Here is a 461373-nt window from a genome sequence, read left to right on the forward strand (position 1 = left end):
GCCGCTGATGCCGGGATGGAGATTGTTGATCTCACGGCCGGCGAGATCTGGAGCGATCTGGCACCGACGATCCGGGACGGAGCGATCGAGGCGATTCGACAAGGCGTGAACCGCTACACTGACACAATCGGCTCGATGGAGTTGCGCGAGGCGCTGGCACGGAAGGTATCAGTCGAGACGGGGCAGCTTTGGCGGGCCGACGAGCTCGCCGTGACGAACGGCGCCAAGCAGGCTCTTTTCAACGTGGCGATGACGCTGATCAATCCCGGCGACCAGGTCATCATTCCCGCGCCCTACTGGACAACATTCCCAGCGCAGGTCCAGATCGCCGGCGGCACCCCAGTCCATATCGACACGCGAGGAAACGGCTACGTTCCACAGATCGACGACATCCAACGCGTCATCACGCCGCTTACCCGGGCCATCGTCGTCAACACGCCCGCCAACCCCAGCGGCGCCGTCTACGACGCGGAGACTCTTTCGGGCATCGCCCAACTGGCGATGGATCGGGACCTCTGGATCATCTTCGACGAATGTTACGGCCCCTTCACCCATGATGGCCATCGGCATCATCCGGTCGTCTCACTGACCCCCGAAGTCCGGGCCCGGACGGTGATCGTCAATGGCTTCTCCAAAAGCCTGGCCCTCACCGGCTGGCGCGTTGGCTATCTCGCTGCGCCGAAAGAACTGATCTCGGCTGTCAAGGCGCTTCAGTCGCACACGACATCGAACCCGAATGTCGTTGCCCAGCATGCCGTGCTGCACCACCTCCGTGAGGGAGATGGCGCCTTTGAAGCCCGGCTCAAGTGTCGATTGACGGCGGCGCGGCAGGCTGGGCTTACTGCCTTCTCCGAGCTGCAGCGCGTGCCGATACCTGAAGCACAGGGCGGGTTCTATTTCTATCTCGATCTGTCCGGCCTGTTGCGGCCGACGCTCGCCAATGATGACGCCAGGACAGCCGACGACATCGTGGCCGCGTTGCTCGCCCAGGCCGGCGTGGCCGGCGTGTCAGGCACTGCCTTCGGTGATCCCATGGGGCTCAGGCTCTCCTATGGCGTTCCGCCGGAGCAACTCGAGGTGAGCCTCGAGCGTGTGGTCGGCGTCCTTAACGGCTGGAACCGAAAGAATCGTCGCAGCAAGCAAAATAGAAGGGCTTAGACCCATGACTGCAATTGCTCCGAGAGAGGCGGTGATTCTTGCCGCCGGGTTTGGCTCGCGCCTGCGTCCGCTCACCGATCTGCGGCCGAAGCCGCTGGTCGAAGTCAACGGCACGCCGATTCTTCACAACGCCTTGCAGAACCTCGAGGCGGTCGGCGTAAGGGAGGTGACGATCGTTGTCGGCTATCGCAAAGACGCGATCCAATATTCCTGCGGCCGACGCTTCGGTGGGCTCGATATCAATTATGTCGAGTCAACGGTCTTCGACCGCACGGGCAGCGCCTATTCACTCTGGCTGGCACGCGACGCGTTACTCTCGGGAGACTGCTATCTTCTCGAGGGCGACGTCTTCTTTGAGGAAGACGCGCTTCGGCGCTTGACGATAGATGACGCGGCGAACTCAGCCGCAGTAGCGCCTTTCCATCCGTCGATGGAGGGCTCTGCAGTAATCTTGTCCGAAGGCGGATTTATTTCCGAGGTTCGGCTTAAACAAACAGCTGCGGACCTAGTTTCCGGCGGTCCGGCGCTCTTCAAGACATTGAATCTCATTCGCTTCTCCGACGCGACACTGCGCACGATAATCGTGCCTGCCCTTGATGATCTCATCGGTTCCGGTGCGATCAAGGCTTACATGGAGGAGTTTCTTGCTCATCTCATCGAAAGCCGCGGCCTCCGGCTCGCGGCTGCCCGCTGCGATGAGCTGCGATGGTACGAGATAGACAGCGAGGCCGATCTAAGGACTGCGGAGAAGATATTCTCACCCTTATGCGGATCGCCTTCTCCGGCATCAAATCGCGCCGAGATAGGATCGGACGGCTTGCAATGATCATCTATCTTGCAGACCGCGCAAACCAGATCACGATGCTTGGCCTCCTGGCGTCAGGAACCGCGCTCTATTTTGCCCAATCGGGCAAGCCGGAGCTTGCAATCGCAGCAGCGCTCTGGGCGGTCTTAGCAGACCATTTCGACGGAGTGGTCGCGAAGCGAACGAAAAACCGGTCGGCAGAGACAGCCAGTATGGGGAAGAGTCTGGATGGATTTGCTGATCTCCTGTACGGCGCCGTCATTCCGGCTGCGGTACTCATGCAAATCGGAACAGGCGGTGTCTTACCGTTTGTAACGGGGCTCGCTCTAATACTCGCTGGTGCTTTGCGATTAAGTTATTTCAGCAATTTCGGGAAGTCCACAAAAGGGTATTTCACCGGCGTTCCGCTTTCCTACGACGTTCCGCTCATGGCAGTTCTTCTACTTATCGCAGCGTGGATTCCTGTCCCACTGTGGAACACTGCTACATGCGGACTCTTCTTGTTGCTCGCGGTTCTGCACGTGCTGCCCATCGCCGTGCCAAGTATGAATCGCACAATGTATGCAGCTGTCACGGTCTTCGCGGTCGTGGCGTCAATATTCCTAGCTTATCGCGGCTTTTCGGCGGGGTAGCCAGCCGAAGTCAGTCCGTCTCTCATCTTCGGAAAAGGAACCCGCAAATGAATGGTCCGATCAAATGGGCGATCTAGGCGCTGTCGCCGAACACCATGTTAACCGCCCTCTTTATGCAGCGGTAGCGCTCGATGCTCTCCTCTTTCATCCTGGCAAGACGACCGGGCGCAGGCGCAGTAATCGCAGATGTCGGGCCGGAAACCGGCGAGCTCACTGGCATGTTGGCCAACGGCATAGCTACGCAATCGAACCGAGCGAGGGAAAGTCGGATCAGCGACCCGCGTTCGGACCGCCCGTCGAACGGTTCGAATGGACGGTCGGGTTCAGCGGAGGAAACCCGGACTCCCGGACGCATCTGTGGATCTGCATGGAACCGCATTCCATTGGACAGACCACCATCGCGCCCTCAAGGAGTTCAAGCCTATCATGGCGATCTGGAATCTCGACGACCCCAATGATGACTTCTTTATGAAAGAAATCGAAGCGGAGATTGAGAGGCGCGACCCGGGTCTCCAACGGGTTCAAAACAACATCTACAAATTGTTTGGCCAGGCAGCCACCTACTCGGGACATCTGGAGATCCTACCACGATGTCCCGAGCCAAATCGGCTCCGAACGCTGGGCGAGACCTTAAACCTGATTGCCAATCGCGTAGCTGGGAAAACCGAGGGCATCACACTCATCACACTCTTGCATGGACGGTTCGGTCAATCTGAACCGAACCAAAAGTGGATTGGAGGCCTAGATCATGCAACCTAAACCGTTGCCTAGCGAGCCGCTTAGTCATTCACTCGTTCATGATTTTCCCGGCGGATATTGGCGTTATGGTGTCACCGATCATGTTCTGCTGGTAAATCTATACTTTCCGCCCCCCGGTTTCTATACCGCGCTTGGCGAGCGGCTTCCCGAGCTCATCAGTTGCTATCCGTCACCGCAGCCACATCTTGCTGAGCAGTTGGGCAGCTTGATTTCCCAAAATCCGCAGAACCTCGCTGTCGGCAATGGCGTTGCGGAACTGATTCATGCGAGCATCCAAGCGCTAAACTGGCGCTTAGCCGTTCCGACACCGTCCTTCAATCCATACGAGCAGGTAGTGTCGCCCGAACGGCTGGCGCGGTTTCCTTTACCTGCTCCAGACTTCGAGCTCGATGTCGAGAAGTTCGCTTGGCATGCGATAGCGCATAACGCCGACGCGGTCGTTGTCATTTCGCCGAACAATCCAACCTCTAGGGGAGTGTCACGGCAAGAGCTTCTCCACCTCACAAAAATACTTTTAGACCGAAATATTCGACTAATCGTCGATGAATCGTTCGTCGAATTCACCTCAGAGGGTGCCGCCGGAAGTTTCGAGGGCAGAATACAAGAATATCCAAACCTAGTGATATTCAAAAGTCTCGGGAAGATATTCGGCGTTTGCGGGCTACGTCTCGGCTACATGCTCGCAAGCGATCACAAGCTGATATCGTCCGTGCGAAGAAATTTGCCGGCTTGGAATGTAAATACTTTAGGAGAGTTTTTCCTCCACGCTCTGCCGAGCTACCAGCGCGAAGCAGAGGAAAGCTGGACTCAGGTGCGCCGGGATCGCGACCAGCTCTATTCAGAACTCGCGAAGATCCCTGATATGCATGTACTTCGGCCCGATGCAAACTTCGTCTTCTGCCGCCTTCCAGATGATTGGCCAGATGGAGCCACGCTCGCGGAAAAACTCCTAGCGCACCATCGGGTCCTGATTCGCCACAGTGGGGCTAAAACGCTCAGCAAGGGAACTCGGTACCTGCGTATTGCTGCGCGGACATTCGACGAAAACAGGCTTCTTGTAGAGCGCCTTCAGGAGGTCGCCGAAAGATAGTGTCGGTACGGAACGGAGAAGATGGCAAACCAACGGGACCAGCGGTCGGGTTATGCGGCCGTTACGCATTGCTCCAGTCGTTCCGGTGTTAGCGGAACGAACATTTGGGCCGCGATCGTCATGCGCCTATCCAGTTTCTGCCGGCGGCGGAATTAATGCGGGCCGCAGGCCCCACATCTTTTCCCCCGGGCAAGGCAGTGGAAATGCTTTCATGGGCAATCCTGTCGGTGGAGCCGCTGCTCGAGTTTTTAATGCTCGCTCAGCCTTCCGCCGTGCCGCTTTCGATATGGATCGCCTCTCCAACGTAAATGCGCCGCAGAGCCTGCCGGAAGCCGCCGAGCCTTGCTTCGAAGGCCTCGGTCCGAATGTCCGGGATCGCCTGCCATGCATGTCCAAAAACCTCATGCAGGACGCGGCCTGTAACCGTGTTCGACACGGCGATCCCGAGAAGGTGCAGAATGGTCGGAGCAAAATCGCAGATGCCGGAGGGGACCTTGGAGACTGAACCTTGCGCGGGGAATGCCGAGCCAGCGACAATGCCGAGGGCAGCGAGTTCTTTCGGATGCAATCCTCCATGGACGCCAAGCCCCGTGCGGCGGTCATTGTCATAGGACGTCCCCCCGATGAGGCCAAATGAATCGACGCCATCATCTGCTCGGAAGGAAAAGGACACGTCTGGTGCACGAGGATGATCAGCAAAGACCAGGTGACTGCCAAGGCTTCCGGGGGCAATGCCCTCAGTTTCATTTTTTGCGCGTGTGAACACCGGACCACACCACGGCTGGCCGGTAATCGTCGCCACCAGCCGGGCGATCTTCTGGTCACTTGGGTCGGCGAGATAGAGAGCTCCGACCTGCCCAGGCACGACAACGACATCGACATCCGACGCGGGTGCCGTACCGGCACGAAAACCGGCTTCGCGCAGATTGTCAATCACCGAGACCCGCGTATGACCCGAGATATGTCCGTGATCCGACATCGCGATAATCTGCACGCCTTCGGCGCGCCCTTCCGCCTCCCACCAGTCGAGCACACGTCCAAACTGGCGGTCGCAATGAGTGATGATGGCGCGCGTCGCCTCGGCGCCGGTGCCATAGAAATGCGAGGTGATGTCGGGCTCGCCATAGGAAAGGATCGTGACGTCCGGCCGGTATTTCGGCCAGACAACATCGAGAAACGCTGAGGTTATCCATTCCTGCCCGGCCGTGTCGGGCTCGACTTCTGGCGGTGCCTGCTCCAGCGGGCCAATCCGAAGTTGGGCCTCTGCTAGCACATCATCGGGAGTGCAGGCCTCCCGGAAATGGCCCGAGAGGCGAATGTGGCCGAAGTCCTCGGCTTTGTGATGGAAGAAACGTGTCGTGCCGGGTGTATTCGTGGCCAACACGGCCATGCTGCGCCCAGCCCCAGCGAGGATTTCGCCAAGCGTTGGCACCGACATCAGTCCTCCACCGCTTTTGAGGTCGAGCTTGCGCAGGAGCACGGCGTCTGACGTGTCGATATAGCTCGGCGGCGTAACGGAGCGGTCGACATATCGGTTTCCCACCATACCGTGTCGACCAGGAGTGGCGCCTGTCACGAGGCTCGGGAAGGCCGCACGGGTTTCGCTGGGATAGATCGTCCGATGCTCCGCCAGCGTGACACCCAGGTACTGCAAGCGGCAGAGGTTCGGCGTCAGATCTGGCAAGACGAGGTCGGGACGAAGGCCGTCAAAGCTGATGATGAGAAATCGCATGATATCTTAATTCTAGTTGCCCGACATGGGTGAACGTCGCAGTTCGTCAGTCGCAAATCGTCAGTTCACGTGACCACGTCCAACAAGCGTCCACGAGACCGCGGATGCATCAGGACAACGCATGGACCTCTCGCAAAGGCGCGGGGCGGAGACGTGCCAAAACCGGACTCGAAGGCGCAGAGCGCCATAGATTGCTTGCACGGCCGACCGACGACAGCCGTGCGCGCGCAATCGGAAGTGTAGCCATCAACAACGCAGCAAGGATCAAGACGGATGACGTCCCCTTGTTGTGCCGGTCGACCTTGCCGGTCGCGCCGGGCCCACCGTAATGCGCCGTTCGCCAGAACCGGCCCGTTGGATCCGAGTTCGGCTGCGTGTTGCGCCGAGCCCGTTCGGGAAATTGAGAACGGTTCATCGGCGGTACAGTCTGGCCGGATGTGGGCGATGGCGGCCATCGTGCCAGCCTCGGCAGATTCGCCAGCTAGGCTCAGACGTTCGATTTCTTTCGCGGTCTTGATCATCCGCAAGCGACTGACGAGTCTCGAGGCACCGACCAGCGGACGTCCGGGCAGGCGTCATGGAAGCAGGCCTGGTCTGCCACCGGCAGGAAGGCGTGTTCGTTCCGAGCCGCGCCTTTCGGTCCGCGAGCCAAGGCCTCGGCAAGCAGCGCAAATGCTGTCTGCGGTCAAAGTTTGCTGGCCTGGGATGTACCTGCTCTACCGGACGAGCGGCTGAGAGACGCTCCGTGAGCCGCCCCTGTGGGACCTTACGAATGTCGGTCAGATCGACCCAGACAGGAAAGGTGACCATGTCATCGATTCCCGAAGCGGTTCGGAATTCTTCAACGTAGAAATCGCGGATAATGGCTGTGAGGGGCTCTCTCGAATCCGCGGGCACGATCACGAAGACAGCGCCTGCCCATCGCCAGCCGGCGGCGCTGCCTGGACGTTCTCCCGTGCCGTAGATAATCGACTCCGGTTGGACCAGCATCATTCCGTGCAGCCCTGCCTTTTCCAGGACGGTTAAGTAGGCGGAAAAAAGCAATGAGATGATCCTGTCAGGGAGATGATTTACTGGCGACGCCAAGCTGCACCACTCGGTCCAACATGGCGGTATTGAAAACGTCCGACCATCGGCGCTCCGATTTGAAGCGGCTGAAGGGCGGAACGAGTCAGGCTGCTTGGGCGTCAACGCGGGCCTTTATCCAACCGGTCGCGCAGCCAGTCGCCCAACAAGCTTATGGAGAGCGTCGTCGCGACGATCAGCACAGCAGGTGCAAACATGATCCAGGGCGCGCGTGTCATATACTCCCGGCCATAGCCGAGCATGTTTCCGAGGCTCGTCATCGGGGGCTGAACGCCAAGGCCAAGAAAGGACAGGCTGCTTTCCATGAGGATGATCTCCGGGAAGGTCAGCGTCATGGAAACAATGAGCGTCGATGAGATATTCGGAAGAATGTGCCGTAGATATACCTGCATTGGGCTGGCACCCAACTGACGAACAGCTCCGGCGTAGCCTTGCGCGCTCGCGGCGACCGCAAGCCCGCGTGCGATACGCGCGTAGCGTTCCCAGCCATAAAGTCCCATCAGTCCAATGAACAGCGGCAAAGCGTTTCCGAAAAACGCAAGCACCGACAGGGAAAGGATGAGGAAAGGCATGGCTGCCTGAAAATCAGCGAGCATCAGGATGAACTGCTCGACGCGCCCACCAAAGTGGGCCGCAGCAAAGCCCATGGTCGTGCCAAAGCACGCCGAAATCAGCGTTGCCCCAAGGGCGACCAGAATTGAGATACGAACAGATACGATCAGTCGCGATAGAATATCGCGTCCGAGTTCGTCTGTTCCAAGCACATGGTGCGGGTGGAACGGCGAGGCCAGCCGGTTAGGCAGATCAAGCGCGGTGTATTGGTACGGGGCGATTCCATCAGCGAGCAGCGCCACTATGACGATAAAAACGATCCAGAACACGCTGGCGATGACGGAGAAAGGAATTCGGCTGTGTTTCGTGGTCTCTCGCGTGCCAGTCGCCGTTTCGGTTACTTTTCCCATCATGTTCATTGCTCAGCGCCCCCGGTCGAGTTTGCGTTGGCCAAACGAGGATCGAGGATGCCGTAGAGGAAGTCCACGATGAGGTTGGAGACCACCATTGTGGCCGCCACGAGCAGGAGAATACACTGCACAACCGCCAGATCGCGGGCTGTCACCGACACCACCAGCAAATTGCCGACACCCGGCCAGGAGAACACGCTCTCGACCACAACCGAACCAGCGATCAGATTGCCGACCATGAAGCCGACAATGGTCACGGCAGGAATTGCGGCGTTCGGCAGGGCGTGACCGCGCACAACCGCGGCCCAGGGGATACCCTTGGCACTGGCAGTGCGAATGTACGGCTGCCCCAGTACCTCCAGCATTGCGCTTCGAATGAACCGTGCGAGCACGGCAGCGCCACCAACGCCGAGAGTGATGATCGGCAGGATTAGATGCTGCAGACCGCCCGTGCCGCCGGTCGGCAGCCACGCAAACCAGATTGCAAGGACTTGAACCAATACGAGACCGAGGACAAAGCTCGGCACCGTATATCCTGCGACCGCCGTGACCATGACGGCACGGTCAATGGCGCTGTCCCGATGCAAAGCGGCATAGATACCGGCTGGAATACCGATGGCCAGTTTCTTCAGAAGCGCAGGAAGGGTCAGCATAAGCGTTGCCGGGATACGTCCCAGAACAAGGTCAAGCGCAGGCCCGCCTCCACGCATCGACCGGCCGAGCTCGCCCTGAAAGATCGCTGCGAAGTAATGGAGATATTGCATCCAGAGTGGCTGATCCAGACCCCACTCCCGGCGAAAGGCGGCCATGGCCTCGGGCGAGGCGTCGTCCCCCATTATGCTGCGGGCCGGATCTCCCGAGAGCCTCAGGACGATGAAGGCGAACGTGACCACCAGCGCGATTGTCAGAACGGCACGCATGACACGGATAGCAAAAAACCGAAACATCAGGTTCCAACCTTCTTGCTCGGCGGGTTGGTAGGGACGGCATGACAAGCAACGGATCGTCCGTCCGGCAGAGTCGAGAGTGTGGGGGAGACGCTCACGCATTGCGGCCGCGAGATGGAACAGCGAGGGTGGAACGCGCAGCCGGTCGGACGCGCTGCAGGGTTGGGTGGTTCGCCTTTGAGTAAGATGCGCTCGCGCGTGCGCCGGCCTACAACAGGTACCGCTGAGACAAGCGCCTTGGTATAGGGGTGCGTGGGGCTCGAGAGCAAAAGATTTGTCTCGCCATATTCAACGATACGACCGAGATACATCACAGCCGTATGCTGACTGACCTGGCGAACCACTTTCAAATCGTGACTGATGAAGAGGAGAGTAAGACGTAGTTCCTTTTGAAGGTCCATGAGTAGGTTCACGACCTGGGCCTGGATCGATACGTCGAGAGCCGAGACCGGCTCATCGCAGACCAACAACGCCGGTTGCATGATAAGCGCCCGGGCAAGAACAGCACGCTGACGCTGCCCACCCGACAGTTGATAAGGCAGGCTCGAGGCATGACTCGCATTCAGGCCAACCGCATCGAGCATAGCCCGCGCTTCGTTGTTCCGCTTCGATGCAGACCCGATGTCATGGATGTCCAGTGGTTCCCGGACCTGATCAAGGATCGACAGTCGGCGGTCCAGCGCGGCGAGTGGATCCTGGTAGATCATTTGCATATGCGTGCGCATGCGGCGCCACTCTGGTGTATCGGCGGGCGGCAGTTCAGCACCTCGGAAGAGCACATATCCGCTGTTGGGCCGTTCAAGGCCGAGCGCGATCCGTCCTGTGGTTGATTTTCCCGATCCGGATTCGCCGACGAGAGCCAGCGTCTGCCCCTCTTTCAGAGACAGTGAGACTTCATCAACAGCGTGGACAGGCACCTTTGTTCCGAAGAGCCCCTGCCGCGTCGAATAGCTGCGCGAAATGCCGTGCAGGTCAAGAATGCTTGCAGTCATGCCAGCACGCTTGCCTTTAGTTTTAAGGGCTGCTGGGCCTGCGTAGGGGGCCCTGCTATGCAGGCGGAGAAGCGGCCGACTTCGGTTTGCTTGAGTGGCGGAATGGTTGCTTCACAAACCGGCATGCGTTGCGGACAGCGGGGCGCAAACGGGCACCCTGGTGGCATGTTTGCCGGCTCCGGCACCTGCCCCTCGATTGGAATGAGCCGTTTCAACGCGCCTCCGAAAGGCGGCAAGGCCGCAAGGAGCCCCTGCGTATAGGGGTGCCGCGGACTGGCAAAAATCGAGTCTGACGGCGCTGTCTCGACGACGCGGCCGCCATACATCACTATGATGCGCTCGCAGGTTTCGGAAACGACGCCGAGATCGTGGCTGATGAGAACAAGAGCCATGCCCGTCTCGCGCCGAATGGTGGTCAAGAGGTCCAGTATCTGGGCCTGGATTGTCGCGTCGAGCGCGGTGGTCGGCTCGTCGGCAACCAGGACGTCCGGCTTTCCCGCGAGCGCCGTCGCGATCATGACCCGCTGGTTCTGACCGCCGGACAGTTCATGGGGATAAGCGTCGAAGCGACGTCCCGCGTCCGGCAGGCCAACGAGCTCAAAAAGACGTTTTGTCTCGCCCCGAATGTTCGAGCCCGACACCCCCTGATGTCGCGCGAGAACTTCGCCAATCTGCCGACCAATTCGGATGACAGGATTGAGCGCGCTGGACGGATCCTGGAAGATCATCGCCACGCGTCCGCCCCTGATCCGGTCGAGCCGCATCGCTGATGCGCCACGCAGTTCTTCGCCTTCCAGCCGAATGCTTCCCGACACGGTGGCCGTGCGAGGCAGCAACCCGAGCGCAGCAAGCCAGGTAACGGACTTGCCGCTACCTGACTCGCCTACAATACCGATTGACTCGCCCCGTGCGACCGTGAGGTCGACCCCCCTAATTACCTGGACGCCGCTGAAGTCGACGGAGAGGCCTTCGATCGTGAGCAACGGTTGCGACGACGAAGCCGCCGGCAATGCGCATGCTGGTGCAGTGCCGGCGAGATTTGCCATCGCCGTCCCTCCTCGCGTGGTCATCAGTTTTGCGTATAGGCGGCGTTGAACGGACCGAAGTTCAGGTCAAGTGTCTGCCCCGGCACCCAGACGATATCCTTGCGCTTGCCATAGAACTGACCGGAAGCGTGGAGGATCACGCAAGGAGGATCTTCCCGGTCGACGATCTCGAGCATACGGCGGATGACCGACCGGCGTGCCTGCGGATCGGCGGTTTCCTTCAGCTTTTCGCCAAGTCCGAAATATTCTTCGTTGCTCCAGATACCCTCTTTGACGTTCGCTCCAGATGGCCCGAAGACGCGCCAAGCGTGGCCGAGCGGGTCGGGGAAGGTGGCGGTGTTCGAACTGTCGTAGATTGCGTTGATCGGCTCGCTTTCGATCTGGGCGAAGTTCTCCATCATCTGAATCTCGACATTGATGCCGACCGCTCGCCACATTTCGACCATTACCTGCGCGCCGGCGACCTGGTTGGTATAATAGTTGTTGAGCAATCGGTAGGTGATTGTTTCACCATTGTAGGCGCTCTCGCGTAGGAGTTGACGCGCCAAATCAGGGTCGTATGCGAGACCGGGGAAGTCTTCGATATACGCATCTCCGAAGCTAGGGAGTTGGTAGCCGTTGGGAATGAGCAGCCTATCCTGCCAGAGCGCCCGGACGATAGCCTCTCGGTCGATCGCGAGGCTGAGGGCGCGGCGCACGCCTTCCTTGCCGAGGATCGGACCGTTCGTATCGATATTCAGTGCACGGATATTCTGAACGGGGCCGCCGGAAACTTCGAGCTCGGGGTGCTTCTCGATTTCCGAGAACATGTCGGGAGAGAGATCCGTGATTAAGTCCACTTCGCCAGCCATGAGCGCGTTCGCCCGTGAAGCCAGTTCCGGGATGATCCTGAAATGAATCCCTTCTAAGGGCGGCAGCCCACCCCAGTAGGCATCGTGCGCGGCCAGAACGACTTCGACATCCAGAGATTGGCTGACGATCCGATACGGTCCTGTTCCGACCGGCGCCGCCGTCCAGGCATCCCACGAACCCGCCGCTCCGAAGGCACGTTTGCTGACGATTTCCGAGCCCCACGAGGCCAGCCGTTTCTCGAGCAATGCATCATCGCCTTTGGCATGAACGATGACGGTGTGGCTGTCGACGATTTCGACCTTGTCGATGGTGTCCAGAGTCTCCATGGCAGTGACCTTTCCTGCCATGTCTGGGCCAAGCAGGTGCTCAGGACTCAAAGTGAAGGCGACATCCTCGGCGGTGAACTCACCGTCATCATGGAACTTCACACCCTTGCGCAGGAAAAGACGAACTGACTTGGCGTTCACACGTTCCCAACGCTCCGCAAGGGCCGGACGTAACCTCATAGCGGACGTCTGGTCGAAGGCGAGCAGGGTGTCGAACATCTGCGGCGCTATGCGCCGTGTCGCGGTGTGAGCATACAAAACGGGCTCGACGGCGGGCGGGAAGCCGGACATACCGATTCTAAGGGTGCGGCGAGCCGCGCCCTGGGCCTTCGCCGAAGGTACTCCACTCATTGCCAGAAGACTGCTGGCCGCCCCGGCTACCAATAGATTACGTCGGGTTATCGAAAACATGTGCGTACTTGGCTCCTGTGTAGCTTCGCGAAGCAACGCGCTTCGGGCTGTGGGATCTCTTTTCTACGTCCATGAGCACTTCTCGGTGCCAGGCGAGAACAAGCGGGATTACTCATCTCATGTGCTACAACAGCATGACAATCATCGAATAATGCGATAACAAACCCGCGCTTTTGGATGAATTCAGGGGGCGGCTACAATCGGCCATGGCAGACGACAAAGATCTTTCGCTCAACGCCGTTCGGGCTTTCGTGCAGGTCGCACGCGACAAGACCGTCACCCGGGCCTCGAAGACGCTTGGCATCACCCAGAGCTCCGTGAGCCGCCACATCGCGGTGCTGGAGAAATATTTCGGAGCCAAGCTGCTCGAACGGCGCGGCCGTCAGAGCCAGCTGACGGATTTCGGGCGGCTTTTTGCCGATGCTGTGGCCGAACCGCTCGAAACGATCCTCTTCACGGCAAGGCGGATGCGCCGCCGCGGTGACAGGAAGGATGCCAACCGGCTCGTCGTCAGAACCTCGCTCTCGACCTTCGCCTATACGCTGCTCATTCCCAACTTGAGCGACTTCTCGAAGGAAATGGGCGGCGTCACGGTCGACGTCATCAGCACCCTGTCGGCCCCTGCTTCGGACGACAGTTTCGACGTGCTCCTGACCCGGGACCTAACAGTGAGCGAACCGGTGGATCGCTGGGATTTCTATGACGAGCACCTCGTCTGCGTCGGATCGCCAAACTGTGTCGCCGGCCGCGGGCTCGAAGCGCTGCGCACCACCCCGATGATTGCCGTCACCTCGCGGCCGGACATCCTTCCGATCTGGCTTCGCGGCATGGACCTGAAGACGTCGGATATTCTTTCGGGGGCGCGCTACGACCACCACTATCTGGCCCTCCCGGCGGTAACGACCGGCCAGACCTTGCTGGTGACACCCTATATCATCGTAGCGGACCTGATCAGGCAGTGCCTTCTGGACGTGCTTCCCGGCTCGCGGGCACCGAGCGGCATGCAATATCGGGCCTATGCGGTCGATCGCAGCGGCAATCCCGATCTCGCCCGAGCCTTCTGCCGCTGGCTCACTAGGCTCTGCCGGAAAAAGACCGAAGAGGAGAGCACCGGGAAATAAATGCGGCCGCAATGATGCATCGCAGAACGCGATCCTTTTGGTCGCTTTTCGCGATGCCAAAACTAGCGAGTTAAGGGCGCCCCATCTAGCTCTGGGCATAACTCCCTGCTTTGAGGAAAGTCCATTGCCCTTACTCGCCAACAGACTGCAGGCCGTCCGCCCCTCCCAGACAAAGGCCATGACTGCCAAGGCGAGTGCCTTGCGCGAACAAGGTGTCGATATCGTCACGCTGAGCCAGGGCGAACCGGACTTCGACACGCCAGAGGCCGTCCAGCAAGCCGGCATTGCCGCCATTCTCAATGGCAAGACGCGATATACCCCGGTTGCCGGCGTCAAGCCGCTGCGCGAGGCGATCCGGCAGAAGCTTCTCCGCGATAACGGGCTCGATTACGACATCGATCAGATCACCGTCGGCTGCGGCGCAAAGCAGGTGGTCTTCAATGCGCTTTTCGCTTGCCTCGACACCGGGGACGAGGTCATCATCCCCACGCCCTGCTGGGTTTCCTATCCCGACATGGTGCGGCTTGCCGGCGGCGAACCGGTGCTCGTTCCCTGCCCTGACCGGCTGGGTTTCAAGCTGAAGCCACAAGATCTCGCGGCAGCTATCACGCCGCGCACCAAATGGTTGATGCTGAACTCGCCGAACAATCCGACCGGCGCGGTCTACTCCAGGGCCGATCTGGCCGCCCTGGCCGAGGTCCTACGCCGACACAGCCATGTCCACGTCCTTTCGGACGATATCTATGAAAAGCTCGTCTATGACGTGCCCTTCGCGACGATGGCCGAGGCCGCGCCGGACCTCATTGAAAGGGTGCTGACGGTAAACGGCGTATCGAAGTCCAGCGCCATGACCGGCTGGCGCCTTGGTTACGGGGCTGGTCCGAAAGAGCTCATCAAGGCGATGAACACGATCGAGGGCCAGACCTCGTCGCATACAAGTTCCATCTCGCAATATGCCGCGATCGAGGCCATTGCCGGCAACCAGGATCACATCGCCGAGTTCGTGTCCGCCTTCCGAAAGCGTCGCGATCTCGTCGTGGAGCAAATCAATGAGGCCGAGGGCATGAGCTGCCGCGTGCCGGACGGCGCGTTCTATCTTTTCGTCTCCTGCGCCGGCGTCATTGGCAAGGTGACCGCCACGGGCAAGGTGATCGAGAGCGACATGGATTTCGCGATGTATCTGCTGGAGCAGTTCGGTGTCGCCGTGGTGCCCGGCAGCGGCTTCATGGCCTCACCCTATATTCGCGTTTCCTATGCCGCATCAGAAGACGAGTTGAAGCGCGCCTGCGGCCGCATTCTCGCCGCCTGCGCCGCCCTGTCCACAAGCGAGAAGACGTATGAGCAAAGCGAAGCAACTGCGTGACCGCATGGCCGAACGCGGCCTCGTCCGGATCATGGCCGCCCATAGCCCGCTTTCGGCCGTCCTGGCCGAGGAAGCCGGTTTCGACGGGATCTGGGCCTCAGGCTTCGAGCTCTCCGCCCTTTACGGTCTGCCGGACATGAGCCTCATCTCGATGACGCAGCACCTTGACATGCTGCGGGCGATCGCTGGCCGGTCGTCGCTGCCGATCGTCGCCGATATCGACACCGGCTACGGCAATGCGAACAATGTCATCCATGCCATCTCCGAATATGAACGCGCCGGCGCCTCGGCGGTTGTCATCGAGGACAAGACCTTCCCGAAGGTCACCAGCCTCGCCGCCGGCGGCCGCCAGGAACTACTTCGGGTCGAGGAGTTTCAGGGCAAGATCAAGGCGGCCATCAGCACCCGCACCGACCCTAACTTCCTCGTCATCGCCCGGACAGAAGCGCTGATCGCCGGTCTCGGCGAAGAGGAGGCCCTGAAGCGCGCAGCAGCATATGAAGCGGCCGGCGCCGACATGATCCTCATCCACTCGAAACAGAAGGCGCCTGACGAAGTTGAAAGCTTCGTGCGTGCCTGGAGCGGCAAGGCGCCAATCGTGATCGTGCCGACGGCGTATCCGGAGATGAACGAGGAACGTATCAAGGCGCTCGGCAGGATCGCGATCGTGATCTATGGCAACCACGCGATCCGCGCTTCGGTCACGGCGATGAAGGATGTCTTCGCGCGCATCCTCAAGGATCGCGGCATCCACAACGTCAACCTAGACATCGTTTCCGTCGAGGAGGTGTTCCGTCTGCAAAGGATGGATCAGGTCAAAGTCGACGAGGACCGCTTTCTGGAGTAACGGCCGACCGAACATTGTGTCTGACTCTGACCAGTGGATGAGCTGTCGCCATGACGAAGCGAGAAATTTGCCGGCTGCGGGAAGTCGTCCAAGTCGACATTGGCGCGACGAGGCCGCATGCCTCCCTTTCGCAACGTTCAGGTTGGTCCCTCAGACTGACAGCTCAACGCCGGATTGGGCAGTAGGGCGCCCCTTGTTCCACTGATGAGCACTTTGCACAATTGCTCTGTTAACTAAATCTTTTAACCCGCCAATGCTTATTTGCGAGGCTGAAGGCGTGAGGTGATCGATGGGTGAATCAAATATAATCGCGTTTCCGCTGCATCGTCGGCGGAAATTGGTCGAAGGTATCGCGCGGGTCCTGGAATCCAAGGACGGGGAGGACGCGAACGCGTTCTGGCGCAGCACCGTCAAGACAATTCTCGTCCAACTGTCCGAATCAGGAATTGGACCGGGGCTCGCCGAACAGGAAATTGGAATGCTTCTCCGTTCTGTCTTACGCGACATAGCCACCCGGTCTGCGAAACTGGCACGATAGCATCGGCTCGCGAGGAAGGCTTGCCGTGTGAGAACCCCGGGGCCAGGAAAGACCCTCGACCTAATCCTGTTGCCTGGCACGGCGGCCGCGAGCGCAGCAAGCCCACGAGTAACTTCGAACATTCGTGGCGATCGGCTCAACACGACGAGTCCGTGCTGTTCGGGCAACCTGCCTGCGACCAAGAGCGAAACGGAGGGAAAACGGCCATAATCGCCAGCATCGGGTCGATGCCGCTGAAAAAGTCGATTCTGTTTTCTTGATGTTTGCCAGGAGAACGGACGATCATGGCTGGTCGCTAATGCCCAATCGGCGAGCTCGGTTTCGTTTTCTGCTGCTCGGCAACAGGAACTCTTGAATCCAATCCAGCTTTCACCAACTCCATTTTTACGCGTCGCCCGCGCTATAGCCGCCGCGACGTATACAGCGCCCCTCTCAGAGTGGGTGTGAGCGCGGGATTCCGTACGAGATCCGATGTGTTGGCAGGGAGGCCTGAAATGCGCCGGGATTATCGGAACTGGGATGCTGTGATGCTTTGGTCGGGCATCGGATTCATTCTGATCCTATGGTCCACGCCGATCCTCAAGGCCCTAAGCGAGTGATTCAGAAAGACAGGGCGGCGCTTAGCACGCCCTCCGGTATCGAATGTGAATTGTCAGAAGCAGCCGAACTGCAAATCCGCATCCCGCCCTCGACACTGGTGACAACCAAAGTGCGAGAGCTTCCGCGAGTGACTTCGAGAGCCCAGTCGATGTCCCGAAAAGCGTGAAGAGGCTCCTAGTCGCCTCTGATCTTGACCCCAGTTTCTATCCCTTTGAGTTCGTTTCCGGCATTGGTGTGCCCTGCTGGGCGGGTGAAGCGACGGGCGCTGGCGCGGAGCCTTTCGCATAGCGCAGCGCGAGCGACCGTCGCGGACTGAAGGTGGTGGCGAACTCGGCCGGTGTCTGCCAGGCTCTATGGCAGGAAGGCCTCGCGGTCGGTTCGAGGCGCATCGTATCCTCCTCGAAGCAGCACGCGAAATTATCGTCACAAGCCTTAAGCGCTTCGCGTTCGACGCTGTCCAATTTCCGACAATGTCGGATACGGAGTCAGGTCCACCGGATTGCGATTAAATGGTTTTCGCATCTGGCACAGTACATGCACGTTGTCGGCGAACACGTGATCGACCAAGAAGATGTCACATGATCAGCTCATCATAAACGCCGCCACGGAAAAAATCACTTCGCCCCGAACTTTCTTATCGCCCATCTCGTCACCACAACCGGAGCCATCAATGTCTGAAGGGCTGCCCAGGATACCTGCTGCGACCGCGCTTGCCCTGGTGACGACTACTCCGGCTCCGCCCGTTACCGACGAGGGCAAATTGACGGATTTCCTGCTTGATGACGGCATAGAGGTGGTCGTCATCCCCGATCACCTTCGCCGATCGTCGCCCATATCGTGTGGTGGAAAGTCGGCAACATCGCGCCCACAAGGAGATTTCAATGTCTGAAGCGAGTCAGGAAAAGTTGGAGACATTCTTGGGGAAAATCATCGGCGATCTTGGTGCGATCGCTACGGGCGCCGGAGTCTTGCTGGGAGACAGACTCGGCCTGTTCAAGGCATTGCGCGAAGGCGGCAAGATGACGGCCGCCGAACTTTCGACACGCACCGGCACCCAGGAACGCCTTGTAAGGGAATGGCTTTCCGGGCAGGCGGCTGCGGGCTACGTCGACTACGATGAAGTCAGTGACGAGTTCTATCTCAACGCCGAGCAGGAACTGGTGTTCGCCGACGAAGACAGCCCGGCCTTCATGGCTGGCGCATTCGAGTTCCTATCCGCGCTGTGGCTCGATGAAGAAAAGGTCAGGCAGGCATTTCGGTCCGGTAAGGGCGTTGCATGGCACGATCATAGCGCGTGTCTGTTTCGCGGCACGGAACGGTTCTTCCGGCCAGGCTACAATGCCAATCTGATCGACTCCTGGCTGCCCGCTCTGGAGGGCGTGGTCGAGAAGCTCGAACGCGGCGCGGCGGTCGCGGATGTCGGATGCGGTCATGGCGCATCGACGGTGCTCATGGCACGTGCTTTCCCCAATTCGCGCTTCGTCGGCTTCGATTATCACGCCCCCTCGATCGAGCGCGCCCGCAAGGCCGCCGAGGAAGCCGGTGTCGGCGCCAACACGCGCTTCGAGGTCGCGGCCGCCAAGACCTATCCCGGCACCTATGACCTCGTCGCTTTTTTCGATTGCCTTCACGACATGGGCGACCCGGCGGGCGCCGCCACCCATGTCCACGGGTCGCTCAAGCCGGATGGCACGTGGATGATCGTCGAGCCGTTCGCGCATGATCATCTGGCGGCGAATCTCAATCCCGTCGGACGCGTCTACTATGCCGCGTCCACGTTCCTGTGCACACCTGCGTCCGTGTCACAGGAAGTCGGGCTCGGGCTTGGCGCCCAGGCCGGCGAGGCGAGGCTGCGCAAGGTTGTGACCGGCGGCGGCTTCAAGCGATTCCGCCGCGCCGCGGAGACGCCGTTCAACTTGGTGCTGGAGGCCCGCCCCTAGCGCGGGCGTCGCTAGAATGGAAATTGCAGCTCATCGCATTTGGTTAAGATCGCCGCCAAAATTCGGACGCACGCTTATCGGGTAAATTTTCAAGGCGTCACTCACCCCTGATATCAGATCGGGAGTTGGTAGACGTCGACAGCAGTGAAGGCACACGCAGCCAAGCTCGCCGCCTAAGGTACTCTCAAAGAATCCGATAACCGACGACACGCACCGGGCTTCCGGGGTTTACGCAGAGATCTCTGCCGAGCCGCCTTCTCTAAACCACTGACGTCGATGTCCGGCGGCAGATTCTTTCCCTCGCTGCGGCCACAAGGCGAGCAGCCTCGCTGTAGGCGTCTTCCCGCCCGTGCTTTTTCGACCCACTTACCTGAAGGTAGCCCTGCGGTGGGCTGATCGTCTCGGGTCGCCGTCATCATGGCGGCTGGCGTCAAAGCGGACGGCGGTGGGAAGTCTGGGCATGGAGATCGGCACGTCGGAGGTCGAGCGGATCTGGACGGAGTTCAGCTGACTCGACGCAGCCTTCAAACGTCCAGCTCGTCCTCTCCGGCGACAAACGCGAAAGCGCCAGGGGCGGCACGCGACCAGTGGCCCATCGGATGCGCTTCCACCTTCGTAATGCGTTCCATCAGTACCATCTGGATAGCCTCTCGTTCTTGCAGCTTCACGACGCCTTGCGGCGCAAAGCTGTTCGGTATCCCAACCATTGATGAATTTCGGCGGCGATGCGCTCGGCATGCGCGGTGACTTCGGGAATTCCCATCAGTTCGCCAACGCTGCCGCGCGCCAGCGGCCCGCTGACGAAGATGCTGCCAATCGGCCGCCCGGATGTGCCGACCGCACGGCCTTGCGGATCAGTCTCCAAGCCAAGTCCAATCGGGTCGAGCCGGGCCAATCCCATCCGCGCGAGCGCCGCAATCGCCGTGTTGGTCCGCAAGATATCGGCATGCGCCGGCCCGGTTGTCACGATCACACTGTCAAAAGCCTCGGCAATGAGACGCCGTTGGCCACGCAGTCGCTGCCTGACGCGAATGCGTCCGTCGATCTGATCGGCGCCGACTATCGATGCGGCGCGATAGGCAAGCCTGCCCCCGGCAACTTGGCGATCGAGCACGTCCATGATCTGTGGCGCAACACGGAAGCGATGCACATCCCACAGCGCGCGAAGATGGCGCACCACACGGCGCTGCTCAGCGAGCGGCAAAGCCTGCCAGATGACCTGTCCCTGCCGCCGGACGGCGTCGAGGACGGGATGCCAGTCTTCGCCCGCCCGAGCGGCTGTAGCAATCGCGGTGCGGATGCGCCTGAGCAGCACTGTGGCGCTGCGTGAAGGTAGGCTGGTAAAGTCGCCGGCCGGACCGACTGCTTTCAAAGCATGTCCACGCGATCTGTAACCATGGCGCGAAAGTGCCGTGATGCGGCCGCGATGGCCCTTGCGGTGAAGCGTCGCGATCACGTCCGCCGATGTCAGTCCGGTGCCGACGATGAGAACATTGTCATTGCGGCCGACCGCTTCCAGCCTCTCCAGATCATAGGGATTGGCCACCAGCCCGGCCTTGCCAGCCACGGACTGCAGGGCCAACGGCAAGGCCGGGGGCGGATGCGTCGTCGCAATGACCAGAGCGTCCGCCACAAGCGCTGCGCCGTCAGCAAGGATCAGCCGGTAGCGCTCACCACTGCGTTCGACCGAAGCAACGGCCGATCTGACATGCCGGATCGTTTTGCTTTGGAGAAAGCGCTGGAGGTGGTCTTCCACGTAACGGCCGAAAACGCGACGCTGCGGGTAGATCGCGCCGTTGGCGGCAACAGCCTCGGCATCGTCCGCGATGGCGCTGGTTTGCTGCAACCAGTCGGCGAAGTGGCAGTCCTGGCCAGAGATCAGCGTCATCCGCGATGCCGGCACATTGGTGCGGTGTGAAGGATCACCGGTCGAATAGGCCAGACCATAGCCGAGCCCTTCGCGCGGTTCGATGACCACGATCTCGGATGCGCCCGCCGGCAGCAGCCGCGCCAGGTGAAACGCAGTCGCCGCGCCGGAGAATCCGCCGCCGACAATCGCTACGATCGGTTCGCCGGCGCTCAAGACTGGCTCGCGCGCAGCGCCGAGGGCCGATGATCGCCGGCCACTGTTTCACCGAAGGGCCCCATATTGACAGCCGTGGGGCGCGTCGAGATTTCGTGATCAAGTGGCAACAGCGGCAACACCAGTTCGCCGAAGCGATAAGCCTCCTCCAGATGCGGATAACCGGAGAGGATGAAGGTATCGATTCCGATACGCCGGTATTCGTCGATCCGCTCCGCAACAGTCGCCGCCTCACCGACCAATGCTGTGCCGGCGCCGCCGCGAACCAGGCCGACGCCGGCCCACAGGTTCGGACTGATTTCCAGCTTGTCGCGACGACCGCCATGCAGGCGACTCATTCGCGACTGGCCGACGGAATCCATACGCGCGAAAACCTTCTGCGCCTCGGCGATCGTCCTATCGTCGAGGCGGCTGATCAGCCGGTCGGCATCGGCCCAGGCCTCGTCATTGGTTTCGCGGACGATGACATGCAGCCGGATGCCGAAGCTCACCTGTCGCCCGGCTTTCTCGGCAAGGCCGCTCACATGGTCAACCTTGGCGGCGACGTCGGCCGGCGGTTCGCCCCAGGTCAAGTATTTGTCGATCTGCTCGGCGGCGACCGCGTTGGCCGCCTCTGACGAGCCGCCGAAATAGAGCGGCGGATGTGGCGTCTGCACGGGCGGAAACAGCAGCCGGCCGTCCTCGATGCGGAAATGCTTACCTTCGAAAGCGACGGTTTCGCCGCGCAGCACGGCCTTGTAGATGTCCAGGAATTCCCGCGTCACCTCATAGCGCTCGTCATGGCTGAGAAAGATGCCGTCGCCCTTGTTCTCGACCGGATCGCCGCCAGTGACCACATTGATCAGCAGTCGTCCGCCGGAAATGCGGTCGAGCGTCGAGGTCATGCGGGCGGCGAGCGTCGGCGATTGCAGGCCTGGCCGGACGGCGACAAGAAAGCGAAGCCGCTGGGTCAGCGGCGCCAGAGCCGACGCCACGACCCAGCTGTCCTCGCAACTGCGTCCGGTCGGCAGCAGCGCGCCATAGTAGCCGATGGCATCGGCAGCTTTGGCGACCTGGGCGAGGTAGGGCAAGTCGACCGGCCTGCCCCCCTCGGAGGTGCCGAGATAGCGACTGTCGCCATGGGTCGGAAGAAACCACAGGACCTTGATCCTGTCGGGAGTGGCAATGCTCATGAACAGTCCTCTTTGACCTGGCGCGCCTTGCTCAGCTCCAGGCATGGAACGGCGGGTTGACGTCGTTCAGGTAGTAATTGCCGAGGATCGCGTATTTCCAGCGCACCGGATCGTGCAGCGTGTGGGTGCGGGCGTTGCGCCAGTGCCGGTCGAGATTGTGCTCGGCCAGCGTCGAGCGTGTGCCGGCGAGCTCGAACAGCTTGTTCGTGGCATTGATGGCGATCTCGGTGGTGAGGATCTTGGATTCCGCCACAGCGATCTGCGCTTCAGCGACGGTCTTCTCGTCCGGGTCGGCGACGGCGCGATCGACCGCAAGCCCGGCCTTTCCCAGAACCGCCTCTGCCGCATTGGCGCGCAGACGAAGGTCGCCGATCGCCTGGATCGTATAAGGATCCTGCCAGGCATGATCGACGCCGCTGTCTATCCAGGCGCGCGACTTGGTGCGCACGAAATCGACCGTTTCGTCGATCGCCGCCTTGGCGATGCCGAGATCGACCGCGGCCTGGATGATCTGGAAGATGGCTCCGTCGGCCGTCGGCCGGTCGTAGCCCTTATAGCCGGGAACCAGATGCGTCTTCGGCACCTTCACATTGTCGAGCAAGACCGTGCCGGACAACGTCGTCTTCTGGCCGAAGCTCGACCAGTCGTCGATGACCGTCAGTCCGGGCGCGCCGCGATCGGCGATGGCATACCAGGCGCGGCCCTCGTCATCGAGCGCCACGATCGGGACGAGATGCGCGAGTAGCGCGCCGCTCGAATAGAATTTCTGGCCGTTGACGACGACATGGTCACCGGCGTGGACGAACTTGGTTTCGAAGTCGGCCGCCCGCTTGGAGCCGAATTCGGAGAACGCGTTGCCGAAGCGCGTGCCGGACAACACCTCGGCGAAAAGCAGCTTCTTCTGGGCCTCGTCAGAGACGGTGCGGATGGCGGCGACAACGCCGAGATGGTTCTGCGGAATCTGGCCCAGCGACGGATCGGCCGCCGAGATGATGGTGATCACTTTCGACAGCGTCACATAGGAGAGCTCCGGCCCGCCATAGGCTTTCGGCACGTTGATCGACCACAGGCCGCTCTGCGAAAACGCATCGAGCTCTTCCGTCGGCCAGATGCGTTCACGGTCCCGCTTGGAGGCATCCTTGGCGAATTCCGCGGCCAGTTTTTCGGCGACAGCGATCGCCTCGGCGTCGGTCCTGATAACATGCGCCTTGGCTGACGGACGCTCGACCGGTGGCACGGCGCTGCGGATATCGGACGGCTGCTTTGATTGGATGGTCATGCTGCGGTCTCCTTGGGGAAATGGTCGGATGGAAGCGGCGAGCCGCCGAGATAGTAGGTCTTGATATCGGCGCGCTGGCGCAGGTCGGCAGCCGATCCTTCGAGGACGCTGACGCCGTTCTCGAGCACGGTGGCGCGGTCGGCGTATTTCAGCGCAACCGCCGAATTCTGTTCGGCAACCAGGATCGAAAGGCCTTCGTCGCGGTTTAGCCGTTTCAGGGCGCTGAAGATCTCGTCGACGATCAGCGGCGCGAGCCCCATCGACGGCTCGTCCAGAACAAAGAGCTTCGGCCGCGACATCAGGCCCCGGCCGATTGCCGTCATCTGCTGCTCGCCCCCGGAAGTGAGGCCGGACCGGGTTCGCCGCTTTTCGGCGAGCCTTGGGAAAAGTGAATAGACACGATCGAGGTCGGCCTTGACGCCGGTGCGAGAGGACGAGCGTCCGAGCGCGCCGGTGTAGAGGTTCTCTTCGACCGTCAGCGAACGGAAGCAATGCCGGCCCTCGAGGACCTGGACGAGGCCGCTGCGGACGAGCTGTGAGGGGCTTGCCCTTGAAACATCCTCGCCATCGAAGGTGATCCGACCGGCGGTAACGGCGCCGCGCTCGGCCGGGAGGAGATTGGATACGGCGCGCAACAGCGTGGTCTTGCCGGCGCCGTTGGAGCCGAGCAAGGCGATGATCTCGCCTTTGCCGACCGACAGGTCGACGCCGTGCAGGGCCGCGATGGCGCCGTTGTAGACGGCTTCCACGCTGCTAACTGACAGGATCGGGTTTTCCGGGCTGGACATCGATGACTCCGCTGGGAGGCTGGATGGCGCGGCCGGCCAGTTTGTCGGCCGCGCCATGCAAACTCAAACTCAGTTGCTGACCACCGCTTCGGCGTCTTCGGCCGTGCGGATCTTGATGCCCTTTTCCTTGGCGTAGGCCTCGGACGACTTCTCGATGATCGGGCGCAGCAGCTTCCAGTCGGGCGCGATCCAGTCGGACACGACGTTCCACTTCTTGCCGTCCCACTGCTGGAAGGTCACGTAGCCGTCACCCTCGTGATTGTCCCAGGAGACATTGATCGAGTGGAACAGATCCTTGGCGCCGAGCGTCTCGACGCGCGCCGGATCGAGCTTGAGATGCTCGAAGCCCCAGCGCACTTCGTCGCCGGTCAACGTGCGGTTGCCGAACTTGGCCTGTGCGATGCGGACCGCCTCGACATTGAGGATGCCATTGACGATGCCGAGATTGTGGTAGACCGAGCCGATGCGGCTCTTGTCCTCGAGATTGCCTTTGCCGTCGCCGTAGACCGTTTTCACGATCTCCTGGACCACCGGATACTGCTCACCCGAGGCCTGGGTGGTGATGGCCGTATAGCCCTTGGCGGCATCGCCCGCAGGGATGACGTCCTCTTCCGAATTCGACCAGACATTGCCGACAATGTGATCGGCCGGGAAACCGGTCTTCTGCGCGGTCTTAAGCGCAACCGGATTCATCACGCCCCAACCGCGCAGCACGACATAGTCGGGACGCTCGCGACGGATCGTCAGCCATTGTGCCTGCTGCTCGTTGCCCGGATGCGGAACCTCGATCTGCGACAGTTCGAAGCCGTATTTCTGTGCCAAAAGCTCGTAGATCGGGATCGTCTCCTTGCCGTAGGGCGAGCCGTGATAGAGCACCACGATCTTCTTGCCCTTGAGCTTGTCCAGGCTGCCTTCCTTGGAGGCGATGTAGTTCACGATTCCGGAAGTCTCGCTGTAGGGATTGAGCAGCAGCGGGAAGACGTAAGGGAATACGCGCCCGTCCGTGGTGTCGGTGCGGCCGTGGTTGATGGTGATCAGCGGCACCTTGTCGTCAGTGATGCGGTCGATCATGGCGTAGGCGATGCCGACCGAAAGCGGGTTCCAGGCGGCAATATCCGGATTGCTCTTCAGCCGTTCGTAGACCTCGACGCCCTTCTCGACCTCATACTGGGTCTCGCCTTCGCTCCAGGTCAGCTTGACGCCGTTGACGCCACCGTCGCGGATGTTGATCAGGTTGAGGTAGTCGATGAAGCCGCCGAAGAAGCCGGTGCCGCCGGCGGCATAGGGGCCGACGCGATAGCTCTGCAGGGGGAAATACTGTTCGTCGGCGTGGACAGCCGTCGCGCCGAGCACGAAGGCCGTGGCGATCGCCGCTTTCTTGAGATGACTGAAGAAGGTCATGAGTTGCGACTCCTGAGGTGTGGGTCCGTGAGAGGATGTCGAGCGGCGCTCAGCTGGACCTTGAGCCGATCCGTCGTTTCAGGCGGTCGAAGAGGGCCGACAGCCCGCTCGGTTCCGCGATGAGGAAGATGATGATGAGGGCGCCGAGCACGATGCGCTGGCTCATGTCGAGCACGCCCGAATCGAACAGGCCGCCAAACGCGAAGGCGCCGATGCGGGACAGAAGAAGCGGGAAGACGACGATGAAGGCCGCGCCCAGAAACGCACCGCGCATCGAAGCCAGCCCGCCGATGATGATGATGAACAGTATCTGGAAGGAGCGGTCGAGGTTGAAGCCGGCCGGCTCTACGGTGCGGAGATAGGTGAAGGCCCACAGCACACCGGCGACGCCGATAATGAAGGACGAGATGGCGAAGGCCAGCAGCTTGGTTCGCAGCACCGGCACGCCGATGACGCGCGCCGCCGTTTCATTATCGCGCACGGCAATGAAGTTGCGGCCGGTGGCGCTGTTGACCAGCCGCCAGACGAGAGCGGTGAGCACGATGACCGTGGTGACCGAAAGCAGGTAGCGGCCGGTCGCGCCATCGAGCGAAAATCCCGCGATGGTAAGGCGCGGCGCGGAAATAACCCCGGACGGATTGTAGTTGGAGAACCAGCCGAACTTGGTCAACGCCCATTGCACGAAGAACTGGGCGGCGAGCGTCGACACGGCGAGATAGAAGCCGCGCAGCCTGAGACTGGGCAGGCCGAACACGACGCCGATGCCGGCGGCCGAAATCCCGGCCAGGATCATGGTCGCCGCTAGCGGCAGCCCGTCGACCCGCAGGTTGAAATTGTAGGCGGCAAAAGCACCGACCGCCATGAAGGCGGAAGAGCCGAGCGAAAGCTGGCCGCAATAGCCGGTCAGCAGGTTAAGGCCGACCGCCGCCAGGCTGAGCGCCAGAAACGGCAGCAGGATTGCCTCGACGAGATAGCTCGACGCGTAGGCGGGGATCAGGCCATAGGCGACGACGACCAGCACGGCCGGCAGAGCTAATCTCTGCCAGTCGATTGGAACCCTTGCGGCATCGAGCGCTTGCACGGCCATCGGTCAGACCCTTTCGACGGTTTTCTGGCCAAACAGGCCGGATGGGCGCACCAGCAGGACCACCAACGCCAGCGCATAGGCGAACCAGCCTTCGATGCCGCCGCCAACGAAGGGGCCGAGATAGACCTCAGCGAGCTTTTCGCTGGCGCCGATGATGAGGCCGCCGACGATGGCGCCGAGGATGGAATCGAAGCCGCCAAGCACCAGCACCGGCAGCGCCTTCAAAACGATCAGCGACAAAGAGAACTGGACACCGAGACGCGCGCCCCACAGCAGTCCCGCGACCAGCGCCACGAACCCCGCGGCCGTCCACACCGTTCCCCATATCCGGGGCAGCCGCAGCCCGACGGCGAGCGCCGCGAACTGGTCGTCGGCGACGGCGCGAAACGCCAGCCCGATCCGGGTCCAATAGAAAAATGCGCTCAAGCCCGCCACCATCGCCGCGGCAATGCCTGCGGCGAGAAGGTCAAACGACGAGATCAGGATGCCGCCAACCTCAAAGGGCGTGTCGTCTATGCCGAGATCGAGCCCGTGCACCTGGGTGCCCCACATCAGTTGGGCAGCGCCCTCGATGATGTAGGACAGGCCGAGTGTGGCCATGAACAGGGTCATCGGCGAGCGATTGACCAGCGGCCTGAGCACAGTCCGCTCGATGGTGAAGCCCAGCGCGACCATGACCCCGAAGGTGATGAGCAGCGAAAGCGCGAAGGGGATGCCGCGTTCGATGAGGCTGGCAAAGGTGAGCGCTGCGAACAGTACCATCGACCCCTGCGCGAAGTTCAGCACGCTCGACGTCTTGTAGATCAGCACGAAACCTATGGCGACAAGCGAATACATGACGCCAGAGAGCAGGCCGCCGACCAGCACTTCGATGACGAAGAGGAAATCATAGTAGCTCATCAGATGTCCTCGCCATTCCCGCCCTCGGCGGTGCCGATATAGGCCCGGATCACTGCCGGATCGGCCCTGACCTCGGCTGGCGTCCCGTCTGCGATCTTGCGGCCGTAGTCGATCACGGCGACCCGGTCGGAGAGCCCCATGACCACCCCGATATCGTGCTCGATCAGGATGATGGTGACGCCGTGACGGTCGCGCGCGGCGCGCACAAACCCGGCCATCTCGGCTTTCTCGGTCGCCGTCATGCCGGCCATCGGCTCGTCGAGCAGCAGGATCTTCGGCTCGGCGACCAGCGCGCGGGCCAGTTCGACCCGCTTCTGCAGGCCGTAGGGCAAGGTGGCGACCAAGCGGTCAGCGACGGCCTCGAGGTGCAGGAAGGCAATTGTCTGGTCGACCTTTTCGGCGATTCCCGCGTCTTCACGCCGGGCGCGTGGCAGACTGGCAATATGTTCGACAAAACTGGCGCGCCTGGTGTAGACGCGGCCGGACGCGATGTTGTCGCGCACGGAGAGACCGCCGAACAGCGCCAGGTTCTGGAAGGTTCGCGCAACGCCCAGTCGTGCCAGACGACTCGCCGGCACCTGGGAGAAGGACTGTCCGTTGATCGCGATCGTGCCGTGGTCGGCGTGATAGAGGCCGCTGATGATGTTGATCAGCGAGGACTTGCCGGCGCCGTTGGGGCCGATCACGGCACGGATTTCGCCACTCTTAACCTCGAGGTCGACATCACTCAGCGCCGTGTGGCCGCCGAACGCAATGCCGATTCCACTCAACGCGAGAACCGCATCCGGCCGTAACGAGAGGCATGCTGGACGACTGTCGCCGACGGGGTTAGTCACCGCGAGGATGGCGGAAATTTCGGGCGCGCGCTCGTATGCGGCGGCTCCCAGCGAAGCACCAATCATGAAACGTCCCTGATTTGAAGGAGAGCTGGCAGCGGCCCGAGGGGCCGCGCCTGACCTATTCCGCGGCGACAAGTTCCCTGTCGCGAGCCTCTTCCAGTTCGCGCACCAGTGGAATGACGCGCTTGCCGAAGAACTCGACCTCTTCCTGGAAATGCAGGAAGCCGAGCAGGATCAGGTCGGCGCCGGCGTCCTTGAGCTTGAGGATGCGTTCAGCGATCTGTTCCGGCGTGCCGATGAGGTTGCTGCGGAAGCCGTCATTGTATTGCACGAGATCCTCGAAGGAGGATTTCGCCCAATTGCCTTCGCCTTCCGGCGAGGCCTTGCCGGCATTCTTGACCTGATCGGCAAAACCCTGGACTGCCTCGGGATTGGCCTTGGCGATGATCTCGTCGAGCACTGCGCGCGCCTCTGCCTCGGTCTCGCGAGCGATGGCGAAGGCATTGACGCCGATCTTGACGTTGTGGCCATTGGCTTTCGCTTTGGCGCGGATGTCGTCGACCTGCTTCCGGATCTCCTCCGGCGTGTTGCCGTTGGTGAAATACCAATCGGAGACACGAGATGCCATGTCGCGCGCGGCGCGCGACGAGCCGCCCTGGAATATCTCGGGCAAGGGCTCGATCGGCTTGGGCTTCATCGAATAGTTAGTGAAGCGGTAGAAATCGCCCTTCAGCGTGAAACTGTCCTCGGTCCAGATGCCACGCAGCGCTCGGATAAATTCCTCCGACCGGCGATAGCGCTCGTCATGGTCGAGCCAGAGTTCGCCAATGGCGGCGAACTCGCCACGGAACCAGCCGCTGACGACATTGACGGCGACGCGGCCATTGGTCAGGTGGTTGATGGTAGCGATCTGCTTGGCCGCCAGCGCAGGATTCCACGGGCCGGGCAGGATCGCCGCGATGACCTTCAGCGTTGTGGTGGCGGCAAGCAAGGCATGGCTGAACGACACCGATTCGTGCTGGTTGTCGGCGCCGTAGCCGGCGGTGAAGCGTATCTGGCTCAGCGCGTAGTCGAAGCCATTGGCCTCGGCTATCTGGGCGAGCTGGCGGTTGTAATCGATATCCCAGCCGGTCCGCTGCTCGATGTTGGAGATGACCAGTCCGCCCGAGACATTCGGAACCCAGTAGGCGAATTTGAGGCTGTCGGAATGCGAGGCCATGTCGTCGTTCCCTTTTTGATTGATTCAGCCGACGCGCGTGGCGACGGCATCGTTTGCATGACTGGAGTTAAGCAAAGAGACCGCTTCGGTAGCGGCCCTTGAAATGCGCTCGATGATGGCTGCACCGGCGATCTCGCCGTTGATGAAATCGTCGGGGGCGCCGTAGACGCCGGTCGGGACGGTGACGGCACCGAAAAAGCCGAACAATGGCCGGAGCTGATGTTCGAGCACCAGGCCATGGTATGGGCTGCCACCGGTCGCCGCGAGCAGCACGGTCTTGCCGGTCAGCGCACGATAATCAACGAGATCGAACAGGTGTTTGAGGGCGCCGGTGTAGGAAGCCCGATAGACAGGCGTTCCGACCACGAGCAGGTCGGCCTCCTCGACACGCTGGATGATCGCTTCTCCGGATGCACCGAGTGCGTCGCGGGATAGCCCGGCGAAAAGCGGGGGTGCTGCCTCCGTGATTTCAATCAGACCGGTGTCTGCAGGCACGCGCAACGCGACCGCCTTGACCAGCGCATTGACCATCGCCGTGGTGCGGGACGGCGTGCCTACACCGCCCGATATTCCGAGAACCGATAATCGTGCCAAGTCATCTATCTCCCACACTTTGCATGCGCCTTAGGCCAGCACCAAACCGAGTCAAACGATATTTTATGAATTCTATAGACATAAGGTACTTTGTTCTGATGTTCTCACGTCAATGGGAAAAACGGCCTGCTAGAAGCGGAACACTCACCGCGTTTGATCTAAAACGGGATTTACTTGGCAGGTGTCGTAGGCATCACTCGCAAATTCGATTTTGGCGAAAACAGCTCCGCCGATCTGTTGGCGAGCGACTTCATCCAGGGCCGGAAGAGGTCACCGCCCGCTGATCCGCCACACGGCTTTGAACGTAATGGCGATCCCCTGCCCGCCCCGATGCAAATGGTGGAAGCGACTTCTCGGCCGGCTTCAGCTAGAGCATCGCCGTGCCGCTGATCCGTGCACCGGCATGCCGAGCGGGTCGCCAAGTGCGATCGCCGCCGTTCGGACTCACGCGGGGATCGTCGTCGGCGATAGCCAAATCGCGAAGCGTCGCAAGATCCGGGAAGCCGGGCTTCCCCGAGCTCAATCACGGCGAAGTCCCTGGCCGGACAAGTTTATTCGAGCCGGGTATAAAACGCGAAAAGGCTTTTATAGGCAATCTCTTGGTGGGACAGCCAGAGCATCTACCGCTGGTGTATGTCAGGGGGTAGCAGCGGTGTATCTCTCAGTCAAACGTCATGAGTCGTTGCGACGATGGTGTGCCGTCTAGGGGTCCGCCGCGTCGAACTCAACGGCAAATCCCGCGTCGATGGCGCTTCTCGCAATGAGATCGCCAATTTGCCAATCCGTGAGTTCGCAAAGTGGAAACATCTTCCTCACGGCGCTGATCACTTCGACTATCGAGACGCTCGGATTGTCGACATGATCGATCAGGTAGCGGACAATCGCCTGCCGAACATCCAATGAATTCGGCTTCTGCAGCGGCGCGGACATTTCCGGCCTACGAATGGAGCCGTGGTTCTGGGCCATCGGCTGTTTTGGCGTCGAAAGCGACGGGCACGCCGTGCACCACGCATGCTGCCGCCAGCATCTCCTCCAACTCGTGGTTTGTGGACTTGCAAGCCGGCATGAGTGTTCGAATGGCGCGGATCGCCTGCGCGATCGAGAGATACCGAGCCTTGCCTCTGGAAAGGACATAGGCCTCCGCCGCCCCTTCAACCGTGACTGTGTGAAAAGTATTGCTCATCAACAGTTCCTCCCTGCCAACCAATACGACTTTCGGCCAACATGCGGCGGCCATCAAGCTTATGTCTGATATCGGACAATGGCGGCGGCTGGGCCGAAGTGACGTTGCTCCTCGTCGCCATAGGCGCCATGTGTGAGCTTTATCATTCCGGGACGGTCGACGATTGTGATCTCGCCGCGCCTGGCGTGAACCAGCCCGCGATATTCAAGCATTTGCAGGGCGGTGGTAACCCCGGGGCGCCGAGAGCCGAGCATGGTCGCCAGAAATTCATGCGTCAGGTGGATCTTGTTTCCCTCGGTTCGGTCGTGGACCATCAGCAACCAGCGGGCCAGCCGTTCCTCGATCTTGGAATGGCCATTGACCAGTGCCGTCCGCGACGACTGGACAAGGAAGGCGTGGGCATAGCGAAGCAGCGATGCGCGAAGCGACTGGCTCTTTGCCACCTCAGACCGAAGATTCTCAACCGGCAGACACCAGCCATTGCCTGCGACCTGGATGTAGGTCTCATTGGGAGAGCTGTCTTGGCCGAGAATGACGGCAACGCCTGTCATGCCATCACAGCCAATGATCCCGACCTCACTCTGCCGCCCTCCAGTCATGGTGGCGACCACCGAAGCGATACCCGCCTCTGGAAAATACACATGCTCGACCGGCTGATACGGCACCTCCAGCTGGGCTTTGAGGTCCAGTTGGACATGATACATCGACCTCCAGCTGGGCTTTGAGGTCCAGTTGGACATGATACATCGACGGCAGCAGCAGCGCGAAATCCTCTGGGGAGAGGGTTTTCAATACATGATTGCGAGGAAGGGACACGGCTCTCTCCCGGATGGGCAAGAGCACGTACCCTCTTACTGTCGGCTGCATCCGCAGCACTGGCGGCCGATATCGAAGCATAGGCTGCAAAGGCGAGATTGGCAAAACCTTCGCTGGCAGCGACGACGGCGTACGGACATGGCCACCATCGCCACGCTGCTGACCACCGCTATGACGGATCAGGTCGTTCGCATGCCTGGCTCACCCAGACCCTCGAGCGCATCGCCAATGGCTGGCCAAACAGAGATATCCAGGCCCTCATGCCTTGGGACTACCCGCGCTAAACGGCATCAGCTACCGGTATAGGAGGACATGCCGCTCCTCCGCATGCCAGCAACGAAGTGTTGATCGCCGCTTGCGCACTTGTGATGAACCTGCAGACGATCGTGAGCCGCCGCCTGAGCCCCGCGGATACGTCAGTGGTGTCAGTAACGGAACTCATCACCGATGGCATCCGCAACGCGCTCCCCGGCAGCCCGTATACTGGGGGATGCCCGTAGCTTCCGTCCTGAGGTCAGCGCGGAGATCGAAAAACAGATGCATGTCGTCGCAGAGGGCAGCGCCCTCGCCTCAGTCGACCTAAAGTACACACGAGAGTTCGTCCCGCTTCTAAATGATCCCGAGCTTGTCGATGAGGCATTCGCCGCAGCTCGCAGCTTCCTTCCGCGAGGGAATATCAGGGTTTGCGCAGGAGCCGATGACCGCAAGCGAGGACTTGGCGCATTTCCTCACCCATGCACCCGGGGTTTTCGTATTCTTCGGAAACGGCGGTTCCGCGCCCTTGCACAATCCACGCTATGATTTCCGCGACGATGGCCTCATTCACGGCGTGAACTTCCACACGGCAATAGCGCGCCGCCGGCTGCCTGCCGTTTGACCGCCCTCTCGGGAGCGGAAACCGTCAATGATACCTACGTAGCAAAAGAACTCGCGGCCAGATCGATCTAGAAGCGAGTGTTCGACCGGCACATTCTTTGGAGACGCCTTCAACCCGGATCCGTTCCCTGGGCGAGCAGTTCGAAATCCTCGCGCCGATCGACCTCGCATCAGCGCCTCTCTGTGCCCTCTTCGGCCGTTTCAACAAAACCGGCGTGGGCGCAACCTCGTCTCACTGTTTCAGGCAAGCCTTGAAGGTGAAGCATATCGGCGGACTCTGGATATCCGGTCACGATCCCAAGCAGGCCTTAGCGGAGGCCGTACTGCGGGCGCTGGAGAGTGAGACTGAAGTCGTACAGGCGACCTCTATGCGCTCGCCGCGCAGATTGACGTAGGGTGGACGGCGCGAGTGCCGCCCATCCTAAGCTTGTCAGTTTCTCGAAAGATGCCCGACTAATAGTAACGCTCGGGGATATGATGTCCCTGAAGCAAGGAGACCGAAATGCATATAGGCAGGCTAGTTTCAAACGGGCATGCGAACGAGGCTTCAACGCTCCTGAAGCTGGACGGGGCGAGGACGGGGCAGCCTCGCCGCGAGTTTGAACAATTTTTAAATGCGGCATCCGCCAACCAGGGGGCCCACGCGACTCATAACCCTGCTAACGTCCCCATGCGAGGACCGGGCGATGCCTCCATCGCGAGTGCGCGGCCACAACCGCCTCAGCGATTTGCCACCATCCCCCTGCCAGGAACGGGCGATGCCTCCATCGCGAGTGCGCTGCCACACTCGCCTCAGCGGCTTGCCACCGTCCCCAGGCGAGAACCGGGCGATGCCGCCATCGCGCTGCCACGACCGCCTCAGCAGCCTGCCGACGCGCCCATGCCTGGACCCGGCGATGCCGATATCGAGAATGCCTGCCCGCTGCCACCGCGCCCGTAACGGGCGCGGTCGGGCATGGCCTTCCGCTGCCATACCCGCCTGGACCAGACGGCAGCGTCAAGGAGCCCGCCGTTGCGCGTGATCTACCACAGACTCCAAGACCGCATATTTAGCAGTTAGTCCAATAGAAGGGGCCGCATCTCGGCGGCCCCTTGCTGCTGACCTTGACCCCAGTTCCTATCCCTTTGAGTTCGTTTCCGGCATGGGTTGTGCCCTGCTGGGCGGGTGAAGCGACGGGCGCTGGCGCGGAGCCTTTCGCATAGCGCAGCGCGAGCGACCGTCGCGGACTGAAGGTGGTGGCGGTCGGCCGGTTTCTGCCAGGCGATTTGGGAGTGCGGACGCGCGGTGTTGTAGTCGGAGCGCGATAGGGCGATGGCTACGCGCTCCTGATCCCGCCAAGTAAACAGCGTCTCGTTGAGCAGTTCATCGCAGGTCAGCCGTTGACGCTTTTGATGAAGCCAGTGTCCGGCATCGTTGTTCTCGGTGCTCGTTTGTTCGGTCGTCAGGTTTCGTTAAGCTTGGTCCATCTTCCACTTCCCGCGAGTCTGGAATTATCGAAGCTGACTCACCCAGCGACCGACAGTAGTTGACAGACGAGCGTGCCTGGCGTTTTCGCGGTGGGCGACGATGCGGGCATGATGAGAGCAAAGGCAGCGGAGTATTCCGCGCGTTTGGCGGCACTTCACATCGCAGAGAACAAGAAGCGGATTATCGATCGGAAGACCAAGAATTTCATCCAGAGAAAATTCCGCCAACTTACTGGAATACGCAAATTTCTGGATACGCTGTGTCAACCGCCGGTACAGTTCCCATTCGCTGGCTGTGTAGGGCCGAACCAGGCGAAATTTTTCACTCGATAGGGTATGCGTCCCTGTCAGGGACGCAATTGCGGGCTCACTGTCACCGAATTGTTCGCGCACGCTACAGGAAAGTCGCCGAACGAGGTGGGATACTACACTATCCGTTCTCCGATACGGCCTTGCCATTGGCAGCCCTCGCCCGGGTCGAAACGGATCCCCTCGCAGCGAACATCGAGTTTTCCTGAGGAGCATTTTAAATTGGAAGCTCTTCCAAGCTGTGATCGATCGCCGGAAGAAGGGCTCCATGATGAAGTCGAGGCTTTCGGGGGCGCTGCCTGCCCTTCATCCTGCGCCAATCGTGTGGTATTAGACCAGAATTGGTCGGCATTCTCTCGACGGCGGTCGGCATTCTCTCGGCGGCGGTTGATGAAACTCAACTAAATTGAGGCATATCGCGCTGTGATGCTTGCTGGGAGCGTGAGCGACGCAGCAAATTTCCTGAACGTTTCCCAGCCCGGCATAAGCCGTCTGACTAAGGATCTCGAACGTTCGATTAATTTGATCTGTTCGACCGAATTCCGGGAAGAAGAGTGCCTCCTCCCGAGGTTGAGGCATTTTTCAATTATATGTGCAGCGGACTTATTCGGGCCTTCAATATCTTGAGGGCGTGGTAAAGGGGATTGCCAACCTTAAGCATGACCGGCGGCGGGTCCTCTCGGGACACGCGGTTCGATCACGTGCCGTTGATAAATTCATCAAGATCCTGCATGAGACTGTAAAGCAGTCTATAGTTTGAGCCTCATCAGAGACCTGAAAGCTAAGTTCGCCATCAACCCACCTTGCGCTTGACCTGCGGGGGCAGGTTTAGTGTTTTGAGATGTTCATCAGGTCCGGCTATCGGCGGCGAAGAGAGTGGACGACAAAACAAGGATCCTCTCGGAGACGCTCGCAAAGGCAGGGCACGCGCCCTGCCTGCACCAGATCTCGCTGGAAGAATGCTCCAAGGTCGAAACTCTCGGAGCTTGGCGGTAAGCCTGATCATGGGGCTGGCGTCGATCAGACGAAGGTGCTTGCTGCATTTGTCCGGCATGCCTCCAAGGACAAATCCAATGCCTACATGTTCGAAGGATCGGAGGCCGAGAAAGGCGCCAAGCAGCGCGGTGATCTACAAGGCACCACACGTTGTCGTCGTCAGGTTCTCGACAGCTTCCTGGTGTCAAATCCGGCCCAGCTTCAAACGGGCTTATACTGCTGAAAGTGACGACGGATGGATTTCACCTCAACCATGCGGGTGCACGGACAATCGAACAGGGCCGGCCTGCAAGATAGCTCACGTGCGGCTCCGTCCGCAGGTGCGGCGGCGTTTGAGCGGCAACTGAGCGAGATCGCCAATTCAGGTGGAGGTGGTGGAGCAATGCCGGCCGGCTCGGCGCCGCAGCCGGCTCGGGCAAAATTTTTGAGAAGGCTCAGCAAGCTCCCTGTTCATTTCAAGGATGAAGACTTTATCCTCAGCCTTGAGGAGGCCCTCATCAAGGGCAATGCCTCGGAGTCCACCGCCGAGAACAATGTAAGTACTCTTCTCCGCTTTGGCCATTGGCTCTTCGCAAACAACAAAGATCCCATTAAGGATCGGCTTGACCAGGAGTCACTGACCGAGGATGCGCGTACGTTCATCGGAGAGCGCGACCCCGCGAGACTCTTTACGGCAATAGAGCATCTCCGGACTTCGCAGTCGACGGGGGGCGTCGTGCCGATCCCAGGCCGCGCTGAGTTGTTTCCTCACCCCGAGGATGTGGCCCTCATCGATGAGTACAAAAACGAAGCAGCGACAAATACCGGCGATACGAATGCAACTGCCCTTAGGAGCTTCAGTGACTACCTACGTCAAAACAACAAGAAGGGCATTGCTGGTCGGCTTTCCGACGGGGCGTTGGATGGAGATGCCAAGGGCTATAAGGAGGACGCCGGTGGTCATCGGAACATCGGTGCCGCACTAGCTCATCTCCGAAGATTGCACGCCGGCGCTAAAGATTGGCCAAAGGAGCGTGCTGCGGCAGCCCACGATCAGGATGTGCTTTTGGGGCTGATGGACGAACAGGGCCTGTCGTCTTCGGCGCCGCAGCCGAGTCAGTCAAGTCGACTTTTGAGAAGGCTCAGCAAGCTCCCTCTCTATCCCGAGGATACTTCACTTATTTTGGGGCTTGAGGAGGCCCTCATCAAGGGCAATGCCTCGGAGTCCACCGCCGAGAACAATGTAAGTACTCTTCTCCGCTTTGGCCATTGGCTCTTCGCAAACAACAAAGATCCCATTAAGGATCGGCTTGACCAGGAGTCACTGACCGAGGATGCGCGTACGTTCATCGGAGAGCGCGATCCCGCGAGACTCCTTACGGCAATAAAGCATCTCCGGACCTCGCAGTCGACGGGGGGGGTCATGCTGATCCCAGGTCGCGTTGAGTTGACTCCGTATCCGGAGGACGCGGCTCTCATCAAAGAATACAGAGATAAAATAAATGAGAACGGACACAAAGCAGCGATACAGACCGGAAAAAGGAATGCAAATGCTCTTAGGAGCTTCAGTGACTACCTGCGTCAACACAACAAGAAGGGCATTGTTGGTCGGCTTTCCGGCGAGGCGTTGGATGGAGATGTCAAGGTGTATAAGGAGGACGCCTATGGTAATCAGAGCATCGGTTCCGCACTGACTCATCTGCGAAAATCGGACGCCGGCGCTAAAGCGATGGAGCTCGAGCGCCATACCCCCGCTCCTGATCCCGAAGGCGCGGCACTGATGGAGCCGAGGCGGGGCGGCGAGGCGATTGCGCAGCATAGCGCGTCGCAGGAAGGCGGCAGTTGGCCAAAGGAGCTTCCTGCGGCAGCCCACGATCAGGATGCGCTTTTGGGGCTGATGGACGAACAGGGCCTGTCGTCTTCGGCGCCGCAGCCGGCTAAGTCAGCTCGGCTTGGCAGGAACCAGCCTCTTTATCCCGAGGATACTTCACTTATTTTGGGGCTTGAGAAGGCCCTCATCAAGGGCAAAGCGTCCGAGCACACTGTTAACGACTATGTACGTTCTGTTCGCAGCTTTGGCCGGTGGCTCTTCGCAAACAACAAGGATCCCATTAAGGATCGGCTCGACCACGGGTCCCTGACCGAGGATGCGCGCGAGTTCCTCGGAAAGCGTAATCCCAAGACACTCCTTCCGGCAATAGCTCATCTCCGAACCTCGCAGTCGACGGAGGGCGTCGTGCTGATCGCAGGCCGCGCTGAGTTAACTCCGCATCCGGAAGACGCGGCTCTCATCGCTGCTCTCATCAAAGAGTACAGAGACAAAGCAGCGATACAGACCGGCAAAAGGAATGCAACTGCTCTCAGGAGCTTCAGTGACTACCTGCGTCAAAACAACAAGAAGGGCATTGCTGGTCGGCTTTCCGGGAAGGCGTTGGCTGAAGATGTCAAGGCCTATAAGAAGGACGCCGGTGGTGATTCAAAGATCGGTTCCGCACTGATTTTTCTCCGAAACTCGGACGCCGGCACTAAAGCAATGGAGCTCGAGCGCCATATTCCCCCGGTTCCTGATCCCGAAGACGCGGCACTGATGGAGCCAAGGCGGGTCGGCGAGGCGATTGCGCAGCACAGCGCGTGGCAGGAAGCTGGCGGTTGGCCAAAGGAGCCTCCTGCGGCAGACCACGATCAGCATGTGCCTTTGGAGCTGATCGACCAACCCGGCCTGTCATCTTCGGCGCCGCAGCCGGCTCAGTCAACTCGGCTTGGCAGAAAGCAGCAGCGTCTCTATCCCCAGGATGCTTCCCTCATTTTGGGCCTTGAGGAGGCTCTCATCAAGAATAATGCCGCCGAATTCACCGTCAAGAATAATGTACGTATTCTTCGCAACTTTGGCAGCTGGCTTTTCGAAAATAAAAAAACGAGCATTGTTGCTCGGCTCAACCGCAAGTCCCTGAGCGATGACGGTGTGGTGTTCGAGTTCATCGGAGAGGGTGATCCCAGAAAACTCGTTACGGCAATCGGTCATCTCCGGACCTTGCGGTCGACGGGCGTCGCAGGCCGCGCTAAGCTGAATCGTCCCACCCAGAACGTGACGCTCATCAATTCCGAAGGCGCGGCGCCGATGGAGTCGAGGCGGGTCGGCGACGCCGCTGCGCAGCACGGCGCGTCGCACCAAGCTGGCAGCTGGACACAGGAGCTTCCTGCGAAAGTGCACGATCAGCAAGTGCATTTGGGGCTGATGGACGCAGCCGGCCTGCCGTCATCTCTCGAGCCCGCAGCGCGCCATGACCGGGCACCAGATCCCGGAGTGTCCAATCACCAGCGGTCCCCGGACGAGCTGATGGGTGCACCTGCCTGGAGCAACCTCCTGCCAAGCGAGGAGGTCCTCATCGAAGATGAGCTTGACACAGCTGAGTTGAGGTCATCGAAGAGGCGGCGGACCCTGGACGATCTGCAAGGCCTTGCCGCCGAGCGGCAGCTGAGCGAGATTGCTAATTCAGGCGGTCGCCTGCTGTCGCCGGCCGCCACCCATCAACTGGGTGCATCGCCATGGGAGGCGCGGCCGATGATGCAGGGGAGCGGGTACGAAGACGCCGCGGCGCCGCATGCGATCGCGACGTCCGTCGGGGACGCCGCTGCGCAGCAGGGACCTGTCAGTTGGCCATCGGTCGGCGCGGAAGGTTACGGTCAGGATCTGATGGTTGAAGACGGCCCACCCTGGTCCGGAGTTCCCCCTGAGCAGGCGCAGGACATAGTCCAAGCTGGATGGCAGGAAGCTGCCAGGTCCACGTCAACCTGGTCGCTGCAGATGCCGCTCAACTTTGATTGGAGTATGTGGCCAACCTCGGAACCAGCGCCAGTGCACTATGTCAGGGCTCGCTCAGAGACCTACGGCGATTTTGAGGCAGCGGTTGATCCCAATCCGCCCGGGCCAGTACCGGGTCATCACCAGGACGCTCGACAGCCCGGCTCGCCGCTGGCGCTTTCTCTCCACTGCCAGACTCCTCGGACGAGGAAGCTATGGCATGGTTGAGCGAGGAATTGGAACGGCGGCAGATGCTCCGCGATACGGAGTGGCAGTCCATGATGCAAGGGACAGGGTCCGCCGCCGTTCCGGGGGCGGGAGAACCCAATGAGGTTCAGCTCATCCATCACCCTCGACCTCGGCCCATGAGTGAAGCTGCGCCAGCGGCACCGGCAAGAGCTCCCCAACCCGGCTCGCCAGTCACCGCCAGGCTGCCAGACACCTACCGCGGTCTTCCACTGGTTGATGTGACGACGCTAACGACCAGTTCCTCCGATGCTCAGATCGGGGCGTTCGGTCCGACAGCCTCGTCCAAGGTCGCCAACGGGTCGGTGCTCGGCGCCACCGAGTGGCTGAGCGACGCCCATATCCAGAGGGATTACCATTTGCTGGAGGGGCAACTGCAGGGGATCAATCCGAGGCTCGCCGCCCGGACACGGCTGGTGGATCCGTCGGTATCCCATCTCCTGCGTCATGTGGGGTCGAACACCGCGCAACACACATTGCAGTCCATCTATAATCAAAACACCGCCCCGGCCGACTTCCTGTTCCTGCCCGTGAACAATGGCACTCTTGATAGGCCCGGCACCCATTGGTCGCTGCTGCTCGTTGATCGCCGCAACCGGGAAAGATCGGTCGCCTATCACTACGACTCCCGCCAGCGAGAGGGATACAACGACGTGCCTGCAACACAGCTCGCAGGACTGCTGAACGCCACCTTGGCGCCAGCCCCCATGGCCCGACAGCCGAACGATTATGATTGCGGCGTCTTTGTGCTGGACGGCACGTGGGCGCTGGTTGGACGATTGGTGGAAGGGCAGCGGCCAGACCGCGAGCCGCTGCCCCTCGACAACCTCGTCGCCGATCGGCAGGCGCTGCAAGACCGGCTGAGGAGGCGCTTGCCGCACGAGGAAGAGCCCCGGCAGCTCTTGGATGATGAACCCGCCTCCCCACCAATGATGGCATTCGAGCCAGGGGAACTGTGGCGACTGTTGGAGGACGAGCCCGCCTCCCCACCAATGATGGCATTCGACCCAGCGGAACTCCGGCAGCTGTTGGATGATGAACCCGCCTCCTCCTCGCCACGAATTAATTCAACCCGACATGCGCGAACGGACGGTGTTCATCAGCCAACCCAGGCGCCGTGGCCCCCTCAACGCAAAACGTAACTTTGCGGTAGAGGCGCGGTCATTATTGGTGGCGCAGGGCGCCTTTCCACCCGGACGGGCGGGTGGGAGGGGGATGGAGTGGCTGATGACGATCCTGTCATCGCCGGCGAGGACTTCCCTCGCTAGACGAACGAGCCGGTTGCCGCGGTCTAGATTCCCTTGAGCACTCTCGCTGACGTTCACCCGACTCGTTGTCACAGAACGCCCCAACCGCGATAGCGCCCTCTCTCCGTCATTGTCATCTCGCGCACTCCCAGATCCGCGACAAGGTTGAGGTCTCCGCGTCGGGTCCCTGTCAGCAGCGGCGGCAAGGTCGAGGCTGCGCTCGAAACACTGCATCGATCCGGTAAGGCGTCCGGCTCGCCCGGCGCGATGCTCAGTCAGGTAATCTCAACACCGCTGCGCCCATCCTTTTCCTCGGGCTTCACTTGTCCGTTCCGGTTCGCATGCCCTGACTGTCGACGATCCGTCCGGCCGATGGACGATGCCCACATCGCGCAGTTCGCCGCGCTGCTCCGCTCGCTTTCCAACGGCATGGATCGCCAGGTGGTGATCGCCGTGCACGAGCGCGCACTATTTGGGGTCGGAACAAGAGCAGTGCGAAATCGTACGCTAACGAAGCAGGAACGTTATGCGGCACGCCGTAGGCCAGCCGGGGGCGAAGCGACCTGAAGCCTTCCGGGAGATGTTGCTCGCTGTCCCAGGTGTAAATGCCCGTCCGGTTGATGTGCTCCCAACTCAGCGGCGAGATATGCTTCAACAGCGGATCTGGGACGTTCCTTCACGCTCGTTGAGCTCTGTGACCGCGCGGTCGAGATAGACGGTGTTCCAGTGGACGATCGCGCTGACGACAAGATTGCGGCCCGATGCGCGGAATGCCTGACGTTCGAACGACCGGCGCGGAGTTGGCCACGCTCACGAAAGAAGACAGCGCGTTTGAGTTTGTGCGCTGCCTCGCCCTTGTTGAGGCCGGCTTGGCAGCGCCGGCGGAAGTCGAGCTCGACTACCATTCTATCATGAAAAGCGATCGCTCGATGCGGCCTAGTTCCCGAAGAGCCTTGGCCAGTTGGCTTTCCTTTGGTGATGCCGAGAGCTTCTTCAAGATCGTCGAGGGCACAACGGCACGGGTGGTAATCGATGCCACCAGATGAAGCAGATCATCCCAGTGATCGAGGATCAGGGTGGTGTTAATTGGCGCTCCGATTGGTTCGACAGCGCCGGGTATGCATCGCCTTTCTCGAACGTGTGGAACTTCCGATGTTTGAGATTGCGCAGTCGCGGTGCGAACCGCTTGCCGATCAGAGCGAATAGCGCAAAGACGTGATCGCTCGCGCCGCCGGTGTCAGTGAAGTGCTCCTGTATTTCGAGGATTGTGTCCTGATCGAATAGTCCGTCGAGCACAAAGGCAGCCTCGCTTTCGGTCGGGCTATGGGCAAGATGCTGAAGTAGCCGTACTGAGTTGATAGAAGGCTGTAGAACTTCGACCCGGGCTCACTGCCGTAATGTAGATTGATATCTCCGCGCTTTGCGGCTCGGTCGCTTGCTCGGAAGAATTGGCCGTCAGATGATGACGTCGTGCCATTCCGCCAAAGACGAGAATGCGGATGGCGGGTGTGTGCGTCCGTCACGCAGGCCTGGGCTGCGCGGTAGGTCTCTGACCGGGCGTGGAACGTGCGCATCCAACTGATCTGGTGAGCACTGATGCCTTTGGACGCGCTGGCCATCCGTTTCGGACCAAGGTTGGTCGCATCGGCCAGTACGCCAGCCAGCATGGCCGAGACATTCCTCGGAGTGTCACCCATGCGAACATGGGTGAAGCAATCCGCAAAGCCGGTCCATTCATGCACCTCCCTCAAGATATCTGGCACCTCGATTAACGGATACAGCTCGCTGATCTCGGCATTCAGGTCCTCGGCTGCTGCGGGAACTTCGCCAGCTGCTGACGTGACGATAAGCGTTCCACCTTCGAGACGAACACCGTCGAGCTTTCCGGATCGTGCCCTATGCGCCCAGGCGCTTCAGGTTGAAGTCGAGCATCTGTCGCGCTTCGGTAAACCACGCGCGCCGTCTTCTTGGACGCCAAAGCCCGAGGCGATCTTCATCTTTCAGGATGGTGAACGCTGACCGCGGCATCAGGTGCTCGTCGATCGGTCGGAAGGATCGGCTGCCATCGACCCAAATGTCCGCAGATCTAAGCCGGTCTCGCAAAGCCGCGAGCGTTGCAATCTCATAGAGACGGCGATCGGGCTTCTCCTGCCCGAGAATTAGCCGTCGATCAGCTTGGCTGAGGTGGGTGACCGAGACGCGATCCTGAAGGGTGCGCCGCTTCTCGGCATAGAGCCGTTTCAGCCGCGAAATCGCCGCAGGAAGGGGATCGTGGCGGCGCGCTGAGCGGAATGTGAACGCCTCCAGGAACGCACCGGCGTACTTGTTGACGTTCGCATATTGCTCAGCCGCTAAGGTCAAAGACGACGCCTCGTTGTCCTCGACCATCGATTCAAGTTCAGGCTTCATCCGAAGCAACCGGTGCCATCCAACTTCCTGATCGAGAACTTCCAATGCGTTCCGGCCATAATCGTTCGCGGACTGCAGGGCTGTGATCGTGTCCAGGAACATGCGTAGCGCTTTGGCGGTATCCGGCCTGCAGTGCATGTGCCGCTGCTTCTTGCGGTTATTGGCTTGCGAGAACAACCGGCCTATCAGCTTGATGAACATCGACACTGCATCGTCCGTGAGCTTCTGGCCAAGCTTGATAATCTGCGCCACAATCAGCGCGTGTCGACGGCTGGCATTGAAGTCGTTGGCCAGCCATGCCGGTGTGGCATTGCCCTCACGGATCATCTGATCCCACCGTCCAGACGATATGCGCATCTGCAATTTCGGATCGATTTCTAGCTTGCGCAGGAAGGCGATCCGTTCGGTCAGCCCGACCAGGTTTGACGCACCTGGCGCATCCGGCGCTGATCGCACCAACGAAAGCGCGTTTGGCCAATGGCCGGGTCAACCTCCAACAGCTTATCCAATGATTGAAGCGTATCGACCGAAATTTCTTCGATCAGCGCTCTCTCCGCCCGCCGACGGGCAATGGCGCGGGCGGCAAGACCGATCCGTTCGATCGTGTCAATTGACGGCAGTAGAGATCCGCATTCACGAAACATGGCGACAGTAGCACTCGCTATCGCGCCACCGTCGTCGGAGATCGCGGCCGCCTGAATTGCAGCCAACAGCAGCTCTACGGCTTGCCCCGTCGCGCTCCGCGCGGCCAAATAAACCATCAAGCGAGCAATGTGATCGCGACGCGCTTCTTCACGGCGTGCTTAGAGCGCAAATTTTCCAGCGTCGGCGCCAATCTGCTCGGCAACGTACCTTAGCATTGCGCGAGGCGGAGTTTCATCGGTCGCCAACACCCTGCCTGGATATCGCATCAGGCAGAGCTGAACGGCAAATCCGAGCTGATTGTGTTCTCGTCTGCGAAGTCCAATCTCAAGCCTGTCAGCCGACGACAACGAATAGTGTCGGATGAGGCCGTCCTCATCGGTTGGTACATCGAAAGCCTCTGTCGATCCTGAACCCTTGAGAAGCCACCGTTTACCCATCGCCCAACTCTTTCCACGACTAATCTGCCGGGAGCGTTGTCGAGTCGGACCGGCGAAGAAATCAAACCTGGATGCCCCTGCGATGGCATCCACAGGGATCGGATGCTGCACAGCCGCACTACAGTAGAGTTCATGATCCGTTCGCCCTTAGCGTACGATTTCGCACTGCTATCGCGGTAGGGATGCCCATTGCTGGGCACCCCCCGCACAGATCCGGACGAGCGGAATTCCCGCATCCGGCTCCTACCTCGGGTGTTTGACGGCAAAGCGTACACGCGGCCAAGGGTGAAGGATACGCGGTCGCGGGAGCCAATCATTGGCTAGCCGTATCATTCGCTCCCAGATCAAGCGATGTCTCTGGCTCCTCCGCCGAAGCGTCTGGGCCCAGAGCCGGATGGTGTGGTCGCGAAAGGCACCGAGCGACCGGAAGTTGGTCGGTACGGCGTGATACGCATAATAGCCGGTAAGCACCTGCTTTAGCCATCGTCCCTGCTCGGGAATGGGCCAATGCATGCGCCGTCGCAACTCGTTCTTGATTTCCTTCAGTTTCGCCACCCTGCGGTCCCTCCGGCTTTTCCGAAGAATCTGGAACCGGCCCTGCCGGGTCCTCCCGCAAATGTGGGTGAAACCAAGGAAGTTGAACGTTTCCGGTTTGCCAAGTCCCCTCCTGCGGCGGGCTTGGGCCGCATAGCGGCCAAACTCGATCAGTCGGGTCTTGTCCGGATGGAGTTGCAACGCAAACTCCTGCAACCGTTCCCGCATCATGTCCCAGAAGCGCCGGGCATCGGCTTCGTATTGGAAGCCAACCACGATATCGTCCGCGTAACGCACGATGATCATGTCGCCGGTGGCCTCACGTCGTCGCCAGCGATCGGCCCAAAGATCGAAGACGTAGTGCAGGTAGATATTGGCAAGCAGCGGCGAAATCACCGAACCCTGCCCGGTTCCCCTTTCACTAACCGTGACGATCCCCTCTTCCAGGACACCCGCCCTGAGCCATTTGCGGATCAGGCGGATGATGCGCTTGTCGCCGATGCGATGCTCCACGAAACGGATAAGCCAATCCTGACTAACCCCGTCGAAAAAGCTCGCAATGTCGGCGTCTAGAATGTAGCTCACCTTCCGCGTTTCGATCCCGACAAACAGTGCGTCCAGCGCATCATGCTGGCCGCGCTCCGGTCGGAACCCATAGCTGAACCCGAGGAAGTCCTCCTCGTAGATTTGGTTCAGCACCGCCGCCGTCGCCCTCTGGACGATCTTGTCTTCAAGGGCGGCAATCGCGAGCGGCCGCTGCCGTCCGTCTGGCTTCGGTATATACGTCCGCCGTGACGGTAGGGCACGATACGCTCCCCGTTGAACCCGACCGTGCAGGTCCGCGATCCTTTGATCGAGGTCTACCTCGTAGGTTCGCCACGTTTGTCCGTCCACGCCGGGGGCCGCGTTACGCTTGAGTGCGTAGAACGCTGTCCTCAGCATCTCTGGATTGACGTGGTGGAAGAGCGCGGTGAACTTCTCCTTCTTCCTTTGCCTCGCGGCTTGCCGTATGCGGTCCAGCGCATGGGACACACTTTCCCGGTCCTGTGTCCGGCGCGTGCTTTGCTGATCCGCATTCCCCTTGGTTCCTGCCCTTGGCTCCCCTCGCTCCGCCATCGGTACTCCGACTTTGTTCGCAAGGTTCGTAGCTACTATGGCAAGATCTGACTCCTCGAGATCGTTCATCATCGGCTTCGGCTCCTCGCCTTCCCGATGCGGACCAGGCATGGTATCCCACTCTGGCCAATCCCGAGGCCTCCCGGTTCCCGCGCAAGGAGCGTCCGTGCATGCCAGGGTCTCAGACCACGTCGGGTTGAGCCGGCACTCGCGCTGTCGCGCCGACTCATATTGCCTTCCGCACACAAGACGAACGTCGGCACCCGAGAAGCGTCAATTTCGTGGTTCAATGGCTGGCCTACACGCTCCCCTGTCAACGCTTCACGGGCGGCCTCACGACCGACCGCGCATGACTCGGGGTCAATGTGGATCGCTACTCCTTCATTGCAATGGACTTGCACCATCTACTCCTTGCCGGTCTCCCGGCGCACCTTGTTCCGACCCCATGACGGCGTGAAGCGGCTGATGACCATTTCTGGTGTCGACAAGACCGTCGCGTTGGCGACGAAGGGGGTGATCGGCAGCGCGTCCCGCTTCGACGAGCCACAGAAGCTTGTAAGCTAGCTCGGGCTGAATCCCAGCGTCAGGCAGTGCGTGCCAGGGCTCGCCTGCCAGGGGCGGATCAGGAAATAGGGCCGTGGACATGCCGCGGCATGCTCGTCGAAGCGGCTCGGGCGGCAGCACGCGCGCCGGCGCCACTCCGTGATTTCGCTTTACATACTGAAGGCGACCGACCGGTGCCGACCACATGGTGTTTCAATCCTACAAACAATACTGTCGCTATTGACCCAAACTGTCGACTATCGAACAGACGCACCATAGCGAAACGCGTTGCATTTCGTGCGCTGCCCTCAACGCGAAAAGAAGGAAGAGCGCGACGCGAAGGTGCGCCGGCCCAACTTGAGTATCAGCGCGCGCAGCTACGTCCTCAGGATGGCACCTCACTTGCACATCAACTTTGGGAAGCCGTTGTAACGGCTATGCCCCCAACCAACGGAGATGACATGGCAATTGGCGCAGAAGTACTGAATTGCCCTTTCGCAGCGCCTGGTGGGGATTCTCGGCACTGTTGTTGATGCCCTAGCGCGCGGTGCTCGCCATTCGGCATGACCTGCCGTTTCTCCGCTCCACGGGAACGCAGCTTGGCAGTGATGATGCTTTGCTGCCAGGCAGTCCTGATCGACAGCCCGCCACAACCAAATTTTCTTCCCGGGGATGGTGATTAGGACTTCGTCCAGGTGCCAAACCTCATTGGGGCTGGGGCGCTTTGCGCGTAGTCGTCGAACGCACTCGGGGCCGAACTTCTTCCTCCAGCGGCGGATCGTTTCACAGGAGACGACGATCCCTCGCTCCAGAATTTCCTCGACCAGGCGCAGGCCCAAAGGGACCGCTAATAAAGCCACACCGCATGGGGGATAACCTCGGCGGTAGAGCGCTGGCGTTTGTAGCTGGTGTACATGAACCTGCGTCTACTCAGCGCCTCCCCACGAGAAGTTACCGCGACAACGCCCCAAATAATAAAGACCCGGGTGGGACATTTTGGACAATGCACTCAAAAAATATCTTTCTGCCGAACTCGCCCGCGGAACCATATCGGTTGAAATCGATCGCAGCCTAATGCCCCCCGATGCAATGTTCGGGTTCGCGGAGCGCATCAATCCCAAACGGTCTTTCCTGTTCGCTTCCAAGCTGCTTGGACGTCACAGTCCCGTTCGGCCTTCGCTGATGCGAAAGACGTACAAACTTCTGGCCGACCAAATTTCACCCGATCTCGAAGGGCCAATCCTGTTCATAGGCATGGCCGAAACTGCTGTCGGGCTGGGAGCGGGCGTGCACCAGCAATATTCAGAACAATATGACCGGGACGACACCGTTTACATTTGCACTACCAGACACGCACTAGGTTTGCCCCTAATCTGCGAGTTCCAGGAGGAGCACAGTCACGCCACAGGACATCTCGTACACTGGCCGCTCGTGCCAGGCCTGGTCTCGATGGTCAAGAACGCCCGGACGCTTGTATTAATTGACGATGAAGCGTCGACCGGAAAAACATTCGGTAATCTGTTCGCAGCTCTGCCTGCCAGCATCAGGTCGAATCTTCGAAATACGGTGCTCGTCACCCTTACGGATTGGTCAGATGGTGCTGCCGAACAGATGATCGCAGCCAACGTGAATCGCGCGTCAATCCTTTCCGGGCGGTATCGCTGGGATGCAAACGGTTTGAACATCGACGCGCCGGAAGTGCCGTCTGTTGAGACAAAAAGGGGTAAAGTCATTTCGCCCGACAAGGATATCGACTGGGCTCGGCTGGGTGTCTCCCGGCACCGTCTTCAACTGGATGGTGAGGCGGCATCGTCGGGCGCTACGCTGGTACTTGGTACAGGAGAAAACGTTTGGCAGCCGTTCCTGCTTGCGGAAAAATTGGAGACGGAAGGAGCTGACGTCCATTACTCATCGGTTACCCGATCACCGATTTCAGTGGGTCACGCAATTGTAAAGAAAATCGCATTTGAGGACAATTATGGCGGGCATGTGTTCAATTATCTGTACAATGTCGCCCCGTCAGAATACGTGAAAATTCTCCTGTGCTCTGAGACGAATGAAGCGGAGATAAGTCCTATACTTATGCACTTCTTGGAACGGGCGACCGTAGTAATTTCCCAGTAAGTGGTTTCTCATTGAGACTCCTTATCATACTAACATGCCAGTGGTGCTGCAGTCGTACGCCTGAAGTTCCGGTAAGTGGCGGAGAAGGGAAGACTTTGTTGAAGACGCAAAGTAAATTCATTTCTGGCACGTATCGCAGTACGGACGTCACATTTCTTTTGAAGCTCGTTACTTTGGAGGCAATCGACGACGCTTCGAAGGAAGCGGCGATACAGTCCGGCCTACGCCATTATTCGGAAATGATTTCTTTCGAAAGCGTGCCCGAAGCCGGCTACATGGCGATATTCTATGAAGCGATGTCAGTTGGCGCTGCGAGAATGGGACGCGAGGTAGCAGCTCTCGCGCGGTCTATCTCAAATCAAATTAAAGGCCCGATCACGTTGGCGAGCCTCGTTCGGGCGGGGGTGCCTTTGGGTGTTCTCCTCAAGCGTGCGTTGTCGCGCATGGGAAAGGACGTCCAACACTATGGCATTTCGGTCATCCGGGACCGCGGAATTGACAGCAATGCAATGCGCCACATCATTGAGCGACGGCCCATTGAAGGCCTGCTGTTTGTTGATGGCTGGACCGGCAAAGGCGCTATCGCCACCGAGCTGGAACGGAGCTTCCCTTCATTTTCTGCACAACCGCCAAGGCTGGTGGTTCTGTCTGACCCGTGTGGCCGGGCGTGGCTTGCGGCGTCGGGTGAAGACTGGCTCATTCCATCGGGAATACTCGGAAGCACCGTGTCCGGGCTGATCAGCCGTTCGATACTGAACGAGGAGGTCACAGGTCCGGAAGATTTTCACGGTACAGTCAGATGGGATCACTTGATGTCCCACGACATCTCAGCTGCTTTCGTGGACAGTGTATGGACACATTCCGTCACCGCATTGGACCAAAATATTGATCTCGCGCAGTGGACCGTCAACGACCGCTCAAGCCATCAGAGACGATCGCGCCAGGCAATCAATCGAATTGCTGCAGAGTTTGACGTTGAGAATACCAATCAGATCAAGCCAGGAATTGCGGAAGCCACGAGGGCGATTCTGCGCCGCATGCCTCAAATTGTCCTCCTGTCTTCCGGTGAAGACGCTGAGCTGGCAGCGCTGCGGCATTTGATTCGGGAGAAAAATGTCCACTTCCAAGTCGTTCCTAAAAAAATCCAGCCATATCGCGCCATTACCTTGATCCGAAAGGTTTGAAAAAGATTACAAATACATCGCCGTTTGAGCCAAATTTCCGCACCGATTCGACCAAGATCGAGCGCGGGGCCGGCGCTTTGAGGGAAGCGGTTGGTATAGATGTGAACGCAAAACCAAAGCATCTGCCCGGGATCTTTCCGAGTTGACGAAAACGGATTCCAAACATGTATGACGGATCGAGTGCAGTGCCTGATCACCCCGTCAAATTCGCAGATCACGCCATGCAGCCAATCGTCTTTGCCGATCTGGATGACACATTGTTCCAAACGCGCGCAAAGTGTCCGAAAGGCAGCCAGCATAAACTGGCGCTAGCTGCGATCTCGTCGAACGGACATCATTCCATGATGACCCCGCGGCAGGTTGCGATGATCGATTGGCTGCTGAGTACGTCACAAGTCATTCCCGTCACGGCACGTGGCACGACGGCCTACGGGAACGTCAAGATCGCGTTCAACAGCTATGCAATTGTTGCCAACGGCGCTGTCATACTTAAACCGGACGGTGCGCATCTGAAGGAATGGCACGATGTCATTTCTAAGGAACTGATCCCTCACAGGGAGGCACTGAACAAGGTACTTGAAATAGGTCGGCAAGGAGCCGCAGCTGGCAAAATGTCTGTTCGTTCGTGGATCGTTGAAGAAATGGAGATGGCCACATACGCAGTCTTCAAAGAAAACAACGGTGATGGCAAGAGGCTGGCGGAACTGAAATTTGAGTTCGACGATGCGGGTTGGATACGGCATCACAACGGAAACAACTTCGCGCTTATTCCCCCACCGGTTTCAAAGCGCCGGGCAGTAGAGTTCCTCTTGAAGAAAATCCGCTCGGAGTCCGGAGATAGGCCAGCGATCGGATTTGGTGACAGCGCAAGCGATCTCGGCTATCTCAATTTGTGCGACTGGTGGGGTGCGCCATCGCGCTCCCAGATTTCGGCGATGCTGAACGTGCCAACGAAGACTTTTTTTGCGGGCCTTGCTTGAACGACGGGAAAACCATGTGCACCGCGTGGCCCCGCGCCGCGCGATTCGCCTTGACGCAACTCGCCGACCAGATCGAGGTGACCGGCCAATTGTTACCGCGGTGGTTTTGCTCTAATGCCGAGGCCGCCTGATGGCTATGGCCTGCTCGATGCGGGGGCTCCGCTGATCTAGCCGGACGACAGCAAGCCGCCGATTGCAACGCTTGAGCGAACAGATTTTGGCGCATGCGGGCGGTTTGCCCGAGGGTACGCCCGTGTCCGCGAAGAGCTTGCTTCACCTCGGCAATCGGGCTGCGGTGGATCAGGCGTTGTCGCGCCTGGCGGAGCGTGGCCAACTGATCCGCGCTGACCGCGGCGTCTATCTGCGTCCCGTGACGAGCCGGTTTGGCACGCGGTCGCCTTCGGTGGAGCAGGCGGTCGAGGCGCTCGCCAACCAGCGCGGCGAAGTCATCGTGTCCAGCGGTGCGGCGGCCGCCAACACCCTTGGCCTCACGACACAGGTTCCGGTCCGCTCGGTCTATTTGACCTCGGGTCGCACCCGGAAAATGAACCTCGGCAAGCAGGTGGTCGAACTGCGGCACGCACCGCGCTGGCAGCTCCCATTGGCCAATCGGCCAGCCGGTGAGGCAGTCCGGGCGCTGGCTTGGCTTGGTCCCGAGAAGCCGAGGCGGCGCTGTTGGCTTTGAAGCGCAAACTTCCGCAGACCACCTTCAACGAGCTGGTGGCGGCGGCGCCGCAGCTTCCGACCTGGCTCGCGCGCAGCGTGGGAAAGGCGGCACATGGCTGATGCATTCCTGAGCCTTTCGGCCGCGGATCGCCGCGAAGTCTTGGGCGTCGCGGCGGACAGGACGGCCACGAAGCCGGGTTTGACTGGGGAGAGGCTGCCGCTGGCGAGCAGGCCTGCTTAAAACGTTGTCGTAGCCGGTGAATGTTGTCGCAGCCGGTCAATTGAGTAGTTGCACGCCAAGCACACTTGCAGCCGAACATCATCTCTCCGCTGCTTTGGCCCGCAAGTAGACGGCGCTCAGCGGGCTAGAAACAGGCCTGCGGTTTCTCCGCGGCGTCAGCCACACGATCACAGAACCGTCGATGCAGGCCCTCGCCTTTGCCGAGCGACTGCTCAGACAACCCCAATTCGACGTGCCGCGGCACCATGGCTGCGAAAGTGCGCGCCACTGAGCCAATCAGTGCGATAGGCCAGGGCTGACTATCCACACACCAACCGCCTCTCAATGCCTCGATCGCAACTGCGCTCTTGGCCGGCGTCTCGCTTGTCCGCGGCCCAAACCGTTGCAGATTCAGCGCTCCTCAAACAGATAAACAGGTTGCGCATGACATCAGGCCCGAAGATGGCCGATAGGACGGACGGCCTTCTATCGCTTCATTCGTCCTTCCAAGCGCCGCCTTTTTTCCAATGAGCCCTCTTTGTCTTCGCTAAAATAACCGAAGTTAAATCTCGAGCGTTTCGGGTGCGTCCGCGCATTGCGGAACTGGAGCGCGACCTCATCGCGCCCACACCTCAAGTACGCCATCGACGTTTCGAAGCCGGACATGAACTTCGCAAGGCGAAGTTGCCTAGAGCGTCTTGAGGAATGCTCTCCGAAATACCGGAGAAACACAGGCGTTAGCGGAAGCTTCGTCGCTCTCAATGCTTGTAGCCGAACATCATCTCTCCGCTGCGATCAAATCGAGCCTCAGAAAATGCGGAATGGAAGGCGGTCCCGCCAGGGCGCGAATGGCTGGCCCCATCACCAAGTTCAGCCGGCTTTGCAGTCCTGTACCAGGATTCCGAAAGCCACCTGTCGCTCGCGTCCCCTGGGGTTTCACACTGCTCGTCGATAGGTCCAGAGTTGTGCGGGGGGAACATTGCGAAGGACGAAATCATAGTGAGAAACGATGTAACGGTCGGGCATTTTGAGCACCGGTGACAGAAGACCGTAGGTGATTTGGATCACAGGTCGCCCGGCGGGGATTCGTGCAAGCAAATCCTCGAGCAGTGTGAGGCGCTGTTGCATCGGAAAGCTCAACATCGGCACTGCGCTTATGACACAATCGAACTTTTCCCGGCGCTCCCCAAGAATTTCTCCCAGGGCAAACGCATCGCCCAAGCGGAAATCCACTCCCGGAAAGCGTCGCACCAGGCCATCATAGAAATCCTTGGAATATTCGACCGAAGTCAACCGATGCGGTTTGATGCCTCTTTCCAGGATGGCCCTGGTGATGACACCAGTCCCGGCACCAAGCTCCAAAACCGGCAATCCAGAATGCGGGTTGACCACACTAGCCATGCGGCGCGCCGCATGGATCGACGTGGGCATGAGCGCGCCCACACCTTTCTTATCCTTCTGCCAACATTTGAAGAATTGCACTTCTTCCTCAAGTTTCTTGCCAAGTCGCTCTTTCAATCGAAAGACCATATCCGCTCCCTTCTCCCGATCCGAGTCGGAGCGACTTTTTGTCGAAATCTCGCTATATAAACAAGCCTGATTCACGGGGATGATTGCCGCGCTGGAGGCGCGAAACGCCCGCGCCGGCTGGCACGCCCTTGTCCACCAGGATGAGTTTTTCTCGCTCAGATGCGCGCCAGTTCTTCCTGTAATGAAATCTCGGTCATGGCTCCTCGAGCAGCCGTATCTCCGGCTGCACCATCAGCGCCAGCGCGACGCACGCAGGGTTTCTCATCTGCTGCGCGACTCGTCAGGCGCACAGCAGACAGCGAGGCGGCCACGGCCGCGAAAAACCCGCGACGGCGATTCCGGGGGAGAGGACAAACAGTGTCCGCAGTCAGAGATGATCTGCCGGAACTTAGTGGACCCAAGCGGGGTAGTGGGTGACGTCAGCAGATCGCAGATCAAATTCCACATCAGTTCGGCCATCTCCCCAGCTTTTTCCCGGGTCCTCTGATCGAGCGTGGCATGCAGATGACCCTGCTGCGGATTGCTCGCCTTCACGGCGGTAAGCCGCGACATGATCTCTTGTACCGCGCTGCCATTTCATGACTGTTAAGTGCTTGCTCGGACAGGGCGGAATGACATGTACGCGCCTTCCAGCCGTTTGCGGATGTCGCCGGGCGACACCAGGCTGGACATGGCGATCACGAATTTCTCACGGGCATACTCTTGTCCCATCTTCTTTCCTTTCGACCTGGAGCGTCGCCGTAGCACGGCAACCATCTCTTGCAAATCCGGCGCTCGGCGTCACGCGATCGATGGGTGATCGCTAACAGCGACGCCCGGCGGTCGGCAAGCCGGTAGACAATCGTCTGAGGCCGGTCTACCCCTGACCCGCTGGTCGGCTACAAGGTGCAGGTTCTGGAGTACAGGGAAAAAGCCGGCGGTCGCTGCTGGCGCTGCGTGGCGGCGACAATTACACCGAACTCGGCGGCTTCGAGCAGGAATGCAAGTTCGACGAGGGTCTTATATCAATCCCGGCCCGTGGCGTATCCCTTACCATCACCATGCCGTGCTGGATTACTGCAAGCGGCTCGGCGTCAAACTCCAGGCGTTCGTGCAGGTGAACCACAACGCCTACTTGCATTCGGTCAAGGCGTTCGAAGGCAAGCCGCAGCGCTACCGCCATGTCAGCGCGGATTTCAACGGCCATGTCGCCGAGCTGCTTTCCAAGGTGACGAAGCAGGGTGGACTCGACCAGGCGGTCTCGACGGAGGACCGGGAGAAGCTGCTGGAAGCGTTGCAGAGCTGGGGCGCGCTTGACGAAAACTACGCTTATGTCGCTGGCATTCACAGCAGCGAGCGGCGAGGCTTTGATATTGAACTGGGCGGCGGCCAGATGCCGCTGGCCAAGCCATCGCAGCCGATAGGGCTCTCCGACATCGTGCAATCCGGCCTGTGGAGCAGCCTTAGCACTGGCAGTCTCTATGACTACCAGACCACGATGCTGCAGCCGGTCGGCGGCATGGACATGATAGCCATGGCGTTCGAGAGGGAAGTCGGCAGCCTTACCAAATACAACGTGAAGGTCACGGAGATCGACCAGGACGACGAAAGCGTCACCATCGCTACGAGGATGCGCGAAAGGGCGGCGAGGCGCAGACCGCCACCGCTGACTGGTGTATGAGCGGCAAATCGCGGTCGAGGACGATGACAGGACGGTCCGCCATCTGCATCCCGATTTCTACTATCCGCAGACCGACACGGTGCATGAGCATTTCGCGCCCAACGCCGACGGAACCTCCCCATTTGCGGATTATGTTCAGCACGCTGAGAGCAAACGGGAGGCCTATCGGCGGAAGGAGATCGAATTTTTCGAGACCACTTTGGCGCAGGCGAGCAGCGAGACGCTGCTCAGCACACTCGAATTGGAGTTGGCGCGGCGCGCGGTTCACTTCCAGCGCAAGAGCTATGCCGAGATCACGAAGGCGGGCCACGCTTTTCTGGCGGCCCTAAGCACGTGCAATGCGTGTCCAAAGCCTGACAGCGGCGGACAAAATGTCAGGTTCAGAACAAACATTGGCAAAAATGTCAGGTTCATTACAACCGGCCATGTTGGGCACTGCAGAGGTTTTTCAAAGCATATTCATGCACTTACCGCGCGATGAGCCCGCTGGCATCGCCCTTGCAACCCTTGAGCAGGACGGCACGCAATGGAGCAAGACGAGGATGTTCTCTCCCCTGAACCGGGTGCCGTCTCTGAGAGGGAAATAAGCTCGTGCAGAAAATCTCACAACCTTTGACAACAGCTTTGGAGAGCCACGTGGTGTTGCAGATCGAGTCTCCGGCTCCGTCGATTCAAGTGGAAAACTGGCTGCGTGGCAAGCCGCTCACCAGCTTCGAGCCCGGAAAAGTGTACATCGTCGAATTTTGGGCAACTTGGTGCGCCCCTTGTGTGGACGCGATGCCCCATCTGATCCAGCTGCAGGAGAAATACAAGGACAGCGGCGTTGAGATCGTTGGAGTCGCGGCTTCTGAACGCGCTCCAACGGCCGATGAGGCCCGAAGCAAGTTGGACGCTTGGTTGACCGAAAAGTTCACGGATCTGAACTTTCCGATGGCGTTCGACTCCACAGGCGAAATGAAAAAGCTTTGGATGGAGCCCAGCTTTTCTTTCGGGATTCCGACCTCGTTCGTGGTCGACCGAGATGGTCACATCGCCTTTATCGGTGGTCCGACGGAACTCGATGAGGTCTTGCCGAAGGTGCTTAACGGCAGTTGGCGCAGCAGCGATCAGGCAAAATCCGCCGATGCGGAGCGGATCGCGGAAGGCGAAACCATGGCGCGCGAACAAGCGCTGACCAAGCCCATATACGACAAATTTCGGCCGGCAATGGAGGCCGAGGATTGGAAGACGGCGCTCTCGGTAATCGAAGAGGGCATCACCTTGATGCCGGACAACCTCAATTTCCGCCTCCGTCATGCGCAACTGTTGCTTCACAATATGCGCGACATGCAGGCCGGCTTGCCCGTAATGCGCCAATTCGTTCGCGACGCGATCGACAGAAAGTCCTGGGGATGGATGTATTGGGCGCTATTCCAACTCTTCACGCCGGGCTTTGATTATTCCGGCTTTCCGTCTGCTGAGCGCTTCGCGATGGGTGAAGAGCTGTCCAAACACATCGTGGCACTGCCGCAAGGCGACGGCTATAAGTTCCTGTCTTATCCGGTGGTCGCTCAGTACTATCATGAGAGCGGCAAAGATCGCGCCATCGAGTTGGTCGAGCAGGCACTGAAAGCGCTGGAGGGTCCGGAGCCTATCTCGGACGACCTGAAACAGTCCCTTCTACCGGAGTTGCTGCAGGCTCTGGCCAACTACAAGGGTGAGAAGGTTTGTCACGGCGCTCTCTGTGTGGCTCCGCAAAAGGATTCTCCCAAAAGGTGAAAGGGGCGGCCAAGGAGGAAACCAAAGAAGGGGCGATAGTCGGAATGGCTTACTGGCCAATTCGTCCATTTCCCTGACGTGGTTGTGCAAATAGGCCGGCCCAGGCGTCCAGCCCAGCCTCGCTGTTATCCGCAAACACGTGACCGACAAGGAGAAGACGTGCCTGATCACCTCACCAAAACATACTGCCGCCGCGGGCCTCCCGGACCCATCAAAGATGGCACTGGAGTAAGACTTGGAACATGAAGAAGGTTACTAGCCAGCTCGACGCTGCCCACCGACCCACCTGCTCCCACAGGGAAGACGGGGAGGCAGCCGACCGCCTATCTCAGCGCCACGATAGCACTCGCACGCTCCGGCAACGGAGAACCGTTCAACATCCGCACCAGGACATCCAAAATGGCAAAATCCAATTTCCGGCCGCTTCATGACCGCGTGGTCGTTCGTCGGGTCGAATCCGAATCCAAGACCGCAGGCGGGATCATCATCCCCGATACGGCTAAGGAGAAGCCGCAGGAAGGCGAGATCATCGCCATCGGTTCCGGCGCCCGCGACGAAGCCGGCAAGCTCGTCCCGCTGGACGTCAAGGCCGGCGATCGCATCCTGTTCGGCAAGTGGTCGGGCACCGAAGTCAAGCTCAATGGCGAAGACCTTCTGATCATGAAGGAATCCGACGTGATGGGCATCATCGGCTGACACGCCGCCACCTTTCATCACCATCCAATCTGGATTTAGGGCGAAATGCCCAGGAGTAGAAAATGACTGCGAAAGACGTAAAATTCTCCCGCGATGCCCGTGAGCGCATGCTGCGCGGCGTCAACATCCTCGCCGACGCCGTGAAGGTCACGCTCGGCCCCAAGGGCCGCAACGTCGTCATCGACAAGTCGTTCGGCGCACCGCGCATCACCAAGGACGGCGTCACCGTCGCCAAGGAAATCGAGCTTGAGGACAAGTTCGAGAACATGGGCGCGCAGATGGTCCGCGAAGTTGCTTCGAAGACCAACGACATCGCCGGCGACGGCACCACGACCGCGACCGTTCTGGCGCAGTCGATCGTCCAGGAAGGCCACAAGGCGGTTGCCGCCGGCATGAACCCGATGGACCTGAAGCGCGGCATCGACCTCGCGGTTAGCGACGTCGTCGCGACGCTGATCAAGAACGCCAAGAAGATCAAGACCTCGGAAGAGGTTGCCCAGGTCGGCACCATCGCCGGCAATGGCGATGCTTCGGTCGGCTCGATGATCGCCGAAGCGATGCAGAAGGTCGGCAACGAGGGCGTCATCACGGTCGAGGAAGCCAAGACCGCCGAGACCGAACTCGAAGTCGTCGAAGGCATGCAGTTCGACCGCGGCTATCTCTCGCCCTACTTCGTCACCAACGCCGACAAGATGGTTGCGGATCTGGAAGACGCCTACATCCTTCTCCACGAGAAGAAGCTCTCCAATCTGCAGGCCATGCTGCCGATCCTCGAGGCTGTCGTGCAGACCTCGAAGCCGCTGGTCATCATCTCGGAAGACGTCGAAGGCGAGGCCCTGGCCACGCTGGTCGTCAACAAGCTGCGTGGCGGCCTGAAGATCGCCGCCGTCAAGGCGCCGGGCTTCGGTGATCGCCGCAAGGCCATGCTGGAAGACATCGCCATCCTCACCGGTGGCCAGGTCATTTCCGAAGACCTCGGCATCAAGCTCGAGAATGTTGGCCTCAACATGCTCGGCCGCGCCAAGAAGGTGTCGATCTCCAAGGAGAACACCACCATCGTCGACGGCGCCGGCAAGAAGGCCGAGATCCAGGGCCGCGTCGCCCAGATCAAGCAGCAGATCGAGGAGACCACCTCGGACTACGACAAGGAGAAGCTGCAGGAACGTCTCGCCAAGCTGGCGGGCGGCGTCGCCGTCATCCGCGTCGGCGGTGCGACCGAGATCGAAGTCAAGGAAAAGAAGGACCGCGTCGATGACGCCCTCAACGCGACCCGTGCGGCCGTCGAAGAAGGCATCGTTCCCGGCGGCGGCGTTGCACTGCTGCGCGCTTCGCTGAGCATCGAGGCTGTCGGCGCCAACTCCGACCAGACCGCTGGCATCGCCATCGTGCGTCGCGCGCTGCAGGCTCCGGCTCGCCAGATCGCGGCCAACGCCGGTGCGGAAGCATCGATCGTTGCCGGCAAGATCCTCGAGAACAAGGGCGCGACCTTCGGCTACAACGCCCAGACCGGCGAATATGGCGACATGATCGCCATGGGTATCGTCGATCCGGTCAAGGTTGTGCGCACGGCTCTCCAGGACGCGGCCTCGGTCGCCGGCCTGCTGGTCACCACCGAAGCCATGATCGCGGATGCTCCGAAGAAGGAGTCGGCTGGCGGCGGCATGCCAGGCGGCATGGGCGGCGGCGGTATGGGCGGAATGGGCGGCATGGGTGGTATGGATTTCTAAGATCCACGCAGCTCAACAAGCTCGGAAGGGCGGCAGTGATGCCGCCCTTTTCTCTGGCGCGGAGCCAAGCCGGATGCAAGAACGGAGGAAGGACGATGATGCACGTTTCACCTGTGACAACGGAGCAGACCGCCCCCGCGCAGATGAAAGCCGTCGCCGTCAAACGCGCTGCTGAGCACGGCCTCTACAATCCGCGTAACGAACATGATGCCTGCGGCGTCGGCTTCATTGCGCAGATGAAAGGCGTGAAGTCGCACCAGATCGTCGAGGACGGCTTGGCTATGCTGCAGAACCTGACGCATCGCGGGGCCGTCGGCTCGGACCCGCTGATGGGCGACGGGGCTGGCGTGCTTGTGCAGATTCCCGACCGTTTCTTTCGCGAGGAAATGGCCAGGCAGGGTATCGAACTGCCGCCAGCCGGACAGTATGGCATCGGCCACTGGTTCATGCCGCAGGACGCCGCGTTGCGCGCGCATGTCGACGAGATCATCACTGAGTCGGCGCAATCGGAAGGCCTGCCGCTTATCGGCTTTCGCGATGTGCCGGTCGACAATTCGTCGCTGTCCAAGGCGCCCGACATTGCGGCCGCCGAGCCGTACCACCGCCAGGTCTTTATCGGGCGCACACCCGACATCGATGACGACGAAGATTATGAGGCGCGGCTTTATCTCCTGCGCAAGGTGATCTCCGGCCGCATCTACGCGGAGAACGACAATCGCGGCATCGGTTCCTACTGCGTCTCGCTGTCCGCGCGCACGATCGTCTACAAGGGCATGTTCCTGGCTTATCAGGTCGGCGCCTATTACAAGGATCTGAGCGATCCGCGTTTCGAAACGGCGCTGATCCTCGTCCACCAGCGTTTTTCGACCAACACCTTCCCGTCATGGAAGCTGGCGCACCCTTACCGCATGGTTGCGCATAATGGCGAAATCAATACGGTGCGCGGCAACAACAACTGGATGGCGGCGCGCCAGGCGTCGGTCGATTCGGAGTTGTTCGGCAACGACATCTCCAAGCTGTGGCCGATCTCCTATGAGGGGCAGTCGGACACCGCCTGTTTCGACAATGCGCTCGAATTCCTGACGCAGGGCGGCTACTCGCTCGCTCACGCAATGATGATGCTGATCCCCGAGGCCTGGGCCGGCAACAAGCTGATGGATCAAGATCGCAAGGCCTTTTATGAATACCACGCCGCCCTGATGGAGCCGTGGGACGGGCCGGCGGCGGTGGCCTTCACCGACGGCCGCCAGATCGGCGCCACGCTCGACCGCAACGGGCTGCGCCCGGCGCGCTACATCGTCACCGACGACGATCGCGTCATCATGGCCTCGGAAGCCGGCGCGTTCACCGTGCCGGAGGAAAGGATCGTCAAGAAGTGGCGGCTGCAGCCCGGCCGCATGCTTTTGATCGACCTGGAGAAGGGCCGCATCGTTTCCGACGAGGAGATCAAGTCGGAGATCGCGACCAGGCATCCCTACAAGAGCTGGCTCGCCAACACCCAGCTTATCCTCGAAGACCTGAAGCCGGTCGAGCCGCGGGCGCTGGGCAGGGACGTCAGCCTGCTCGATCGCCAGCAGGCGTTCGGCTTTACCCAGGAAGACACCAAGCTGTTGATGTCGCCGATGGCGACCACCGGCCAGGAAGCGGTCGGCTCGATGGGCACCGACACGCCGATTTCGGCGATGTCGGACAGATCGAAGCTGCTCTACACCTATTTCAAGCAGAACTTCGCCCAGGTCACCAACCCGCCGATCGACCCAATTCGCGAGGAACTGGTGATGAGTCTGGTGTCGTTCATCGGGCCGAGGCCGAACATCTTCGACCTCGTCGGCAATTCGCGTCGCAAGCGGCTCGAAGTGCGCCAGCCGATCCTGACCAATGGCGATCATGAGAAGATCCGCTCCATCGGTCATACCGAGGATCGTTTCGACACCAAGACGATCGACATCACCTATGCTTCGAACGAAGGCGCGGCCGGCATGCAGGGCGCCATCGACCGGCTGTGCGAGCGCGCCGAGGCGGCGGTCGCCGGCGGCTACAACATCATCATCCTGTCCGACCGTCAGCTCGGGCCGGATCGCATCGCCATCCCGGCATTGCTGGCGACGGCGGCAGTCCACCATCATTTGATCCGCAAGGGATTGCGCACATCGGTGGGGCTGGTGGTCGAGTCCGGCGAACCGCGCGAGGTGCATCATTTCTGCTGCCTTGCGGGCTATGGCGCCGAGGCGATCAATCCCTATCTCGCCTTCGACACGCTGCTCGACATGCACAAGCGCGGCGAGCTGCCGGCCGAAGTCGACGCCAATGAGGTCGTCTCCCGCTACATCAAGTCGATCGGCAAGGGCATTCTCAAGGTGATGTCGAAGATGGGCATCTCGACCTACCAGTCCTATTGCGGCGCGCAGATCTTCGACGCCATCGGGCTGAAGACCGACTTCGTGCAAAAATATTTCACCGGCACCGCGACGCTGATCGAAGGCGTCGGGCTGGAAGAGATCGCGGCCGAGACGGTCAGCCGCCACGCCGACGGCTTCGGCAACGACCCGGTGCTGCGCAACAGCCTCGAGGTCGGCGGCGAATACATGTTCCGCATGCGCGGCGAAGCGCATATCTGGTCGCCCGATGCGGTGGCCACCCTGCAGCACGCCGTGCGCCAGGGATCGTGGCAGACGTTCAAGGACTATTCCGCTCAGATCGACAGCGAGACGGCGCGGGCGCAGAGCATTCGCGGCCTGTTCAAGATCAGGCTGGCCGAAGAAACCGGGCGCAAGAAGGTCGCGCTCGACGAGGTCATGTCGGCGGCCGATATCGTCAAGCGGTTCTCGACCGGAGCGATGTCCTTCGGCTCGATCTCCAGGGAAGCGCACACCACGCTGGCCCGCGCCATGAACGCCATCGGCGGCAAGTCTAACACCGGCGAGGGCGGAGAAGAGGCCGACCGTTACCTGCCGCTGCCGGACGGCGGCAAGAACCCCGAGCGTTCGGCGATCAAGCAGGTCGCTTCCGGGCGTTTCGGCGTGACGGCGGAATATCTGGTGAACTCCGATGTGATGCAGATCAAGGTCGCGCAAGGCGCGAAGCCCGGCGAGGGCGGTCAGCTGCCCGGTCACAAGGTCGATGCCACCATTGCCAAGGTCAGGCATTCGACGCCCGGCGTCGGCCTGATCTCTCCTCCGCCGCATCATGACATCTACTCGATCGAGGATCTGGCGCAGCTCATCTACGACCTCAAGAACGTCAACCCGGCGGCCGATGTCTCGGTCAAGCTGGTCTCCGAAGTCGGTGTCGGCACGGTTGCGGCCGGCGTCGCCAAGGCGCGCGCCGATCACATCACCATTTCCGGCTATGACGGCGGCACCGGCGCATCGCCGCTGACCTCGCTCAAGCACGCCGGCAGCCCGTGGGAAATGGGCCTTGCCGAGACGCACCAGACGCTGGTGCTCAACGGCCTCAGGTCGCGCGTCGCGCTGCAGGTCGATGGCGGCCTGCGCACCGGCCGCGACGTCGTCATCGGCGCGCTGCTTGGCGCCGACGAATTCGGCTTCTCGACCGCGCCGCTGATCGCGGCCGGCTGCATCATGATGCGCAAGTGCCATCTCAACACCTGCCCGGTCGGCGTCGCGACGCAGGATCCGGTGTTGCGCAAGCGCTTCAAGGGCACGCCGGAACACGTCATCAACTTCTTCTTCTATGTGGCGGAAGAGGTGCGGGCGCTGCTCGCCGAGATGGGCTACACCCATCTCGACCAGATCATCGGCGACACCGAACTCCTGGAGAAGCGGGCGCTGATCCAGCACTGGAAGGCGCGCGGGCTCGATTTCAGCAAGATGTTCTTCAAGCCGGATGCGCCGCATGAGGCGGTGCACTGGACCGAGCGGCAGAAGCATCCGATCGACGACGTGCTCGACCGCAAGCTGATCGAGTTGGCCAAGCCGGCGCTCGAAGCCAGGCAGCGCGGTCAGCATCGAGCTGCCGATCCGCAATGTCGACCGTTCGACCGGCGCCATGCTGTCGGGCGAAGTGGCAAAGCGCTTCAGGCACAAGGGCCTGCGCGAGGACACGATCTCGGTGAAGCTCACCGGCACCGCCGGCCAGTCCTTCGGCGCCTTCCTGGCGCGTGGGGTTTCGTTCGAGCTGGTCGGTGCCGCCAACGACTACGTCGGCAAGGGCCTGTCGGGCGGACGCATCGTCATCCGCCCGCCTGAGAACACGAAGATCGTCGCAGCCGAGTCGATCATCGTCGGCAACACGGTGCTCTACGGCGCGACCGAGGGCGAGGCCTATTTCTGCGGCGTCGCCGGCGAGCGTTTTGCGGTTCGCAATTCGGGCGTCGCTGCCGTCGTCGAAGGCGTTGGCGACCATGGCTGCGAGTACATGACCGGCGGCATTGTTGTCGTCATCGGGCAGACCGGCCGCAACTTCGCCGCCGGCATGTCGGGCGGCGTCGCCTATGTGCTCGACGAGGTGGGTGATTTCGCCGAGCGCTGCAACATGGCGATGGTCGAACTGGAACCCGTTCCCGAAGAAGACGACCTGATGGAGAAACTGCTGCATCATGGCGGCGACCTCGACCACAAAGGCCGCGTCGACGTGTCCGGCGACATGACCAGCCATGACGAGGAGCGGCTCTATCAGCTGATCTCGAACCACGTCCATTACACGGGTTCGGTGCGCGGCCGCGAGATCCTCGACAACTGGGCGGCTTTCCGGCCGAAATTCCGCAAAGTGATGCCGGTCGAGTATCGCCGCGCGCTCCAGGAGATGGAGCGCCTGAGGATGAGCGTCGCGGTAGAGTGATGCGCTGGCTGCCCGGGGGCCAGCTCCCGGCGCCCTCAAAAGTGGGCACCTGAAGATACGTTTGCGCCTTAACAAGCGTAACGCTTTGCGATCTGCATAGCAGCGCGAACGAAAGGTCGGAAGCACCACGCGGCAACAGCGGTCGCCTGATTCGAGCCTGCCCGGCTACCCTGTGGACAAGCGCCACCCGAGGGCCACCGCCATATCTGTTCGCCCGCTGGCGATGTATAAATACAAATACTAACGCGGGTGCAACATGGCGTTCAAAGACCAGCGGCCTCGATAAATTGTAGAAGCAACTCAAGGACGCTCAGCGAGCGTTGCGCGCGCTCGACGGTGGTCTCGTCACATTTGCGGTTTGACTCCAACGAGCCCGGCAGTGTCCTCGCGGCGGTCAGCCAGATGGAGAACTCGGTCGACCGCATCTTGATCCCTTATCGAGGCAACGAGATCATCGAGAATCTCGCCGATCAGATGAAAGAAAGCTACCGGGAGCAGATCCCTGAACGTGCGTCTCAGGCGCGAGCCGATCAGAAAGACGAGGACAAACCAATGCAGACTGAGAAGTTGCCGTTACTCCTCAGGCAGATCGAGAACACGATCAATGACCTCCGTTGGGCCGAGTCGAATTCCTTCGACCGGCACATAAAGAAACTGTCGCGCCAACTGCATGACGCCGAGGTTGAAAGCGTCACGCAGCAACTTACCGAAGGCGTCGATTTGGCCGCGTGGTTGAAAGCCGGCGAAGAGACTCAGGGCGGGATGGTCGGTTCAGCAACGCTGGAATAGCCCGCGGATCATGAAGCCGAGCTCGGGACCGTCATCAGCTTGGTCGACAAGTTCGCGACTGAGGAAGATGCCGCGCTCGATTTCGCGCATACGTTTTATTACAATGGAAACAAATACACGGCAACCTGCAGAATATGACAGCGCAGGTGCTGGGTGCCATTCGCGCGGGAGTATATCGATCACGTCATGCGGACCCTCCACACCGAGGAGGCCGTCAGCCGCCCGCAAAGTCTTTGTCGTTCATGGGCATCAGGACGGCGCCCGCAAGGCAGTAGCCCAATTATTGGAGAAGCTGTGTTCGAGGCAATCATCCTCATGGAACAAGCCAACCAAGGTCGCACAATCATCGAGAAGTTCGAAGCTCATGGAGACGTTGGCTACGCTGTCGTGGTGCTGACCCCTGACGACGAGGGTAACACCAAGGCGAAACCGTCCCAGCCGCGTGCACGCCAGAACGTTATTTTTGAACTGGGTTATTTCGTTTGCAGATTGGGCCGAAGCCGAATCTTGGCCCTTGTGGAGGGTCAGACCGAGATACCATCAGATCTTCAAGGCGTGGTGCACGAACCCTACACGACAGGGGGCGCGTGGAAACAGGCGTTGAGTCGTGAACTCGCGGCAGCAGGTTTCAAGTCGACTGGAACGTCATCATGAAATCGTAGCGAAACTATCATCACGGCGGACAGAGGCGCGTTGCCGACCGGCTACTTTTGGGCCGGAAGCGGACGATCCGGTTCTGGGACGAACTAGCCAGAAAGGCCATTCCGCTGGCACCCCATCTTGGCCGCAACGACGTTGCTTGCGATGCCGCAGTGTTGCAGTCCATTTGAATCCGGCCGGCGTGGTAATGCCCATATCGGTCTCCTAGCCTTCGGGGCCGGCAGAGGCGCCATCGGAGACGGCCGCCGAGTAGGGTTACGAATTCGCCGCGTCGGGCGCGGCTTATCACTCCAGAAAATCGGCGCGGGGCGCTGCACACGACTCCAACAAACGATCAGATTGGGGTCAGTTGTCTGTCTCAACATCTTCGTTACTGGCGGGCGTGAAACCAATAAGTGCTTGGTCAGAAATAGGGGGTTCGAGTCCACGTCGTGGTCCCCTTCAGAAAATGGTATAAAAATCAGCCACTTACGCGGTCGTTTGGTGAGCACGGAGGGACTTTGCGAGTAACTCGCCCTTAAGTAATTGACTCTAAAGCGCAAATAGCGCTGACAAAAATCGCCAGAAGCAAGAAACGTACACCTGGTTGGTGTATGCGGAGGTGTACGGCCTCAAGGATTCCCTTGTCAACAATTGAGAAGCGAAGGGGAATCGGTCAGAGATCGCGCAGGCGGAGGAAGCGAACAATGAGCGCCAATTGGGTGAGGACGACTTGGCAAGGCTGCTGGCTCTTGAACACGCCTTTCACGCGTTGGCCCTGCTCTCGGCCAGCAACTATGCCCATCTGGCTGGAACCACCCCAAGCGCGGCCGTGAAACAGTTTCGGGAAGCTGTCGAAGGCTCCGTCTACGATTCAGGGCAAGCTCCGAAGGCCACACTGGCGCTCGTGAGCAAGCATCTAAAGAAGATATTCGATCACGTGGCCGCTATGGCTGTCCACGCCGACCAAGGATTCAGAGGCGATGAGTGACATCTACGAGAACGCCATCGCCTCGATCAGGCTTGGTATCCAGGATTTTCAATCCAACGACGAACTCCGGCCGATAAGCGCGCTCCGGAATTTCTATGCCGGGGTGCTGCTTCTCGGAAAACAATGTCTTTTGAATGCTGCGCCAGACGATGCCGAACCCATGGAAATCCTTGCATCAAAATTCGCCCCCATTTTGGACGACGACGGCGAGGTAGCATATGCAGCCAAAGGCCAGCAGACCATTGACTTGGCTGAACTCCGTGACCGTTTCAAGGGCTTCAAGCTCACATGGCCCGCTGGCGACATCAAAGGCCTCCAGAAGCTCCGGAATGACTTCGAGCACTACCACTCTGCAACGCCGAAACCAGCAATACGGCAAGTGATAGCCGACTGCTTTCCTTTGGTGGAAGGATTCTTCGCAATACTGGAGAAATCGCCCAAGGTTGAGCTTGGCGACACGTGGGATCTGATGCTTGCAGAACGCGCGTTCTTCAGAAAGCTGAAAGACACGTGCAACGCGACATTTCAGGAAATTCCCTGGTGGCCAGAGATCGCCGAGCGCGATGATATCTCGTGCCCGAACTGTAGATCGTCGCTCGTTTACCAGAAAGACGACACCAACGACGAGCCGGGTGACATAGAGGGGTGCTGCAAGGCATGCGGCGATACATTCTCAGCCGAGAAGACCGTCGAGATAATTGTACAGGCAGGCTACGGCATTGATGACTACATGGCTGCCAAAGAGGGGCTGGAGCCGACGATTCACGACTGTCCTGAGTGTTACAACGCCACATATGTGGAAACAGGCATCACCGTAAAATGCTTCTTTTGCGGCTACGCTGTGGGCGGCGACTGCGCGAGGTGTGGTGAGTCACTTAGTATAAGCAACAAGTCTATCAACAATCCTCGACTCTGCGACTACTGCGATCACATGTTGTCGAAGGACGATTAGGTCTTGAGACCCAGACCGAGCGAGCCGGATGGCACGATATCCGAGCTCGCGACCCTCTAACGGGAAACAGATTCGTGGCCAAAGAAGAGGCAGATACCTGGGAACTCGACGAACCAGCGGCGCGCACCCACACCCCTCCAGGTTGGCCGATCGAAGTGATCGAGTTCAGTGCAAGTGGGAAGGCACCAAAGAAGTATGGACCGAACACCTATCGATTCGGAGCTTCCCTCACGCTGAGCGTGATTCTTCCAAGGCGGGGATGGTCGCTTGTCAAGCAGACGAAGAACTACGCCTATTTAACACCACCCGCAGATCAGCCAGGCCCCAACTTCCGGATCTCAATAGCAGTTCCACCCGCTTCGGAATGCTTGGCCATCGCGCGGAGGTGTCACGCTCGTGCCGAATCCTGGGCATACCAACTTGGCGAGTGGCCGGCATGGTATCTCCATGAACGAAATCGCGACATGCGCCGCTTATGGCGCGACCCGGTGACAGGAGAGATGGCATCGGAGTTGCATCCCGCCCCGCCGGAATCCAGCCTTTCCATTGGTCAGTGGGGTATCTGGGAGATGCACGTCACCGGGGTCGCGGGGGACTTCGTGATCGGACGGGCCCCTCCCACTACGGCGACGGACGGGGGTTTGGGGGTCCCCGCCGGCGTCCTAACCGAAGGCGAGCTAAAAACGGTTGAACTCACGAAATACGAACGCAACGCTGAAGCTCGACGTGAGTGTATCAAGCACTTCGGCTACCGATGCCAGGCATGCGATCTCAGCTATGAAGATAGGTATGGTCCGATTGGCGCCAATCTCATCCACGTTCACCATCTAACGCCTTTCTCGAAGATCGGCGAAGCCTATCAGGTCGACCCGATCCGCGATCTCATGCCACTCTGCGCAAATTGTCATCACGTCGTGCATCGCCGAAATCCGCCGTATTCAATAGCCGAGCTGAGAAGTGTAATCACCGAGCAGGCAAAACGCACCTTGGCGTAGCCCGGACCCTGCAGCGACCAACGAATATTCTTGAACAGAAGCAATACGATACCGATCTTACGGCCACACTGGAGTTACCCTGCATGGCTGATGATAGCGAACCCATCGCCGTCGATGGTTCTGAGGAGCCTACAACGCTGCCAACTAACGTTGGTATTGGCCTCAGCGGTCCTTTTGAGAGCGAGGACAAAGCCCGCGAGTTTGCCTATCGAGTATTAGGGGCGATGAAGGTTCTCGGCAGATCAATGGACCTCAGCGGGGTCGATGACGTTACCATTTCTGGGGACTACCATGAAGCTTTAGCGGCTCTCGATCGCGGCATAGACGACCTCCGACCTTTGTCGGCCTCCACCGACGAAGACGGTGTAATCGGCATAGCAATGGCACCAGCGGTTCTAAGAGATGGAAAACTCAAAACCCACTTGGTCTTTCACGTCCATGCGATCCTGGGCTTGGCAGAACCTGAGTCTGAATTATTCCCGCTGGCTATCCATACCCTCGCACACGAATGCGCTCATGCGATGCTGCATACAGCATTCGACAACCGATTTCCGAATGTGCTTCTACGTGAGGGTGCATCGAACTACTTCGACCGTTTCCGGCTAGAGGTCACCGATGCATGCTGGGAAGAGTACGGTGCTACGCGGGCGAGTGCATGCTGGGGTACAGACCCGACGGACGGTTATGTCAGCACGTTCGTCAAGGCACTTTCGGAAACAGACCAATCGGCGAATGAATTCATTCTATCCTATCGGACGCATGGCGACATCGACCAAATTCTTACAGAAGTCCCCGCCACTATACGGCAACCTCATAAAATGGGCATCTTATCTGATTGGCACGATGCACGGCCTTGATAAGAAGATCGGCGATCTCCCCGAATTGGCTGAAGCACTCAACGATCACTGGTTCGCCGAGTATTTCGAAAAACTCGAAACCGCTTATAAAAGACTATGGGAGCGGTTCGGCGAATGGGATGATAGAGCCGAGTTCGATCCAATCGGAGACATAGCGGTCGACGTTCTCGAAAGGGGTGGAATGAAGCTGATCAAGACCTCCCCTGACAACACCAAGATTGAGATTCCTTTTCGAGCATGGAACACCCCCATGGGCGGACTGCTCAATCTAATGGGGCAGCTCTAGTTGGCTAGCGTCAAAACCTTTTTCAGACTTCGCATGCCCCTGCCTGGAAGCCGAACTCCTCGGCACGGGCCAACCACCCCGCAGGGCACGAAGGGGTCCTGAAAACGGCCTGCCGACCCCAGACGAGCGCGGTTGGAAACATACGAAAGAACCGCTTTTCCACGCTTGATAATTGCGCACGGCTTGCGCAACCGGTCTGCAGGATGGCATCTTCGCTCGGGACTATAGCCCAGCACTTCAAAATCTTGCTCGTGAAAACTGAGGACTATTTCTGACCGCGAATAACTCTTCATCCAAGCTGCTGAGCAATCACTTAGTATGGAAGGTGTTGCGAGATCGTCGCAGTTTCGTCGTTCGAGTCGTCGAGCCCAGTGTTTATGCACCTGCCGTTCATGGCGACATCTTCGAGCAAGTAATAACCGAACTTATAAATCCCACGCCACGTGCGATGGACGGCTATACCAAGACCAGCTTCCAAGCGGGTACGCCCTTCGACCTGGTTACTTTCCCCGAAGCGTTCGCCCCGGCGAAGGCCTGCTATCGGTACTGCGGTCGATCAGCCAGGTTAGCACGTTGGGCTGTATTCATGTTGGACTTCGACCAGACGGCGACGATAAGCCTCACCTCTTCTCGAACGCAGAGATCACGTCACTCCTCAAGGCGCTGCTCTCCATCCCGGCCATTGTGCCGCAGGATCTCGCGCCGTTTATTTCGTGGTTCGAGAACCAGCCGGTAAATCTCAATTTCAATCTGGGCTGCCTGTTCACGCTAGACGTGGATGAGCACCTACGTATCTGTATCCACCCGAAACTGGTGCGTTCACAGTACGAGTTTAGTCCGCTTCCCGAGAGGATGATGGAGGAGGCTAACCTACTTTCGCTAGTGACGCTGTTGCCCGTCGACAAGCGTTACCTGTCCGTTACTATCCAACCATTGATCTGCTCGGATGCCCTTAACCTTCCGACTGACCGCGCCACACCCACGCCACTTGTTGCAGTAAACGCCGCTGAGTCACCATTCGCCAACCCACCTGATCATATCGACGTGGTGTCAGTCCCGACTCACACGCCCCAAGTCGAATATGGGCCGCCGACGACTCAGCCGCGTCCGCGGGAATGGCACCTAGAATTTCGCGACGCCTTCTGCCGCGCGGCACAAGGCGGCGAGTTGCCTCGCCATCATTTCGCGACCTTTATACTTTCTAACTTCGAGACCCTAAAAGGTGGATCAAAAGGCGGGCTCTCGGGCATCTTCCAGCCGATAGATCCGCGTGAGCAGCAATTGCACCCTGCCGTCGGATTGAATCGTTACGGGCGCAACAAAACTAATGGTGGGAACAATGACTGGCATCAGTCCGCGCCAGGCGAACCTAAAGACTGGCAATGGCGGGGCTATATCGCCGCGCTGACGCAGCCCACCAATGACGAGGCGGTGCGCGTTCTCGGGTTCAATCTGTCGAGCATGCTACGCGATTCCTCAATGTGGCGGCCGATTGGCGCGCCAAACAGCTGCGAGGTATTGCTTGGCCGCTGGCAGTCGCCGAACCACCTCGCATTCGCCGATTGGGAAGCAGGCCAAACACTATGAGTCCGAACACGCTACGGATTATGAGCTTCGGCAACAATGCTCCAGCATGGATTGCGCTAAGTCATTTCCTCTCCGCTGATCTGGTTCGCGAGCTCTGCGCCGCCACCATAGGCGCGACAAGTGACGGCACGATAAAACTCGGCGACTTGTGCATCGAGGAGATGTCGGGCGCCCCTCCGCACCTGGCGACCTGGACGATCCGCCTTAAGCCCGACCAGCAAGGCTTGGCAAGCTATTTACAGGATGTGCTGCGTGTCTTGACCTGGCAATCCGATGCGCGCGTCCACTATGATGATAGCCGCATCCCGGAAGCCTTTCGCGAACGGTGCCGGTCGATCGCATCTGCCTTTGAACTGGCCACCGTCGACTTCACGTCGATCAGCTATTGGCTTGCAAATGCCGAGGGTGGATCCGCATCCCTAACCGTGATTGCGAAGGCAATCAGCCTTGTTTCCGCCATTGGCGACCGAGTGGACCCGGCGACCATTCGAACGGCCGAAGAAGCCCTCGGGCCGCTCGACCCTGCACTACGGATCGTCGCCACAAAGCATCTGGGTGACCTCGCGCTGGACGCAGACCAACCGAGTCTGGCCGGGGCGCTCTACGGGGCTACGCAGCGCTTGTGCGAAGGTTTTTCCGACGGTACCTGGTCCCAGCTCATGGAGGCGGTTGCGGACATGACGCTCCAATCGCTTGCTACCGTCTCCGGAATGACGGGATCGCCCAAAACCACCTACGCCATGCTCGATGCGATCCAAGCGCCGGAAACCCTTCTGACTAGGCCGTTGCTCGCGCTGAATGCAGCGCTGGCGGCAATGCATGCTGCTAGTCAAAGCGAACACAGGATATTTCCTCCGGATGTGCGCGCCTGCGTACTCCGCGCTCCCCTGCTCCAGCACTCGCATGATCTCGGCGTACCCCTCGATCAGTGGGCGAACAAGAAGTTCACCGACGCTCATCGACGCTTCTGGGCTGCGCTTCGCCGTCTGAACGCGCTGGGCGGCGCCACGCTTTCGACCGAGGCCATGGCATTCTATGGGCGGTCGCTTTTCGACGAACTGTACGAGCAGATCGGGCGACACCGTACGCCGGAGAGCTTCGATCTCGCGGTGCGGCTGGTGATCAGCAGCGGGCGGCAGGATGCCGTGGGCCCCGAAGCCAGCCGCGAGGACCTTGTCGATGCTTATGTGACACAAGAGGTGATCGGCTTGGCGACGGAAGTCGCCCAGAGGCATACCGGCGTTCGGCGCGAGCGTCTGAATGTGCTCGTGAAGCTCTTCATCGCCTGGCTGGGCAAGTTAAGCGCCGAAAAGGAGCATATCGCGCGTCTGTTAATTGATGCCATCGCAAAACTTGCTGAGGAACCGCCAGGAGACTCATTTATCCAAGGGCATAGCCTGCCGAAGACAAGCCTAGTCGCAATCAAGGAAATTGCACGGACACGCCCTGAATTTGTGCTGTCCAATTCGCGGATCGTTGCCGATGCGATCCTTGCCGGCTTTTCTACCAAGCGATTTGACCTGATGGTAGCTGGTCTGGAAGCGGCGGTCGGCTGTGCGGTAGCAGTTGCCCCCGATGACCTGACCCGTCTGGCAGATGTCACCCTCACCATTCTCGAAGACAGGCCGCCATCAGAGAGCGGCTGGCCGATCATCTCACCCGCCATTACCTTCATTGCATGCGATGAGGTGCGGGCGCTTTGGGTGGAAAACTCAGAATTCGGATCCCGGTGCGCACAAACGATCTTGCGACACGGTCTCGGCGACGCGACGGAAAGCACCCGTCTCCTCGCGCTGCTCGACGAGATTCTTCCTTATCTCGATGCTCCGGCTGCGCAGGACGAGCGCATTCAGGAGGTCGTGCGGGCGGTGCGAGACGGCGCCCTGAAGTCGAACCACTCGAGCGTCACGGGAAATATCTCGGTGCTGTTCGCCACGCCTGCACTGGTCGGCCGAGACGGTATAGACGATGCCGTGCGCGGCCTAATTGTCCTGCTAGGCACGGCAACGACGCAGCGGCACAACATTGCCATCGCGACTGCCTACCAGCCTCTAAGCACCCTGACCCACCGACTGGACACGATCGCCGAGGCCCTGTCCCTCTCTCCAAACGACTTGGATGCGCTTCTTGATCCTATCGTGAGCGCACTTGAACAGTTCTGGCGAGCGGCTCGGCACAATGCGTTACTCTTTGCACCCTTCGCAATCCCATTGCCAACGGCGCCGAACCTCATCACGGTACAGAATTGGGCTTTTGTGACCCTCGGCTTCGCGCGGCGGGCAGGTGTGTTCGACCGTCTAAGTAAGGTCATCGAAAAGGCTGCGGATAATGATCAGCTCGCCAGGCCGATCGCGCTGGCACAGGCTGTCCGCCTGACCGCGGGCGATCCGATTGCGCTCGATCCAGACGCCATCCGTTTGGAGCGTCGCGAGCCCTTCTATGCAGCCTTGGGCGAGCGCCTGACCTACATCGCGGCGCTGCCGACGAGCGAGGATACGACAATGGTGGTCGCGGCTCTGGTCGAACGGTGTCTGGTCCTTGGCCCCGACGGCCTTGATGCGGGGCGTGTTCGTCATTGCATTGCGCCAAGAGGCGATCGATCTTCCGGCTGCCGCCGTCAAGGGTTATCGGCAACGTCTCGAACGCAATCGCGCATTGATACAGGGCCTGTTCCCGCTGTTTCGATCGCTGACAACGCAAACTCAGTAAACGACCCCATTTGGGATCGGCGACGCAGACAGCGAACGACCATAGTGCAGCGCGAAGCGGACCGGTAGGGTAGGGCCCGAGAGCTGGTGCAAACAGGGCTGCAACGCGTGATGCTCTTTAGTGGATGTTGCGCCGTCGCACCTCGACAGGGTTGTCGGAGGATAAGTATGTTTGTCGAATGATCGGACAGAATGAAATAAAGGCCAAGGCCATTGAGTTTGACATCCTTCATCCGAATGTCGAACGCGATTACGTTTTTGGCTGGCTGCTAAAATCAATCTACGAAAATGACTATCTGCGTGGCCGACTTGTGTTCAAGGGCGGCAACTGCCTGCGCAAAGCGTTCTATGCCGATACGCGATTTTCGGCCGATCTGGACTTCTCCGTTAATGACGCTGTCGATGCCGAACTCACAGCAATGGAAATCAACAACGTTTGTCTCAGCGCACAGGCCGCATGCGGCGTGGAGTTTCTGATTGATCGGAACACTTTTGAGCTCGGTCCGATGGTGGACAGCACGCGCCACTCTTACAAAGGACGGGTGTACTTCACCGACTTCTTCGGCGTTCAAGACGACCTGACCATCAGTGTCAAAGTCGATGTGACCGACTTCGATCGACTTCACCTGCCTTCCACTACCCGCAGGCTTATCCATCCGTACTCGGACGCAGACGTTTGTTCGGCCGAGATTACCTGTATGGTAAGCGCCCAGCCGTGGCCGTTCAGTTTGCGTGATGATGCCAGGGCAGGAGTTGGTCGAGATCGCGGTTCGGCCAGCCGTTGGCGATGCGCTCAAGCGTTTTCGTGAGCCAAGCGAAGGGGTCGACGCCGTTCATTTTGGCGGTCTGCAGGAGTGTGTGGCGATCGTGGCCCATGTCTTCCCGCCACCGTCGCTGCCCGCGAACAATGCATTCTTTCTTGTAATTGTCTGGGGCCGGATTGCCCGCTCGACAGCGTTGGAGTCGATGTCGAGACGGCCGTCGTGCAGGAAGCGTTCGAGCGCCTCACGGCGGCTCCTGGTGTAGCGGATTGCCTCGGCGAGTTTCGATTTGCCGGAGATGCGGCCCAGTTCCTTTTCCCAGAACGGCCAGAGCTTGGCGACGATGGAGGCCGACTGCTCCTGGCGTGCGGAACGGCGGACGTCGGGGTCCTGGCCGCGGATTTCTTCCTCGACCGCCCACAGCTCGGCCATCCGCTCGACGGTTTCGCTCGCCACATGCGAGACGCCGGACACGTGCAATTCATAGAACTTGCGCCTCAGATGCGCCCAACACGCCGCCAGCGTCAGCGGACCCCCGGCGCGCTTCGCTTCCGCGAGCCGGTTATAGGCACCCCATCCGTCGACCTGAAGCAGTCCTGTGTAGCCGGAGAGATGGCGCTCCACGCAGTCGCCGCTGCGGCTGTCCTCGAAGAGGTAGGCGACCATGGGCGGCGCCGTGCCGCCAAAGGTTCGATCGTCCCGTGCGTAGGTCCATAGCCAGGCCGTCTTCGTCTTGCCGGAACCTGGCGACAAGGTCGGCAGCGTCGTCTCGTCGGCATAGACCCGCGCGCCCTCCTTGATCAGCGCCAGGATACGGTCGGCGAGCGGGGCGAGATGGAAGCCGACATGACCCATCCAGTTGGCCATGGAGTTGCGGCTGATCTCGACGCCGTCGCGGGCATAGATGCCCTCCTGGCGATAGAGCGGCAGGCCATCGGCATATTTGGAGACGGCGACATGGGCGAGCAGCGCTTCGCTCGGCACACCGGCTTCGACGAGGTGACCCGGCGCCGGCGCCTGGCTGACGCCCTCCTTGCACTGCGCACAGCCATATTTGGGGCGACGGGTGACGATGACGCGGAACTTCGCCGGCGTCACGTCGAGCCGCTCGGAGACGTCTTCGCCGATCCTGACCGGCTGGCAAGCGCCGCAGGCGCAGGCGACAGTCTCCGGCTCGACGATGATCTCGACGCGCTCCAGATGCGCCGGGAACGCCTTGCGCGGGCGGCTCGCACGTCGCCGCTCGCCTGTCGACCTTGCCGCCTCGAGTTCGGCCTCGATCGCGCCAAGCCCGGTCTGGACCTCGTCGAAGGCGAAGGCCTGCTGGTCGGCATCGAGCTTCTCGGAACTACGGCCGAAGCGGGCGCGCTCCAACTGCTTGATGATCACATGAAGATTGGCGATCCGCTCTTCGGCGCGCTCGTTGAGCGTCGCCATCCGGACGATCTCGGCCTTGAGTTCCGCCGTTTCGCCCCGGAGTTGTCCCGCCTCGGTCTGCAGTTCGGCCTTTTCCGACGCCATGGCGACGAGCATCGCCTTGAGCGTGTCGACGTCGTCGGGAAGGGCCGAAGCGCTATTCGTCATAGGCCAACAGAAGCATATTCGACCCGCTTCCGGGACTGCTTTTGTGCCGCCTGAGTCACTTCGCCACGGTCTATCCGGCAGATGTCGGGCGTCGCCTCCGCTCGGCCCGAACACGCGTCCAATCCATGCCTTCAACGAGCGCCATCAATTGCGGCGCGGCAAGCCGGATCACCCCATTCTCCACCCTTGGCCAGCGGAACTTATCCTCGTCCAGCCGCTTGGCGAACAGGCATAGACCCGACCCATCCCACCATACGATCTTCACGCGGTCCGCACGCTTGGCTCGGAACACGTAAAGCGCGCCGGAGAACGGATCAGCGCCTGTGTCGCGCACCAGCGCTGCCAGACCGTCCGGACCTTTTCTGAAGTCGACCGGCCGCGTCGCCACATAGACCTTGGCTCCGGAAGGGATCATGCCGATCGCAACGCCCGGATCGCCTCGACCAGAAGGGTCGCTGCTATACCGCTGCCCACGCGGATCGTCGCATCGCCGATGACGATCTCCAGACCGCCCGCACGATCGCCCTCCCCAGGCGCCACTTCCACTGGCGCGAAGCTCTGCGTCTGGATCTCCGGCTTTGCCGACAGGATCGCGAGGGCGCCGGAGCGGATCGCCTTCCGCCGCCAGGCAAACACCTGCTGCGGGCTTACTTGGTGCGATCGCGCTACCGCCGAGACATTCGCGCCCGGCGTCATCGCCTCTTCCAGAATCCGCGCCTTTGCTTCATCCGACCAGCGACGGCGCGGCACCGCCGGGCTCGCCTCGAGACGATCGGGAACCGCCTCGATGACTGTAAAAGTTCCAGGTCTGGACTTGGGTGCAGACTGCAAACAAACCTCCCGTGAGAATCATCACGAGAGTGTCGCGTCCTTCATCGGTCCGCGAAACACGGGGCCTGCTTGGCGCTTACCCTGTATGGCCCTGGAAGAGGTGATTGCCACCAAACTGAAGTGCCTCATCCAGCGCCGCCATTCCCATAACCTATTTGATTTGGTCTACTCGACGTTTATCGACCGCTCGATCGACTTAGACCGCGGATTGGTCCTTCGCACGTTCTTGGACAAGACCATTTTCAGTGCCAGCCCGGCCGCGGCCAAAAGCATATTGCTTGGCATTCCCTTGACGTTTTTCGGCGGCGTTTGGGACAAGTACATCAAATGTCCGAAAGCGACGCGCTTCGATTTTAGTCGCGCGACGGAAGGGTTCAGGGATGCCATCGAGCAGCTGTTCGGTGGGATCGGCAGTGGAGGTTGGGGAGAACAACTTTACTATGGACCGGAACATCGCAACCTCATCATGGAGGCCGGCGCTGCCAGGAAACTTATGAAAATCCGCTACCATGGTGTTGAGCGGGTGATCGAGCCGTATTCCCGCTCCTACAAGAAGGCGCAAGGCAAGCCCGCGCGCGAATACTTTTATGCTTGGGACAGAGACGAGACCTTTGAGCCCCAATTTGAAATTGAGCTCTCGAAGGCCGGGGAGGAGGCACGCAAGGCCTACTTCGGCAAGCCTTTCAGTGAGGGTGCTCGCCGCGTGACAACGTCGGCGCGCACCTCAACTCAAAGAGGGAAGGCGTTTCGCGGCTTCGGCGGTTTTGAATCAAACTACAAAGTGCAATGCCCCTACTGTCAGAAGGTTTTTACGCGAAAGACCCAGACTCTCACCCTAAATGAACACAAGTCCCCGGACGGCTACCGCTGCGGTGGCCGCACCGGCTACCGCGTATTTTGAGCCCGGCACGCAAAATCCCTTCCGGCTTAAGTGTCTTCGTGGATGAAAGCATCCATGATCGTGGAGACTTCATAGTTGTGGCTGCCGTGTGCTGTGAAGCCGACGTTCAGGAACAAGTCGTTGAAGGCCTGTTGGATTGCGGTTTCGATCCCGCTCGTGACGAGTTCAAGAGCAGCATGGCGATGCGTGGTAACCCGGCGGCACAGGAATTGCGACACCGCCTCCAGTCCATCCTACGCGACTGCAAGATAGGATTGGCCGTTTGCCCCATCTCGGAGCGAGCGATACTCGCTACGCATATTGCCACGCTGCTATCCAGCGTCGAAGTTACCCCCGAAACTCCTATCGCGGCGATCTATCTGGACGAGGGAATGAAGCGAACAACCGCCAAGATGCCTCGTAGCGCTACAGTTACCTATGGCTGCGATTCAAGATTGGTCGCAGGAATCCAGCTAGCGGATTGTGCCGCGCATTTAGTTTCGACGATGCTTCTTGATGAGCTGGGCATCGTTTCAAAGACAGTGCCCGCGAGCAGCGTTTACGACGGCCAGGAGGGCGAGATTGAACTGGCATGGACACTTTGGGCGAGCATCCGCTCCGCGCTCTCGGGCAGAAAGCCTGTCGGAGAAGTCGACGAGTATGGATTGCCGGAATCGCTGATGAATCCGTTCGGCCTAGTCGTGTCTGACCGCTGCTCCGACGCCGTAAAAGCGGCAGCTGAAAAGCGACTCGGAACGGTTTGGATCGGTTGCATTCACTAGGTGCCGAGGGTCAACTAGACCAGATCAGGTATTAGTGCGACCCGCCACTGCATGGTGTCCGCATTATCATCTTCCTTAAGCCGTGCGCGACGGCTCTGAGGGCACCATCTCTCCGGGGGCGCTGCAACCTCTTCGTTTCTTCCCACGACGCGGTATTCTGACGTCATTGCGAACTGTAGGTGACCTGCCATGGGTAATTTCCTCCATCTGAGATTAGAGTCCGGCCTCGATTGAAGGACGGGCTGATGAAGAGAAAGCGGTTTACGGAAGAGCAGATCATCGCGGTTCTGCGTGAGCATGAGGCGGGAGCAAAGGCGGGCGACCTGGCGCGCAAGCATGGGATCTCCGAGGCGACGCTGTATAACTGGAAGGCGAAGTATGGCGGGATGGACGTCTCCGATGCCAAACGGCTGAAAGCCCTGGAAGACGAGAACGCGAAGCTGAAGAAGCTGCTCGCCGACCAGATGCTCGAAGCGTCGGCACTGCGCGAGCTTCTTTCAAAAAAATGGTAGGGCCCGCCGCCAAGCGCGAAGCCGTCGCGCATCTGCAGGCCGTCATGGGCGTGTCGGAGCGTCGGGCCTGTTCCTTCGTCGGTGCCGATCGCCGGAGACGGAGCTGCGCACAAGGTTACGCGACCTCGCCAACGAGCGCCGCCGCTTCGGCTATCGACGCCTGTTCATTCTGCTCCAGCGAGAGGGCGAGCCATCAGGGGTCAATCGCATCTACCGGCTCTACCGCGAGGAGGGCCTGACGGTGCGCAAGCGCCGGGCACGGCGACGCGCGGTCGGCACGCGGGCGCCGATTCTGGTTGAGGCGAAGCCGAACGCGCGCTGGTCGCTGGACTTCGTCCATGACCAGTTCGCCTGCGGGCGGCGGTGCCGGGTGCTGGAACATCGTCGACGACGTGACGCGCGAATGCCTTGCCGCGATCCCGGACACGTCGATCTCCGGACGGCGCGTTGCTCGGGAAACTGACTGACCTGATCGCCCGGCGCGGCAAGCCGGACATGATCGTTTCCGACCACGGCACAGAGTTCACCTCGAACGCCATCCTCGCCTGGTCGAAGGACAATCGCGTCGAATGGCACTACATCGCGCCGGGCAAGCCGATGCAAAATGGCTACGTCGAATCCTTCAACGGCCGAATGCGCGACGAGCTGTTGAACGAGAGCCTGTTCTTCGGCCTCGACCACGCCCGCAGTGCCATTGCCGAATGGAGGCAGGACTTCAACACCGCGAGGCCGCATTCCTCGCTCGGTTACCAGACCCCGGCGGCCTTCGCCGGAACCCTCGCCGCAACCGGCTCCGACGCTGCGCTCAATGAAGGCTTCGCGTCTCCGCCGGTTGCTCAAACCGCGCCATACGGCGTAACAGAAATGGCCGAGGCTCTAATCGCCACTGGATGAAAGTTCAGTGGCGATTATGGACGGCCTCCGCGTGGCAAGGGCTTTCTCGGCGCTTCTGGCAGTTGGTCGGGTGCAGGCATGTATTCGGCCTTTGAGTGCGGCTCGTTCATGCCGCTGGCCCTGATGTAGTCCGCTGATCGGATCCCAGACAGGTCAACGCGCTTTCAAGCGGCACCCACTGAGCGGGTTAGTCCGACCCCGGCTCGACCGTTCGCCATCACACCATCAGCACCTCACCAATCTCTGAATCCTTCACGACCGCCATCATGCAATGCCGGGAGCCTCAAAGCGTCGGCCGGTCGCCATCAACGCCCAGACGGTCCTCGCCATCTTGTTCGCTAAGGCGACGGCGACGACGTTATATGGTTTCTTCGCCAGCAGTTCGGTAGCCCAGCGGGTAGACGCCACTTTGCTTTTTGCGCTGAATCGGAGCACGGCGTGGGCACCGACCACGAGTAGACGACGGAGATATGGATCGCCCTGCTTGCTGATCCTGCCGAGGCGGTCTTTACCACCCGATGAGTTTTGCCGCGGCACCAAGCCTATCCAGGCCGCCAACTGCCGGCCGGATTTGAAGAGCGTCGCGTCCGCTACGGTCGCAGCGATCGCGCTTGCAGTGATTGGACCGATTCCAGGAATTGTCTCGAGCCGACGGCTCAGTTCATTCGAGCGATGCCATGTATGAATCTGGCGGTCCATCTCGCTGACCTTCTCGTGCACCTCCCGCAACTGGCCGACTATGGGACGCGGCCTGCGCAAGCGGTGGAAGCAGATCAGAATCTTCACTCTCGACGAGTGCGATCAGCGTGCCGACACCGGCAATGCCTTGGCGCGTTACGATTCCGAACTCCGCCAGGTGGCCACGGAGGGCATTCACCAGCATGCTCCGCTGACGGATCAGAAGCTCACGGACCCGATGCAGCATCAGCACACTCTGCTGCTCCTGGCTCTTCACCGGAACGAAGCGCATCGTCGGTCGCGTAACCGCTTCGCAGATCGCCTCGGCATCCGTCGCGTCATTCTTCTGCCTCTTCACATAGGGCTTGACGTACGACGCCGGCATGAGCCGAACCTCGTGACCCAGCGCCATAAGGACCCGAGCCCAGTGGTGTGCGGTCGCGCACGCCTCGATTCCGATCAGGCACGGCGGCAACGCCTTGAAGAAACCAGCGACATCGTCACGACGCAGCTTTCGGCGGAGGACTGCCACGCCCAACGCGCCTACACCGTGGATCTGAAAGACGTGCTTGGCGATATCCAAACCGACTGTGCTAACCTTCTCCATGGACGGCTCTCCCTTATGTGAACTTTCGACAGCCACACTTTGGCACATTGCGATGCCGGGAGCGGAGGCCGTCCACCGCATCAGGTCAGCACGCCGGGCTTGGCCCAATCGAGCTATTGGGAAGCACTTTATCGGGGTCGTGTTGGCTGCGTTTGATCAATCCGCGGCTGGAGCGCGTGCTAGCGAAGGACAAAGTGCGCCGGCTCCTCCAGAGGCGGAGAGCAATGAGTTCGAAAAGACGCGGCAACGCTGCCGCTATATCGATACAGAGAATTGCCGCGCCGTAACGCCCGGTGAGCGCTTCGACGAGAGCGCGCATGCGACCTGACGATCCTCGCAGGGGAGCTTATGGCGGAGGTCCTGGGCCACGTTTCCTTGGGAGTTCGAGCGCATGAAGGAGAATGTCGTTGCCTTTGCGCCGGACGGTCTGTCCGAAGCAAAGGTCGGGCGGCGTTAAGCCGAGCAACCTTTTGGGGTAAGGTTGGGACGCGATGGCATTGAGCGAATAGAGCGATATCCGGGAACCGAACCAATCCACAGAAATATTTTGTTGGTATTTTTGTTGGCTAGTCCTGCTATAGCTCGAGTCCTAACCCTTTGGAAACAGAGCGAGTTTTCCATCGCTTGGATTCCGCCTCTGGGCACCATCACCTTCCTAAGGTGTTGATGCAGCTGAAAAACCAGCAAAATTATATGCTTAGGGCTACCGAGTGCTACACACAGGTGTTGCACATGGTCCTTGCGGAGTTTGAACGCGAGTGGGCGCGGCTTCGGCTCGGAAATCATTCGGCCAATGGAACCAGCTTGGGTCGCCCTGCCGCTGGTGGTGTAGATGCGCTCACACTGCGCCTCATTACCAACCGTGAGGCGCATCTTCTTGCCACGGCAGTACACGATGAGTGGCTTGCGAAATTCTACGACAATCCGAGTGAACAGCTGAACTGGCACACCGAACTGTACGAGGGCATGTGGAAGAAGTACCCGTTAGGGCCAATTGTTGGGTGACGACGCCTCCACAGGCGATTGTCTCGCATGACGCTGCCTCAACTGTTCTACTCTGTAGCGCCTCACGGCTCGCTGATTATGCGCCGCATCCCGCCATGTTTGACACCGTCGTGACCTTTGAGGAGATTGGCAGCGCCCTCCCTCGAAATCGCATCCTCTGACCGAGGCGAATGACTCCAATGCTGTTCCTACTCAAGTCGGGCAGTCGAGCGCCGCGTAACGAGCGTGGCTTCAAACACAATAGACCGAAGGGCCTCTCCCCGTTCAAGAAAGTCGGCCATCACCTGGCCGGCGCGATCACCCATCTCGCGCGCTGGGGGGCGCACAGTTGTCAACGGTGGTGTTGCAAATGCAGCTATCTCCCGATCGTTCGGTCTCGAGCGGGGGCGATCCCGCTTTGTTCAGATCGTGCATGGCGTCGCGCAGGGTCTGATTGGTGCTGAGCTCCCGGTAGTTCTTGTAGAGAGACTGATAGGCGCCCGTGCTTTCGCGCCGCGGGTGGTAGGGTGTGAAGGCACGCGCACCGAACCGGGCCGTACCTTCGACGAAGCCGCTGACCAGTTCCGCCGCGACCGCGCCATGAATAGCCGCGCCGACGGCCGTCGCATGGGCAATGCTTGGAACCTCCACGACACGCCCCAGCACGTCGGCCATGATCTGCACCAGGAATGGATTGTTCTGGGCCAGCCCGCTCGTCAGAATGACGCGGTTGATCGCAAAGTCTTCTGCCTCGAAGAGGTCGACCACCGTGCGGGCGCCAAAGCAGAGCGACTCGATCAGCGCACGATAAATGCCGACGCCCGTGGTTTCGGTCGTGAGGCCGAGGAGCAGGCCGCTGAGGCCTGAATCGGCGAGCGGCACGCGGTTGCCGTTCCACCAGTCGAGCGCCACGAGATGATTGGCGCCGGGTTCGAGCCGGGCTGCCTCGCGGTTGTAGACTTGGAAGCTTTCCGCAGCGTCGTGACCACGCGGGAAAGTTTTGACGAACCAGGCGAGCATGTCGCCGAAGCCGGCCTGACCGGCCTCGTAGCACCAGAGATCGCGGACCGATCCGTCCTTGGCCACGCCTTCGATGCCGGGCGGCAGGGGACGGAACTGTTCGTTCAAAAAGAGATAGACCGCCGATGTTCCGAGGGCGCCGACGAGACAGCCTGACGACACGGCCCCTACCGCCGGCAGCACCACGTGTGAATCAATGACCGCCACCGCCACAACCGCGCGACCGCTGATCCCGGTGCGTATCCGCCACGCCTCAGACAGACTTCCAGCCGCCGTGCCGATACGGTGCGGCACCGACAGCCTTTCGGAAAGACCGGGCACGATCCCCTCGGGATAGCCTTCCGTTTCAGAATACTGGGCCTTGTAGGCCGCGAAGCCCAGGCTTCGCACTTCGTGGCCGGTCAACTGCCAAACAAGCCAATCGCCGGACTCGATGAATCGGCCCGCCGCGCCCCAAATGTGCGGTGCCTCGTCCGCGATCTGGGCGGCCTTTGGAAGCAACCACTCCCCGGAAAGCTTGCCACCGAAATTGCGCAGGAAATTTCCGCCCTTACGGTTGATCGCGTTCGCATAGGGCTGCGCGGCCCCATGTTTCCACAGCTTGACATAGGCATGGGGCTCGCCGGGATGAAGTTCGGAAAGGGCTGTACCGTCGGCAGTGGTCGGCATCGGGGAACTTGCCGAGAAGCCCAGTCCGATCGACTCGATAACCCGTCCACGCCCCAGCGCGCCCAGGATTTCCTCAGCCGCGTCGAGATAGTCGGCGGCGTTCTGCAACGCCCATGACCGCGGCAAGGGCGTGCCGTCGGGAAGACTCAGTGTCATGACGCCATGGCGATAGGCATGGGTGTGGCTGCCGATCAGCTCTCCGGTCGCAGCGTCAAGCAGAACGCCACGGGCTGACCCGGTACCGTAGTCCAGTCCGATGACATAGGATGCGGTCATCTCGCCTGCTGCCCTTCCAGGTCCGACGACGCAGCGCGGCGGCGTTTCTCGAGCGCCCTGCAAACCGCCTTCTCGACGGCCTCGACGGTCAGATGGAAATGCTCGTAGAGGATCTCGGCCGGGGCCGATTCACCAAACGAGTCGATGCCGACGCATTCGCCTTCGAGACCCACATATTTGCGCCAATAGTCGGTGACGCCGGCTTCGACGGAGACACGGGGAACGCCTTGCGGCAGCACCTTGGACTTGTAGGCGGCATCCTGCCGGTCGAAAGCCCTGGTCGACGGCATGGACACCACGCGAACCTGAACCCCTTGCCTCGCAAGTCGCTCGTGGGCGCTGACGGCGAGCTGCACTTCGGACCCGGTGGCGATGATGACGGCGTCCAGCCGGCCGTCTTCCCGACGCAGCACGTAGCCGCCCATGCGCACCGCTTGAACCTGGTCTTTTTCACGCGGTTGAAACGGAAGGGCCTGGCGGCTGAGCGCAAGACTTGTCGGTGTCTCCCCCTGCTCCAGCGCAACCTGCCAGGCAACCGCCGTTTCAACGGTATCGCATGGTCGCCATACGTCCATGTTGGGCATCAGCCGGAGCGTCGCCAACTGCTCGATGGGCTGATGCGTCGGACCATCCTGACCGAGCGCGATGGAATCGTGGGTGAAGACATAGATGGCGCCGAGCTTCATCAGCGCCGCCATGCGCAGCGCGTTGCGCGCATACTCCGAGAACATCAGAAACGTGCCGCCGAACGGACGAAACCCGCCATGGGCCATCAGGCCGTTCATGATCGCGGCCATTCCGAACTCGCGCACGCCGTAATAGATGTAGTTGCCGCCCGAGACGGAGGTGATCGGTTCGGCTCCCTTCCAAAGGGTGAGGTTCGAACTGGCGAGATCTGCTGAACCGCCGATCAGTTCGGGAAGCAAATTGGAAAAGGCCTGAATGGCGTTCTGACTGGCCTTGCGTGTCGCCAGCGTTTCGGCCTTCTCGACGGTTTGTGCAACGAACGCATCCGCCTTGGCGGCGAAGGCCGCGGGAAGGTCGCGTGAGGATCGCCGCTCGAACTCCGCCGCTTCATTGGGATAGGCCTCACGGTACGTCTCGAAGCGGCGGTGCCAGTCGGCCTCCGACTCAGCCCCCTTGACTGAGGCGTTCCACGCGTTGCCAATCTCTCTTGGAACCTCAAACGGCGCATGCGGCCAATCGAGCGCCAGCCGAGCCCCACCGACCTCGTCGGCGCCCAGCGGAGATCCATGGCAGTCATGACTGCCCGCCTTCGTCGGCGCTCCCTTGCCGATCGTGGTCTTGCAGCAGATCAGCGTCGGGTGGGTTGCATGCGCCTTTGCCGCTGAAATCGCCTGGTCGACTGCCTCGATATCGTGCCCGTCCACATCGGCAATGACCTGCCAGCCATAGGCCTCGAACCGCTTCGGCGTATCGTCCGAAAACCAGCCGCCGACATCGCCGTCGATGGAAATGCCATTGTCGTCGTAAAGCACGATCAGCTTGCCCAGACCGAACGTTCCGGCAAGCGAGCACGCCTCATGCGATATGCCTTCCATTAGGCAGCCGTCACCTGCCAGCACAAAGGTATGGTGGTCGACGATGTCGTGTCCGGGTCGGTTGAATGTGGCGGCCAGGGTCTTTTCGGCGATCGCCATGCCGACGGCATTCGCCAGGCCTTGCCCGAGCGGCCCGGTCGTTATTTCAACGCCCGGCGTATAGCGATATTCCGGATGGCCTGGCGTCTTGCTGCCAAGTTGCCGAAACTGCCGCAAATCCTCGATCGAGACGTCGTAGCCCAAGAGATACAGCACGCTGTAAAGCAGCATCGAGCCATGGCCATTGCTCAGCACAACGCGGTCGCGATTAACCCAGTCGGGATTGGATGGGCTATGGCGAAGGTGCCGGTGCCAGAGCGCGACGGCGATCTCGGCCATTCCCATCGGCATGCCAGGGTGCCCGGACTTGGCCCGCTCGACAGCATCCATTGACAGCGCGCGAATGGCATTTGCCAAGAGATCCGGGCGGACCAGGTCATTTTGCGCTGCCAACATGTGAGATTCCGTCGATCGAGTGACGGAGAAAACATTCGAACAGCCGCAGGCTGGCCCACGCCAAAGGTCGCTGCTTCCTCCCAACCTTTGCCAGATTAGTCGCGTAAATATCTATAAGTCAACGCATTATTGCATAATTTTTGACAAAAGATGTGCGACTTTATAGCTGGACATGCCTTTATCTTCCGATGGTTTGTGGCTAAATCTCGGGACAAACAGGGAAGCGCGTAATGGCCAGGACAAATGGTACGACGGAGCATCCGGCCCTTGCCAACAGCGGCGAAATTCTCTCGCTGATTGCCACGGGCGCCGCGACGTCCCGGTCGGCCTTGCTTGACGCGTCGGGACTATCGCGCGTGACTGTCACCCAGCGGCTGAATGCACTCATCGACTCGGGCTTGATACGCGAAACGGCGCGGACGATGCCGAGCGGCGGACGACCGACGCGCGTGCTCGGCGTCAATGAACGGGCGGGCTTCCTGCTCGTCGCCAACATTGGCGAAACCTATATCCATCTTGCCGCCATGGATCTCGAACCCGCGATTGTCTCGCAGAGCACGATACCATTCAACGCGCCGGACGGACCGGCCGCCACTCTCGAGCGGATTGCGGATGGGTTCGATATCCTTGCGGCGAAGGCCCGAGCCAGCCATGGCTCCCTTTTCAGTGTCAGCCTCAGCATGCCCACGCCGGTCGATTTCAAACGCGGCCGCGTGGTGGGTCCTTCGGTCCTTCACGGATGGGACGAGTTCGACATCATCGGCTGGCTGCGTCGTCGCTTCGATGCGCCCATCTATGTCGAAAATGACGTGAACCTGATGACGATCCACGAACATCGTCAGAACTTCCCGCATGTCGACGACATGTTCTTCATCAAGGCGGGGACGGGTATCGGCAGCGGCATTGTCGCCGGCGGCAAGATCTTTCGTGGCGCCCAAGGCGCCGCGGGCGACATCGGCCATATCCAGTTCAACTCCGAGAACGCGCCATTGTGCCGTTGTGGCAAGCTCGGTTGTGTCGAAGCCCGGGCCGGTGGATGGGCGATTGCCCGGGATCTGTCAAGCAAGGGCTTCAAGGCCGAGAACGCCCGTGACGTCATATCGCTCGTCGAAATGCAGAAGCCGGAAGCGCTGATGATGCTGCGCAGCGCTGGGCGGGTGATCGGCGAAGTCGCTTCCGATGTGGTCAGCATACTCAACCCGAACTTGATCGTTGTGGGCGGTACACTCGCCAAGGGTGGAGAGTTTCTGTTGTCGGGTATCCGGGAACTTGTCTACCAGCGGTGTCTCCCACTTGCCACGCGCGAATTGCAGATCGTGCTTGCCAACCCGCAGAAGGACAGTGCGCTTTTTGGCGCTGCTCATTTGGCGCTTGAGAATATATTCAGCCTTGGGAGGGTGGAGGAACTGATCGATCGGCTGACCATCGATCGAGCCAATCCACTTTCACAAAGCAGCACGATTTCCGGATGAGGCTGGTCGGCGGTCTTGGTCACCGGGATGTTGGAAATACCTCTCGGGGTGCCTATGCCCTCGCCTTCCCGTTCGACAGGACAGAAGCCGGCTAACTGACCTCGCCATCATAGATGTCCGAGATGATCTGCGCCACGCGAAGAGCACCATCGCCATCGGGCTTGGGACCAGCCGCCAGAATTCTGTCAATGAACTCCGACATACAGGATCGCCAGGCCGGCGTCAGATCCGCATGATCGGATTTGAGCGAAACGGGGTTCGAAGACAGATCCGGGCCGATGGCATGCATTGGTGAGGCCTCGCCATAGTGTTCGGGCCAGTAGTCCATTCCGCCAGCATCGCCGACCACGCGCACCCTGTTCTCGTCAGGGCCGGCATAGGCCCACGCCAGCTCGCAACCAACATGGATACCGGTTTCCGTTTCGAACGAGAACGCCGCCCTGTCCTCGACATCGAACTGCAGGGCCGGCTCGGTGACAGGCTGAGGAGGGCTCCAATCGCCAAGCCCGGCGCCTCGCCCCCCTTGGCTGCTCCAGAGCGTCGCGCGGATGTTTCTACCCTCGCCACAACCGGTAAACCAAAGAGCCAGATCGATCACGTGGGGTCCGAGATCGGCAAGCACGCCGCCACCCGACAGCGCCTTTTGCGTGAACCAGGTGCCGAAGCCGGGAATACCCGAGCGGCGCAGCATCCGGATGTCGATCGAGCGGACAGCGCCGAGCGAACCATTGTCGAGAGCACGCTTGATCTCGATCATCGATGGACGGTGGCGTTGTGGAAGATTGACCGCGAATGCGACATTGGCGGCCGCTGCGCCCGCAACCATCCGGCGCGCGTCGCCGATGGTGGTTGCCAGCGGCTTTTCCATCAAAAGGTGGAGGCCGGCGCGGGTCGCGGATGCTGCCGCGCTGGCGTGCAAGAAGTTCGGCAGAGCGACAATTACCGCATCCAGTCCAGGAATCCGCAACGCCGCATCCATGCTTGTGGCGACATGGGCGACACCGAACTCTCGCGCCAGTCCCTGCGTGCGTGCGGGATCGCGGCCGTAGAGCACGCAAACCTCCGCGCGATCGTCGCCCAGCAGGGACGGCAGATGAGCACGGCTGACGATCGTGCCGGTGCCTAGAACAGCAAACTTCAGTCTGGCCATCTTAGGTCCCTACAAGGCGTCGGCGGGAAGCGAGCACTTCCCGCCGACCGGCGTTTTCAGTTCTTCCCGCAGGTATCGGCCATATCGGGCGTGCACAGCACGAAGCCGGTGTCGATATAGGGCGGAACGGTCTTGCCCTGCTTCAGGTCATGCAACGCCACGATCGACTTGTATCCCATCTGATACGGGCTCTGTCCGACCTGATAGTGGCTCAGTCCATCCTTGAGCAGCGGCAGTTGCGGCGCGAAGGCATCGCCGAAGGAAATCACCAGCTCCTTGGAATCGACGCGCGCCTTGACCCGTTCGACCGCCTTGCGATAGGCAGCCGGTGCATACTGCGCCCATCCGCCAACGGCAATGAAAGCATCGAGTTTTGGGTTGGCAACGAGGACATCGTTGAGCTGCTGTGCAGAGAGCGCGATGTTGTCATTGTTGTAGATCGGACAACCGGCAACCTCAGTCCAGCCGTTCTGGCCGTCGAGATGCGTTACCGGCTTGTCTTTCGTTACTTTGGCCAGCGTGTCGCGCACGCCCTGCACGCGCAGATCGAGATTCAAGGAGCCCGCCGTTCCAGTCTGGATGCAGACGGTTCCGCCTTTTGTCTTGTACTCAAGAACTTTCTTGGCCAGTTCGACACCGAAATTGTAGTTGTCGGTGCCGATGAAGGTCGAACGAAGCCCGGCATCCTCGGGAAGCAGATCCCCGTCGAAGGTAACGACGGGAATGCCGGCCGCCTTGGCCTTCTCCAGCAGGCGCGCAGTCGACTTCGGATTGGTGGCCGAGACCGCGATGCCGTCGACGCCACGGGTCAGCACATCGTTGATCACCTGGATCTGCTTGGCCTCGTCGACTTCGGATGGGCCGATGTAGTAGCATTCGACCCCAAGGTCCTTAGCAGCTTTCTCGCAGCCCTCCTTGATCGGCGCGCTGAACACGTCGTTGACGGTCTTGACGATCACGGCATAGGTTTCGGCAGAGGCCGGCGCGACGATGGCGCCGCAGGCCACGGCAGCCGCAAATGCGGTGCCAGCTATGCGTGACGCCGATGCTCCAAAATTCCATGTCATTGCTTTCTCCTCTCTAGATAGATGTGACTTCTCGATTCTTCAGTCCTCCTCGCATTTGGTCCGGTGTCTGGGGTGGTCACCTCCTCGGGTTGATGATTTCGCTGGGTTTTGGCTCAGCCGTGCGCCGAGCGGAAACGCTCGAGCAACACCGCAAAGAGGATGAACAGGCCAACGAAGGTGCCCTGCCAGAACGGATTGACGCCGACGAGCAGCAGCGCATTGCGGATGACCTCGATCAGCACCGAGCCGATCACCGCCCCGAAAGCCGAGCCGAAGCCGCCGAGCAGGTTGGCGCCGCCAATCACCGTTGCGGCGATGACTTGAAGTTCCTGGCCCTGGCCGAGTGCATTGGTGGCCGCGCCGAGCCAACCCACCAGGAAGATCGCCGTTACTCCGGTCATGGCACCGAGCAGGACGTAGACCGAGACCTTGATGAGATCGACCGGGATGCCGCTCAGTCGCGCGGCATTCTGGTTGCCGCCGATGGCGCGCACGTAGCGGCCCCAGCGGGTCATCGAGAGCAGGAACTGCATCGCCACGGCGGAAACGATCACCGCCCACAGCACGTTCGGCATGCCTAGCGTCGAGCCGCTACCCACGGCAAGCAGCGTGTCCTGCGCCGCGCCGAAATCGTAGACGACCTGATTGTTGGTCACGACAAGGGTCTGCGACCGCACCAGGCTCATCATGCCGAGGGTGACGATGAAGGGAGGCAGCTTCAGGTAGGCTACGAACAGGCCGTTCACCAAACCGACGCCGGCACCGACGAGGATGACCAGCACCGCCACCACCGGAAAGGGCAGACCAGCACTGCACAGGAGACCGAGCACCACTCCCGTCAGCCCCAGCGTCGATCCCACCGAGATGTCTATGCCACCGGTCATGATGACGGGGGTCATGCCGATCGCCATCAGGGCGGTGAAGCAGAAATTCTGCAGGATGTTCGCCATGTTCGTGGAAGACAGGAAACGCGGCGCGATCAGGCCCGCCGCTGTTCCGATGACCAGAACAGCGATCACGATCCAGAACTCCTGGCTGCGCAGGACGTCCGAAAGCCAGGTCCGCTCACTCAACCGGAAAACGCTGTCGAGGTCGGCGGCATTGCCGTTTGTTTCGCTTTGATTGCTCATTTGAGTGTCCTCCGCGCCCTCAGGCGTTGGCCTTGGCGCCCACGATCAATGCGGTAATTTCCTCGGGTGACGTGTTGCCGACGGGTTTGTCGGCGACGATCCGGCCGCGGCGCAGCACGGCGATCCTGTCGCAGACGGCAAAGACGTCCGGCATGCGGTGCGAAATCAGGATGACGGCGACGCCGCTCTCCTTCAGACGTTTCACCAGTGCCAGAACCTCCGCCACCTGCCGAACCGAGATGGCTGCCGTCGGCTCGTCCATCAGCACGATCTTGGCCTGCGCGAGGCGGGTGCGGGCGATGGCGACCGCCTGGCGCTGGCCTCCCGACATCCGCAGCACGAGATCGCGCGGCCGCGTCTCGGATTTCAGGTCCCGGAACAGTTCGGCCGAGCGTTGCCGCATGGCGACGTGATCGAGGACCTTGAACGGACCGAGCGGGCGCATGATCTCACGGCCCAGGAAAACGTTGGCCGCAGCGGTCAGGTTGTCGCAAAGGGCAAGGTCCTGATAGACGACCTCGATGCCGGCGCGGCGCGCCTCGATCGGCTTTGAGAAGCTGATGCGCGCGCCGTTGAGCAACATCTCGCCCGAGGACGGAGCGAAATTGCCGGCGATCATTTTCACGACTGTGGACTTACCGGCGCCGTTGTCGCCCATCAGCCCGACGATCTCGCCCGGCGCTATCGTCAACGACACGTCGTCCACTGCCTGGATCGCGCCGAAGTGACGCGAGACGTTCTTCAATTCCAAAAGGCTCATGGCTTCCTCCCTTGCGCGCCAGCGACCGCATCCTGACGCTGGCCGGCGATAAGACGATCCGGCTGCGCGCCATCCGCGACGGCCTCGCGATTGCTGTCCCGCAGATGTTCGCGGGCGACCTGCAATGCTCCATGCAGGACGGCCCGCCAGCCGAGTTCGGCCCAGCGCAGGTCCATGGGCCGGCCCGTTTCGGCGAATGGAGCGTTGGCGGCGACCAATGCCGCCAGGCGCTGCCGAGGAAAGGCCTTGATCGCACAGACGCCACCGCCAAGAATGATCGTGCCCGGCGAGAACAGGGCGACCGCCGTGCCGATTGCGAGGGCCTGATCCTTGATGAACTGGTCGATGTCCCGCTCGAGGTCAGGGACCCGTGGCGCGATGGAGAATATCTCCGCGATCGGCACGCGATGACGATCGGCAATCAGTTGCAGGGCGCGACCCGACACGTAGGTTTCGAGGCAATCCGTGCGCAACCCTTCCAGTTTGCGCCCCTCGCCCTTGAACGGCATATGACCGATCTCGAGAGCCCAGCCGGAACCGCGGAACGGATGCCTATCCTGGAGAAAGGCGGCGCCCACGCCGGTGCCGAAATATATGCCCAGCACGCTTTCAGCACCCTGCCCCGCGCCGGCAAGTGTTTCTCCACTCAGCGCGAGAACGGAGTCGCGCTCCAGCACCACCGGAATGCCGATCCGCGCGCCCAGTTCGCTTGCAAGATAATGCCCGTTGAGCTGAAGGACATTGCCAGCGAAGAGCACCCGGTCGCTGTCCGTATCGATAAATCCCGGGACGGTCGAAACCAGCAGGTCGGGCTTCACCCCAGAGTCGGCAAGAACGTTTTCCACGATCCTTGCAAAACTGCCGACCGGGTCGGGATTGCGAAGCAGGGAGGTCGGGAAAAGCCGCTCGTATTCCAGGGGAACGCCATCGATGACGAAGCCGCATTTCAGGCTCGTTCCCCCGACATCGATCACCAGAACCGATTGGTAGGAAAACTCGGCTGCAGCGTTCATTCCGCGTCCTCCGCGACCAGGAGGAACACCGACAGAGCAGCCCGGAACTCGGCGACATAGGCGTCCCGGTCGACGCTCTTGGAGGTGATTTGCTGCAACCGAGCACCCGGTATCAGCCGGCTGAGTTGTTCCGCATAGGCCATGGGGTGCACGTAGTCCTCGCCGTTGCCGACGATCAGCGTGGGGATCTCGAGCCTTTCCAGCATTGCCCGCGTAACGCCGGGACCGTCATTGGGAATCCTGGAAAGCAGGGCGACCGTGGTTTCCGGGCGAGGCCGCGAGAAGAAGCCGACGAGCGAGTTGGCATTGTCAGGCGAAGCAGCCAGAAGCGTCTGGAACGCGGGCGTTTCAAGGAAACGACGAAGGCCCTCATCCGGACCAAACCGGCCCAGAAAAAGCGCGGCTGCCGGATAGGACATCTGGGTTTCCGGTGCGGGTTGGTCGACCCATGCCGGCCGTGCCAGCACCAGACGCGAGATCCGCTCCGGGTGAAACGCGGCGAGACGAAGGGTGATTGCAGCCCCCAGGGATATTCCGCCGACGGCGGCCCGTGGAAGCTCCAGATGATCGAGCAACGCCAGGGCGTCGTCGGCGAACTGCGCGATCGACAGCTTGTCCGCGTCACCGAGTTCGGACGCGCCATGGCCGCGGCACTCCAGGGTAATTCTGCGAAGACCGGCCTCGTGCGGAAACACTTCCGCCGGCTGTGCGAGCGTTGCGCCGAGCCCATGCTGCCAGAGCACGGGTTCGCCCTCGCCAACGATCTCGTAGGAGAGACGGCAACCATCGGCGGTCAGGATTGTGCCGACACTCACGACACACCTCCAACGAGCGCGTTGAGTGCCTTAGCTGACCGCGCGGTGTCCTCGTGGTTGAAACCATGTCCGATCAATGCGCCGTCATAGCCGGCGGCGTGCAACAACCGCACGAACTCCGGCAGGTCGACGGCGCCGGCGCCGGTCGCCACCACGGTTCCTTCCGTATCCATGTCCTTCGCATGCGCCAGAAGGATATCGGCACCCAGCAGATCGATTGCCTCGACCATGACGGCGCGCTGGTGCGGCAGTGTTTCCGGTGAGAGCAGATTGGCCGCATCGAGAATGATGCCGAGGCGGCCGCTTCCGACCTGGTCGAGAAGCTTGCGCGCGGCCCTGGCGTCGGCGACGACGTTTCCGGGCTCGGGCTCGATTGCGAGAGCCAGTCCCGCATCGTCCGCGAGCTGCAGGGCGAAATCGAGCTCCCGCCGGAAATCCGACCACGCGACCGGCGAGCGATTGTCCGGGTGGGGCGCCCACATGTCGTCGCGATTGCGCGACCCTGTGCATAGCGAGACGATCGGAGCGCCCATGCGGGCGGCGGCAATGAGAACATTGGCGAAGCGCGGACGCGCCACCAGCCGGACGGCCTCGTCGGGATGCGCCATGTTGTAGGTGCCCGACAGTGCTGCGACGGCAAGATGCCGTTCGGCGGCAAGCTCGCCGACGGCTTCGGCGGCGCCGTCTGGCAGCGCATCCGGCAGACTGGCAAGCCCGATGCTGGAGAGGTTGAACTGGATACCCTCATAGCCATCGGCTCGGACCGCATCGAGCACTTCAACGGTCGTCCTGAATGGATAGGTGCGCGTAAAGATCGCGGGGTACATCAGACCGCCCCGTCGACATCCGAAAGCGCAACCGGCTTGCTTGTGCTTGCCGATTGCGCGATCGCCGCCATGGCGCGGACCGAGGCGACGCCGTCGTCGATCGAAGCGCCGTTCATGGCAATGCCTTTCAGCACGACATCGGCAAAGCCCTCGATCTGGCGGCGATAGAAATGGCCGTCGGCGCCAAGCACCCGGCGATAGGCGCCCTCGCTCTCGCGGAAGATGTCGACCTCGCTCGAGCGGTAGTACCAGGGATTGAAAATCTTGCCGATCGCGCTGCCGTTCTGGCCGTAGAGTTGAAAACCCTCATGCCAGTCCATCCGTACCGCGATGGTCAGGTCCAGATGTCCGAGCGTGCCGTTTTCGAATTCGGTATCGACGAACCAGCAATAGGCCCCGAAGCGCTCCGACAGCCTTGTCTGCACGGCCTTTATCGGACCAGCTAGATAGCGGGCGAGGTCGACCAGGTGGCTGCCATGCGCGAGCATGTAGTAGCGTCGCCTGTCGGCCTTCTGGTCGCCAGTGGGCTTTATCGCCCTGGATCCGGTTCGCGCCACTGGCTGAAGTGCGTCCGTAACGGTGTAGCGGTGTGGGTGGAGTCGCAATACCAGGCCTTCAGGGCCAGCAGTTCACCGATCCCATCGTCGACAAATTCGCGCGTCGCCTGGATACCCGGGTCGAAACGCAACATGTGCCCGATCTGCAGCACCAGTCCGCTCCGCTCGACATGGCCTTTCAGTTCCTCCACCTCTTCGACAGAAAGGCCGATCGGCTTTTCGCAGAACACATGCTTGCCAGCCGACAAAGCCCTGATCGCCGCGGGAACATGGAAGGCATCGGATGTCGCGATGATGACCGCGTCAACTTGCGGGTCGGAGAGCATCTCGTCGTAGTCGCGGTAAATGCACTGCGCGTCGTAGAAGTTGCCGAACCGCTGGGCCAATTCGCCATCCGCGTCGCAAACCGCCCTGAGCGTGACATTGCGCCCCTTCTGGACCGATTCCAGATGCGCGAATTGCGAGATGGGACCACATCCCAAAATGCCCATGCGCAGGCACGTGGCTTCCTTGGCTATCGGCACGCTCTTCCTCCCAGATATGCTTTTGTATTTGTTTATGACAAAAACATATTACTCGTCAAGCAGGATTTGTCGGCACTTCCTGTCAAGGGCGAAACCCACCCGCTGATCCCGATGAGATTGCCGTCATCGCTTTGGCGGGGCTTCGCGCCCGTCTGCGGAAGATGGCTGGAGCCTGGCTGGTTGACCCGAACCGTTTCGGTTCGCCGGGAAAGCCGCGTCAGGTCAGGCGTCTGAACCTTCGAGGTCCGGCATGGCAAACATCGTTTCCCGAATGGTTGCAGCCGCACCGATCGCTGCCCCGTCGGCCCCAAAGCGCGTGACAAGCACCTGGGGCAGCACGAAGCCGGGCAACAGGCTTGCTTGCAGCCTGTCCCTCACCTGCTCGGCAACGTGGGGGTAGAGCGCTGACAAGGGGCCGCCGAGCACGATGCGTCCCGGGTCGAGCAGATGGATCGCATTCGCCAGCCCGGCCGACAGCGCTTCCGCCCAGAAGTCGAGCGCATCGGCGACTTCGGGCCTGGCTGCTTCGGCGAGCAACATCGCGACACCATCGGTTATGGCCTGATCGGATTTGAAGAAACCGGAGAAGGATTTCGACCCGGCAAGCACTTCGAACGTATCCGTACGCCCTCGCGCCGTTACAATCGTATGTCCAATTTCGCCGGAATAGCCATGCGCTCCCGCGATCACGCGGCCATCATCGACGATCGCTCCGCCGATGCCCTCCGCCATCAGCACCAACAGAAGGTTTTCGGTTTTGTTGCTTTCGGAGACGACACGCTCGGCGTTGGCAAAGGCGAAGGCATCGTTGCAGACCATGACCGTCCAGTCGGGCGGATAGCTGGCAACCAGCCTTTCCCGAAAAGGATGGTTGCGCCATTCGAGAAAGGGTGCGTTGACGACACTGCCGTCCCGCGCCACCAAACCGGGAATTGAAACGCAAATCCCTTCAATCTTCTCGCGATCGATCGAGGCGTCCTTCACCAGTCGCTGCGTTGTCGCCAACAGTCGTTCGAACACATATCCGGGATCGCGAAAGTTTGGGCCGGTCGGCTCCACGAGACGGATCACGACATTCATTTGAAGATCGAGTACGACACCCGTCAGTGACCTTGTGCCAATATCAACGCCGATGAAGCAGGCGCCGGAGGGATTGAGCGCGACCGCTACGCCAGGACGCCCCTTGCGCGCCTCGACCACGGCCTCAGACCTTTCAACCACCAGACCCGCGTCCAGCAGCACGAGTATGGCGTTGCCGATGGTCGCACGGGTCAGGCCCAGTTCCCGGGCGATGTCGGCACGAGAAAGCCCACGCCCGCTGTCGAGCAGACGCAGACAGCGTCGCGCATTGATGTGGCGCAATAATCTGGTGGTGCTCAAAGTTGACTTGCCTGTTGCGAAGCTGCCGTTCGGCGGCTCAGCCCAGACCTACAACCGGAAATCGCGCTTTGACAAGGGACGTGGTCCCATTGGCCCCACCGAGAGTGGAGTAGGCCGCAACGGCTTTTGCGTCGTCTAGTTGAAAAGGCGCCGACCCGACACCGCGTCAAAGAGGTGCGAGTATTTTAGCGTGGGGCTCAGCCTGATCTGATCTCCGGGGCGCAGCGTGACGCGGTCGCGGAAAGCCGCCACCAAATCGATGGTACCCACTTTGGCAAAGACCTGCGTCTCGGAGCCGGTTGGCTCGACAACCACCACCTCGCCGACGATACCGCCTTCGGCAACGATCTCGAAATGCTCCGGACGCACTCCGTAGATGATGCGCCGCGGCTCATTCGCGGCATCGATCTTGCCGACCGGCAACTCCATTCCTTCATCGTTGCGAAAGCAGGGATGCTCGCCGGCGGTGAGGATTCCGTCAAAGAAGTTCATGGCCGGCGATCCAATAAACCCTGCGACAAACAAATTGCTCGGTCGATCGTAGAGCTCCAGCGGAGCTCCGCACTGCTCGATATGGCCAGCATTCATAACCACGATCTTGTCGGCCATGGTCATGGCTTCGACCTGGTCATGGGTGACATAGACGGTGGTCGTGCGCAGACGCTGATGCAGTGCGCGAATTTCAGTCCGCATCTGCACGCGCAACTTTGCATCGAGATTGGAAAGCGGTTCGTCGAAGAGAAACACCTTCGGATCGCGAACGATCGCACGGCCCATCGCCACCCGCTGCCGCTGCCCGCCAGAGAGTTCGCGTGGAAAGCGTGTCAGCAGGCCCTGCAACCCCAGGATTTCGGATGCCCGGCCGACCCTTTGTTCGATTTCGACAACCGGCCGGCGCATCAGCTTCAAGGCAAAACTCATGTTCTGGGCAACCGTCATATGCGGATAGAGCGCGTAGTTCTGGAAAACCATCGCGATATCCCGCTGCTTGGCGGGCACGTCGTTGATCACTTCGTCATCGATGGAGATCTCACCGTCGGAAATCTGCTCCAGGCCGGCGATCATCCGCAACAAAGTCGACTTGCCGCAACCGGACGGCCCGACAAGGACGACGAATTCCCCGTCATCGATCTCTACCGACAAATTCGGAATGATCTCGACGCTGCCATAGGCCTTGTGCACATTCCTGATCGATACGTTCGCCACTCTAACCTCTTTTCTGATGGAGCCGAACCGGCAACCCTGACCTGATCACGCAGCGATGAAGCCTAGTCGGCATACCGGGTGAACAGGCCGTCGGCCGCGAGCCGCCATAGCGTGACATTTGCCCGGGCGAGGTTTCCTTTCGACGAAACCACCTCGACGTCGACGGGGCCACCAATCAGAGGAATTACCCTCGTCGCGCAGATTGTGTTGTCGATGAACAATTCGAGCACGGTGCGGTCGATAAGGACGTGCAGATCGGTTGTCCCTGTCACTCGATCCGCAAGAAACGAGAATTCGCCAATGCGGATGGACTGGCCGTCGAGCCCTATCTCGAAATCGCCGCCGGCATGGCGAATGCGAATTCCGAAAATGGCGCCGGGATCATGCTCGAGGCGTGCGCGGATTTCCATCGCCTGGCCATCGTGGAGGTGGCCGACCGCAGCGATCCCGGCCTGCGCGAGCGGTCCGTCAAAAACAACGTGTTCAGCTCTGAGATTTTCGAGTTCCCGGACAGGCTTCTGAAGCAGTTTGCCGTCGGCCGTTACGCTGAGCTGTCGCGGCAACGAAACACAGCCGTTCCAACCCGAAGTGCCGCTGAATCCTTCGACGGCGCCCCACATCACGGCGCGTCCCGCTCCGTCGAACAGCACGTTGGTGGCATAGAAATTCCGGCTCTGGTCCACGATGCCGGAGGTTTCGACGGTGAAGGTGTAGTTGGTCAGATCAAGTTCGCCCACATAGTATTCGACCTCGACATGCGGGGAGACGAGCAACACCCACTTTCCGTCGATCTTGACGAGGTTCGGGCACTCGGCGCTCGGCACGTTCTTGCGTGGATGGCGGAAAATGATGCCCCGATAGACCCAGGACGTATAGGCTGGATCTGTTGCCTCATAGAGCGTGACGACCGGCGTCCCGCCTTCCGCATCCACGGTACGCCCACCAAGGATCATGAAGGTCCGTTCGCCCTCCTTGAACAGGAATGGGTCTCGCCACTCGCGCACCACCTCTTCGCCATGTGCTGCGTCGGTCAGCAGTGGATTGCTGGGAAGAGCCCTCCATGTCATCAGATCGGCATCGCCGATCGCCGCCCACTGCTGAGCAGTGTCTTCGGGACGCATGTCCGGACCGATCGCGGTGTAGATTGCCATCGGCACGCCTTCTCCATTGATCACGGTGCAGCCGAACCAGATGAAATGCTCGCCCTTGCCGATCGCCGGATAGATGGCGATCGGCAGATGTTCCCAATGCACCAGGTCCCGGCTGCGCGCGTGGCCCCAGACCGTGATGCCGCCTGTCCAATCCTCACTGTTGGGATCCCAGACCCGCACCGCGGTCTTGTAGACCATGCCCGCCCGATGCTTGGCGCTGTGGGGATTGAGGCTGTACATCATGTGGTACATGCCCTGATGGAAGATGATGCCGTTGGGGTCGTCCATCCACTGCGCCGGTGCCCGGAAGTGATATTGGGGACGGCTTGGGTCGGCTTCTGCCACCTGCGCCGCAGCGCGTATCGACGCTTCGGCGGTATCGACGAGACGTTGGAGATCTTCGGACAAAAACGATCCTTTCAACTACTTGAGGCCGGTGAGTGCGACGCCCTTGACGAAGAGGTCCTGCACCGCGAGGAACATAACGACGACCGGCAGCAGACTGAGCGCGACGGTCGCCATCAGCATAGGCCAGTCGGTGGAGAACAGCCCCTGTGCCGCGTAGATGCCCAGGGTGAGTGTCTGGTTCTCATTGCTGCTCAGGAAGATCAGCGGGCGAAGGAAATCATTCCAGGTGCCGACGAAAGTGAAAATGGCCAATGTGGTCAGCGCCGGCTTGGAGAGCGGCAGGAAAATCCGCCAGAAGATGCCCCATGGGCTGCAGCCATCGAGCGTCGCCGCCTCGGCAAGTTCCTTGGGGACGCCGATGAAGAACTGGCGCATCAGGAAGATGCCGAAGGGCGACACGATGGTCGGCAAGATGATCGCCCAGACCGAGTCCAGCAGGTTCATCGTCCGCAGCAGGGCGAAGGTCGGCACAAGCAGCACGTGATAGGGAATCATGATCGAAATCAGGACGATGACGAACAGCGTATCTTTCCCGGGGAACCTGAATATCCATGAGAAGGCGAAACCCGCCATCGCGCTCGTGATCAGTGTGCCGATCAGCGTGAAGACAGCGATGAAAGCGGTGTTCCAGAGCTGCTTGGCGAAGGGCGAGGCCTCGAGCACTTTCAGATAGTTGCCCCACTCGATCGAACTGCCGACAAGCGTCGGCGGATACTGGAACACCTCGCCGGCTGGCTTCAGCGAGGTTGCGATCATCCACACGAAAGGCAGCAGCATCACGAAGGCGCCGATGCTCAGCACAATGTAGGAGAGGATGTTTCCAATCCGCACGTTGCGACTCTTGCTGGAATAGCGGCGCCGCCGGAGCTGTGCGCTGTGCAACGTCATTGCGAGCCCTCATTGGTTTGATTGGCACGAAACTGGATGAGCGTCAGGGCGAGCACGAAAATCGTCAGCGCCCAGCCGAGCGCGCTGGCGTAACCCATTTTGTAGAACTGGAAACCGTTCTGATAGATGTAGTGCACGAGAACGGATGAGCTTCTGTTGGGTCCGCCGCCGGTCATGACGATAACCTGGTCGAAGACCTGGAAGGAATTGATGATGGTGATCACCGCCACGAACAGTGTGGTTGGGCGCAGCGAGGGGATGGTGATGTACCAGAGCTTTTGGAACCAGTTGGCGCCGTCGATTTCCGCCGCCTCGTAGTAGGAGGTGGAAATACCCTGGAGACCGGCCAGGAACAGCATCATGTTGAAACCGATGTTCTTCCAGATGCTGGCGATCATGACCGCGGGAAGCGCCCAGGTCTCACTGGTGATCCACTTTGGACCGGCGACGCCGACAAGGCTGAGGGCCCAGTTGATGAGGCCGAAATCGGCGTTGTACATCCATTGCCAGACCATCGACATGGCCACCATCGAAGAGATCACCGGTAGAAAGAAGGCCGCGCGAAAGAAGCGAATGCCGTGGATCTTCTGGTTCAGGGCGATGGCAAGCAGCAAGGGGAGCACCAGCAGCACGGGAACGGTGACAATGGTGAAGTAGACCGTGTTCCAGAACACCTTGACCGCGGTCGGGTCACGAAACATCCGGACATAGTTGTCGACACCCACCCATCTTGGCGGCCCGTTGAGATCCCAGTCCGTGAAGCTTATGACGAGCGAGGCGATTGCCGGGTAGACGGTGAAGGCGCAAAACCCCAACAAGGCGGGCGAAAGAAAGACGAGCGGCCAAAACCACTTGGTGTGGGTTATGTTGCGGCGGCTACGGGGACGACCTCCGCCGGGCGGCGATGGGGCACGATCCTGCGGGACTGTGGCTTCCACTTGCATCCTTCTCTTCCGGTTCTGCTCGTGCTGCCCCGGATGCCGGATATGCGGCACCCGGGGCCTGGGTCGTCGGGAGGTTATTGTTGCATCGCGTCGTTCACGCGCTGCTGCATCTCCGGCAGCACTTCGTCGAGCGGTCGGCCTGAGTAGAAGTAGGATTGCAGCGCATCCGACGTGATGCTGTAGACTTCGTCGGTATGCTTGATCCGGTCGAACCAACGCAGTTGGCCCTCGGTCCATAATGACTTCATGTCGATCCAGCCTTCGGGATAGACCGACTTGTCATACCAGGTTGGAAGTTTCTCCGGCGTGTACATGGAGAGCCGGTTCGGCATCCACAATCCGCTCTTGTAGATCGGCGTGGCGAAGTCCATCGAGGTCAGATAGGTCACGAGTTCCACGGCCTCCTCGGGGTGCTTCGTGCCCGACCAGACCGCATCGATATTGCACGATTCCATCGGGACGAAACCCTTGGCCATTTTCGGCGGCAGGCCGGCGCCCAGGTGGATCTTCGAGGCCGCCAATTCCTGAAGTCCCCACGAACCCATGAACAGGGTGGCGACCCGACCGGTCAAGAGCAACTGGGTGGGGGAATTGGTAGTCTCCAGGCCGATCGTTGCCGGATCGGGCGCGATGCCGGACGTGCGCAGGGCCTTGATCTTCTGCAGGGCATCCTTGGTGGCATCGGAATCCATGCCGACGGCTTTGCTGAAGTCGTCGTTGAACCAGGTCGCGCCATTCGAAGCCAGCATTTCCTGTGTCGTATACAGGTTCATGCCTTCCTCGAAATTCGCGGTGCCGTATTGCGTGGTCTTCCCGTCCGTGACCTTGGTAAGCTTCTGCATGTAGCCGACGAACTCGTCCCAGCTCCACTGATCCTCCATTTTGGTCGGCGGATAGGGTACCTTCGCGTCATCGAACAGATCCTTGTTGTAATACAGGACCGGGCCAACCGTGCAGACATCGACGCCAAAGATGTGTTTCTTGCCGTCGATCTCGACCTGGATCTTGTCGCGGGAGCTTGGGATGAAGTCATTGATGTCCCAGTATTTCGGGAACATCTCCGTCAGGTCCAGAATCTGTTTGTTGTCGATGAAGTCGCGCTGGTAGTCAGGATTGAGATAAAATACGTCGGGCGCCGTGCCGGCGGCCATCATCGTCCTGAGCTTCGCATGGTGCTGCGCGAACGGTGCGGTAACGTACTTCACGGTGACATTGGGATGGGTTTTCCTGAAGCCGTCGAGCCCGGCCTGAATGCTGGCAGATTCGAGCGGACTCGCCTCCCAGCTCATGAACGTGAGTTCGATCTGCTCCTGGCAAAGCGCCATTTGCGACCCGAACATTAGAGGCAGTGCAAGCGCTACTGACACGGCAGTGTTCGTTTTGAAATTACGCACGTTTCTCTCTCCCTGGTTGACGTACGACTGTGCAGGCAACTCGGCGAACCCGAAGGCCTTGGCCCGAGGTGCTGATTGGCGCGGAACCGATTTGGTTAGCGAAGGCTACAGAGCATCGTGCTTGGCTTTTTTGGTTGCTCGGCGCGATGCCGTTTTATGAACAGCTTCTGCGCATGCCCTTTGGCCCCTGGCTGCCCTGAGCGTCGACTCCTCCCAAGCCACTCTCCTCCATGACAATCATTCCTGCATAAGAGCTATTTTTTCGCAAAGTGTCAACTGTTATGTATAAATCTTTGCATAATAAGCGACATGACTGATAGCGACCCGTTGATCTGGTGCAAGCCGCGTCTCGGGTGATGAATCGCTGAACGGCCAGCGAAACATCCGAATCAGGAGGACACGTATTCAAGGATGACAACGACGAACCCGGATGTGAGCCCTTTGCTTTGCGGCTTCGAGAATGGTGCGATGGGTATCGTCGATTTCAGCGGAATGGCAACGGATCAGAAATTCCGACATAGGCAGAAGATGAAGAAGGTGGTTCCTACGCGAATCCTAACTTAGCGGGCTGCGATTGGAACCTCGCGACCGCCGCGCCGCTCGTGCTGCCCCCATGTCCTATTGCTGTTCCCACCCAAGTCGGGCGGTCGAGCGCCGCGTAACGAGCGTGGCTTCAAACTCAAAGGAGCGAAGGGCCGCTCCCCGCTCAAGAAAGTCGGCAATCACCTGGCCGGCGCGATCACCCATCTCGCGCGCTGGGACGCGCACGGTTGTCAGCGGCGGCGTCGCGAATGCAGCTATCTCCAGGTCGTCGAAGCCGACTACCGAGAGATCGGACGGGACCTCGACGCCATGTTCCCGACATGCACTCAGGACACCGATGGCATGGTAGTCATTCGTGCAGAGCACCGCAGTCGGCATGTTGCCGGATTGGACCATTCCGGAGACGAAGTCGAAGCCGGCCTGGATGCTCCAGGGTCGATAAACGATCCGGTTTTCGGGAAGGACAATGCCCCGATCCCTCAAAGCCTCCGTGAAGCCGTAAAAGCGTGCGGCAACACGGTCGTTGGCGGAAGCTTCCTGCGAGAGGATGAGAATATCGCGATGTCCCAAGTCGAGAATGTAATCCGCTGCTTTTCGCGCAGCTCGCATGTTATCGACTCCGACATAGGAACGACCGGTGCCCTGTCGATAAGAATAGATGATCAGATAGGGTACCTTTTGGACGTCAAGCAAATGCCAAAGCGCGTCCGGAAAATTCTCGCCAAGGAGGATAAGACCGTCGACCCCACGCTCAAGCATTGAGCGTATGCCGATAAGCGCCTTTTCAGGGTCATAGTCCGAACAGTTTAGCACCAGAGTGTAACGTTCGCTGAGCAGCCGGTCCTGCAATGCATGCATCATCTGGGCGAATACTGGATTTGATAGATTTGGAATAACGGCGCCGATCGTCCCTGATTTGTGGCTTGCCAGTGCGCGGGCGCCTGCGTTCGAAATCCAACCAAGCTTTTCGACAGCGGCCCGTACAGCTCGCGCGGTCTCTGGCGCCACCAGGTGCGGAGCACTGAAGACTCGGGAAACGGTTCCTGCTGAAACGCCTGCCAAGGCCGCCACGTCACTCATTCGCACCGGAGCTTTGCTTGGCGAACGGGAACGCCTTCTCTTCACGCCGTCATTCGACTTCATGACATCTCCTGAACGACCCAACCGATGAGTCTGCCAATTCACGACCTATTAAAGCGCTTTCACATAAAAACCACCACGTCCCGTGTCTCTGGTAACAGCAAACGAAGGCCTATTTCAAATGATTAGCAGGGTCCGGGTCCCGGTCGTCGAACTGGAATAGCCAAGCGGCAAAGCGGCCAACTGTCGAGCGGGCATTGTTCTGGATTCAACGCCTGGCCAAGGAGAATGGTGTGCAACTGACTGATCCACCTCGACATTGCAAGTTCCCATCGACTCAAACCGATGAAGTTGATACATGAAAGCGCTTTCATTAGAGACGAGTAAATGGCGCTGGCACGCATCGGAATTATCGGCTTGGGAACGATGGGACGCGCTCATCTTGGCGCATTGCTAAGAACCCCGAACGCCGTTGCCGCAGCCGTATCTGATCCAGTCAATGAGGCGCGGGATCACGCCAAAGGCCTGGGCGTCCGACACTACAATCACTACGCCGAAATGCTCGAAAAAGAGCCTCTCGATGGCGTACTCATCGCGGTACCCAACGCGAAACACCACATCGTCGGTCTGGCCTGCATAGAGCGGGATATCGCGGTCCTCATCGAGAAGCCGATCGCCGAATCCAACGAAGCGGCCCGGATGCTGTGTGATGCAGCTGCGCGTCGCAACCTGCCAATTCTGGTCGGCCATCACAGGCGTCACAATCCAGCGGTGCAGTTGGTCCGCAAAGCTGTCGAGGACGGCCTGATCGGCACGCCAACAATTGCCAACATTCTCGACGTAAAGCTGAAGCCCGACAGCTATTTCAGCATCGGATGGCGCACGGAGCCGCCGGCCGGCGGGCCGATACTCCTCAACATGATCCACGAGATCGATATCTTGCGCTACGTTTTTGGAGAGATCGCCTCGCTGCAGGCCTTCAGTTCCGCAAAGGCGCGAGGGCTCGAAGTCGAAGATACGGCCGCGGTCATGCTGCGCTTCAAAAACGGCGCCTTGGGGACAATGCTCGTTTCAGACACCGCTGCAACTCCCTTCAGCTGGGACCTGGCATCAGGAGAATTCGACCTCATTACCGGTATGACGGGAAGGATGAGCCGGCAGGATGTCCCGAGCCACATATTCGGAGGCACGCATGGCGCAGTTACCTTGCCATCGGTCCAATTTTACAATTATCGGGGCGCTGGCGAGCCGGGATGGCGCACCGATCTCACCGAGCAGTCCTTGGGCGCCGAACGCATCGACACCTACCTGGCGCAGATGATCCATTTCGCCAAGGTCGCCTTGCGACAGGAAGCGCCGATTTCGTCCGGAAGAGACGCTGCCGAAACCTTGCGTGCGACCCTTGCGGTCAAAGAATCGGCCTCTACAGGCAAGCCCGTCTTCCTGTGAGCTAGTTGCTCGTGAACCCTGATCCGCCCGCTCCCGCAGGCGGGCCCACGACCTTCGTCAATAGAAAGTTTGGCCACCGTCGACGCACAGTGATTGCCCGGTGATATGGCGGGCGGCGTCACTGAGGAGGAAGACCGCCGCACGCGCCTGATCCTCCGGGTCGGCCAGTCGGCCGAGAGGTATGCCTGTGCGCCATTGCTCAAGGCTGCCCTTTACGATGCCTTCCAACCTCGTTCGATCGCCTTGTGCCTGGTTGTCGACCATCATGGACGTCGCCGTTGAACCTGGGCACAGCGAATTGACTGTGATGCCAAAGCGGGCGAGTTCAAGGGCCATGCAGCGAGCCAGATGGATCACAGCCGCCTTCGAGGCACCGTAACTTGCGGTTTCGAGCCGAGGAATGCGGCCCGAATTGGAGGCAACCAGGACGATCCTACCGTGACCCCGCTTGGCCATGAGGCGTGCAACCGCCTGGCCTACGAGGAAAACGCTCCGCGTGTTGACGGCAAAGGTCGCGTCCCACGCGTCGAGGCTGATATCCAGAAACGGCTGATTGCGAAGGATCCCCTGCGCCAAAATGGCTGCGTCTATATGGCCATGGCGCTTCTGTACGTCCGCGACCATGGCCAGAACGGCATCTGGGTCGGTCGCATCCAGCATATGATGGGAGTGCGGGCCTCCCGTGAGTGCGTCGGACAGGCTTGCAACGGCCGAGCTTTCCAGATCGGCCAGAGCAATATTGGCACCAGCCGCGGCCGCGGCCTTGGCGCAGGCAAAGCCGATTCCTCCGCGGGAGCCTGCGCCAACCACCAGTACCGTTTGTCCCTGCAGGACTGGGCCTGCATCGTTCGCGGCAGCCACGACTGTTCTCCGGACCTAAGCGGCCGCCTTCATGCGTTGGGCATCGAGCGCACGTATCCATTGACCAATGTAGGAGCCATGATCGTGCCACGTACGGCCACTGAAGAGGTTACCGTCGATGGCAAAGCTCTCTTCAGAGTAGATGCCACCGCACACTTCCAGGTCGAACCGGCATTTCGGGACGCAGGCCATACGACGACCGCGCACGCGATCGGCACGGGCGGGGATTTCCACACCGTGGCAAACGCTCGCGATCGGTTTGTCGATATCGAAAAAGTACTGGGTCATGTCGATGAGATCCTTGTCTTCCCGAATGTACTCGGGAGCGCGGCCGCCGCTGAAGAAAATGCCCAGATATTCTTCAGGCTTGACGTCACGAAACGCGATATCGGCCTGTATGGTATACCCCTCGAACTCCCGCGTGATATCCCAACCGCGTTCGGGAATCTCGTGGAGAACCATGTTGTAACGGCGCTTCTCAGGACCGGCCACCACCGGGACCATTCCTTCCTCCTTGAGGCGGAGAATGGGATAGAGGGTATCCACGGTTTCGGTCGCGTCGCCGATGATCACGAGAACCTTGTTCATCTTGCCAGGCCTGGTCACAACGTGTCCTCCAATTTGCGGATGTAGGAAATCGCCTTGACGTTCTCCGCATCGCAAAGCTCGTAGGTCGGCAGGTAGGCGATATCCGGCGCGATCCAGAACATCTCAAAGGAGATGAACCCTGAGTAGCCGATCTTCTTCAGCGCGCGCAGGATCGGCGGGAAGTCGATATGCCCGTCGCCCGGCGCCAAGCGATGGCTGTCCGGAAGATGCAGGTGGGCAAGCCGGTCGCCGACGGCTTTGATAGAGGCGGGCATCGAGGGTTCCTCGATATTCATATGGAACGTGTCGCCGCCCAGCTTCACGGCAGGCGATCCGATGCGGTCGAGATAACCACAGGTCTCGCTGAAGCTGCGACCGATCTGGGTCTCAAACCGGTTGAGCGCCTCAAAGCATGCGACAACGCCCTGCTTCTCCGCCCGCTGGCCGATGCCGCGGAACGAGTCGCATATGTTCTCGATGGCGGCCTCCTTCTCCACACCGTTCGAAGCAGCGCGCATGCCGCCACCGCCAATCATGACGATAGGCGCTTCCAGATCGTGTGCCAGGTCGATCACCGAACCCACATAGTCAACCACCTTCTGACGCTCGGAGCGATCGCTGGAGGCCATCTTCAAGCCCGACGGGAAGATGAAGTGCAGGCCGCTCACGGACATGCCCGCGTCGCTTGCACGCTTCAGGATTGCCTTCCGGCGTTCCTGAGACGTCTCAGCCGGGGGAGCGTGGTACATGACGGTGATTTCGACACCATCATACTGAAGCTCCGCAAGACGATCGATCACACCGAACAGGTCGGCATGTCCGTAATTGGCGCTGCAGGCGCTGATCTTGAATTTGCTCATGATGCGAGCCTCGCTTCGGTCTGGATCCACTCCTCACGTGATACGTAGCGCCGCTCTCGAATCGACCGATGGATCATGTCGGCGATGATGAGCACCGCCAGGCCGTCATCACCGGTAACCGCCAGCGCTTCCTCACCACGGATGGCGCGGACGAAGTTTCGAAGCTCGCCGACGAAACCGCCAAACTCCTCGTCAAACATCAGCGTGTGTGGAAACACCGGGGACCAGACCTGCGAAGGGCCTTCCTCGCTGCCATGGAGAGTTGTTGCCATCGCGTCTTCGATGCCAAGCCAACGCCGCTCTCCGAACACCTCGACCCGCTCCCACGGCTTGAGCGACGGCGACGACGAGTTGAAGCAGAAGGCGCCAATGGCACCCGATTCGAACTCGGCGTTGACGGTGATGTTGTCGTATGGGTAGTTCGGCTCACCGTACCGGTTGGACCCGAAAGCATTCAGGCCCTTCAGATCGCCGCCAAACCGGCGAACGACGTGCAGCACATGACAGGCCTGGCCTTCCAGCAGGATGTGGCGCGACCAGCCCTGACACATTTTCACGGCCAACATTGAAATCTGGCCAATGGCGCCCTGGTCGATCAGTTGTTGTGCCACTTGGTAGGGAGGCGAGAATTGCTTCACCAGCCCCGTCATCATCACGAGTTTTTTCTGCTGGGCCCGGCCAATCAGTTCACGCGCAAGCCGAATGCTCCGGTCCATGTCGTTGGTGCCGAACCAAAGCAGCGGCTTTTCCGCAAACAGGTTGATACCCCTCTCGATTGTCTCCTGCATGACCGAGTAGCGGCTCTCGCCGGGATCGGTCAAAGCCAGTACGCCGTCGATCTCGGTCGATGCAAACATCTCCTTCGCGCTGCTGAAGCAACGAAAGCCATGAACGTGCTCAACCTTCGCCCGGACGTTTTCATCTGGATCGGCGCCGGCGACCACCTTGACGTTGACCCCGGTGTCGCGGAGGCGACGTATCGCGGGGAGGTGTTTCGCGACGGCGATGCCGCCCAATCCGGCTAGTGCGAGGCGAACTTCACGTCCCTCCTCTATCGGCCGTTTGACATCATATTTATCCCGCTCGGCCCAGGTGGGCTGAAACCCGTAGGGAACCTTCAGGTCCCACAGTTTGTCAGACATTTGAGTGATCCACGTTTAGCTAGAGGTCGCCAATGAAAGCGCTTTAATAGCAGTCATCGAATGAACGGGCATTGTCAAGGTCTTCCGCCATTTTTAGGAACGGGTGCTCGCCTGGTGACATCAAGCCAGGCGTTGAAGGGTCTCGGAATCGAAGAGATGCTCCCGCCCCTCGACGGGACGAAGGCGCATCTGGTCACCGGATTTGACGTCGACGATGTCGGGGACTGACGCGACGATCCGATCGTTCCCAAGCCGGGCAAAGATCTCCGTCTGGGAACCGGTTGGCTCGACGACTTCCACAACGACCGGCGCTCCACCGCTTTCCTGCAGAAGATGCTCTGGACGAATCCCGTAAATCACACGTCTCCCGGACCAATCCCTGAGTTTAGCGTCGTCAACGCTTTTCAAGGGGAGAACAATCGCATCACTCGTGCGAAACCCGTCGGTGGTTATTGTCCCCTCTATGAAGTTCATCGCGGGCGAGCCGATGAAACCCGCCACAAATTGGTTTACGGGCTTCGTGTAAAGCTCAAGTGGACGCCCAATCTGCTCGACGATTCCGTCGCGCATGACCACAATTTTGTCGGCCATCGTCATCGCCTCGACTTGATCATGGGTAACGTAGATCGTGGTCACCTTCAGACGCTGATGCAAGCTCTTGATTTCTGTACGCATCTGAACGCGCAACTTGGCGTCGAGATTCGACAGGGGTTCGTCAAAGAGAAAGACCTGAGGGTCCCGCACGATTGCCCTTCCCATGGCGACGCGTTGACGCTGACCTCCGGAGAGTTGCCGCGGATACCGCTGCAGCAATTGCCCCAAACCAAGGATCTCGGAGGCTTTTTCGACCTTCTCGTCGATCTCCGAGCGCCTGGATCCCTTGAGTTTAAGCGAAAAGCCCATATTTTCGGCGACGGTCAGGTGGGGATAGAGCGCATAGTTCTGGAACACCATAGCGATATCCCGCTCCTTGGGCGGCAGGTTGTTGACGACCTTGTTGGAGATCGCGATCGCGCCGGAACTGATGCTTTCCAGGCCCGCAACCATGCGGAGCAAGGTTGACTTCCCGCATCCGGATGGCCCGACCAGGACTACGAATTCGCCATCCTCGATATCGATTGATACGCCCTTGATAATGGGCAAGGCCCCGAATGATTTCCTGACATTGCGGATTTGAACCGTAGCCATCTCGCACCTCCTCCAGCGCCCGAGACACTGATTTTGTGCTCGTTGGCAGCTCTTATTGACAAGTGCCGGGTCGCATGCAAGTGATTTATTAAAGCGCTTTCATTTTAAGGCAAGCCGGTTCTCTTGGAGCCGAGCCATTCCATAGCCAACCAGGGAGGAAAGCATGAAGCCGTTCCAATTCCATCGTCGGCTGCTTTTGGCAGCGATATGCGTGGGGTCCGTCGCGGGATACGCCCCCGCTGCATTTACTCAGGCGCAAACGGAAGTCGTTTACGCAAGCAACCTGGATCCGGCGAACACGAAAGATCCCCGCGCCGCCGCCCAGACCAAGATCATATCGGCATTCGAGGCCGCCAATCCCGACATCAAGGTCAAAGTGCTCGTGGATCCGACACAGGCGACCTATTTGCGGGCCCTGAAAAGCAAATCGGCCTCGCCAGACGTCATCAAAGTGATCGGCTTTGGGATGCCCGAATATGCGGCAACCGGCTCGTTGCAGTCGCTCGATGACATGGTGAAGCAAGACAAGATCGACCAATCGGACTGGCTGCTGCCGCTCCAGGATACGAAGTTCAACGGTCATCTCTACGGTCTGCCCCTGGACTACCGCATCCCCCTTTTCCTGTACCGGAAAAGCGCCCTGGCCGCCGCCGGGGTGCAGCCGCCAAAGACCTGGGACGAGGTGTGCGCGTTGAGCAAGAAGCTCGCCGCGCAAGGCAAGATCGGGTACGCCGTCGGAATCGGCGCGAGCGGCGGTCTCGGTGGAGCCCAGGCGTTCAGCGAGACAATGTTCAGCTCGATGTCCACCGAGGGCAGCGGCACCTACTTCAACGAGACGGGCGACAAGTATCTGGTGTCCGAAGACAGCTTCGTACGCGCGGCCCAAACCATCAAGGACATGTACGCCAAATGCCAGGTGCCGACCCTGGCCCTGCAGTTCGGCTACAGCGAAGTCCATGACGGACTTCGTGCAGGGACAATCGACTCCGCAACGTTCGGCCTCTACCGCTTCGCCGCGATCGCCAATGGCGGTGCGGGCGATGACTTGGCCTGGGCACCGCCGCCTGCTTACGAGCCGAATGGGAAGCAGGTGGTCTATGGCTACTATGTTTCGCTGAATGAAAACTCAGCCAACAAGGAGGCGGCCTGGAAGTTGCTGAAGTTCTTCGGCAGCCCGGACGCCCAGAAAATCGCTCTTGAAGGTGGCGAAGTCGTCGCCCGGGCTTCGGCCTACAAGGCCGGCGGCTACATCGATACCCCTGCCGGCCAGCGTCAATCCGAATGGGCAAAGCTGGTTTCCGAGCGCGGTTTCCTGCCCTCATACCCCCTCAGCCTCACGGCCTATAACCAAGCCCTCGGCGAGGCCCTGCAGCGCATGGTGCTCAGGGACACGAGCCCGAAGGATGCCTACGAAGAGGTGAAGTCCCGCTACGAGAAGGCTATGACTCAAGCGCGTTGAAGAATGCTCACGGGCGTCTAGACGATCAGCATCATGACGTTCAAAGGATTTGCTTGCGTGGACGTAGCCCAAAAGACGCAATTGGCCTTCGAAGATCCAACGGTCGGCGCCGGCGGGCCTCGCCCGTTCCAGGACCATCCCTTGACCTGGTTCCTGCCGGCGCTGATCGTGCTGCTCGTGGTGACGCTCTATCCGCTCGTCTACGTCATCTGGATGAGCTTCCAGGAAACCCACTATTATGAGCTCGTGGGTTTCGTTGGTTTCCAAAACTACATCGACGTGTTCACCTCGCGGGAATTCGTCGACAGCTTGGTTGCGTCACTGATCTATGTGTTTGGTTCGCTGGCGCTGGCCGTCCCCTTTGGCATGTATGCAGCGGTGACTTTCAACGCGCTTGGCGCCTATGCGTCACTATTCCGCGTAGTCACGCTGCTCCCATGGACCTTGTCGATGGGCGTCGTCGCCAGCCTTTGGCTCTGGATGCTCAACCCCTCCTACGGGCCGATCAACTACGCGGTCGCGCGCCTCGGTTTCACGCCTGGCCTCCTGCTCGGCGATCCGGACCTGGCCATATGGATCTTGGTCATCGTCACGGCGTGGTGGTCGTTCCCGTACGTCATGGTGATGGCAACCGCCGCTTTGCAATCGGTTCCGAGAGAACTTTATGAGGCCGTCGACATGGACGGTGGCGGAAGCTTGGCCAAGTTTCGATATGTCACGTTTCCGCATCTCCTCCCGACACTCGGCAGCACCGCGCTCAACCTGGCGATCCTGTACCTCACGGTCGTGACGCTGATCCTGGTGCTCACCGGCGGCGGCCCGCTCGGCTTCACGACGACCTGGAGCTATCAGGTTTTCAGGGGCACCGTCCAAAACGTCAATATCGCTCCGGCCGCGGTCTATTCGATCATCGTTCTGGCCGCCAATCTGCTCCTCGGCTTCATTTACGTGCGATCGACCGGACGGACGACAGGCTGAGCCATGCAAACCAGTAGAACTCAGAAGGCGCTGTCATGGATGAGCGCCATCATCCTTCTCCTGATCATCTCCGCGCCATTTCTTTGGGCCTTGATTACGTCATTGAAGCCTGAAGCCCTTGCGGTCTCCTACCCGCCTGTTTTCTGGCCCGCTTCGGTTACCCTCGAGGCATACCGGGGTGTCTTCACCACGGAGACGTTTCTGAACGACCTGATGAACTCCATCATCTATTCGGTGGGAGCGGTCGTTGTTTCGCTCGCTGTAGGCGTTCCGGCCGGCTATGCGGCGGCCCGTCTTCACTTTCGCGGCAAACAGGCCCTGATGCTGACGATCCTCGCCACGTCGATGATCCCGGGCGTGGCCCTCCTGGTGCCAACCTATATCCTGCTGGACCGCATGGGGCTGCTGAACAATCATGCGGCCCTGATCTTCATCTTGTCAGCTCGCCTGGTCCCGCAGACGGTCTGGTTCATCCAGAACTTTGTCACCGCCCTGCCCTTGGAGATCGAGGAGGCCGGCTTCATCGACGGCGCCACGCGATGGCAAGTGGTCCGCCGCCTTGTCTTGCCATTGATCAAGCCCGGAATCGCCGCCGTCGCCGTGATGGGCATCATCACCACCTGGAATGACTACGTGACCGTGGCGGTTTTCGCCCCAGACGTGGCGGCTCGGACACTCCAGGTCGCACTGGTCAACCAGGTCTTCGACTCCATCGGTATATCCTGGTCCTACTTCATGGCTTTCGCCATTGTCGCCTCGATGCCGGTCATTCTCATCTTCATGCTGGCGCAGCGTTGGTTTGTAGCGGGGCTAACTGCGGGCACCGTCAAGGGCTAACGTGCCCGGTGAGAAGGCGCCGTGGGAGGTAGATTGCTTGCCCAAGAAGGAACGTGCGTTGCCGCTCCAGCCTCTTTCCATAAATCTGGCGACGTTGAACCCAAGCGTCCCGTTTCGGGAAGCGATCGAAGCCTGCTCGCGCTGTGGAATCCAGGCAGTCGGCGCTTTGCGGCACCAAATCGCTAGCGTCGGCCTTACCCAGGCCGCGGCAATGCTTAGAGACCGTGGGATCAAGGTGACCAGTCTCGTTCGCACGGGTCCGCTCACCACGACCGACCCGGTCGCCAGACAGGCGTCCATTGACGACGCCAAGCGCGCAATTGCCGAAGCCGCCGAACTCGGTGCGGCATGCCTCGTCGTCTTGGCCGGTGGCTTGCCTTCTCGAACCAAGGACATTTCGAAGGCGCGAGACACGGTTCTTGAAGCTATAGCGGCGATCCTACCTGACGCCCGTGCTTCGGGTATCCCACTGGCAATCGAACCTCTGCATCCTATGTTCGCCGCCGATCGTGCATGCGTAAACACGATCGAGCAGACGCTGGACATTTGCGATGAGCTTGGAACGGGTGTCGGAGTCGTCATCGATGCCTACCACACATGGTGGGATCCCAAGCTCAGCGCTCAGATTTCAAGAGCTGGATCTGATGGCCGGATCTTGGGGTACCACATCGCTGACTGGCTGGTGCCGACCCGCGACATGCTTCTCGATAGAGGCATGATGGGGGATGGTGTGATCGACCTCGAGGCATTTGGGGCAATGATCTCCGCTGCCGGATATACGGGGTATGCAGAGGTCGAGATTTTCTCGGCTTCGAATTGGTGGACAAGGCCAGCCGATGATGTGTTGAGGATTTGCATTGAGCGCTTTCGGTTGTGCTGCTGAAAGCAATCGATGAGTTTAAGTCCGCTCGGCGTTGAAACGGAGCGACCGTGTCGACGTGACCGTTGATGAATATCGAACGGCCGCCACCGGCGCCATCCTTTCGAATGATTGTGTTGTGACGCCCGGCATCCGGAGCAACGGTCTCCGATACGAAGCCGTGATTCGAAAGAGACTCGGCGATCATCGCGCCACAAGCGCTCTCCCCGCCGAGTAGGTCTGCGCGTCGAATACCGGGAAACGCCGGGTTGATGCTGTTCGTACCAACAAGCCTGCGCAGGAGCGTAACCGCTTCCGGCAGAAGCGCCTGGATCTTCTCGTCCACGACGCTCGACTGCGACACGCCCAATTTGTCTTCCATCAACCGGCTCCGCAACAGCGCCCTTCCCGTAGAGAGAGGATAATTTTGAGAACGCAACATGAGATCGATCTCATATCGAATTAGGCGCACATATCGGCAAGAGGATCAAGCCCTTTTTCATAGCCCGGAAAGAAAACTGGCCGCTCTTAATTTATCTGCACCATCCGCCGACAATCGTCGGCTGCAGCGACGCCCGAAGGGCCAACGAAGACGATGAACCCGCGCGACTTAATGTCGAAATCGATGCCGTCGAGAATGTCGACACTGCCGCAGGACTTCCTGACCCGCCTCAGGGCCAGATCGGCCGTTGTGATCTCCTCGATTGCGTAAAGTGAGGTGCTCGGCACATTGCTATTTCTTGCGATGGCCTGGCTTCAGCCCAGCCAGCAGATTGGTTATCATGTCCGCCTTCCGGTTACGGATCTCGGCCTCGTTCTTGCGGCGCACCGCGCTGCGGACGAGCTTGGCGCCGAGGTAACGGAACGGCTCGGGTGGTAGCGACATCCGACGCTCGATACCGACCAGGCCGCTGGCGCTCCAGCGATCCTTGCGCTCCAGCACCAGGCTGGCCAGTATCCGCCCGCCAATCGGCGTCTGCGCGATGCCGGTTCCGTTGAAGCCCATGCCGTAGAAGATGTTGGGATTGCCGCGCAGGTGATCGAAGACGGGAACGTGTTCGGGAACGCAATCGATGGGGCCGGCCCAGTCATACTCGACCGGCACGCCGCGCAACGCCGGATAAACCCGGTGCAGCTCGCGCAGATTGTCGCGGCCATGCTCCGGGCTGCGGTTGAAGCTGGCACCGAAGTTGCCGTTGAAAGCCACGTTGCCACTTCCCCGCCCGAAGACGACGCGTCCCTTCGTGGTGCGCTGGTAGTACAGAACCTGGCTCTGCGAGTCGCAGATCGATGCCCCGTCGCGCCAGCCGATGCTGTCAAGCAGTTCGGGCACGGTCGCGGTGGCGATGATCTGGCTGCCAACGACGTAAAGATGACGGCGCAATTCCGGCAGGGCAGAAAGCCAGGCATTTGCCGCGAGCACGACCTTCTCGGCCTGCACCGCACCTTGCGCCGTGCGCACAGTGCATGTCCTGCCGGGGTCGATGTCGAGGACGGGGCTGCGCTCATGGATGATTACGCCTCGCGCCATTGCCAAGTTGCGCAGTCCAACGGCCAGTTTGGCTGGGTGAACCGTGCCGGCGTTGGCCTCGACGACGCCGGCATAGGAGGCAGATGAACCTGTGCGGCGTTCGATGTCCTCGGCCGTGAGCGGCTTGAAACGGTCCTCGCCCACTGCCGCCGTCATGGCGACCGCGCGTTCCCAGGCGCCTTCCTGGGCAATCGAGCTCGCCGTCCACAGCCATCCGTCCAGCCGCAGGTCCATGTCGATCGCGCCGTCCTGCTGCAGCGCCTTCAGTTCGGCGATCGACGTCACCGTGTCGGCGCATAGCTGCCGTGCCTCTTCAACGCCGACGACAGCGCTGATCTGGTCGAGTTCGGCGAACCACGAGTGGACCTGACCTCCATTGCGCCCAGAGGCTCCCGAGCCGCAGAGATCGGCTTCGAGCACCATCACACGCGTCTCCTGTGCGAGCTCGCGGATGCGCAGCGCCGTCCATAAGCCTGTGTAGCCGCCGCCAACGATCACGACGTCGGCGCGCTCAGTGCCCCGCAGCGGCTCCGTTGCGATATCGGCGCCGATGTCCTGCAGCCAGAACGACCGGTCGGACGGTATGGCCACTGCCGGCTGTCGTAGATGAAGTGTTGTCACGGTCGGGCTTCCTGGACGTCGGTGATGAAGCTGGCGTATTTGGCCGGCAGCCAGTCCGGGATGGGACGCGGCTTCTGGGGAAACCCGCCGAGATGGGTACAGGTCTGCGCCGCCGCCACTGAAGCCCTGTGCAGTGCTTCTCCAGCGAGAAGGCCTTCGAAGCGGAACGCGGTCAGGAACGTCGCGATAAAACTGTCGCCGGCACCGCATGTGTCGACCACGTCGACCATCGTGGCTGGCACATGTACAACGCCCTTGCCGTCATCGAAGTAGGAGCCGCGTCGGCCGCAGGTCAGGACCACGTGCCGCGCGCCGGCTACCCTGAGCGCTGCCAACGGCGGCTCGACCGGCACATCGACAGCGTCGGGCCCGGAGGCGAACAGCAGGGGCACGCCGTCCAGCGGCAGGACCAGATGCGCCGTCGAAACGTCGATGCTGAATGGCACGCGGTCGGCCACCAGGCGGCGGACGAGGTCCTTGTTGGCGTTGGTGCCGAGATGCACCCAGTCGGCCGCGGCGATGACCGCGTAGTGCTCCGGCGCCGGCATGTAGTTCTCGCCGACTCCGAAAGATTCATGCAGGAATTTCCGGTCCCCGGCCTCATCGCGAAGCAAGGTGACGGCGGTGTCGCCCGGGCGATGTTCGACATCTTCGGGCGACAGGCCGACGCCGGCCAGTTCGGCAAGCACCACATCGCCCTCGGGGTCCTCGCCAACGGCGCCGAAATACCTTGCTGGCCAGCCGTTGCGTCGCCACTGCGCCGCTACGTTCAAGGCGTTGCCACCCACGGTAAGCAGGCCGCTGGTGAGATAGGCGTCGAGGCAATTGTCACCGACGGCTACCAGGTTCGGCGCCCGGGTCATGCCGGCACCGCGGCGCGGTTTAGATAGGGCTCGATCGCGTTGAGGCAGCGCGTCCAGGCCTTTACCGGATCCAATGCATAGGACCCGTTGCCGAACGGCTCGAACGTGATCTTGCCGGCATATCCGGCGCTTGCCAGTTCGCTGACATAGCGACCAAGAGGCAGCGTCCCGTCTCCCCATACCAGATGTCCGCCCGGCGTGCCGTCAACGAGCTGAACATGCGCCAGCCGGGAGCCGAACAGGTCGATATAGCCGGCCACCGTGTCGCCTGCCGTGGCCATGGCGACCGAGTCCAGGACGACGTCCATGTTCTCCGCATCCAACTGGTCGAGCATCCGGCGCAGGCCGGCCGCATCGTTGACAATATTGGTCTCGAAACGTTGCAGCGGCTCGAGCAGGCACCGGACACCGTTGTGGCCGGCATGTTCGGCGATCTTGCCCAGCGCCTCGACCGAGCGATCCCAGGCCGCTTGCGGCGCTTCGCTCTCGTAGCCTCGTCCCGGCGTCAGGAACAGGTAGCGCGCGCCCAGCGCCGCGGAGATGTCGGAGGCACGGCAGAACCGCTCGATGCTGGCGCGGCGCAGATCCGCATCGCCGGAGGCGATATTGATCGGATAGAGCACCTGCTCGGGCGTGAAGCACCAGGTGGACAGGCCGTTGTCGGCAAGCATCCGGCGAACGGAATCGACACGCGCGTCAGTGGCATGGAAGAGGTCGAGGTGCTGGGCTATCCCCCACAATTCGACCTCTTTCATTCCGAAGTCGCGGATCGCCTTGGCGACCCGTTCCAGCGGAAAGTGCTGAAAGCTGAAGTTGGCTCCGATCAGCTGATGGAAAGCGAGCTGCGGCATGAAGGGTCCTTTCAGGGAATTGCTACTTGCCAATGCCTTCGGACAGGCCACGAATGAAGTAGCGCTGCGCGGCAAAGAACACGATCACGATCGGCAGGGCCGAGATCGTCATCGCGGCGAACACCACGGCATAGTTGGTTCCGTGCGTCGCCATGATTGACGTCAGGCCGACCGGGAGCGTCTGCATATCGCTGCCGCTCGTGAAGATCATGGCGAACAGATATTCGTTCCAAGCGAACAGAACGTGCAGGATGACGCACGAGATGATGATCGGCCGGCATAGCGGCAGCGTGATGCGCCAGAAGATCTGGCCTTCGCTGGCGCCGTCCATGGTGGCCGCCTCGTCAAGGTCGCTCGGCAAATCGAGCATGTAGGCGCGAATGAGAAAGGTGGTGAACGGCACCCGGAACGCCGTGTAGAGAATGATCAGCGCCCAGTAGGTGTTGTAGAGGCCGAGCGCCTGCAGCATCTTCACCAGCGGGATGATCGCGACGGTCGGGCTCAGCATCAATCCGCCCAGCACGATGGCGACGACCAATGGCTTTGCCGGCATCTTGGTCCGTGTCAGGCCAAAGGCCGTCCAGGCGCTGATCAGCACCGTGCATATGGCGGAAGCGACGGTCACCAGGACGGAGATGGTGACATAGCCACGCACGCCCTGGTTCCAGGCCTGCACATAATTGTTCCACGACCAATGGACAGGCAGGGCGAAGGGATCGCCGAAGATCTGCGCATTGTCCTTGAAGCCGCTGAGCGCCATCCAGATCAGCGGGTAGATGACCACGACGCCGAGGCAGACAAGGAACGAATAGAGGAGCGTCCTGGCGATGACGGACCACATATTGACGTGCCGGCTCCGCCCGGCTGCAACTGTCGCACTCATAGCCGCACCCGGCGACGCTTCGTGTACCAGAGCTGAGCCGCGCCGGTGAGCATGGTCACGACAAAGATGACGGCGGCAATCGCGGCGCCATAGCCGAAATTGTCCTCGATGAAGGCCTTCTGGTAGAGCCATGTGCCCAGAACCTGGCTGCTGTTGTTAGGCCCGCCGGCGGTCATGACCATGACTTCGTTGAACACCTGGAACGCGCCGGTGATGGTGACGATGATCATCAGCCCGGTCATTTCCCGGGTCAGCGGAAAGGTGATGCTCCAGAGGCGGCGTAGGGCGCCGGCGCCGTCGATGGTGGCGGCGTCGTAGAGGTCGCGCGGTATTTTCTGGATGGCGATCGCGAACAGCAGGGTCGAGTAGCCGAAGCCCTGCCATTGGCTCATGGCAATGATCGCGTAGATCGCCGTGTGTTCGTTGCCAAGCCAGGGCTGCACGAGCTGGCCGAGACCAAGGCGGGTCAGCACGGCGTCCAGCAAGCCGATCTGCGGCTGGTAGATGAAGTAGAATAGCAGGCCGGTCACGGTGATCGAGATGGCCGAGGGCACGAAGTATATGGCTCGCCACATGCGGCGCCAGCGTTCGCTCTTCAGGTCCTCGATGATTGCCGCCAGCACAAAGGCGCCAAAGACCTGGAAAATGACGGAAATCACGGCGTAGAGGCAATTGTTCAGGAGCGCGACCAGCACGATCGGGTCGTGCAGAAGCCGATCGTAATTGGCAAGGCCGATATTGGTAACCTCGCCGGTATAGATGTCCTGGTCGGTGGTGCTGACGATGAAGTTGTCAACGATCGGATAGTAGACGAACCAGCCGATGAGGATCAGCGCCATCGCAGCCCATCGGAACGACAACAGATTTCCGAAGCGGGCCCGCAAGCTTTTTGGCCTTTGCGGCTTGGCGGCGCCATGAACCACGGCACCGCTTCTGATTGTGTCCAATGCCCTTGCCATTGTCCGCTTTACTTGGCTGCAGAGGCGGCCTTGCGCACCTCGTCCATCACTTGCTCAGGTGTCATCGAGCCACCCGCCAGCGCCTGCAGGCTGGACAACCAGACGGCGGCGACGCGCGGCGGATTGGCCGTGTCGAGCCAGGGCATGAGGAACGAGGCCGCGTTGATCTCCTTGAGGCCGTCGACCACAGCCACGCTCATGTTCGATTCCGAGGCGCCGCCGATGGTGGCGCTCGGCTGGCCATAAGGCGGCGCGGACAAGATCTGCGCGTTTTGCTTCGAGGTCACGAACTTCATGAAGTCGATCGCCAGCGGGATATTTTTCGACGCCGCGCTGATCATGTAGCCCTCGGGGGCGCCCTCGATCGACTTGAGGTCACCCTTGGCGCCATCAGGCACGGGCAGTTTGAAAAAGCCGAAATCGGCAGGCTTCAGCGCCGAGTCCGGCGTGGCGGCCTGATCGAACTCGATGATCTCCTGATAGTACATGGCCGACTGCGCGTTAGTGAAGGCCTGGAGAGCCGAGGCATAGGAGGTGCCGTTGACGCCGGCGCCATCGGTGCAGCGCCCGACAAGCTGGCTGAACTGCTTGAGCGCCGCGACATAGCCCGGATCGGTGTATTCAGCCGTGGCGGGATCGAAGTCGCGTTCGAGCGTGGCTTGCGGGACATTGTAGGCGAGCAACTGGCCCGCATAGTGGATAGCCGGCCAGGCTTCCTTGTTGCCCAGCGAGATCGGCGTCGCGCCGGATTTGCGAATGGCATCGCAGCTCGTCAGCAGCTCCTCGAAATTGGCCGGCGTCTTTAGGCCGAGCTTGGCGAAGACCTGCTTGTTGTAGCCCATGAACTTGGCATCCTGATAGAGTGGTATGCCGTAGAGCTTGCCGTTGTACTCGAACGCCTTGACGGCCGCCGGAGAGAGCGTCTTGCCCCAGTCGGTATCGGGACCGATGACCGCGCTCAGGTCGACGGCACGATTTCCGCGCACGAAGTTCGCGCCCCAGCTGCCCGTCCAGGAGAAGTAGACGTCGGGAAGCGAATTCGAAGCGACCAGCGTCTTCGTCTTGCCCTTCACGCTGTCGTCGCTCTCCTGGATGAGTTCGACCTTCACGCCCGGATGGAGCTTCTCATATTCCTGCGCCAGATTGACAAAATAGGGCGACAGCTGCTGCAGCCCGAACTTGGTCAGGATCGACAGCGTGCCGCTGTAGTCGACCGTGGCGCTGGGGTCCGCGGCAACGGCCGGCGAGGCAGCGGAACTGCCGCCGATGGACAGCCCCAATGATGATACCGCGGCCACTGTGACCGCCACGACTTGCAGTGAACGTTTCATAAGCAGCTCCTTCAGAGGTGAGAGTGGATCAGTATTCAACGCGTTTGTAGTAGCGACGTGTCGTCAGCGGATGGTTGCGCAGCACCTCCAGATGTGCGCTCAGCCGCTCAAGCAAGGTGGCGAGCAGGACCGGTGAGATCATGCTGCGAACCTGAGCCGAGATGCCTGGTAACTTGACCGAAGCGGCGTCCAGTGTTCGCACGCGGTCCGTGTAGCGCCTGGCGAAGTTCTCGACCCGCTCAGCCAGTGGGCGAAGGGCATCCTCGCCCTTGAACACGAAGACGCTGACGCCCGGCTCGACCAGTTCAAGCGTGCCGTGGAAGAAGTCCGCGGCATGGACCGGCCGGGTGCGGATCCACTGCATCTCTTCGAGGATGCACATGCCGTAGTAGTTGGCCTCGGGCCATACCGATCCGGCGCCGGTGAAGATGTGATAGGTGTCGTCCTTGATTGTCCTCGCCAACTCGGCGGCCTTGTCCTCGAAGGATGCCTTGGCATCGGCGAGCAAGCCGGGAAGGCGCTGGAGTTCCGCGACAGCCGCGTCGAAGCCGTCATACTCGCCGCGCTCGGCCAGCAGTGCCAGAACGATCAACAGCGTTTGCAGATAGAACGATTCCGACGAGGTGTCGTCCTCAGCGAAATTGGTGAAGTTGTGGTCTGCTTCCTGCGCGATCGGCGTGTCCGAATGGCCGGTCAGCGAGATCGTGCGCACGCCGCGCTTCTTGAGGAAAGCCATGAGCTCGACGCCTTCCTTCGTCGTGCCCGACAGCGAGGGAATGACGACCACGGCCTTGTCGTCGAGACCGGCCGGCGGATCGAGAACGACCTGTGCCGGATATGCGGCACTCACCGGGAAGGTGGAGTAACGCTGTGCCAGCTCGATGGCGGGAAGCGTGAGAAGCTGAACGCCGCCGGTACCCATGAAAAACAGCCGCTCTACGCCTTCCGAAAGCAGCGTGCGCATGAGCGAGCGCGCCTCGCCGGCGATGGAAACCGCACCGCTTTGAATCCTTATGAAGCGGTCTTTGTCAAAGTTCAGCATGTAGTTCTTCCTTGTACTCAATGCGGCGGAGCGTCCGCCTTGGCGCGAGCGTCGATGCGCCGGCTAATCAGCCTTTAATCAATCCTGACCAATGTGAGATCGATCTCACATGGTGATAATGGGCACGCATTCCCGCGATTGGCAAGTCCCCTTCGCGATGAAATTTGTCGAAACAGGTAAATTGTGACGCCGGTCAGCGCCTGTGCAGTTGTGATACCGAGCCGCGGACAATGAGGCGCGTCGGGAAGCGGATATGGCGCGGCGCGACCTTTTTACCGGCGAGCCGTTCGAGCAGAAGCTCTGCAGCGAGCGGTCCGATATCGGAGATTGGCTGGGCAACGACGGTGATCTGCGGGTCGGTGAAGGTGGCGAGATTGAAGTCGTCGAAGCCGACCAGCGACACATCATGCGGGATCGACAGTCCCATCGAGCGCAGGCCGAGCAATGCGCCCTGGGTCATCAGACTGTCGACGGTGAACAAGGCTGTCGGACGATTGCGTCGGCTGAACAAGCGGATGGTGGCTTCGATCGCATGTTCGACAGTCGAACGCGACACGCTGACAAGCGATTCATCCAGCGCGATACCATGCGATTGCAGTGAGTTCTGATATCCCGCGAGGCGTTCCTGCGCTGTGAAGATACGCGACTCGTCGCGCAACAGTCCGATCCGTTCGTGACCGTTGGCGACGAGGTAGTCGACCGCTTCGCGCGCGCCGCCTTCATTGTCGACGATGACACTGTCGCAGTGCACCTCCCTGGCGACGCGGTCGATCAGCACGACCGGGGTGCCCTCGCTGACGAGTTGCACGATGTGCTGGCTGTCGGTTGCCGAAGTGGGCGCCAGGATGAAGCCGCGAATGCTGAGCGAGCGAAGACTCTCCAGCAATTCCTTTTCCTGCTCGACGTCCTCCTCGCTGCTGGCAATCAGAAGATTGTGGCGGTGCTTGCGCAGCTCCGCCTCGATGTCGTGCGCGATGCGCGCGAAGAAAGGATTCTGGATATCGCCAGGAACGAAACCAACGATCGGCAATTGTCCGCTGCGAAGCGCTTGCGCAACAAGATTTCCCCGATAGCCCAGCCGCTCGGCGGCTTCCATTACGCGGAGCGCCGTCTCATCGCCGACGTAACCGTAACTGTTGAGCGCCCGCGCGGCCGTGGCGCGGGACACGTTAGCCGCAGCAGCAACGTCTTTCAGTGTGATTCCCTTCTGCGTCACGGTTCACTTTCCTCCTGCGACCTAGACATCGCGTCAGATCGTCCTTTCGGCTCGGCGTTGCATTTACCGTTGTGCGGCATATCGACGAATTCTCAAACTGCCAACGCTGCTTGTGCACGTTCTTTCCTTAAGCGTCTTACCACCGATTTGGACGAAGCGCCGGATTTGCGTAGTCCGTCCTTCCTGCTGGTCTAATTCCATGGGACCTGGTCTTAACGACCGAAGCGATGCTGGCCGAGGAGGGCTTCGCGCTGGTCCCAGGTGCCGGGCCTTGCTGTCAACCGGGCGTATCCCGAGGTGACCCAAATCACGGGGAAAAACTGGTCATGCGCGAGGGCAGGATCGTGTCCGAACTGGTTTCGGAGAAAACCTCGGAAGAGGAGGTGATGCTTCATGCGACGGGTACCGCGACCCGTGGCGGAACCACAGGAGTGCAATCGTGAATACTGCTCGAGACGAGACCACTCAGCCAACACCGACCACGCGGGATCGCGCCCCCTTCGATTTCGCCAAATGGTGGGACCGCGTGGGCATTCTCATGGTGCTGGTCGCGCTGGTGATCCTGATGTCGGCCATCGCGCCGAACTTCAACCGTATCGACAACCTGCTCAACATTGCGCGCGCCATCTCGGTGAACGCTATCCTGGCGGCAGGCATGACACTCGTCATCCTGACCGGCGGCATCGACCTTTCCGTCGGATCGATCATTGCCGTTTCTGGCGTGGTCTCTGTCATCGCCGCCATAGCGGGTGTGCCCGCCCCCGCCGCCATCCTTGTCGGCATTGCCGTCGGCGCAGCCTGTGGCCTGGTCAACGGAGCGCTGACCGCCTACCTCTCGCTCGCGCCATTCATCGTCACCCTGGGGACGATGACCTTCCTGCGCGGCCTTGCCTATACCATCACCAAAGGCCAGCCGATCGTTTCGAGTTCCCTGAATTTCAAAGACATCGGCAATGGATACCTGTGGGGCATCCCTGTGCCGGTCATTGTGATGGCAATCGTCTACCTGATCATCTGGTTCATCCTGGAGCGGACGCGCTATGGCCGCCATGTCTATGCCGTGGGCGGCAATGCCGAGGCAGCCAAGCTCGCCGGCGTGCGCGTCAAGCGGGTCATCACATCCGTCTATGTCCTGGCCGGCGCTTGTGCTGGTCTGGCAGGCGTCATCTTCTCCGCTCGCGTCATCTCGGCCCAGCCCACCGCCGGGACCGGCTATGAACTCGACGCGATCGCAGCGGTCGTGCTCGGCGGTACCAGCCTTGCCGGAGGCCGCGCTGTACGCCAAGGATCGGTCTAGCCGGCTTCCGTGGCAGATGCGCTATTCCGACTACTTGATTGCTGATCCGTCATGGGATCAAGAACTGAACGCACGAACCAGCGCACGGCTTGCTAAACGCTAAACCTCCTTCATCAGGAGATGGTCTGAAGGCCTCGTTTGCGGCGGCACAGAAGGTGTTGAGCGCTCCACTCACCAAGACCGCATGAGGATCCGTGGAAGGGTTTCCGGAATCATCGACGCGTGGTGAGAAGGGCCGTCTGAGAAATTCTAAATTTCATGGCTCTTGGCCCAAAAGTCGGGAAAACGCAGACGCCTGCTCTGAAATAGCAATTTCCCTCTCCCTTCCTTCCTTCAAAAACAAAAGAAGAACCTGCGGCCAAAATGCTAGAATGAACGCGCCAACTAGAGCCATCAAGATAACTTTCAAGCTCATTCTATCGCTTCGAGGTTCTCCTTTTTCCGGGCGCACCATCATTTCTACCTATCGTCATCGTGGGGCTAGGGCGGCGAATGAGATCACCAATGCGGCCCGATCCGAGGGAAAATCCGAAAGTCGGTCGGATACGTGCTGGCGACTAACAGCACGCGGCAATCATCGTACCGACTCACCAAGAGCTTACGCCATGGCAATAGCGCCTGAGCTAAACCTTTGACGAGTTCTGATTGGCAAAGATTTTAGCCAGGTTGCGAAAAAGAAACAATCGCGGCGGATGAGTTGCCGGCGATCCTTTCCAACAATGAAAGACACCAGGCTGCGATTTCCGCTCGACCGACCGGCAATATTGATCAGGTTCGGCACAGCGACGCCAGCCCGCAAGCAGGCTGTTCCAGCCAACTCAGCCACTGCACCAACGCAAAAAACTCTCTATCGGGCGGATGCCCACAAGATGATTTTTCTAGCTCATGAAAATACAAATGATCATTTTTTTTTGGTTCTATTCCATGACTAATATTGACCTGCGGTCCGATGGCTTTGACGCCATAAATTCCTGCCCTTCCGATGAGCTAAGATGTCAATCAGTCAGATTCCACTATCGGGCCTGGACTATCCCCCAGGCAGCGCTGCAGAGGGTTCCCCCCTGTCAGGAATTCTCGGTGTCGCCTTCCCGGTCGCCGGTCAGCAGGGCGCGACCGATGGAGCCACAGGACATAGCGCCGTGTTTTGCGTGCCATACCTCGCCCCCTGTTCGCGCGGCTTGAACTGCGAGCCAAGCCACGCCTCTGGCATAGGTGACTACCGCAACGCTTTGAACTTGGTCGAACGTTCGAGGCCATCAAGTTCTTCGGTTGTAGAAAAATCTGCCTGACCTCAACGTTTGCCCGGGCCGAATTACGCATTAGCAGGAGAAAAGCATGAGGATATGTTGGATCAACACGACAGCGCAGAATGACAGCTTTGCGCCGCTTTATACCAAGCTGAACAAGATGGTGCTGCCCGTTCTGCACCCCGAAACAGAACTGGAATTCCGGTTTCTGTCTCAGGGTGGTGACTTCCTGCGTTCGCTTTATGCAGAGCACTTAAATTCGGTTCTCGTGGTCGAAGCTGCCTTGCAGGCCGAGGCGGAGGGCTTCGATGCGGTGTTCATCGGCTGTTGGAACGATCCGCTGTGGGAAGCACGCGAAGTTCTGAGCATCCCTGTCGGATCGGTCAGTGAACAATCGATGCTGGCGGCGCTGACCATGGGGCGGCGCTTCGCCGTCGTTACGGTTTCCGAGAAGACTACCGTCGCGATCGAGCGCGATCTTCGGGCCTATGGCCTGGCGGATCGAGCGATCGTTCGGCCCGTGCGCGCGATCACCCCGGAATCGGACGCGGCGATGCTGCTCAGCACGGTGGACGAGGACAGGGCTCGGGCCGAGGTTATTCCGCGCTTCGACGCGGTGGCGCGTGAATGCGTCCGCGACGGCGCCGAGGTGATACTGATTGGCTGCACCTTCTACGGCCCGCTGCTGCGGGCTGCCGGCTACACCGAGGTGTCCGGCACCGGCGTTCCTGTGGTCGATTCCGCGACGGTCGCTCTAAAATACACCGAAACAATGGGGCAGATCGCGAAAAGTCTAGGCCTTGTCAAAAGCACTCGCCTGGCATTGCGGCCACCAGCAGCTGCAAATCTGGCGCGAGCGCGCCGCAGCCTCGGGCTTGTACAGGCCTGACTCTACAGATCCGGCTCAGAAGGCTGCTTCGGGATGAGTCAGATTGAAAGAACAACTAAAAACAACTCCAGAGGGTAACCATGTCTAGATTTGCAAAGTACCTTATCTGCGCCCTGATTGGCGGCGCTTTTGGCATCGCCATCAGTTCGCCATCACTCGCAGCTGAGAGCGCTACACTCGCCGCGGTCAAAGCGCGCGGCGCACTGAACTGCACAGGCCACAACGGCTCGTACCTCGGCTTGGCTGAGGTGGATGACAAGGGCAACTGGAAGGGGCTTGACATCGACCTGTGCCGTGCCGTCGCCACCGCTATCTTCGGTAACTACGAAGGGCATCTGAACATCATCCCGATCAGTTGGGCCCAACGCTGGCCGATGTTGCAATCGGGCGAGCTTGACGTGGTCATCAAGTCTTCGGACTGGACTGCCAGTCGGGATGCCGAACTAGGCGTCCAATTCAGCAATATCTATGTCTTCTCGTCACAGAAGATCATGGTCCGCAAGGAACTGAAAGCAACTTCGGTCAAGGATCTGAACGGAGGTTCGATCTGCGTGCCGTCCGGGACTTCGACCGAGAAACTCCTTGCCGACTATCTGAAACGCATGGGTGTGAAGATGGAAATCATCGCCTCCGAAAAAACCGAGGAAACCCAGGCCGCCTATTTATCAGGGCGCTGTGACGCTTACGCGGAATGGGACGTGCAACTGGCGGTGACCCGGCTTAAGGCCAACAACCCCGATGACCATGTGATCCTACCGGATACTTTTGCCGCCGGCCCGACCGCGATGGTCGTGCGCGAGGGGGACGACCGCTGGCTCAAAGTAATCAACTTCACGCTTTCCACGATGCTCTTCGCCGAGGAATCGGGCGTGACCCAGGCCAATGTCGACGAAATGAAAGCCAATCCGCCCTCACCGGGCATTGCCAAGATGCTGGGCGTCACCCCCGGCTATGGCTCGCGGATCGGTCTGAGTGACGATTTCGGCTATAACGTCATCAAGAATGTCGGGAACTATTCCGATGTCTGGGAGCGGGATCTCGGCCAGAAATCGCCCTACAAGCTGGAGCGGGGCAAGAGCGCGCTGTGGAAGGATGGCGGGGTACTCTGGCCGATCCTGATGGACTGAGCACCCACGAGTAGTTCTCTTGGAAAGTCATGGCCCGTTTCGGCGGGCCGTGACGATTGTATCGCTCGAGCAAGGTATCATGGATGTTGTCAATCCATCGTCAGAGAGCCTTCTGGCTTCAGGTCGCAATCGGCATTGGCATCATGGTCGTATGCGTTCTGTTGGTGCATGGCGTTCATCATTCTCTGGAAGAGCGAGGCCTCACCTCCGGTTTCGGATTTCTGGAACGGTCGACCGGATGGGATATTGGATTCAGCCTGATCTCCTACACGATCAACGATCCTTATTGGCGGGTGATCCTGGTCGGTCTGCTGAACACCATGTTCCTGGGACTGATCGGTCTTGTGCTGGCCACGCTCATTGGCGTCATTCTGGCGACCGTGCGCATTTCGAACAATCCGGTGATGTCTTTTCTGGGCACTTGCTATGTCGAGCTCGTACGCAACGTCCCTCTGATATTGCAGGTTTTTTTCTGGTATGCGGTCTTTATCCATCTGCCGCAGCCGAAGCAGGCAATCACTGCCCTGGGCGTAGTGGTCCTGTCGGCGCGCGGGATATTCATTCCGAGCCTCAATCTGGAGCCCGGGGTGGCTGCGGCGGCCGGGCTGATCCTGTTGGCCGGTCTGATGCTCGCCCTCATCTTCGCGCTCTTCCCGCGCCGCAGTCTGGCGGCCCGACTGGCGCTGCCTAAACTTGTGCGCGGCAGCCTTGTTTGTGGCTCCGTACTGATGCTGGTGGTTCTGTGGTTGGGCCGGGTGCCGGGAGAACCTTTGGTACAGCTCGCCGAACTAAAGGGACTGAACTTTCAGGGCGGCATCCAGGTATCGCCGGAATTCGCCGCATTGCTGACCGGTATGTCCCTTTACGGCGGTGCCTTCATGGGCGAGATCATCCGGGCGGGATTTCTCTCTGTCAGCAAGGGGCAGGTCGAGGCGGCCCAGGCGCTCGGCCTAAGTCCTTGGCAGGTCCTGACGCGCATACGCCTGCCGCTGGCGTTGCGCATGGCGCTGCCAACGTTGACCAACCAGTATGTCTGGCTCCTGAAAGCCACCACTCTGGGCATCGCGGTAGGTTTTGCCGATCTGTTCATGGTCATCTCGACGGCGATCAACCAGAGCGGCCAGACGCTGGAACTGATCGGGATTCTGATGGCCAGCTTCCTGATCATGAACAACGTGCTGGCTGCGATGATGAATTTCATCAACCGGCGTATCGCCCTGCGCGGCAGCCAGCTTCGCCAGTGAAGGGATGATCATGAGCGATATTTCCCTGACGGCCCCGGTGAACGGCAACCTGGTCGTCGGTTATCTCAAGCGCCGGATGTTCCCCACACCGTTGACCGGACTTGTCAGCCTGGTAGGCATCGCCCTGACGGTCTGGATCTTCTCATCCATACTGCGGTGGGCAGTGATCGACGCGGTCTTCTCCGGCACGCCGGAAGAATGCCGCGTGGCCTCCGGCGCCTGCTGGGCCGTGATCACAGCGCGCTGGCGCCTCATGTTCTTTGGCCTTTACCCGCATGAGGAACATTGGCGTTCGGCGTTGGCCTGCGGAGGCTTCCTTGTCGTCATCGTGCTGTCCTGCTTGCCGCAGTTCTGGACCGCGCTACGCCTGACGGTGTTGTGGGTTTTGGGTTTTGCGATCTTCGTGTTGCTCATGCGCGGTGGCATTCTTGGGCTCAACTATGTCGGCGAAGAAAAATGGGGCGGACTGACGCTTTCCATCTTCATCTACGTGGCGACGGTGCTCATCGGCATGCCACTTGCAGTTATGCTGGCGCTGATGCGCCGCTCTTCCCTGCCTCTGGTGTCCAAACTGGCAGCACTGTTGATTGATACTGTGCGTTCCCTGCCATTGGTGACGATCCTGTACACGATGGCCGTCGTGCTGCCCATCATAGCTCCGGGTGCGCTGGGGACCAAGCTGATCCGCGTGATCGTCGGTATGTCGATCTTCTTCGCCGCCTACCAGGCCGAGATCATCCGCTCGGGCATCCAGTCGCTGCCGGTGGGGCAGGACGAGGCCGCCAAGGCGCTCGGCCTGCACTATTGGCAGCGCATGCGCATGATTGTCTTGCCCCAAGCCTTCCGCCGGGCCCTACCGCCGACCATAAGCCAGCTTGCGATTAGCTTCATGGAAGTGGCGCTGGTCATCATCGTTGGCATCTTCGACTTCCTGGCTTCGGGCAATGCCGCCTATGGATCGGGGGAATGGTCTTTCGCCAATGTCGAGGTCTATGCCTTCATAGCCTTGGTCTACTTCGTCTTCGTCTTCAGCCTCTCGCGATACGGTGCCTACCTGGAACGCCGGATGCGAGTCGAACCTTGAGCAGAATCCGCAGATGACCACCAACATAACTCCTGCCATCACCGTCGACCGGTTGAACAAGTATTACGGCACCTATCACGCGCTGCGCGATATATCGCTGCAAGTTGCCGCAGGAGAGAAAGTGGTGATCTGCGGTCCGTCGGGTTCAGGCAAATCCACGCTGATCCGCTGCATCAACCGCCTTGAGGAACACGAGTCGGGCACGATCAAGGTTCTGGGCATCGTGGTCGACAACAAGACATCCCACATTGACGACATCCGCCGCGAAGTGGGCATGGTCTTTCAGAGTTTCAACCTGTTCGCGCATATGACCATTCTGGAAAACTGCGTTCTGGCGCCGATGCTGGTGCGCGGTATCGCGCGCGGCGAGGCCGAGGAACAGGCCATGCATTTCCTGCGCAAGGTGCGGATACCCGAGCAGGCAATGAAGTACCCCGGGGAGCTTTCCGGCGGCCAGCAGCAGCGCGTCGCCATCGCTCGCGCGCTCTGCATGCGGCCGAGCATTATGCTGTTTGACGAACCGACCTCGTCGCTCGATCCGGAAATGGTCTCGGAAGTGCTCGACGTGATGGTGTCTCTGGCGCTGGAGGGCATGACCATGATCTGCGCCACCCATGAGATGGGTTTCGCGCGTCAGGTTGCGGACCGCGTGATGTTCATGGATCGAGGCATGATCGTGGAAACCGGCACGCCTGCGATGTTCTTCGACAATCCGCAGCAGGAACGCACGCGCGACTTCCTGTCCCAGGTTCTTACGCATTGTTGAGTGCATGAGGAGACGGGCATGGCCGCAATGGTGCGTATTCCATTATGGCGCCGCGAGGGGTCATATCAATCAACCCGACGGCTCCTGATCGCACTGGGGCCGTTTCTCCGGACTTTGGAGGCTTAAGAATGTCCACTGCCGATTGGATCGACACCAGTATGAAGGGCGTTGCCTGGACGCGAACCTGCAAGGAGAAGCGGGTGCAGCGTGGTCCCCTCGTTCAGGATGAAACAGCGGATCTGGTGGTGGTCGGCGGCGGTTTTTGCGGCCTGACGACCGCGATAAGCGCCGCCAAGGCCGGGTTACGGGTCGTAGTGCTGGAGGGCGGGATCGTTGGCGTCGGCGCATCGGGGCGCACCGGCGGTTATACCGTGCCAAATCACCCTCACGGTTTGACGCCCAAGCAGGTGGAGAAGCATCTGGGACCACGCAAGGGACAGGCGTTGAATTCACTAGTCGCGGATGGGCCGAACCGTGTGGCCGAGCTTGTGCGCGAATATGGGATCCAAAGCGACTATCTGCAGAATGGCTGGACTCTGCCCGCGCATTCCAAAACCTCGCTGGCCAAGGTGCGTACGGCCTATGACCAATGGAAAGCCTTTGGCGCACCTGTCGAATGGCTTGATGAAGAGCAGGTTACGGCCGAAACCGGGGCGGCGGGCTATGTCGCGGGCTGGAAGAACCCGGTCGGCGCAGTGGTCAATCCTTTCGCTCATTCCCAGGGCCTTGCCCGCGCCGCCGAACAAGAGGGCGCACGGATCTATGAGGGCACGCGCGTGATCGCGATCGATCAGGAAGCGCCGGGCAAGGTCGTGGTAACCGCAAGCGTGGAGGGTACGACCCGCCATGTGCAGGCCGGCAATGTGATGATTGCCACCAACGCCTATACCGACAACCTGGTCCCGAAACTGTCGAAAAGCATCATCACACTGTACCTCTATACTTGTGCAACGCACCCGCTCTCGCCCGATCTTTTGAAGATTGTCGTCCCCAACAAGAATTGCTTCACCGATCTGCGCGATGCCACTGGCTTCGCGCGGCTCGATATTGAGGGGCGGTTGGTCGCGGGCGGGGCAGTGTTCGTCTCAGCGATCAATCCTCGCAACTATGGGCTCAAATATTCGCACGGGAAAATGCTGTCGCTGTTTCCGCAACTCAAGGGACGGAACATCGAATTCCAGGACTATTGGGAAGGTTACAACTGCATCACGGAAGCCTATATACCGCATATCCAACGGTTGAAGCCGAATGTCTTTTCGCTCCTTGGCTGTTCAACGCGCGGCGTGTCGCTGATGCAAAACCTCGGCCTGCTCATGGGCGAATTCTTCGGCGGACGGTGTAGCCTTGACGATGTGCCTGTCGAGGTGGTCGAGGGGGTGCGCACCATCTGGATGCACGGGACCAAGACTGCGGTTGGGCGCAATATCTTCCCGCTCTTCCGGCTGAAGGATCGCCTGAATCTGACCTGAGACAGGAGAGCACGTCGGGCTGATCCGAGTATATCCTGCCTTGAAGCAGATTTCGCATTCGGGTGCAAACAGGTCGGTAGTGGGGCCGACGGCATCCTGTGAGGCAGCGATCGCCCACCAGTTCGGCGAGCTCGTTTTCGAGATTGGGACGGTGAAGTCCTGTCGCGACGAGCACAGTGATGCCTGAGAGCGCAATGCCCCCTACAGCATGGTCTCCATCATCGGCCATTGACCAGTTGCTCGTCTGGTCAGGCAATGCTTTCCACGCTTCGGAGGCGGAATTTCCGGTGATCCAGACCTACCGACGCGAAGTTGATGGATTATTGCCCTTGCAGATAGACGACATGCGTCTCGGTAAATTCATACAAACCATGCTTTCCGTCCGCACCGCCTATACCGGACTTGCGGCGTCCAGCGTGAAACGCCTGAATGGCTTCGAAATTCTCTCGATTGATGTAGGTTTCTCCAAACCTAAGCTCTCGGCAAGCCTGCAAGGCAGAATTCAAGTTGGAAGTGTAGATTGATGACGTCAGACCGTAGTCGGAGTCGTTTGCGAGGGTGATCGCCTCGTCGACTGAATCGACGACCTGGATCGGCAAGACCGGCCCGAACGTCTCAGTCCTCATGATGGCCATGTCGTGGCGGGCGCCGGTCAACAATGTCGGTTCGTAGTGGTAGCCACTCTGCCGGTCAGCGACCTTGCCGCCGGTAACGACCGTGGCACCCTCCGACACCGCACGTTCAACGGCGGTTCTCACCTTGTCCAGCCCGTTCTGGTTGATCAGAGGGCCCATGTGGAGATCGTCTTCGACCGACGGATCTCCGTACCGGGTTTGCTCAAACAGGCACTTCAGTTTCGCAACCAACGCGTCGTGGACACCGCGCTCGACGTAGACACGTTCGGCGCAGTTGCAGACCTGCCCGGTATTGATGACTCGAGAATCGTAGATGGCTTTCGCGGCCAAATCGAGGTCGGCATCCGCAAGCACGATCGCTGGCGCCTTGCCGCCCAGTTCCAGATTGACCCGGGTCAGATTGCGGCTTGCTGCTTCCATGATCTTGATCCCTGTGGCGACGCTGCCGGTGAACGTCACCATGTCCACACCCGGATGTGAGGCGAGAGCTGCGCCAGCCGAGGCGCCTGTGCCACCGAGGATGTTGACGACCCCGGGCGGAATGTCGATCTCGGTCAGGAGCTCAGCGAACATGAAGGCATTGAGCGGCGTCTCCTCGCTCGGCTTGATGATGATTGTGTTGCCTGTGATGAGCGCGGGACCAACCTTTCTCGCGATCAGGAAAAAAGGAAAGTTCCAAGGCAGAATGCCGGCTACGACGCCGAGCGGTTTGCGAAACAGCAGAATCGTCTCTCGGGGTCGATCAGAACTGATTACCTCACCCTCAATCCGACGCGCCCACTCCGCCATGTATTCGAAATAGTCGGCTGTCGCGTCGACCTCAGTCTGCGCGAGGGCCAGCACCTTGCCCTGCTCACGCATGACTATGTCTGCGAAGCTGGAACGCTTCTCACGAATCTTGGCGGCCATTGCTCGCAGATATTTCGCCCTCTCGACTGCCGGCAACCGTTCCCAGCCGGGCTGCGCACGACGAGCGGCAGCGACGGCCGCGTCTACCTGTCCCGTGGAACTGTTCGGGGCGTGACCCAGCAACATCCCGGTTGCGGGATTCATAACGTCGATCGGCGGAGCCTCGGCTTCGACGAACCGGCCGTCAATGTAGTTGAGTTTCGGCACGATGGCGCTGCCACTCTGAAACACAGTTGACCTCCCGTTACGCTATTGGTTGATTAAACAAACTTCCGAAGAGACCGCGGCCTCACAACGTTGCACGGCTGTCATGTCTTGCTGCTCTTGCAAGCAGGTATTCAACTTCATCCACAGCGGCCAAAGACATCTTCGTGGCGGGAGATCGCATGGAGTCATTGCGAATGACTCCCCTGCGCTTCAACAGATATTTGCGCACGGCCAACCCGACGCCTTGTTGATGTTCGTATCGTATCAGCGGCAGGTGCGCGTCGAAGAGATCGTGCGCTGCTTCTCTTTGTCCTTGCGTCGCCAGGCGCACAAAGTCGACCAGCATGTCGGGAAAGGCATAGCCGGTCATGGCGCCATTCGCACCCCGTTCCATTTCGAAATCGAGGAACATGCCGCCATTGCCGCAAAGGATTGAAAGCGGCCTCAACGCGCCTTCCCGCTGCAACGTGCGCAGCGCCGAAATTTTCTCGAGGCCCGGCCAATCCTCATGCTTCAGCATGACGCAAGACGGATTGGCCGCAACGATCCGCGCGATCACCCCGACGGTCATGACAACGGTCAGTGTCAGCGGATAGTCCTGGAGGACCCACGGCACGTCACCGCCGATCGCCTCGGTGGTTGCCGCAAAATACGAAACGATCTGGTCGTCTGTGCGAAGCGCGGGAGGGGGTGCGATCATCACCCCCGCGGCCCCGTCATCCATTACGCGTCGGGTCAATGTCCGAATGGAAGCCAGCCCCGGCGACGATACACCGATCACGACCGGAATGGGCGAGCGCTGGATGAACCGACGTGCGACTGTGGCCGTTTCGGAAGCATCCAGTTTCGGAGCTTCCCCCAGGATTCCCAATGCGGTTATGCCCGTACACCCGCCCTCAACATAGAAATCGACCAATCGATCGATCGAGTCGAAATCGATGTCGCCATTCGGCTCGAACGGGGTGGGCGCGATGGCAAACACGCCAGATGTGTCATGATCGATCTGCACGCCAAGCCTCTTCCAATACCACTTACTGCCGGGAGCCTCAGGTACGCTTCCACAAATGGACGATGTTGCCATCGGGATCGGACACTATCAGCGTCACCCCGTGATCACCCATGTCGCGCTCTCCGAGGATCGCGCCGCCAGCCTGGGCGACGATTTGGCGGCTGGTTTCGAGTTCCTGCACCTCGAAAACGATGGCGGCACCCGCCATCGATGGATGAGCTTCGGACGGAGCTGCAAGCGCAAATCCGGCAGTGCCGGATTTGTACTGCACCCATTTCTCACCATCAGCGAATTTCAGCTCGGGCTCCAGGAGGCCTTCATAGAAGCTGCGCGCCCGCCCCATATCCGCCACGCGATAGAACACATTCTGAAGCCGCGCTCCCTGTGTCATCTCATTCTCCGCGTTGGAAGGAACATACGTTTCTCGCGACCGCACGGCACTACGCCGCTAGTCTACGGCCGCGAAGCGGCCGCCTCGATAGACCAGGGCGGCCTGCCCAGGCTGAGCGGCAACTGAAGCGACATCGCCGATGAATACAGAGTGCGATCCACCGTCAAACGACTGCCGCAGAGTGCAGTCGAAAACCGAAACCGCATCCTCCAACACGGGCGCACCAGTAGACAGGACGCCCCAGCGACCAGCGGTGAAGCGATCCAGCCCGCGGCTGCCGTCTCGTCCTGCAAAGCGGTTTGCCAGATCTTCGGCATCGGCTCCGAGCACGTTCACGCTGAAGGCGCCATGTTCGAGTATCGCTTTGTGACACTCGGTATCCTTGTTGATGCAGACGAGCAGCGCCGGCGGCTGCGCGGAGAGGGAGCAGACCGCAGTGGCAGTCATGCCGCGACGACGACCGCCGCAGCCTGCTGCGACAATCGAAACCGCCCCCGCCATTTCACGCATCGCGGCGCGAAAATCGATCGGATCGATCATCATAGTTTCAGCCCTGAGTTTCGTGGCGTACATAGCGACCTGACATCCTCTTCCATCGAGCCTCTGCCAATGGGCTGAATAACCCCGTGTCGAATACTTGTTTCGGAGTGGCGATTGATGCAAACGGGCAATTCTAACGAGGAGCTGAATTGGCGTTATGCGTATCCGAGTGATTAGTTATACTAATGTAAGACAGTCGGACTTACGTCCATACCCGTGGAACGACGACAGCGCCGCTACCCGGCATGCCACAAGTTTCATGTGTCGTAGCCGGGCGCCGGCTCGACCAGATCGCCAAGCTGGGGAATCACGTCGCATCCAAACCGCTCCATGGACGCAAGCGTCTCGGAGCGGCCGACCCCCGCGAATCCCATGAAGCATGAAAGATGCGTTGGTCGTAACGCATCGATTTCCCGGTGAAGTTTTTCGGCACACAAGCCTGCTGGGCCAATGATGGCGTTGTCCATGAAGTCGTCCAGAGGCGGCTCGTCATTGAGAGGCATCAGATGCAGAAACACACCATCCTTGGTCGGCTGCGCCGTATTCAAGTTGATCGAGGCGCGCGCGAGATTGCGCACGCAACGTGCCGCGTGCTGCGCTTCCTCGGGATCATCGGTTACGTAGATGTATCTTTGAACGCCGAGAGGCATGGTCGCGACATCACCGCCTCCTACTTCCCAGAGCTCCGTCAGCCTTTCGCGAAACGCGACCGCCGGAGCCAGACCGCGATGTCCAAAGCTCATGAATGGCGTGTATTTCCGCTGCGCTGCACGCGCCACGACACGTGGATCGCTCCCCGCAATGAACATTTCCGGCAGCGTAAGCCCGAAGGGCGTCATCGGTAACTCGGTGTGCCGGATATGGTGAAATTGTCCTTCGAACTCGACGAATCCGTTGGCCAGTCCCTGCTCGATGATGTCCCAGGCTTCGAGCATCAACTCCGTCTTGTTGGCGATATCGGTACCAAAGCGGTCGAACTCGTAGGGTTGGTAGCCAGATCCCAGGCCGAGCACCAGGCGGCCGCCGGCGAGCAGCGCTGCAAACGCCACCTCCTGGACGATCCGCAAGGGGTTGTAGAATGGAAGAGCGAGAACCGCCGGCCCGAGCCTTATCCGTTTGGTTTCCGAGATGCATCTGGAAACCATCAGGAGCGAGGACGGGCAGATCGAATGATTGGTGAAGTGATGTTCCGCGAACCAGGCGATGTCGAAACCGAAGTCTTCAGCCATTTTGACGGATTCGATCGTGGTTTCGACTACCGCTGTCGGCGACGTATTATGGTCATACAGTCCCATAAGATTGAACAGGCCGAGCTTCATGTCAGACCTAGCTCTTGGTAAGGCGCACGCCTTGCGACATCGCACTCAATGTTAGCTTCGGTACCATGTGTTCTTGTCCTCCCAACGGTATACCTGGCCTTAGTAGGTTAAGCTTTTCCCGCCATCGACAACGATATTCTCGCCTGTCACGGCTTTGCTGCGCACCAGCCCCATGATGACCTCCGCGACGTCGCTCGCCTCCGCGACTTTATTGAGAGGCGTCGCCCCGGAAACCTCGACTGCCTCATCATCGGTGCTGACGCGACCGCCGCCGCGTTCAATCCAATTTGTACGCACCATGCCCGGCGACACGCTGTTCACCCTGATCTCCGGCGCGAGCGCGACCGCCAGCACGCGGGTGAGCTGTATGACGCCCGCCTTCGACACTGAGTACGCAATGGAGGAGCCCGCGCCGCGCATACCGGCGATGGAAGCCACGTTGACGATTGTGCCCGCCGTTTTCCTCAACAGTGGCGCTGCGGCGCGACAGCACTTGAACGCCCCGCGCAGATTGGTGTCGAGCACGACATCCCAAATCTCGTCGGTCATGCCATCGAGATCCTTCAAGTCTACGTAGCGCGTCATGCCGGCATTGTTCACGAGAATGTCGAGACGCCCGAAGGCCTCCTCGCCTGCCGCGATCATGCCTGCGATGTCTTCAGCCGACCGGACGTCAGCACGCACGACGACGACCTGTGCACCGCGTCGCTCCAACTCATCAGCCGTGGCGCGGGCATCACTATCTGAACTGGCGAAGCTGATGGTCATGGCGCGAACGCCGGCGTCAACCAGAGCCAGCGCGGTAGCGCGTCCGATGCCGGTGCCGCCCCCTGTCACCAGCGCCGCCGCTTCCTTCATGTCAGTCATCTGTAAAATGCTCTCCCTTTTTTGGATGTCTCAGTAGGTCGAACGGCCACCTGAAGCGTCGAAGACGGCGCCAGTCGAAAACGAACAATCCTCGGTGCAGAGCCACATGATCAGCGCGGCGATCTCGTCGACACGCCCTAAGCGGCCCATTGGTATCTTGCCGATTGAAAACTGTTGCTGCTCCGGAGGAAGGCGGCTGAAGAGCGGGCTTTCGAGCGCTGCGGGGCACACGCAATTGACCCGGATACCTGTAGCGGCCAGTTCCTTGCCAAGGCTTTTGGTGAAGCCCATCACTCCGGCCTTCGCGGCGGAGTACGGCGAATCAAGCGGGTTGCCATCCTTTCCAGCAGTCGACGAAATGGTGACGACGCGCCCATAGTCGCGCGACTGCATCTTGGGAATGACGAACTTGCAGGCCATGAAGGTGCCTACGAGATTGATCTCGATGGCCCGCCGCCATTGTGAGACTGGGTAATCCATGACGGTGGCGCGCGGCGCTTCAGCACCGACGCTGTTAACCAGAATGTCGACGCGTCCGAATTTCTCTGCTGCCGCATCTGCTGCCGCCGCGACCGAGTGTTCATCCAGGATGTCGACCGTCTCGATGATGGCGCCTGGCACCTCCTTGGCGGCAGCCGCGAGAGCCTCCTTGTCAATGTCCCACAATATGACATGAGCCCCCGCAGCCGAGAGCCGCTTCGCAGTGGCTTTGCCTATTCCACCGCTGCCGCCGGTCACGATCGCGACCTGCCCGGAAAGCTGATATTGGTTCATAGTTCAAGGATCCTTGTCTGTCGGTTTCCACGCTCAGCTAGCCATCTTGTCCGGCGGCGAAAACTGTTTGCCGATCGTGTCGCCGAATGAATTCTTGCCTTCGGCAGCCGCTGCATCCTGCGTCGGCTGCGCCTCCGAAGGTTGGTCGTCTGGCCGCAGCACAGCGCCCAGAAAGGCGAACGTGCGAGGATGGTTGGGACGCACAAGGAGCTCCGAAGGCGGCCCCTGCTCCACAATCCTGCCGCGATCGAACATGCACACACGATCGGATATCTCGCGTGCGAAGCGCATCTCATGCGTGACCATAAGCATTGTGAGATCATGCTCGGCAGCAAGTTTGCGTATGACGTTCAGCACTTCGCCCACCAACTCCGGGTCGAGAGCACTGGTCGGCTCATCGAACAGGAGGACGCTGGGTCGCATCGCGAGGGCGCGCGCAATGGCAACACGCTGCTGCTGCCCCCCGGAAAGCTGCGCCGGGAACTGCGAGGCCTTATCCTCCAGACCGACCATGCGCAGCAATTCCATTGCTCGCTCTTCGGCATCCTGGCGTGACAATTTCAGGACACTGACGGGCGCCTCCGTGACGTTTCGCAATACCGTCATATGAGGGAATAGATTGAACTGCTGAAAGAGCATGCCCACCCGTTTCCGAACGCCAAAGAGGTGCTTTGCACTCGCCTTGAAAGGCCCCTTCCCACCTGGTTGATGATAGGAAACGCCATCGATTGTGATCGAGCCGTCCTGAAAGGGTTCTAGCGTCATGAGAATCCTCAGGACCGTCGACTTACCTGAGCCGCTCGGCCCAATAAGGGTCACTTTCTCACCCTTGCGGACCTTGAAGTTGAAGTCTTCGAGGACCTTCAGGGCCCCGAAAGATTTTGAAACGTTCTTGAATTCGATGATGTCGTTCAACGGAGCCTAACTCCTGTCTTGGGAATAGAGGATTCTACGAAGCGTATCAGATAGGAAAAGACACTCGTTACGATAAGCATCAGCATGCCGGCCAAGCTAAGTGGGATCGTATATTGGTAAGTCCGATCGCCCACGATGACAGCGTAATTTAGCATCTCTAGAACCGAGATAGTCGAAAGTATGGGTGTTTCCTTCAGGATACTGACAAGATAATTTCCCGTCGCGGGAACGATCCTCGGTATCACCTGAGGAATGATAACTCTGAGGTAGGTGCGGCTCCGGCTAAAGTTGAGCGCCGTTGCCGCCTCCCATTGTCCGCGCTCTACAGCTTCGATTCCGGCCCGGTACACCTCGGCCATATAGGCGCTGTACTGAATACCGATAGCAATCGCACCGGTCAGAAAAGCAGGCGCCATGATCCCGTAGCTCGGAAGGATATAATATATGAAAAACAACTGTATAAGGAGGGGAGTATCCCGGACGAACTCCAAAAAGAAGCCGATCGGCCATGTAATGAGCCGCGATCTCGATCGCATCAAAATGGAAAACATCAGCCCGAGGACAACAGCAATGACGAAGCCCAACAGCGCGGCAGCGATGGTAACCCGCAATCCCCGAAGCAGCAAAGGCAACGTCGAGAGGATAAAAGATTGAGTCGAACTGGTGTCTATTTTGAGAATTTCATCCATGGCTCACCCCAAGACCCAGAAATCTTGCCCTGCGGAACTTCGGCTTCGAATAATGCTCGATAAGCTTGGTCACGAAGAGGATGCAAAGCGAAAACGCGAAATACATCACCAGACTGACCAGATAGATTCGGGCGCTGTCATATGTGATTGTCCTGAGTTGCTGGGCGCGGAACGCAATATCGATGATCGAAATCATCGATATGAGCGAGGTGTCCTTGAGAACCATGACCGCGAGGTTGCCGAATGGCGGCACCATCTCCGGCAGCGCTTGAGGCAAGATGATCTTGCGCATCGTATGGATCCGGCCAAAATTGAGGGCCGTTGCAGCTTCAAGTTGCGATGCAGACACAGATCGAATGGCACCGCGAACGATCTCGCTGCCATAAGCGCCGGAGTTGAGACCGATCGCGAGGCAGCCCGCAACCATTGGTGAAATCGTTATCCCGATTGTCGGCAACGAGTAGTAAATCCAGAACAGTTGGACCAGCAGAGACGTACCGCGGAATATCTCCACGTAGATCCGGGCAATGGCGTCCAGAACAGGAACCTTCATTGACCGGCATATTCCGGCGGCGAAGGCGAAAATCAGTGTCAGGCCGAATGAAATAACCGCCACGGTTACCGTGGCTTTCGCGCCAACGGCCAAAAACTCGAAGTTGCTCAGTACTGCTTCCATGCAGCCGCTCCTCGTCTTGCGATCGAAAGCCCCCGCAGGAATTCCCGCGGGGGCGGTGGTGCGGCCTTATTTCGCGTTGCAGCGGCTCTCCGCCGTCGTCGCGAGGGCTTTTTTTACACCCTCTTCACTGAAGCCGTGGCTGGTCTGGATAGCCATGAATTCCGGCGTCGCCACGAAAGCCTTCAGCTCCTTGTTGTAAGCGTCAAGGAATTCCTTGTCCTGCTTGCGGAAAGTCGTGGCGCCGAAGCTGATGACTTCCTTGCCGTCAACGACGGGCAGCCTAAACGGCTTGGCCATTTCGAGATCGTGGACATTGCCGCTCGACAGCAGCAGTGCCGCAGACGGCTCTTCCATCGTATATGCGTCCGCGCGACCAGACATGACCAACTCGGCTCCGTCCGCATGATTTGCAATGATCGTAATGCGGTCCTCGGGCACTTTGTAGGCGTGAAGATAATTCAGTTCAGTCGTACCGCTGACGGTGGCGATCTTCACGTCATTGTTCGAGGCGACATCATCGTAGCCATGGATGTTCTTTGGATTTCCCTTCTTGACGAGCAAGGTCTCGAGGGCTGCATTCGTTGGTTCCGCGAAAGATACTTGCTGGCATCTTGCCGGGAAAATTGTCTGCTGCGCGGCCACGATATCCCACCGGCCGGCATTCATGCCAGGGATAAGCGTGCTGAAGGGTGTAACGACCCAGACGACGTCCGGAATGCCCATGCGCTTGAGCACGGCGGACACAGTTTCCGGACCGATGCCAACCGCTTTGCCTTCCATGTTCATGTATGCGTAAGGCGGTTCGTTGTGGATCGCGGCGCGAACATACCCTTGCGACTTTGCTTCTTCCACCGTGATTGCCGACGCGGCTTGGCCGAAAAGGCTTGCTGCCAGAGCTGCGATCGTTGCGGTAGCGATATTGCGGCATGAGAAGATGGTCATTTTTGTTCCCCTTTTACTTATTTGGTTAGTTTCTGCTCATTTCCGTACTTTTGGTGTGCTTCCTCCTGATTGAAATTAAATTGATTGGGCAGCTACCAGGCTGTCCAACCGGCATCGGCGACGAGGTTGGTGCCATTGATGTAGTGGCCGTCATCGGAGGCAAGAAAGAGCACTGCCGGCGCGATATCGGCGGGCACAGCGCGAGGCGGACGCGTTACGATCCCCTTCTCGCGGATCTTCAAGCCCTCTTCCGACATGCCGTCCATGCTCGAAAGACTGGTGATGACCGACCCCGGTGAAATGCAGTTACAACGGATACCCTTATCGCCGTACTCGACGGCAACGGCCTTGGTCAGTCCGATGATGCCGTGTTTCGCCACCGTGTAGGCCAAGCCTGAACGGCCGCCGCGCAAGGCGGAGATGGACGCGATGTTCACGATGATCCCGCCGCCCTGTTCGATCATGATGGGCACGACAGCCCGGCAGGCGCGAAACGGCCCGGTCATGTTGATGCCGATATTTCTCTGCCAATCCTCATCGCTGAGTTCGACGAGGGTCTTCCAGTAATCCGGCACTCCGGCATTGTTGACGAGAATGTCGATCCGGCCAAAGGTTTCCCGTGCCTTGTCGAACGTGGCGGAAATGCCTTCGTTCGAGCTTGCGTCCGCGATCAGTCCGACGGCATCCGCTCCAATAGCCTTCATCTCGGCGACTGCCGCGTCGAGAGATCCTTGCTTCAAATCGGTCAGGACAAGTTTTGCGCCCTGCTGCGCGAAACAGGTCGCAATTCCCTTTCCTATGCCCGCGCCAGCGCCGGAGATGACGGCAATCTTGTCTTGAAGTCGTTTGGTCATTGTCGATGCTCTTCCTGCTCGCGAATTATTCGGCAGCCTTGGCGGTGGATGGATACATGCCGATCTTGTCGAGCGGACCAACTTCCTTCTCCAGCAAGGGGAGAACTTCCGAGCCGAAGCGCTCCAGCGACTTCAATGCCCGGGCAATCGGCATGTCGCCGAACTGGAAGAAGCAGTTGTAGTGAACGGGATTGAGGCGCCGGATTTCTTCGGCCATGCGCATTGCAACGTGATGCGGATCACCGATAATCAGGTTGTCGCGGAAAGTCTCCAACGGAGGCTCGTCGGGCAGCGGGCCGACCTTCAGGAAGGTGCCGCTGGTCTGCACGTTGGGCTGGCGGAGAGCCGCCACCATCCGGCCAACAAAGCGGGCGCGCTCCGCTGCCTCCAAGGCTTCCTGAGCGCTGTCGGTGACGTGAATGTACTGCTGCAAGGCGACCGGCATTGGCTCGCCGGATAGTCCGACGGAATCCCAGACCTTGCGGCCATTGTCGACCATTTCGAAAAGTGCGTTGCTGCCTCTCCATCCTGCCGTGAAAAATGGCGTGGCACCGAGTTTGCACAGCGGCTCCATGATGCGCGGGGCTACGGTCGTGATGAAGAGCTCGGGCAACTGCTTCCTGACAGGCCGTACTGTGAAGACCGTTTTGTCAGACTTGATGTATTTGCCATTTAGAGTGGCTTCGCCGTGTTCGGCCGCCTGCTGAAGAATCGACCAGTACTCGAGGAATACATCGGTCTTTTCATCAATCGGCGCATTGAAATGATCAAACTCGTAATGCTGATAGCCGGTACCCACGCCCAGAACCAGCCGTCCGTCGCTCAGTTGATCGACCAGGCCAATCTCCTGTGCAACGCGCATTGGGTGGTAAAGCGGAAGCACCACGACGCCGGCGCCCAGCCTGATCTTCTTGGTCAGGCCTGCAAAATGCGCGCACATCATGAGAGGCGAGACGCTGATCGAGTAGTTCGTGAAATGATGCTCGGCAAACCAAGCAATATCGAAGCCGATCTGCTCTGCCGTTGCGACCATGTCGCGGGTATTCGATATGATTCCGCCCACGCCACCAGGATTATCCTGGTACGACATTAGGTTGAAAAGACCAAATTTCATTTTCGAGATTCCAATCTTCTTGGGGTAACTGCTAGGGAATGTAGTAGCCGCCTGAAATCACGACTGTTTCGCCCACCATGAAGCGGTTAGCTTGCGAAGCGACGAAACAGATCACTTCCGAGATATCTTCAGGGGCTGCCGTGAAGCCGATCGGCGTATCCTCAACGATCGAAGGTAGCCAGCCGGCGTTGAGCGCTGTGTCCGTGGAGATCGGACCGCCCGGCGCAACGCCGTTGACGAGAATCCCCAACGGCGCGACCTCGAGCCCGAACGACTTGGTCAAGCTGACCACCGCGGCCTTCATCGCGGCGTAGTGACAATTCTTCGGGTGAGGCTTGAAAGCGTCGATGGACGCGATGTTGACGATCCGGCCGCTCTTGCGCTCCGTCATGTGCTCGACGGCCGCAACCATCATGTTGTAGAGGCCACGTACGTTGACGGCGAAGCTTGCGTTCCAATCGGCGTCGGTAATTTTCAGGATCGGCAGGCGTGGGTAAATGCCTGCATTGTTGACCAGCACGTCCATCTTTCCGAGGCGGGCGACGGCGCGATCAAAGATGGCTTGTGCGGAATCGCGCGTCGTTATGTCACCGAAGATGGCAACGGCGTTCCCGCCCGCGTCGCGTATCTCCTTTGCCGTAATTTCCGCGGCCTCGCCGTTGATATCGGCGATAGCGACACCTGCGCCCCTGCTTGCCATCATCTTGGCGGTGGCTTTACCAATTCCTTTGGCAGCGCCCGTAATGATAACATTCGATCCGTTCATCGGAGATGAGCCTTTCAATCCTCGGATTTCATCGAGCCCTGCAATGCTCACGCGGAAGCACCGCCGGGCGTGGCTGCATCAGGGGATGTAGTAGCCGCCAGCCGCGACCACTGTTTCGCCCACCATGTAGCGATTGCGGTTCGAGACGAGGAAAAGGATCAGCTCCGCGATATCTTCTGGCTCCGCCGCGCGGCCAAGTGGGGTTTCGGCCTCGATCGACGGAAGGAAGCCCATCTTCTTCGCCGTTTCCGTGGCGATCGGTCCCGGCGCTACCGCATTGACCAGAATGTTGAGCGGCGCAGCCTCCAGGCCGAAGGTCTTCGTCAGGCTCACCACGGCCGCTTTCGTCGCGGCGTAGTGGCTGTTCTTGGGGTGCGCCTTGAAGGCATCGATCGAAGCTATGTTGACGATGCGTCCGTCACGACGGGGCCGCATGTGTTCGATCGCGGCGACCGTCATATGATAGAGGCCACGGACGTTGACCGACAGGCTGGCGTTCCATTCGTCGTCAGTGATCTCGAAGATCGGCCGCCGCGGATAGATGCCGGCGTTGTTCACCAAGCCGTGGATTTCGCCGAATGCTTCCACTGCCTTGCCAAAGAGACCATGTGCTCCTTCACGCGTGGTTAGATCGCCAACGATCGGAACCGCTTTGCCGCCGGCAGCAACGATCTTGTCGACGATGGCCTGCGCGCCATCCTTGTTGACATCCAACACCGCAACGCCGGCGCCCTGCTTGCTCAGGGTCAGAGAGATGGCACTCCCAAGCCCCCCGGCAGCACCGGTCACGACCACGTTCTTACCATTCATTTCCATGTCAGTTCCTCATTCGGCTATGATCGACAGCAGACTGAAACCCTCCGAAACAAGCAAACGATGAGTTCTAATTTGCCGACAGGAGGGACTAAGCGCAGCGCCGATGCATTAGCCACGCTAATCTCAACCCCATCCTTGCCTTCGTGCGCAGGCCGCCGCCCAGCAAAGCGGCCCGGAAGGATGATCCTTCCGGGCCGCCTGATAGTTGCGTTGGAGGCGCGAAAGGCGCGACCTGTCAGATTGTGATCCGTATCACCTCGTCCTCAACCGATCGGTCTCGAACCTTCGCTACAATGGAAAGCTCGACCTTCATCTCCGGTTGCGGCAGCGGCCCGATATGGATTGTGTGGGTGGGATCGTTGCCGGCGACGTGCCCGGCTATCGTCTTCATGACATCGTCGAGATGGTCTCTCTCGGAGATGCAGATGCCGAACTGGACCACGTCGCCAAGGTCGGCGCCAACCGCGGCCAATGCCGCGTTCAATGTTTTCAGGGACTGCTCAGTCTGTGCCACTGCGTCTTCAGCCATCTCGCGCGTCGCAAAATTCCTGCCAGACGTGTTCGATGAGTATATCCACCCATCAACGCTCAGTATCCTCGAGTACTTGTAGAGATCCTCAAACTTGCTGCCGCTCTTCACGCGACTTCTTTGGGCTGTCATGGCAAAAATCCTCAATGATGACAATCGACTCATTTCAAGCTGACGCAGGCCGCGCCAATTCGTTCACAGGCCGTGCGCAAGCGTTCCGTCGCCGTCGCAAAGGAAATCCTGAAGTAGCCTTCGAGCCCAAAGGCAGAACCCGGAACGACCGCGACGTTGGCCTGCTCCAGGAGATAAGCAGCCAGATCTCCGGAGGTGTTTATCTCCTTGCCGTCCGGCGCTCGCCTGCCAAACAGCTCCTTGCAGGAGGGGAAGAGATAGAAGGCACCTTCCGGAGTGATGCAGTTCAACCCATCGGTACGATCAAAGAAGTCAAGGCACATGTCTCGGCGCCCCGAGAAGACCGCGTTGCGCTCATCGAGGAAATCAAGCGGCCCGTTTAGCCCCGCGACCGCGGCCGCCTGGGAAATCGAGCTCGGATTTGTCGTGCTTTGTGATTGGATTGTAGCCATCGCCTTGATCAGCGGTTCCGGCCCGCCGGCATAACCAATACGCCAACCGGTCATCGCGAAGGCCTTCGAAACTCCATTGCAGGTCAGCGTGCGTTCGGCGAGTTCCGGAACCACCGAGGCAATGGTGGAGAAGCGCCAACCATCGTAGCGTATGTGCTCATACATATCGTCCGTCAGCACATGGACACCGGGGTGCTCGAGAAGGACCTCGCCAAGCTGACGAAGATCCGACGCGCTGTAGCCGACGCCAGTCGGGTTGCTCGGAGAGTTCAGCACAAGCCATTTCGTGCGCGATGTGATCGCGTTCCGCAGTTGCGACGCCATCAGCTTGAAGCCAGTTTCCTCGCCACAACTCACAACTACGGGTTTTCCACCCGCCAGCCGCACCATGTCTGGATATGATACCCAGAAGGGCGCCGAAATGATCACTTCGTCGCCAGGATCGAGCGATGCGACGAGTGCATTGAAAATGACCTGCTTGCCACCAGTCCCGACACTGATTTGGGATGGCCGGTAGTTCAGGCCATTCTCTCTGGCAAACTTTGCCACGATTGCCGATTTCAGCTCATCCGTGCCGTCAACGGTTGTGTACTTCGTTTCCCCACGGTCGATGGCTGCCTTGGCTGCAGCCTTGATATGCGCCGGAGTGTCAAAATCGGGTTCGCCCTGCGACAGGCTGATCACATCCCTCCCCGCTTGCCTGAGTTCCATCGCTCTGCGCGTGATAACTATGGTTGACGAAGCTTGCACCGCATCGAGCTTGTTCGATAGTATGTTCACGGTCGTTGCTCCGATCAGGATGACGGCGCGCAGCCGCGTTCGATCTACCGTGTCCGAGAACAAGAAAATAGAAAACCTCAGTGCATGTTGCTTCGGATTTCATATTTTGTATATTCTGACGGGAGTGAATTTCATGCTCTCCGGTGAATCGCCAGGCGACCGATCGGACCCGAGCTTCATTCCCGTTATTGCCCAAGAGACTTGACATCGACACCGTACGCCATCCATTTCGAAAAGCGGCGGCGACGTAGGAACGTATATTTCGCCCGCCATCAATTGGGGCTCACGAACGTTTCGTAGCAAACCGCCTTGGCGATACGGGTAACAACACTGATGGCTGTCTACACAAATATCTCTGATAAGGAGTTGCGTTCCCTAATATCTGAGTATGATGTCGGAGAATTGGTTTCCTATGACGGAATTGCGGAAGGGTCCGAAAATTCGAACTTCTTTATTTATACGAGCAACGCCAAGATCATATTGACAATTTACGAGAAAAGAACAGACGAAAGAGACTTGCCATTTTTTCTGGGGCTGATGCAGCATCTTTGGCAGAAGGGCATTCCTTGTCCATTGCCGGTGCCACGCCACGATGGCGCGCTAATTAGTCGGCTCGCCGGCCGCCCGGCCGCACTCACGACTTTTGTCGCGGGTCGGTCCCTCCGTCGTCCAGTCGCTGCCCACTGCTACCAGGCAGGAAGAGCGTTGGCGACAATTCACGTGGCTGCGGCCGACTGCACCTTGAGTCGCGAGAACGACCTGTCGATATCGGGATGGGAAGCGCTTTGGGACAAGTCGCGCGAACGAGCGGACGAACTGCAAGCCGGGATCGCCGCCGAGGTCGAAGACGAGTTCAGGATATTACGATGCGCGTGGCCACGCGACTTACCCCGTGGCATCATCCATGGCGACTTCTTCCCGGACAACGTCTTTTTCCATGACCAAACCCTGGTGGGCGTGATCGACTTCTATTTCTCATGCCGAGAAATGTACGCCTATGATGTCGCAACCTGCATCAACGCTTGGTGCTTCGACGAGAACTCGTCTTTTGTTTTGTCGAACTGCAGGTCGTTTCTCGATGGATACCAGGCTGTGCGGCCGCTGGCCGAAAGCGAGCGCGCGGCGTTGCCATTTTTGGCCCGGGGATCAGCACTTCGCTTTCTCCTGACCCGCCTTCATGACTGGCTGTTCATTCCAGACGGCCCATTGGTTCAAAAGCGCGATCCCCGCGAATTCCTTCACCGCCTCCGCTTTCATCGGCAGGTTCGGTCCCCGGAGAACTACGGCCTATCGCTGGAAGATGCCTGAAAGCGCTATCGACAATCATGCCGTCGCTATTGCGCGGAAGGCGTCGACAACAGATATGCGCGGTGAGCTCCGGAGCCAAAGCAGTCCTATCTGTCGAACCGGTGCGGGTTTGGGCAACGGTATCTTCTTGATGCACAGCCCGGATGGCCACGGTTCCGCCCAATCGGGAACTATTGCTACGCCAAGCTCGCTATCCACCATGACTGCGATCGCCTCAATGGAGTCGAGTTCGAAGCGGTCGCGCGTGGCTATCCGCTGGGAACGCAGGTATCTATCCACCAGGCGACCACCCCAATATCGCCGGTCATAGCGTATGAAGGGGTGACTGCGGATGATGTCAAACGCATTTCCCTCAACCGTTTCTGGAACCAGCAGAACGAACGGCTCGCTTCGCACGGTCGTCCAACTGAACGATTTGGAATATCGGAAGGGCGGCTGCACGATCACCGCGACGTCGAGCTCTCCCCCTAGAACCTGATCATAGAGTTCGGGAGACGTTCCCGGCACCAGATATACATCAATGGCAGGATACGTCTTGACCAACTTCTTGAGGATCGATGGCATCATACCGGTGATTGCGCTCGATATGGCGCCAATACGCATTTCGCCCCGCGGCTGCCCATCCCCGGCCACTACGCTCAAGGCTCCCAATTCCGCGAGCAACTGCGGCGCGCGCGCTGCAACAACTGCGCCAGCGGCCGTTGCGACAACCCGGCGCCCCGCTCGCGTGACCAGCGAAGCGCCTATTTCCTGCTCGAGCGCATGAATACGCTGCGCCACTGCGGCAGGAGTGAGATCAAGCCTGCGAGCGGCTTCTGCGAACGATCCTTCGCGCACAACGTTTACCAACGTTTCAAGGAACTTTGTATCCATTGGTTTTCCTATCGATTGAAACCACAATATCCCACATTTTCTTTTGACACGCACGGTGCGATATTGCCAACGTGCAGCCAAGGGAGAACGGTCTTGGATTTGGGATTGACAGGCAAGGCCGCGCTGGTGCTCGGCGGTGGCGGCGGACTGGGCAGCGCTATTGCGCGATGTCTTTCGCTGGAAGGTGCAAAGGTTGCCGTGGGCGATATCTCGAAGGAGGCCGCGGACCAGACCGTTGCCTCGATCCGCGAGGCCGGAGGCCATTCACTCGCGCTCGCATGGGATTTGGCGGACCTTACTGCAATTGCGCCGAACATTTCGCTGGTGGAACAACATTTGGGAGGCGTCGATGTGCTGGTGAACATCACCGGCGGCCCCCCTCCCACGCCCGTTTCCGGTCAGGAACCGGCGGTGTGGCGCAAACATTTCGATTCCATGGTTCTGTCCGTCGTGGCGATCACCGACGCGGTGCTGCCCGGCATGCGATCGCGGCGATGGGGCCGCATTATCACCTCGACCTCATCCGGTATCGTTGCGCCAATTCCCAATCTCGGTCTCTCGAATGCGCTTCGATTGTCACTGGTCGGTTGGTCGAAGACGCTGGCTGGTGAAGTTGGTCGGGATGGGATCACATCCAACATCGTGTTGCCGGGCCGAATTGCCACCTCCCGAATCGCTTTCCTCGACGAGCAAAGGGCAAAGCGCGAGGGACGGAGTGTCGGTGAGATTTCCGCGCAAAGCGAGGCCTCGATCCCACTGGAACGATACGGCAACCCGCAAGAGTATGCGGATGTCGTCACGTTCCTTGCTTCTGAACGCGCATCTTACGTTACCGGCTCCGTCATTCGCATCGATGGCGGCCTCATTCCAAGTATTTGACCATAGCAGGAGCAGTCATGACGACCGACAGCGAAGCCTTCAAAATCTTGCGGGGCGTGTCTACGGCGACCATCACCACCATCCTACTGAAGAAAGGGCTTCGCTCGATCTGGATGCGAGGGGCCAGGCCATTGCAGCCATGCGACGAACGCATTGTGGGCCGCGCTTTCACGCTGCGGTTTGTTCCAGCCCGCGAAGATCTGGCCACGCCCGCCTCGTGGGCATCCCCCATTTCGACTCGTGCAGCCATAGAGCAGATGGGCGAGGGCTGCATAGCGGTGGTGGATGCGATGGGAATCACGGATGCCGGCATCTTCGGCGACATCCTTTGCGCGCGCATGAAGCAGCGAAACGTCGCGGCACTGGTGACCGACGGAGTGGTTAGGGATCTTCCGGGCGTGCTCGGTACCGGTCTCCCGGTCTGGGCCGACGGGTGCGCCGCACCGCCTTCGGTGGCCAGCCTGACCTTCGTCGCCTGGCAAGAACCCATCGGATGTGGAGGTGTCGCAGTTTTGCCGAATGATATAATCGTTCTGGATCAGGATGGAGCCGTGCTCATTCCGCAAGGTCTGCTCGAGGAGGTGCTCTCGGAAGCGCCGGAGCAGGAGCGAATGGAAGAATGGATCATGCAGGAAGTCGAACGCGGCGCGGCACTACCCGGGCTCTATCCCATGAATGAGGCAACGAAGGTCCGCTACGCGGCCTGGAGGAAAGATGCCGCGGTTTGATCTGCAAACATACTGATGCCATGACGCCATCCTTGAATCATCGCAATTCACTATCCGGCCGGCGGGACGATCGGCTATGCGCTGCGGTCGAAGGAAGGAGAGGCACGATAGAAATATGAGGGAACTCAGTAAGATAACTGGGTTGAAGGATCCAGCGTTGGAGCAGGTTGACAACCTGCGTCATGGGCCTGCGGCGTCCCGGAAAGCCGAGCGGCAAGCTCCCAAACTGCCACCTCTGAATTTGTTTCGCGTTTTCGACGCGGCAGCGCGCCATCATAGCTTTCGCCTTGCGGCGGACGAATTGTGTGTCACGCCGTCGGCTGTCAGCCAGCAGATAAGGCAGTTGGAGGACTATTTCGGAGTTCGCCTGTTTCGCCGTATGCCCCGGACCGTCGAGTTGACGAGAGACGGGACCATATTGGCTGACGTTGTCCAGGAAGCTCTCACGATGCTGGTTCGCGGATGCGGTCGCCTGTTCGACCCCGACGCTTCCGTCATTTTGTGCATCAGCACCAGCACATCGCTCGCGAATCGATGGCTCGTTAGTCACTTGAAGGGCTTTATGCAGGAGCATCCGCAAATCAAGATTACGCTCCTCGCGTCCAACGATCCTGTCGATTTCAAGAGACAGGACATCGACGTCGCGATCCGGTGGGGCAAGAATGAATGGAAATCGGATGTCTTCGCCGAGCGCCTGACAAGTGACTATCACTTTCCTGTATGCAGCCCGGCCTACCGGGACGAGATTAATCTGCGGACGCCTAGCTGCCTCTCCCGCGCGACAGTTCTGCACGAAGTCCATGGCAGTGCCTGGATTTCGTGGTTCAACACAGCGGATAGCCAGTCGGTGCACTTCCGCGACGTCCTGTATTTTGGAGATGCAGCGCTGATGCTCGAAGCTGCTGCTGCAAGCCAGGGGGTCTGTCTCACGAACTACCTTCTGGCCGAGAAGGATCTGAGGGCTGGACGCCTGATTGCCCCGTTTGAGACCGTCTTTGATCTCGAAGACGAAGGGTATTATATCCTGACAAGCGTGGACTTCGCGAACAAGCCGGCCATCGAGACCCTCCGAAACTGGCTCAGGCGAGAGGCGACCGCAACAGTGACGGCTGCGATGACCGCCGGAAATGGTGTGCCAACACACATATCCGCTGGCGTCTAGCTCATTAACTTTCATGGCGCCTGAGGGCCGGAACCGACCCGTTCGCCAATCCGATCCGACACCATTGACCCCAGGAGCCTCGTATAGTTCCAACATCGTGCCCATCAGGATCAAATGGTCGAAGGCATTTGCAAGGACGCTCAATCTCGTGATGCTTTCAGCGGATGCGTTCGAGACCATCGCCTCGGCGACCCCGTCTCCAGGATGATGCGAGTTTCGCTGACTTCCTTGGCGCGGCGGCCGTCGGGTTCATAGACATGATAGCCCCCGTTCGGCACGTGCTCGACCAACCGCTTTTTGCGCCAGCCTGTCGAGTGCGCGGCAATACAGAAAAAACGGCATATGTCGACCGAAATCCAATCTCACACCACGTGAATGGCAAGGGACGGGTCAGCGAGAAGACGCGCCAGCGTGTCGAGAAGGCGGCGCGCGACCTCGGGTACCACGCTAACGCAAGTGCGGCTGGCTTGCGTACCGGATCGTCGCGTCTGATCGCATTACAGATCGCCTCGGATATGATCGAGGTTACGCTGCCAAATTCTGCTTATTTCACTGAACTGCTTAACGGAGCGGCGCAAGCTGCGATGGAGCTGGGATGGCTTGTCACTGTAATTCCTACAATGATCGACGTAGGGATTATGGATGCATTGGGCATCGACTGCGGTATCGCGGTGGATCCGACGGGATCGGAGTCGTTGCTCAGATTCCTCAATGATCGACGTGGCGTCGTTGTCACGACCGGTCGCCCTCCAGACGACGTCGTCAAAAGTCTTCCTAATCTGTCGTTGTCATATGTCGACAATGACATCAAGAATTTGACCTTCTGTGGTTTGGACCATCTGTTAGCTGCAGGATACACCCGCCCTGCGCTGCTGACACTCAGCAGCCGCAAGTCCTATATCAACGACATCATCGCCGCTTACGAAAGCTGGTGCGTGGCTGTCGGATGCGAGGCGATCGTCGCCCGCGCCTCAAATCTTAACGAGCCACATGCGACCCGGACCGCGGAACGCCTACTCAGCCAGATTCCTCGACCAGACGCGATCTTTACGACGAATGAGGGGGCGGCCCATGGGGTGATCAAGGCTGCGCAGAAGATGGGAATAGGTATTCCCGATGATATTGGTTTGATTGCGACAATGCCGACGTCGAGAATTATTCATTCCACGCCTTCAATGACCGCTATAGATCCCAACGCATACGAAATTGGCCGTACAGCTGTTCGGACCTTGATGCAGAAAATAGGCAATTCCCCATCCGAGGAGGCTACCAGGCCGGTTCCTTTTTCGCTTCGCCCGGGCACATCGACGTCGCGCTTCCTCATCAAGCGTTCGCATCGAACTTGAAGACGGGTGCTGAACGGCGCGCTAAATCGATGGTCAACAGCCGTTGGAGATACCAGATCCTGCTCCTTCCGATCCCACCGATATCGACTAAGACCTCTACCGCCCCCGCCCAATCGCCACAGCCGGCGTGCGAACGGTTGTGATGGCCGGTCGGAAATAGGACGAGATATCGAAGTCATTGAAAGATCGCTGGGATTCACAGGCAGACCTCCATAGCCTGCTGCGTCACTGAAATACGTCAGGAATCAGTTGTGGTATCGGCGCCTTGGAAGTGCCGAGCTTTGCGCTAACTCCCCCGGCAAGAATTACTATTGCGGGCAAAGGCATCACTCACCCTGGCGGGTTTCCTTGATGCGCACCGACCAACACATCACGCATTGACCAATCGTAAGCAAGGTGGCGCTGCATCCGCCAGGGAATCGGCGAGACCAACGTCAAGTCTCGGCGCAGGATTTCAGATATCGAGCACGAGACGCCCGTCTTGCGCGCGCGATACGCAGGCCACGATGGCCTTGCCATCCTGCTTCTGCGATGCGCTGAGGAACTCATCGCGGTGATCGATCTTGCCAGAAAGCACGCGCGTGACGCATGTGCCGCAAATACCCATTTCGCACGAGGTGGTGACGCGTACCCCATTTCTCCTCAGCGCTTGCACGATGGTCTCGCCCTGCCCGACCTTGATGACACGCCCGCTTTTCGCCAGTTCGACCAGGAAACCAGGTCGGTCAGATTCTTCGGCAACTGTCGCGGCAAAGGCCTCGAAATATACGTTTGCCGTTCCGACCTTGGAGGCGAAACGTTCCACAGAGAATTTCAGGAAGGTTTCTGGACCGCAAAGGTAGATCTTTTCCTGTCCGCTAAGCTCCTGCGCGATCATCGATATTCGGGCCTGCGACCGAATACCTGACTCTTCTGACGAATATTTGTGCAGCAAGCTGGACCACTCCTCGCAGATCAACTTGTCAAAGGTGTCGATATGGTGCTGGTGCCGGCAGAGATAGTAAAAAACGAACTCTCGACCCTGTTTCGACAGCTCGTGGGCCATCGACAGGAGCGGCGTGATCCCGATGCCGCCTGCGACCAATATCGACTTGTGATCGCCTGAGGCCAGCCTGAAGGTGCTGACCGGCGTAGAGATTGAGATTTCTTCGCCTTGTTCAAGCCGATGGACTGCGGCCGAGCCGCCGTAAGATGGCGCGCCAAGGCGCACGGCAATGGTGTATTTTTCGAGATTTGCGCTATCACTTACAATGGAATATTGACGCGCAATGTGATCTGAGAGGAAGAGGCTCACATGGGCGCCAGCGTTAAATGCTGGTAGGAGTTTCCCATCGGTTGAGACAAGCTCGAGAATCCTTACATCTTCGGCCGGCTGCCAAACGCTGCCTATCCGGACGCTCAATCTGACCGCAGCGGAACTACACATGGCGAATCATGCCAGCTTCAGCAATATGGTTGACAACGAAGCGAGCCCGCTTCGTGAAAGCGCGGATATAAGTCGAAGGGAGCGCACCAAGGGCGAACGAAAACTTCGTATCCTGCAGGCCGCTTCGGACGAGTTCATACTTCACGGCTTCGAGAAAAGTAAAATTGAAGAAATCGCCAGGAAGGCGGATGTGGCTGCGGGAACCGTCTACAATTACTTTCCGACGAAGGATCTTCTTTTGATGGAACTTGTATCCTTCCATCGTGAACATTCGCCGAAGGCGCTCGCCAATCTCCTGGCAGATCCGCCTCGCGATCCCGTGAAAGCCTTCGTCGATTTCTACCGGATCATGGTTAGCGAAAGTATGCGCTATCTGGACAAGCCTCTGTGGCGCCACGCCATAGCCGCTTTCACTATCGCCGGATGGAGCGAAGCGTTCGAAAAGCGGCTGAGCCATGAGAAGGACCTGATCATCTACCAGACGTCGATTATGAACAAACTGCAGCATGTGGGCTTGCTTTCCCCAGCCCTGAATGCCGCCGATGTGGTAGAGCTTATACATTCGTGCGGCTATTTCTGGTTTCAGCAATTCCTGGCTGACGACGAGTTCACCTTCGAGGACCTGATCGAGCGCCTGCGCCAGAACATCGAGACCGCCTTAAGGCCTTATGTCGTGACGACCTCGGGCACATCGCGCCGGTAGAATGCTCGCCTAGGTGAAATCCGCAGCGATACTTCGTCACGTCCACGCCATGGATGAAAATCCGGCCCTGATCGGGCGTCACGAACCCGGCTATGGACCGCAGAGTCGTCGTCTTCCCGCAACCGCTCGGAGCAAGCAAGGCACCAATTTCGCCCTGCTTTAAGTGTGCTGGATGCGGCTCGTTCTTGCTTCACGCGTCGGCATTCAGTCAACCCGTTCCTCGTGCGACTTACCAGCTGTTCTCAGGTTTCCACCAAATCGCCTACCCGCTCGAGGTAGTAGCGCGCGAATGCGTGCACCAAGACCTCCTGCTCCTGGTACAGTCCGGGAATGCGCCGGCCATACGTGATGCCGCGCTGCTGGATCTCGGTGATCTCGATGTCCTCCTGGCTGACGACGTCGAAGCGCCTGAAATATCTTTCGGCGATTTCGTCGAAGTCGGGACGCGATGCATACCCGTCCGGGAAAGCATGGTTGACGACCAGCGTGCTGGTATTGACATCCAAGGGATAGAGGGTGATCCACCAGCACGCATCGATCGACATGGTCAGCACAGTGTTCGGCAACAGAGTGATCAGCGTGTGCTTGGACGGCGTGTCGAGGCTGAAGCCGTCCATGGGGGGAAAACCGTCCTCGCCTTGTAGCACTCCGAGCCGACCGGCGAATTCCGCCCATTGAAGCAGGTAATTCTCGTGGGGCTCGTTAATCCACGTCGAACCCGGAGCAACCGGCTGCAGGCTCTGCGCGTGGACGCTCGCAACGTGATAGGCCTCTATGGAGTTGTCGATGTAGGACTTCCAGTTGGCTTTGATGGTGTACTGCTTCTGCCGCGCCAACCGCATGTTTTCCAGCTTGTATGGCTTGAGCAGATCCGCGGCGCCGCCAAGGACACCCGCCACCGGCGGCGCGCTTGCGTCGAGATTGACGAAGATGAATCCGTTCCACACCTCACAACCCATGCTGACGAGCGGGAAATCCTGCTTGCGAAAGTTAGGGTTTAGGTCCATTTCCGGCGCCCCGATGAGCCGACCGTCAAGCCCGTAGGTCCAGCGGTGATAGGGGCAGACGAAAGCCGCCTTGTTTCCTTCGCCTTCGGCGATTAGCGCCCCGCGATGACGACAACTGGGCGAGAACGCCCTGATGACTTGGTCACCACCCATCGCGACCAGGACGCATTGCCCGACGATATGCACGGTGAAGAAGTCGCCCCTATTGGGAATTTGCTCGGCACGTCCGACAACGATCCAGGACTGCTCAAATATCTGCTTCTTTTCGACAGCAAACCATGCCGGATCGATGTAGGCCTCGCTGGGAAGCATTGTTGCTTTGCGAAAATCGGTCAAGACCGATGAAAACCGGTCCGCGCGCTTCATCTCGACAATCATAGCGAATTTCCTTTTGCGATAGATGCTACAGAAGAGGAGCTACCTCTGTTTCCCAGCGCTGGGTCCACTCGCTGACTTTGGTCGCGAGATAAGCCCAATCCGGCCGGTACGTGAATTTCTTGGCTTCCTCTTCGGAGACCTTCAGCAGGTCCATGCCCGCCGGCGTCGCGACCCGGGTGCTGGCGCGAACCTCGCCGACGGTTTCGCAGTAGGTGGTCAAGGTCTGCAGCTCGAGGTAGACGTTGAGAAATTTCGACACCTTTTCCTTGTTCTTGCTCGATGACAGCACCGCCTATCTGGTGGTGACCAGGTAGGCGGTGGGAGCGCGTTAGCGCGTGCACCGGCTCACCGGACTTCGCGGCAAGGTTCAAGGGCAGAGACTTAAGGTTTGGGATTGAGGCCGGATCGATTTCGCGGCCCCATCCCTGCTTCGCTATCGACGACAGCTTGGGATCGTCCGCCGCGATGAAATCATAGGGCGAGTTCGGCCCTGATGCCTTCAACTTGCCCAGAATTGCCGCCGCTCCCGACGCGTGAAGCTCCCATGAAACGTCTGCCTGGGTCTGCCTGGCGGGGATCTGCTTTAGCGCGTCGATATATGGACCACCCCACTCAATGCCGGTGATAACCTCGGCCGCCCTTGCCGCGCTCGATATCTCACGCATTCCCGGCAGCCCGACGGCGGCCATCGTCGAAGACGCAAGCATTGATCGTCTGGTGATCGAAATCATGGCTCGCTCCCCTTTTTTGTTGGCTCATGAGTAGCCCACGAGCGGCCGGCAATCAATGCTTTCTATATTCAACTCCAATTTTTTTGTTTTTACGTTGACGAATCCCATAAAAACATGGCCATAATATTGAAGTCGCCTCTAAATTAGGTAGGAAAATGCAATGGCCGAATTTGCCTCAAGGGGTGTCTTGGAACGGCTACGGTCATATCGAACCCCCATCATCTATGATGCCATAGAGCGGTTCGGCGTGCGCCCAAAGGCGGAAGGATATACGGATCAGTCCATCCGCAGCATCCTCCCCGAGGTCGGTAGTGTCGCCGGGTACGCGGTCACTGCTAAGCTCATCGGGGAATTTCCCCTCGCCGAGCAGGAAAGCCATCTGACCTTTAAACAGGTTTGGGAGCACTTCTCCAACGTTGGCACAACCAGCATAGCGGTGGTCCAGGATCTCGACACGCAGCCTGGACGCGCAGCCGCCTGGGGTGATGTCGCCGCCGCCATATTCAAGCGGTTGGGAATGCGTCGCCGTGCTGACAAATGGAGCCGTGAGGGATATCCACGATATAGCGGGCATGGATTTCGGCCTCTTTGCGGCAAGCGTCAGCGTTGGCCATGCCAACGTCCGCTACATTGCTCTGGACACGCCAGTGCGCGTCGCCGGATTGGAAATCAACCCACGCGACTTGCTTCACATGGACGATCACGGTGCGACAATCGTCCCAAAAGGCATCGATCCGGTGGAACTCATGCGGGTCGCGGACGAAATCATCGCCGAGGAAAACGGCGTCAAGCTCTACTGTCAGTCAGGCAAGTTCGACTTCACCCAACTCGATGCGATGCATGCGGCTTCCATGGGTGAGACGACAGCCAAGGAATAGAACTGGTCCACCCGGGAGATTTCAAATGCGATCAATCGAACATCGTGATTGGTACGAGACGATCCGTATGGGGGACGGGATCACGCTCATACACGAGCCGTGGATCAAGCCCTTCTTCCGCTGCAACATCTGGCATGTGCGGGGTCGCGATCGCGACTTGCTGTTCGACAGCGGTCTCGGTCACGTCGGCTTGAAAGCCAATGTCGCGCTGACCTGCGAGCGCAAACTCGTCTGCGTGGCCAGCCATACCCATTTCGATCACATAGGCTGTCACCACGAGTTTCCAGACCGCTGCGTGCACCGTGCCGAGGCTGCAACCCTGGCCAACCCGCGCAATGACCGCACGCTCGCCGATCGCTACGCCACGGACGACATGTTCGATGCGAAACCTCGCGGCTGGAGCACGGCGCACTACCGCGTCCAGCCCGCGCCGGCCAATCGCGTGCTGGAAGACAGGGACGTTATCGACCTCGGCGACCGCGCGTTCGAAGTGGTCCACACGCCGGGCCATTCGCCTGGTGGTATCGCGCTGTTTGAGCAAGGAACGGGCATTCTTCTCTCGGGTGACATCATTTATGATGGCCCCCTGATCGATAACGCCTATCACAGTAGCGTGGCCGCCTACGTTGCCACGCTGGAGCGGTTGCGTGACTTGGCGGTCACGGTGGTGCACGGCGGACACTTCCCCAGCTTCGGCAGAACTCGCTACCGCCAGTTGATCGATGAATACGTTGCCGGAAAGCGCAGGACAGGATGTCACATGCGATTCTAGTCGCGGCCGCAAAGGCTGCATCTGCATGTGGTCCCAACACGGACTATAGCGCGCCGACAGCCTAGTGATCAAACCCGACCCCGTCTTCGCAGGGAGAGCCAGGTTTCTCCTACACCACGCAGGAATCCGCGCTAAGAAACGCAGCAGCCGCGCGGGCGACCCGACGTTCACCGCCTTGTTGTATCAACACGCGAAAGCCCCGCGTTCATCCGGGTCAGCTACAGGGGGGATGGTCAACTTCCCGGTCCTTCGGCTCCACTACCCGTGCAGTTCGGCGACCGTAGCGCCTCTAACTTTGGAGACAGAATGGGGCCCGGCACGATCGGATTCTTCATGCAGACCAAGACCGCTCACTTCGCCGGCTGAAGCAATTGTGGCGATGTTCGACCTATCCCCGCGCCGGTTTGCCTATGGTCTCTAGCGGATGCTCGGACGACGCCAGTCCAAAGTCACCATCAAGGGCGAAACGGTCGCCCGGATGAGTGAGATACGCCATGGCAACCGCCAGCTCGCGCTTGTAAACGCGCCTCTCCAGAACAATGCACGCCGCTCCAGGCTGAACCTGCAGCAATTTTGCCAGCGTGTCAGGGGCGTTTACGGCGGTCAGTCGGTGGCGCACCCAAGACCAGATAGCATTTCGAACGAGCCATCGGCTGGGCGGCTCAGCAGAAAAGTCGGCATCGGCGGCATCCGGCAATGCTTCGAGATTGATGAAGCGCCGCTCGTGCTGCGCGACCGTGTTGTCGGCATAGTGGATCACTTCCAGGTACAGGAAGCGAGATGTCGATCCTAGATCTGCCCACTGCAACGGTCCATGTCCGTTCTGGATGACCCTCCGTTCGAGGATAGCGTACTCATAGAGCCCTCCGCGATCGATGATCTCGGTAGAGACATCACGGACAGGCATCGCGAAGCGCTCTCGAAAGCTCTTCGAAACGATTGTACCGGCGCGCTTGTTGCGCTCCAGAAGTCCCTGGTTGGCGAGCTCAGAAAGCGCCTTGCTGATGGTCTGGCGTGAGACACCATACTGCTCCATCAGTTCCGCTTCAGGCGGGATTCGGTCTCCAGGACCATAATCGCCGGCGACGATCCGCTGCATGATCTGCCGTTGAAATTGCTTGAAAAGCGGCCCGATGCCGTCGAGGTCGCCGTTGTTTGCCAAAGATCCGCTCCGTCCGTCCTCAAAGCCGTACCATAGCTGCCATTCGATGGCACTACCAACGTCGTCGACCGCGGCGTACCGACTGCCGAAAATTTCAGCACTTATGTATCAAAATTTCCTCATAATGACCAATCAATAATGCATTTTGTATTTGCATTCTTTTTTGAAATATGGTCTTTTTTAGCCGAACCAACGACAAGAAGGGCCTCGTCGCGTACTCGATGCGGAGCAATAACGTATAATGTCTTTATCTTTTAATCTCATGAAGGTTCCAGCCTCCCGGGCTCGCCTTGGAATAGGGCTCCGGGCGTTCGCCAATCCGGCAGTGGCAGGCTTGTTGAAGGCGGAAGCTGCGGATTTAGTCGAGATCGATGCCAGAGGGGACTGCACGACTGAAGCCATAGCCTCGTGCGCGATGCTGGCCAGAGCGCTGGGACTGCCCGCAGTTGTTGCCATGCCTTCCCACGACCGGACTCTTTTTGGTCCGGTGCTTGAAGGCGGCGCACAGGGGTTGCATTTGCCTGCTATCAGAGATGCATCGCAGGCTCAGAGACTCGTTCAGGCGACGAGGTACGCTCCTCTAGGCAGTCGAGGAACATTCGAGCCAGGGCCCCAGAATGACTATGCGGACGATCCTCAGGACCTGCTCGCGATAAACGACATGCTGCATGTGGGGGTGGAAGTGGAATTCGGCCTTGATCGCGCCGAAACGGCGATGATCATGAAGGTCGATGGCATCGACGCGTATGCGCTGGCGGAGCCCGGAACGGGTCGTTCCGAGGCTTGGTGGGCAAGCCTAACCGAGCTTAGTGCCCTTGCGGTGTCGCATGGGAGGTCGACCTATGCGCGCACTGACTCGACGGATGACTTTGGTCGCATGCTTCAGTCAGGAGTGGCGACCATCGTGTTCTCGACCGAGGTTGCCGAACTCGCGATGGGCTTGGCTGAAATGTGTGCGACGCCATCTCCCAGGGCGTTGTCGTCGCAGGTGATCACGTGAGCAAGAGTGCTTCAACCTCCCTGCTTTCACGGCCAAAGGCTCAGCTGGGCACCTGGATCATGATGTTCCGCGAGCGTGCGGCCTTGGCGGCGGCAGCGGATGCAGGATTGGACTTCGTCCGCTTCGACATGGAGCACACGCCGATCACGTGGGACACCGCCGGAGACCTGGCGGACATAACGGAGGAAATCGGCCTCGCCTTTTGGCTTCGACTCCCCGGTTGGAGGCCGCACTACATCGAAAAGGCGGTGAAACTCGGCATTCACAACCTCTATATCCCGCGCATCGATGCCGCGTCACAGGCATTGGAGGCGGCAGCGGTCGCCCGAGCTTCCTCTTCGCAGCCTGAAAAAGTCCATCTCACTGTAATGCTTGAGTCTCGACGAGCATTCGAATGCATCGACGAGATAGCGGCAGTCGATGGCGTCGACTGCCTTGCGATCGGACCAGCCGACCTTGCTCAGGATCTTGGTCTTTACGGGAACGGGTATGCCGACATATCGACGCTGAACTACAAGCTTCGCCTTCGCGACGCGGCGCTGCGGTTCGGCAAACAGTGGGAAATGGGCGCCTGGACGCTTGAGGATGTTGCCTTCTGGCAGCGCCAGAACTGCCCACTCCTGACCTTTCAGACAGACACGATGGTCGTGCGACAGCGCTTCCGGCGCGCAAAGCGGGCCCTTGAAAGAGCCGCGCTGCGAGGAGCGGACGAACCAATTCAACTACTGTGATCTCGTTCACGTGAACGCTCAATCCCACGGAGGAGTACCCATGAGTGAAGCAATTGAAGTGATGCCCAGCGGAGCAGCGCTCGGCGCGGAAATTCGCGGGATCGACCTGTCGCGTGGCCTTGATGAGCCTACTTGTGCTGCTATCAGAGAAGCCTTTCTTCGCCACAAGGTCATCTATTTCCGCGGGCAGTCGCTGGACGACCCACAGCTAATCGAGTTCAGCTCGATCTTCGGGGAAGTGCTGCGAGACGATCGTCCGGTCGACTACCATCGGGAACTGGATACCGACTTTCCAGGCATCGTGGATGTTGTCTCGAACGTCGAGATCGACGGAAAGCCAATTGGTGCCTTGGGTAATGGCGAGGCGATTTGGCACACGGATACGATGCCCATGCCAAATTCGGCACTGATCCTGCATGGCCTTGAAGTTCCCGAGACAGGATCGAACACCCGCTTTGCGAATACCGCCGCAGCCTATGACACGCTGCCTGACATAATGAAGCAGAAGGTCGACCGCGCGATCCTGATCCATGGTCGTAAGAACTACAACCTCGTCAAGTCGGATCACGTCGAAAACAACGACCCGTCGCAGTCTCCGGGACCCTGGTTTCCGTTGGTCCGGAAACACGGACAAACCAGTGAGAAAGCCTTGTTTCTTGGGCGAGAGGGCGACGGCTATATCGTCGGGCTCCCGGTCGACGAGAGCAACGAGATTCTCCAGCAGATCTGGGAACATGTGCTCTGCCCAGAGTTCCGATGGGAGCACAGCTGGAAGAAAGGCGATGTGCTTGTCTGGGACAATCGTTGTACCGTCCACAGCCGTGGTGCGGTTACAGCCGGACGACGTCGGATGCACCGAACGACCGTGTCGGGTGAATGGCCATCCTGGTAAACAGCGCATGCGACCGACAGGAGGCTGTCTGCCGTTTCCCTTAAACCCACCCGAATGAGAAGCTATGTCCAGCCCGATCATAGAGTTCTCCAATGTCTCCAAGTCGTTTGGCGACTTCAAGGTGTTGGACAATCTTTCTCTGAGCGTTCAGCCCAGCGAGAAAGTGGCGTTGATCGGGCCTAGTGGCTCCGGCAAGACCACGATCCTGCGTATCCTGATGACTTTGGAATCCATCGATTCCGGAAGCATCATGGTGGATGGCGAATCCCTCCTGCAGGAGCGCTCGGCGAATGGCTCGTTGTTCCCTGCTGGGAACAAACATCTGGCCCGTATGCGTCGCCAGATCGGAATGGTGTTCCAGCAGTTCAATCTGTTTCCGCATCTATCGGTGCTGGAGAATGTCACACTGCCCCAGCGCCTGACACAGAAGGCATCCCGCGAGGCCGCCGAGGAACGTGCCATAGAACTTCTCAATCTGGTCGGTCTGCGTGAGAAGGCAGATGCAAAACCAGCTCAACTCTCAGGCGGGCAGAAGCAACGAGTGGCGATCGCCCGGGCCCTGGCCCTGCGACCTCGGATAATGCTTTTCGATGAGGTCACTTCGGCGCTTGATCCGGAATTGGTCGAGGAAGTGCTGAGCGTCATGCACAAGCTCGCCGCCGAGACGGACATGACCATGCTGCTGGTCACTCACGAAATGAGCTTCGCTCACTCCTTTGCCGATAGGGTCTTGTTCTTCGAGAAGGGAAGAATCGTAGAGCAAGGCGATCCGGATCAAATATTTCAGAATCCAAAAGAAGAACGGACGCGCGCATTCCTGCGCAAAATCATAGCGGCCGGTCACGCGCTTTAGGGGAGCGTTGCCGACTTTGGACCAATAACAATCTCAATGGAAGGACAAACGAAATGCGCATTTCTCACGTTTTACTTGCACTCGCCATCGCCCTTGGATCGGTCGCGGCTGTGCCTTTTGCAGCATTTTCACAAGACACGCTCGATAATGCCCGAAAATCGGGTGAAATCAGTATCGCCATTGGGAACGCGCCGCCTTGGGCAGAACTCTCTGCAGATGGCAAGCCTCAGGGGGCGGCGCCTGAAGTGGCAGTCGAAGCGCTCAAGCGGCTCGGCATTGCGAACGTGAAAGCGACGATTGTCGATTACGGTGCAATGATACCAGCCCTGAACGCTGGTCAGTTCGACGTGGTCGCGGCTGGCCTTTACCTGAATCCGCAACGCTGCGCCGCAGTTGTCTTCTCTCAGCCCGATCTATGCGACGCTGCTGCCTTCGTCGTGAAGAAGGGCAATCCGCTCAACCTTCAAACCTACCAAGATGTAGCAGCCAATCCCAAGGCACGCCTTGCGACCTGTGGCGGCTGCGTCGAGGAAACCTATGCTCGCGATGCAGGCATTCCTGACGATCGTTTGGTTCTGATCGGCGACGAGCAAAGTGCAATTCAGCTCTTGCGCACGGGGCGCGTCGATGCCTACGGCTACCCCGCCGTTTCATCCGTTACACTGGTGCGCAAAAACAAGCTTGAAAGCGAGCTCGACATCGTATCGCCGATTAAAGACAAGGCGGTTGGTTGTGGCGGGGCGGTCTTCCGCAAGGCGGACCAGAGCTTCCGCGATGCTTACGACAAAGAGCTTGCCGCCATGAAGACCGATGGGACCTTCGACCGCATTCTCAACAAGTACGGGTTTCCTACCGACGAACCGAAGAAAATCACCCGGGTCCAGCTCTGTGGTAGTGAAAACTGATAGCCTTCGACGCTGCCGATCGTGACGGTCGGCAGCGTCGGCGAGCTATCTGAAAGGGGATGCCGATGGATTTGCAAAGCCAAATGCGGCTGCTTGCTGAAGGTGCCAAGGTTACGGTTCTCCTGACCTTCGGTGGTATGGTAATCGCGCTAGTCTTTGCGTTCGCGGCAGGTCTCGCCCGATTGAGTGCCTGGCGTTCGGTTCGATGGCCGGCAGTCGCTTTGGTAGAGTTCCTTCGGGGCACCTCGGTTTATGTCCAGCTTTTTTGGGTATTCTACGTAATGCCCTTTCTCGGCATGCGATTGCCTGCCATCGTCGCTGGAATCGTTGTGCTGGGCTTCAACGTCGGTGCGTTCGCTTCCGAGGTTGTACGCGGCGGCATGCGCTCGGTGCCTGCAAGCCAACGAGAAGCGTGCGTCGCTCTCAACTTCACGACTTGGCAGAGTTTTCGCCACATCATCTTGCCCCAGGCCCTGAGGATCATGTTGCCGCCGTTCGGCAATCAGGTTGTCGAGTTGACCAAGATCAGCGCCGTCGTGTCTCTCATCACTGTCGCCGACATCACCTTCCAGGCTCAGTTGATCCGATCCGCAACCGGCGACACGGTCATGCCCTATCTGAGCATCCTCGCCTTCTACTTCGCGTTCGCGATGAGTCTGGTCATCATGATGCGCACGCTGGAACGACGGATGGTACGTCGACTGGGAGAAGCAGCGTGAACTGGGACTGGAATTTCGTCGCGAACTTCATGCCAAGACTGCTCGAAGGCATGGTCGTGACCCTGCAGGCCACACTCGTGGGAAGCTTAATTGCGCTTCTATTGGGCATCTTGTTCGCAGTGGGGCGTGGGATGCCAAGCCGTTGGGTTCGGTGGCCGATTGTGGCTTTTACGGACTTTATTCGCTCGACGCCGCTTCTGGTTCAGCTTTTTGTGTTGTTTTACATGGCCCCACAGTTCGGCCTGACGCTGTCGCCGTTTCAAGCTGGTGTGATCGGAATCGGCCTTCACTACGCATGTTACATGGCGGAGGTTTATCGAGCCGGCATCGCCACAGTGCCCCGGGGGCAATGGGACGCAGCGCACGCATGCGGCTTTTCGACTTGGCATACCTGGACCCGCATCGTCATGCCACAGGCTGTTCCACCAATCGTCCCGGCGCTTGCGAACTATGTCAACGGGATGTTTAAGGAAACACCCCTGCTTTCCGCCATCACGGTGGTCGAACTCATGACGCAGGCCCGTAACGTGGCCAACTTCAGTTATCGTTACATCGAACCCATAACCATGGCCGGAGTACTGTTTCTCGCATTGAGCATTCCCACGACGATCATCGTACACCTGTTGGACAGGCGTTTCGGTCGGATTGAACATTAGCGAACGCGCAAACTAACCCTGGGAACGCGACCGACGGCTCATGGCAATCTGCCCGATCCCTGATCCGCAACGGAGCGCGCGGTCGCTTCTTCAATGTCGTCGATTTCGTCAACCAACTTGAGACCTGACTACCTGACGAGGCTGGACTTCGTCGTGCTCGATAAACTCGGCTATCTGCCATTCGCACAAGCCGGTGGGCAATTGCTCTTCCACCTGATCAGCAGGCTTTACGAACGGACCTCGATCATCGTCACCACCAATCTGGCGTTCGGCGAATGGCCGGTGTCTTCGGCGACGCCAAGATGACGACGGCGCTGCTCGACCGTCTCACCCACCACTGCGAGATCATCGAGGCCGGAAACGAATCCTGGCGATTCAAGAACCGCTCCTGATCACCCCATAACGCCGACCCGCACGCTGCTCGCATTCCGGCGCCGCGTCGAAGAATGGCTTGCGCGAGAGCGGTTCTCGGGAGCGATCGCAAGGGCCGGGCTTCCCAAGACCTACGGGGAGCGCTTCCGGCTTCACCGAGCGTGAAGTGAACGCGAAGCCGGGCCATTGCGCTAGGCGAGACCTTTCCCACCCCCTACTACCAGAGCGCCTATTGGCGCGCGGTGGCGCCGCCGTCCACCACCAGAACCGAGCCCTGACAGCAGGTCGACGCCTCGCTCGAAGCCGTCATCGCAACCGGTGGCGCTTCAGTTAACTAATGTCATTGACAAATTTTATGCTGAAAATCTTTGTTAGCCGCCAACAGATCGGTAATGAAATAGTCCGAAGCTTTCGTCAAAGCTGTTCCTTTAGGGCGAATCAGGTGAAGAGAAACCGAATGATTGAACCTTTCCTCCAATATAACGTATAATTTACCTGAACTTACATAATTTTCCGCCGTATGCCTTGGCAAATATCCGATATAAGACCCCGACAATATCAATATAAGCTCAGACTCAACATCGTTTACAGTAGCGTCAGCACGATCGAATCCTATATTCGTTACATCTCGCAGGTTCCAATATCTTTTTGATATTATTCGATAATTGTGAATCGTCCCCATTACTGTCTCGACATCGGTAACCCCAAAAAGTGGATGGCCAGAGCCACAATACATAAAATGCTCTTCATCGTATAAACGATCGTAAATCAGCCCCGTTGTCAGCTTCGGGCTAAAACCGATTCCAATATCAAGAGATCCATCCAGCACAGAAATCTCTAGTTGCTGCGGACTCATCATTCTTATATTGAAGATGACGTTATGATCTCGCCGGCTGAAGCGGCGCAGGGCCTCGGATATTGGACAATTTGGATCATCCGCAATGCTGTCGATGATCCCGATGTTCAATTCTCCGGAGAGCTCACTCTTTAGATTTCGAACATCTGACCGGTAGGCGTCTATCGCACCGAACAGCTTCTCTGCGGCGTGAAGCACCCGGGTCCCTCGATCCGTCAGGCTAAAGCCGGCCCTTCCGCGACGGCATAATTTATATCCCAACCTCTGCTCAAGGGCAGCCATGTGATTGGAAATGGTGCTCTGGCTAACATTCAGGGTGGCTTCGGCCGCGGTGAATCCCCCAGACTTAGCGACGACCCAGAAAATTCGCAGCAGTCGCAGGTCTAGGTCGTTGAAGCCATTCACGATTTGCACTCCAGGATGAGAGCCGGTTTCCCATTGTGCAAATGCCGGTCTTCCTGTCTACGATTAAAAGAGTCCCTGTCTCGCAGCTCCATCAGCAAAAAATACCTCGCCGCCACGGCGCGAGAGATTCAAAAACTATGACAATGCAAGGGGAACAACGGCTACACTAAAGCCGGCCAGTTTCATCGGCATGAGCCAGTTTTATCGGCATGAGAAAGCGTGCAGCGACTCGGCTGCCGTGGCGACGCCCTATTACCAGGCACCGGCACCAAGAATCACCCACAGACGTGGCCTGGGCTCTAACGTACCCATCGAACGCGCGGCCGCCAGCCAAGAGCCTCCTTTGCTCGCCGATTGTCGATCAGGGAAGCAAAACTGTCGTCCTCAAACCGCTGGATGTCCCAAAGACGGGGAAGTCGGCCGTATACGCGACGCACATATTCAAGCGAAGGTACCGATCCGTAAATATCATCAGCACAGATATTGAATATCGAGAACAGTGGCCCCTCGTAGTCGAGTGCGCGGCAGAAAGCGTCAGCTGCGTCATCGGGGTCGATATGAGCCCGACTGACTGGTAGCCCCTCCCGGTAAATGCCGGAGCCAGCGCTGCCCGTCCCATTCTCTTCGGGTGTTTCGATGACCTCGCCAACATACTTGATGATCTCGGGGAACATCACATAGCACGGCCGGATACAGACGATACGCATCGCGTTGTCCAAGGCGATGGTCCGAGCCATCTGCTCGCCCAATTGCTTCGAAAGGCCATATGTGCCAGTCACCATCGGCGGGTGTGCTTCGTTGATGGGAAGGTGCATCGGGAAATTGGTTGCATTGATGCCAATCGCCGAGCTGCTGGAACAGACAATCACCTGCCTGACCTTCGCGATCCGCGCCGCTTCCAGCACTTTCCACGTACCCTCAACATTCAATTGAAAGGTCGTCGTGGGGGTACAATTCCAGGATGCGTCGGCGCCGGCAAGATGAACAACGGCGTCCTGTCCGCGAAACGCCAAGACCATCGTGTCAAGATCGAGGATATCTCCAGCAGCTATCGAGCCCTTGAAGCCTCGCGGGGCAGCGGCTGGATCGATGACCGAAATCTCCGCCTGGCCCTCAAGCCTTTGAAGCAGATGCCTGCCAAGCCGCCCGAACCCTCCAGTAATGACCACTTTGCGCACGGCGTCTCCTTTGATTGTGTGAGCGAAGAATCTTAGCAACATTGCGCCGGGCGTCACATGGGTAACTGCCAATAGTTCCATTCACACTCGGCCATCGGTCGGGTCCACCGAAGAAGCTAGTGTCAGCTTTGAGCGGTAAGAGCGGATGAGTCAGTCGCCCGTCGGATGCCACGCCAGCGTCGCAGGGGGTCTCTGCTTCCATGGATACGCCAACAAGTAAGAATTCGCATCTGCTGATTTACAAGCCGGCAAAGGCCGATAATCTCCCGCTTAACGCTTTTTGAAAATCAGCAATGGGCCGGGTCTGCAACTAGGAAATTGCGTATGCAGCATCAGCGACTAGGGGGCGCGAGCGCGATCTCTAACTCAGGCGGTGTGACGATCTCAATCGATGCAGTTGAAGTTCGCTATGGTGCAGTTAGCGTTCTGAAAAGCGTGTCGTTGACCATTCCCAAAGGTGAGATGGTCGTCCTTCTCGGACCTTCGGGCTCCGGAAAAACGACGCTCCTGAACGCCATCGCCGGTTTTGCCCGGGTGAGCAGCGGAAGAATCCTTTTTGGGGATCGGGAGGTCACGCACGCGCCACCCGACCGGCGCGATATCGGCATGATTTTCCAGAACTATGCCTTGTTCCCGCATCTAGATGTCGCGGCCAACATCGCCTTCCCTCTCAAACTGCGAAAGCTCCCCCGCGCCGTTATAGATGAAAAGGTCCGAGCTGCGCTCGACACGGTCCGGCTGGGGGGATTTGAGAACAGACGGATCAATCAATTGTCCGGCGGACAAAAACAGCGCGTCGCTGTGGCGCGCGCGATCGTTTTCTCCCCCCCGGTCCTACTCTTGGATGAGCCCCTCTCCGCTCTCGACAAGAACCTTAAGGAGGAAATGCAGTTTGAATTGCGTCGGATTCACGAGGAGACCGGCGCCACGACCGTTTCCGTGACCCATGACCAGAGAGAAGCACTGACCATGGGTGATCGGGTTGCGGTGATGGAGGGCGGTGTGATCGCTCAGATCGACACGCCCCGAGTGATATACGAGCGGCCCGGCACACGCTTCGTGGCTGAGTTTCTGGGCGACTCCAACATCATTCCGGTTACTGCAGACTCCGGAATCCTAACCAGCAGCTTGGGGATGTTTCACGCGCGTAACGGCGCGGCGATGCAGGGGGCCTGTTTTGTCGTGATCCGCCCTGAAAAGTTTCAGGTGGTGCCGCCAGGAACCGACGGGCCCAATATACTCACCGGCCGGATTACGGAACACGTTTACCAGGGCGACAGCACCATGGTGAAACTTCGTTGCGGCGACACTGACATCAAGGTCCGGATCCAGGCCGGGGTTACGCCATTCGATCAACTCGTTTCATCTGGCCACAGCCTGTCTGTCCAGACGCGCGAGGATGACGTTGTCGCCATCCCGAGATAATTGACAATGGTGGGTAGGTAGCAATGGTCAAGCAACGCCTGTTTCTGATACTGCCGGCCATGCTGCTTGTCGGGGCGATCGCGATCCTCCCGCTCTGCTCGATCTTCGCGATTTCGTTCCTGGATCAGGGCCACCTGACGGTTGCGCACTACGTCAAATCGCTATCCTCTGCGTCGAACATCCGGATTATTACCAACACTTTTGTGATAAGCGGACTGGTTACAATTCTTGCTTCCGTCTTCGGTTATATTGTCGCATATTTCATTTACAAGCAGCAGCCACGTATACAACTAGCGCTCTTTTCTTTGGTTATGCTGCCATTTTGGACTTCAGCGCTCGTGCGGACCTACTCCTGGGTGGTCCTGCTGCAGAGGAATGGCCTCGTCAATGACGCGCTGGTCTCGCTGGGAATTGTCTCGGAACCGTTGGATCTCGTATTCAATTTCACCGGCGCCATTATCGGCATGACGCACGTCACCCTGCCCCTTTTCGTCCTGCCGCTCTACAGCTCGATGCATTCGGTTGACACAAATTGCCTGAAGGCCGCGCGGAGCCTCGGGGCCAGTGAGGCCAGAACGTTCTGGAGCGTATTCGTGCCCCTTACAATGCCCGCGATTGCTGCTGGCGCCTTGATGGTGTTCGTATTTTCGCTCGGCTTCTTCGTCACCCCGCAAATACTCGGCGGGGGTCGGGTCATCATGATCTCGATGAAGATCCAGCAAAGTGTCACCACCTACCCCAACTGGGAAACAGCATCCTCCCTGGGGGTGATCCTGTTGTTTCTGACCTTGCTGTTGCTCCTTGCCGCGGCGCGAGTCAGCAAGAAATCGGGTGCCCAGTTTTCGGAGTTGCGTCAATGAGCCGGATGCTTTCGGTCATTCCTGCGGTCTTGGCCGTTCTCACCCTGCTTTTTCTGGTTGGGCCGATCGTCTTGATCATGGCGATGTCTTTCTCCAACGGAGATTTTCTGCAACTGCCCACGGACGGCCTTTCCCTTCGCTGGTACGCGAATTTCTTCCAATCCCCTGAGTGGATGGATGCGGCTTGGATATCAATCCGAGCCGGTTTCCTCACGATTGTTATATCGGTGCCGCTGGGCTTTCTGGCAGCGCACGGCCTGACCGGACTCAACACGCGCTGGCGCGGCCCTTTGATGGGCTGGTTGTTGGTGCCGTTGATTGTGCCGACGATCCTGATTTCGATAGGTGTTTACGCGGTATTTGCCCGTATCGGCCTCGTCAACACACTCATCGGCCTGGCCTTTGCCCATTCGGCCTTGGCGATTCCGTTCGTCGTGGTGACCATGCTTGCCAGCCTGGCGCAGGTGGATCTGCAACTGGAGAAAGCGGCGCGCAGCTTAGGCGCCCCGGCGTGGTATGCCATGTTGTGGGTGACGGTGCCGATGGTCAAAGGAGGGCTTCTCGCCTCCTCTTTGATCGCCTTTCTGACCTCACTCGATGACGTGGTGATATCCCTCCTTATCAGCCTGGGTGAAAAGTCGACCCTGGCGCGGCGTATGTTCATCAACATGCGCGACCAGTACGATCCGACCATTGCGGCGATCTCGACCATGTTGATTGGGCTATCGCTGGCGGCCGCGTTGGTGAGCATTCGAAACAACGGGGCCAAGCGCTCTCCGTAGCCCATGCTGCGAACATAAGGCCGGGTCAATATAAGCTTTCAACGTCCGTTATTGAAACGGGCCATGCCGGCTGCATTGTTGAGGAGCCTAAACCTATAAAGAACCAGAGGGAAATTGGTATGAAACAGTTCTTGGCTAGCGCGCTCATCGCGAGCGCAATGGCGGTGACTGCGAACAGTTCTGTGCTCGCGGCCGGCACTGCAACCATCGCGAATTACGGGGGAGCATCGGGGGAAACCTTCTCAAAGGTCATCTGGCAACCAACCGCAAAGGAGCTTGGCATCACCATCAAGGAGGACAGCCTTTCCGGTGTCTCGGACGTTCGTAACCAGGTGAACGCGAATGCGGTGGAGTGGGACGTCATCGAGTTTGGCGTCGACGAATGCGCGGTTGGCGAAAAGGAAGGTCTATTTGAAAAGATCGATCGCGATGCGGTCATCAAGATGGGCTACGATCCCAAATTCGTCACCGACCACTATGTCGAAGTGAATACGGCGTCCTACATGATCGCCTACAACACCAAGAAGTACGGTGACAACGGCCCGAAAACCTGGGCTGACTTTTGGGACGTCAAGAAATTCCCAGGAACGCGCGCACTGCGCGACGGTGCGTCGGGCAATCTGGAAGCCGCCCTTTTCGCCGACGGCGTCAGCCTGGATAAAATCTATCCACTCGATCTGGACCGGGCATTCACCAAGATGAAGGAATTGAAGCCGTCGATCCGGGTGTGGTGGAGCTCCGGAGCACAGTCTGCCCAACTGCTGCGGGACGGCGAGGTTGACATGATCGGGATCTGGAATTCACGCTTCGAGCCGGTGATCAAATCGGGCGCGCCCTATGCGTCGACCTTCAACCAGGGCGTCCTGATCGCTGACTGCATGGCCATTCCGCGCGGCGTGAAAGATCTGGCACTGGCAACTAAAATGCTGATGAGCGGAGCAAGCCCGGACAAGCAGGCTCGCGCCACAGAACTGACACCAAACTCGCCCGTTGCGAAGGCGTCGTTCGATCTCGGCATAATCTCGCCAAAGCGTGCGGAAGAACTTCCTGGCTCTCCGACAAATGCGAAGAAGCAGGTCTGGATGGATGGACCGTGGTGGGCCGAGCATGGCGAAGAAGCCCAGAGCCGCTGGACTGATTTTATGCAGGAGTAAGCTGCTGGAAATCCGTTGAAAGTGAACCGCCGGCCGTATAGCCGGCGGTTTGTATTTATGGCTTGCTTACGAAATGGTTGCACCTTTCGAAATATTTACGGCCGTGAATTTATTGATTTCAACAATGAAATAGAAAACCGCGACTGACACCTTAAAGATGATCTGAACGCCGCTGGGAGGCAGGGAGAGGTAATTTAATGGGGGCACATCTCCAAGTTGTAACGGAAGGCGTCGTTGGCATCATTCGCTTTGTCAATCCGTCGAAGCTCAACGCGCTGTCCCATGACATGTGGCAAGAGCTTGGTGATTCACTGGACAGGTTTGCGCAGTCGGAGGACGTCCGCGTTGCCGTCCTTTGCGGCGATGGCAGGCGGGCCTTCACCACGGGCGCCGACATTGCCAATTTTGCCGATTACGATCAGGATGAATTCGACCGCGTCGTACTGCATGCGCAAAATGCGCTGGACCGGTTTCCGAAGCCGGTCCTTGCGCTCATCCACGGTTATTGCGTGGGCGGCGGTTTCGACATCGGCCTTCGTTGCGACATCCGTTACGGAGACGAGAATTCGGTCTTCGGCGCTCCGGATCCCAAGCTCGGCACGGCCTGGGGAACGGGCACAAAGACACTGATCGACGCTGTCGGTGCGGCCCGCGCGAGAGAAATTATTCTATCCTGCCGTTTGGTGCAGGCAGAAGAGGCGCTTCGCATCGGACTCGTCTCGAAGATCGTACCCGCGGACGAACTTGACGCGTTCGTATTTCAGGAAGCGCAACGCATCGCCTCTTATGCCCCGCTTTCGCTCAAAGCTGCGAAATACACGATTCGTGAGCTGCTTCGCTCCCCTGTCGATCGCGATGTTCAGGGCATCGTTGCGGCTGTTCACGAGTGTACACAAAGCGCCGATTTCGCCGAAGGCCAAAGAGCGTTTCTCGAGCATCGAAAACCCGACTTCAAAGGACGGTGACAGAATCTTACCCCATTAAGAACAGTGCACAATGAATTCCTTTTCACGAGCCATAATCGCCGGGGTATTCGAATCGCCCCGCCGCAAAGCACCGGGCATGCACCCATTTTCCATCCATCACGAGGTCATCAGTGGAGCCCTGGCGGATGCTGGTTTGTCGCTAAATGACGTGGATGGGTTTTGCGCCGCTTGCGGTGACTGGAGCGAGGGCGGCGGCGTTCAAGATATCGTTGATCTCGTGGATTATCTTGGTATCCGCCCCACGTATTTTGACAGCACCGAGGTGGGAGGCTGCAGTTACCTCGTCCATTTGGGAAAAGCTGTAGCAGCAATAGAAGCCGGTTTGGCGAAGGTCGTGGTCATTTCCTATGCGGCAACGCCTCGACACTGGACGCTGACCACCCCTCCCCTGGAGCCAATGTATCTTCCTGCGGGGCCTGGTGTGTATGAGACACCACTCGAGACGTCGATCATTGCAAGCTACGCCCTGTTCGCGCGCCGCCACATGGCCGTTTTTGGCACGACCGAAGAGCAAATGGCCTCGGTGGCGGTGACGTTTCGCGCGCATGCCAGTCTCAATCCGGATGCCGCCAAACGAGATCCGATAACAATCGAAAGCGTAATGACCTCGGCTCCGATAGCCGAGCCGCTGAAGTTGTTGGACTGCTGCCTGGTGACCGACGGAGGCGGCGCCATTGTTGTCGCAAGGGCAGATATTGCGCGCTCTTCGAGAGCGGCGCCCATACGGGTGGCGGGATTCGGTGCACAGATTCACCGAATGCAACTCAGTCAGATGAATAAAGACCTTGTGACGCCGGGCAAGGTGTCAGGTCAACGTGCTTTCTCGATGGCGGGGATTACGCCCTCCCAAGTAGACGTCGCCCAGCTCTACGACGCATTTACGATTGTGCCTCTTCTGGCTCTCGAAGACCTTGGATTTTGTAAGCCTGGCGAAAGCGGGCCTATGGCAGCCGATGGCCAGCTGACGCTTGGCGGGAGACTTCCCTGCAATACGGACGGCGGCGGGCTCTCCTCCAACCATCCCGGCAAACGCGGGATTTTCACCATTATCGAGAGCGTTCGCCAACTGCGCGGTGTAAGCCCCGGTCTGCAGATCCCTGATCCGAATGTCGCTCTGGCGCATGCGGTCGGAGGGACCCTGTGTTCCGCAGCGACCGCCATCTTCATGCGGATTTGAGAATGGTCGTCCACGACGCGCTGAGCACATTCTTCTTTGAAAAGCTTCAGAAGAACGAGCTCTACATACAGAGATGCAAAGGCACCGGTCTGTTCCAATGGTACCCCCGAAACCACTCGCTCCACTCGGACGCAGGTGTGGACTGGGTGAAAGCGTCTGGAATGGGAACGGTGTTTTCTTTTTGCAGGATGCATCGCGGACTGGCCCCCGCGTCGACGCGGTACGACAGGCCTGTGCTTCTTGGCCTCGTGGAGCTAGCCGAGGGTCCCTTGATTTTGGCCCGCCTTGAGGGGCCCGATGATGCGACCCCTGCCGTCGGTGACCGAGTCAGCATGTCCACGCAAAGCCCGTCTACTGAAAGCAATTATCCAGTATTTAGATTTGCAGAGAGGCAAAATGTCTAGCATATATTTGCAAAACCTTAGAATAGGCGACCAAGCCAAATCGTCACGTATTACGATTACCGAAACCCACATTGTGCTGTTCGCAGGGTTAACTGGTGATTTCAATCCGATGCACACGGACGCTGTCGCCGTGAAGGAAATGAAGTTCGGCCGCATAATAGCGCACGGCATGCTTTGTGCTTCAATCAGCGCCGGCCTCCGTTCACCCATAGACGACTGGGCAATCATTGCCATGGCCGAAACGCGCCGTCGCTTTGTAAAGCCAGTTTTCGCCGGTGACACCGTCAGTTTCGCGGCGGAAATCAAGGATATCAAGGACAAAGGCTTGGATCGAGGCTTCGGCCTGGTCACCCTCCAGGTTCGATTGCACAATCAGGATGGAGATGTGGTGTTGGACGGGGAAGATACCTTGCTCGTCGAGCGGCACAAGGAGGCGGTGGCGTGAGCTCCAGGCTGGAAGGCCATACGGCGCTTGTGACCGGCGCTGGAGGCGGCATCGGCAGGCAGGTATCTGCGCGGTTGGCCGCTGAAGGCGCCAGGGTCATCGTCACGGACTATGATCTTGACAAGGCTCGGTCGGCGGCAGCAGCGCTCACGTCCGATGGGTGCGAGGCAATTGTCGCGAAGTTGGATGTGACCGTTCGCGAGAACTGGGACGGATTGTTGTCCCAGGTGCCCGAGTCGTTCCGCGACGTCGATATCCTGGTCAATGTGGCTGGAATCACGCGCGACCGCAGTTTGCGAAAGATGAGCGATAGCGATTTTCGCTCGGTGATCGACACCAATCTCTATGGCAGTTGGCTGGGTTGTCAGTTTGCCCTCCATGTCATGCCGACCCGGGGTTGGGGGCGCATCATCAACTTCGCCTCCACCGCGATGTTCGGGGCCTTTGGCCAATCGAATTATTCCGCGGCAAAAGCTGGCCTTGTTGGCCTGACACGGACAGTCTCCATGGAGGCAGGCCGCTACGGCATCCTGGTCAATGCGGTCGCACCTGGTTTCGTCGAGACCGAAATGACGGCGGCCGTGCCAAATGACGTCAAGGAAGATTGGCTTCGGCGTATCGCCCTGGGCAGAGCCGCGCAGCCAGCCGAAATCGCCTCGGTGGTGGCTTTTCTTGCGTCGAACGACGCCAGCTACATTACTGGCCAAGCCCTTATTGTGGATGGCGGGTCGTCGGGCGCCTAGGCTGAGAGGAACAAACGATGCAAGACACATCCCACATCATCAGAAAACGCGAGGGTGGCGTTGAATGGTTCATTTTCAACCGCCCGGAGACCCGCAATGCCGAAACCGCCTGGATGGACAACGAATTGGTGCGCACCTGCGAGCAAGTCAACGCCGATCCGTCCGTCAAGGCGCTCGTCTTTACCGGCGTAAAGGCGGAAAAACCCTGCTTCACCTCGGGCGCTGACTTTAATCGATTGGGCGAAATCAACGACTACACGGATATCTTGAAGCTTGAGGCAAGCGGCGAGCGCCTGACCACCGCGATCGAGTCGGTTCGGGTGCCGACAATCGCGGCAATGGCGGGCGCCGCCATCGGCGGAGGCGTTTTGATCGCGGCGGCCTGCGATATCCGAATAGCCTCGCCGTCGCTCCGTTTCGGCTTTCCACTCGCCCGCACATCGGGATCGTGCGTCAGCATGCGGAACATCGCCCGGCTCATGAGCCTCATAGGCTATCAGCGCGCCAAGCAAATGATAATGTCCGCACGCCTCTACAGCGCGGACGAACTTTATCACGCCGGCGGCCTGGATGAGGTCGTCGCCGACGAAGACGAGCTGTTTCGTCGGGCGCAGGAGATCGGCGACGACTACGCCGACCTCGCACCTCTGACAATCTGGGCCGCGAAAGAAACCGCCAGGCGCATCCGCGATTTCAACATCCCGCCAAATGCCGACGCAGACATCTTGTCCGCCTGCTATCTCTCCGAAGACTTCAAGCAGGGAGTGGCGGCTTTCAAGACGAAGCAGAAGCCTGTCTGGCAGGGCAAATGACAAGCTGCGGGAACAACTTTCGCCATGGAGACAACGAAAATGCCACCCATTGACGGCCCTCTTTCGAGATTTCGTGTTCTCGACCTTACTCGAGCCTTGGCGGGACCGGCTGCAGCCCGGCAACTGGCAGACTGGGGGGCGGATACTATCAAGATCGAGGTCCCGACCGACGATCCGAACCCGCCAGACGAAATGAGCCCTCGTCTCGGGTCCTATTTCCAGAATGCGCACCGCAACAAACGTTCGATTGCGCTGAACCTTCGCAGCGATGAAGGTCGCGAGATTTTTTATGAACTCGTCAAGGGCGCCGACGTCGTCCTGGAGAATTACCGGCCGGGTGTGAAACACCGCCTCGGCATCGATTATGAGAAGCTGAGCGGGATAAACCCGCGGCTCGTTTACGGATCGATCTCAGCCTTCGGCCAGGACGGTCCCTATAGCGATCGGCCAGGATTCGATCAGATTATTCAGGGAATGGGCGGCCTGATGGCGGTCACCGGCTTTCCGGAAAACGGACCTACGCGAGCGGGAACCGCAGTTTCCGACCTGTCCGCCGGACTGTTTTGTGCCTACGGCGTGGTCGTCGCGCTATTGGATCGCGAGGTGACCGGTAAGGGCCGTTGGGTGCGCACGTCTCTGTTGGAAGCCATGATTGCCATGATGGATTTTCAAGCAGCGCGCTGGCTTTGTGAGGGTGAAATTCCTGGTCAGGTCGGCAACGACCATCCGACAAATTTCCCAATGAGCGCTTACAGGACCGCGGATTCCTCCATTAATGTCGCCCCGATGGAAGACCCGATGTGGAAGAAATTCTGTTCGGTCATCGGTCGCCCGGACTTTGTACACAACCCCGACTACAAAACCGAACAGAGCCGGGTGATCAACAAGGAGTCATTGCGCAAGGAGATCAACGCGGTGATTTCGACCAAGCCCACCGGACACTGGATCCGTGAAATGAATGCGGCGGGCGTCCCGTGCGGACCGATCTACACGATGGATCAGGTATTCGCCGATGAGCAGGTGCGCCACCTCGGTCTCGTCGAGGAGCTCGCCCACCCAGAAATCGCCAGGCTTCGGCTGGTTCGCCAACCCGTGAGGATGGAAGACCAAGCGCAGCCTATCGCCTCCGCCATTCCGAAACGCGGACAGCACACAGCCGAGGTTTTGACGTCGCTGGGCTTCAGCGAGAACAAGATTCAGAGTTTGAAGCAGGCCGGCGTGATTTGAGGATCGCGCACCGCTTCCAATAGCCAGAGAGCCGGACATGAAGTCAAATCCACGTATTCCCTTTGTCCTCTCCTCAGAGGCGCCGAAACTCCAGGCGCCCGAGGGTAAGCCGTTGATAATCCATGTTATCGTGAACGTGGAATATTGGCCGTTCGAGAAAAAGATGCCGAGAGGCATCGGCACCTCCCCGCACGGCATCCAGCCGAGCCCGGACGTTTTGAATTTCAGTTGGTACGAGTACGGCATGAGGTGCGGTCTCCCGCGCTTCATGCGTGGGCTTGGGGAAAGGAACCTGCCAGCCACCTGCGCGATCAATGCTGGCGTCATCGACGTCTATCCTTCCTGTGCGAACGCTATGGCAGAGGCCGGATGGGAGTTTATCGGGCATGCCTATGAGCAACGCGCCCTGACGCTGGAGACCGAAGAAGAGGTTATCCAGCGCACGGTCGAGCGGATAAGCGATTACACCGGCAAGAGGGTCAAAGGCTGGCTTGGCCCGGGCCTGGTGGAGACAACCAATACGCCGGAACTACTTAAGAAGGCAGGAATCTCTTACGTCTGCGATTGGGGATTGGACGATCTCCCCACGATCATGGAAACGCGTGAGGGGCCCTTGATCGCCATGCCGAGCAGCTGCGCCATAGACGACGGGCTTGTTTTTGGCATCGAAACAAGACCGTCGGACGAGATGTACACACGTTTGGTTTCCACAGTAAAAACATTCGAGCAGGAAACGAGACTCAACCCCCGAATAATTACAATAGGCCTGCACCCGCATTTGATGGGAGAGCCGCATCGTTACAATTACCTTGAGAAGATGCTTGATTTCTTGACGGAGAGAGATGACGTGATTTTCCTCAACGGCACCGCGATTGCCCAGTGGTTTGACAGCCAGGATTTGACAGGATCACTGAGGTGAACAATTATTTTTTCCATGCGTTGGGTCTCCGGTTGCCATCGGCAGACCGTGTATTTGCTCGTTTTCCGAACGGTACTGAGTTCAAATACGGTGAACTGCTTGGATGGTCTGCGCGATATGCCAATGCGCTCAGAGCGCTTGGTGTAAAACCCGGGGACCGCGTGGCAGTAAAACTGGAGAAGAACATCCACTATTTATCGCTTTATCTCGGAACGCTCCGGGCCGGTGGCGTTTTTCTCCCGCTCAACACGGCTTACACTCCCGCCGAGGTTGATTACTTTCTAGCGGATTCGGAGCCGGCAGCTTTTATATGCAGCCGCGACGAACGGGAGAAGCGGCCTTTCGAGTTCGTCCATTCCCTTGAGTTCACCGAAGCGACGAACGAATTCTCCGGAAGCCTCTACGAGACCGCAGCCGGCAGCCCACCATCGTTCGAGGATACCGGTCGCGATGAACATGACCTTGCGGCGATTTTATACACTTCCGGGACAACCGGACGCTCCAAAGGAGCGATGATCACTCACGGAAACCTGGTTTCGAATGCTCTGACGCTGGTCGACTTCTGGCGCTTTACGGATGATGACGTCTTAATCCACGCCCTGCCCATTTACCACACGCACGGTCTTTTCGTGGCCACCAATGTGACACTCTTTGCGGGGAGTTCGATGATCTTCCTGCACCGTTTCGACGCCAAATCAGTTCTTGACTGCATGGAAACCGCCACCTGCCTGATGGGTGTGCCGACGTTCTATGTTCGTTTGCTTGGGAACGGCGACCTCAACCCACAGACAACCAAGAAGATGCGGTTGTTCATTTCCGGATCCGCACCATTGCTCGCCGAAACCCACCGCGCCTTCAAGGAGCGCACCGGGCATACAATCCTGGAGCGTTACGGAATGACGGAGACAAACATGAATACGTCCAATCCTTATGACGGAGACCGAATCCCTGGCACGGTTGGGTTCCCGTTGCCCGGTGTGGCATTGCGCATCGTTGACCAGGAGACCGGAGTCGAACTGCCCCAAGGGGAAGCGGGAATGATCCAAGTGAAAGGCCCCAATGTTTTCCGGGGTTACTGGCGCAACCCGGAGAAAACCGCAGCGGAGCTGCTGCAGGACGGATTCTTTGTAACAGGAGATATCGGCAGGATAGACCAGCGTGGCTACGTTACGATTGTCGGACGTGGCAAGGATCTAATCATAACTGGCGGGTTCAACGTCTATCCAAAGGAAATCGAGGAGCAAATCGACCGGGTTGAAGGCGTGGTCGAGAGCGCGGTAATCGGCTGTCCTCACCCTGATTTCGGTGAGGCCGTGACCGCGATCGTCGTCGAGAGAGGTTCGAATAAGCTCTCGTCCTCAGAAATCATAGAAGATTTGAAGGGTTACCTGGCCGCTTACAAATTGCCGAAGGCGGTGATTTTCGTGGACGAACTGCCACGCAACGCCATGGGCAAGATACAGAAAAACCTACTACGCGAAACTTATCGCAATCTGTACACCAAGTAAGAAAAGCACGTTGCGAATACCCCTCCGCCTCCTGATCGGCTCAACTGGAGAATGCCAATGACCTCCCCTTTCAATCAGCCTCTCGGTGGAAACGAGATGGCGCGTTTCTCGGGGCCGGCAACCATGATGCGACTGCCATCGAGGCCAACCGCGGAGGGCCTTGACGCCTGTTTCGTAGGTGTCCCCATTGACATAGGCACTTCGAACCGACCGGGGACAAGGTTCGGACCCCGTCAGGTCCGTACTGAGTCCTCCATGCTGAGGCCCTACAATATGGCCACCGGAGCGGCTCCCTTCGAGTGCCTCCAGGTCGCCGACATTGGCGATGTCGCCATAAATACCTTCGATCTCAAGAAGACAATCGACATCATCACTGAAGCGTATGTCGATATACTGTCGTTTGGCTGCATACCCCTGACGATCGGCGGCGATCACACGCTGACCTACGGGATTTTAAGGGCAATCGCACGAAAGCACGGTCCTATTGCTCTGATTCACATCGATGCCCATGCAGATATCAACGACGAGATGTTCGGCGAGAAAATCGCGCATGGCACGCCGTTTCGTCGAGCTTTTGACGATAAGCTCCTTCAGAACGACAAGGTGTTCCAGATCGGTCTGCGGGGCACGGGGTATTCCCCGGACGACTTCAACTGGGCGCGCAATCAGGGTTGGACCGTGGTGCCGGCCGAAGAATGTTGGGGCAAGTCGCTCGTACCCCTGATCTCCGGCATTCGTGCCAAGATCGGTGATGCTCCCACCTACATCACCTACGATATCGACAGCTTGGATCCCGCATTCGCGCCAGGGACAGGTACGGTCGAGATTGGCGGCCTCACGACATGGCAGGCACTTGAGCTGATCCGCGGTTGCAAAGGCATCAATATTGTTGGTGGGGACCTCGTAGAGGTGTCGCCACCTTTCGACCTCTCCGGCAATACAGCCCTTATTGGCGCAAACTTGCTCTACGAAATGCTTTGTGTACTGCCGGGCGTCAAGTGAATTCTGTACTGGGTGATCCTGTATTTTGCAGGTCGAGGTAATGCTCGAAAGGCTCTGACCATATCGTGGGCCTCCCCCAATACTGCATAAGCGAGTTTCCTGAGCAATGTTCGAGGAGCTCGTGCGCGCTTATGTCGGACCAGCTCCAGCTCGGCCAGAAACTGACCTCGCGCGGGTTGGCCAAGGAACTCGGCACCAGCGACGCAGCGCCGTCATGCGGCTGAAGGCGCTAAGCCAGATGCCGAACGGCAGTGTCCAAGGTGCCGCTGATTTCGGCCGAGTGCTTCCGACAGCTATCCGCCATTCGTGCGATGCTAAACTAGAAGGATCGGCCGCCGAACTCGCCACGAAGCTTATCGGCGGCAACAGCCGATTGCACTACGGCGGCACACCAACAGTGTGCCGCCGTAGACCTTGGGAGGGCTATTGCTGCATAAAGCTAACCCAGCGGTCTTGAACTTCGGCGCCGTTGTCGGCCCACCACGGGCCTTCCATCACGACTTGGCCCGGCAAATTGTCCGGGGCCGTAGGAAGGGTTGGAAGCAGTTCTGGTTTGATGACGCCAAGCGTGAAGGCAACGTTTGAGATCGGAGAGACGGGTTTGTAGTTGGCCAGCTCTCCCTGGTATTTCGGCGAAGCGGCCAACGGGAGTACCTTGTGAGCAAGCGCGCTGTTTGGAGCCCCCTTCGGAATTGCGTAGCAATCCGCAATCATCACGCCGCCGTTCCAAGTGAAGTCGTATGGGCTCTGGCCGCCATCCAGCACTGCCTGCAGTCGAGTATTCCAGATACCAATCATATCGACCTCTTTGTCGCGAACGAGCTGCGCGGCCTGCGCTCCCGAGCTCCACCATACAGCGATGTGTGGTTTGATCTCGTCGAGCTTGTGGAAAGCGCGATCCAGATCGATTGGATAAATCGTGTCTGCCGGCACGCCATCCGCGAATAGTGCGGCCTCCAGATTGTGGGCGGGCGAATTGCGAAGCGCACGTGCGCCGGGGAACTTTTTGAAGTCCCAGAAATCCGCCCAGCTCTTCGGGCCGTTGTCGCCATACTTATCTTTGTTCCAGGCAATGATGTACGAAGCTGTGTTGATCAAGACATAAGTATCGGTCAACGACGAGGCGTCATAGCCCATGTCCTTAAAGGCAGTGTGATCAAGCTTCTCAAACAGCCCTTCCTTCTCGCCAACGGCGCAGTCGTCAGTAGTCAGTTCAACAATGTCCCACTGAACCGCTCCGGCAGTGACCTGATTTCGTACGTCTGCGATGCCGGAGGTCGAGTCCTTCTTCAGGGTGATTTTCTGCTCAATGGCGATCGGATTCCAGATGGCGGCGTCACTGGCTTTTGCGGCGCTACCGCCGGCATTGGCTATGGTTAGGCTATCTTGAGCCAACCCCTGTCCGGAATACGCGACCGCGAAACTGGTTCCGATTGCTAACGCATGGACGCCCTTTCGCCAGCGTTTCGAGACTACCGAACGAGATTGGAACATATTCAACATTTTGTTCTCCCATTTGCTCGAGCCAGCGCACTTCTCGGCTGGGTCGGGATAGGAGACGATACTGCAGCGGCGAACGTCAATTTCATTGACCCAAACCATTAATTGAGAAATTTCAATCTAAAGGGCGTATTCGAGCACCTCCAGGTTTCACGCCAGTTGGAACGCAGCTGCCGGTAGGTACGCGCAGCACCCAATCTGACAAGCAAGTTGCGCTGATGCGGACATTCTGGAAAACGGACAGCAGGGAGAAGACCGGCTCCTTTCTCGCTAGCAAGCGTCAGAACGGCTTGCGTGATATCGCGGCAAGCGGTTTCTCCACGGCATTTCCCGCTCCAGGTCTGCTCCTATCGACAGGACGATATGATCTTGCGACGGGTGACCGACCAGCTGGACCCCGATCGGGAGACCAGACGAATGTATTGCAAAAGGCACCGACAGCGCCGGCTGTCCGGTCAGGTTGAACGGTGCCAGATACTGAAGCTTGGTGAGCTCGTGCCAATGAAACTTGTCCGGCGTCAAATCGACTTGCATACCGAACACGCCATGGTCTGGAGCTAGAATTCCAGTCGTCGGCAAGATCAGCAGATCATATGCCTGCATGAAATTGCCAATGTCGCGACGGAAGCGGTTCAACTCGAAAATCGCCTCCCGGAAAAGCCCCGGATCCATGGTTCGGGCATACTCATAATAATTCCAGGTACCGGCTTCGATCGTCGCCGTAGAGACTTTTCGACCAGCGGCTGCGGCAAGCTGATCCAGGAACTGGTCGAAACCGAAGCACCAGAGCGCCATGCAGATATCATCCACGCGCTTCAAGTCGATCGCCACCGTCGCTTCCTCGACGTAGTGGCCAAGCTTTTCGAGCGTCTTTGCCGTTGCTTCTACGGCGGAGGCGATCTCCAGGTCTATCGCTTCCCCTCCTCCGAGAGGTGCTCCCGACCAGCCGATCCTCAGGCGCCGAACTGGCTCGGACGCCAACTCCGCATAGAGTTTGGCTGGACGTGCGGCAACAAAGGGATCCCCCGGTTTTGGCTGACCGAGGATGTCCAGCATAGCGGCCGTATCCCGGATCGTACGCGTTAGAACGAAATGGCTGGTCATGCCGAAAAAGCCTTCCCCGTCCTGTGGTCCACAGGATACGATGCCCCGTGACGGCTTAAGGCCAACCACGCCGCACCAAGCGGCCGGGCAACGAATGGAGCCGGCGGTATCCGACCCGTGGGCGATCGGAACAATGCCTGCAGCGACAGCAGAGCCTGCGCCGCCGGACGAGCCGCCCGCGGATTTTCCTTTCATCCAAGGGTTAGTGGTTCTGCCATAGAGCGCGTTTTCGGCCGATCCGGCCATTGAAAATTCAGGCGCGTTCGTGCGCCCGAGAAAGCGGAAGCCGGCCTGCTGGAGCGCTTCGCCGAAATAGGAGCTGGTTGTCGCGGCGAGACCGTGTATCAGCCTGCTGCCGTAGTCCGTAACCATCCCCGCCAGGTGAAATTCGGCATCTTTCATCAGGAAAGGAACCCCGGCGAATGCACCGCCGCCGCTGCGCGACAGCTTCGCTTCGCTCGCCACATCGAGACAATCGATGACGGCATTCAGCGACGGGTTGACGGCAGCGATGGCGCTTCGCGCCACCCCCGACAACTCCTGTTCGGATATCTCGCCTCGCGCCACGAGACCGGCCAGATCGGTCCCGTCATATTGCGAGTATTCCTTGAGGTTCATGCCCCCTCCTTAGTTTTGTTTCTTGTCCGACCCTTGCCGGTCACATGATCGTCACGCCGCCATCCACCACCATCACCGACCCAGTCATCATCCGGGCTTCATCGCTAGCGAGATGCAGCGCCGCGTGGGCAATCTGCGAAGGGTCGATCATCCCGAAGAGTTGTGTATCGGCCGTAGCCTTGGTGGCTTCGTTCTCGCGCAAAATCTTCTCGACTCGCGGCGTCCGCGTCGCCCCGGGCGCGATGGCATTCACTCGCACATTCTTCGAACCATAGGTGACGGCAAGCGAACGGGTCAGTGCAAGTACCCCGCCCTTGGCAGAGGTGTAGCTGTCATAGCCGGGCACCCCCATTAGCGCGAGATCCGAAATCATGTTGATCACGGAACCGCCACCATTGCGGACCATTTCGGGAATGGCGAAACGGCAGCCGAGGAATGTACCGAACAGGTTGAGCCTTATGGCACGCCAGAATTCTTCGAGATCGACATCAACAGCCGAGCCGTCGCGGCTGGACGACCCGCCGGCATTGTTATGCATGATGTTCAGTCGGCCGTAACGCTTGACAGTCTCTGCCACGAGAGCACGCATGTCGTTGGGCTCGGTCACATCGACGGCAAGGGCGAAAGCTTCGCCGCCGCTGTTGCAGATCGCCTGCGCAGTCTCAGCGGCTTTCTGCCCGTCGAGGTCGGCGACTACCACAGCCGCGCCTTCGGCCGCAAAAATCTCGGCCGTCGAGCGACCTATTCCCCCAGCCCCCCCGGTGATGATGGCCACTTTGTCACTCAATCTGTTCAATGCAGTCTCCGCTAACCAATCAGCCGGCACAAATGTCATGCGTTAATCCAAGCTTAGTTGTCCTTCTTAAGAGAGGGATAGCGGTGTATGAATGGATGTATTGTTCATACTGCATGTAACCAGCCTCCCCCTTTTGCTAGCCCTTCTGTGTCAAGAACTCGCAACGGGTACTTCGGGCGAGGAAGGGGAAGGCCATGGAACCCCTCGCTGTTACCGAAGGGTTTGGCAGACTCGGCCGTCATGTTCTGAAAGCACTGGCGGTCGCGCGCAGCTTTCGGTGATCGATCCGGCCCCTGTGCCTCCCGACTTCGATGGCACCGTTCCGGTGCAGAGTATCCTTGATCTCGACGCTATGACAGCCGCCTTCCGGGGCTGTGGCGCAGTCGTCCCTCTTGCGGGCGCTGGGTGCATCTTGGAACTGCCTCGAGACCGTTCCGCATGAACGCTGAAGGCAGTTGGACGGTTCTCGAAGCAGCGCGGATTGCGGGCGTGAAGCGCGTGATCCCCTGCTCCAGCAGTTCGGCGATCGGCTTCACCGCGGCCAATTTCCCGCATTGTCTACCAGTCCTTCCGGACCATGTAGTCGAGCCCTGGATCAAGGCCGGAAAAACTGCGCGCCCTGCTAACGGACAAGTTCAATCATTCCGTCGCGCTTCACCTAATCCGTCCAAAGCTACGGCGCTGAAAAAACTCCGATATTTTTGTCAACGATCTGCTTGCAACCAATCGCGACCTCCAGCGGGCTTGGTTTTGAACAAGCCGAAGGGCGGGCGGGATCAGACCCGCATCGGCCCTTCGTCATGTCTTGAAGGAACGGTGGGGGAGCGAGATACCCCCTATTTCTGGATTTGAGTCCAGATCTTCGTGTAAAGTTCACGCGCCTCGGGCGAGCACATTTTCTGCAGTTCGCCGCGCGCTTTCACCTCTTCCGGCACATTGATTTCGGGCGCCTGCTGCATGAAATCCGGCATGAATGCCACCGACCCGACGATGCCGTTGTTCGCGCCGTGGAATTCAGAAAGCTCTGCCGCGATGTGCGGATCCATTATGAAGTTCTGGAAAAGCTTGGCATTCTCGACGTTTTTGGCGTCCTTGAGGACCACCACATTGTCGCTCCAGTAGAAGAAACCCTCCTTCGGATAGCCGTAGCGCGCGGTCGGCTTGGCCTGGCGGATGCGCAGCGCCGTGCCGCTCCAGACATTCGTCGCCGAAAAATCGCTAGCCCCCATCTGGGGGATCGTATCGTACTGCATGGACACCCAGTTGTCCTTGGACTTGACAAGTAGGTCCCGAACCTTGGCGAGCAGCTTCTTGTCGGTGGTGCACTGTTCTCCTCCGAGATATTTGATCGCCGCATAGATGACGCCGCTCAGCTCCGGAATGACGTTCACTTTGCCCTTGAGTTCCGGCGGAGTGTCGAAAAGGATGCCCCAAGTGTCGACATCGCCCTTGTAGACGGCGGTGTCAACGATAACGCCAGCAGTTCCGAGGTCGAAGGGAACCGAATATTTCCGCCCAGGGTCGAAGTCGGGGTTGACCCATTCCGGCGCAATATATTTGAAATTCTCCATCTTGTAAGGATCGGTCTGAAGGAGAAGGCCCTCCTCTATCCAGATCGGAATCTGGTCATGGGAAGGCACGACGATATCGAAACCGTGGCCACCTGCGCGCACCTTGGCGATGGCGGTGTCGCTGGAATCGAAGTCGGTGAGCGTCACCTTGACGTTGTATTTCTCCTCGAATTTCTTGATGACCGAAGGGCTGGTCAAGTTCCCCCAGTTGTAGATGTTGAGCTCGCCTTCCGCATGAGCAAGGCAGGTAAAGGACGAGGTGAGGACCAAGCTCGTCAGGACTGACTTCCAGTTCATTCTGTTCCCTTTCTTTTTGTGGCATTTTTGTTGAGCACGAGCGACGTAGCGACGATCGCGACCGACAGGAGCAGGAAGCCGGTCGAGATCGCGTTAAATTGCGGGCTGGTTCCACGCCGGATCTGGCCGAGCATGTAGGTAGGTAGGGTGTCCTGGCCGCTCGATTTGATGAATTCGGTGATGACCACGTCATCGAGCGAAATGACGAAGGCCAGCATCGATCCCGCGAGGATCGCAGGCTTCAACATCGGAAGCGTAACGCGGCGAAGTGTCTGCCAAGGCGTGGCATAAAGATCGGCCGCCGCCGTTTCAAGAGCCCCGTCCATGGTCTGCAGCCGCGCCCGGATCGGCAGGAACGCGAAGGGAATGCAGAAGGCAGAATGGGCGGCGATGAGATAGCCGAGACCCGAATAGCCGGTGTAGACCTTAAGGGCACCGAAGAAGATCAGCAACGAGACACCAGTGACCACTTCCGGAACCGCGAGCGGCTGGTTGATGATAGCATAGACCAGACGCAACCCGGAGAAAGGCCGGCCGCGCGTCATGGCGAGCGCCGCCATGGTGGCGAAAATAGTGGAAACCACCGAGGCAACAAATGCGATCCGCAGCGAGCGGCCGGCCGCATCGAGCACCTCCGCATTACGGCTCGCTTCGACGAACCAGCGTAGGGAAAACCCACCCCAGGCCGAGATGGATGACGAGGCGTTGAAGGAGTAGACCACCAGCACGAAAACCGGCAGGTAGAGCGCCGCGAAGCAGACTGCCGCGATCGTACCGAAACCTGGGATATACCCAACTGAAAAACGCTTAGCCATGTAGCACTTCGTCCGTCCCGGCACTTTTGAGAAACAGGGAGAAGGCCACCATGGCGATGGCAACCACCGTCAGCGACAGCGCGGCACCGAGCGGCCAGTTGCGTCCCGCGCCGAACTGCAACTCGATCAGGTTCGAGAGCATCATGTTTTTGCCGCCGCCAAGCACGATCGGCGTGACATAGGCACCGATCGCGGGAACGAAGACCAGGATGCTGCCCGCAATCAAGCCAGGCTTGACGAGCGGCAAGACGATCCAGCGCAGTACCCGGCCGCGGGTGGCGTAAAGATCATAGGCGGCTTCGAGCAGCCGGAAATCCAGCTTCTCGATGGTGGCGTAAAGCGGCAGGACCATAAGCGGCAGGTAGACATAGGCCATGCCGAGCAAGATGGCCGTATCGGTATAGAGGATCTGCAAGGGACTAGAGATGATGCCCAGCTTGATCAACAGCATGTTCAGCAGGCCTTCATTGCGAATGATCTGGAGCACCGCGAAGGTGCGGATCAGCAGATTGGTCCAGAAGGGAATGGTGACGAGGAACATCCAGATTTCCCGGGACTGGGGCGGCCTGGTCGCGATGAAGTAGGCTGTCGGGAAACCAAGGATGAGAGTAAGCGCGGTCGTCAGGACCGCGAGTTTGATCGAGCGCCAGAAGATTTCAACATGCGCCCAGGCGAACGACACGCTGTCATCGAAAATGTCCTGATCAAGAAAGGCGGAAAACCAGGCTTTTCCGGAAAACGTCCAGCTGACGCCGCCATAGGGGCCGGGGCTGAGGAAGGAATAGACAAGAACGATCAGAAGAGGGCCGACGGCTGCGGCCATGATCAGGAGGACGGCAGGCGCGACCATGAGCAGCCTGCCTGTCATGGCACGGCGTTCCCGTCTCGCCGCTTCGCGTGCAATCTCGGACATTCTCTCAATCTCTCAGGATCTGTGCGGAGAGCGGCAAGGCGATACCGACGCGACTGCCAGGTACCACCTCCTCTACGTCGCAGGAATTATTCTGGACGCGGATCCAAAAAACCTGCCCACCCTCGGTCTCCACATGAAGCACAGTGTCAGTGCCTATGAAATCGACATCCCGGACGGTGGCGGGGAAAGCCTCGTTGCCGTCGATGGGCACTATCCGCAAATGCTCGGGTCGCAGGACGACCGTTGCAGTTTCGCACCCCCCGAATCCCTCTGGCAGCGTCGCTGGCATATCGATCCGGTCGAGGATGCGCACGATGGCCCGGTTACCGGAGGCCGAAACCAGCTTACCCTTGACGAAGTTGGTATCCCCGATAAAGGAGGCGACGAAGTGGTCCGCCGGATGGTTGTAGATTTCCTTCGGCCCACCGATCTGGAGGACCTTGCCCGCCGACATGACGGCGATGCGATCCGACATGGCGAGCGCCTCTTCCTGATCATGGGTGACGAAAATAAAGGTGATGCCGGTTTCGTGTTGCAAGCGCTTCAGTTCGACCTGCATTTCCTTGCGCAGCTTGTAGTCCAACGCGGAGAGCGGCTCGTCGAGAAGCAGAAGCTTTGGCTTAGGCGCAAGCGCGCGAGCCAGCGCCACGCGCTGGGCTTGGCCGCCCGAAATCTGGTCCGTGCGTCGGTCCCCGAACTGCTCCATCCGGACAAGCCGCAGCACTTCCGTCACGCGCGCCTCGACGGCCGCTTTCGGCTGACCTAGCATTTCCAGACCGAAGGCAACATTCTGCCGGATCGTCATGTGCGGGAAAAGCGCATAGGACTGGAAGACCGTATTGACCGGTCGCCGGAAGGGCGGCTGAGTGACAATGCTGTCGCCGTAAAGGCGGATATCACCATCCGAGGGAACATCGAAGCCTGCGATCAGACGCAGCAATGTCGTCTTTCCGCAACCTGATGGCCCAAGAAGCGTGAAAAACTCGTTTTCGCGAATATCGAGTGAAACGCTGTCCAGCGCGATATAGGGATTCGATCCGCGACCGTACACTTTGCGAACAGCCGCGATATCAACCGCGATCTTCGGCGATTGTTCAGACACATACCCCTCCATCGTCGAGGGAACAGCCGCTTGGGGGCACGGCTTTTATCTTCCCTTGGATTGTTCAGGGTGATAGTCGGAACTTTTGGCAGCACAAATATTGGGGTGCCCAAGGATATATTTGCCGCAGGGAATGTATGGGCAACCCGGCGTCTAGCTAAACGGGCATGAAGCGCAAAAAGCGGCGCTGGCAGCAATGGCCGGAGCCACCTCTCGAAACTCAGGGCGCCCGTACCCATTCAGGATGTCAGCGTCATATTGCTGATCAGGGGTTGGCTAACTATGACATCCGAAGCGCAATTAAGTAGCGAACCAATCAAGATCGATTTCACGTCCCGGTATCGTCAAAACTGAGTGACAGGCGCGGGCGAAGTAGCTGCCCACTAGATAGTCCGTCAGCGCCCGAGAACCGACAAGTTGCGGAACAGCTCCAGCGCCTCTGGATTGGCGAGCGCCTCCTTGTTCTTGATGGCGCGGCCGTGCACGACGTCGCGCACCGCAAGCTCGGTGATCTTGCCCGACTTGGTGCGCGGGATGTCGGTGACGGCGACGATCCTAGCCGGCACGTGGCGCGGGCTCGCGCCGCTGCGGATCCTGGCGCGAATGCGTTTTTCGAGTTCCTCATCGAGTTGCACGCCGGCGGCCAGGCGTACGAACAGCACGACGCGCACGTCATTGTCGAAGTCCTGGCCGATGCACAGCGCTTCCAGGATCTCCGGCATCTGTTCGACCTGGTTGTAGATCTCCGCCGTGCCGATGCGCACGCCGCCGGGATTGAGCGTGGCGTCGGAGCGGCCATGGATGATCAGGCCGCCATGCACGGTCCATTCGGCGAAATCGCCGTGACACCAGACATTGTCGAAGCGCTCGAAATAGGCCGCCCGGTACTTCTTGCCCTCGGGGTCGTTCCAGAAGCCGATCGGCATCGCCGGAAAGGCCCTGGTGCAGACCAGTTCGCCCTTCTCCTGTCGGATCGGCCTGCCATCGTCGTCCCAGACATCGACGGCAAGGCCGAGGCCAGGTCCTTGGATCTCGCCGGTCCAGACAGCTTGCGTCGGCACGCCGAGCACGAAGCAGGAGACGATGTCGGTGCCGCCGGAGACCGAGGCCAGGTGCACGTCCTTCTTGATGCCGTCATAGACGAAGCGGAAATCCTCCGGCGACAGCGGCGAGCCGGTGGAGGAAATCGCCCGCACGGTGGACAGATCATGCGTGCGGATCGGCTTGAGACCAGCCTTGCGCACGGAATCGATGAACTTGGCCGAAGTGCCGAAGAAGGTCATCTTCTCGGCATCGGCGAAATCGAACAGCACATTGCCGTCGGGATAAAAGGGCGAGCCGTCATAAAGCAGCAGCGTGGCCCCCGAAGCGAGCCCCGACACCAGCCAGTTCCACATCATCCAGCCGCAGGTGGTGAAGTAGAAGAAGCGGTCGCCCTCGATCAGCCCGGCATGCAGCCGATGTTCCTTGACATGCTGGATCAGCGTGCCGCCGGCCGAATGGACGATGCATTTGGGAATGCCGGTCGTTCCCGACGAGAACAGGATGTAGAGCGGATGCGAAAACGGCAGCGGCTCGAAGGCAACGGGCTTGCCGGCGAAGGGCGACAGCGCCTCTTCCAGCGCCACCGCCTTGTCTATGGTGGCGGCGACATCGCTCGATGTGCCGAGATAGTCGACGACCAGGATCTTGCGGACCGTGCCGAGCTTGGCCGCGACCGCGGCGATCTTGTCGGCGACCTCGATCGCCTTGCCGTTGTACCAATAGCCATCCGGCGCGATGAAGACGACGGGCTCGATCTGGCCGAAGCGGTCGAGCACGCCCTGCTCGCCGAAATCGGGAGAGCAGGACGACCAGACGGCGCCGATCGAGGCGGCGGCCAGCATGGCGGCGATGGTCTCCGGCATGTTGGGCATCATGGCGGCAATGCGGTCGCCCTTCTTCACCTTGAGCGACAGGAAAAGCTGCTGCAGCCGCGAGGTCAGTGCGTGCAATTCGTTCCAGGACAACCGGCGCTCGACCTTGTCCTCGCCGCGAAACACGATTGCCTCGCCCGGGCCGGTCTTCCTCAACAGGTTCTCGGCGAAGTTCAGCGTGGCGTCGGGAAAGAAGGAGGCTCCGGGCATCCTGTCGCCGTCGACGAGCACGCGTTCACTCCCGCTGGCACCGCCACGGCTCCCCTTGTCGCCGACGATGCCGCAGAAATCCCACACCAGGCTCCAGAACCCTTCACGGTCCTCGACCGACCAGCGGTGAAGTTCGGCATAGGAGGAGAAGGGATGTCCCGTCCTCGCTGAGGCCTCGACCACAAAGCTCGTCAATGGAGTCTGCGCAATCCGTGCCGGAGTTGGAACCCATAGGGGCAATAATGGTTTGTCACTCATTCGCATCGCTCGGCAAACTCAACATTGCGAAAAATTACTCGCGCATGATTTTATGAACATGACGCGCTAATCCAACCTGCCCATTACTTCGGAAAACAACCTCAGCCGCAGGCGTCTTGAACGATCGCTGTATTAAGTTTGCCGTACAGGAAGTGTTGAAGGGAAATCTCATTCAGCGGCGTTTTTGTCTGCATCTGTGCCCAGGAAGTGCTGGCGATACCAAATCGCGGTATCCGAAATATCACACAGCAGCGCAGCCTTGGCCGAGTCGGTACGGCCCTGACGAAGACCGACAAGAATTTCACCGTGGCGTAGAACGCCATTTCGAAAAACGACTGGGTCGTAGCTGTCTGCCTTGAACGGCATCCGCAGCATCGGGCCAGCCCGCACCCATAGGGTTTCGATCATTCCACAAAGCAGTTGCCCTCCCGCCAGGCGGTAGAGCATGAAGTGGAACTCCATGTTGGCATCTGTTACAGCTTCGGCATCATCTCTTTCAACGGCGAGCTCAAATCTCCGATTAGCCAGTTCTAGATCGTCCAATTGTTGTGGGCGCAACGGCAGTGGAATAAGCCGCATTGCTTCGCCTTCCAGCATAAGGCGGATACGAACGAGTTCCTCGAAATCCGACCAGTCCATTTCAGGTACGCAGGCCGACCGGTTGCCCAAGAGCTCCAGTGACCGCTCCGCAACAAGACGTTGCAGGGCATCGCGCACTGGCACCATCGAGGTCCCCAGCGCTTTGGCAAGGGCACGTATGGTGAGTTGGGCCCCAGGCTCGAAATGCCCCCGGATCAAGGCATTTCGCAGTATCGTATATACTTTGTCCTGAAGATTCACTTTCTCCATCAGTGAGACATCGACCCCCGGAAAGGCCTTCGACGTCGCAATGGCTCCTGCACGCCTACCCAAGCTTCCGTTCCTTTCCAGTTTCACTCATTCAATGGGTCACGGTCATGCCGCCGTCAACGATCATGAGATGGCCATTCACAAAGGACGCCGCTTCGGAACATAACATCAGCAGTGGCCCCCTTAGGTCTTCCACGGTTCCCCAGCGCTTGAGGGGAACGCGGGACGTGATTTTAGCATCGAACTCGAGGTTCTGCTGAAGTACCACATTAATCTCTGTCTTGATGTAACCCGGGCATAAGGCGTTCACACAGATTCCTTCGCCGCCGAGTTCGGCCGCCATGGATTTGGTCAAGCCCGCCACGGCGTGTTTGGTTGCAGCATAGGAATGCGCATTCGGCTTTCCGTGAAGTGCAAGGATGGATGCGACATTGACGATGCGACCCCATCTTCTCTCTCGCATGCTCGGTGCAAAGGCCTGGGCAAGCAGCAAGGGTGCGGTGAGATTGACTGCTATGACGCGTTTCCACTCTGCTAGTTCGACCTGCTCGAACGGTGAACGATCGATGGCGCCCGCGTTGTTGACCAGGATATCCGGCATCGCATCAAGGCGCGACGCCTCCTGTACCAACATGGCGATTGCAGCTGGGTCGGAGATATCGAACGCATGTGCGCTGGCGTCTCCCCCGCAGGATATTATCTCGTTGCGTACTTCTTCCAGCCGTCCAGCCCTGCGCGCAACCAGCAACACACGCGCGCCAGCCTTAGCCAATGTCACGGCGGCGTCACGCCCGATACCCGCGGAGGCGCCGGTAACCAGTGCGGTGCGGCCATGAAGCGAGAACAAGGACGCTGGCTCACTCATGATGCGAAACCGCCTCGAGCAGGGGCGAGCGATAGCTCTCGAAGTTTGCACAGACGCCGACCGACTGCCCCGAAATGGTGTGCGCTACATCGGACCCCAGGAACACGGCCATTGCCGCGACATCCTGCGCACTCACCGTGGTGTGCATCGACACGTTGTGCAGCATGAGCTTGAGGTAAGAGTCGCCCGAAAGTCCCTTTGTACCGGCCTGTTCCGACACGACACGGTCGAGCCTTGGCCCGGCGACCATGCCGGGTAGCAATGCATTGACGCGAATACCGAATTCACCGAGTTCGATGGCCAGGACGTCGGTCAGGCCACGCACCGCGTATTTAGATGCCGAATAAGGACCGCGCAATGGCATTCCCATACGGCCTGCCGTCGACGACAGGTTGATGATCGCCCCCGCCCGACGGGCCTTCATATCTGGAATAACGGCCTTGGCGCATAAGAATTGCCCGGTAACATTTACGGCGAGTGTTCGCTCCCATTCGGTCAGCGTGACCTCCTCGACAGGCTTGGTGGGGCCTGCGATTCCTGCATTGTTGACGAGGACATCGACGCCGCCGAATTCGGCCTTCACACGGGTGAAGAACTCCGCGACCTGTGCCTCGTCGGCCACGTCGCACTTGCCCACAAAAAACGGTGAGCTCATAACCGACTCCGTATCGACGTCACAAACGGCGACGCGCGCGCCAGCTCCGGCAAACGCTTGGGCGATCGCAAGTCCGATCCCGGAACCGCCGGCCGTTACGACCACGCGCTTGTCGGTGCAATCGATTATCATGATTGGAACTCCGTTGCTTGCGATTGAGGCACAGCCGCCTGCCTTGCGCGAGCGCGCGGCAGCAGAAACTCGCGTCCCATCGTCAAGCCGTCCGGACGAAGGACGAGGGCGAGCAGCATGCACAGGCCGAGCAGCACTTCACGACTGCCGCCCGGCAAGGTGAGGCTGTGACCAAACAGGTCGACGCCTATTTCCAACCGTCGAAACACTTCCGCCAAAACCGACAGCACAAGCGTGCCGACCACGACACCCGACAGGCTGCGGACGCCGCCGACTACGAGCATGGCCATGACGATAAAGGACAGATTCAGATAGACATTGTTGGCGGTGGTGAGCGCACCGTTGTAATGCCCCCACAGGATACCACCAAGCGCCACGACGGCCGCGCTGAGCACGAACGCCATCAACCTGAGGTGTTCGGCTCGTATGCCGGACGCCCTCGCAGCGACCAGATCCTCGCGCGTCGCACGCAGGAGAAGGCCGTATCGCGATCGCTGAAACAGCCAGGCAATCAGCAAGGCGCCAGTCGCTGCCACCAGCGCAAGCCTGGGTCCAACATAGACGGGAAGTCCCACCAGCGAGGCGGTTCCCTTGGTCCAATCGGTCCAATTGTTGTAGATGACGGAGACAACGATAAAGAACGCAAACGTGGCGATGGAGGCGGCAATGCCGCTCAGCCTCATCAGCGGTATGCCGATGACAATCGCCAGAAGAATGGCGAGCGCGACACCGCCGGCCACGCCGACATAGGGTGCAGCATGGACACCCTGCAGAAACTCGGGAAGGCCTGGCAGGATCACCTTCTTCATCACCGGCGGAATGGTCAGCCATGCCGATCCATAGGCTGCAACGATCATGAACGCGCCGTGACCGAATGACAGGATGCCCGAATTCCCGATGAAGACATAGAGACCTGTTACCATGACAAGCTTGATCAGCGTATCCGTGACGATGCGCGCCATAGCGGGGCTGATAGGGGAGAGACCAAAGGTCAGGGCCGCAAGTAGGACAACCCAGACCGCCCAGGGCCACAGGAACCGGGCAATCGCCCCAGGGCTCAGCTTCGTTTCATCGATCATCAGACACGCTCCCATGCAGACCGGACCGCGATGAGGCCCTGCGGACGGACAAGCAATGTGACTATCACCGCGGCGAAGACGAACGCATCGCGAAACGGCTGCAGATGCGCAGGCAGCAGCATCTGCAGAAGAGTGGTCAGCGCACCAACGAGAAATCCGCCCAGGGCACAGCCCGGCAAACTGCCCAGTCCGCCTATGACCGTCGCAACGAACCCGATCATAGTCAGCGAGACGCCGAAAAGCGGCGTCATGGAGCCTGTTTGCGCGACGAACAGAATTGTAACCGTGACAGCCAGTACTGCGCTGATGGCGAAGGCGGCGGCGATGACGCGATTGCTATTCACCCCGACGAGACGTGCCATGCGGGGATTCTCGGAAACCGCGCGCATCTGATATCCGATCCGGGTATAATTGATGAAGACGGCAAGCCCCGCCGTGAGGACCACCGTCGCGGCTATCTGCAGAAGGCTGACACCCGCAACCCGCAAGCCAGCGATCTCAAAGCTTCGGTTTATCTCCGGAAGGAAGTTGATGGTGCGGGTGAGTGAGCCGAACAGAACCACGTAGCAATGCTGGATCATGAAGCTGAGGCCGAAGGACACGATCATCAGTGTTTCTGGTGGCGCCCCACGAACCCGTTTGAACACCAGCCAGTCGCTCGCGAGGGCAAACAACACCGTGAAGACAAGCACGGCGAGTATGGCGATCGGCCAGTAAACACCTGCGGTTAGAAGCAACACATATGCCCCCACCATGATGTATTCGCCGTAGGCGAAGTTCACGAGCCCAATAACACCGAAAATCAGACCCAGGCCGAGCGCGGTCAATGCATAGAGTCCGCCCACGCTGGCGGCATCGATCAACATCTGTAGGACTGTCATCGCTCAGCCTCCATTTGTGCCGGAACACCCACGATGCGCGCTGCGGCACGCCCGAAAAGTACTTGCTCCACCAATCCATCACTCGCCAACTGCTTCGGCGTCCCTTCCGCGATCACGCGGCCGGCCTGTATGAGATAGGCCCTGTCGCAGACACCGAAGGCGCGCTCCGAATTCTGTTCGACGAGCAGGATCGACGTGCCGTCCTTCTTGAGTTCGGCAATGGCCTCATAGACCTTGTCCGTCACCACCGGGGCGAGGCCGAGCGAGGGCTCGTCCAGCATGAGCAGCTTCGGTTGAGCCATGAGTGCCCTTGCTATCGCCAGCATCTGCTGCTCGCCGCCGGAAAGGAAACCGGCCATGTGCTGACGTCGTTCCGCAAGACGAGGAAACAGAGCGTACATGCGCTCCGTATCGACGAGGATCGCGGCGCGATCGCTGCGACGACTCGCTCCGATCAGCAGATTTTCGTGGACATTGAGCTTGGTAAACACTTCGCGATTTTCGGGCACGACCGATATGCCAATCCCGACGCGCTGTTCTGCCGTCAGGGCGCCGATATCCTGCCCGGCCACGCGCGTGCTGCCAGACTGCATTGGCACCACACCCGCAATGGTCAGAAGCAACGACGATTTCCCGGCACCATTCGGCCCGATCAGCGCAACCGTCTCGCCCTGCCCCATACGGATGGAGATCCCCGCTACGGCGCGAACGGCACCATAGACGACAGTCAATCCGTCCAACTCGAGATGGTTCATGCCTTGCTCCCGAGATAGGCCTCGCGGACCATGGAATGATTGCGGATCTCGTCCGGCGTCCCGATAGCGAGTGTCTTGCCACTTTGCAGCACATGAACACGGTCACAGAGCTTGAAGACGACGCCCATATTGTGCTCGATCAGCAGTATCCCGGCGCCGGATTGCTGGATGGATTCCACGACGCTCAGCAAGACAAACGCCTCGTCCTCATTCATGCCCGCGGCAGGCTCGTCCAACATGATGAAGGCGGGACGGGAAATCATCGCGCGGGCTATTCCAACCCTTCGCTCAATTCCATAAGGCAACGCACGCGCCTCGGTATTCGACCAGTCGCCCAGATCGAGAAGATCGAACAGTTCCCGCTCGCGAGCGCGGCACTCTGGACCACTCAGGCCGATCGCAAGGCCCGCGACCTTGATATTCTCCGACACCGTCAAAGCGGGAAACAGACGAACTGCCTGGAACGAGCGCACGAGCCCGGCGCGCACCCTCTTTTCGGGTTTTGTGGAAGTGATGTCGACGTCGCCAATCTTGACGGATCCCGACTTCGGTTTCTGAAAGCCGGAGAGCACATTGACGAACGTCGTCTTACCGGCGCCATTCGGTCCGATAAGACCAAGTATCTCCGAAGGGCGGATATGAAGATCGACCTGGTCGATCACGGTCAGTCCACCGAAGCGAACAGTGATGTTCGTTGCGACAAGGGCATTGTTCATGGCGGCGGCCTCCTGCGAAAAAGCATGCTGCCGCGGACGTGCCGCGGCAGCAAGGCGTCATCAGAACTGTGGCGGATAGACGGTCTTGGCCGCGCGCCGTCCAATCGGCTCGAACTTGCCGTCGGTCGCCTTCATCAGCAGCATGGGGCTTTTGAGGTTTATGTGCAGGTCGGGCGTGAACGTGGCGCCACCCGTAAGCAGCGGCTCGTCGGAAAAGGTCTCGAGCGCGGCTTTGATTGCCTGCGCATCAAGGTTACCGGCTTTTTTCACGCCGCGCGCCCATGCTTCGACAGCGGTGTATCCAGTCACGACATGGCTCATCGGCGCTGCTTCTCCGAACTTTTCCTTATAACGAGCCATGAAGTCTGCGATGCGCGGATCGGGATCGTTGCCGTGAATTGAAGCGTACACCGCGATGTAGAAATTGGAGAGATCGGGAACCGCGTCGAGCCAGTAGGATCCGTCCATCGATTCCGAAGCAAGCACCGGTAGGCCAATGCCGCCTGAGCGCAGCTGACGCATCATCGAGCCGTTGTTGGTGAAGCCACACCACATGACGAAATCGGCCTTGCTGCCTTCCGACTTCATGCGCGAAATCTGACCGGAAATGGTATTGTCATTCAAACCGTTCCAGGTGTCCTCGCCAACGATGCTGGCCTCGCCTTTGAGGTCAACCCATCGCTTTCGGAAATTATCGCACAGCGACTTGGTGTATTCGATGGCGGTGTCCTTCATGATGTACACGTGATCCCACCCTTTTTGCTCCGTCGCGAATTCGGCAAGCAAGGCACCTTGTCCGTTGGTAGCCAAAGACATGGTAAAGGCAAGCGGGCCTACCCCTTGGATGCCAAACTTGGCATCTGCCGCACAGCTCGACATCGCGATCTTGCCAGCTTGCAGGGTCGCGAGTGCTGCAGGGGCCCCAAAATCGTAGTCGCAGGCAACGATCACCATCTCGGCGCCCGCGTCGAGGACCTCAAGAGCGGCAGTCGGCCCAAGTGACGGGTCAGACTTCGTGTCGCGAATGACCAGTTTCAGCGGACGGCCCAGCAGACCACCCTTGGCATTGATGTCATCAACCGCCAGTTGCGCACCCCGTGCCGCACCCTTGTCCCAAGGCTCGAGTACACCCGTTTGGCCCGACGCCACGCCGATGACGATCGGATCGCCTTCGGCACGAACCGTATTGACGCTGGCGACGGACAGCGCGGCGGCGCAAACCGCGACAAATATGCTTCTCATCGTAGTTCTCCTCTTGTTGGTTACTGCTTCAGTTACAGTTTCTCAGACCGAACGGAGTGCATCCGTACCGGCCCGGTCGATACCGAGATCCTCGCTGGCGACGACCCCGTAGACATCGCGGGCACGTTCCTTGCTAATCATCCCCTCCCTCAGGTCATTCAAAACTTTTTCCGCGGAGCGCTTCTTCGGATCCCCGAACCCGCCCCCGCCGCAGGAATAGGAGACGACGCGCTCGTCCGGAGCGATCGCGACCGAGACAACGACGGGCAATTCCTCAAGACTGCCGTCGGCGCGTTTTCGGTACTGGCGTGCGCCATGGGCCGTACCGCCGCCGGCGGCCCCCTTGGCTGCGTTGATTGTGCCGTCGCTGACGGCGTTGACGGTCATCGTGCATCCAGCCGGGCCGTATTCGCCCATCAGGCTGGGCGCGCCGGTAAACTGGCCCGCGCCTTCGGAATCCGTCACCAGGCGACGCTGGTAGCAGCGGATCGGGTAGGCCATTTCAAGGATTTCGATACTATCGATGTAGAGCATGCCTGCATTGCCGGCATGTGCGATCGTCATCCAGGAATCCTGTGTTGGCGTCCCGGCACCGGCCGTGGCGCCAAGGAATATCTGGTTGACGAAAGGACGCCCCTTGCGGGGATCCTTGCCCGAGATCACGGCCATGGTTGCCGGGCTGAGAGCGCCTGTCTCGGCCTGGCCAAATCGGCTGTCCATTGACGCGATTGCGGTCTGAACCGAATTGCTGATGCGGTCGGCGACGTTGGTGGTCGCCACCGAGCAACTTGTGGGATGCTTGGGAATGCCGACCACTCCGCCTTCGCGGAGTTTCAGGCGCACCCGGCTGAACGATCCGGCGTTTCGCGGGACATTGTGGTCGATCGAGTTGAACACGCCGATCAGCGCCGCCGTGCGGGTGCAGGCCTCGGAGACATTGATGCCCAGTTCCAGGGCGTCGATATTGTCGGTCAGGTCGATGTCGATGAAACCCTCTTGCGGATCGACCGACACCGTCGCCTTGATCTTGACGCCTTCCTCGGGAGTTCCAGGCAGTGCGTCATGCGTGCTGGACGAGGTCGCGGTTTTCCTCGGAAGGCGCGAAATGGCATTGCGCATGCGGTCAGCGCTGTAGGCGAACCACTGCTCGCCGTATTCGGCAAGCTGATCCCAGCCGAACTCCGCACCGATGGCGTGGATCTCGCGTTCGGCGATACGCCCGGCGCCGATCATGCCCAGATAGTCGCCCCACCACTGTTCGGGCACCCGGATGCGCATCTTGCACATGCGGATGATGTCATTGATGTCCTTGTAGTCTCGCTGCACCTGGACGGCCGGGAAGATCAGCGCTCCCTCGTGGTAGACGTCCTTGGCATGACCGAAATAGGTTGTCGGAATGGAGTTTCCGATATCCGCCTGGTGTGCCTTGACGATGGCGGTGTATCGATGCCTGCCCGCCGCATCGAAGACCGGGACCAGGATGGACAGGTCCGCGGCATGGGAACAGCCATGATAGGGAGAATTGTGCAGAAAAGCGTCGCCTGGCCTCAGTGTCGGGTGCAGGTCGCACATCGACTGGGCCATCATGTCCGGCCCGACGAGAACGTGAATCGGGATACTCTCGGCCGTGGCCAGCAATCGATTGTCGGCAGTGACGATGCAGCAGGAGAAGTCTCTTGCGGTCGCAAGAACGCCCGAGCGCCCGGTACGCAACAGGGTGTTCGCCATCTTGCGTGCCACCGCCTCCCAACGATTGTTGAGAATGGCGAGCTTCACGCCGTCGATGGTGCTTCCGGACGTCATCCCCCGGTTCGCGGGAAAGTTCATGCGTTTTCTCCCAGAATTTCAATGACCACTGAGCCTGACGTAACCTTGCGCGCCTCGGAGCCGGGGAACACGACCACGGTCGTGAACGGCGATTCCACGATTGCAGGTCCACGCACCTTTCTGTCCTCGGACATGTCGGAGAACCCGACGAGCGGCACTTCGGCCATGCCGGTCTCGCGGAAGTAGCATCGGCGGGACGTGGAACTCTCCGGCGAGGCGATATTGTGCATCTGACCTATCTCACCGGAGCGGATCTTCACGGAGACGTCGACGCGCCAGCCGACGATCTCCACGGGTGCCCCCTCGTCTCGAACGGCGAAGAGTTTGTCGTGGGTCTGGTGGAAGGCCTCTTCCAGCGCGGCGACGCCTTCAGCGTCGCCGATGGCTTCCTGGGGAAGCGGCACTTCGATATCCCAAACCTGCGACGGATAGTGCCCTTCGAAACTGAAGATCATTCGGCTTTCGAGTGCCTGCTCTCCGGTGTTGGCGAGGAATGCGCGCGCCCGGGATGCGAGTTCCGCGAGGGTGTTTCGCACGAGGTCGAAGTCGAAACTGTCGGTTCGCGTCGCGGCGATAACGCGGAAATTGTTCGTCAGTTCGGAGATCAGGCCGCCGCCTGCCGACAGGGCCGCCCCGACTTGTGGCATGATCAATTGCCGGCATCCAAGACGACGCGCGATCAGCACGCTGTTGAACCCTGCCGCGCCACCGCCGCCGACGAGTACCGCCTGGGCCGGATCAAAGCCTTGCGCCACGGTGATATCATCGATGGCCTGCACCATGTTCTCGGTCACGACATCCAGAATCGAAGCGGCGGCTTCGTGGAGCGACAGGCCAAGAGGATCCGCGATCTTTTCCTGGACCGCATGTCGGGCCGCTTCCAGGTCGAGCGCAATCGCCCCGCCAAGGAAGTTGTCGGGATTGAGATAGCCCAGAACGAGCGCCGCATCGGTGACGGTGGGTTCAGTCCCGCCATTGCCGTAACAGACTGGCCCCGGCACGGAACCGGCACTGCGGGGGCCGACCGACAGCAGGCCGCCTTCGTCGACCGACGCGATGGAGCCGCCGCCGGCGCCGACGCTCTTCACATCAATGGACGGAAAGCCGGTCATGTGCCCGCGGAATGGTTGTCCAATCCAGGTGTCTCGCGCCCACGGTATCGAGCCACCTCTTATGAGGCTCACATCGTAGGTGGTGCCCCCGGTATCCGCGACGATGGCGTCCGACGCCCCGGCATCGACCAAAGCGAAGTAACGGCCAGCAACCGGAGCCATCGACGGCCCGGAATTTATCGAGTGGATCGGCTGCTTGGCGACGTCCGCGGCGTCGAGGACGCCGCCTTGGGAAGTGAGCACCAGAACGCGCCCGAGGAACCCGGCGTCACGCAAGCGTGCCTCCAGCGTTTCCATGTAGGCCGCCATCAGAGGCTTCAGGGAAGCGTCAATCGCCGTTGCCGACGTCCGGCGGTATTCGCGCAGTATCGGGTTGACCTCATATGACAGGCTGACCGGCACACCTGGCAAATGCTTGGCCAGGAGTTCGCCGAGCCGTTTCTCGTGAACTGGATTGACCACCGACCAGAGCAGGCTCACGGCAACGGCCTCGATATTTTCGGCCTTGAGTTTCGCGATCACCTCCAGCGTGGCGGGCTCGTCGAGCGGAACGTCGATCGATCCGTCGGCCAGCACACGCTCAGGTATTTCAAAGGTCAGCGCGCGCGGAATGTAGGGCTTGGGATAGGGAACCGTGAAATTGAACGGCTCGATGCGCCCTCCTTCGCGCAGCACCAGCACTTCCGGGTTACCCCAGGTCGTCAACAGCGCCGTCTTCGCGGCCGTGCCGGTGACGATGGCATTGATGGCCCGCGTTGTTCCGTGAATGAAGAGGTCGCCCTTGCCCAGCATTTCGGATTGGCCCAGGCCATAGGCGTCAGCCGCCGCCTGGAGGACATCGAGCACGCCACGGATCGGATCGTCGGGCGTCGTCGAGGACTTGAACATCCGGACGTTGCCATCATCGTCCTCAACCACCAGGTCGGTGAAAGTACCCCCAGTGTCAGTTGCAAAGCGCATGTGCCTAGTTCTCCCGTAGGTAATGTCCTGCGTATCGCTTCAGGGCGTCCGAAGATTAAGAGCGCCGTCAGATGCCCGTCTCCGAGGCGCCTTTCAGGTCGAGCATCACCCTCGCCTCCGCCGGCGTGGCCACGTCGATCGAAAGATCACCCAGGATCCGTCGGATCTTGGCCACTTGGTCGGCATTGGTGCGGGCAAGCTCGCCCTTGGAGATGTAGAGGCTGTCTTCCAGGCCGACGCGAACATTGCCCCCGAGGATTGCACCCATGGTGCAAAGGCTCATCTGATGCCGGCCGGCTGCGAGAATCGACCACTGGTAATCGGAACCGAACAGCTTGTCGGCGGTCGTACGCATGTGCATGACATCGGCCGGCGTGGCGCCTATGCCCCCCAATATGCCGAATATGGATTGAACGAACAGGGGAGGCTTTACCAGCCCCCGCTCCAGGAAATGAGCCAGTGTGTAGAGATGGCCGATGTCGTAGCATTCGAATTCAAAACGCGTCCCGCAACCCTCGCCCAGATGCTTGAGGATGTATTCGATGTCCTTGAACGTGTTGCGGAAAATGAAGTCGCGCGAGTTCTCGAGATAACGCGGCTCCCAGTCATGCTGCCAGTTCGGATATTTCGAGAGGATCGGGAAGAGACCAAAGTTCATTGAGCCCATGTTCAGCGAACACATTTCCGGCTTGAAGCGGAGCGGTGCGGCAAGCCTTTCCTGCACCGTCATGTTGTGGCCGCCACCCGTTGTGATGTTGAGTACCGCATCGGTGCCCGATGCGATCTCGGGAAGAAACTGCTCAAATATTTCTGGAGACGGTGTCGGGCTGCCATCCTCGGGATTGCGGGCATGCAAGTGAAGGATGGCCGCGCCGGCCTTTGCCGCACCGAGCGCGCTTTCCGTTATCTGGGCCGGCGTCAGTGGCAGATATTCCGACATGGTGGGCGTATGGATTGAGCCAGTCACCGCGCAAGTGATGATCACCTTGCGGCTGGATTTCGATTTCTCGTTCATACCTGTTCCTCACCACTAACCTGCGCGCCCTGCTTCAGCGCCTTCAACGATTTCAACTTCTCGACCAGCCAGCTCTGGCGGGCCGGAATTTCAACGATATCCAGCAGTTCACGCCGCGCGCTGGCGACCATCTGCGGCGCGCGGCCGTTCCAGTTGCTGGTGTCAGGCCCGCTGGGCGCCGAAGCGGCGAGGGCCGGTCCAAGGACACGGGCATAGGTTTCGAAGCCGCCCGAGGAGTTCAAATCCATGGTTTCGAACGGTCCGACGAACGCCCAGCGCATCCCAAGGCCCGAACGGACCGTGCGATCGACATCATCGGGATCGGCAATGCCGCGCTCGACAAGCGAAAGCGCTTCCTCCACCAGTGCCGCCTGGAGCCTGTTGAGAATGAACCCCGGGGCGGCGCGCTTCACTCGTACAACATCCTGCCCCAACGCCGTCATCAGCATCGCGGCCCGCTCCATGACCTCGGTGGAAGTGCTGCCGCCCGCAACCAGCTCGACGATCGGCAGCACATGGGGCGGATTGGCCGGATGAGCGATCAGGCAACGATCGGCACTTGCCAGTCCGGCAAAAATCTCATCAGGCAGCAATGCCGATGTCGATGACGCGAAAATGCAGTGAACGGGCGCGGCTGACGTGATCCTCGCGAAAACATCACGCTTCAACTCAAGACGCTCGGAGGCGCTTTCCTGCACATAGGTGGCCGAGGACACCGCTTCTTCGGCCGACGAGCAGAAGGCGACCAGAGACAACACGTCCGCGGTCAGCTCTCCCACCAACCAGGATCTAGCAGATTGCAGGCTTTCTTCGGACGGATCGTAAATCCGCACGCTGTGGCCGGCGCGAGCAAACAGATATGCCCACGATCGGCCAACCAGGCCGCTGCCAATAATCGCGATGTTTTGTGCCAACGTGGCGTTCCCCTTTTTCAAATTTCTAGGATCCCTAATCGCCGCCGTCAATATCGTTATAACAAAATTTTTTCAAGGCCGATCATACCGTCATCCTGAACACCCGATGAGTCGATGTGGTCACTTCAGGGGCAAAATTCATGAAAAAATGCGAATATTTGCAGGATTCCCACGCATAAGACAAACCCATCGACAGATCGAATATCTCGTGATATTGTTATGTCGAATTAAATATGCTGATGATTTCACCGCTCTTCGACGGATTCGGGGCAAGGCGCGGGGCAGCATTTTGTACGCCCGGCGCACAGCTCGCCGAGCTGGCGCAATGTTGTGATCGCAGTGGCGGGGGCAACCAAAGTGGCTGGACATTCGCGAACCGTGGCTGTCGTCGGAGCCGGACTTGTTGGCCAAAGCTGGGCGGCGCTGTTCGCCGTCCAGGGCTACGATGTCGTGGCGTGGGACCCTGCCCCGGATTGGGCTGCGCCTTTCAGGAAGGCCGTAGACAGAGCGTTACCGCAGGCTCGCGCCATTCGGCGAAAAGCCGTGACGGAAGGCACCATTCAGATTGCCTCCACCCTGAATGAGGCCGTATCGGGAGCCTTCTGGATCCAGGAGAATGCTCCAGAATCCGTTGCCCTCAAATTGAATCTCTACGAGCAGATCGAAACAGCGACCCCAACCGATGCGATACTTGCCAGCAGCACCTCATCATTCACCTGGTCCACCCTCGCGGAGAAATTGAACCGGCAGTCCCGCTTCGTCACGGCGCATCCGTTCAATCCCCCGCACTTGATGCCTTTGGTGGAAGTGTACGCTCCCGACCAGCAGACTCGCGAGAGAGCAAGATGCTTCTTCGCGGACATCGAACGGCATACTGTCTTTCTTGCCAATGAAGCCGTCGGGCACATCGCAAATCGCCTGGCTTCCGCTCTGTGGCGGGAAGCGGTCAGCATTGTCGAACAAGGCATCGCGGATGTCGCGGCGGTCGACGCGGCCCTCGTCAACGGCCCAGGCCTGCGATGGTCAGTGATCGGCTCGCATATGGCCTACCATCTCGGAGGCGGCAGCGGCGGAATGGAAGCCTATCTGCAGCGCTTGGGTCCAAGCCAGGAACGGCGCTGGGAAACGTTAGGAACTCCAAGACTGACGCCCGAGCTTTCGCGTCGCCTGATTGATGGCGTGCTGAATGAAGCTGCTGGTCGCTCGATCCCTGAACTGGAAGACGAGCGCGACGCAGCGCTGATACGAGCGCTTTCCGCCAGAGCGGTGACCTCCCCGTGACCATGAACGAAGCCCCCCGGATCGCCTTGATTCATGCTCTCGAGGAATCGGTGGCGCCGGCACGCGCCGCATTCGCACAAATCTGGCCGGAGGCATTTTGCTTTGATCTTCTCGACACGTCGCTTTCCGTCGACCGGGCGGAAGCCGGCCAACTTGACGAGGCGATGAAAGAGCGCTTCGCGGCTCTCGCCAACTACGCAACGGCATACCCCGGCAAGGCGGGACGAACAGCAGGTATCCTGTTCACATGCTCCGCCTTCGGCGCCGCAATCGACGCGGTGAAATCGAAAGTCCAGGTCCCCGTGCTGCGCCCCAACGAGGCGGCCTTTTCGACGGCGCTGCTCACGGGATTCCGATTTCTGATGTTGGTCAGTTTCGAGGCCTCACGCGATGCGCTTGAGGCGGAGTTTCGAGGGATGGCGGATGAGATCGGCAAGTCGGCCCCAATCACCACAATACTGGTCGAGGGGGCACTCGCGGCGCTGCAGGCCGGCGACGGCGAGCGCCACGATCGTCTTTTGACCGAAGCAGCCGTACATCACGCCGGTTCGGTCGACACCGTCATTCTTGGACAATTCTCGCAGGCACGCGCGCACTCGTCCATTGAACGCAGCCTGCCTGGCATAGCGGTCATCAGCACGCCGCATAGCGCGGTCGCCGAAATGCGCAGGCTCGTTTCACACGAATCGCGCCAACCACGAACGACCATCAAGAGGGGTTAGTACAATGGCCAAAGGACAGCGTAACTTCTCATTGGAGGAGATGGACAAGCTTAGCGTTTTCCATCCGGTGACCTCGATAGCGGAGCAACAGCGCAACGGGCCGACGATCTACACGCGAGCGGTCGGATCAACGGTGACCGATCACCAAGGCAACGAGCTGATCGACTGCGTGGCCGGGCTCTGGTGTGTCAACATAGGCTACGGCCGCCCGGAGATCGCCGCGGCCGCCGCCAAGGCGATTGAAGACCTTAGCTACGCCCACATGTTCGCGGCCACCTCGAACGAAGCAAGCATCCGTCTTGCTGACCGCGTACTGGGGATATTGCGCGAGCGCGCCGGTGCGCCTCAGATGGCAAGGGTCTTCTTTGGATCGTCCGGATCTGACGCCAACGATACCGCGTACAAGCTTGTCCGCTACTACAACAATCTTCTCGGTCGCCCGGCCAAGAAGAAAGTGATCGCACTCACGGGCGGCTATCACGGACTGTCATATGCCAGTGGAAGCCTCACCGGCATAGCAGCCTATCATAAGGCCTTCGATCTTCCGATCGATGGTGTCCTGCATGCAGCGTGCCCCCACTATTATCGGTTCAGCCAACCTGATGAAAGTGAAGAGGAGTTCTGTGATCGGCTGGTGAAGGATCTCGCCGACACCATCGGACGGGAAGGCCCGGACACGATCGCGGCTTTCATAGCCGAACCTGTAATGGGAACGGGAGGCGTCATCATACCACCAGCGGAATATCATGCGAAGGTCCAGGCACTTCTGGATGCACACGATATCCTGTTGATCGCGGACGAAGTGATCACCGGATTTGGGCGAACCGGCCGGTGGTTCGGCACCGGCACATTCGGACTCCGACCCGACATCATCACCATGGCCAAGGGCATTACCAGCGCCTACTTCCCGGTTTCCGCCACGGTCATTTCCCAAGGGATATGGGACGCCCTCGAAGAGGCATCGCCTGTATCTGGAGCTGTGATGCATGGCTTCACCTATTCGGGCCATCCCGTCGGCAGTGCAGTGGCGATGACCAACATCGACATCATCGAGCGGGAGAACCTCGTTGAGCGATGCGCGGTCAATGGTTCGTACATGCTGGAACGGCTGCGAGAAACGATCCAGGATCATCCCTATGTCGGCGACATCAGGGGCGTCGGATTGATGATCGGCGTCGAGTTCGTCGCCGACAGGAAAACCAGACGCGCCTTCAAGCCTGGCACCAATCCCCATCGGCTGGTGGCCAAGGCCGCCGCCGAAAAAGGCGTATTGAGCCGCGCTTTGCCATTCCTCGACGTGAGTTCGTTTTCGCCTCCGCTGACCATCTCACGCGATGAGATCGACCTTGGCATTGCGCGTTATGCGTCGGCGCTGGCATCGGTCACGCCAGCGCTGCGCGAACTGCACGCATGACGTCGGTCGATCTACAAAAAAGAGGTGCGTTCAATTACTTGATCGCGCCGTGAAAGGAACGGGTGCATGCGACGGAGGCGGTCCGTCGAGCGGCCCCTGGAAGAAATTTGTCTCGCTCAGCTATATTGTGTGTCTCCAGGACAGAAAGATGGTTAGTTTCGGTCAAGCAGATGTAGTTTTGCCATCACACGGTCTGTGGTTGATATGGTAACCTCGCCAGTCTGACAGCAGTCGCATCGGGAGCCGGGCAGAGTCCAGCGAGCGGCGCCGTGCCCGTGGCTGCTTGATATTCGCGACGAATGAGGATTGTTGGGAGAGTAACGAATTCTTTGCCTGATTGGCGAAATAGACAAATCACACGTTTTCAAATGGGCCCTGTGAGACAAGAGGAAACTATGACCGCTTCTCCCGAGCAAGACGAGCAGACCGATCTCGTATCAATCGCCGCCGACATCGTCTCCGCCTACGTTTCGAACAATCCATTGCCGGTCGGCGAGTTGTCGAAGCTGATCGGAGATACCTATGCCGCTTTGCAAGGAATAGGCACGCCTGTCGCCCCGGCGGCGGTAAAGCAGGAGCCGGCGGTATCGATCAGGAAGTCCGTGACACCTGACTTCATCATCTGCCTGGAGGATGGGAAGAAATTCAAATCGCTAAAACGACACCTCCAATCTTTCAATCTCACCCCCGATGAATACCGGCAGAAATGGAACCTGCCCGCTGACTATCCGATGGTGGCGCCGAACTACGCGGCCACCCGGTCGTCCCTGGCGAAATCAATGGGGCTCGGACGCAAGGCAGCGACGCCCGCAATAGCCGCGGCAGAGAAACCAAAACGAGTTGCTCGCGCGGCGGCAGCGACAACAACCCCATCGGCAGTCAAGTCGCCGGTGAAGAAGGCGCGCAAGAAACCCGCCAAAGTGTAGCCTGCTGCACCTGAAGCGCCGGAACCGGATGATGTCCAGTTCCTGTCCTGCTGGATGGAATAGCCATGAAGGGCCATTGACCTCTTCGTTGAAGCGGCGAACCGCGCGGGACCAGCGCGCCGCAGACTGGCCACGCAGCAAACGCTTCCGAAAATCAACCCGAGACGGACCGAATCCGTTCGAGAATGGCCGATATGTCTCAAATCATTCGACGACGAGCAGCCACGGATTTATATCGCTCAATGCTCGACGAGAGATGCTTGTGCATTGCCTCTCTTGCCGCTTTGCTATTTCCGTTTTCGATAGCCTGAATGATCCTCTTGTGTTGTTGCTGGATAAATTTATGATAATCCCGGTCAACTTTGTTTTTTTCTTGGAGTTCGGCAATCTGAATTCTGGGAATGATCCGCGGCCCAAGGAAGTCTAGGAATTTTTTGTAGTAAGGATTGTTCGCTGCACGGGCGATAGCTGTATGAAGCTGGAAATCGGCATGGCCACGATCGCCTTCTGGCTTGAGGATTTCGCGGTCGATTTGCTCGAAACAGGCATGGATGCTTTTCAATTGGGTTGGCGTGTGCCGTTCAGCCGCGAGCGCAGCAGCCTCAACTTCGACGCTGAGACGCAGCTCCAAAACATAGACGATATCCGTCAGTTTGCTTAGGTCAGCCGGAATCTCGAACGGAACGGCTTTGGGAATTGAGGATACAAAGACGCCGATCCCATGTTTGGAGACGAGCAGGCCGTCTGCTCGAAGCGAGGCCACTGCCTCGCGTATTACGGTTCTGCTAACGCCGTACTCATTGCAAAGTTCGGATTCGATTGGGATTTGCTCGCCGGGCTGGTAAACACCCGTTACAATCTTTTCGGTCAGTTCCTTTACGACAAGAGCCGAAAGACTTTCCCTGCGCCTGAGCATCCTTACCTTTCCGAAGCCTCGTGTCGTTCCACACTTTCGGCCAGATATTACAAAGTCTCGCTGTTCTGCCTAAGATTCATAGAATGTCGTGGTCGACAGCCAATTCAGCATGGTCCGATACACTGCAGCCAGAGTGGCCTGTGCGCCTTGTCTCAGAATGAATTGACGCCGAGCATTTGGCTTGACGGTACGTCTCGCATCTATTTTGACAGCCCTCCAATAGATTGTGAAGTACGGGACCTCGGGTTTCAGGCGGGCAAACCTACCTGGCTGAAGCGCGCCGCTGTCGCATCAGAAGCTTTGACGAGAAGACCGAGATCGCTTCCTACCGCGACCATTCTGGCGCCCCATTTTATGTAACGCATGGCATCATCGTTGTTTGGTGTCAGAATGCCTGTTGTTGGCCCCGCCGAAGCGATGGAGAGCACCGTATTGATGACATCCTGAACCCTGACCTCTGAGGCGTCGCCTAATGATCGCATGTCAGCTGAGAGATCTCCAGGGCCAACAAAAATCGCATCTACCCCGTCTGTTGCCGCGATTTCCGCGGCGACGGACGCGGCGGCTTCGGTTTCGATTTGCAGGGCGAGAAAAATCTCGTTGGCGGCCCGCGCGTGATAGTCCTTGACACGGCCGTATCGGTTGGCGCGCTGCGAAACCGAGAAGCCCCGAATACCGTTCGGCGGATAGCGGGTTGCCCTAACAATCTTTCTGGCTTCCTCTGCGGTCTGCACATTAGGAATCATCAAGGAGCGGCACCCGAGATCGAGATATTGCTTAATCAGGTTGGGGTCATGGCTGGGGATGCGCACGACGATTTCAGTCTCGTAGCCGGACGCGGCCTGGTGCTGCCGTAAAACTGACAGCAGATCATTTGGGCTATGCTCGGCGTCGATGAGCAACCAATCAAAGCCAGAGCCTGCAACGACTTCCGTTACGATCGGACTTCCGAGCGAACACCAGAGCCCTATCTGCAATCGACCTTGGGAAAGAGCGTGCTTAAGCGGATTGTGCAAGTCAGGCATATTCATCCCATGGCGTTTTTTGCTTGAGTCATATGGCAACATATGACTATTAGCGTTTCGCAGTCAATGTCATAATATGACTGATGAATGATCACTGATGACACAGCCGCGTTTATGGTCGGCTCCACTCGCGGAAAGGTTCTCACTATGAACATCGGCTTCATCGGACTTGGCGTTATGGGAGCTCCCATGGCCATGCATCTGCAGAAGGCGGGACATCACATCGTGACGGCGATCAACCGATCGCCTCTTCCGTGGGCACTAGCGGAGGCCGGTGCCGAAGTGCTGGCAACACCCGCGGAGGTTGCCGCGGTCAGCGAGACAGTCATCACCATGTTACCGAACACGCCCGACGTAGAGCGCGTTCTGCTTGGCCCGGGCGGTGTGATTGAAGGCGTAACACCCGACAGAACCATAATGGACATGAGCTCGATAAGCCCCACGGAAACGAAGCGCTTCGCTTCGATTTTCAGAGAGGCCGGTTGCGACTACCTGGATGCACCGGTTTCGGGTGGCGAAGTCGGCGCTAAGGCGGCCAGCCTGAGTATCATGGTTGGGGGCCCGGCAAGCGCCTTCGAAAGGACACTTCCCCTCCTGGGTTTGATGGGCAACAACATCACACTCATCGGCGAAGAGAACGGATCGGGTCAGATCTGCAAGATTGCCAACCAGATTATTGTCGCCCTCAATATCGAGGCCGTAAGCGAGGCCCTTGTTTTCGCCAGCAAGGGAGGTTGCGATCCTGAAAAGGTCCGCAGCGCCTTAATGGGTGGCTTTGCTTCGTCACGAATCCTCGAGGTTCACGGACAGCGGATGATCAAGCGGGCCTTTTCTCCCGGCTTTCGGATGCGCCTTCACCAGAAAGATCTGAACCTGGCACTTGAAGTTGCCCGCGACCTAGGCGTGTCTTTGCCGAACATCGCGTCCACGCAGCAGCTTTTCAACAGTTGCGCAGCGGACGGGAAAATCGACGAGGATCACTCCGGCTTGATCCAGGCACTGGAAAAGCTGGCCGGCCACGCACTCGCCTGAAACCCAATCACGACGAGATACTTTCAGTGCCCCAAGATCTGGCCAAGGAATAGTCTCGTCCGGTCGTGCTGCGGATTTTTGAAGAACTCCGCAGGTGCATTTTGCTCGACGATCTGCCCTTCATCCATGAAGATCACCCGGTTCGCCACTTGGCGAGCGAAGCCCATTTCGTGGGTAACGCAGATCATGGTCATACCTTCTTCGGCAAGGCTCACCATGGTATCGAGAACTTCCTTGACCATTTCCGGATCCAGCGCCGAAGTGGGTTCGTCAAAGAGCATAATCTTGGGGTACATGCAGAGCGAACGAGCGATCGCCACACGCTGCTGCTGGCCTCCCGAAAGTTGGCCCGGATATTTATGTGCCTGTTCGGGAATCTTGACGCGTGCCAGGTAGTGCATCGCGACTTCTTGCGCCTGCTTCTTTCGCATCTTGCGTACCCAGATCAGTGCAAGCGTGCAGTTCTCGAGTATCGTCAAATGCGGGAAGAGATTAAAATGCTGGAATACCATTCCGACTTCGCGGCGCACCTCGTCGATCTTTTTCAGATCATCGCTTAGCTCCATCCCATCGACCCTGATACAACCCGACTGGTGTTCCTCGAGCCTGTTGATGCAGCGGATCATCGTCGATTTGCCGGAGCCGGAGGGGCCGGCAACAACGATGCGTTCGCCGCGCATGACCTTGAGATTAATGTCATGCAGCACGTGGAAATCACCATACCACTTGTTTACATCAATCAGTTCCACGACCGTTTCCGGCATGTCAGCCACATGAATTTCAGGAGTTGGGCAGACCAATCGAGCCTCCATCGTCACGTCTATCGCGGGTTTTGTTGCGTCTTGTCGTTGAACGTAGAGCTACGGCCTACATGACCGGAGCATTGATCAGATCCGACGGCCGATCTCCTCCGACCGAATAGTCGCCGAAAAACCGAGCCAGATCGGCCTTCATGGTCACCCAAGCCCGATGGATGTGATTCTTGATCAGGTCACGAGCCAGTTCGACATCCCGACGCCTGCACGCTTCGAGGATTGCCCTGTGCTCGTCCTGGGAGGCCGGCGCGGAATGCCCAGCCCAATAGGATGCATGGACATAACGATGGGAAACATAATGCGCGTGCCTGATCATCTTCAGCAGATGACGCGCCTCGGAGGCTCGATAGGTCGAGAGATGGAAATTGAGGTTGTAGTCGCACATCCAGGACAAATCGGACAGTTTCTCCATCTTGTCGATGTAATAAGCGGCGCGCTCAATATCGCGATTCGTCATCATCGGCATTGCAAGCTCGATAGCGAGCGGCTCCAGCTTGCCTCGGATTCTGAACATTTCATCCATTTCCGCCGCGGACATGGGCGTCACCAAGAAACCGCGGTTCTTGACGGCTTCGACCAGACCATCGGCCTGGAGTTCACGGAGCGCTTCCCGGATCGGCGCCTTGCTGGTCTTCAGCAGTTGCGCGACATCGTCCTGCTTTATGGCCGTTCCACCCTGCAGAACCCCGGTAACAATCGCCTCGCGCAATGCTACGGCCGCCAGTTCGGGAGCGGTCAGAGAGGCCGATGCGTGGCGACCGAACACATCTTGTAAGGTCGGAAGTCTGCTCATCGATACTCCTTGATGGAACAACGCACGCGTGATCCAGACATCAATTACAGCGTAGCAACCATCTTGCCGAGTCTTTCGCAAGCGCCCTGCAACTCATTGTCCGAGGCGGCGATTGACAACCGGATGAAGGACTGCGCACCGAATGCGACACCCGGCACGCTGGACAGTCCGAACCTGTTGAGAAGATAAGATGCGATCGCCGTATCGTCCTGTAGTGACACTCCGTCGACAGTCCGCCGGCCGATCAGTTCCTTCACCCCAAGGAAAGCGTAGAAAGCCCCGGCGGGTTGAACAAAGTCGATACGCGGAATCACCGCCAAGCCTTCCGCGATCAGCTCCGACCTTTTTCTGAAGGTGCGAGCCGCCTCGGCCACGAAGGTCTGATCCCCATTAAGAGCCGCAGTGGCTGCAGCCTGGGCTACGCTGCTGACGCAAGTTACGCTCTGTGACTGCATCTTGTTGAGGCTCGCCACAAGCTCCCTCGGCCCGGCTGCATAACCAACCCGCCATCCCGTCATTGCATAGGCCTTGGACACGCCATTGACGAGCAACGTGCGATCTCGGAGGTCAGGGCAAGCCGAGCCAAATGAAATGAAGGGCGTATCCCCAAGAAGGATATGTTCATAGATCTCGTCCGACAGAACCAGAATTCGCGGGTGCCGAACAAGCACTTCCTCGAATGCCTTATACTCCGAACTCGAATAGACCGCGCCCGTTGGATTGGATGGTGAGTTCAACATCAGCCAGCGGGTGCGCGGGGTTATAGCCTTTTCCAACTGTTCGGCAGAGAGTTTGAAACCAGTTTCGCTTCCGCATGGAACATAAATGGGCCTGCCGCCATGAAGGGCGACGATATCGCCATAGGAAACCCAGCACGGCGTCGGAATGATCACTTCGTCCCCTAACTCCAATGTGGCGAGGAAGACATCAAAAATGACCTGCTTCGCGCCATTCCCGACGGTGATCTCGTCGAGAGTAAAGACAAGGCCGTTGTCGCGGCGGAACTTGGCACAGATGGCGCGGCGCAAACCCTCATTTCCGGCGGCGGCGCCATAGCGGATGCCTCCGGCCCGGATCGCCGCGATCGCGGCCTCGGCCACATGCTGCGGGGGCTCGAAGTCCGGTTCGCCGAGCGAAAGGTCGATAATATCGTGCCCTTCAGCTCGCAGTTTTTTTGCCGCCATCGCGATGGCCATACTCGGCGACGACTGAATGCCAGCAACCTTTGTATTTTCATACGTCATTTCAAACCTCAGAATGCGATAGACACCGGCTAAACATCAGCGCCGCGTGCCACGGTGTAGATATCCTTCGAGCCAAATCGCATACTTCGAAATCGAGAAGCACATTACGAAATAGATCGCCGCGACCGTCAGGTAGGCTTCGAGGTAGAACGCCTGCCAAGCGGTATCCGCAATGGCGGCTCGCGTCGTACCGAGTAGGTCGAGCAGTCCGATGATCACCACCAGCGAGGTCGCCTGCAGGAAATCGAGAAACGCGTTGATCAGTCCTGGCAGCGAAATGCGCAGTGCCTGCGGAAGCACGACCAACTGCTGTATGCGCCAGTAACGAAAGCCGAGCGCAGTGGCCGCTTCCGCTTGCCCTTTGGGCATGGATTGGAGGCCGGCTCGCACTGCCTCTGCCACATAAGCAGCCTGAAAGAGTGCAATACATAACATGGCCCGTAGAATCTTCGGCATCGCAAGGTCGGCAGGAATGAACAACGGCAGCACAACGGAGGCTACGAACAAGGCCGTGACGAGCGGTACGCCACGCACCAGTTCGATGACGGCGACTGCCGTTGCATGGACAGGGACGAACCCCGACTGACGCGCAAGCGCCAGCAGTATCCCAACCGGCAGTGCGATAAAAGTCGCTCCGAGCGAAAGGACAATGGTTAGCGGCAGACCGCTCCATTGATCGGGCGAGACATAGGGAAGACCGAGGACACCCCCGGTGAGCAAAACAAGAATACTCATCCCTCCCAGAGCCCAAAAGCCCAACAGCGTTTTTGACCAAGATCGGGGACTAGCGGAAACCGATCCCAATGCCACGACAATGAGCAGCACCATCACCAAACGCCACGTCTCTGCCCGCGGATAGAACCCGAACAGGATAAGCCGCCACTTGACCTGCACGATCGACCAACAGGCGCCAGCGCCTTGAAGACATTCCGAGCCCAGGCCCGGGAGCACCGTTGCCTCACTGACGGCCCAACGCCACAACCCGAGACCTCCATAGGCCAACAGGATCGTCAAGGTCACCGTAATCAGCGCATTGTACCAAGGCTGGAAGAGCGGATTGCTACGCACGAAATCAAGGGAAGACATCTTGCTCATGCCAGAGACAAACGGCGGTTAAGGCGGTTCATGGTGGTCGAGACGATGAGATTCAGGAAAAGATAAGCGACCACGAAGATTGCGATGACCTCGATCGCGCGTCCACTCTGATTCATGATTGTATTCCCGATCGACACGATATCCGAATACCCGACCGCAACCGCGAGTGAGGTGCTCTTTGATACATTGATGTATTGGCTCGTTACCGGCGGGATGGCGATGCGCACGGCCTGCGGCAGGACCACGAGGCGCATTGTCGGGAAGAAACGGAGACCAAGCGCGCTAGCCGCTTCGCGCTGCCCCTCGGGCACCGCCTTAACCGCTCCACGGAGGATCTCGGCGATGTAGCCGCCAGTATAGAGGGTGAGGCTAATCGTCAGGGCCGCAAATTCAGGCGTGACTGAAAGTCCTCCCTGGAAGTTGAACCCATGCTTTTGTGGAATGTCGAGAGTGAGGTGACCCGACAGCAGCAACGCTGTGGCGCCGAGAAGGAGGACCACTCCGATGGTGAAGAAGATCCCTTTCCATGAAAAGCTGATGCGGAACCGTTTCACGAAAGCGATGAACAGGGCCACAATGCCTAAAAAAACTCCCCCAAGGAGCCAGCCACCACTATCGGTTTCAACGAACGGCAACCAGAAGCCGCGATTCGTCAACACCACACCCCACAAAGGTTGCCAGGCATTTGCCGGCAACGGCAGCGAGTACTGTATGACAGCGTACCAGGCGAAGAGTTGCAGAAGAGGAGGAACGTTTCGCAGGACCTCGATCAGCGCGCCGGAAAGTGCGGAAAGAAGGGGATTGGAGGAGAGTCGGGCGATACCGATCGCGGTTCCGACAATGGTAGCCATCACAATGCAGGTGATAGCGGCTTTAATCGTGTTAATGAAACCGATCAGCAGCGCCTTTGCGTAACTGTCACTGCCCGAAAAGGAAAGCACACTGGATCCGATATCGAAATTCGATGGATACAGGAGAAAACTAAAGTCGACCGTCATGCTGCGTGCACGCAAGACGTCGAGTGCCAGACGGCATAGCAGAAACAAGATCGAGAAGATGACGATCCATGTCAGCACATAGTTTAGGATCATATTTTTTCGGTCAGGCGGAGTTCTCGTTGCCACGGTGCACCTATCCAACGACATATCAAAGCCCCCGCCCTTGCGGGCGGGGGGCACGATGCGATCACATTGGCGGAGCGTAGAGCAGACCCTTTTGCGACCAGAGCGCATTCGCACCGCGCTCGAGACCCAGGGGCGTGTTCTTGCCGACATTGCGCTCGAAGGACTCGGAATAGTTGCCTACCTGTTTTATGGCGGCGTAGGCCCAGTCATCAGCCAAACCTAGAGCCTTGCCCGACCCTGGGGTAACTCCGAGCAAAGACTTGACAGCCTCGCTGCCATCGTTGCGCATCTTGTCCACGTTCCCACTTGTAACTCCGTATTCTTCGGCCGTGATCATGGCGTTCAGGGTCCAGCGAACAATTGCAGTGAATTGCGGGTCATCCTTGCGCACGACCGGACCAAGGGGTGACTTCGAGATGACTTCGGGAAGGATCACGAAATCCTCTGGCTTCTTGCTGGTGGTGCGGATCGCGGCGAGGTTGGAGGAATCCGCCGTAATGGCATCGCACCGGCCGGAAAAGAAGGCTGTGTTGAGCGCTTCCTGGTTTTCGATTGCCAGTGGCGTGTATGTCATCTTCTGCGTGGTGAAGTAGGTCCGCGTATCGACCTCGGCTGCGGAGCCCTGGTTCATGCAGATCGTCGCCCCGTTAAGTCCCTTGAGGTCGGTGACGCCGCTGGCCTTGGAAACCATGAAAGCAAGGCCGTCGTAGAAATTGATGCCGGCCCAGTCGAGGCCGAGACCTGCATCACGCTGTAGGGTCCACGTGGAGTTACGCGTCAGAACGTCCACCTCGCCTGCTTGTAGGGCGGTGAATCGCACTTGCTCGGAGGTTGGCACGAAGCGCGCCTTGTTTGCATCGCCAAAGATCGATGCGGCGATCGCCTTGCACATGTCGACATCGAATCCGGTCCATTTGCCGGAACTATCAGCGACGCTGAAGCCGCCAAGCCCTGTATTGACGCCACATACAAGCTCGCCTCGGGCTTTGATCTTGTCCAGCGTCACTCCCGCGCTAGCTTGCTGTGCCACAACAGCAAACACAGTGGCCATGAATAACATTGTCATTTTTTTCGACATTGGTTCATTCCCCTTTTTTTGATATGATAAGTATAGGCACCGCTTGGTGCCAGCGACACTACTGTAACTCTTCGCGCTAAGCATCACAAATTGCGAAAAGATCTCCGGATAGATATTTGTAACCTGTGTCACAGATCACGGTGGCCACGGTTTTCCCTTTTCCAAGGCGCTGCGCCGTTCTTAGTGCGGCTACCACATTCGCGGCAGCAGACTTACCGCCAAAAATGCCTTCCTCGCGCGCGAGCCGGCGCGCCATGTCATAGGCTTCCTGATCCGTGACAGCCTGTATGTCGTCAACGAGATCGTATCTGAACAGCACGCCTGGAGGACCGTCTCCCACGCCATCGATATGGTGCACACCTTTCGGACCACCGGAGATATGCCGATACCCGGCCGGCTCGACCGCAACGCCCAATATGTCTAACCGGTGCGCCTTCAGCACCTCCACTGTTCCGGAAAAACAGCCTCCCGAACCGCAGGTCATGGCGAAGGCGTCCACGCTCCCCTTGGTCTGATCGAGAATCTCCTGTCCCATGGCATTATAGGCCTTGGGATTGGCGGGGTTGTGCATCTGATCGAGGTAAAAGTTCCCTGGTAGTCGGCCGAGTTCCTCGACACGAGCATGCATGAAATCAAACAGCTCCGGATAGGTCGCCTTGCCATGCACGCTCGGGATGATATCGAGTGTCGCGCCGAAGGCCTGAATCGTCTTCAGCTTCTCATCCGCGAAGGCGTCGGACGTGACGATGGTGCAGGGATAACCTTTGAGGGCACAGATCATGGCAAGCGCAGTGCCTGTACTACCCCCGCTCGCCTCGACCACGCGTTGACCTCGCCGCAGCCGGCCGGAACGCTCCGCATCCTCGATCATCGACAAGGCGCTGCGATCCTTGGAGCTGCCTGTCGGGTTCTTGCTTTCTAGCTTCACCAACACCCGCGCATCGTTGGGACCAGGAAGCTTTTTCAGTTCGATTAGAGGCGTGTGGCCGATACTGGCCAGAAGATCGAAATCCGAGTATGTCATCGCTCTATTCTCAACATTGTCTGCATCGCAATTCGATCAGGCAGCACCGACACCCTGTTGCAGCCAGGTATTGAGAGAGTCTGGATCAACAGCGGAAATTCCACCGTCCACCATCAGATTTACGCCGGTGACATAGGACGCGTCGTCGCTCGCCAAGAAGAGAATCGCTGCCGCGATCTCTTCAGGGCGTGCGGGTCGCTTCAACATGCCGCCCTGGCCGAAGCCCCGGATGAATTCCTCTGTCGTTTTGCCTAGGGCCGCCGCGCGCTTCTCATGAAACCGAGTGAACACAGGGCCTGGCGAAATCGCGTTCGAGCGTATCCCGTCCTTAGCATGGTCGTATGCGATCCCGCGCGTCAGGCCGATCACGGCAGCCTTGGTGGTGTCGTATTCAACCATGTTGCCACCAGCGGCGGTTGATCGATTTGAGGACACATTGACGATGCTGCCGCCGCCATTCCGGCGCATGGCGGCTACTGCTGCCTTCGAACAGAAGGCATAGCCCTTGACGTTCACGCCGAGGATGCGGTCCCAACTGGCGCTGTCGGTGTCGAGAATACCCTGGTAGTGGCGGATACCTGCGTTGTTCACAAGGATATCCAACCGCCCGAAGCGCTCTATGGTCTTTTCCACAAACCCAGTCGCCTGGGCCTCGTCCTGCGTCTGTGCGGGCACGAAGATCACCTCGCTGCCGCGTGCATTCAATTCCGCAGCGATCGCTGCTCCCCGTTCTTCGTCGACATCCGCAAAAGCAACCTTGGCACCTTCGGCGATAAATCTGCGCACCGTCGCCTCGCCTATACCCGATGCACCACCGGTTACTGCCGCCACTCTGTCCAACAATCGATCCACTTGCCTACTCCATAATCGTCGACGATTTAGTTACATAGTCGTCGATATTAGTCAAGTGTGTGGACGAGGAATGTGGAAGAGAGTGGCAGAGCAGGGATAGGCCTTCCAAATTCCCGTTGAACTGCGCCGCCCCAAGCCGTGGCCGCCGACTTGGCAGAGACCAGCCCATCGTGTCGCGGCATGGCTCGTCGAGCGAAACAACTTTGCACGCGTTGGGCCACCCGCGGATTTGATTTGCTTGGTGATCCCCCAAACCTTAGGGCAAACTGCCTGCCGGGGCGTCAGGAGGAGAAATGAGAGCACGCGCAGCAACGCTCGGGGATCTGGAGGATGTCTTTCGCGGTCTGTCCAAGCGGATGTCGGACGAATACGTGGCCGCCGGCAAGGACAGCAAGGTCGCCTACGACAATCTGATGATGAATTTGAAGGAAGGCCGCGCTCACGCGCTTGTCGAGGGCGACAAGGCCGTGGCGATCATCGCCTGGCATGAGAACAGCGACGCCGCCGACACGCTGTTTGCCGCGCAGGAGGATTTCTTCCGTGCCGCCACCGTTCGTTTCTGCAAGCGGCATATCAGGCACATCCAGGCGCTCGCCGGCAACCTCCCCATCCACTCGCGCAGCTGGCTGCAGGGGCCGGATGTCGCAAGATGGTTTGGCGTCATCGGTTATGTCGAGCGCGGCCAGGAGAACGGCGCCACTCTGTTCGAGCTGCCGCCGGCTCGCATCGGCTAAGGAACCGTGGCTGGTGAAGGTCTTCACCCCGGCCGCAAACGCCGCCTCCACCTCGCCCATCGCCCGCACAGGTTCCTCGATGCGGGTCACCGTCTTCGGCTCCAGGCGCCTTTGCTCGGCGGCCTTCTGGACTGCCTCAGCAAGCGGGTTGCGCCGGGCGCCGATTGACGGGATGTTATAGGAGGGCAACCGGGGGGCAAACCGGCACGCCGAGATCGATATGGCTGCTGGAAAATGTCACGAGCTTGCTTCGCCTTTCTTGCCTTTGTTGCCTTCACGAGGCCGGTAGAGGCAGGCGAGTGGATGTCTCACCTGCTTGACCGTTCCAGCCTGGCGACCGCCTATTTTCGCCAAGCGGATCTTGTGACGGCATACACGACCGCAATGGCGCGCTTCCGTCTGCAGTTCGCAGGGCGTGCCGGCGAAACCAACCTTGCGGTCCCTCTCGAACCACTGCTTTTGCGGGCGGAATTCTGTGCGCGGACATGGCGCTCGGCGGACGGCAGCCTGTTACAAGGCTTCGCCGGCAAGGGCGGCTTCCGGCTGACTATCGGGAACTGCCTGGCGCGCATCTGCGCTGCCAGCGAATGCAGCGATGCCGGTTGGCCGGTTTACGCCTGCAGCGACGGAGACAAGCGCAGGATGTCCGTCACGGACTTTGTGACGGCAAGCTTCGGTGGCGTCTCCTACCGTCGATTGAGCGCCTCCCCTTCACAGGAATGACAGCGCGAAGCGCCGACCGGATTACTGCGGCTTTCAGCAAAGGTCGGTATCCACCTACCTCACCGCAAACGCTGCCTGAACCGCGCGATTGACGGTGACCGGCAGGATCGACATGTGGTTCTCGCCGGCATGCAGTTCGAAGCTTGCGCGCATGCCCGGGAGGGTATCGAGACGCTCCGCCATTGCCCGCGCGAATTCGTCGGTGCGTGTCACCTTCTTCTGCTGCAGGCGCTTTTCCTCGTCCTCGGCACCAATCTGGAACGGCGCCAGCTTCTCTGTCTCATATTCGCCAGCCGACAGGATCATGGTCGCCGTCAGGCCATCGGGAACCGCGGCCTCGAACCGTCCGAGAAAGCGGTCGATGGCACGGTCTTCCCAATAGATGGCGGGGCTCGCCGCGATCCAGGTCTGGAAGGCACAAGGCCGCGTGAACAGGGCGTAGAGCGCAAACAGGCCACCGAAGGAATGGCCGTAAAGCGCTTGGCGGCTTGCATCGACCGTAACCCGACTGGCGACCCATGGCTTCAGCTCGTCCTCGATGAAGGCAAGGAATTCCCCCGCCCCACCGGTCCGGACTTCGGGCGTGCCCTCGTAGAAGGGCGGATAGGCCTTGCCCGGCGGCGGGCCGAGATCCCATGAGCGGCGTAGCGGGTCATAGGCGCCCTCTACGGGATAGCCGATGGCGACGATGATGCCCCAGCCGACATTGGTGCCCGTGGGATAGAAGGCCTGCGCGCGCATGGCGTCGACCGCCGTGCCGATGACGGCGTTGCCGTCAGTCATGTAGAGCACAGGCCAGCCGGTCTCGGGCACCGGCCCGGACGGCACGTGCAGGAATATCCGCCAGGGCGCGCCGCCATGCGCCGGGACGAAGTCGTGGACGGTGGTGTCGGCGATCAGGGCTGGCGTCGGCTTCGACATGGATATCTCCACAGGGGCAAAAGGTCAGCGGCGGCGCAGCAGCCACATCAGCACCGGGCCGCCGATCAGCGTCGCGACGAGACCTGCCGGGATCTGGCGCGGGAAGATGGCGGTGCGGCCGATCCAGTCGGCGGCGACCATGATCAGCGCGCCGGCGAGCACGGCGCCAATGGCCTGCGGCAGCGCACGGGAAAGGCCAAGGCGACGGGCAAGATGCGGCGCCATCAGGCCGATGAAGGTTAGCGGGCCGACGATCAGCGTCGAAGCCGCGGTGAGTGCCGCGACCACCAGCAGCACGAGAAGCCGCGTCATTTTCAGGTTGATACCAAGGCCTTGAACGGCGGCAGGGCCGAGCGGCAGTATGTCGAGCCAGCGCATGAACAGAGGCGCGAGTGCGAAGAGGCAGACGGCAATGCCACCGGTCAGCAGGGCGGCGCCGACGTCGACGCCATAGGTCGAACCGGTGAGCCAGTTGAGCAGCAGCATGGCGCGAGGATCGCCGGTGGCGGTGAGCACCAGGATCAGCGCGTCGAACAAGGCGGTCAGGGCAACACCGGCGAGCAGCAGCCGCTCTGGCGCATAGGCGGCCCGGCGGCCGATCGCCAGCGTCACCAGCAAAGCGGCGAAGGCGCCGATGGTTGCCGCCGCCGTCTGGACCGGGCGTCCGGCATCCGAGAGCGCAAACAGCGCCACCATCATGCCGAGCGCGGCACCGGCACTGATGCCAAGCACTTCGGGGCTGGCCATCGGATTGCCGGTCAGCCGCTGCATCATCAGCCCGGCAAGCGCGAGCATGGCGCCGGCGCTCAGCGCGGCAAGCACGCGGGGCCACCGCCACGACAGCAAAGGCCGCAGCTCATCGCCGAAAGCGAAGGTCCAGCCATGCGGCCCCGGCCCATAGAGCAACGCCAACCCCAGCAGCACAAGCAGAGCCAGGCCGATCGCCGCCAGCGCGAGGCCGGGCCGGCTTGCGCGTGGCAGGCATTCTGAACCGAGTGCCGGAGCTTCCGAACCAAGGGCAAGACGCGGCAGCAGCCAGAGCAGCAGCGGCGCGCCGAGAAGTGCTGTGATGGCCCCAGTCGGCAGCAAGTCGCCTTGCGGTCCGGTGGCGATCTGCACGCCCTGGTCGGCGGCCCACAGCAATGCGCCGCCGATGAGCGGCGCCATCACCAGCTGCTGGCCCAGCCGGCGGGCACCGCCGATGCGCGCAAGGGTGGCTGCGGCCAAGCCGACGAAGCCGATGACGCCGACAGCGGCAACGACGAAGGCGATCAGGGCGACGGCCGCCGCCAGCCCGGCGAAGCGATAGGCGCCGAGCGGCACGCCAAGGCTGCGCGCGCCTTCATCGTCGAGGCCAAGCAGGGTCAGCGGCCGCACCATGAGGAAGATCGCCAGCGCCGCTGCGCCGATGCGTGGCAAAAGCCACAGCGTCGTCGACCAGTCCTGCTGGCCGAGCGAACCGGCGCCCCAGATGAACAGGCTGGCCAGCCATTCATGCCGCAGCACAATGAGAGCGGCACCGATGGCGCCGGCATAGAGGCTGACCACAAGCCCCGCCAGCACGACGGAAAGCGGCGACAGGCCCTTATGCCAGGACAGTGCGAAGACGGCGGCAAGAGCCGTGAATGCACCGGCCAGCGCCACCCATTCGCGGCCGAAGGCAAGCAGAGAGGGCGATAGAAGCGTCGCCATTGCCAGCGCCAGATAGGCGCCGGCCGAGACGCCGACCGTTTCGGGCGAGGCGAGCGGATTGCGCAGAACCTGTTGCAGGACGGTTCCGGCAAGCCCGAGCGCCGCACCACACAAGAGGCTGACGGCAAGCCTGGGCAGGAAGGCGTAGTGGACGAGCACCTGCCGCATGTCAGTGATATCGGGGGCGGCGAGCGATTGGAGCCAGAGCGCCGATGGCAGCTGCAGCGTGAGGTTTGAGACGGTTGCCGCCACCGCCGCCGCGAGCAGCATCGCGCAAAGCAGGATCGCGCCTACCGGCTGATTGCCAAGAAAGCTCCATGGGGAGGCCCGGCCGGCCGACGCAGGCTTTCCCCCTTGGGCGATGGCCGCAGTATCCTCAGCCACGGGCGGCCTCCGCGGTCATCGCCGACGCCAGGACCCGAGCAAAACGGGTGGCGGACGGAAGCGCGCCGAACATATTGACGGCGGGAAGGCGCATGATCGAGCGGTTGCGCACGAAAGGCATGGCGTTCCAGACAGGACTTTCGGTCAGCGTGCCACCGGCGCCCTCGGGCAAGGGTTCGAGATAGGCGAGGCGCGCGTCGCTGGATGTCGCCAGCCCGTCGATGCCGACGGTCGAAAACCCCCAATAATTGGTCTCGGCCGTCCAGGCGTTACTGAGCCCGATGCGGTCGAACACCTCCTGAAACAGGCTTTTTGCGCCATAGACGCGCACATTGCGCGGGTCCATGAAGCTGACGACATAGATCGGCCGCGTCGAAAGCGGCGCCAGCTGCTGGCGAACTTCCGAAAAATACGCATCCGTTGCCGCGATCAGCGCCTCGCCTTCGCTTTCCTTGCCGACAAGCCTGGCAAGCTGGCGGGTTGCCTCGATGGCGCGCTGATAGGGCTGCCCAGCCTCGGTATAGAGCCCGATCGTCGTCACCGGCGCCACGCGTTCGAGCAGCGGCTTGATGCCGTCGAGATACGGCATGGACAGGATGATGTCGGGCCTGAGCTGCTGCAGCAATTCGAGATTGGGTTCGAGCAGCGTGCCGACATCGGCGATCTCAGGCGGCAGCGGCGGTTCGACCACCCAGGTCTCCCAGATGTCGCGACCGGCAATGGCAACCGGGCTGACACCGAGCATGAGCAAGGTCTCGGCCAGCCCGTCATCCAGGCAGACGATGCGCAACGGTTTCGCCGCGGCAGATGGCGGTGCAATTCCTGTGAAGGGCAGAACGAAAAGTCCCAGCGCGCAGCGCCGGGTGATCCGGCCGCGCAGACGCTCAGCCCTGTGAGATTCGGGGACCGCCATCACCGCACGACGCCTGTGCGGAAAGCCGGCTGGGCGAGGATTTCAGGCACTGTTTTCTCCAACACGACGCGGTTCAAAAATCTGGCTGTCGGCAGCCGATGGCCGGTTGACTATGAAACATGACTTTAATAGTCAACATTGAAGATGACTAAACGAGTCAACAATTTGGAATTAGTGCAGGGCGGAACGACCCAGCGCGCATTATAGGCAGTGAGGGGTATCGAGATGAGGTCGAGTGCATATCATGCGGCGCGTCGGCGAAGCCGGGCCCAGGGCCTCGTGGTAGCATCGCTTTCGACCCTGCTTTGCACCCAGGCCCTTGCGCAGGAAGCCACGACCGAACTCAACCCGATCAATGTCGAGGGACAGAGCGACAGCCCGGTCGGACCGGACGACGGCTACATCGCCAAGAATACCACCACCGGCTCGAAAACGGACACGCCGCTGAAGGAAATTCCGCGGTCGATTTCGGTGGTGACCCGCAAGCAACTCGACGACCGCCAGCCGGGGCAGCTTGAGGACGCCTTGTCCTATCTTGCCGGCGTCACCATTTCGCCATGGGGCATCGACGATCGCTTCGATCAATGCCTGATTCGTGGCTTCGACCTCTGCACGTCGGCGATCTATCGCGACGGGCTGCCGCAGAAGGTGATCGATTTCTCCGGCTTCAAGATCGAGCCCTACGGGCTGGAGCGAATCGAGGTGCTGAAGGGGCCGTCCTCGGTGCTCTACGGCGAGAACGAGGCTGGCGGCATGGTCAATGCCGTCACCAAGCGGCCCACCGACAAGCCGATCTATGACGGCTTCCTCAGCTATGGCAGCTTCAACACGGTCGAGACCGGGCTGGATATCGGCGGCCCGATCGACGATGCCGGCGTGTGGTCCTACCGGCTGACCGGTCTGGTTCGCAACGGTGAACTCGAAACCGACTATTCCCGCAACGACCGCATCTTCGTCGCGCCGGCGCTGAAGTGGCAGCCGAATGCGCAGACCTCGCTGACCATCCTGGCCAACTACCAGTGGGACAGGCTGACGCCGATTCAGTTCCTGCCGGCGCAGTATGGCAATCTGCCGCGCAATTTCTTCACCGGCTCGCCCGACTTCGACCGTTTCGATGCCAACCATGGTTCGATCGGCTACCAGTTCAGCCATGAGGTCGACGACCATTGGACGGTGCGGCAGAACCTGCGCTACTCGCAGCAGGAAACCGACTACCGGCAGCTATACTATGGCGAATGGCTTGGCGGCCCGGACATGATCGACGACCATACGATGTCGCGTACCCTGTTCACGGTGGACGAGACCGCAAGGCTGTTCAACGTCGACAACCAGGCCGAATACAAGGCTGACTTCAGCGCGGTCGAAAACAAGCTGCTGTTCGGTCTCGACTACAGCAGGCAGTCGGTCGACGGGCGCAACGGCTACGGCGAGGGTCCGCCCCTGGACACCCAGAACCCGGACTATTCGATCCCGGTGACGCCGCCGAGCCTCATCATTACGGATCGCGTGGAGACGATCGGCCAGGTTGGCCTCTATGCACAAAACCAGTCCAAGATCGCCGACCACTGGGTTCTCACCCTTGGCGGCAGGCAGGCCTGGATCGACCACACCAATTTCGACCGACTCGACGACGCGGGCAGCTACGGTCAGAAGGACCATGCCTTCACCGGCAATGTCGGCATCGGCTATCTCTTCGACAATGGCCTGACGCCCTACGCCAGCTATGCCGAATCCTTCACCACCAATATCGGCCCGACCCAGTCCGGAGACGCGCTGCTGCCTTCGCTAGGCAAGCAGTACGAAGTCGGCGTGAAATACGAGCCGACCTTCTTCCCCGGCTTCATCACCGCTTCGCTGTTCGACCTGCGCAAGACCAATGTGCCGACGGCAGCAGCCAATCCCGTCTACCAGGTCCAGACCGGAGAAGTCCGCCATCGTGGCCTCGAGATCGAGGCCAACGCCGACCTGGCTTCCGGCCTCAGCATGACGGCGGCCTACACCTATCTCGACGCGGAGATAACCAGCGATGCCGCCGACATCATCGGCAACCGCCCGGCCAGGGTGCCGGAACACCAGGCATCGCTATGGGCCAATTACGAGGTCGGCAGCGGCGTGCTCGAGGGCCTGAGCGTTGGCGCCGGCGTGCGCTATATCGGCGCCAGCTTCGGCGACAATGCGAACACAGTGAACGTGCCCGGCCACACGCTGGTCGACGCGGCCCTGCGCTACAAGAAGAATGGCTGGCAGGCGGCGCTCAATGTCTCCAACCTGTTCGACAAGACCTATTACTCGACTTGCTATGAGGCCGGCAGCAATGCCGACCTCAGTTGCATCTATGGCGAAGGCCGCGTCATCAAGGGCAGCCTCAGCATGAAGTTCTGATACAGGCCGGCCAGCTCTGCCTCGACTGCCAGCGATCTGGGATGCGTCGAACGGCCACTTGAAGCGCGTCGCATGAACCCGCGACGACGCGACGCGTCCAGGCCGCGATCCGACGCGACCCTGTTCCCCGTCCGCGCTGGTGGCAGGGCGATTCGGCCCCGTCATGGTGCTGTGCGGCGCCACCCCCACCGAAATCGCTGCTCGCGAAGCCCAATCCACGCCTCTCATCATTTTTCCTCCACGAATGCATTCCATGATAGAGGGGGCCACGGTCGCCTTCGGGCGGCCGTGTCCTGGATTGCCTGAGACCAAAAGACGGCCAGGGCACGAATCAAAAGCCAGCGGCAAAGCCGACGCCTGAAGACGTCAAAGACCGGTCGAACGCATCAAGGCAGCGCGATCGGGTTGCACTCGGCAAGGCTTGATGATTTGTTGCCGCTATACGGAGAACGAATGATGCGAGAGCCTGCCGGTCAAGACGAATACGGGTCGACGAACCCCTTCGATCCGGACGACCTGCCGACGTTGAACGCAATAGGTCCGAGCATGGGAAGCGGCAACGATTTCGAGAAATACGCCGTTGCCGTGATCATCGTGTTCGGCGCGCTGATCATTGGTGGGCTGATGGCCGCATCGATGGTCTTCGGGCACCGCAACGGCTTCCTCTTCGCGCTTGGCGGTGCCACCTCTGCCTGGATATCCGGAAACGCGCTGCTGCTCGACCGGCCGCGGATCTACGCGCTGTTCGTCGGAATCGCTGCTTTGATGCTGGTTGCGTCCACCATCACCCTGGTCTTGTGAACCAGAAGACAGAAGGTCCAGCACCGGCCTTCTAAGCCGGTGCTCAATTCAAGAGATCGCTCGATCCTTCGGGATCTCGCCTAATATCCGAGCGCCTCGCCGGAGGCGGCACGGCTGTCGATGGCGCCGTTGTAGCGCGCGCCGCCGCCTTTCTCGATTTCCGCCAGGCTCTTGCCGCCGACCAGGATGCCGGCCGCCTGGCCCCAGGTCTGGTCACCGAGATCGAGGTGATAGCCCATGCCGGCCAGCAGCTTTTCGGTATCCGGCGACAACCCGAACGGCTCGATATAAACCGTGTCGGGCAGCCACTGGTGATGGATGCGCGGCGCATCGATCGCCTCCTGAATGTTCATGCCGTGGTCGATGACGTTGACGATGGCTTCCAGCGTGATGGTGATGATGCGCGAGCCGCCCGGGCTGCCGATGACCATGAATGGCTTGCCGTCCTTGGCCACCACGGTCGGGCTCATCGACGACAGCGGCGTTTTCTTCGGCTGGATGGCATTGGCCTCGCCCTGGACCAGGCCATAGAGGTTGGGCACGCCGGGCTTCTGGGTGAAATCGTCCATCTCGTTGTTGAGCAGGATGCCGGTTCCGTCGGCGACGACGCCGGCGCCGAAGGATCCGTTCAGCGTGTAGGTGACCGCGACCGCATTGCCGTCATTGTCGATGATTGAATAGTGCGTCGTTTCCTTGCTCTCGCCAAATCCCTTCGGCATCAAATCCTGCGACACGCCGGCCCGGAACGGGTCGATCTTGTCGCGAATGTCCTTGGCGTAGGCCTTATCCAGCAGCTTCGAGACCGGGTTGTCGACGAAATCGGGATCGCCGAGCGCGGAATTGCGGTCGACATAGGCGTAGCGCATCGCCTCGACCATGACGTGGACCGTCTCGGCGGAACCTGCGCCGAGATAGGATAAGGGATAGCCTTCCAGCACGTTGAGGATTTCGCAGATGATGACGCCGCCGGAGCTCGGTGGCGGCGAGGAGGTGATCTCGTAGCCGCGATAGGAGCAGGTCACGGGCTTCAGTTCGCGCACCGCATATTGCTCGAAATCCGGCTTGGCCAGAATGCCGCCCTTGGCGCCGCTCGCCTTGACGATGGCATCGGCGATGGCGCCCTTGTAGAAGGCATCGGGGCCCTTTTCGGAAATGGCGGCCAGCGACGCCGCGAGGTCGGGCTGGATCAGGCGCTCGCCGATGCCATAGGGCTTGCCATCGGGTTTGAGGAAGATGGCGGCAGCCGCGGCATCCTTCGCCAGCCTGTCGGCGCTGCCGGCAAAAGAGGCGGCGTCGCCCTGATTGAGGATGAAACCGTCCTTGGCATAGGCGATCGCCGGCGCCATCAGATCCTGTCGGGACAGTTTGCCGTATTTTTCGCGCGCCATCTCGAAGCCGGCTACGGAACCGGGCACACCGACCGCGAGATAGCCGTCAAGGCTGGCGCCTTTCACCGGATTGCCGTCCTTGTCGAGGTACATGGTTTTGGTCGCCGCCAGCGGCGCCCGTTCGCGGAAATCGAGGAAGGTCGACTTGCCGTCCTTGAAGCGGATGGTCATGAAGCCGCCGCCGCCGATATTGCCGGCATTGGGATAGACGACGGCGAGCGCATAGCCGACGGCAACCGCCGCATCGACGGCATTGCCGCCCTTCTTCAACACCTCGATGCCAACTTCGGACGCCAGATGCTGGGCCGTCACCACCATGCCGTGTTCGCCCTTGGCCGGCGCTGGCGATGCGGCGAAGACGCCCGTCAACGGCGCCAGGACGAAGGCGATGGAAAGACTGGCGGCGATCAGTGTCCGACGGTTGAGTGGCATGGCGGTTCTCCTGGCGGGGACGCCTAGAAGAGCCCGTCGCTGCGAACGAGTCCACCATCATGGTGGACCATGCGGATCAATTCAGATGTCAGGCGTGTCAGACGATGCCGCCCGAACCGCCGGCGACGGCCGGGCGTTTGGCCGCGACCTTGGCGCGGTAGCCCGCCGCCCGATAGGCGGCAACGGGGTCGATGGCGCCGCCGGTCTTGAGCCGCGCCATGGCCAGGATCGGCTCGACATCGGTGCGGTAGGCGGCTTTCAGCGTCTGCGTCGCCATCAGCGCGTCGTTGCTGTCCTGAAAACCTTCCAGCGCCTTGCGGTCGACCAGCAGCGCCTGCGCATAGGCGCGCTGCACCTCGACCGCCGACAGCATCAGGCTCTCGATCGGATCGGTGACGTTGTGGCTCTGGTCGAGCATATGGGCGGGATCGAAACCCTCGGCGCCGGAAAGCTCGGCATCGACCAGTTCGTTGAAGACGAGGAACAGCCGGTAGGGATCGATCGAACCGGCATCGAGGTCGTCGTCGCCATATTTTGAATCGTTGAAGTGGAAACCGCCGAGTTTCTTGAACTGGATCAGCCGCGAGACGATCATCTCGATGTTAACGTTGGGGGCATGGTGGCCGAGGTCGACCAGGCAGAACGCCTTGTCACCCAACTCCCGCGCGATCATGTAGTTGGTGCCCCAGTCCTGCACGACGGTGGAATAGAAGGCCGGCTCGTACATCTTGTGCTCGCTGAACAGCTTCCAGCCGTCCGGCAGTCCGGCGTAGACCTCTTTCATGGCGTCAAGATAGCGCTCGAACGCCTTGGCGAAATTGACCTGACCGGGAAAGTTCGAACCGTCGCCGATCCACACCGTCAGCGCCTTGGAGCCCAGCGTCTTGCCGATCTCGATGCATTCGAGATTGTGTTCGACCGCTTGCCGGCGCGTGCCGGCATCGGCATGCGACAGCGAGCCAAATTTGTAGGAGAGTTTCTGGTCCCTGGCGTCGGAAAAGGTGTTGGAGTTCATGGCGTCGAAGCCGAGGCCGAAGCGCGAGGCTGCCTGCTTCAGCCGGTTCGGGTCGGCCTTGTCCCACGGAATGTGCAGGGAGACGGTCGGCGTCGCCTGCGTCAATTGTTGGATGACGGCGCAGTCCTCGATCTTGTCGAAGATGTCGCGCGGCTCGCCGGCACCGGGAAAGCGGGCAAAGCGCGTGCCGCCGGTGCCGACGCCCCAGGACGGGATCGCCACGGCGAATTTCTCGACCTTGTCGCGGATCGCGTCGATGGTAATGCCGCGACGATCGAGGCGCTCGCCGAGCGAGGTGTAGTCGCGCTCAAGGTTGGCCTTGCGCGCGGCGTTGTCCTTGTCGACGAGGTCGGCGGAGATGATGGATTCGGACACTGCTGTTCCTCCCAAAATGCGTTCAGCCGGCGCCGCCCCTCATCCGCCTGCCAGCGCCTTCTCCCCGTAGAACGGGGAGAAGGGAAGCGCTCTGGCGTCCGCTAGCGCGTAAAGCTCTGCGCGTTGCCGGCGTCGACATTGATGATGTTGCCAGTCGACTTGGCCGACATGTCGGAAGCGAAGAAATAGATCGCCTCTGCGATGTCTTCCGGAAACACCGAGCGCTTCAGCATCGAACGCGAGCGGTAGTGCTCCTCCAGGTCGTCGGTCGACATCTTGTAGGCGGCGGCGCGCTGTTCCTTCCACTCGCCGGTCCAGATCTTCGAGCCGCGCAGCACGGCGTCCGGGTTGACGACATTGACCCTGATCTGGGCTTCCGCGCCCTCCAGCGCCAGGCAGCGGGCGAGATGGATCTCGGCGGCCTTGGCGGTGCAATAGGCGGCGGCATTGGGCGAGGCGGCAAGGCCGTTCTTCGAAGCGACGAAGACGATGTTGCCGCCGATCTTCTGCACACGGAACAGCCGGAACGCTTCCCGCGAGACCAGGAAATAGCCGGTCGACAGGATATCCATGTTCTTGTTCCACAGCGCCAGCGTCGTCTCCTCGATCGGCGCCGAGGAGGCGAGGCCAGCGTTCGACACCAGAATGTCGATGCCCCCGAACTCGACCGCCGTCTCGGCGAAGCCCGAAATGACCTGGTCCTCCGAGGTGACGTTGATCAGCACCGGCCGCACGAAATCCTTGCCATAGGCCTTGGCCAGTTCGTCATTGGCACTGGCCAGCGCTGCCTCGTCGATGTCGGCCAGCACGACGCAGGCGCCTTCGCGCAGCAGCCGGTTGGCCGTCGCGCGGCCGATGCCGCCGGCGCCGCCGGTGACCAGCGCGATCTGGCCGGCGAGCGCCTTCGGCTTCGGCATGCGCTGCAGCTTCAGATCTTCGAGCAGCCAGTATTCGATGTCGAAGGCTTCCTGTGCAGGCAGGCCGACATAGGACGAGACCGTCGAGGCACCGCGCATGACGTTGATGGCGTTGACATAGAACTCGCCTGAAATGCGCGCCGTCGCCTTGTCGCCGGCGAAGGTGAACATGCCGACGCCGGGCATCAGGTAGACGACGGCATTGGGGTCGCGGATGGCGGGCGAGTCCGCGTGCTTGCAGCTGTCGTAATAGGCTTGATAGCCAACACGATAGGCGGCGATATCGTCGGCGAGGCGCGCGATGACGGCATCGACATCGGGTTTTGCCGGATCGAACTCGATCACCAGCGGGCGGATTTTGGTGCGCAGGAAATGGTCAGGGCACGACGTGCCTAACGCCGCCAACGGCCGCAAATCCCTGGAGTTGACGAATTCGAGTACGGCGGGCGAATCGTCGAAATGGCCTGTTTTGTGGCTCTTTTCCGAGATCAGGCCGCGGATTCTGGGCATCAGTTTTGCCGCGATGGTACGGCGTTCAGCGGCGTCTAGCGACTTGACCACTTCACCGCCGAAGATGGCGAGGCCCTCGGAGCGGCGCTCGAACCATTCGATCGCCTGGTTGATCACCGAGATCGTCGTCTCGTAGCATTCCCTGGGGGTGTCGCCCCAGGTGAACAGGCCGTGGCTTTCCAGGATGACGCCCTTGGCGGCGGGATGTTCGAGGCAGAATTTCTCCAGCCAGAGGCCGAGTTCGAAGCCCGGCCGCTTCCACGGCAGCCAGCCGATGGCCTCGCCGAAGATCTCCTTGGTCAGCGCCTTCGAATCCTTGGCGGCGGCAATAGCGATGATGGCGTCGGGATGCATGTGATCGACAAAAGGCCTCGGCACGAAGGCATGCAGCGGCGTGTCGATCGAGGCCGCACGGGGGTTCAGATTGAACGTGCAGTGGGGCAGATACCCCACCATCTCGTCTTCGTGCTCAACGCCGCGGTAAAGGCCTTTGAGCGCACGCAATTTGTCCATGTAGAGCGTGGCGAAGCCGTCGAGCTTGATCGAAGCACTGTCGCCGCCGGACCCCTTGACCCAGAGCACTTCGACGTTCTCGCCGGTCAGCGGGTCTTTCTGCCAGATCTTCGATGAGGTGTTGCCGCCGCCATAGTTGGTGACGCGCTTGTCGGAGCCGAGTGTGTTCGAGCGATAGACCAGAAGCTCGGGATCGCTCATCCCCTTGGCTTTCGCATCATCCCACAGATTGGCGAGGCGCGCGCCGGTGCGCTTGTCGAGCATAGGGTATCCTCCCGAAAGGCACGCAAAAGGTGCGGCCCATTTGGCCCGAATTTCCACGGAAGCAGCTGGCTTGTCAATCACAAACGATCAAGATCGATCATATTGCACTGCACAATGAAATTATATGATCGGAAATGATTGACACTGCGCGTTTTGGGTGCCTAGATGCACAGGCAGGGAGGAACCATGCACGAAAAAGAGCGCCATAGGATCATTCTGTCCGCCGTCCAGGAAAAGCCTGTGGTGACGGTGCAGGAAATGGTCGACCTGACGGAGTCTTCCGAGGCGACGATCCGGCGCGACATCGCGGCTCTCCATGTCCAGAAGCGCCTGCGCCGTGTGCGCGGCGGCGCCGAGGCAATCTCGCCGCCGCAGTTCATCGGACTGGCCGGCCGGCCCTTTTCCGTCAACGAAACGATCAACGCCTCGCAGAAGCGGGCGATTGCCCGCGAAGCGGTCGAGCTGTGCAAGGATGGCGAGCCGATCATCATCAATGGCGGCACCACCACCTTCCAGATGGTGCATTTCCTGACCGGCCGCCGCATGCCGATCTTCACCAACTCGTTTCCGATCGCCGAGCACCTGCTCAAGCACTCCAAGAACACGGTGATGCTGTCAGGCGGCACCATCTATCGCGAGCAGAACATCATCCTGTCGCCCTTCGACAATGACGTGACGCGCAATTTCTATGCGCGCCGCATGTTCATGGGCGCCCAGGGGCTCGGGCCGCTCGGCCTGATGGAAGGCGATCCGCTGCTGATCCAGGCGGAGCAGAAACTGATCGACCAGGCCGACGAACTGGTGGTGCTGGTCGATTCCTCGAAATTCCGCAAACGCTCCAGCCTGATCCTGTGCGGCTTGTCGCGCATCGCTACCGTCATCACCGATGACGGCATCGAGGATCGCGAAGCCAAGATGTTAGAGACCGCTGGCGTGACGCTGATCGTCGCCCGCAAGTCGGCAACCAACAAGGAAGAATCTTCACTGCAGGCCTGAGACACCCTCACGCCAGCAGCGGCGATGGAATGCAACGCTCAAGGGAGGATATTCGATGAGCTTCTTGAAGAAATTGATGGTGACGGCGGCCTTTTCAGCCGCCATGTTCGTGAATGCGGCCTATGCCGAAAACGTCAAGATCGCCCTGGTGGTGAAATCGCTCGGCAACGGCTTCTTCGATGCCGCCAACAAGGGCGCCGAAGAGGCGGCCAAGGAACTCGGCGATGTCGACATCATCTACACCGGCCCGACCAAGGCGACCGCCGAAGCGCAGATCGAAGTGGTCAATTCGCTGATCGCGCAGAAGGTCAACGCCATTGCCATTTCGGCCAATGACGCCGACGCGCTGGTGCCGGTGCTGAAGAAGGCGATGGAGCGCGGCATCACGGTCATCTCCTGGGATTCGGGCGTCGCCAAGGAAGGCCGCCAGCTTCACCTCAACCCGTCCGACACCGGCCTGATCGGCGAGACCATCATCAAGCTCGCCGCCGACTACCTGCCGGAAGGCGGCGACGTCGCCATCCTGTCGGCCTCCTCGACCGCCACCAACCAGAATGCCTGGATCGATGCTGCCAAGAAGATCCTGCCGGAGAAGTTCCCCAAGATCAAACTCGTCGCTACCGTCTATGGCGATGACGATTCGGCCAAGAGCACCGACGAAGCCAAGGGCCTGCTGAAGTCCTATCCGAACCTCAAGGCGATCATCGCGCCGACCACCGTCGGTGTCGTCGCCGCCGCCCAGGTCGTCACCGACGAAAACCTGATCGGCAAGGTCAATGTCACCGGTCTCGCGCTGCCGTCCGAATTCAAGAAGTTCATCGACAACGGTGCTTCACAGGCCGTGGCTCTTTGGAACCCGATCGACCTCGGCTACTCCGCCGTCTACCTCGCCCATGATCTGGCGGTGAAGAAGGAAGAGGCCAAGCCCGGCGCCACGCTGTCGATCGGCCGTGTCGGCAAGGTCACGCTCGACGACACCAACTCGGCCGCGATGGCTCCGCCCTTCCAGTTCGACAAGTCGAACATCGAAAAGTTCTCCAAGATCTATTGATCTGGAGCCTTCTAGAGTTGACGCGGCGGGGCTCACGTTCCGCCGCGACTTTAAACGGACCTTGTTTCAGGGCTTGATACGACTATGGACACGACAGCCCAACCCGGCACGGTGAAGGAGCGGCCTCTTGCCTCGGCTCCACGCCTGACGCTGTCCGGCATCTCCAAGAGCTTTCCGGGCGTACGTGCGCTGCACAATGTCAGCCTGTCGCTCTACCCCGGCCAAGTGACCGCGTTGATCGGCGAAAATGGCGCAGGCAAGTCGACGCTGGTCAAGATCATGACCGGCATCTACCAGCCTGATGCGGGCACAATCAGCATCGACGGCCAAGCGGTCACCCTGCCCAGCGCGCACGCCGCCTTCGGCTATGGCGTCACCGCCATCCATCAGGAAACCGTGCTGTTCGACGATTTGACGGTGGCCGAGAACATCTTTCTCGGCCACGCGCCGCGCACGCGCTTCGGTACCATCGACTGGCGCACGATGCGCAAAAATGCGCGCGAAGTGCTCGACACCATGCATGCCGGTCATATCGACGCCGACGCCCGGCTGAAGGACCTCGGCATCGCCAACAAGCATCTGGTCGCGGTCGCGCGTGCCATGTCGATCGATGCCCAGATCGTCATCATGGACGAGCCGACCGCCGCCCTTTCGATGAAGGAGATCGAGGAACTTTTCCTGCTCGTCGAGTTCCTCAAGAGCGAAGGCAAGGCGATCCTGTTCATCAGCCACAAGTTCGACGAGATCTACCGCATCGCCGACCGCTACACGGTGTTCCGCGATGGCGAGATGGTCGGTGAAGGCCTGATCAAGGATGCCGGCCAGAGCCAGATCGTGCGCCTGATGGTCGGCCGCGCGGTCGATCACATCTTCCCGCAGCGCGAGGCCGAGATCGGCGCGCCGGTGCTCTCCGTCTCCGGCCTGTCGCACCCGACCGAATTCAACGATATCGGCTTTGAACTGCACAAGGGCGAAATTCTCGGCTTTTACGGCCTTGTCGGCGCCGGGCGCAGCGAGGTGATGCAGGCGATATCGGGCATCACCCGCACCTCAGCCGGCACGATCACGCTGGAAGGCAAGACGATCGCGCCTAAATCGGCAGCGGATTCGATCGATGCCGGCATCGTCTACGTGCCGGAGGAGCGCGGCAAGCAGGGCGTGGTGATCGGCCTGCCGATCTTCCAGAACGTTTCGCTGCCTTCACTCAAGCGCACCTCGAAATCCGGCCTGCTGCGGTTGGCGGAAGAGTTCGATCTGGCCCGCTCCTACACCGAGCGGCTCGACCTGCGCGCCTCCTCGCTCAGCCAGGATGTCGGTACGCTGTCTGGCGGCAACCAGCAGAAGATCGTCATAGCCAAATGGCTGGCGACCGCGCCCAAGGTGATCATCCTGGACGAGCCCACCAAGGGCATCGACATCGGCTCCAAGGCCGCCGTGCACGGCTTCATGGCCGAGTTGGTTGCGCAAGGCCTGTCGGTGATCATGGTGTCGTCGGAACTTCCTGAAATCCTCGGCATGTCCGACCGCGTCGTCGTCATGCGCGAGGGTCTCGTCGCGGCGGTCTACGACAACAAGGGGCTGGACGCCGAGACGCTGGTCAGGACGGCAGCGGGGATCGCGGCATGAAGGCTTTCCTCAAATACCGTGAAATCTGGCTGTTCGCGGCCATCGTCGTGCTGATCGGACTGATCTCGACGCGCTTTCCCGCCTTTGCCGATCCCGGCAATCTGCGCCAGGTGTTCAACGACACCTCGATCCTGATGATCCTGGCGCTGGGCCAGATGGTTGTCATCCTGACTCGGTCGATCGATCTGTCGATGGCCTCCAACCTCTGCTTCACAGGCATGGTGGTGGCGATGCTGAACGCCGCGCATCCGGCAATCCCGATCCCGCTTCTGATCGTCATTGCACTGCTGGTCGGCCTGGTGCTCGGCGCCATCAACGGCCTGCTGGTCTGGCGACTGAACATCCCCTCGATCGTGGTGACGTTGGGCACGCTGACCATCTATCGCGGCGCCACCTTCGTCCTGTCCGGCGGCGCCTGGGTCAACGCTGACAAGATGAGCCCTGACTTCATCGGCTTCCAGCGCGCCGCCTTCCTCGGCATTCCGGTGCTGTCGTGGATCGCCATCCTGGTCATTGCGCTGTTCTTCATCTTGATGACACGCACCGCGCTCGGCCGCTCGATCTATGCCATCGGCGTCAACCCGACGGCTTCGGTCTATGCCGGCATCGATGTCGGCCGGACGAAATTCATCGTCTTCTGTATCTCCGGCATGATCGGCGGCCTCTCGGGCTATCTCTGGATCTCGCGCTACGTGATCGCCTCGGTCGAGGTCGCCAACGGCTATGAACTCAACATCATCGCCGCCTGCGTCATCGGCGGCATCTCGATCGCCGGCGGCATCGGCTCGGTCGGCGGCGCGGTGTTAGGGGCGCTGTTCCTCGGCATCATCTCCAACGCACTGCCGGTCATCAACATCTCGCCCTTCTGGCAGATGGCGATTTCGGGGAGCGCCATCATTCTGGCCGTCGTGCTCAATGCGCGCGGCGAACGCCAGCAGGGCCGCATCATCCTGAGAAAAGTGGAGGCGGTGATATGACCGACATCCCTGCCCTGCGCCACATTCCCGACCGGCTCGACAAGCCGTTCCGTTCGGCGATCTTTTCCTGGGAAGCGCTGCTGGTCGTGGTGGCCGTCGCCATCTTCGCCATCAACAGCTTCGCCTCGCCCTATTTCCTCGACCCGTACTCGCTGTCCGATCTCACCTTCAATTTCACCGAGAAGGGCCTCATCGCCGTTGCCATGGCGCTGCTGATCATTTCGGGCGAGATCGACCTGTCGGTCGCCGCCATCATCGCGCTCGCCTCGACGATGATGGGCATGGCGGTGCAGGCTGGCGCCGGCACACCAGTGCTGGTGCTGATCGGCATCGTGGTCGGGCTCGGCTGCGGCGCCTTCAACGGGCTGCTGGTGACAAGGCTCGGCCTGCCCTCCATCGTTGTCACCATCGGCACGATGAGCCTGTTTCGCGGCATCGCCTTCATCATCCTCGGCGACCAGGCCTACAAGGGCTATCCCTCAAGCTTTGCGTTTTTCGGCCAAGGTTATGTCTGGTGGGCGGTGTCGTTCGAACTGGTGCTCTTCCTGATCGCTGCCGTCGTTTACTGGTTCCTTCTGCACCGCACGAGTTTCGGCCGTCGTGTCTTTGCCATCGGCAACAACCCGGTCGCGGCACAATTTTTCCGGCGTGCGTGTCGGCCGCACCAAGTTCATCCTGTTCTGCCTGACCGGGCTGATGTCGGGCATCGCCTCGGTGCTGATCACCTCGCGCCTCGGTTCGACGCGCCCCTCGATCGCGCAAGGCTACGAGCTCGAAGTCATCACCATGGTGGTGCTCGGCGGCGTCAGCATTCTCGGCGGCGCAGGCAGCATTGTTGGCGTCGTGCTCGCCGCCTTCATCATGGGGCTGGTGACCTTCGGGCTTGGCCTGCTCAACGTGCCCGGCATCGTCATGTCGATCTTCATCGGCCTGCTGCTGATCATCGTCATCGCCTTGCCGATCGTCTGGCGGCGGCTGCGCGGAGGGCGCTGATGCCTGAAAAATACGCGTTCAAGATGAAGCTGAAGCCCGGCATGAAGGCCGAGTACAAGCAGCGTCACGACGAGATCTGGCCGTCGCTGGTCTCACTGCTGAAGCAGGCCGGCGTCTCCGATTACTCCATCCATCTCGACGAGGAGACCAATATCCTGTTCGGCGTGCTGTGGCGGCGAGACGATCACGGCATGGACGAATTGCCGAAGCATCCGGTGATGCAGCGCTGGTGGGCACACATGGCCGACATCATGGAGACCATGCCGGACAATGAGCCGGTGGCCGTGCCGCTGGAAACCGTGTTCCATATGGAATGAGCGCACTCCACCACATCGCCGTCATCGACATCGGCAAGACCAACGCCAAGGTGGCGCTGGTCGACCTGGCGACGTTGAGCGAGGTGGCGCTGCGCCGGACGGCCAATGAGCCAGTGCGGCAAGCGCCCTATCCGCATCACGATGTCGAGGCGTTGTGGACGTTCATCCTCGACAGCCTTGCCAGCCTCAACCGCGAACAGCGCATCGACGCCATATCGATCACCACCCATGGCGCGACGGGCGTGCTGGTCGATGCCGCGGGCGAACTGGTGCTGCCGGTGCTCGACTATGAATTCGATGGCCCCGACAGGCTGGCCGCGGACTATGACGCGATCCGCCCGCCTTTCGCGGAGACCGGGACGCCGCGCCTGCCGCTCGGCCTCAATCTCGGTGCGCAATTCTTCTGGCAGCAGAAAAGCTTCCCGGCGGAATTCGCCAAGGCTGCCGCGATGCTGATGTACCCGCAATACTGGGCGTTGCGCCTGACCGGCATCGCCGCCAACGAGGTGACCTCGCTCGGCTGCCACACCGATCTGTGGAACCCGTGGACGGCGGATTTTTCAACATTGGTCGACAGCCTGGAATGGCGCGGGCTGATGGCACCGGTGCGGCCAGCCAGGGATCGCCTCGGCACGATCCTGCCCACTGTTGCGGTGCGAACCGGACTCGATGCGCAAACGCCGGTGTTGTGCGGCCTGCACGATTCCAACGCCTCGCTGCTGCCGCATCTGCTGTCCGACAAACCGCCTTTCTCCGTCGTCTCGACCGGCACCTGGGTGGTGTCGATGGCGGTCGGCGGCAAAGAGATCGCGCTGGATGCCGCGCGCGACACGCTGGTCAATGTCAACGCACTCGGCAATCCCGTGCCCTCGGCGCGCTTCATGGGCGGCCGCGAGTTTTCCGTGCTGACGAAGAACCTATCGGAGCAGTGGACCGAAGCTGATGTCGGCGCCGTGCTGGCGCGAAAGGTGCTGCTGCTGCCGTCGATCCAGCAAGGGTCGGGGCCGTTCCCGCATCAGGCTGCGACATGGCTCAACGCCGACGGCATGGACAATGGCCAGCGCTTTGCCGCCATCTCATTCTATCTGGCGTTGATGACGGCGACCTGCCTCGACCTGATCGGCGCCGACGGCCCGACCACTGTCGAAGGCCCCTTTGCCCGCAACCGGCTCTTTGTCGGCATGCTGGCAGCCAGCACGGCACGTGCCGTTGTTGCGTCCGAAGCCGCCACCGGCACCAGCATCGGCGCCGCACTGCTGGCAACCGATCAACTGATGGCGCAGGGCAAAGGCCAGAGAATGGAGCCGCCGACAGATTCTGTCTGGGCGGACTACGTCAGGGCCTGGGGCGCGGCAGTCGAAGTGCAGGGATAGGGTCTGTCTGTTTGGGCATGATCTCTGGACAAACGGTTTCCGTTTGTCCGAGAAAACCGGAACCCCACTTTTCAGGATCATGCTCAACTACAAGATCCTCTTGCCGAAAACCGACATGACGAAGTTGACCGCGTCGGTGCCGATCCGGGGCTCCAGATTCGCGGTCAGGCCCGAAACATCCATCGACAGCAGCCCGCCGGAGAGCGCGATCGCCTCCATCGCCTGATGTGTTTCGCGCACGGTCAGCCCTCCGGAGCCCGCAGCCCAGCCCGCGAATTCGGTTGCGGTAGGCGAGTAACTGACATGGAAACCTTGCGTGCCTGATGTGGCGATGCGGATCGCCTCATGCATCAGGTCGCGCATGCCCATGGCGTCGATATCGGTCATAGTGAAGGCTGACACGCGCGAATCCTTCAGCACCCGCGCCTCGGCCGGATCGGCATGGCGCAAGCCGACAATGACGACATTCTCGGGCGACAGCTGCGGCTGCAGCGCACCCGCCTTGTGGTCGAGGCCGAGGGTGCGCGCCAGGACCGAGCCTTCCGGCAGGTCGATGCCGTCCTCGTCCTCGGGCATCAGGGCGGCTATGGAATCGATCCAGATCAGGCCGAAGGAATGCGTCGCGCGCGCCGTCGCGGTCAGCGCCTTGTGGGCGATGCGACGGTCGGCGCCGGCAGTCAGCCGGATCAGCCCCGACGGCGGCCGCTCGACATCGGCGAGTTCCACGACGTCGAAATTCATCGCCTCCAGCCGCGCGCCGGTGCCTTCCCGGGCCAGGATGCCGGCGGCTCCCGGCTCGGCGGAGATCGACACCATCTTGCGGCCGGAAAAGTCCTCGACGTCATGCATCGGGGCCTTCTCGACATATTCCGAAGTCATCGCCAGCAGCATGGCGCCATAGCTCATGCGGAAGGCGACGCGGTCGCCGACGGCCGGCGGCGGATCGGCATCGGCGACATCGAGCAGCAGATGGTCGCTGGAGGCGCCGAGCACCCGTATCCCCTTGGCGATCGGCGTCAGCCCCTCGACCAGCACGTCCTCACGGCCGATATTGGCGATGGCGCGCAGCCTGTCGCCCTCGTCGGGAAAGACCGGCTGGTTGCCGAAGGCGTCGTAGCCCGATTGGCCGATCGGCCGTGACGGCTTGAGCTTGACCTCGATAATGTCGCTGGTCAGCCTGCAGGCATCGGGTTCGAGCTCGGTCCACGGCGTGTCGCGGAAGGTCTCGACGCCGCCTTGCAAGATCGCCTCGCCGACCCTTAGATTGTTGATGCCGGCCGGTAGCCTGCCCTGGAGCAGCAACGGCAGCGACGATGAGGCGCCGCCGGAAATCCAGTCGAGGCTTTTGCCGGACAGGCGCTCGGTCTTGTAGGCATGGGCGACGAGCTGCCCAAGGTTTTCCGGCGTCGGCATGATAGCGCCGAAGCAGCCGAGATTGGTGCCGATGCCGGCAATGCGCACGCCCTTGAATTCCTGGATCTGTTCGACCGTCGGAATAAGGTCGTTCGGCCAGATGCCTTCGCGGAGATCGCCGAGATCGATCATCAGCATAATGTCGTGGACGCGGCCCATGCGCTCGGCGATGCGCGAAATCTCGCGGATGGTGGCGAGTTCCGACTGCAGGCTGATGTCGACGGTGCGCACCACCTCCTCGACACGCGCCATCGGCGGACTGCGCAGCAGCATGATCGGCGCGTTGATGCCGCTGTCGCGCAGCCGGCGGATGTTCTCGAAGCGCGATTCGGCGATGCCGGCGACACCGCCCCGCAGCATGGCACGCGCCACTTGCGGCATGCCGCAAGTGCCCTTGGTGACGCCGAACACTTTTATGCCCGACAGCGCGCAACGCTCGACGATCGTGCGGGCATTGCGCTCGATGCGGCCAAGGTCGATGGCGACTTGCGGTCCCGACATCCTAGCCTCCGTAGACCAGTCCCTGCGGGTCGATCTCCGGCTTGCGGCCGGCGACAAGGTCGGCAAGGAATTTGCCGGAGCCGCAGGCCATGGTCCAGCCGACATGGCCGTGGCCGGTGTCGAGATAGAGATTCTCATAGCGCGCCTGGCCGATGACCGGCACCGAGTTCGGCATCATCGGCCGCAGGCCCGCCCACAGCTCGGCCTTGTTCTCGTCGAAGGCACCGGGGAACAGATCCTTGCCGGTCCTGAACATGGCAGCGAAGTCGCTTGGCTTGTGGCTGCGGTCGAAGCCGGTGAATTCGGCGGTCGAGGCGAGCCGCAGCCGGTTGCCAAGCCTGGAATAGGCGATCAGCTGGTCCTCGTCGGCGCCGCCCATGGTCGGACCTTTGGTTTCGTCCTCAAGGGGAATGGTCGCGGTATAACCCTTCACCGGATAGACAGGCAGGTCGATGCCATAGCGGCGCCCGAGCAGGCCGCTCTCCGGTCCCATCGAGATAACCACGGCATCGCCGGCGACCGGTCCGGCCGAAGTCATCACCGCGCGTACCTGGTCGCCCTCGATGTCGAGGCCCTCGACCGTGGTGCCGTAGAGAAATTTCACGCCGAGCTTTTCGGCCGAGTGGGCCGCGAGTTTTTCCACGAACTGCCGGGAATCGCCGGTCTGGTCGATCGGCGAATAGACCCCGCCGGCGATCTTTTCCTTCACCCCGGCAAGACCAGGTTCAAGCTCGATCAGCCGCTCGCGGCCGACGATCTCGATCGGCAGGCCGTGCTCGGCCAGGTAGCGATAATTGTCGGTGCCGGTGTCGAGGCTGTGCTGCGAGCGGAAGAAATAAAGGATGCCCTTCTTGCGCTCATTATAGCCGATGCCAGTCTCGGCCGAGATGGCGTTGATGCAGTCGCGCGAATAGAGCGCCAGGCGCAGCTTGACCCGGCTGTTGGCGCGCAGGCGCTCTTTCGTGCATTGGCGCAGGAAGCGCAGGCTCCAGGCGAGGAAGTAGGGATCGAAGCGCAGCCGCACCTTGATGCCGAGATCATGGTTGTAGAGCGCGCGCAGGAAGGTCTTCAGCGCTGCCGGCGAGGCCCAGGCGGTGGCATCGCCTGGCGAGACCAGGCCGGCGTTCGACTGGCTGGTGCCGCGCGCCGGCGCCGCATGGCGCTCGATCACGGTGACCTCGTGGCCGTCACTCGCCAGATAATAGGCGGCTGCCGTACCGACGACACCGGCCCCGAGCACCGTTATCTTCATGCCATCCCCCAAAGACTCCTCGCGGCACAGCGCCTCCACGCCGTGCCGCGAATGCCTTCAATAGCGCTTCACTGCCCGCCTTGCGAGCCCTTGGGAGAACCCGGCTCAGCCCCGCGCGGAGTTCTTGCCGGTCAGGATACGCTCCCAGGCGAGTGCATCGGCAACGATCTGGTCGAGATCGTCGCGTTGCGGGGTCCAGCCGAGTTCGGCGCGCGCGAGATCCGAATTGGCAACCACCGCCGCGGCATCGCCAGGGCGACGATCGCCCATCTTCACCTCGAAATCATGGCCGAAGGCGCGCCGCACGCTGTCGATGACCTCGAGCACCGAATAGCCGTGACTATAGCCGCAATTGGCGACGAGGCTTTGTCCTCCGGCGCGCAGCCGCTGCAAGGCCAGGCGATGCGCCGCCGCCAGGTCGCTGACATGGATGTAGTCGCGCATGCAGGTGCCGTCCGGCGTCGGATAATCGGTGCCGAACACCTGCATGAACGGCCGCTTGCCGAGCGCGGTCTCGCAAGCGACCTTGATCAGGTGGGTGGCGCCCGGCGTCGACTGGCCGGTGCGGCCCTTCGGGTCGGCGCCGGCGACGTTGAAGTAGCGCAGCGCGGTATAGCGCAGGCCGTGTGCGATCGCCGCATCGCGCAGCATCCATTCACTCATCAGCTTGGACAGGCCATAGGGCGATTCCGGCGCCAGGCGGGCATCCTCACGCACCGGCTCCAGTCCGGCGCCGCCATAGACGGCCGCGGTCGAGGAGAAGATAAAATTGGGCACGCCTTCGCGTACCGCGGTTTCGATCAGCGTGCGCGTCTTGCTGGTGTTGTTCTCATAATAACTGAGCGGGTCGGCGACCGATTCCGGGACCACGATCGAACCGGCGAAGTGAATGATCGCATCGACCTGATTGTCCCTGATGATCGAACCGACCAATTCCCTGTCGGCGACATCGCCGACCACCAGCTTTGCCTCCGGCGCCACCGCCCATTCGAAGCCGGTCGAAAGACGGTCTAGAACGACCACGCTCTCGCCGGCATCCAGCAACTCCCAGACCATGTGGCTGCCGATATAACCGGCACCGCCTGTTACCAAAACTGTCATCCGCGACCTCGCATCTCAAGATTTATCGGAAACTGTCTCAACCCCCGCTCTACTGGAAAGCCTGCCGCATGGCCATTAGAACTCGTGGTAACCGGCATTGTCGGCATGTGGCATCGTCCTGAAACAAAATTGATCCACATCAAGGGAATAGGCCACGATCCGTGGTCGTTAGGAACAGGTCTGGGGCGTGGCATTTTGACCAAAAAGGCCCGGTGGACGACCAATAGGCCAATGATTATGATCCCGCGCAAAATTGGGAAGTCGACATGAACTATCAGCGGTTCTTCGAGGAAGCGATCGACCAGCTCCATGCCGAGCGTCGCTATCGCGTTTTCGCCGACCTGGAGCGCATCGCGGGCAAGTTTCCGCGCGCCATATGGCGTTCCAATGGCCGTGCCGAGGAAATCACCGTCTGGTGCTCCAACGACTATCTCGGCATGGGCCAGCATCCCGACGTCATCGCCGCTTTCCAGAATGCGGCCGGCAAGATGGGTTCGGGCGCCGGCGGCACCCGCAACATTTCCGGCACCAGCAACCCGCTGGTCGAGCTTGAAGTGGAGCTTGCCGATCTGCACGACAAGGAAGCAGCACTGGTTTTCACCTCCGGCTTTGTCTCCAACGAAGCCTCGATCTCGACCATCGCGCGGCTTTTGCCGAACTGCCTGATCATCTCGGACGAGCTGAACCACGCCTCGATGATCGAAGGCGTGCGGCGCTCGGGCGCGGAAAAGAAGATCTTCCGCCATAATGACGTCGCGCATCTGGAAAGCCTGCTGCAGGCGGCGGGCCGCGAACGCGCCAAGCTGATCGTCTTCGAAAGCGTCTATTCGATGGATGGCGACATTGCGCCGATCAGGCAGATCGTCGAGCTCGCCGAACGCCACAACGCCATGACCTATATCGACGAGGTCCATGCCGTTGGCATGTACGGGCCGCGCGGTGGCGGCATCACCGAGCGCGAGGGCCTGGCCGACCGCATCGACATCATCGAAGGCACGCTGGCCAAGGCGTTCGGCACGCTCGGCGGCTACATCACCGGCACAAGCGCCGTGATCGACGCCGTGCGCTCCTATGCGCCGGGTTTCATCTTCACCACGGCGCTGCCGCCGGCGATCGCCGCCGCGTCGACCACGTCGATCCGCCATCTCAAGCGCTCGCAGGCCGAGCGCGACGCCCAACAGCAGCAGGCCGCGAAAACCAAGCAGATCCTTTCGGCCGCCGGCCTGCCGGTGATGGACTCGCCGACCCATATCGTACCGCTGCTGGTCGGCGATCCGGAGGCCTGCAAGATGGCCAGCGACCGCCTGCTCGGCGTGCACGGCATCTACATCCAGCCGATCAACTACCCGACCGTGCCGCGCGGCACGGAGCGGCTGCGCATCACGCCGACGCCGTTCCACTCCGATGCACTGATCGCCGAGTTGCAGGATGCGCTGGTCGAGACCTGGGATGCGCTCGGCATTCCCTACGGCTCCGCCGGTCGGCCTTCCGTGGCCAAGAGCGACAGGATCATACCCCTGCTGGTGCCCAAGTCGGGCGGATAAAGTCAGGCGGCGGAAGCCGCCGCCTGCTCAAACAGTCTTCATCCACTTTGCCAAACGGTGCGCCGCTTCCTCGACCTGGTCGAGGCGGCGGTGGAAGCACAGCCTGAGGAAGGCTTCGCCGCCGGGACCGAAGGCCGTGCCGGGAGCCAGGCCGACATTGGCCTTGTCGACGATGTCGAAGGCAGCAGCGCGTGAATCGGTGATGCCGTCGACGGTGAAGAACAGATAGAACGCGCCTTGCGGCACGATGAACCGGGCGCGGCCTGTGGCGCCGAGAATGCCGCAGACCAGATCGCGCGCCTTGCGCGCCCGCTCCACCTGTTCGGCAATGAAGGCATCACCCTCATCAAGGGCGGCAACCGCGCCGCGCTGCATGAACTGGGCGACGCCGGAGTTCGAATACTGGATCAGGTTCTCGAACACCTGCTGCAAGGCGGGGTGGGTCTTGATCCAGCCGACGCGCCAGCCGGTCATCGCCCAGTTCTTGGAAAAACTGTTGACGAACAGGATGCGGTCCTCCGCCGTGGCGATGTCGAGGAAGGACGGCGCACGGCCATGGCTGTAGTGGAACAGCGAATAGATCTCGTCGGCGATGATCCAGAGGTTTTTCGCACGCGCAAGATCGAGGATCGCCTGCAAGGTCTCGTGATCGGCGGTCCAGCCGGTCGGGTTCGACGGCGTGTTGATGAACAGCGCTTTTGTGCGCGGCGTGATCGCCGCCGCGATCTTCTCGACGTCGCAGGACCAGCCATTGCCGGAATGATCGAGCGTGACCGCCACCGGAATGGCACCCGATATCCCTGCTGCGGCATCGAAATTCGGCCAGGCCGGCGACAGATAGACAACTTCGTCGCCGGCGCCGGCGAGCGCGTCGAGCGCCAGCTGGATGGCATGCATGCCTGACCCGGTGACGATGAATTGCTCCTCGGGGAAGGTCTTGCCGAAATGCCTGGCATAGTAGCGGGACAGCGCCTGCCTGAGGTCGGGGATGCCCCTCTGCCAGGTGTAGAACGTCTCGCCGCCCGCCAGCGCCTTCGACGCGGCATCGGTGATGAACGAAGGCGTCGGCAGGTCGCCCTCGCCGGCCCAGAGCGGGATCATGCCCTCGCGCAGCCGGCCGTAATTGACGACGGCGACAATGCCGCTTTCGGGCGCAGCGCGGGCTTCGGCACGCAAGCTGTCGATCAAGGTCATGGGCGGGTCCGTTCCGATCTCGGCGTTCATCAGCGCTCCTTACCAGATGCGAAAACAGAAAACCCCGGCCGCGAACGACCGGGGTTTTGGTCCAGCAAGGCGTTGCCGAATTATCTCTTGGCGAGCAGGTCGCGAATTTCGGTGAGCAGCGCGACATCGGCGGGCGGCGGAGCGGCGGGTGCAGCCGGCTTCTCGCGTTCAAGCCGCTTGCGCATGTTGTTCACCGCCTTGACCATCAGGAAGATGATGAAGGCGAGAATAAGGAAGTTCAACGCGACGGTTATGAAGCTGCCATACGCGAAAACAGCGCCTTGCTTTTTGGCGTCCGCCAGCGAGGTGGCGTTGACGGCCGAGGAGAGCCCCAGGAAATAGTTGTTGAAGTCCAAGCCGCCGAAAATCGCGCCGACGATCGGCATGATGATGTCGTTGACAAGGGAATCGACGATCTTGCCGAAGGCCGCGCCGATGATGACGCCGACCGCCAGGTCCATCACATTGCCCTTGGAAATGAATTCCTGGAATTCTTTCAGCATTCGACCCTCCTTGTCATGACCGGCCGAGCTGCTGTTTCCGTCCTTGCGGGCATCGACCTGAGGCAACATAACAAAAACCTGAGGTTGCAACATCGGCAAAAAGGAGAAAGCAACCGGTTTCTCCTTACCCGACGGCAGCCCCCAAAGCGCGTCACGCTAAAACGGATTCACGCGCCGCGCTTTGGGTCTTTTTGTTTTTGTGCATGTCGTTGCCCCAAAACCGCTGCGCACTTTTGGGCGACATGCAAAATCGCTGCCTTCATGCATCCAAAGCCGTGATGGACTCGGAAGCCAAGCTGTGATTGCGTCTGGGCAAGCCGGGTTGAAATTCGGCACAGGGAGGATCTTGCCGGCGTGCAGGGCTTGTTCATCGTCATCATCGCGATCGCCTATGTGACGCTGCTGTTCGCCATCGCCAGCCTGGGCGACCGCCGCTCGGCCAGATCCGAGCCGAGCCGAGGGCGGCCCTTCATCTACGCGCTCAGCCTCGCGATCTACTGCACGTCCTGGACCTTCTTCGGCTCGGTCGGCCTCTCTTCCGAACGCGGCCTCGAATTCCTCGGCATCTATACCGGCCCGGTGTTGGTCTTCGTGTTCGGCTTCCCGCTGCTTAACCGCATCATCAGGCTTGCCAAGACCGAGAAGATCACCTCGATCGCCGATTTCCTCGGCGCACGCTACGGCAAGAGTTTTACCGTCGCGGCGATCGCCACGCTGATCGCCACCATCGGCGCGGTGCCCTATATCGCGCTGCAGTTGAAGGCGATCTCCGGTTCGGTCAGCCTGATGGTCGAGCACTATACGGGATCGCCGCCCTCCTTCGATCCCTTCGTCAGCGACATCTCGCTGGTCGTCGCGATGCTGCTGGCGCTGTTTGCGGTGCTGTTCGGCACACGCCACGCAGACGCCACAGAACACCAGGACGGGCTGGTGCTGGCGGTGGCCGTCGAAACCGTTGTCAAGCTTGCCGCCTTCCTGGCCATCGGCCTGATGGTCACCTTCCTGATCTTCGGCGGCCCGGGCGACATGTTCGACAAGCTCGCCCAGAATGCACAGGTTCGGCAGGCGATGAGCTACAACACCTCGCTCGCCACCTGGCTGGTGCTGACCGGCCTCAGCGGCTTTGCCATCATCATGCTGCCGCGACAGTTCTACGTCACCATCGTCGAGAACCGTGGCGAGGCCGAACTGCGCACCGCGACATGGGTGTTTCCGCTCTACCTCGTGGCGATCAATCTGTTCGTGCTGCCGATCGCCTTTGCCGGCCTGTCGCTGGTCGGCACCGGGACCAGCAGCGATCTCTACGTGCTGTCGCTGCCCTTGTTCAGCGGCCATGACGTGTTGGCGATGGCGGCCTTTATCGGCGGGCTGTCGGCGGCGACGGCGATGGTGATCGTCGAGAGCGTGGCGCTGTCGATCATGATCTCCAACGACCTCGTCATTCCGCTGTTCGTGCGCCGCCTGCTCAAGACCTCGACCTCCGAGACCGAAGACTGGTCGACGCTGATCCTCAATGTGCGGCGCGGAGCGATCTTCATCCTTTTGTTCATCGCCTTCCTCTATTACCGCGAGAGCACCAACAGCGCGCGCCTGTCGTCGATCGGCCTGATGTCGTTCGCCGCAATCGCTCAGTTCGCGCCGGCGCTGATCGGCGGACTGATCTGGCGCGGCGCCAATGGCCGGGGTGCAGCACTTGGCATGGTCGCCGGCATTCTCGTCTGGGGCTACACGCTGCTGTTTCCATCGCTTGCCGCACCCGACACCGAAATCATCGTGCACGGGCTGTTCGGCTTCGAGGCGTTACGGCCGCAGGCTCTGTTCGGCACCGTCGCCGAACCGCTGAACCACGGCGTGTTGTGGAGCCTGTCGATCAATGCGGTGTTCTTTGTGCTGGGCTCGCTTTCACGCGCGTCGGTGCCGCTGGAGCGCATCCAGGCGTCGATCTTCGTGCCGCGCGACGCCGGCCCGATGCCCAGCCTGCGCCGCTTCCGCACCGCCATCACCGTCAACGACCTCAAGGACACGATCGGGCGCTATCTCGGCGTCGAGCGCACCGAGCGCTCCTTCCAGTCTTTCGAAAAGACCAACGGAACCTCGCTGCACGGCAACGAGCAGGCGAGCATGGACGTCATCCGCTTTTCCGAGCAATTGCTGGCCAGCGCCGTCGGTTCGTCTTCGGCGCGGCTGATCCTGTCGCTGCTGTTTCGGCGCCACGATCGCGAATCCAGGGATGCCTTCCGCTTGCTCGACGACGCCACCGAGGCGCTGCAGCACAATCGCGACTTGCTGCAGATCGCGCTCGACCAGATGGAGCAAGGCATCACCGTCTTCGATCGCGATTTCCGCCTGATCTGCTGGAACCGCCAGTACCGGGCGCTGTTCGACCTGCCCGACGAGATGGGCCAGGTCGGCGTCTCGCTCGACAGCATCCTGCGCCATCTCTCGGAGCGCGGCGACATTCCGGCGGAGCAGCGCGTGACTATGCTCAACCGGCTGACCAGCTTCGTCAGCCCATGGCAGATGGAGCTGAAGACCAGCGGCCGCATCCTGGAACTGCGGTCCAACCCGATGCCGGACGGCGGCATTGTCGCCACCTATGCCGACATTTCCGGACGCGTCGAGCAGGATCTGGCGCTGAAACGGGCCAATGAATCGCTGGAGCAGCGCGTCAAGACCCGCACCATCGAGCTGACCCGCGTCAACGAGGAACTGGCGCAGGCGCAGATGCTGGCCGAGGAGGCCAATCTCGGCAAGACCCGCTTCCTCGCCGCCGCTGGCCACGACATCCTGCAGCCGCTGAACGCTGCTAGGCTCTATTGCTCGTCGCTGATCGAAAAAGCCGGCAAGGGGCCTACCGGCAAGGCAGCGGTCAACATCGAATCCTCGCTTGAATCGGTCGAGACCATTCTCGGCGCCGTGCTCGACATCTCCCGCCTCGACGCCGGTGCGATGAAGCCGGACGATACCGCCTTCAACCTCGACGGATTGCTGCGCCAGATCGGCAACGACTTCCGGCCGCTCGCCGCCGAAAAGAAACTCGAGCTGACCATCATGCCGTCATCGCTGACCGTGACGACGGACCGCAATTTGTTGCGCCGCCTGATCCAGAATCTCGTCTCCAACGCCATCAAATACACGCGCCACGGCCGCGTGCTGGTTGGCGTCAGGCGGCGCGGCGAACTGGCCGAGATCCAGGTGATCGACACCGGCATCGGCATCGCCGGCGACAAGCTGAACACGGTATTTCACGAATTCACCCGGCTGGACGAGGGCGCGCGCGAGGCCGAGGGCCTCGGTCTCGGCCTCTCCATCGTCGACCGCATCGCCCGGGTGTTGCGCCTGGAGATCCGGATCTTTTCCAATCCGGGCAAGGGCACGCGCTTTTCCGTTATCCTGCCCGTGGCGGCCGTACAGGAGCCGCGGCGCGAGATCGAAACCAAAACCCCGGCCCGGGCGACAGCATCGTTGGCGGGACTGCACGTGCTGTGCATCGACAACGACGCCCGCATCCTCGAAGGCATGCGGCTCCTGCTCGAAGGCTGGGGCTGCAATGTCGATACGGTGTCCGGCTCAAGGGATCTGGAGAGTGCCACGATGCGCCGCCCGGACATCGTCCTTGCCGACTATCATCTCGACGGCGAAACCGGTCTCGATATCATCGCCAGGCTGCGCGCGATCCATGGCGATAACCTGTCGGCCGTGCTGGTCACCGCCGACCGCTCCAACGAGGTGCGCATGGCCGCCGGCGGGCTCGAGATTGCGGTGATCAACAAGCCGCTCAAACCGGCGGTGCTGCGCTCGATGATGGCCAGGGTCAGGCCGCTGGCATCGGCGGCCGAATAGCGCCAAGGGGCGCCGGCCAGGGTCGCCGGTCTCAGCCTCGGTGTCCGAGGCTGTCGAGGTAGGCGCAGAACATGTCGGCCATGCCGTCGGCGTAGCTTTCGATCTCGCCTGGCGTTCGAGGACTTCCCGAAAAATCCTTTCCCACCGCGCTGAGTGTCGCGATGATCAGGTCGCCCGCCAAGGCACGGACGGCTTCTCCGGCCTCGGGCAATGCCTCCCGCAGGAAGGTCTGGACGGTGCGCTCTCCTGAGGCTTTCGCCTCGTGCGCTTCGGGCGCGTCGCGGTAAAGGGGTGCGGCGTCGTTGAGCGCCACGCGCACCGCGGCCTCTTCGCACTCCGAGCGGATGAAGGCGTGGACCAGTGCACGCAGCCGTTCGAGCGGTGGTCGCTGGTCGTTCTCGAGTATGGTGCGCAGCAGGCCACCCGTCTGCCGCCATTCGTCGCTCTGGAGCCTGAACAGGAGTGCGGCCTTGTTCGGGAAGTACTGGTAAAGCGAGCCGACACTCACCCCGGCTTTTTCGGCGACGCGTGTGGTGGTGAAACGCCGCGCGCCTTCGCTTGCCAAAACCTGAACAGCAGCCTCCAAAATCGCGGCGACAAGCTCCGTGGCGCGAGCTTGTTTGGGCTGTTTTCGTGAGGAAATCAAAAGGCTTGGGGGTTCGGCCATGGCACATCTCGGCAATGCGAATTGGAAACCTGAAGGATTATTCGTATTTTCAGGACGACACAAGGACGCGGTCATTTTTTCGAACGGAGACTTTCATGACGACGCTCGCCAACGCCCCGCTTGCACCCCTGCTGGCTCGCCTGTTCAAGGAGGCCGGCGCGGCGACCAGCCCCGCAATGGCCGAGTTCTCCCGCGAAGAGCGGGCACGCCTCACGCGCAGCAAGACCGACTATGTCGACTTCTATGGGCGGCTGAAGGATCTCTGGCTGGCGATCTCGCCGGAGACCGGCACGCTTCTCTACATGCTGGCACGCGGCAGCGGCGCGCGCATCATCATCGAGTTCGGGACCTCGTTCGGCATCTCGACGCTCTACCTTGCCGCGGCGCTCAGGGACAATGGCGGTGGCCATCTGATCACCACCGAGTTCGAGCCGTCCAAGGTGATGCGGGCCAAGGCCAACCTGACGGAGGGCGGCCTCATCGACCTGGTGGAAATCCGCGAGGGAGACGCACTGCAGACGCTGAGCGCCGACCTGCCGGATACGATCGACCTTCTGCTGCTCGACGGCGCCAAGGCGATCTACCCGGAGATCCTGAGCCTGGTCGAAAGCCGCCTGAGGCCGGGTGCATTGGTCATCGCAGACAACGCTGATTTCTGTCCCGAATATCTGGAGCGCGTGCGCTCGCCGGCATCGGGCTACATGTCCACGCCGTTCGGCGAGGACGTCGAACTGTCCGTGCGGCTCGGCTGAAGCAGCCGCATACCCAACTCAAACACCCATGTCGCTTCAGGGCGGCCGTAAGCGTTTACGTCAACCAACGCGCAACCTCCGGATCCCGACAACAGTCAGGAATCCCAGGCGCAGGTGACGTCGTGATCAACACTTTTCTATCCTCCTGGCGTGCAACGCCGCGCCCAGCCCTGTTGGGGCTTCTGCCCTTCTTCTGCGCGGGTTTCGCCGATGGCGCACTCGTGCCTTTCTTCCCGCTCTGGGCAAACAGCGAGGCTGGCATTCCTGTCGGTGCGATCGGCCTGCTGTTCGGCTGCTATGCCGGCGGCGAGCTTCTGGCGGCGCCTTTGATCGGCGGCATCGCCGACAGGGTCGGCCGACGGCCGGTGCTGATCGCGTCGTCGTTCGGCGTCGGGGCCGGCTTCCTGGCCCTGTTCTTTGTGCATGGTGTCTCCGCTACCGCGGTCGTGTTGCTGTTGACCGGCATGTGCGAGTCGGTGCTTCACCCGACGATCCTGACCACGATCGCCGATGTGACGTCGCCATCCACGCATCCCCGCTGGTTCAGCCTGGCGCGTGTGAGTTCGAGTGCGGGGCATATCCTCGGACCTGCCTGCGGCGCCCTGCTTGCGCTCCTGTCGCTGCGCACCGTGTTCCTCGCCGCCGGCGGAATGCTTCTGCTGGGCGGTGTCGTGGTGCTGCTCGCCCTGAGAGAGACGATCGACCGCGGACGCGCCGCCGACCAGGGCGAAGGCGATGAGGGGGAGGAGGAAGGTCTCTCGGCGTTGCTGCCGGCGTTTCGCGACGGGCGGTTGGCGAAGCTCCTGCTCTGGGTCGTCCTGTTCGAGGTCGCCGGAAACTGGATCGAAGCCATTATCCCGCTCTATGCGCATGATTCAGGCACGCTGACGCCATCAGGCGTCGGCGCGCTGTTCGCCTATGCCGCTGCCTTGACGGTGGGCCTGCAGATGCTGGTCAGCCGTATGGTGCAGGCACGGTCCGCTCTGTGGCTGACGGTTGGCGCCGGTCTCGCAACGATACTCGCCTTTGCGCTGCTGGCTGCCTCACCTGCACTGTTGACGCTGATCGGAGCAGTCAGCCTGTGTTCGGTCGCCCAGATGCTGGTCGGGCCGCTGGTGCCGACCGCCGTCAATGCACTTGCGCCTCCGGCGCGACGGGCCTCCTATATGGCGGCTTCGTCGGTGGCGGTCGATCTCAAGGACTCGCTGGGACCTTCAATCGGCATCGCGCTTTACGCGCTGGCACCGCGCCTACCCTGGATCGTCGGCATTCCGCTGGTGGCGATCGCATCGCTCGGCCTTGGCTCGGTCATCGGCCAGGCACGGCAGTCTCCAAGCGAATCCAGATCAAGTCGCAGCGCGAGTCCGGAAACAGTCGACTCAGAGGAGCCCGTGGCTTGGTCGCCAAACCCTGCAACTGAATAGGGCGGTTCCTTTGGCGATCAGTTCGCCGGCTGCAGCGGGTCGCTGCCGATCTTGGACAGGAGGATCACCGCCTGGGTGCGGCTGTCGACGCCGAGCTTCTGCAGGACGGCGGAGACATGCGCCTTGATGGTGGCCTCGGAGACGCCGAGTTCATAGGCGATCTGCTTGTTGAGCAGGCCCTCGGCCAGCATGCCGAGCACCCGGGTCTGCTGCGGCGTCAACGCCTGCAGGCGCTTGATCAGGTCTGATATCTCGGGATCGCGTTCGACGCCGAGATCGACGCCGACGGGCGCGGCGATGTCACCGGCGAGCACCGACTGCACGGCGCTGCGGATCTCTTCCATGCTGGCCGATTTGGAGATGAAGCCCGAAGCGCCGAGATCGAGCGCCCGCCTGATGGTCGCCGGATCGTCATGCGCCGACACCACGACCAGCGGCACCGTCGGATGGATACCACGCAGCGCGATCAGGCCGGAGAGGCCGCTGGCACCCGGCATCGACAGGTCGAGCAGCACCAGATCGACGTCCTCGTTGGCCACGACCAGCGCCTTGGCGCTCTCGAAATCGCCGGCTTCGTGGATGGCGGCGACATTGCCGATGCCGGCAAGCGCTTCGCGCAGCGCACCACGAAACAGCGGGTGATCGTCGGCGATGACGAAAGAATAGCCGGCCGGCAAATGTCCCTCCCCGAATCCCCCGATGATTTTTGCTTTTTTCGGGATCAGTTGGACGATTATGAGGGGCTGCGCGCTGTTTTCAAGCGGCAAAGCCAGCGCGCCGCGTTTTCCCTACTTTGGACGCTCAGGTCTTCTGCGAATTGAGCTGGGCGCCGTTGTCCTTGTCCATATCCTTGACGATGCCCATGAAGCCGCGCAGGAAGCGTTCCATGTAGCTCATCGTCTTGTTGAAATCCTCCTCGCTCGGCAGTTTCGATTCGAGGCGGGCGGAGAGCGAATTCTCGAGTTTGGTGACGCGCTCATCCATCGCCTTCATCGAGGTCTGCAAGCGGTCGACCTCGTCCTGAAAGGCGGCGCGCTCGTCGGCCGCCATCTTGCAGACGAGTTGGCCGGAGCGTTCCTCGCAGATCGACATGGCGCCGGTCTGCGTATCCATCCGGACATAGCCGTTGTCAGATTTTTCCAGCCGGTAGCGGTCGGATTCTTCCGAATATGCTGAAGCCGCGACCAGCGAAACGAGCGCGGCGGGGATCAAGATGTGCTGCAGACGCATGTTGTCCTCCATGGCTAAAGCCTGAAATATCGCATGTTTGCGCCGGAATTGGGGAAGACCCTTGGCGTGGCCTTTCCCGCGTGGCTGGTTCGGAACCTTTTTGGCGCAATTCCCTAGGGAAAGCGCTATGCGCTTTTCCTGGGAAAACCGTTTCACACTTTTCCTGGAATTGCTCTATAGCGCAACCATGTCTCAGATTGTCTACAAGATAACCCCGCAAGCGCCTTGGCGCGAGGCCGAAACACATGGCCGCTTCACCGGCGCGCCCATCGATGTCGCCGACGGCTTCATCCATTTCTCCACGGCGGCGCAGGTCAAGGAAACGGCGACAAAGCACTTTGCCGGACAGACCGACCTTCTGCTGGTCGCCATCGACGGGACCAGCCTGGGCGCCGCGCTGAAATACGAGGTCTCGCGCGGCGGCGCGCTGTTTCCGCATCTTTATGGTCCGCTCGACCTCAAGGCCGTGCTGTGGGTCCGGCCACTGCCGCTTGGCGCCGATGGTGTGCACCAGTTCCCGGCGCTGGAGGGGCAATGAGCGTGCTCGACCGGCTTGGCCAGAAGCTGCTCTTCACCTTCGACCCGGAAACCGCGCATGGCCTGTCGATCGCAGCGCTGCGATGCGGCCTGCCGGTCGGCGCACGGACAGTGCGCGACATCAGGCTGAAGGTGACGGTCTGCGGCCTCGAGTTTCCGAATCCGCTCGGCATGGCTGCGGGCTACGACAAGAACGCCGAGGTGCCCGACGCGCTGCTTGGCCTTGGTTTCGGCTTTGCCGAGGTCGGCACGATCACGCCGCTGCCACAAGCCGGCAATCCGAAGCCGCGCATTTTCCGGCTAACGGCGGATGAAGCGGTGATCAACCGGCTGGGCTTCAACAATGAAGGCCATGCAGCGGCCGAAAAGCGCCTTGCCGCACGCAAGGGGCGTGGCGGCATCGTCGGCGTCAACATAGGCGCCAACAAGGACAGCACCGACCGCGTCAGTGACTATGAGCGCGGTGTCGCCCGGTTTGCGCAATACGCCAGCTATCTGACCGTCAACATCTCCTCACCCAACACACCGGGCCTGCGCACCATGCAGGCGCGCGAGCAGCTTGGCGAACTTTTGTCGCGTGTCATGGCCGCGCGCGCTGCGGCAACGGCGCAGCCGCCGATCTTTTTGAAGATCGCACCGGACCTGGTCGAGGCAGAGCTGGAGGACATCGCCGCCGAGGTCACCGAGAAGCGGATCGACGGCGTCATCGTCTCCAACACCACCATCTCGCGACCGGCGCTGCGAAGCGTCAACACCGCGCGCGAGACCGGCGGGCTTTCGGGCAAGCCCTTGTTCGAACGCTCGACCATCGTGCTGGCGAAGATGCGCAAGCTGCTTGGCCCGGACCGCGCCATCATCGGCGTCGGCGGCGTCGATTCTGCCGGGACCGCGCTGGACAAGATCCGTGCGGGCGCTGATCTCGTCCAGCTCTACACCGGCATGATCTATGCAGGACCGGCACTGCCGGGCCGGATTGTCGCCGGGATGGCACGCTTTGCCGGTACCGAACAGCTCAGATCCATTCGCGAGTTGCGCGACAGTCATCTCGATCGATGGGCAATGAAGCCGCTCAGCTGAATGCCGTTCGCATCCGCAACCGCAGTATGGTCAGCAGGCTGAAGCCGCGTGCGAGCAGGAAAACGTGCAGCGCCGCCCAAAGTCCATTGTTGCCGAAGGCCGGCGCAAGGATCAGCAGCGCGGCGGCGAAAACGAGGAATGACAGCAGCATCATGTTGCGCATGTCGCGCGACCAGGTCGCGCCGATGAAGACGCCATCCATTTGAAACGCCAGCACACCGCTCAGCGCGGTGAAGGCCGCCCACGGCAGGTAAATGTCGGCCACTGAGCGTACTTCCTCCGATGTCGTCACAAGAGCAACCAGATTGGCGCCACCAAACAGCAGAACCAGCGTCGCGGCACCCGCCAGCCCGAAGCCCCAGAACAGCGTCAGTTGCACGGCCTGCCGGAACGGTGCGGCGGCACGCGCGCCGACGGCACGGCCCGCCAGCTGTTCGGCGGCGGTGGCGAAGCCGTCGAGGAAATAGCCAGCGACGAGAAAGAAATTCATCAGCACGGCGTTGGCGGCCAGCGTCACCGTGCCGAACTGCGCGCCCTGGCGGGTGAACAGCGCGAAGGCGGCGAGCAGCGAGAACGAGCGGATCATGATGTCGCGGTTGAGCGACAGCATGCGCAGAAAGGCAGCCATGTCGAGAAGGCGGTGGCGCGGCAAGGACGGGGCCGCCCGGAAGCGGCGGATCACGATCGCCAGGCCGAGCAGCATGGCAAGGAACTCACCGGTGACGGTCGCCCAGGCAACGCCGGCGACGCCCCAGCCAAGCTCCAACCCAAGCAAGAAGCAGAGCGCGATGTTGATGCCGTTCAGCACCAGTTGCAGCATCAGCCCGAGCCCGCCCTCGCCGCGTCCCAGAACGTAGCCAAGGATGGCGTAGTTGATCAGCGAAAAGGGTGCAGCGAGCAGCCTGATCCTGATGTAGACGCCCATCGCTTCGCTGACGCGCGGTTCGGCGCCCATGAATTTTTGCCCGGCGATTGCGACCAGGGGCGCAAGTGCTGCCAGCACGATGCCGGCGACAACCGCAATCAGCACGGCGCGCCAGAACACGGCCTGTTCCTCCAGGGCATCACCACGACCGAACGCCTGGGCGACAAGCCCGGTGGTGCCCGAGCGCAGGAAATTGAAGGTGGTGAAGACGACGTCGAAGATCAGTGCGCCGGCCGCCAGGCCGCCGAGCAGGGCGGCGTCGCCGAACTGGCCGACGACAGCCGTATCGACCAGGCCGAGCATCGGCGTCGTCAGATAGGCAAGCGTCATCGGCACCGCGATGGCGAGCACGGAACGGTTGGTGACGACAAAAGATCTGGCGTCGGCTGGGATTGCACCCTTGTCCAAAGGATTGCTGCCTTGCTGTTTGCGGCTTGATCGAACAGCCGATGTGCCCCATTTTCCCGGCATCGCGCAACCACTCATCCCGTGACGGCCAACCGAAATCCCCGGTCTGGCGCGAGCCCGCCGGATCCAGTTCATGCCCCTGCAGATCGTCCATCACCCCGACTACGACGCCGGCTTCGCCACCAACCATCGCTTTCCTATGAGCAAATATCCGCTGCTGATGGACGCGTTGCGCGCACGCGGACTTGTCGGGCCCGACGCGCTCAACACCGCCGAGCCGGCGCCGGCGTCATGGCTGAGACTTGCCCATGCGGCGGACTATGTCGATCAGGTCATCAGCTGTTGCGTGCCCGAAAAGATCGAACGCGAGATCGGTTTTCCGATCGGACCCCGAGTCTCGCTGCGTGCACAGCTTGCCACCGGCGGCACGGTGCTGGCGGCGCGGCTTGCCTTGCGCCACGGCATTGCCTGCAACACCGCCGGTGGCAGCCACCATGCGCGGCGCGCGCAAGGTGCAGGCTTTTGCACCTTCAACGATGTCGCCGTCGCCGCGCTGGTTCTGCTCGCCGAAGGCGCGGCCCGAAACATCCTGGTCGTCGACCTCGACGTGCATCAAGGCGACGGCACGGCGGATATTCTCGCGGATGATCCGCGCGTGTTCACCTTTTCCATGCATGGCGACCGCAACTACCCCGTGCGCAAGATCGCTTCCAACCTCGATGTCGCGCTGCCCGACGGCACGGGTGACGCCGCTTACATGGAAAGGCTCGCCGCCATCCTGCCGGAACTGTCCGCCCAGGCGCATTGGGACATCGTCTTCTACAATGCCGGCGTCGACGTCCATGCCGAGGACCGGCTTGGCAGGCTCTCGCTCTCGGATGACGGCCTGCGCGCCCGCGACGACATGGTGATCAGCCACTTTCGCGCGCAGGGCATTCCGGTCTGCGGCGTCATCGGCGGTGGCTATTCCACTGATGTGCCCGCGCTTGCCGCGCGCCATGCCATCCTGTTCGAGGTGGCCTCGGGCCACGCCCGATAGGCCTTTTTAAGCCTGATCTTGTCCGAAAACCGGTTCCCACATGTCGCTGGCGCGGACCTTCGGGTTGGGATCATGCTCTACTTCCGGTAGTTGGCGATCCTGAGCAGGATGAAAGCTGGCACGACGATGGCCGCGCCCAGCAGGATATAGCCAAGGAAGCGGTCGATGGCGTGGAAGCCCAGATTCCACAGGTCGATGAAGAACTTCTGGATGCCGTAGAACACATCCATTGGCGACCAGCCGAAGGCATTCATGACCAGGCCGACGAGGAAAGACACGACCAGCAGTTTCAGGATCACCTTGAGCGGCGAGTCGCCGAGAAAGCGCGTCAGTGCGGACAAGGCCCGTCTCCAGATTGAGATACCCAGACTCGAGGGCGTCGGCCCAGACATACGCACTTGGCTTGCCGGCTTCAAGCCGACAGTTTGACGGCTCCATCCGGATAGTGGCGGGGTCCTGGCAAGGCGTCCGCATCCGCATGGCCCTGCCGGTTCATTCCGTGACCGTCGGCGGCGGAAAAGGCGGCCGGCCGATGGCCGCGGCCGATCCCACTGGCTTATCTGTTTTCTAACCAATTCCCGCTATTCCCAATCGAATAGCGGGAGCAAGGCTTTTGGTGGAGACGAAGAAAAACACCGCGCGACGCGCCGTCATGCTGTCGGTGGTCGTCCCATGCTACAATGAGCTGGACGGCGTGGCCGAACTGCATCGGCGGGTGACGGCCGCATGCCTCGAACAAGGCCCTTCCTACGAGATCGTCCTTGTCATCGACGGCGCGACCGACGGCACGCGCGAGGCCATTTTCCAGCTGGCCGAAAAGGACGACCATGTCATTGCCATCGACCTTGCCCGCAACTACGGCCATCAGATCGCGTTGAGCGCAGGGCTCGAATTCTGTCGTGGCCAGCGCATTCTCATTCTCGATGCCGACCTGCAGGATCCGCCTGAGCTGCTCGGCGCGATGATGACGAAGATGAACGAAGGCTTCGATGTCGTTTACGGCCAGAGGCTGACGCGCGACGGCGAAAGCTGGTTCAAGCTCGCCTCCGCTTCGATGTTCTATCGCTTGCTGCGCCGCGTGGTCGATGTCGATATCGCCCCGAATACCGGTGATTTCCGGCTGATGAGCCGCCGCGCGCTCGACCATCTGAACGCGATGCCCGAACGCTACAGGTTCATTCGCGGCATGGTGAGCTGGATCGGGCTGAAACAGGTGGCTTTCCCCTATGAACGGCACCGGCGCTTTGCCGGCACCACCCACTATCCTCTGAAGAAAATGGTTCTTCTGGCGGTCGACGCGATGACCAGCTTCTCGATCGTGCCCCTGCGATTCGCTTCGCTGCTCGGAATGATGTTCGGGCTTCTGGGGCTGGTCGTGCTCGGCTACACCCTGTTCGAATGGTCGGTCGGAAACGTGTTGCCCGGCTGGACCAGCCTTGCCGCGATCGTGCTGATCCTCGGCAGCGTCCAGCTTATGGTGCTTGGCATCTTCGGCGAGTATCTCGGGCGCATGTACATGGAGACGAAGCGGCGGCCGCTCTACTTCGTCAACGAGGTCGTTTCGCGCAGCCAGGCAGCCGGGGACGAGGAACTGCCCGTCCATCGCCTGCAGGAAATGGCAAAGAGGGCGGCACGTGCTTGAGGCGGAATTCGACCAGTTTGCGCGGGAATATCAGGAGCAGCACGCCGCGAGCATAAGGCTGAGCGGCGAAACGCCGGATTTCTTCGCCAGGTACAAGATCGACGACGTCGCCGCGACGCTGCGGCGGGCCGGTGTGAAACCACGGCGGATACTCGATTTCGGCGCCGGCGTCGGCAATTCGCTCGGCCATATGCGCAAGGCGTTTCCCGACGCGGAGATCACCTTGCTCGACCCATCGCGGGAATCGCTCGACATCGCCAGCAAGCGCTTTCCCGGCGAGGCCGCCTTCACGCATTTCGACGGCAAGACAATTCCTTTTGCCGACGGCAGCTTCGACCTGGCCTTCGCGGCTTGCGTCTTCCACCACATTCCCGAGGACCTGCAGATCGGACTGCTGGCGGAAATCGGCAGGGTGCTGGCCGATGGCGGCAGCTTCTTTCTTTTCGAACACAATCCGTGGAACCCGCTGACCACGCACGCGGTGAGAAACTGCGCCTTCGACGAAAACGCGGTTTTGATAAATTCCCGCGAGATGCGCAGGCGTATGGCCGAAGCGGGCCTTGCCAACACAAGGATCATCTACCGGATTTTCTTTCCTCGGCTGCTTGCAAGACTGAGGCCGCTTGAGCGCTTCCTCACCAAGATCCCTGTCGGAGCCCAATATTTTGCGCAAGCGGTCAAGCCTGCCGTTTGACTTTCCAAGGATGCCGCGATCTGGCGCACTCGGTTTGTTGAACACGGCGCTCGGTCGCGGCGACGACAGGGCCGACCGGACCACGCGGGTAGTCGATGAACCCCCGGCGGCAGCCAGCCGGTCGAACACCTTGAACCAAACTGTATCGGAACCGACTAGAGGCGGCGCACCATGAATCGACGCTCAGGCCAGCGTGCAGGCTGCCACAAACAGCGAGCGGAACAGGCTGATCTTCTGCCTGCTCGCGGCCTTGGCGATGGCGGCGGCACTGGCTGGCCAAGCCGGTTCCATCCTGCAGGATCCCGACAACTGGTGGCAAGTGAAGGTCGGTCTGGATTTCCTGGCAAACCGGACATTTCCGACAGTCGACCCTTATTCCTACACGTTTGCCGGCCAGCCCTGGATTGCCAAGGAATGGCTGGGGCAGGTCCTGCTGGCCCTTGCGTACCGGGCAGGAGCCTGGAATGGGGTGGTCACGCTGATCATCACCTCGATTTCCCTGACGGTTTTCCTGATGGGGTGGTTCCTTAGCGCATGGCTGAAGCCGATCCTGGCGATTACACTGGCCTTCGCCGCGGTGTTCCTGATCAATCCGATCTTCACGGCGCGTCCGCATGTCCTCACCTTCCCGATCATCGTCATCTGGACGGAGATGCTCTTTCGTGCGGCAAGGGAAGAACGAACGCCCCCCTGGTGGCTGCTTGGGCTGGTCGTTTTGTGGGCGAACCTGCACGCCACCTTCACCTTGAGCTTCATCATCGCGGCTTTCGCCGGTCTCGATCTGCTGGCGCGCACGGGCCTGTCGAAACCTGCCCTCGTGGCGAAATGGATCGCATTCGGGCTGCTTTGCCCGCTGGTCAGCCTGATCCACCCCTATGGCGTCCAGGCCATCCTGGCGACGCTGGCCGTGGCCTATGGCAATGAGGCGGTGTCGCTGATCATGGAATGGAATGCGTTCAGTCCGCAGGATTACCCCGTTCAGGAAGTTGCGCTGCTGCTGGCGCTTTTCGGGCTTCTGGTGTCACGGTTGCGAATTGGCTGGGCCAAGGCGTTGTTCGTCGTCTTCACCTTGCATGTCTATCTCGCCCATGTGCGTTTCATGTATCTGTTCTTCCTGCTGATCCCGTTGGTGATCGCGGTCGAGGTCGCACAGCAATACCCCTCGCTTTCAGCCACCGCATGGCTGGCGGCAAAGCGCGACGGACTGGAAAAATTCTTCGCCAGGCGGTTCTACGCGATCTGCGGCGCGGCGGTCGTTTTGGTGATCGGCGCAGTCGCCGTGCTCGGCAGTGCCTATCAGGTCGCGCCGAGCCAGAAGACGTCAGCCAGCGGGGCGCTGGCGTTCGCCGAAAGCCACCATCTGTCCGGCAATGTGCTGAATTCCTACAATTTCGGCGGCACGCTGATCTTCCACGGGATCAAGACCTATATCGACGGACGAACGGACCAGCTGTTCCTGGGCGGGTTCACAAAAGCCGATGACGAGACGGGCCACAGCGGCGGCAAGCCGCTCCTCGAAGCCCGGCTGAAGAAATACGCAATCGGCTGGGCGCTGCTGGCGGCCGACGACAGCCGCATCCCCTTCTTCGACCAGTTGGGCTGGAAGCGGGCCTATGCGGACGAGTACGCGGTGATCTACCTGCCCGGCGCCTGATCCTGTTTGGCAGGCGCCAGCACCGCTTTGGCGATTGCCCGAAGCCGGGCCGTCATGGTAACGAAGGCACACGCGGGTATGATGTAATGGTAGCTTGTCAGCTTCCCAAGCTGAACGCGAGGGTTCGATTCCCTCTACCCGCTCCAGCTTAGGGCGCCAGACACAATTTCAGCGCCAGCCTGTTCGTCGAACAAAACCGAGCAGCCTCGCGCAAGCGCCACCGGTGCGAGGGCGTTTGCTACTGCGTCATTCGATGAAACGAAATCGCCGGTCAGTACCCGCAATTCTTCCACGCCTTCAGCCATGGACACGAAATTCCCGACCGATCGATCGTGCTTGCAGGCCTCGACCACGTAAAGCAGATCGATGATTTCGAAGCTGCACATGTTCAGCCTCCAGAAGAAATCTGTCCCTTGCAAGATCATGAACGCATAGGCAGGAAATAATGTTCCCGGCTCGCTTCGCTAGCCTCGGCTTGGCGGCTCTTTCATATGCTTTGCGCGCCCGATCGAAATCGACGCCAGACAACCCTCCCCGAGCCTTCCATCATCCTACTTCCCTTAGAATGAAATCATGTAGCATCTTGGCGGCCGGCGACAGCACGCGATTCCTGACGGTGATCAGGCTGTAGGGCCTGACCTCGATGTCGAATTCGGTCTGGACGACATCGATGGCGCCGGCCAGCCCATCGGGGTTCTGGATGAATTTCGCCACCTGGACCGAGACCGGCGCAATGGCATCGGACTGCGCGACCATGACCAGGGTCAGGAGCAGCGAGCTGGTGTTGAGGATGCGGTCCGGCAAAGCGATGTTGCGATTGAGGAAATTGCTCTCCATCGCCTGGCGCAAGGGCGAGCCGCCCGACTGGAAGACCCAGTCATAGGCGGCGGTCTCTTCCAGCCGCACCGCCTCGCCCTTGGTCAGCGGATGGCCCCGGCGCACGATCAGGCACGCCTTCTCGACGCCGATGACGCGCGACTCGAACAGCCGCGGATTGAGGTCGTCGGGGATGCGCGCGATGATGAAATCATGGCGTGTGGCGATCAACTCGCGTGCCAGCACGTTGGAGGTCTCGACCTGCATGGTGATCTCGATGCGCGGATAGATGCGGCGGATTTCGCGAATTGCCGGCACCGCCAGCTCGATCGCAGGCGCCGTCACGGCACCCAGGAACACCGAACCACCCTTGCCCGCCTTGAGCTCGGATATCTCGCGATCGACCTCGCGCATCTCCAGGAGGATCGAGCGCGCGCGCCTGGCCAAAGCCTTGCCGTAGGGCGTCAAGGTGATGCCGCGCGGCAGTCTCTCGCACAGCTTGACGTCCAGCACCGCCTCCATCTCGCTGATCATGCGCGAGGCCGCCGGCTGCGAAATGTTCATCACCTGGGCCGCCGCGCTGACCCGGCCATGATCGTCGAGCGCGACGATCATGCGCATGTGACGCAGACTGAGACCACTGCGCAGCAAGGTTTCGCCATCGCCCGGCATTTCTCTGTAACCATTTGAAACTGCCGTTAAATTCCCTAGCGCAGCCATTGCTTTCCCTCTCTTCTGCTCGCGGGCGGCCGGCATTGAGATCAGCCCGTCACGGCGCAATAACATATACCAATCATGATATAGCAACCATCAAAGATCGCATTTGACAGTTATGGCAAAGAGCCACACCCTTCGCGCGTTCCGAGACGCGACGGTCGCTGACGAGAAAAATCGTATCGATTGAAATCAGCGCCTCGGGGCCATGGGAGGATACCGGAGATCGATATGACGGCAGCAGCGCCTTGGCGCTTCTGCACGATTGCGCGGCCCGCGACCCCCGGGGTGCCGCGTCCATCAACCAGGGAGAGTTAAAGTGAAAATCATCAAGACACTGGCCGCCGTCGCGGCCCTTGGCATCGCTGCCATGACCTACTCGGCACACGCGGCCGACAAGGGTCTTGTCGGCGTGCTGATGCCGACCAAGACCTCGCAGCGCTGGATCAATGACGGCGACGCCGTCAAGTCGCAGCTCGAGGCTCTCGGCTACACTGTCGACCTGCAATATGCGCAGGACGACATCCCCAACCAGCTCAGCCAGCTGGAAAACGAAATCACCAAGGGCCCGAAGGCGCTGATCATCGCCTCGATCGACGGCACCACCCTGTCGGATGCACTGCAGAAGGCAGCTGACGCGGGCGTCGTCGTCGTCGCTTATGACCGCCTGATCAAGAAGACCGCCAATGTCGACTACTATACGACCTTCGACAATTTCGGCGTCGGCGTGATCCAGGCGAATTCGCTGGTCAAGGGCCTCAAGGAGCGTTTCCCGAACACCAAGCCGTGGAACGTCGAACTGTTCGGCGGCTCGCCCGACGACAACAACGCCTTCTTCTTCTACAATGGCGCGATCTCCGTCCTGCAGCCGCTGATCGACGACGGCTCGATCAAGATCAAGTCCGGCCAGACCGGCATGGACAAGGTCGGCACGCTGCGCTGGCTCGCCGCCACCGCCCAGGCACGCATGGACAATCTGCTGTCGGCCAACTATTCGGACGGCAGCCGCGTCGATGGCGTTCTGTCGCCCTATGATGGCCTGTCGCGCGGCATCACCGCATCGCTGCGCGCCGTCGGCTACGGCACGGACGCTCAGCCCTGGCCGATCGTGACCGGCCAGGATGCCGAGACCGCTTCGGTCAAGCTGATCATCACGGGCGAGCAGTACTCGACCGTGTTCAAGGACACCCGCGAACTGGCCAAGGCCACCGTCGAGCTCGTCGACAAGGTGCTCTCGGGCGGCAAGCCGGACGGCCTCGATGAAAAGACCTACAACAACGACGTCAAGGTCGTCCCCTCGATCCTCTTGACGCCGCATGAGGTCGACAAGTCGAACTACCAGGCACTGGTCGTCGACTCCGGCTACATCAAGGCCGACGAACTGAAGTAACCCCGGTTACAAAGTCAGGGGTCCTGCGCAACGCAGGGCCCCTTTTCGTTCACCAGCGAGCCCGGTATTGTTGCCGACCTCGCCGGCAGTGTTTGCCGACCTCGCAAGGAGCGGTAGTTCCCATGGCCTCGACGATTTTGGAGATGCGCGACATCACCAAGACGTTCCCCGGCGTGAAGGCGCTGTCGAACGTCAACCTCAGCGTCGAGGAAGGCGAGATCCATGCCGTGGTCGGCGAGAACGGCGCTGGCAAGTCGACGCTGATGAAGGTGCTGTCGGGCGTCTATCCCACAGGCACCTATGACGGCCAGATCATCTTCCAGGGCCAGGAATGCCAGTTCAAAGGCATCCATGACAGCGAACACAAGGGCATCGTCATCATCCACCAGGAGCTTGCCCTGGTGCCGATGCTGTCAATCGCCGAAAACATTTTCCTCGGCAACGAGCACGCCAGATACGGCGTCATCGACTGGAATGCCAACGAAGCGCGCACCAGCGCCCTGTTGAAGAAGGTGGGCCTCAAGGAGGACCCCAAGACGCTGATCACCAATATCGGCGTCGGCAAGCAGCAGCTGGTCGAGATCGCCAAGGCGCTGAGCAAGGAAGTCAAGCTCTTGATCCTCGACGAGCCGACGGCGTCGCTCAGCGAAAAGGACAGCCAGGCGCTGCTCGACCTTCTGCTCGAATTCAAGCGGCAAGGCATGACCTCGATCCTGATCTCGCACAAGCTCAACGAGGTGAACCGGGTCGCCGACAAGGTGACCGTGATCCGCGACGGGCGCACCATCGAGACGCTGGCCAAGAAGGACATTTCGGAAGATCGCATCATCACCTCGATGGTCGGCCGCTCACTCGACGACCGCTATCCGCCGCGCGAGCCTGACATCGGCGAGGTCGTGTTCGAAGTGAAGAACTGGTCGGTCTATCACCCGATCCACGCCGACCGACAGGTGATCAAGGGCATCGACATCAATGTGCGCAAGGGCGAGGTTGTGGGTATCGCCGGGCTGATGGGCGCCGGCCGCACCGAATTCGCCATGAGCATCTTCGGCCGCTCCTATGGCCGCCGCATCACCGGCGAGGTGCTGCTCAAGGGCAAGCCGATCGACGTCTCCTCGGTGAGCAAGGCGGTCGAACACGGAATCGCCTACGTGACCGAGGATCGCAAGACCTACGGCCTCAACCTCATCGACCATATCAAGCACAACATCACGCTGGCCAATCTCGGCGGCGTCTCGCGCCACAGCGTGATCGACGACATGCGCGAGCTCGCGGTTGCCAACGACTACCGCAAGAAGACCAACATCCGCGCTTCCAGTGTCTATCAGATGACCGGCAATCTTTCCGGCGGCAACCAGCAGAAGGTGGTGCTGTCGAAGTGGCTGTTCGCCGACCCTGAAGTGCTGATCCTTGACGAGCCGACGCGCGGCATCGATGTCGGCGCCAAGTACGAAATCTACACGATCATCGCCCGCCTCGCCGCCGAAGGTAAGGCGATCGTGGTCATTTCGTCGGAAATGCCCGAACTGCTCGGCATCACCGACCGCATCTACGTCATGAACGAAGGACGCATGGTGGGCGAAATGCCCGCGGCGGAAGCAAGCCAGGAAAAAATAATGCGCGCCATCGTTCGGGGAGAAGGAAAAGCAGCATGAGCACCGAAAGCGCCCCCGCCCCACAGGGCAACGTCGCCGAAGAACAGCGCTCACGCGTCGCCGTCTCGGCGCTGACGACGAACCTGCGCGAATACGGCCTGATTATCGCGCTGATCGTCATCATGCTGTTCTTCCAGTTCACCACGTCGGGAACGCTGTTCAAGCCGGTCAACCTCAGCAACCTGGTGCAGCAGAACTCCTTCATCATCGTGATGGCGCTGGGCATGCTGCTGGTCATCGTTTCCGGCTATATCGACCTCAGCGTCGGATCGGTCGCCGGCTTCATCGGCGCGCTGGCGGCAAACATGATGGTCATCTGGCAGCTCGGACCGCTCAGCAATCCGCTGGTGGTTTCGATCGTCTGCCTGATCGTGGGCGGCCTGATCGGCGCGGCGCAAGGCTATTGGATCGCTTATCACCGAATACCGAGCTTCATCGTGACGCTGGCGGGCATGCTCATCTTCCGCGGCATCTGCCAGGCACTGCTGGGCGGCGGATCCTCGGTCGGTCCGCTTCCGGACGACTTCAAAATGCTCAGCTCCGGCTTCATCCCGGACGTGATCGGCCCGCTGACGCTGATCCCGCCGACGGTGAATGCGGCCGGCAAGACCATCATGGGCAGCGGCCTGACGCTGCACATGACGACGATCGTGCTGGGCCTGATCGCCGTGCTGGCCTATGCCTATTTCGGGGTGAGGACGCGACGCAAGCGCGAACGCCATGGCTATGAGGCCGAGCCCTTCCCTCTGTTCATCATCAAGACGCTGGTCGCCAGCGCGCTGGCGCTGTTCCTGGTTTATGAGTTCGCCAGCTACAGAGGCCTGCCGGTGGTGCTTCTCGTCATGGGCGTGCTGATCTCGCTGTTCGTCTTCGTCACCAAGCGCATGACCATCGGCCGCCGTATCTACGCGATGGGCGGCAACGCCAAGGCCGCGCAACTGTCGGGCATCAACACCGAGCGGCTGACGCTGATGGTGTTCATCAATATGGGCGTGCTGTCGGCGCTCGGCGGCCTGATCATCGCGGCGCGCCTCGGCCAGGCCGTGCCGGCGGCGGGCCTCGGCTCCGAGCTCGACGTCATCGCCGCCGTGTTCATCGGCGGCGCCTCGGCGATGGGCGGCGTCGGCCAGGTCATCGGCGCGGTGGTCGGCGGCTTCATCATGGGCGTGATGAACAACGGCATGTCGATCATGGGCGTCAATGTCGACTGGCAGCAGGTGGTCAAAGGCCTGGTGCTGCTCGGCGCCGTGATCTTCGACGTCTACAACAAGAACAAGGCTTGAACAGGCTTTAGAGCAATTCCAGGAAAAGTGTGAAACGGTTTTCCGCCCGGAATTGCGCCAAGACAATGAGTTAGAGCGGTTCGCCGTTTCCGTGAAACGGTGAACTGCTCTGATCGAGGCAAGCAGGAGGCATACGATCGCAGCGCTGCCGGCAAACCCGCCGGCGTAAAGAAGTCCCCTGAGGGACCAGGCCCGCGAGCGCAATCCGAACGGAGACTATCAACCGTGGCATGGACGACGTCCCCGCCGCGCTGAGTAGGGTTTGCCATTTTGGCAACCCTGCCAAGGCAAATGAGAGAGGATTCATCATGCTGATCTCCCAGATCCTTGACGACGCCGAGACCATCCGCGTCGTCGCCCGCAATGGCGGCAAGACCCGGATCATCAACGCTGCCCGCAGCGTCTATTCGCTGGCGATGGAGGCTGCCCGCACCGGCGTCGGCCTCGTCGCGCTGATCGAACGCAAGGGGCTCGGCGAGACGGTCGATCTCGAGGCGGCCTACAAGAAGGGGCGGCTGCTGTCGCCGATCAACCACCCCGATCCGGCGCATCTGCACCTGACCGGCACCGGACTGACGCATCTCGGCTCGGCCGCGACACGCGATTCCATGCACAAGAAGCTCAGTGCCGACGGCGAGGAGGAGCTAACCGATTCCATGAAGATGTTCCGCATGGGGCTGGAGGGCGGCAAGCCCGCGAAAGGCCAGATCGGCGTGCAGCCGGAATGGTTCTACAAGGGCAACGGTACGATGGCGGTGGCGCCAGGTGCCGCACTCCTGTCACCGGCTTTCGCCAAGGACGCCGGCGAAGAGCCGGAGGTGGCCGGCATCTATGTCATCGGTGATGACGGCGCGCCCTTCCGCGTCGGCTTCACGCTGTCGAACGAGTTCTCCGACCACGTCACAGAGCGCGTGAACTATCTGTTCCTCGCTCATTCCAAGCTGCGTAACGCCTCGTTCGGGCCGGAGATCCTGATCGGCGACCTGCCTCCCGACATCCGCGGCAGCTCGCGCATCCTGCGCGACAGCGAGGTGCTGTGGGAAAAGCCGTTCCTGTCCGGTGAAGCGAACATGTCGCACACCATCGCCAATCTCGAACACCATCATTTCAAATATGCGGCCTTCCGCCAGCCGGGCGACGTGCATGTGCATATGTTCGGTACGGCGACACTGTCCTTCGCCGACGGCATCAAGACCGAGGCCGGCGACGTGTTCGAGATCGAGGCCAAGGATTTCGGCCTGCCGCTGCGCAATCCGCTCGAGATCGAGCAACCGGTGAAGGTGGCGGTGAAGGCGCTTTGACAGCGTAATCTCCCCCCTTGTGGGGGAGATGGCCGGCAGGCCAGAGGGGGGCGCTGTCCCTCCGGCGTCTCAATCGACTAACTTTGACTGCAGGCTATTCCTGGCTGCTGGGAGGGAGAGGTCGCGATCCTTCGCGCCCCCCTCTGCCCTGCCGGGCATCTCCCCCGCGAGGGAGGAGATTGGCAACCTCAATAGATATCGAAGTCGAAATATTTGGCCTGGATCTTCTTATAGGTGCCGTCGGCGACGATCGCGTCGATGGCCGCGTTGAGCTTGTCGCGCAGTGCTGTGTCTTCCAGGCGCACAGCAATGCCTGCTTGCGTTTCCGTACCCTTGACGTCGCCGACCAGTTTGCAGCAGCCGTCGCTTGCCTTCTTCAGCCAGTCCATCAGCACGAACTTGTCCGAGATAACGGCATCAAGACGGCCGTTGGTCAGGTCGGTGATCGCCTCTTCCTGGGTCGGGTAGAGTTTTGCCTCGGCGCCCGCCTTGCCATAGGCATTCTGGGCATAGTCGGCCTGCGTGGTCGAAGCCTGGGCGCCGACCGTCTTGCCGGCAAGGGCTGCCGGTTCGGTCGAGGTGAGATCGCTGTCCTTCGGCGCCACCAGCGCAAGCGGCGTCGTGTAGTATTTGTTGGTGAAGGCGACCTGTTTCTTGCGTTCCTCGGTGATGCTCATGGAAGCGATAATGGCATCGAATTTCTTGGCCTGCAGGGCGGGAATGATGCCGTCCCAGTCCTGGGTGACGATTTCACATTCGACCTTCATCTGCGCGCACAGCGCATTGGCGATGTCGATATCGAAGCCTTCGACTTTGCCGTCCGCTGTGATGGTGTTGAACGGCGGATAGGCGCCCTCGGTGCCGATCTTGATCTTCTCCTGCGCCTGCGACAGCGACCCGGCCGCCAGCACCAGCATGGCAGCACCTGCTGCCGATATGATCCATTTCGAAATCTGCATTTTCTTGGTTCCCCTTGAACGCCGCCAGCTTGACGACCAGCAAGGCAGCCAAGCATGGCGCGCCGGTACAGGCAAGTATTTTGCCTGACGGTATAGGCGCTCAGCGCGCGGCGCGGAAATGCTTTGACAGCTTCAGGCCTTGAGCCTGGTAGTTGGAGCCGAGATCCGTACCGTAGAGTGCCTGCGGCCGCTTCAGCATGTGCTCGTAGACCAGCCGGCCGACGATCTGGCCATGGTCGAGGATGAACGGCACTTCGTGGCTGCGCACTTCCAGCACCGCCCGACTGCCGGTGCCACCGGACGCCGAGTGGCCAAAGCCCGGATCGAAGAAGCCGGCATAGTGGACGCGGAACTCGCCGACCAGCGGATCGAAGGGCGTCATCTCGGCGGCGTAGAGCGGCGGCACATGCACCGCCTCCTGGCTGACGAGGATGTAGAACTCGTCGGGGTCGAGCACCAGCTCGCCGGCGCCGCTTTTGTGGATCGGCTCCCAGAAGTCGACGACCTCCTGTGCCGCGCGCTTGTCGACATCGACGAGGCCGGTGTGATGCTTACCGCGGTAGCCGACCAGGCCGTTTTGATCGCCGTTGAGGTCGATCGACAGCGCGATGCCGCCGCCGGAAATGTTCGGCGGCTCGGTGGCGACCAGCATCTGCGCGCGATGCAATTCATGCAGCTCGGCTTCCGAGAGCAGCGCATTGCCGGTGCGGAAACGGATCTGCGACAGCCGCGAGCCGGTGCGGACGACGATCGGGAAGGTGCGCGGGCTGACCTCCAGATAGAGCGGGCCATGATAGCCGGCGGCGATCTTGTCGAACTCGTGACCGCGATCGGTCATGACACGGGTGAAGATATCGAGCCGCCCGGTCGAACTCTTCGGATTGGCCGAGGCCGAAATGTCTGCCGGCAATGCCAGGCTTTCAAGCAAGGGCACGATGTAGACGCAGCCGGTCTCCAGCACCGCGCCGTCGGCAAGATTGATCTCGTGCAGCTTCAGCCGATCGAGCTTTTCCGAAACCTTGTGGTTGGGACCGGGCAGGAAGGAGGCACGCACCCGCCAGGCCTTGTCGCCGAGCCTGAGATCAAGACTGGCCGGCTGGATCTGGTCGGCGTCAAGCGCGCGCGCCGACTTCAGCGCGCCGGACTGGAACAGCGCTGAGATGTCCTGATCGGGAAGAATGCCTGTCTGCCGCAAAGCTGGCTCCGCTCCAAGACCGGACGATTTTCTTGTCGCAGGTTCTTGCCGCAAAACCGTGGAACACCCTCTGGTCAAGCCCGAGGGCAGGCTTTTGCGGAACCTGCTTGGTACAAACCTCTTAATGAAGCCGGCAATTGACGCAAGCGTGGCGCGGGTCTAAAGGGTCGTTATCCCGTGGTGATTTGGCCGGTCGGCTTGCAGCCACGTTAAACAAGTCGCTAAAGGACCGTCGGGCCGCAAGGCCGTATGGACCGGTTGCGACTTTCGCGGCCGGTTTTTTTGTGTCTGGAAGAAGAGCGATGAGCACCAAGAAGCGCAACTGGAAGCCTCAGACAGCACTCGTGCATAGCGGAACGCTGCGTTCCGGTTTCGGCGAAACGTCGGAAGCGATTTACCTCACCCAGGGCTATGTCTACGAAACGGCGCAGGCCGCCGAAGCCCGCTTCAAGGGTGAGGAGCCGGGCTTCATCTATTCGCGCTACGCCAATCCGACCGTCGACATGTTCGAAAAACGCATGTGCGCGCTCGAAGGTGCCGAAGACGCCCGCGCCACCGCCTCCGGCATGGCCGCGGTGACGGCAGCGCTCCTGTGCAGCGCCAAGGCCGGCGACCATATCGTGGCGGCGCGCGCGTTGTTCGGTTCCTGCCGCTGGGTGGTCGAGACGCTGGCCCCGAGATACGGCATCGAGGCGACGCTGGTCGACGGCACCGACATCGCCAACTGGGAAAAGGCGGTCAAGCCGAACACCAAGCTGTTCTTCCTGGAGAGCCCGACCAATCCGACGCTGGAAGTGGTCGACATCGCCGCCGTCGCTTCGCTTGCCAATTCGATCGGGGCGCGGCTGATCGTCGACAATGTCTTCGCCACGCCGCTGCAGCAGAAGCCGCTGCAGCTCGGTGCGCATATCGTCGTCTATTCGGCGACCAAGCACATCGATGGCCAGGGGCGCTGCCTCGGCGGCGTCATCCTGTCGGACAAGAAGTGGATCGACGAGAACCTGCACGATTATTTCCGCCATACCGGACCAAGCCTGTCGCCCTTCAACGCCTGGACGCTGCTGAAGGGCCTGGAAACGCTGCCGCTGCGGGTGCGCCAGCAGACGGAAAGCGCAAGCAAGATCGCGGATTTCCTGGCCGAGCGGCCGGAAATCGCCCGTGTCATCTATCCCGGCCGCGCCGACCACCCGCAGGCCGATATCGTCAAGAAGCAGATGTCGGGCGGCTCGACGCTGATCTGCCTCGACGTCAAGGGCGGCAAGCAGGCGGCCTTCGCCTTGCAGAATGCGCTCGACATCGTGCTGATCTCCAACAATCTCGGCGATGCCAAGAGCCTGATCACCCACCCGGCGACGACGACGCACAAGAATCTGAGTGACGAGGCGCGCGCCGAGCTCGGCATCGGACCGGGCACGCTCAGACTGTCGGTCGGCCTGGAAGACACCGACGATCTGCTAGAGGATATCGCACAGGCGCTGAAGGCCAAATAAGAGGGCTTTCAGGCGCCGGACGGCGTCTCTTCCAGCTCGGCCGCCTTGGTGCCGATGGTCATCGCATTGCCGCGCCAGTCGACGGCGCCGCCGAGCCAGCCGCGCGCCCACATCGCCGGCAGGATCAGGTCGCGCGCCATGATCGCGGCAACCATGCGTGGCGACAGGTACCAGCCCTTGGACCAGGCCAGGGCGCACTCGGGAAGATAGAAGGCGGCCAATACGGCAATTGCGGTTGCCCAGAGGCTGACACCGGCACTTGCCGCCGCAATCAGCGCGAGCACCAGCGGCACCACCGCGCCAGTCAGGATCTCGGGTGCGAAGAACAGCGGGAAGGTGACGCGGCGCAGGCGCGCCCAGCGGGCCTGACGCGACCAGATCTCGTCAAACGTGCGCCGGCCAAGCGGCTGCTCGAAGGGCGCGGCGACGAGATTGACTCGCAGGCCGAGGCCATTGACCAGCTTGGTCGCGGCGGCATCCTCGGCGATCTCGGCGGCCAGCGCGCGGATGCCGCCATTGGCGTCGAGCATCGGCTTGTTCCAGAGCATGCTCTTGCCCTGGGCAAAGCCAAGGCCAAGCGCCTCGCCGGCATATTGCCAGCGCGCCTGCAGCGTGTTGAGGAAAGCGCATTCGACCTCGGCCCAGAAACCGGCCGGCCGCGAGCCTATCGGCGTCGAGCAGACAAGGCCGGTATCCGGCCGCCATGCAGCCATCAGGTGTTGGACGTAGTCTCTCGGCATCAACACGTTGGAATCGGCCAGGACAACCCAGTCGTGCCGCGCGGCTTCCCAGCCCTTGACGCAATTGTTGAGTTTCGGATTGGCGCTGATGCGATCGTCGCCGATCAGAAGCCGGGCCGGCACCTTTGGAAACCGGGCAATTGCCCTGTTTATCACTTTGATCACCGGATCGTCGGCATGGGCAACGCAGAAGATCAGCTCGTAGTGCGGCCAGTCGAGCGAGAAGGCACGCTCCAGCGTCTCGTGCGTGAACGGCTCGACGCCACGCGACGGCACGACGATCGACACCGGCAGCGGCTTGCCGGCCGGCGGCGCGACAATGCGGCGCCGTTTCAGACGCGAGGCGGCAAGCACGATGCTGGCGAGATTTGAGAGGATAAGGGCAGTCGAAAGCGTGGCGGCTATGAGAGTGAGTTCCATCGAGATCCGGTCACTCCAGAAAACCGGTCCGCCAGAACAATCTGGCTGGCAGGACGACCGATTTCAACAGTTCGACAGAGCGCCCGAGTCGCGCGGCACTGATCGGCGCACACCATCATTGTCATGTGTCACTTAAATGACATTCTTTGCCGCCACCTGCCATTCAGTCGGCAATGAAAGGACGCGCACCGTTGACCAGCCTGCAAGGAGCGCCGAAAGTTACCGGATTGTTTTGGAGCCGCTTATGTACAGCGCCGTCACGCGCAACATCGAAGTGCAGGTCAGGCCGTTCTATCTGGAGGACCGCTCGGATCCCTCGGAGAACCGCTATGTCTGGGGCTATCAGATAACGATCGACAATCAGTCGGACGATTTCGTTCAGCTGTTGTCGCGCTATTGGCACATCACCGACGGCACCGGCCGAGTGGAGGAGGTACGCGGCCCCGGCGTCGTCGGCGACCAGCCCGAACTCAATCCCGGCGACAGCTACCAGTACACGTCCGGTTGTCCGCTTTCGACACCGTCCGGCATCATGGTCGGGCACTACACGATGCGCAACAAGCGGGGCGAGACGTTCGACATCGCCATCCCCGCCTTCTCACTCGACCTGCCGGGGACGCGGCGGACGGTGAATTAGCGTCTTTCTCCCCGTTCTACGGGGAGAAATGCCCGGCAGGGCAATGAGGGGCGGCGCCGGACTGATAAGATTGTCTTCCATGCGCGACAACGTCTGAGTGGACACGCATGGCCATTTGCCAAAGTGCGCGCTGCCCCTTGTATCTGCACAGGGATGATTTTGTGCGATGGAAGCGACTGAGCCTCGGGCTGGATGGCCGTCCGGCCCGAGGCTTGGCGAAGTCGCCCGTTACCCCTGCGGCTACAACCGTGGATGAGCCTGGGATCTTCGCCTTCGTCACGCACGACCGAATAGTCGCTTGGCTCCAATCGCACGCACAAGGCAGGTTACCGTGAACAAGACCCTCTGTGGAATAGATATTTCGAAAGACTGGCTCGACGTCCATATCGAGCCGATCGGAACGGCAGGCCGTTTCGCCAACGATGCGGGAGGCATCGCCGATCTGGCCGCCTGGTGTCAGGCCAATGACGTCGAACTCGTCGTCATGGAGGCCAGTGGCGGCTACGAACGGTTGGCCTTCCTGCTGTTGTGGGAGATGGGGCAACCCTGCGGCATGGCCAATGCGAGGAGCGTTCGCTACTTCGCCGAGGCGATGGGGTATCTGGAGAAGACCGACAGGATCGATGCCGCCGTCATCGCCCGTTACGGGCAGGTCAAGCGGTTGCAGCCGACGCCGCCGCCGAGCGTGGCCCAGCAACGGCTCAAGGCGCTGGTCGCCCGGCTTTCCCAGGTCACCGGCGACCTCACCATCCAGAAGCAGCGCCGTAGCGCGGCTCGCGATGCCGAGACCATCATCAGCCTCGACGAGGTCATTGCTCTGCTCAAGCGCCAGAGCCGCCGGCTCGAAGGCGAGATCGCCTCGCTGATCGACGACGATCCCTTGTGGGCCTGTCTCGACCAGGCCTTCCGATCGCTCAAGGGCGTCGCCTCGCGCACCGTGGCCCGCCTCATGGCCGAACTGCCCGAGATCGGCATCCTCTCCAACAAAGCCATCGCCAAGCTCGCGGGCCTCGCGCCGATCGCCAATGATAGTGGCAAGCGCAGTGGCCGCCGGTCGGTGCGCGGTGGTCGCGAAGGCCCGCGCTCCATCCTCTTCCTCGTTGCCCGCACCGTCGCCAGATACGATCCTCACCTTGCTGCCTTCCATCAACGGTTGCAGGGCGCGGGAAAGGAGAAGATGGTCATCCGCATCGCGCTCGCCCGCAAGCTGCTCGTCATTCTCAATGCAAAAGCACGCGACGCGCGCATCGATTTCGCAAATGCAACTTGACACCCCAGATAGTCGCTCATCCGCCCTTCGGGCACCTTCTCCCCGTGAACGGCAGGGCTATCGCATATGAGTGATGGCCTGGATGAGATAGTCGTCATTCCACGCGCATTTTTTGATACGGTGGCTGATGGGGACTTTGTCGATGTCGGCGGCCTGAAGGATATTTCTGGCGATGCGGTTTAGGAGCGCGGTGTTGGCAGGGGCGTTGTCCTTGCGGGCACGGCTGAGGTCCTCGCGCAGATGAACGTCGAGCATCCAATGCAGCCCGTTCTCGATCTGCCAATGGGCTCTGGTGAGATCGATCGCCTGCTGCGGGGACAGCAGCGTTGAGGCCATGAACAGGCGCGTCAGCGGCTTGGCCTGATCGCGCCGGCTGGTGATGCGGATGAAGGCCTTGTGCCCAGGCATCAGCGGGTCGGGCGCCGCCACGACTTCTGCCTGCCGCCATTCGTTGCGGCCATGGCTGGTCTCGGTCCGCTCAGTGACGGCGGGAGTGGTCTGGGCCAGTTGTTGTTTGGCCCGAGCCAACCAATGCCGGCGGTTTCCCTTGAGCGTGAGCAGATAGTCGCCGCCGCGCTGAATGATGGCCTTGGCCATGCGCGTGTGGCAATGAAGCGCATCGGCCGTGACCAATCGACCAGTAAGATCAATGAGTTCGACGACCTTGAGGGCAGCCTCGACCTCATTGTCTCCATCGCCGGGCGAGGCCGCCGCCAAACACAGCCGCGTCTGGCTGGCAAAGGCTGACACCGTCAGGGGCGGGCTGGCCGCAAGGCCTTTCTCATAGGCCCGTCGCAGCGCCTTGCCATCAAGTGCGACCACACCCTGGCGTGCCTGGGCAAAGCCCGCGGCAAAGGCGGCGAACGCACGTCCGAAGGCCTCCGGATCGAGCAGGCGCAACAGCCGCGAGAAGGTGTCGTGGCTGGGCGCCTCCTCATAGTCGATCAAGCGCGACAGCGCCTGTTTGCGCTCTTGCGCGAACAACGAAAACTCCGTTGCGCTGGTCGCGCCACACAGGCTCGCAGCGATCATCATCACGATCAGGTCGCCAAGCCGGTGCGTGGCGTTGGCCGCGCGCGGATCAGGGACCGCGCCGAAATAGCTCTCAAGGCTAGAAATGGCAGTCACTCCTCAGTGGACTGCCTTCCCAAAGAATCCCTTCTCAAACCAACTTCAAGCTCAAAATCGCCATATGCGATTCCCCTGCCGTGAACGGGGAGAAGGAAGGACTTTACTGGGCAGCAAATTCCGCCGGGTCGAAGTCATATTGCTTCGAGCAGAATTCGCAGGCGACGTGGATGCCGCCGTCCTCGGTGCTGTCCTTGATCTCCTGCGCGGAAAAACCCTCGAGGATGCCGCGGATCTTGTCCCTGGAGCACGAGCACTGGTCGGCGACCGGAACGCCGCCGAAGACGCGCACGCCATGCTCGTGGAACAGCCTGTAGAGCAGCCGCTCGGCGCCGATCGTCGGGTCGATCAGTTCGGTCGGCTCGATGGTGCCGAGCAGCGCCAGCAACTCCTGCCAGGAATTGTCGGCCGGATCGTGGATCTCCTCGCGCGGATCGCCATCGCCACCCGGCAGATCCGGCACGCGCATGCGCTCGGGCGACTGCGGCAGGAACTGCGCCAGGATGCCACCGGCGCGCCACTGTTCGCGGGCGCCGCCGGGGCCGGGCGTCAAAAGCTTGGCCACCGACAGCCTGAGATCGGTCGGGATCTGCTCCGACTGACGGAAATAGGTGCGTGCCGCGTCTTCCAGCGTCTCGCCATCGAGCTGGACGATGCCCTGATAGCGCTGCGTATGAGCGCCCTGGTCGATGGTCAGCGCCAGCACGCCGCTGCCGAGCAGGGTCTGCTGCGACGTTTCGCCTGCCGCGACCAGCGCCTCCAGCCGGTCGGCATCGAAACGCGCATAGGCGCGCAATGCCGAGGGCGTGGAAAAATCCGCGACCAGCATGTCGACAGGCCCGTCGGTGCGGGTCTGCAGGATGAATTTGCCCTCGAACTTGAGCGAGGTGCCGAGCAGCACCGTCAGCACACAGGCCTCCGCCAGCAGGCGGGCGACCGGCTCGGGGTAATCGTGGCGGCTGAGGATGGCGTCGAGCATCGGACCGAGCTGGACGGTGCGGCCGCGCACATCGAGCGGGCCGACCTCGAACGGCACGACGTGGTCGTCGCCAGCGTAGCCGAATTCACCGAGTTTGGGGTGATGTTCAGTCACTTGATAGGTTTCCAACATGACAAAGCTCCAGGGCGCGGCCATGCCGCCCTGAGGGGCGCATGCGTCGAAACGCGCTTGATTTGCGTGATGGCCCGCAGATAGGCATCACACCTCCGGAGATCAAGCGCCGAGACACCAGGCGAGCACGGCCTTCTGGGCATGGAGCCTGTTCTCGGCTTCGTCGAAGACCACCGAATGCGGCCCGTCGATAACCTCGTCGGTCACTTCCTCGCCGCGATGCGCCGGCAGGCAGTGCATGAACAGCGCGTCCGGCTTGGCCCTGGCCATCAGCTTGGCGTTGACCTGGTAGGGCGAGAACACGTTGTGGCCGCGGGCGCGATGCTCCTGGCCCATCGACACCCAGCAATCGGTGACGATGCAGTCGGCCTGATCGACGGCTTCCTCGGGCGAGCGGGTGAAGTGCAGCTTGCCGCCATGCGCCTGCGACCAGTCGATATGCTTCTGCGCCGGCTCGCTGCCCTCGGGCACGGCGACGTTGAGGTTGAAGCGGAACCGGGCCGAGGCCTCGAGCAGCGAATGCAGCACATTGTTGCCGTCGCCGGTCCAGGCGATGGTCTTGCCGGCGACCGGACCGCGATGCTCCTCGAAGGTCATGATATCGGCCATCAGCTGGCAGGGATGGGTGTCGTCGGTCAGTCCGTTGATCACCGGCACGGTGGCGTTCTCGGTCAGCTCCAGCAGCCGCTCATGCGAGGTGGTGCGGATCATGATCGCGTCGACATAACGCGACAGCACCTTGGCGGTGTCGGCGATGGTCTCGGAACGGCCGAGCTGCATCTCGGTGCCGGTCAGCATGATGGTTTCGCCGCCAAGCTGGCGCATGCCGACGTCGAAGGACACACGCGTGCGCGTCGACGGCTTGTCGAAGATCATCGCCAGCACCTTGCCTTCAAGCGGCTTGGTCCGCTCGCCGGCCTTGAGGCGAGCCTTTCGCACCACTGCATCGTCCAGCATGAAGCGCAGATCGCCTTCGGAGACGGCGGAAAGATCTGTGAAATGGCGAACTGACATCAGCAATGGTTCCGGGATTACTTCGCGGCGGCGGAGGCGATCGCCTCCGCCAGGCCCTTGGCGCCGGCGCGGATGCGGTTGAGCGCGTCGTGGATCTCGGCATCGGTAACGGTTAGCGGCGGCAACAGGCGAATGACGTTGTCGCCGGCCGGAACCGTCAGCAGGTGCTGGTCGCGCAATGCCATGTTCACCTTGGTGTTGGGCATGGCGCATTTGAGGCCGAGCATCAGCCCGGTGCCCCTGATGTCCTCGATGACTTCGGGAAACTCGTCGGCGACCGACGCGAGACCCTGCTTCATCAGCAGCGCCTTGCGCTGGACATCTTCGAGGAAGCCGTCTTCCAGCACGACATCGAGCACGGCGTTGCCGACAGCCATGGCCAACGGGTTGCCGCCGAACGTGGTGCCATGCACGCCTGCCGTCATGCCGACGGCCGCTTCATCCGTGGCAAGGCAGGCGCCCATCGGGAAGCCGCCGCCAATGCCCTTGGCGATCGCCATGATGTCTGGCGTAACCCCTGACCATTCATGCGCGAACAGCTTACCGGTGCGGCCGATGCCGCACTGAACCTCGTCGAAGATCAACAGCAGGCCGTGCTGCTCGCACAATTGCCGCAGTCGCTTCAGCGATTGCGTCGGCACCGGACGGATACCGCCCTCGCCCTGCACCGGCTCGATCAGGATGGCGGCCGTCTCCGGTGTGATCGCCTTTTCGGCGGCGTCGATGTCGTCGAAACCGACCTGATCGAAACCTTCGACCTTGGGGCCGAAGCCTTCGAGATATTTGTACTGGCCGCCGGCCGCGATGGTCGCCAGCGTACGGCCATGGAAGGCGCCTTCGAAGGTGATGACGCGGAAGCGCTCCGGGTGTCCGTTGACGAACTGATAGCGGCGCGCCGTCTTGATTGCGCATTCCAGCGCCTCGGCGCCGGAATTGGTGAAGAACACCTTGTCGGCGAAAGTGGCATCGACCAGCCGCTCGCCGAGCCGGCTCTGCCCCGGGATCTCGTAGAGATTGGAAACATGCCAGAGCTTGGCGGCCTGCTCGGTGAGTGCGGCGACCAGATGCGGATGGCTGTGGCCGAGCGAGTTTACGGCGATGCCGCCGGCAAAATCGAGATATCGCTCGCCTTTGTCGGTAATCAGCCAGGTGCCTTCCCCGTGGTCGAAGGCCAGGGGTGCGCGAGCAAAGGTCTCGTAAAGCGCCGAACCGCTCATTATATGCGTCTCCGGTACCGGAAAATCAAAAAAGCCGCCAAAGCGGCGGCCTGTGCGGCTTATCGTGTTTTTCGGCCATGAAGTCAACGAAAACGTCGCGTAGTGGCGCGCGGCAAGCCCCCTGACGAGACGCCGGCTCATAAGCGACCGGGCAAGTTGGGGAAAACCGAAAAAACCGATTCGTGTTGCACTTGGGACTCTTGTCACCGAGTCAGCGCATAGAGTAGTTGTAGTCGAGAAATAACTAGATTTCGTGCGGCGGACCTAATCACCAGATATATGTGGTGTCTGCCCCGGCAAATGTTGCCGGGTCGGGAAAGGATTCCGATTGCCGCACGCTTAGAGGAGCGCGGTCTCATGAACTGGACTGACGAGCGGGTAGAACTCTTGAGGAAACTGTGGTCGGAGGGTCTGAGCGCAAGCCAGATTGCTGCACAGCTTGGAGGGGTCAGCCGCAACGCGGTCATCGGCAAGGTGCACCGGCTGAAACTGTCGGGCCGCGGACGTTCGACGGCCACGCCGGCACGCCAGAAGAAGGCGGCGCAAGGATCGACCGTTCAGAAATCGGTTTCACGCGCGGCAACCGCGGCACGCCATGTCACGACGTCGATCGGCGCGACGGCCTTGCAGACGCAGTTCGACGCCGAACCGGTGGCACGCCACTACATCCGCCCGGTCGAGAATGTCGTATTGCCGATCTCGCGGCACCTGCAACTCGTCGAGTTGACCGAACGGACCTGCAAATGGCCGAACGGCGATCCGCTGTCAGAGGACTTCCATTTCTGCGGCAACGATGCCGCCGAAACCGGACCTTACTGCAAATACCATGCCCGCGTGGCGTTCCAGCCGGCATCCGAGCGGCGGCGGAGCCGGTAGGCAAGGGAATAGGGGAGTAAGGCAGTAAGGCAGTATGTGTGCGGAAAGTCGCGCTCACGAATGCCATCCTACTGCCCTACTGCCCTACTGCCCTACTCTTCACAGCCACCCATTCTTGCGAAACCGCCAGTAGAGGAACGCGCAGATCAGTGCGATCGTGGCCAGCACCATCGGGTAGCCGTATTCCATCTTCAGTTCCGGCATGTCGCTGAAGTTCATGCCGTAGATGCCGGCGAACGCCGTCGGCACTGCCAGGATGGCGGCCCATGAGGCGAGCTTCTTGGAGATCGCCGTTTCCTGACTCTGGCCGACCAGAAGGCTGGCTTCGAAAGCGAATGCCAGCACCTCGCGCAGGCTGTCGATCTTCTCCTGCACGGTGCGGATGTGATCGGTGACGTCGCGAAACAGCGGGTGCATGGCCGTATGGATCTGCGGCAGGTCGGCGCTGGTCAGCCGTCGGCAGACTTCGACCAGCGGAAGGGCGGCATTGCGCAGGCGCAAGAGATCGCGGCGCAGCATATAGAGCCGCTCGATGTCGGGCCCGGTCATCGGCTTCAGCAGAACCCTGTCCTCGATCACCTCGACTTCGTCCTCGATCTGCTCGAGCACCGGCATGTAATTGTCGACGATGAAATCGAGAATGGCGTAGAGGACGAAATCCTCGCCCTTGGCCAGCGAATGCGGGCAGCTTTCCCAGTGCTGACGAACGGCGGCATAGGACGTCGAGGGACCGTGCCTGACGCTGACGATGTAGCCGCTGCCGACGAACAAATGGGTCTCGCCGAAGGTGACCCGGCCGTCGATCAGCTGCGCGGTGCGGGCGACGATGAACAGGGCATCGCCATATTGCTCGATCTTCGGCCGCTGGTGCGGGTGCTCGGCATCCTCGATCGCCAGCTCATGCAGGTGAAACTGCGCCTGGACGCGCAGCAACAGGTTGCGGTCGGGCTCAAGCAGGCCAATCCAGACGACATGACCGGATTTTTTTGCCCATTCGCCAGCTTCCTCGATAGGGATGTCGGCGATGCGGCGCCCGGCCGTGTAGACGCCGCAAGCGATAATGCCGGATGTCGGCGCAGACGCCGGGGTCAGGTTCCGAACATTTTCCATCACGACCTCCCGAAGCAAATCCACGGACGAGGATAGAGGCAAAGCGCGGAAAGCTTAGCGTAATTCGGGCGACGGTTCGAGAGGCGGCCGTTCACTTCACCGGCGGCGTCTCGGAAAGGCCGATCTTGTCGGTCTTGTCGCCCTTGGGTCGCTCGGCCGGCAACTGCTCGCCGGTGACGATGTAGTAGATGGTCTCGGCGATGTTGGTGGCGTGATCGCCGATACGCTCGATGTTCTTGGCGCAGAACAGCAGATGCGTGCAGGGCGTGATGTTGCGCGGATCTTCCATCATGTAGGTCAGCAATTCGCGAAACAGAGATGTGTACATGGCGTCGATCTGGTCGTCGCGGTCGCGCACGAAGCCGATTTTCTCCACCGAGCGAGACGCGTAGACGTCGAGCACTTCCTTGAGCTGGGTCAGCGCCAAGTTGGCCAGGGCCTCGAGGCCGCGGAACAGGCTGGTCGGCTGGCGTCCATCGGTGACGGCTACCACCCGCTTGGCAACGTTCTTGCCGAGGTCGCCGACCCGTTCGAGGTCGGCGGAGATGCGGATCGCGCCGACGATCTCGCGCAGATCCGTCGCCATCGGCTGGCGCTTGGCGATGATGATGATCGCCTTGTCGTCGATTTCGCGTTGCCCTTCATCCAGCACGGCATCATCGCGGATGACCTTCTGGGCAAGGCCGGGGTCGGCGTTGACGAGGGCGGCAACCGCCTGTTCGACCATGCGCTCGGCATGGCCGCCCATCGCCGCGATGCGCTTCGACAGATATTTGAGCTCCTCGTCATAGGCGCTCATAGTATGCACGGACTGCATGGTAAAATGCCTTCCCACGGGTGTTTTGACTTTGAGTCGTTTCCTCGAATCCCCGCTGATACGCTAGCCGGATGACAGAAAAAAGAAACGGTCTGGTGGAAAACTAGGGCGGTTTCAGTGCGTCGGCAAATGAACCGAGAAGGCGGCGCCCTGACCGACCTCGGACTTGATCGAAAGCCTGGCGTTGTGGCGCGTCAGGATATGCTTGACGATCGACAGGCCAAGGCCGGTGCCCTTCTGGGTCCGGCTGGTCTCGACATCGACGCGGTAGAAGCGCTCGGTGATGCGCGGAATGTGCTCTTCGGGAATGCCGGGGCCAAAATCCCGGATGGTCACATCGATGCCCGGCTCCGAGCCGGCATCGCTGTGCGCGATCGACACCACGACGCGCCCGCCTGACTGCCCGTATTTGCAGGCGTTTTCCAGAAGGTTCTCGAACACCTGGAAAAGCTCGTCGCGATCGCCTGGCACGTCGAGCGGCCCATCGGCATAGTCCCGCTCGATGGCAACGCTGTTTTCCCTGGCCAACGGTCCAAGCGAATCGATGACGCTGTCGACGGTCTCGCGCAGATCGACCTCGGTTCCAGGCTTCAGATACGGCTTCATCTCGAGCCGCGACAGCGACAGCAGATCGTCGATCAGACGCGCCATGCGACCGGTCTGGCTCTGCATGATCTGCAGGAACTGATCGCGCGCCGCCGGGTCGTTTCGGGCGGGCCCGCGCAGCGTTTCGATGAAGCCGGCGATAGAGGCGAGCGGCGTGCGCAGTTCGTGGCTGGCATTGGCGATGAAGTCGGCGCGCATGCGGTCGATCCTGCGCGCTTCGCTCTGGTCCTTGAACACCAGCACATAGAGATCGGTGGCGTGACCGACCGAGGACGCGCTCACCCGGTAAGCCCGTTCGACCGGCAGCTTTTCCGTATAATCGACGACATCGGAGGCGACGTCGCCCGACAGCACGCCGTCCAGCAGAGCCTGCATTTCCGGCGCCCGGAATTTCAGCGACAGCGACATGCCCGGCGCGATCCCACCGAAGGCGGCGAAAGCGGCGGCATTGGCATGCACGATGGTGGCGGTCCGGTCGAAGATGATCAGCGGATCGGCGACGGCGGCCGCAAGATATTCACCGGAGAGCCGCTGCAAGCCGATGGCCTCGATGGCGGCGCCGCTCTCGATGGATTGGCGCGCCCCGGCGGCCGGCAGCGTTGCCGCGGCAAGCAGCAAGAGCAGCGCCGCGAGGACGACATAGGCTGAACTCGCGGCCAAGGCATAAACAGCGACGACCGCGACGACGCCGGCCGCAAGCAGCCAGCGGCCGTTCCACAGCCGTGTGGCTATGGTCTGCGCGATGCCTCTCTGCTCTGCGTCCAGGTCAGCCATTCGCTCGCGGGCCCGCACCCCATGGGTTCGCACACGGCCGCACGGTGACGGAAACTTCCGCTGGGCCGGTTGCCGCATGACCCGAAAATCGGGAATCGATTTTCGGAAAGGATCATGCGCAAATTAAAGTGCTACAGCGTCCGTTGCGCGTCCAAACGGACGCGCGGCGCTGTAGTGGCTCCCAATAGCATGAGTCCGGAAGCTGGAAAGGGTTCGTCTTGATGAAAAAAGCCAAGGAAAGTTCTACCGCGCCGACTTCGGGGCCGCTGAAGATCAGGATCGACGGCAAGGAGCGGGAGTTCGACATCGAAAATCCCGTGCTTCCCGACTGGGTCGAGGACAACAAGCTGACCGCCGGCGGCTATCCCTACGACAAGAAGATGAAAAGCGACGAGTATGACGAAACGCTCGAGAAGTTGCAGATCGAGCTGGTCAAGGCGCAGGCCTGGCTGCAGTCGACCGGCAAACGGGTGATGGCGCTGTTCGAGGGCCGCGACGCTGCCGGCAAGGGCGGCACGATCTTCGTGGTGCGCCAGTACCTCAACCCGCGCACGGCACGCAATGTGGCGCTGACCAAGCCGACCCCGACCGAGCTGGGGCAATGGTACTACCAGCGCTATGTCGACCATTTCCCGACATCCGGCGAATTCGTCACCTTCGACCGATCCTGGTACAACCGTGCCGGCGTCGAGCCGGTGATGGGTTTCTGCACGGCGCAACAGCACGAGCAGTTTCTCGAGGAGACGCCGCATTTCGAGCGGATGATCTCCAACGAGGGCATCCACTTCTTCAAGTTCTGGCTGAACATCGGCCGGGAAACGCAGCTCGAGCGCTTTCACGACCGCCGCTACAGCCCGCTGAAGAGCTGGAAGTTCTCGCCCATCGACGTGGCCGGCATCACCAAATGGGACGATTACACAAAGGTGCGCGACACCATGTTCGAGCGCACCCACAAGGAATTCGCGCCGTGGATCATCGTGCGGGCCAATGACAAGCGGCGCGCGCGGCTGGCGGTCATGCGGCGCATCCTGTTGTCGCTGCCCTATGACGGGCGCGATCTCGACGTGATCGGCAAGGAAGACAAGAAGATCATCGGCGAAGGGCCGTCATTCCTGGGAAAACAGGACTGACGCTTTTTTGCGCCGCGCAGCCAAGGCCGCGCGGCGCGATATGGATACTTCTCCTAAAGCGCGTCGCGTCGAAACGGATTCATGCGCCGCTCTTTAGGTCCTTGTTTCCATGCATGTCGTTGTCTCAAAACCGGGGCCACTTTCAAGCGACATGCATTAGCGGCGCTCAGGCCGCCAGCCGGGCGATGCGCTGCAATCGCCGCAGTGTGGTGTCGTCCTGCAGCGCCTGCTGGAAAAGCGAAATCTCCTGATCGATGCGGTCGCAGAGCGCCTGGGTGTTCCCCTTGAGCAGGCCGCGCGTCTGCAGCAAGGCGGCGACCGGCTTCTTGGCAAGCTGTCTCGCCCGGCCGAGCGCCGCTTCCTCGACACTGCCGCCCGGCACGATCTCGGCGACGAGGCCGAGCGCCCTGGCGTCCTCGGCACGAAGCGTGTCGCCGAGGCAGAAGAAGCGGAAAGCACCGGCATAGCCGAGCTTCTGCGGCGCCAGGATGCTGGTCGCCGCATCCGGCACAAGGCCGAAATCGACGAAAGGCACCCGGAACGTGCTTTCATCGGACGCGATCACCATGTCGCAATGGAACAGGATGGTGCAACCGACGCCGACCGCATCGCCGTCGACGCAGGCAAGGATGGGTTTGGGAAATGTCGCCAGCGTGCGGAACAGGTCGGTGACGGCGGCGATCAGTTTCTGGTGCTTGGTGGCGTCGAGGAATTCGGAGAAGTCGCCGCCGAGGCAGAAACAGCCTGCCAGGCCGCGTAGCACGACGACGCGCACCTCCTCATTGTCGGCGGCTTCATGGAAGGTCTTTGCCAGGCTTTCATAGGCTCTCCTGTCCAGCACCGGCCGGCCGTCATTCGACGACACGGTGACGACCAGCGTGTGATTGCGGAGTTCGGGTTGTGGATGTGTGCTCATGACCGTCTCCGACCTCATGACGCTCGCCTTTGGCCGAGCATGTCGGGGTATCCCCTGGCCAGCACGGGAGCAAAATGATTGCGGCGCGACCGCACCACGTCGAGGGTGTGTTCGTTGAAGGTGAGCAGGGTTGCGACCACCTGCTGGTTGCCATAGGTGCGCTGATAGCCCAGCGGGGTCGCCAGGAAGTGCAGCTGCAAGGCGCGCAGCACCCACATCGGCTCGAACTCGATGATCACCTTGTCGACGCCGCGTTTCAGCCCCCACTCGACGAATCCGGCAATCAGTTCGGTGCCGACGGTCGAGACGCCACGACGGCCATCACGAAAACCGGGAGCCACCGCATAGCGGGTCAATTCCCAGATGTTTGGACCCGATGGCGGCGTTCCTTCGGAAAGGTCGGTCAAGACCTCGGTCAGCAGATGAGGCCGCGTGGTCGGCAACATCCTTTGATAGCCCGCGACTTCGTCCCCTCTGATGACGATCTGATGGATGGCTTCGTCGTGATCGAACTGGTCGCGTTCGAGCCCGTCGGGCCGCCTGAGATCCTCCCATCCCATCTCCTCGACGAATATCTTGTAGCGCAGCCGATGGACGGCCTCCCAAAGGTCGGGACGTTCCATCAATTCCTGGGTTGTAAGGGAAAAAAGCATTCCGCCGTCTCCTGTGTTCAGAGGAAGATACGGCCGTGCTTTGGTGAGAAAATTGCGTGATCGCGCAGGCAAGGATTTCAGGTCGGCACGGCCGACCTAACTAATGTAGCCGCGCCTTATCGCTTCCGCGACGGCTTGAACCCGGTTGACGGCACCGAGTTTGCTTTTGGCGTTAAGAAGATGTTTCTCCGAGGTGTGTTCGGAGATGCCGAGGATTTGCGAAATCTCCCATTCGGACTTGCCCACGGCTGCCCATTGCAGGCATTCGCGTTCGCGCGGCGTCAGCACGATATGATCGATGGTCTTGCTCGCCATGGTGTGCAGTTGCATGGCGCGGCCAACCGCGTAGGTCGACACCAACGAGACCTGGCCGAACTCGGCAGCGGACAATTCCACGGCCTCGCCGCCCAGCGACACCATGACGATCTGGCCGTCGAGCGTGATCAACGGGAAGGCGAGCCCATCACGCAGTTTGAAGGCGCCGGCATCGCCCATCACTTCGCCGCTGCTCTTGTCTATGCGGATGCTCTGCGACGCCTCGCGCCACTGGAAGGGCGCCTGCAACTGTTTCATGTGGCTGACGACCGGGTCGTGGTCGACATAGTTGCGCGCGACATAGCGCTCGAGCCACTCGCCAGGCCAATCGCAGAGAAGCACGTGCTGCTTTTGCTGGCCGGCCGGCGTACCTGGCTGCGGTACGGTCCCCGCCATCAGTGCGGTGAGACCGAAATCCGACGTTATGCCCAGCAGCGTTTCGCAGACCGCCGCCGCCGTTGCGGCGTGCTGCAGTTGGTCGATGAATTCCAGCGTGCGATCGAACTGACTCATCGCAACATCAACCCCATGTTGCCTCATGCATTGCGGCCAATGATGCGTGCCCGATTTACACTTCGCCACCGACCACGGATTGCAAACCGCATTCTTATTCTGTCTTATTCTGTGGCTCCGACCTTTGATCCTCTCACCAAGGCGGCCAAAGCTGATTTGCAAACCGGCTAAATCATATCCTGAAATCGGCGTGTTGAAATCAAAAACCATTGTGCCTGTACCATTTTCGTACCAAAACCGGTGCGAGCACGAGTGTGGCGGAGTTTTATCTTGGCGTTCCGGTGGAGGTCCTTCGCCCTTGCGATGCTGATCGGGTTGCTGTCGGTCGCCGATGGTGCGCGCGCCGCGGCGCCTCAGGTTCCGGTTCTCTGGGATGCCAAGGAGCGGCTGCCCAAGCCAGACCTTTCGGCGCTGCCCCGGCTGAGATTCCTGACCGCCACGGATTTCCCGCCCTTCAATTTCCTCGACGGCTCGGGAAAGCTGTCCGGTTTCCACATCGATCTGGCGCGCGCCATCTGCGCCGAGCTTGACATCGTCGAAAAATGCCAGATCCAGGCTTTGCCGTGGAGCGAGCTGGAAGGCGCACTGCAGAAAGGCGAAGGCGAGGCGATCATCGCCGGTATAGCCGCAACGCCGGAATCGCGCGCGACCTATGCCTTCTCGCGCTCCTATCTGCAGTTTCCGGCACGCTTCATCATGCCGAAGAGCAAGGCCCTGACCGAACCCGTCTTTGACAAATTGCACGGCAAGCGTGTCGGCGTCATATCAGGCTCAGCGCATGAGCGCATGCTGCGCGACTATTTCAACACGGTGCAGGTCGTCACTTTCGACAGACCGGAAGACCTTTACAACGATCTCAAGGCCGGCAAGGTCGACGCGGCCTTCGGCGACGGCATGCGCCTGGCCTTCTGGCTGGGCGGCTCGGATGCGGCAGGCTGCTGCCGCTTTGCCGGCGGGCCCTATCTGGCGCCCGAATATCTGGGCACTGGCATGGCCATCGCCACCAAAGCGGACAATCCGGCGCTGGCCGCCGCGCTCGACTACGCGCTGCAGGAGATTTCGATGAAAGGCACGTTCGCCGAATTCTACCTGCGCTATTTCCCGGTCAGTTTTTTCTAGGGGCTGCTGATATTATTCAGGTCAGCGTGCGCAGCCGCGCCTTGGCGGCACGGCCGATGGCGGCGACCGTCAGCGTGTCGAGATCGAGCTGACGACGGATCAGCTGCAGCACCCGCACTTCTTCCATGCGCATTTCGAGATCGACGGCGGCAACCTCGAAGGCGGCGGCGTAGGCGGTGTCGCGCAACCGCTCGGGCAAGGCCTCGGCGACTTCAGCCAGCACGCCTTCCAGCCCGTCCTTTTCGTGCAGGCGCTTCTGGCAGGCCTGGGCGACGCCGACCAGCTTGCCGTGGTTGAAGTCCTCGAACACCGGCCAGGAGCGGACGACCTCGCCGATCCGCGCCAGTTCGACATCGGTCATGTCGCGATCGGAGGCCGAGGTGATGACCATCAGGTAGATCAGGGCTTCATGCGGTGTCGGCAATTTTTTCTCCTTGAACCGGACCTCGAAGGTAGGAACGCTAAATCTGCACCGCAAGGAAAAAGCGCCGCACGCGTTGACGCTCCGGCGATGCACGCCTAGAGACCGGTTGAAAAACCTCTGCTCCGGCCCGCCTTCGAATGGGCCGGCGAATGATTTGGAAAACAGTGACATGGCGGGATCAAACATCATCGATCTCAATCCCGAGCTGCTGGCGGCCGCGGTCGAGAGCAAGGCATGGCCGTTCGAGGAAGCCAAAAAGATCATCGAACGCTACAAAGGCACCGACTTTCCGCAAACAGTCCTGTTCGAGACCGGCTACGGACCGTCCGGCCTGCCGCATATCGGCACGTTCGGCGAGGTGGCGCGCACGTCGATGGTGCGCCATGCCTTCCGCGTCCTGACGCAGGACAAGGTTGCAACCAAGCTGCTGTGCTTTTCCGACGACATGGACGGCATGCGCAAGATACCCGACAGCGTGCCGGATCGCGCCGCACTCGAGCCGCATTTGCACAAGCCGCTGTCGTCGGTCCCCAATCCGTTCGGCGACGATTATGCGAGCTTCGCCGACCACAACAACGCGATGCTTTGCCGCTTCCTTGACACGTTCGGCTTCGACTACGAATTCGCCAGCGCGACGCAATACTATAAGTCGGGCCGTTTCGACGCGATGCTGTTGCGCGCCGCCGAACGCTATGACCAGATCATGGCGGTGATGCTGCCGACGCTCGGCCCCGAGCGGCAGGCGACCTACAGCCCGTTCCTGCCGATTTCGCCGAAGAGCGGCCGCGTGCTTTACGTGCCGATGAAGCATGTCGACGCCGAGGCCGGCACCATCACCTTCGACGACGAGGGCACCGAGACCACGCTTTCGATCACCGGCGGCCGCGTGAAGCTGCAGTGGAAGCCGGATTTCGGCATGCGCTGGGCAGCGCTTGGCGTCGATTTCGAAATGTTCGGCAAGGACCACCAGACCAATGCGGTGGTCTACGACCGCATTTGCAACATTCTGGGCGGACGGGCACCGGAGCATTTCGTCTACGAACTGTTCCTCGACGAGAACGGCCAGAAGATCTCGAAGTCGAAGGGCAACGGGCTGACCATCGACGAGTGGCTGACCTACGCGCCGACCGAGAGCCTCGGGCTCTATATGTACCAGCGGCCGCGGCAGGCCAAGAAGCTGTATTTCGACGTCATCCCGCGGGCTGTGGACGAATACTATACCTTCCTCGCCGCGTATCCCCGGCAAGACTGGAAGGAACGCCTGGGCAACCCGGTCTGGCATATGCATGACGGCAACCCGCCCGCGATCGACATGCCGGTGCCGTTCTCGCTGCTGCTCAATCTGGTCAGCGCTTCCAACGCGCAGAACAAGGATGTGCTGTGGGGCTTCATCTCACGCCATACGCAGGGCGTGACGCCAAAGACTCATCCCGAGCTCGACCAGCTGGTCGGCCATGCGATCCGTTATTTCGACGATTTCGTGAAGCCGACGAAAACCTTCCGCCCGGCCGACGAGGTCGAGCGCGAGGCGCTGCAAGCCCTCGACACGGCGCTTGGCGCATTGCCGGCCGGCGCCAATGGCGAAGCGATCCAGAACGCTTCGCTCAACGTCGCGCGCAGGATCGAACGCTACCAGGATCATTCCAAGCAGAGCCCGGAAGGCGGCCCCGGCGTATCGGGTGCCTTCTTCCAGATGATCTATCAGGTGTTGATCGGCCAGGAGCGCGGCCCGCGCTTCGGATCGTTCGCCGCGCTCTATGGCATTGCCGAGACGCGGGCGCTCATTGAGCGGGCGCTGGCTGGTCAGCTGGTTTGAGCACGCCGTCGACCTCTTCCAGGATCGAACTCGGCGCCTGAGGCGCCGGGCTCGGTGCGGCCGGCATCGCCGGCATGCCGGACAGATCAGGCGCCGATCCGAAAATGCCCTTCTTCGCCGTGCGTGCCTTGTCGCCGGCCTCGACATAGGGCCCGCCCTTGGCGGCGCGCGCCCAGCCGTTTTCGACCAGCCATTGACCGACATCCTGCTTGCCGATCCGGCATTCGGCGGCGATCAGGTCGCGGCCGCCCTCAGGCGGCACGGTGCAGACCACCGCGCGGCCGCGCAGGAAGGCGCGGAATGCCGTCCGCGCCCGGACGCCGCATGGCCAGGTTTTGCCGTCCTCGCTACAGGTCTCGTCCTGCCTGACGATGTCGATGCCGGAAACCGCGACCGAGTAGCCCTTCGCTTCGATCAGGCCGGCGGCCGGCGCAACCGGCTGGAACAGCTTTGTGCCGTTCCAGTCGTCGGGCATTTTCGGCTTGGGCGGCACGGCCAGCGCAAGCTTGCTCAACGGCTCGCGCGGCTCGACCCGTTCAAGCCCCTCGGCGGGCAGTTCCGGTGGCGCGACAATTTGGGGATCGATCGTCCTCGAATGCGGCGTCGGCTTTGGCGGCTGTGTGGCTGCTATGGCCGATGTGGCCGGCTCTTCGGGCACCGTCTCGGCGCCTTCCTGCGCGATCGTATCGGCGCCCGGATCAAGCTGATCCACCGTGACGACGCTGTCGCTTCCTTTCAGCGTGCGACCACCGGTGACGACCATGGCCGCCATCACCGGGACCATCAGAACCGCCAGGGCATGATGAAGGAGCCGCACCCGCCGGACCTACTGGCTTGCCCACACAATCCGCGCCACCCATTCGACATCGCGCATGGGAATATCGCGGTCGGGGTGATCGGGATTGAGCGAGACCAGCGCAATCGAGTTGACGGTCTGGCGCTCGAGCACCTTGGCCATCACCTCGCCGGCAGTGGTCTTGACGACGACGCGATCGCCCTTGCGGGTGATGGCGCCCGGTTCGACAATGAGGACGTCGCCATTGCGGTAGAGCGGCAGCATGGAATCACCCTGCACCTGCAGCGCATAGGAACTCTCGGTCGATTGCGCCGGCAGTTCGACCAGGTCCCAGCCCTGCCCGGCTGGAAAGCCGGCATCGTCGAAGAAGCCGCCGGCGCCGGCCTGGGCAAAGCCCAGCAACGGCACGGAGCGTCTGCGAGCGACCGAAGCGGCATGGCTGGTCGAAGCACCATTGCCGGTCCCGGGACGGCCTTCGATCAGACCGGTGAATTCGTCGAGCGAAGCGCCCGTCGCCTCGATGATCTTGGCAAGCGATTCGGTCGAGGGCCAGCGCGGCCGGCCATCCGACGACAGACGCTTCGACTTGTTGAAGGCCGTGGAATCAAGCCCCGCGCGCTTGGCCAGACCCGAGGCCGAAAGCGAATAGCGCTCGGCAAGAGCATCGATGGCGGCCCAGACACGGTCATGCGAGAGCACGTCTTGCTCTCCTTCAATGCAGGAAAAAATACCTTTCCCTTCTAGTCTTGGAATGCCGTTTTGTCCACCGCCCGCCCCACAACGCCGCGTGTAAGTTGTGGCCCCACAAATTCCGATTCCCTGAATCAATCGACACCCTTGGCCAAGCTGCGGAGACCCTGGTGCGATGTCATGAAAATCCGTTCTGCTTGGGTCAGAGGTCGCGGGTTTGCCGCGCGGCCAAGTGCAGCGACGACCTCGTCAATGTCGAGAAAGCGCCGCGCCCTGCGGTCGTAGACGCCGGCCGTCGTCATGATCAAGGCAGCCGTCTCGCCATTGTCGAGGACGAAACGATGCTTGCCGATAACCTGGCTGCCTTCCCAGGTCTCGATCGAAGACACCACTTCGAAGCGACGCCACAGCCTGATCTCGCGCGCATAGACCGCCTGCAACCCGCCCATCATCGGCGCCCAGCCATTTGTCCTCGCCAGCCTGATGAGGCCCGCGCGCATGAACAAGTCGATGCGGCCGAGATCGGCCAGCATCATGTAGCGCGCATTGTTGAGATGGATGTTGAAATCGATGTCGGTCGGCAGGCAGCGAAAAGCCAGCCGGCTTTCGCCGCCCATCATATAGGGGCCACGGCTACGCGCCGTGGCCATCATGCGCGCCATGCGCGCCCAGACATACATTACAGCGCCGCGCGTCCTCTTGGACGCGCAAAGGACGCTGTAAGACTCCTGATCTTGCCCATGCGTCAGGCTGCCTGCTTCACGTCGCCTTTCGCATAGGGGTCGAAGCGCTGGTAGAAGCTCTCGCCCTTCTCGGCCATGTCGAGCAGCAGCTTGGGCGCCTTGAACTCGGCGCCGTATTTCTTCTGCAGTTTCTTGGCGATCTTGACGAACGCCTTGGCGCCGATGCCGTCGATGTAGGACAGCGCGCCACCGGTGTAGGGGGCGAAGCCGAAGGCGAGGATCGAGCCTACATCGGCCTCGCGCGGGTCGGTGACGATGCCCTCTTCCATCACCCGGGCCGCTTCCAGGGCGATGGTGACCAGCAGCCGCTGCTGCAGTTCCTCATAATCGACCTTCTCGGGCGCAAGCTGTGGATAGAGATCCTTGAGGCCCGGCCACAGCTTCTTCTTGGCGGGCTTGGCCGGATAATCGTAGAAACCCTTGCCGTTCTTGCGACCGAAGCGGCCATGATCGTCGACCATGGTGTTGATCAGCGCCATCTGCTTGGGATCGACGGCCTTGTCGCCCAAATCCTTGATGGTCTGCTTCATGATCTTCTGGGCGAGGTCGATGGCCGTCTCGTCGGTCAGCGCCAGGGGGCCGACCGGCATGCCGGCGGCCTTCGCCGCATTCTCGATCATCGGCGCGGGAACGCCTTCGATCAGCATCTTGTAGGCTTCCGACATATAGCGCAGCACGCAGCGGTTGACGTAGAAGCCGCGCGTGTCGTTGACGACGATCGGCGTCTTCTTGATGGCACGGACGAAGTCGATTGCGGTCGCCAGCGCCTTGTCGCCGGTCTTCTTGCCCAAAATGATCTCGACCAGCATCATCTTGTCGACCGGCGAGAAGAAGTGGATGCCGATAAAATTCTTCGGCCGCGCCGAATTCCTGGCCAGCGACGAGATCGGGATGGTGGAGGTGTTCGACGCGAAGATCGCCGATGGCTTCAAGACGGCTTCCGCCTGTTCGGTGGCGCTCTTCTTGACGGCCGAATCCTCGAACACCGCCTCGACCACCAGATCGCAGCCGGCAAGGTCGGCATAGTCGGCTGTTGGCGTGATCAACGACAGCAATTTGTCCTTGTCCTCCGGCTTGGCGCGACCCTTCTTCACCTGATCCGAGATCAGGCTGTCGGAATGCGCCTTGCCCTTGGTCGCCGATTCCAGATCACGGTCGAGCAGCACCACCGGGATGCCGGCCTTGGCGGTGACATAGGCGATGCCGGCGCCCATGAAGCCAGCGCCGAGAATGCCGATCTTCTTGAATTTGGTTTCCGGGACGCCGGCCGGGCGGCGGGCGCCCTTGTTCAGTTCCTGCAGCGACACGAACAGCGAGCGGATCATCGCCGCCGCTTCCTTGGTCTGCATGATCTCGGTGAAATAGCGCTGCTCGATGCGCAAGGCGGTGTCGAACGGCACCAGGAGGCCTTCATAGACGCATTTCAGGATCGCGGCGGCGGCCGGATAGTTGCCATAGGTCTCGCGACGCAGGATGGCGATGGCCGGCGGCCACAGATTGAAACCCGCGGGCGAATAGATCTGGCCGCCGGGCAGCTTGAAACCCTTCTCGTCCCATGGCGCCACTGGCTTCAGGCCGTTCCTGATCATCGCCTTGGCGGTGTCGACCAGACTGGCCGGTTCAGCGATCTCATGGATCAGGCCCATCGACTTGGCCTTCTGCGGCGACAGCGTCTGGCCGGAGGTCAGCATCTGCAGCGCCTGCTGCTGATCGGTCAGCCGCGGCACGCGCTGAGTGCCGCCGGCGCCCGGGAAGATGCCGATCTTCACCTCGGGAAGCGCCATCTTCACCTTGTCGCTGTCGGCGGCGACACGGCCGTGGCAGGCGAGCGACAATTCGAAGGCACCGCCCATGCAGGTGCCATTGATCGCCGACACCCACGGCTTTCCGCAAGTCTCCAGCTTGCGGAACAGGCCGGTCATGATCCCGGCATTGTCGAACAACGCCTTCGTGGCCTTTTCGGCGTCCTTGCCCTTGTCAGTGGCGAAGGTCGTCAGCATCTTCTGCAGCAGGGTGATGTCGGCACCGCCGGAGAAGGTGTCCTTGCCGGAGGTGATTACCGCGCCCTTGACGGCGGCGTCACCAGCCACCTTGTCGACGATGTCATTGAGTTCCCGCATCGCCTCTTCGGTGAAGACATTCATCGACCGGCCGGGCATGTCCCAGGTGACCAGCGCAATGCCGTCGGCGTCGATATCGAGGGTGAAATTGGTGTAGCTCATCGTTTCTCTCCCCGTCAGACGCGTTCGATGATGGTTGCCGTGCCCATGCCGGCACCGATGCACAGCGTCACCAGCGCGGTGTTGAGATCGCGGCGCTCGAGCTCGTCCAGCACTGTGCCCAGGATCATCGCGCCGGTAGCACCCAGCGGATGGCCCATGGCGATGGCACCGCCATTGACGTTGATCTTGTCATGCGGAATGTCGAACGCCTGCATGTAACGCAGCACAACCGAGGCAAAGGCTTCGTTGAGCTCGAACAGGTCGATGTCCGACAGCTTCATCTTGGCGCGCTTCAACAGCTTCTCGGTGACGTCGACGGGGCCGGTCAGCATCAGCACCGGCTCGGAGCCGATATTGGCGAAGGTGCGGATACGCGCGCGAGGCTTCAGCCCCATCGCCTTGCCGGCCTTCTTCGAGCCGAGCAGCACGGCAGCCGCGCCATCGACGATGCCGGACGAATTGCCGGCATGATGGACGTGGTTGACCTCTTCGACCTCCGGATGCTTCTGCACCGCAACGGCGTCGAAACCGCCCATTTCGCCAGGCATGATGAAGGACGGGTTGAGCGAGGCGAGCGACTGCATGTCGGTCGAAGGCCGCATGTGCTCGTCATGGTCAAGGATGGTCAGGCCGTTCTGGTCCTTGATCGGGATGACGGACTTCTTGAAGCGGCCATCGGCCCAGGATTTTGCGGCACGCTTCTGGCTCTCGACCGCATAGGCGTCGACGTCGTCACGGGAGAAGCCGTATTTGGTGGCGATCAGGTCGGCCGAGATGCCTTGCGGCACAAACCAGCCGGGCAGGCCGACCGAAGGATCCATGAACCAGGCGCCACCCGAGGCGCCCATGCCGACGCGCGACATCGATTCGACACCACCGGCGATGACGATCTCGTCAGCGCCCTGCGCGATCTTGGCGGCGCCGAAATTGATGGCGTCGAGACCCGAGGCGCAGAAGCGCGAGATCTGCATGCCGGGCGCCTTGGTGTCGTAGCCGGCCTCGAAGGCGGCGGCGCGCGGAATGACCGAACCCGCCTCGCCTACCGGATCGACGCAGCCGAAGATGATGTCGTCGACGGTGCCGGTATCCAGGCCGTTGCGGTCGCGCAGCGCTTCCAGCGTCTTGGCGGCAAGCCGCACCGCCGGCACTTCATGCAGCGATCCGTCCTTCTTGCCCTTGCCGCGCGGCGTGCGCACGGCGTCGTAGACATAAGCGTCAGCCATTTCCTTGCTCCTTGGGTTTGCCTGATGTCGCTCTCAGAGAGAGCGGCCGATCAGCAATTTCATGATCTCGTTGGTGCCGCCGTAGATGCGCTGGACGCGAGCGTCGCGGAACATGCGGGCGATCGGATATTCATTCATGTAGCCATAGCCGCCATGCAATTGAAGGCACTCGTCGACGACTTTTCCCTGCAGGTCGCTGAGCCAGTATTTGGCCATCGACGCCGTCACCGGATCGAGGCCGCCATTGATGTGCCGGGTGACGCAATCATTGTAGAAGACGCGGCCGATGGTGGCCTCGGTCTTGAGTTCGGCCAGCTTGAACTGGGTATTCTGGAAATCGATGATCGCCTTGCCGAACGCCTTGCGCTCCTTGACGTAGTCGATGGTCAGCGCCAGCGCCCGCTCGATCATGGCAATCGCCCCGGTGCCGATCTGCAGCCGCTCCTGCGGCAATTGCTGCATCAGCTGGACGAAGCCCTGCCCTTCCTCGTGGCCGAGCAGGTTGGAGGTCGGCACGCGCATGTCGGTGAAGAACAGCTCCGACGTGTCGTTGGCCTTCAAGCCGATCTTGTCGAGGTTACGGCCGCGCTCGAAGCCTTCGACCTCATCGGTCTCGACAACGATCAGCGAGGTGCCCTTGGCGCCCTTCTCTGGATCGGTCTTGGTGACGACGATGATGAAGTTCGCAAGCTGGCCGTTGGTGATGAAGGTCTTGGAACCATTGATCTTGTACTGGTTGCCGTCCTTCTGCGCCCGCGTCTTGACGCCCTGCAGGTCGGAGCCGGCGCCCGGCTCGGTCATGGCGATGGCGCCGATCAGCTCGCCAGTCGCCAGCTTCGGCAGCCATTTCTTCTTCTGCTCCTCGGAGCCGTAATGGAGGATGTAAGGGGCGACGATCGAATTGTGCAGGCCGATGCCGAAGCCGTCGACGCCGACATGGCCGATTGCCTCGATTATGGCGCTCTCATGGGCGAAGGTTCCGCCAGAGCCGCCATATTCTTCCGGCATCGAGGCACAGAGCAGGCCGGCGGAACCTGCCTTTAGCCAGCTCTCGCGATCGACCATCTCGTTCTTCTCGAACTCGTCGTAGCGCGGCACGATCTCCTCCGACATGAAGCGGTGCGCCATGTCGTAGAGCATGCCGACCTCGTCCCCCGCCCAGGCGGGTTTTGGCAGGCCAAGAATTTCGGCTGGGTTGGTCATGCTGGTATGATACTCCTCCCGAGATGCATCATCGAAACTGAGGCCGGCGCACCGCCGCAGCGACCCCTCCCGGCCCTTCGGGCCTCCCTCCCCTCAAGGGGGAGGGTGACGCCGATCATCTTTAGAACGCTTCCGCAGGCAGCGCCATTAGCGTGTCCGCACCACTGGAAATGCGGGCGAGATGAGCTGATGTCTCCGGCATGATCCGCTCCATGAAGAACCGCCCCGTCACGACCTTGTTGTCGTAGAAGGCCACGCTGTTTTTATAGGAAGATTGAGCCCCGTTGGCGTCCGTCTTGCCAAGTGCCGCCTTGGCCATCTGCGCCCACATGTAGCCCAGCGCGACAAGGCCGAAGAGATGCATGTAGTCGGTGGAGGCGGCACCAGCATTGTCGGGCTTGGCCATGCCGTTCTGCACCAGCCACATGGTGGCGGCCTGCAAATCGTTGAGGCCTTTCTTCAGAGCCTTGGTGAACGGCGCCATCTTCTCGTCGGCGCGGTTCTCCTCGCAGAACTCACCGACTTCCTTGAAGAAGGCCTGCACGGCGCGGCCGCCATTCAGGCCGAGCTTGCGGCCGACGAGATCGAGGGCCTGGATGCCGTTGGCGCCCTCATAGATCATGGCGATGCGGGCATCGCGCACGAACTGGCTCATGCCATGCTCTTCGATGTAGCCGTGGCCGCCGAACACCTGCTGCGCCATGACGGCGTGGTCGAAGCCCTTGTCGGTGAGCACGCCCTTGACCACCGGCGTCATCAGGCCGGTGTAGTCGTCGGCGGCCTGGCGGTCCTTGTCGTCACCGGAGCGGTGGGCGATGTCGGACTTGATCGCCGTCCACAGCGCCAGCGCGCGGCCGGCCTCGTTGAACGCTTTCATGGTCATCAGGCTGCGGCGGATGTCGGGATGGACGATGATCGGGTCGGCCTTCTTGTCCGGCGCCTTCGGCCCCGACAGCGAGCGGCCCTGCAAACGGTCCTTGGCGTAGGCGACGGCGTTCTGGTAGGCGATCTCCGACAGCGAAAGCCCTTGCAGGCCGACGCCGAGGCGCGCCTCGTTCATCATCGTGAACATCGCCTTGAGGCCGCCATTGGCCTCGCCGAGCAGTGTGCCTTGCGCCTCGTCATAGTTCATGACGCAGGTCGAATTGCCATGGATGCCCATCTTCTCCTCGATCGAGCCGCAGGAGACCGTGTTCCTGGCGCCCGGATTGCCCGATGCGTCGAGCATGAGCTTCGGTACGATGAACAGCGAGATGCCCTTGACGCCTTCCGGCGCGCCCTCGATGCGGGCCAGCACCAGATGGACGATGTTGTCCGACATGTCGTGTTCGCCGGCCGAGATGAAGATCTTCTGGCCTGAAATCTTGTAAGTGCCATCACCGTTCGGCACCGCCTTGGTGCGCAGCAGGCCGAGATCGGTGCCGCAATGCGGCTCGGTCAGGTTCATGGTGCCGGTCCAGGCGCCTTCGATCATCCTGGGCAGCCACCTGGCCTTCTGCTCGTCGGTGCCGTGTGTGATGATCGCGGCGATCGCGCCTTGCGTCAGGCCCGGATACATCATCAGCGACATGTTGGCCGAGACCATATATTCGGCGACGGCGGTATGCACGGCATAGGGCAGGCCCTGGCCGCCGAACTCGACCGGTGCGGCCAATCCCATCCAGCCGCCCTCGCGATACTGGTCGAAGGCCTCCTTGAAGCCTTTCGGCGTGGTCACCGAGCCATCCTCATGACGCACGCAGCCTTCCATGTCGCCGACACGGTTCAGCGGGTGCATGACGTTTTCGGCGAGCTTGGCGCCTTCGGCGAGGATCGCCTCGAGCACATCGGGCGTGGCGTCGGAAAATCCGGGAAGGTTCGAATAACGCTGATAACCCAGCACCTCGTTGAGCACGAACAGCGTATCCTGGACCGGAGCCCTGTATGTCGGCATGCTTTTTCTCCACCCTGCAAACCCGGTCCGAATGCCCCTAAGACAAGCCAGGGGCGCCATGCGGACCCATATTGGGAGCGGGATAGCAAAAATTGACGTTTGCGTAAACGTCAATTTTTCGATGCGACAAGATTTCCTGCCCACCGCAGCAATGAGCGTAGCGGCGCGACGTCGTGCAAGCCAGCGTCGAAAGGCTATAGGGGTAGGCCAAGACAACGAAAAGCCGCGCGGCAGGGCCACGCGGCTTTGATCGTCAGACAATTGGCCGATGATTTAGTTAGCCGCGCTCGCCTGCGGTGCCAAACGCTCGGTCAGCATCTGGCGCACCGCCGACATCGAGCCGCTCAGCTCGCTGATGGCGTCGTCGATCAGCGCCCGCTGCTTTTGCAGGCGGGCAAGCTGCTTTTCCGACTTGTCCAGCGCGAGCTTGAGCTGCTTGGTGTTCGAACCGGTCGGATCGTAGAGATCCATCATCTGCTTGACGTCACGCAGCGAGAATCCGACCTTGCGGCCAAGCAGGATCAGCTTCAGCCGGGCCTTGTCGCGGCGCGTGTAGAGACGGGTCGAACCGTCACGCTGCGGGTTGAGCAGGCCCTTGTCTTCGTAGAAACGCAGCGTGCGCAGCGTCACTCCGTATTTCTTCGCCATCTCGCCGATGCGGACAAGGTCCTCGCCGGCTTCGACAGACATATTGGTATTGGCCGCGGTCTCGCCGGCCGAGATAAGCTTCATGGTCACTGGCTTTCCCCGTCTGGTGGCGTCGCGGTCCTGGACCGTGCGTCGCCTGACTGGAAGCGGGGGCATGCTTCCAGTCGTGGTTTCAACAAACAAATCGCAAACAGCACGCTCGATGCGCCTTTTACGTTTACGTCAATTCTATACCGATAGCCGCCTCATGACGCAAGGGCGTTCTGCGGGCTGAGCTTTATGCCGCACCGTCAAGCCGGCGGCCAACATCCTTTCAACTTCTTAAGTTTGGTTAACGCGTTGTTTACCACGTTGGGCGAAATGTGGGCGCGTCGGCTACCCGTGTTTATCCTGTATCGAATTTTTCACGGTTTTTCGGAGCGCGGGTGAGAACCCGGGAAGCTCGTCTTCCACCGCGGCATAGCCGCAGGTCGCCTTCGTTCCGACAGGGACTTGGGGGAACTGGCCACGAGCCAGCCATTCTGAAAGACGGACGCACCGATGAACAGCAAGCGGTCCTATCTCGATACACTCAACGCCGGCAGGCAGCGCAGGCCGCAGACCACGCTCGAGCAGTTGAACCAGTCGCTGGAGACGCTGGAGCAGCGGCTGGAGCGGACGCGCGAGGATCCGATGGCACGTCCCGACCCCCGCCAATCCGATCCGCGCCAATATGGCGCCGATGCGCGCTATCCCGCCGCCCGGCCCACTGGCCAGCAGCGCTGGTATGAGGATCCGCAGCCGGCGCCGCGCCCGAAGAGCCCGATGCAAGGAGCCACCGCTTACCAGGCCATTGCCCGCGACATCGATCGCGTGCGCGGCCAGGAGGACGGCGTGGCCATGGTCGGCAAGATCGCCGGCGAATTGCGCGGCATGCGCGAGGAATTGCGCCACCAGATGACATCAGGGCTGCAGCGCGAATTCGAAGCGCTGCGCAAGGACATCGAGCGGGCTTTCCAGTCGGGCGCCAGGCCCGGAGCCAAGGGCAGCGCCGAACTCGGCCTTGAGTTCGAACGGCTTTCCGGCGCCATCCAGACGCTGGCCGAGAAGAGCGACGACAGAAGCGTCAACATGCTGCGGCTTGAGCTCGAACAGGTCAAAGCCGCGCTCGAGACGCTGGCACGCGAAGAGAGCGTGCAGAAGGTCGACCGCCGCTGGGACGATTTCGATCGCCGCTGGACGGCTTTCGAGGACCGTGTCGACGCCGACCAGCGCAAGCGCTCGGACGATCCGGGCCTGTCTGTCCTGACCGACCGGCTGGAGCAGATCAGCAATGCGGTCAACAATCTGCCGGAATCGCTGTCGCTGCGCTCGCTCGAGGAAAAGGTGCGCACGCTTGCCGGCGCCGTCGACCATTTCGCCAGCCAGCAGGACAATCGCGGCAGCGACACGCTTGGCATGATCGACGAGCGGCTGGACGAGATTTCCCGCGCCATCGTTGCATCGACGGTCGCGGCGCAAGCGAATTCATTCGACCACGAGGCTTTCGAGCGCATCGAGAGGCGGATCGACTCGCTTGCCAGCCAGATCGAGGAAGTGGCGCAGGATCGTCCAGGCAACGCGGTCATGGACCGGCTGAGCACGCTGTCGAGCCGGGTCGACGAGCTCGCCGGCCGCGCCAATCTGCCCGAGCAGGCGATGGAGCGCCTGGCCAAGCAGATCGCACTCATTGCCGACAAGATCGACCAGGCGCCCGCCATGCCCGACGCCGACTACGTCTTCCACGGGCTGGAGCAGCGCTTCGACGTGCTGTCGGGCATGATGGAACGCCGCCAGGGTGACGCTATCGAACAGGGCAACATGTTGTTCCGCGATCTCGAACGCCGGCTGGACGAGGTCGCCGACAGGCTTGACCAGCGCATGCCGCAGGTCGACAGCGCCGGCATCATGGAAGCCATCGATGCCCGCTTCACCGCTTTGGCCAAGCGCATGGAAACGCGTGTTCCCGATCCCGCAGGCGAAGCGGCTATCCGCGGCCTGGAAAGCCGGCTCGAAGACATCTCAAGCCGGCTGGACGCATCGGCAGCGCAGGTGGCCGGCATCGATCCGGCGCTGATCCGCAGCCTGGAGGCGCAGGTCGCCGGCCTGTCCGCCCATCTTTCCAAGCCCAGCACGCCGCTGCCGGAATTCGAGGACATCAGCCCGCGTCTCAACGAAATTGAAAAGTCCCTCGCTGGAACCCGCGATTCCATCCTTGGCGCGGCGCGCGAAGCGGCCGAGAACGCAGTACAATCGCTGGCCGGTTCGAGCGCCAATACCACCGCCGTTTCCGGCCTCGCACAGGATTTGAAGACGCTTGAGACGCTGACGCGGCGCTCCGACGAGCGCAATTCGAGAACGTTCGAGGCCATCCACGACACGTTGCTCAAGATCGTCGACCGGCTGGGTTCGCTGGAACCCGGCGAGCCGGTCGAGGCGATGAGCGAACTCCTGGATGCGGCACCGGTCGAGCCGAGCAACTGGCGCGGCGCACGGCGACCCAAGATGGCCGTCGACGCGCCGTCGATGGATATCGATCAGCCCCTGCCATTGACTGGGGACATGGCCGATCTCGATGGCCGCGCCGCCGCCATCCTGCGCAACGAGCCGGGTGCTCGTAGCGATCTGGGCGGCCTGGGCCTGGGTATTGGCACGCGCACGCCGGCCGAGGCCGCAGCGGCTGCGGCCATGGCTGCTCTCGGCTCCGACACGATTGTCGAGAAGAATGAACAGGCGGGCGGCCGCAGATCGATGTTCGGCGGGCTGGCCCGCGCCTTCAAGGGCAAGAAGGAGGCGGACATTCCGCCGTTGGCCGGCTCGGCGCCGAGTGCTCCGGTACCGAGCGTCGATCTCGACGAGCCGCTCGATCCGAAAATGGCCAACCGGCCGCTGGAGCCCGGCTCCGGCGCACCTGACCTCAATGCCATCATGAAGCGCGTGCGTGACGAGCGCGGCCAGCCGGCCAAGCCCAGCGACACCGATGCCGCGAAATCGGATTTCATCGCCGCGGCCCGGCGCGCGGCGCAGGCTGCGGCCGCCGAGGCCGATGCGCTGAAGCGCCAGTCGACTGTGACCGGACCGGTGAAGGCGCTGCGGATCGGCGACCTGCTCAAGGCACGGCGCAAGCCGATCTTGATGGGGACAACCGCGATCTTGCTAGCGCTGGGCGCCCTGCAGCTGGGCAAGGCCTTCTTCGCCGATCCCGTCCAGGTGGCAAGCAACGATGTCGCGCCGATCGTCGCCTCGCAGCCGGTGAAAACCGCCTCATTCGACGCCGCTGGCCAGCCAAAGGCAGACATTCAGCTTCCGGCAGCAGAAAGCGCGCCGGACCGTGTCGTCAGACAGGCCGAACCATCCGACCCGCTGACCAAGGACGATATGGCATCGCAAACCCCGGTGGCCGCGCCGCCAGCCCAGCCGGCTCCTGCACCATTCGCTTCGGCTGCGCCCGCCGATGCGAACACGGCGGCGTCCGACACAACAGCTTCTGCTGTGCCCGCCCCGGGCGCTGCGACCTCCGCTGAAGCAACCGATGCCGACACCCAGCCGATGGCGGCTCAGCCGACCACCGCCAAGGACACCACGGGCGCGGTTGCGCCAGTGGACGCTTCGCCGGCGGCGACGACGGCAAAGTTCGACATTCCCGCTGACGCCGGCCCGGTCGCCTTGCGCGATGCCGCCGCCGGCGGCGATGCCAAGGCGCTGTTCGAGATCGGCTCGCGCTATGCCGAGTCGCGCGGCGTCAAGGAAGACATGGCGGCAGCGGCCAAATGGTACGAGAAGTCGGCGGAACTCGGCTTCGCACCGGCCGAATATCGCATCGGCAATTTCTACGAAAAGGGCATCGGCGTCACGCGCGACATCAAGAAGGCGAAGACCTGGTACCAGCTTTCCGCGGCGCAGGGCAACGCCAGCGGCATGCACAATCTGGCCGTGCTGTTCGCCATGGCGGCGGACGGCGTGACCGACAATGAATCGGCCGCGCACTGGTTCCAGGCGGCGGCCGATGTCGGCGTCAAGGACAGCCAGTTCAATCTCGGCATCCTCGCCGCCAAGGGCGTCGGGATGAAGCAGAACCTCGAAGAGTCCTACAAATGGTTCGCGCTGGTCGCCAAGACGGGCGACAAGGATGCCGCGGCCAAGCGCGACGAGATCGCCAATGCGCTGCGGCCCGAGCAGCTCGAACGCGCCCGCGCCGCGGCCGAACTGTGGAAGGCCAAGCCACTTGATGCGGCAGCCAATTCGGCCGACATTCCCGAATCCTGGCAGGACGGCGCACCGCAGACGACCGCCAGCATCGACATGAAGAAGGCGGTCCAGAACATCCAGCGCATTCTCAACAAGAACGGCTACGACGCCGGCGGCGCCGACGGCAAGATGGGTCAGAAGACGAAGACCGCGATCATGACTTTCCAGACCGACAACAAGATGCCGGCGACCGGCGAGGTCGATGAAAAACTGGTCAAGGCGCTGCTGGCGCGCAAATAACGGCAGAGGCGTCGCTTCCACGACGCCCTTGCCACACATTTGCCTGTTAACTGATTGAGATGTTTTTTGTTTCGGCGGCGTAGCGCGGTTTGACTTCGCAACACCTCCGGCGCAAGAACGAATTGGCTTGTCGGTCCAAGATGCCCGCAACGGTTGCATTCGCCGACAGGCAGAACTGATCGAGACTGACGGGTGGGCATCTATCTCCCGATCGCGGAAATTTCCGTCAACGTCTTCGTCCTGCTGGCCATGGGCGCGGCGGTGGGTTTCCTGTCGGGCATGTTCGGCGTCGGCGGCGGCTTCCTCATCACGCCGCTGTTGATCTTCTACAACATACCTCCGGCGATCGCGGTCGCCACCGGCGCCAACCAGGTCATCGCCTCCTCCGTCTCCGGCGTCCTTTCGCACATGAAGCGAGGGACGCTCGACTTCAAGCTCGGTGGTGTGTTGCTGGCCGGCGGTATTGTCGGCTCCACCGGCGGCATCTACGTCTTCGCCTTCCTGCGCAGGCTCGGCCAGCTCGACCTGTTCATCTCGCTGCTCTACGTCGTGCTGCTCGGCACCGTCGGCGGGCTGATGCTGGTCGAAAGCGTCAATGCGCTGCGCGCCACGCGCAGCGGTGCGGCACCGGTGCTGAAGAAATCCGGCCAGCACAACTGGATCCACCGCTTGCCGCTGAAGATGCGCTTCAGGGCCTCAAAACTGTTCGTCAGCGTCATCCCGGTGCTCGGCCTTGGCGCCGGCATCGGCTTCCTGTCGTCGATCATGGGCGTCGGCGGTGGCTTCATCATGGTGCCGGCGCTGATCTATCTGCTGAAAGTGCCAACCAATGTCGTCATCGGCACCTCGCTGTTCCAGATCATTTTCACCTCCGCCTATACGACGCTGGTCCACGCCACCACCAACCAGACGGTCGACGTCGTGCTGGCCTTCCTGCTGATGGCGGGCGGCGTGGCCGGCGCGCAATATGGCGCCAAGGCCGGTCAGAGGCTGCGCGGCGAGCAGCTCAGGGCCCTGCTGGCGCTGCTGGTGCTGGCAGTGGCGATACGATTGGCGATCGATCTTTTCGTCACCCCGCCCAATCTCTATTCGCTGTCCGCAGCGGGCCTCAACTGATGAGGGCTCCGAACGCGTTCGCAACCGCCATTTTCCTGTCGCTGCTTGCGGCCGCCGTGCCGGCGAAGGCACAGGTCCCGCTGACGGAAGGCATCCAGATCGGGCTCTCCACCGACAATGTCTCGATCACCGCCGGCTTTTCCGGCGCCGACCTGACCATCTTCGGTTCGCTGGAAAATCCTGATCCACTCGTCGCGCGCCAGGGCCGTTACGATGTCATCGTCGTGCTCGAAGGCCCGCCCAAACCGGTGGTGGTGCGCCGCAAGGACCGGGTGCTCGGCGTCTGGGTCAATCTGGACTCCGAGACCTTCGAGAACGTGCCGGTGTCCTATTCGGTGGCAACAACCCGGCCGCTGCAGGACATCACCGAACCCAACAGCTACAAGCAGCTGTCGCTCGGCGCCTCCAACCTCTACATGCAGCCCGCCGATGCCGGCGACAGCCCGGCGACCATCGAGGAATTCACCGCGGCACTGCGCGAACGCAAGTCGGCGACCGGCCTCTACAGCGAGAATGTCGGCGGCGTGCAATTCCTGTCGCAGAACCTGTTCCGCGCCACCGTCAGGCTGGCGCCCAATGTTCCGGTCGGCACCCACAAGGCGCGCGCCTTCCTGTTCAAGAGCGGCCTGTTCATCAAGGAAAGCTCGGCCCAGCTCGAAATCCGCAAATCCGGTTTCGAACAGTCGATCTTCCGTGTCGCCCACAATTATTCATTCCTCTATGGCGTCTTCGCGATATCGCTGGCCATGCTGACCGGCTGGCTCGGACGGCTGATCTTCCGGCGCGATTAGAACTTTTCCCGAAAAGTGGTTTCCCTTTGCGGGAGCATGCGGTAGACCGCGCTCCCCAGCCAACTTGCAGACACAAACAATTCGGTTCGGCAGAGCAGCCCGTGCCCCGGGCAGCGCGCGATTTCTCATGGCGCCTATCGGCTCGCCGACGACAAATACAGGAACTTGTCATGCGACCAGCCTTCGGCGGCATCGACTTCGGTACTTCGAACTCCACCGTGGGCGTGGTCCGCAACGGGCAGCCGCGCCTCGTCGCGCTGGAGGATGGCCAGGTCACGCTGCCCAGTGCCGTGTTCTTCAACTTCGAAGACAACCGCACCTGTTTTGGCCGCCACGCCATTGCCAACTACACCGACAGCATCGAAGGCCGGCTGATGCGTTCGCTGAAGAGCGTGCTCGGCAGTTCGCTGGCCCACGAGAAGACCCGTATCAAATCGCGGTCGATCGGCTTCATGGAGATCGTCGGCATGTTCCTCGGCCATCTCAAGAAGAGGCTGGAAGCAGATGCCGGCGATACGGTCGAGACTGTCGTGCTTGGCCGGCCGGTGCAATTCGTCGATGACGACGCCGAAGCCGACGCGAAGGCGCAAAGCGAACTCGAGAATGCCGCGCGTGCCCAGGGCTTCAAGCACATCGCTTTCCAGTTCGAGCCGATCGCGGCGGCGCTCGACTACGAGCAGAAGGTGACGCGCGAGGAACTGGCGCTGATCATCGACATGGGCGGCGGCACGTCGGACTTCTCGATCGTGCGCGTTTCACCGCAGCGCTCCCGTTCCCTCGACCGCAAGGACGACATCCTGGCCAGCCGGGGCGTCCATATCGGCGGCACGGATTTCGACCGGCTGCTGAGCATCGCCCATGTGATGCCGCAGCTCGGCTATCTGACGCCAACCAGGGACGGCAAACGCAACCTGCCGGCAAGCTACTTCATCGACCTCGCGACATGGCAGCGCATCAACCTGGTCTACACCGCCAAGGCGATGACGCATCTGCGCCAGATCCGCTACGAGGCCGAGCGCGCCGACCTGGTCGACCGCTTCATCCACATCGTCGAACACCGCTATGGACACGCGCTGGCGGCACTTGTCGAGAAGGCCAAGATAGCGCTGACCGACAACTCGTCCGCAGAGGTCGCGGTGAAGCTGCCGGGCGCGGAGTTCGCCGCCGAAATCACACGCAGCGGGCTGGATGCGACGATTGCCAGGGACATCGAGCGGGTCACGGCAACGGTGGGACAGACCATCCGGGATGCTGAGGTGAAGCCGTCCGACATCACCGCGGTGTTCCTGACCGGCGGATCGACCGCGATCCCGCTGGCAAGGCGGGAGATCCTGTCGCTGGTGCCGCAGGCATCCGTCATCGAAGGCGACATGTTCGGCTCGGTCGGACTTGGCCTGGCGCTGGATGCTCAGCGAAAATTCGGCTGACGCGGCCCACTCACGGGCGAGCGGGCGCCATTTCGTCGGCGCCGGCGCCGAGATGCGCCTTGAGCGCCATCTGGGCCAGGCTTGCCTGGCGATCGCGATGGGTGATCATGGCGAAGTCGCGTTTGGGCAGTTCGAGCGGCACGGACCTGAGACTGCCTTCGGCCACGGCGCGGGCCACGACAAGCTCCGAAATGATCGTGGCGCCGGCTCCCGCCTCGACCGCCTGGCGGATCGCCTCGTTGCTTGGCAGCACCAGGAATATCTGCAAGTCGGCGAGTGAAATTCCTTCGCGGCGCGCCAGGTCCTCCAGCACTTCGCGCGTGCCCGAACCGCCCTCGCGGATGATCCAGCGCAAGTCCTTGATGTCGGAGTGGCCGGGCGCGACTTCGGCGATCTCCGGATGCGAGCTGGCGACCACCAGCATCAGCCTGTCGACGTCGACCTTGGTGCGGCGCAAGATGTCGGACTCGGTGCGCCCCTCGACCAGGCCGAGATCGGCCGCGCCATCGAGGACATTGGCCTCCACCTGCCTTGTGTTGCCGATGGAGACGCTCAGCCTGACGGCGGGATAGGCTTCGTGGAAGGAAGCCAGCCGGCGCGGCAGCCAGTAACTGGCGATGGTCTGGCTGGCGGCAATCGAGAGGCTGCCGGTGACCGTCTGCGAGACATGCTCCAGAACATTGCGGGCGGCGGCGGCCCGTTCGAGCACGGCCTTGGCCTCCGGCAGGAACCGGTGTCCGGTCTGGGCAAGCTCTATGTTGCGGCCGACCCGGTTGAACAGATGCACGCCGTGCTGTTCTTCAAGCGCTCGGATGGCGGCCGATGCGGCCGACTGCGAGATGCCCAGCAGTTCCGCCGCCTTGGTCATATGGCCGCGCTCCGCGACGGCGACGAAAATCCGCAACTGGTCCAGGGTCATGAGCGCATTAAGAACCAATATCGATCGAATTTACAAGAACAACTGATTAGACAGATCGATAGCTTCATTCTAAGTTTTCGAGTGAAGTTAGAAAAAATTCGCCGAGAGATCGCAGAGAGCAGAATGATCGGGCGGTTCAGATCCCTGCTTGCGCATTGGACCCGCGGCATAAGGCGGCGGCTGGCCGGCGATCGCTATCACCCGGAAGAGCACTACATGCGCGGCCCCGGACCGAAGACACGGGCCAAATCCGCTGGCCGCGCAGGCGCCAACGGATCATGATGCAGGGACCGCCGCGCGGCGCGAATTCGGCACCATCGCAACGCCCGCTCGCCGACACGCGCGCACCGGACGAAGGCGACGGCGTCGACACCTCGCCTGGTGTTTCCGACAGCATTGCCAAGACGACCTGCTACATGTGCGCCTGCCGCTGCGGCATCGACGTGCACATCAAGGATGGCAAGGTCCGCTACATCAACGGTAACAAGGACCATCCGGTCAATCGCGGCGTGATCTGCGGCAAGGGCAGCTCCGGCATCATGCAGCATTACAGTCCGGCAAGGCTGAAGAAGCCGTTGCTGCGCACCGGTCCGCGCGGCTCCGGCGAGTTCCGCGAGATCGAGTGGGAAGAGGCGTTCTCGATCGCGACGGAGCGGCTCTCGGCCATCCGCCGGACCGACCCCAAGAAACTGGCCTTCTTCACCGGCCGCGACCAGTCGCAGTCGCTCACCGGCTGGTGGGCGAGCCAGTTCGGTACGCCGAACTTCGCCGCCCATGGCGGCTTCTGTTCGGTCAACATGGCGGCGGGCGGTCTCTACACGATCGGCGGTTCGTTCTGGGAGTTCGGGGAGCCCGACTGGGACAACACCAAGTACTTCATGCTGTTCGGTGTCGCCGAGGACCACGATTCCAATCCGATCAAGATCGGTCTCGGCAAGCTCAAGGCGCGCGGCGCCAAGGTGGTGTCGATCAATCCGTGCCGGACCGGCTACAACGCCATTGCCGACGACTGGATCGGCATCCGGCCTGGCACCGACGGGCTGTTCGTGTTCGCTCTCATCCACGAATTGCTGAAAGCCGGCCGCGTCGATCTCGAGTATTTGCTCCGTTATACCAATGCCCATTCGCTCGTCATCCAGGAGCCGGGTGCGACCGATGACGGGCTGTTCGTGCGCGATGCCGACGGCAATCCGCTGGCCTGGGACAGAGTGGCGAAGACACCGGTCAGCGCCACCGACGCCAGTGCGAAACCGGCACTGACCGGCAGCTACACGATCGGCGGACGCCGCTGCGTCCCGGTGTTCCAGTTGATCGCCGACCGCTACCTCGATGAGAGCTATGCACCGGACGCGGTCGCCGAGCGCTGCGGCATTGCGGCCGGTACGATCCGCAGGATCGCCGCCGAACTTGCGCATGTCGCCTTCGAACAGACGATCGAGTTGCCGATCGCCTGGACCGACTGGGCCGGGCGCCGCCACGAGACGATCAAGGGGCGGCCTGTCTCGATGCACGCCATGCGCGGCATCTCGGCCCATTCGAACGGTTTTCACACCTGCCGCGCCATCCATCTCCTCCAGGTGCTGTTGGGCACTGTGGATGTCCCCGGCGGCTTCCGCTTCAAGCCGCCCTATCCCCGTTCCGCACCGCCCGGACCGAAGCCAGCCGGCAAGATGGTCAAGCCGATGACGCCGCTCGACGGTATGCCGCTGGGCTTCGTCTGCGGGCCGGACGATTTGCTTGTCGACGAGGCCGGCACACCTCTTCGCATCGACAAGGCCTACTCGTGGGATGCGCCGCTTGCCGCGCATGGCCTGATGCACACCGTCATCCGCAATGCCTGGGCCGGAGATCCCTACAGGATCGACACGCTGATGATGTACATGTCGAACATGGCGTGGAATTCCTCGATGAACACCGTCGAGACCATGGCGATGCTGACCGACCATGATGGCGAGGGCAATTACAAGATCCCCTTCATCATCTATTCCGATGCCTATTATTCCGAGACGGTGCCGTTCGCCGACCTCGTGCTGCCGGACACGACCTATCTCGAGCGCCACGACTGCATCAGCCTGCTCGACCGGCCGATCAGCCATGCCGACGGACCGGGCGACGCCATCCGCCATCCCGTCGTGGAGCCGGATCGCGACGTCAGGCCGTTCCAGTCGGTGCTGATCGAACTCGGCGCGCGGCTTGGCCTGCCCGGTTTCGTCGATGAAGACGGCTCGGCCAGATACCACGACTATGCCGATTACATCGTCAATCATGAGCGCACGCCCGGTATCGGCCCGCTCGCCGGCTGGCGTGGCAAGGACGGGACCTCGACCGGCAGGGGCGAGGCCAATCCGGACCAGTTGCAACGTTACATCGACAATGGCGGCTTCTGGCATCACGACTTCGCTGACGACCAGCGCTACTACAAGATGGCCAACCGCTCCTATCTCGACTTCGCGGAGCAGATGGGCTTCATCCCGAAGGCCAAGCCGATCGTCTTCCAGCTCTATTCCGAGCCGCTGCAGCGTTTTCGTCTGGCCGCGCGGGGCCATGGCCGCGTCGTGCCGCCGGAGGGCGATCGCCAGCGCATCGAGACCTACATGGACCCGCTGCCCTTCTGGTACATGCCGTTCGAGGAAGCGGTCGTCGACCTCGAAAAATATCCGCTGCATGCGCTGACGCAGCGGCCGATGCATATGTACCATTCCTGGGGATCGCAGAATGCGTGGTTGAGGCAAATCACCAGCCAGAACCGGCTGTTCGTGCATCACCGGACCGCAGCCGGCCTCGGCCTTGTCGACAGCGACTGGGTCTGGATCGAAAGCATCAATGGCAGAGTGAAGGGGCAGATCAAGCTGATCGACGGGGTGAACGAAAGCACGGTCTGGACCTGGAACGCCATCGGCAAGCGGCGCGGCAGCTGGGGGCTGAAGGACGACGCGGCTGAATCCAACCGCGGCTTCCTGCTCAACCATATCATCGGCGACCAGACCTCGGCGGGTGCCCAGGGCAAACGCTATTCGAATTCCGATCCGGTGACCGGCCAGGCGGCATGGTTCGACCTGCGCGTGCGCATCGTCAAATGCGCGGCGGAAGAAGCCGGCTTCACCGAGCCGCAGTTCGAGCGGTTCCAGCAGCCGCCGCATTTCGAACCCTCGCCCGACAGGCTGACTTTCGGCGCTGAATTCCGCCGGGCAAGAGAGGCGGCCAAATGACCTGTCTGCCAAGTCAAAGCGGCAAGAAGCTCGGCCTCGTCATCGATCTCGACACATGTGTCGGCTGCCAGGCCTGCGTCACCGCCTGCAAGGAATGGAACACCGGCGGCCACATGGCGCCGCTGACCGACATCGACCCCTATGGCGGCCATGTCGACGGCGTCTGGTTCAACCGCGTGCACAGCTATGAGCACACCACCGAGACGGGCGGGCGCACGGTGAATTTCCCGCGCTCCTGCCTGCATTGCGAGACGCCGGCCTGCGTCACCGTCTGCCCGACCGGCGCATCCTACAAGCGCGCTTCGGACGGCATCGTGCTGATCGATGAGGACAAGTGCATCGGCTGCAAATTGTGCAGCTGGGCCTGCCCCTATGGCGCACGCGAATTCGACACCGATGTCGGCGTGATGAAGAAGTGCACGCTGTGCGTCGACCGCATCTACAACGACAATCTGGCCGAGGAAGACCGCGTGCCGGCCTGCGTCGCCGCTTGCCCGACCAGTGCCCGCCATTTCGGCGATCTCGGCGATCCGCAGTCGGCTGTCTCGCAACTGGTGGCGGAACGTGGCGGCGTCGACCTGATGCCTGAGCTCGGCTATCACCCGACCAACAAATACCTGCCGCCACGCGCCCACACCACGCGCGCCGCATCGGTTCCCGCGCTGGCACTCGAACCGGTGCGCGCCGAAGGCGGCTTTCTCGGCTGGGTCGACCGCATGCTTTCGAACTAGCCCATGCATCCAGCCTTCTCCGTCGTCTTCTTCACCACCGCCACCGGCGCCGGCTACGGCCTGCTCGCACTGCTCGGTGTGCTCGGAGGCTTCCAGATCATCCCACCCGATTTCCGGCTGGGCTTCATCGGCATGGGACTGGCACTCGGCCTGATCGTGGCCGGGCTGCTGTCGTCGACGGGTCATCTGGGCCGCCCCGAACGCGCCTGGCGGGCGTTCTCGCAGTGGCGCAGTTCTTGGCTGTCGCGCGAAGGCGTCGCCTCGGTCCTCACCTTCATCCCGGCGGGACTTTTCGGCATCGGCTGGGTCTTCTTCGGCCGCAGCGGCGGTTGGGTGGCTGTGGCCGGGTTGCTGACGGCCTGTGGTGCGGCCGTCACCGTCTGCACCACCGGCATGATCTATGCGTCGCTGAAGCCGATCGCCCAATGGCACAGCCGTTTCACGCTGCCCGGCTATCTCATCTTCTCGGCGATGACCGGCAGCGTGTTGCTGAACGCGCTGCTGCAGGGGTTTGCGCTTGGTTCGAAAATCATTCTGGCGGCTTCCATATTGCTGACCTTGTTCGGCTGGGGCTGGAAACTGGCGACCTGGCGCTACAATGACCGGCTGGAAATCCCGACCACCGCCAACACCGCGACCGGGCTGACCGGCGGCACGGTGCGGTCGCTGGAATGGCCGCATACCGAGGAAAACTATCTGCTCAAGGAAATGGGCTTTCGCATCGCGCGCAAGCACAGCGCGCGGCTACGCCAGATCACGCAGCTCCTGGCCTTCGCCCTGCCCGTCTTGCTGCTGGTTGCCGTCTTCGGCCTGCCTTGGCCTTTCGCGGCAGCGCTGTCGGCGATCGCCGCGATCGCCCAGTTCGCCGGCATGCTGGTCGAACGCTGGCTGTTCTTCGCCGAGGCGAAGCACACCGTCACGCTCTACTACGGCAGATAGGACAGTTTCAGCCGGGCCTGAGCATCGAGCGCGAGATGGCGAAGATACGGTCCGTGCCCAGCATGTAGGCCATCAGCGTATCCAGCCGGAACAGCCCGGCATAGGCGCGGTCAAGGACGTTGAGCGAACCGGTATAGGCACCGAAGGCCGGCATGATCATGCGGCCGCCATCGCCGGCAAAGCAGCGCCGCCGCACCGAACGGCCGCGCTGGACGATGCGGGCGCAGGGATGCAGATGGCCCGCTATTTCGCCTTCGACACGCTGCTTCGATGGCTCATGCCGGAACAGCAGCGACCCGATGGCGAGTTCCCGCACCGTCTCGCCAGGCAGGTCGGCGGGCGCTTCGGGATCATGATTGCCGGCAACCCAGAACCAGTCACGGCCTGATATCAGCGCTTCCAGCCGCTCGCGGAAACTTGCATGCATGCGTTCGGCGCCGCCGCCATCATGAAAGGAGTCGCCCAGGCTGATGACGATCGATGGTTGGTAGTCAGCGATGACGGCCTGCAATCTGAGCAAGGTCGCGCCGGTGTCGTAAGGCGGGATCAGCGCGCCGCGCCGCGCCAGCGACGAACCCTTTTCCAGATGCAGGTCGGACACCACCAGAAGCCGCAGGTCCGGAAAATAAAGCACGCCGCGCGGGTCGCAGACGGCGCGCTCGCCGGCGATGCCGACAAGGTTGGCCTCGGCGATCAACGATGTGCGCGCCAGCGAAAAGTTCATTCCACACTCATTCCCGGACCCATGGCCTCCTCGACCAATGTCGCCGCATCCATCAAAAGCGTTTCATCGGCTTCGCCATTGACCGGCATCTTGCCGATCTCGAGCATGATCGGCACGGCGAGCGGCGATATCTGTTCGAGATTCTTATGCACGATTCGACCCTGGATGCGCGAGAGCATGTCGGCAAGCCTGCTGACATCAAGCAGACCGGTCGCCGCATCGGCGCGTGTGGCCTGCAGCAGGATGTGGTCGGGCTCGTGGCTGCGCAGCACATCGTAGATGAGGTCTGTCGACACGGTGACCTGACGACCGCTTTTCTCCTGGCCGGGGTGGCGTTTCTCGATCAATCCCGAAATCAGCGCACAATTGCGGAAAGTGCGCTTGAGAAGCCAGCTGTCGGCCAGCCAGGCTTCGAGGTCGTCGCCCAGCATGTCCTGGTCGAAAAGGGCGCCGAGCGAAGGCTTCCTGGCTTTGAACATCGTGCCCATGTCGCCCAGCGACCATATGGCCAGCGCATAGTCGGTGGCGACAAAGCCGAGCGGCCTGGCTCCCGCCCTATCGAGACGACGGGTGAGCAGCATGCCGAGCGTCTGGTGGGCCAACCTGCCCTCGAACGGATAGGCCACCAGATAATGGCGGTTGCCGCGCGGAAAGGTCTCGATCAGCAGGTCGTCGCGTTTGGGCAGCACGGATTTGTCGGCCTGGAACCGCAGCCAGTCGGCCACCTGCTCCGGCAGCTTCTTCCATCGCTGCGGGTCGTCCAGCATGATGCGGACCTGTTCGGCGAGGTAGGTCGAAAGCGGAAACTTGCCGCCGCCATAGTAGGGCACCTTGGCATCGCTACCCGGCGCATTCGACACGAAGCACTCATTCTCGCGAATGCCTTCGAAGCGCAGCACCTTGCCGGCAAACATGAACGTATCGCCATGCGTCAGCGTTTCGAGGAAGGCCTCCTCGATCTTGCCGAGAACCTTGCCGCCGCGCGAAGCCGAGCCTTTGCTGCCAGCCTTGACGTAGCGCACGTTGAGCGCCGGCACCTCGATAATGGTGCCGACATTCAACCTGTATTGCTGGGCGACGCGCGGATTTGACACTCGCCAGAACCCATCCTTGTTCAGGCGGATGCGGGCATAGCGCTCGTAATTCTTGAGCGCATAGCCGCCGGTGGCGACGAAATCGATAACGCGGTCGAATGTCGGTCGATCGAGGCTGGCATAGGGAGCTGCCGTTCGCACCTCCTCGTACAGATCATCGGCCCGAAACGGCGCGCCGCAGGCACAGCCCAGCACATGCTGGGCCAGCACGTCGAGCCCGCCATCGATCAATGGCGGCGTGTCCTGTGCACCGAGATAGTTGGCGTCGAGGGCTGCCCGGCATTCCAGCACCTCGAAGCGATTGGCCGGGATGAGGATCGCCTTGGACGGCTCGTCCATGCGGTGGTTGGCGCGGCCGATGCGTTGCGCCAGCCGGCTGGCGCCCTTTGGTGCGCCGACATGCACGACCAGGTCGACATCGCCCCAGTCGATGCCGAGGTCGAGCGTCGACGTCGCGACGATGGCGCGCAGCGCATTCTCGCCCATCGCCTTCTCAACGCGCCGACGCTGGGCCACGTCAAGCGAGCCGTGATGCAAGGCGATCGGCAAGGTATCCTCGTTGACCCGCCACAATTCCTGGAACAGCAGCTCTGCCTGGCTGCGGGTGTTGACGAACAGCAGGGTCGTCTTGTGGCGCTTGATCTCGCGATAGATCTCCGGCGTGGCATAGCGCGCCGAGTGTCCCGCCCATGGCACGCGCTCTTCCGAATCGAGGATGGAGATATCGGGCTTCGCGCCGCCTGTCACGACAATGAGCTCAGCCATGTCGGGGCTTGTTGGACCTTTGGGCGGATTCTGGCTGACCAGCCAGCGCCGCAACTCGTCCGGCTCGGCCACCGTCGCCGACAGCCCGATCGTCTGCAAATTGGGGACAAAACCGCGCAGCCGTGCCAGACCAAGCGCCAGAAGGTGCCCGCGTTTCGATGTCACCAGCGAATGCAACTCATCGAGCACGACGTAGCGCAGATCCTCGAAGAAGCGTCGGGCGTCGGGCGCCGCGATCAGCAGCGCCAGTTGCTCGGGCGTGGTCAACAGGATGTCGGGCGGCACCAGCTTCTGGCGCTGGCGCTTGTGGGCGGGGGTGTCGCCGGTGCGCGTCTCGATGGTGACCGGCAGGCCGATCTCCTCCACCGGCTTGCCGAGATTGCGCTCGATATCGACGGCCAGCGCCTTCAGTGGCGAGATGTAGAGCGTGTGGATGCCGCGATGCGCCTGGCCTGGCTTTCGCCTTGGCCGGACAGCCAGTTCGGTCAGTGAGGGCAGGAAGCCGGCCAGCGTCTTGCCGGCGCCGGTCGGCGCGATCAGCAGGACCGACTGTCCGGCCTGGGCTTTCGCCAGAAGTTCGATCTGATGGGCGCGCGGCGACCAGCCTTTCTCGCCAAACCATCTGATGAATGGTTCGGGCAGGGCCACGGTGGCATTCTGTTCGGCAAGGCGCGGCTGCTCTGTCACCCGCCAGAAGTAGCGCGACGGCAGTCAATCGCCAAGAAAAATCGGAACAAAAGGGGATCGAGGTGAGCTTTCCACGCCGCGCGAACGGGGCGAAGGAAGAGAGGCTACGGCCTCCTGAATCCCGTCGGCCCGCCATAGAGATACCCGATGCGATCAACCGCGTCCTTCAGCCCTTCGCGCGAGACCAGCATGGTGTGGCCGTTGGCGTGGATCATGTCGTGGGCGTCGGTCATGACGGCGACATGGCCCTTCCAGAACACCAGATCGCCGCGCCGCAGCCCTGAGAAATCAGGACCCGGCTCGAGCGGATCGCCGAGTGTCGCCGCCTGCATGTCGGAATCGCGCAGCACGTTGCTGCCGGCCATGCGCATCGCCAGTTGCACCAGGCCCGAACAGTCGATGCCGAAGCCGGAAGTGCCGCCCCAGAGATAGGGTGTTCCAAGAAACGTCTCGGCAACCGCGACATAGTCGGAGGCTGTGTCACCGAGCGGCCGCAGATGACTCGCAATGATCGCCTCGCCGGATGGCAGGACGGCATAGTGCGTGCCGCGCGTCTCGGCGGCATCCGTCACCGTCACCGTCGATCCCATCGACAATTGCCCGGCGATCGGAAAGCGCAGATCCGGCCCGGGATAGAGGAACGTGCGTGGCACGCAGACGATGTGGGTGGGCGCAAGTCCCCGCCCGCCCAACATCGTGTCGGCGACATAGCCGACATAGCCGTCGCGTTCGGCCTGGACCCACGCCCAGCCTTCGGCCACTTCAAAGACCAGGACATCATCGCCGAACAGAAGCTGCGTGTTGACGCCGGCATCCGGCCGCGGCGCTTTGCGCATATCGGCCACGGACGCGGTGATCCGCGCCGGCCGGCCGGCGACGAAGCGCTCGGCGGCGACCTCGCCCTTCAGCCGTGCATCGGCAAGGTCGGAGCGAAAAGCGTGAAGGCGGGCATCCCTGGCAGTCAAATCGGCAACTCGGTCAAGATTGACTTGTTTGAGCATGATCTTTTCCGAAAACCGGTCCCCACTTTTCGGGATCATGCTTCAGATTGGCAGTTCGTGGGCTTTGGCGATGATACCATCGCCAAAGCGCTCGACAAAGAGCGCCCCTTCCACCGTGCGCCTGATCAGCACATTGCGCTTGTCGAGTTCGTCGCGATGCCGCGACACCAGCTTCAATGCGCCCATCGTGTCGAGCGCGCGGGTGATCACCGGCTTGGTGACATTGAGGCGCGCGGCCAGCCCGCGCACCGTGTGCGGCGGCGGATCGAGATAGATGGTGAACAGGATCGCCGTCTGGCGCATGGTCAGATCGGGCTCGTCGTCGCGCACCTGCGACAGCATCACTTGCTGCCACAGTCGCAAGGCCTGGCTCGGGCGCATCCCAATCGACATCGCGCCAGCATGACGGCAAATTGTTTCGGTTCCGTTTCAGTCGAAGCAATTTGCCGGCTCTTCCTGCCTCAATCAGCCGTAGCGTTTCGTGATGATCCGCTCCAGCGCGCGGATGCCTTGCGCCTCGCCGCCGGCGGGGCCATGCGGGCGGTCGGCTGGGTTCCAGGCGAAGATGTCGAAATGCGCCCAGCCCGCGGTCTTGTCGACAAAGCGCTTCAGGAACAGCGCCGCCGTGATCGAGCCGGCAAAACCGTCCGTGGTGACATTGTTGATGTCGGCGATCTTCGACGACAGTTTTGCATCGTAGGGCCGCCACAACGGCATGCGCCACAGCGGATCCTCGGCCGCAACGGAAGCCGCCGCCAGTTCGGCTGCCAGCGCTTCGTCGCCGGTATAGAAGGGTGGCAGGTCGGGGCCGAGCGCCACACGGGCAGCCCCTGTCAGCGTCGCCATGTCGACCAGAAGCTGCGGCTCCTCCTCGTCGGCCAGCGCCAGGGCCTCGGCCAGCACCAGCCGCCCCTCGGCATCCGTGTTGCCGATTTCGACAGTGATGCCCTTGCGGCTCGTCAGCACGTCGCCGGGTCGGAAGGCGTTGCCGGCAATCGAATTCTCGACCGCGGGAATGAGCACGCGCAGCCGCAAATTCAGCCCGGCAGCCATGATCATCGAGGCGAGGCCAAGGACATTGGCGGCACCGCCCATGTCCTTCTTCATCAACAGCATGCCGGACGATGGCTTGATGTCGAGACCGCCAGTATCGAAACACACACCCTTGCCGACCAGCGTCACCTTCGGCGCGCCTTGCTGCCCCCATCTCATGTCAATCAGGCGCGGCGCATCGGCCGATGCGCGACCGACAGCATGGATCATCGGGAAGTTCTGATCGAGGAGATCGTCGCCCTTGACCACCGAGACTTCGGCCTTGTGCCTGACGGCCAGGGTCCGCACCGCCTGCTCCAGGTCTTCCGGACCCATATCGCTGGTCGGCGTGTTGACCAGATCGCGTGTCAGGAAGACGCCATCGGCGATGCGGCGAACGCGCCCGGCATCGACACCGGCCGGCAGGCCGAAGCGCAGCGCTTTGCCTGACTTCTTGCCGTAGCGGGTGAAGACATAGCCGCCGAGCACCAGCGCGGTGGCCGCGAGTTCGGGCTCGACCGGCGCCGAGGCGAAATGCCAGTCGCCTTCCGGCAAGGCTTTCGACAGTGTGCCGAGGGCGAGCGCGCCTTCGCCATCGCCGACACCGAACAAGGCGCCGCCGAGCGCGCCGTTTTCGCCAGGCACGACCAGCGTCCTGCCTGCCTCGCCGGAAAAACCGTTGGCTCTGGCCCAGGCGACAGCGGCTGGCGCAAGATCCGTCGCCTCGAGACCGTCCCTGGCGACCAGATGGACCGGCAGTGAGCCCGGCAGTTTCTTCTCGACGAGTTCGACAGGCATTCGATGTTCTCCATGCGGCGACCTTCGAGTCGCCGTTCTTAACCGTCCGTTAGGGTTAACAGAATATTTCTGCGGGAGGGAAGACGGCCACGCAATGGCCGCGCATGAATGGAGGCTTAGGTAGCCATGCCGACCAACCGCACGATCAACGCCAGGGGAAATCGGCTCATCACCACGGCCCTTGCGCTGGTGCTCGCGGCGGGCGTCGCCGGTTGCGGGACCGACAAGCTTTCCACCGGCTCGATCGGGCGCACCAGCGGCAAACCGCTGGAAACCATGTCGGCGGGAGAACTGCACACTGCGACGACGTCACTGGGCCAATCCTACGCCAGGAACCCCAACGACAAACGGATAGCGACAAATTATGCCGCGGCACTGCAGATGGATGGCGACGCCGACCAGTCGCTCGCCGTGATGCGCAAGCTGGCGATCGCCATGCCGAAGGATCGTGACGTGCTCGCCGCCTATGGCAAGGCGCTGGCCGCCAATGGCCAGCTCGACGCGGCACTCGACGCCGTGCGCCGCGCTCAGACACCGGAATATCCCGACTGGAAGCTGGTGTCGGCCGAAGCGGCCATTCTCGACCAGACCGGCCAGAAGGACGATGCGCGCCAGCTTTACCGCAAGGCGCTCGAACTCAAGCCGAACGAGCCTTCGGTGCTCTCCAATCTCGGCATGTCGTATGTGCTGGAAGGCGACCTGCGCACCGCCGAAACCTATATGCGCTCGGCCGCGCAGCAGCCGAACGCGGACAGCCGGGTCCGTCAGAACCTGGCGCTGGTCGTCGGCCTGCAGGGCCGTTTCGACGAAGCCGAGAAGATCGCCTCACAGGAACTCTCGCCCGAACAGGCGCAGGCAAACGTCGCCTATCTCAGGCAGATGCTGGCCCAGCAGAATGCCTGGAGCCAGCTCAAGGATCAGGACAAGTCAAAGTCCGCGACCAACTGAGACGACGATCCGTAACGACCTCAAACGAAGAAGCCGCGCCCGTCCAGCGCGGCTGCTTCGTTTGGAGTGCAGGGGTTTGTCTCGCCGCTATTTGGCAGTTGTCGCCGACGCCGAATGATCGCCGAAGATACCGCGCTGGCTGACCTGAATGCCGGCGGGGCCCAGAATGATGGCGAAGAGCACCGGCAGGAAAAACAGGATCATCGGCACGGTGAGCTTTGGCGGCAAGGCGGCGGCCTTCTTCTCGGCCGCATTCATGCGCATGTCGCGGCTTTCGGCGGCAAGCACGCGCAGTGCATGCGCCACCGGCGTGCCGTAGCGCTCGGCCTGGACGAGTGCCTGCGACACCGACTTGACCGAATCCAGGCCGGTGCGGCTTGCCAGGTTCTCATAGGCCTGCTTGCGCTCCTGCAGATAGGAAAGCTCGGCGTTGGTGAGTATGAATTCTTCCGCCAGCGCCACCGATTGCGCGCCGATTTCGTCCGCGACCTTGCGCAGTGCCGCTTCCACCGACATGCCCGACTCGACGCAGATCAGCATCAGATCGAGCGCATCCGGCCATGCCATCTGGATCGATTGCTTGCGCTTGGTGGCGCGGTTGTTGACATAGACGACCGGTGCGTAGAAGCCGCCGTAAGCAACGAGGATGCAGACGAACAGCCTGATGACCAGAGGCTTGTCGGGCAATCCTCCGAGCACGAAGATGTAGACCGTGGCCAGCGCGAAGCCGACAAAGGGAAGCACGAGACGGAAGAAAAGAAACCGCGTCAGCGGATTCTGCCCGCGAAACCCGGCCACTTTAAGTTTCTGCAACGTGCCCTCATCAGCGAGCGCGCGCCTCAGATCCAGCCGGTCGACAATGTTGCGCATGCCAACCGACTGCTCCTCGCGCAGACCCTTGCGACGGCGATCCGCCTCAATGGCAAGCCGGGCGCGCTGTTTGGCACGCAGTTCGTCGCGTTCCAGCGCAACGGTTTTCATGCGTGACTTGAGCTGGTTTCCGCCAAACGCCGGCAGCAAGGTGAAGACGGTCGCAAACACCGCAACGGCGACCAGCAACGCGATCAGGAAGCTCGGATCCGTCAGGGATTTGATGACTTGTTCGGTCATGGCAGCGTCCTAGACATCGAAGTTCATCATCTTGCGCATCACCAGGATGCCGATCGACATCCAGACCGCCGAGCAACCAAGGATCAGATTTCCGACGCTGGTGTTGAAAAGCGGCATCAGGTAGGTCGGGCTCGACAGGTAAACGAGAAAGGCGACGATGAAGGGCAGCGCACCGATGATCGCGGCGGACGCCTTCGCTTCCATCGACAATGCCGCGACCTTGGCTTTCATCTTCTTGCGATCGCGAAGTACGCGCGAAAGATTGCCCAGCGCCTCGGAAAGATTGCCGCCGGCCTGCGATTGAATCTGGATAACGATGCCGAAGAAGCTTGCCTCGGTGCAAGGCATGGTTTCGGGCATGCGCAAGGTCGCATCGGGGATCGACATGCCCATCTGCTGTGAATCGACGATGCGACGAAACTCGGTCTTCACGGGTTCGGGCGATTCGTTGGCGATCAGGCGCACGGCGTCGTTCAGCGGCAGGCCGGATTTGACCGCGCGCACAATGATATCGAGCGCGTTTGGAAATTCATTGAGGAATGCCTTGACCCGGCGGGCGCGACGAAACGAGACGAACCAGCGCGGCAGGCCCAGCGCCCCGGCCAGCAGCACGCCAGGCAAGAGGAACATCGGTGCCCCGGCTACAAACGCGACAATCGTCAAAGCGAGGCCGCATATGGCGGAGTAAACATAGAAACGCTCGACGGTGGTTTTCAGGCCGGCCTGACGGAGTTGGGCTTTCAGCGGCGGTTTCTTGACGGCGCTGTCCTTGGTTTTCTGCTTTGCCTCGAGATCGTTCAGCGAATCCTGAACCGATTTGCGCCGCTTGGCGGCTTCCGCCACGCGGTCGCGCGAGGCCTTGACGACCGAGCGATCCGTCTCTGCGGTCCTGATCGTTTCGAGCCGCTTGCCGACCTGTTTCTCATTGCTGATCCGGGTGAACAGGAATGCATAGGCGACCGCGCCGGCACTGAAGCCAGCGAGCACTACAAACGCCAGTACTGTGCCGTCAATTCCAAACATTGGCCAGAACCCTCACGCCTCCGGACGCATCAGTCAGCGCGTTTCTCCATCGCCTCGAGCGCAATTGCGAGGCGCTGCTCTTCGCCATAATAGCGGGCCCGTTCCCAGAAATGCGGGCGGCCGATGCCGGTCGATACATGCTCTCCCAGCAACCTGCCATTGGCGTCCTCGCCCTTGATGTTGTAGAGGACGATATCCTGCGTGATGATGACGTCGCCCTCCATTCCGATCACCTCGGTGATGTGTGTGATGCGACGCGATCCATCGCGCAGGCGCGCCGCCTGGATGATCACGTCGATGGAGCCGACGACGATTTCGCGCACGGTCTTCTGCGGCAGCGAATAACCGCCCATGGCGATCATGGATTCGATACGGTTCAGGCATTCGCGCGGGCTGTTCGAGTGGATCGTTCCCATCGAACCGTCATGGCCGGTGTTCATCGCCTGCAGAAGGTCGAACACCTCGGGTCCGCGCACTTCGCCGACGATGATGCGCTCGGGCCGCATGCGCAGGCAGTTCTTGACCAGGTCGCGCATCGTCACCTCGCCCTCTCCCTCCAGATTGGGCGGGCGGGTTTCAAGGCGCACCACGTGCGGCTGCTGCAATTGCAGCTCGGCAGAGTCCTCGCAGGTAATGACCCGCTCGTCGCGGTCGATATAGTTGGTCAGGCAGTTGAGCAGCGTCGTCTTGCCCGAGCCGGTACCGCCCGAGATGACGATGTTGCAGCGAACTCGGCTGATGATCTTGAGAACTTCGGCGCCCTGCGGTGAAATGGCGCCGAACTTGACCAACTGATCGAGCGTCAGCTTGTCCTTCTTGAATTTGCGGATGGTGAGCGTGGCGCCGTCGATGGAGAGCGGCGGCGCGATGACGTTGACGCGGGAGCCGTCGGGAAGACGCGCGTCGCAGATCGGACTGGATTCGTCGACACGGCGGCCAACCTGGCTGACGATGCGCTGGCAGATGTTGAGGAGCTGCTGGTTGTCACGGAAGCGGATGCCGGTCTGCTCGACCTTGCCGTTGACTTCGATGTAGACGTTCTTGGAGCCGTTGACCATGATGTCGGCGATGTCGTCGCGCGCGAGCAGCGGCTCGAGCGGCCCATAGCCGAGCACATCGTTGCAGATGTCCTCGAGCAGTTCTTCCTGCTCGGCGATCGTCATCGCGAAATTCTTGATCGCGATGATGTCGTTGACGATGTCGCGGATTTCCTCGCGCGCGCTTTCCGGATCAAGCTTGGCAAGCTGCGACAGATCGATCGTGTCGATGAGCGCGGAGAAAACCTGGCTCTTGGTGTCGTAATAGGTTTCGCTCTTCTCGCGCTGTGCCCGCTTTGGCTCAGGCGCCAATGGCGGTGCCTCGACCGCACGGCGCGCCGGCGGCGCGACAGGTGCGCTTGGCGCAGCCGAGGGCCGGGCCAGAACCGCCGTCTCCGCGGAACTTGCCGCCGGCGGCGCAACAGGCGCCGCTGCTGGCTGGCGAAATTCCGGCGTGAACCGGTTGCCGTCGTCGCTGCCTCTTTTACCAAACATGATCGACTACCGATTCCACTGCTGAAGCGTCACTTCTTGTTGCGCGAGAACTTGCCGAGCAGGTTGCCAAGCCCGGCCTTCTTCTTGGCCTTGATTTCACTGCGCCCGGTCAGCACATGCGCCATTTCGTTGATCATTGCGACAACCGGGTTCTTGGCATCCATCTCGCCAAGCATGCGTCCGTTGTTGGCGGCATTGCCGAACAGCAAAGGATCGAAACCAATGACCGACATTGGCGACAGGCCGAGCGGCTCGGCGAAATCGGACGGCGAAATCTCCGGGCGCTTTGGAACGCCGGCCTGGTTGATGATCAGCTTCGGCGGCGGATCGTTGGGACGAAGCCGTTTGAACATGTCGACGAGGTTCTTGGTGTTGCGCAGATTGGCCAGTTCCGGTGTCGCCGTGATGACGATCTCGTCGGCCTTGATCAGGGTGTTCTTGGTCCAGCCCGTCCAGATATGGGGAACATCGAGCACCAAAAGCGGCACGCTGCGCTGGGCGGTGTCGATGAGCTGAGCGAAGGCCTCCGGATCGAAATCATAGACCCGTTCGAGCGTCGAAGGTGCTGCCAGCAACGACAGATGCTCAGCGCACTGAGTCAGCAGCCGGTCAAGATAGACTTCATCGATGCGCTCCGGCGAAAACACCGCCTCGGCGATGCCTTGCGCCGGATCCTGGTCGAAATTGATGTTGGCCGTGCCGAAAGCGAGATCGAGATCGGCGACGACCACCTCGGATTTGAACAGGGAGGACATCGCCCAAGCCACATTGTGGGCAATCGTCGAGGAGCCGACGCCACCCTTGGCGCCGACAAAGGCGATCGAACGGCCGAGCGGCTCGGCTTCCGGATCGATGAAAATCGACGATACCACGCTGACGATGTCAGCCATCGACACCGGTGCGATCACATATTCGGAAATGCCGTTGCGGATGAGCTCGCGGTAGAGGCCGACATCATTGTAGTGACCGATCACCACCACCTTCGAAGTCGGATCGCAATATTCCGAGAGCTGGGCGAGTTGCTCCAGCAATTGCTTGGGCTCGCTGCGCGATTCCAGCAGGATCAGGTTGGGCGTTGGCGCCGATTGGTAGAATTCGATGGCGGTGGGTACGCCGCCCATATGGACCTTGAGATGTGCCTTCGCCATGCGGCGGTCCTCGCCGGCGCGCTCGACCGGATTGGCAACGCCTTCGGTCTCGCAGAATGCCTGGATCGAGATGCGCGGGATCGGCCGCAATGCCTGCATCGCGGCGATGTCCTGCTGCGAGGTATCGCTGCCATCCACCGGGGCGTCGTAGGCAAGGTTGCTCATCGTCATGCTCTTTCGCGTAGCCTGTTCTGTTCGAGACTGCGGCTTAGTACGTCACTTCCGAATTGCCGAGGAACTCTTCCGAGATGCCTCTCTGACGGTAGACGTCGATCACCGCGCCGCGATTCTCAGCATCGATGGTGGTCGACTTGCGCGGCCCGACCAGATCGTTCGGGTTGGCCATCTGGGCAGCAAGATTGTTCTGATAGGAGCAGCCGAAATCGGCATAATGCTTGTTGTCCGATGTCTCCATCAGGTCATCGGGCCAGCGACCGCACTTGTCGGTCTGGGCCCTCACCGAGACAAAGGCGACGCGAACCGGCGAGGATATCTCGCTCGAGGCGGCCTGATAGGAGGTGACGACGATCCGGTTGCGCTTGACGCCGGCGGCGATCGCGAGCCGGGCGAAATCGCGGGCGGCCGCCGTCGCGGCGGCCTCGTTGGCCGATCCGCTCGGGATCTGGATCGTCAGCGTCGGAGCGGCGCCCTTGTCATAGCCGTCGAGGAAACCAAGAAGCGTATCGCGCTGCGCGCCGGTCATGCCGCGGTCACCGGCGCCAACAGCCAGGTCGACCTTCTGGTTCTTCTCAGCGATCACGATCGGATGGTTGGTGCGATAGTCATCCGGAATGGCGCCGACCGTGACGCTGTCGCGCTGGGCGCAGCCGGCCAGCAGCGCCGCCACCGCAACCGCCAGCACCGGAACGGCTCGCCGGCAGGCCTGCGAACGGCCAAGGCGCATCGTTGTGGCGATGATCCCTGCCTTCAATGCTGACTGAGACATGTCCGCTTCCCCGTTTACTTGTAGATGAAGCCGACAACGCCGTGGTAGCGGCCGTTGGGCTTGTCGGTCTGCATGGTGCCGTAGACGCGGTTGACGCGGCCAAGGAACATGGCGGCGCCGTCGCTGGCGGCGTTGAAATTATCGTCCGGCTTGGCAAGGTCGTTACGCGCCACGGGCTTCACCAGATAGGGCGTGATGATGACCACCAGCTCTGTTTCATTGCGCACGAAGTCCCTGCTGCGGAAGAGGGTGCCAAGCACCGGGATCTTTGTGAGGCCAGGCAACCCCGAGACAGCTTGACGGACATCGTCGCGCACCAGGCCGGCAATCATCATGGAGCCGCCGGAAGGCAACTCGACGGTGGTGTCCGCCAGACGTTTGCGGATCGACATCATCGTCATTCCAGGCAAATTGCCGGCAGCTTCGAGAGTGGCGGCACCTTCCATGGTCGGCTCCGATACGGAGGTTCTGACCTTGAGGCTGATCCGGCCAGCCGACAGCACCACGGGCTGGAACTCGAGACCTATGCCATATTCGAGTTTGGTGTTGGTGTAGGTGATCTCGCCCGTCTGGTTGTCGGTTGAGACGTTCTGTGTACGCGAGGTGATGAGATTGAACTCGCCACCGACCTTGAACGTCGCCTTCTCGCCTGACACGGCGGTCAGGGTCGGCTCGGCCAGGGTCTTCATCACGCCGCTTTGCTCCATGGCATTGATGTAGGCCTGGAGAGGCGAAGTCGGATTGCCGAGAGTCAGGCCCGAGTACTGCGACAGTGGCTTGCCCAATCCATAGGGTGGAGAACTCAGCGCATTCCAGCTGATGCCGTTGGAGCTACCGCTCCCGACCATGTTGACGCCGAGCTGCTTCATCACCGAGCGGCTGACTTCGGCGACCGTCACCTTCAGCGTGACCTGGTCGTCGCCCACGATCTGGAGCAGGTTGACGATCTTGCTCGTGCGGCGCTCAGTATCCGGGTTGTTGATGTCGACACCGCTCTGGGATGAACCGCCGGCCGCGGTCTGCGAATATTGTCCCGTCGTTGCTTCACCGCCCGAGACGAAGATCGTGGCCAGGTCGACCGCGCGTTTTGCGTCCAGCGGCGTGTCGACTGTCCCTGTCAGGACGACGTTGTCATTCAGCAGTTCCACCTTGATGGTCGACGTCGGAATGAAGCGCTTGATATAGTCCTCAAGACCGGCAACGTCGCGTTCGACGGCCAGATCCAGACTGACGATCTGCTCGCCATTCGGGCCGAAAACAAAGATGTTCGTCTCGCCGACCGCCTTGCCGAACAGGTAGATGCGCCTTGCGGTGCGGGTCACCGCATCGGCCACCGCCGGGTTGGCGACGAGAATGTCGTAGGCATCGCTCGGCAGGTCGATGACCACCGATTTGTTGAGGCCGAGCTTCACGCGCTGGGTGGCCGTCGATGCGGTGACCTGCGCATTCTTTGCCTCGACAGCGCTGCCTTGCACATTCGTTCCGACGAGCAGCAGGCCCAATGCCGCGGCTACAATTGCCGGCAGTTTACCATTTAGCCTCATTTCCTTGCCCCTACTTCGGAAACTTCGCCCGACTTGATCAGCCTCACCGTTCCCCTGCGACCATTGCCGGAAACGAGATAGTCGGCCTCACCCAGATTCTTTTCCTGAGTGTCGGCGACCGCCCTTAGCGCCAGGGTCAAGCGATCCGCCATCTGTTGGGCGACGGTGATGATCTCTGCCTGCTTGGGCGTCAGTTCCAGCGTGGCGGTCTGGCCCACCCTGGTCTTCTTGCCTTCCTCGTCCTCCTGAATGGTCTGGTCGATGGCCAGGACGCGGATGTTCTTGAGGATGGTCTCGGTGTTGAAACCGGCGGCCCCGCTGGCGGCATCGGCCCTGCGGGTCATGATGACATCGACGAAATCGTTCGGAAGAATGAAGCCGCCGGCCGACGTGTCGGCCGAAATGGCCGTGGCCACGGCCCGCATGCCGGAAGGCAGGATCGACGACATGAAGCTCTGCCCCTCGCCGATCAACTTGGAACGCCGCAGGGGCTCTCCGGCGTACATCGCAACGCGGGCAACGGAACCCTTCAGCTTGTCCAGGGCCTCGGGCTCTGCGGTGCGGGTGATGAAATTCGCGTTGACGCCGTCGGCGGGCCAGGATTGCCAGGCGATGTTGTTCTCGATCGGGCTGCCCATCGGAACGTCGCCCGAAAGCACAAGCACATCCTGCAGAGACACCGCCGGGGCCTGGGGGCCGGAATCGACGACGACCTGGGGCGGCGGTGCCACCATGTTTTTCGCGACATACCCAGCGCCACCCGCCGCGGCCACCGCCACGCTCAGAATTATCAATCGCGATGCTGGCATCTGTCCGAACCCTTGCCTTGGCAAACCACGTAGCCAAGCCGGACTTTGCAGCGGCAATCGTCAAAACAAGGTTAATGTAATGCTTACGATCGTGATTAATTTAAGGTTTACATAAATTAGACGGAATGTGGCCTAACCGGCAGAAATGACCGGGCCGGCCTTTGTTGAAAGCCGGTTGCGGCAATGCCGATCAATAAAAGAAATCAGATCGTGTTCAGGCCGCCAGCCTAGCCAGCGCCCATATCATCAAAGGCGAATCCGGATAGGTCAGCAACCCGCCAAGGCCAAGCGCGATGCCGTAGGGAACCCCGTTTGCCTCGTCGGCGAAATGGCGCAGAAACGGATTTCGGCCGGTAACGGCCGCAAGCAGCGACTTGCGGTAGATGATGATCGCGAGCGTCAGCAGGCCGCCGATGATGGTCGAGGCGACAAGATACTCGACGAGATTCACATTGAGACCCATCCACATCGCGGTGGCAGCCAGAAGCTTGGCGTCGCCGCCGCCCATGCCGCCCAGAGCGAACAGGCCGAACGTCACGGCCAGGACCAGGGCGCCGGCGGCGAAATGTCCGCCATAGGCCGCCCATCCCATGCCCGTCAGCGGCGCAACCAGTGCGAAAACAACGACAAGCAGCACCGGCACGCGATTGGCGATCGTCATCGACAGCATGTCGGAGATCGCGGCAAACAGCATACAGAACGGAAAGACGACGAAGATCAGGGCTTCAAGCATCGGCGCTGTGCCTATTTGTCCGAATTCCACGAGGCCCAATCTAGGCACGTTCGATTAACGATTGATGAGGCCGAGAACGAAAAGACGACGGATGTTGGCAGCTGCATGGAAAAAGGGCCGCCATGTGGCGGCCCTTTTCGAGAACGCAATCCAAGCGCTCAGCAATACGGCAGATTAGCTGCCGCTGCCGTTCAGGGTGGATCCGATAGCGGTGAACTTGCCGTTGATTGCATTGCCGAGCGCGCCGGCGCCAGTGATGATGGCGAGCGCGATGAGAGCGGCGATCAGACCATATTCGATAGCGGTCGCGCCGGATTCGTCCTTCACAAAACGTGCGATGAGATTAGACATTTGAGAGCTCCTACTCCACGTGTTACAGCACTTCCGTCAACTTCTGTGATGGTTGATCGGATGCTGCCAATCTAGGGAGAAGCTCTTTCGATCGGCTTAATAAACAGCCTTACCGATTCCTTTCCCGGTTCGAACACATTGCGTGGTTAACTCCAGGCTAAAGTGCCGCCGGCCTTCCGTCTCCGGATTTTGTGGCGCCTGCGATCCCGACCTGACCGCGCCTTGCGAGCCATTGCACCATCGGCAACAACGCGCGCTTAACCGTTGGTTCACCAATCTCGTTCATGTTCCGTTGATCAGTCCGCCTGCGTGGAGCGCCTCAATGGCCCAGCCGAGATCGTCAATTCTGATTGCCGCGCTTCTTGCCGCCACGACCTTCGTCGCGCCAGCCATGGCCGGCGCTGGCATCGAGGTCACGATGAACCAGGCCAAGATCGTCAAACTGTCGCGCCCTGCCGACACGATCGTGGTCGGCAACCCGGCAATCGCCGACGCTTCCGTGCAGGATGCTTCGACGATCGTGCTGACCGGCAAAGGCTTCGGCGTCACCAATCTGGTCGTGCTCGATACGGATGGCAGCCCGATCGTCGACGAGCAGGTTACCGTCGTACGGCAGGCCGCGTCGTCCGTGCGTATCTATCGGCGTGCCGAAATTCAGACGATGTCCTGCACGCCCTATTGCGAAAGCTCCTACAAGAGCGATGCGGAGAAGGCCTCCGAAGCGGAGATGAGCGTCAGCCGATAGGATGGCGTGGTCGAATGCCGTTCAGGTTATCGGCTGGTTAAAACGCCAACGCTTACTTTAACGGTCATTCAAACCGGACCTCAATTGATTTGCGCTAATGCTCCTTCCGAGACCGCATAGAGATCGGCAGGATCAACATGAGCAAGGAATTCGACTCCGCAGGCGACCACAAGGCGAGGCGCTCAAGGTTTTCCGCTCGCTTCCTTCGCGACCGGCGCGGCAGCACGGCAATCGAATTTGCAATCCTTGCAATACCGTTCGCACTGCTCGTCTTTGCCATTCTGGAGAGCTGCATCGCATTTGCCGGGCAGGAAGTGATGGCCAACATCACCGACGATGTCTCGCGCCGGTTGCGCACCGGCCAGTTGAGGGCGGCCGACATCGCCGGTGACAATCTAAAGAACATGATCTGCGACAAACTGGAGATCATCGTTTCCCAGGATTGTCCCAATCAGCTGGACGTGGATCTCCGCCAGTATACGACGTTTACCGACGCGGCTGCGGCCGGCTTCAAGATCCAGGGCGGCCAAGTCATCCTGACGAACGGCGCCGCCACGCCGGCCTTTTCTGTTACGGCGGGAGCGGCGGAATCGAAGAACATGCTGCGGGTCTTTTACAAATGGCCCATCATGACCGACCTTCTGGCCCAGTCGATGGGCGGCAACAAGACTCTGCATTTCGCATCGGTGACCTGGCAGAACGAGCCGTTCGACAACTGAGTTCGAGGCGGATGCGCAAGCAGCAAAAGAAAAAAGGGCAATGGGCATGATGCGTGCGGGGGCACATCTTAGGACGGCAGGAGTTTGGCGGAAAGCAAGTCGATTCTGGTCCGATCGCCGCGGTATCGCGGCAGTCGAATTCGCCTTGATCATGCCTATCCTGCTGATCATGTATCTGGTGACCATGGAGGCTTCACAGGCCATCGAGACCAGCAAGAAGGTCAGTCGTATCGGCAGCATGGTGGCTGATCTCGCCACCCAGCAGACAAGCGTCGTCAAGGCGGATGTCGACGCCATCATGAAGATCGGCCCCGTCACCCTACAGCCCTACAGCCGCTCGACCCCGAGCATCACAATCACGGCGATACAGGTCTCGGCCGATGCGACGAAGGCACTGGTGGTATGGTCACGCAAGTTGGTCGCTGGCGCCACCAGCACCGGCCTCGCCGCGACCACGGAGACCACGGTTCCCGCAACGCTCAAGGTCGCCGGCACCTTCCTCATCCGCGTCGACAGCACTCTCGTCTACGAGCCGGCCATCAAGCTTGCAATGACCTCTGCTTTCAACCAGATAACGATGGGCGAAACCTACTATCTGCGCCCCCGCAGAAGCGTGACGATCCCTTGCGGCGACTGTTGAACAGAGACAGCCAGCCGTTTCACAGGATCGTTCCAACTCTCTGTTGCCACGCAACTGCGGACTGAAAATCGGCGCGCACTTTTTCTGTTTCCTGCGCTACTGTTGCGGACCACGGCCCGTGACGAAGCGCACGATAGCAACGGCCATCTCGTAATCTTCTGGCGCGACGGTAACGAAGCCCCCGGAATGCTTCGATTCCAGGAGGTCGTAGATATCAGGCGTCACCGATCTGAGGTTGGTGAGGAACACGGTGAGTCGGCGCTTGGCTTCAGGGTCGAGATCGCTGCGGACGGCGTGGGGGCCATATCTCAGCAAGCCAGACGTCCATACAACCCGAAGCGCCGTCACTGGGAGCCCTGCCGCTTCGAGCCTTGCCTGCGTGCCCGATGTTTCCGGCTGGCCGTCGGCAGCGGCCGTCACCCAACCGAACAGGCCATCGGCCTTGCCATCGACCAGCATCGTTTCAGCCGCCGCGGCCGAGTCGGCATGGACTAGAAACGGTGCATCTTCCGCAACCTCGCGGCCTTCCGCCGCCAACGCCGCCAATGGCAAGAGAGAACCGCCTACGCTGCCCGAAGGCGCAATGGCGATGCGATGGCTCTGCATCGCCGCCAGATCGGGCAGCTCGCCGTCCCGCGTCAGCAGAACGGAGCGGATGCCGATCGCGCCGTCGGAATCGACCGGAGCCACAAGCGGCTCGATACATAAGCAGCGCTGCGAGGCCGTCGCATAGGCGGTTGCCGAATAGATCGCGTATTCGATGCGGGCATTGGCCTGCGCCTCGATCAGCGCGGCATAGTCACGGGCAACGACAAACTCGACCTTCATGCCCAAGGCCTTGGTATAGGCGTCGGTCAACACAGCCAGCCCCGGAACGGTGTTGCCGGCGCCTGGCTCGGCAACGATGCCGATGCGAAACGTGCCGATATCATCACGCCAGTCGGCATGCGCCGGACCGGACCAGAGCGCACCCTGCATCAACATAAGGGCAGCAGACGCCTTCAGCGCAACGCTCATGACAAAACCGCCGTCTGTTTTCCTGGACCCATGCCCGTCGCATCGTTGCGACATGCATTCTTGTTTGTGCATGGTTTGTGCATGTCGTTGCCCAAAACCGCTGCGCACCTTAGGCGACATCACTGGACTATCGCGCCAAGCCGTTGCCGTTTGGTTTCCGAATTGCCAATGAAGTCGCGGAACCCTATGTCTGGTCGTTCAAACTGGCAACAACTCGATGGCGCGCGCTTTCCTCTTCGTTCTGGACTCCTTCGGCATCGGCGGCGCGGCCGACGCCAACCGCTACGGTGACGACGGCGCCAACACATTCGCGCACATCGCAGAAGCTTGTGCCGAAGGACGCGCGGATCGCGAAGGGCTTCGCAGTGGACCGCTTTTTGTCCCCCACATGGCCTCGCTCGGGCTTGGCAAGGCTGCCGAAACCGCGACCGGACTGGGCTTTTCCAGCAGTGGGACGGATCTGCTCGCGGCTGCCTTCCACGGCGCCGCGCAGGAGGTTTCAAGCGGCAAGGACACGCCGTCGGGCCATTGGGAAATCGCCGGCCTGCCGGTCCGCTTCGACTGGGGCTATTTCCCGGATACGATTCCCGCCTTTCCGGCTGAACTGACCGAGGCGATCATCCGCGAGGGCAAGGTGCCAGGCATTCTCGGCAATTGTCACGCGCCGGGCACCGAGATCATCGAGCGCTTCGGCGAGGAGCACATCCGTACCGGCAAGCCGATCTGCTACACGTCGGTCGACTCGGTCCTGCAGATCGCCGCGCATGAAGTCCATTTCGGCCTCGAGCGGCTTTATGAATTCTGCAAGGTGGTGCGCAGGCTGGTTGACCCGCTGAGGATCGGACGGGTGATCGCGAGGCCTTTCGTCGGCGAAACCACCGCCACTTTCGAACGGACATACAACCGTCATGACTACGCCGTGCCACCGCCGGAGCCGACCCTGCTCGATCGGCTGACAGCGCGTGGTAGCCGTGTCATCGCCATCGGCAAGATCGGCGACATCTTCGCCCATCGCGGAATTTCGCAAGTGCGCAAGGGGGCGGGCAACATGGCCATGTTCGACGAGGCGCTGGGCGCGATGGATGATGCCGGCGACGGCGATCTCGTCTTCGCCAATTTCGTCGACTTCGACACCGAATTCGGTCATCGCCGCGATGTTGCAGGCTATGCTGCCGCGCTTGAGGCCTTCGACAGGCGGCTGCCGGAGGCATTTGCAAGGCTGCGGCAGGGCGATCTTCTCATCCTGACGGCCGACCACGGCAACGATCCGACCTGGCAAGGGACCGATCATACGCGCGAGCGCATTCCGGTGATCGGCACAGGTCCGGGTTTCAGGGGCGGCGACATCGGGCTGAGAACAACCTTCGCCGACATCGGCGAAACCGTGGCCGAGCATCTCGGCCTGGCGTGCGGCCGTTACGGCACTTCTTTCTATGCGGCGATTGGCGGTCATGCCTGAATTGCCGGAGGTCGAAACCGTCCGGCGCGGGCTGCAGCCGATCCTGGAAGGTGCCACCATCACCCGTGTCGAGGCACGCCGCCCGGATCTTCGCTTTCCATTTCCCGAGAAATTCTCACAGCGGCTGACCGGCAAGACGGTCACGGCACTCGGCCGGCGGGCCAAATATCTGACGATGGACCTGAAAGGCGGTCCCGTGCTGATCTGCCATCTCGGCATGTCGGGCTCATTCCGCATCGAGACGGCGGACAGCAACGACATGCCCGGTATCTTCCACCACGACCGCTCGAAGAGCTCCAGTCACGACCATGTCGTCTTCCATGTCGTATCTCCGGCAGGCGCCCGATCACGCGTGATCTTCAATGATCCGCGCCGCTTCGGCTTCATGTTGTTTGCCGAAGGGCCGAACGTCCATCCGATGCTGGCCGGGTTAGGCGTTGAGCCAACGGGCAATACACTGGACGGCGCACTGCTTGCCTCATTGATGAAAGGGCGGCGATCACCGCTGAAGGCAGCGCTTCTCGACCAGAGGCTGATCGCCGGGCTCGGCAACATCTATGTGTCGGAGGCGCTGTGGCGCGCCAGCCTGTCGCCGCTGCGTGAGGCGGGCACGATCGCCAAGCCCGGAAAGAAAGCCCAAGCCCAAAGCGAACACCTCGCCGAAGCCATCCGCTCGGTGATATCAGATGCGATCGCCGCCGGCGGATCCTCATTGCGGGATTATATGCAAACCGATGGGTCGCTGGGCTATTTCCAGCACTCCTTTGCCGTCTACGACCGCGAGGGCGAGGCCTGTTCTAAACCCGGCTGCAGTGGCCACATCGAACGGATCGTGCAGGGCGGCCGATCGACCTTCTATTGCCGGACATGTCAGCGGTGAGTTAGACGAGCGCGAGCGAGGAGAAGCAGCCATGGCCTATGAGACGATCATCACCGAGACGCACGGCAAGGTTGGACTGATCACGCTGAACAGGCCGCAGGCGCTCAACGCGCTGAACTCCCAGATACTGACCGAACTGGTCGCAGCCGTGAACGCTTTCGGGGCCGATGCCGGCATCGGCGCCATGGTCATCACCGGTTCCGAAAAGGCTTTCGCCGCCGGCGCCGACATCAAGGAGATGCAGTCCATCTCCTATGCGGACGCCTACGCCCAAGACTTCTTCGTCGGTTGGGAGGAGCTTACGCGGGCGCGAAAGCCTATTATCGCGGCGGTGGCGGGCTATGCACTCGGCGGCGGCTGCGAGTTGGCGATGATGTGCGATTTCATCATCGCCGCCGACACGGCCAAATTCGGCCAGCCCGAGATCACGCTCGGTGTCATTCCAGGCATGGGCGGGTCGCAACGGCTGACCCGCTTCGTCGGCAAGTCGAAGGCGATGGACATGTGCCTGACCGGGCGGATGATGGATGCCGCCGAAGCTGAGCGTTCGGGCCTGGTGTCGAGGGTCGTGCCTGCCAGTGACCTTGTCGAGGAGGCGCTGAAGGCGGCAGCCAAGATCGCCGCTTTCTCGCTGCCATCGGTGATGATGGCAAAGGAGGCTGTCAACCGCGCCTTCGAGACGACGCTTGCCGAGGGATTGCGGTTCGAGCGCCGGCTGTTTCACTCGCTGTTTGCACTGGACGATCAGAAGGAAGGCATGGCGGCCTTTGCCGAGAAACGGAAGCCGAATTTCACCAACCGCTGACGCCAATCCTTTAGCTGCGAAGAAGCTGGCTGTTGGCCGCCAAAAAGAAGGCCAGGCAGCGTTGACGCGCCGGAAAAGCTGAACTATAAGCCGCACCAACCGAGGCGGCCCCGTGGCTGCCCGTTTGTTTTTTGCGCCCTGCGGCATCCCGCATGCGCCCACCAGATCAGAAGAGAGGCATCATGGCCAATACATCCTCGGCCAAAAAGGCAACGCGCAAGATCGTCCGCCGCGCAGCGATCAACAAGAACCGCCGCTCGCGCGTCCGCACCTATATCCGCCAGGTCGAAGAGGCACTTGCCTCCGGTGACAAGGCCGCCGCACAGGCTGCCTTCAAGATCGCGGAGCCGGAATTGATGCGCGCCGCAACCAAGGGCGTGATCCACAAGAACACGGCGTCCCGCAAAGTGTCGCGACTGGCCCAGCGGGTCAAAGTTCTGTCCGCCTGATATCACTTCCCTAGACTGACGTTCTTTCGAACCCGGCCGTTTGTGCCGGGTTTTTTCGTTTGCCGGCAAGCACTTAAAAAGAATGTCCGGAAACGGTGTCTTGTGCGGATTTCACGATTGGGAATACTTTGCCGGCATATGCATGCCTGCTGTTGGTCGGCATGCTTGAAAAGGGCTGGCTTAAAGATTCTTAGCTGTCAGAAATAGCCTATATTTTTCAGACACTTCCAGATGGTGATCCACAGCTTGTCCACACCACGCCAACCCGATGGGGGACAAGTAGCTGTCAAGCGAAATATTTCAGAATCTTTCTCTCGGCGCCCGGTTTTTCATATTCGCCGGAAAAGGGTTTGAATCACAATGGCTTTGTTAAAATGTGCCGTTGCGGCACGCCACTCGAACCCGCCTCCAGTAACCAGATTCCTTAAAAATCCGTTAGACGTGGCCTTGCCCTATCCACAGCGATTTCGGTAATGTCGGTCTATCGAAAGGGACGGGCTCTGGGCCTTAAACCCAGCCTGAACCGGCCAGCTTAAATTGGCGGGATTTGCAACGCGGATCAAGTCCGCGGACGGATTTGGTTTGTCTTTTTCGATACGGTAGGGGACTGGCGTAACTAGACATGGCAGGTAGACGGCGCGCCGGCGCTCTTTTCGCCGGACGGTGTTGTATTGCCCTGACGTACCCAACGCGGACTGGCTTCCATGGGCCGGCACCGGTTCCCTCAGACAATGGGCGACGTTCATCTGCCGGCGGCGGCAGCGGACATCGTAGCAAAGACATAAGTCGCCGGAACCGGATGCAGGAGGCGCATCCCCGGTGGAAAACAGGTACGGAAGGACAAGGAAAAGATCATGCAGAGCGGCATCGAAAGGGAGCTTACGGGCGACCTCCCATTTCCTGGAACTTTGATCGGAGCAAACGACATGGCGGTGTCCAGCGACGCGGAACAAAAATTCGACCGGGTCAAGACCCAGTTGAAGGCGCGCCTGGGAACCGAAGTCTATTCGAGCTGGTTTGGCCGCATGAAGGTCGCGGAGGCTTCCAAGGGCATTGTCCGCATCTCGGTGCCCACCGCCTTCCTGCGCTCATGGATCAACGGCCACTATCTCGACCTCATCTCCGAGCTGTGGAAGCAGGAGGATCCCGATCTCCTCAAGATCGACATCGTCGTGCGCACGGCAACCCGTCAGGGACGCAGCCAGGCCGAGCCAGAGGTGGTCCCTGCACGCAGCAAGATGACGCGGCAGACGCAGACGGCGCTCGCCGCCGGCACCGTCAGCCCCGGCAGGACAGAGCGGGCACCGGCTCCGCGTCCGGGCACACCGATCGAGAGCGAATTCCGCCACAATGTGCTGGGGTCACCGCTTGATCCTCGCTACACATTCGGCTCCTTCATCGAGGGTCCGTCGAACCGGGTGGCCTTCGCCGCCGCCAAGGCTGTGGCGGAATCGCAATCGAGCGCGGTGCGCTTCAACCCGCTTTTCCTTCACGCAACCGTCGGGCTCGGCAAGACACATTTGCTGCAGGCCATCGCCGCGGAATCGCTGAAGCAGAACCCCAAGTCGCGCGTCGTCTATCTGACGGCCGAGTATTTCATGTGGCGCTTTGCCACCGCGATCCGTGACAACAACGCGCTGACGCTCAAGGAACAGCTGCGCGACATCGACCTGCTCATCATCGACGACATGCAGTTCCTGCAGGGCAAGTCGATCCAGCATGAATTCTGCCACCTGATCAACATGTTGCTGGACAGTGCCAAGCAGGTCGTCGTTGCCGCCGACCGGCCGCCGTCGGAACTGGAATCGCTCGAACCGCGGGTCCGTTCGCGCCTCAATGGCGGTGTCGCGCTTGAAATGTCGGCGCCCGATTTCGCCATGCGCCTTGGCATGCTCAAATTGCGCCTTGCCACCGCCAGGGTCGATGACGCGTCGCTGAACATTTCGGAAGAGATCCTCAATCACGTCGCACGCACAGTGACCGGCAGCGGACGCGAACTGGAAGGCGCCTTCAACCAGCTGCTGTTCCGTCAATCCTTCGAGCCGCAGATCACCATCGACCGGATCGACGAGATCCTCGGCCACATCTATCGCACCGGCGAGCCGAAACGGGTCCGTATCGAGGACATCCAGCGCATCGTCGCGCGTCACTACAATGTGTCGAAGACCGAATTGCTGTCCAACCGGCGCACGCGCACCATCGTTAAGCCGCGGCAGGTCGCCATGTACCTGTCGAAGGTAATGACGCCGCGCTCACTGCCCGAGATCGGGCGGCGTTTCGGCGGCCGCGATCACACCACGGTGCTGCATGCCGTGCGCAAGATCGAGGACCTTTCCGGCAATGACAACACGCTGGCGCAGGAACTCGAGCTCTTGAGGCGGTTGATCAACGACCAGGCCTGACCGTCCAGGGAGCCCGAACCCGAACAACACTGGAATTCAATGGCTTGCCAGTGTGGCCCGGGGCCCGGAATTGGCTCGTGGCGCCGCCTGGAAGCGGCCCGGATTTCGGTTTTACGACATCGGTACGCGGACTTCGTGCCCTTTATCCCCAGAAAGCCCGCGTAGCCTGCCCGAACCGGTGGCGCGGGCTTGCGTTTGCTGGTTTTTTCCTGTCAGTTTACGCAGATTCTGAGCCTGTTCACACCTTTCGCGGGGCGCCGCCCACTGGTGACCCGTCATTCATTCAAGCGAGCCTGTTTCGTCATGCGTGTTATCCTGGAACGGTCAAATCTCCTGAAGTCGCTCAACCACGTCCACCGTGTGGTCGAGCGGCGCAACACCATACCGATCCTGTCCAACGTGCTGCTCAGCGCCGAGGGCGCAAGCCTTGAGATGAAGGCGACCGACCTCGACCTCGAGGTGACGGAAGCGACGCCCGCCAAGGTGGAGCGCGGCGGGGCGACGACGGTCCCGGCACATCTGCTCTACGACATCGTGCGCAAGCTCGCCGATGGCGCCGAGGTGATGCTGAAGACGGATGAGGACGGCAATGCCATGACGGTGACGTCAGGCCGCTCGAGTTTCCGCCTTCAGTGCCTGCCGCAATCCGACTTCCCGGAGCTTTCGGCCGGATCCTTCTCGCATATCTTCCGTCTCGATTCGGTTGCCCTGAGAGGCCTGATCGAGAAGACCCAGTTCGCCATCTCCACCGAGGAGACGCGCTACTACCTGAACGGCATCTACCTGCACACGCATGAGGTCGGCGGCAAGCTTAAGCTGCGCTCGGTGGCGACCGACGGCCACCGCCTGGCGCGCGCCGAGATCGACGCGCCGGCGGGTTCCGAGGGCATGCCGGGCATCATCATTCCGCGCAAGACGGTGAGCGAGCTGCAGAAGCTGGTCGACGACCCGGATGTTGCGGTCACCACGGAACTGTCGGACACCAAGATCCGCTTCACCATAGGCAGCGTGGTTTTGACCTCGAAGCTGATCGACGGCACCTTCCCCGATTATCAGCGGGTCATTCCGACCGGCAACGACAAGAAGCTGATCATCGACCGACAGAGCTTTGCTGCCGCCGTCGATCGCGTCTCGACCATCTCTTCCGAACGCGGCCGTGCGGTGAAGCTGTCGATCAGGGAGGGTCAGGTGACGCTTGCGGTCAACAATCCGGATTCGGGCAGCGCCACCGAGGAATTGGCCGCCGACTATTCGTCCGATCCGATCGAGATCGGCTTCAACGCCAAATACCTGCTCGACGTTGCTGCGCAGCTGACCGGCACGGAGGCCAAGTTCATGCTGGCCGATGCCGGTTCGCCGACGCTGATCCACGATATGGCCGACGAGACCGCACTCTATGTGCTGATGCCGATGCGGGTTTAGCCGACGCGATGTCAGCAATTCGGTCCTGTGATGATGGACCGGCGGCAAGAGCGATGTTTGCGGCAACTTCGACAGGCGGATAGCGGTTGCCGGTACAGAACTATATAAGTAAGCTAACACTTACTAATTTTCGCAACTATGCGGCGCTGACGATCGATCTGGCGCCAGGTGCCGTGGTTTTTTCCGGCGACAACGGCGCCGGCAAGACCAATCTCCTCGAAGCGATCTCCTTTTTGACACCGGGGCGTGGCTTGCGCCGCGCCCCCTACGCAGACGTCGCGCGCGAGGGTGGCGACGGCGGCTTTGCGCTGCATGCCCGGCTCGACGGGCCTGACGGCCAGGTCGAGATCGGAACAGGCATTTCCGGCGGAGACACCGCTGGCGAAGGCGGCAGACGGGTGCGCATCAACGGTGCCCCGGCGCGTTCGGCCGAAGACATGCTGGAATGGCTGCGCGTGGTGTGGCTGACGCCGGCGATGGACGCGTTGTTCACCGGGCCGGCCGCGGATCGCCGGCGCTTTCTCGACCGGCTGGTATTGGCGATCGATCCCGGCCACGGGCAACGTGCCATCGACTACGAGAAGGCGATGCGAGGACGTAACCGCCTGCTTATTGAGGGCTCCCGGGACGACCGCTGGTTCGACGCGATCGAGACGCAGATGGCCGAGACCGGCGTGGCGATTGCCGCCGCACGCGCCGAGATGGTGCGCCTGCTCGCCGCGATGATCGACAGGCTGCCCGACACGGGACCGTTTCCGCAGGCCGATATCGGCCTTTCGGGCGACCTGGAGGCCGAAATTGCCACCGCGCCGGCGGTCGATGTCGAGGAGCGCTTCCGCCGGGCGCTTGCCGCGGGCCGTGACCGCGATCGTGCCGCTGGACGCACGCTCGAGGGCCCGCATCGTTCGGATCTGGTGGTTCGGCACCGTCCCAAGGCGATGCCGGCCGAGCTTTGCTCGACAGGTGAGCAAAAGGCGCTGCTGGTCGGCATCGTGCTGTCGCATGCCCGGCTGACCGGCGAAATGTCGGGCATGACACCGATCCTGTTGCTCGACGAGATCGCCGCGCATCTCGATAGCGGACGGCGCGCGGCGCTATTTTCCATCCTCGAAGACTTGAACTGCCAGGCATTCATGACCGGAACCGATGCGGCGCTGTTTTCCAGTCTCCAGGGGCGAGCGCAATTCCTGACCGTCGACCACGGCGCGATTGGGCCAACGATCTAGCTCTTATGCAGGTCGTTGTCCCAAAGCCGCTTTACACTTTTGGCTCCTGACAAGGTTTTTCAGCCACTATATGGTCAGGCAATGACCACTGCCGCCCTGACCGCCGACGAGATCGAACGCTATGCCCGCCACATCGTGCTGCCCGAAATCGGCGGCGCCGGCCAGCAGAGGCTGAAGCAGGCACGGGTGCTGGTCATCGGCGCCGGCGGGCTGGGCGCGCCGGTGCTTGAATATCTTGCCGCCGCCGGCGTCGGCACGCTCGGCGTGGTCGATGATGACACCGTTTCGCTGTCCAATTTGCAGCGTCAGGTCATTCACGGCACCGACACTGTCGGCATGCCGAAGACCGCCAGCGCCAAGGCGGCAATCGTCCGCATCAATCCCAACACAATTGTTGAAACGTACGCAATCCGGCTGAATCCGGACAATGCGCCTGCCCTCGTCGCCGGCTACGACATCGTCGTCGACGGTTCCGACAATTTCGAAACCCGCTATGCGGTGGCCGATGCCTGCGCGAGCGCTGGGAAACCGCTGGTGCATGCCGCCGTCGGACGCTTCGACGGCTCCGTCACCGTGCTGAAGCCATTCGAAGACGGCAAGGACGGCAAGCCCAACCCAGGCTATCGCGACCTGTTTCCGGAGGCGCCACCGCCGGGCCTGGTGCCGTCCTGTGCCGAAGCCGGCGTGCTTGGCGCGCTGACCGGCGTCGTCGGCACACTGCAGGCGATGGAGGCGATCAAGCTGATCACCGGCATCGGTGAGCCGCTGGTCGGCCGGCTGCTGCTCTATGATGCGCTGGCGGCGCGCTTCGACACGATCCGCTACAAGAGAAACTGACCCCGTGGAGCGGACCGACGCCGTCCTCATCACACAGATCGCGGCCGATTTCGACCGTTGGGACGATGTGCTCACACTGATCCTGCGTGCCTTCGCCTCGATGGAGGGCGTCATCGACCCGCCCTCCTCGGCCCACCTGCTGACCGCCGACAGCCTGCGCGACAAGGCGCGGCTGGAGACAGGCTTCGTGGCACTCAGGAGCGACAGGATCGTCGGCTGCGTCTTTGCCCTTGAAAGGGCGGCGGAACTCTATGTCGGCAAGCTCGCCGTGGCGCCGAACTACCAGGGACAAGGCATTGGCCGGCGGCTGATGCAGGCGGTCGAAGATCTTGCCCGCAGCCACGGCAAGGCGGCCATCGAGCTTCAGACCCGGATCGAGCTGACCGCAAACCATGCAGCCTTTGCCCGCCTTGGTTTTCACGAGACCGAGCGGACGGCGCATGAGGGCTATGCCAGGCCGACCTCCATCACCATGCGCAAGACTCTTCAGTAAGCCTGAGCTTTCGTTTCAAGGCAGAAAAATGTTGCGCCGCGATAGAACCTGCCATCCGATTGAATCGGGATGGGCTCGTTTGAGCATGATCTCTGGACAAACCGTTTCCGTTTGTCCGAGAAAACCGGTTCCCACTTTTCGGAATCATGCTCTAGCGTCAGGTTCTGAGAGGCAGCACGCGGTCCGGCGGACGGTGGCCGTCGACGAAGGCGCGGATGTTGATGATGACCTTTTCACCCATGTCGATGCGGCCCTCGAGCGTCGCCGAGCCCATATGCGGCAGAAGCACAACCTTGTTCTTGGCGGCGAGCTTCAGCAGCTTGCCGTTCAAAGCCGGCTCGTGCTCGTAGACGTCAAGACCAGCGCCGGCAATCTTGCCGTCCTGGATCAGCTTGACCAGGGCTTCCTCGTCGATGATGTCGCCGCGCGCCGTGTTGACGATGTAGGCGGTGGGCTGCAGCAGCGCCAGCCGCCGCGCCGAAAGCAGATGGAAGGTCGCCGGTGTCGACGGGCAGTTGACCGAAATGATGTCCATACGGGCGAGCATCTGGTCGAGGCTTTCCCAATAGGTCGCCTCCAGCCCGTCTTCCACGGCCGGCAGCACGCGGTGGCGGTTGTGGTAGTGGATCGACAGGCCGAAGGCCTTGGCCCGCCTGGCGACGGCGGTGCCGATGCGCCCCATGCCGACAATGCCCAGCCGCTTGCCCCAGATGCGCCGGCCGAGCATCCAGGTCGGCGACCAGCCGGCCCATTTCTTGTCGCCGGTGAGCACATTGGCGCCTTCCGCCAGCCGCCGCGGCACGGCCAGCATCAGCGCCATGGTCATGTCGGCGGTGTCCTCGGTCAGGACATTGGGCGTGTTGGTGACGGTGATGCCCCTCTTGGCCGCGGCCGCGACATCGATCTTGTCTACGCCGTTGCCGAAATTGGCGATCAGTTTGAGGTTGTCGCCAGCCTGGGCGATCAGCGCCGCATCGATCTGGTCGGTTACGGTCGGCACCAGCACGTCGGCCTCCTTGACCGCCGCAACCAGTTCCGGCTGCGTCATCGGCCGGTCCTCGACATTCAGCCTTGCGTCGAACAGTTCGCGCATGCGGGTCTCGACCGGGTCGGGCAGCTTTCGCGTGATGACGACGAGAGGCTTCTTTTTGCCTGCCATTGTTTCCCTCTCGAGTATTTGCCGCAATTCCGAACGCAAAACCGCTTCACACTTTTGCTGGAATTGCTCTAACCCGATCTCGTTGAGACCTCTTTAACCAAGACCGGCGAAACTGAAAGCCGGTCGCGGTGCCGATTACCCCATGTAACAAGCGGTGCCGCCGAAGACAAAGAAAAAGGGGCGCCGCTGCCGCCAGGCAAGCGCCGAAAGGAATGAAAGTGTCTGGTTTCGCGTCGTTTCGCCTGACCCTCAGCGCAGCAGTTCTGGGCGCTTTGCTTTATTCTCCGCTTGCCGCGGCGCAGAGTGCGGCGGCACCTGCCCAGAGCGTCGTCACGCTCGGGCCGAGCGGCCTGCCGCTGCCGCGATTCGTCAGCCTGAAATCCGGTCGCGTCAACTCGCGCGTCGGCCCCGGCGCCAACTACTCGGTCGACTGGATGTATATGAAGGCCGGCCTGCCGATGGAGATCATCCAGGAATTCGACACATGGCGCCGCGTGCGCGATGCCGACGGTTCGGAAGGCTGGATCAACCAGTCGCTGCTTTCCGGCCGGCGCACGGCAATCGTCGCACCATGGCAGCGCGGCAAGGGTGCGCAGATCAACCTTTTCAACAGCCCCGACAAGGACGCAAGGGTGGTCGCGATGGTCGAGCCTGGCGTCATGGGCACGATCAAATCCTGTGACGGCCAGTGGTGCGAAATGACGTTTGATGGCCACACCGGCTGGCTTGCCCAATCGGTTGTCTGGGGCGCCTATCCCGGCGAACGGGTCAAGGACTGATTCTTTTGCCCATTTTGAGCGCGATCTTTTGAAGATTCGCGGTCGTGGTTTTAGCGCCCGATACGGCCCAGATGGGTGTCCTGGAAGCCGGTTGACAGCTTCAGGCCGTAGCCCAGCGCACGGTCGATGGCGATGTGGGCGACCCAGATCAGCGCGACCGCAATTGCGGTCGCATTGCCGGACATATACCCGGCGATCAGCAGCGGCACCGGCACGATCAGGATGTGCAAGGCATTGTAGGCAAGAGCACCGACTCGAGGCCCCGCCAGATAGCCTGATATCGACAGGTCCGGCGCCAGGATAAGCAATCCGAACAGCCACCAGGGCATGCCGGTCGAACCGTAGAAAACAACGGCAGCAGCCGCCACAAACGCCCATTCGAGCCGGATTGTGAGATCGAGGAGTTTCATTCCTGGCCGATGATTCTGGCCTGGCCGATGATTCTGGCCTGGCCGATCATTCGTGGCGTTTGGGGCGTAGCCTCACCACGATGTCGACATTGGCGATTTCCATCCCTTCCGGCGGCTCCGGCAGGTTGGCAACCGTCACCGGACCGCCGGCGATGTCGAATATGCGGTTTTCGCCTTCGATGTAGAAATGGTGGTGGTCGGAGGTGTTGGTGTCGAAGTAGGTCTTCGCTCCCTCGACCGCGAGGATGCGCAACAGTCCCGCCTGGGTGAACTGGTGAAGGGCATTGTAGACGGTGGCCAGCGATACCGGCACGCCGGCGGCAACCGCCTCCTCGTGCAGTTCCTCGGCCGACAAATGACGGTCGCCCTTGGCGAAAAGCAGGTCGGCCAGCGCAATGCGCTGACGCGTCGGCCTCAGGCCAGCTTCACGGACCCGCTTGTCCACAGCGACATTTTCCTTCCGGCCGTCCAGGTCCATCTTCTCGTCGAACCCCACAGTTCCGCCCCCAAGACACGCCCAGAATGGCAAAAAAATGAACGTCTGCCGAAACCGGACCTCTCAGGACATATATTCTGTCGTCCGAATGCGATCAATAGCGCGCATTGACCCAGGCAGACGAGCAGGTTAAGCGCAAACGCCGGTTTCCGGCCTGAAACAGATTGTGTTAGGAAACCAACGACAAGGGCACCCGATAGCCCGGAACGATATGGGGACGAGATTGATGGCGGGTAAATCCAGCTACGAGTACGATGAATTGCTGGCCTGCGCCCGCGGCGAACTGTTCGGACCGGGCAATGCCCAGCTTCCCTATCCGCCCATGCTGATGTTCGGACCGCATCACCGAGATCAGCGAGACCGGCGGCGCCTTTGAGAAGGGTTTCATCCGCGCGGAGTTCGACATCAAGCCGGACCTGTGGTTCTTTGCCTGCCATTTCATCGGCAATCCGATCATGCCGGGGTGCCTCGGCCTCGACGCCATGTGGCAATTGACCGGCTTCTATCTTGGCTGGCTTGGCGAACCCGGCAAGGGGATGGCGCTGTCGACCGGTGAAGTGAAATTCAAGGGCATGGTGACGCCCTCGGTGAAGAAGGTCGAGTATGGCATCGACTTCAAGCGCGTGATGCGGGGCCGGCTGGTGCTCGGCATCGCCGATGGCTGGCTGAAGGCGGATGGCGAACCCATATACGCGGCAACGGATTTGAAAGTCGGTCTGTCCAAGCAGTCGGCGGTCGGCTGACCGGCATCCCCGGCCCGCCCCCCTGGAAGGAGTTGCGAATGAGACGTGTCGTAGTCACAGGCCTCGGCATCGTGTCGTCGATCGGCAACAATGCCAACGAGGTGCAAGCCTCTCTGCATGACGCCAGATCCGGCATCAGCTTCTCCGATTCCTTCGCCGAACACGGCTTCCGCTGCCAGGTCTGGGGAGCGCCGACGCTCGATCCATCGGCCATGATCGATCGCCGTGCCATGCGCTTCCTGAGCCAAGGCGCGGCCTGGAACCACGTCGCCATGGACCAGGCGATCGCGGATGCAGGCCTCGGCGAGAGCGACATCACCAATGAGCGCACCGGCATTGTCATGGGATCGGGCGGACCATCCACCCGCACCATCGTCGAAGCGGCCGAAATCACGCTGAAGAACGGCAGTCCCAAGCGCATCGGTCCGTTCGCGGTGCCGAAGGCGATGTCGTCGACCGCATCGGCAACGCTTGCGACCTGGTTCAAGATCCACGGCGTCAACTACTCGATCTCGTCGGCCTGCTCGACCTCGGCGCATTGCATCGGCAATGGCTACGAACTGATCCAGTGGGGCAAGCAGGACATGGTCTTTGCCGGCGGCCACGAGGATCTCGACTGGACGATGTCGGACCTGTTCGACGCGATGGGCGCCATGTCGTCGAAATTCAACGACAAGGCATCGACCGCTTCCCGCGCCTATGACGCCAATCGCGACGGCTTCGTCATCGCCGGCGGCGCCGGCGTGCTGGTGCTGGAAGAGTTAGAGCATGCCAAGGCGCGCGGCGCCAAGATCTACGCCGAGATCGTCGGCTACGGCGCAACCTCGGATGGCTATGACATGGTTGCCCCTTCAGGCGAAGGCGCGATCCGCTGCATGCGCCAGGCGCTGGCCACGGTTTCCGCGCCGGTCGACTACATCAACACCCATGGCACGTCGACGCCGGTGGGCGATTCCAAGGAAATGGGTGCGATCCGCGAGGTGTTCGGTGAGAAGATGCCGTACATCACCTCGACGAAATCGCTGACCGGCCATTCGCTGGGTGCGGCCGGCGTGCAGGAATCCATCTACTCGATCCTGATGATGCAGGGCGGCTTCATCGGCGAAAGCGCCCATATCGAGACCCTCGACCCCGAATTCGAGGGCATGCCGATCGTGCGAAAGCGCATCGACGACGCCAGGATCGACACTGTTTTGTCAAATTCGTTCGGCTTCGGTGGCACCAACGCCACGCTCGTTTTCCAGCGCTATTCCGCATAAGGATTTGCCGGCCATGGACGGATTGATGAAGGGCAAGCGCGGGCTTATCATGGGTGTCGCCAACGATCATTCGATCGCCTGGGGCATCGCCCAGAAATTATCCGAACATGGGGCGGAACTTGCCTTCACCTATCAGGGTGATGCCTTCGGACGCCGGGTCAAGCCGCTGGCCGACAAGCTCGGCGCATCGCTGGTCGTGCCGTGCGACGTCGAGGACAGCGCTTCGGTCGCCGCCACGTTCGAGACCCTGGGCAAGGAATGGGGCGGGCTGGATTTCGTTGTCCACGCCATCGGCTTTTCCGACAAGAACGAGCTGAAAGGCCTCTACGCCGACACCAGCCGGGACAATTTCGTCCGCACCATGGTGGTCTCCTGCTACTCCTTCACCGAGATCGCCCGCCATGCCGCCGCCTTGATGCAGGACGGCGGGTCGATGATCACGCTGACCTATGCGGGGTCGGTCCGCGTCATGCCGAACTACAATGTCATGGGCGTCGCCAAGGCTGGACTGGAGGCCAGTGTGCGCTACCTCGCCAACGATTACGGTCCGCGCGGCATCAGGGTAAACGGCATATCGGCCGGACCGGTGCGTACTCTCGCCGGCGCCGGGATTTCCGACGCCCGCCACATGTTCTCCTACCAGCAGCGCAACTCGCCGCTGCGCCGCACGGTGACCATCGACGAGGTCGGCGGCTCCGCGCTTTATCTGCTGTCCGACCTGTCTTCCGGCGTTACCGGCGAAATCCACTATGTCGATTCCGGCTATCACATTGTTTCCATGCCGACGCTCGACGAATTGAAGCAGACCGACGGCGGACGAGACTAATGCATGTCGCCCAGGAGTGCGCAGCGGTTTCGGGACAACGACATTTATAAAACAAAAGCTTAAAATGCGCCGACGGAATCCGTTTCAACGCGACGCGCTTCAACCCGCTCAAGAAATACTTGAGCTCCAATAAAATTGGACGCATTCGCGGAAACTCATTTTAAGGACATATCTACTAGAAAGCCCCGTACTCTGGGGATCTTTCAATGTCCGCCGTCAGCAACCCGAAGCGAACACCGGTGTTCCGACTGCTCACCATAGCGAGCTCGGGCCTCGGCAGTTTCGTCCTCGGACTCTGGGGCCTGAAGCTCGGTCTCGGCGATGGCTTTGCCGGCATCTCCGCGGACATGATGGTCTCGGTGATGGCCGCTCTTTGCGCACTGGCGGCATCGGTCGCCGCGATGTCCTTCTTCGCCGGCGTCGATGAATCGGTGGATTTCGTCTTTACGGAAACCCATTTCGACAAGCTGACGGGCCTTTTGGCGCGCCCGGCGATGGTCGGCAAGATTGCCGAGGCGGCATGCTCGACAAGCCGGACCGGCGAGCCGATGTTCCTCATCGATATCGACATCGACCGGTTCAAGCAGATCAATGACGCCATCGGCTACAGCCAGGGCGACGAGCTGATCCGCGCCTTCACCAAGCGCCTGAAGACGTGCGTGCCGCCGCGCGCGCTGATCGGACGCATCGGTGCCGGTGAATTCGCGATCCTGCTCCCTGACAACCAGGTTTCAGGGTCCTTGGAAAGCACCGTAGAGAGGCTCATCGACGAGATGATGGAGCCCTATGAACTCGGCACACACCTGCAATCGGTCAGCCTGTCGGTGGGCATCGTGGCGACGCCAAAGGACGGCGTCGATCCCGTCCTCATCCTGCGCCGCTCCAATCTGGCTCTGCAGAACGCGCGCGCCAGCGGCGTCGGCAACTGGTCGGTCTTCCATGCCGAAATGGGCAGGGTCGCCGACCATCGCCAATGGATCGAATCCGAACTGAGTACAGCCTTCGAGCGCGGTGACTTCGATCTTCACTACCAGCCGCAACTCGATCTGCCGACCGGCCGCATCGTCGGCTACGAAGCATTGATCCGCTGGCGGCATCCGGAACGCGGCATGATCCCGCCGATGGAGTTCATTCCGATCGCCGAGGAAACCGGCATGATCGGCCCGATCGGCGAATGGGTGCTGCGCAAAGCCTGCAGCGACGCCCGGCATCTGCCCGACGATTGCTTCGTCGCCGTCAACATCTCGCCCGTCCAGTTCATGACCAAGGACTTCGTCGGTATCGTGCGCGACACCATGACGAGCACCGGCATCAAGCCGTCGCGGCTGGAACTGGAAGTGACCGAGACGGCAATGATGCAGGACCGCGACCGCGCCGCCGCCATTCTGAAGCAGCTTGCGGATATGGGCATCTCGGTCGCCGTCGACGATTTCGGCACCGGCTATTCCAATTTGAGCTACCTGATCGACTTCTCGTTCGGCAAGCTGAAGATCGACCGGTCTTTCGTCAGCCGCCTCGACACCGATGCCAGCTCCGGCGCGGTCGTCTCGACCATCGTTGGACTGTCTCGCGCGCTCGGCGTCAGCATCATTGCCGAAGGCGTCGAGACCGAAAGCCAGGCGACGCTGCTCAGGGCAGCCGGCTGCGAAGTGGTGCAAGGCTACCTGTTCGGCAGGCCGGCGCCGCTCAAGATCAGGGTTGGCGACGCGCATGTCACCGACGAGGTCCGACGCATCGCCAATCTGCATTGAGCGCGGTGCACGCTGTTTTCGTTTGAGCATGATCTCTTCCGAAAAACCGGCATCGCTTTTCGGAATCATGCTTCAACGCCGCGCGACAAGCACCTTGAACATGCCGTCGCGAGCGAGTTCGGCATGGCTCGAAAAGGCGGCCGCCAGGATCGGCTCATAGGGAAGCTGACGGTTGGCGACCATGAACAGCCGCCCACCTGGCTTCAAGGCCTTGGCCGCCGCGCGGATCATGCCTGCGCCGATCTCCGGCTCGGCCGCCCGGCTGCGATGAAAGGGCGGATTCATGGCAATCGCGTCGTAGCGCTTCTCGACCGGTTCCTTCAGCAGATCGACCCAGAAGAAATTCCTGGCGATCGACTGGCTGACCCCTGCCAGATTGAGCTTTGCGGCTTCGAGCGAGGCGAAATCGGCCTCATAGAGGTCGAGCGCCAAAATGCCGGGGGAGCGGGCGGCGATCTCGGCAGCCACATAGCCCCAGCCGGCGCAGAAATCGGCAATGTTGCCACGCAAATCATTGGGCAGGTTCTCGACCAGCAATTTCGAGCCGGTGTCGATCCGGTCGAAGGAAAACATGCCGGGCGCGGTGTGGAACCGGTTTTCAACCACCAAGGCGGGATTGGCGGCGCGTAATTCTTCCGCGGCGGCCAGATCGGCGGGACGGCGCAACCAGAAGGCGATGCCGTGATATTTCGGCAGATGGCCCTCTAGCGGCACTAGCTCGTCAACGCGCTTGCGCAGACTGGCAATGCCGTCGTCCTTGCCGCCGGCAACGACGACCAGGCCGCCCGGCGCCACGCGCTCAAGCGCCTCAGCGAGGCGCACTTCGTTCAGGCCGCGGTGCCGGCCGGCAAGCACAAGTGCCATATCGAAGCCGTCGCCTTCCGCTTGCGCGGTGACGATGAAGCCAGTTGCCTGCAGCGCGCGATAATACGGCCGGAAGCCTTGCACGAGGTGAAGCGCGGCCTCGAAGCCTTCGGGCAGGCGAAAACCCGGCTCAGTGCCGAGAAACAGGGCGCGCTCGCCCTTTCCTGGTAACGGCAGAGCCTCGGCCTCAAAGGGATGGAAAAGCGTCTTCAGCGGCTCGGCGGACATGGTTCGGTCTCGAAATGAGGTCTGTCTGTACAGCCCGAAAATGAAAACGGGCGCGACCTAAGCCGCGCCCGCTTCGATTTATGAGCTCAGGCCGATCAGGCGGCGTTTTCTTCGCCTTCGGTCTTCTTGTCGCGGGCGAGTTCCTTGCCGGTGGCCTGGTCGACGACCTTCATCGACAGGCGGACCTTGCCGCGCTCGTCGAAGCCCATCAGCTTGACCCAGACCTTGTCGCCTTCCTTGACCACGTCCGAGGTCTTGGCGACCCGGTCGTTGGCAAGCTGCGAGATGTGGACAAGACCGTCACGCGGGCCGAAGAAGTTGACGAAAGCGCCGAAGTCGGCGGTCTTGACGACCGTGCCTTCGTAGATCTCGCCGACTTCCGGCTCGGCGACGATGGTGTGGATCCACTTCTTCGCCGCCTCGATCTCCTTGGCGTTGGACGAAGCGATCTTGACCGTGCCGTCGTCCTCGATGTTGATCTTGGCGCCGGTCTTCTCGACGATCTCGCGGATGACCTTGCCGCCTGATCCGATGACGTCGCGGATCTTGTCGGTCGGGATGTGCATCACTTCGATGCGCGGTGCGAACTCACCGAGTTCCGAACGCGCGCCGGTCAGGGCATGTGCCATCTCGCCGAGGATGTGGAGACGACCGTCCTTGGCCTGGCCAAGCGCGATCTTCATGATCTCCTCGGTGATGCCATCGATCTTGATGTCCATCTGCAGCGAGGTGATGCCACCTTCGGTGCCGGCGACCTTGAAGTCCATGTCGCCGAGATGATCCTCGTCGCCAAGGATGTCGGAGAGCACGGCGAAGCGCTCGCCTTCCTTGATCAGGCCCATGGCAATACCGGCAACGGGCTTGGCCAGCGGCACGCCGGCATCCATCAGCGCCAGCGAGGTGCCGCAGACGGTCGCCATCGACGACGAACCATTGGACTCGGTGATCTCCGAGACGACGCGCAGCGTGTAGGGGAACTGGTCGGAGGTCGGCAGCATCGGGCGGATTGCGCGCCAGGCGAGCTTGCCATGGCCGATTTCGCGGCGGCCCGGCGAACCCATGCGGCCGGTCTCACCGACGGAGTAGGGAGGGAAGTTGTAGTGAAGGAGGAACTTCTCCTTGTACATGCCGGTCAGCGAATCGACATACTGCTCGTCCTCGCCGGTACCGAGCGTGGCAACGACCAGCGCCTGGGTCTCGCCGCGTGTGAACAGTGCCGAACCGTGGGTGCGCGGCAGGACGCCGACTTCGGAGACGATCTTGCGGACCGTCTTGAGGTCGCGGCCATCGATGCGCGAGCCGGTGTCGAGGATGTTCCAGCGCACGACCTTGGCCTGGAGTTCCTTGAACACGGAACCGATCTGCTCGGAGGTGTACTTGGCGTCTTCGCCTTCGGCCGGGGCAAACGCAGCCTTGACCTTCGCCTTGACGGCGTCGACGGCGGCGTAGCGCTTCTGCTTGTCGACGTTCTTGTAGGCAGAGCTGAGTTCGTCGCCGACGATCTTCAGCATTTCGGCTTCGAGCGCGGAATAATCCGGCGCGGTGAAGTCGCGCGGCTCCTTGGCGGCAACTTCGGCCAGCTTGATGATGGCGTCGATGACCGGCTGGAAGCCCTTGTGGCCGAACATGACGGCGCCGAGCATCAGCTCTTCGCCCAATTCCTTGGCCTCGGACTCAACCATCAGCACGGCGTCGGTGGTGCCGGCGACGACGAGGTCGAGCTTGGATTCCTGCATCTCATCGACATGCGGGTTGAGCACGTATTCGCCGTTGATGTAGCCGACGCGGGCGCCGCCGATCGGGCCCATGAAGGGCACGCCCGAGAGCGTCAGGGCAGCCGAGGTGGCGACGATCGACAGGATGTCGGGATCGTTTTCGAGATCGTGCTGGACGACGGTGACGACGATCTGGGTGTCGTTCTTGTAGCCTGCGGCGAAGAGCGGGCGGATCGGGCGGTCGATGAGGCGGGAAACCAGCGTTTCCTTTTCGCTCGGACGGCCTTCACGCTTGAAATAGCCGCCCGGGATCTTGCCGGCGGCGTAGGTCTTTTCCTGGTAGTTGACGGTCAGCGGGAAGAAATCGAGGCCGGGCTTCGGCTCCTTCATCGAAACGACGGTGGCGAGGACCTTGGTCTCGCCGTAGGTGGCGAGCACGGCGCCATCAGCCTGGCGCGCGATCTTGCCGGTTTCGAGGATGAGCGGACGGCCGCCCCATTCGATTTCCACTTTGTGGTGATTGAACATGTCTTGTCCTTAATATGAGGAAAGGGCCGCGCCGTTTCACGGTGCGCGGATGCCCTTTCCCTGGCTTCCTTTCTCGGGCAGCCACGGGCAAGACAACGGGAAGCTCGGGTAATTTCGGCGCGGCGAGCGCGCGCGAGCGTCCTGCAATCCTGCCCCATGACCGTCCATGGGCGGTTTCGAGTGCCCTCGCACGATCGAAACCGGGTCTGGCCAGTCGATACGACTGGCAGAATGCGCGACCGGCGGGCTCTCCGAAGAAAGCCCGCCGGTCAATTCGTCAACGGCGCAGACCGAGCTTCTCGATCAACGTCTGGTAGCGCGCGTCGTCCTTGCGCTTGAGATAATCAAGCAGGCTGCGGCGCTGGGAGACGAGGGCGAGCAGACCACGGCGGGAATGGTTATCCTTCTTGTGGTCCTTGAAATGGTCGGTCAGGTTCTTGATGCGCTCGGAAAGGATGGCCACCTGGACTTCCGGAGACCCGGTATCGCCCTTGGCGGTTGCGAATTCACCCATCAATTCCTGTTTGCGCTCGGCAGTAATCGACATCGTGTTTTTCCTTATCTGTTTGAGGAAACGGGTCGCCCTCAGCCGGGATGTCGTCCAGCAGGGGCCGGTGCAAGCAAAGCGTCTTAGCGCTATGCTGCGGCGCATATAGTGCAATTCCCCAGAAAACACCAGCCCAATTCACAAGCCGGCTTTTCAGGCCGAAATGGCCTGATTTATCCTTGTCAGAGCCATTTCTTCCATTTGAAGAAGGCGATCAGCCCGAACGCGACAACGGCCATGAACAGCAGTGATAAGGGATAGCCGTAGTAAGCCTTCAGTTCCGGCATGTTCCAGGGCGAAGACTCCGGATCGAAATTCATGCCCCAGATGCCGACCAGGAAGGTGAGGGGCATGAAGATGACCGAGACGATGGTGAGATAGCTGATGACGTCGTTGGTGCGCGCCTGGCTCAGCGACAGATGCATCTCGATCAGGCCGGTCAGCATGTCGCGCTGGGTTTCGACCAGTTCGATCAGCCTAAGCGCATGGTCGAGCGTGTCGTTGAGAAAAATCTTGGTTTCGGCCTTCACATAGGGCACGTCGTTGCGGATCAGCGTCGCCAGCGCATCGCGCATCGGCCACAGAACGCCCTTCAGCACATTGGCATCGCGCCGCAATTCATGCAGCTGCCGCATCTGATGCTTGTGCGGCGAATGCAGCATCTCGTCCTCGATGCTGTCGACCAGCTCGCCAGCCGCCTCGATCGGCGGGAAATAACTGTCGACGACGGCATCGATCAGCGCATAGGCGAGATAGTCGGCGCCACGCGCGCGCAACCGGTTGGGCGCCGAGCTTTCGATGCGCTTGCGCACGGGATCGAACGGATCGCCTTCCCGTTCCTGAAAGGTGACGACGAAGTTGTTGCCGAAGAACACGGCGATCTGCTCATAGCGGTGCGACGTGACATCGTCGATCATCCTGACGACGACGAAGGCATGGTCCTCGAAGAAATCGACCTTCGGCCGCTGGCCGGTGTTGACGACGTCCTCCAGCGCCAGCGGATGCAGGCTGAAAATGCGGCCTATCTCCTCGATCAGCGGGATGTTGGCGAGGCCGGTGCAGTCGAGCCAGAGGACCGGCCATTTGTCGCAGTGGGTGTTGAGGTCGTCGATGCTGGCATTTTCGATGGTCTTGAATTTCTGCGGCGAGATCAGGGTCAGCCTGAGTTCGCTGCGCCGCGCCGAGGGGTCGGCGATCAGCGTGCCGGGCGACGCACCGACCGGCGGCCGCCTTGTTTTCACCGGCGCCCGCTTCTTGATCGCCTCAGCCTTTGCCATATGCCCCTCGCGCGAGTCCTGGTCCGACATTAGACGACGGGAGTCAGCCGGCAAAGACCCGCTTGGGCTTGAACATGCCTTGCTCGATGGCGCCGATAGCGACCAGCTTGCCGCGTGCCGTGGCGCAGGCTTCCTCGGCTTCCACCGGTGCATCGCGACCACGAATGATGACCGGGTTGCCAAGGCGGATCTTGGTTGCCGCGTCGTCGCTGATGGCGATCTGCGGCAGGCAATCGAGCGCAGCCGATGTATCGACCAGGAGCGCATCGATGGCGTCGAAGTCGATTGGCGCTTCCACCGCGTCAGCGACCTCAGTCGTGTCAGCGGCTTCTGTCAGGTCGGCGATGTCGGTCGCGTCCGAACTGTCTTCATCCTGCACGCCGAAGCGGGCGGCTTCCAGTTCGGCGATGGTGACGAAATCCTCCGGGGTGAACGGCTCGACCTCGACCCGGCGCAATTCCGAAATATGGCCAAAGCAACCCATGTCGCGACCCATGTCGCGGGCCAGCGAGCGCACATAGGTGCCCTTGCCGCATTCGACCTCGAAAACAGTATGGTCGGCGCTATGCTCGACAATATCGAGCCGGCCGATCTCGATCTCGCGCGCGGGTATGTCGACTGTCGCGCCGTCGCGGGCCAGATCGTAGGCGCGCTCGCCCGCGATCTTGATGGCCGAGAATTGCGGCGGCGTCTGCATGATGACGCCGGTGTATTTCGGCAGCAGCGCCTTGACCTCGGCTTCCGATGGACGCAAGTCGGACTCCTTCGTCACGGGACCTTCGAGGTCATCGGTCGAACGCTCCTGTCCCCAGGCAACGGTAAAGCGATAGATCTTGGCGCCGTCCTGCACGTAAGGCACGGTCTTGGTGGCTTCGCCAAGCGCGATCGGCAGCATGCCGGACGCCAGCGGGTCGAGCGTGCCGGCATGGCCGGCCTTTTCCGCCTGGAACAGCCATTTGATCTTGGAGACGGCTTCGGTCGAGCCCATGCCGACCGGCTTGTCCAGGATCAGCCAGCCCGAGATCGGCCGGCCCTTCTTCTTGCCGCGGCGCGCCACTATTCGGTGTCCTTGTTGTCGTCTTTGTCCAGGTCCTCAGGACCCAGATCGCGTGCTACCTCGGGCGACTTCAGCAGGTCGTTGATCCTGGCGAAATTGTCGAAGGAGGTGTCGAGCTTGAAGCGGAACTCCGGCATGAACTTCATCTGCCGCAGCGCGCCTGAGACACGGCCGCGCACGAATTTCGCATGCTTGTTCAGTGCCTCGACCACCGCATCGGTATCCTTGGCGCCGAGTGGCGAGACGAAAGCCGTGGCGACCTTGAGGTCGGGCGACATGCGCACTTCCGAGACCGACACCACCGTGTTCTCGATCAGTGGATCGATGATCTCGCCGCGCTGCAGGGTTTCGGACAGCGCATGGCGCACCTGTTCGGCGACACGCAGCATGCGCTGGGATGGGCTAGATGTGGTTGGACGGGGCATTTTTCTCAATCCTGAAAGCGTGAGGCGCGGGATGGGACCGTGCCGCATGTCTCATATGGGCCATTCTCAATAGACCTGCTCAATAGACTTGTGGGCGGCGGTCTTTCGACCACCGCCCGGTATGGACAAGTCAGTCGAACTCAGAGTGTCCGGGTCACCATCTCGACGCGGAAGCACTCGATGACGTCGCCGACGCGCATGTCCTCGTAGTTCTGGAAGGCCATGCCGCACTCCTGGCCGCCGGGGACTTCCGAAACTTCGTCCTTGAAGCGCTTCAGCGTCTTCAGCGTGCCTTCGTGGATGACGACGTTGTCGCGGATCAGGCGCACGCCCGCACCGCGCTCGACCTTGCCTTCGGTGACACGGCAGCCGGCGATCTTGCCGACCTTGGTGATGTCGAAGATCTCGAGGATCTGCGCATTGCCGATGAAGGTCTCGCGACGCTCCGGCGACAGCAGGCCCGACAGAGCCGCCTTCACGTCATCCACAAGGTTGTAGATGATCGAGTAGTAGCGGATCTCGATGCCCGCGGCCGCCGCGGCGGCACGCGCCTGGACGTTGGCACGGACGTTGAAGCCGATGATCGCGGCACCCGAAGTCTCCGCCAGCGACACGTCGCTTTCGGTGATGGCGCCGGCGCCGGCATGGACGATGCGCGCACGCACTTCGTCGGTGCCGAGCTTGTCCAGCGCCGCGTTGATCGCTTCGATCGAGCCCTGCACGTCGCCCTTGATGACCAGCGGGAATTCCTTCAGCCCGCTCGTCTGCAATTGCGACATCATCTGCTCGAGCGACCCGCGCTGGCCGGCATGCTTGGCAACCGCCTTCTCACGCGCCAGACGCTGGCGATATTCGGTGATCTCGCGGGCACGGGCCTCGTTGTTGACCACGGCGAAGCGGTCGCCGGCCTGCGGCGTGCCCTGCAAGCCAAGCACTTCGACCGGCATCGCCGGCGGCGCTTCCTTGATCTGCGTGCCACGATCGTTGACCAGCGCACGCACCCGGCCCCATTCGTTGCCGGCAACAAGGATGTCGCCGGGCATCAGCGTACCGGTCTGCACCAGCACGGTGGCAACGGGGCCACGGCCCTTGTCGAGCTGGGCTTCGATGACGACGCCCTCGGCGGTACGGTCCGGATTGGCCTTCAGGTCGAGAATTTCGGCCTGCAGCAGGATCGCCTCGAGCAGCTTGTCGAGATTGGTGCCCTTGGTCGCCGACACTTCGACGTCCAGAACTTCACCGCCCATGGATTCGACGAAGACCTCGTGGCGCAGCAGTTCGGAGCGCACCTTCTGCGGATCGGCATCATGCTTGTCGATCTTGTTGATCGCCACGATGATCGGAACGCCGGCCGCCTTGGCATGGCTGATCGATTCGATCGTCTGCGGCATGACGCTGTCGTCGGCCGCAACCACCAGGATGGCAATGTCGGTCGCCTGGGCGCCACGAGCACGCATCGCCGTGAAGGCGGCGTGGCCGGGCGTGTCGATGAAGGTGATCTTGTGACCGTTCTTCTCGACCTGGTAGGCGCCGATATGCTGGGTGATGCCACCGGCTTCGCCGGAGACGACATTGGCGTTGCGGATGGCGTCGAGCAGCGAGGTCTTGCCGTGATCGACGTGGCCCATGATCGTCACGACAGGCGGACGCGTCACCAGGTCCTCGGCATTGTCGGCGATGTTGAACAGGCCTTCCTCGATGTCGGACTCGGCGACGCGGCGGACCGTGTGGCCGAATTCGGTGGCGACCAGTTCTGCCGTATCGGCGTCGATGACGTCGCCCGGCTTCAGGATCTGGCCCTGCTTCATGAAGAACTTGACCAGGTCGACCGCACGCTCGGACATGCGTTGCGCCAGTTCCTGGATGGTGATGGTCTCGGGCAGGATCACTTCGCGCATGACTTTCTCGCGCGGCTCATTATGCATCGCGCGCTTGAATTTTTCCTGGCGGCGACGCATCGACGACAGCGAACGGGCCCGCGCATCTTCGTCGGACAATGCTGAATTCAGCGTCAGCTTGCCACGGCGGCGGTCTTCCTCGCTCTTGGTCGGCTTGGCCGGACGCGCCACTTCAGGCGTGACCGGACGGCGCACCGGCGCGCCGGCACCAACCCGCTTCGGCTTGACCTCTTCCTCGTCGTCGACTGTAGCCAGTTCGGCGGTCAGCGGCGCGCGGCGGCGTGCCTCTTCCTCGGCCCGACGGCGGGACTCTGCCTCGGTCTGCAACCGCGCCTCTTCCTCGGCCTGGCGGCGTGCAGATTCATCGCGTTCGCGCTTGCGGCGCTCTTCGTCCTCGGCACGGCGCTTGGCGTCCTCGGCGGCGCGCTGACGGTCCTCGACCTCGCGCACCTTGGAGCCTTCAAGCGCCCTGCGGCGCGCTTCCATTTCACTGCGCGACAGTTCGTTCAGCACCATGCCGCTGCGTTCGACCGGGGCCGGTGGCGGCGGAGGTGGCGGCGCTTTCGGTGCTTCCTGCACGACGGGCGCGGCCACAACCGGCGGCTTCGGTGTGAAGACGGGGGCGGCAACCGGCTCCGGCTTGTCGCCGGGCATCGAGAACTTGCGCTTCTTGGTTTCGACGACGACCTGCTTGGTGCGGCCGTGCGAGAAGCTCTGGCGCACAGTGCCCTGTTCCATACCGGGGCGCTTCAGCGTCAAGGTCTTCTTCGGCGTCACACTCAGCGTATTGTCGTCACCCGATTTCGTATCGCTCATTCCATATCCTCTGCGGCATCATCTTCGTCAGCAACAGCCGCAAGCATTGCCAGATCGTCCGGGGAACCGCCCCGATACCGGTCGAGCGCAACCATGCGCTTCTGGACCGCCCTGCCCGCGTCTCCCGCGAGAACGGCAGCATGTATCACATTTGTACCCCCCAATGCCAAGCTCAACTCGGCCTCGGAGAAAAGTTTGTAGGCAAGGATAGCGGGCCCGCCGAGATGGACTGTCGCCCGTCGCGCCTGGCTGATCTTGCGCACGCCGTCGTCGGACGCCTCGGTCGCATGCAACACGAAAAGCGCCAATCCGCCGCGCACCGCGCTCTCGACCTTGGTAGCGCCAAGCGAAATTGCGCCTGCCTTGCGGGCCAGACCAAGCATGCCCAGAGCGTATCTGGAAAGCAGCCCGTCGACCATGCCGCCAAGATCGGGCGGCACGACCACCTGTGCCTTGAAGGCGCGGGCAAAGAGGTTCTTCGCCGCGGCCTTGTCGATATGTAGGCGGTCGGCGCTCACCCAGCAACCGCGGCCGGGCAGATTTCTCTTGATGTCGGGAACGACGGCCGAATCCGGGCCGACGACGAAACGGATCAGTTCATCCGGTTCGGCTTGTTTGCGCGTAACGATGCAGGTGCGATCGTTCATCTCGTCCAGGGGCGGGTTCGGTGCGATGCGGTTTCACCTCACGCACCAACGGCTTCGTCAGCCGAGACGTCTTCGGCCGCAAGCTCGTCTTCGGTGATCCAGCCGGCCTTGAGGCGGGCAGCCAGAACCATCTGCTCGGCATCGGCACGCGCGACGCCGTGATTGGCCAGCACGCCGGGGAATACCTTGGTTTCGCCGTCCTTGCGTTCCTTCCAGCCGGTGAGGTCGTCGGCGGCATAGCCGGCGAAGTCCTCGATCGTCTTCACGCCGTCTTCGCCGAGCGTCACCATCATGGCGGTGGTGACGCCGGGGATTTCGCGCAATTCGTCCGAGACGCCGAGCGCCTTGCGCTTGTCGTCATGCTCGGCCTCGATCTTCTCCAGATATTCGCGGGCGCGGGTCTGGATTTCCGAAGCGGTGTCTTCGTCGAAACCGTCGATCGAGGCGATCTCGCCGGAATCGACATAAGCGACTTCCTCGACGCTGGTGAAGCCTTCGGAGGCGAGCACCTGGCCGACCATCTCGTCGACGTCGAGGGCTTCCATGAACAGCGACGAGCGCTCGACGAATTCCTTCTGGCGACGCTCGGATTCTTCGGCCTCGGTCAGGATGTCGATATCCCAGCCGGTCAGCTGCGAAGCGAGCCGCACGTTCTGGCCGCGGCGGCCGATGGCCAGCGACAGCTGGTCGTCGGGAACCACGACTTCGATGCGTTCGGCATCCTCGTCGAGCACGACCTTGGCGACTTCCGCCGGCTGCAGCGCGTTGACGATGAAGGACGCGGCCGAAGGCGACCACGGAATGATGTCGATCTTCTCACCCTGCAATTCGCCGACGACGGCCTGGACGCGGCTGCCGCGCATACCAACGCAGGCGCCGACAGGATCGATCGAGCTATCGCGAGAGATGACGGCGATCTTGGCGCGCGACCCCGGGTCGCGGGCGACCGCCTTGATCTCGATGATGCCGTCATAGATTTCCGGCACTTCCATGGTGAACAGTTTGGCCATGAACTGCGGATGGGTTCGCGACAGGAAGATCTGCGGGCCGCGCTGCTCACGGCGCACGTCGTAGACGTAGGCGCGGACGCGGTCGCCATATTTGTAGTTTTCGCGCGGGATCAGTTCGTCGCGACGGATGATCGCTTCGCCGCGGCCGAGATCGACGATGACGTTGCCGTATTCGACGCGCTTGACGGTGCCGTTGACGATTTCGCCGATGCGGTCCTTGTATTCGTCATACTGACGGTCGCGTTCGGCCTCGCGCACCTTCTGCACGATAACCTGCTTGGCCGACTGGGCGGCGATGCGGCCGAAATCCATCGGCGGCAGCTGTTCGGCGATGAAATCGCCGAGCTGGGCGTCGGGATTGCGCTCGCGGGCCGAGGAAATGGCGATCTGCGTAGCGTAGTCATCGACCTTCTCGACCACTTCCATCAGCCGCTGCAGCTTCATCTCGCCAGTGTTCGGGTTGATGTCGGCGCGGATGTTGGTCTCCTGGCCATAACGCGAGCGTGCCGCCTTCTGGATCGCATCGGCCATGGCGGCGATGACGATCGACTTGTCGATCGACTTTTCACGCGCAACCGCGTCGGCGATCTGCAGCAGTTCAAGTCTGTTGGCGCTTACAACCATCGTTTTTCTCCCGAGCCTGTTTGCCGGACCTTTGCGCCCGGCAGCTCAATCATAGTTCCTGTTCGTGTTCTTCCGTGGCGTCCGCTTCCGCACCCTCGGGTGCATCGTCGTCCGGTTCGCCGCGGTTTCTTTTGGCTTCCTTGCGCGCCCTGTTGTCCTTCGACAGGGCGTCGCGGATGAGATCGTCGGTCAGGATCAGGCGCGTTTCGGAAATCGCGTCATAGGGGACCCGCACCGTCGGCTCCTCGCCATAGGCGGCCTTTTCGCGCTCGATCAGCACATCGTCTTCGCCGGCCTCGACGATCTTGCCCTTGAACCGCTTGCGGTCGGCAACGACGATCGATGTTTCCATCTTGACCAGATGACCCGTCCAGGTCGTGAAATCCGATTTGCGGACCAGTGGCCGGTCGATACCGGGCGACGAGACTTCAAGGTGATAGGCCTTTTCGATCGGATCGTCGACGTCGAGCGCCGGCGACACCGCGCGGCTGACCTCTTCGCAATCCTCGACGGTCATGGTGCCGTCCTCGCGCTCGGCCATGATCTGCAGCGTCAGCCCGTTCTGGCCCGACAGATGCACCCGCACGAGGCGGAAGCCGATGCCACGCAGGACCGGCTGGACGATCAGCGCGATGCGCGCATCGATGCCGCTTTCGCGGATGATGCGATCGTCGCCCTCGTTTGCCGTTGCAGTCATTGAGACCCTGTCGTTCTGCCCGAAGTTATCGGCAGGTAATAAAAAAGAGCGGGACCGGGTGGACCCACTCTTCGTCATACCGACCAAGAATTTGAGGCTGATATAAACGATCATGGCCGGTGTTTCAAGCCCGCCGTGCCGGCTGAACAAAAGCCGTGTGGCGCCAGTGTTGCGCCAGACGCATGGCCTCCATGCGGCGAAACCCCTGTGAGCTTTGCCGCTGCATCCCCATTTATGGTGCATAGCACAAAGATGATTGCACGACACAGCACCGAAAGGGCATGACCATGACCAACCGCAAGATTTTATCCGCCATAGGCGAACTCTTCACGACATTTGGCAGCGCGGTAGCTGCTTCGCGTGCCGTGGAAGCGGGCCGCAAGCCGCGCGCCGACGATTTGCGCAAGCTCGGAATGGATCCGGCTGTCTTCGACAGGATCGGCCGTTTCTGAACCTGGCGAGTGGGATGACACCCGGCTTTGTAGAGCTAGTGTGCCGGGTCTATGCTCTGACAAAAGTGAGATAGGCCGGCCGCCGTCCCTCACGGATGGCCTTCGCCTCGTAACGCGTCCCCGGCCAGCCATCATAAGGCCGGTGCCAGTCCGCCGCCTCCGAAGCCTGCCATGCGAATGCGCCATGCGTTCGGCAATGCAGCAGGGTCCAGTTGACATAGGTGTCGATATCGGACGCAAAGCGGAATTTTGAACCAGGCTTCAGAACACGCGCGAACCGCTCGAGATTGACCGGGCTGACGAAGCGCCGCTTCCAGTGTTTCTTTTTCGGCCACGGATCGGGATAGAGCAGATCGATGCCGTCGAGCGAGGCTTGCGGCAGCCAGTCGAGCAGCCGGGTGGCGTCGTCGTCATAAACGCGCAGATTGGCGAGCGGCTTCTCGCGCACCGCCATCATCATCTTGGCCATGCCGTTGACGAAGGGCTCGACGCCGATGAAGCCGATCGCGGGCGCCTCGGTCGCGCGATGCAGCAGATGTTCGCCGCCGCCGAAGCCGATCTCGAGGCGGACCGCGCCAACATCGGCTTCAAACAGAGCGTGCAGGTCGGCCGGCGGTTCAGCCGTCAGATCGAGCCGATATTTCCCGAAACCGCTTTCCAGCGCGGCCGCCTGCTGCGGACGCATGGTTTTGCCACGCCGGCGGCCGAAGAAGGCTTCGGTCGCGCGGCTTGGTCTGTCCTTCGGGTCCATGGCGGGACTCTACGGAGCCGCTGTCAGGCGGCGACCGCATCCTTGAGCGCCTTGGCGAGATCGGTCTTTTCCCAGGAAAAAGACCCGTCGCGGCCGGCCTTGCGGCCGAAATGGCCGTAGGACGACGTCTTGGCATAGATTGGCTTGTTGAGATCGAGATGGCGGCGGATGCCGGACGGCGATAGATCCATCACGGTGCGCAGCGCCTCCTCGAGCTTTGCCTCGTCGACCTTGCCGGTGCCGTGCAGGTCGACATAGACCGACAGCGGCTGGGCAACGCCGATGGCGTAGGAAAGCTGGATGGTGCAGCGGTCGGCGAGTTTCGCCGCCACGACGTTCTTGGCCAGATAGCGCGCTGCATAGGCCGCCGAACGATCGACCTTGGTGGTGTCCTTGCCGGAGAAGGCGCCGCCGCCATGCGGTGCGGCACCGCCATAGGTGTCGACGATGATCTTGCGGCCGGTCAGCCCGGCGTCGCCGTCCGGTCCGCCGATGACGAACTTGCCGGTCGGATTGATGTACCACATGCAGTTGTCGGCGATCTTGAGGTCACCCAGCGCCTCGCGGATATAGGGTTCGACGACCTTGCGGACCTTCTTCGAATCCCAGCTCGGATCGAGATGCTGCGTGGACAGCACGATCTGCGTCGCCTCGGCGGCCTTGCCGTCGACATAGCGAACGGTGACCTGGCTCTTGGCGTCCGGTCCGAGCTTGCCGGCTTCACCGCTGCCCTCGTGACGAGCGGCAGCCAGCAGTTCGAGAATCTTGTGGCTGTAGTAGATCGGCGCCGGCATCAGATCCGGCGTCTCGCGGCAGGCATAACCGAACATGATGCCCTGGTCGCCGGCACCCTCTTCGCCCTGACGGTCGGAGGCGTTGTCGACGCCCTGGCCGATATCCGGCGACTGGCCGTGCAGCAAGACCTCGATCTTCGCCGTTTTCCAGTGGAAGCCGGCCTGCTCATAGCCGATTTCGCGGATCGCCTTGCGGGCGACCGACTTGAACTTGGCCGGATTGACGACCGAATGCCCGGCGGCATCCTTGAGAATATTGCCGGCCTTGTCCCGCTTGAGCAGCGTGTCGGGAACACGCACTTCGCCGGCGATGACGACGCGGTTGGTGGTGGCCAGCGTCTCGCAGGCGACACGGACTTTCCACGGGTCCATGCCGGTCTTCTTGGCTTCGCGATAGACCAGATCGACGATCTCGTCGGAGATCCGGTCACAGACTTTATCGGGATGGCCCTCGGCAACGGATTCCGAGGTAAAGAAGTAGTTCTGCCGCGTCACGGGTGTCCCCTCTTGAAAAACGATCGGCAGGCTGCCGATTTTGGCGCGCCACGTGTTAGCGGGGCGAAGCGCCGCTCGTCAAGCGGTGCTTCGGTTCTGGCATGAATGTCGATGCAGCTATCTTGTGCCACCGGCGGCAAGACGCCGCCGGTCCTGGCGTGATTGCGGATCAGTCGGCATCGTCCGTGGAGAGCGACTTGACCAGGTCTATGATCCTGCGGCGCACCTTGGCGTCGGCGATCTTGACAAAGGCCCGGTTGAGCTGGAGTCCTTCGGGACTGCCGCAGAATTCGACGGCGAAAGCCATCGACGCATCCTCGGCAAATCCACGGCCCGCCACGGGCTCCTGGCCGGGCGCATCCTCGAAAAAGAAGGCGACAGGCACGCCGAGTATGGACGCGATCGCCTGCAGACGGCTGGCGCCGACGCGGTTGGTGCCCTTTTCATATTTCTGAATCTGTTGAAATGTGATGCCGAGGTTTTCTCCCAGCTTTTCCTGGCTCATTCCCAGCATGTTGCGGCGAAGCCGGATGCGGCTGCCGACATGGATATCGATCGGATTCGGTTTTTTCTTGTTGTCTTCTGTCATTTTTTCCTCGCCGAATTTTTTCGGCTTTCTCTATTTTTTTCCTGCCCAAACAAAGCCGGAGGCAACTGCCCCAACAGATTGACCCACCGGCTTCGAGAAATTTCAGGCGCTTACAGTATGAGTTTCTAATGTGTGGGCTGTCAATTCACCCGTAGCCTTTGCCTTACGTTCAACAATGCGGCGGCGATGGCAAACAGCAACATGATCAGCATTCCGTTAATGCGCCGTTGGCCGGGAGATATGACCGCCTGTTCGGAAATCGGGACATGGGCATCGATGGCGCCGCGGGCGTCGATCGCCAGCGCATCAACGATGCGGCCGCGCGGATCAACGACGGCCGAGATGCCGTTGTTAGCAGCACGCAGCAATGGCAATCCATTCTCCACCGCACGGATCTGGGCCTGCCTGAAATGCTGATACGGACCCGGCGTGTCGCCGAACCACGCATCATTGGTAACGTTCACAATAAGCTGTGCTGACGTTGCGTCAACTGCCACCAGATCGGGAAAGATCACCTCATAGCAGATAAATGGCAGTGCGCGGATGCCGTCAGGCAGGGTGATGGCGTGCCGTTCGTTGCCGGCCGCAAATGTCATCGGCCCGGCAACCAGTTGTTCGATGCCGAAACGCTCGAGCAGGTCGGAGAAAGGCAGGTATTCGCCGAACGGCACCAGATGAACCTTGTCGACGGCGTCAGCGATTTCACCCTTGTCGTCGATCGCCACCACGGAGTTGTAGTAGCGGCTGTCGGCATTCGCGGCCGAGCCGCCTTCCTCGCGGACGACGCCGGCGATCAGCATCTGGCCGGGTGCGAGCATGTCGCCCAGCGCCGTCAACGCGTCCGGACGCTCGGTGAAGAGGAACGGCACCGAGGTTTCGGGCCACAGGATCAGTTGCGGCTTTTCATGACCGGGGTCCGGCGCCTTGGCCGACAGCCCTATCAAGGTGGCGAAGATGCGATCGCGCACCGAGGCGTCCCACTTTTCCGACAGGTCCACGGCCGGTTGGACAATGCGGACGTCCAGGCTGCGCGCCGCCGGCTTTTCGGGCGCTGCAAGCCTGACATAGCCGAAGCCGACATGCGCAGCAGCGAGCGCGACAAACAGCGCCGCGCCGAGGCGAAGATGCCGGCGCGCGGCCAGCAGCGCCGGCAGCGCGAAAACGAACACCGCGAGCGCGTTCATGCCGATCATGCCGGTCACCGAGACGCTCTGCATCAGCAAGGGCACGGGCATGGCCGCGTAGCCGATGGCATTCCAGGGAAAACCGGTGAACAGGAAGCCGCGCAGCCACTCCGTCAACCCAAAACCGAAGGCAAGGGCGGCGATGCGGCCGATATCGCTGCTCCACAACAGGCGAGCGACCATGGCCGCAAAGCCGTAGAAAAAGGCGAGCATGAAGGGAATGCCGACCACCGCGAACGGAAGCGCCCAGGCAAAGCTGTCGGCCTCGACCAGCAGGGCCGAGCCGATCCACCAGAGGCCGGCAAGGAAGTAGCCGAAGCCGAACCACCAGCCGACAGCGAAGGCCGGCCGCAAGCGCCGGAACAGGCTGGCCGAGGCTTCACCGGTGGCGCCGTCGATCAGCCAGACCAGCAGCGGAAACGAGATGAAGCAGGCGGCGAAGAAATCGTAAGGCGCCTGCCCAAGCACCGCCAGGGCGCCTGCGAGAAACGCCACGAGCGCGCGCCGCCAACCCCAAAGCAGAATTATCCGGCCGGTCAGGCGCTCCATGCATACTTCCGAGTCGCGCGAATCAGGACGCAAGATTTAACAGGCCGCGCTCCGCGCTCCAAACGCCGGATGGCTGGCCGTGATTGCAAGCTCCGGCCCCGCTCTACCGGTGCCAACCGTCGATTTGAACACCGCCCAGCCGCTCGGCCTCCTCGCGCGGAACCGACCGGATGGTTTGCGTGAAGGTCCAGACATGGCCTTCGGGATCGCGCGCCCGATACTGGCGCTCGCCGTAGAACTGATCCGTCGGATCCTGGATTATATCAGCACCGGCCGCCCGAGCCTGCCCGCAATGTGCGTCGATGCTATCCTTCAGCCTGACATAGACCGATTGCGTGTTCTTGCCCGAGACCGAAGCCGGGCTGGCGACATAATCGGCCCATTCGGAATCGACGATGACGTAGCTGTCGCCGAACCGCATCTCGGCGTGAACAAGTCTGCCCTCGGCATCGCGGACCACCATGCTGCGTACGAAGCCGAAGGCTGCCTCAAGCCAGTCCAGCGCGGCCCATGGGTCTTTGTAGAACACACCGGACCCCAAGGTGGAGTGCTTGAAGGGGTCTTCGACCGTCATCGGTGAGCGCTTAGACCCTGTTTTGCCGCATGACGTTTATCCGAAAAGTCTGCAACTTTTCGGCATCATGCTTAAGCCTGCTCGGTGCGCGCGGCGCGGCGGCGACGCTCGCCTTTCTGGCTCTGCACGATGCGTACGCGCTTGACGCGGCGCGGATCGGCGTCGAGCACGTGGAACTCGAAGCCGGGTATGGCCTGCACCACCTCGCCGCGGGCCGGAACGCGGCCAAGCGTGTTGAAGATCATGCCGCCGATGGTGTCGACATATTCGCCATGTTCGCCGGCGGCGAAATCCTCGCCGATCATCTTGGCAACGTCGTCGATCTCGGCCTTGCCGTCGACGATGAACACGCCGTCACCGCTCTGGGTGATCATCGGCTCGTCTTCGTCATGCTCGTCCTCGATGTCGCCGACCACCATCTCGACGATGTCCTCCAGCGAGGCAAGGCCGTCGGTGCCGCCATATTCATCGATGACCAGCGCCATCTGCGTGCGCGTCGTCTGCATGCGGCCCATCAGGTCGGAGGCCAGCATAGACGGCGGCACGAACAGCACCGGGCGGATCAGATTGAGGTCGCCTATGGTGCGTGCGAGGTCGACCTGGGCGAGGTCGAGAACCGTGGCGGCGGGGGTTTTCCTGGTCGTGCGGCCCTTCTTGACGCGCGCGATCTTGGTGATGTGGGCCAGCACGTCACGAATATGGACCATGCCGCGCGGATCATCGAGCGTCTCGGAATAGACCGGCATGCGCGAATGGCCGGATTGTTCGAAGGTGCCCAAGAGATCGCCGAGCGTCGTCGTGATCTCGACCCCCTGGATATCGGCGCGCGGCACCATGACGTCCTCGACGCGCACCTCGCGCAGCCGCAGGATGTTGTTGAGCATGGCGCGTTCGCCGGGCGAGAAGGATTCGGCATCGCTCGTGGTCTCGGCAAGCGCGCCGGCAATTTCCTCACGCAGGCTGGTTCCGTTGCGCTGCCGAAACAGGCCCAGAACACGGTCGAACAGGGAAGGACCGGCAGGCGTGGTTTCGCTGGCAGCGCTGCCGGCGCTGGCAGCACCAGAGGTAACGGTACTCGGACTTGATCCCTCTTCCGACGTATCGGAAGCCTTGGTCGCACTGCCGGCGTCGGGGCGGGCGGCAGTCTCTGGTTTGTCGTTCATCGTCGTCCGGTCAATTGATCAGAAGTAGTTACGCGTAGGGATCGGGAATGGCAAGCCTTGCGAGCGCCGCGCGTTCGATGGCTTCCATCGCCTCGGCCTCGGTGTCGGTCTCGTGATCGTAGCCCAGCAAGTGCAGCAGGCCGTGGATGACGAGATGGGAGATATGGTTCTCGACGGGCTTGTCTTCCAGTGCCGCTTCGCGCGCGACCGTCTCGGCGGCCAGCACGATATCGCCCAGCATCGGTGGCAGCGGACCGCCCTGCGCAAACGGAAAAGCCGGGAAAGACAAGACGTTGGTCGGTTTGTCCTTGCCGCGCCAGCCGGCGTTGAGGGTCCGGATATGGGCGTCGTCGGAAAAAACGAGGCTGAGTTCGGATTGGCCCGCCACGCCGGTTTCGGCGAAAGCAGCCGCGACAGCGCGATCGACCAGCCGCGTCAGGCTTGCCTCATCGGGCCAATTGCCCGCTTCGACAGATATATCGATGTCGACGGGAAGATCCCCGTCGCCGAATCTTATGTCCTCAGGCATGAAGCCGCATCGTCAAAATCAATTCTCGGCACCTAGGCCGCGCGCCAGCTTGGCGTCGCGGTCATAAGCCCTGACGATTTCCGCCACCAGCGGATGGCGGACCACGTCGCCATCGTTGAAGCGCACGGTGACCGCGCCTGCCACGCCGTCCAGCACCCGCAAGGCTTCGACCAGGCCCGATTTGGTGTTCGAGGGAAGGTCGATCTGGGTCGGATCGCCGGTGACGATCATGCGCGAGTTCTCGCCCAGACGGGTCAGGAACATCTTCATCTGCATCGGCGTGGTGTTCTGGGCCTCGTCGAGGATGACGGCGGCATGCGCCAGCGTGCGGCCGCGCATGAAGGCGAGCGGCGCGATCTCGATCACTTCGGCAGCAATGGCGCGCTCGACCTTATCGGCCGGCATCATGTCGTAAAGCGCATCATAGAGCGGCCGCAGATAGGGATCGACCTTCTCCTTCATGTCGCCCGGCAGGAAGCCCAGCCGCTCGCCGGCCTCGACCGCCGGCCGCGAGAGAATGATGCGTTCGACCATGCCGCGCTCGAGCAGCATCGCCGCATGCGCCACCGCCAGATAGGTCTTGCCGGTGCCGGCCGGGCCGATGCCGAACACCAGTTCCGACCGTTCCAGCGCCCGCATATAGGCGTCCTGGTTGAGCGAACGGGCATAGATCGTCTTCTTGCGGGTGGCGATCTGGGCGGCGGAGACCTTGCCCTTGCGCTCCAGCGTCGGCAGCGTCAGCTGATCATCGGCGGCGATCGCCATGCGCACGGCGCCATCAACGTCGGACTGGCCGATATCGACGCCCTTCTGGAGAATGCCATAGAGATTGTCGAGCGCACGGCGCGCCTGCTCGGCGGCTGACGCCGAGCCCTTGATGGTCAGCTGGTTGCCGCGCGAGCGGATATCGACGCCGAGCTTCTGCTCGAGCCTGGCGAGGTTTTCGTCGAACTGACCGTAAAGGGCGCTGGCAAGCTTGTTGTTGTCGAAAGTCAGAACGATGTGCGCCATGTCAGAAGCCCCAGATGCCGGTACCGGGGGCAGGTTCTTCAGCTCTGCTGCGCTCAACCGTCTCTCCTCATCTGCCGAGACCCCTCAGGCCAATTCGGCGAACAGGCTGTTGTAACCTGTCTTCGTGATTCGCACCTGGATAATGTCACCGATTTCGCCGGCCTTTTCATCAACAATAACCGGCTGCAGCCAGGGCGAGCGGCCGACCTTCTGACCGGCCTGACGGCCGGGCTTCTCGATCAGCGTGTCGATGGTGCTGCCCACGAGGCTCAAGCCGAAATCCTGCTGCTGCTTCACAAGCAGGGCCTGCAGCCGCTGCAGGCGCTCATCCTTGACCGTTTCCGGCACATGATCGGGCATTTCGGCGCCCGGCGTGCCGGGACGAGGCGAATATTTGAACGAGAAAGCCGAGGCGTAGTTCACCTGGCGCACCAATTCCATGGTCGCTTCGAAATCGGCTTCTGTCTCGCCGGGAAAGCCGACGATAAAATCGCCGGAAAGCGCGATGTCGGGCCGGGCGGCACGGATGCGGTCGAGCAGCGCCAGATAATCCTTCGCCGTATGCCGGCGATTCATCGCCTTGAGGATGCGGTCGGAGCCGGACTGCACCGGCAGATGCAGATAGGGCATCAATGCCGGCAGATCGCGATGGGCGGCGATGAGCTCGTCATCCATGTCGCGCGGGTGGCTGGTGGTGTAGCGCAGCCGCGCCAGGCCGGGAATTTCGGCGAGCCTGAACAGCAGGCGGCCGAGGCCCCATTCCTCGCCGTTCTCGCCCCGGCCATGCCAGGCATTGACGTTCTGGCCAAGCAGCGTCACTTCGCGTACGCCGGCTTCCGCCAGGCGCTCGGCCTCCGCAACAATCTGCGCCACCGGCCGCGAGACTTCGGAGCCTCTGGTGTAGGGCACGACGCAGAAGGTGCAGAACTTGTCGCAACCTTCCTGCACGGTGAGGAAGGCGGTGACGCCACGCTTGATGACCTCGGCGCGCTTGGGCTGCGGCAGATGCTCGAACTTGTCCTCGATGGCGTAGTCGGTCTCGACGATCTTCTCGCCGCCGCGCACCCGCGCCAGCACATCGGGGAGCCGGTGATAGGTCTGCGGGCCGATGACCAGGTCGACGGCCGGCGAACGGCGGATGATCTCGGCGCCTTCGGCCTGCGCCACGCAGCCGGCAACGCCGACCAGCATCTGGCGGCCGGCCAAGGCACGTTCGGCTTTCATATCGCGGATACGGCCGAGCTCGGAATAGACCTTTTCGGCCGCCTTCTCCCTGATGTGGCAGGTGTTGAGCAGCACCAGGTCGGCCTCGCCAATGGCGTCGGTCGCGGTGTAGCCGTCGGCGGCCAGCGCATCGGTCATACGCTGTGAATCATAGACGTTCATCTGGCAGCCATAGGTCTTGATGAAGACTTTTTTGGCTGCCGTGGAAAGCACTGCCGGCTGTCCAGCCACAATGCCGATGTCGTCGCTTTCTATCGTGTTCAAGTCCATCCGGCGGCTTCTAACGCCTTTCCGTGACAAAAAACAGACGATTCTCGGCATGCGCCTACAGGCGTGTGCCGGGGCTAGCGGCTCGGACTGGGGTCGGCGAGCGCCGCCTGCATCATCTCGCGCACCTGGGCTTCCATCAGTTTCGACGTTTCCTTGCGGTTCGAACCCTTGGAAAAGGCGATCGGTTCGCCGAAATGCACCTCGACGTCGAGGGCGCCCTCCGCCAGCAACACCTTGAGATGCGGCATCAAATCCTCATCGCCGATCCAGGCGGCAAGCGGGCGGTGGCGGCGGCCGAGCGGCACGCCGTGCAGGCGGGTGTAGGCGATCGCTACCGGCTGGATGAACACCTGCTCGGCCGCGCCTTCCGAAATCGCCATCGAGGCAGCGCCAAACAGCGTGCTCTTGAACGGCAGGATGATATTGCCGTCGCCGGTCGAGCCCTCGGCAAACAGCACCATGGCATCGCCCTTGGCCATGCGGCTGGCGATCTCGCTTGCCTGGTCGCCCGAGGAACGCTTGCGTTCGCGCTCGATGAACACGGTGCGCTGCAATTTCGACAGCATGCCGATCAGCGGCCAGCCTTCCATATCGGCTCTTGCGATGAATTTTACGTCGGCAAAAGAGCCCAGCACCATGATGTCGGTCCAGGAGATATGATTGGACGCAATCAGCAGCGGGCGCTTGTCGGACAGCGTTCCTTTGACATGGATGCGCATGCCGAGTGCCCTGATGATCAGCCTGTGCCAGATCTTGAGGATGAACGTTTCCGGCCACCAGCCAGTCTTCATCGACAGGATCTGCAATGGCACGAGGACCAATGAGCCGGCGACAACGAGGCCCAGCGCCAGGAAAATCCTGATTTTCTTGATCATCGCCCTACCCCGACCGTCTCGCTAGCGAAGATCGCGGCGCATGACAAGCGCGCCGGTCGGTCCGTGTTCCGGCGACCTGTAGTAATTCGGCCGCTTGCCGACCTCGCGGAAGCCCAACCGCCGATAGAGCGCGATCGCGGCAACATTGGTCTCGTCGACCTCGAGGAACAGCGCTTCGGCGCGCTGCGCGTGCAACTCGCGCAACACTGCGTCCATCAATTGCCAGCCCAGCCCCTGCCGGCGATGGGATCGCGCCACCGCGACGGTCAGGATCTCGCCCTCGCCGGCCGCGAGCCTCGCCAGCACAAAGCCGACGGGCGGCTTGGAGCCCTGTCCGGTCTCGCGCGCCGCATAGCCGAATACGGTGTCCTGTTCGAGCAAGGCGGCGAATTCGCCATCGGTCCACGGGCGGACAAAGTCCTCGCGATGCAGCAGCGAGACCGCGCGGCTGTCGGCGATCTTCAGCGGCTCGAGCGCATAGTCCCGGCGGCGTGGTTGGAGAAAAGGTATGCGCATTTATCTTTCGTTTTCTTGTTTGACCATGATCTCTGGACAAACGGGAACCGTTGTCCGTGAAAACCGGCGTCCACTTTTCGGGATCATGGTCTAAGCCTTGATAGAATGAAGCCAGCCTGTGGCTTGGCGTCCGCGCCGCGCAGATAGAGGGGTTTCGGCCTTTCGCTCTCTCCCTTGGCGGCCGCCAAGCGGGCGTAAGTGACAATGTCGGCAGTTGCCGTCTGAGGCCCGATATCGAAACCGCGCCCCGCCGACGCGGCGATCAGCGCAGCCGCAGTACCGGCAAGCACCGAAGAGCTTCCCGTTGCCATGGTCACGGCTTCCGCCAGTGTGGCCACAGCCGGACCGTAAGTCAAAGCTGACATTTCATCGTAAAGGGCGGCGTGGATTTCCTCCCGCCCGGCATCAAGCGCCGCCAGCACGGCGCGACCGGGAAATGCTGCTGCGGCTTCAGCGGCCAGCGCCTCGAGCGTCGTCACCCCGATCGCCGGTACCTTCAGCGCCAGCGCCAGGCCACGCGCGGTCGAGACGCCGACGCGCAGACCGGTGAAGGAACCGGGGCCAACGGAGACGGCGATAGTGCCAAGACCTGCATAGTCGGTTGCACTTGCCTTCAGCGCTTCGGCGATGACCGCCATCAGATGCTCGGCATGGCCCTTGCCGAGATCGAGCACCGAACGGCCAAGCTCCCGCTTCGCCGTCGCGTCATAGACGCAGGCGGCGCAGAGGTTGGCGGCACAATCGATGGCAAGCAGTTTCATGAAGCGACCGGTTCGAAAAACAATTCCCTGTGCCCGCCACGGCCCGCCACCGCAAGGGGATAGTGCATAATTCGTTAAGCGGCTTCGCTTCGGCTTGCAGCCTATACGGCCTGTTCGATGCGCAGCATGTGGTTGTCCCAGACATAGTCCGGTTCAGAGCGTGTCGTGCCGCTGCCCTCGATGATCTCGCCAGCGCCGGTGGTGGCCATGAAGCCGGTTCCGTCGGGCGCCACGCCGCAAACCTCGATCAGCGCGCTGTTCGAAACGATCCGGCCGCTGGCCGAATCGATCACGACGAGCGAATTGCCTTCCGGCGAGGAGACGGCGACGGTGCCGGCAGCCGGATTGGCGGCGACCGAGCCTATATAGTTGCGGAAGCCGGACAAAACGTCCTGCGGCATGTCGAGCAGCTGCAATTCCTTGCCGCGCGTGGCGCGGCCGACCAGCAGCGGACGATCGGTGCCCGGCCCCCTGTACTGGCAGCCGAACCAGACGGTGCCGGACGGGTCGGTGTCCATATGGCGGATCGACAGCTGGTGCAGTGCCGCCGGCAATTCGTGTTTCTCGATGAGATCGCCGGTGACGCGGTCGATCAGCACATAGGACGGCTTCATGGTGGCGATGTTGAGCTCGGCGCGGCCGTAATCCGGATGGGTCTCGATGCCGCCATTGGCAACCGCGATCGTCCTGCCGTCGCCCAGCAGCAGAAGCTCGTGCGGACCCATGCCATAGGTCGGGAACTCGCCGACACGGCTGAATTTCGCCCGCGCATCGTAGACGCCGACGACGCCAGCGGCGTTGTCGAAGTCGTTTTCGGTGGCATAGAGCAGCGCACCGTCGACTGAGAACACGCCATGGCCGAAGAAATGCCGGCCGGCGATGCTGGCGATGGTCAGCGGCGCGTCACGACCCGCGTGGTCGAAAACCACGGCGAATGTGCCGGGCTGGCGAGCGAAGACCACCGAGCGTTTCGACACCGGATCGAAAGTGACGTCGTGGCCGCGATCGGGCAGGTCGATCGCATGCAGGAGCTTGCCGGCCTCGGACAGGACGGCGGCGCCATAGCTGCCGTCGCGCTTGACGAAGGCGGTGGCGAAGACGGCGTCCGCCGCGAGCGTCGTTGCCCAGGCCGAGGGGGCCATCGCGGCCATGAAGCCAACGCCAGCAGCTCTCAGGAAATCGCGACGATCTATCAGAGGGGTTTTCAAGAGACGATCCTCCCCTGCACTGGCTCGCTCCAAGACACGGTGACTTTTACGGATCGGAGCTGACGCTTGGCACCCACCGATTCGTGGAATGATCCATCGCAGACGTTGGACGTTGGCCGAAGCCTCCGGAACTTCGTCATCCACGGGCGGAGCAGGAGCGAAGCTCCGTCGCGGAGACCCGAGGATCCATGCCGTGACCTCGACGGTCGGGTGCAACGGAGCAAAACTCTGGACCGCGGCAGCGCTTTGAGGTCGCGGCATGGATCCTGGGGTCTGCGCTGCGTCGCTTCGCTCCTTGCTTCGCCCCAGGATGACGAAGCTATGGGCGCTTCGGCCAATCTCAAGATCATGCTCAGTCCCCATCCAGCGAGGAGAAGCCGGCGGTCAGGCCAAATTCGGCGGTCAGCCTGGTGCCGATCAGGGTCGACAGGCTGGAGGTGATCAGCGCGAAATGGTCGAGCTTGTCGCGCAATGCCGGATCGGCAAGCGCCTTGTCGATCGGGCCGCTGACGGCCTTGGCGGTGGCGACGCCGTTGACCAGTTGGATATGGATCGATTCTGCCATCCAGCGCGCATCGACCGGCAAGGCATCGCCAAGCTTCGAGGCCTGGAACAGAGTGTCTATCCCCGCCAAATTGCCGGCCAGCGAATTGGTGGTGTTTTGCGAGCGCCAGTAAATTGCCTGTTTCGGCTTGTCCGCATCCGGCTTGCCGCCGAAAAACCCTTTCAGGCGCACGTCGCGGACCATTTCCAGCTCATTGATGAAGACGCCAACCAGTTCGGTCACTGCTTCGTTGCCGTCGCGGTAGAGCGCGTTCTGGGGCCCCGGATTGGCCCAAAGCGCTGCAAAGCCGTCCGGCTTGTTCCAGGCCGCGCTGGCCTCACCGGCCATGGCTTCGATGTTGCCGGCAACCGCCGCGCCATAAGCGCAGCGATAGGGATCATCCTTGCCGGTCAGTGCATCGGCGCCGTCGCCGTAAAGCACGAATTCCAGCGCGCCCAGCCCCTGCATGGCGACACTCTTGCCGGCCAGTTGTGCCGGATCGGTGGCGGTCGGATCCTTGGCCGACAGCGCCGCCTGCACCTGCTTCAGGCCGATGCTCTTGCGATCCGGCCAGAACAGCATGCGTTCCAGCCGGTTGTTCTCCTTGATTGGTCCGAAGCCGATGATTTCGGCTGACGACCAGGCATAGACGGTGGCGGAAAATTCGGCGCGCGCGGCATCAAGCTCCCCTTGCGAGGGCGTGACGCAGAGCTTGCGCATGGATCCGGTCAAGGCTTCAGCATGCTCGTGCAGGCTGGCATAGGCCGGGCGGACAAAGCCATCGATCGCCCGCTGGATGATTTCGGAGGCTTTGACCGCCGCCGACGCCGGGACGGCGCCCAGCAGAGCCAGCGGAAGAACGAGAAACAATGCAGAGCGCTTGAGCATCACAGTGACTCCAGGAATTTGAGCAGCGCATCACGGTCGGCCGCGTTGGCGGCGGCAAAGCCGTCGCGCGCCTTCTGCGCTTCGCCGCCATGCCACAGGATGGCCTCGGTCAGGCTGCGTGCGCGTCCGTCATGCAGGAAGAAGGAGTTGCCGTTGACCGTCTCGGTCAGGCCGATGCCCCATAGCGGCGGCGTGCGCCATTCATTGCCCGTCGCATCGCCCACCGCCTGGCCATCAGCCAGATCAGGCCCCATGTCGTGCAGCAGGAAGTCGGAATAGGGCCAGATCAACTGGAAGGCCTGCGCCTTGTTGGGCGTGCCGCGCCTAGTGACGAATTTCGGCGTGTGACAGGCAATGCAGCCGATCTCGTAGAAGATTTTCTTGCCGACGAGCACCTGCGGCGTGTCGAGGTCGCGGCGCGCCGGCACGGCCAGATTCTGCGAATAGAAGGTGACGAGATCCATCACCGGCGGCGGCGCCTCGACCGGGCCGAGACGCTGCTGCACACCGTTGGGCATGGCGAGGCATTTGGCTTGCGCGGTGGTGCAGTCGCCCCAGTGTTTGGGCTCTTCGGGCGTCGAGATGCCGATGTCGCCGGCAAAGGCGTCCGCCGCCTGCTGGCGGATCGACGCGGTCTGTGCCTTCCAGCCGAAACGGCCAAGCGTCAGTTCGCCGCTTTGGCCGTCGCGCACGATGTTCGGCCTGCCGGAAATGCCGTCACTGTTGCGGTCGTCTGGGTCGGCGCGGGCAAGAATGTCCGCCGGTGCGATCTGTTCAATCAGGCCAAGGCCGATCATCGGCGGCGTCAGGCGCGGCGACAGCGTGGTGCGCGGATCGAGCGGTCCATAGGCAGGATCGACAACCGAATAGCTTGGTTTGCGCAGGGAAATCACGGTGCCGCCCGCCAGCGTCACCTGCCGTTCCTGATAGTCGACATGCATCCTGCCTTCGCCGCGCAGGCCGGGCACGGCCAGTTCCTGCAATTGCGTGCCGTAGACCGGGTCGGGGAAGTTGAGCACCTTGTGTTCGGCAAGCTCGGCTTTCTCCTCCTCGCTGCTCGCCTCGCGGGCCAGCCGCAGGAACATCGAAGTCGTACCGGCATCGCCTTGCGGCGGGCGGCCGCGGCCGTCCTTCAGATGGCAGTTCTGGCAGGCGCGTTCGTTGAACAGCGGGCCCAGCCCATCCGACGCCTGCGTCGAGGATGGCGACGACACCCAGTTCTTGCGAAAAAGGGCATTGCCGAGCTTGAAGTCGCCCTCTTCCTCGAAGGTAATGTTGGCCGAGGGTTGCGAGAAGGAATCGCGGCTGACGTCCTTCCTGGACGTGCCGGCGCCACCTTGCATCAGTTCGAATTGCTCGGGTTTGGAAAAATCTGAGGTCGGCCTGGTGATGGCGGTGACGCGCGCCTGATCCTTCGCATTGAGGTCGGTGCGCGTGGTGGCGAGGCCGGCAGGTTGAAGATCGCCGGCCATCGCGGAAGAGGTCAGCGCCACCACGAGGACAATACAGCGCCGACGCACAAATCCGGCTGGCGTCTTCCCAAGGAGCGGCGAGCCATCGGCCCGCCGCGAGCGGCGCACGAATTCTAGCAGGCGCCGCATTCCCGCATGCCCTTACTCCGCCTCGTCCGCCGATGCGGCGTTGAGCTGGCCGTATTTTTCCTCGCCGATCGAGGCGAGCAGGTCGAGCTGCGTCTCGAGGAAATCGATATGGCCTTCCTCGTCAGTCAGCAATTCCTCGAACAATTTCATGGTCACGTAGTCACCCGCTTCCTCGCAGATCTCGCGCGAACGCTTGTAGGCGGTGCGCGCGTCATACTCGCCGGCGAGATCGGATTCGAGCACCTCCTTGACGTTCTGCCCGATGCGCAGCGGCGCCACGGACTGCAGGTTCGGATGGCCTTCAAGGAAGATGATGCGGGCCACAAGCTTGTCGGCATGGTGCATCTCCTCGATCGATTCCGCGCGCTCCTTCTTGGCCAGCTTGGCGTATCCCCAGTCCTCAAGCAGACGGAAATGCACCCAATACTGGTTGACGGCTCCGAGCTCCAGAAAAAGAGCCTCGTTAAGCCGCTCGATGATCTGCTTTTCGCCTTTCATGGGTTCTGCTCCCGTATTGGACGCGCAGGCCTCTGACGCGATCCAGATGTGAAACGACATCCACGTCGCTCGCCTCCGAGCGGGCGTGGTAATTTTCGGTGACCCGAATGATCGTTTCGACCACATTTGGGAAGCAGCCGCAACAGCGACCGCGCTTTTGCATGGCATGATAGATCTTCGCCGGCACGATCAGCTGCCAGGGATCCTGGTCCAGCAGCCCGATGATCGTCTGCTCGATCTCCTTCTCCGTGATGATATTGCAATGGCAGATCAGCATCAATTTGCTCGGATGGCTGACGGCGCCTCCCGCGCCGTGTGGCTTGATTTCTTAACCGGAGCCCATTGCGAAGCCGATTGTCCAGCTCCGGATCGGGCTCCAGCCTTTCGCTTACTTGAACACCTTGTCGGGCGCGTCGAGACTGTCGGACCCTTCGAAGGCGATGGTGCTGAGCTTCAGGGAGCCGACGGCGCGTTCGATCGACTTGGTTTGGTCGATCAGCGCATCGATCGCTGCCTGCACGGTGGCATTGCCTTGCGTGTTGCCCTCGGCGATCTGCTGGTCATAGGCCTCGCCGGCCAATGCCCGCGCCTTGATCGCCTCCATCTTGGCGACGGTAACATCGAGCTTGTCCGACAGTTCCTTGTCGATCGCCGGATCGGCTGCCCTCACCATGTCGTGCACCGAAGGCCCAGATACAACCGTGCCATCGAGGCTGACATAGCTGGCGAGATAGGCGGCGCGGATGCCGATGGCGTCGTAGAGATGCGAGTTGTAGGTGTTATCGGAGAAGCAGTCATGCTCCTCTTCCGGATCATGCAGCAGCAGGCCGAGCTTCATGCGTTCGCCGGCCAATTCGCCGTAGGACAGCGAGCCCATGCCGGTGAAGATGGTCGAGATGGCGGTGTTCGGCTCGCCGTCAACGAGGGCCTTGCGGGCGGCGCCGTCTTCCTTCCAGTTGCCGACCATCTCCTGAAGATCGGAAACCAGAAGGTCGCTGGCCGATTTCAGATACTGGGCGCGGCGGTCACAATTGCCGCCGGTGCAGTTCTTGAGGTCGTAGTCGGTATAGGGGCGCTCGCCGGCACCCGGGCCGGTGCCATGCAGGTCCTGGCCCCAGAGCAGGAATTCGATGGCGTGATAGCCGGTGGCGACATTGGCTTCGATGCCGCCGGCCTCCTGCAGCGTGCCGGAGAGGAATTCCGGCGAAAGCTTCGAGGCATCGACCTTCTTGCCGTTGATCTCGATCTCCTTGTTGGCGATCACGTTGGCCGTATAGAGCGCATTCGCGTCCGATTCGGTGCCGTAGCTCTTGGCGACATAGTCGATCAGGCCTTCGTCCAGCGGCCAGGAATTCACCTTGCCTTCCCAGTCGTCGACGATCTTGTTGCCGAAACGGTAGACCTCGGTCTGCTGGTAAGGCACACGCGATGCCTTCCATGCCTCGCGGGCGGCATTGAGGGTTTCCACCGATGGCGTGGCGAGCAATGCGTCGACCGCCTTGTCGAGTGCCTGTGCGGTGGTCAGCGAGTCCTCATATTTAGCGAGCGCGATGTCGGAATAGGTCTTGATGACCGCCTTCGCGTCGGTTTCCGCCTTTGCCGGCAACACGAACACCGCCGCCGTCAGCAGGGCCGTGGCGCCGATCGCGGCAAGCCTGCCGCCATATCGTGCTGTCATGATCGCTCTCCAGTTTCTCGGAATTTCTGTAAACGGCGCGCGCGCCAACGGGCGCCACGCCATAGGCATGCCATTGGGCGCAAGAGATGCCGCGCCATCGCGCGGTTCGCGGAAGAAAGACACCAAAATGCCTCCAATCGAAAGGGTTCAAGGCCCAGACATTAAAGGGATGCGCTGACGCGCGAGCTTCCATAAAGCTGCGACATCGTCGGATGTCAATGACAATCCGCAAGAAAAGTCAATTGAAACAACAGTTTAGAATTATTCTAAACTACGACTGTCAACTTTATGCCTCTTCCTGCACCGGTCTTGCAACCGAACTGTACGATTGACAGCCGCCATTCCGGGTGCGACCCGCAAAAGCTCTCTTGCGGCGGCGCCAGACAATTGCCACTTGGCGAGACATCCTAGGATAGAAGCGGGATCGGAATGCGATGAAGAACGGTGTGGTCATTGTCGGCGCGGGTCATGCGGGCGTGCAAGCGGCTGCCAGTCTGCGCGAGGACGGCTATGACGGGCCGGTGATCCTCGTCGGCGACGAGAACGAGCTGCCATACCACAAGCCGCCGCTGTCGAAGACCTTCATCAAGGATGCCGAGGCCAAACCGCAACCCTTGCGTGGCGAGGCCTTCTACACCGGCAGTGCCATCGACTACCGGCCGGCCGTCAGGATCGATCGCATCGATGCCGAGCGCCGCAGCCTGGAGATATCAGGCGGTGGCGCGCTTGCCTTCGACCACCTGATCCTGGCGACCGGCTCGCGCCCGCGCACCCTACCGTTGCCCGGCTCGGACCTGTCCGGCGTCCTGTCGCTGCGCTCGCTGGCCGATGCGCGGCTGATCCGCCAGCTCAGCGCGCAGAGCGACGAGGTCGTCATCCTCGGCGGCGGCTTCATCGGACTGGAGATCGCCGCGACGCTGAGGGCCGCCGGCCGCACGGTGACAGTGGTCGAAGCGGTCGACCGGCTGCTCGGCCGCGCCGTGGCATCGGTCGTGGCGAGCCATGTCCGGCAACGGCTGGAAGCGACAGGCGTGCGCATCCTCACCGGCACCTCGATCGCCAGGCTCGAAGGCGAAAACGGTCATGTCGTGGCCGCGATCACCTCGTCAGGCGAAAGGCTGCCGGCGCGCATGGTCATCGTCGGCATCGGCGCCGTGCCGAATGTCGAACTGGCGCAGTCCGCAGGCCTCAGCATCGCCAACGGCATCCGCGTCGATCACCAGATGCGCAGTTCGGTGCCGGAAATCCTCGCCATTGGCGACGTCGCCTCCTACCGGCACTGGTTCACCGGCGGCGACGTGCGGCTGGAATCGGTGCAGAACGCCACCGACCAGGCGCGGCACGCCGCGCGCACCATCACCGGCCATACCGATGCCTATTCGGCGGTTCCGTGGTTCTGGTCCGATATCGGCGACATGAAGCTGCAGATGGTCGGCCTGACCGCCGGCGGCGACAGCCATGTCGTTCTGGGCGACCTGCCCGACAACAAGTTCTCGATCTACCACTATGCCGGCGACCGGCTGCTCGGCATCGAATCTGTGAACCGTCCCGGCGACCACATGCTTGGCCGCAAGATGCTGGGCGCCGGCTTCTCGCCGACGCCGGAAACCGTGGCCATGGGTCCCGAAGGGCTAAAGGCGGCACTGGCCGCGTTTCAGGAAAACGTGCCGGCCAGGGCGGCGGGATAGCTGGCATCTGCTGAGGCGGGCGATCCTGGCAACAAACGTCAATTTAGAACGTCGGCGCTGCCCCTTGTATCTGCACAGGGATGATTTTGTGCGATGGAAGCGACTGAGCCTCGGGCTGGATGGCCGTCCGGCCCGAGGCTTGGCGAAGTCGCCCGTTACCCCTGCGGCTACAACCGTGGATGAGCCTGGGATCTTCGCCTTCGTCACGCACGACCGAATAGTCGCTTGGCTCCAATCGCACGCACAAGGCAGGTTACCGTGAACAAGACCCTCTGTGGAATAGATATTTCGAAAGACTGGCTCGACGTCCATATCGAGCCGATCGGAACGGCAGGCCGTTTCGCCAACGATGCGGGAGGCATCGCCGATCTGGCCGCCTGGTGTCAGGCCAATGACGTCGAACTCGTCGTCATGGAGGCCAGTGGCGGCTACGAACGGTTGGCCTTCCTGCTGTTGTGGGAGATGGGGCAACCCTGCGGCATGGCCAATGCGAGGAGCGTTCGCTACTTCGCCGAGGCGATGGGGTATCTGGAGAAGACCGACAGGATCGATGCCGCCGTCATCGCCCGTTACGGGCAGGTCAAGCGGTTGCAGCCGACGCCGCCGCCGAGCGTGGCCCAGCAACGGCTCAAGGCGCTGGTCGCCCGGCTTTCCCAGGTCACCGGCGACCTCACCATCCAGAAGCAGCGCCGTAGCGCGGCTCGCGATGCCGAGACCATCATCAGCCTCGACGAGGTCATTGCTCTGCTCAAGCGCCAGAGCCGCCGGCTCGAAGGCGAGATCGCCTCGCTGATCGACGACGATCCCTTGTGGGCCTGTCTCGACCAGGCCTTCCGATCGCTCAAGGGCGTCGCCTCGCGCACCGTGGCCCGCCTCATGGCCGAACTGCCCGAGATCGGCATCCTCTCCAACAAAGCCATCGCCAAGCTCGCGGGCCTCGCGCCGATCGCCAATGATAGTGGCAAGCGCAGTGGCCGCCGGTCGGTGCGCGGTGGTCGCGAAGGCCCGCGCTCCATCCTCTTCCTCGTTGCCCGCACCGTCGCCAGATACGATCCTCACCTTGCTGCCTTCCATCAACGGTTGCAGGGCGCGGGAAAGGAGAAGATGGTCATCCGCATCGCGCTCGCCCGCAAGCTGCTCGTCATTCTCAATGCAAAAGCACGCGACGCGCGCATCGATTTCGCAAATGCAACTTGACACCCCAGATAGTCGCTCATCCGCCCTTCGGGCACCTTCTCCCGTGAACGGGGAGAAGGCAAGCGCAGCCGATCAGGCGGCGCAGACTTCGCGGATCGAGCTTTCCAGGATGTCGAGCGCCTCGTTCATGACGCCGTCCTGGATGGTGATCGGCGCGAGGAAGCGGATGACGTTGCCGTAGACGCCACAGGTCAAGAGGATCAGGCCCTTGTCGAGTGCCTTCAGCCGGATCGCGTTGGCGATCTCGGCCGACGGCAGACCCTTCTTGACGTCGTTGAACTCGACCGCGTTCATGAATCCGAGACCTCTTATGTCGACGATCTCGGGCACGTCGTCGCGGATCGACTGCAGCCGCTGCTTCAACCTGGCGCCCAGCGTGTTGGCGCGGTCGCACAGCTTTTCGTCCTCGATCACGTCGAGCACGGCGTGCGCCGCGGCGACGCCGATCGGGCTGCCGCCATAGGTGCCGCCGAGCCCGCCGGGGCCGGGCGCATCCATGATTTCGGCGCGGCCGGTGACCGCGGCCAGCGGGAAACCGCCGGCCAGGCTCTTGGCCATGGTGGTGATGTCGGCCGCCACCTCATGGTGATCCATCGCAAACATCTTGCCGGTGCGGGCAAAGCCGGTCTGCACTTCGTCGGCGATCAGCAGCATGCCGTGCTGGTCGCAAAGCTTGCGCAGCGCCGTCAGGAACTCGCGCGGCGCGTCATAGAAGCCGCCCTCGCCCTGCACCGGCTCGATGATGATGGCGGCGACGCGGGCCGGGTCGACATCGGCCTTGAACAGCCGGTCCAGTGCGGCCAGCGAATCGGCAACCGACACACCGTGCAGCGGCACCGGGAACGGCGCATGGTAGACGTCGCCCGGCATGGCGCCGAAGCCGACCTTGTAGGGCACGACCTTGCCGGTCAGCGCCATGCCCATGAAGGTGCGGCCATGGAAGCCGCCGGCGAAGGCGATGACCGCCTGGCGGCCGGTGGCGTTGCGGGCGATCTTGATGGCGTTCTCGACCGCTTCGGCGCCGGTGGTGACGAAGATCGTCTTCTTCTCGAACTTGCCGGGCAGCATGCCGTTCAGCCGTTCGGCCAGCCGGACATAGCTTTCATAAGGCACAACCTGATGGCAGGTGTGGGTGAAGCGGTCGAGCTGCGCCTTGACCGCCTCGATCACCTTGGGGTGGCGGTGACCGGTGTTCACGACGGCGATGCCCGACGAGAAGTCGATGTAGCGGCGCCCTTCGACATCCCAGATCTCCGAATTCTCCGCCCGGTCGGCATAGATCTGCGTGGTCATGCCGACGCCGCGCGAGATCGACTGGTTCTTGCGTTCGGAAATAGCTGAATTCTTCATGGTGTCCTCATCGGGCCGGCGCCCGTTCTTGTTTGATGCCGCTGACACGTCTTCTGACCTTATTTCACGTTTTCCTCAAGTCGGCACGACCGGCAGGCGATTGGGCCTGTGATCCCGGCTTAACCAGTCGACCGATACGCGTACGAGAGAGGTTCCCTTTTCCAAGGGATCGATTATCTTCAAGATGTCCGCGAGGTATCGCGATCAGCGAGCGGCCTACGGCTGGGGGAGCCCATGAGCAGGAACGCGACATCGTCCGTCTCGCCGCCATCGGTCAAAACCTCCAGCCTTTTGTCTTTTCCAACCGCCCCGGCGCTTTTCGCCTGCACGGCTGCCCTTCTGCTGACCGGTTGCCAGAAGCAGGAAGCGGCAGCAAAGAAACTGCCCATCATGGTGCGTACTGAAACCGTGGCGATGGCCGACTATGCGCCGAGAACCTCGCTGACCGGGGTGATCGCGGCCCGCACGCTGAACAATCTGTCGTTCCGGGTCGGTGGCCGCGTCGCGGAGCGGCTCGTCGATGTCGGCCAACATGTCGACCCAGGTGCGGTGCTTGCCCGCATCGACCCGCAGGAGCAGGAATCCGATCTGCGCTCCGCACAGGCCGATCTCGACGCAGCACAAGCGCAACTGACCCAGTCCGCCGCTGCCTTCGAGCGGCAGAAGACACTGCTTGCCCAGGGCTTCACCACCCGGCGCGACTATGACGCCGCCGATCAGGCGCTGAAGGTGGCGCAAGGCAGCCTCGATGCCGCGCAAAGTGCATTCTCCAATGCTCAGCAAAACCTCTCCTTCACCGAACTCAAGGCGGGGGCCGCGGGCGTGATCACGGCCCGCCAGGTCGAAGCCGGCCAGGTGGTGCAGGCGGCGCAAACCGTTTTCACCGTTGCCGAGGACGGTGATCGCGACGCGGTGTTCAACGTGCAGGAGACGCTGGTTGCCAAGACGCCAGCGTCCCCGGCGGTGACGATCACGCTGTTGTCCGATCCGCAAATCAGGGCGACGGGCAAGGTGCGCGAAATCTCGCCGGCGGTCGACCCGGCTTCGGGCTCGGTCCGGGTCAAGGTCGCCATTCCGGATACGCCCACCGGCATGCCGCTGGGAGCAGCCGTTATCGGCTCCGTCAGCGCCAGGCCGGCGAAGGCGATCCTGCTGCCCTGGCAGGCGCTGACGTCCAGCGCCGGCAAGCCGGCGGTCTGGATCGTCGACCCATCGACCAAGGCAGTGACGGTGATGCCGGTCGAGGTGCTGGCGTTCGACTCGGGCACGGTCGTGATCGCCAGCGGGCTGAACGAAGGCCAAAGCGTCGTCACCGCAGGCGGACAGTTGCTCAGCCCCGGACAGACGATCGAAATATCGGGAGCTGGCCAATGAGCCGGCTGCCACGCATCCTGCTCGGCGTGCTTATGCTCGGCGCGCTCGCGTCCTGCTCGAAGTCCGATGAAAAGCCACCCGAGATTATCCGGCCGGTGCTGTCGGTCGTGGTCGAGCCGCGCACCACGCAGACTTTCGGCTTTGCCGGCTCTGTCGAACCGCGGGTCAGCGCCGATCTTGCCTTCCGCCTGCTTGGCCGAGTCGTCTCGCGCGACGTCAATGTCGGCGATATCGTCAGCAAAGGCACGACGATCGCAGCGCTCGACCCGACCGCGCTGGAGCTGGCCGTCCAAGCGGCCAAGGCCGAGCTCTCCAATGCCGAGGCGCAGTTCGCCAACGCCGCCGCCAGCGAGGAGCGCCAGCGCCAGCTGCTCGCCTCCGCCAACACATCGCAGGCCGTCTTCGATGCCGCGCAGCAGGCAAGGAAAGCGGCGGAAGCGAGTGTCGAACGGGCCAAGGCTTCGCTGGCCAAGTCACAGGAACAGCTGGGTTACGCTCGCCTGTTTTCGGATTTCGACGGCGTTGTCACCGCCGTCGGTGCCGAGGTTGGCCAGACGGTTTCGCCCGGCCAGACGGTTGTCACCGTAGCGCGCTCCGACCTGCGCGAGGCGGTGGTCGACATTCCCGACCAATTGACCGGCGACCTCGCGGCCGGCACGCCGTTCCAGGTCATCCTGCAATCGCTGCCGACGATCCAGACAGAGGCGAAGCTGCGCGAGATCGCGCCGCAGTCCGAGGGTTCGACCCGCACGCGGCGCGTCAAGCTGACGTTGACCGATCCGCCGCAGGCCTTCAGGCTCGGCTCGACGGTGACGGCGACCCGCATGACCAAGGTTGTGCCGACGATCGAGCTGCCCATGTCGGCGCTGCTCGAAAAGGATGGTTCCGAAAAAGTGTGGATCGTCGACCCGCAGACATCGAGTGTGAGCACGCGCGACATCAAGGTCGCGTCGAAGAATGGCGGCACGTTCACGGTGGCCGGAGGGCTTGAAGCCGGCATGCGCGTGGTCACGGCGGGCGTCCACAGCCTGAGCGAAGGTCAGAAGGTGAAAGTGCCCGAGGGAGGGGCCTCATGAAGGGCTTCAATCTCTCCGACTGGGCGCTCAACCACCGCTCCCTGGTCTGGTACTTCATGCTGGTCTTCGTCGTGGCCGGCGTGTTCTCCTATCTCAACCTCGGCCGCGAGGAAGACCCGGCCTTCACCATCAAGACGATGATCATCCAAGCCAACTGGCCCGGAGCCTCAGTCAACGAGACGCTGCGTCAGGTGACCGACCGCATCGAGAAGAAGCTCGAGGAGCTCGACAGCCTCGATTACACCAAATCGGTCACCACCGCCGGCCAGACCGTCATCTTCGTCAACCTGAAGGATACCACCAAGGCGCGCGATGTCGTGCCGAACTGGATTCAGGTGCGCAACATGGTCAACGATATCAAGGCGCAGTTCCCGCAAGGCGTGCAGGGACCGTTCTTCAACGACCGCTTCGGCGACGTCTACGGCAACATCTATGCCTTCACGTCGGACGGGCTGACGCCGCGCCAGCTGCGCGACTATGTCGAGGATGTCCGGACAAAAATCCTGACCGTACCGAATGCCGGCAAGGTGGATCTGGTCGGCGCCCAGGACGAGGCGATCTATCTCGAATTCTCGACCCGCCAGATCGCGGCCCTTGGCCTCAACCAGCAAGCGATTGTCGCCAGCCTGCAGGCGCAGAACGCGATCACGCCGTCCGGCGTCATCCAGTCCGGCCCTGAGCGCATCAGCGTTCGTGTCGGCGGCCAGTTCACCTCCGAGGACAGCCTTCGCGCCATCAATCTGCGCGTCAATGACCGCTTCTTCCGGCTGAGCGACGTGGCGACGATCACGCGCGGCTATGTCGATCCGCCGGCGGCGCTGTTCCGCTTCAACGGCCAGGATGCGATCGGCCTCGCCATCGGCATGAAACCCAACGCCAATCTGCTCAAATTCGGCGAGGCGCTGCACCAGGAGATGAACAAGGTGCTGGCCGACCTGCCGGTCGGCGTCGGCGTGCATCTGGTCGCCGACCAGCCGGTCATCGTCGAGGAGGCGGTCTCGGGCTTTACGCGCGCGCTGTTCGAGGCGGTCGCCATCGTGCTCGCCGTCTCCTTCATCAGCCTCGGCATGCGCGCCGGCTTCGTCGTGGCGCTGTCGATCCCGCTGGTGCTGGCCATCACCTTCACCGTCATGGAATATCTCGGGATATCGTTGCAGCGTATTTCGCTCGGCGCGCTGATCATCGCGCTCGGCCTTCTGGTCGACGACGCCATGATCGCGGTGGAGATGATGGTGGCGCGGCTGGAGGTCGGCGACAACCTGCGCAAGGCGGCGACCTATGTCTACACCTCGACCGCCTTCCCAATGCTGACCGGCACGCTGGTGACGGTCGCCGGCTTCATCCCGATCGGCCTCAACAACAGTGCGGCCGGCGAATACACCTTCACCCTGTTCGTCGTCATCGCCGTTTCGCTGCTGGTGTCATGGATCGTGGCGGTGCTGTTCGCGCCGCTGCTTGGCGTCACCATCCTGCCGGCAACGATGAAGACGAAACATCACGACCAGCCTGGCCGCCTCACCTCGCTGTTCAGGCGCGTGCTTGTCGGCTCGGTGCGCCATCATTGGCTGACCATCATCGCCACGGTGCTGTTGTTTGCCGCCTCGATCGCCGGCTTCGGCCTGGTACAGCAGCAGTTTTTTCCACCATCCGATCGGCCAGAGCTGATCGTCGACTGGAACCTGCCGCAGAATTCCTCGATCGCCGAGACGCGCGAGCAGATGGAGCGGTTCGAGCAGCGGGCGCTAGTCGGCAATCCCGACATCGACCATTTCTCGTCCTATATCGGCCAGGGCGCGGTGCGTTTCGTGCTGGCTTATGACGTGCAGCCGGCCAACCCCTATTTCGGCCAGACCGTTATCGTCACCAAGAGCATCGAGGCTCGCAACCGGGTGAAGCCTGCACTGGAGAAACTGCTGCGCGAGGAATTCGTCGGCACCGACGCCTTCGTCAAGCCGCTTGAGCTCGGACCGCCGGTCGGCCGTCCGGTGCAATATCGTGTCGGCGGTCCCGACATCCAGACGGTGCGCGGGCTGGCGCAGCAATTCGCCGGTATCATTTCCACCAACCCCAAGCTTGCCGCGCCGACCTTCGACTGGAACGAGCCGCAACGCGTGCTGAGGGTCGACGTGCTGCAAGACAAGGCACGCCAGCTTGGCATCACCTCTTCCGACATCGCCAGCGCGCTCAACAGCACCGTCGGCGGCGCTACCATCACGCAAGTGCGTGACGCCACCTACCTGATCAATGTCGTGGCTCGCTCGCGCGGGGCCGAACGCGGCTCGATCGAAACCTTGCAGAACATGCAGCTGCCGACCAGCACCGGCGAGGCCATTCCTCTCGCCGCCGTCGCCAACTTCCGCTACGATCTGGAGCAACCGACAGTGTGGCGGCGCGACCGCATTCCGACGATCACCGTTCGGGCCGGCCTGGTCGGCGACGTGCTGCCGGCCACGGTCGTCAACGAACTGAAGCCATCGGTCGATGCCTTCACCGCCCAGCTGCCGCCGGGCTATTCGATCGAGACCGCCGGCTCGGTCGAGGAGAGTGGCAAAAGCCAGGGACCGATCGCGGCCGTGGTGCCGTTGATGCTGTTCGTCATGGCAACGATCCTGATGGTGCAGTTGCAAAGCTTCCAGCGCCTGTTCCTGGTGGTGGCGGTGGCGCCGCTCGGCCTGATCGGCGTGGTGGCGGCCCTGGTGCCGAGCGGGGCGCCGCTTGGGTTCGTCGCCATTCTCGGCGTGCTGGCGCTGATCGGCATCCTGATCCGCAACTCGGTCATCCTGATCGTGCAGATCGAGGACCTCGTCGCCGAAGGCAAGGACCGGTGGGCGGCCGTCATCGAAGCGACCGAACACCGTATGCGGCCGATTGCGCTGACGGCCGCCGCCGCCAGCCTGGCGCTGATCCCGATCGCCCGCGAAGTGTTCTGGGGGCCGATGGCCTACGCCATGATGGGCGGCATCATTGCCGGCACGGCGATCACGCTGCTGTTCCTGCCGGCGCTTTATGTCGCCTGGTTCAGGATCAAGGAGCCGAAGGGCCGGGAAGAGCCCCCCGTTCTGGAGAACGGCGAACTGGCGCAAGGCTCAACTTAAGGCTTTGCCGGATCATTCGTTGTCGTTGGAGGGTACAGGGTGCGACCTGGCTCGTTGCCACGGCGACGATTTTGAGGTGCGCCAGGCATGCCAGCCTTCTGGCAAGTCGGCCAACGCCAGGATGGTTTCGTCCCGCTGCACAACGTTCTGCAAGCTGACGATCAAGATATCGCCTTCGTCAACAGGTCCCGTTTCGCTGTTGTGGAATTGCCAACTGCCGTCGTCATTGTCATGCGAGACGTATGCAATCCAGTCGCCACGGGTAACTATGCCCCTATCCACAAACACCGCGACATTGGGCGGATCCGCAAACTTCCATTCCTCCATGGGAATTCCCCAAGACGGTTGTTCGGCGCAAAAGAAGAAACGAATTCAAGCGGTTCTCACAAACCCGTCGCTGGCCCGCAACAGATTGCGCGTATAGTCCTTGGTCACGCGGCGCTCAACGAGATCGGCCGCCGTCAGATTCTCCACCGCCTCACCGCTTTGCATCACCATCAGCCGTTCGCACATATGGGTGATGATGGCGAGGTCGTGACTGACCATCAGGAAGGTCAGCTTGCGCCGCCGGCGGATCTCTTCCAGAAGGTTGAGCACCTCCGCCTGCACCGAGGCGTCGAGCGCCGAGGTCGGCTCGTCGAGCAGCAGGATCGACGGTTCGAGGATCAAGGCACGCGCGATGGCCACGCGCTGGCGTTGGCCGCCCGACAATTGGTGCGAGTAGCGGAAGCGAAAGCCGTTTCCCAGCCCGACTTCGTCGAGCGCCCGCTGGATGCGCTTTTCGCCATCGGCAAAGCCGTGGATGGCAAGCGGCTCCTGCAGCAGGCGGTCGACGGTCTGGCGCGGGTGCAGCGAGCCGTACGGATCCTGGAAGACCATCTGCACTTCGCGATAGAAGGCCTTGTCGCGGCGCGCGCCGAGCGTCTTGCCATTGACGGTGATGCTGCCCGAAGCGACCGGCGCAAGGCCGGCGATGGCCCTGAGCAGCGTCGATTTGCCGGAGCCGGATTCGCCGACTAGGCCAAAGGATTCGCCCGGCTGCACGTCGAGGCTGACACCCTTCAGCGCGCGAAAACGGTCGAAGATGACTTCCAGACTGTCGACGGCAATCGCAGAAGTCATGCCGCCCACTCCGGCTTGCGGTCGAGCACCGGCAGCGGGTGGCGGTCGGCGCCGATCTTGGGCATGCAATTGAGCAGGCCGCGTGTGTAGGGATGCTGGGCACGGCCGAGTTCGGACGCCTTGAGCTGCTCGACCACCTTGCCGGCATACATGACGATGACGCGGTCGCAGAAGGACGAGACCAGGCGCAGATCGTGAGAGATGAAGATCAACCCCATGCCGCGCTCGCTGACCAGCCTGTCTAAAATGCCGAGCACATCGAGCTGCACGGTGACATCGAGCGCTGAGGTCGGCTCGTCGGCAATCATCATTTCCGGCCCGGCGATCAGCATCATGGCGATCATGGCGCGCTGGCCCATGCCGCCGGACACTTCATGGGGATGCAGGTCGAAGACGCGGGCGGGATCGCGGATCTGCACCGCCTCCAGCATCGCCAGTGCGCGGTCGCGCGCCTCGGCCTTGCTGACTTTCTCATGCGTGCGCAGCGTCTCGACGATCTGGCGGCCGATGCTCATTACAGGGTCGAGCGAGTATTTCGGATCCTGCAGGATCATGGCGATGCGTTTGCCGCGCAGCTTCCGGCGTTCGCGCGGCGAGACGCTGAGCAGGTCGATACCGTCGAAGGCGAGCTTGTTGGCCGATATCCGGGCCTGCGGCGGCGTCAGCCCCATGATGGCACGGCCGGTCTGCGATTTGCCGGAGCCGGACTCGCCGACGATGCCGAGCCGCTCGCGGCCGAGCGAGAAGGAGACGCCGCGCACTGCCTCGATCAACCCGGTGCGGGTCGGGAAAGTAACGCGCAGATCGTCGACATCGAGCAGCGTGCTCATTGACCGCTGCTCGTTGGGATCACCACTCATTGGTCACCGCTGCGGGGATCGAGCGCGTCGCGCAGTCCGTCGCCGAGCAGATTGAAGCCGAGACTGACGATTAGGATGGCGAACCCCGGTGCACCGGCCACCCACCACTGATCGAGGACGAAGCGGCGGCCAGACGCGATCATCGTGCCCCATTCGGGCAGCGGCGGCTGCGCACCGAGGCCGAGGAAACCGAGCCCGGCGGCGGTCAGGATGATGCCGGCCATGTCGAGCGTCACCCGGATGATCAGCGAGGAGATGCACAGCGGCATGATGTGGCGCAGCACGATGCGGAAGGGCGAGGCGCCCATCAATTGCACGGCCTTGATGTAATCGGAGTTGCGCACCGTCAGCGTCTCTGCCCGCGCGATGCGGGCGTAAGGCGGCCATGAGGTGATGGCGATGGCGAGCACCGCATTCTCGATGCCGGGCCCGAGTGCGGCGACAAAGGCCAGCGCCAGGATCAGCTTGGGGAAGGCGAGGAAGATGTCGGTGATGCGCATCAGCATGGCATCGGTCCAGCCGCCGGCATAGCCGGCGACGGTGCCGACCAGAAGGCCGATGGGTGCGGCGATGATGGCCACTAGGATCACCACATAAAGCGTCCAGCGCGAGCCGTAGAGGATGCGCGAAAGGATATCGCGGCCGAGGTCGTCGGTGCCGAACCAGTGCTCGGCGCTCGGCGCCAGCAGACGTGCGTTCTTCAAGTCGCCGAATGTCGGCGAATAGGGCGCCAGCACCCCGGCAAGGGCGGCAACGACCAGCAGGGCGATGATGATGAGCAGGCCGAGAAACGCCAGACGGTTGGCGGAGAAGCGCCGCCACGCTACATAGGCGCGGCCGAGCCTTGCCTGCATGCGCGAGGCCGGCCGCTCGCTGAGCAGCCAATCGCGACGGCTCTGGATGGTCTCGACGCTCATGCGGACTTCGTCCTCGGATCGAGCACGCGGTAGAGCAGGTCGGAGAGAAGATTGATGGCGATGAAAACCGAGCCGATGACGATGGTGCCGCCGAGCACGGCATTCATGTCGGCGTTCTGCAGCGAGTTGGTGATGTAGAGGCCGATGCCCGGCCACGAGAAGACGGTTTCGGTGAGCACCGAGCCTTCGAGCAGCCCGGCATAGGAGAGCGCTATCACCGTCACCATCGGCACCGCCGCGTTGCGCAGCGCGTGGCCCCAGATGATGCGGGTTTCCGACAGGCCCTTGGCGCGCGCCGCGACGATGTATTCCTGCGTCAACTCGTTGAGCATGAACGAGCGCGTCATGCGGCTGATATAGGCAAGCGAGAAGTAGCCGAGCAGCGAGGCCGGCAAGATGATGTGGCGGAAGGCATCATAGAAAACATCCCACTGCCCCTGCCATAGCGAATCCAGCAGATAGAACCCGGTGATCGGCGTGAAGGTGTATTCGTAGACGACGTCGAGCCGGGCCGGGAAAGCGACCCATTGCAGCTTGGCGTAGAACAGCACCAGCGCCAGTAGGCCGAGCCAGAAGATCGGCACGGAATAGCCGATCAGGCCGATGACGCGCACGATCTGGTCGATGAGGCTGCCGCGCTTGACCGCCGCCAGCACGCCAAGCGGCACGCCGAACAGCGCACCGATCAGCGTTCCCAGCGTCGCCAGTTCCGTGGTGGCCGGAAGCGCGCGGCGAATGTCGGTCATGACCGGGTTGGTGGTCAGTACCGAGGTGCCGAAATTGCCGTTCAGCGCATTTTTCACATAGATGTAGAACTGCTCGATCAGCGGCAGGTCGAGGCCCATCTCGCGGCGCGTACGCTCGACGACATTGGCCGGCGCCCGGTCGCCGAGCACCGCCAGCACCGGATCGATCGGGATGACGCGGCCGATGAAGAAGGTGACCGCGAGCAGACCAAGATAGGTCGTGATCGCGATGACCAGGAAACGGCCAAGCGATGAGGCAATGGCGACGGCGCGCGCGCTGCCGCGCCCCGCCGCCACTTCTTTTTCAACCGCGCTCATGCGGCGTGTCCGCGAACACTATTCCTTGGACACCGGCCCGACGAAATTGCTGTCGAAGCTCGGGCCGAGCGCAAAACCCTTGAGGTTCTTGCGCAGGCCGGCGACTTCCAGTTGCTGGTGAATGACGACGAAGGGGCTGGTGTCGAGTATCTTCTTCTCGAGGTCCTTGTACATATCGGCGCGCTTGCCCGCATCCTTCTCGAGCAGCGCCGCTTCCGTCTGTTTGGTCAAGTCCGGAATGTCCCAGGCGTTGCGCCAGGCCAGCGTCTTGGTCTTGGCTGCATCCGAATTGTCCGGGTTCGAGGCAAAGGTCTGGGCGTTGGAGTTCGGATCGAAATAATCCTGACCCCACTGGCCGATATAGATATCGTGATTGCGGGCGCGATACTTGGTCAGCGTCTGCTTGCCGTCGCCGGGGATGATCTCGAGCTTGATACCGGCCTGGCCAAGCGTCTGCTGGATCGATTCGGCCATGCCGGTCGTCGGCTGGCCGGTGCGTACGTCCATGGTTACACTGAAGCCGTCGGGCAGACCCGCCTTGGCCAGCAGTTCCTTGGCCTTGGCGACGTCGAGCTTGAAGGGATTCTCGTCGAGTTCCCCGAGCACGCCCTTGGGCAGGAAGGTCTGGTGAATTTCGCCGATACCCTTGAGGATGGTCGAGCTCAAGGCATCATAGTCGACCAGATATTTGAACGCCTGGCGCACCTCCGGCTTGGCGAGGTTCGCGTTCTTCTGGTTGAGGCTGATGTAGTAGACCGTGCCCTTGGGCGCGCTGGTGGTGGTGAGGTCGGCGTTCTTGGCGATGGCGTCGAGATCGTTCGGCTCGAGATTGCGGGCAACGTCGATGTCGCCGGCTTCTAGCGCCAGGCGCTGGCCGGAGCTTTCCTTCATGTTGCGATAGATGACGCGGGCAAGCTTGGCCTTTTCGCCGTAGTAGTTGTCGTTGCGCTCGAGAACGACGGCCTCGTTGGCGCGCCATTCGCGCAGCTTGTAGACGCCGGAGCCGGCATAGCCGGTCTTCAGCCAGGCATTGCCGAAATCATTGTCCCATTTGTAGTCGGCGCTTGGTGTGACCGCGGCGATATGTTCCTTGACCACCTTGGCGTCGACCACCGAAGCGACCGTTGCCGACAGGCAGTTCAGCACGAAGCTCGGCGCATAGGCCTTGTCTACGGTGAACTGGAAGGTGCCGTCGTCGACCGCCTTGGCCTTTTCGGTGACGTTGTCGCCGCTGATGCCGAACTGGCCGATGATGAAGGCCGGGCTCTTGTCCAGCTTGATGACGCGCTCGAACGACCAGGCGACATCGGCCGCGGTGATCGGATTGCCGGAGGCGAATTTCAGGCCGGGCTTGAGCTTGAAGGTGTAGGTCAGGCCGTCGTCGGAGACAGTCCAACTCTCGGCGAGGTCGCCCTTGACCTTGGAGGTGTCGCTGAGGTCGAGACGGACCAGCAGATCATAGGTGTTGCCGGTGACCTCGGCGGTCGACAGCTCGAACGCCTCGCCTGGATCCATGGAGATGATGTCGTCGATCGCGAAACCTTCGACCAGCGTGTCGGCGGGCGTCACCGCGCCGGCTGGTGCGCCGGCCAGAAGCAGCGCGGACATGGCCGCACCCGCGAGCAAGAAGCGGGAGCGTAGAGCAAACTTTTCCATCATCATTGTGATTGTTCCCTTTTTTGTTGATCCCTGAGTTCCCGGCTCAGGATTGCAGTATTCTTTTCGAGGCCGACAACGGCCCTCTGCCCACTTACCGTCGTGGTTTTTGTCCAATTGGTCAACACCATATCCGGCGACCCGCAAGCCGGCAACGAGCATTTGCACGACGGCATATTCGACCAGAACGGCCAATAGCCTGTCGACGCATGCGCCGGCTAATCGATGCCGCCAATCGGGAAAAATCTGCTAATTTCGCGGCTACTTCAGCGCTGCGACCAGGCCGGCATCGGGGAAGCAGGTGGCGGCGCGGCCGTTCTTGGCTTGCCATGTGCCGATCGAACGGCGGGTCTTGAAGCCGGGCAGGCCATCGGCGCTGCCGACATCATAGCCCTTGGCTTCCAGCGCGCGCTGCAGGGCGGCGATGTCCGAACGGTGGAGCCCGCCGACCGCGCCCCAGCTGCCGGCAAAATTCTGATCGCCATGGGCGATGCGATCGGCGCCATGGCCAATGAACAGCGCATAGAGGTCGCTGGTGTTGTATTCCTTCAGCACGTAGAAATTCGGGGTGGCGATAAAGGCCGGGCCGCTGCGCCCGGCCGGCATCAGCAGAAATCCCTCGGCCTTCAGTTCACTCGCCGGAAACGGTTTGCCGCCAACGCGCTTGATGCCCATTGCCGCCCATTCGGAGATCTTCTTGCCCTGGTCCGGGCCTTCCAGCGAACAGGAAACACTTTCCGGCACGGTCACCTCGAAACCCCAGCCGCGGCCCTTCACCCAGCCATAATGGACGAGATAGTTGGCGATCGAGGCCAGCACGTCAGGCGTCGAGTTCCAGATGTCGACACGGCCGTCGCCGTCGAAATCGACGGCATGTTTCAGGAACGATGTCGGCATGAATTGCGGCTGGCCGAGCGCGCCGGCCCAGGACGATTTCATCGCGCCGACAGGGGCCAGCCCGCGCTCGACGATTTCGAGTGCAGCAAGCAGTTCGGTGCGGAAGAAATCCTTCTTGGTCGACATGAACGCCTTGGTGCCCAGCACCTCGAAAGCGTCGTAAGGCATCTTGGCCGCACCGAAGCCGGTCTCGCGGCCCCAGATCGCAAGCAGCACTTCGCCCGGCACGCCATAGCGCTTTTCGATGGCTGCAAGTGTCCTGGCATTGGTGGCTTCACGCGCGCGACCGCCTGCCGTCACCGCGCGAACCGTCTTCTCGGCGAAATAGGCGCCGGGCGAGCCGAATTCGGCCTGGTGCTGCTTCCGCGGCGTGGTCGCCTTCTCGCCCGGCTTGACCAGGTCGGGCAGCTTCAGGTTGGGCTTGATGCCGTCGAAGGCGGCATCGAAGGTTTTTTTGGAAATGCCTTTCGCCTTGGCCTGCGGCCAGAGGTCGCTCTGCAGCCAGGCGCGGAATTGGTCGTCGATCGTTGCAGCGGGGGCGGGAGTGGCCGAAACCATCACCGCAAAGACGAGGCAGACAAAGACACAGGCCGATTTCACAAAAGCAGGATTCATTTGCTTCTCCTGCCCGCCAATTGCGTCAAAACGCCGTCCGCGAGCGTAGCGCCGCGGCCAGCGTGCCCTCGTCGAGATAGTCGAGTTCGCCGCCGACCGGCACGCCATGCGCAAGGCGCGTCACCTTGATATCGAAGCCGGACAACTGGTCGGTGAGGTAATGCGCGGTCGTCTGACCCTCCACCGTCGCGTTGACGGCGAGGATGATCTCCTTGACCTCACCGCCGGCGACGCGATCGACCAGCGAGCGGATGTTGAGTTGGTCGGGGCCGACGCCGTCGAGCGGCGACAGCGTGCCGCCAAGCACGTGGTAGCGCACATTCATCGCCGCCGCCCGCTCCAGCGCCCACAGGTCTGAGACGTCCTCGACAACGATGATGGTGCCGGCATCACGGCGCGGATCGGTGCAGATCATGCAAGGGTCTGATGTATCGACATTGCCGCAGGTCGAGCAGATGCGCACCTTGTCGGCCGCCTCGGCCATGGCGGCGGCGAGCGGCGACAGCAGCTGTTCCTTCTTCTTGATCAGATGGAGTGCCGCACGCCTGGCCGAACGGGGACCCAACCCCGGCACCTTGGCCAGGAGCTGGATCAGGCGTTCGATCTCGGGACCGGCGATTCGCTTCGACATCGCTCTGATCTAGGATTTTTCAGAGCGCTTTGGAACATCCCGCATCCGCATGACCCGCCATATTGGCTTGGTGGACCATTGGGCAGACCATGGAACGCAGATCAGTTGGCTTCGAGCGGCCGGCCCTGGCTGACAATCATCGCGCCGACGGCATCGGTGTTCTCAGGCGTCGACTGGAATCCCATCGACGCCTCTTGCGGCGCGTCCTCGACCGAGGAGATGACCCTTGTCCTTGTGTTCAAGGCTCCGCCAAAACGGGCGGCATCCGGTTCCTCCATCGGCTCCTGCATCGCCACCACCGTCGGCTCCGCCGAGACGCGCGCGGATTTCGCGGTCGGTGCAGCGGCTGCGGTCACATAGGTCTGCTGGGCAGGAGCGGATCGAACGGTTGCCGTCCTGGCCGGACGTACCGGCTCGGCGGATGCGACCAGCGTCACCGGTGCGGCTGACTTGTCGGGCGCCGCCGAGGCAATGGCGACCTGCGGCTCATCCGGCAGCGGCTGCCAGTTGCGGCCGCGCTTCTCATAGAAGGCATTGCCGCCGGCTACCATGGTGTAGTGCATGTTCTTGTAGGGGAAGCGCAGCCCGGCGGTGTGGAAAAACATCGTGTTCTTCAGCTTGGCCTTGCGCTCGCCCTTGAGCACGGCATCGGCGGCTTCCTCGACATCGGGCATCGCGCGCGAATTCATCGGCCTTGTCATGACGCCAGGCGCGAACTGCCCGGGTTCGCCCACCACTTGGCAGATGGTGCTGCCGTGGTTGCCGGAGCGCAGCCGGTTCATCACCACCGTGCCGACCGCGATCATGCCATCGCGGCTCGAGCGGTTGGATTCAAAGAACATCGCCCTTTCCAGGCATTCCTTGTCTTTCGGCGTATGGCTGTAGGACCGGGAGCTCAGGAAACTCGGCGTGATGGCGTCGGTCAGGCTGGCGACGGACATGCCGTGTGAAGTGGTCTGGCTGCAGGCAGCCAAAAACAGGGGTGAAATGACGGCGCCGAGCAACAGCGGCGTCTTCCATCGCGTGGAAATCAACAGGTAACCCTCTCACTTCGTGCCCGCCCCCAGGCTGCGGCAAGAATGAGACACTTTCGGGCAAAATGATGGCCAAAACGTTATTAACAACCCACTGTTGCCAAATTGGTACAATTTCGTGGCTTTCCAGATAGATCGAGCCATCATTTCATAAAAGCGATGACCGCCCTCCCTTTGTTTCGCCGCAATTGCCGAGCGAAAGCGCCAGTTCCTTTTCCAGGGAAACCGCGTCACGATTTTCTGAAACCGGTCTATCGCCCGGCCGCAACCGCTGCCGGCTGGCCAGGTTCGAGCTCCTCGACCTTCTCCGAAAACAGGCCGCGCCGGAGAAACAGCGTCCGCGCATCCCTGGCCGTCGGCGCGATCTTTGCCGGCCAGTCGCTTTCGATGAACTCGGCCCTTGTGAAGTCCGGATTTGTCTCGCTGGCCGCTTCCAGGAATTCGGCGATCTCCAGCACGATGGCGCGCTCGTCCTTCGAAAGCGCCGACGTGCCGGCTTCGATCGACGGGCGATGGACGAAATCCTCGAACAGATTGAAGTAGCCCTTGATGCCGACGAGATCGACGCCGCCGTCGCAGTCAGCCAGGATTTCCAGGATCTCGTAGAGCCTGTTGCGGATACGCTGCTCGATCAATCTTTCGGAGAGCTCTTCGGTCATGGGGCGCGCCGAACGCTAGAAGGGCAATTTCATTCCCGGCGGGATCGGCAGACCTGCGGTCAGCGCCTTGGTCTTTTCCTGCATGATCTGCTCGACCTTGGTCTTGGCGTCATTGTGAGCGGCCAGCACGAGGTCTTCCAGGATCTCGACATCGTCCTCCTTGAACAAGGAGGGATCGATCTTCAGCGACTTCATCTCGAATTTTCCGGTCAGCGTCACGTTGACCAGGCCGCCGCCCGCCTGGCCGGACGCTTCCAGCGTGGCGATCTCGTCCTGCATGGCCTGGAACTTGGCCTGCATTTCCTTCGCCTTGCCCATCAGGCCGAGAAGATCTTTCATGGTCGGGTCCTTTGCGGATTCGTGGCTGGATCAGGTTTCGTCGTCGTCAGCCGGCGGCTCGACCGGCACTTCGGCCTCTGCCGTTTCGGCTTCCGGCGCGTCTGGAATGCGCACGTCGATAATCTTGGCGCCGGGAAAGCGCGCCAGAATGGCGGCCACCGTCGGGTCGCTCTTGGCATCGAGGAAGGCGTTCTCGCGCTTGGCCGATTCCATCTCGGCGAGCGTCTGGCCCCCCTCTTCCTTCGACAGCGAGACCAGCCAACTGCGGCCGGTCCAGGCGCGCAACTTCGTCGTCAGGTCGTTGAGCAGCATCTTGGGCGCGTCGCTGGTCAGGCCGACATCGATACGGCCGGGCTCGATGCGCACAAGGCGGATATAGCTCTTGATCTGCACCTTGAAGGCGATGTCGCGCTGCGCATCGGCCAGGGCAATGATGTCGGCCAGCGATTTCAGCGGGGCCGATTGCGTCTCCACGACCGGTTCCGGAGGAGCAACGAAGGCAACGGGGGCGGGCGTGGTCTCCACAAGCCGCATGGTCTGTGCGCCGCCCGACCCGGCAGGCATGCGCGTCTGCGCCACCGCGCTGGCGCCACCGCCATTGCCGGAACCTGCGGGCGCGCCATTCGGGCGCGGCGCGCCATTTTGCACCGGTGCTGCGCCCTCAAGCGATCTCAACGCCTCATCCAGCGTCGGCAGGTCGGCGGCGTGCGCCAGCCGGATCAGCACCATTTCGGCGGCACTCACCGGCCGGTTGGAGGACTGCACCTCGGGAATGCCCTTAAGCAGCATCTGCCATGTCCGCGACAGCACCCGGACCGACAGCGTCCTGGCGAAATCCGCGCCGCGCTGCCGCTCGTCCTCGGATAGCGAGGCATCCTCGATGGCCGTCGGCACGAAACGCAGCCTGGTGACGAGATGGTTGAACTCGGCAAGATCGGTCAGCACGGCGGCCGGATCGGCGCCGGTATCGTACTGCGCGCGGAATTCGCCAAGGGCTGCCGCAACATCGCCCTTCATCACATGCTCGAACAGGTCGACGATGCGGGCGCGGTCGGCGAGCCCCAGCATCGCCCGAACCGCATCTGCGCTGACGGAGCCGGCGCCATGGGCAATCGCCTGATCGAGGATGGAGAGCGAATCACGGGCCGAGCCTTCGGCGGCGCGGGCGATCATCGCCAGCGCATCGTCGTCGACCGAAATGCCTTCCTTGGCCGATATCGAGGACAGATGCGCGACCAGCGCGCCGGCGTCGATGCGCCTCAGGTCAAAGCGCTGGCAGCGCGACAGGACGGTGATCGGCACCTTGCGGATTTCGGTGGTGGCGAAGATGAATTTGACGTGCGGCGGCGGCTCTTCCAGCGTCTTCAGCAGGCCGTTGAAGGCCTGCGTCGACAGCATGTGCACTTCGTCGATGATATAGACCTTGTAGCGGGCCGAGACCGGCGCGTAGCGCACGCGCTCGATGATGTCCCTGATGTCGTCGATGCCGGTGTGCGAGGCGGCATCCATCTCGATGACGTCGACATGGCGGCCTTCCATGATCGCCTGGCAATGCTCGCCGAGCACGGCAAGGTCGACCGACGGCTGGTCGATATCAGCGGTTTTATAGTTCAGGGCGCGCGCGAGTATGCGCGCCGTCGTGGTCTTGCCGACGCCGCGCACGCCGGTCAGCATCCAGGCTTGGGCGATGCGGCCGGTGGCAAAGGCATTGGTGAGAGTGCGCACCGTCGGCTCCTGGCCGACCAGTTCGGAGAAGTTCGAAGGACGGTATTTGCGCGCCAGCACGCGATAGGCGGCGGCCTTGCCTATCTCCAGGCTTTTTGGTCCCGAATTTCCGGCTTCGCTCATTCGCCCGTAAAGCTCCAAATGGCCGCGCCCGAAGGCGGCCGATTCCTGCGCATAGTCTCGCCCGCGCTGCAATGCGTCGTCAATGTCGCGAGAGGGGCCAATGAGGTGGGAGGCTGGAACAATGACCCGTTCCGGGCTCGTTAGGGCTGCTTCCTTCCGGACCTGACCCGGTTGGCGAGTGGATCGTCCACCACCAACCTCCCGCTTTCCATATCGGCAATTGTGCGACGAAATGCAAGTGCGCCGGAGAAATCGTAAAAATATGGAATTGGCGCACCAAACCGTGAGGGCGCAATGATTCGCTTGCAGCCCTCTTGCCGCCGCTCTAGCGTTCTTGCGTTTGAGGAAACCAAGAAAAGCAAGGGAAACGCCGATGCTGCCGGGCCTGAAGGCCGGATTCACACTGGACGCCCGGCTGGAGGCGGACAGCGAGCAGTTGATGTGGCTTGGGCTGTGCGAACTGCGCGTGATGAACGACCGGCGCTGGCCATGGCTGCTCCTGGTACCGCAGCGGCCGGGTGCGGAGGAAATCCACGACATGACGCCGCTCGACCAGGCTATGCTGACCTTCGAGACCAATATGGTGGCACAGGCGCTGAAGAAGGCGACCGGCTGCACCAAGATCAACACCGGGGCGCTCGGCAACATCGTGCGCCAGCTGCACATTCATGTCATCGCGCGTTCGGAAGGCGATCCCGGCTGGCCAGGCCCGGTGTGGGGGCACGGCCTGCGTGAGCCCTATCAACGTTCCGACCTGCGGCGGTTTGCCGAAACGATCAAGGCGGCGCTATAAGCGTTCCCCGTGTCCATCCCGCAACGTACGCCAGAGTCTCCATGAGCTTCCGCCTGTTTGACGCGCCTTTGCGCGAGCCGAGCCAGTTCGTCGGCTTTGCCGGCAACACCATCGACCGGCAATCCGAGAACCGCGCCGACGATTCCGTCGACAAGGCGCTCGCCGACCCGGCGACAAGGCTGCTTCTGATGAATGGCGGCCGGCTCTATCTGAAACTCGAGGATGGCAATGGTCTCGACCCCTGGTTCGGCGCCGCGGAGAGCGAGCCCTTCAAGGTTTCCCTGGCGCAAGGCGTCCTGCTCGGCTTTTCCGAACAGGGACCGGTGCTGGCGGTGCCGGCCGGCGTCGAGGCCGAGCAATTGCCGGAAACCATCAAGGCCATCGACTATCGTTCGGTCTATATGCAAGGGCTGATCGATGAGGCGGCTGCCGGCGCGATGGCGCAAGGGGCGGCCCTGCTTGCCTGGCATGCCAGCCATCGTTTCTGCAGCAAATGCGGTACCGAATCGCAGATGCGGGCCGGCGGCTACAAGCGGCATTGCCCGAATTGCGGTACCGAACATTTTCCACGCACAGACCCGGTGGCGATCATGCTGACAGCGACACGGGAGAAGTGCCTGCTCGGGCGCGGCCGGCATTTCGCGCCGGGCATGTACTCGGCCCTTGCCGGGTTCATCGAGCCGGGCGAGACGATCGAAGCGGCGGTGCGACGCGAGACGCTGGAGGAGGCCGGCATCCGGCTCGGCCGCGTCGTCTACCACGCCAGCCAGCCCTGGCCGTTTCCCTATTCGCTGATGATCGGCTGCTTCGGCGAGCCGCTCAACGACGATATCCAGGCCGACCTCAACGAGTTGGAGGACTGCCGCTGGTTTGCCCGCGACGAGGTGCGTTTGATGCTGACCAGGGAGCATCCCGGCAATCTGATCACGCCACCGAAAGGCGCCATTGCGCATCACCTCATCCGCGCCTGGGTCGATTCGGAATGATGGCAGCGAACACTGAAAGACATTGCAGGAGCAGGACATGATCCGTCACACCGTCGTTTTCACGCTGAAGCATCCGCCGCATTCGCTGGAGGAAAAGAGGTTCCTCGTCGACGCCAAGAAAATCCTCACAGCGATCAGGGGCGTCACGCATTTCGAGCAATTGCGGCAGATCAGCCCCAAGAACGACTATCATTTCGGCTTCTCGATGGAGTTCGCCGACCAGGCTGCCTATAACAGGTACAACGACCATCCAGACCATGTCGCCTTCGTGCGAGACCGCTGGGTGCCGGAAGTCACGGCGTTTATGGAGATCGACTACGTGCCGTTGGGCTGGGGCTGATTTAATCCGCCACTTTCCACTGCTCACGCGACGCGCTGGCCGGATAGACGCCGAGGATCCGCACTTCGCGCGAGAAGAAACGAAGCTCGTCCAGTGCCAGCTTGACCAGCGGGTCGTCGGGATGGCCCTCGATGTCGGCGTAGAACAGTGTCGCCGTGAAAGCGCCCAGTTGATAGCTCTCCAGCTTGGTCATGTTGATGCCGTTGGTGGCAAACCCGCCCATCGCCTTGTAGAGCGCGGCCGGCACGTTGCGGACGCGGAAGATGAAGGTCGTCATCATCTTGACGTCGGGTGACGGGCGCTCGGCCCATTGCTTGTTCCTGGTCAGGACGACAAAGCGGGTGACGTTGCTGTCGGTGTCCTCGACATTTTGCTCGATGATGTCGAGCCCGTAGAGCGTCGCGGCCAGCGCCGGCGACAGCGCCGCCATGGTGCGGTCCTTGACCTCGGAGACCATCTTGGCGGCACCAGCCGTATCGCCGGCGACGATCGCCTTCCAGCCGTTCTTGCGGATGTATTTGCGGCACTGGCCAAGCGCGTGGATGTGGCTGTGCACCGTCTTGATCTCGTCGCGTTTGACGCCCGGCAGCACCATCAGCTGGAAATGGATAGGCAGGAAATACTCGCCGATGATGTGCAGCTTCGATTCCGGCAGGAGGTGATGAATATCGGCGACGCGCCCGGCAATGGTGTTCTCGATCGGGATCATGGCGAGATCGGCCTTGCCGGTCTCGACCGCGTTGAACGCATCCTCGAAGGTCGGGCACGGCAACGGCTCCATCGATGGATAGACGTTGCGCGAGGCGGTGTCGGAATTGGCGCCCGGCTCGCCCTGGAAGGATATTCTGTTGGTCTTTTCAGGCATGCCGATTCTCTATTCAAGGGACGCTGTTTAAAGGGAATTTTCAGTTCGAAAGGATGGTTCTGGCGCGTTCGAGGTCTTCCGGCGTGTCCACGCCAAGCGGCAGCGAGCGCACGATCTCGGCGTCGATGCGCATGCCGGCCTCCAGCGCCCGCAACTGCTCCAGCCGCTCACGCCGTTCCAGCGGCGACGGCTTCAGCGCGACGAAACGCTCGAGCGCGGCGCGGCGATAGGCATAGAGACCGACATGGTGATAAAGCGGCCCCTCGCCCCAAGGTGCCGTCGCACGGGTGAAATAGAGCGCCCTCAGCCTGGTGCCGGAGAGTGGCGAACCGACGATCTTGACGACGTTGGGATTGGTTTTTTCCTCGTCGCGGACGATCTCGACGCCGAGCGTGGCGATGTCCACCGCGCTATCCTCGAACGGCCTGAGCGATGCGACGATGATCCCGGGATCGATGGTCGGCAGGTCGCCCTGCACATTGACGATGGTTTCGACCTTGCGCTCAGGATCGAGCGCGACCAGCGCTTCGTGGATGCGGTCGGAGCCGGATTCGTGGTCCATGCGCGTCATCACGGCCTCGAAACCGTGCGCGCGCACCGCTTCGGCCACGCTTTGCGTGTCGGTCGCCACCACCACCCGGCCAAGGCCGGCCTCGGCGGCGCGGCGGGCGACATGGACGATCATCGGGGCGCCGGCGATGTCGGCCAGCGGCTTGCCCGGCAGGCGGGTCGAGGCCATGCGGGCCGGGATCAGGATCAGCGTGGACATCTCTGGTGCAAAGCGTCTCAAAAAGTGGGCAGGGAAAGTGGCAAAAGGTCTCACTGGAAGCGCCCTTATAGGTGTTGCAACGCCGCAGCAAAAGACCTAGTTTCCGCCCGATTTGACCGCCTTGGCAGGGTGGGTCACGATACCGACGGACGGAGTGGACGGTTCGGTCCGCCGGAAAAGGGAGCAAGGGGCGTATGGATTCCAACGAAGTCAACAAACTGCTCGCCGGATTGCTCGGAACCGTTTTCGTCGTCTTCTCGGTCGGCATCGTGTCCGATGCGCTGTTTGCATCGCCGGCGCCGGAAAAGCCCGGTTTCGCCATCGAGGCCACGGAGCCAGCCGAAGGCGGTCCGGCCGCGCCTGCCGCCGAAGCCAAGCCGATCGCCGACCTGCTGGCGACTGCCAATGTCGAGCAAGGTGCTGCCGTCTTCAAGAAATGCCAGGCCTGCCATTCGGGCGAAAAGGGCGGCCCCAACAAGGTCGGCCCGGATCTGTGGGACCTCATCGACCGCCCGGTGGCCGAGCATGAAGGCTTTGCCTATTCGGCCGGCATGAAGGAATTTTCCAAGGGCGGCACCGAGAAGTGGACCTACGACAACATCAACCACTTCATCACCTCGCCGAAGAAATTCGTGAAGGGCACCGCCATGGGCTTCGCCGGCCTGCCCAAGGACGAGGACCGCGCCAACGTCATCGCCTATCTGCGCACGCTGTCCGACAATCCCAAGCCGCTGCCGGCGCCGGGTGCTGCCGCCGACGCAACCGCGCCCGCCAAGCCGGCTGAGAGTGCCGCGCCAGCCAAGCCTGCTGCTCCGGCTGCGCCAGCTGCTCCGGCTCCGGCAGCACCGGCCAAATAAACAAATTGTCACCTCGACGATCTTGAAAAAGCCGGGTTCAGCCCGGCTTTTTTGTTAGGAAAACCGCATATGCGGCGACAAAGCCGCGCATGGCGGTTTTCACGAGCGCCAAATCATCTAGATTGCCCATGAACGGGCATTGCGAAGAGGATAGTGCATGACGGTTGGCCGAACGCTTCTCAAGTCGATGCTGGTGGCAGCCCTTCTGGCAGCGGGATTGCAGGCTGCCCGCGCCGACGAATGGCGCACCACCTCATCACTGATCGGCGAATCCAAATACGGCGACAATTTTCAGCACTACGACTACGTCAATCCGAACGCGCCCAAGGGCGGCACGCTGAATTCAGTAGTGCCCGGCACGTTCGACAGCTTCAATCCTTTCATAGCACGTGGCACCCCTGCCGCAGGATTGAACTATCAAGGTGGGCTGCTCTACCAGTCGCTGATGGCGAAATCTCTTGACGAGGGCAGCGTCAACCATCCCGAGATCGCAGAGGCCTACAAATACCCAGCTGATTTTTCATCCGCGACCTATCGGCTCGACCCGCGTGCCAGATGGCATGATGGCCAACCAATAACCGTCGATGACGTGATCTGGTCATTCAATTTCCTGAAGAAGGAAAGCCCGCAGTTCAACCGCTATTTCGCCAATGTCACCGAAGCGGTTGCCGTTTCAGATCGGGAGGTCGAGTTCCGTTTCGACCAGAAAGGCAATCGCGAGTTGCCGCTGATAATGGCGGACGTCGTGGTGCTGCCGAAGCATTGGTGGGAAGGCACCGATGCCAACGGCAAGAAGCGCGACGTTACCCAGCCAAGCCTTGAAATCCCGCTCGGCTCTGGACCCTACAAGATCGAGAGCTTCAAACCCGGTTCGGAAGTCATCTGGCAGCGGGTTCCGGACTTCTGGGCCGCCGACCTGGGCATCAATGTCGGGCGCAACAACTACGACACCCGACGCTACACCTACATTCTCGATGACAACGCCGCGTGGCAAGCCTTCACCAAAGGCGGATATGAGGACATCCAGTCTGAAAACAGTGCGCGGTTGTGGATGACGCGCTACAATTTTCCGGCTCTCAAAGCCGGCGACGTGATCAAGCAGGAGTTCAAGGCGACATCACTCGCCTCGATGCAAGGCTTCATGCTGAACATGCGACGAGCAAAGTTCCAGGATCGGCGCGTGCGCGAGGCGCTAGGTTACGCCTTCGATTTTGAAACCTTGAACCGCACCCAATCCTTCGGCCTCAACACCCGCTCCAACAGCTATTTCATGGGCAGTGAACTTGCTTCAAGCGGACTGCCGCAGGGCAAAGAATTGGATATCCTCAATCAATACAAGGATAAACTGCCGGCAGAACTGTTCACCCAGGAATTCAAGCTCCCGGTCTTCGATAGCCCGAAGGCCGAGCGGCCGTACCTGCGCAAAGCGATTGATCTGTTTGCGGCCGCCGGTTGGAAAATCCAGAACGACCGGATGACCAATGTGAAAAGCGGGGAGCCGTTTACCATCGAGATTCTGGGCTCCGATCAGGGCGCCGAAGCGACGGTCAATCCATTTGTAAACATGCTGGGAAAGATCGGCATCTCGGCTTCGTTCAGAATCGTCGATACCAGCCAGTACATCGCTCGCGTCAATAATTTCGACTACGACGTCATAACTTCCCGGCTATCGCAGTCGGACTCGCCGGGCAATGAACAACGCGAGTACTGGAGCTCGAAGGCAGCCGATACACCGGGCTCCAGAAATTATGCGGGGATCAAGGACCCAGTGGTCGACGCACTGGTTGAACGCGTTATCTTCGCGACGGATCGCGGCGACCTGCTCGCAGCTACCCATGCGCTCGACCGGGTTCTGTTGTGGAATTTCTATTGCGTCCCGCAATTCACCCGATCCGTAACCTGGCTGGCCTACTGGAACAAGTTCGGCATCCCGGAAAAACAACCGACTTATTTAGGTCCGGACATCGATTCCTGGTGGATCGATCCCAAAAAGGAAGCTGTGCTGGCGGCCAAGTACAAGGGCGGCAATTGATGGGGCGGCAATTGATGGCGGCAGTTGCCCGCCGCGATTTCCTTGCAATGAGCGGTGCGGCCGCGGCTGCAGCCCTGTTGCCCGGCAAGGCGTTCGCCGAAATTGCGACCGGCACCAAGCTGCATGGCCTGTCGGCCTTCGGCGACCTCAAATACAAGCCCGACTTCACGCATTTCGACTACGTCAATCCGGATGCCCCCAAGGGCGGCCAAATGAACTTCGCGCCGCCGAATTCGACCCTCAATCAGAGCTTTCTGACCTTCAACACCTTGAACTCACTGGTGTTGAAGGGGGAGGCGCCGCCGCGCACCGAACTCTGTTTCGATTCGCTGATGACAAGCGCGCTCGATGAGCCGGATGCGGTCTATGGCCTGCTTGCCGAGTCCGTTACCCTGTCGTCGGACCGCAACGGTTTCCGCTTCGTGCTGCGTCCTCAAGCGCGTTTCCACGACGGCTCGCCGCTGACCGCGCAAGACGTCGTCTTCGCGCTGAAGCTTTACAAGGACCAGGGCCATCCGAACCTTTCCCAGGCATTGCGGTACATGAGCGACGCGGTTGCGGTCGATCCCGCCACCGTCGATCTCACCCTCGACGGCAAACAGTCGGCGCAAAACATCCTTGCGATCGTGGGGATGCCGATCGTCTCCAAGGCCTTTTATACGGCCAATGATTTCGATGCCTCGACCATGACACCGCCGCTTGGCTCGGGACCCTACAAGATTGGGCGCGTGGCGGCCGGACAGACTGTCGAATTTGACCGCGTCGCCGACTATTGGGGCCGCGATCTCCCGGTGAACCGCGGCCTCTACAATTTCGACCGCATCCGCATCGATTTCTATCTTGACCGGCAGGCGGCATTCGAGGCCTTCAAGAAAGGCGACACGCATTTTCGCGAGGAATTCACCTCACGGGTATGGGCTACCGGATACGACTTTCCGGCGCTGAAGGACGGCAAGGTCGTAAAACGGGAATTTCCCGGCGAGAAGACGCCAGACATGCAGGCTGTCGCGCTGAATCAGCGCCGTCCGCAATTCCGCGATGAGCGGGTGCGGCGGGCGATCGCCAGATGCTTCGATTTCGAATGGATGAAGCGGGCGCTGTTTTACGGCTCCTACGAGCGGTCTCAATCGAACTTCGAACGGTCGGATTACAAGGCCGAAGGCTTGCCCTCGCCTGAGGAATTGGCCCTGCTGGAGCCGTTCCGGGCCGAATTGCCGCCAGAGGTCTTCGGCGAAGCGGTGACGCAGCCGTTCTCCGACGGTTCGGGCCATGATCGCAAGCTGCTGGGCGAGGCTTCGAGATTGCTTGCGCAAGCCGGCTGGAAGCGCGCGGGCAGTTTCGTCGTCAACGACAAGGGTGAGCGGCTGCGGATCGAAATGCTGGCGGAGGATGACGGCATCGTTCGCATCTACACCCCATGGTCCGAGAATATGAAGGCGATCGGGATCGACGCCTCGATCCGGCAAATCGATTCGGCACAGTATGAACAGCGGCAGAGCGATTACGACTTCGATCTTGCCCTGCTGCATTGGTCGATCGGGGCAACGCCGACCAACGACGGCCTGGAGATGCTCTATGATTCCCGGATGGCGAAAACGCCGGGGCAGCGCAACTATCCCGGTACCGAAAGCAAGGCCATCGACGCGCTGATCGTGGCAGCCGGCAAGGCGAAAAGCCGAATTGAACTCGTCACGGCGCTCAGAGCGCTCGACCGGGTCTTGCGCGCGCGGCTGGACTGGATTCCAACATACTATCTGGCGAATCACCGCGTCGCCTATTGGGACATGTTCGGCTTTGTCGAGCAGAAGCCCGATTTCGGCTTTCCGGTCGAGACGCTGTGGTGGTTCGATAAGGGCAAGGCGGCAAAAATTGGCAAAGGCTGAGATGTTCGCTCGAGCAGGGCAAAAGGCCTGATGGGCGCCTATATCCTGCGCCGCATCCTGTTGATGATCCCGACACTGTTCGGCATCATGGCGATATCCTTCGCCGTCATCCAGTTCGCCCCCGGCGGCCCGGTCGAACAGGTCATCGCCCGATTGACCAACCAGGGCGGCAGCGACCGCCTCGGCGGCGGCGGCGGAGACGCGGGTGCCGGCGGCAACTTCGATGTCGCCGGTGACGTCAGTTCGAAATATCGCGGCGCGCAGGGGCTCGACCCGGAATTCATCAAGAAGCTGGAGAAGCAGTTCGGCTTCGACAAGCCGCCGCTCGAGCGCTTCGGCATGATGCTATGGAATTATGCCCGCTTCGATTTCGGCGACAGCTATTTCCGCGACATCTCGGTGCTCGACCTGATCCTGGAAAAAATGCCGGTGTCGATCTCGATCGGACTATGGATCACACTGCTGTCCTACCTGATCTCGATTCCGCTCGGCATCCGCAAGGCGGTCAAGGACGGCACTCCGTTCGACGTCTGGACCAGTGGCGTCGTCATTGTCGGCTATGCCATCCCGGGCTTCCTGTTCGGCATCATGCTGATGGTGCTGTTTGCTGGCGGATCCTTCTGGGACTGGTTTCCGCTGCGCGGCTTGACATCAGACAATTGGGATCAATTGTCTTGGTGGGGCAAGATCGTCGACTATTTCTGGCACATGACCTTGCCGCTGACGGCGCTGGTGCTGTCGGCCTTCGCCACCACGACGCTGTTGACCAAGAACTCGTTCCTCGAAGAAATCCGCAAGCAGTATGTGGTGACGGCACGGGCCAAGGGCCTGTCGGAACGACAGGTGCTCTATGGCCACGTCTTCCGCAATGCCATGCTGATCGTCATCGCCGGCTTTCCAGGCGCCTTCATCTCGGCCTTCTTCACCGGTTCGCTGCTGATCGAGAACATCTTTTCGCTCGATGGCCTCGGCCTGCTCGGCTTCCGGTCGGTGGTCGAGCGCGACTATCCGGTGGTATTCGCCAATCTCTATATCTTCTCGCTTCTCGGGCTGTTCGTCGGGCTGTTGTCCGACCTGCTCTACACCTGGGTCGATCCGCGCATCGATTTCGAGCGGAGAGACGTCTGATGTCGGAGGCTACAGTCCCTGCGGAAGCGACGTCGGAGCGGATCGCGCGGCCGTTTCTGTCGCCGCTCAACAAGCGTCGCCTGCAGAATTTCAAAGCCAACCGGCGCGGCTTCTGGTCGTTGTGGATTTTCCTCGTCCTGTTCGTGCTGTCGCTGTTTGCCGAATTCATCGCCAATGACAAGCCGATCATCGCTTCCTACAAGGGCGAGATCCTGTTTCCGGTGCTGGTCGCTTACCCCGAGGAAAAATTCGGCGGCTTCTATGCCGTCACCGACTATCGCGACCCGGTCATCCAGGACGAGATCAACGCCAATGGCTGGATGATCTGGCCGCCGGTGCGCTACTCCTATCAGACCGTCAACAACGCCATCCCGGAGGCCGCACCAGCTAGGCCGTCCTGGCAGTATGACGCCAAGACGCGCTGCAACCAGTATCCGCAGGGTGCTGCCGACCCGGCCTGCATCGTCGGCAACTGGAACTGGCTCGGCACCGACGACCAGGCGCGCGACGTGCTGGCGCGCGTCATCTACGGTTTCCGCATTTCGGTGCTGTTCGGCCTGATCCTGACTGCTGGATCGGCCTTGATCGGCGTCGCGGCCGGCGCCGTGCAAGGCTATTTCGGCGGCTGGACCGATCTGCTGTTCCAGCGTTTCATCGAAATCTGGTCGGCGATCCCGGTGCTCTATCTCCTGCTCATCGTCGCGGCCATCCTGCCGCCGGGCTTCTTCATCCTGCTCGGCCTGATGCTGTTGTTCTCCTGGGTGGCGCTGGTCGGCGTGGTGCGGGCCGAGTTCCTGCGCGCCCGCAATTTCGAATATGTCAACGCGGCCCGCGCGCTCGGCGTGCCCAACCGCACCATCATGTTCCGGCATTTGTTGCCCAACGCCATGGTGGCGACATTGACCTTCCTGCCCTTCCTGCTGTCAGGCTCGATCTCGACGCTGACCTCGCTCGATTATCTCGGCTTCGGCCTGCCGCCCGGCTCCGCTTCGCTCGGCGAACTGCTGAAGCAGGCGCAGCGCAACCTCAACGCGCCGTGGCTCGGCATTTCCGGCTTCATCGTCATCTCGCTGATGCTGTCGCTGCTGGTCTTCGTCGGCGAGGCCACGCGCGACGCCTTCGATCCGCGCAAGACGTTCAGATGAGCGAAGCACCCCTGCTCAGCGTACAGGACCTCAGCGTCGCCTTCGGCCAGGGCGACGGCCAGTCGACGGCTGTCGACCACATCTCGTTCGATATCGCCAAGGGCGAGACGGTGGCGCTGGTCGGCGAATCCGGCTCCGGCAAATCGGTCTCGGCGCTGTCGGTGCTGAAGCTGCTGCCCTACCCCAGCGCCAGCCACCCGTCGGGAAAGATCCTGTTCCAGGGCGCCGACCTGCTTGCGATGAGCGAGAAGCAGTTGCGGCAGGTGCGTGGCAACAAGATCACCATGATCTTCCAGGAGCCGATGACCTCGCTCAATCCGCTGCACACGATCGAGCATCAGATCGTCGAGATCCTGAAGCTGCATCAAGGCATGGCCGACCGCCCGGCCAAGGCGCGCACGCTGGCTTTGCTCAACGAGGTCGGCATCCGCGATCCGCACAAGCGCCTCGATGCGTATCCGCACCAACTGTCCGGCGGCCAGCGCCAGCGCGTGATGATCGCCATGGCGTTGGCCAACGAACCCGAACTTTTGATCGCCGACGAACCGACGACGGCGCTAGACGTCACCGTGCAGGCGCAGATCCTCGAACTGCTGGCCGGCCTGAAGAGCCGCAAGGGCATGTCGATGCTGTTCATCACCCACGATCTCGGCATCGTGCGCAAGATCGCCGACCGGGTCTGCGTGATGACCAAGGGCAAGATCGTCGAGACCGGACCGACCAAGGAGATCTTCGCCAATCCGCAGCATGCCTATACGCGGCATCTGCTGGCGGCCGAACCGAAGGGCAAGCCGCCGGCGGCCAATGCCGCCGCCAAGCCTGTCATGACCGGCAAGGACATAAAGGTCTGGTTTCCGATCAAGCAGGGCTTCTTCCGCCGCACCGTCGACAATGTGAAGGCGGTCGACGGCATCGATGTCACCGTGCGCGCCGGCCAGACGCTCGGTGTGGTCGGCGAATCCGGCTCCGGCAAGACGACGCTTGGCCTGGCGCTGGCGCGCATGATCTCCTCGACCGGGACCATCCAGTTCAACGGCCGCGACATCAACCAGCTGTCCTTCAACGCCATGCGACCGCTCAGGCGCGAATTGCAGATCGTCTTCCAGGATCCGTTCGGCTCGCTCAGCCCGCGCATGTCGATCGCCGAAATCATCGAGGAAGGCCTGAAGATCCACGAGCCGAAGCTGTCGCCCGACCAGCGCGACGACAAGGTTGCCGCCGTGCTGAAGGAGGTCGGGCTCGATCCGGCGACACGCAACCGCTACCCGCATGAGTTTTCCGGTGGCCAGCGCCAGCGCGTCGCCATTGCACGCGCCATGGTGCTCAACCCGCGCTTCGTCATGCTGGACGAGCCGACATCGGCGCTCGACATGAGCGTGCAGGCGCAGGTCGTTGACCTGTTGCGCAGCCTGCAGGCCAAACACGACCTCGCCTATCTCTTCATCAGCCATGACCTGAAAGTCATCCGCGCGCTGGCCAACGACGTCATCGTCATGCGCAATGGCAGGATCGTCGAAGCCGGCCCTTCCCAACAGATTTTTGAAAATCCGCAAACCGACTATACTCGGGCACTGATCTCGGCCGCCTTCAAGATAGAGACGGCGCCGGTCGGCATCGTCAGCGAGTGATTTGCCTAAAGAGGGACGAGAAGATCGCAATGGAAAAAGGCCGCATCCTGCTTGCCGTCACCGGCTTTCATCCGCAGCGCTGGCGCGAACTCCTGTCGGCCGAACGCGAGGTGGTGCTGGAGCCGGACGGCGCCAGCGACTCCTCGATCACCTATGCCGTGGTGTGGAAGCAGAAGCCGAACATTCTGGCGTCGCTGCCCAATCTGCGCGCCATCTTTTCGATCGGCGCCGGCGTCGACCATATCTTCGCCGATCCCGGCCTGCCCGATGTGCCGATCGTCAAGGTCGTCGCCGACAACCTCACCCAGTACATGACCGAATATGTCGTCTGGCGGGTGCTCGACCATCACCGCCAGGGCCTGCTCTACCGGTCACAGCAGCCGAAGAAGATCTGGCACGAGCCACAGCAAAGGCCGGCCGGTGACATTTCGGTCGGCATCATGGGCCTCGGCAGTCTCGGCCGCGCCGCAGCCTCGGTGCTGCTGTCGCTCGGCTTTGCCGTCAATGGCTGGTCGCGCAGCGACAAGGCCATGGAAGGTGTCGCAACCTATTCCGGCGAGGCCGGGCTGATCCCCTTCCTCAAGGCGACCGACATCCTGGTGGTGCTTTTGCCGCTGACGCCGGACACCAAGGGCATCATCAACTACGGCGTGCTGAAGGAATTGAGGAAGCGCAACGGCCTCGGCGGCTCGGTGCTGATCAATGCCGGGCGCGGCCGCCTGCAGAAGGACGCCGACATCTTGCGGGCACTGGACGACGGCACGCTGAAGGAGGCAAGCCTCGACGTGTTCGAGGTCGAACCGCTGCCGAAGACCAGTCCGCTGTGGGGACATCCAAAAGTGTTCGTGACGCCGCACGCGGCGGCGACCTCCGACCCTGTCCATCTGGCGCCGATCATGCTGCGCCAGATGGACGCCTTCGAGCGCGGCGAAAAGCTCGACAATCTGGTCGACCGCAAAGCGGGGTATTAGAGCAATTCCAGGAAAAGTGTGAAACGGTTTTCCGTCCGGAATTGCGTCAAAACAAAGAGTTAGAGCCAGGACAAGGCCTCATCGGGCCAGGTCCCACTCCCGGAAGCATTTCTTGATTGCCCGCAGTGACGATAGCTGCACCTTTGGCAGATCGAGCTGCTCGAACATCGCCAGGTATCGGTGGCGATTTTTCGGTGTGGCCACGGTGATATGGTGGATCATATCCCATTTGATGCTGTCGTGCCCGCCCTCCAAGGCACCGCGCCTCTCCCGCTCCAGCAACGTCCGCCGAAAATAGCGCAACAAACTTGCAGGCGTGGAAATGTCCAACAGGATCAGTCCCGTCGCTCGCAGAAAGCGTTGGGGCATGCAAACCGAATAATTTCCATCCATCACCCAACGCTCGCCGGCGATAGCGGCGTCATGCAAGGCAATGAATTCGTCCCTTGGGCGCGCTTCCCAATCCGTGTTCGGGAGATGGAAGAGCTGATCGAGGTGAACAATCGCCAGATCACGCTTGCGGGCAATCGCGTCGGCGAGGGTCGACTTGCCACTGTTGGAGGGCCCCAAGATACATATGCGGTCCCCGAGCTCCGAGAGATGCATCCGATCGCGCGCCCTGCAAGGTGGTTTGTTGCCTGTGATTCTCGACCCGTGGCGGCCTCGGATCTTCAACCAGGCAGGGCGAGCTTCTTCTGCTTGTCCGGCTGGCCGCATTCGCGGCGATCGATCGACCGGTTCATGGCATCGATCTCGCCGCTCGCCTGATCGGTATCACGCTTGGCCTTGGAGCGCATGTCCGGCGTGAACGGGCCGAAGCCCATCGCCGGATTGGAGAATGTCGGCTTGGCCTTCGCCGGAAGGCTGTATTGCTGCGCCAAGCCGTTGCGCTGTGCCAGCAACTGGTCGCACGGCACGCTGTCATACTGCAGGGAGGACTGTATGTTCGCGTCCTGCCGTTCCGACATCGATGTGCCGCCAACGCAGCCGGCGGTCACCAGGCAAGATGCCAAGATCATCATGTTCCAGCGCATCGACTATGCTCCTTCTGATATCCCGCCCTGATGCGACCAGATCGCAAATATCAGTCGCGCATGCAAATCGGACGTTTTCGCAGCACGGATGTATATGAGCCCGACGAGAGATTGCAGCCTCAAGCCGCCGGCAGCCTGCCTGCCACAACGACCAGCCCGTTGACGGGTTCCCGCCGATCCTGCCGGATCACGGTTGTTTCCAGCGACAGGACCGAGAACCCGTTGGCAGCCAGGACGTCACGCACATGGTGTTCCGCATGCGCGTAGCGGCGCGATGGCTGCAAGACAAAATCGCCATCGCCGGCCAGCTTCTCGACGGAGAACGCGAAAAGGCCATCCCTGGCCAGCAAGCCGGCAATCGTCTTCACAACGCCGCCCAACGCGCCGACATAGATGAAGACATCGGCCACCGTCACCAGATCGGCTTTCGGACCGGCATGGACAAAATCCCGCAGATCGGCCTTCTCAAGGAAATCATAGGCGCCCTTGGCGCGCGCCTGCTTCAGCATCCTGGCTGAAATGTCATACCCCTCCAGCCGATCGGCGATCGGCCGCAGCCTTTGCCCCATCAGGCCGGTGCCGCAGCCGAGATCCAGCGCCAGCGGGAAGCGCCCCGGCCTTGCCGTTCGAATGGCCTGATCGAGCAACTCGGGCAGCCGGTAGCCCAGTCTGTCGACCAGTGATTCATCGAAGCTCTCGGCATAGTGGTCGAACAAGGTCTCGACGAAGGCACTGGGGAGCGCATCGAGCGTCGGCGCCTTGCCGATCAATTGCAGATTCAGTGCAGCGCCTTGATGATCGGATGGATCGAGTTGCAGCGACATCGTCCAGGCTTGTGCAGCCAGATCCGGTGCACCCGCCGCCTGCTGCATCTCGCCGAGGCGAAACCAGCCCATCGCCCATTGCGGCGTCATTTCCAGCGCACCGAGCAGCAATTCCGCCGCTGCCGCATGATCGCCATCCGCATGCAGCATCTCGGCATAATCGGCGCGGCGATCGGCGTTCAAGTCACCGGACGAGGCCTGAAGCGGTTTCATGGCGATGGGGTCCTGCCGACGGATCGAGCCGGCGGTGCTGTATGCGGGAGTCAGCAGTCACTTACAACAGGCTTCCCGCAGCGGAATTATATCCTATCTAGGGGATCATGCGCGCCAGCGACCTGCTTCATCCCCGGCCCGAGGGCCTCTATTGCCCGCCGGGCGATTTCTTCATCGACCCGGTGCGGCCGGTCAATCGGGCACTGATCACGCATGGCCATTCCGACCATGCGCGCTCCGGCCACAGCTCGGTGCTGGCAACGCAGCAGACACTCGACATCATGGGCCTGCGCTATGGCGAGGATTTCGCGGGAACAACGCAAGCGACACAGCTCGGCGAGACGATCACCCTCAACGGCGTCAGCGTCAGCTTCCATCCGGCCGGCCATGTGCTGGGCTCGGCGCAGATATCAGTCGAGCATCAGGGCACGCGCATCGTCGCGTCCGGCGACTACAAGCGGCGCAAGGACGCGACCTGCGCGCCATTCGAACCAATCCAGTGCGATGTGTTCATCACCGAAGCGACCTTCGGCCTGCCGGTGTTTCGCCACCCACCCGACACAGAAGAGATCACCCGCCTGCTGAAATCGGCGGCGCAGTTTCCCGAACGCTCTCATCTGGTCGGCGCCTATGCGCTGGGCAAGGCGCAACGGGTGATGCGGCTGCTGCGCGACGCCGGCTACGACAGGCCGCTCTACATCCATGGCGCGCTGGCCAAACTCAGCGAGTACTACCAGAGCCAAGGCATCGACCTGGGCACGCTCGAACCGGCAACGGTGGAGGGCGGCGGCCAAGACTTTGCGGGCGCCATCGTCGTCGGCCCGCCATCGGCCTTCGCCGACCGCTGGGCGCGGCGCTTTCCCGATCCGATCTCGTGCTTTGCCTCGGGCTGGATGCGCATCCGCCAGCGCGCCAAGCAAGGCGGCGTCGAACTGCCGCTGATCATCTCGGACCATGCCGACTGGGACGAACTGACCGCAACCATCAAGGAGACCGGAGCCGAGGAAATCTGGGTGACGCATGGCCGCGAGGAAGCGCTGGTGCGCTGGTGCGAACTCGAAGGCATCGCGGCGCGACCGCTGCATCTGGTCGGCTACGAGGACGAGGGCGATTGATGGCATGAACCGCTTCGCCGAACTTCTCGACCGCCTGGTGCTGACGCCGTCGCGCAACGGCAAGCTGACCTTGCTGACCGACTATTTCCGCAGCGTCGAGGATCCCGACCGTGGCCTGGCGCTGGCCGCCATCACCGGCGACCTCAACATCGCCGCGGTCAAGCCGGCGATGCTGCGCACGCTGGTCACCGAGCGCATGGATCCGGTGCTGTTCGGCTATTCCTACGACTATGTCGGCGATTTGGCAGAGACAGTCTCGCTGGTCTGGCCACAAACGCCTGGAAACATCCCGAACCACGAGCCGACGCTTGGCGAGGTCGTCGCGAAACTGCAGGCGGCAAGCCGTTCCGACGGCCCGAAGGTGCTGGCAGGGCTGCTCGATAGCGCCGGCATCTCGGCGCGCTTTGCCATCATCAAGCTGGTCACCGGCGGGCTGCGCATCGGCGTTTCGGCGCGGCTCGCCAAACAGGCGCTGGCGGATTTCGGCAAGGTCGACATCGCCGAGATCGAAGAGCTCTGGCACGGGCTATCGTCGCCTTACACCGAGCTGTTCGCGTGGCTGGAAGGCAAGGCCGAAAAGCCCCGGAATACGGCGATGGCGTTGTTTCGCCCGGTGATGCTGTCGAACCCGGTTGGCGACGGCGATCTCGAAAAGCTCGATCCGGCGGATTATGCCGCCGAATGGAAATGGGACGGCATCCGTGTCCAGGCGGTGGCCGAAGGCGGCATCCGCCGGCTCTACTCGCGCACCGGCGACGATGTTTCAGGCGCCTTTCCGGACCTCGCCGACGCCATGCATTTTTCCGCCACGCTGGACGGCGAGTTGCTGGTCGGCGATCCCCGGGAGGCAACGGGAACGTTCTCGGATCTGCAGCAGCGGCTGAACCGCAAGACGGTGGCACTGAGGATGCAGCAACAGTACCCGGCCTTCATGCGCTGCTACGATGTGCTGCAGATCGGCGATGAGGATTTGCGCGCGCTGTCGTTTCGCGAGCGGCGCGGCCGCCTCGAAACCTTCGTGAAGACCCTCGACCCGAGCCGCTTCGATCTGTCGCCATTCGTCGATTTCACGGACTGGCAGACGCTGGAGGAGCTGCGCAGGGCGCCGCCGCACCCCATCATCGAAGGCGTGATGCTGAAGCGCTGGGATTCGGCCTATGTCGCTGGCCGCCCGAAAGGCCCGTGGTTCAAGTGGAAACGCGATCCGCACACGGTGGATGCGGTGCTGATGTATGCGCAACGCGGCCATGGCAAGCGCTCCAGCTTCTATTCGGACTACACGTTCGGTGTCTGGTCGGGTGCCGAAGGCGAGGAGGAACTGGTGCCGGTCGGCAAGGCCTATTTCGGCTTCACCGACGAGGAGCTGAAGCAGATCGACAAATATGTCCGCGACAACACGGTCGAGCGTTTCGGACCGGTGCGCTCGGTGCGGGCCGACCGCGACAACGGCCTGGTGCTGGAAGTCGCCTTCGAAGGCCTCAACCGCTCGACCCGGCACAAATCCGGCGTCGCCATGCGCTTTCCCCGTATTTCGCGGTTGCGCTGGGACAAGCCGGCCAATGAGGCCGACCGCATCGAGACCCTGCAGGCGCTGCTCGACCGCTAGAGCTGTCCTACGGCTCGACCGAAACCCGGATCTCGTAGATGTCCGCGGCCTTGCCCTGCTTGTCGAAGTCGGAATTGATGGCGATCGTGCCGGCCGAGCCCGGACGCTTGTCGGGAAACTGCACGTCGAACAGATATTCGTTCTGCTGCTGGCCGACCGCGTAGCGCTTGCGGCCGCAGTCGCCGAGTTCGCCGAAATTGCAGTCGACGGAAATCTGCGTCTCCTTGCCTTCTTCGGAGCGGGCAATGATGTCGAACACGGCATGTTTGCCGGCTAGCTTCTCCAGCACGCCCTGTCCGACATCGAAGCTGATCGCCGAACCGGACGCGCCGGAACGGATGCGCAGGAACGAACCGGTATCGTCCTTCATCACCTCCGCCTTGGCGTCCGACGGGGCGCTGACATGCGACGCATCGGCCGGCGAAAACACGTTGATCCAGTCGCGCGCCTGGTCGGCGGCACCGGGCTTTGCCGGGCCGCCGTCGGCCGGTGCGAAATCGTCGTCGTCGACGGTCGGCGGCGCTTCGGGCGGGGCGGTATCAAGCTGCGCCTGTGTCTTGAACACGCCGGTCTGCACGGCGAAAAACAGGCCGATGCCAATAGCGGCAAGCAGCGTCACGGTCAGGAAGATGGCGGTCAGCGGCAGGCGACGCCCTCGAATGCGCCGTTCATCGCGATCGGGCGCCACTTCAGTCGCCGCGCCGGCCGAGGCCGGAGCCGACATGTCGATGGCCGGAGCGTCGGCAAGAGTGGCGTCCGGCATGATGTCGGGAACGACGGGCAGCACGCGCGAGCGCGGCGCATCGGAAGCGGATTGCACGGGGGCATCGACAACGACAGCGGGGGACGGTGCCTCTTGGCCGGTCTCGACTGCTGACGCCGCGCCAGCCCCAAGCTCGACCGCTGGTGCCTCGCCTGGCGGGCCGACATCCGGCACCGCCGGCAGGAATTCGGATTCGATTTCGGTGATTTTCGCCTGGATCGCCTTGCGGCGCTTGATGGCGACTTCCACGGTCACGCCGGGATTGGCCTGGAGCGCGCGGTCGAGCGCGGCAAAAGCCGAGCGATAGACCCGTTCGCGGAACGCGCGGTCCTCGGCGTTGCCTCTCTCCAAGGCGTTCCGGATCGCTTTTTCGATCGCGTCCAAGCGGGTCCCTCTGTCCGTTCGCCAACCTTGCCGTGATCGTTAGCCGTAGGCGACCAATCAATCAACGGGCGAGCGACGCATTCTGCCTTGGAGAGGTGTCCAAAGTCCATGCCGGCGCTGTTACGGCAACAAAATCAGCATGTTTCATCGATTTTCACGCGCAGGAAGGCGGGCGCCGTGCGGAGCACGACTCGGCGACCGGTCGGCAAACAACGCGGCGGCCGGCTTTCGACGGCGGCACGACATCCTCGCATGAATTGCCAAGTCCCATCTTGAATTCGCGGCCGGTTGCGTCTATCACCCCCGCATCTTGGAGGCCTTGGCCTCCTGGGCCGCTTTAGCTCAGTTGGTAGAGCACCGCATTCGTAATGCGGGGGTCGCGTGTTCGAGTCACGCAAGCGGCACCAACAATTTCACATCTTTCATCGTCCTTGGCATCAAGCATCTCGTGCTCCCGCGCGCACACTCTGCCTGCTGTCACGACCCCTTGCCTCTTTGGACATCTACAGGCGCCAGCGAACCACCTTCCTCGACGAGTGTTTCGGCGATGTATTCCTTGAGGTCGCCGACTTCATCCTGGATATCTTCCGCGGCGATGCCTTCTTCTTGCGCATCGGCGATGCACTGGCTGGCGAGTTCCTCAGCAGCGTCGACACCAACCGGCACGATGGTCGGCTTCTCGATCACGTGCTCCTCAATCCAATCCCCAACAAAATGGGCGGCGCGATTGACGATGAGGTCGGCATCCACGGACAGGCCCCCCTCGGCTTTGAGATCATCCTTGGTCAACGCTTTCATGGGATTTACCGTTTGATGGAGATCACCTTCCAACGCCCATCATTGCCAAAAGATGCACGAACTCGGTGAGAAATCTTTCTCACTGCGCACGCCGATCAAACGTTGGCGACGCTTGATTCGGGATCGCGGGAACAGGGTGCCCTGCCCTTGCGTTTATCGGGCACGCTTCGGACATCGGTTCGGGGACATGGAGGCGGGCTATGAGAGATTTGACGTCCGACACACCGGTCAACGTGCGTCTGCGCGAAGGCGCCGAGTGGGCGGAGACCAAACGCAACCGCACCGCGAAGGCTTCGGCATTGGCAGCCCATGCGGGCATCCTGGTTGAACGTGGCGCTGAGTAAGGCGGTGGCGTCGAAAGCGGAACGAAGCCAGCAGGCGAGCGGCAAGCCATCCTCATTGATCGACGCAGAAGCGGCCAATCGCGCAGCATCGACGACAGAAGGCAGCAAGGCCAGTCTGCGGTCGGAGCATGGCGATCGTGGGCGCGAAGCAGCCTGGCCGTCGCAGATCCCGGCGCTCGGCTGGAAGGATATCTTCTGGCGGTTGTGGGAAGAATTCAACAAGGACCGGGTCCTGCTGGTGGCGGCCGGCGCCACCTTCTACCTTCTGCTGGCTCTGTTTCCAGCACTTGCCGCGTTCATTTCAATCTATGGGTTTGTCGCGGACCCGGTCACTGTCGCGGACCACGCCGCCTATCTAGGCGGATTGCTGCCGTCGGGTGGATTGGATCTCATTCGCGACCAGTTGCAGGCTCTGGCCAAACAGAAGCCGGGCGCTCTCGGAACGGGCTTCTTCATCGGCCTTGGCATCGCGCTGTGGAGCGCCAACAGCGGCATGAAGGCGCTCTTCGATGCGATGAACATCGCCTATGAGGAACGCGAGAAACGCAGCTTCATCACCCTCAACCTGATGTCGATCCTGTTCACGGTGGGCGCCTTGCTGATCGGCATCGTGCTGCTGCTGACGGTCGGCGTTGTCCCGGCATTGTTGGGCTATTTCTACCTCGATGCCTGGACGGAAACGCTGGTTGCGGTCTCTCGCTGGCCGATCCTGGTAGGCGCCATGCTGACCGGCATTTCCCTGCTCTATCGCTTCGGGCCAAGCCGGGAACATGCGAAATGGCGATGGCTGAGCTGGGGAGCCATGATTGCAACCGCGGTGTGGATCGCGGCATCGTGGCTGTTCTCGTTCTATCTCCAGCATTTCGCCAATTACAACGCCACGTACGGTTCGCTTGGGGCGGTTGTCGGCTTGATGATGTGGACATGGATTTCAGTCATCATCCTCATCGCCGGCGCTGCCATCAACGCCGAGATGGAGCATCAGACGGCCATCGACTCGACCACGGGCCCGGCGCGGCCGATGGGCAAGCGCGGTGCGGTCGTTGCCGACACATTGGGCAAGATTGCCGATTGATACGGCCCATCACCGATCATCCGGCGCCCAGCGCTCGCCCGCCCCCACGCCCAGTTTCCCTGACCTATGCGCGCAATGTTCGGAGCGTGATCGAGTAGCGATGCTCGGCCAAAGGCGGAATGCTGTGTTCCCATTCGCTGCGCGCCGGACCCGACATGAGATAGGCTGATCGCGGCTCGACCGTGATGGTCCGGCGATCCCATTTCTCGCCATTCTTGCGCCTCAGCCTGAAATCACACGGCGCCAAAAGCGAAACGCCGGCGATCAGCTCATAGTGCGGTTTGTCGCGGTGCCAGCCAATGCCGGCGCCCGGCCGGTATTCATTGATCAGAACCTGGACGAACTCCTGTCCTGGAATCCCTGCGAACGCAGCGACCTTATGTCGAAGCGGCAGCAGAAACGCCGGCATGGGCGGTGTCTCGACCACCTAGCGTCGCTGATAGTCGTAACGCGTTCCAAAGCTGGCGACGTGGCGATTGGCAAGGTGGCCGTGGAAATCGAACGGTTCGAATGTCAGTTCCTGAAGCGCACCGACCAGAAAGGACTCGTCATCGCGTGTGATGAACTCGGAGAGGTAACGGAAACCATCCGGAAATGCAGTGGCCGAGCCGAACAGATCATGCTGAAAATTTGCGACGCCTGAGACCATGGACCATAGATGGTTCGGAACGCATGTTGGACAAGCGTGCCTGAACCTTGCGCCTACAGCGGTCACGTCCAAATTACGCACAAAATGTGCAGGGGTGTTGAGTGGAGGCCTCGCCTCGGGATCGAACCGAGGCTTCAGAGATTTGCCGTCTCCAGCGTAGCCGCTCCGCCACGAGGCCATCGCCGTCCAAGTAGCCGCCAAATATTTACGGAAAGGTTAAGACCGAAGATAGATCGGAACCACCGCGACGCGTTCGGCTGGCGTTCGGGAGATACTCTGCTGGTGCAAAGGATTGCGACGCCGGCGAAGCACATCTGCCATTGTCGAGACCCCGGTTTGATGTGAAACTCGTGGCCTCAGCATGGGAGGTCAAAAATGCCCAACAATTTCAAGACCGGAGACGTCGTCAAGCTGAAATCCGGAGGCCCCAGGATGACGGTCAGCGATGGCGCGGCCTCGGGCATGTATCTGTGCCACTGGTTCAATCGCGAGGGCGAGGTGTGGACCCCGCAACATGCCGGATTCAAGCCTGAACAACTGGTAGCGGCCGACCAATCAGACTAGAGCCTGTTCCATCCCGATGGAATCGGGATAGGCTCTCTTTGTTTGTTCGAGCATGAACGGATCAGCATGCGCGACCGACGGATTTTTCGGGTCGCGGCGTTTAACGGTTGAAGCGTGATGGCGGCACAGGCCGTCTGCAACGCGCCAACCGGAGACGCAAAGCATGATCAGCCGTTCGATTTCAGTCGTTGCCTTGAGTTTGCAGGCCGTTGCGGCTGTCGCCCAGACAACGACACCGCCCCCCGCACCGCCGACCGCCGCGCCGGCTGCCTCGGCAGTCAAATCCGACATCACACTGGCTAAATTCCAGAAGCGGCGCGAGAAGGCGATCATGGCGGCCGACACGGACGGCGACGGCAAGATCAGCCTGCTGGAGTGGACGGCCTTTCAGGCGAAACGCAACGGCAAAGGCGACCCTGCCAAATCCTTTGCGCGTCTCGATTCCAACCATGACGGCTTCATCGACCGCGCCGAACTCGATGCCTTCTTCGCCAAGCGCTTTGCCCGGTTGGACAAGAATGCCGACGGCATTTTGACGGCCGACGAACTGCCGGGCCACAAAACCGCTCCCAAGCCGGAGCAATGACCAAGAGGCAATGACGCGCGATGAATATCGGGAGTGCGCCGGTTGATGGCTGCGGATCCGGACGAGGAGCTGGTTCGCCGTGTTGGCGCCGGCGATCCGGCAGCCGTGCAAGCCCTGGTCGCGCGCAAGCTGCCGCGTATCCTGGCGCTTGCCGTGCGCATGCTCGGCGATGCGGCGGAGGCCGAGGATGTCGCACAGGAGACATTTGTCCGGATCTGGCGTCATGCCGCGGGCTGGCGGCGCGGCAATGCGCGCTTCGACAGCTGGATCCACCGGGTGACGCTGAACCTGTGCTACGACCGGCTGCGCCGGCGCCGCGAATGGGTGACCGACGAGGTGCCGGACGTCGCCGATCCTGCGCCGCTTCCCGATGCTCATCCCGGGGAGGAAGCTCATCGGGTCGAACAGGCGCTGCAACGCATCGCGCCACGCCAGCGCGAGGCGATCATCCTGGTCTACTATCAGGAGATGTCCAACATCGAGGCGGCAGCGACCCTGGGAATCAGCGTCGATGCCCTGGAGAGCCTGCTTGCGCGCGGCCGTCGCTCGCTGCAGACGATCCTGGCCAGGGATGGTGCCGATGAGTGAGCACCGGGCCAGCACCAACGCGCAACGGCCATCGCGCCTTGCTGGCGCTGCCCGACGCTCGGTTCCTGTCAGCCCCGTGCCGCGCGAGCAGGCGGCACCAATGGGCAAGGGGAAGACACATGGCTGAAGAACCCAGGAACGAACCGGCAATGGATGCCAAGCGCTTTGCTGCCCTGGCCGCGGCCTATGGCGGTGGCTTGCAGCGATGGCCCGAGGCTGAGCGGATGGCCGGCACTATCTTTGCCGCAAGCGAAGCGGGCGAGGCCATGTTGAAGCATGCCGGGACACTCGACGCGCGGCTTGACAGCTACCGCATCGACGCCCCCGGCAAGGCCCTGCACGGCAGCATCCTGCAGGCCGCCAGCCGGCACCTCGTCCAGCGCCGGCGTCAGCGGTTCTGGTGGCTGGGGCTGGGACTTGCCGGCATTGGTCTGGCTGGCGCCATAGCAGGACTGGCCTTGGTGACCATCGTCACGCCCGAGCTCCAGCCGGACCACGCTGTGCTGGATGCCAATGTGACGGCGTTCGGCGATGCCGATGCCGAGAACGGTGAGGAAAGCCTATGAGCACGCGCTGGATCCGCGGTCTGGTCATAGCTTCCGTGGTGCTGAACGTCTTTCTTGCAGGCGCATTTGTCGGTGGTGCGGTCTGGCTGAGAAATGCCAAGGCAGGCGCGGGTGTCTCGCTGGAATCGGCTGGCCGACAGCTTCCCAGCCAGGACCGCAAGACGTTCCGCCAGGCGCTGCGGCAGGTTCGCGTGGAGTCCCGGCAGATCATTCTCGATGGTCAGCAGGCCAGGCAGGAGGCAGCGGACCTGTTACAGCAGCCCGTCATGGACAAGGCCGCCTTATCGGCTGCCCTGGAGCGGGCACGCAATACCGACGTGACGGTGCGCACTCGACTTGAACAGGCCATTGTCGATTTCGCGGCGAACACGTCACCCGAAAACCGGAGTGTGCTGGCACAGGCATTGCTGCGCCATATGGAACGCCGCGCCGCCGTTGCGCCAAAAAAATCGCCATGACGAGCGACGGAAAAGGCTGGAGACGCCGTTTAACGAAGAGAAGGGACAAGCCTGCCCGATCGCACCATGCGGGGCGGCCATCTTCAAACTCGAAAGCACTCGGAGTCCAATTATGAGTCGCCTGAAAAACTATGCAGCAGCCGCTATCCTGGCCCTCGGTGGAACGGTCGCGACAGCCGCCGCGTCCAGCGCAATGCCCATCGTGTCCGTTGCCCAGCCGGTCGCCCCGGCAGTGGTCCAGCATGTCCGCTGGGGCTGCGGCATCGGCTGGCACCCGAACCGCTGGGGTCGCTGCGTGCCGAACGGCATCGTCGTCGTGCGCCCGCGCTACCACTACTGGCACGCTCCGGTCTACGTCCGGCACCCGCACCATCACTGGCGCCACTGGCACCATTACTGATCAAAGCGCCGCGGGGCCAGGCATCTTTCAGGCTGGCCCTGCGTGAGCGCTGGCGCACCGGACAATCCTGCGGACCAGCCCGGAGTTAAGGTTAAATTCACTATGGATTTGTTCTTGCCGCGCAAATAATCGAAGAGTTTCCCGAAACTATGCTCAGGCATGTTCGTGGGAAAATCTTTGACTCAGCTTCAAATCCTTGGACGGGTGCTCTGCCATCCGCTGACGCTGGCCGTGGTCAGCCTTGCCGGCGTCTTCGCCGCCGGACGGGCCGAGCACGAATGGCTGTCGGTGCCGTTCTCGGTGGCGCTGGTGGCAGCCCTTGCCGGATTTCTGTTCATGGCTTCGGGACGCATGGCCTTTTCCGGCTATCTCGCCTGGATGGGCATTGCCTTCGTCACCGTGGTTTCAGCGATCAAGTTCAGGATGAAGGGGTTTTCGCTGCACTTCTACGACGCGGTCTTTGTGTCGAGGGACCCGGAAAGTGTATCGCTTCCTGCTCGGCTCCTACCTCCATCTGATCGCGCCGGTCGTCATTGCCCTGGGGCTCGGCATCGGGGCTGCGATCCTTCTGTTCCGGATCGATCGGAAAATTGGCTGGCCGGTGTCGGCACGCGTCCTGGTCATGGCGGCGCTTGTCGTTCTGGTGCCGGTGACCTTTCCGGCCGAGGCATCGAAGGACCGCTATTTCTACTATATGCAGGGCCGGCATATGTCGGCCTTCTTCGTCTCGCTGCTGGATTTGCGCAATTTGGTCGTCGAGCCAGCCTTCGAGAAGCGGCTGCAGGCCGTCGCGCCGCAGCCGCCTTTTGCCGACACGGTCGATTGCGGTGACCGCGCGAACCTTCCCGATGTCTTTTTCGTGCTCAGCGAAAGCCAGTCCGATCCCGGCTATTTTCCGCAGCTCAGCAATGGCGCGGGCTTCCTGCAGCGATTCGCACCCAAGGCCGGCACGCCGCGTCCAATGCAGGTCGAGACGTTTGGCGGCGGCACCTGGATCACCAATCTGTCGCTGATGACCGGTCTGTCGGCCACCGATTTCGGCTGGCGAAGCCCTTATCTGACGATCACCCTGCAGGACAAAGTCGCCGGAGCCGTGCCGGAGGTGCTGGCGCGCTGCGGCTATCGGACTGTCGTGATGACGCCGATGGACTTTTCGTTCGTCAATGAAGGGCCGTTCCTGAAATCGATCGGCTTCGAGACCGTGCTCGACATCAAGGACATCGCCGCGCCCTTCTATCACCTGCGCGACAACTTCTACTACCACGCGGCTGAGGCATTCATCGCCAAACACCGTAAGGAGGACGGCCGCCCGCTGTTCCTCGAAATCCAGACCATGTTCCCGCACTCACCCTATGAAGGGCGGATGGAGCCTGAGCTGAAGGTCGATGGCGAGCCTTTCTCAGGCGATTTCCAGGCCAATGAATATCTGCGCCGAATGGCGGTGGCGCGCGGCGATTTCCAGGATTTCCTCGCCGGCAGGCAAGCGGATGCCGGCCAGCGCGGCGCCGTGGTGCTCGAATTTGGCGATCACCAGTCGTCGGCGACCAAGCCGTTCGTCGACGCCATCGCCGGCGACGACGCCTTGGCAACGCCCGGTTCGCTTGCCTATCGCACCTTCTACACGCTCACCACCTTCAATCATCCGTTGCGCCATCCCATGCCTGACATGGCGCCACTCGATGTCGGCTTTCTCAGCGCAAGCCTGCTCGATGCGGCCGGCCTGCCTATGTCGCCGGTCATGACCGATCTCGTGCGCCTGCGCGACCATTGCGGCGGCAGGTTCCATGGCTGCAAGGATCGGGCCGAAGTGGACGCGCATCTACGCCGGCGCGTCGATTCAGGGCTGCTGCATTTGTTTCCAGAAGCAACGCCGCTGCATGGGCTGGCGCCGCTCCAATCTGTGGACGCCCGCTAGATCGGATCCGGCCCCAGCGTTGCCACGGTCTTCAACGCGCCGTCGAGCATGTCGCCCTTCTCGTCCTTCAGCGCCATCTCGCGCAGGCGGCGGATCCAGTCGGCGGCGTCCGCTCGGCCCTTGAGCAGATCGAGCGCGGACAGCACCCGATCGAATTTCGATTGCGCCCGGACATGGGTGTCGCTGTAGCCCTTGATCAGCCGGCGGCAGTTGAGAATCTCGACAGCCAGCGCGTACTCGGCCGGTACGTAACCGAGCGCCAGCGCGTACCAGCGATCGAGATGCGCGATTTCGACCTTGTGGCGCAGCAGGCTGCGGCGCCAGCGGCGCAGGCCGCCGATGAACCAGAGGGCAGCAAAGCCGGCAAAGCTGTCGGTGCGGATGCGGCGGCCATGGTTGATGCGACGATCGAGAAAGGCGGCGAGCTTCGGCCGGTCCTCGATGTAGCTGCCCAGACCCGCCGGCAAGGTGCCGCAGAATTCCTCGATGCGCGGATGGAAATACTCGGTCACCTGCAGGATCGAGCCATCCTTGACGCCGACCTCGCGGCGCACGCGTTTGTCGCGCGTCGACCGTGTCTTCAGATCGGCGACGCGGATCATATCGTCGTAGCACAGCGCGTTGGCCAGATGCTTTGCGGCGGTGATGGACAGTCCATAGCCGCGATCCGGCCCGTCCAGCGCGACCGCCTTGTCCAGCCGGTCGAGATACTCGCGCCCGTAGGCGATATCCTGATAGTCGACGACCTTTCTCAGGCCCCTGAGCGCCATGTCGCGGACCGCCACGGGCAACAGATCGATGCGGGCGGCCAAAGCCTGCCAGCCTTGCAGCAGGTTTTGCGGACCACTCACCTGTCCTGCGCCCAAGGCAGATTCGACAATCGCGGGCTCGACCGGCTTCGGCGCCGGCGCTGCCGTACCGCGCGCGCGGTCAAATGCAGCACCGAAGGCGGCGAGGCTGGCCTTGACGCCCCGGCCGCCGGCGCCGACCGCCTGTTCGTAGCTCTCGCGCGTGAACGGCAGCGCGTCGGATCCAGCCAGCGCGCCGAGCAGGCTGGCCGAGATCATCGAGCCATTGTCGGCGGCGATCTTTTCCATGTCGAAGGCGATGAAGCGCTTCGATGCGGCTTCCGCCGTCGCATGCACCTTGGACGACGAGGCCCGGCCATCGCCCGGTTCGATTTTTTCCGACACCGCGGCGATGCGGTGCGAGGAGGCGATGAGCGTGGTGCGCTCCGGCGTGACGAAGCCGCGGATGATGGCGCGCCCGGCTTCCATCAGTTCAGCGGCGATCAGGATATCGACATCGCCCTGCGAGGGCGACAGGGCAAAGACCGGCAGCCGGCCGGTGTCGCGGGCCATCTCGACATAATAGATGGTGGCGCCGGTGCGCTGGGCGACGCCGGCGACCGAGGTCGATTGCGCGACGAAGCCGTTGCGCTCGGCGACGTCGGTGATCCAGTCGGCGAGCACGCCGCCACCCTGGCCGCCGACGGCCAGCACGGCAAGCTTGATGACGCGCTCGTCACCCTCGGCCCCGGCTCTCGGGCGAAATGGAGGGACAGCGTCAAGCATCGGCAAAGGTCAGGCGGCGGCTTTCGCGGCGACGCTGCAACAGGCCGATGGTGGCGCGGCGCGCGGCTTCCAGGAAACGGTCCCAGCGGCTCGGATTGTGCACGACGTCGGCGCGGTAGAAAGACGGGCACAGCACCGCCGCATCGGCGACCTCGCCGCAATTGCCGCAGCCGACGCAGCTCTGATCGATATGCGCGACCGGATCGTCGCGCAGCGGATCGTCTGTTGACTTCACCGACAGCGATGGGCAGCCGGAGAGACGCATGCAGGCGTGGTCGCCGGTGCAGATGTCCTCATCGACGCCGAACTTCGGTTTCACTACCCGCTCACCGCCCTTGATCGCCTTGTCGACCAGCGGCCTTTCGCGGCGCTGCCGATTGAGCATGCATTCGGATGAGGCGACGATGACCTTCGGCCCCTTCTCCTCGGTGGTCAGCGCCTCGCGCAACGTGTCCTGCATCTTGGTCACGTCATAGGTGCGGTCGACATGGCGCAGCCATTTGACACCCATGCCTTTGACCGCCTCGGTGATCGGATGCTTCGTCGACTTGGTCTTGTTGCCCGCGCGCGACGACAGGATGTCCTGGCCGCCAGTGGCTGCCGAATAGAAATTGTCGACGATGACGATGACGCCGTCGTTCTTGTTGAACACCGCATTGCCGATCGAGGAGGTCAGGCCGTTGTGCCAGAAGCCGCCATCGCCGACGAAGGAGATCGAACGGCGCTTGGCATCGGGCGAGTTGAACGCCGAGGCGGAAGCCGGACCGAGCCCATAGCCCATGGTGGTGGCGCCGAGCTCGAAAGGCGGCATGATCGAGAACAGATGGCAGCCTATGTCGGAGGCGATGTGGTGCTTGCCAAGTTCCTGTTCGACCAGTTTTGTCGCGGCAAAGATCGGCCGCTCCGGGCAGCCGATGCAGAAACCGGGCGGGCGTCCTGGAACGACATTGATCAGGTCGGCTGCATCGACGCCGTCGCCGACCTTGTTGGGGGCACGCACCTCGCCGGGCAAAAGATGCGGCGCCTCGGCGCGCAGGAAGGCGCCGATGCCGTCGAGCATGACCTGGCCGGTGTATTCGCCGGCCATCGGCAGATGCTCCTTGCCGACCAGCCTGGTGCCGCGTCCGGCCTTGTGCAGCATCGAGGCAAAAGCCTGTTCGATGTAGTTGGGCTGGCCTTCCTCGACGACCAGAACCGACTGCTTACCCTCGCAGAAGGACAGGAACTCGTCATCGATCAGCGGATAGACGGCGTTGAGCACATAGAGCGGCACGTCGGTGTCGCCATAAATGTCGGCGAGGCCTAGCCGCTGCAGCGCGCGGATGACCGAATTGTACATGCCGCCCTGCATGACGATGCCGACCGAACCATGATCCGACCCGAAGAATTCATTGATCTTGTTCTTGCGGATGAAGTCCACCGCCGCCGGCCAACGTTTCTGCACCTTCTCCTTCTCATGCAGGAAGGAAGCGGGCGGCAGCACGATGCGGCCGGTGTCGCGGCGCGGTGCGTCGAGCGCATCGGCGACCGTCATCGGCGGTCGCTTGTTGTCCTTGGCGATGAAATGGCCGTGGACATGGCAGCAGCGGATGCGGACCTGCAGCATGACCGGCGTGTTGGAGATCTCCGACAGTTCGAAACCGTCCTCCACCGCCTTGACGATCGACGGCAGATTGGGTCGCGGATCGAGCAGCCAGACCTGGCTCTTCATGGCGAAGGCATGGCTGCGCTCCTGCATGATCGAGGAGCCCTCGCCATAATCCTCGCCGACGATGATCAGCGCGCCGCCGGTGACGCCGCCCGACGCAAGATTGGCCAACGCATCGGACGCGACATTGGTGCCGACGGTCGACTTGAAGGTCGCCGCACCACGGATCGGGTAGTGCACCGAGGCGGCCAGCATGGCGGTGGCGGTGGCTTCCGATGCGCTGGCCTCGAAATGCACGCCGAGCTCGCCCAGAATGTCCTGCGCGTCGGCCAGCACATCCATCAGGTGGCTGATCGGCGCGCCCTGATAGCCGCCGACATAGCCGACGCCGCATTGCAGCAGCGCCTTGGTGATGGCGAGGATGCCTTCACCGGCAAACTCCTCGCCCGCGCCGAGCCTGAGTTTCTCGACTTCCTTGGCAAAAGACCGTTCGGCCATTTTTTCTCCCTTCCGTTACCGCCTGAGGCTGGCGGCGCGTAGGTCTATTTGTTTGCGCATGACCTCTTCCGAAAACCGGCTTCCACTTTTCGGGGTCATGCTAGATGTCGTGCTTGCGAATGTTCTTCAGCATCTTCAAAAGCGTGGCGATAAGCGCGGAATATTCGGCGTCGTCGATATCATCGAACATCGCCTCGAACGCGTCATGCATGGCCGGCCAGGCGCGGGTGAACTCGGCGCGGCCCTCGTCGGTCAGGAACACGTGGCGGATGCGGCTGTCGGTGACGCCCTGCTCGCGCCGCACAAGGCCCTGGCTTTCCAGCGAGTCGAGCGTCCGGCTCAAGGTCGACTGCTCGATCACAGTGTAGACCGAGAGGTCGTTGACAGTGATGCCGTCGGTGACCGACAGCACGGCCAGCGTGCGGACCTGCGGAATGGTCAGGCCCTGCTTGCGGAAATCATCGCGCAAGGTCGCGTTGTAGCGGCCCATGATGCGGTTCATCAGATAGGGCGCGAATTGCTGCAGGCCGATCTGCCCCAAGGTCGAAATGCGCTGGCGCTTTTCCGCAACTTTCTGTTCCATCACAGCTTCCCCGCCAGGAGAAAGCCGGAGCCGCCGCCAAGGCCGGCACCGGGATGGGTCGAGGCGCCGATATGGTAGAGGTTCTTGATGCCGGTCAGATGGTTGCGGCTGGTCTTGAATGGCCGCCACAGGAACGACTGGTCGATGGTCGAGGAACCGCCATAGGGGTCGCCGCCGACCAGATTGATGTTCATCGCTTCGAGATCGGCCGGCGAATAGGCGCGGCGCGCGATGACGCTGTCCTTGAAGCCATCGATATGACTGGCAAGGATCGCCTCCGCACGGTCGGCATAGGCTTCCCGCAATGCGTCGGTCCATTGCCTGTCAGCCGGCGCCTGTAGCTTGCCTGCCGCGTCGCCCTTGATGTGGCGCGGGGCCTCGGGCAGTTGCAGCCACAGGATTGCCTTGCCTTCAGGGCAGCGCGAGGGGTCAAGCGCATGCGGCTGGCCGACGCAGATGGTCGGCACCTCCGGCAGTATGCCGCGCGCCGCCTCGTTGCAGGCTTTCGAGACGCCATCGAGCCCCGGCGTCAGGTGCAGCAGCGCGACCTTGTCGAGGCCTTCGCCACGCCATGCGGGTGGCTTGTCCAAGGCGTAGTGGATCTGGAAATTGCCTTTGCCATAGCGGTATTTCTGCGTCGCCTCGACATCGGCTTGGGGAGCGTCCGCGCCGAGCAGCCGACCATAAAGCTGCGTCGGCGTGACCGAGCAGATGACGCTCTTCTTGGCATGGACGGTTTCGCCCGAGGCCAGCCGCACACCGGTGGCGCGGCCCCCGGTCAGGATGATGGAGGCAACGTCCGCTTCGGTGGAGATGACACCGCCGCGCTCGGTGATGAGCGCCTCGAAGGCTGACAGCAGGTTCTTCGCCCCACCCTTGACGATCGGCGCGCCGGCCGCCTCCAGCGCGAAGGCAATGACCTTGGCGATCTGGCCGGAGAACGCGTCCTCCGGTCCAAGCCCGGCATGCAAAACCCAGGGCGCCCACAGCGCACGGATGGTTTCCGACTGGTAGGTGGTTTCCAGCCAGCTGCGCGCCGGCACCAGCGCTTCGCCGAGAAAGGCGGCAAGGCCACGCGGGCCGCGTCGCCAGGCATCGCCGCCCAGCAGTTTCGCCGTCGGATAAGACCACAGGCTGCCACCGAGCAGTCCGAACAGCAGGCCAGCATTGCGCTCTATGCCGCCGACATCGTCCGCGTGGCGGTCGCCGTCGCCTGCCGCGATCGCATTGAGCGCGGCGACGTTGGCGGCGCGGTCGGTGGTGAGCACGGCATGGCTGCCGTCCGGCCGCAGCACGCCGGTCGGCGTGCCGGTGTGGCAGAATTCCAGCCCGTGCCGCGCGAGGTCTGCGCCTAGTGCCGCAAAGGCCGGCGAGGTGATGAACAGAACAAAGGTCGTCGCCATCACATCATGGATGAAGCCGGGCGCAGTGATCTCCTCGGTGCGCATGCAACCGCCAATGCGGTCGTTGCGCTCGAGCACGAGCACCTTCGCACCCTTGCCGCCGAGCATCGCCGCGCAGACCAGCGCGTTGATGCCGCTGCCGACGATGATGTGATCCGGCTGGCTCACGACAAATGCTTTCGCTTAACCCTTCGACACAAGCGCCAGCGCGCGGATCGGGCTGCCGGTGCCGTGCTCGATCTTCAGCGGTGCCGCGATCAGAATGGCCCCCTTCGGCGGCAACTGGTCGAGGTTGCAGAGGCTGGCGAGGCCGTAGCGGTTGGCCTTGTGCATCAGCGTGTGCGCCGGAAATGGCGGCTCCATGCCACCGGCCTTGCCGGCGTCGGTGCCGATCGTCTCTGAGCCCCAGCCCTTGATGTCCTTGCTGATCAGGAACTGGATGGCTTCGGCCGTCGGGCCGGGCGTGTGCGGGCCGGTCTCGTTGGCGTTGAGGAACTCGGCTTCCGAGCCATTGCGCTTGTACCAGTCGGTGCGCATCACCACCCATTCGCCGGCGTTGATCGCGCCATGCTTGGCTTCCCACGCCTTGATGTGGTCGACGGTGAGCAGGAAATCGTGATCGGCGGCGGCTTCCTTCGAGCAGTCGATGACATTGACCGGGCCGACGAAGTTCTGCGCCGGAATGGTGTCGGTGGCGCCGTCCGGATAATCCTTGCCGCTGATCCAATGCTGCGGTGCATCGAAATGCGTGCCGGAATGCTCGCCAAGCTTCAGCCAGTTCCAGGCCCACCAGGGACCGTTCTTGTCATAACGGGAGATGTTGTGGATCTCGACCTTCGGCGTGTCGACGGCAAGCTCCGGCGGCAGCTTGATCAACGGCGTGTCGGGTCCGAGCGGCGCCGACAGATCGACCACCTTGATGGCGCCTGAAAGAAGCTGGCCGGCGACTTCGCCGAGGAGTTTTTGGGTGTCCATGGTCTCTGTTCCCTCTTTCGTGATGATGATCAAGGCTCGTCTCGGCCCTTAATATCCTACTAGACGAAAACATATGCATCTGCAATTATCTTTAAGCATAAAGGAAATGGGAACGGGGCGTGAGCGAGTTCGACGCCATCTTTGTCGGGGCGGGCCACAACAGTCTGGCATGCGCCGCGCATCTGGCACTCAAAGGCTGGAAAACCGGGATTTTCGAGCGCAGCGCAACAATCGGCGGCGCCGTCCAGACGCGCGAATTCACCCTTCCCGGCTTCCGCCACGATTTCGGCGCGATGAATCTGAGCCTGTTTGCCGGCTCTGCCTTCCACCGGAAATATGCAAATGAATTGAAAGCACAGGGGCTGGAATTCGCGCCGGTCGCCGATTGTTTCGCCAGCGCCTTTCCGGACGGCCGCTGGTTCGGCGTCAGCAACGACCTGGAAAAGACCGCTGCCCGCATGGCCGCTTTCTCCGCCACTGACGCCGCGACATGGCGCAGACTGGTCTCTGCCTTCCCGGCGGAGGCCGAGCATCTGTTCCGGCTGCTGGGATCGCCGATGAGCGCCCGCGCGCTTGCCGGCACCGCGTGGAACCTTTGGCGCAAGAAGGGCATTGCCGGCGCGCTCGAGACCGGCCGGCTGCTGCTGTCCTCGCCCCGCGCCTGGCTGGAGGAAAATTTCGAGTCGCCTCATATCAGGGCGACGCTCGCCACCTGGGGCATGCATCTCGACTTCGCCCCCGACATCGCCGGCGGCGCGGTGTTCCCCTATCTGGAATCGATGGCCAACCAGAGCTTTGGCATGGTGCTCGGCAAGGGCGGCGCCGACACCATCATCCGCGCTCTGTCCGGCATGGTGACCTCTGGCGGCGGCAAGATCTTTACCGGCGCCGACGTGGCCGAGATCACGGTTTCGGCCGGCAAGGCGACCGGCGTGCGGCTTGCTTCCGGTGAGACGCATACCGCCACCAGGGCGGTGATTGCCGGCGTCGCGCCCAAGGCGCTGACCGGCAAATTGTTGCCCAAGGGTTCGGGGGACGCCGGCTTCGACACGGCGATGCAAAAGTTCCGCCATGCGCCCGGCACGATGATGATCCACCTAGCGCTCGACGATTTGCCGGACTGGCGAGCCGGATCTGAGCTTCGGCGGTTCGCCTATGTGCATCTGTCGCCGTCGCTCGACGCCATGTCGCGCACCTATCAGCAAGCGATGGCGGGCATGCTGCCGGACGAACCGGTGCTGGTCGTCGGCCAGCCGACGGCGATCGATCCGTCGCGGGCACCCCAGGGCAAGCATGTGCTATGGGTGCAGGTGCGCATGCTGCCCGCCGAAATCCTGGGCGATGCAGCCGGGAAGATCGCACCGGCGCATTGGGACCACGTCAAGGAGGTCTACGCCGACCGTGTCCTCGACATCATAGAGACCTACGCGCCTAGCCTGCGAAACAAGATCCTCGGCCGCTCCGTGTTCTCGCCCATCGACCTCGAGCGCGAGAACCCTAACCTTGTCGGTGGCGACCAGGTCTGCGGCAGCCATCATCTGGCGCAGAACTTTTTGTTCCGGCCGGCGCGCGGCTATGCCGGCTGGAACACACCGGTGGCGCATCTGCATCTTACTGGGGCTGCAACATGGCCGGGCGCCGGCACCGGCGCGGCTTCCGGATACATGCTCGCGCAACAGCTTGCCGGGAGGTAGGAGCCGAAGATTTCACACTGGCGAAAGAGGGCAAGGCGCTGCTGCCCAAGAGCCTGAACCAATGAACTGACGATGCCGCGCACAGAAAACAGAAAAGGGGAACGACCATGACAATCAACAGACGTGAATTGCTCGGATACAGTGCCGCGGCACTCGGGGTGGCCGCCGTCGGCCTGCCGCAGATCGCCAAGGCAGCCGCCGGCGAACTGACCATCGCCTACAATGTCAACCTGCCGTCCTGGGATCCGACCACCGGACCTTCGGCCGTCAACCCGACGATCCAGGGTCTCTACCAGTCGGTGTTCGACCAATTCATCCCGCAGAAGCCCGATCTGTCCTTTGCGCCGGGCCTGCTCACCGAATGGGGCTGGAACGACGACCGCACCAAGATCATGATGACGGTGCGCGAAGGCGTGACCTGGCATGACGGCTCGCCGTTCACCGCCGAGGACGTGGTCTGGTCGCTGCAGCGGGCGGGTGACGAAAAGACCGGCAACCCGATCCAGTTCGTCTGGAAGAACGTCAACAACTTCAAGATCGACGGCAACAAGATCACAGGCGACGTCGTGCAGTTCGACCCGGTCTATTTCAAATGGATGTCGTTCCTGACCGGCTACATCATGCCGAAGGCCTACTATGAGAAGGTCGGCGCCGAGGGCTTCGAGAAGGCGCCGATCGGCACCGGCCCGTATATGGTCGAAAAATTCGAGCGCAACGCCTTCCTGCGGCTCAAGGCCAACCCGAACTACTGGGGCGGCAAGCCGGCCTTCGAGAATGTGACGATCAAGTTCGTCGCCGATGCGGCGAGCCGCGTCGCCGAGATCGAATCCGGCTCCTCGCAGGTGACGCTGGAAATCCCCTATGAGGAGTATGACCGGCTGATCGCCAAGGACGGGCTTGCCGGCTCGTGCAAGAACGTTTCCGACATCGGCATGATCTTCTTCAACGACATCGAGGCGATGCTGGACAAGAACGTGCGCCAGGCAGCCGTCATGTCGATCGACAAGAAGCTGTTGGTCGATCGCCTGCTGCGCGGCTATGGCCAGCCGATCGACACGCTGGAGACGCCGGAATACGCGGCCTACGATGCGTCGATCAAGGTCGAGCACAATCCGGAGAAAGCCAAGGAACTGCTCGCTGCCTCCGGCTATTCGCCGGAAAAGCCGGTCAAGTTCACCATCCAGACGACCAAGGGCTTCAAGCCCAAGGACTATGAGATGATCCAGGCGATCGTCGGCATGTGGCGCAAGGTCGGTATCGAGGCGACGATCGAAGTCTACGAGATCGCCAAGCACTATGAGCTTCGCGCCGCCGACAAGCTGGCACCGGCCGCCTTCTACAACTGGGGCAACGCCATCGGCGATCCGACCACCTCGACCGGCTTTGCCATGTACGGCCCGAGCCCGCATTCGGTGTGGGACAGCCAGGATCTGATCGACATGATCAACCCGCTGTGGGGTGAAAAGGACGAGGCCAAGCGCATTGCCGGCTGGAAGGCCGTCGACAAATACATCGCCGAGCAGGCCTATGTGCTGCCGCTGATGCAGTACGCGCAGCCGATCGTGCATGCCAAGGGCGTCAACGTGGTGCAGCATGTGTCCGGCGCGCTGCTGCCGGCCCTGATGACCCCGGCCTGATATCGGCCTGGAATTGCCGCGCGCCGTCGTCAATGACGGCGCGCATTTTCCATCGGGCATACGAGCCCACGGGCTCCCGCAAAGATTTACATGCTCCTGCAACGATTCCTGATCCGTCTCCTGACGATGCTGATCACGCTGTTTGGCGTGGCCGTCGTCGTCTTCGTCGTGATCCGCGTCGCGCCCGGCGATCCGATCGCCATGATGCTGCCGCCCGGAGCGACGGATGCCGACATTGCCCGGCTGCGCGCGCTCTATGGGCTCGACAAGACCATCGTGCAGCAGTTCTTCATCTGGTTGTCCGGCGTGGTCAGGGGCGATTTCGGCACCTCGATTTCGCTCAGGCAAGACGTACTCGGCCTCGTCTTCAACCGGCTGCCGGCGACGCTGGAGCTTGCCATCGTCGCACTTGTGATGGCGGTGGCACTCGGCGGCCCCACGGCGGTCATCGGCGCGCGCGAGCGCGGCACGGCGGTCGAGGCCGGCATTGACATCGCCAGCGGCGCGGCGCTTTCCATTCCCGATTTCCTGTGGGGCCTGGTGCTGATCCTTCTGTTCGGCGTGCTGGTGCCGATCTTCGACATTTCCGGCCGGGTGTCGCCGCAGCTCGACCTGCCCTTCGTCACCCAGTTCTATCTGTTCGAGAGCCTGTTGCGCTTGCGCCTCGACCTGACCTGGGATCTCCTGAAGCATATGCTGATGCCAGCCGTGGCGCTGGCGCTGCCGCTGGCGGCAATCATCTCGCAGCTGCTGAAACAGTCGCTGAAGGAAGTGCTCGACCTCGACTATGTCGTGCTGGCGCGGGTGAAGGGGTTTTCGGAAACGCAGGTCATCCTGCGCGAGGCGCTGAAGAATGCCGCCCTGCCGACGCTGACGCTGGTCGGCGTGCAGTTCACCTTCCTCATTGGCGGCACGGTCATCGTCGAACGGCTGTTCTCTTATGAAGGCCTCGGCAATATGGCGATCGATGCCGTCATCAACCGCGACCTGCCGCTGATCCAGGGCATCGTACTGGTCTTCGCGTTGCTGTTCGTGCTGATCAACCTCACCGTCGACATGATGTATGCGCTGCTCAATCCGAGGCTGCGCCATGGATGAGGGCCGTGCTCGAAGGCGAGGTGTATCGCCACGTTTGTGGCTTGCCGGCGGCTGGCTGCTGCTGGCGCTGCTGGCCGCGATCTTCGCGCCGCTGGTCGCGCCGCAGGACCCGCTGGCGCAGGATCTGATGCTGGAGCGGCTGCCGCCGTTCTGGATGAATGGTGCCGAGCCCGGCTACTGGCTCGGCACCGACAGCCTCGGCCGGGACCTTCTGTCCCGACTGATCTTCGGCGGCCGCATCGCTTTCATCGTCGCGTTTGCCGCGGCCATCGCCGCGTGCGTGGTCGGCTCGACGCTGGGTCTGATCGCGGGCTATTTCGGTGGCTGGGCCGACCGCATCATCTCGCGCATCGTCGATGTCTGGATGGCGTTTCCGCCGGTGCTTTTCGCCATCCTGCTGGTCGCCGTGCTCGGCACCGGCCTCAGCTCCGTCATCCTCGCCATCGCCATCATCGACTGGACGCGTTTCTGCCGGGTGATCCGCGCCGAGACGATGGGCCAGTCGCGCATGGACTATGTCGAGAACGCCCGCATCGCCGGCTATGGCCGCATCGGCATCATGCTGCGCGAAGTGCTGCCCAATGTGGTGCCGTCGATCGTGGCGCTGCTGTCGCTGGAAATGGGCATTGCCGTCATCGTCGAGGCGATCCTGTCCTTCGTCAATCTGTCGATCTCGACCGACGATCCGACCTGGGGCGGCATCATCGCCGAGGGCCGGCTGTCGATCCACCAGGCCTGGTGGGTGCTGGTGTTTCCGCTGATCACGTTGATCCTCACCGTGCTGTCGTTCAGCCAGTTCGGCGAGGCGTTGAAGACCCGCTTCGATCCGGTGCTGCGATGAGCCCGGTCTGCCTCGATATCCGCAGCTTGAGCGCGGTGCTGCCGAACGGCCAGCGCGTGCTGCGCTCGGTGTCGCTTGCCGTTCAGCCCGGCGAGGTCCGCGCGCTGGTCGGCGAGAGCGGCGCCGGCAAGACGATGATCGGCAAGGCGGTGCTTGGTGTCCTGCCGTCGAGCGTGCGCGTTGTCGAGGGCGACATGCTGCTCGAAGGCGAGGATCTCGGCCGGCTTCAGCCGAAGGCAAGGCGCACGCTGATTGGCGCACGCACGGCGTTGATCCCGCAGGATCCGTTGACCGCGCTCAACCCATCGCGGCGCATCGGCTCGCAAATGACCGACCGGCTGGTGCGCATTCTCGGCTGGAGTGGCGAGAGGGCCGATACCCGCATTCGCCAGTTGCTGGACGAGGTGCAGATCCGAGACCCCGACCGCGTGCTGAAAAGCTATCCGCACGAGCTTTCCGGCGGCATGCGCCAGCGCGTGCTGATCGCCGCTGCCTTCGCCGCCGAACCTCGCCTGATCGTCGCCGACGAGCCGACCACGGCGCTCGATGTGACCGTGCAGAAGCAGATCCTGCGGCTGATCGTGCAATTGCAACGCGAGCACGGCACGGCGATCCTCTTCGTCACCCATGATCTCGGCGTCGTCGCCAAGATCAGCCAGAAGGTCTCGGTGCTCTATGCCGGCAAGGTGGTTGAAGAGGCCGAGACCGCAGCACTGTTTGCCGCGCCGCAGCACCCCTACACACGCGCATTGATGGCGGCGACGCCGCGCTACACCGACCCCTTCGCCTCGTTGAAGCCGGTGGACGAGGCGGTGCTGGCCGGGCTTGCTTCAGAGATCGCTGCCGCCGATCAGGCCTGGAGGCCGCCACATGGCTGAGCCGCTGTTTTCCGTTCGCGGGCTGAAGGTCGCGCTGCCCGACATGACGCGCAAACCCCTGATCGGCCGCGCGCCGCTGGCCGAGATCCTCAAAGGCCTGGATTTCGATCTGCCCAAGGGCTCGGTGACCGGCATCGTCGGCGAATCCGGATCCGGCAAGTCGACGCTCGGCCGCGCTTTGGTGCGCCTCCTGGAGCCCAGCGCCGGCAGCATCACTTTCGACGGTCGCGACATTACCCATCTGTCGGAAGCGGAGCTGCGACCACTGCGCCGCAATCTGCAGATGATTTTTCAAGATCCGATGTCGTCGCTCAACCCGCGCCGCACCATTGCCAGCATCATCGCCGCACCGCTGAAACAGAATGGCCTCGGCGACAATCTGAAGACCCGCGTCGCCGACGCGCTGCAGCGTGTCGGCCTGCCGCAGAGCTTTGCCAGCCGCTACCGCCACGAACTGTCCGGCGGCCAGCGCCAGCGCGTCGGCATCGCGCGGGCGCTGGCGCTGTCGCCGAAATTCGTGCTGGCCGACGAGATCGTCTCCGGGCTGGATGTGTCGACTCAGGCACAGATCCTGACCTTGCTGGAAAAGCTCGCGGCGGAGATGGGCCTGACCGTCGCTTTCATCAGCCACGATCTGTCTGTCATTCGGCGGCTGTGCCGCCAAGTCATCGTCATGCGCGAAGGCGTGATCGTCGAGGCGAGCGCCACCGACGCCTTGTTCGACAAGCCGCGGCAGGCCTACACGCGCGACCTGATCGCAGCCATTCCGCTGCCCGAGATCGATGCGGGCTGGCTGGACATCCCTGCCGCCGCCAAGGCCCCGACATGAATGCACACGCACGCCGAAAAGCGGGCCTCGGACGTGCGACCGGCAAAGACACAAGTCCCGCCAATGGAGAGGACTGACATGAAGACGATACTTCGAAATGCAATGCTCGCGGTTGCTGTTTTCGGCAGCGCCGGCATCGCCGCCGCCAGCTCGATCCCCGGCATGCGCGGGCACGATCACACCGGCATCACGGTTCCCGACATGAAGCAGGCGGTCGACTTCTTCACCGAGGTTGTCGGCTGCAAGAAGGCGATGTCATTCGGCCCGTTTGCCGACGACAAGGGCACCTTCATGCAGGATCTGCTGGGCGTCGATCCGAAGGCAGTCATCGAGCAGGTCACCATGGTGCGCTGCGGCTATGGATCGAACATCGAGCTGTTCAAATACACCGCGCCCGACCAGAAGGATTTGACGCCGAAGAACAGCGACATTGGCGGCTTCCACATCGCCCTCTATGTCGACGATGTCGCCGCCGCCAAAGCCTATCTCGACGGCAAGGGCGTCAAGACGCGGATGGGGCCGCTGCCGGTCAAGGAAGGACCCGCCGCTGGCCAGACCATTCTCTACTTCCAGGCGCCCTGGGGACTGCAACTGGAAGCGATCAGCTATCCCGATGGCATGGCCTATGAGAAGGGTGCCGAGACGGTGCTGTGGAGCCCGAGGAACCCGGAAAAGTGACCGCTGGCGGCGCGCTTGCGGGACGACACGCAGGCGCGCCGTCCAATGGTCGCACAATGATTTCGACATAAAACTTTAAGCTTGAAATATCTTGCCGCCGGCGCGATACTCACAAGACAGCAAGCGAAGAGGAGATCGCACAGATGAAGGTTGCGGTTCTCGGCGGTGGACCAGCCGGCCTCTACTTTGCCATTTCGATGAAACTCAGGGACGCCGCGCACGATGTGACGGTGTTCGAGCGCAACCGCGCCGACGACACGTTCGGCTGGGGTGTCGTGCTGTCGGCCGAGACGCTCGACAATCTGTCGAAAAACGATCCGGTCAGCGCCGTCTGGATCAAGAAACATTTTGCCTATTGGGACGACATCGCCGTCATCCATGATGGCGTGCGCACGGTCTCGACCGGGCACGGTTTCTGCGGCATCGGCCGCAAGCGGCTGCTGGTCCTGCTGCAGCGCCGCGCTCGAGAACTCGGCGTCAAGCTGATGTTCGAGACCGACATCGCCGATCCCAAACCTTACATGGAGACGCATGATCTGGTCGTCGCTGCCGACGGCCTGAACTCCAGGGCGCGCAACAGCTTCGTCGACATCTTCAAGCCCGACATCGACACCCGCAAATGCAAGTTCGTCTGGCTCGGAACCAACCAGAAGTTCGACGACGCCTTCACCTTCATCTTCGAGAAGACCGAGCATGGCTGGGTGTGGGCGCACGCCTACCAGTTCGACAGCGACACCGCGACCTTCATCGTCGAATGCAGCGAACAGACCTGGGCTGCTTTCGGCTTCGGCGCGATGTCGCAGCAGGAATCGATCGCCGTCTGCGAGCGCATTTTTGCCAAGCATCTCGGCGGCCACGCGCTGATGACCAATGCCAACCACATCCGTGGCTCGGCCTGGATCAATTTCCCGCGCGTGCTGTGCGAGCGCTGGTCCTACAAGAACCTCGCCCTGATGGGCGATGCCGCGGCATCGGCGCATTTCTCGATCGGCTCGGGCACCAAGCTGGCGCTGGAAAGCGCGGTAGCGCTGGCCGAGTATGTCGAAACCGAACCCGACCTCGACGCCGCGTTCCGCAAATATGAGGATGCCCGCCGCACCGAGGTGCTGAAGCTGCAATCGGCGGCGCGCAACTCGCTCGAATGGTTCGAGGAGGTCGAGCGCTATCTCGGTCTTGATCCGGTGCAGTTCAACTATTCGCTTTTGACCCGCTCGCAGCGCATCAGCCACGAGAATTTGCGGCTGCGCGATGCCGAATGGCTTGAAAGCGCCGAGGAATGGTTCCAGCGCCAGGCGGGCGCCGGCGGCAACAGCCTGCGTCGCGCGCCGATGTTCGCGCCGTTCAAGCTGCGCGACATGAGGCTGCAGAACCGCGTCGTCGTCTCGCCGATGGCGCAGTACAAGGCCATCGACGGCTGCCCGACCGACTGGCATTTCACCCACTATGCCGAGCGGGCCAAAGGTGGCGCCGGCCTCATCTATATCGAGATGACCTGCGTCAGCGCTGAAGGCCGCATCACGCCCGGCTGTCCCGGCTTCTACGCGCCCGAACATGAGGTGGCGTGGAAGCGGCTGGTCGATTTCGTCCACACCGAGACCGAAGCCAAGATCTGCGCCCAGATTGGCCATTCCGGCGCCAAGGGTTCGACCCGGCTCGGCTGGGAGGGCACCGACGTGCCGTTGGTTTCAGGCAACTGGCCTGTGATGGCGGCCTCGGCTGTCGCGTGGTCGCCGCAGAATCAGGTGCCGAAGGCGATGGACCGCGCCGACATGGACCGGGTGCGAGACGAGTTCGTCGCCTCGGCCGAGATGGCCGATCGCTGCGGCTTCGACATGCTGGAGATCCACGCCGCGCATGGCTATCTGCTGTCGTCCTTCATAACGCCGGTCACCAACCGGCGCACGGATGCCTATGGCGGTTCGCTTGATAATCGCATGCGCTATCCCCTCGAAATCTTCCGCGCGGTGCGCGCCGCCTGGCCGGCGGAGAAGCCGATCTCGATGCGCATTTCAGCCAATGACTGGGTCGGCATCGAAGGTGTGACGCCGGCCGATGCGGTCGAGATCGCACGGCTGCTGCATGAGGCAGGCGTCGACATCTGCGACGTCTCGGCCGGCCAGACTTCCGTCTTGGCCAAGCCGGTCTACGGCCGCATGTTCCAGACGCCGTTCTCCGACCGTATCCGCAACGAGGTCGGCATGGCGACGATGGCGGTCGGCAACATCTACGAGCCGGACCATGTCAATTCGATCCTGATGGCCGGCCGCGCCGACCTGGTGGCGCTGGCGCGGCCGCACCTCGCCGATCCCTATTGGACGCTGCATGCCGCCGTCACGCTCGGCGACCGTGGCGTGAAGTGGCCGGATCCCTATCTGCCCGGACGCGACCAGCTCTACCGGCTGGCCGAGCGCGACGCGGCAGCGGGGCTGAAAGTATGAGTACCGTCTCGACGATCCCGGGCAAGCATGCGCTGGTCACCGGCGGTGGCTCCGGTGTCGGCCGGGCCATCGCGCTGGCGCTGGCGGGTGCCGGCATCGACGTGACCGTCTGCGGCCGCCGCGAAGCGGAACTTGCCAAGGTGGCCGGCGAAAGCAAAGGCATTTTCGGCATCGCCGCCGATGTCACCAATGAGGCGGCGATGGCGTCGCTCTACGAGAGGGCGCAAGCCGCGCGCGGGCCGTTCGACATCGTCGTCGCCAATGCCGGCATGTCCGGCAGCGCGCCGGCGCACAAAACCGCGCTCAGCGACTGGCAGCGGACGCTCGACGTCAATTTGACCGGCGCCTTCCTGACGGTGAAGCCGGCGCTCGCCGGGATGGCAGCGCGTAAGGCGGGGCGTATCGTCTTCATCGCCTCCACGGCCGGGCTGAAAGGCTACGCCTATGTCGCGCCTTATGTGGCGGCAAAGCATGGCGTCGTCGGCCTGATGCGGGCGCTAGCGGCCGAGACGGCGAAATCCGGCGTGACCGTCAACGCCGTGTGCCCTGGCTTCGTCGAAACCGAAATGCTGGAGGAATCCATCCAACGCATCATCGAGAAGACCGGCCGCTCGGTCGAGCAGGCGCGGTCGAGCCTTGCCTCGACCAACCCGCAGAGCCGCTTCATCCAGCCGCAAGAGGTTGCCGCCGCCGTGCTGTGGCTGTGTGGCGACGCCGCCCAGTCGATCACCGGACAGGCGATTTCCATCTCAGGAGGCGAAACATGGTAGCCGGCCCCCTGCCCGCGCCGTCGGGACCCGGCAAGGACCGCTTGCGTCTGTGGATAAGGCTGCTGCGTGCCTCGCGCACGATCGAGGCCGAGCTGCGCGAGCGGCTGAAGAAGGAGTTCAACACGACGCTGCCGCGCTTCGACGTGATGGCGGCACTCTACCGCGTGCCGGAAGGTATGCTGATGAGCGACCTGTCGCGCTTCCTGCTGGTGTCCAACGGCAATGTCACGGGCATCGTCGACCGGCTAGTTTCGGAGGGACTTGTCGCCCGCGCGCGGCGCAATGGCGACCGCCGCACCTCCATGGTGCGGCTGACCGAGGAAGGCACGCAGGCCTTTGCCACCATCGCCGCGGCGCATGAAGGCTGGATCGGTGAATTGCTGGGCAAGGTCAGCGAGGATGACGCGCGCCGGCTGACCGGCATGCTGACCTCGTTCCGCAGCAACTGGGAGGGACGCGAATGACCGAAATGGCCGGGCGCAAGCCGAAGCATTTCCTGTGGGAGGTCGAGGGCAGGATCGCCAAGGTCCGGCTCGACCGGCCGGAGCGCAAGAACCCGCTGACCTTCGACAGCTATGCCGAGCTGCGCGACACGTTCCGCGACCTCGTCTATGCCGACGATGTCGACGCCGTGGTGTTTCTCTCCAATGGCGGCAATTTCTGCTCTGGCGGCGATGTCCACGACATCATCGGTCCGCTGGTCAAGATGGACATGAAGGAGCTCTTGGCCTTCACCCGCATGACCGGCGATTTCGTCAAGGCGATGCTGAATTGCGGCAAGCCGATCATTGCGGCCGTCGACGGCGTCGCGGTCGGCGCCGGCGCCATCATTGCGATGAGTTCCGATATCCGCATCGCCACGCCGGAAGCGAAGACCGCGTTCCTGTTCACCCGCGTCGGCCTCGCCGGCTGCGACATGGGCGCCTGCGCGATCCTGCCGCGCATCATCGGCCAGGGCCGCGCCGCCGAACTGCTCTACACCGGCCGCACCATGACCGCGGCGGAAGGGGAGCGCTGGTGGGTTTTACAACCGGCTGGTCGATGCCGCTTCGCTGGAGGCCGACGCGCTCGACATGGCGGCGCGCATCGTCTCCGGTCCGACCTTCGCCCACGGCATCACCAAGACGCAGCTCAACCAGGAATGGTCGATGGGCCTCGACCAGGCGATCGAAGCGGAAGCGCAGGCGCAAGCGATCTGCATGCAGACCCGCGACTTCGAGCGCGCCTACAAGGCGTTCGTGGCCAAGGAAAAGCCGGTGTTCGAGGGCAATTGAGGATGAGCGGTTTGCGCACAGGCACCCCCCTCTGGCCTGCCGGCCATCTCCCCCGCAAGGGGGGAGATCGGCTGTACGTTTTGTTTTCGCCAATCTCCAACATTGTCAGGTCGAAGCCGTCGGCAAGGCTGCCAATCTCCCCCCTTGCGGGGGAGATGTCCGGCAGGACAGAGGGGGGTGTGACGGATCGCTGCGCGGAGGTAGGCACCAATGCCTGACCGCTCCTTCCTCAACTGGCCGTTCTTCGAGGACCGCCATCGCGAATGGGCCGAGCACCTGGAGACATGGTGTTCAAAGAACCTGCCGGTCGATCATCATGATGTCGACGCCGCCTGCCGCGAGCTGGTGGGCAAGCTTGGCCAAGACGGCTGGCTGAAGCCGACGGCACTCGACACCAACAGTCCTGGACCACTCGACGTGCGCACACTGTGCATCACCCGCGAGACGCTTGCGCGCCATGACGGGTTGGCCGATTTCGCCTTCGCCATGCAAGGGCTGGGCACCGGCGCGCTCAGTCTGTTCGGCACGGCGGAACAGCAGCAATGGCTGTCGAAGACACGTGCCGGCAAGGCGATTTCCGCCTTTGCCCTGTCGGAACCGCGCTCGGGATCGGATGTCGCCAACACCGAAATGACGGCGATCCGCGACGGCGACAGCTATATTCTCTCAGGCGAAAAAACCTGGATCTCCAATGGCGGCATCGCCGATCTCTATGTCGTCTTCGCCCGCACCGGCGAGGCGCCGGGCGCCAAGGGGCTCTCCGCCTTCCTTGTGCCTGGCGACGCCAAAGGCCTTGGCATTGCCGAACGCCTGGAAGTGATCGCGCCGCATCCGCTGGCGCGGCTGTCGTTCGACAAGGTCCGCCTGCCCGTAGCGGCGCTGATCGGCAAGCCGGGCGACGGCTTTCGCATCGCCATGTCGGTGCTCGACGTCTTCCGCTCGACGGTCGGGGCGGCGGCACTCGGCTTTGCCCGCCGCGCGCTGGATGAAAGCATCAAACGCGTGGCCGAGCGCAAACTGTTCGGCGCGCCGATGGGCGAGTTGCAGATGGTACAGGGCCATATCGCCGACATGGCGCTGGATGTCGACGCCGCCGCCCTGCTGGTCTACCGCGCCGCCTGGACCAAGGACATGGGTGCGCCACGCGTCACCCGCGAAGCGGCGATGGCCAAGCTGTTTGCCACCGACAAGGCGCAAGAGGTGATCGACAGGGCCGTGCAACTGCATGGCGGCGACGGTGTCCGCAAAGGCCATATCGTCGAAAGCCTGTATCGCGAGATCCGCGCGCTGCGCATCTATGAGGGCGCCTCCGACGTGCAGAAGGTGGTGATCGCGCGACAAGTGATGGGCGCGGCCTGACGGCAGAGATTTGACGGGCATTCGATTTTGAAAATTGGTTTTTGGAATACCGGGAGGTTTTGAATGCACACGATTCTGCAGCCGGAAGGCTGGGCAAAACCTGTCGGCTACGCCAATGGCGTCGCGGCGCGCGGGCGGCTCGTCTTCGTCGGCGGACAGGTCGGCTGGAACGGGCAGTGCCAGTTCGAAACCGACGACTTTGTCGGCCAGGTGCGGCAGACGCTCGAGAACATCGTGGCGGTGCTGGCGGAAGCCGGTGCCGGACCGCAGCACATCACCTCGATGACCTGGTATTTTACCGACAAAGCCGAATACCGTGCCAATCTCAGGGGCATCGGCGAGGCCTATCGCGAGGTGATCGGCCGGCACTTTCCGGCGATGGCCGCCATGCAGGTGATGGCGCTGGTCGAGGACCGCGCCAAGGTGGAGATCCAGGCGACTGCCGTCATCCCGGAATAAACGCCATCACTTCGTCATCCACGGGCGGAGCAAGGAGCGAAGCGACGCGGCGCAGACCCGAGGATCCATGCCGTGACTTTTGTCGTAAAGTGCAGCGGAGAAGAAATCTGCACCGCAGGAGCGCTCGGAAGTCGCGGCATGGATCCCGGGTCTGCGCCGCGTCGCTTCGCTCCTTGCTACGCCCCAGGATGACGAAGTTGGGAGGTTTCGGCTAATTCCGAATATTCGCGATGATCATCGAAGCTGACTGAGAAATTCTGGTTGCCAACAGGCTAGCCGATCACCTCCCCTAGCAATGCTACTAACCTCGCAGTCCCGCCTGTCTCAAAATCGGCAGCACGTGATCGCAGAAATAGGGCAACTCCTGCGTGTAGTTGACGAAGGACAGCGCGATGCCCTGATAGCCGTGTCCGGCAATGGCAGCCATGTCGGCAGCGATCGTTTCCGGCGTTCCAATCAGCGGGTAGGTACCGGCGCCGCCGGCGAAACGCTGCCGGTAGCGGTCATAGGCATGCGGGTCGTGCGATTGCGAGAATTCCTTCTTGCCTGCCATATGCGCATCGACCGCATCGTGGTCGGCCATTTCAACCGCATAGCTGTTATAGTAGGCCTGCGCTTCTTCCATCGTCGGGCGGCAGACGACATGCGCCACGGTGTAGACTCCGACATCGCGGCCCACCTTGTCGGCCCGCTCACTGATGTCGGCGACGTGCCTGCCGGCATCGCTCATCTCGGAAAAGGTCGTGAACAGATAATCGCATCTGGCGGCAGCAAAATCTCGTCCCGGCCCGCCGAACGCGGCGTTCATGGTCACCGGGCGCGGAACCTGCAGGCTGGCTGGCCGGCTGACGGCTTCCTTGAGGCGGTAGTAGGTGCCCTCATAGTCCAGCGGCTCGGCCGAGGCATAGAGCTTTTCGAGGATCTCGATCCATTCGGCCGCCTGGTCGTAGCCCTTCTCGACCAGAGGCGTGCCGAACATGCCGAATTCCTTCGGGTTCCAGCCGCAGACGATGTTCAAGCCCGCGCGACCCTGGCTGATATGGTCGACCGTCGCCAGCGCCTTGGCGGCATAGAGCGGATGCACCAGCGGCACATGCACGGTCATGAACAGGCCGATCTGCTCGGTGGCCATGGCGAGTGCCGCCGCCCAGGTGAAGGTCTCGAACGACCATTCGCGCACCTTGTTGCGGCCGCCAAAGCCGCGCCAACGCGCGATCGGCAGCATGAACTCGAGCCCAGCGCGGTCGGCGATCTGTGCTGCGGTCACATTGTCCTGCCAATTTGCCGTCCAGCGTTCCGGCACATCGGTGATGGCAAGCCCGCCATCCGCATTGGTCGAAAAGACGCCAAGCTTCAGCCTGTTCGGGCCGTGCAATGGGTGTGGTTTGTTCATGTCGCGACCTCCCGGCGAAGATCGCACGCTACGGCTCCGCAAAAATATTTCAAGCATGAAATAGCTTCGCCTCGCCATGGTTTGCGGATATGGATTCCGGCAGAGACAAAAAGGGGATCGGCATGAGCGACTTCCGCCAGAAATGCATCGGCAAGACGAATCTCGTCGGTTCCTTTGCCGCCGTTCCCCATCCCGTCGCGGTCGAAGTGATGGCGCAGTCCGGCCTCGATTTCCTCTGCATCGACTGGGAGCATGCGCAGATCTCGCGCGACATGATCGAGACCATGGTGCGCGCGGCCGATGTGCATCGCGTGCCGGCCATGGTGCGCGTTCCCGGCCATGCACCGGAAGCCATCCAGGCGGCCTTGGACAGCGGCGCGCAAGGCGTGCTGGTACCGCGCGTCTCGACCGCCGCCCAGGCCGAAGCAGCCGTGAAAGCCTCGCGCTATCCGCCAAAAGGCGAGCGCGGCGTCGGTCCCGGCCGGGCCGCCGGCTACGGCTATCGCATTCCCGAATATCTGGCCGGCGCCAATGACAGGATCGTCGTCGCGATCCAGGTCGAGACATCGGAAGGGCTGGCCAACATCGAAGCGATCGCGGCCGTCGATGGCATCGACGTGATCTTTGTCGGCCCCGGCGATCTCTCGGTGTCGATCGATGCGATCGGACCGAACGGCGCCGACAGGCTCAATGCGGCGATTCACACGATCATCAGCGTGACGATCGCGCACGGCAAGGCCGCCGGCATATTTTGCGCCAGTCCGCAGCCTGTCGGGCAATGGGCAGCCATCGGCGCGAGCTTCTTCATCCTGGCCAGCGATACGATGTTTCTCGGCGCCGGCGCCGCGGCCAACTGTGCCGCCGCACGCGACGAATTGGCATGAGACGGGGGTAGCAGGCAAAAATGCGTATCGGCCGGGCAACGGGGTGGTTAAACTTTTTAAGCTTAAAACTTTCGTCTTGAAAAGTGCCGCACTTTGGATAAGCATTCCAGGATCAATGGCGACGGCCGTACGGGACTGGCTTCCCGGCCATTCCATCGTTGTGCTCCGGGAGGGGTTTCAGTCCTTGTCGTTCGTACTGCCCCAGTCATCGTCCAGCGCGCGCTATGCCTTCGATGGCGTGCGCGCCCAGATTCGCGATCTGCACACAGAAAACATCGCCAACCTTGCCGTGCGGGCGCGTGAACTCGGCGATGTGATCGCGCTCTGGTATGGCGAAGGCGACATGGTGACGCCGGCTTTCATCCGCGACGCCGCCAAGGCCGCCTTCGATGAAGGCCTGACCTTCTACGTTCCCAACATGCGCGGCCATGGGCCCTTGAATGAAGCATTGTCGGAGTATCAGACGCGCGTGCACGGCCGGCCGATCCCGATCGCACGCACCACCGTCACGCCGGGCGGCATGCAGGCACTGTACCTGGCGCTGGAACTGCTGGTCGATACCGGCAGCAACGTCGTCTATGTCGCGCCGCAATGGCCCAACATCCACAACGCCATCCATTTGATCGGCGGTGAGCCACGGCCGTTTGCGCTCGATTTCAAGGGCGACTGGCATCTCGATCTCGACAGGCTGTTTGCGACCTGCGACGCACGCACGCGGGCGATCTTCCTGTCGACGCCATCCAACCCGACCGGCTGGACCGCATCGCGCGAGGAGATGCAGGCGCTGCTCGATTTCAGCCGGCGCACCGGCATCTGGATCATCTCCGACGAGGTCTATGGCCGGCTCTATTTCGACGGCAACGTTGCTCCCTCCATCCTGCAGATCGCCGAGGACGGCGACCGGGTGCTGTCGGTCAACAGTTTCTCCAAGGCCTGGGCGATGACCGGCTGGCGCATCGGCTGGCTGACGCATCCGTCAGGGGTGGCCGACCAGCTCGGCGCCATGACACAGTACGTCAACAGCGGCACTGCTGCCCCGATCCAGGCTGGTGCGGTCGCGGCGATCCGCCAGGGCGAGCCGCTGGTCGAGGAGATCCGGCAGCGGATCCGGACCGGCCTTGACCTTGCCTATGACAGGCTGGCGCAGATTCCGGGCATCATCCTGCCTGCGAAACCCCGCGGCGGCATGTATGCCTTCTTTGCCATGGAGGGCGAAAGCGACGCACGTCTTGCCTGCGCCAAAATCCTGGAGACGGCGCGCGTCGGGCTGGCGCCCGGCCATCTCTTCGGGAGTTCGGCAACGGCCTTCCTGCGGATGTGCGTGTACCGTGAACGCAAAGAGATAGC

Annotated in this window: 407 protein-coding genes, 2 tRNA genes, 1 other RNA gene, 19 pseudogenes and 1 riboswitch (2 of these 430 only partly in view); of the genes and pseudogenes, 191 read left to right on the plus strand and 238 right to left on the minus strand. The window is 61.2% G+C overall.

The window, feature by feature from the left end; genetic code table 11:
* From ACZ89F_RS26380 to ACZ89F_RS26400, 5 genes are all read left to right on the plus strand, one after another.
* Window positions 1–1158 carry the 3' portion of an aminotransferase class I/II-fold pyridoxal phosphate-dependent enzyme gene (locus ACZ89F_RS26380; RefSeq protein WP_476094955.1) on the plus strand. It extends 69 nt beyond the left edge of the window, so 1158 of the gene's 1227 nt are visible here — the last part of the coding sequence; its start codon lies beyond the left edge, outside the window; it ends in the stop codon at window positions 1156–1158.
* A gap of 4 nt (window positions 1159–1162) precedes the next feature.
* The gene (locus ACZ89F_RS26385) at window positions 1163–1984 is read left to right on the plus strand and encodes a phosphocholine cytidylyltransferase family protein (protein WP_476094957.1); all 822 of its coding nucleotides are present in this window, start codon (window positions 1163–1165) and stop codon (window positions 1982–1984) included.
* Window positions 1981–2595, plus strand: coding sequence for a CDP-alcohol phosphatidyltransferase family protein (locus tag ACZ89F_RS26390; protein WP_476094959.1), 615 nt, complete (start codon window positions 1981–1983; stop codon window positions 2593–2595). Before ACZ89F_RS26385 ends, ACZ89F_RS26390 begins: the two co-directional genes overlap by 4 nt.
* 426 nt (window positions 2596–3021) lie before the next feature.
* The gene (locus tag ACZ89F_RS26395; protein ID WP_476094961.1) at window positions 3022–3354 is read left to right on the plus strand and encodes a hypothetical protein; all 333 of its coding nucleotides are present in this window, start codon (window positions 3022–3024) and stop codon (window positions 3352–3354) included.
* On the plus strand, window positions 3344–4444 hold the full coding sequence (locus ACZ89F_RS26400) for a pyridoxal phosphate-dependent aminotransferase (RefSeq protein ID WP_476094963.1): 1101 nt from the start codon (window positions 3344–3346) through the stop codon (window positions 4442–4444). The genes ACZ89F_RS26395 and ACZ89F_RS26400 overlap by 11 nt, the downstream gene beginning before the upstream one ends.
* Before the next feature lie 259 nt (window positions 4445–4703).
* On the opposite strand, the gene ACZ89F_RS26405 is transcribed toward ACZ89F_RS26400, so the two are convergent.
* The 7 genes from ACZ89F_RS26405 to ACZ89F_RS26435 all read right to left on the minus strand — a co-directional run bounded on the left by ACZ89F_RS26405 (window position 4704) and on the right by ACZ89F_RS26435 (window position 12798).
* Window positions 4704–6176, minus strand: a complete 1473-nt coding sequence (locus tag ACZ89F_RS26405) for an alkaline phosphatase family protein (protein WP_476094965.1) — start codon at window positions 6174–6176, stop codon at window positions 4704–4706.
* Between the two features lie 65 nt (window positions 6177–6241).
* On the minus strand, window positions 6242–6697 hold the full coding sequence (locus ACZ89F_RS26410; RefSeq protein ID WP_476094967.1) for a M24 family metallopeptidase: 456 nt from the start codon (window positions 6695–6697) through the stop codon (window positions 6242–6244).
* A 666-nt stretch (window positions 6698–7363) separates the two neighbouring features.
* Window positions 7364–8224 carry an ABC transporter permease gene (locus tag ACZ89F_RS26415; RefSeq protein WP_476097398.1) on the minus strand — a complete coding sequence of 287 codons (861 nt, stop codon included), beginning with the start codon at window positions 8222–8224 and terminating at the stop codon, window positions 7364–7366.
* Window positions 8225–8229: 5 nt separating this feature from the next.
* The gene (locus tag ACZ89F_RS26420; protein WP_476094969.1) at window positions 8230–9171 is read right to left on the minus strand and encodes an ABC transporter permease; all 942 of its coding nucleotides are present in this window, start codon (window positions 9169–9171) and stop codon (window positions 8230–8232) included.
* Complete coding sequence (locus ACZ89F_RS26425; protein WP_476094971.1) at window positions 9171–10163, minus strand: ABC transporter ATP-binding protein; 993 nt, start codon at window positions 10161–10163, stop codon at window positions 9171–9173. Before ACZ89F_RS26425 ends, ACZ89F_RS26420 begins: the two co-directional genes overlap by 1 nt.
* On the minus strand, window positions 10160–11209 hold the full coding sequence (locus tag ACZ89F_RS26430; protein WP_476094973.1) for an ABC transporter ATP-binding protein: 1050 nt from the start codon (window positions 11207–11209) through the stop codon (window positions 10160–10162). The genes ACZ89F_RS26425 and ACZ89F_RS26430 overlap by 4 nt, the downstream gene beginning before the upstream one ends.
* A gap of 23 nt (window positions 11210–11232) precedes the next feature.
* Window positions 11233–12798, minus strand: coding sequence for an ABC transporter substrate-binding protein (locus ACZ89F_RS26435; RefSeq protein ID WP_476094975.1), 1566 nt, complete (start codon window positions 12796–12798; stop codon window positions 11233–11235).
* 206 nt (window positions 12799–13004) lie between these two features.
* Here ACZ89F_RS26435 and ACZ89F_RS26440 point away from each other — a divergent pair, with 206 nt between their 5' ends.
* The 4 genes from ACZ89F_RS26440 (at window position 13005) to ACZ89F_RS26455 (ending at window position 16667) form a co-directional block, all read left to right on the plus strand.
* Window positions 13005–13919: a LysR family transcriptional regulator gene (locus tag ACZ89F_RS26440; RefSeq protein ID WP_476094977.1), complete on the plus strand. Its 915-nt coding sequence runs from the start codon at window positions 13005–13007 to the stop codon at window positions 13917–13919.
* 178 nt (window positions 13920–14097) lie between these two features.
* A complete protein-coding gene (locus tag ACZ89F_RS26445) occupies window positions 14098–15282 on the plus strand; it encodes a pyridoxal phosphate-dependent aminotransferase (protein ID WP_476097399.1) in 1185 nt (394 codons plus the stop codon).
* On the plus strand, window positions 15257–16129 hold the full coding sequence (locus ACZ89F_RS26450) for a phosphonopyruvate hydrolase (protein ID WP_476094979.1): 873 nt from the start codon (window positions 15257–15259) through the stop codon (window positions 16127–16129). The genes ACZ89F_RS26445 and ACZ89F_RS26450 overlap by 26 nt, the downstream gene beginning before the upstream one ends.
* A gap of 289 nt (window positions 16130–16418) precedes the next feature.
* The gene (locus tag ACZ89F_RS26455) at window positions 16419–16667 is read left to right on the plus strand and encodes a DUF6074 family protein (protein ID WP_258120381.1); all 249 of its coding nucleotides are present in this window, start codon (window positions 16419–16421) and stop codon (window positions 16665–16667) included.
* A gap of 1182 nt (window positions 16668–17849) precedes the next feature.
* On the opposite strand, the gene ACZ89F_RS26460 is transcribed toward ACZ89F_RS26455, so the two are convergent.
* Window positions 17850–18071, minus strand: a complete 222-nt coding sequence (locus ACZ89F_RS26460) for a hypothetical protein (protein ID WP_476094980.1) — start codon at window positions 18069–18071, stop codon at window positions 17850–17852.
* A gap of 77 nt (window positions 18072–18148) precedes the next feature.
* Here ACZ89F_RS26460 and ACZ89F_RS26465 point away from each other — a divergent pair, with 77 nt between their 5' ends.
* Window positions 18149–19207 carry a class I SAM-dependent methyltransferase gene (locus ACZ89F_RS26465; protein WP_476094981.1) on the plus strand — a complete coding sequence of 353 codons (1059 nt, stop codon included), beginning with the start codon at window positions 18149–18151 and terminating at the stop codon, window positions 19205–19207.
* A 664-nt stretch (window positions 19208–19871) separates the two neighbouring features.
* On the opposite strand, the gene ACZ89F_RS26470 is transcribed toward ACZ89F_RS26465, so the two are convergent.
* The 13 genes from ACZ89F_RS26470 to ACZ89F_RS26530 form a co-directional block, all read right to left on the minus strand.
* Window positions 19872–21290, minus strand: coding sequence for an FAD/NAD(P)-binding protein (locus ACZ89F_RS26470; RefSeq protein WP_476094982.1), 1419 nt, complete (start codon window positions 21288–21290; stop codon window positions 19872–19874).
* A complete protein-coding gene (gene ssuD, locus ACZ89F_RS26475) occupies window positions 21287–22462 on the minus strand; it encodes an FMNH2-dependent alkanesulfonate monooxygenase (protein ID WP_476094983.1) in 1176 nt (391 codons plus the stop codon). Before ssuD ends, ACZ89F_RS26470 begins: the two co-directional genes overlap by 4 nt.
* A gap of 31 nt (window positions 22463–22493) precedes the next feature.
* Complete coding sequence (locus ACZ89F_RS26480) at window positions 22494–23741, minus strand: SfnB family sulfur acquisition oxidoreductase (protein ID WP_476094984.1); 1248 nt, start codon at window positions 23739–23741, stop codon at window positions 22494–22496.
* Window positions 23738–24529, minus strand: coding sequence for an ABC transporter ATP-binding protein (locus ACZ89F_RS26485; RefSeq protein WP_476094985.1), 792 nt, complete (start codon window positions 24527–24529; stop codon window positions 23738–23740). The genes ACZ89F_RS26480 and ACZ89F_RS26485 overlap by 4 nt, the downstream gene beginning before the upstream one ends.
* A 69-nt stretch (window positions 24530–24598) precedes the next feature.
* The gene (locus ACZ89F_RS26490; RefSeq protein WP_476094986.1) at window positions 24599–25930 is read right to left on the minus strand and encodes an ABC transporter substrate-binding protein; all 1332 of its coding nucleotides are present in this window, start codon (window positions 25928–25930) and stop codon (window positions 24599–24601) included.
* 49 nt (window positions 25931–25979) lie between these two features.
* Entirely contained in the window at window positions 25980–27017 is a 1038-nt protein-coding gene (locus tag ACZ89F_RS26495; protein WP_476094987.1) for a branched-chain amino acid ABC transporter permease, read from the minus strand.
* 3 nt (window positions 27018–27020) lie between these two features.
* Window positions 27021–27917 carry a branched-chain amino acid ABC transporter permease gene (locus ACZ89F_RS26500; protein WP_476094988.1) on the minus strand — a complete coding sequence of 299 codons (897 nt, stop codon included), beginning with the start codon at window positions 27915–27917 and terminating at the stop codon, window positions 27021–27023.
* On the minus strand, window positions 27917–28819 hold the full coding sequence (locus ACZ89F_RS26505; protein ID WP_476094989.1) for an ABC transporter ATP-binding protein: 903 nt from the start codon (window positions 28817–28819) through the stop codon (window positions 27917–27919). Before ACZ89F_RS26505 ends, ACZ89F_RS26500 begins: the two co-directional genes overlap by 1 nt.
* 55 nt (window positions 28820–28874) lie before the next feature.
* Window positions 28875–29975: a dimethylsulfone monooxygenase SfnG gene (gene sfnG / locus ACZ89F_RS26510; RefSeq protein WP_476094990.1), complete on the minus strand. Its 1101-nt coding sequence runs from the start codon at window positions 29973–29975 to the stop codon at window positions 28875–28877.
* 24 nt (window positions 29976–29999) lie between these two features.
* Window positions 30000–30587 (minus strand): FMN reductase, encoded by a 588-nt coding sequence (msuE, locus tag ACZ89F_RS26515; RefSeq protein WP_476094991.1) that lies wholly within the window; start codon window positions 30585–30587, stop codon window positions 30000–30002.
* 684 nt (window positions 30588–31271) lie between these two features.
* The gene (locus tag ACZ89F_RS26520; protein WP_476094992.1) at window positions 31272–31535 is read right to left on the minus strand and encodes a hypothetical protein; all 264 of its coding nucleotides are present in this window, start codon (window positions 31533–31535) and stop codon (window positions 31272–31274) included.
* Complete coding sequence (locus tag ACZ89F_RS26525) at window positions 31507–31752, minus strand: hypothetical protein (protein WP_476097400.1); 246 nt, start codon at window positions 31750–31752, stop codon at window positions 31507–31509. Before ACZ89F_RS26525 ends, ACZ89F_RS26520 begins: the two co-directional genes overlap by 29 nt.
* A gap of 59 nt (window positions 31753–31811) precedes the next feature.
* Window positions 31812–32492 (minus strand): Crp/Fnr family transcriptional regulator, encoded by a 681-nt coding sequence (locus tag ACZ89F_RS26530; protein WP_476094993.1) that lies wholly within the window; start codon window positions 32490–32492, stop codon window positions 31812–31814.
* A gap of 185 nt (window positions 32493–32677) precedes the next feature.
* On the opposite strand from ACZ89F_RS26530, the pseudogene ACZ89F_RS26535 reads away from it, so the two are divergent.
* Together ACZ89F_RS26535 and ACZ89F_RS26540 are read left to right on the plus strand one after the other, a co-directional pair.
* A pseudogene (locus ACZ89F_RS26535) lies at window positions 32678–32852 on the plus strand (transposase domain-containing protein); the annotation flags it as partial.
* A 15-nt stretch (window positions 32853–32867) separates the two neighbouring features.
* Window positions 32868–33445 (plus strand): annotated as a pseudogene (locus ACZ89F_RS26540) (M20/M25/M40 family metallo-hydrolase); the annotation flags it as partial.
* 1055 nt (window positions 33446–34500) lie between these two features.
* On the opposite strand, the gene ACZ89F_RS26545 reads toward ACZ89F_RS26540, so the two are convergent.
* The gene (locus ACZ89F_RS26545; protein ID WP_476097401.1) at window positions 34501–34890 is read right to left on the minus strand and encodes an integrase core domain-containing protein; all 390 of its coding nucleotides are present in this window, start codon (window positions 34888–34890) and stop codon (window positions 34501–34503) included.
* A gap of 735 nt (window positions 34891–35625) precedes the next feature.
* Here ACZ89F_RS26545 and ACZ89F_RS26550 point away from each other — a divergent pair.
* The 3 genes from ACZ89F_RS26550 to ACZ89F_RS26560 all read left to right on the plus strand — a co-directional run bounded on the left by ACZ89F_RS26550 (window position 35626) and on the right by ACZ89F_RS26560 (window position 41385).
* Entirely contained in the window at window positions 35626–35847 is a 222-nt protein-coding gene (locus ACZ89F_RS26550) for a LysR family transcriptional regulator (protein ID WP_476097402.1), read from the plus strand.
* A 604-nt stretch (window positions 35848–36451) separates the two neighbouring features.
* Window positions 36452–40225, plus strand: coding sequence for a Ulp1 family isopeptidase (locus tag ACZ89F_RS26555; protein WP_476094994.1), 3774 nt, complete (start codon window positions 36452–36454; stop codon window positions 40223–40225).
* Window positions 40226–40362: 137 nt separating this feature from the next.
* Complete coding sequence (locus ACZ89F_RS26560; protein WP_476094995.1) at window positions 40363–41385, plus strand: Ulp1 family isopeptidase; 1023 nt, start codon at window positions 40363–40365, stop codon at window positions 41383–41385.
* Between the two features lie 194 nt (window positions 41386–41579).
* On the opposite strand, the gene ACZ89F_RS26565 is transcribed toward ACZ89F_RS26560, so the two are convergent.
* The 4 genes and pseudogenes from ACZ89F_RS26565 to ACZ89F_RS26580 all read right to left on the minus strand — a co-directional run.
* On the minus strand, window positions 41580–41696 hold the full coding sequence (locus ACZ89F_RS26565; protein ID WP_476094996.1) for a helix-turn-helix domain-containing protein: 117 nt from the start codon (window positions 41694–41696) through the stop codon (window positions 41580–41582).
* Window positions 41697–42014: 318 nt separating this feature from the next.
* A pseudogene (locus tag ACZ89F_RS26570) lies at window positions 42015–44981 on the minus strand (Tn3 family transposase).
* Between the two features lie 243 nt (window positions 44982–45224).
* Window positions 45225–46703, minus strand: coding sequence for a group II intron reverse transcriptase/maturase (gene ltrA / locus ACZ89F_RS26575; protein ID WP_476094461.1), 1479 nt, complete (start codon window positions 46701–46703; stop codon window positions 45225–45227).
* A gap of 942 nt (window positions 46704–47645) precedes the next feature.
* A pseudogene (locus ACZ89F_RS26580) lies at window positions 47646–48090 on the minus strand (IS6 family transposase); the annotation flags it as partial.
* 80 nt (window positions 48091–48170) lie between these two features.
* Between ACZ89F_RS26580 and ACZ89F_RS26585 the strand changes: the two are divergent.
* From ACZ89F_RS26585 to ACZ89F_RS26600, 4 genes and pseudogenes are all read left to right on the plus strand, one after another.
* Window positions 48171–49298, plus strand: a complete 1128-nt coding sequence (locus ACZ89F_RS26585; RefSeq protein ID WP_476094997.1) for a phosphoribosyltransferase domain-containing protein — start codon at window positions 48171–48173, stop codon at window positions 49296–49298.
* A 98-nt stretch (window positions 49299–49396) separates the two neighbouring features.
* A complete protein-coding gene (locus ACZ89F_RS26590; protein WP_476094998.1) occupies window positions 49397–50482 on the plus strand; it encodes a cysteine protease StiP domain-containing protein in 1086 nt (361 codons plus the stop codon).
* 164 nt (window positions 50483–50646) lie between these two features.
* On the plus strand, window positions 50647–51462 hold the full coding sequence (locus ACZ89F_RS26595; RefSeq protein WP_476094999.1) for an HAD family hydrolase: 816 nt from the start codon (window positions 50647–50649) through the stop codon (window positions 51460–51462).
* A gap of 193 nt (window positions 51463–51655) precedes the next feature.
* Window positions 51656–52248: pseudogene (locus tag ACZ89F_RS26600) on the plus strand (DUF6088 family protein).
* A gap of 1036 nt (window positions 52249–53284) precedes the next feature.
* On the opposite strand, the gene pmtA reads toward ACZ89F_RS26600, so the two are convergent.
* Window positions 53285–53878 carry a phospholipid N-methyltransferase PmtA gene (pmtA, locus tag ACZ89F_RS26605; protein WP_476095000.1) on the minus strand — a complete coding sequence of 198 codons (594 nt, stop codon included), beginning with the start codon at window positions 53876–53878 and terminating at the stop codon, window positions 53285–53287.
* 979 nt (window positions 53879–54857) lie between these two features.
* On the opposite strand from pmtA, the gene ACZ89F_RS26610 reads away from it, so the two are divergent.
* The 7 genes and pseudogenes from ACZ89F_RS26610 to ACZ89F_RS26640 all read left to right on the plus strand — a co-directional run bounded on the left by ACZ89F_RS26610 (window position 54858) and on the right by ACZ89F_RS26640 (window position 65308).
* Window positions 54858–55538 (plus strand): flavin monoamine oxidase family protein, encoded by a 681-nt coding sequence (locus ACZ89F_RS26610; protein ID WP_476095001.1) that lies wholly within the window; start codon window positions 54858–54860, stop codon window positions 55536–55538.
* Window positions 55531–56019: a hypothetical protein gene (locus ACZ89F_RS26615; protein WP_476095002.1), complete on the plus strand. Its 489-nt coding sequence runs from the start codon at window positions 55531–55533 to the stop codon at window positions 56017–56019. Before ACZ89F_RS26610 ends, ACZ89F_RS26615 begins: the two co-directional genes overlap by 8 nt.
* 155 nt (window positions 56020–56174) lie before the next feature.
* Window positions 56175–57296, plus strand: coding sequence for a TlpA disulfide reductase family protein (locus ACZ89F_RS26620; RefSeq protein ID WP_476095003.1), 1122 nt, complete (start codon window positions 56175–56177; stop codon window positions 57294–57296).
* Between the two features lie 399 nt (window positions 57297–57695).
* Entirely contained in the window at window positions 57696–57992 is a 297-nt protein-coding gene (groES, locus tag ACZ89F_RS26625) for a co-chaperone GroES (protein ID WP_476095004.1), read from the plus strand.
* A gap of 62 nt (window positions 57993–58054) precedes the next feature.
* Window positions 58055–59719, plus strand: a complete 1665-nt coding sequence (gene groL, locus ACZ89F_RS26630; protein WP_476095005.1) for a chaperonin GroEL — start codon at window positions 58055–58057, stop codon at window positions 59717–59719.
* A 95-nt stretch (window positions 59720–59814) separates the two neighbouring features.
* A pseudogene (gene gltB, locus ACZ89F_RS26635) lies at window positions 59815–64519 on the plus strand (glutamate synthase large subunit).
* A gap of 351 nt (window positions 64520–64870) precedes the next feature.
* Entirely contained in the window at window positions 64871–65308 is a 438-nt protein-coding gene (locus ACZ89F_RS26640) for a hypothetical protein (RefSeq protein WP_476095006.1), read from the plus strand.
* Here the strand turns inward: ACZ89F_RS26640 and ACZ89F_RS26645 are convergent.
* Complete coding sequence (locus tag ACZ89F_RS26645) at window positions 65291–65491, minus strand: hypothetical protein (protein ID WP_476095007.1); 201 nt, start codon at window positions 65489–65491, stop codon at window positions 65291–65293. The two genes, ACZ89F_RS26640 and ACZ89F_RS26645, sit on opposite strands and share 18 nt — an antisense overlap.
* A gap of 111 nt (window positions 65492–65602) precedes the next feature.
* Between ACZ89F_RS26645 and ACZ89F_RS26650 the strand changes: the two genes are divergently transcribed.
* From ACZ89F_RS26650 to ACZ89F_RS26690, 9 genes are all read left to right on the plus strand, one after another.
* Window positions 65603–65962: a TIR domain-containing protein gene (locus tag ACZ89F_RS26650; RefSeq protein ID WP_476095008.1), complete on the plus strand. Its 360-nt coding sequence runs from the start codon at window positions 65603–65605 to the stop codon at window positions 65960–65962.
* A gap of 703 nt (window positions 65963–66665) precedes the next feature.
* Window positions 66666–66938: a hypothetical protein gene (locus ACZ89F_RS26655; protein WP_476095009.1), complete on the plus strand. Its 273-nt coding sequence runs from the start codon at window positions 66666–66668 to the stop codon at window positions 66936–66938.
* Window positions 66931–67890, plus strand: a complete 960-nt coding sequence (locus ACZ89F_RS26660; protein ID WP_476095010.1) for a hypothetical protein — start codon at window positions 66931–66933, stop codon at window positions 67888–67890. Before ACZ89F_RS26655 ends, ACZ89F_RS26660 begins: the two co-directional genes overlap by 8 nt.
* A 74-nt stretch (window positions 67891–67964) precedes the next feature.
* Window positions 67965–68885: an HNH endonuclease gene (locus tag ACZ89F_RS26665; protein WP_476095011.1), complete on the plus strand. Its 921-nt coding sequence runs from the start codon at window positions 67965–67967 to the stop codon at window positions 68883–68885.
* Between the two features lie 83 nt (window positions 68886–68968).
* Complete coding sequence (locus tag ACZ89F_RS26670; protein ID WP_476095012.1) at window positions 68969–69742, plus strand: hypothetical protein; 774 nt, start codon at window positions 68969–68971, stop codon at window positions 69740–69742.
* Window positions 69729–70028, plus strand: a complete 300-nt coding sequence (locus ACZ89F_RS26675) for a hypothetical protein (protein ID WP_476095013.1) — start codon at window positions 69729–69731, stop codon at window positions 70026–70028. Before ACZ89F_RS26670 ends, ACZ89F_RS26675 begins: the two co-directional genes overlap by 14 nt.
* Window positions 70029–70601: 573 nt before the next feature.
* Window positions 70602–71615, plus strand: a complete 1014-nt coding sequence (locus ACZ89F_RS26680) for a hypothetical protein (protein WP_476095014.1) — start codon at window positions 70602–70604, stop codon at window positions 71613–71615.
* 20 nt (window positions 71616–71635) lie between these two features.
* Window positions 71636–74392 carry a hypothetical protein gene (locus tag ACZ89F_RS26685; protein WP_476095015.1) on the plus strand — a complete coding sequence of 919 codons (2757 nt, stop codon included), beginning with the start codon at window positions 71636–71638 and terminating at the stop codon, window positions 74390–74392.
* A 110-nt stretch (window positions 74393–74502) separates the two neighbouring features.
* On the plus strand, window positions 74503–75132 hold the full coding sequence (locus ACZ89F_RS26690; protein WP_476095016.1) for a nucleotidyl transferase AbiEii/AbiGii toxin family protein: 630 nt from the start codon (window positions 74503–74505) through the stop codon (window positions 75130–75132).
* On the opposite strand, the pseudogene tnpC reads toward ACZ89F_RS26690, so the two are convergent.
* The 3 genes and pseudogenes from tnpC to tnpA form a co-directional block, all read right to left on the minus strand.
* Window positions 75047–76668: pseudogene (tnpC, locus tag ACZ89F_RS26695) on the minus strand (IS66 family transposase). The gene ACZ89F_RS26690 and the pseudogene tnpC sit on opposite strands and share 86 nt — an antisense overlap.
* Before the next feature lie 70 nt (window positions 76669–76738).
* Complete coding sequence (tnpB, locus tag ACZ89F_RS26700) at window positions 76739–77083, minus strand: IS66 family insertion sequence element accessory protein TnpB (protein ID WP_476090856.1); 345 nt, start codon at window positions 77081–77083, stop codon at window positions 76739–76741.
* Window positions 77080–77499 (minus strand): IS66-like element accessory protein TnpA, encoded by a 420-nt coding sequence (tnpA, locus tag ACZ89F_RS26705; RefSeq protein ID WP_476090855.1) that lies wholly within the window; start codon window positions 77497–77499, stop codon window positions 77080–77082. Before tnpA ends, tnpB begins: the two co-directional genes overlap by 4 nt.
* Window positions 77500–77584: 85 nt before the next feature.
* On the opposite strand from tnpA, the gene ACZ89F_RS26710 reads away from it, so the two are divergent.
* The 3 genes and pseudogenes from ACZ89F_RS26710 to ACZ89F_RS26720 all read left to right on the plus strand — a co-directional run bounded on the left by ACZ89F_RS26710 (window position 77585) and on the right by ACZ89F_RS26720 (window position 80567).
* Window positions 77585–78400 carry a hypothetical protein gene (locus tag ACZ89F_RS26710; RefSeq protein ID WP_476095017.1) on the plus strand — a complete coding sequence of 272 codons (816 nt, stop codon included), beginning with the start codon at window positions 77585–77587 and terminating at the stop codon, window positions 78398–78400.
* 38 nt (window positions 78401–78438) lie between these two features.
* Window positions 78439–79161, plus strand: a complete 723-nt coding sequence (locus ACZ89F_RS26715; RefSeq protein WP_476095018.1) for a hypothetical protein — start codon at window positions 78439–78441, stop codon at window positions 79159–79161.
* Window positions 79162–79406: 245 nt separating this feature from the next.
* Window positions 79407–80567, plus strand: a pseudogene (locus tag ACZ89F_RS26720) (IS3 family transposase).
* Between the two features lie 264 nt (window positions 80568–80831).
* On the opposite strand, the pseudogene ACZ89F_RS26725 reads toward ACZ89F_RS26720, so the two are convergent.
* A pseudogene (locus ACZ89F_RS26725) lies at window positions 80832–81852 on the minus strand (IS110 family RNA-guided transposase).
* Window positions 81853–82518: 666 nt separating this feature from the next.
* Here ACZ89F_RS26725 and ACZ89F_RS26730 point away from each other — a divergent pair.
* Complete coding sequence (locus tag ACZ89F_RS26730; protein WP_476095019.1) at window positions 82519–82857, plus strand: hypothetical protein; 339 nt, start codon at window positions 82519–82521, stop codon at window positions 82855–82857.
* A 188-nt stretch (window positions 82858–83045) separates the two neighbouring features.
* On the opposite strand, the gene ACZ89F_RS26735 is transcribed toward ACZ89F_RS26730, so the two are convergent.
* Genes ACZ89F_RS26735 through tkt form a run of 3 tightly spaced genes read right to left on the minus strand, consistent with a single transcriptional unit; the run spans window position 83046 to window position 86858 of the window.
* Window positions 83046–83183: a hypothetical protein gene (locus ACZ89F_RS26735; protein WP_476097403.1), complete on the minus strand. Its 138-nt coding sequence runs from the start codon at window positions 83181–83183 to the stop codon at window positions 83046–83048.
* Window positions 83155–84801 (minus strand): FGGY-family carbohydrate kinase, encoded by a 1647-nt coding sequence (locus ACZ89F_RS26740; protein ID WP_476095020.1) that lies wholly within the window; start codon window positions 84799–84801, stop codon window positions 83155–83157. The genes ACZ89F_RS26735 and ACZ89F_RS26740 overlap by 29 nt, the downstream gene beginning before the upstream one ends.
* A complete protein-coding gene (tkt, locus tag ACZ89F_RS26745; protein ID WP_476095021.1) occupies window positions 84798–86858 on the minus strand; it encodes a transketolase in 2061 nt (686 codons plus the stop codon). The genes ACZ89F_RS26740 and tkt overlap by 4 nt, the downstream gene beginning before the upstream one ends.
* A 230-nt stretch (window positions 86859–87088) precedes the next feature.
* Here tkt and ACZ89F_RS26750 point away from each other — a divergent pair, with 230 nt between their 5' ends.
* Window positions 87089–88330, plus strand: coding sequence for an ROK family protein (locus ACZ89F_RS26750; protein ID WP_476095022.1), 1242 nt, complete (start codon window positions 87089–87091; stop codon window positions 88328–88330).
* A gap of 91 nt (window positions 88331–88421) precedes the next feature.
* Here ACZ89F_RS26750 and ACZ89F_RS26755 read toward each other — a convergent pair whose 3' ends face one another.
* The 15 genes and pseudogenes from ACZ89F_RS26755 to ACZ89F_RS26825 all read right to left on the minus strand — a co-directional run bounded on the left by ACZ89F_RS26755 (window position 88422) and on the right by ACZ89F_RS26825 (window position 105230).
* On the minus strand, window positions 88422–89480 hold the full coding sequence (locus tag ACZ89F_RS26755) for a Gfo/Idh/MocA family protein (RefSeq protein ID WP_476095023.1): 1059 nt from the start codon (window positions 89478–89480) through the stop codon (window positions 88422–88424).
* Window positions 89481–89536: 56 nt separating this feature from the next.
* Complete coding sequence (locus ACZ89F_RS26760) at window positions 89537–90547, minus strand: sugar-binding protein (protein ID WP_476095024.1); 1011 nt, start codon at window positions 90545–90547, stop codon at window positions 89537–89539.
* A gap of 113 nt (window positions 90548–90660) precedes the next feature.
* The gene (locus tag ACZ89F_RS26765; RefSeq protein ID WP_476095025.1) at window positions 90661–91677 is read right to left on the minus strand and encodes an ABC transporter permease; all 1017 of its coding nucleotides are present in this window, start codon (window positions 91675–91677) and stop codon (window positions 90661–90663) included.
* 19 nt (window positions 91678–91696) lie between these two features.
* The gene (locus tag ACZ89F_RS26770; RefSeq protein ID WP_476095026.1) at window positions 91697–92437 is read right to left on the minus strand and encodes an ATP-binding cassette domain-containing protein; all 741 of its coding nucleotides are present in this window, start codon (window positions 92435–92437) and stop codon (window positions 91697–91699) included.
* Window positions 92434–93411 carry an ROK family protein gene (locus tag ACZ89F_RS26775; protein ID WP_476095027.1) on the minus strand — a complete coding sequence of 326 codons (978 nt, stop codon included), beginning with the start codon at window positions 93409–93411 and terminating at the stop codon, window positions 92434–92436. The genes ACZ89F_RS26770 and ACZ89F_RS26775 overlap by 4 nt, the downstream gene beginning before the upstream one ends.
* 35 nt (window positions 93412–93446) lie before the next feature.
* Entirely contained in the window at window positions 93447–94265 is an 819-nt protein-coding gene (locus tag ACZ89F_RS26780) for an alpha/beta fold hydrolase (protein WP_476095028.1), read from the minus strand.
* Entirely contained in the window at window positions 94262–95092 is an 831-nt protein-coding gene (locus ACZ89F_RS26785) for a sugar phosphate isomerase/epimerase family protein (RefSeq protein ID WP_476095029.1), read from the minus strand. The genes ACZ89F_RS26780 and ACZ89F_RS26785 overlap by 4 nt, the downstream gene beginning before the upstream one ends.
* A pseudogene (locus ACZ89F_RS26790) lies at window positions 95092–96140 on the minus strand (Gfo/Idh/MocA family protein). Before ACZ89F_RS26790 ends, ACZ89F_RS26785 begins: the two are co-directional and overlap by 1 nt.
* 255 nt (window positions 96141–96395) lie before the next feature.
* Window positions 96396–97553: an ROK family transcriptional regulator gene (locus tag ACZ89F_RS26795; RefSeq protein ID WP_476095030.1), complete on the minus strand. Its 1158-nt coding sequence runs from the start codon at window positions 97551–97553 to the stop codon at window positions 96396–96398.
* Window positions 97554–97688: 135 nt separating this feature from the next.
* A complete protein-coding gene (locus tag ACZ89F_RS26800) occupies window positions 97689–98759 on the minus strand; it encodes an ABC transporter ATP-binding protein (RefSeq protein WP_476095031.1) in 1071 nt (356 codons plus the stop codon).
* Window positions 98760–98821: 62 nt separating this feature from the next.
* A complete protein-coding gene (locus tag ACZ89F_RS26805) occupies window positions 98822–100318 on the minus strand; it encodes a glycoside hydrolase family 32 protein (RefSeq protein ID WP_476095032.1) in 1497 nt (498 codons plus the stop codon).
* Window positions 100319–100333: 15 nt separating this feature from the next.
* Complete coding sequence (locus tag ACZ89F_RS26810; protein ID WP_476095033.1) at window positions 100334–101149, minus strand: carbohydrate ABC transporter permease; 816 nt, start codon at window positions 101147–101149, stop codon at window positions 100334–100336.
* Between the two features lie 53 nt (window positions 101150–101202).
* Window positions 101203–102144, minus strand: a complete 942-nt coding sequence (locus tag ACZ89F_RS26815) for a carbohydrate ABC transporter permease (protein WP_476095034.1) — start codon at window positions 102142–102144, stop codon at window positions 101203–101205.
* 80 nt (window positions 102145–102224) lie between these two features.
* Window positions 102225–103475, minus strand: coding sequence for an ABC transporter substrate-binding protein (locus ACZ89F_RS26820; protein WP_476095035.1), 1251 nt, complete (start codon window positions 103473–103475; stop codon window positions 102225–102227).
* A 687-nt stretch (window positions 103476–104162) separates the two neighbouring features.
* Window positions 104163–105230 (minus strand): LacI family DNA-binding transcriptional regulator, encoded by a 1068-nt coding sequence (locus tag ACZ89F_RS26825; RefSeq protein ID WP_476095036.1) that lies wholly within the window; start codon window positions 105228–105230, stop codon window positions 104163–104165.
* A 324-nt stretch (window positions 105231–105554) separates the two neighbouring features.
* Here ACZ89F_RS26825 and ACZ89F_RS26830 point away from each other — a divergent pair, with 324 nt between their 5' ends.
* On the plus strand, window positions 105555–106616 hold the full coding sequence (locus ACZ89F_RS26830; protein ID WP_476095037.1) for a Gfo/Idh/MocA family protein: 1062 nt from the start codon (window positions 105555–105557) through the stop codon (window positions 106614–106616).
* A gap of 57 nt (window positions 106617–106673) precedes the next feature.
* Here ACZ89F_RS26830 and ACZ89F_RS26835 read toward each other — a convergent pair whose 3' ends face one another.
* From ACZ89F_RS26835 to ACZ89F_RS26855, 5 genes are all read right to left on the minus strand, one after another.
* Entirely contained in the window at window positions 106674–107477 is an 804-nt protein-coding gene (locus ACZ89F_RS26835; protein WP_476095038.1) for an SDR family NAD(P)-dependent oxidoreductase, read from the minus strand.
* A 15-nt stretch (window positions 107478–107492) separates the two neighbouring features.
* A complete protein-coding gene (locus tag ACZ89F_RS26840) occupies window positions 107493–108065 on the minus strand; it encodes a DJ-1/PfpI family protein (RefSeq protein ID WP_476095039.1) in 573 nt (190 codons plus the stop codon).
* Between the two features lie 14 nt (window positions 108066–108079).
* Window positions 108080–108925 carry a sugar phosphate isomerase/epimerase family protein gene (locus tag ACZ89F_RS26845; protein WP_476095040.1) on the minus strand — a complete coding sequence of 282 codons (846 nt, stop codon included), beginning with the start codon at window positions 108923–108925 and terminating at the stop codon, window positions 108080–108082.
* Complete coding sequence (locus tag ACZ89F_RS26850) at window positions 108922–110067, minus strand: Gfo/Idh/MocA family protein (RefSeq protein ID WP_476095041.1); 1146 nt, start codon at window positions 110065–110067, stop codon at window positions 108922–108924. Before ACZ89F_RS26850 ends, ACZ89F_RS26845 begins: the two co-directional genes overlap by 4 nt.
* Window positions 110068–110187: 120 nt before the next feature.
* Complete coding sequence (locus ACZ89F_RS26855) at window positions 110188–111255, minus strand: ABC transporter ATP-binding protein (protein WP_476095042.1); 1068 nt, start codon at window positions 111253–111255, stop codon at window positions 110188–110190.
* 163 nt (window positions 111256–111418) lie between these two features.
* Between ACZ89F_RS26855 and ACZ89F_RS26860 the strand changes: the two genes are divergently transcribed.
* From ACZ89F_RS26860 to ACZ89F_RS26875, 4 genes are read left to right on the plus strand one after another with little or no spacing between them, the layout of a single operon-like run.
* A complete protein-coding gene (locus tag ACZ89F_RS26860) occupies window positions 111419–112714 on the plus strand; it encodes an ABC transporter substrate-binding protein (RefSeq protein ID WP_476095043.1) in 1296 nt (431 codons plus the stop codon).
* Window positions 112715–112771: 57 nt separating this feature from the next.
* The gene (locus tag ACZ89F_RS26865; RefSeq protein ID WP_476095044.1) at window positions 112772–113692 is read left to right on the plus strand and encodes a carbohydrate ABC transporter permease; all 921 of its coding nucleotides are present in this window, start codon (window positions 112772–112774) and stop codon (window positions 113690–113692) included.
* Window positions 113693–113731: 39 nt separating this feature from the next.
* Window positions 113732–114529: a carbohydrate ABC transporter permease gene (locus ACZ89F_RS26870; protein ID WP_476095045.1), complete on the plus strand. Its 798-nt coding sequence runs from the start codon at window positions 113732–113734 to the stop codon at window positions 114527–114529.
* Between the two features lie 58 nt (window positions 114530–114587).
* A complete protein-coding gene (locus ACZ89F_RS26875) occupies window positions 114588–115412 on the plus strand; it encodes a sugar phosphate isomerase/epimerase family protein (protein WP_476097404.1) in 825 nt (274 codons plus the stop codon).
* A 549-nt stretch (window positions 115413–115961) separates the two neighbouring features.
* On the opposite strand, the pseudogene ACZ89F_RS26880 reads toward ACZ89F_RS26875, so the two are convergent.
* The 9 genes and pseudogenes from ACZ89F_RS26880 to ACZ89F_RS26920 all read right to left on the minus strand — a co-directional run.
* Window positions 115962–116084 (minus strand): annotated as a pseudogene (locus ACZ89F_RS26880) (ABC transporter ATP-binding protein); the annotation flags it as partial.
* A gap of 37 nt (window positions 116085–116121) precedes the next feature.
* The gene (locus ACZ89F_RS26885) at window positions 116122–117540 is read right to left on the minus strand and encodes an NAD(P)/FAD-dependent oxidoreductase (protein WP_476095046.1); all 1419 of its coding nucleotides are present in this window, start codon (window positions 117538–117540) and stop codon (window positions 116122–116124) included.
* Window positions 117537–118403 (minus strand): PfkB family carbohydrate kinase, encoded by an 867-nt coding sequence (locus ACZ89F_RS26890; RefSeq protein ID WP_476095047.1) that lies wholly within the window; start codon window positions 118401–118403, stop codon window positions 117537–117539. The genes ACZ89F_RS26885 and ACZ89F_RS26890 overlap by 4 nt, the downstream gene beginning before the upstream one ends.
* Complete coding sequence (locus ACZ89F_RS26895) at window positions 118400–119254, minus strand: sugar phosphate isomerase/epimerase family protein (RefSeq protein ID WP_476095048.1); 855 nt, start codon at window positions 119252–119254, stop codon at window positions 118400–118402. Before ACZ89F_RS26895 ends, ACZ89F_RS26890 begins: the two co-directional genes overlap by 4 nt.
* Before the next feature lie 22 nt (window positions 119255–119276).
* The gene (locus tag ACZ89F_RS26900; protein WP_476095049.1) at window positions 119277–120137 is read right to left on the minus strand and encodes a carbohydrate ABC transporter permease; all 861 of its coding nucleotides are present in this window, start codon (window positions 120135–120137) and stop codon (window positions 119277–119279) included.
* Window positions 120134–120976, minus strand: a complete 843-nt coding sequence (locus tag ACZ89F_RS26905; protein WP_476095050.1) for a carbohydrate ABC transporter permease — start codon at window positions 120974–120976, stop codon at window positions 120134–120136. Before ACZ89F_RS26905 ends, ACZ89F_RS26900 begins: the two co-directional genes overlap by 4 nt.
* 128 nt (window positions 120977–121104) lie before the next feature.
* Window positions 121105–122427 (minus strand): ABC transporter substrate-binding protein, encoded by a 1323-nt coding sequence (locus ACZ89F_RS26910; RefSeq protein ID WP_476095051.1) that lies wholly within the window; start codon window positions 122425–122427, stop codon window positions 121105–121107.
* Window positions 122428–122455: 28 nt separating this feature from the next.
* The gene (locus ACZ89F_RS26915) at window positions 122456–123469 is read right to left on the minus strand and encodes an SIS domain-containing protein (RefSeq protein WP_476095052.1); all 1014 of its coding nucleotides are present in this window, start codon (window positions 123467–123469) and stop codon (window positions 122456–122458) included.
* 193 nt (window positions 123470–123662) lie between these two features.
* Window positions 123663–124685, minus strand: coding sequence for a LacI family DNA-binding transcriptional regulator (locus ACZ89F_RS26920; protein ID WP_476095053.1), 1023 nt, complete (start codon window positions 124683–124685; stop codon window positions 123663–123665).
* Window positions 124686–125124: 439 nt separating this feature from the next.
* Between ACZ89F_RS26920 and ACZ89F_RS26925 the strand changes: the two genes are divergently transcribed.
* From ACZ89F_RS26925 to ACZ89F_RS26955, 7 genes are all read left to right on the plus strand, one after another.
* Complete coding sequence (locus ACZ89F_RS26925; protein WP_476095054.1) at window positions 125125–125982, plus strand: ABC transporter permease subunit; 858 nt, start codon at window positions 125125–125127, stop codon at window positions 125980–125982.
* A 1335-nt stretch (window positions 125983–127317) separates the two neighbouring features.
* Window positions 127318–128118: an aspartate/glutamate racemase family protein gene (locus ACZ89F_RS26930; protein ID WP_476095055.1), complete on the plus strand. Its 801-nt coding sequence runs from the start codon at window positions 127318–127320 to the stop codon at window positions 128116–128118.
* 80 nt (window positions 128119–128198) lie between these two features.
* Complete coding sequence (locus ACZ89F_RS26935; RefSeq protein WP_476095056.1) at window positions 128199–129245, plus strand: amino acid ABC transporter substrate-binding protein; 1047 nt, start codon at window positions 128199–128201, stop codon at window positions 129243–129245.
* Window positions 129246–129328: 83 nt separating this feature from the next.
* The gene (locus ACZ89F_RS26940) at window positions 129329–130489 is read left to right on the plus strand and encodes an amino acid ABC transporter permease (RefSeq protein ID WP_476095057.1); all 1161 of its coding nucleotides are present in this window, start codon (window positions 129329–129331) and stop codon (window positions 130487–130489) included.
* A gap of 10 nt (window positions 130490–130499) precedes the next feature.
* Entirely contained in the window at window positions 130500–131573 is a 1074-nt protein-coding gene (locus tag ACZ89F_RS26945; protein ID WP_476095058.1) for an amino acid ABC transporter permease, read from the plus strand.
* A 13-nt stretch (window positions 131574–131586) separates the two neighbouring features.
* Window positions 131587–132339: an amino acid ABC transporter ATP-binding protein gene (locus ACZ89F_RS26950; protein WP_476095059.1), complete on the plus strand. Its 753-nt coding sequence runs from the start codon at window positions 131587–131589 to the stop codon at window positions 132337–132339.
* Between the two features lie 128 nt (window positions 132340–132467).
* Window positions 132468–133808, plus strand: a complete 1341-nt coding sequence (locus tag ACZ89F_RS26955) for an NAD(P)/FAD-dependent oxidoreductase (protein ID WP_476095060.1) — start codon at window positions 132468–132470, stop codon at window positions 133806–133808.
* A 320-nt stretch (window positions 133809–134128) separates the two neighbouring features.
* Here ACZ89F_RS26955 and aldA read toward each other — a convergent pair whose 3' ends face one another.
* The 17 genes from aldA to ACZ89F_RS27040 form a co-directional block, all read right to left on the minus strand.
* On the minus strand, window positions 134129–135583 hold the full coding sequence (gene aldA / locus ACZ89F_RS26960) for an aldehyde dehydrogenase (RefSeq protein WP_476095061.1): 1455 nt from the start codon (window positions 135581–135583) through the stop codon (window positions 134129–134131).
* A 58-nt stretch (window positions 135584–135641) separates the two neighbouring features.
* The gene (locus tag ACZ89F_RS26965; RefSeq protein WP_476095062.1) at window positions 135642–136568 is read right to left on the minus strand and encodes a dihydrodipicolinate synthase family protein; all 927 of its coding nucleotides are present in this window, start codon (window positions 136566–136568) and stop codon (window positions 135642–135644) included.
* 37 nt (window positions 136569–136605) lie between these two features.
* Entirely contained in the window at window positions 136606–136959 is a 354-nt protein-coding gene (locus ACZ89F_RS26970) for a VOC family protein (RefSeq protein WP_476095063.1), read from the minus strand.
* 57 nt (window positions 136960–137016) lie between these two features.
* A complete protein-coding gene (locus ACZ89F_RS26975) occupies window positions 137017–137532 on the minus strand; it encodes a flavin reductase family protein (protein WP_476095064.1) in 516 nt (171 codons plus the stop codon).
* 224 nt (window positions 137533–137756) lie between these two features.
* Complete coding sequence (locus tag ACZ89F_RS26980) at window positions 137757–138818, minus strand: LLM class flavin-dependent oxidoreductase (protein WP_476095065.1); 1062 nt, start codon at window positions 138816–138818, stop codon at window positions 137757–137759.
* 99 nt (window positions 138819–138917) lie between these two features.
* Window positions 138918–139685 (minus strand): SDR family NAD(P)-dependent oxidoreductase, encoded by a 768-nt coding sequence (locus ACZ89F_RS26985; protein ID WP_476095066.1) that lies wholly within the window; start codon window positions 139683–139685, stop codon window positions 138918–138920.
* A gap of 30 nt (window positions 139686–139715) precedes the next feature.
* A complete protein-coding gene (locus ACZ89F_RS26990) occupies window positions 139716–140423 on the minus strand; it encodes an SDR family NAD(P)-dependent oxidoreductase (protein ID WP_476095067.1) in 708 nt (235 codons plus the stop codon).
* Window positions 140424–140492: 69 nt separating this feature from the next.
* A complete protein-coding gene (gene ehuA / locus ACZ89F_RS26995; RefSeq protein ID WP_476095068.1) occupies window positions 140493–141374 on the minus strand; it encodes an ectoine/hydroxyectoine ABC transporter ATP-binding protein EhuA in 882 nt (293 codons plus the stop codon).
* Window positions 141371–142063 carry an ectoine/hydroxyectoine ABC transporter permease subunit EhuD gene (gene ehuD / locus ACZ89F_RS27000; RefSeq protein WP_476095069.1) on the minus strand — a complete coding sequence of 231 codons (693 nt, stop codon included), beginning with the start codon at window positions 142061–142063 and terminating at the stop codon, window positions 141371–141373. The genes ehuA (ACZ89F_RS26995) and ehuD (ACZ89F_RS27000) overlap by 4 nt, the downstream gene beginning before the upstream one ends.
* Window positions 142056–142739 carry an ectoine/hydroxyectoine ABC transporter permease subunit EhuC gene (ehuC, locus tag ACZ89F_RS27005; protein ID WP_476095070.1) on the minus strand — a complete coding sequence of 228 codons (684 nt, stop codon included), beginning with the start codon at window positions 142737–142739 and terminating at the stop codon, window positions 142056–142058. The genes ehuD (ACZ89F_RS27000) and ehuC (ACZ89F_RS27005) overlap by 8 nt, the downstream gene beginning before the upstream one ends.
* Before the next feature lie 66 nt (window positions 142740–142805).
* A complete protein-coding gene (ehuB, locus tag ACZ89F_RS27010) occupies window positions 142806–143681 on the minus strand; it encodes an ectoine/hydroxyectoine ABC transporter substrate-binding protein EhuB (protein WP_476095071.1) in 876 nt (291 codons plus the stop codon).
* Between the two features lie 92 nt (window positions 143682–143773).
* A complete protein-coding gene (locus ACZ89F_RS27015; protein WP_476095072.1) occupies window positions 143774–144535 on the minus strand; it encodes an SDR family NAD(P)-dependent oxidoreductase in 762 nt (253 codons plus the stop codon).
* Window positions 144536–144560: 25 nt separating this feature from the next.
* The gene (locus tag ACZ89F_RS27020; protein WP_476095073.1) at window positions 144561–145649 is read right to left on the minus strand and encodes an LLM class flavin-dependent oxidoreductase; all 1089 of its coding nucleotides are present in this window, start codon (window positions 145647–145649) and stop codon (window positions 144561–144563) included.
* A 31-nt stretch (window positions 145650–145680) separates the two neighbouring features.
* Window positions 145681–146466 carry an SDR family NAD(P)-dependent oxidoreductase gene (locus ACZ89F_RS27025; protein ID WP_476095074.1) on the minus strand — a complete coding sequence of 262 codons (786 nt, stop codon included), beginning with the start codon at window positions 146464–146466 and terminating at the stop codon, window positions 145681–145683.
* 27 nt (window positions 146467–146493) lie between these two features.
* On the minus strand, window positions 146494–147231 hold the full coding sequence (locus ACZ89F_RS27030) for an SDR family NAD(P)-dependent oxidoreductase (RefSeq protein WP_476095075.1): 738 nt from the start codon (window positions 147229–147231) through the stop codon (window positions 146494–146496).
* 235 nt (window positions 147232–147466) lie between these two features.
* Complete coding sequence (locus tag ACZ89F_RS27035) at window positions 147467–147892, minus strand: Rid family hydrolase (protein WP_476095076.1); 426 nt, start codon at window positions 147890–147892, stop codon at window positions 147467–147469.
* Window positions 147893–147921: 29 nt separating this feature from the next.
* Complete coding sequence (locus ACZ89F_RS27040; protein ID WP_476095077.1) at window positions 147922–149124, minus strand: pyridoxal phosphate-dependent aminotransferase; 1203 nt, start codon at window positions 149122–149124, stop codon at window positions 147922–147924.
* Between the two features lie 333 nt (window positions 149125–149457).
* On the opposite strand from ACZ89F_RS27040, the gene thrB reads away from it, so the two are divergent.
* Window positions 149458–150432: a homoserine kinase gene (gene thrB / locus ACZ89F_RS27045; RefSeq protein WP_476095078.1), complete on the plus strand. Its 975-nt coding sequence runs from the start codon at window positions 149458–149460 to the stop codon at window positions 150430–150432.
* A 15-nt stretch (window positions 150433–150447) separates the two neighbouring features.
* On the opposite strand, the gene ACZ89F_RS27050 is transcribed toward thrB, so the two are convergent.
* A complete protein-coding gene (locus ACZ89F_RS27050; RefSeq protein ID WP_476095079.1) occupies window positions 150448–151305 on the minus strand; it encodes a LysR family transcriptional regulator in 858 nt (285 codons plus the stop codon).
* A gap of 93 nt (window positions 151306–151398) precedes the next feature.
* Here ACZ89F_RS27050 and ACZ89F_RS27055 point away from each other — a divergent pair, with 93 nt between their 5' ends.
* The 4 genes from ACZ89F_RS27055 (at window position 151399) to ACZ89F_RS27070 (ending at window position 155420) form a co-directional block, all read left to right on the plus strand.
* Window positions 151399–152184 carry an SDR family oxidoreductase gene (locus tag ACZ89F_RS27055; RefSeq protein WP_476095080.1) on the plus strand — a complete coding sequence of 262 codons (786 nt, stop codon included), beginning with the start codon at window positions 151399–151401 and terminating at the stop codon, window positions 152182–152184.
* A 17-nt stretch (window positions 152185–152201) separates the two neighbouring features.
* The gene (locus ACZ89F_RS27060; RefSeq protein ID WP_476095081.1) at window positions 152202–152912 is read left to right on the plus strand and encodes a ribonuclease activity regulator RraA; all 711 of its coding nucleotides are present in this window, start codon (window positions 152202–152204) and stop codon (window positions 152910–152912) included.
* A 157-nt stretch (window positions 152913–153069) separates the two neighbouring features.
* The gene (locus tag ACZ89F_RS27065) at window positions 153070–154074 is read left to right on the plus strand and encodes a LysR substrate-binding domain-containing protein (protein ID WP_476095082.1); all 1005 of its coding nucleotides are present in this window, start codon (window positions 153070–153072) and stop codon (window positions 154072–154074) included.
* Window positions 154075–154331: 257 nt separating this feature from the next.
* A complete protein-coding gene (locus ACZ89F_RS27070) occupies window positions 154332–155420 on the plus strand; it encodes a LacI family DNA-binding transcriptional regulator (RefSeq protein WP_476095083.1) in 1089 nt (362 codons plus the stop codon).
* Window positions 155421–155874: 454 nt separating this feature from the next.
* On the opposite strand, the gene ACZ89F_RS27075 is transcribed toward ACZ89F_RS27070, so the two are convergent.
* Window positions 155875–156714, minus strand: a complete 840-nt coding sequence (locus ACZ89F_RS27075) for a flavin reductase family protein (RefSeq protein ID WP_476095084.1) — start codon at window positions 156712–156714, stop codon at window positions 155875–155877.
* Window positions 156715–156844: 130 nt separating this feature from the next.
* Between ACZ89F_RS27075 and ACZ89F_RS27080 the strand changes: the two genes are divergently transcribed.
* Entirely contained in the window at window positions 156845–157549 is a 705-nt protein-coding gene (locus tag ACZ89F_RS27080; RefSeq protein ID WP_476095085.1) for a TetR/AcrR family transcriptional regulator, read from the plus strand.
* On the opposite strand, the pseudogene ACZ89F_RS27085 reads toward ACZ89F_RS27080, so the two are convergent.
* From ACZ89F_RS27085 to ACZ89F_RS27095, 3 genes and pseudogenes are all read right to left on the minus strand, one after another.
* Window positions 157455–157703 (minus strand): annotated as a pseudogene (locus ACZ89F_RS27085) (ATP-binding cassette domain-containing protein); the annotation flags it as partial. The gene ACZ89F_RS27080 and the pseudogene ACZ89F_RS27085 sit on opposite strands and share 95 nt — an antisense overlap.
* Window positions 157704–157791: 88 nt before the next feature.
* Entirely contained in the window at window positions 157792–158934 is a 1143-nt protein-coding gene (locus ACZ89F_RS27090; protein ID WP_476095086.1) for an aromatic ring-hydroxylating oxygenase subunit alpha, read from the minus strand.
* 25 nt (window positions 158935–158959) lie between these two features.
* Window positions 158960–159223, minus strand: a complete 264-nt coding sequence (locus ACZ89F_RS27095; protein ID WP_476095087.1) for a hypothetical protein — start codon at window positions 159221–159223, stop codon at window positions 158960–158962.
* Window positions 159224–159549: 326 nt separating this feature from the next.
* Here ACZ89F_RS27095 and ACZ89F_RS27100 point away from each other — a divergent pair, with 326 nt between their 5' ends.
* Window positions 159550–159699 carry a hypothetical protein gene (locus ACZ89F_RS27100; protein WP_476095088.1) on the plus strand — a complete coding sequence of 50 codons (150 nt, stop codon included), beginning with the start codon at window positions 159550–159552 and terminating at the stop codon, window positions 159697–159699.
* Between the two features lie 168 nt (window positions 159700–159867).
* Here the strand turns inward: ACZ89F_RS27100 and ACZ89F_RS27105 are convergent, their stop codons facing one another.
* Window positions 159868–160239 (minus strand): hypothetical protein, encoded by a 372-nt coding sequence (locus tag ACZ89F_RS27105; RefSeq protein WP_476095089.1) that lies wholly within the window; start codon window positions 160237–160239, stop codon window positions 159868–159870.
* Here ACZ89F_RS27105 and ACZ89F_RS27110 point away from each other — a divergent pair.
* Both ACZ89F_RS27110 and ACZ89F_RS27115 read left to right on the plus strand, forming a co-directional pair.
* Window positions 160238–160543 (plus strand): RraA family protein, encoded by a 306-nt coding sequence (locus tag ACZ89F_RS27110; protein ID WP_476095090.1) that lies wholly within the window; start codon window positions 160238–160240, stop codon window positions 160541–160543. The genes ACZ89F_RS27105 and ACZ89F_RS27110 overlap by 2 nt on opposite strands.
* Window positions 160544–160568: 25 nt before the next feature.
* Window positions 160569–161315 (plus strand): MBL fold metallo-hydrolase, encoded by a 747-nt coding sequence (locus ACZ89F_RS27115; protein ID WP_476095091.1) that lies wholly within the window; start codon window positions 160569–160571, stop codon window positions 161313–161315.
* A gap of 388 nt (window positions 161316–161703) precedes the next feature.
* On the opposite strand, the gene ACZ89F_RS27120 is transcribed toward ACZ89F_RS27115, so the two are convergent.
* Window positions 161704–162477, minus strand: coding sequence for a GntR family transcriptional regulator (locus ACZ89F_RS27120; RefSeq protein WP_476095092.1), 774 nt, complete (start codon window positions 162475–162477; stop codon window positions 161704–161706).
* Between the two features lie 334 nt (window positions 162478–162811).
* Here ACZ89F_RS27120 and ACZ89F_RS27125 point away from each other — a divergent pair, with 334 nt between their 5' ends.
* The 8 genes and pseudogenes from ACZ89F_RS27125 to ACZ89F_RS27160 all read left to right on the plus strand — a co-directional run.
* Complete coding sequence (locus ACZ89F_RS27125) at window positions 162812–163477, plus strand: aldolase/citrate lyase family protein (protein WP_476095093.1); 666 nt, start codon at window positions 162812–162814, stop codon at window positions 163475–163477.
* Complete coding sequence (locus ACZ89F_RS27130) at window positions 163474–164208, plus strand: aldolase/citrate lyase family protein (RefSeq protein ID WP_476095094.1); 735 nt, start codon at window positions 163474–163476, stop codon at window positions 164206–164208. Before ACZ89F_RS27125 ends, ACZ89F_RS27130 begins: the two co-directional genes overlap by 4 nt.
* A gap of 40 nt (window positions 164209–164248) precedes the next feature.
* Window positions 164249–165100 carry a TauD/TfdA dioxygenase family protein gene (locus tag ACZ89F_RS27135; RefSeq protein ID WP_476095095.1) on the plus strand — a complete coding sequence of 284 codons (852 nt, stop codon included), beginning with the start codon at window positions 164249–164251 and terminating at the stop codon, window positions 165098–165100.
* 64 nt (window positions 165101–165164) lie between these two features.
* Window positions 165165–165953 (plus strand): ectoine/hydroxyectoine ABC transporter ATP-binding protein EhuA, encoded by a 789-nt coding sequence (gene ehuA / locus ACZ89F_RS27140; protein ID WP_476095096.1) that lies wholly within the window; start codon window positions 165165–165167, stop codon window positions 165951–165953.
* A gap of 53 nt (window positions 165954–166006) precedes the next feature.
* Window positions 166007–166858 carry an ectoine/hydroxyectoine ABC transporter substrate-binding protein EhuB gene (gene ehuB, locus ACZ89F_RS27145; RefSeq protein ID WP_476095097.1) on the plus strand — a complete coding sequence of 284 codons (852 nt, stop codon included), beginning with the start codon at window positions 166007–166009 and terminating at the stop codon, window positions 166856–166858.
* Between the two features lie 59 nt (window positions 166859–166917).
* On the plus strand, window positions 166918–167577 hold the full coding sequence (gene ehuC, locus ACZ89F_RS27150) for an ectoine/hydroxyectoine ABC transporter permease subunit EhuC (protein ID WP_476095098.1): 660 nt from the start codon (window positions 166918–166920) through the stop codon (window positions 167575–167577).
* Window positions 167574–168233, plus strand: coding sequence for an ectoine/hydroxyectoine ABC transporter permease subunit EhuD (gene ehuD / locus ACZ89F_RS27155; protein ID WP_476095099.1), 660 nt, complete (start codon window positions 167574–167576; stop codon window positions 168231–168233). Before ehuC (ACZ89F_RS27150) ends, ehuD (ACZ89F_RS27155) begins: the two co-directional genes overlap by 4 nt.
* Before the next feature lie 50 nt (window positions 168234–168283).
* Window positions 168284–168625, plus strand: a pseudogene (locus ACZ89F_RS27160) (ATP-binding protein); the annotation flags it as partial.
* Window positions 168626–168945: 320 nt separating this feature from the next.
* Here the strand turns inward: ACZ89F_RS27160 and ACZ89F_RS27165 are convergent.
* Together ACZ89F_RS27165 and ACZ89F_RS27170 are read right to left on the minus strand one after the other, a co-directional pair.
* On the minus strand, window positions 168946–169866 hold the full coding sequence (locus tag ACZ89F_RS27165; RefSeq protein WP_476095100.1) for a LysR family transcriptional regulator: 921 nt from the start codon (window positions 169864–169866) through the stop codon (window positions 168946–168948).
* Window positions 169867–170165: 299 nt separating this feature from the next.
* The gene (locus tag ACZ89F_RS27170) at window positions 170166–171044 is read right to left on the minus strand and encodes an NAD-dependent epimerase/dehydratase family protein (RefSeq protein ID WP_476095101.1); all 879 of its coding nucleotides are present in this window, start codon (window positions 171042–171044) and stop codon (window positions 170166–170168) included.
* Window positions 171045–171368: 324 nt separating this feature from the next.
* On the opposite strand from ACZ89F_RS27170, the gene ACZ89F_RS27175 reads away from it, so the two are divergent.
* The 14 genes from ACZ89F_RS27175 (at window position 171369) to speB (ending at window position 184488) form a co-directional block, all read left to right on the plus strand.
* Window positions 171369–172469, plus strand: coding sequence for an ABC transporter ATP-binding protein (locus ACZ89F_RS27175; protein WP_476095102.1), 1101 nt, complete (start codon window positions 171369–171371; stop codon window positions 172467–172469).
* Window positions 172470–172492: 23 nt separating this feature from the next.
* The gene (locus ACZ89F_RS27180) at window positions 172493–173329 is read left to right on the plus strand and encodes an ABC transporter permease (RefSeq protein WP_476095103.1); all 837 of its coding nucleotides are present in this window, start codon (window positions 172493–172495) and stop codon (window positions 173327–173329) included.
* Complete coding sequence (locus tag ACZ89F_RS27185; RefSeq protein WP_476095104.1) at window positions 173326–174111, plus strand: ABC transporter permease; 786 nt, start codon at window positions 173326–173328, stop codon at window positions 174109–174111. The genes ACZ89F_RS27180 and ACZ89F_RS27185 overlap by 4 nt, the downstream gene beginning before the upstream one ends.
* Window positions 174112–174230: 119 nt before the next feature.
* Complete coding sequence (locus ACZ89F_RS27190) at window positions 174231–175265, plus strand: ABC transporter substrate-binding protein (RefSeq protein ID WP_476095105.1); 1035 nt, start codon at window positions 174231–174233, stop codon at window positions 175263–175265.
* A 197-nt stretch (window positions 175266–175462) separates the two neighbouring features.
* Complete coding sequence (locus tag ACZ89F_RS27195; RefSeq protein WP_476095106.1) at window positions 175463–176230, plus strand: enoyl-CoA hydratase-related protein; 768 nt, start codon at window positions 175463–175465, stop codon at window positions 176228–176230.
* Between the two features lie 31 nt (window positions 176231–176261).
* Window positions 176262–177428, plus strand: a complete 1167-nt coding sequence (locus ACZ89F_RS27200; RefSeq protein ID WP_476095107.1) for a thiolase C-terminal domain-containing protein — start codon at window positions 176262–176264, stop codon at window positions 177426–177428.
* A gap of 2 nt (window positions 177429–177430) precedes the next feature.
* Entirely contained in the window at window positions 177431–177832 is a 402-nt protein-coding gene (locus tag ACZ89F_RS27205) for a Zn-ribbon domain-containing OB-fold protein (protein ID WP_476095108.1), read from the plus strand.
* Complete coding sequence (locus tag ACZ89F_RS27210) at window positions 177825–178277, plus strand: MaoC family dehydratase (RefSeq protein ID WP_476095109.1); 453 nt, start codon at window positions 177825–177827, stop codon at window positions 178275–178277. The genes ACZ89F_RS27205 and ACZ89F_RS27210 overlap by 8 nt, the downstream gene beginning before the upstream one ends.
* A 29-nt stretch (window positions 178278–178306) precedes the next feature.
* Complete coding sequence (locus ACZ89F_RS27215; RefSeq protein WP_476097405.1) at window positions 178307–179020, plus strand: SDR family oxidoreductase; 714 nt, start codon at window positions 178307–178309, stop codon at window positions 179018–179020.
* A 17-nt stretch (window positions 179021–179037) separates the two neighbouring features.
* Complete coding sequence (locus ACZ89F_RS27220) at window positions 179038–179832, plus strand: enoyl-CoA hydratase (protein ID WP_476095110.1); 795 nt, start codon at window positions 179038–179040, stop codon at window positions 179830–179832.
* A gap of 39 nt (window positions 179833–179871) precedes the next feature.
* Window positions 179872–181059, plus strand: a complete 1188-nt coding sequence (locus ACZ89F_RS27225; protein ID WP_476095111.1) for a CaiB/BaiF CoA transferase family protein — start codon at window positions 179872–179874, stop codon at window positions 181057–181059.
* A gap of 37 nt (window positions 181060–181096) precedes the next feature.
* A complete protein-coding gene (locus ACZ89F_RS27230; RefSeq protein WP_476095112.1) occupies window positions 181097–181978 on the plus strand; it encodes a polysaccharide deacetylase family protein in 882 nt (293 codons plus the stop codon).
* Window positions 181975–183486: a malonate--CoA ligase gene (locus ACZ89F_RS27235; protein ID WP_476095113.1), complete on the plus strand. Its 1512-nt coding sequence runs from the start codon at window positions 181975–181977 to the stop codon at window positions 183484–183486. The genes ACZ89F_RS27230 and ACZ89F_RS27235 overlap by 4 nt, the downstream gene beginning before the upstream one ends.
* Before the next feature lie 126 nt (window positions 183487–183612).
* Window positions 183613–184488 carry an agmatinase gene (speB, locus tag ACZ89F_RS27240; protein WP_476097406.1) on the plus strand — a complete coding sequence of 292 codons (876 nt, stop codon included), beginning with the start codon at window positions 183613–183615 and terminating at the stop codon, window positions 184486–184488.
* Window positions 184489–184911: 423 nt separating this feature from the next.
* Here speB and ACZ89F_RS27245 read toward each other — a convergent pair whose 3' ends face one another.
* From ACZ89F_RS27245 to ACZ89F_RS27255, 3 genes are all read right to left on the minus strand, one after another.
* Window positions 184912–185991, minus strand: a complete 1080-nt coding sequence (locus ACZ89F_RS27245; RefSeq protein WP_476095114.1) for an ABC transporter substrate-binding protein — start codon at window positions 185989–185991, stop codon at window positions 184912–184914.
* A gap of 267 nt (window positions 185992–186258) precedes the next feature.
* Window positions 186259–187710 (minus strand): amidase, encoded by a 1452-nt coding sequence (locus ACZ89F_RS27250; RefSeq protein WP_476095115.1) that lies wholly within the window; start codon window positions 187708–187710, stop codon window positions 186259–186261.
* Between the two features lie 40 nt (window positions 187711–187750).
* The gene (locus ACZ89F_RS27255; protein WP_476095116.1) at window positions 187751–188545 is read right to left on the minus strand and encodes an SDR family NAD(P)-dependent oxidoreductase; all 795 of its coding nucleotides are present in this window, start codon (window positions 188543–188545) and stop codon (window positions 187751–187753) included.
* Between the two features lie 399 nt (window positions 188546–188944).
* Here ACZ89F_RS27255 and ACZ89F_RS27260 point away from each other — a divergent pair, with 399 nt between their 5' ends.
* A complete protein-coding gene (locus ACZ89F_RS27260) occupies window positions 188945–189358 on the plus strand; it encodes a hypothetical protein (RefSeq protein WP_476095117.1) in 414 nt (137 codons plus the stop codon).
* Here ACZ89F_RS27260 and ACZ89F_RS27265 read toward each other — a convergent pair.
* From ACZ89F_RS27265 to ACZ89F_RS27345, 17 genes are all read right to left on the minus strand, one after another.
* On the minus strand, window positions 189343–190374 hold the full coding sequence (locus tag ACZ89F_RS27265; RefSeq protein WP_476095118.1) for an extracellular solute-binding protein: 1032 nt from the start codon (window positions 190372–190374) through the stop codon (window positions 189343–189345). The genes ACZ89F_RS27260 and ACZ89F_RS27265 overlap by 16 nt on opposite strands.
* Window positions 190371–191189, minus strand: a complete 819-nt coding sequence (locus ACZ89F_RS27270) for an ABC transporter permease (protein WP_476095119.1) — start codon at window positions 191187–191189, stop codon at window positions 190371–190373. Before ACZ89F_RS27270 ends, ACZ89F_RS27265 begins: the two co-directional genes overlap by 4 nt.
* Window positions 191182–192102 (minus strand): ABC transporter permease, encoded by a 921-nt coding sequence (locus tag ACZ89F_RS27275; RefSeq protein WP_476095120.1) that lies wholly within the window; start codon window positions 192100–192102, stop codon window positions 191182–191184. Before ACZ89F_RS27275 ends, ACZ89F_RS27270 begins: the two co-directional genes overlap by 8 nt.
* 4 nt (window positions 192103–192106) lie before the next feature.
* A complete protein-coding gene (locus ACZ89F_RS27280) occupies window positions 192107–193204 on the minus strand; it encodes an ABC transporter ATP-binding protein (RefSeq protein ID WP_476095121.1) in 1098 nt (365 codons plus the stop codon).
* Between the two features lie 395 nt (window positions 193205–193599).
* Window positions 193600–195588: an acetoacetate--CoA ligase gene (locus tag ACZ89F_RS27285; protein ID WP_476095122.1), complete on the minus strand. Its 1989-nt coding sequence runs from the start codon at window positions 195586–195588 to the stop codon at window positions 193600–193602.
* A gap of 168 nt (window positions 195589–195756) precedes the next feature.
* A complete protein-coding gene (locus ACZ89F_RS27290; RefSeq protein ID WP_476095123.1) occupies window positions 195757–196500 on the minus strand; it encodes a GntR family transcriptional regulator in 744 nt (247 codons plus the stop codon).
* A gap of 28 nt (window positions 196501–196528) precedes the next feature.
* Window positions 196529–197302: an SDR family NAD(P)-dependent oxidoreductase gene (locus tag ACZ89F_RS27295; protein ID WP_476095124.1), complete on the minus strand. Its 774-nt coding sequence runs from the start codon at window positions 197300–197302 to the stop codon at window positions 196529–196531.
* Window positions 197295–198089: an SDR family oxidoreductase gene (locus ACZ89F_RS27300; RefSeq protein ID WP_476095125.1), complete on the minus strand. Its 795-nt coding sequence runs from the start codon at window positions 198087–198089 to the stop codon at window positions 197295–197297. Before ACZ89F_RS27300 ends, ACZ89F_RS27295 begins: the two co-directional genes overlap by 8 nt.
* Window positions 198086–199168, minus strand: a complete 1083-nt coding sequence (locus ACZ89F_RS27305; RefSeq protein WP_476095126.1) for a branched-chain amino acid ABC transporter permease — start codon at window positions 199166–199168, stop codon at window positions 198086–198088. Before ACZ89F_RS27305 ends, ACZ89F_RS27300 begins: the two co-directional genes overlap by 4 nt.
* On the minus strand, window positions 199168–200049 hold the full coding sequence (locus ACZ89F_RS27310) for a branched-chain amino acid ABC transporter permease (RefSeq protein ID WP_476095127.1): 882 nt from the start codon (window positions 200047–200049) through the stop codon (window positions 199168–199170). Before ACZ89F_RS27310 ends, ACZ89F_RS27305 begins: the two co-directional genes overlap by 1 nt.
* Complete coding sequence (locus ACZ89F_RS27315; protein WP_476095128.1) at window positions 200046–200804, minus strand: ABC transporter ATP-binding protein; 759 nt, start codon at window positions 200802–200804, stop codon at window positions 200046–200048. The genes ACZ89F_RS27310 and ACZ89F_RS27315 overlap by 4 nt, the downstream gene beginning before the upstream one ends.
* On the minus strand, window positions 200801–201520 hold the full coding sequence (locus tag ACZ89F_RS27320; RefSeq protein WP_476095129.1) for an ABC transporter ATP-binding protein: 720 nt from the start codon (window positions 201518–201520) through the stop codon (window positions 200801–200803). Before ACZ89F_RS27320 ends, ACZ89F_RS27315 begins: the two co-directional genes overlap by 4 nt.
* A 60-nt stretch (window positions 201521–201580) precedes the next feature.
* Window positions 201581–202762 (minus strand): ABC transporter substrate-binding protein, encoded by a 1182-nt coding sequence (locus tag ACZ89F_RS27325; protein ID WP_476095130.1) that lies wholly within the window; start codon window positions 202760–202762, stop codon window positions 201581–201583.
* Window positions 202763–202804: 42 nt separating this feature from the next.
* Window positions 202805–204589, minus strand: a complete 1785-nt coding sequence (locus ACZ89F_RS27330; RefSeq protein ID WP_476095131.1) for a hydantoinase B/oxoprolinase family protein — start codon at window positions 204587–204589, stop codon at window positions 202805–202807.
* Window positions 204586–206661, minus strand: a complete 2076-nt coding sequence (locus ACZ89F_RS27335) for a hydantoinase/oxoprolinase family protein (RefSeq protein ID WP_476095132.1) — start codon at window positions 206659–206661, stop codon at window positions 204586–204588. The genes ACZ89F_RS27330 and ACZ89F_RS27335 overlap by 4 nt, the downstream gene beginning before the upstream one ends.
* Before the next feature lie 67 nt (window positions 206662–206728).
* Window positions 206729–207676 carry a 3,5-dioxohexanoate:acetyl-CoA acetone transferase gene (gene kce, locus ACZ89F_RS27340; RefSeq protein ID WP_476095133.1) on the minus strand — a complete coding sequence of 316 codons (948 nt, stop codon included), beginning with the start codon at window positions 207674–207676 and terminating at the stop codon, window positions 206729–206731.
* Window positions 207673–208590 (minus strand): 3-hydroxyacyl-CoA dehydrogenase NAD-binding domain-containing protein, encoded by a 918-nt coding sequence (locus ACZ89F_RS27345; RefSeq protein WP_476095134.1) that lies wholly within the window; start codon window positions 208588–208590, stop codon window positions 207673–207675. Before ACZ89F_RS27345 ends, kce begins: the two co-directional genes overlap by 4 nt.
* Before the next feature lie 378 nt (window positions 208591–208968).
* Between ACZ89F_RS27345 and ACZ89F_RS27350 the strand changes: the two genes are divergently transcribed.
* The 4 genes from ACZ89F_RS27350 (at window position 208969) to ACZ89F_RS27365 (ending at window position 212933) form a co-directional block, all read left to right on the plus strand.
* Window positions 208969–209871 carry a 3-hydroxyacyl-CoA dehydrogenase NAD-binding domain-containing protein gene (locus ACZ89F_RS27350; RefSeq protein ID WP_476095135.1) on the plus strand — a complete coding sequence of 301 codons (903 nt, stop codon included), beginning with the start codon at window positions 208969–208971 and terminating at the stop codon, window positions 209869–209871.
* Between the two features lie 2 nt (window positions 209872–209873).
* Entirely contained in the window at window positions 209874–210593 is a 720-nt protein-coding gene (locus ACZ89F_RS27355) for an aspartate/glutamate racemase family protein (RefSeq protein ID WP_476095136.1), read from the plus strand.
* Window positions 210594–210597: 4 nt separating this feature from the next.
* Complete coding sequence (locus tag ACZ89F_RS27360) at window positions 210598–212007, plus strand: aminotransferase (protein ID WP_476095137.1); 1410 nt, start codon at window positions 210598–210600, stop codon at window positions 212005–212007.
* Between the two features lie 395 nt (window positions 212008–212402).
* Window positions 212403–212933, plus strand: coding sequence for a Ros/MucR family transcriptional regulator (locus tag ACZ89F_RS27365; protein ID WP_476095138.1), 531 nt, complete (start codon window positions 212403–212405; stop codon window positions 212931–212933).
* Between the two features lie 199 nt (window positions 212934–213132).
* Here ACZ89F_RS27365 and ACZ89F_RS27370 read toward each other — a convergent pair whose 3' ends face one another.
* The gene (locus tag ACZ89F_RS27370) at window positions 213133–213849 is read right to left on the minus strand and encodes a FadR/GntR family transcriptional regulator (RefSeq protein WP_476095139.1); all 717 of its coding nucleotides are present in this window, start codon (window positions 213847–213849) and stop codon (window positions 213133–213135) included.
* Between the two features lie 248 nt (window positions 213850–214097).
* On the minus strand, window positions 214098–214874 hold the full coding sequence (locus ACZ89F_RS27375; protein WP_476095140.1) for an HpcH/HpaI aldolase family protein: 777 nt from the start codon (window positions 214872–214874) through the stop codon (window positions 214098–214100).
* 147 nt (window positions 214875–215021) lie between these two features.
* Between ACZ89F_RS27375 and ACZ89F_RS27380 the strand changes: the two genes are divergently transcribed.
* Complete coding sequence (locus tag ACZ89F_RS27380; RefSeq protein ID WP_476097407.1) at window positions 215022–215906, plus strand: 2-hydroxy-3-oxopropionate reductase; 885 nt, start codon at window positions 215022–215024, stop codon at window positions 215904–215906.
* Window positions 215907–215929: 23 nt separating this feature from the next.
* Here the strand turns inward: ACZ89F_RS27380 and ACZ89F_RS27385 are convergent, their stop codons facing one another.
* The 8 genes from ACZ89F_RS27385 to ACZ89F_RS27420 all read right to left on the minus strand — a co-directional run bounded on the left by ACZ89F_RS27385 (window position 215930) and on the right by ACZ89F_RS27420 (window position 223931).
* Window positions 215930–216670, minus strand: a complete 741-nt coding sequence (locus tag ACZ89F_RS27385; RefSeq protein ID WP_476097408.1) for an amino acid ABC transporter ATP-binding protein — start codon at window positions 216668–216670, stop codon at window positions 215930–215932.
* Between the two features lie 103 nt (window positions 216671–216773).
* Window positions 216774–217514 (minus strand): GntR family transcriptional regulator, encoded by a 741-nt coding sequence (locus tag ACZ89F_RS27390; protein WP_476095141.1) that lies wholly within the window; start codon window positions 217512–217514, stop codon window positions 216774–216776.
* Between the two features lie 44 nt (window positions 217515–217558).
* Window positions 217559–218758, minus strand: coding sequence for a pyridoxal phosphate-dependent aminotransferase (locus tag ACZ89F_RS27395; protein WP_476095142.1), 1200 nt, complete (start codon window positions 218756–218758; stop codon window positions 217559–217561).
* A 36-nt stretch (window positions 218759–218794) separates the two neighbouring features.
* Complete coding sequence (locus ACZ89F_RS27400) at window positions 218795–219853, minus strand: amino acid ABC transporter permease (protein ID WP_476095143.1); 1059 nt, start codon at window positions 219851–219853, stop codon at window positions 218795–218797.
* Window positions 219850–220944 carry an amino acid ABC transporter permease gene (locus ACZ89F_RS27405; RefSeq protein ID WP_476095144.1) on the minus strand — a complete coding sequence of 365 codons (1095 nt, stop codon included), beginning with the start codon at window positions 220942–220944 and terminating at the stop codon, window positions 219850–219852. Before ACZ89F_RS27405 ends, ACZ89F_RS27400 begins: the two co-directional genes overlap by 4 nt.
* A gap of 94 nt (window positions 220945–221038) precedes the next feature.
* The gene (locus tag ACZ89F_RS27410; protein WP_476095145.1) at window positions 221039–222055 is read right to left on the minus strand and encodes an amino acid ABC transporter substrate-binding protein; all 1017 of its coding nucleotides are present in this window, start codon (window positions 222053–222055) and stop codon (window positions 221039–221041) included.
* 76 nt (window positions 222056–222131) lie between these two features.
* The gene (locus tag ACZ89F_RS27415; protein ID WP_476095146.1) at window positions 222132–223079 is read right to left on the minus strand and encodes a PLP-dependent cysteine synthase family protein; all 948 of its coding nucleotides are present in this window, start codon (window positions 223077–223079) and stop codon (window positions 222132–222134) included.
* A gap of 36 nt (window positions 223080–223115) precedes the next feature.
* Window positions 223116–223931, minus strand: coding sequence for an SDR family NAD(P)-dependent oxidoreductase (locus tag ACZ89F_RS27420; RefSeq protein ID WP_476095147.1), 816 nt, complete (start codon window positions 223929–223931; stop codon window positions 223116–223118).
* Window positions 223932–224224: 293 nt separating this feature from the next.
* Here ACZ89F_RS27420 and ACZ89F_RS27425 point away from each other — a divergent pair, with 293 nt between their 5' ends.
* Both ACZ89F_RS27425 and ACZ89F_RS27430 read left to right on the plus strand, forming a co-directional pair.
* Complete coding sequence (locus ACZ89F_RS27425; protein ID WP_476095148.1) at window positions 224225–224665, plus strand: hypothetical protein; 441 nt, start codon at window positions 224225–224227, stop codon at window positions 224663–224665.
* 303 nt (window positions 224666–224968) lie between these two features.
* On the plus strand, window positions 224969–225388 hold the full coding sequence (locus ACZ89F_RS27430; RefSeq protein ID WP_476095149.1) for a hypothetical protein: 420 nt from the start codon (window positions 224969–224971) through the stop codon (window positions 225386–225388).
* 54 nt (window positions 225389–225442) lie between these two features.
* On the opposite strand, the gene ACZ89F_RS27435 is transcribed toward ACZ89F_RS27430, so the two are convergent.
* From ACZ89F_RS27435 to ACZ89F_RS27445, 3 genes are read right to left on the minus strand one after another with little or no spacing between them, the layout of a single operon-like run.
* Window positions 225443–226309: an alpha/beta hydrolase gene (locus tag ACZ89F_RS27435; RefSeq protein WP_476095150.1), complete on the minus strand. Its 867-nt coding sequence runs from the start codon at window positions 226307–226309 to the stop codon at window positions 225443–225445.
* Between the two features lie 24 nt (window positions 226310–226333).
* Window positions 226334–228385, minus strand: a complete 2052-nt coding sequence (gene fhuB, locus ACZ89F_RS27440; RefSeq protein ID WP_476095151.1) for a Fe(3+)-hydroxamate ABC transporter permease FhuB — start codon at window positions 228383–228385, stop codon at window positions 226334–226336.
* Complete coding sequence (locus ACZ89F_RS27445; protein ID WP_476095152.1) at window positions 228378–229175, minus strand: ABC transporter substrate-binding protein; 798 nt, start codon at window positions 229173–229175, stop codon at window positions 228378–228380. Before ACZ89F_RS27445 ends, fhuB begins: the two co-directional genes overlap by 8 nt.
* A gap of 402 nt (window positions 229176–229577) precedes the next feature.
* Here ACZ89F_RS27445 and ACZ89F_RS27450 point away from each other — a divergent pair, with 402 nt between their 5' ends.
* Window positions 229578–231680 (plus strand): TonB-dependent siderophore receptor, encoded by a 2103-nt coding sequence (locus ACZ89F_RS27450; RefSeq protein ID WP_476095153.1) that lies wholly within the window; start codon window positions 229578–229580, stop codon window positions 231678–231680.
* Window positions 231681–232133: 453 nt separating this feature from the next.
* Entirely contained in the window at window positions 232134–232481 is a 348-nt protein-coding gene (locus ACZ89F_RS27455) for a hypothetical protein (RefSeq protein ID WP_168991805.1), read from the plus strand.
* Between the two features lie 80 nt (window positions 232482–232561).
* Here ACZ89F_RS27455 and ggt read toward each other — a convergent pair whose 3' ends face one another.
* The 3 genes from ggt to ACZ89F_RS27470 all read right to left on the minus strand — a co-directional run bounded on the left by ggt (window position 232562) and on the right by ACZ89F_RS27470 (window position 237895).
* The gene (gene ggt / locus ACZ89F_RS27460) at window positions 232562–234301 is read right to left on the minus strand and encodes a gamma-glutamyltransferase (protein WP_476095154.1); all 1740 of its coding nucleotides are present in this window, start codon (window positions 234299–234301) and stop codon (window positions 232562–232564) included.
* 97 nt (window positions 234302–234398) lie between these two features.
* Entirely contained in the window at window positions 234399–235691 is a 1293-nt protein-coding gene (gene rhaI / locus ACZ89F_RS27465) for an L-rhamnose catabolism isomerase (protein ID WP_476095155.1), read from the minus strand.
* 101 nt (window positions 235692–235792) lie between these two features.
* Window positions 235793–237895, minus strand: a complete 2103-nt coding sequence (locus tag ACZ89F_RS27470; protein ID WP_476095156.1) for a bifunctional rhamnulose-1-phosphate aldolase/short-chain dehydrogenase — start codon at window positions 237893–237895, stop codon at window positions 235793–235795.
* Between the two features lie 186 nt (window positions 237896–238081).
* Here ACZ89F_RS27470 and ACZ89F_RS27475 point away from each other — a divergent pair, with 186 nt between their 5' ends.
* The 7 genes and pseudogenes from ACZ89F_RS27475 to ACZ89F_RS27505 all read left to right on the plus strand — a co-directional run bounded on the left by ACZ89F_RS27475 (window position 238082) and on the right by ACZ89F_RS27505 (window position 245228).
* On the plus strand, window positions 238082–238891 hold the full coding sequence (locus ACZ89F_RS27475) for a DeoR/GlpR family DNA-binding transcription regulator (RefSeq protein WP_256753955.1): 810 nt from the start codon (window positions 238082–238084) through the stop codon (window positions 238889–238891).
* Between the two features lie 55 nt (window positions 238892–238946).
* A complete protein-coding gene (gene rhaS, locus ACZ89F_RS27480; RefSeq protein WP_027055502.1) occupies window positions 238947–239942 on the plus strand; it encodes a rhamnose ABC transporter substrate-binding protein in 996 nt (331 codons plus the stop codon).
* Between the two features lie 84 nt (window positions 239943–240026).
* Entirely contained in the window at window positions 240027–241568 is a 1542-nt protein-coding gene (locus ACZ89F_RS27485) for a sugar ABC transporter ATP-binding protein (RefSeq protein ID WP_476095157.1), read from the plus strand.
* Complete coding sequence (locus ACZ89F_RS27490) at window positions 241565–242545, plus strand: ABC transporter permease (RefSeq protein ID WP_476095158.1); 981 nt, start codon at window positions 241565–241567, stop codon at window positions 242543–242545. The genes ACZ89F_RS27485 and ACZ89F_RS27490 overlap by 4 nt, the downstream gene beginning before the upstream one ends.
* A pseudogene (locus ACZ89F_RS27495) lies at window positions 242542–243538 on the plus strand (ABC transporter permease). The gene ACZ89F_RS27490 and the pseudogene ACZ89F_RS27495 overlap by 4 nt, the downstream one beginning before the upstream one ends.
* On the plus strand, window positions 243538–243855 hold the full coding sequence (gene rhaM / locus ACZ89F_RS27500; RefSeq protein ID WP_476095159.1) for an L-rhamnose mutarotase: 318 nt from the start codon (window positions 243538–243540) through the stop codon (window positions 243853–243855). Before ACZ89F_RS27495 ends, rhaM begins: the two are co-directional and overlap by 1 nt.
* Window positions 243852–245228 (plus strand): FGGY-family carbohydrate kinase, encoded by a 1377-nt coding sequence (locus tag ACZ89F_RS27505; protein ID WP_476095160.1) that lies wholly within the window; start codon window positions 243852–243854, stop codon window positions 245226–245228. Before rhaM ends, ACZ89F_RS27505 begins: the two co-directional genes overlap by 4 nt.
* A gap of 87 nt (window positions 245229–245315) precedes the next feature.
* Here ACZ89F_RS27505 and ACZ89F_RS27510 read toward each other — a convergent pair whose 3' ends face one another.
* From ACZ89F_RS27510 to galE, 3 genes are all read right to left on the minus strand, one after another.
* Window positions 245316–247142, minus strand: coding sequence for an alanine racemase (locus ACZ89F_RS27510; RefSeq protein ID WP_476095161.1), 1827 nt, complete (start codon window positions 247140–247142; stop codon window positions 245316–245318).
* 1 nt (window position 247143) lies between these two features.
* Window positions 247144–248394, minus strand: coding sequence for a D-amino acid dehydrogenase (locus tag ACZ89F_RS27515; protein ID WP_476095162.1), 1251 nt, complete (start codon window positions 248392–248394; stop codon window positions 247144–247146).
* 105 nt (window positions 248395–248499) lie between these two features.
* Window positions 248500–249495 carry a UDP-glucose 4-epimerase GalE gene (gene galE, locus ACZ89F_RS27520; protein WP_476095163.1) on the minus strand — a complete coding sequence of 332 codons (996 nt, stop codon included), beginning with the start codon at window positions 249493–249495 and terminating at the stop codon, window positions 248500–248502.
* A 266-nt stretch (window positions 249496–249761) separates the two neighbouring features.
* Between galE and hemA the strand changes: the two genes are divergently transcribed.
* Complete coding sequence (gene hemA, locus ACZ89F_RS27525) at window positions 249762–251039, plus strand: 5-aminolevulinate synthase (RefSeq protein ID WP_476095164.1); 1278 nt, start codon at window positions 249762–249764, stop codon at window positions 251037–251039.
* 27 nt (window positions 251040–251066) lie between these two features.
* Here hemA and ACZ89F_RS27530 read toward each other — a convergent pair whose 3' ends face one another.
* Window positions 251067–252233 carry a pyridoxal phosphate-dependent aminotransferase gene (locus ACZ89F_RS27530; RefSeq protein ID WP_476097409.1) on the minus strand — a complete coding sequence of 389 codons (1167 nt, stop codon included), beginning with the start codon at window positions 252231–252233 and terminating at the stop codon, window positions 251067–251069.
* A gap of 110 nt (window positions 252234–252343) precedes the next feature.
* Window positions 252344–252766 (minus strand): large conductance mechanosensitive channel protein MscL, encoded by a 423-nt coding sequence (mscL, locus tag ACZ89F_RS27535; protein ID WP_056588266.1) that lies wholly within the window; start codon window positions 252764–252766, stop codon window positions 252344–252346.
* Window positions 252767–253120: 354 nt separating this feature from the next.
* On the opposite strand from mscL, the gene ACZ89F_RS27540 reads away from it, so the two are divergent.
* The gene (locus ACZ89F_RS27540; RefSeq protein ID WP_476095165.1) at window positions 253121–256609 is read left to right on the plus strand and encodes a PAS domain-containing hybrid sensor histidine kinase/response regulator; all 3489 of its coding nucleotides are present in this window, start codon (window positions 253121–253123) and stop codon (window positions 256607–256609) included.
* Between the two features lie 31 nt (window positions 256610–256640).
* Here the strand turns inward: ACZ89F_RS27540 and ACZ89F_RS27545 are convergent, their stop codons facing one another.
* A complete protein-coding gene (locus tag ACZ89F_RS27545; RefSeq protein ID WP_476095166.1) occupies window positions 256641–257276 on the minus strand; it encodes a TetR/AcrR family transcriptional regulator in 636 nt (211 codons plus the stop codon).
* 95 nt (window positions 257277–257371) lie between these two features.
* On the opposite strand from ACZ89F_RS27545, the gene ACZ89F_RS27550 reads away from it, so the two are divergent.
* Both ACZ89F_RS27550 and ACZ89F_RS27555 read left to right on the plus strand, forming a co-directional pair.
* Window positions 257372–258028, plus strand: coding sequence for an O-methyltransferase (locus ACZ89F_RS27550; protein ID WP_476095167.1), 657 nt, complete (start codon window positions 257372–257374; stop codon window positions 258026–258028).
* Between the two features lie 122 nt (window positions 258029–258150).
* The gene (locus ACZ89F_RS27555; protein ID WP_476095168.1) at window positions 258151–259452 is read left to right on the plus strand and encodes an MFS transporter; all 1302 of its coding nucleotides are present in this window, start codon (window positions 258151–258153) and stop codon (window positions 259450–259452) included.
* A 17-nt stretch (window positions 259453–259469) separates the two neighbouring features.
* Here the strand turns inward: ACZ89F_RS27555 and ACZ89F_RS27560 are convergent, their stop codons facing one another.
* A complete protein-coding gene (locus tag ACZ89F_RS27560; RefSeq protein ID WP_476095169.1) occupies window positions 259470–260129 on the minus strand; it encodes a response regulator transcription factor in 660 nt (219 codons plus the stop codon).
* 124 nt (window positions 260130–260253) lie between these two features.
* A complete protein-coding gene (locus ACZ89F_RS27565; RefSeq protein WP_476095170.1) occupies window positions 260254–260682 on the minus strand; it encodes a hypothetical protein in 429 nt (142 codons plus the stop codon).
* A 187-nt stretch (window positions 260683–260869) separates the two neighbouring features.
* Here ACZ89F_RS27565 and ACZ89F_RS27570 point away from each other — a divergent pair, with 187 nt between their 5' ends.
* Window positions 260870–261220 carry a DUF952 domain-containing protein gene (locus tag ACZ89F_RS27570; protein ID WP_476097410.1) on the plus strand — a complete coding sequence of 117 codons (351 nt, stop codon included), beginning with the start codon at window positions 260870–260872 and terminating at the stop codon, window positions 261218–261220.
* Window positions 261217–262296: a quinone-dependent dihydroorotate dehydrogenase gene (locus tag ACZ89F_RS27575; RefSeq protein ID WP_476095171.1), complete on the plus strand. Its 1080-nt coding sequence runs from the start codon at window positions 261217–261219 to the stop codon at window positions 262294–262296. Before ACZ89F_RS27570 ends, ACZ89F_RS27575 begins: the two co-directional genes overlap by 4 nt.
* Here ACZ89F_RS27575 and ACZ89F_RS27580 read toward each other — a convergent pair.
* Window positions 262289–263629: an MATE family efflux transporter gene (locus tag ACZ89F_RS27580; RefSeq protein ID WP_476095172.1), complete on the minus strand. Its 1341-nt coding sequence runs from the start codon at window positions 263627–263629 to the stop codon at window positions 262289–262291. The two genes, ACZ89F_RS27575 and ACZ89F_RS27580, sit on opposite strands and share 8 nt — an antisense overlap.
* Window positions 263630–263762: 133 nt before the next feature.
* On the opposite strand from ACZ89F_RS27580, the gene ACZ89F_RS27585 reads away from it, so the two are divergent.
* A complete protein-coding gene (locus ACZ89F_RS27585) occupies window positions 263763–264668 on the plus strand; it encodes a histone deacetylase family protein (protein WP_476095173.1) in 906 nt (301 codons plus the stop codon).
* A gap of 77 nt (window positions 264669–264745) precedes the next feature.
* Here ACZ89F_RS27585 and ACZ89F_RS27590 read toward each other — a convergent pair whose 3' ends face one another.
* Window positions 264746–265009 (minus strand): DUF6460 domain-containing protein, encoded by a 264-nt coding sequence (locus ACZ89F_RS27590; protein ID WP_056588280.1) that lies wholly within the window; start codon window positions 265007–265009, stop codon window positions 264746–264748.
* A 311-nt stretch (window positions 265010–265320) separates the two neighbouring features.
* On the opposite strand from ACZ89F_RS27590, the gene ACZ89F_RS27595 reads away from it, so the two are divergent.
* The 4 genes from ACZ89F_RS27595 to ACZ89F_RS27610 all read left to right on the plus strand — a co-directional run bounded on the left by ACZ89F_RS27595 (window position 265321) and on the right by ACZ89F_RS27610 (window position 268804).
* Complete coding sequence (locus ACZ89F_RS27595; RefSeq protein ID WP_476097411.1) at window positions 265321–266310, plus strand: glycosyltransferase family 2 protein; 990 nt, start codon at window positions 265321–265323, stop codon at window positions 266308–266310.
* Window positions 266303–267004, plus strand: a complete 702-nt coding sequence (locus ACZ89F_RS27600; protein ID WP_476095174.1) for a class I SAM-dependent methyltransferase — start codon at window positions 266303–266305, stop codon at window positions 267002–267004. Before ACZ89F_RS27595 ends, ACZ89F_RS27600 begins: the two co-directional genes overlap by 8 nt.
* Window positions 267005–267197: 193 nt before the next feature.
* Entirely contained in the window at window positions 267198–268658 is a 1461-nt protein-coding gene (locus tag ACZ89F_RS27605) for a hypothetical protein (protein ID WP_476095175.1), read from the plus strand.
* A gap of 72 nt (window positions 268659–268730) precedes the next feature.
* Window positions 268731–268804 (plus strand) — tRNA-Gly (locus ACZ89F_RS27610).
* Here ACZ89F_RS27610 and ACZ89F_RS27615 read toward each other — a convergent pair.
* Window positions 268793–269044: a hypothetical protein gene (locus ACZ89F_RS27615; protein ID WP_476095176.1), complete on the minus strand. Its 252-nt coding sequence runs from the start codon at window positions 269042–269044 to the stop codon at window positions 268793–268795. The genes ACZ89F_RS27610 and ACZ89F_RS27615 overlap by 12 nt on opposite strands.
* A 160-nt stretch (window positions 269045–269204) precedes the next feature.
* Complete coding sequence (locus ACZ89F_RS27620) at window positions 269205–270146, minus strand: LysR family transcriptional regulator (RefSeq protein WP_476095177.1); 942 nt, start codon at window positions 270144–270146, stop codon at window positions 269205–269207.
* Window positions 270147–270507: 361 nt separating this feature from the next.
* Between ACZ89F_RS27620 and chvE the strand changes: the two genes are divergently transcribed.
* From chvE to araD1, 4 genes are all read left to right on the plus strand, one after another.
* A complete protein-coding gene (gene chvE / locus ACZ89F_RS27625; protein WP_023681943.1) occupies window positions 270508–271578 on the plus strand; it encodes a multiple monosaccharide ABC transporter substrate-binding protein in 1071 nt (356 codons plus the stop codon).
* Between the two features lie 122 nt (window positions 271579–271700).
* Window positions 271701–273233, plus strand: a complete 1533-nt coding sequence (gene mmsA / locus ACZ89F_RS27630; RefSeq protein WP_476095178.1) for a multiple monosaccharide ABC transporter ATP-binding protein — start codon at window positions 271701–271703, stop codon at window positions 273231–273233.
* Window positions 273230–274516 (plus strand): multiple monosaccharide ABC transporter permease, encoded by a 1287-nt coding sequence (mmsB, locus tag ACZ89F_RS27635; protein WP_476095179.1) that lies wholly within the window; start codon window positions 273230–273232, stop codon window positions 274514–274516. The genes mmsA and mmsB overlap by 4 nt, the downstream gene beginning before the upstream one ends.
* Before the next feature lie 308 nt (window positions 274517–274824).
* Window positions 274825–275817, plus strand: coding sequence for an AraD1 family protein (araD1, locus tag ACZ89F_RS27640; RefSeq protein ID WP_476095180.1), 993 nt, complete (start codon window positions 274825–274827; stop codon window positions 275815–275817).
* Window positions 275818–276005: 188 nt separating this feature from the next.
* Here araD1 and ACZ89F_RS27645 read toward each other — a convergent pair whose 3' ends face one another.
* Together ACZ89F_RS27645 and ACZ89F_RS27650 are read right to left on the minus strand one after the other, a co-directional pair.
* A complete protein-coding gene (locus ACZ89F_RS27645) occupies window positions 276006–276776 on the minus strand; it encodes an ABC transporter substrate-binding protein (RefSeq protein WP_476095181.1) in 771 nt (256 codons plus the stop codon).
* A 100-nt stretch (window positions 276777–276876) separates the two neighbouring features.
* Entirely contained in the window at window positions 276877–277971 is a 1095-nt protein-coding gene (locus ACZ89F_RS27650) for a 2'-deoxycytidine 5'-triphosphate deaminase (RefSeq protein WP_476095182.1), read from the minus strand.
* A 167-nt stretch (window positions 277972–278138) separates the two neighbouring features.
* Window positions 278139–278216: riboswitch (SAM riboswitch) on the plus strand.
* 57 nt (window positions 278217–278273) lie between these two features.
* On the opposite strand from ACZ89F_RS27650, the gene ACZ89F_RS27655 reads away from it, so the two are divergent.
* A complete protein-coding gene (locus ACZ89F_RS27655; protein WP_476095183.1) occupies window positions 278274–279461 on the plus strand; it encodes an O-succinylhomoserine sulfhydrylase in 1188 nt (395 codons plus the stop codon).
* A gap of 8 nt (window positions 279462–279469) precedes the next feature.
* On the opposite strand, the gene ACZ89F_RS27660 is transcribed toward ACZ89F_RS27655, so the two are convergent.
* Window positions 279470–280621: a ceramide glucosyltransferase gene (locus tag ACZ89F_RS27660; RefSeq protein WP_476095184.1), complete on the minus strand. Its 1152-nt coding sequence runs from the start codon at window positions 280619–280621 to the stop codon at window positions 279470–279472.
* Between the two features lie 244 nt (window positions 280622–280865).
* Between ACZ89F_RS27660 and apaG the strand changes: the two genes are divergently transcribed.
* Both apaG and ACZ89F_RS27670 read left to right on the plus strand, forming a co-directional pair.
* Complete coding sequence (gene apaG, locus ACZ89F_RS27665) at window positions 280866–281258, plus strand: Co2+/Mg2+ efflux protein ApaG (protein WP_013533640.1); 393 nt, start codon at window positions 280866–280868, stop codon at window positions 281256–281258.
* Between the two features lie 331 nt (window positions 281259–281589).
* Window positions 281590–282528: an IS110 family RNA-guided transposase gene (locus ACZ89F_RS27670; protein WP_476091143.1), complete on the plus strand. Its 939-nt coding sequence runs from the start codon at window positions 281590–281592 to the stop codon at window positions 282526–282528.
* A gap of 57 nt (window positions 282529–282585) precedes the next feature.
* Here the strand turns inward: ACZ89F_RS27670 and ACZ89F_RS27675 are convergent, their stop codons facing one another.
* The 4 genes from ACZ89F_RS27675 to ACZ89F_RS27690 all read right to left on the minus strand — a co-directional run bounded on the left by ACZ89F_RS27675 (window position 282586) and on the right by ACZ89F_RS27690 (window position 286998).
* Window positions 282586–283656 (minus strand): ISAs1 family transposase, encoded by a 1071-nt coding sequence (locus ACZ89F_RS27675; RefSeq protein WP_476091432.1) that lies wholly within the window; start codon window positions 283654–283656, stop codon window positions 282586–282588.
* Window positions 283657–283759: 103 nt separating this feature from the next.
* Entirely contained in the window at window positions 283760–284791 is a 1032-nt protein-coding gene (locus tag ACZ89F_RS27680; protein WP_476095185.1) for an Hsp33 family molecular chaperone, read from the minus strand.
* A 78-nt stretch (window positions 284792–284869) separates the two neighbouring features.
* Window positions 284870–285781: an ornithine carbamoyltransferase gene (gene argF / locus ACZ89F_RS27685; protein ID WP_056588317.1), complete on the minus strand. Its 912-nt coding sequence runs from the start codon at window positions 285779–285781 to the stop codon at window positions 284870–284872.
* Window positions 285782–285798: 17 nt separating this feature from the next.
* Complete coding sequence (locus tag ACZ89F_RS27690; protein WP_183445516.1) at window positions 285799–286998, minus strand: aspartate aminotransferase family protein; 1200 nt, start codon at window positions 286996–286998, stop codon at window positions 285799–285801.
* 357 nt (window positions 286999–287355) lie between these two features.
* On the opposite strand from ACZ89F_RS27690, the gene ACZ89F_RS27695 reads away from it, so the two are divergent.
* Entirely contained in the window at window positions 287356–287874 is a 519-nt protein-coding gene (locus ACZ89F_RS27695) for a GcrA family cell cycle regulator (protein ID WP_476095186.1), read from the plus strand.
* Between the two features lie 99 nt (window positions 287875–287973).
* Here the strand turns inward: ACZ89F_RS27695 and ACZ89F_RS27700 are convergent, their stop codons facing one another.
* The 3 genes from ACZ89F_RS27700 to ACZ89F_RS27710 all read right to left on the minus strand — a co-directional run bounded on the left by ACZ89F_RS27700 (window position 287974) and on the right by ACZ89F_RS27710 (window position 291181).
* On the minus strand, window positions 287974–288984 hold the full coding sequence (locus ACZ89F_RS27700; protein WP_056588325.1) for a magnesium and cobalt transport protein CorA: 1011 nt from the start codon (window positions 288982–288984) through the stop codon (window positions 287974–287976).
* Window positions 288985–289075: 91 nt separating this feature from the next.
* On the minus strand, window positions 289076–289801 hold the full coding sequence (gene phoU, locus ACZ89F_RS27705) for a phosphate signaling complex protein PhoU (RefSeq protein ID WP_476095187.1): 726 nt from the start codon (window positions 289799–289801) through the stop codon (window positions 289076–289078).
* A 114-nt stretch (window positions 289802–289915) separates the two neighbouring features.
* Window positions 289916–291181, minus strand: coding sequence for an ATP-binding protein (locus ACZ89F_RS27710; RefSeq protein WP_476095188.1), 1266 nt, complete (start codon window positions 291179–291181; stop codon window positions 289916–289918).
* A 221-nt stretch (window positions 291182–291402) separates the two neighbouring features.
* Between ACZ89F_RS27710 and ppk2 the strand changes: the two genes are divergently transcribed.
* Window positions 291403–292311 carry a polyphosphate kinase 2 gene (gene ppk2, locus ACZ89F_RS27715; protein ID WP_476095189.1) on the plus strand — a complete coding sequence of 303 codons (909 nt, stop codon included), beginning with the start codon at window positions 291403–291405 and terminating at the stop codon, window positions 292309–292311.
* A 166-nt stretch (window positions 292312–292477) separates the two neighbouring features.
* Here ppk2 and ACZ89F_RS27720 read toward each other — a convergent pair whose 3' ends face one another.
* From ACZ89F_RS27720 to ACZ89F_RS27730, 3 genes are all read right to left on the minus strand, one after another.
* Window positions 292478–293227: an enoyl-CoA hydratase-related protein gene (locus ACZ89F_RS27720; RefSeq protein WP_082525485.1), complete on the minus strand. Its 750-nt coding sequence runs from the start codon at window positions 293225–293227 to the stop codon at window positions 292478–292480.
* 14 nt (window positions 293228–293241) lie between these two features.
* Window positions 293242–293880 carry an acyl-homoserine-lactone synthase gene (locus tag ACZ89F_RS27725; protein WP_476095190.1) on the minus strand — a complete coding sequence of 213 codons (639 nt, stop codon included), beginning with the start codon at window positions 293878–293880 and terminating at the stop codon, window positions 293242–293244.
* 96 nt (window positions 293881–293976) lie between these two features.
* Complete coding sequence (locus ACZ89F_RS27730; protein WP_476095191.1) at window positions 293977–294918, minus strand: helix-turn-helix transcriptional regulator; 942 nt, start codon at window positions 294916–294918, stop codon at window positions 293977–293979.
* A 60-nt stretch (window positions 294919–294978) separates the two neighbouring features.
* On the opposite strand from ACZ89F_RS27730, the gene ACZ89F_RS27735 reads away from it, so the two are divergent.
* Window positions 294979–295827 carry a transporter substrate-binding domain-containing protein gene (locus ACZ89F_RS27735; protein WP_476095192.1) on the plus strand — a complete coding sequence of 283 codons (849 nt, stop codon included), beginning with the start codon at window positions 294979–294981 and terminating at the stop codon, window positions 295825–295827.
* A gap of 16 nt (window positions 295828–295843) precedes the next feature.
* Here the strand turns inward: ACZ89F_RS27735 and ACZ89F_RS27740 are convergent, their stop codons facing one another.
* A complete protein-coding gene (locus ACZ89F_RS27740) occupies window positions 295844–296251 on the minus strand; it encodes a tellurite resistance TerB family protein (protein WP_476095193.1) in 408 nt (135 codons plus the stop codon).
* Between the two features lie 169 nt (window positions 296252–296420).
* Here ACZ89F_RS27740 and ACZ89F_RS27745 point away from each other — a divergent pair, with 169 nt between their 5' ends.
* Window positions 296421–298067: a lysine--tRNA ligase gene (locus tag ACZ89F_RS27745; RefSeq protein ID WP_476095194.1), complete on the plus strand. Its 1647-nt coding sequence runs from the start codon at window positions 296421–296423 to the stop codon at window positions 298065–298067.
* Here the strand turns inward: ACZ89F_RS27745 and ACZ89F_RS27750 are convergent.
* The 8 genes from ACZ89F_RS27750 to ACZ89F_RS27785 form a co-directional block, all read right to left on the minus strand.
* A complete protein-coding gene (locus ACZ89F_RS27750) occupies window positions 298033–298884 on the minus strand; it encodes a thermonuclease family protein (RefSeq protein ID WP_476095195.1) in 852 nt (283 codons plus the stop codon). The genes ACZ89F_RS27745 and ACZ89F_RS27750 overlap by 35 nt on opposite strands.
* Before the next feature lie 9 nt (window positions 298885–298893).
* Window positions 298894–299562: a S24 family peptidase gene (locus ACZ89F_RS27755; protein ID WP_476095196.1), complete on the minus strand. Its 669-nt coding sequence runs from the start codon at window positions 299560–299562 to the stop codon at window positions 298894–298896.
* 125 nt (window positions 299563–299687) lie between these two features.
* Window positions 299688–300233, minus strand: a complete 546-nt coding sequence (locus ACZ89F_RS27760; RefSeq protein WP_476095197.1) for a thioesterase family protein — start codon at window positions 300231–300233, stop codon at window positions 299688–299690.
* Window positions 300234–300298: 65 nt separating this feature from the next.
* Entirely contained in the window at window positions 300299–302518 is a 2220-nt protein-coding gene (locus ACZ89F_RS27765) for a 3-hydroxyacyl-CoA dehydrogenase NAD-binding domain-containing protein (RefSeq protein ID WP_476095198.1), read from the minus strand.
* 14 nt (window positions 302519–302532) lie between these two features.
* Entirely contained in the window at window positions 302533–303741 is a 1209-nt protein-coding gene (locus ACZ89F_RS27770) for an acetyl-CoA C-acetyltransferase (RefSeq protein WP_476095199.1), read from the minus strand.
* Window positions 303742–303774: 33 nt separating this feature from the next.
* Complete coding sequence (locus tag ACZ89F_RS27775) at window positions 303775–304944, minus strand: acyl-CoA dehydrogenase family protein (protein WP_476095200.1); 1170 nt, start codon at window positions 304942–304944, stop codon at window positions 303775–303777.
* A gap of 121 nt (window positions 304945–305065) precedes the next feature.
* Entirely contained in the window at window positions 305066–306877 is a 1812-nt protein-coding gene (locus ACZ89F_RS27780; RefSeq protein ID WP_476095201.1) for an acyl-CoA dehydrogenase, read from the minus strand.
* 273 nt (window positions 306878–307150) lie between these two features.
* Window positions 307151–307609 carry a MerR family transcriptional regulator gene (locus ACZ89F_RS27785; RefSeq protein WP_476097412.1) on the minus strand — a complete coding sequence of 153 codons (459 nt, stop codon included), beginning with the start codon at window positions 307607–307609 and terminating at the stop codon, window positions 307151–307153.
* A gap of 456 nt (window positions 307610–308065) precedes the next feature.
* Between ACZ89F_RS27785 and ACZ89F_RS27790 the strand changes: the two genes are divergently transcribed.
* From ACZ89F_RS27790 to ACZ89F_RS27805, 4 genes are all read left to right on the plus strand, one after another.
* The gene (locus ACZ89F_RS27790) at window positions 308066–312031 is read left to right on the plus strand and encodes a peptidoglycan-binding protein (RefSeq protein ID WP_476095202.1); all 3966 of its coding nucleotides are present in this window, start codon (window positions 308066–308068) and stop codon (window positions 312029–312031) included.
* A gap of 192 nt (window positions 312032–312223) precedes the next feature.
* Window positions 312224–313147, plus strand: coding sequence for a sulfite exporter TauE/SafE family protein (locus ACZ89F_RS27795; protein WP_378987258.1), 924 nt, complete (start codon window positions 312224–312226; stop codon window positions 313145–313147).
* The gene (locus tag ACZ89F_RS27800; RefSeq protein ID WP_476095203.1) at window positions 313147–313938 is read left to right on the plus strand and encodes a TIGR02186 family protein; all 792 of its coding nucleotides are present in this window, start codon (window positions 313147–313149) and stop codon (window positions 313936–313938) included. Before ACZ89F_RS27795 ends, ACZ89F_RS27800 begins: the two co-directional genes overlap by 1 nt.
* 170 nt (window positions 313939–314108) lie before the next feature.
* Entirely contained in the window at window positions 314109–315365 is a 1257-nt protein-coding gene (locus ACZ89F_RS27805) for an Hsp70 family protein (protein ID WP_476095204.1), read from the plus strand.
* Between the two features lie 10 nt (window positions 315366–315375).
* On the opposite strand, the gene ACZ89F_RS27810 is transcribed toward ACZ89F_RS27805, so the two are convergent.
* The gene (locus ACZ89F_RS27810; protein ID WP_476095205.1) at window positions 315376–316284 is read right to left on the minus strand and encodes a LysR substrate-binding domain-containing protein; all 909 of its coding nucleotides are present in this window, start codon (window positions 316282–316284) and stop codon (window positions 315376–315378) included.
* On the opposite strand from ACZ89F_RS27810, the gene ACZ89F_RS27815 reads away from it, so the two are divergent.
* Genes ACZ89F_RS27815 through ACZ89F_RS27830 form a run of 4 tightly spaced genes read left to right on the plus strand, consistent with a single transcriptional unit; the run spans window position 316234 to window position 321163 of the window.
* Window positions 316234–316566 (plus strand): hypothetical protein, encoded by a 333-nt coding sequence (locus tag ACZ89F_RS27815; protein WP_476097487.1) that lies wholly within the window; start codon window positions 316234–316236, stop codon window positions 316564–316566. The two genes, ACZ89F_RS27810 and ACZ89F_RS27815, sit on opposite strands and share 51 nt — an antisense overlap.
* Entirely contained in the window at window positions 316563–319493 is a 2931-nt protein-coding gene (locus ACZ89F_RS27820; RefSeq protein ID WP_476095206.1) for a molybdopterin oxidoreductase family protein, read from the plus strand. The genes ACZ89F_RS27815 and ACZ89F_RS27820 overlap by 4 nt, the downstream gene beginning before the upstream one ends.
* Entirely contained in the window at window positions 319490–320224 is a 735-nt protein-coding gene (locus ACZ89F_RS27825; RefSeq protein WP_476095207.1) for a 4Fe-4S dicluster domain-containing protein, read from the plus strand. The genes ACZ89F_RS27820 and ACZ89F_RS27825 overlap by 4 nt, the downstream gene beginning before the upstream one ends.
* A gap of 3 nt (window positions 320225–320227) precedes the next feature.
* Window positions 320228–321163, plus strand: a complete 936-nt coding sequence (locus tag ACZ89F_RS27830; RefSeq protein ID WP_476095208.1) for a dimethyl sulfoxide reductase anchor subunit family protein — start codon at window positions 320228–320230, stop codon at window positions 321161–321163.
* A 7-nt stretch (window positions 321164–321170) separates the two neighbouring features.
* Here ACZ89F_RS27830 and pdeM read toward each other — a convergent pair whose 3' ends face one another.
* The 5 genes from pdeM to ACZ89F_RS27855 form a co-directional block, all read right to left on the minus strand.
* Window positions 321171–321887, minus strand: a complete 717-nt coding sequence (gene pdeM, locus ACZ89F_RS27835) for a ligase-associated DNA damage response endonuclease PdeM (RefSeq protein ID WP_476095209.1) — start codon at window positions 321885–321887, stop codon at window positions 321171–321173.
* Window positions 321884–324433, minus strand: coding sequence for a ligase-associated DNA damage response DEXH box helicase (locus tag ACZ89F_RS27840; protein ID WP_476095210.1), 2550 nt, complete (start codon window positions 324431–324433; stop codon window positions 321884–321886). Before ACZ89F_RS27840 ends, pdeM begins: the two co-directional genes overlap by 4 nt.
* Window positions 324434–324537: 104 nt before the next feature.
* Complete coding sequence (locus ACZ89F_RS27845) at window positions 324538–325434, minus strand: C40 family peptidase (RefSeq protein ID WP_476095211.1); 897 nt, start codon at window positions 325432–325434, stop codon at window positions 324538–324540.
* 42 nt (window positions 325435–325476) lie between these two features.
* Window positions 325477–325827 carry a MarR family winged helix-turn-helix transcriptional regulator gene (locus ACZ89F_RS27850; protein ID WP_109666469.1) on the minus strand — a complete coding sequence of 117 codons (351 nt, stop codon included), beginning with the start codon at window positions 325825–325827 and terminating at the stop codon, window positions 325477–325479.
* A gap of 72 nt (window positions 325828–325899) precedes the next feature.
* A complete protein-coding gene (locus ACZ89F_RS27855) occupies window positions 325900–327264 on the minus strand; it encodes a leucyl aminopeptidase family protein (RefSeq protein ID WP_476095212.1) in 1365 nt (454 codons plus the stop codon).
* A 126-nt stretch (window positions 327265–327390) separates the two neighbouring features.
* Here ACZ89F_RS27855 and ACZ89F_RS27860 point away from each other — a divergent pair, with 126 nt between their 5' ends.
* Window positions 327391–328212 carry a tetratricopeptide repeat protein gene (locus tag ACZ89F_RS27860; protein ID WP_476095213.1) on the plus strand — a complete coding sequence of 274 codons (822 nt, stop codon included), beginning with the start codon at window positions 327391–327393 and terminating at the stop codon, window positions 328210–328212.
* 87 nt (window positions 328213–328299) lie between these two features.
* Here ACZ89F_RS27860 and ACZ89F_RS27865 read toward each other — a convergent pair whose 3' ends face one another.
* From ACZ89F_RS27865 to ACZ89F_RS27905, 9 genes are all read right to left on the minus strand, one after another.
* Window positions 328300–329322 (minus strand): type II secretion system F family protein, encoded by a 1023-nt coding sequence (locus ACZ89F_RS27865; protein ID WP_476095214.1) that lies wholly within the window; start codon window positions 329320–329322, stop codon window positions 328300–328302.
* 9 nt (window positions 329323–329331) lie between these two features.
* Window positions 329332–330345 (minus strand): type II secretion system F family protein, encoded by a 1014-nt coding sequence (locus tag ACZ89F_RS27870; RefSeq protein ID WP_476095215.1) that lies wholly within the window; start codon window positions 330343–330345, stop codon window positions 329332–329334.
* A gap of 29 nt (window positions 330346–330374) precedes the next feature.
* Window positions 330375–331877 (minus strand): CpaF family protein, encoded by a 1503-nt coding sequence (locus ACZ89F_RS27875; RefSeq protein ID WP_476095216.1) that lies wholly within the window; start codon window positions 331875–331877, stop codon window positions 330375–330377.
* A 29-nt stretch (window positions 331878–331906) separates the two neighbouring features.
* Window positions 331907–333190, minus strand: a complete 1284-nt coding sequence (locus tag ACZ89F_RS27880) for a CpaE/TadZ family protein (RefSeq protein WP_476095217.1) — start codon at window positions 333188–333190, stop codon at window positions 331907–331909.
* Window positions 333191–333233: 43 nt separating this feature from the next.
* The gene (locus tag ACZ89F_RS27885; RefSeq protein ID WP_476095218.1) at window positions 333234–333971 is read right to left on the minus strand and encodes a CpaD family pilus assembly protein; all 738 of its coding nucleotides are present in this window, start codon (window positions 333969–333971) and stop codon (window positions 333234–333236) included.
* A 14-nt stretch (window positions 333972–333985) separates the two neighbouring features.
* The gene (locus ACZ89F_RS27890) at window positions 333986–335515 is read right to left on the minus strand and encodes a type II and III secretion system protein family protein (RefSeq protein ID WP_476095219.1); all 1530 of its coding nucleotides are present in this window, start codon (window positions 335513–335515) and stop codon (window positions 333986–333988) included.
* Window positions 335512–336324: a Flp pilus assembly protein CpaB gene (gene cpaB, locus ACZ89F_RS27895; RefSeq protein ID WP_126067607.1), complete on the minus strand. Its 813-nt coding sequence runs from the start codon at window positions 336322–336324 to the stop codon at window positions 335512–335514. The genes ACZ89F_RS27890 and cpaB overlap by 4 nt, the downstream gene beginning before the upstream one ends.
* A 214-nt stretch (window positions 336325–336538) precedes the next feature.
* On the minus strand, window positions 336539–337057 hold the full coding sequence (locus ACZ89F_RS27900; RefSeq protein WP_476095220.1) for an A24 family peptidase: 519 nt from the start codon (window positions 337055–337057) through the stop codon (window positions 336539–336541).
* A 174-nt stretch (window positions 337058–337231) separates the two neighbouring features.
* A complete protein-coding gene (locus ACZ89F_RS27905) occupies window positions 337232–337408 on the minus strand; it encodes a Flp family type IVb pilin (protein ID WP_476095221.1) in 177 nt (58 codons plus the stop codon).
* A gap of 322 nt (window positions 337409–337730) precedes the next feature.
* On the opposite strand from ACZ89F_RS27905, the gene ACZ89F_RS27910 reads away from it, so the two are divergent.
* The 3 genes from ACZ89F_RS27910 to ACZ89F_RS27920 all read left to right on the plus strand — a co-directional run bounded on the left by ACZ89F_RS27910 (window position 337731) and on the right by ACZ89F_RS27920 (window position 339512).
* A complete protein-coding gene (locus tag ACZ89F_RS27910; protein WP_476095222.1) occupies window positions 337731–338153 on the plus strand; it encodes a pilus assembly protein N-terminal domain-containing protein in 423 nt (140 codons plus the stop codon).
* A 137-nt stretch (window positions 338154–338290) separates the two neighbouring features.
* On the plus strand, window positions 338291–338872 hold the full coding sequence (locus tag ACZ89F_RS27915) for a TadE/TadG family type IV pilus assembly protein (RefSeq protein ID WP_476095223.1): 582 nt from the start codon (window positions 338291–338293) through the stop codon (window positions 338870–338872).
* Window positions 338873–338918: 46 nt separating this feature from the next.
* Complete coding sequence (locus ACZ89F_RS27920; protein WP_476097413.1) at window positions 338919–339512, plus strand: TadE/TadG family type IV pilus assembly protein; 594 nt, start codon at window positions 338919–338921, stop codon at window positions 339510–339512.
* Window positions 339513–339608: 96 nt separating this feature from the next.
* Here ACZ89F_RS27920 and ACZ89F_RS27925 read toward each other — a convergent pair whose 3' ends face one another.
* The gene (locus tag ACZ89F_RS27925; RefSeq protein WP_476095224.1) at window positions 339609–340529 is read right to left on the minus strand and encodes a phosphate/phosphite/phosphonate ABC transporter substrate-binding protein; all 921 of its coding nucleotides are present in this window, start codon (window positions 340527–340529) and stop codon (window positions 339609–339611) included.
* Window positions 340530–340746: 217 nt separating this feature from the next.
* Here ACZ89F_RS27925 and ACZ89F_RS27930 point away from each other — a divergent pair, with 217 nt between their 5' ends.
* From ACZ89F_RS27930 to ACZ89F_RS27970, 9 genes are all read left to right on the plus strand, one after another.
* Complete coding sequence (locus ACZ89F_RS27930; RefSeq protein WP_476095225.1) at window positions 340747–341988, plus strand: phosphopentomutase; 1242 nt, start codon at window positions 340747–340749, stop codon at window positions 341986–341988.
* On the plus strand, window positions 341981–342868 hold the full coding sequence (gene mutM / locus ACZ89F_RS27935) for a bifunctional DNA-formamidopyrimidine glycosylase/DNA-(apurinic or apyrimidinic site) lyase (protein ID WP_476095226.1): 888 nt from the start codon (window positions 341981–341983) through the stop codon (window positions 342866–342868). Before ACZ89F_RS27930 ends, mutM begins: the two co-directional genes overlap by 8 nt.
* A gap of 31 nt (window positions 342869–342899) precedes the next feature.
* The gene (locus ACZ89F_RS27940) at window positions 342900–343673 is read left to right on the plus strand and encodes an enoyl-CoA hydratase (RefSeq protein WP_476095227.1); all 774 of its coding nucleotides are present in this window, start codon (window positions 342900–342902) and stop codon (window positions 343671–343673) included.
* Between the two features lie 182 nt (window positions 343674–343855).
* Window positions 343856–344122 carry a 30S ribosomal protein S20 gene (rpsT, locus tag ACZ89F_RS27945; protein ID WP_013533694.1) on the plus strand — a complete coding sequence of 89 codons (267 nt, stop codon included), beginning with the start codon at window positions 343856–343858 and terminating at the stop codon, window positions 344120–344122.
* 926 nt (window positions 344123–345048) lie between these two features.
* Entirely contained in the window at window positions 345049–346524 is a 1476-nt protein-coding gene (gene dnaA, locus ACZ89F_RS27950; RefSeq protein WP_246093787.1) for a chromosomal replication initiator protein DnaA, read from the plus strand.
* A gap of 303 nt (window positions 346525–346827) precedes the next feature.
* Window positions 346828–347946, plus strand: a complete 1119-nt coding sequence (gene dnaN / locus ACZ89F_RS27955; protein WP_476095228.1) for a DNA polymerase III subunit beta — start codon at window positions 346828–346830, stop codon at window positions 347944–347946.
* A gap of 86 nt (window positions 347947–348032) precedes the next feature.
* The gene (gene recF / locus ACZ89F_RS27960) at window positions 348033–349172 is read left to right on the plus strand and encodes a DNA replication/repair protein RecF (RefSeq protein ID WP_476095229.1); all 1140 of its coding nucleotides are present in this window, start codon (window positions 348033–348035) and stop codon (window positions 349170–349172) included.
* Between the two features lie 81 nt (window positions 349173–349253).
* On the plus strand, window positions 349254–350009 hold the full coding sequence (locus ACZ89F_RS27965) for a molybdopterin-synthase adenylyltransferase MoeB (RefSeq protein WP_476095230.1): 756 nt from the start codon (window positions 349254–349256) through the stop codon (window positions 350007–350009).
* A gap of 4 nt (window positions 350010–350013) precedes the next feature.
* A complete protein-coding gene (locus ACZ89F_RS27970; protein WP_476095231.1) occupies window positions 350014–350502 on the plus strand; it encodes a GNAT family N-acetyltransferase in 489 nt (162 codons plus the stop codon).
* A 157-nt stretch (window positions 350503–350659) separates the two neighbouring features.
* Here ACZ89F_RS27970 and ACZ89F_RS27975 read toward each other — a convergent pair whose 3' ends face one another.
* On the minus strand, window positions 350660–351661 hold the full coding sequence (locus ACZ89F_RS27975) for a 2-hydroxyacid dehydrogenase (protein WP_476095232.1): 1002 nt from the start codon (window positions 351659–351661) through the stop codon (window positions 350660–350662).
* Window positions 351662–351879: 218 nt separating this feature from the next.
* Between ACZ89F_RS27975 and ACZ89F_RS27980 the strand changes: the two genes are divergently transcribed.
* A complete protein-coding gene (locus tag ACZ89F_RS27980) occupies window positions 351880–352440 on the plus strand; it encodes an SH3 domain-containing protein (protein ID WP_476095233.1) in 561 nt (186 codons plus the stop codon).
* 50 nt (window positions 352441–352490) lie between these two features.
* Here ACZ89F_RS27980 and ACZ89F_RS27985 read toward each other — a convergent pair whose 3' ends face one another.
* Together ACZ89F_RS27985 and irrA are read right to left on the minus strand one after the other, a co-directional pair.
* The gene (locus ACZ89F_RS27985; protein WP_476095234.1) at window positions 352491–352850 is read right to left on the minus strand and encodes a DUF4260 domain-containing protein; all 360 of its coding nucleotides are present in this window, start codon (window positions 352848–352850) and stop codon (window positions 352491–352493) included.
* Between the two features lie 46 nt (window positions 352851–352896).
* Window positions 352897–353328: an iron response transcriptional regulator IrrA gene (gene irrA, locus ACZ89F_RS27990; RefSeq protein WP_476097414.1), complete on the minus strand. Its 432-nt coding sequence runs from the start codon at window positions 353326–353328 to the stop codon at window positions 352897–352899.
* A gap of 244 nt (window positions 353329–353572) precedes the next feature.
* On the opposite strand from irrA, the pseudogene fabA reads away from it, so the two are divergent.
* The 4 genes and pseudogenes from fabA to ACZ89F_RS28010 all read left to right on the plus strand — a co-directional run bounded on the left by fabA (window position 353573) and on the right by ACZ89F_RS28010 (window position 357925).
* Window positions 353573–354089: pseudogene (gene fabA, locus ACZ89F_RS27995) on the plus strand (3-hydroxyacyl-[acyl-carrier-protein] dehydratase FabA).
* A gap of 38 nt (window positions 354090–354127) precedes the next feature.
* Complete coding sequence (gene fabB, locus ACZ89F_RS28000; RefSeq protein ID WP_476095235.1) at window positions 354128–355348, plus strand: beta-ketoacyl-ACP synthase I; 1221 nt, start codon at window positions 354128–354130, stop codon at window positions 355346–355348.
* A 13-nt stretch (window positions 355349–355361) separates the two neighbouring features.
* A complete protein-coding gene (gene fabI, locus ACZ89F_RS28005) occupies window positions 355362–356174 on the plus strand; it encodes an enoyl-ACP reductase FabI (protein ID WP_476095236.1) in 813 nt (270 codons plus the stop codon).
* Window positions 356175–356380: 206 nt separating this feature from the next.
* Window positions 356381–357925 (plus strand): putative bifunctional diguanylate cyclase/phosphodiesterase, encoded by a 1545-nt coding sequence (locus tag ACZ89F_RS28010; RefSeq protein ID WP_476095237.1) that lies wholly within the window; start codon window positions 356381–356383, stop codon window positions 357923–357925.
* Between the two features lie 72 nt (window positions 357926–357997).
* Here ACZ89F_RS28010 and ACZ89F_RS28015 read toward each other — a convergent pair whose 3' ends face one another.
* From ACZ89F_RS28015 to rimP, 11 genes and pseudogenes are all read right to left on the minus strand, one after another.
* Window positions 357998–359017: a class I SAM-dependent methyltransferase gene (locus ACZ89F_RS28015; RefSeq protein WP_476095238.1), complete on the minus strand. Its 1020-nt coding sequence runs from the start codon at window positions 359015–359017 to the stop codon at window positions 357998–358000.
* A 95-nt stretch (window positions 359018–359112) separates the two neighbouring features.
* A complete protein-coding gene (gene pnp / locus ACZ89F_RS28020) occupies window positions 359113–361260 on the minus strand; it encodes a polyribonucleotide nucleotidyltransferase (protein WP_476095239.1) in 2148 nt (715 codons plus the stop codon).
* Between the two features lie 277 nt (window positions 361261–361537).
* Window positions 361538–361912: a 30S ribosomal protein S15 gene (rpsO, locus tag ACZ89F_RS28025; RefSeq protein ID WP_274533684.1), complete on the minus strand. Its 375-nt coding sequence runs from the start codon at window positions 361910–361912 to the stop codon at window positions 361538–361540.
* Between the two features lie 77 nt (window positions 361913–361989).
* Window positions 361990–363084, minus strand: a complete 1095-nt coding sequence (corA, locus tag ACZ89F_RS28030) for a magnesium/cobalt transporter CorA (RefSeq protein ID WP_476095240.1) — start codon at window positions 363082–363084, stop codon at window positions 361990–361992.
* Window positions 363085–363127: 43 nt separating this feature from the next.
* A pseudogene (gene truB / locus ACZ89F_RS28035) lies at window positions 363128–363367 on the minus strand (tRNA pseudouridine(55) synthase TruB); the annotation flags it as partial.
* Window positions 363368–363472: 105 nt separating this feature from the next.
* Window positions 363473–364141, minus strand: a pseudogene (gene truB, locus ACZ89F_RS28040) (tRNA pseudouridine(55) synthase TruB); the annotation flags it as partial.
* The gene (rbfA, locus tag ACZ89F_RS28045; RefSeq protein WP_183445574.1) at window positions 364141–364566 is read right to left on the minus strand and encodes a 30S ribosome-binding factor RbfA; all 426 of its coding nucleotides are present in this window, start codon (window positions 364564–364566) and stop codon (window positions 364141–364143) included. The gene rbfA and the pseudogene truB (ACZ89F_RS28040), both read right to left, overlap by 1 nt.
* Before the next feature lie 140 nt (window positions 364567–364706).
* The gene (infB, locus tag ACZ89F_RS28050) at window positions 364707–367280 is read right to left on the minus strand and encodes a translation initiation factor IF-2 (protein WP_476095241.1); all 2574 of its coding nucleotides are present in this window, start codon (window positions 367278–367280) and stop codon (window positions 364707–364709) included.
* Window positions 367277–367927 (minus strand): RNA-binding protein, encoded by a 651-nt coding sequence (locus tag ACZ89F_RS28055; RefSeq protein ID WP_136619586.1) that lies wholly within the window; start codon window positions 367925–367927, stop codon window positions 367277–367279. The genes infB and ACZ89F_RS28055 overlap by 4 nt, the downstream gene beginning before the upstream one ends.
* 38 nt (window positions 367928–367965) lie before the next feature.
* On the minus strand, window positions 367966–369561 hold the full coding sequence (gene nusA / locus ACZ89F_RS28060; RefSeq protein ID WP_476095242.1) for a transcription termination factor NusA: 1596 nt from the start codon (window positions 369559–369561) through the stop codon (window positions 367966–367968).
* 49 nt (window positions 369562–369610) lie between these two features.
* The gene (gene rimP / locus ACZ89F_RS28065; protein ID WP_476095243.1) at window positions 369611–370258 is read right to left on the minus strand and encodes a ribosome maturation factor RimP; all 648 of its coding nucleotides are present in this window, start codon (window positions 370256–370258) and stop codon (window positions 369611–369613) included.
* A 287-nt stretch (window positions 370259–370545) separates the two neighbouring features.
* On the opposite strand from rimP, the gene ACZ89F_RS28070 reads away from it, so the two are divergent.
* Window positions 370546–370710, plus strand: coding sequence for a hypothetical protein (locus ACZ89F_RS28070; protein ID WP_476095244.1), 165 nt, complete (start codon window positions 370546–370548; stop codon window positions 370708–370710).
* 49 nt (window positions 370711–370759) lie between these two features.
* Here the strand turns inward: ACZ89F_RS28070 and trmB are convergent, their stop codons facing one another.
* The 18 genes from trmB to ACZ89F_RS28160 all read right to left on the minus strand — a co-directional run bounded on the left by trmB (window position 370760) and on the right by ACZ89F_RS28160 (window position 388412).
* Complete coding sequence (gene trmB / locus ACZ89F_RS28075; RefSeq protein WP_476095245.1) at window positions 370760–371461, minus strand: tRNA (guanine(46)-N(7))-methyltransferase TrmB; 702 nt, start codon at window positions 371459–371461, stop codon at window positions 370760–370762.
* A gap of 23 nt (window positions 371462–371484) precedes the next feature.
* Window positions 371485–372750, minus strand: coding sequence for a methionine adenosyltransferase (gene metK, locus ACZ89F_RS28080; protein WP_476095246.1), 1266 nt, complete (start codon window positions 372748–372750; stop codon window positions 371485–371487).
* A 169-nt stretch (window positions 372751–372919) separates the two neighbouring features.
* A complete protein-coding gene (locus ACZ89F_RS28085) occupies window positions 372920–373339 on the minus strand; it encodes a helix-turn-helix domain-containing protein (RefSeq protein ID WP_056584860.1) in 420 nt (139 codons plus the stop codon).
* 140 nt (window positions 373340–373479) lie between these two features.
* Window positions 373480–375072, minus strand: coding sequence for an apolipoprotein N-acyltransferase (lnt, locus tag ACZ89F_RS28090; protein WP_476095247.1), 1593 nt, complete (start codon window positions 375070–375072; stop codon window positions 373480–373482).
* Window positions 375073–375175: 103 nt separating this feature from the next.
* Window positions 375176–375646 (minus strand): VOC family protein, encoded by a 471-nt coding sequence (locus ACZ89F_RS28095; protein WP_476095248.1) that lies wholly within the window; start codon window positions 375644–375646, stop codon window positions 375176–375178.
* 71 nt (window positions 375647–375717) lie between these two features.
* On the minus strand, window positions 375718–376809 hold the full coding sequence (locus ACZ89F_RS28100) for a hemolysin family protein (protein WP_476095249.1): 1092 nt from the start codon (window positions 376807–376809) through the stop codon (window positions 375718–375720).
* A gap of 28 nt (window positions 376810–376837) precedes the next feature.
* Window positions 376838–377338 carry an rRNA maturation RNase YbeY gene (gene ybeY / locus ACZ89F_RS28105; RefSeq protein WP_476095250.1) on the minus strand — a complete coding sequence of 167 codons (501 nt, stop codon included), beginning with the start codon at window positions 377336–377338 and terminating at the stop codon, window positions 376838–376840.
* 18 nt (window positions 377339–377356) lie between these two features.
* The gene (locus tag ACZ89F_RS28110) at window positions 377357–378349 is read right to left on the minus strand and encodes a PhoH family protein (RefSeq protein ID WP_023758127.1); all 993 of its coding nucleotides are present in this window, start codon (window positions 378347–378349) and stop codon (window positions 377357–377359) included.
* Between the two features lie 84 nt (window positions 378350–378433).
* Window positions 378434–379843, minus strand: coding sequence for a tRNA (N6-isopentenyl adenosine(37)-C2)-methylthiotransferase MiaB (gene miaB / locus ACZ89F_RS28115; RefSeq protein ID WP_476095251.1), 1410 nt, complete (start codon window positions 379841–379843; stop codon window positions 378434–378436).
* Between the two features lie 74 nt (window positions 379844–379917).
* The gene (olsA, locus tag ACZ89F_RS28120) at window positions 379918–380718 is read right to left on the minus strand and encodes a lyso-ornithine lipid O-acyltransferase (protein ID WP_476095252.1); all 801 of its coding nucleotides are present in this window, start codon (window positions 380716–380718) and stop codon (window positions 379918–379920) included.
* A gap of 21 nt (window positions 380719–380739) precedes the next feature.
* Window positions 380740–381234: a ribosomal protein S18-alanine N-acetyltransferase gene (rimI, locus tag ACZ89F_RS28125; protein WP_476095253.1), complete on the minus strand. Its 495-nt coding sequence runs from the start codon at window positions 381232–381234 to the stop codon at window positions 380740–380742.
* Between the two features lie 83 nt (window positions 381235–381317).
* Window positions 381318–381995 (minus strand): tRNA (adenosine(37)-N6)-threonylcarbamoyltransferase complex dimerization subunit type 1 TsaB, encoded by a 678-nt coding sequence (tsaB, locus tag ACZ89F_RS28130; RefSeq protein ID WP_476095254.1) that lies wholly within the window; start codon window positions 381993–381995, stop codon window positions 381318–381320.
* Between the two features lie 101 nt (window positions 381996–382096).
* Entirely contained in the window at window positions 382097–383203 is a 1107-nt protein-coding gene (locus tag ACZ89F_RS28135; protein WP_476095255.1) for a DUF1513 domain-containing protein, read from the minus strand.
* 352 nt (window positions 383204–383555) lie between these two features.
* A complete protein-coding gene (locus ACZ89F_RS28140; protein ID WP_476095256.1) occupies window positions 383556–384635 on the minus strand; it encodes an imelysin family protein in 1080 nt (359 codons plus the stop codon).
* Entirely contained in the window at window positions 384635–386236 is a 1602-nt protein-coding gene (locus tag ACZ89F_RS28145) for a di-heme oxidoreductase family protein (RefSeq protein WP_476095257.1), read from the minus strand. The genes ACZ89F_RS28140 and ACZ89F_RS28145 overlap by 1 nt, the downstream gene beginning before the upstream one ends.
* 12 nt (window positions 386237–386248) lie before the next feature.
* Complete coding sequence (gene bfr, locus ACZ89F_RS28150; protein ID WP_136619815.1) at window positions 386249–386734, minus strand: bacterioferritin; 486 nt, start codon at window positions 386732–386734, stop codon at window positions 386249–386251.
* On the minus strand, window positions 386700–387011 hold the full coding sequence (locus tag ACZ89F_RS28155; protein ID WP_476095258.1) for a (2Fe-2S)-binding protein: 312 nt from the start codon (window positions 387009–387011) through the stop codon (window positions 386700–386702). Before ACZ89F_RS28155 ends, bfr begins: the two co-directional genes overlap by 35 nt.
* Window positions 387012–387122: 111 nt before the next feature.
* Window positions 387123–388412 (minus strand): imelysin family protein, encoded by a 1290-nt coding sequence (locus tag ACZ89F_RS28160; RefSeq protein WP_476095259.1) that lies wholly within the window; start codon window positions 388410–388412, stop codon window positions 387123–387125.
* A 434-nt stretch (window positions 388413–388846) separates the two neighbouring features.
* Here ACZ89F_RS28160 and ACZ89F_RS28165 point away from each other — a divergent pair, with 434 nt between their 5' ends.
* Complete coding sequence (locus ACZ89F_RS28165) at window positions 388847–390100, plus strand: NAD(P)/FAD-dependent oxidoreductase (protein ID WP_476095260.1); 1254 nt, start codon at window positions 388847–388849, stop codon at window positions 390098–390100.
* Window positions 390101–390358: 258 nt separating this feature from the next.
* Window positions 390359–391297 (plus strand): IS110 family RNA-guided transposase, encoded by a 939-nt coding sequence (locus tag ACZ89F_RS28170; RefSeq protein ID WP_476091143.1) that lies wholly within the window; start codon window positions 390359–390361, stop codon window positions 391295–391297.
* 72 nt (window positions 391298–391369) lie between these two features.
* Here ACZ89F_RS28170 and ACZ89F_RS28175 read toward each other — a convergent pair whose 3' ends face one another.
* Entirely contained in the window at window positions 391370–392647 is a 1278-nt protein-coding gene (locus ACZ89F_RS28175; protein WP_476095261.1) for a 4-aminobutyrate--2-oxoglutarate transaminase, read from the minus strand.
* 234 nt (window positions 392648–392881) lie between these two features.
* On the opposite strand from ACZ89F_RS28175, the gene ACZ89F_RS28180 reads away from it, so the two are divergent.
* Genes ACZ89F_RS28180 through ACZ89F_RS28190 form a run of 3 tightly spaced genes read left to right on the plus strand, consistent with a single transcriptional unit; the run spans window position 392882 to window position 398192 of the window.
* A complete protein-coding gene (locus ACZ89F_RS28180; RefSeq protein ID WP_476095262.1) occupies window positions 392882–394021 on the plus strand; it encodes an efflux RND transporter periplasmic adaptor subunit in 1140 nt (379 codons plus the stop codon).
* Window positions 394018–395097 (plus strand): efflux RND transporter periplasmic adaptor subunit, encoded by a 1080-nt coding sequence (locus ACZ89F_RS28185; protein ID WP_476095263.1) that lies wholly within the window; start codon window positions 394018–394020, stop codon window positions 395095–395097. The genes ACZ89F_RS28180 and ACZ89F_RS28185 overlap by 4 nt, the downstream gene beginning before the upstream one ends.
* Window positions 395094–398192, plus strand: coding sequence for an efflux RND transporter permease subunit (locus ACZ89F_RS28190; protein WP_476095264.1), 3099 nt, complete (start codon window positions 395094–395096; stop codon window positions 398190–398192). Before ACZ89F_RS28185 ends, ACZ89F_RS28190 begins: the two co-directional genes overlap by 4 nt.
* A 12-nt stretch (window positions 398193–398204) precedes the next feature.
* Here ACZ89F_RS28190 and ACZ89F_RS28195 read toward each other — a convergent pair whose 3' ends face one another.
* The 13 genes from ACZ89F_RS28195 to ffs form a co-directional block, all read right to left on the minus strand.
* Window positions 398205–398519 (minus strand): hypothetical protein, encoded by a 315-nt coding sequence (locus ACZ89F_RS28195; RefSeq protein ID WP_476095265.1) that lies wholly within the window; start codon window positions 398517–398519, stop codon window positions 398205–398207.
* A 45-nt stretch (window positions 398520–398564) separates the two neighbouring features.
* Window positions 398565–399314, minus strand: coding sequence for an ABC transporter ATP-binding protein (locus ACZ89F_RS28200; RefSeq protein ID WP_476095266.1), 750 nt, complete (start codon window positions 399312–399314; stop codon window positions 398565–398567).
* On the minus strand, window positions 399311–400144 hold the full coding sequence (locus ACZ89F_RS28205) for an ABC transporter ATP-binding protein (RefSeq protein ID WP_476095267.1): 834 nt from the start codon (window positions 400142–400144) through the stop codon (window positions 399311–399313). Before ACZ89F_RS28205 ends, ACZ89F_RS28200 begins: the two co-directional genes overlap by 4 nt.
* A 26-nt stretch (window positions 400145–400170) precedes the next feature.
* Complete coding sequence (nikC, locus tag ACZ89F_RS28210; protein WP_476095268.1) at window positions 400171–401091, minus strand: nickel transporter permease; 921 nt, start codon at window positions 401089–401091, stop codon at window positions 400171–400173.
* Window positions 401088–402155, minus strand: coding sequence for an ABC transporter permease (locus tag ACZ89F_RS28215; protein WP_476095269.1), 1068 nt, complete (start codon window positions 402153–402155; stop codon window positions 401088–401090). Before ACZ89F_RS28215 ends, nikC begins: the two co-directional genes overlap by 4 nt.
* 18 nt (window positions 402156–402173) lie before the next feature.
* Window positions 402174–403817: an ABC transporter substrate-binding protein gene (locus tag ACZ89F_RS28220; protein ID WP_476095270.1), complete on the minus strand. Its 1644-nt coding sequence runs from the start codon at window positions 403815–403817 to the stop codon at window positions 402174–402176.
* A 255-nt stretch (window positions 403818–404072) separates the two neighbouring features.
* Window positions 404073–405266 carry a lytic murein transglycosylase gene (locus ACZ89F_RS28225; RefSeq protein ID WP_476097415.1) on the minus strand — a complete coding sequence of 398 codons (1194 nt, stop codon included), beginning with the start codon at window positions 405264–405266 and terminating at the stop codon, window positions 404073–404075.
* 82 nt (window positions 405267–405348) lie between these two features.
* Window positions 405349–405954 carry a recombination mediator RecR gene (gene recR, locus ACZ89F_RS28230; RefSeq protein ID WP_352556315.1) on the minus strand — a complete coding sequence of 202 codons (606 nt, stop codon included), beginning with the start codon at window positions 405952–405954 and terminating at the stop codon, window positions 405349–405351.
* Between the two features lie 101 nt (window positions 405955–406055).
* Window positions 406056–406988: a cell wall hydrolase gene (locus tag ACZ89F_RS28235; protein WP_352556314.1), complete on the minus strand. Its 933-nt coding sequence runs from the start codon at window positions 406986–406988 to the stop codon at window positions 406056–406058.
* A gap of 251 nt (window positions 406989–407239) precedes the next feature.
* Window positions 407240–407647 (minus strand): hypothetical protein, encoded by a 408-nt coding sequence (locus ACZ89F_RS28240; RefSeq protein ID WP_476095271.1) that lies wholly within the window; start codon window positions 407645–407647, stop codon window positions 407240–407242.
* A 15-nt stretch (window positions 407648–407662) separates the two neighbouring features.
* Window positions 407663–407986, minus strand: a complete 324-nt coding sequence (locus ACZ89F_RS28245) for a YbaB/EbfC family nucleoid-associated protein (RefSeq protein ID WP_013527931.1) — start codon at window positions 407984–407986, stop codon at window positions 407663–407665.
* A gap of 30 nt (window positions 407987–408016) precedes the next feature.
* Window positions 408017–409834: a DNA polymerase III subunit gamma/tau gene (locus ACZ89F_RS28250; protein WP_476095272.1), complete on the minus strand. Its 1818-nt coding sequence runs from the start codon at window positions 409832–409834 to the stop codon at window positions 408017–408019.
* 105 nt (window positions 409835–409939) lie between these two features.
* Window positions 409940–410036, minus strand: an RNA gene (ffs, locus tag ACZ89F_RS28255) — signal recognition particle sRNA small type.
* A gap of 171 nt (window positions 410037–410207) precedes the next feature.
* Here ffs and ACZ89F_RS28260 point away from each other — a divergent pair.
* The 3 genes from ACZ89F_RS28260 to ACZ89F_RS28270 are packed head-to-tail and all read left to right on the plus strand — an operon-like array spanning window position 410208 to window position 411953.
* Window positions 410208–410627: an HIT domain-containing protein gene (locus ACZ89F_RS28260; protein ID WP_013527933.1), complete on the plus strand. Its 420-nt coding sequence runs from the start codon at window positions 410208–410210 to the stop codon at window positions 410625–410627.
* Between the two features lie 41 nt (window positions 410628–410668).
* On the plus strand, window positions 410669–411613 hold the full coding sequence (nudC, locus tag ACZ89F_RS28265) for an NAD(+) diphosphatase (protein ID WP_476095273.1): 945 nt from the start codon (window positions 410669–410671) through the stop codon (window positions 411611–411613).
* Between the two features lie 37 nt (window positions 411614–411650).
* Complete coding sequence (locus tag ACZ89F_RS28270) at window positions 411651–411953, plus strand: Dabb family protein (protein ID WP_023811440.1); 303 nt, start codon at window positions 411651–411653, stop codon at window positions 411951–411953.
* Between the two features lies 1 nt (window position 411954).
* Here the strand turns inward: ACZ89F_RS28270 and ACZ89F_RS28275 are convergent, their stop codons facing one another.
* The gene (locus tag ACZ89F_RS28275; RefSeq protein ID WP_023811441.1) at window positions 411955–412818 is read right to left on the minus strand and encodes a prephenate dehydratase; all 864 of its coding nucleotides are present in this window, start codon (window positions 412816–412818) and stop codon (window positions 411955–411957) included.
* Window positions 412819–412858: 40 nt separating this feature from the next.
* Entirely contained in the window at window positions 412859–413587 is a 729-nt protein-coding gene (locus tag ACZ89F_RS28280) for a 3-deoxy-manno-octulosonate cytidylyltransferase (protein WP_476095274.1), read from the minus strand.
* A gap of 194 nt (window positions 413588–413781) precedes the next feature.
* On the opposite strand from ACZ89F_RS28280, the gene ACZ89F_RS28285 reads away from it, so the two are divergent.
* From ACZ89F_RS28285 to ACZ89F_RS28315, 7 genes are all read left to right on the plus strand, one after another.
* Window positions 413782–414444: a c-type cytochrome gene (locus tag ACZ89F_RS28285; protein ID WP_476095275.1), complete on the plus strand. Its 663-nt coding sequence runs from the start codon at window positions 413782–413784 to the stop codon at window positions 414442–414444.
* A gap of 157 nt (window positions 414445–414601) precedes the next feature.
* Entirely contained in the window at window positions 414602–416476 is a 1875-nt protein-coding gene (locus ACZ89F_RS28290; protein ID WP_476095276.1) for an extracellular solute-binding protein, read from the plus strand.
* Window positions 416477–416490: 14 nt separating this feature from the next.
* On the plus strand, window positions 416491–418359 hold the full coding sequence (locus tag ACZ89F_RS28295) for an extracellular solute-binding protein (protein ID WP_476095277.1): 1869 nt from the start codon (window positions 416491–416493) through the stop codon (window positions 418357–418359).
* A gap of 30 nt (window positions 418360–418389) precedes the next feature.
* Entirely contained in the window at window positions 418390–419487 is a 1098-nt protein-coding gene (locus ACZ89F_RS28300; RefSeq protein WP_476095278.1) for a microcin C ABC transporter permease YejB, read from the plus strand.
* A complete protein-coding gene (locus ACZ89F_RS28305) occupies window positions 419487–420632 on the plus strand; it encodes an ABC transporter permease (RefSeq protein ID WP_476095279.1) in 1146 nt (381 codons plus the stop codon). The genes ACZ89F_RS28300 and ACZ89F_RS28305 overlap by 1 nt, the downstream gene beginning before the upstream one ends.
* Entirely contained in the window at window positions 420629–422260 is a 1632-nt protein-coding gene (locus ACZ89F_RS28310; protein WP_476095280.1) for an ABC transporter ATP-binding protein, read from the plus strand. The genes ACZ89F_RS28305 and ACZ89F_RS28310 overlap by 4 nt, the downstream gene beginning before the upstream one ends.
* A gap of 29 nt (window positions 422261–422289) precedes the next feature.
* Window positions 422290–423231, plus strand: coding sequence for a 2-hydroxyacid dehydrogenase (locus ACZ89F_RS28315; RefSeq protein WP_476095281.1), 942 nt, complete (start codon window positions 422290–422292; stop codon window positions 423229–423231).
* 78 nt (window positions 423232–423309) lie between these two features.
* On the opposite strand, the gene ACZ89F_RS28320 is transcribed toward ACZ89F_RS28315, so the two are convergent.
* The 3 genes from ACZ89F_RS28320 to ACZ89F_RS28330 form a co-directional block, all read right to left on the minus strand.
* Entirely contained in the window at window positions 423310–423837 is a 528-nt protein-coding gene (locus ACZ89F_RS28320) for a P-loop NTPase family protein (protein ID WP_476095282.1), read from the minus strand.
* 65 nt (window positions 423838–423902) lie between these two features.
* Entirely contained in the window at window positions 423903–424265 is a 363-nt protein-coding gene (locus ACZ89F_RS28325; RefSeq protein ID WP_476095283.1) for a hypothetical protein, read from the minus strand.
* Window positions 424266–424384: 119 nt separating this feature from the next.
* Window positions 424385–425302 (minus strand): class I SAM-dependent DNA methyltransferase, encoded by a 918-nt coding sequence (locus tag ACZ89F_RS28330; RefSeq protein WP_476095284.1) that lies wholly within the window; start codon window positions 425300–425302, stop codon window positions 424385–424387.
* Window positions 425303–425409: 107 nt separating this feature from the next.
* Here ACZ89F_RS28330 and ACZ89F_RS28335 point away from each other — a divergent pair, with 107 nt between their 5' ends.
* Window positions 425410–426417: a ligase-associated DNA damage response exonuclease gene (locus ACZ89F_RS28335; protein WP_476095285.1), complete on the plus strand. Its 1008-nt coding sequence runs from the start codon at window positions 425410–425412 to the stop codon at window positions 426415–426417.
* Window positions 426418–426421: 4 nt separating this feature from the next.
* Window positions 426422–428023, plus strand: a complete 1602-nt coding sequence (locus tag ACZ89F_RS28340; RefSeq protein ID WP_476095286.1) for a cisplatin damage response ATP-dependent DNA ligase — start codon at window positions 426422–426424, stop codon at window positions 428021–428023.
* Window positions 428024–428030: 7 nt separating this feature from the next.
* On the opposite strand, the gene ACZ89F_RS28345 is transcribed toward ACZ89F_RS28340, so the two are convergent.
* On the minus strand, window positions 428031–429170 hold the full coding sequence (locus ACZ89F_RS28345; RefSeq protein WP_476095287.1) for a hypothetical protein: 1140 nt from the start codon (window positions 429168–429170) through the stop codon (window positions 428031–428033).
* Between the two features lie 331 nt (window positions 429171–429501).
* On the opposite strand from ACZ89F_RS28345, the gene ACZ89F_RS28350 reads away from it, so the two are divergent.
* Window positions 429502–429577 (plus strand) — tRNA-Thr (locus ACZ89F_RS28350).
* A 70-nt stretch (window positions 429578–429647) separates the two neighbouring features.
* Here ACZ89F_RS28350 and ACZ89F_RS28355 read toward each other — a convergent pair.
* Window positions 429648–429968, minus strand: coding sequence for a hypothetical protein (locus ACZ89F_RS28355; RefSeq protein WP_476095288.1), 321 nt, complete (start codon window positions 429966–429968; stop codon window positions 429648–429650).
* A 200-nt stretch (window positions 429969–430168) separates the two neighbouring features.
* On the opposite strand from ACZ89F_RS28355, the gene ACZ89F_RS28360 reads away from it, so the two are divergent.
* Both ACZ89F_RS28360 and ACZ89F_RS28365 read left to right on the plus strand, forming a co-directional pair.
* Window positions 430169–430312, plus strand: a complete 144-nt coding sequence (locus ACZ89F_RS28360; RefSeq protein WP_476095289.1) for a hypothetical protein — start codon at window positions 430169–430171, stop codon at window positions 430310–430312.
* A gap of 4 nt (window positions 430313–430316) precedes the next feature.
* A complete protein-coding gene (locus tag ACZ89F_RS28365; protein WP_476095290.1) occupies window positions 430317–431387 on the plus strand; it encodes a YihY/virulence factor BrkB family protein in 1071 nt (356 codons plus the stop codon).
* Between the two features lie 64 nt (window positions 431388–431451).
* Here the strand turns inward: ACZ89F_RS28365 and ACZ89F_RS28370 are convergent.
* Window positions 431452–432036: pseudogene (locus ACZ89F_RS28370) on the minus strand (alpha-ketoglutarate-dependent dioxygenase AlkB).
* 375 nt (window positions 432037–432411) lie between these two features.
* Here ACZ89F_RS28370 and ACZ89F_RS28375 point away from each other — a divergent pair.
* Window positions 432412–432600 carry a YodC family protein gene (locus ACZ89F_RS28375; protein WP_056584748.1) on the plus strand — a complete coding sequence of 63 codons (189 nt, stop codon included), beginning with the start codon at window positions 432412–432414 and terminating at the stop codon, window positions 432598–432600.
* On the opposite strand, the gene ACZ89F_RS28380 is transcribed toward ACZ89F_RS28375, so the two are convergent.
* Window positions 432592–432933 carry a hypothetical protein gene (locus ACZ89F_RS28380; RefSeq protein WP_476095291.1) on the minus strand — a complete coding sequence of 114 codons (342 nt, stop codon included), beginning with the start codon at window positions 432931–432933 and terminating at the stop codon, window positions 432592–432594. The two genes, ACZ89F_RS28375 and ACZ89F_RS28380, sit on opposite strands and share 9 nt — an antisense overlap.
* Here ACZ89F_RS28380 and ACZ89F_RS28385 point away from each other — a divergent pair.
* The 5 genes from ACZ89F_RS28385 (at window position 432932) to ACZ89F_RS28405 (ending at window position 435198) form a co-directional block, all read left to right on the plus strand.
* Window positions 432932–433186 (plus strand): EF-hand domain-containing protein, encoded by a 255-nt coding sequence (locus ACZ89F_RS28385; RefSeq protein WP_476095292.1) that lies wholly within the window; start codon window positions 432932–432934, stop codon window positions 433184–433186. The genes ACZ89F_RS28380 and ACZ89F_RS28385 overlap by 2 nt on opposite strands.
* 45 nt (window positions 433187–433231) lie before the next feature.
* Window positions 433232–433774, plus strand: a complete 543-nt coding sequence (locus ACZ89F_RS28390; protein ID WP_476095293.1) for an RNA polymerase sigma factor — start codon at window positions 433232–433234, stop codon at window positions 433772–433774.
* A gap of 119 nt (window positions 433775–433893) precedes the next feature.
* Window positions 433894–434340 (plus strand): hypothetical protein, encoded by a 447-nt coding sequence (locus ACZ89F_RS28395; protein ID WP_476095294.1) that lies wholly within the window; start codon window positions 433894–433896, stop codon window positions 434338–434340.
* Entirely contained in the window at window positions 434337–434798 is a 462-nt protein-coding gene (locus ACZ89F_RS28400) for a periplasmic heavy metal sensor (protein ID WP_476095295.1), read from the plus strand. Before ACZ89F_RS28395 ends, ACZ89F_RS28400 begins: the two co-directional genes overlap by 4 nt.
* Before the next feature lie 112 nt (window positions 434799–434910).
* On the plus strand, window positions 434911–435198 hold the full coding sequence (locus ACZ89F_RS28405) for a GCG_CRPN prefix-to-repeats domain-containing protein (RefSeq protein ID WP_476095296.1): 288 nt from the start codon (window positions 434911–434913) through the stop codon (window positions 435196–435198).
* Between the two features lie 188 nt (window positions 435199–435386).
* Here ACZ89F_RS28405 and ACZ89F_RS28410 read toward each other — a convergent pair whose 3' ends face one another.
* Window positions 435387–435551, minus strand: a complete 165-nt coding sequence (locus ACZ89F_RS28410) for a hypothetical protein (protein WP_476095297.1) — start codon at window positions 435549–435551, stop codon at window positions 435387–435389.
* Between the two features lie 128 nt (window positions 435552–435679).
* On the opposite strand from ACZ89F_RS28410, the gene ACZ89F_RS28415 reads away from it, so the two are divergent.
* Window positions 435680–437113, plus strand: coding sequence for a sulfatase-like hydrolase/transferase (locus ACZ89F_RS28415; protein WP_476095299.1), 1434 nt, complete (start codon window positions 435680–435682; stop codon window positions 437111–437113).
* On the opposite strand, the gene ACZ89F_RS28420 is transcribed toward ACZ89F_RS28415, so the two are convergent.
* The 5 genes from ACZ89F_RS28420 to ACZ89F_RS28440 form a co-directional block, all read right to left on the minus strand.
* Window positions 437110–438687, minus strand: coding sequence for an indolepyruvate oxidoreductase subunit beta family protein (locus ACZ89F_RS28420; protein WP_476095301.1), 1578 nt, complete (start codon window positions 438685–438687; stop codon window positions 437110–437112). The two genes, ACZ89F_RS28415 and ACZ89F_RS28420, sit on opposite strands and share 4 nt — an antisense overlap.
* On the minus strand, window positions 438680–440833 hold the full coding sequence (locus tag ACZ89F_RS28425) for a thiamine pyrophosphate-dependent enzyme (RefSeq protein ID WP_476095303.1): 2154 nt from the start codon (window positions 440831–440833) through the stop codon (window positions 438680–438682). Before ACZ89F_RS28425 ends, ACZ89F_RS28420 begins: the two co-directional genes overlap by 8 nt.
* Window positions 440834–440933: 100 nt before the next feature.
* Window positions 440934–441416 (minus strand): MarR family winged helix-turn-helix transcriptional regulator, encoded by a 483-nt coding sequence (locus ACZ89F_RS28430; RefSeq protein WP_126067545.1) that lies wholly within the window; start codon window positions 441414–441416, stop codon window positions 440934–440936.
* A complete protein-coding gene (locus ACZ89F_RS28435) occupies window positions 441416–442987 on the minus strand; it encodes a phytoene desaturase family protein (protein WP_476095305.1) in 1572 nt (523 codons plus the stop codon). The genes ACZ89F_RS28430 and ACZ89F_RS28435 overlap by 1 nt, the downstream gene beginning before the upstream one ends.
* Before the next feature lie 15 nt (window positions 442988–443002).
* On the minus strand, window positions 443003–443794 hold the full coding sequence (locus ACZ89F_RS28440) for a cyclase family protein (protein ID WP_127373568.1): 792 nt from the start codon (window positions 443792–443794) through the stop codon (window positions 443003–443005).
* Between the two features lie 119 nt (window positions 443795–443913).
* On the opposite strand from ACZ89F_RS28440, the gene ACZ89F_RS28445 reads away from it, so the two are divergent.
* The 13 genes and pseudogenes from ACZ89F_RS28445 (at window position 443914) to ACZ89F_RS28505 (ending at window position 457749) form a co-directional block, all read left to right on the plus strand.
* The gene (locus ACZ89F_RS28445) at window positions 443914–445488 is read left to right on the plus strand and encodes a phytoene desaturase family protein (protein WP_476095306.1); all 1575 of its coding nucleotides are present in this window, start codon (window positions 443914–443916) and stop codon (window positions 445486–445488) included.
* A 107-nt stretch (window positions 445489–445595) separates the two neighbouring features.
* A complete protein-coding gene (locus tag ACZ89F_RS28450; protein ID WP_476095307.1) occupies window positions 445596–447125 on the plus strand; it encodes an ABC transporter substrate-binding protein in 1530 nt (509 codons plus the stop codon).
* Window positions 447126–447215: 90 nt separating this feature from the next.
* Window positions 447216–448223, plus strand: a complete 1008-nt coding sequence (locus ACZ89F_RS28455; RefSeq protein ID WP_476095309.1) for an ABC transporter permease — start codon at window positions 447216–447218, stop codon at window positions 448221–448223.
* Window positions 448216–449064, plus strand: a complete 849-nt coding sequence (locus ACZ89F_RS28460) for an ABC transporter permease (RefSeq protein WP_476095311.1) — start codon at window positions 448216–448218, stop codon at window positions 449062–449064. Before ACZ89F_RS28455 ends, ACZ89F_RS28460 begins: the two co-directional genes overlap by 8 nt.
* A complete protein-coding gene (locus tag ACZ89F_RS28465; RefSeq protein WP_476095313.1) occupies window positions 449061–449942 on the plus strand; it encodes an ABC transporter ATP-binding protein in 882 nt (293 codons plus the stop codon). The genes ACZ89F_RS28460 and ACZ89F_RS28465 overlap by 4 nt, the downstream gene beginning before the upstream one ends.
* The gene (locus ACZ89F_RS28470; protein ID WP_476095315.1) at window positions 449935–450771 is read left to right on the plus strand and encodes an ATP-binding cassette domain-containing protein; all 837 of its coding nucleotides are present in this window, start codon (window positions 449935–449937) and stop codon (window positions 450769–450771) included. Before ACZ89F_RS28465 ends, ACZ89F_RS28470 begins: the two co-directional genes overlap by 8 nt.
* Before the next feature lie 78 nt (window positions 450772–450849).
* Window positions 450850–451449: a VOC family protein gene (locus ACZ89F_RS28475; protein ID WP_476095317.1), complete on the plus strand. Its 600-nt coding sequence runs from the start codon at window positions 450850–450852 to the stop codon at window positions 451447–451449.
* A 143-nt stretch (window positions 451450–451592) separates the two neighbouring features.
* Window positions 451593–453887 carry a bifunctional salicylyl-CoA 5-hydroxylase/oxidoreductase gene (locus ACZ89F_RS28480; protein ID WP_476095318.1) on the plus strand — a complete coding sequence of 765 codons (2295 nt, stop codon included), beginning with the start codon at window positions 451593–451595 and terminating at the stop codon, window positions 453885–453887.
* A complete protein-coding gene (locus ACZ89F_RS28485) occupies window positions 453884–454657 on the plus strand; it encodes an SDR family NAD(P)-dependent oxidoreductase (RefSeq protein ID WP_476095320.1) in 774 nt (257 codons plus the stop codon). Before ACZ89F_RS28480 ends, ACZ89F_RS28485 begins: the two co-directional genes overlap by 4 nt.
* Entirely contained in the window at window positions 454651–455121 is a 471-nt protein-coding gene (locus tag ACZ89F_RS28490) for a MarR family winged helix-turn-helix transcriptional regulator (RefSeq protein ID WP_352661046.1), read from the plus strand. The genes ACZ89F_RS28485 and ACZ89F_RS28490 overlap by 7 nt, the downstream gene beginning before the upstream one ends.
* Window positions 455118–455931, plus strand: a pseudogene (locus tag ACZ89F_RS28495) (enoyl-CoA hydratase family protein). The gene ACZ89F_RS28490 and the pseudogene ACZ89F_RS28495 overlap by 4 nt, the downstream one beginning before the upstream one ends.
* A gap of 210 nt (window positions 455932–456141) precedes the next feature.
* Window positions 456142–457290 carry an acyl-CoA dehydrogenase family protein gene (locus ACZ89F_RS28500; RefSeq protein WP_476095321.1) on the plus strand — a complete coding sequence of 383 codons (1149 nt, stop codon included), beginning with the start codon at window positions 456142–456144 and terminating at the stop codon, window positions 457288–457290.
* A 63-nt stretch (window positions 457291–457353) separates the two neighbouring features.
* Window positions 457354–457749: a RidA family protein gene (locus tag ACZ89F_RS28505; RefSeq protein ID WP_476095322.1), complete on the plus strand. Its 396-nt coding sequence runs from the start codon at window positions 457354–457356 to the stop codon at window positions 457747–457749.
* Window positions 457750–458050: 301 nt separating this feature from the next.
* Here the strand turns inward: ACZ89F_RS28505 and ACZ89F_RS28510 are convergent, their stop codons facing one another.
* The gene (locus ACZ89F_RS28510) at window positions 458051–459142 is read right to left on the minus strand and encodes an LLM class flavin-dependent oxidoreductase (protein WP_476095323.1); all 1092 of its coding nucleotides are present in this window, start codon (window positions 459140–459142) and stop codon (window positions 458051–458053) included.
* Between the two features lie 122 nt (window positions 459143–459264).
* Here ACZ89F_RS28510 and ACZ89F_RS28515 point away from each other — a divergent pair, with 122 nt between their 5' ends.
* Window positions 459265–460026 (plus strand): HpcH/HpaI aldolase family protein, encoded by a 762-nt coding sequence (locus tag ACZ89F_RS28515; RefSeq protein ID WP_476095325.1) that lies wholly within the window; start codon window positions 459265–459267, stop codon window positions 460024–460026.
* Window positions 460027–460210: 184 nt separating this feature from the next.
* Window positions 460211–461373, plus strand: the 5' portion of a protein-coding gene (locus ACZ89F_RS28520; protein ID WP_476095326.1) for a pyridoxal phosphate-dependent aminotransferase. 37 nt of this gene lie beyond the right edge of the window; the window shows 1163 of its 1200 coding nt (coding positions 1–1163); the start codon lies at window positions 460211–460213; its stop codon lies beyond the right edge, outside the window.

This window comes from Mesorhizobium sp. USDA 3734, assembly GCF_056279665.1.

What these genes read in the sequence shown, in the direction of transcription:
- kce (WP_476095133.1), bottom strand. Translation starts at nt 207,676, where the DNA reads ATGAACGAGAAATCGAAATCCAGCCGCAAGGTGATCATCACTTGCGCG.
- ACZ89F_RS26935 (WP_476095056.1), top strand. Translation starts at nt 128,199, where the DNA reads ATGTCTAGATTTGCAAAGTACCTTATCTGCGCCCTGATTGGCGGCGCT.
- rhaM (WP_476095159.1), top strand. Translation starts at nt 243,538, where the DNA reads ATGCCTGAAAAATACGCGTTCAAGATGAAGCTGAAGCCCGGCATGAAG.
- pdeM (WP_476095209.1), bottom strand. Translation starts at nt 321,887, where the DNA reads ATGAACTTTTCGCTGGCGCGCACATCGTTGATCGCCGAGGCCAACCTT.
- ACZ89F_RS27695 (WP_476095186.1), top strand. Translation starts at nt 287,356, where the DNA reads ATGAACTGGACTGACGAGCGGGTAGAACTCTTGAGGAAACTGTGGTCG.
- ACZ89F_RS27775 (WP_476095200.1), bottom strand. Translation starts at nt 304,944, where the DNA reads ATGACCAACCCAGCCGAAATTCTTGGCCTGCCAAAACCCGCCTGGGCG.
- ACZ89F_RS27245 (WP_476095114.1), bottom strand. Translation starts at nt 185,991, where the DNA reads ATGTTGAATATGTTCCAATCTCGTTCGGTAGTCTCGAAACGCTGGCGA.
- ACZ89F_RS26455 (WP_258120381.1), top strand. Translation starts at nt 16,419, where the DNA reads ATGGGTGAATCAAATATAATCGCGTTTCCGCTGCATCGTCGGCGGAAA.
- fabI (WP_476095236.1), top strand. Translation starts at nt 355,362, where the DNA reads ATGGACGGATTGATGAAGGGCAAGCGCGGGCTTATCATGGGTGTCGCC.
- ACZ89F_RS27210 (WP_476095109.1), top strand. Translation starts at nt 177,825, where the DNA reads ATGTCTAGCATATATTTGCAAAACCTTAGAATAGGCGACCAAGCCAAA.
- ACZ89F_RS28010 (WP_476095237.1), top strand. Translation starts at nt 356,381, where the DNA reads ATGTCCGCCGTCAGCAACCCGAAGCGAACACCGGTGTTCCGACTGCTC.
- ACZ89F_RS27490 (WP_476095158.1), top strand. Translation starts at nt 241,565, where the DNA reads ATGAAGGCTTTCCTCAAATACCGTGAAATCTGGCTGTTCGCGGCCATC.
- ACZ89F_RS28100 (WP_476095249.1), bottom strand. Translation starts at nt 376,809, where the DNA reads ATGAACGACAAACCAGAGACTGCCGCCCGCCCCGACGCCGGCAGTGCG.
- ACZ89F_RS26750 (WP_476095022.1), top strand. Translation starts at nt 87,089, where the DNA reads ATGGCCAGGACAAATGGTACGACGGAGCATCCGGCCCTTGCCAACAGC.
- mmsA (WP_476095178.1), top strand. Translation starts at nt 271,701, where the DNA reads ATGGCCTCGACGATTTTGGAGATGCGCGACATCACCAAGACGTTCCCC.
- ACZ89F_RS26385 (WP_476094957.1), top strand. Translation starts at nt 1,163, where the DNA reads ATGACTGCAATTGCTCCGAGAGAGGCGGTGATTCTTGCCGCCGGGTTT.
- ACZ89F_RS27355 (WP_476095136.1), top strand. Translation starts at nt 209,874, where the DNA reads ATGAACGAAGCCCCCCGGATCGCCTTGATTCATGCTCTCGAGGAATCG.
- ppk2 (WP_476095189.1), top strand. Translation starts at nt 291,403, where the DNA reads ATGAAAAAAGCCAAGGAAAGTTCTACCGCGCCGACTTCGGGGCCGCTG.
- ACZ89F_RS27485 (WP_476095157.1), top strand. Translation starts at nt 240,027, where the DNA reads ATGGACACGACAGCCCAACCCGGCACGGTGAAGGAGCGGCCTCTTGCC.
- miaB (WP_476095251.1), bottom strand. Translation starts at nt 379,843, where the DNA reads ATGGACTTGAACACGATAGAAAGCGACGACATCGGCATTGTGGCTGGA.
- ACZ89F_RS27380 (WP_476097407.1), top strand. Translation starts at nt 215,022, where the DNA reads ATGAACATCGGCTTCATCGGACTTGGCGTTATGGGAGCTCCCATGGCC.
- ACZ89F_RS28430 (WP_126067545.1), bottom strand. Translation starts at nt 441,416, where the DNA reads ATGGAACAGAAAGTTGCGGAAAAGCGCCAGCGCATTTCGACCTTGGGG.
- ACZ89F_RS28480 (WP_476095318.1), top strand. Translation starts at nt 451,593, where the DNA reads ATGAAGGTTGCGGTTCTCGGCGGTGGACCAGCCGGCCTCTACTTTGCC.
- ACZ89F_RS28185 (WP_476095263.1), top strand. Translation starts at nt 394,018, where the DNA reads ATGAGCCGGCTGCCACGCATCCTGCTCGGCGTGCTTATGCTCGGCGCG.
- ACZ89F_RS27270 (WP_476095119.1), bottom strand. Translation starts at nt 191,189, where the DNA reads ATGGCTAAGCGTTTTTCAGTTGGGTATATCCCAGGTTTCGGTACGATC.
- ACZ89F_RS27105 (WP_476095089.1), bottom strand. Translation starts at nt 160,239, where the DNA reads ATGCCCGCTATATCGTGGATATCCCTCACGGCTCCATTTGTCAGCACG.
- dnaN (WP_476095228.1), top strand. Translation starts at nt 346,828, where the DNA reads ATGCGTGTTATCCTGGAACGGTCAAATCTCCTGAAGTCGCTCAACCAC.
- rimP (WP_476095243.1), bottom strand. Translation starts at nt 370,258, where the DNA reads ATGACTGCAACGGCAAACGAGGGCGACGATCGCATCATCCGCGAAAGC.
- ACZ89F_RS28140 (WP_476095256.1), bottom strand. Translation starts at nt 384,635, where the DNA reads ATGCTCAAGCGCTCTGCATTGTTTCTCGTTCTTCCGCTGGCTCTGCTG.
- ACZ89F_RS28380 (WP_476095291.1), bottom strand. Translation starts at nt 432,933, where the DNA reads ATGATCGCCTTCTCGCGCCGCTTCTGGAATTTAGCCAGTGTGATGTCG.
- ACZ89F_RS27585 (WP_476095173.1), top strand. Translation starts at nt 263,763, where the DNA reads ATGCCCCTGCAGATCGTCCATCACCCCGACTACGACGCCGGCTTCGCC.
- ACZ89F_RS27425 (WP_476095148.1), top strand. Translation starts at nt 224,225, where the DNA reads ATGAGAGCACGCGCAGCAACGCTCGGGGATCTGGAGGATGTCTTTCGC.
- ACZ89F_RS26830 (WP_476095037.1), top strand. Translation starts at nt 105,555, where the DNA reads ATGGCGCTGGCACGCATCGGAATTATCGGCTTGGGAACGATGGGACGC.
- ACZ89F_RS28160 (WP_476095259.1), bottom strand. Translation starts at nt 388,412, where the DNA reads ATGACAGCACGATATGGCGGCAGGCTTGCCGCGATCGGCGCCACGGCC.
- ACZ89F_RS26395 (WP_476094961.1), top strand. Translation starts at nt 3,022, where the DNA reads ATGGCGATCTGGAATCTCGACGACCCCAATGATGACTTCTTTATGAAA.
- pmtA (WP_476095000.1), bottom strand. Translation starts at nt 53,878, where the DNA reads ATGGTCTTTCGATTGAAAGAGCGACTTGGCAAGAAACTTGAGGAAGAA.
- ACZ89F_RS27660 (WP_476095184.1), bottom strand. Translation starts at nt 280,621, where the DNA reads ATGGAACTCACTCTCATAGCCGCCACGCTTTCGACTGCCCTTATCCTC.
- irrA (WP_476097414.1), bottom strand. Translation starts at nt 353,328, where the DNA reads ATGGACCTGGACGGCCGGAAGGAAAATGTCGCTGTGGACAAGCGGGTC.
- ACZ89F_RS27690 (WP_183445516.1), bottom strand. Translation starts at nt 286,998, where the DNA reads ATGAGCGGTTCGGCGCTTTACGAGACCTTTGCTCGCGCACCCCTGGCC.
- ACZ89F_RS26825 (WP_476095036.1), bottom strand. Translation starts at nt 105,230, where the DNA reads ATGAAGTCGAATGACGGCGTGAAGAGAAGGCGTTCCCGTTCGCCAAGC.
- ACZ89F_RS28465 (WP_476095313.1), top strand. Translation starts at nt 449,061, where the DNA reads ATGAGCCCGGTCTGCCTCGATATCCGCAGCTTGAGCGCGGTGCTGCCG.
- ACZ89F_RS27920 (WP_476097413.1), top strand. Translation starts at nt 338,919, where the DNA reads ATGATGCGTGCGGGGGCACATCTTAGGACGGCAGGAGTTTGGCGGAAA.
- ACZ89F_RS27765 (WP_476095198.1), bottom strand. Translation starts at nt 302,518, where the DNA reads ATGAGCTACACCAATTTCACCCTCGATATCGACGCCGACGGCATTGCG.
- ACZ89F_RS27730 (WP_476095191.1), bottom strand. Translation starts at nt 294,918, where the DNA reads ATGGTTTTTGATTTCAACACGCCGATTTCAGGATATGATTTAGCCGGT.
- ACZ89F_RS28300 (WP_476095278.1), top strand. Translation starts at nt 418,390, where the DNA reads ATGGGCGCCTATATCCTGCGCCGCATCCTGTTGATGATCCCGACACTG.
- ACZ89F_RS26490 (WP_476094986.1), bottom strand. Translation starts at nt 25,930, where the DNA reads ATGACCTTCTTCAGTCATCTCAAGAAAGCGGCGATCGCCACGGCCTTC.
- ehuD (WP_476095069.1), bottom strand. Translation starts at nt 142,063, where the DNA reads ATGGATGAAATTCTCAAAATAGACACCAGTTCGACTCAATCTTTTATC.
- ACZ89F_RS26900 (WP_476095049.1), bottom strand. Translation starts at nt 120,137, where the DNA reads ATGAGTGCGACAGTTGCAGCCGGGCGGAGCCGGCACGTCAATATGTGG.
- ACZ89F_RS26400 (WP_476094963.1), top strand. Translation starts at nt 3,344, where the DNA reads ATGCAACCTAAACCGTTGCCTAGCGAGCCGCTTAGTCATTCACTCGTT.
- ACZ89F_RS28455 (WP_476095309.1), top strand. Translation starts at nt 447,216, where the DNA reads ATGCTCCTGCAACGATTCCTGATCCGTCTCCTGACGATGCTGATCACG.
- araD1 (WP_476095180.1), top strand. Translation starts at nt 274,825, where the DNA reads ATGCTGATCTCCCAGATCCTTGACGACGCCGAGACCATCCGCGTCGTC.
- ACZ89F_RS27115 (WP_476095091.1), top strand. Translation starts at nt 160,569, where the DNA reads ATGCGATCAATCGAACATCGTGATTGGTACGAGACGATCCGTATGGGG.
- ybeY (WP_476095250.1), bottom strand. Translation starts at nt 377,338, where the DNA reads ATGCCTGAGGACATAAGATTCGGCGACGGGGATCTTCCCGTCGACATC.
- ACZ89F_RS28095 (WP_476095248.1), bottom strand. Translation starts at nt 375,646, where the DNA reads ATGACGGTCGAAGACCCCTTCAAGCACTCCACCTTGGGGTCCGGTGTG.
- ACZ89F_RS27455 (WP_168991805.1), top strand. Translation starts at nt 232,134, where the DNA reads ATGATGCGAGAGCCTGCCGGTCAAGACGAATACGGGTCGACGAACCCC.
- ACZ89F_RS28270 (WP_023811440.1), top strand. Translation starts at nt 411,651, where the DNA reads ATGATCCGTCACACCGTCGTTTTCACGCTGAAGCATCCGCCGCATTCG.
- ACZ89F_RS26940 (WP_476095057.1), top strand. Translation starts at nt 129,329, where the DNA reads ATGTTGTCAATCCATCGTCAGAGAGCCTTCTGGCTTCAGGTCGCAATC.
- ACZ89F_RS28375 (WP_056584748.1), top strand. Translation starts at nt 432,412, where the DNA reads ATGCCCAACAATTTCAAGACCGGAGACGTCGTCAAGCTGAAATCCGGA.
- ACZ89F_RS27805 (WP_476095204.1), top strand. Translation starts at nt 314,109, where the DNA reads ATGCGACCAGCCTTCGGCGGCATCGACTTCGGTACTTCGAACTCCACC.
- thrB (WP_476095078.1), top strand. Translation starts at nt 149,458, where the DNA reads ATGGCTGTCTACACAAATATCTCTGATAAGGAGTTGCGTTCCCTAATA.
- ACZ89F_RS28505 (WP_476095322.1), top strand. Translation starts at nt 457,354, where the DNA reads ATGCACACGATTCTGCAGCCGGAAGGCTGGGCAAAACCTGTCGGCTAC.
- ACZ89F_RS27930 (WP_476095225.1), top strand. Translation starts at nt 340,747, where the DNA reads ATGGCGCGCGCTTTCCTCTTCGTTCTGGACTCCTTCGGCATCGGCGGC.
- ACZ89F_RS27255 (WP_476095116.1), bottom strand. Translation starts at nt 188,545, where the DNA reads ATGACATTTGTGCCGGCTGATTGGTTAGCGGAGACTGCATTGAACAGA.
- ACZ89F_RS28225 (WP_476097415.1), bottom strand. Translation starts at nt 405,266, where the DNA reads ATGGTTTCGGCCACTCCCGCCCCCGCTGCAACGATCGACGACCAATTC.
- ACZ89F_RS27870 (WP_476095215.1), bottom strand. Translation starts at nt 330,345, where the DNA reads ATGTTTGGAATTGACGGCACAGTACTGGCGTTTGTAGTGCTCGCTGGC.
- ACZ89F_RS26410 (WP_476094967.1), bottom strand. Translation starts at nt 6,697, where the DNA reads ATGATCAAGACCGCGAAAGAAATCGAACGTCTGAGCCTAGCTGGCGAA.
- ACZ89F_RS26985 (WP_476095066.1), bottom strand. Translation starts at nt 139,685, where the DNA reads ATGACTGACATGAAGGAAGCGGCGGCGCTGGTGACAGGGGGCGGCACC.
- ACZ89F_RS27655 (WP_476095183.1), top strand. Translation starts at nt 278,274, where the DNA reads ATGAGCACCAAGAAGCGCAACTGGAAGCCTCAGACAGCACTCGTGCAT.
- ACZ89F_RS26450 (WP_476094979.1), top strand. Translation starts at nt 15,257, where the DNA reads ATGAGCAAAGCGAAGCAACTGCGTGACCGCATGGCCGAACGCGGCCTC.
- ACZ89F_RS27330 (WP_476095131.1), bottom strand. Translation starts at nt 204,589, where the DNA reads ATGAACTTTCCCGCGAACCGGGGGATGACGTCCGGAAGCACCATCGAC.
- nudC (WP_476095273.1), top strand. Translation starts at nt 410,669, where the DNA reads ATGAGCTTCCGCCTGTTTGACGCGCCTTTGCGCGAGCCGAGCCAGTTC.
- ACZ89F_RS26405 (WP_476094965.1), bottom strand. Translation starts at nt 6,176, where the DNA reads ATGCGATTTCTCATCATCAGCTTTGACGGCCTTCGTCCCGACCTCGTC.
- ACZ89F_RS28355 (WP_476095288.1), bottom strand. Translation starts at nt 429,968, where the DNA reads ATGAAAGCGTTGACCAAGGATGATCTCAAAGCCGAGGGGGGCCTGTCC.
- cpaB (WP_126067607.1), bottom strand. Translation starts at nt 336,324, where the DNA reads ATGCCAGCATCGCGATTGATAATTCTGAGCGTGGCGGTGGCCGCGGCG.
- ACZ89F_RS27050 (WP_476095079.1), bottom strand. Translation starts at nt 151,305, where the DNA reads ATGGATACAAAGTTCCTTGAAACGTTGGTAAACGTTGTGCGCGAAGGA.
- ACZ89F_RS28280 (WP_476095274.1), bottom strand. Translation starts at nt 413,587, where the DNA reads ATGTCCACGCTGATCCTGATCCCGGCCCGCATGGCCTCGACCCGCCTG.
- ACZ89F_RS27700 (WP_056588325.1), bottom strand. Translation starts at nt 288,984, where the DNA reads ATGGAAAATGTTCGGAACCTGACCCCGGCGTCTGCGCCGACATCCGGC.
- ACZ89F_RS27400 (WP_476095143.1), bottom strand. Translation starts at nt 219,853, where the DNA reads ATGAGCAAGATGTCTTCCCTTGATTTCGTGCGTAGCAATCCGCTCTTC.
- ACZ89F_RS27615 (WP_476095176.1), bottom strand. Translation starts at nt 269,044, where the DNA reads ATGTGCAGCTTCGAAATCATCGATCTGCTTTACGTGGTCGAGGCCTGC.
- ACZ89F_RS26670 (WP_476095012.1), top strand. Translation starts at nt 68,969, where the DNA reads ATGGCTGATGATAGCGAACCCATCGCCGTCGATGGTTCTGAGGAGCCT.
- ACZ89F_RS27415 (WP_476095146.1), bottom strand. Translation starts at nt 223,079, where the DNA reads ATGACATACTCGGATTTCGATCTTCTGGCCAGTATCGGCCACACGCCT.
- ACZ89F_RS26730 (WP_476095019.1), top strand. Translation starts at nt 82,519, where the DNA reads ATGCAGCTGAAAAACCAGCAAAATTATATGCTTAGGGCTACCGAGTGC.
- ACZ89F_RS27710 (WP_476095188.1), bottom strand. Translation starts at nt 291,181, where the DNA reads ATGGCTGACCTGGACGCAGAGCAGAGAGGCATCGCGCAGACCATAGCC.
- ACZ89F_RS28155 (WP_476095258.1), bottom strand. Translation starts at nt 387,011, where the DNA reads ATGCTGATCTGCCATTGCAATATCATCACGGAGAAGGAGATCGAGCAG.
- ACZ89F_RS28055 (WP_136619586.1), bottom strand. Translation starts at nt 367,927, where the DNA reads ATGAACGATCGCACCTGCATCGTTACGCGCAAACAAGCCGAACCGGAT.
- rbfA (WP_183445574.1), bottom strand. Translation starts at nt 364,566, where the DNA reads ATGCCCCGTCCAACCACATCTAGCCCATCCCAGCGCATGCTGCGTGTC.
- ACZ89F_RS27565 (WP_476095170.1), bottom strand. Translation starts at nt 260,682, where the DNA reads ATGCGTCTGCAGCACATCTTGATCCCCGCCGCGCTCGTTTCGCTGGTC.
- ACZ89F_RS28165 (WP_476095260.1), top strand. Translation starts at nt 388,847, where the DNA reads ATGAAGAACGGTGTGGTCATTGTCGGCGCGGGTCATGCGGGCGTGCAA.
- ACZ89F_RS28330 (WP_476095284.1), bottom strand. Translation starts at nt 425,302, where the DNA reads ATGAAACCGCTTCAGGCCTCGTCCGGTGACTTGAACGCCGATCGCCGC.
- ACZ89F_RS26710 (WP_476095017.1), top strand. Translation starts at nt 77,585, where the DNA reads ATGGCCCTGGAAGAGGTGATTGCCACCAAACTGAAGTGCCTCATCCAG.
- ACZ89F_RS27925 (WP_476095224.1), bottom strand. Translation starts at nt 340,529, where the DNA reads ATGAGCGTTGCGCTGAAGGCGTCTGCTGCCCTTATGTTGATGCAGGGT.
- ehuB (WP_476095097.1), top strand. Translation starts at nt 166,007, where the DNA reads ATGCGCATTTCTCACGTTTTACTTGCACTCGCCATCGCCCTTGGATCG.
- tkt (WP_476095021.1), bottom strand. Translation starts at nt 86,858, where the DNA reads ATGTTGGCAGCGCAAAATGACCTGGTCCGCCCGGATCTCTTGGCAAAT.
- ACZ89F_RS26440 (WP_476094977.1), top strand. Translation starts at nt 13,005, where the DNA reads ATGGCAGACGACAAAGATCTTTCGCTCAACGCCGTTCGGGCTTTCGTG.
- ACZ89F_RS28470 (WP_476095315.1), top strand. Translation starts at nt 449,935, where the DNA reads ATGGCTGAGCCGCTGTTTTCCGTTCGCGGGCTGAAGGTCGCGCTGCCC.
- ACZ89F_RS26760 (WP_476095024.1), bottom strand. Translation starts at nt 90,547, where the DNA reads ATGACATGGAATTTTGGAGCATCGGCGTCACGCATAGCTGGCACCGCA.
- ACZ89F_RS28195 (WP_476095265.1), bottom strand. Translation starts at nt 398,519, where the DNA reads ATGGAGGAATGGAAGTTTGCGGATCCGCCCAATGTCGCGGTGTTTGTG.
- ACZ89F_RS27375 (WP_476095140.1), bottom strand. Translation starts at nt 214,874, where the DNA reads ATGCCTGACTTGCACAATCCGCTTAAGCACGCTCTTTCCCAAGGTCGA.
- hemA (WP_476095164.1), top strand. Translation starts at nt 249,762, where the DNA reads ATGAACTATCAGCGGTTCTTCGAGGAAGCGATCGACCAGCTCCATGCC.
- ACZ89F_RS26690 (WP_476095016.1), top strand. Translation starts at nt 74,503, where the DNA reads ATGATCGGACAGAATGAAATAAAGGCCAAGGCCATTGAGTTTGACATC.
- ACZ89F_RS27015 (WP_476095072.1), bottom strand. Translation starts at nt 144,535, where the DNA reads ATGACCAAACGACTTCAAGACAAGATTGCCGTCATCTCCGGCGCTGGC.
- ACZ89F_RS28205 (WP_476095267.1), bottom strand. Translation starts at nt 400,144, where the DNA reads ATGAGCACGCTGCTCGATGTCGACGATCTGCGCGTTACTTTCCCGACC.
- ACZ89F_RS26445 (WP_476097399.1), top strand. Translation starts at nt 14,098, where the DNA reads ATGACTGCCAAGGCGAGTGCCTTGCGCGAACAAGGTGTCGATATCGTC.
- ACZ89F_RS27315 (WP_476095128.1), bottom strand. Translation starts at nt 200,804, where the DNA reads ATGAACCATCTCGAGTTGGACGGATTGACTGTCGTCTATGGTGCCGTT.
- ACZ89F_RS26930 (WP_476095055.1), top strand. Translation starts at nt 127,318, where the DNA reads ATGAGGATATGTTGGATCAACACGACAGCGCAGAATGACAGCTTTGCG.
- ACZ89F_RS26850 (WP_476095041.1), bottom strand. Translation starts at nt 110,067, where the DNA reads ATGTCTGACAAACTGTGGGACCTGAAGGTTCCCTACGGGTTTCAGCCC.
- groL (WP_476095005.1), top strand. Translation starts at nt 58,055, where the DNA reads ATGACTGCGAAAGACGTAAAATTCTCCCGCGATGCCCGTGAGCGCATG.
- ACZ89F_RS26610 (WP_476095001.1), top strand. Translation starts at nt 54,858, where the DNA reads ATGCAAGTTCGACGAGGGTCTTATATCAATCCCGGCCCGTGGCGTATC.
- pnp (WP_476095239.1), bottom strand. Translation starts at nt 361,260, where the DNA reads ATGTTCAATCACCACAAAGTGGAAATCGAATGGGGCGGCCGTCCGCTC.
- ACZ89F_RS26415 (WP_476097398.1), bottom strand. Translation starts at nt 8,224, where the DNA reads ATGGGAAAAGTAACCGAAACGGCGACTGGCACGCGAGAGACCACGAAA.
- ACZ89F_RS26755 (WP_476095023.1), bottom strand. Translation starts at nt 89,480, where the DNA reads ATGGCCAGACTGAAGTTTGCTGTTCTAGGCACCGGCACGATCGTCAGC.
- lnt (WP_476095247.1), bottom strand. Translation starts at nt 375,072, where the DNA reads ATGGAGCGCCTGACCGGCCGGATAATTCTGCTTTGGGGTTGGCGGCGC.
- ACZ89F_RS26500 (WP_476094988.1), bottom strand. Translation starts at nt 27,917, where the DNA reads ATGAGCTACTATGATTTCCTCTTCGTCATCGAAGTGCTGGTCGGCGGC.
- ACZ89F_RS27860 (WP_476095213.1), top strand. Translation starts at nt 327,391, where the DNA reads ATGCCGACCAACCGCACGATCAACGCCAGGGGAAATCGGCTCATCACC.
- ACZ89F_RS28250 (WP_476095272.1), bottom strand. Translation starts at nt 409,834, where the DNA reads ATGAGCGAAGCCGGAAATTCGGGACCAAAAAGCCTGGAGATAGGCAAG.
- argF (WP_056588317.1), bottom strand. Translation starts at nt 285,781, where the DNA reads ATGTCAGTTCGCCATTTCACAGATCTTTCCGCCGTCTCCGAAGGCGAT.
- ACZ89F_RS27850 (WP_109666469.1), bottom strand. Translation starts at nt 325,827, where the DNA reads ATGTCGATTGGGATGCGCCCGAGCCAGGCCTTGCGACTGTGGCAGCAA.
- ACZ89F_RS26465 (WP_476094981.1), top strand. Translation starts at nt 18,149, where the DNA reads ATGTCTGAAGCGAGTCAGGAAAAGTTGGAGACATTCTTGGGGAAAATC.
- ACZ89F_RS27225 (WP_476095111.1), top strand. Translation starts at nt 179,872, where the DNA reads ATGCCACCCATTGACGGCCCTCTTTCGAGATTTCGTGTTCTCGACCTT.
- ACZ89F_RS28475 (WP_476095317.1), top strand. Translation starts at nt 450,850, where the DNA reads ATGAAGACGATACTTCGAAATGCAATGCTCGCGGTTGCTGTTTTCGGC.
- ACZ89F_RS27845 (WP_476095211.1), bottom strand. Translation starts at nt 325,434, where the DNA reads ATGCTCAAACAAGTCAATCTTGACCGAGTTGCCGATTTGACTGCCAGG.
- ACZ89F_RS26485 (WP_476094985.1), bottom strand. Translation starts at nt 24,529, where the DNA reads ATGTCCAGCCCGGAAAACCCGATCCTGTCAGTTAGCAGCGTGGAAGCC.
- ACZ89F_RS27530 (WP_476097409.1), bottom strand. Translation starts at nt 252,233, where the DNA reads ATGACCTTGATCGACAGCTTGCGTGCCGAAGCCCGCGCTGCGCCCGAA.
- ACZ89F_RS27825 (WP_476095207.1), top strand. Translation starts at nt 319,490, where the DNA reads ATGACCTGTCTGCCAAGTCAAAGCGGCAAGAAGCTCGGCCTCGTCATC.
- ACZ89F_RS27260 (WP_476095117.1), top strand. Translation starts at nt 188,945, where the DNA reads ATGAACGCTGAAGGCAGTTGGACGGTTCTCGAAGCAGCGCGGATTGCG.
- rhaS (WP_027055502.1), top strand. Translation starts at nt 238,947, where the DNA reads ATGAGCTTCTTGAAGAAATTGATGGTGACGGCGGCCTTTTCAGCCGCC.
- ACZ89F_RS26840 (WP_476095039.1), bottom strand. Translation starts at nt 108,065, where the DNA reads ATGAACAAGGTTCTCGTGATCATCGGCGACGCGACCGAAACCGTGGAT.
- ACZ89F_RS27285 (WP_476095122.1), bottom strand. Translation starts at nt 195,588, where the DNA reads ATGAGTGACAAACCATTATTGCCCCTATGGGTTCCAACTCCGGCACGG.
- ACZ89F_RS28315 (WP_476095281.1), top strand. Translation starts at nt 422,290, where the DNA reads ATGGAAAAAGGCCGCATCCTGCTTGCCGTCACCGGCTTTCATCCGCAG.
- ACZ89F_RS27135 (WP_476095095.1), top strand. Translation starts at nt 164,249, where the DNA reads ATGAGTGAAGCAATTGAAGTGATGCCCAGCGGAGCAGCGCTCGGCGCG.
- ACZ89F_RS27620 (WP_476095177.1), bottom strand. Translation starts at nt 270,146, where the DNA reads ATGCCGGGCGATGGCGAAACCTTGCTGCGCAGTGGTCTCAGTCTGCGT.
- ACZ89F_RS27515 (WP_476095162.1), bottom strand. Translation starts at nt 248,394, where the DNA reads ATGAAGATAACGGTGCTCGGGGCCGGTGTCGTCGGTACGGCAGCCGCC.
- ACZ89F_RS28285 (WP_476095275.1), top strand. Translation starts at nt 413,782, where the DNA reads ATGGATTCCAACGAAGTCAACAAACTGCTCGCCGGATTGCTCGGAACC.
- ACZ89F_RS27475 (WP_256753955.1), top strand. Translation starts at nt 238,082, where the DNA reads ATGCACGAAAAAGAGCGCCATAGGATCATTCTGTCCGCCGTCCAGGAA.
- dnaA (WP_246093787.1), top strand. Translation starts at nt 345,049, where the DNA reads ATGGCGGTGTCCAGCGACGCGGAACAAAAATTCGACCGGGTCAAGACC.
- ACZ89F_RS28420 (WP_476095301.1), bottom strand. Translation starts at nt 438,687, where the DNA reads ATGCTTGACGCTGTCCCTCCATTTCGCCCGAGAGCCGGGGCCGAGGGT.
- ACZ89F_RS28320 (WP_476095282.1), bottom strand. Translation starts at nt 423,837, where the DNA reads ATGCATCTCTCGGAGCTCGGGGACCGCATATGTATCTTGGGGCCCTCC.
- ACZ89F_RS28515 (WP_476095325.1), top strand. Translation starts at nt 459,265, where the DNA reads ATGAGCGACTTCCGCCAGAAATGCATCGGCAAGACGAATCTCGTCGGT.
- infB (WP_476095241.1), bottom strand. Translation starts at nt 367,280, where the DNA reads ATGAGCGATACGAAATCGGGTGACGACAATACGCTGAGTGTGACGCCG.
- mmsB (WP_476095179.1), top strand. Translation starts at nt 273,230, where the DNA reads ATGAGCACCGAAAGCGCCCCCGCCCCACAGGGCAACGTCGCCGAAGAA.
- ACZ89F_RS27780 (WP_476095201.1), bottom strand. Translation starts at nt 306,877, where the DNA reads ATGCCGACATACAGGGCTCCGGTCCAGGATACGCTGTTCGTGCTCAAC.
- ACZ89F_RS27545 (WP_476095166.1), bottom strand. Translation starts at nt 257,276, where the DNA reads ATGGCCGAACCCCCAAGCCTTTTGATTTCCTCACGAAAACAGCCCAAA.
- ACZ89F_RS28440 (WP_127373568.1), bottom strand. Translation starts at nt 443,794, where the DNA reads ATGGACACCCAAAAACTCCTCGGCGAAGTCGCCGGCCAGCTTCTTTCA.
- ACZ89F_RS27020 (WP_476095073.1), bottom strand. Translation starts at nt 145,649, where the DNA reads ATGAAATTTGGTCTTTTCAACCTAATGTCGTACCAGGATAATCCTGGT.
- ACZ89F_RS27295 (WP_476095124.1), bottom strand. Translation starts at nt 197,302, where the DNA reads ATGAGTGAGCCAGCGTCCTTGTTCTCGCTTCATGGCCGCACCGCACTG.
- ACZ89F_RS26460 (WP_476094980.1), bottom strand. Translation starts at nt 18,071, where the DNA reads ATGACGACCACCTCTATGCCGTCATCAAGCAGGAAATCCGTCAATTTG.
- ACZ89F_RS27470 (WP_476095156.1), bottom strand. Translation starts at nt 237,895, where the DNA reads ATGCTCGACAAGCGCACCGGCGCGCGCCTCGCCAATCTGTGGGATGAT.
- ACZ89F_RS26530 (WP_476094993.1), bottom strand. Translation starts at nt 32,492, where the DNA reads ATGTCCAACTGGACCTCAAAGCCCAGCTGGAGGTCGATGTATCATGTC.
- ACZ89F_RS27875 (WP_476095216.1), bottom strand. Translation starts at nt 331,877, where the DNA reads ATGTTTGGTAAAAGAGGCAGCGACGACGGCAACCGGTTCACGCCGGAA.
- ACZ89F_RS27510 (WP_476095161.1), bottom strand. Translation starts at nt 247,142, where the DNA reads ATGTCGGGACCGCAAGTCGCCATCGACCTTGGCCGCATCGAGCGCAAT.
- ggt (WP_476095154.1), bottom strand. Translation starts at nt 234,301, where the DNA reads ATGCCACTCAACCGTCGGACACTGATCGCCGCCAGTCTTTCCATCGCC.
- ACZ89F_RS28245 (WP_013527931.1), bottom strand. Translation starts at nt 407,986, where the DNA reads ATGAAAGATCTTCTCGGCCTGATGGGCAAGGCGAAGGAAATGCAGGCC.
- ACZ89F_RS28410 (WP_476095297.1), bottom strand. Translation starts at nt 435,551, where the DNA reads ATGCGTCCCGAAGCCATGAACAGAAATCCGGCAAGGGCTGCCACCAGC.
- ACZ89F_RS26765 (WP_476095025.1), bottom strand. Translation starts at nt 91,677, where the DNA reads ATGAGCAATCAAAGCGAAACAAACGGCAATGCCGCCGACCTCGACAGC.
- ACZ89F_RS27830 (WP_476095208.1), top strand. Translation starts at nt 320,228, where the DNA reads ATGCATCCAGCCTTCTCCGTCGTCTTCTTCACCACCGCCACCGGCGCC.
- trmB (WP_476095245.1), bottom strand. Translation starts at nt 371,461, where the DNA reads ATGGACCCGAAGGACAGACCAAGCCGCGCGACCGAAGCCTTCTTCGGC.
- ACZ89F_RS27790 (WP_476095202.1), top strand. Translation starts at nt 308,066, where the DNA reads ATGAACAGCAAGCGGTCCTATCTCGATACACTCAACGCCGGCAGGCAG.
- ACZ89F_RS27900 (WP_476095220.1), bottom strand. Translation starts at nt 337,057, where the DNA reads ATGCTTGAAGCCCTGATCTTCGTCGTCTTTCCGTTCTGTATGCTGTTT.
- ACZ89F_RS26855 (WP_476095042.1), bottom strand. Translation starts at nt 111,255, where the DNA reads ATGGCTACGGTTCAAATCCGCAATGTCAGGAAATCATTCGGGGCCTTG.
- ACZ89F_RS28390 (WP_476095293.1), top strand. Translation starts at nt 433,232, where the DNA reads ATGGCTGCGGATCCGGACGAGGAGCTGGTTCGCCGTGTTGGCGCCGGC.
- ACZ89F_RS27570 (WP_476097410.1), top strand. Translation starts at nt 260,870, where the DNA reads ATGTCTCAGATTGTCTACAAGATAACCCCGCAAGCGCCTTGGCGCGAG.
- ACZ89F_RS26955 (WP_476095060.1), top strand. Translation starts at nt 132,468, where the DNA reads ATGTCCACTGCCGATTGGATCGACACCAGTATGAAGGGCGTTGCCTGG.
- ACZ89F_RS27035 (WP_476095076.1), bottom strand. Translation starts at nt 147,892, where the DNA reads ATGACAGCCCAAAGAAGTCGCGTGAAGAGCGGCAGCAAGTTTGAGGAT.
- ACZ89F_RS27080 (WP_476095085.1), top strand. Translation starts at nt 156,845, where the DNA reads ATGGCGAATCATGCCAGCTTCAGCAATATGGTTGACAACGAAGCGAGC.
- ACZ89F_RS26390 (WP_476094959.1), top strand. Translation starts at nt 1,981, where the DNA reads ATGATCATCTATCTTGCAGACCGCGCAAACCAGATCACGATGCTTGGC.
- ACZ89F_RS28305 (WP_476095279.1), top strand. Translation starts at nt 419,487, where the DNA reads ATGTCGGAGGCTACAGTCCCTGCGGAAGCGACGTCGGAGCGGATCGCG.
- ACZ89F_RS27090 (WP_476095086.1), bottom strand. Translation starts at nt 158,934, where the DNA reads ATGATTGTCGAGATGAAGCGCGCGGACCGGTTTTCATCGGTCTTGACC.
- ACZ89F_RS26425 (WP_476094971.1), bottom strand. Translation starts at nt 10,163, where the DNA reads ATGACTGCAAGCATTCTTGACCTGCACGGCATTTCGCGCAGCTATTCG.
- mutM (WP_476095226.1), top strand. Translation starts at nt 341,981, where the DNA reads ATGCCTGAATTGCCGGAGGTCGAAACCGTCCGGCGCGGGCTGCAGCCG.
- ACZ89F_RS26480 (WP_476094984.1), bottom strand. Translation starts at nt 23,741, where the DNA reads ATGACCATCCAATCAAAGCAGCCGTCCGATATCCGCAGCGCCGTGCCA.
- ACZ89F_RS28070 (WP_476095244.1), top strand. Translation starts at nt 370,546, where the DNA reads ATGACCAACCGCAAGATTTTATCCGCCATAGGCGAACTCTTCACGACA.
- ACZ89F_RS27250 (WP_476095115.1), bottom strand. Translation starts at nt 187,710, where the DNA reads ATGAACCTCAAGGAATACTCGCAATATGACGGGACCGATCTGGCCGGT.
- ACZ89F_RS26895 (WP_476095048.1), bottom strand. Translation starts at nt 119,254, where the DNA reads ATGCCGCAGCTCGCTTTCCATCAGCTGATCGGAGCCAACTTCAGCTTT.
- ACZ89F_RS27360 (WP_476095137.1), top strand. Translation starts at nt 210,598, where the DNA reads ATGGCCAAAGGACAGCGTAACTTCTCATTGGAGGAGATGGACAAGCTT.
- ACZ89F_RS26420 (WP_476094969.1), bottom strand. Translation starts at nt 9,171, where the DNA reads ATGTTTCGGTTTTTTGCTATCCGTGTCATGCGTGCCGTTCTGACAATC.
- ACZ89F_RS27910 (WP_476095222.1), top strand. Translation starts at nt 337,731, where the DNA reads ATGGCCCAGCCGAGATCGTCAATTCTGATTGCCGCGCTTCTTGCCGCC.
- ACZ89F_RS28110 (WP_023758127.1), bottom strand. Translation starts at nt 378,349, where the DNA reads ATGGCGCACATCGTTCTGACTTTCGACAACAACAAGCTTGCCAGCGCC.
- ACZ89F_RS27230 (WP_476095112.1), top strand. Translation starts at nt 181,097, where the DNA reads ATGAAGTCAAATCCACGTATTCCCTTTGTCCTCTCCTCAGAGGCGCCG.
- ACZ89F_RS26435 (WP_476094975.1), bottom strand. Translation starts at nt 12,798, where the DNA reads ATGTTTTCGATAACCCGACGTAATCTATTGGTAGCCGGGGCGGCCAGC.
- ACZ89F_RS26860 (WP_476095043.1), top strand. Translation starts at nt 111,419, where the DNA reads ATGAAGCCGTTCCAATTCCATCGTCGGCTGCTTTTGGCAGCGATATGC.
- ACZ89F_RS26890 (WP_476095047.1), bottom strand. Translation starts at nt 118,403, where the DNA reads ATGACCCGGGCGCCGAACCTGGTAGCCGTCGGTGACAATTGCCTCGAC.
- ACZ89F_RS27985 (WP_476095234.1), bottom strand. Translation starts at nt 352,850, where the DNA reads ATGAAACTCCTCGATCTCACAATCCGGCTCGAATGGGCGTTTGTGGCG.
- rpsT (WP_013533694.1), top strand. Translation starts at nt 343,856, where the DNA reads ATGGCCAATACATCCTCGGCCAAAAAGGCAACGCGCAAGATCGTCCGC.
- ACZ89F_RS28240 (WP_476095271.1), bottom strand. Translation starts at nt 407,647, where the DNA reads ATGACCGAAGAGCTCTCCGAAAGATTGATCGAGCAGCGTATCCGCAAC.
- ACZ89F_RS27720 (WP_082525485.1), bottom strand. Translation starts at nt 293,227, where the DNA reads ATGAGCACACATCCACAACCCGAACTCCGCAATCACACGCTGGTCGTC.
- ACZ89F_RS26970 (WP_476095063.1), bottom strand. Translation starts at nt 136,959, where the DNA reads ATGACACAGGGAGCGCGGCTTCAGAATGTGTTCTATCGCGTGGCGGAT.
- ACZ89F_RS26525 (WP_476097400.1), bottom strand. Translation starts at nt 31,752, where the DNA reads ATGAGCAATACTTTTCACACAGTCACGGTTGAAGGGGCGGCGGAGGCC.
- olsA (WP_476095252.1), bottom strand. Translation starts at nt 380,718, where the DNA reads ATGATCAAGAAAATCAGGATTTTCCTGGCGCTGGGCCTCGTTGTCGCC.
- ACZ89F_RS26785 (WP_476095029.1), bottom strand. Translation starts at nt 95,092, where the DNA reads ATGTACCCCGCGATCTTTACGCGCACCTATCCATTCAGGACGACCGTT.
- ACZ89F_RS27190 (WP_476095105.1), top strand. Translation starts at nt 174,231, where the DNA reads ATGAAACAGTTCTTGGCTAGCGCGCTCATCGCGAGCGCAATGGCGGTG.
- rimI (WP_476095253.1), bottom strand. Translation starts at nt 381,234, where the DNA reads ATGCGCATACCTTTTCTCCAACCACGCCGCCGGGACTATGCGCTCGAG.
- ACZ89F_RS27365 (WP_476095138.1), top strand. Translation starts at nt 212,403, where the DNA reads ATGACCGCTTCTCCCGAGCAAGACGAGCAGACCGATCTCGTATCAATC.
- ACZ89F_RS27885 (WP_476095218.1), bottom strand. Translation starts at nt 333,971, where the DNA reads ATGTCTCAGTCAGCATTGAAGGCAGGGATCATCGCCACAACGATGCGC.
- tnpB (WP_476090856.1), bottom strand. Translation starts at nt 77,083, where the DNA reads ATGATCCCTTCCGGAGCCAAGGTCTATGTGGCGACGCGGCCGGTCGAC.
- ACZ89F_RS28290 (WP_476095276.1), top strand. Translation starts at nt 414,602, where the DNA reads ATGACGGTTGGCCGAACGCTTCTCAAGTCGATGCTGGTGGCAGCCCTT.
- ACZ89F_RS27300 (WP_476095125.1), bottom strand. Translation starts at nt 198,089, where the DNA reads ATGATAATCGATTGCACCGACAAGCGCGTGGTCGTAACGGCCGGCGGT.
- ACZ89F_RS28395 (WP_476095294.1), top strand. Translation starts at nt 433,894, where the DNA reads ATGGCTGAAGAACCCAGGAACGAACCGGCAATGGATGCCAAGCGCTTT.
- ACZ89F_RS27175 (WP_476095102.1), top strand. Translation starts at nt 171,369, where the DNA reads ATGCAGCATCAGCGACTAGGGGGCGCGAGCGCGATCTCTAACTCAGGC.
- ACZ89F_RS27855 (WP_476095212.1), bottom strand. Translation starts at nt 327,264, where the DNA reads ATGCCTGTCGAACTCGTCGAGAAGAAACTGCCGGGCTCACTGCCGGTC.
- ehuC (WP_476095098.1), top strand. Translation starts at nt 166,918, where the DNA reads ATGCCGATGGATTTGCAAAGCCAAATGCGGCTGCTTGCTGAAGGTGCC.
- ehuA (WP_476095096.1), top strand. Translation starts at nt 165,165, where the DNA reads ATGTCCAGCCCGATCATAGAGTTCTCCAATGTCTCCAAGTCGTTTGGC.
- ACZ89F_RS28490 (WP_352661046.1), top strand. Translation starts at nt 454,651, where the DNA reads ATGGTAGCCGGCCCCCTGCCCGCGCCGTCGGGACCCGGCAAGGACCGC.
- sfnG (WP_476094990.1), bottom strand. Translation starts at nt 29,975, where the DNA reads ATGGCCTCGCATTCCGACAGCCTCAAATTCGCCTACTGGGTTCCGAAT.
- ACZ89F_RS27550 (WP_476095167.1), top strand. Translation starts at nt 257,372, where the DNA reads ATGACGACGCTCGCCAACGCCCCGCTTGCACCCCTGCTGGCTCGCCTG.
- ACZ89F_RS28190 (WP_476095264.1), top strand. Translation starts at nt 395,094, where the DNA reads ATGAAGGGCTTCAATCTCTCCGACTGGGCGCTCAACCACCGCTCCCTG.
- ACZ89F_RS28015 (WP_476095238.1), bottom strand. Translation starts at nt 359,017, where the DNA reads ATGTCCGCCGAGCCGCTGAAGACGCTTTTCCATCCCTTTGAGGCCGAG.
- ACZ89F_RS27195 (WP_476095106.1), top strand. Translation starts at nt 175,463, where the DNA reads ATGGGGGCACATCTCCAAGTTGTAACGGAAGGCGTCGTTGGCATCATT.
- ACZ89F_RS27940 (WP_476095227.1), top strand. Translation starts at nt 342,900, where the DNA reads ATGGCCTATGAGACGATCATCACCGAGACGCACGGCAAGGTTGGACTG.
- ACZ89F_RS26660 (WP_476095010.1), top strand. Translation starts at nt 66,931, where the DNA reads ATGAGTGACATCTACGAGAACGCCATCGCCTCGATCAGGCTTGGTATC.
- ACZ89F_RS27595 (WP_476097411.1), top strand. Translation starts at nt 265,321, where the DNA reads ATGCTGTCGGTGGTCGTCCCATGCTACAATGAGCTGGACGGCGTGGCC.
- ACZ89F_RS27410 (WP_476095145.1), bottom strand. Translation starts at nt 222,055, where the DNA reads ATGTCGAAAAAAATGACAATGTTATTCATGGCCACTGTGTTTGCTGTT.
- nikC (WP_476095268.1), bottom strand. Translation starts at nt 401,091, where the DNA reads ATGAGCGTCGAGACCATCCAGAGCCGTCGCGATTGGCTGCTCAGCGAG.
- ACZ89F_RS27110 (WP_476095090.1), top strand. Translation starts at nt 160,238, where the DNA reads ATGGATTTCGGCCTCTTTGCGGCAAGCGTCAGCGTTGGCCATGCCAAC.
- ACZ89F_RS27865 (WP_476095214.1), bottom strand. Translation starts at nt 329,322, where the DNA reads ATGACCGAACAAGTCATCAAATCCCTGACGGATCCGAGCTTCCTGATC.
- ACZ89F_RS27800 (WP_476095203.1), top strand. Translation starts at nt 313,147, where the DNA reads ATGAGGGCTCCGAACGCGTTCGCAACCGCCATTTTCCTGTCGCTGCTT.
- corA (WP_476095240.1), bottom strand. Translation starts at nt 363,084, where the DNA reads ATGGCAAAGGCTGAGGCGATCAAGAAGCGGGCGCCGGTGAAAACAAGG.
- recR (WP_352556315.1), bottom strand. Translation starts at nt 405,954, where the DNA reads ATGTCGAAGCGAATCGCCGGTCCCGAGATCGAACGCCTGATCCAGCTC.
- ACZ89F_RS27575 (WP_476095171.1), top strand. Translation starts at nt 261,217, where the DNA reads ATGAGCGTGCTCGACCGGCTTGGCCAGAAGCTGCTCTTCACCTTCGAC.
- ACZ89F_RS27680 (WP_476095185.1), bottom strand. Translation starts at nt 284,791, where the DNA reads ATGGCCGCGCCCTGGAGCTTTGTCATGTTGGAAACCTATCAAGTGACT.
- tsaB (WP_476095254.1), bottom strand. Translation starts at nt 381,995, where the DNA reads ATGAAACTGCTTGCCATCGATTGTGCCGCCAACCTCTGCGCCGCCTGC.
- ACZ89F_RS26820 (WP_476095035.1), bottom strand. Translation starts at nt 103,475, where the DNA reads ATGGCGCTTTGCCAGGAGCAGATCGAACTCACGTTCATGAGCTGGGAG.
- ACZ89F_RS28335 (WP_476095285.1), top strand. Translation starts at nt 425,410, where the DNA reads ATGCGCGCCAGCGACCTGCTTCATCCCCGGCCCGAGGGCCTCTATTGC.
- ssuD (WP_476094983.1), bottom strand. Translation starts at nt 22,462, where the DNA reads ATGAGCATTGCCACTCCCGACAGGATCAAGGTCCTGTGGTTTCTTCCG.
- ACZ89F_RS28085 (WP_056584860.1), bottom strand. Translation starts at nt 373,339, where the DNA reads ATGACAGAAGACAACAAGAAAAAACCGAATCCGATCGATATCCATGTC.
- ACZ89F_RS26505 (WP_476094989.1), bottom strand. Translation starts at nt 28,819, where the DNA reads ATGATTGGTGCTTCGCTGGGAGCCGCCGCATACGAGCGCGCGCCCGAA.
- ACZ89F_RS26950 (WP_476095059.1), top strand. Translation starts at nt 131,587, where the DNA reads ATGACCACCAACATAACTCCTGCCATCACCGTCGACCGGTTGAACAAG.
- ACZ89F_RS27370 (WP_476095139.1), bottom strand. Translation starts at nt 213,849, where the DNA reads ATGCTCAGGCGCAGGGAAAGTCTTTCGGCTCTTGTCGTAAAGGAACTG.
- ACZ89F_RS26430 (WP_476094973.1), bottom strand. Translation starts at nt 11,209, where the DNA reads ATGGCAAATCTCGCCGGCACTGCACCAGCATGCGCATTGCCGGCGGCT.
- ACZ89F_RS28220 (WP_476095270.1), bottom strand. Translation starts at nt 403,817, where the DNA reads ATGATGATGGAAAAGTTTGCTCTACGCTCCCGCTTCTTGCTCGCGGGT.
- ACZ89F_RS27030 (WP_476095075.1), bottom strand. Translation starts at nt 147,231, where the DNA reads ATGGAAATGAATGGTAAGAACGTGGTCGTGACCGGTGCTGCCGGGGGG.
- ACZ89F_RS27405 (WP_476095144.1), bottom strand. Translation starts at nt 220,944, where the DNA reads ATGATCCTAAACTATGTGCTGACATGGATCGTCATCTTCTCGATCTTG.
- ACZ89F_RS26495 (WP_476094987.1), bottom strand. Translation starts at nt 27,017, where the DNA reads ATGGCCGTGCAAGCGCTCGATGCCGCAAGGGTTCCAATCGACTGGCAG.
- ACZ89F_RS26770 (WP_476095026.1), bottom strand. Translation starts at nt 92,437, where the DNA reads ATGAGCCTTTTGGAATTGAAGAACGTCTCGCGTCACTTCGGCGCGATC.
- ACZ89F_RS27915 (WP_476095223.1), top strand. Translation starts at nt 338,291, where the DNA reads ATGAGCAAGGAATTCGACTCCGCAGGCGACCACAAGGCGAGGCGCTCA.
- ACZ89F_RS27815 (WP_476097487.1), top strand. Translation starts at nt 316,234, where the DNA reads ATGGCCGCGCTCCGCGACGGCGACGAAAATCCGCAACTGGTCCAGGGT.
- nusA (WP_476095242.1), bottom strand. Translation starts at nt 369,561, where the DNA reads ATGGTTGTAAGCGCCAACAGACTTGAACTGCTGCAGATCGCCGACGCG.
- ehuB (WP_476095071.1), bottom strand. Translation starts at nt 143,681, where the DNA reads ATGACCATCTTCTCATGCCGCAATATCGCTACCGCAACGATCGCAGCT.
- ACZ89F_RS27785 (WP_476097412.1), bottom strand. Translation starts at nt 307,609, where the DNA reads ATGAAGCTTATCTCGGCCGGCGAGACCGCGGCCAATACCAATATGTCT.
- ACZ89F_RS28385 (WP_476095292.1), top strand. Translation starts at nt 432,932, where the DNA reads ATGGCGGCCGACACGGACGGCGACGGCAAGATCAGCCTGCTGGAGTGG.
- ACZ89F_RS26905 (WP_476095050.1), bottom strand. Translation starts at nt 120,976, where the DNA reads ATGGCGCTGATCCTCATCGGCTGGTTCGTCTACTATCCGATCGTTGAC.
- ACZ89F_RS27220 (WP_476095110.1), top strand. Translation starts at nt 179,038, where the DNA reads ATGCAAGACACATCCCACATCATCAGAAAACGCGAGGGTGGCGTTGAA.
- ACZ89F_RS28310 (WP_476095280.1), top strand. Translation starts at nt 420,629, where the DNA reads ATGAGCGAAGCACCCCTGCTCAGCGTACAGGACCTCAGCGTCGCCTTC.
- ltrA (WP_476094461.1), bottom strand. Translation starts at nt 46,703, where the DNA reads ATGATGAACGATCTCGAGGAGTCAGATCTTGCCATAGTAGCTACGAAC.
- ACZ89F_RS26945 (WP_476095058.1), top strand. Translation starts at nt 130,500, where the DNA reads ATGAGCGATATTTCCCTGACGGCCCCGGTGAACGGCAACCTGGTCGTC.
- ACZ89F_RS28145 (WP_476095257.1), bottom strand. Translation starts at nt 386,236, where the DNA reads ATGCGGCGCCTGCTAGAATTCGTGCGCCGCTCGCGGCGGGCCGATGGC.
- ACZ89F_RS27325 (WP_476095130.1), bottom strand. Translation starts at nt 202,762, where the DNA reads ATGAGAAGCATATTTGTCGCGGTTTGCGCCGCCGCGCTGTCCGTCGCC.
- fabB (WP_476095235.1), top strand. Translation starts at nt 354,128, where the DNA reads ATGAGACGTGTCGTAGTCACAGGCCTCGGCATCGTGTCGTCGATCGGC.
- ACZ89F_RS26975 (WP_476095064.1), bottom strand. Translation starts at nt 137,532, where the DNA reads ATGTACGCCACGAAACTCAGGGCTGAAACTATGATGATCGATCCGATC.
- ACZ89F_RS27430 (WP_476095149.1), top strand. Translation starts at nt 224,969, where the DNA reads ATGTCTCACCTGCTTGACCGTTCCAGCCTGGCGACCGCCTATTTTCGC.
- mscL (WP_056588266.1), bottom strand. Translation starts at nt 252,766, where the DNA reads ATGCTGAAAGAATTCCAGGAATTCATTTCCAAGGGCAATGTGATGGAC.
- ACZ89F_RS27070 (WP_476095083.1), top strand. Translation starts at nt 154,332, where the DNA reads ATGATAGCCCCCGTTCGGCACGTGCTCGACCAACCGCTTTTTGCGCCA.
- ACZ89F_RS27890 (WP_476095219.1), bottom strand. Translation starts at nt 335,515, where the DNA reads ATGAGGCTAAATGGTAAACTGCCGGCAATTGTAGCCGCGGCATTGGGC.
- ACZ89F_RS28460 (WP_476095311.1), top strand. Translation starts at nt 448,216, where the DNA reads ATGGATGAGGGCCGTGCTCGAAGGCGAGGTGTATCGCCACGTTTGTGG.
- speB (WP_476097406.1), top strand. Translation starts at nt 183,613, where the DNA reads ATGCGACTGCCATCGAGGCCAACCGCGGAGGGCCTTGACGCCTGTTTC.
- ACZ89F_RS28450 (WP_476095307.1), top strand. Translation starts at nt 445,596, where the DNA reads ATGACAATCAACAGACGTGAATTGCTCGGATACAGTGCCGCGGCACTC.
- ACZ89F_RS27645 (WP_476095181.1), bottom strand. Translation starts at nt 276,776, where the DNA reads ATGCAGATTTCGAAATGGATCATATCGGCAGCAGGTGCTGCCATGCTG.
- ACZ89F_RS28400 (WP_476095295.1), top strand. Translation starts at nt 434,337, where the DNA reads ATGAGCACGCGCTGGATCCGCGGTCTGGTCATAGCTTCCGTGGTGCTG.
- ACZ89F_RS27200 (WP_476095107.1), top strand. Translation starts at nt 176,262, where the DNA reads ATGAATTCCTTTTCACGAGCCATAATCGCCGGGGTATTCGAATCGCCC.
- ACZ89F_RS27435 (WP_476095150.1), bottom strand. Translation starts at nt 226,309, where the DNA reads ATGTCGAAGCCGACGCCAGCCCTGATCGCCGACACCACCGTCCACGAC.
- ACZ89F_RS27100 (WP_476095088.1), top strand. Translation starts at nt 159,550, where the DNA reads ATGCCGGTGATAACCTCGGCCGCCCTTGCCGCGCTCGATATCTCACGC.
- ACZ89F_RS26595 (WP_476094999.1), top strand. Translation starts at nt 50,647, where the DNA reads ATGTATGACGGATCGAGTGCAGTGCCTGATCACCCCGTCAAATTCGCA.
- ACZ89F_RS26740 (WP_476095020.1), bottom strand. Translation starts at nt 84,801, where the DNA reads ATGACCGCATCCTATGTCATCGGACTGGACTACGGTACCGGGTCAGCC.
- ACZ89F_RS27395 (WP_476095142.1), bottom strand. Translation starts at nt 218,758, where the DNA reads ATGACGTATGAAAATACAAAGGTTGCTGGCATTCAGTCGTCGCCGAGT.
- ACZ89F_RS27965 (WP_476095230.1), top strand. Translation starts at nt 349,254, where the DNA reads ATGACCACTGCCGCCCTGACCGCCGACGAGATCGAACGCTATGCCCGC.
- ACZ89F_RS27880 (WP_476095217.1), bottom strand. Translation starts at nt 333,190, where the DNA reads ATGAGCAACCTTGCCTACGACGCCCCGGTGGATGGCAGCGATACCTCG.
- ACZ89F_RS28485 (WP_476095320.1), top strand. Translation starts at nt 453,884, where the DNA reads ATGAGTACCGTCTCGACGATCCCGGGCAAGCATGCGCTGGTCACCGGC.
- ACZ89F_RS26910 (WP_476095051.1), bottom strand. Translation starts at nt 122,427, where the DNA reads ATGAAACGTTCACTGCAAGTCGTGGCGGTCACAGTGGCCGCGGTATCA.
- groES (WP_476095004.1), top strand. Translation starts at nt 57,696, where the DNA reads ATGGCAAAATCCAATTTCCGGCCGCTTCATGACCGCGTGGTCGTTCGT.
- ACZ89F_RS27905 (WP_476095221.1), bottom strand. Translation starts at nt 337,408, where the DNA reads ATGTCTAATCTCATCGCACGTTTTGTGAAGGACGAATCCGGCGCGACC.
- ACZ89F_RS26845 (WP_476095040.1), bottom strand. Translation starts at nt 108,925, where the DNA reads ATGAGCAAATTCAAGATCAGCGCCTGCAGCGCCAATTACGGACATGCC.
- ACZ89F_RS28425 (WP_476095303.1), bottom strand. Translation starts at nt 440,833, where the DNA reads ATGGCCGAACGGTCTTTTGCCAAGGAAGTCGAGAAACTCAGGCTCGGC.
- ACZ89F_RS28175 (WP_476095261.1), bottom strand. Translation starts at nt 392,647, where the DNA reads ATGAAGAATTCAGCTATTTCCGAACGCAAGAACCAGTCGATCTCGCGC.
- ACZ89F_RS28340 (WP_476095286.1), top strand. Translation starts at nt 426,422, where the DNA reads ATGAACCGCTTCGCCGAACTTCTCGACCGCCTGGTGCTGACGCCGTCG.
- ehuC (WP_476095070.1), bottom strand. Translation starts at nt 142,739, where the DNA reads ATGGAAGCAGTACTGAGCAACTTCGAGTTTTTGGCCGTTGGCGCGAAA.
- ACZ89F_RS26560 (WP_476094995.1), top strand. Translation starts at nt 40,363, where the DNA reads ATGAGTGAAGCTGCGCCAGCGGCACCGGCAAGAGCTCCCCAACCCGGC.
- ACZ89F_RS27305 (WP_476095126.1), bottom strand. Translation starts at nt 199,168, where the DNA reads ATGATCGATGAAACGAAGCTGAGCCCTGGGGCGATTGCCCGGTTCCTG.
- bfr (WP_136619815.1), bottom strand. Translation starts at nt 386,734, where the DNA reads ATGAAAGGCGAAAAGCAGATCATCGAGCGGCTTAACGAGGCTCTTTTT.
- ACZ89F_RS27745 (WP_476095194.1), top strand. Translation starts at nt 296,421, where the DNA reads ATGGCGGGATCAAACATCATCGATCTCAATCCCGAGCTGCTGGCGGCC.
- rpsO (WP_274533684.1), bottom strand. Translation starts at nt 361,912, where the DNA reads ATGCGCCGCAGCATAGCGCTAAGACGCTTTGCTTGCACCGGCCCCTGC.
- ACZ89F_RS28295 (WP_476095277.1), top strand. Translation starts at nt 416,491, where the DNA reads ATGGCGGCAGTTGCCCGCCGCGATTTCCTTGCAATGAGCGGTGCGGCC.
- ACZ89F_RS28275 (WP_023811441.1), bottom strand. Translation starts at nt 412,818, where the DNA reads ATGCCTGAAAAGACCAACAGAATATCCTTCCAGGGCGAGCCGGGCGCC.
- ACZ89F_RS27310 (WP_476095127.1), bottom strand. Translation starts at nt 200,049, where the DNA reads ATGACAGTCCTACAGATGTTGATCGATGCCGCCAGCGTGGGCGGACTC.
- ACZ89F_RS27505 (WP_476095160.1), top strand. Translation starts at nt 243,852, where the DNA reads ATGAGCGCACTCCACCACATCGCCGTCATCGACATCGGCAAGACCAAC.
- ACZ89F_RS27275 (WP_476095120.1), bottom strand. Translation starts at nt 192,102, where the DNA reads ATGTCCGAGATTGCACGCGAAGCGGCGAGACGGGAACGCCGTGCCATG.
- ACZ89F_RS28360 (WP_476095289.1), top strand. Translation starts at nt 430,169, where the DNA reads ATGAGAGATTTGACGTCCGACACACCGGTCAACGTGCGTCTGCGCGAA.
- ACZ89F_RS28215 (WP_476095269.1), bottom strand. Translation starts at nt 402,155, where the DNA reads ATGAGCGCGGTTGAAAAAGAAGTGGCGGCGGGGCGCGGCAGCGCGCGC.
- ACZ89F_RS28260 (WP_013527933.1), top strand. Translation starts at nt 410,208, where the DNA reads ATGCTGCCGGGCCTGAAGGCCGGATTCACACTGGACGCCCGGCTGGAG.
- ACZ89F_RS27390 (WP_476095141.1), bottom strand. Translation starts at nt 217,514, where the DNA reads ATGAGCAGACTTCCGACCTTACAAGATGTGTTCGGTCGCCACGCATCG.
- ACZ89F_RS27205 (WP_476095108.1), top strand. Translation starts at nt 177,431, where the DNA reads ATGGTCGTCCACGACGCGCTGAGCACATTCTTCTTTGAAAAGCTTCAG.
- ACZ89F_RS27975 (WP_476095232.1), bottom strand. Translation starts at nt 351,661, where the DNA reads ATGGCAGGCAAAAAGAAGCCTCTCGTCGTCATCACGCGAAAGCTGCCC.
- ACZ89F_RS27335 (WP_476095132.1), bottom strand. Translation starts at nt 206,661, where the DNA reads ATGCGCTTTGCAACTGACACTGGGGGTACTTTCACCGACCTGGTGGTT.
- ACZ89F_RS26520 (WP_476094992.1), bottom strand. Translation starts at nt 31,535, where the DNA reads ATGGCCCAGAACCACGGCTCCATTCGTAGGCCGGAAATGTCCGCGCCG.
- galE (WP_476095163.1), bottom strand. Translation starts at nt 249,495, where the DNA reads ATGACAGTTTTGGTAACAGGCGGTGCCGGTTATATCGGCAGCCACATG.
- apaG (WP_013533640.1), top strand. Translation starts at nt 280,866, where the DNA reads ATGTACAGCGCCGTCACGCGCAACATCGAAGTGCAGGTCAGGCCGTTC.
- ACZ89F_RS28510 (WP_476095323.1), bottom strand. Translation starts at nt 459,142, where the DNA reads ATGAACAAACCACACCCATTGCACGGCCCGAACAGGCTGAAGCTTGGC.
- ACZ89F_RS27810 (WP_476095205.1), bottom strand. Translation starts at nt 316,284, where the DNA reads ATGACCCTGGACCAGTTGCGGATTTTCGTCGCCGTCGCGGAGCGCGGC.
- ACZ89F_RS28500 (WP_476095321.1), top strand. Translation starts at nt 456,142, where the DNA reads ATGCCTGACCGCTCCTTCCTCAACTGGCCGTTCTTCGAGGACCGCCAT.
- ACZ89F_RS27185 (WP_476095104.1), top strand. Translation starts at nt 173,326, where the DNA reads ATGAGCCGGATGCTTTCGGTCATTCCTGCGGTCTTGGCCGTTCTCACC.
- ACZ89F_RS27180 (WP_476095103.1), top strand. Translation starts at nt 172,493, where the DNA reads ATGGTCAAGCAACGCCTGTTTCTGATACTGCCGGCCATGCTGCTTGTC.
- ACZ89F_RS27320 (WP_476095129.1), bottom strand. Translation starts at nt 201,520, where the DNA reads ATGAACAATGCCCTTGTCGCAACGAACATCACTGTTCGCTTCGGTGGA.
- ACZ89F_RS26870 (WP_476095045.1), top strand. Translation starts at nt 113,732, where the DNA reads ATGAGCGCCATCATCCTTCTCCTGATCATCTCCGCGCCATTTCTTTGG.
- ACZ89F_RS27820 (WP_476095206.1), top strand. Translation starts at nt 316,563, where the DNA reads ATGATGCAGGGACCGCCGCGCGGCGCGAATTCGGCACCATCGCAACGC.
- ACZ89F_RS28325 (WP_476095283.1), bottom strand. Translation starts at nt 424,265, where the DNA reads ATGCGCTGGAACATGATGATCTTGGCATCTTGCCTGGTGACCGCCGGC.
- ACZ89F_RS26675 (WP_476095013.1), top strand. Translation starts at nt 69,729, where the DNA reads ATGCACGGCCTTGATAAGAAGATCGGCGATCTCCCCGAATTGGCTGAA.
- ACZ89F_RS27060 (WP_476095081.1), top strand. Translation starts at nt 152,202, where the DNA reads ATGACGACCGACAGCGAAGCCTTCAAAATCTTGCGGGGCGTGTCTACG.
- ACZ89F_RS26555 (WP_476094994.1), top strand. Translation starts at nt 36,452, where the DNA reads ATGGATTTCACCTCAACCATGCGGGTGCACGGACAATCGAACAGGGCC.
- ACZ89F_RS27770 (WP_476095199.1), bottom strand. Translation starts at nt 303,741, where the DNA reads ATGGCTGACGCTTATGTCTACGACGCCGTGCGCACGCCGCGCGGCAAG.
- ACZ89F_RS27760 (WP_476095197.1), bottom strand. Translation starts at nt 300,233, where the DNA reads ATGTATGTCTGGGCGCGCATGGCGCGCATGATGGCCACGGCGCGTAGC.
- ACZ89F_RS26685 (WP_476095015.1), top strand. Translation starts at nt 71,636, where the DNA reads ATGAGCTTCGGCAACAATGCTCCAGCATGGATTGCGCTAAGTCATTTC.
- ACZ89F_RS28180 (WP_476095262.1), top strand. Translation starts at nt 392,882, where the DNA reads ATGAGCAGGAACGCGACATCGTCCGTCTCGCCGCCATCGGTCAAAACC.
- ACZ89F_RS28405 (WP_476095296.1), top strand. Translation starts at nt 434,911, where the DNA reads ATGAGTCGCCTGAAAAACTATGCAGCAGCCGCTATCCTGGCCCTCGGT.
- ACZ89F_RS27725 (WP_476095190.1), bottom strand. Translation starts at nt 293,880, where the DNA reads ATGCTTTTTTCCCTTACAACCCAGGAATTGATGGAACGTCCCGACCTT.
- phoU (WP_476095187.1), bottom strand. Translation starts at nt 289,801, where the DNA reads ATGCAGTCCGTGCATACTATGAGCGCCTATGACGAGGAGCTCAAATAT.
- ACZ89F_RS28200 (WP_476095266.1), bottom strand. Translation starts at nt 399,314, where the DNA reads ATGACTTCTGCGATTGCCGTCGACAGTCTGGAAGTCATCTTCGACCGT.
- ACZ89F_RS26980 (WP_476095065.1), bottom strand. Translation starts at nt 138,818, where the DNA reads ATGAAGCTCGGCCTGTTCAATCTTATGGGACTGTATGACCATAATACG.
- ACZ89F_RS27265 (WP_476095118.1), bottom strand. Translation starts at nt 190,374, where the DNA reads ATGAACTGGAAGTCAGTCCTGACGAGCTTGGTCCTCACCTCGTCCTTT.
- ACZ89F_RS26915 (WP_476095052.1), bottom strand. Translation starts at nt 123,469, where the DNA reads ATGCTGAACTTTGACAAAGACCGCTTCATAAGGATTCAAAGCGGTGCG.
- ACZ89F_RS27385 (WP_476097408.1), bottom strand. Translation starts at nt 216,670, where the DNA reads ATGCCGGAAACGGTCGTGGAACTGATTGATGTAAACAAGTGGTATGGT.